The sequence below is a fragment of the Crossiella cryophila genome, from assembly GCF_014204915.1.
GTDB lineage: Bacteria > Actinomycetota > Actinomycetes > Mycobacteriales > Pseudonocardiaceae > Crossiella > Crossiella cryophila.
This window is the reverse complement of the sequence record NZ_JACHMH010000001.1, coordinates 6900926-7362298: the sequence shown is the minus strand read 5'-3', so window position 1 is coordinate 7362298 and position 461373 is coordinate 6900926. Positions and strand designations below refer to the sequence as shown.

The 461373-nt window shown below is 71.7% G+C and carries 297 protein-coding genes, 9 pseudogenes and 1 riboswitch (2 of these 307 only partly in view); of the genes and pseudogenes, 172 read left to right on the top strand and 134 right to left on the bottom strand.

Annotated features, from left to right (window positions below):
- The 5 genes and pseudogenes from HNR67_RS31710 to HNR67_RS31690 form a co-directional block, all read left to right on the top strand.
- A protein-coding gene (locus HNR67_RS31710; protein WP_281403263.1) for a type I polyketide synthase crosses the window boundary here: on the top strand, window positions 1–4334 show its 3' portion. It extends 1657 nt beyond the left edge of the window; the window shows 4334 of its 5991 coding nt (coding positions 1658–5991); the start codon falls outside the window, past its left edge; its stop codon occupies window positions 4332–4334.
- On the top strand, window positions 4331–15769 hold the full coding sequence (locus tag HNR67_RS45935; RefSeq protein WP_185005833.1) for a type I polyketide synthase: 11439 nt from the start codon (window positions 4331–4333) through the stop codon (window positions 15767–15769). Before HNR67_RS31710 ends, HNR67_RS45935 begins: the two co-directional genes overlap by 4 nt.
- 44 nt (window positions 15770–15813) lie before the next feature.
- A pseudogene (locus tag HNR67_RS45125) lies at window positions 15814–32295 on the top strand (type I polyketide synthase); the annotation flags it as partial.
- Window positions 32296–32484: 189 nt separating this feature from the next.
- The gene (locus HNR67_RS31695) at window positions 32485–37953 is read left to right on the top strand and encodes a type I polyketide synthase (RefSeq protein WP_185005831.1); all 5469 of its coding nucleotides are present in this window, start codon (window positions 32485–32487) and stop codon (window positions 37951–37953) included.
- Window positions 37954–37995: 42 nt separating this feature from the next.
- A complete protein-coding gene (locus HNR67_RS31690) occupies window positions 37996–58353 on the top strand; it encodes a type I polyketide synthase (protein ID WP_185005830.1) in 20358 nt (6785 codons plus the stop codon).
- 165 nt (window positions 58354–58518) lie between these two features.
- Here the strand turns inward: HNR67_RS31690 and HNR67_RS31685 are convergent, their stop codons facing one another.
- Entirely contained in the window at window positions 58519–59271 is a 753-nt protein-coding gene (locus HNR67_RS31685) for an SDR family NAD(P)-dependent oxidoreductase (protein ID WP_185005829.1), read from the bottom strand.
- Between the two features lie 127 nt (window positions 59272–59398).
- On the opposite strand from HNR67_RS31685, the gene HNR67_RS31680 reads away from it, so the two are divergent.
- Window positions 59399–60487: a serine hydrolase domain-containing protein gene (locus HNR67_RS31680; RefSeq protein ID WP_185005828.1), complete on the top strand. Its 1089-nt coding sequence runs from the start codon at window positions 59399–59401 to the stop codon at window positions 60485–60487.
- A gap of 6 nt (window positions 60488–60493) precedes the next feature.
- Here HNR67_RS31680 and HNR67_RS31675 read toward each other — a convergent pair whose 3' ends face one another.
- Window positions 60494–61087, bottom strand: a complete 594-nt coding sequence (locus HNR67_RS31675; protein ID WP_221490126.1) for a Uma2 family endonuclease — start codon at window positions 61085–61087, stop codon at window positions 60494–60496.
- On the opposite strand from HNR67_RS31675, the gene HNR67_RS31670 reads away from it, so the two are divergent.
- The 5 genes and pseudogenes from HNR67_RS31670 (at window position 61086) to HNR67_RS31650 (ending at window position 72573) form a co-directional block, all read left to right on the top strand.
- Window positions 61086–62138 (top strand): hypothetical protein, encoded by a 1053-nt coding sequence (locus HNR67_RS31670; protein ID WP_185005827.1) that lies wholly within the window; start codon window positions 61086–61088, stop codon window positions 62136–62138. The two genes, HNR67_RS31675 and HNR67_RS31670, sit on opposite strands and share 2 nt — an antisense overlap.
- Window positions 62139–62180: 42 nt before the next feature.
- A complete protein-coding gene (locus HNR67_RS31665) occupies window positions 62181–62954 on the top strand; it encodes a TIGR03084 family metal-binding protein (protein ID WP_185005826.1) in 774 nt (257 codons plus the stop codon).
- A 220-nt stretch (window positions 62955–63174) separates the two neighbouring features.
- On the top strand, window positions 63175–63780 hold the full coding sequence (locus HNR67_RS31660; RefSeq protein WP_185005825.1) for a hypothetical protein: 606 nt from the start codon (window positions 63175–63177) through the stop codon (window positions 63778–63780).
- 383 nt (window positions 63781–64163) lie between these two features.
- A pseudogene (locus HNR67_RS31655) lies at window positions 64164–71261 on the top strand (type I polyketide synthase); the annotation flags it as partial.
- A gap of 190 nt (window positions 71262–71451) precedes the next feature.
- On the top strand, window positions 71452–72573 hold the full coding sequence (locus HNR67_RS31650; RefSeq protein ID WP_185005823.1) for a WD40 repeat domain-containing protein: 1122 nt from the start codon (window positions 71452–71454) through the stop codon (window positions 72571–72573).
- 87 nt (window positions 72574–72660) lie between these two features.
- Here HNR67_RS31650 and HNR67_RS31645 read toward each other — a convergent pair whose 3' ends face one another.
- Window positions 72661–73845: a cytochrome P450 gene (locus HNR67_RS31645; protein ID WP_185005822.1), complete on the bottom strand. Its 1185-nt coding sequence runs from the start codon at window positions 73843–73845 to the stop codon at window positions 72661–72663.
- Window positions 73846–74165: 320 nt separating this feature from the next.
- Here HNR67_RS31645 and HNR67_RS31640 point away from each other — a divergent pair, with 320 nt between their 5' ends.
- Complete coding sequence (locus HNR67_RS31640) at window positions 74166–76991, top strand: ATP-binding protein (protein ID WP_185005821.1); 2826 nt, start codon at window positions 74166–74168, stop codon at window positions 76989–76991.
- A 117-nt stretch (window positions 76992–77108) separates the two neighbouring features.
- Here the strand turns inward: HNR67_RS31640 and HNR67_RS45110 are convergent, their stop codons facing one another.
- The 3 genes from HNR67_RS45110 to HNR67_RS31625 are packed head-to-tail and all read right to left on the bottom strand — an operon-like array spanning window position 77109 to window position 78490.
- A complete protein-coding gene (locus HNR67_RS45110; protein ID WP_246493703.1) occupies window positions 77109–77324 on the bottom strand; it encodes a methyltransferase domain-containing protein in 216 nt (71 codons plus the stop codon).
- Window positions 77296–78030 carry an N-acetyltransferase gene (locus HNR67_RS31630; protein ID WP_312988436.1) on the bottom strand — a complete coding sequence of 245 codons (735 nt, stop codon included), beginning with the start codon at window positions 78028–78030 and terminating at the stop codon, window positions 77296–77298. The genes HNR67_RS45110 and HNR67_RS31630 overlap by 29 nt, the downstream gene beginning before the upstream one ends.
- Window positions 78031–78082: 52 nt before the next feature.
- Window positions 78083–78490: a DUF5997 family protein gene (locus tag HNR67_RS31625; RefSeq protein WP_185005820.1), complete on the bottom strand. Its 408-nt coding sequence runs from the start codon at window positions 78488–78490 to the stop codon at window positions 78083–78085.
- Between the two features lie 57 nt (window positions 78491–78547).
- Between HNR67_RS31625 and HNR67_RS31620 the strand changes: the two genes are divergently transcribed.
- Complete coding sequence (locus tag HNR67_RS31620) at window positions 78548–79279, top strand: LysR family substrate-binding domain-containing protein (RefSeq protein ID WP_185005819.1); 732 nt, start codon at window positions 78548–78550, stop codon at window positions 79277–79279.
- On the opposite strand, the gene HNR67_RS31615 is transcribed toward HNR67_RS31620, so the two are convergent.
- Complete coding sequence (locus HNR67_RS31615) at window positions 79276–79590, bottom strand: hypothetical protein (protein WP_185005818.1); 315 nt, start codon at window positions 79588–79590, stop codon at window positions 79276–79278. The two genes, HNR67_RS31620 and HNR67_RS31615, sit on opposite strands and share 4 nt — an antisense overlap.
- A 163-nt stretch (window positions 79591–79753) precedes the next feature.
- Between HNR67_RS31615 and HNR67_RS31610 the strand changes: the two genes are divergently transcribed.
- On the top strand, window positions 79754–80212 hold the full coding sequence (locus tag HNR67_RS31610) for an aldo/keto reductase (RefSeq protein WP_312988433.1): 459 nt from the start codon (window positions 79754–79756) through the stop codon (window positions 80210–80212).
- Between the two features lie 28 nt (window positions 80213–80240).
- Here HNR67_RS31610 and HNR67_RS31605 read toward each other — a convergent pair whose 3' ends face one another.
- On the bottom strand, window positions 80241–81584 hold the full coding sequence (locus tag HNR67_RS31605) for a pentapeptide repeat-containing protein (protein WP_185005817.1): 1344 nt from the start codon (window positions 81582–81584) through the stop codon (window positions 80241–80243).
- 222 nt (window positions 81585–81806) lie between these two features.
- Between HNR67_RS31605 and HNR67_RS31600 the strand changes: the two genes are divergently transcribed.
- The 4 genes from HNR67_RS31600 to HNR67_RS31585 all read left to right on the top strand — a co-directional run bounded on the left by HNR67_RS31600 (window position 81807) and on the right by HNR67_RS31585 (window position 87358).
- On the top strand, window positions 81807–82940 hold the full coding sequence (locus HNR67_RS31600; RefSeq protein WP_185005816.1) for a serine hydrolase domain-containing protein: 1134 nt from the start codon (window positions 81807–81809) through the stop codon (window positions 82938–82940).
- A 29-nt stretch (window positions 82941–82969) separates the two neighbouring features.
- Window positions 82970–84100 (top strand): serine hydrolase domain-containing protein, encoded by a 1131-nt coding sequence (locus tag HNR67_RS31595; protein WP_185005815.1) that lies wholly within the window; start codon window positions 82970–82972, stop codon window positions 84098–84100.
- 137 nt (window positions 84101–84237) lie between these two features.
- A complete protein-coding gene (locus HNR67_RS31590; RefSeq protein WP_185005814.1) occupies window positions 84238–84825 on the top strand; it encodes a hypothetical protein in 588 nt (195 codons plus the stop codon).
- Between the two features lie 187 nt (window positions 84826–85012).
- The gene (locus tag HNR67_RS31585; RefSeq protein WP_312988430.1) at window positions 85013–87358 is read left to right on the top strand and encodes a penicillin acylase family protein; all 2346 of its coding nucleotides are present in this window, start codon (window positions 85013–85015) and stop codon (window positions 87356–87358) included.
- Here the strand turns inward: HNR67_RS31585 and HNR67_RS45105 are convergent.
- The 4 genes from HNR67_RS45105 to HNR67_RS31565 are packed head-to-tail and all read right to left on the bottom strand — an operon-like array spanning window position 87339 to window position 90853.
- Window positions 87339–87938 (bottom strand): TetR/AcrR family transcriptional regulator, encoded by a 600-nt coding sequence (locus tag HNR67_RS45105; RefSeq protein WP_185005813.1) that lies wholly within the window; start codon window positions 87936–87938, stop codon window positions 87339–87341. The genes HNR67_RS31585 and HNR67_RS45105 overlap by 20 nt on opposite strands.
- Window positions 87935–89440: an FAD-dependent monooxygenase gene (locus HNR67_RS31575; RefSeq protein ID WP_185005812.1), complete on the bottom strand. Its 1506-nt coding sequence runs from the start codon at window positions 89438–89440 to the stop codon at window positions 87935–87937. The genes HNR67_RS45105 and HNR67_RS31575 overlap by 4 nt, the downstream gene beginning before the upstream one ends.
- Before the next feature lie 58 nt (window positions 89441–89498).
- Complete coding sequence (locus HNR67_RS31570) at window positions 89499–90419, bottom strand: NADP-dependent oxidoreductase (RefSeq protein ID WP_185005811.1); 921 nt, start codon at window positions 90417–90419, stop codon at window positions 89499–89501.
- Window positions 90419–90853 carry a nuclear transport factor 2 family protein gene (locus tag HNR67_RS31565; RefSeq protein WP_185005810.1) on the bottom strand — a complete coding sequence of 145 codons (435 nt, stop codon included), beginning with the start codon at window positions 90851–90853 and terminating at the stop codon, window positions 90419–90421. The genes HNR67_RS31570 and HNR67_RS31565 overlap by 1 nt, the downstream gene beginning before the upstream one ends.
- A 69-nt stretch (window positions 90854–90922) precedes the next feature.
- Between HNR67_RS31565 and HNR67_RS31560 the strand changes: the two genes are divergently transcribed.
- Complete coding sequence (locus HNR67_RS31560) at window positions 90923–91738, top strand: LysR family transcriptional regulator (protein WP_185005809.1); 816 nt, start codon at window positions 90923–90925, stop codon at window positions 91736–91738.
- Window positions 91739–91752: 14 nt separating this feature from the next.
- Entirely contained in the window at window positions 91753–92181 is a 429-nt protein-coding gene (locus tag HNR67_RS31555) for an SRPBCC family protein (RefSeq protein ID WP_185005808.1), read from the top strand.
- 1 nt (window position 92182) lies between these two features.
- Here the strand turns inward: HNR67_RS31555 and HNR67_RS31550 are convergent, their stop codons facing one another.
- Window positions 92183–93091 (bottom strand): LysR family transcriptional regulator, encoded by a 909-nt coding sequence (locus tag HNR67_RS31550; protein ID WP_185005807.1) that lies wholly within the window; start codon window positions 93089–93091, stop codon window positions 92183–92185.
- 89 nt (window positions 93092–93180) lie between these two features.
- On the opposite strand from HNR67_RS31550, the gene HNR67_RS31545 reads away from it, so the two are divergent.
- From HNR67_RS31545 to otsB, 3 genes are all read left to right on the top strand, one after another.
- Complete coding sequence (locus HNR67_RS31545; RefSeq protein WP_312988425.1) at window positions 93181–94020, top strand: alpha/beta hydrolase; 840 nt, start codon at window positions 93181–93183, stop codon at window positions 94018–94020.
- Window positions 94017–95537, top strand: a complete 1521-nt coding sequence (locus HNR67_RS31540) for an MFS transporter (RefSeq protein ID WP_185005806.1) — start codon at window positions 94017–94019, stop codon at window positions 95535–95537. Before HNR67_RS31545 ends, HNR67_RS31540 begins: the two co-directional genes overlap by 4 nt.
- Before the next feature lie 221 nt (window positions 95538–95758).
- Window positions 95759–98287 carry a trehalose-phosphatase gene (otsB, locus tag HNR67_RS31535; protein ID WP_185011324.1) on the top strand — a complete coding sequence of 843 codons (2529 nt, stop codon included), beginning with the start codon at window positions 95759–95761 and terminating at the stop codon, window positions 98285–98287.
- Here the strand turns inward: otsB and HNR67_RS31530 are convergent.
- Window positions 98256–98888 carry a TetR/AcrR family transcriptional regulator gene (locus HNR67_RS31530; RefSeq protein WP_185005805.1) on the bottom strand — a complete coding sequence of 211 codons (633 nt, stop codon included), beginning with the start codon at window positions 98886–98888 and terminating at the stop codon, window positions 98256–98258. The two genes, otsB and HNR67_RS31530, sit on opposite strands and share 32 nt — an antisense overlap.
- Window positions 98889–98981: 93 nt before the next feature.
- Between HNR67_RS31530 and HNR67_RS31525 the strand changes: the two genes are divergently transcribed.
- Genes HNR67_RS31525 through HNR67_RS31515 form a run of 3 tightly spaced genes read left to right on the top strand, consistent with a single transcriptional unit; the run spans window position 98982 to window position 101657 of the window.
- Window positions 98982–99971, top strand: coding sequence for an alcohol dehydrogenase catalytic domain-containing protein (locus tag HNR67_RS31525; protein WP_185005804.1), 990 nt, complete (start codon window positions 98982–98984; stop codon window positions 99969–99971).
- On the top strand, window positions 99968–100570 hold the full coding sequence (locus HNR67_RS31520; RefSeq protein ID WP_185005803.1) for an NADPH-dependent F420 reductase: 603 nt from the start codon (window positions 99968–99970) through the stop codon (window positions 100568–100570). The genes HNR67_RS31525 and HNR67_RS31520 overlap by 4 nt, the downstream gene beginning before the upstream one ends.
- 16 nt (window positions 100571–100586) lie before the next feature.
- Window positions 100587–101657 carry an alkene reductase gene (locus HNR67_RS31515; RefSeq protein WP_185005802.1) on the top strand — a complete coding sequence of 357 codons (1071 nt, stop codon included), beginning with the start codon at window positions 100587–100589 and terminating at the stop codon, window positions 101655–101657.
- A gap of 331 nt (window positions 101658–101988) precedes the next feature.
- Here HNR67_RS31515 and HNR67_RS31510 read toward each other — a convergent pair whose 3' ends face one another.
- Complete coding sequence (locus HNR67_RS31510; protein ID WP_185005801.1) at window positions 101989–103416, bottom strand: aldehyde dehydrogenase family protein; 1428 nt, start codon at window positions 103414–103416, stop codon at window positions 101989–101991.
- Window positions 103417–103522: 106 nt separating this feature from the next.
- Between HNR67_RS31510 and HNR67_RS31505 the strand changes: the two genes are divergently transcribed.
- The 4 genes and pseudogenes from HNR67_RS31505 to HNR67_RS46780 all read left to right on the top strand — a co-directional run.
- Window positions 103523–104110: a TetR/AcrR family transcriptional regulator gene (locus tag HNR67_RS31505; protein ID WP_185005800.1), complete on the top strand. Its 588-nt coding sequence runs from the start codon at window positions 103523–103525 to the stop codon at window positions 104108–104110.
- A 135-nt stretch (window positions 104111–104245) separates the two neighbouring features.
- Entirely contained in the window at window positions 104246–104641 is a 396-nt protein-coding gene (locus HNR67_RS31500) for a hypothetical protein (RefSeq protein WP_185005799.1), read from the top strand.
- Window positions 104638–105369 (top strand): ParB/RepB/Spo0J family partition protein, encoded by a 732-nt coding sequence (locus HNR67_RS31495; RefSeq protein ID WP_185005798.1) that lies wholly within the window; start codon window positions 104638–104640, stop codon window positions 105367–105369. The genes HNR67_RS31500 and HNR67_RS31495 overlap by 4 nt, the downstream gene beginning before the upstream one ends.
- A gap of 91 nt (window positions 105370–105460) precedes the next feature.
- Window positions 105461–105670 (top strand): annotated as a pseudogene (locus HNR67_RS46780) (helix-turn-helix domain-containing protein); the annotation flags it as partial.
- Window positions 105671–105812: 142 nt separating this feature from the next.
- Here HNR67_RS46780 and HNR67_RS45100 read toward each other — a convergent pair.
- The 4 genes from HNR67_RS45100 to HNR67_RS31475 form a co-directional block, all read right to left on the bottom strand.
- Window positions 105813–106220 carry a VOC family protein gene (locus tag HNR67_RS45100; protein WP_185005797.1) on the bottom strand — a complete coding sequence of 136 codons (408 nt, stop codon included), beginning with the start codon at window positions 106218–106220 and terminating at the stop codon, window positions 105813–105815.
- Between the two features lie 136 nt (window positions 106221–106356).
- Window positions 106357–106545, bottom strand: coding sequence for a hypothetical protein (locus tag HNR67_RS31485; protein ID WP_185005796.1), 189 nt, complete (start codon window positions 106543–106545; stop codon window positions 106357–106359).
- A gap of 179 nt (window positions 106546–106724) precedes the next feature.
- Window positions 106725–107045: a thioredoxin gene (gene trxA / locus HNR67_RS31480; protein ID WP_185005795.1), complete on the bottom strand. Its 321-nt coding sequence runs from the start codon at window positions 107043–107045 to the stop codon at window positions 106725–106727.
- Window positions 107046–107060: 15 nt separating this feature from the next.
- Window positions 107061–108818: a cytochrome c biogenesis protein DipZ gene (locus tag HNR67_RS31475; protein ID WP_185005794.1), complete on the bottom strand. Its 1758-nt coding sequence runs from the start codon at window positions 108816–108818 to the stop codon at window positions 107061–107063.
- Window positions 108819–109025: 207 nt separating this feature from the next.
- Between HNR67_RS31475 and HNR67_RS31470 the strand changes: the two genes are divergently transcribed.
- The 3 genes from HNR67_RS31470 to HNR67_RS31460 are packed head-to-tail and all read left to right on the top strand — an operon-like array spanning window position 109026 to window position 111173.
- Window positions 109026–109682, top strand: a complete 657-nt coding sequence (locus HNR67_RS31470; RefSeq protein WP_221490123.1) for a fasciclin domain-containing protein — start codon at window positions 109026–109028, stop codon at window positions 109680–109682.
- Window positions 109683–109722: 40 nt separating this feature from the next.
- Window positions 109723–110583, top strand: a complete 861-nt coding sequence (locus HNR67_RS31465) for a DUF4394 domain-containing protein (protein WP_185005793.1) — start codon at window positions 109723–109725, stop codon at window positions 110581–110583.
- 59 nt (window positions 110584–110642) lie between these two features.
- On the top strand, window positions 110643–111173 hold the full coding sequence (locus HNR67_RS31460) for a CHRD domain-containing protein (protein ID WP_185005792.1): 531 nt from the start codon (window positions 110643–110645) through the stop codon (window positions 111171–111173).
- A 159-nt stretch (window positions 111174–111332) separates the two neighbouring features.
- Here HNR67_RS31460 and HNR67_RS31455 read toward each other — a convergent pair whose 3' ends face one another.
- Both HNR67_RS31455 and HNR67_RS31450 read right to left on the bottom strand, forming a co-directional pair.
- Window positions 111333–112043, bottom strand: coding sequence for a class I SAM-dependent methyltransferase (locus tag HNR67_RS31455; protein WP_185005791.1), 711 nt, complete (start codon window positions 112041–112043; stop codon window positions 111333–111335).
- A 46-nt stretch (window positions 112044–112089) separates the two neighbouring features.
- Complete coding sequence (locus HNR67_RS31450; protein ID WP_185005790.1) at window positions 112090–113265, bottom strand: cytochrome P450; 1176 nt, start codon at window positions 113263–113265, stop codon at window positions 112090–112092.
- A gap of 262 nt (window positions 113266–113527) precedes the next feature.
- Here HNR67_RS31450 and HNR67_RS31445 point away from each other — a divergent pair, with 262 nt between their 5' ends.
- Together HNR67_RS31445 and ilvA are read left to right on the top strand one after the other, a co-directional pair.
- Window positions 113528–114271, top strand: a complete 744-nt coding sequence (locus HNR67_RS31445) for a VOC family protein (protein ID WP_185005789.1) — start codon at window positions 113528–113530, stop codon at window positions 114269–114271.
- Window positions 114272–114357: 86 nt separating this feature from the next.
- Complete coding sequence (ilvA, locus tag HNR67_RS31440; protein WP_185005788.1) at window positions 114358–115593, top strand: threonine ammonia-lyase IlvA; 1236 nt, start codon at window positions 114358–114360, stop codon at window positions 115591–115593.
- A gap of 10 nt (window positions 115594–115603) precedes the next feature.
- Here ilvA and HNR67_RS31435 read toward each other — a convergent pair whose 3' ends face one another.
- Window positions 115604–116215 carry a TetR/AcrR family transcriptional regulator gene (locus HNR67_RS31435; protein WP_312988415.1) on the bottom strand — a complete coding sequence of 204 codons (612 nt, stop codon included), beginning with the start codon at window positions 116213–116215 and terminating at the stop codon, window positions 115604–115606.
- A gap of 122 nt (window positions 116216–116337) precedes the next feature.
- Here HNR67_RS31435 and HNR67_RS31430 point away from each other — a divergent pair, with 122 nt between their 5' ends.
- Complete coding sequence (locus HNR67_RS31430; protein ID WP_185005787.1) at window positions 116338–117126, top strand: SDR family NAD(P)-dependent oxidoreductase; 789 nt, start codon at window positions 116338–116340, stop codon at window positions 117124–117126.
- Here HNR67_RS31430 and HNR67_RS31425 read toward each other — a convergent pair.
- Complete coding sequence (locus HNR67_RS31425) at window positions 117113–118045, bottom strand: LysR family transcriptional regulator (protein WP_185005786.1); 933 nt, start codon at window positions 118043–118045, stop codon at window positions 117113–117115. The two genes, HNR67_RS31430 and HNR67_RS31425, sit on opposite strands and share 14 nt — an antisense overlap.
- A 318-nt stretch (window positions 118046–118363) precedes the next feature.
- On the opposite strand from HNR67_RS31425, the gene HNR67_RS31420 reads away from it, so the two are divergent.
- Window positions 118364–124018 carry a non-ribosomal peptide synthetase gene (locus HNR67_RS31420; protein WP_185005785.1) on the top strand — a complete coding sequence of 1885 codons (5655 nt, stop codon included), beginning with the start codon at window positions 118364–118366 and terminating at the stop codon, window positions 124016–124018.
- On the opposite strand, the gene HNR67_RS31415 is transcribed toward HNR67_RS31420, so the two are convergent.
- From HNR67_RS31415 to HNR67_RS31405, 3 genes are all read right to left on the bottom strand, one after another.
- Window positions 124019–124993, bottom strand: coding sequence for a hypothetical protein (locus tag HNR67_RS31415; RefSeq protein WP_185005784.1), 975 nt, complete (start codon window positions 124991–124993; stop codon window positions 124019–124021).
- Window positions 124994–125104: 111 nt separating this feature from the next.
- On the bottom strand, window positions 125105–126565 hold the full coding sequence (locus HNR67_RS31410; protein ID WP_185005783.1) for a trypsin-like serine protease: 1461 nt from the start codon (window positions 126563–126565) through the stop codon (window positions 125105–125107).
- 43 nt (window positions 126566–126608) lie between these two features.
- Complete coding sequence (locus HNR67_RS31405) at window positions 126609–128135, bottom strand: S8 family peptidase (protein ID WP_185005782.1); 1527 nt, start codon at window positions 128133–128135, stop codon at window positions 126609–126611.
- 143 nt (window positions 128136–128278) lie between these two features.
- Between HNR67_RS31405 and HNR67_RS31400 the strand changes: the two genes are divergently transcribed.
- On the top strand, window positions 128279–130993 hold the full coding sequence (locus HNR67_RS31400) for an ATP-binding protein (RefSeq protein ID WP_246492637.1): 2715 nt from the start codon (window positions 128279–128281) through the stop codon (window positions 130991–130993).
- Here the strand turns inward: HNR67_RS31400 and HNR67_RS31395 are convergent.
- A complete protein-coding gene (locus HNR67_RS31395; RefSeq protein WP_185005781.1) occupies window positions 130986–131555 on the bottom strand; it encodes a hypothetical protein in 570 nt (189 codons plus the stop codon). The genes HNR67_RS31400 and HNR67_RS31395 overlap by 8 nt on opposite strands.
- Window positions 131552–132265 (bottom strand): hypothetical protein, encoded by a 714-nt coding sequence (locus HNR67_RS31390; RefSeq protein ID WP_185005780.1) that lies wholly within the window; start codon window positions 132263–132265, stop codon window positions 131552–131554. Before HNR67_RS31390 ends, HNR67_RS31395 begins: the two co-directional genes overlap by 4 nt.
- A gap of 222 nt (window positions 132266–132487) precedes the next feature.
- Here HNR67_RS31390 and HNR67_RS46450 point away from each other — a divergent pair, with 222 nt between their 5' ends.
- Entirely contained in the window at window positions 132488–133666 is a 1179-nt protein-coding gene (locus HNR67_RS46450; protein ID WP_185005779.1) for a sensor histidine kinase, read from the top strand.
- Window positions 133663–134328, top strand: coding sequence for a response regulator transcription factor (locus tag HNR67_RS31380; RefSeq protein ID WP_312988410.1), 666 nt, complete (start codon window positions 133663–133665; stop codon window positions 134326–134328). The genes HNR67_RS46450 and HNR67_RS31380 overlap by 4 nt, the downstream gene beginning before the upstream one ends.
- Window positions 134329–134354: 26 nt before the next feature.
- Here the strand turns inward: HNR67_RS31380 and HNR67_RS31375 are convergent, their stop codons facing one another.
- From HNR67_RS31375 to HNR67_RS31350, 6 genes are all read right to left on the bottom strand, one after another.
- Window positions 134355–134603 (bottom strand): hypothetical protein, encoded by a 249-nt coding sequence (locus HNR67_RS31375; protein WP_185005777.1) that lies wholly within the window; start codon window positions 134601–134603, stop codon window positions 134355–134357.
- Between the two features lie 459 nt (window positions 134604–135062).
- Complete coding sequence (locus tag HNR67_RS31370; RefSeq protein ID WP_221490122.1) at window positions 135063–135488, bottom strand: RNA polymerase sigma factor; 426 nt, start codon at window positions 135486–135488, stop codon at window positions 135063–135065.
- A gap of 480 nt (window positions 135489–135968) precedes the next feature.
- Window positions 135969–136976 carry a terpene synthase family protein gene (locus HNR67_RS31365; protein ID WP_185005775.1) on the bottom strand — a complete coding sequence of 336 codons (1008 nt, stop codon included), beginning with the start codon at window positions 136974–136976 and terminating at the stop codon, window positions 135969–135971.
- Window positions 136973–138100 carry a polyprenyl synthetase family protein gene (locus HNR67_RS31360; RefSeq protein ID WP_185005774.1) on the bottom strand — a complete coding sequence of 376 codons (1128 nt, stop codon included), beginning with the start codon at window positions 138098–138100 and terminating at the stop codon, window positions 136973–136975. Before HNR67_RS31360 ends, HNR67_RS31365 begins: the two co-directional genes overlap by 4 nt.
- On the bottom strand, window positions 138097–138861 hold the full coding sequence (locus tag HNR67_RS31355; protein WP_185005773.1) for a squalene/phytoene synthase family protein: 765 nt from the start codon (window positions 138859–138861) through the stop codon (window positions 138097–138099). The genes HNR67_RS31360 and HNR67_RS31355 overlap by 4 nt, the downstream gene beginning before the upstream one ends.
- A gap of 206 nt (window positions 138862–139067) precedes the next feature.
- Entirely contained in the window at window positions 139068–140195 is a 1128-nt protein-coding gene (locus HNR67_RS31350; protein WP_185005772.1) for an epoxide hydrolase family protein, read from the bottom strand.
- 53 nt (window positions 140196–140248) lie between these two features.
- Between HNR67_RS31350 and HNR67_RS31345 the strand changes: the two genes are divergently transcribed.
- Window positions 140249–141256, top strand: coding sequence for a helix-turn-helix transcriptional regulator (locus tag HNR67_RS31345; protein WP_185005771.1), 1008 nt, complete (start codon window positions 140249–140251; stop codon window positions 141254–141256).
- 3 nt (window positions 141257–141259) lie between these two features.
- On the opposite strand, the gene HNR67_RS31340 is transcribed toward HNR67_RS31345, so the two are convergent.
- The 3 genes from HNR67_RS31340 to HNR67_RS31330 form a co-directional block, all read right to left on the bottom strand.
- Window positions 141260–142306: a glycoside hydrolase family 99 protein gene (locus tag HNR67_RS31340; RefSeq protein WP_185005770.1), complete on the bottom strand. Its 1047-nt coding sequence runs from the start codon at window positions 142304–142306 to the stop codon at window positions 141260–141262.
- Between the two features lie 5 nt (window positions 142307–142311).
- Complete coding sequence (locus HNR67_RS31335; protein ID WP_185005769.1) at window positions 142312–145923, bottom strand: glycoside hydrolase family 3 C-terminal domain-containing protein; 3612 nt, start codon at window positions 145921–145923, stop codon at window positions 142312–142314.
- A 127-nt stretch (window positions 145924–146050) separates the two neighbouring features.
- Window positions 146051–146395, bottom strand: coding sequence for a gamma-glutamylcyclotransferase family protein (locus HNR67_RS31330; RefSeq protein WP_185005768.1), 345 nt, complete (start codon window positions 146393–146395; stop codon window positions 146051–146053).
- Window positions 146396–146517: 122 nt separating this feature from the next.
- Here HNR67_RS31330 and HNR67_RS31325 point away from each other — a divergent pair, with 122 nt between their 5' ends.
- Window positions 146518–148638: a tetratricopeptide repeat protein gene (locus tag HNR67_RS31325; RefSeq protein ID WP_185005767.1), complete on the top strand. Its 2121-nt coding sequence runs from the start codon at window positions 146518–146520 to the stop codon at window positions 148636–148638.
- Between the two features lie 4 nt (window positions 148639–148642).
- Here the strand turns inward: HNR67_RS31325 and HNR67_RS31320 are convergent, their stop codons facing one another.
- A complete protein-coding gene (locus HNR67_RS31320) occupies window positions 148643–150139 on the bottom strand; it encodes a hypothetical protein (protein WP_185005766.1) in 1497 nt (498 codons plus the stop codon).
- A gap of 294 nt (window positions 150140–150433) precedes the next feature.
- Entirely contained in the window at window positions 150434–150931 is a 498-nt protein-coding gene (locus tag HNR67_RS31315) for a hypothetical protein (RefSeq protein ID WP_185005765.1), read from the bottom strand.
- 136 nt (window positions 150932–151067) lie between these two features.
- Here HNR67_RS31315 and phoU point away from each other — a divergent pair, with 136 nt between their 5' ends.
- Window positions 151068–151712 (top strand): phosphate signaling complex protein PhoU, encoded by a 645-nt coding sequence (gene phoU, locus HNR67_RS31310; protein ID WP_185005764.1) that lies wholly within the window; start codon window positions 151068–151070, stop codon window positions 151710–151712.
- Window positions 151713–151765: 53 nt separating this feature from the next.
- Here the strand turns inward: phoU and HNR67_RS46775 are convergent, their stop codons facing one another.
- Genes HNR67_RS46775 through HNR67_RS31295 form a run of 3 tightly spaced genes read right to left on the bottom strand, consistent with a single transcriptional unit; the run spans window position 151766 to window position 154551 of the window.
- A complete protein-coding gene (locus tag HNR67_RS46775) occupies window positions 151766–152713 on the bottom strand; it encodes an alkylmercury lyase family protein (RefSeq protein ID WP_185005763.1) in 948 nt (315 codons plus the stop codon).
- Entirely contained in the window at window positions 152710–153117 is a 408-nt protein-coding gene (locus tag HNR67_RS31300) for a MerR family transcriptional regulator (protein WP_185005762.1), read from the bottom strand. Before HNR67_RS31300 ends, HNR67_RS46775 begins: the two co-directional genes overlap by 4 nt.
- Window positions 153118–153168: 51 nt before the next feature.
- A complete protein-coding gene (locus tag HNR67_RS31295; protein ID WP_185005761.1) occupies window positions 153169–154551 on the bottom strand; it encodes an ankyrin repeat domain-containing protein in 1383 nt (460 codons plus the stop codon).
- Window positions 154552–154743: 192 nt separating this feature from the next.
- On the opposite strand from HNR67_RS31295, the gene HNR67_RS31290 reads away from it, so the two are divergent.
- Genes HNR67_RS31290 through HNR67_RS31275 form a run of 4 tightly spaced genes read left to right on the top strand, consistent with a single transcriptional unit; the run spans window position 154744 to window position 158716 of the window.
- Window positions 154744–155121 (top strand): ArsR/SmtB family transcription factor, encoded by a 378-nt coding sequence (locus tag HNR67_RS31290; RefSeq protein ID WP_185005760.1) that lies wholly within the window; start codon window positions 154744–154746, stop codon window positions 155119–155121.
- Window positions 155122–155124: 3 nt separating this feature from the next.
- The gene (locus tag HNR67_RS31285) at window positions 155125–157008 is read left to right on the top strand and encodes a heavy metal translocating P-type ATPase (protein ID WP_185005759.1); all 1884 of its coding nucleotides are present in this window, start codon (window positions 155125–155127) and stop codon (window positions 157006–157008) included.
- Between the two features lie 20 nt (window positions 157009–157028).
- Window positions 157029–157580, top strand: coding sequence for a Chromate resistance protein ChrB (locus HNR67_RS31280; protein ID WP_185005758.1), 552 nt, complete (start codon window positions 157029–157031; stop codon window positions 157578–157580).
- A gap of 5 nt (window positions 157581–157585) precedes the next feature.
- A complete protein-coding gene (locus HNR67_RS31275; RefSeq protein ID WP_185005757.1) occupies window positions 157586–158716 on the top strand; it encodes an MFS transporter in 1131 nt (376 codons plus the stop codon).
- Window positions 158717–158736: 20 nt separating this feature from the next.
- Here HNR67_RS31275 and HNR67_RS31270 read toward each other — a convergent pair whose 3' ends face one another.
- Window positions 158737–159141, bottom strand: coding sequence for an arsenate reductase ArsC (locus HNR67_RS31270; protein WP_185005756.1), 405 nt, complete (start codon window positions 159139–159141; stop codon window positions 158737–158739).
- Between the two features lie 155 nt (window positions 159142–159296).
- Between HNR67_RS31270 and HNR67_RS31265 the strand changes: the two genes are divergently transcribed.
- From HNR67_RS31265 to arsB, 3 genes are read left to right on the top strand one after another with little or no spacing between them, the layout of a single operon-like run.
- Window positions 159297–159626, top strand: a complete 330-nt coding sequence (locus HNR67_RS31265) for an ArsR/SmtB family transcription factor (RefSeq protein ID WP_312988404.1) — start codon at window positions 159297–159299, stop codon at window positions 159624–159626.
- Window positions 159627–159643: 17 nt separating this feature from the next.
- Complete coding sequence (locus HNR67_RS31260; RefSeq protein ID WP_185005754.1) at window positions 159644–159943, top strand: ArsR/SmtB family transcription factor; 300 nt, start codon at window positions 159644–159646, stop codon at window positions 159941–159943.
- On the top strand, window positions 159943–161058 hold the full coding sequence (gene arsB / locus HNR67_RS31255) for an ACR3 family arsenite efflux transporter (RefSeq protein ID WP_185005753.1): 1116 nt from the start codon (window positions 159943–159945) through the stop codon (window positions 161056–161058). The genes HNR67_RS31260 and arsB overlap by 1 nt, the downstream gene beginning before the upstream one ends.
- Before the next feature lie 138 nt (window positions 161059–161196).
- Here the strand turns inward: arsB and HNR67_RS31250 are convergent, their stop codons facing one another.
- Window positions 161197–162531: an NAD(P)-binding domain-containing protein gene (locus tag HNR67_RS31250; RefSeq protein WP_185005752.1), complete on the bottom strand. Its 1335-nt coding sequence runs from the start codon at window positions 162529–162531 to the stop codon at window positions 161197–161199.
- 95 nt (window positions 162532–162626) lie between these two features.
- Between HNR67_RS31250 and HNR67_RS31245 the strand changes: the two genes are divergently transcribed.
- Window positions 162627–163493: a helix-turn-helix domain-containing GNAT family N-acetyltransferase gene (locus HNR67_RS31245; protein WP_312988401.1), complete on the top strand. Its 867-nt coding sequence runs from the start codon at window positions 162627–162629 to the stop codon at window positions 163491–163493.
- 137 nt (window positions 163494–163630) lie between these two features.
- Here the strand turns inward: HNR67_RS31245 and HNR67_RS31240 are convergent, their stop codons facing one another.
- Window positions 163631–163951 (bottom strand): ArsR/SmtB family transcription factor, encoded by a 321-nt coding sequence (locus tag HNR67_RS31240; protein WP_185005750.1) that lies wholly within the window; start codon window positions 163949–163951, stop codon window positions 163631–163633.
- A gap of 55 nt (window positions 163952–164006) precedes the next feature.
- Here HNR67_RS31240 and HNR67_RS31235 point away from each other — a divergent pair, with 55 nt between their 5' ends.
- From HNR67_RS31235 to HNR67_RS31145, 13 genes and pseudogenes are all read left to right on the top strand, one after another.
- Window positions 164007–165065, top strand: coding sequence for a flavin-containing monooxygenase (locus tag HNR67_RS31235; protein WP_185005749.1), 1059 nt, complete (start codon window positions 164007–164009; stop codon window positions 165063–165065).
- Between the two features lie 71 nt (window positions 165066–165136).
- Window positions 165137–165604, top strand: coding sequence for a nuclear transport factor 2 family protein (locus HNR67_RS31230; RefSeq protein ID WP_185005748.1), 468 nt, complete (start codon window positions 165137–165139; stop codon window positions 165602–165604).
- Window positions 165604–166221 (top strand): TetR/AcrR family transcriptional regulator, encoded by a 618-nt coding sequence (locus HNR67_RS31225; protein ID WP_185005747.1) that lies wholly within the window; start codon window positions 165604–165606, stop codon window positions 166219–166221. Before HNR67_RS31230 ends, HNR67_RS31225 begins: the two co-directional genes overlap by 1 nt.
- A gap of 66 nt (window positions 166222–166287) precedes the next feature.
- On the top strand, window positions 166288–167196 hold the full coding sequence (locus HNR67_RS31220; RefSeq protein ID WP_185005746.1) for a LysR family transcriptional regulator: 909 nt from the start codon (window positions 166288–166290) through the stop codon (window positions 167194–167196).
- Between the two features lie 342 nt (window positions 167197–167538).
- A complete protein-coding gene (locus HNR67_RS31215) occupies window positions 167539–175335 on the top strand; it encodes a type I polyketide synthase (RefSeq protein ID WP_185005745.1) in 7797 nt (2598 codons plus the stop codon).
- Between the two features lie 115 nt (window positions 175336–175450).
- A pseudogene (locus HNR67_RS45090) lies at window positions 175451–183394 on the top strand (SDR family NAD(P)-dependent oxidoreductase); the annotation flags it as partial.
- A complete protein-coding gene (locus tag HNR67_RS31190; RefSeq protein ID WP_185005744.1) occupies window positions 183391–189606 on the top strand; it encodes a type I polyketide synthase in 6216 nt (2071 codons plus the stop codon). The pseudogene HNR67_RS45090 and the gene HNR67_RS31190, both read left to right, overlap by 4 nt.
- Before the next feature lie 8 nt (window positions 189607–189614).
- Window positions 189615–196647 (top strand): annotated as a pseudogene (locus HNR67_RS45085) (type I polyketide synthase); the annotation flags it as partial.
- 228 nt (window positions 196648–196875) lie between these two features.
- Entirely contained in the window at window positions 196876–198078 is a 1203-nt protein-coding gene (locus HNR67_RS31165; protein ID WP_185005743.1) for a cytochrome P450, read from the top strand.
- Window positions 198079–198085: 7 nt separating this feature from the next.
- Window positions 198086–203167: pseudogene (locus HNR67_RS31160) on the top strand (SDR family NAD(P)-dependent oxidoreductase); the annotation flags it as partial.
- Window positions 203168–203199: 32 nt separating this feature from the next.
- Window positions 203200–209478 (top strand): annotated as a pseudogene (locus HNR67_RS31155) (type I polyketide synthase); the annotation flags it as partial.
- Window positions 209479–209495: 17 nt separating this feature from the next.
- Window positions 209496–220310: pseudogene (locus HNR67_RS31150) on the top strand (SDR family NAD(P)-dependent oxidoreductase); the annotation flags it as partial.
- Between the two features lie 102 nt (window positions 220311–220412).
- Window positions 220413–224069, top strand: a complete 3657-nt coding sequence (locus tag HNR67_RS31145) for a family 78 glycoside hydrolase catalytic domain (RefSeq protein WP_185005739.1) — start codon at window positions 220413–220415, stop codon at window positions 224067–224069.
- Here HNR67_RS31145 and HNR67_RS31140 read toward each other — a convergent pair.
- Entirely contained in the window at window positions 224053–224679 is a 627-nt protein-coding gene (locus HNR67_RS31140) for a TetR/AcrR family transcriptional regulator (protein WP_185005738.1), read from the bottom strand. The genes HNR67_RS31145 and HNR67_RS31140 overlap by 17 nt on opposite strands.
- 305 nt (window positions 224680–224984) lie before the next feature.
- Between HNR67_RS31140 and HNR67_RS43790 the strand changes: the two genes are divergently transcribed.
- The 5 genes from HNR67_RS43790 (at window position 224985) to HNR67_RS31115 (ending at window position 230342) form a co-directional block, all read left to right on the top strand.
- Window positions 224985–225707: a hypothetical protein gene (locus HNR67_RS43790; RefSeq protein WP_221490121.1), complete on the top strand. Its 723-nt coding sequence runs from the start codon at window positions 224985–224987 to the stop codon at window positions 225705–225707.
- A gap of 137 nt (window positions 225708–225844) precedes the next feature.
- On the top strand, window positions 225845–226447 hold the full coding sequence (locus tag HNR67_RS31130; protein WP_185005737.1) for a hypothetical protein: 603 nt from the start codon (window positions 225845–225847) through the stop codon (window positions 226445–226447).
- Between the two features lie 375 nt (window positions 226448–226822).
- Window positions 226823–227959, top strand: coding sequence for a VOC family protein (locus HNR67_RS31125; protein WP_185005736.1), 1137 nt, complete (start codon window positions 226823–226825; stop codon window positions 227957–227959).
- Complete coding sequence (locus HNR67_RS31120; RefSeq protein WP_221490120.1) at window positions 227956–228894, top strand: fumarylacetoacetate hydrolase family protein; 939 nt, start codon at window positions 227956–227958, stop codon at window positions 228892–228894. Before HNR67_RS31125 ends, HNR67_RS31120 begins: the two co-directional genes overlap by 4 nt.
- The gene (locus HNR67_RS31115) at window positions 228891–230342 is read left to right on the top strand and encodes a bifunctional 3-(3-hydroxy-phenyl)propionate/3-hydroxycinnamic acid hydroxylase (protein ID WP_185005735.1); all 1452 of its coding nucleotides are present in this window, start codon (window positions 228891–228893) and stop codon (window positions 230340–230342) included. The genes HNR67_RS31120 and HNR67_RS31115 overlap by 4 nt, the downstream gene beginning before the upstream one ends.
- A gap of 47 nt (window positions 230343–230389) precedes the next feature.
- Here the strand turns inward: HNR67_RS31115 and HNR67_RS31110 are convergent, their stop codons facing one another.
- Window positions 230390–231238, bottom strand: a complete 849-nt coding sequence (locus HNR67_RS31110; protein WP_185005734.1) for a glycoside hydrolase family 16 protein — start codon at window positions 231236–231238, stop codon at window positions 230390–230392.
- A gap of 112 nt (window positions 231239–231350) precedes the next feature.
- Window positions 231351–231938: a dienelactone hydrolase family protein gene (locus HNR67_RS31105; RefSeq protein ID WP_185005733.1), complete on the bottom strand. Its 588-nt coding sequence runs from the start codon at window positions 231936–231938 to the stop codon at window positions 231351–231353.
- Between the two features lie 93 nt (window positions 231939–232031).
- Here HNR67_RS31105 and HNR67_RS31100 point away from each other — a divergent pair, with 93 nt between their 5' ends.
- Window positions 232032–232973 (top strand): helix-turn-helix transcriptional regulator, encoded by a 942-nt coding sequence (locus HNR67_RS31100; protein WP_185005732.1) that lies wholly within the window; start codon window positions 232032–232034, stop codon window positions 232971–232973.
- Here the strand turns inward: HNR67_RS31100 and HNR67_RS31095 are convergent.
- Together HNR67_RS31095 and HNR67_RS31090 are read right to left on the bottom strand one after the other, a co-directional pair.
- Complete coding sequence (locus HNR67_RS31095) at window positions 232936–233583, bottom strand: DUF3159 domain-containing protein (protein WP_185005731.1); 648 nt, start codon at window positions 233581–233583, stop codon at window positions 232936–232938. The genes HNR67_RS31100 and HNR67_RS31095 overlap by 38 nt on opposite strands.
- Window positions 233580–234716 carry an FAD-dependent oxidoreductase gene (locus HNR67_RS31090; protein WP_185005730.1) on the bottom strand — a complete coding sequence of 379 codons (1137 nt, stop codon included), beginning with the start codon at window positions 234714–234716 and terminating at the stop codon, window positions 233580–233582. Before HNR67_RS31090 ends, HNR67_RS31095 begins: the two co-directional genes overlap by 4 nt.
- A gap of 103 nt (window positions 234717–234819) precedes the next feature.
- On the opposite strand from HNR67_RS31090, the gene HNR67_RS31085 reads away from it, so the two are divergent.
- Entirely contained in the window at window positions 234820–235434 is a 615-nt protein-coding gene (locus HNR67_RS31085; RefSeq protein ID WP_185005729.1) for a TetR/AcrR family transcriptional regulator, read from the top strand.
- Here HNR67_RS31085 and HNR67_RS31080 read toward each other — a convergent pair.
- Window positions 235370–235606 (bottom strand): hypothetical protein, encoded by a 237-nt coding sequence (locus tag HNR67_RS31080; RefSeq protein ID WP_185005728.1) that lies wholly within the window; start codon window positions 235604–235606, stop codon window positions 235370–235372. The genes HNR67_RS31085 and HNR67_RS31080 overlap by 65 nt on opposite strands.
- A gap of 370 nt (window positions 235607–235976) precedes the next feature.
- Here HNR67_RS31080 and HNR67_RS43785 point away from each other — a divergent pair, with 370 nt between their 5' ends.
- The 3 genes from HNR67_RS43785 to HNR67_RS31065 all read left to right on the top strand — a co-directional run bounded on the left by HNR67_RS43785 (window position 235977) and on the right by HNR67_RS31065 (window position 238488).
- The gene (locus HNR67_RS43785; protein ID WP_221490119.1) at window positions 235977–236393 is read left to right on the top strand and encodes an alpha/beta fold hydrolase; all 417 of its coding nucleotides are present in this window, start codon (window positions 235977–235979) and stop codon (window positions 236391–236393) included.
- Between the two features lie 360 nt (window positions 236394–236753).
- Window positions 236754–236918: a hypothetical protein gene (locus tag HNR67_RS31070; RefSeq protein WP_185005727.1), complete on the top strand. Its 165-nt coding sequence runs from the start codon at window positions 236754–236756 to the stop codon at window positions 236916–236918.
- Between the two features lie 562 nt (window positions 236919–237480).
- The gene (locus HNR67_RS31065; protein ID WP_185005726.1) at window positions 237481–238488 is read left to right on the top strand and encodes a hypothetical protein; all 1008 of its coding nucleotides are present in this window, start codon (window positions 237481–237483) and stop codon (window positions 238486–238488) included.
- A 96-nt stretch (window positions 238489–238584) separates the two neighbouring features.
- Here HNR67_RS31065 and HNR67_RS46855 read toward each other — a convergent pair whose 3' ends face one another.
- Both HNR67_RS46855 and HNR67_RS31055 read right to left on the bottom strand, forming a co-directional pair.
- Window positions 238585–239199: a phage tail tube protein gene (locus HNR67_RS46855; protein WP_456064361.1), complete on the bottom strand. Its 615-nt coding sequence runs from the start codon at window positions 239197–239199 to the stop codon at window positions 238585–238587.
- A 74-nt stretch (window positions 239200–239273) separates the two neighbouring features.
- On the bottom strand, window positions 239274–239738 hold the full coding sequence (locus HNR67_RS31055; RefSeq protein WP_185005724.1) for a VOC family protein: 465 nt from the start codon (window positions 239736–239738) through the stop codon (window positions 239274–239276).
- Between HNR67_RS31055 and HNR67_RS31050 the strand changes: the two genes are divergently transcribed.
- A complete protein-coding gene (locus tag HNR67_RS31050; RefSeq protein ID WP_221490118.1) occupies window positions 239728–239982 on the top strand; it encodes an alpha/beta fold hydrolase in 255 nt (84 codons plus the stop codon). The two genes, HNR67_RS31055 and HNR67_RS31050, sit on opposite strands and share 11 nt — an antisense overlap.
- On the opposite strand, the gene HNR67_RS31045 is transcribed toward HNR67_RS31050, so the two are convergent.
- From HNR67_RS31045 to HNR67_RS31020, 6 genes are all read right to left on the bottom strand, one after another.
- Entirely contained in the window at window positions 239959–240669 is a 711-nt protein-coding gene (locus HNR67_RS31045) for a FadR/GntR family transcriptional regulator (protein WP_185005723.1), read from the bottom strand. The two genes, HNR67_RS31050 and HNR67_RS31045, sit on opposite strands and share 24 nt — an antisense overlap.
- 28 nt (window positions 240670–240697) lie before the next feature.
- A complete protein-coding gene (locus tag HNR67_RS31040; protein ID WP_185005722.1) occupies window positions 240698–241597 on the bottom strand; it encodes an SAM-dependent methyltransferase in 900 nt (299 codons plus the stop codon).
- 82 nt (window positions 241598–241679) lie between these two features.
- Window positions 241680–241970, bottom strand: coding sequence for a DUF4342 domain-containing protein (locus HNR67_RS31035; RefSeq protein WP_185005721.1), 291 nt, complete (start codon window positions 241968–241970; stop codon window positions 241680–241682).
- Window positions 241971–242091: 121 nt separating this feature from the next.
- A complete protein-coding gene (locus tag HNR67_RS31030; RefSeq protein ID WP_185005720.1) occupies window positions 242092–243582 on the bottom strand; it encodes a SulP family inorganic anion transporter in 1491 nt (496 codons plus the stop codon).
- Window positions 243583–243590: 8 nt separating this feature from the next.
- Window positions 243591–244178: a carbonic anhydrase gene (locus HNR67_RS31025; protein ID WP_185005719.1), complete on the bottom strand. Its 588-nt coding sequence runs from the start codon at window positions 244176–244178 to the stop codon at window positions 243591–243593.
- A gap of 55 nt (window positions 244179–244233) precedes the next feature.
- A complete protein-coding gene (locus tag HNR67_RS31020) occupies window positions 244234–244608 on the bottom strand; it encodes a hypothetical protein (protein ID WP_185005718.1) in 375 nt (124 codons plus the stop codon).
- Between the two features lie 176 nt (window positions 244609–244784).
- On the opposite strand from HNR67_RS31020, the gene HNR67_RS31015 reads away from it, so the two are divergent.
- On the top strand, window positions 244785–245300 hold the full coding sequence (locus HNR67_RS31015; RefSeq protein WP_185005717.1) for a hypothetical protein: 516 nt from the start codon (window positions 244785–244787) through the stop codon (window positions 245298–245300).
- Between the two features lie 81 nt (window positions 245301–245381).
- Here the strand turns inward: HNR67_RS31015 and HNR67_RS31010 are convergent, their stop codons facing one another.
- The gene (locus HNR67_RS31010; protein ID WP_185005716.1) at window positions 245382–246323 is read right to left on the bottom strand and encodes an EamA family transporter; all 942 of its coding nucleotides are present in this window, start codon (window positions 246321–246323) and stop codon (window positions 245382–245384) included.
- 77 nt (window positions 246324–246400) lie between these two features.
- On the opposite strand from HNR67_RS31010, the gene HNR67_RS31005 reads away from it, so the two are divergent.
- The gene (locus tag HNR67_RS31005; RefSeq protein WP_185005715.1) at window positions 246401–246952 is read left to right on the top strand and encodes a CGNR zinc finger domain-containing protein; all 552 of its coding nucleotides are present in this window, start codon (window positions 246401–246403) and stop codon (window positions 246950–246952) included.
- Here HNR67_RS31005 and HNR67_RS31000 read toward each other — a convergent pair.
- Complete coding sequence (locus HNR67_RS31000) at window positions 246937–247173, bottom strand: PLDc N-terminal domain-containing protein (RefSeq protein WP_185005714.1); 237 nt, start codon at window positions 247171–247173, stop codon at window positions 246937–246939. The genes HNR67_RS31005 and HNR67_RS31000 overlap by 16 nt on opposite strands.
- A gap of 144 nt (window positions 247174–247317) precedes the next feature.
- On the opposite strand from HNR67_RS31000, the gene HNR67_RS30995 reads away from it, so the two are divergent.
- A complete protein-coding gene (locus tag HNR67_RS30995) occupies window positions 247318–248631 on the top strand; it encodes an MFS transporter (protein ID WP_185005713.1) in 1314 nt (437 codons plus the stop codon).
- A 78-nt stretch (window positions 248632–248709) separates the two neighbouring features.
- Window positions 248710–249366, top strand: a complete 657-nt coding sequence (locus HNR67_RS30990) for a GNAT family N-acetyltransferase (RefSeq protein WP_221490117.1) — start codon at window positions 248710–248712, stop codon at window positions 249364–249366.
- Here the strand turns inward: HNR67_RS30990 and HNR67_RS30985 are convergent.
- Together HNR67_RS30985 and fes are read right to left on the bottom strand one after the other, a co-directional pair.
- Window positions 249350–251533, bottom strand: a complete 2184-nt coding sequence (locus HNR67_RS30985) for an AMP-binding protein (RefSeq protein ID WP_185005712.1) — start codon at window positions 251531–251533, stop codon at window positions 249350–249352. The genes HNR67_RS30990 and HNR67_RS30985 overlap by 17 nt on opposite strands.
- Entirely contained in the window at window positions 251526–252833 is a 1308-nt protein-coding gene (fes, locus tag HNR67_RS30980; RefSeq protein WP_185005711.1) for an enterochelin esterase, read from the bottom strand. Before fes ends, HNR67_RS30985 begins: the two co-directional genes overlap by 8 nt.
- A gap of 59 nt (window positions 252834–252892) precedes the next feature.
- Here fes and HNR67_RS30975 point away from each other — a divergent pair.
- Together HNR67_RS30975 and HNR67_RS30970 are read left to right on the top strand one after the other, a co-directional pair.
- Window positions 252893–257773 (top strand): annotated as a pseudogene (locus HNR67_RS30975) (amino acid adenylation domain-containing protein); the annotation flags it as partial.
- Between the two features lie 85 nt (window positions 257774–257858).
- Window positions 257859–258821 (top strand): hypothetical protein, encoded by a 963-nt coding sequence (locus HNR67_RS30970; protein WP_185005709.1) that lies wholly within the window; start codon window positions 257859–257861, stop codon window positions 258819–258821.
- Here the strand turns inward: HNR67_RS30970 and HNR67_RS46770 are convergent.
- Window positions 258746–259078: a helix-turn-helix domain-containing protein gene (locus tag HNR67_RS46770; RefSeq protein ID WP_407645149.1), complete on the bottom strand. Its 333-nt coding sequence runs from the start codon at window positions 259076–259078 to the stop codon at window positions 258746–258748. The two genes, HNR67_RS30970 and HNR67_RS46770, sit on opposite strands and share 76 nt — an antisense overlap.
- A gap of 119 nt (window positions 259079–259197) precedes the next feature.
- On the opposite strand from HNR67_RS46770, the gene HNR67_RS30960 reads away from it, so the two are divergent.
- On the top strand, window positions 259198–260058 hold the full coding sequence (locus HNR67_RS30960; protein ID WP_185011311.1) for a YwqG family protein: 861 nt from the start codon (window positions 259198–259200) through the stop codon (window positions 260056–260058).
- A gap of 41 nt (window positions 260059–260099) precedes the next feature.
- On the opposite strand, the gene HNR67_RS30955 is transcribed toward HNR67_RS30960, so the two are convergent.
- From HNR67_RS30955 to HNR67_RS30940, 4 genes are read right to left on the bottom strand one after another with little or no spacing between them, the layout of a single operon-like run.
- Entirely contained in the window at window positions 260100–260306 is a 207-nt protein-coding gene (locus HNR67_RS30955; protein WP_185005707.1) for a phosphopantetheine-binding protein, read from the bottom strand.
- On the bottom strand, window positions 260303–260953 hold the full coding sequence (locus HNR67_RS30950) for an isochorismatase family protein (protein WP_246492634.1): 651 nt from the start codon (window positions 260951–260953) through the stop codon (window positions 260303–260305). Before HNR67_RS30950 ends, HNR67_RS30955 begins: the two co-directional genes overlap by 4 nt.
- Window positions 260950–262533 carry a (2,3-dihydroxybenzoyl)adenylate synthase gene (locus HNR67_RS30945; protein WP_185005706.1) on the bottom strand — a complete coding sequence of 528 codons (1584 nt, stop codon included), beginning with the start codon at window positions 262531–262533 and terminating at the stop codon, window positions 260950–260952. The genes HNR67_RS30950 and HNR67_RS30945 overlap by 4 nt, the downstream gene beginning before the upstream one ends.
- Window positions 262534–262556: 23 nt before the next feature.
- On the bottom strand, window positions 262557–263333 hold the full coding sequence (locus tag HNR67_RS30940) for a 2,3-dihydro-2,3-dihydroxybenzoate dehydrogenase (RefSeq protein ID WP_185005705.1): 777 nt from the start codon (window positions 263331–263333) through the stop codon (window positions 262557–262559).
- Window positions 263334–263456: 123 nt separating this feature from the next.
- On the opposite strand from HNR67_RS30940, the gene HNR67_RS30935 reads away from it, so the two are divergent.
- Window positions 263457–264182, top strand: a complete 726-nt coding sequence (locus tag HNR67_RS30935; RefSeq protein ID WP_185005704.1) for a hypothetical protein — start codon at window positions 263457–263459, stop codon at window positions 264180–264182.
- On the opposite strand, the gene HNR67_RS30930 is transcribed toward HNR67_RS30935, so the two are convergent.
- The 3 genes from HNR67_RS30930 to HNR67_RS30920 all read right to left on the bottom strand — a co-directional run bounded on the left by HNR67_RS30930 (window position 264151) and on the right by HNR67_RS30920 (window position 266656).
- Window positions 264151–265074, bottom strand: a complete 924-nt coding sequence (locus HNR67_RS30930) for an ABC transporter permease (protein WP_185005703.1) — start codon at window positions 265072–265074, stop codon at window positions 264151–264153. The two genes, HNR67_RS30935 and HNR67_RS30930, sit on opposite strands and share 32 nt — an antisense overlap.
- The gene (locus HNR67_RS30925) at window positions 265071–266042 is read right to left on the bottom strand and encodes a substrate-binding domain-containing protein (RefSeq protein ID WP_185005702.1); all 972 of its coding nucleotides are present in this window, start codon (window positions 266040–266042) and stop codon (window positions 265071–265073) included. The genes HNR67_RS30930 and HNR67_RS30925 overlap by 4 nt, the downstream gene beginning before the upstream one ends.
- 65 nt (window positions 266043–266107) lie before the next feature.
- Window positions 266108–266656 (bottom strand): GNAT family N-acetyltransferase, encoded by a 549-nt coding sequence (locus HNR67_RS30920; RefSeq protein ID WP_185005701.1) that lies wholly within the window; start codon window positions 266654–266656, stop codon window positions 266108–266110.
- A gap of 142 nt (window positions 266657–266798) precedes the next feature.
- Between HNR67_RS30920 and HNR67_RS30915 the strand changes: the two genes are divergently transcribed.
- From HNR67_RS30915 to HNR67_RS30905, 3 genes are all read left to right on the top strand, one after another.
- A complete protein-coding gene (locus HNR67_RS30915; protein ID WP_221491117.1) occupies window positions 266799–267188 on the top strand; it encodes a PAAR domain-containing protein in 390 nt (129 codons plus the stop codon).
- Window positions 267189–267300: 112 nt separating this feature from the next.
- Complete coding sequence (locus HNR67_RS30910; protein ID WP_185005699.1) at window positions 267301–267846, top strand: hypothetical protein; 546 nt, start codon at window positions 267301–267303, stop codon at window positions 267844–267846.
- A 197-nt stretch (window positions 267847–268043) separates the two neighbouring features.
- Window positions 268044–268670 (top strand): response regulator transcription factor, encoded by a 627-nt coding sequence (locus tag HNR67_RS30905; protein ID WP_185005698.1) that lies wholly within the window; start codon window positions 268044–268046, stop codon window positions 268668–268670.
- Here the strand turns inward: HNR67_RS30905 and HNR67_RS30900 are convergent.
- On the bottom strand, window positions 268663–269202 hold the full coding sequence (locus tag HNR67_RS30900) for a Pvc16 family protein (RefSeq protein ID WP_185005697.1): 540 nt from the start codon (window positions 269200–269202) through the stop codon (window positions 268663–268665). The two genes, HNR67_RS30905 and HNR67_RS30900, sit on opposite strands and share 8 nt — an antisense overlap.
- A 160-nt stretch (window positions 269203–269362) precedes the next feature.
- Here HNR67_RS30900 and HNR67_RS30895 point away from each other — a divergent pair, with 160 nt between their 5' ends.
- From HNR67_RS30895 to HNR67_RS30840, 13 genes are read left to right on the top strand one after another with little or no spacing between them, the layout of a single operon-like run.
- A complete protein-coding gene (locus HNR67_RS30895) occupies window positions 269363–270862 on the top strand; it encodes a phage tail sheath family protein (RefSeq protein WP_185005696.1) in 1500 nt (499 codons plus the stop codon).
- Between the two features lie 11 nt (window positions 270863–270873).
- Window positions 270874–271332: a phage tail protein gene (locus HNR67_RS30890; RefSeq protein ID WP_185005695.1), complete on the top strand. Its 459-nt coding sequence runs from the start codon at window positions 270874–270876 to the stop codon at window positions 271330–271332.
- Window positions 271329–271709: a phage tail assembly protein gene (locus HNR67_RS30885; RefSeq protein ID WP_185005694.1), complete on the top strand. Its 381-nt coding sequence runs from the start codon at window positions 271329–271331 to the stop codon at window positions 271707–271709. Before HNR67_RS30890 ends, HNR67_RS30885 begins: the two co-directional genes overlap by 4 nt.
- The gene (locus tag HNR67_RS46445) at window positions 271703–271864 is read left to right on the top strand and encodes a DUF6760 family protein (RefSeq protein WP_312989656.1); all 162 of its coding nucleotides are present in this window, start codon (window positions 271703–271705) and stop codon (window positions 271862–271864) included. Before HNR67_RS30885 ends, HNR67_RS46445 begins: the two co-directional genes overlap by 7 nt.
- An 18-nt stretch (window positions 271865–271882) precedes the next feature.
- Window positions 271883–273712: an eCIS core domain-containing protein gene (locus HNR67_RS30880; protein WP_185005693.1), complete on the top strand. Its 1830-nt coding sequence runs from the start codon at window positions 271883–271885 to the stop codon at window positions 273710–273712.
- A gap of 15 nt (window positions 273713–273727) precedes the next feature.
- Window positions 273728–274183, top strand: coding sequence for a phage tail protein (locus HNR67_RS30875; protein WP_185005692.1), 456 nt, complete (start codon window positions 273728–273730; stop codon window positions 274181–274183).
- Window positions 274184–274193: 10 nt separating this feature from the next.
- Window positions 274194–274646 (top strand): phage tail protein, encoded by a 453-nt coding sequence (locus tag HNR67_RS30870; protein WP_185005691.1) that lies wholly within the window; start codon window positions 274194–274196, stop codon window positions 274644–274646.
- Between the two features lie 16 nt (window positions 274647–274662).
- Window positions 274663–275475, top strand: coding sequence for a CIS tube protein (locus HNR67_RS30865; protein ID WP_185005690.1), 813 nt, complete (start codon window positions 274663–274665; stop codon window positions 275473–275475).
- Window positions 275472–277331 (top strand): VgrG-related protein, encoded by a 1860-nt coding sequence (locus HNR67_RS30860; RefSeq protein WP_185005689.1) that lies wholly within the window; start codon window positions 275472–275474, stop codon window positions 277329–277331. Before HNR67_RS30865 ends, HNR67_RS30860 begins: the two co-directional genes overlap by 4 nt.
- Before the next feature lie 12 nt (window positions 277332–277343).
- A complete protein-coding gene (locus HNR67_RS30855) occupies window positions 277344–277763 on the top strand; it encodes a GPW/gp25 family protein (RefSeq protein ID WP_312988381.1) in 420 nt (139 codons plus the stop codon).
- Window positions 277764–277773: 10 nt separating this feature from the next.
- Window positions 277774–279711 carry a putative baseplate assembly protein gene (locus tag HNR67_RS30850; protein ID WP_185005688.1) on the top strand — a complete coding sequence of 646 codons (1938 nt, stop codon included), beginning with the start codon at window positions 277774–277776 and terminating at the stop codon, window positions 279709–279711.
- On the top strand, window positions 279708–280256 hold the full coding sequence (locus HNR67_RS30845) for a phage tail protein (protein ID WP_185005687.1): 549 nt from the start codon (window positions 279708–279710) through the stop codon (window positions 280254–280256). Before HNR67_RS30850 ends, HNR67_RS30845 begins: the two co-directional genes overlap by 4 nt.
- Window positions 280240–281691, top strand: coding sequence for an NADase-type glycan-binding domain-containing protein (locus HNR67_RS30840; RefSeq protein WP_185005686.1), 1452 nt, complete (start codon window positions 280240–280242; stop codon window positions 281689–281691). The genes HNR67_RS30845 and HNR67_RS30840 overlap by 17 nt, the downstream gene beginning before the upstream one ends.
- On the opposite strand, the gene HNR67_RS30835 is transcribed toward HNR67_RS30840, so the two are convergent.
- Window positions 281692–283761 carry a TolB-like translocation protein gene (locus tag HNR67_RS30835; protein WP_185005685.1) on the bottom strand — a complete coding sequence of 690 codons (2070 nt, stop codon included), beginning with the start codon at window positions 283759–283761 and terminating at the stop codon, window positions 281692–281694.
- Window positions 283762–283911: 150 nt separating this feature from the next.
- Here HNR67_RS30835 and HNR67_RS30830 point away from each other — a divergent pair, with 150 nt between their 5' ends.
- The 4 genes from HNR67_RS30830 to HNR67_RS30815 all read left to right on the top strand — a co-directional run bounded on the left by HNR67_RS30830 (window position 283912) and on the right by HNR67_RS30815 (window position 291811).
- The gene (locus HNR67_RS30830; RefSeq protein WP_185005684.1) at window positions 283912–285207 is read left to right on the top strand and encodes a COG1470 family protein; all 1296 of its coding nucleotides are present in this window, start codon (window positions 283912–283914) and stop codon (window positions 285205–285207) included.
- A gap of 97 nt (window positions 285208–285304) precedes the next feature.
- Complete coding sequence (locus HNR67_RS30825) at window positions 285305–286567, top strand: hypothetical protein (protein ID WP_185005683.1); 1263 nt, start codon at window positions 285305–285307, stop codon at window positions 286565–286567.
- A 301-nt stretch (window positions 286568–286868) separates the two neighbouring features.
- The gene (locus HNR67_RS46440) at window positions 286869–289682 is read left to right on the top strand and encodes a helix-turn-helix transcriptional regulator (protein ID WP_185005682.1); all 2814 of its coding nucleotides are present in this window, start codon (window positions 286869–286871) and stop codon (window positions 289680–289682) included.
- Window positions 289679–291811: an ATP-binding protein gene (locus HNR67_RS30815; protein ID WP_185005681.1), complete on the top strand. Its 2133-nt coding sequence runs from the start codon at window positions 289679–289681 to the stop codon at window positions 291809–291811. Before HNR67_RS46440 ends, HNR67_RS30815 begins: the two co-directional genes overlap by 4 nt.
- Here the strand turns inward: HNR67_RS30815 and HNR67_RS30810 are convergent.
- On the bottom strand, window positions 291797–292498 hold the full coding sequence (locus tag HNR67_RS30810; protein ID WP_185005680.1) for a TetR family transcriptional regulator: 702 nt from the start codon (window positions 292496–292498) through the stop codon (window positions 291797–291799). The genes HNR67_RS30815 and HNR67_RS30810 overlap by 15 nt on opposite strands.
- Window positions 292499–292573: 75 nt before the next feature.
- Here HNR67_RS30810 and HNR67_RS30805 point away from each other — a divergent pair, with 75 nt between their 5' ends.
- The 4 genes from HNR67_RS30805 to HNR67_RS30790 are packed head-to-tail and all read left to right on the top strand — an operon-like array spanning window position 292574 to window position 296272.
- On the top strand, window positions 292574–294052 hold the full coding sequence (locus HNR67_RS30805) for an FAD-dependent oxidoreductase (RefSeq protein ID WP_185005679.1): 1479 nt from the start codon (window positions 292574–292576) through the stop codon (window positions 294050–294052).
- Window positions 294049–294966 (top strand): ABC transporter ATP-binding protein, encoded by a 918-nt coding sequence (locus HNR67_RS30800; RefSeq protein WP_185005678.1) that lies wholly within the window; start codon window positions 294049–294051, stop codon window positions 294964–294966. The genes HNR67_RS30805 and HNR67_RS30800 overlap by 4 nt, the downstream gene beginning before the upstream one ends.
- On the top strand, window positions 294966–295739 hold the full coding sequence (locus tag HNR67_RS30795; protein WP_185005677.1) for an ABC transporter permease: 774 nt from the start codon (window positions 294966–294968) through the stop codon (window positions 295737–295739). Before HNR67_RS30800 ends, HNR67_RS30795 begins: the two co-directional genes overlap by 1 nt.
- A 56-nt stretch (window positions 295740–295795) precedes the next feature.
- Window positions 295796–296272: a hypothetical protein gene (locus HNR67_RS30790; RefSeq protein WP_185005676.1), complete on the top strand. Its 477-nt coding sequence runs from the start codon at window positions 295796–295798 to the stop codon at window positions 296270–296272.
- Between the two features lie 6 nt (window positions 296273–296278).
- Here the strand turns inward: HNR67_RS30790 and HNR67_RS30785 are convergent, their stop codons facing one another.
- The gene (locus tag HNR67_RS30785; RefSeq protein WP_185005675.1) at window positions 296279–297367 is read right to left on the bottom strand and encodes a winged helix DNA-binding domain-containing protein; all 1089 of its coding nucleotides are present in this window, start codon (window positions 297365–297367) and stop codon (window positions 296279–296281) included.
- A 57-nt stretch (window positions 297368–297424) separates the two neighbouring features.
- Here HNR67_RS30785 and HNR67_RS30780 point away from each other — a divergent pair, with 57 nt between their 5' ends.
- Window positions 297425–298864: an alpha/beta hydrolase gene (locus tag HNR67_RS30780; protein ID WP_185005674.1), complete on the top strand. Its 1440-nt coding sequence runs from the start codon at window positions 297425–297427 to the stop codon at window positions 298862–298864.
- Window positions 298865–298910: 46 nt separating this feature from the next.
- On the opposite strand, the gene HNR67_RS30775 is transcribed toward HNR67_RS30780, so the two are convergent.
- From HNR67_RS30775 to HNR67_RS30745, 7 genes are all read right to left on the bottom strand, one after another.
- On the bottom strand, window positions 298911–299294 hold the full coding sequence (locus HNR67_RS30775) for an SCO4402 family protein (RefSeq protein WP_185005673.1): 384 nt from the start codon (window positions 299292–299294) through the stop codon (window positions 298911–298913).
- Window positions 299291–302809 carry an ALF repeat-containing protein gene (locus HNR67_RS30770; protein ID WP_185005672.1) on the bottom strand — a complete coding sequence of 1173 codons (3519 nt, stop codon included), beginning with the start codon at window positions 302807–302809 and terminating at the stop codon, window positions 299291–299293. Before HNR67_RS30770 ends, HNR67_RS30775 begins: the two co-directional genes overlap by 4 nt.
- Window positions 302806–303285: a hypothetical protein gene (locus HNR67_RS30765; protein WP_185005671.1), complete on the bottom strand. Its 480-nt coding sequence runs from the start codon at window positions 303283–303285 to the stop codon at window positions 302806–302808. The genes HNR67_RS30770 and HNR67_RS30765 overlap by 4 nt, the downstream gene beginning before the upstream one ends.
- A gap of 153 nt (window positions 303286–303438) precedes the next feature.
- Window positions 303439–304434 carry a hypothetical protein gene (locus HNR67_RS30760; RefSeq protein WP_185005670.1) on the bottom strand — a complete coding sequence of 332 codons (996 nt, stop codon included), beginning with the start codon at window positions 304432–304434 and terminating at the stop codon, window positions 303439–303441.
- Between the two features lie 163 nt (window positions 304435–304597).
- A complete protein-coding gene (locus HNR67_RS30755; protein WP_185005669.1) occupies window positions 304598–305794 on the bottom strand; it encodes a cytochrome P450 family protein in 1197 nt (398 codons plus the stop codon).
- On the bottom strand, window positions 305778–308087 hold the full coding sequence (locus tag HNR67_RS30750) for a WD40 repeat domain-containing protein (RefSeq protein WP_185005668.1): 2310 nt from the start codon (window positions 308085–308087) through the stop codon (window positions 305778–305780). The genes HNR67_RS30755 and HNR67_RS30750 overlap by 17 nt, the downstream gene beginning before the upstream one ends.
- Window positions 308088–308109: 22 nt before the next feature.
- Window positions 308110–308583 (bottom strand): hypothetical protein, encoded by a 474-nt coding sequence (locus HNR67_RS30745; protein ID WP_185005667.1) that lies wholly within the window; start codon window positions 308581–308583, stop codon window positions 308110–308112.
- A 166-nt stretch (window positions 308584–308749) separates the two neighbouring features.
- On the opposite strand from HNR67_RS30745, the gene HNR67_RS30740 reads away from it, so the two are divergent.
- A complete protein-coding gene (locus HNR67_RS30740) occupies window positions 308750–309277 on the top strand; it encodes an SgcJ/EcaC family oxidoreductase (protein WP_185005666.1) in 528 nt (175 codons plus the stop codon).
- Here HNR67_RS30740 and HNR67_RS30735 read toward each other — a convergent pair.
- Window positions 309243–310592, bottom strand: a complete 1350-nt coding sequence (locus HNR67_RS30735) for a HAMP domain-containing sensor histidine kinase (RefSeq protein ID WP_185005665.1) — start codon at window positions 310590–310592, stop codon at window positions 309243–309245. The two genes, HNR67_RS30740 and HNR67_RS30735, sit on opposite strands and share 35 nt — an antisense overlap.
- Entirely contained in the window at window positions 310589–311254 is a 666-nt protein-coding gene (locus tag HNR67_RS30730) for a response regulator transcription factor (protein ID WP_185005664.1), read from the bottom strand. The genes HNR67_RS30735 and HNR67_RS30730 overlap by 4 nt, the downstream gene beginning before the upstream one ends.
- 82 nt (window positions 311255–311336) lie before the next feature.
- Here HNR67_RS30730 and HNR67_RS30725 point away from each other — a divergent pair, with 82 nt between their 5' ends.
- The gene (locus tag HNR67_RS30725) at window positions 311337–312626 is read left to right on the top strand and encodes a glycosyltransferase (RefSeq protein ID WP_185005663.1); all 1290 of its coding nucleotides are present in this window, start codon (window positions 311337–311339) and stop codon (window positions 312624–312626) included.
- Between the two features lies 1 nt (window position 312627).
- On the opposite strand, the gene HNR67_RS30720 is transcribed toward HNR67_RS30725, so the two are convergent.
- Together HNR67_RS30720 and HNR67_RS30715 are read right to left on the bottom strand one after the other, a co-directional pair.
- Window positions 312628–315612 (bottom strand): BTAD domain-containing putative transcriptional regulator, encoded by a 2985-nt coding sequence (locus tag HNR67_RS30720; RefSeq protein ID WP_185005662.1) that lies wholly within the window; start codon window positions 315610–315612, stop codon window positions 312628–312630.
- A gap of 125 nt (window positions 315613–315737) precedes the next feature.
- The gene (locus HNR67_RS30715; RefSeq protein ID WP_185005661.1) at window positions 315738–316874 is read right to left on the bottom strand and encodes an acyltransferase family protein; all 1137 of its coding nucleotides are present in this window, start codon (window positions 316872–316874) and stop codon (window positions 315738–315740) included.
- Window positions 316875–317119: 245 nt separating this feature from the next.
- Here HNR67_RS30715 and HNR67_RS30710 point away from each other — a divergent pair, with 245 nt between their 5' ends.
- Window positions 317120–318145, top strand: a complete 1026-nt coding sequence (locus HNR67_RS30710) for an iron-containing redox enzyme family protein (protein WP_185005660.1) — start codon at window positions 317120–317122, stop codon at window positions 318143–318145.
- Here HNR67_RS30710 and HNR67_RS30705 read toward each other — a convergent pair whose 3' ends face one another.
- Window positions 318146–318406 carry a CDGSH iron-sulfur domain-containing protein gene (locus tag HNR67_RS30705; RefSeq protein ID WP_185005659.1) on the bottom strand — a complete coding sequence of 87 codons (261 nt, stop codon included), beginning with the start codon at window positions 318404–318406 and terminating at the stop codon, window positions 318146–318148.
- Between the two features lie 93 nt (window positions 318407–318499).
- Window positions 318500–319060: an SRPBCC family protein gene (locus HNR67_RS30700; RefSeq protein ID WP_185005658.1), complete on the bottom strand. Its 561-nt coding sequence runs from the start codon at window positions 319058–319060 to the stop codon at window positions 318500–318502.
- 140 nt (window positions 319061–319200) lie between these two features.
- Between HNR67_RS30700 and HNR67_RS30695 the strand changes: the two genes are divergently transcribed.
- The gene (locus tag HNR67_RS30695) at window positions 319201–320163 is read left to right on the top strand and encodes a sensor histidine kinase (RefSeq protein ID WP_185005657.1); all 963 of its coding nucleotides are present in this window, start codon (window positions 319201–319203) and stop codon (window positions 320161–320163) included.
- Here the strand turns inward: HNR67_RS30695 and HNR67_RS30690 are convergent.
- From HNR67_RS30690 to HNR67_RS30680, 3 genes are all read right to left on the bottom strand, one after another.
- A complete protein-coding gene (locus HNR67_RS30690) occupies window positions 320114–321025 on the bottom strand; it encodes a sigma-70 family RNA polymerase sigma factor (protein WP_185005656.1) in 912 nt (303 codons plus the stop codon). The two genes, HNR67_RS30695 and HNR67_RS30690, sit on opposite strands and share 50 nt — an antisense overlap.
- Before the next feature lie 180 nt (window positions 321026–321205).
- Entirely contained in the window at window positions 321206–321640 is a 435-nt protein-coding gene (locus tag HNR67_RS30685; RefSeq protein WP_185005655.1) for a cupin domain-containing protein, read from the bottom strand.
- A gap of 112 nt (window positions 321641–321752) precedes the next feature.
- Window positions 321753–322220, bottom strand: coding sequence for an RrF2 family transcriptional regulator (locus HNR67_RS30680; protein ID WP_185005654.1), 468 nt, complete (start codon window positions 322218–322220; stop codon window positions 321753–321755).
- A 224-nt stretch (window positions 322221–322444) separates the two neighbouring features.
- On the opposite strand from HNR67_RS30680, the gene HNR67_RS30675 reads away from it, so the two are divergent.
- The 3 genes from HNR67_RS30675 (at window position 322445) to HNR67_RS30665 (ending at window position 326379) form a co-directional block, all read left to right on the top strand.
- Entirely contained in the window at window positions 322445–323791 is a 1347-nt protein-coding gene (locus HNR67_RS30675; protein WP_185005653.1) for an NAD(P)/FAD-dependent oxidoreductase, read from the top strand.
- A gap of 52 nt (window positions 323792–323843) precedes the next feature.
- Window positions 323844–324584, top strand: coding sequence for an SDR family oxidoreductase (locus HNR67_RS30670; RefSeq protein WP_185005652.1), 741 nt, complete (start codon window positions 323844–323846; stop codon window positions 324582–324584).
- A gap of 61 nt (window positions 324585–324645) precedes the next feature.
- On the top strand, window positions 324646–326379 hold the full coding sequence (locus tag HNR67_RS30665) for an L-aspartate oxidase (protein WP_185005651.1): 1734 nt from the start codon (window positions 324646–324648) through the stop codon (window positions 326377–326379).
- Window positions 326380–326384: 5 nt separating this feature from the next.
- Here HNR67_RS30665 and HNR67_RS30660 read toward each other — a convergent pair whose 3' ends face one another.
- Window positions 326385–326525 (bottom strand): hypothetical protein, encoded by a 141-nt coding sequence (locus tag HNR67_RS30660; protein WP_185005650.1) that lies wholly within the window; start codon window positions 326523–326525, stop codon window positions 326385–326387.
- A 17-nt stretch (window positions 326526–326542) separates the two neighbouring features.
- On the opposite strand from HNR67_RS30660, the gene HNR67_RS30655 reads away from it, so the two are divergent.
- The 11 genes from HNR67_RS30655 to HNR67_RS30605 all read left to right on the top strand — a co-directional run bounded on the left by HNR67_RS30655 (window position 326543) and on the right by HNR67_RS30605 (window position 338582).
- Entirely contained in the window at window positions 326543–326683 is a 141-nt protein-coding gene (locus tag HNR67_RS30655) for a hypothetical protein (protein ID WP_185005649.1), read from the top strand.
- A gap of 238 nt (window positions 326684–326921) precedes the next feature.
- The gene (locus tag HNR67_RS30650) at window positions 326922–329039 is read left to right on the top strand and encodes a metallophosphoesterase (RefSeq protein WP_185005648.1); all 2118 of its coding nucleotides are present in this window, start codon (window positions 326922–326924) and stop codon (window positions 329037–329039) included.
- A gap of 76 nt (window positions 329040–329115) precedes the next feature.
- A complete protein-coding gene (locus HNR67_RS30645; protein ID WP_185005647.1) occupies window positions 329116–330333 on the top strand; it encodes an MFS transporter in 1218 nt (405 codons plus the stop codon).
- Window positions 330330–331292 carry a TolB family protein gene (locus HNR67_RS30640; RefSeq protein ID WP_185005646.1) on the top strand — a complete coding sequence of 321 codons (963 nt, stop codon included), beginning with the start codon at window positions 330330–330332 and terminating at the stop codon, window positions 331290–331292. Before HNR67_RS30645 ends, HNR67_RS30640 begins: the two co-directional genes overlap by 4 nt.
- Window positions 331289–332278, top strand: a complete 990-nt coding sequence (locus tag HNR67_RS30635) for a permease (RefSeq protein ID WP_185005645.1) — start codon at window positions 331289–331291, stop codon at window positions 332276–332278. Before HNR67_RS30640 ends, HNR67_RS30635 begins: the two co-directional genes overlap by 4 nt.
- On the top strand, window positions 332269–332958 hold the full coding sequence (locus HNR67_RS30630; RefSeq protein ID WP_312988367.1) for a TIGR03943 family putative permease subunit: 690 nt from the start codon (window positions 332269–332271) through the stop codon (window positions 332956–332958). Before HNR67_RS30635 ends, HNR67_RS30630 begins: the two co-directional genes overlap by 10 nt.
- An 11-nt stretch (window positions 332959–332969) precedes the next feature.
- Window positions 332970–334025: a hypothetical protein gene (locus tag HNR67_RS30625; RefSeq protein ID WP_185005644.1), complete on the top strand. Its 1056-nt coding sequence runs from the start codon at window positions 332970–332972 to the stop codon at window positions 334023–334025.
- A gap of 129 nt (window positions 334026–334154) precedes the next feature.
- Entirely contained in the window at window positions 334155–336056 is a 1902-nt protein-coding gene (locus HNR67_RS30620; RefSeq protein WP_312988365.1) for an FAD-dependent oxidoreductase, read from the top strand.
- 66 nt (window positions 336057–336122) lie between these two features.
- Complete coding sequence (locus HNR67_RS30615) at window positions 336123–337040, top strand: zinc-binding dehydrogenase (RefSeq protein WP_185005642.1); 918 nt, start codon at window positions 336123–336125, stop codon at window positions 337038–337040.
- 141 nt (window positions 337041–337181) lie between these two features.
- Entirely contained in the window at window positions 337182–337886 is a 705-nt protein-coding gene (locus HNR67_RS30610) for an alpha/beta fold hydrolase (RefSeq protein WP_185005641.1), read from the top strand.
- Between the two features lie 234 nt (window positions 337887–338120).
- On the top strand, window positions 338121–338582 hold the full coding sequence (locus HNR67_RS30605; RefSeq protein ID WP_185005640.1) for a cupin domain-containing protein: 462 nt from the start codon (window positions 338121–338123) through the stop codon (window positions 338580–338582).
- Window positions 338583–338624: 42 nt separating this feature from the next.
- Here the strand turns inward: HNR67_RS30605 and HNR67_RS30600 are convergent, their stop codons facing one another.
- Both HNR67_RS30600 and HNR67_RS30595 read right to left on the bottom strand, forming a co-directional pair.
- On the bottom strand, window positions 338625–341324 hold the full coding sequence (locus HNR67_RS30600) for an ATP-binding protein (RefSeq protein ID WP_185005639.1): 2700 nt from the start codon (window positions 341322–341324) through the stop codon (window positions 338625–338627).
- 192 nt (window positions 341325–341516) lie between these two features.
- Window positions 341517–342707 carry an epoxide hydrolase family protein gene (locus HNR67_RS30595; protein WP_221490113.1) on the bottom strand — a complete coding sequence of 397 codons (1191 nt, stop codon included), beginning with the start codon at window positions 342705–342707 and terminating at the stop codon, window positions 341517–341519.
- A 132-nt stretch (window positions 342708–342839) separates the two neighbouring features.
- Here HNR67_RS30595 and HNR67_RS30590 point away from each other — a divergent pair, with 132 nt between their 5' ends.
- The 4 genes from HNR67_RS30590 (at window position 342840) to HNR67_RS30575 (ending at window position 346513) form a co-directional block, all read left to right on the top strand.
- Window positions 342840–343382, top strand: coding sequence for a YciI family protein (locus HNR67_RS30590; protein WP_185011304.1), 543 nt, complete (start codon window positions 342840–342842; stop codon window positions 343380–343382).
- An 83-nt stretch (window positions 343383–343465) separates the two neighbouring features.
- Complete coding sequence (locus tag HNR67_RS30585) at window positions 343466–344236, top strand: creatininase family protein (RefSeq protein ID WP_221490112.1); 771 nt, start codon at window positions 343466–343468, stop codon at window positions 344234–344236.
- Window positions 344233–345525, top strand: a complete 1293-nt coding sequence (locus HNR67_RS30580) for an MFS transporter (RefSeq protein ID WP_185005637.1) — start codon at window positions 344233–344235, stop codon at window positions 345523–345525. The genes HNR67_RS30585 and HNR67_RS30580 overlap by 4 nt, the downstream gene beginning before the upstream one ends.
- Complete coding sequence (locus HNR67_RS30575) at window positions 345491–346513, top strand: alpha/beta fold hydrolase (RefSeq protein ID WP_185005636.1); 1023 nt, start codon at window positions 345491–345493, stop codon at window positions 346511–346513. Before HNR67_RS30580 ends, HNR67_RS30575 begins: the two co-directional genes overlap by 35 nt.
- A gap of 262 nt (window positions 346514–346775) precedes the next feature.
- On the opposite strand, the gene HNR67_RS30570 is transcribed toward HNR67_RS30575, so the two are convergent.
- Window positions 346776–347891 (bottom strand): hypothetical protein, encoded by a 1116-nt coding sequence (locus HNR67_RS30570; protein WP_185005635.1) that lies wholly within the window; start codon window positions 347889–347891, stop codon window positions 346776–346778.
- 180 nt (window positions 347892–348071) lie between these two features.
- On the opposite strand from HNR67_RS30570, the gene HNR67_RS30565 reads away from it, so the two are divergent.
- Window positions 348072–348335: a DUF1876 domain-containing protein gene (locus tag HNR67_RS30565; RefSeq protein ID WP_185005634.1), complete on the top strand. Its 264-nt coding sequence runs from the start codon at window positions 348072–348074 to the stop codon at window positions 348333–348335.
- A 7-nt stretch (window positions 348336–348342) separates the two neighbouring features.
- Here the strand turns inward: HNR67_RS30565 and HNR67_RS30560 are convergent, their stop codons facing one another.
- Window positions 348343–348888: a GNAT family N-acetyltransferase gene (locus HNR67_RS30560; protein ID WP_221490111.1), complete on the bottom strand. Its 546-nt coding sequence runs from the start codon at window positions 348886–348888 to the stop codon at window positions 348343–348345.
- Between the two features lie 46 nt (window positions 348889–348934).
- On the opposite strand from HNR67_RS30560, the gene HNR67_RS30555 reads away from it, so the two are divergent.
- The gene (locus HNR67_RS30555; RefSeq protein WP_221490110.1) at window positions 348935–349564 is read left to right on the top strand and encodes a TetR/AcrR family transcriptional regulator; all 630 of its coding nucleotides are present in this window, start codon (window positions 348935–348937) and stop codon (window positions 349562–349564) included.
- On the opposite strand, the gene HNR67_RS30550 is transcribed toward HNR67_RS30555, so the two are convergent.
- Together HNR67_RS30550 and HNR67_RS30545 are read right to left on the bottom strand one after the other, a co-directional pair.
- On the bottom strand, window positions 349512–350048 hold the full coding sequence (locus HNR67_RS30550) for a hypothetical protein (RefSeq protein WP_185005631.1): 537 nt from the start codon (window positions 350046–350048) through the stop codon (window positions 349512–349514). The genes HNR67_RS30555 and HNR67_RS30550 overlap by 53 nt on opposite strands.
- Window positions 350048–350629, bottom strand: a complete 582-nt coding sequence (locus HNR67_RS30545) for an RNA polymerase sigma factor (RefSeq protein ID WP_185005630.1) — start codon at window positions 350627–350629, stop codon at window positions 350048–350050. Before HNR67_RS30545 ends, HNR67_RS30550 begins: the two co-directional genes overlap by 1 nt.
- A gap of 134 nt (window positions 350630–350763) precedes the next feature.
- On the opposite strand from HNR67_RS30545, the gene HNR67_RS30540 reads away from it, so the two are divergent.
- Window positions 350764–351192 (top strand): hypothetical protein, encoded by a 429-nt coding sequence (locus HNR67_RS30540; protein ID WP_185005629.1) that lies wholly within the window; start codon window positions 350764–350766, stop codon window positions 351190–351192.
- A gap of 7 nt (window positions 351193–351199) precedes the next feature.
- On the opposite strand, the gene HNR67_RS45910 is transcribed toward HNR67_RS30540, so the two are convergent.
- A complete protein-coding gene (locus HNR67_RS45910) occupies window positions 351200–351325 on the bottom strand; it encodes a hypothetical protein (protein ID WP_281403261.1) in 126 nt (41 codons plus the stop codon).
- Between the two features lie 99 nt (window positions 351326–351424).
- Between HNR67_RS45910 and HNR67_RS30530 the strand changes: the two genes are divergently transcribed.
- Window positions 351425–351904: a DinB family protein gene (locus tag HNR67_RS30530; protein WP_185005628.1), complete on the top strand. Its 480-nt coding sequence runs from the start codon at window positions 351425–351427 to the stop codon at window positions 351902–351904.
- Window positions 351905–351915: 11 nt separating this feature from the next.
- On the opposite strand, the gene HNR67_RS30525 is transcribed toward HNR67_RS30530, so the two are convergent.
- The 9 genes from HNR67_RS30525 to HNR67_RS30485 all read right to left on the bottom strand — a co-directional run bounded on the left by HNR67_RS30525 (window position 351916) and on the right by HNR67_RS30485 (window position 366767).
- Window positions 351916–353691: a glycosyl hydrolase family 28-related protein gene (locus HNR67_RS30525; protein ID WP_185005627.1), complete on the bottom strand. Its 1776-nt coding sequence runs from the start codon at window positions 353689–353691 to the stop codon at window positions 351916–351918.
- A 154-nt stretch (window positions 353692–353845) separates the two neighbouring features.
- Window positions 353846–355501 (bottom strand): methyltransferase, encoded by a 1656-nt coding sequence (locus tag HNR67_RS30520; protein WP_185005626.1) that lies wholly within the window; start codon window positions 355499–355501, stop codon window positions 353846–353848.
- Window positions 355502–355518: 17 nt separating this feature from the next.
- Complete coding sequence (locus HNR67_RS30515; RefSeq protein WP_185011299.1) at window positions 355519–356673, bottom strand: 4-hydroxybenzoate 3-monooxygenase; 1155 nt, start codon at window positions 356671–356673, stop codon at window positions 355519–355521.
- Between the two features lie 186 nt (window positions 356674–356859).
- Window positions 356860–357330 carry a YbaK/EbsC family protein gene (locus HNR67_RS30510; protein WP_185005625.1) on the bottom strand — a complete coding sequence of 157 codons (471 nt, stop codon included), beginning with the start codon at window positions 357328–357330 and terminating at the stop codon, window positions 356860–356862.
- A 116-nt stretch (window positions 357331–357446) separates the two neighbouring features.
- Entirely contained in the window at window positions 357447–361139 is a 3693-nt protein-coding gene (locus tag HNR67_RS30505; protein ID WP_185005624.1) for a S8 family serine peptidase, read from the bottom strand.
- 99 nt (window positions 361140–361238) lie between these two features.
- Window positions 361239–361622 (bottom strand): GntR family transcriptional regulator, encoded by a 384-nt coding sequence (locus tag HNR67_RS30500; RefSeq protein WP_312988358.1) that lies wholly within the window; start codon window positions 361620–361622, stop codon window positions 361239–361241.
- Window positions 361623–361626: 4 nt separating this feature from the next.
- Window positions 361627–362412, bottom strand: a complete 786-nt coding sequence (locus HNR67_RS30495) for a hypothetical protein (RefSeq protein ID WP_185005623.1) — start codon at window positions 362410–362412, stop codon at window positions 361627–361629.
- Window positions 362413–362434: 22 nt separating this feature from the next.
- The gene (locus HNR67_RS30490) at window positions 362435–366124 is read right to left on the bottom strand and encodes a S8 family serine peptidase (protein ID WP_185005622.1); all 3690 of its coding nucleotides are present in this window, start codon (window positions 366122–366124) and stop codon (window positions 362435–362437) included.
- Window positions 366125–366230: 106 nt separating this feature from the next.
- Window positions 366231–366767, bottom strand: a complete 537-nt coding sequence (locus HNR67_RS30485) for a hypothetical protein (protein ID WP_185005621.1) — start codon at window positions 366765–366767, stop codon at window positions 366231–366233.
- A 221-nt stretch (window positions 366768–366988) separates the two neighbouring features.
- On the opposite strand from HNR67_RS30485, the gene HNR67_RS30480 reads away from it, so the two are divergent.
- Together HNR67_RS30480 and HNR67_RS30475 are read left to right on the top strand one after the other, a co-directional pair.
- Window positions 366989–368398 carry a PepSY-associated TM helix domain-containing protein gene (locus HNR67_RS30480; protein ID WP_185005620.1) on the top strand — a complete coding sequence of 470 codons (1410 nt, stop codon included), beginning with the start codon at window positions 366989–366991 and terminating at the stop codon, window positions 368396–368398.
- A gap of 50 nt (window positions 368399–368448) precedes the next feature.
- Entirely contained in the window at window positions 368449–368820 is a 372-nt protein-coding gene (locus HNR67_RS30475) for a helix-turn-helix domain-containing protein (protein WP_185005619.1), read from the top strand.
- Here the strand turns inward: HNR67_RS30475 and murJ are convergent.
- The 3 genes from murJ to HNR67_RS30460 all read right to left on the bottom strand — a co-directional run bounded on the left by murJ (window position 368774) and on the right by HNR67_RS30460 (window position 374495).
- Complete coding sequence (gene murJ, locus HNR67_RS30470; protein WP_185005618.1) at window positions 368774–370429, bottom strand: murein biosynthesis integral membrane protein MurJ; 1656 nt, start codon at window positions 370427–370429, stop codon at window positions 368774–368776. The two genes, HNR67_RS30475 and murJ, sit on opposite strands and share 47 nt — an antisense overlap.
- Before the next feature lie 4 nt (window positions 370430–370433).
- Window positions 370434–370703 (bottom strand): hypothetical protein, encoded by a 270-nt coding sequence (locus tag HNR67_RS30465; protein WP_185005617.1) that lies wholly within the window; start codon window positions 370701–370703, stop codon window positions 370434–370436.
- A 141-nt stretch (window positions 370704–370844) separates the two neighbouring features.
- Entirely contained in the window at window positions 370845–374495 is a 3651-nt protein-coding gene (locus HNR67_RS30460) for a CHAT domain-containing protein (RefSeq protein WP_185005616.1), read from the bottom strand.
- A 147-nt stretch (window positions 374496–374642) separates the two neighbouring features.
- Between HNR67_RS30460 and HNR67_RS30455 the strand changes: the two genes are divergently transcribed.
- Both HNR67_RS30455 and HNR67_RS30450 read left to right on the top strand, forming a co-directional pair.
- Window positions 374643–375164, top strand: a complete 522-nt coding sequence (locus HNR67_RS30455; protein ID WP_185005615.1) for a hypothetical protein — start codon at window positions 374643–374645, stop codon at window positions 375162–375164.
- A 127-nt stretch (window positions 375165–375291) separates the two neighbouring features.
- A complete protein-coding gene (locus tag HNR67_RS30450; RefSeq protein ID WP_246492631.1) occupies window positions 375292–376131 on the top strand; it encodes an SGNH/GDSL hydrolase family protein in 840 nt (279 codons plus the stop codon).
- Window positions 376132–376135: 4 nt separating this feature from the next.
- Here the strand turns inward: HNR67_RS30450 and HNR67_RS30445 are convergent, their stop codons facing one another.
- The 4 genes from HNR67_RS30445 to HNR67_RS30430 all read right to left on the bottom strand — a co-directional run bounded on the left by HNR67_RS30445 (window position 376136) and on the right by HNR67_RS30430 (window position 380452).
- Window positions 376136–377377, bottom strand: a complete 1242-nt coding sequence (locus HNR67_RS30445) for a PucR family transcriptional regulator (RefSeq protein ID WP_312988355.1) — start codon at window positions 377375–377377, stop codon at window positions 376136–376138.
- 11 nt (window positions 377378–377388) lie between these two features.
- Window positions 377389–378123, bottom strand: a complete 735-nt coding sequence (locus tag HNR67_RS30440; protein WP_185005614.1) for a lysophospholipid acyltransferase family protein — start codon at window positions 378121–378123, stop codon at window positions 377389–377391.
- A 100-nt stretch (window positions 378124–378223) separates the two neighbouring features.
- Window positions 378224–379588, bottom strand: a complete 1365-nt coding sequence (locus HNR67_RS30435) for a pyridoxal phosphate-dependent decarboxylase family protein (RefSeq protein ID WP_185005613.1) — start codon at window positions 379586–379588, stop codon at window positions 378224–378226.
- 42 nt (window positions 379589–379630) lie between these two features.
- Window positions 379631–380452, bottom strand: a complete 822-nt coding sequence (locus HNR67_RS30430) for an AraC family transcriptional regulator (RefSeq protein WP_221490109.1) — start codon at window positions 380450–380452, stop codon at window positions 379631–379633.
- Window positions 380453–380646: 194 nt separating this feature from the next.
- Here HNR67_RS30430 and HNR67_RS30425 point away from each other — a divergent pair, with 194 nt between their 5' ends.
- From HNR67_RS30425 to HNR67_RS30415, 3 genes are all read left to right on the top strand, one after another.
- The gene (locus HNR67_RS30425; RefSeq protein WP_185005612.1) at window positions 380647–381951 is read left to right on the top strand and encodes a cytochrome P450; all 1305 of its coding nucleotides are present in this window, start codon (window positions 380647–380649) and stop codon (window positions 381949–381951) included.
- Between the two features lie 138 nt (window positions 381952–382089).
- Window positions 382090–382257: a hypothetical protein gene (locus HNR67_RS43780; RefSeq protein WP_221490108.1), complete on the top strand. Its 168-nt coding sequence runs from the start codon at window positions 382090–382092 to the stop codon at window positions 382255–382257.
- A gap of 591 nt (window positions 382258–382848) precedes the next feature.
- A complete protein-coding gene (locus HNR67_RS30415; protein WP_185005611.1) occupies window positions 382849–383766 on the top strand; it encodes a M23 family metallopeptidase in 918 nt (305 codons plus the stop codon).
- A 19-nt stretch (window positions 383767–383785) separates the two neighbouring features.
- Here the strand turns inward: HNR67_RS30415 and HNR67_RS30410 are convergent, their stop codons facing one another.
- Window positions 383786–384670 (bottom strand): hypothetical protein, encoded by an 885-nt coding sequence (locus tag HNR67_RS30410; protein ID WP_185005610.1) that lies wholly within the window; start codon window positions 384668–384670, stop codon window positions 383786–383788.
- 362 nt (window positions 384671–385032) lie between these two features.
- Between HNR67_RS30410 and HNR67_RS30405 the strand changes: the two genes are divergently transcribed.
- Complete coding sequence (locus tag HNR67_RS30405) at window positions 385033–392139, top strand: PA14 domain-containing protein (protein ID WP_185005609.1); 7107 nt, start codon at window positions 385033–385035, stop codon at window positions 392137–392139.
- Window positions 392140–392196: 57 nt separating this feature from the next.
- Here HNR67_RS30405 and HNR67_RS30400 read toward each other — a convergent pair whose 3' ends face one another.
- Together HNR67_RS30400 and HNR67_RS30395 are read right to left on the bottom strand one after the other, a co-directional pair.
- Window positions 392197–393102: an NADP-dependent oxidoreductase gene (locus tag HNR67_RS30400; protein ID WP_185005608.1), complete on the bottom strand. Its 906-nt coding sequence runs from the start codon at window positions 393100–393102 to the stop codon at window positions 392197–392199.
- Between the two features lie 74 nt (window positions 393103–393176).
- On the bottom strand, window positions 393177–397019 hold the full coding sequence (locus HNR67_RS30395; RefSeq protein WP_312988351.1) for an nSTAND1 domain-containing NTPase: 3843 nt from the start codon (window positions 397017–397019) through the stop codon (window positions 393177–393179).
- A gap of 101 nt (window positions 397020–397120) precedes the next feature.
- On the opposite strand from HNR67_RS30395, the gene HNR67_RS30390 reads away from it, so the two are divergent.
- Both HNR67_RS30390 and HNR67_RS30385 read left to right on the top strand, forming a co-directional pair.
- On the top strand, window positions 397121–398113 hold the full coding sequence (locus HNR67_RS30390; protein ID WP_407645148.1) for a methyltransferase: 993 nt from the start codon (window positions 397121–397123) through the stop codon (window positions 398111–398113).
- Between the two features lie 151 nt (window positions 398114–398264).
- A complete protein-coding gene (locus HNR67_RS30385) occupies window positions 398265–399026 on the top strand; it encodes an AfsR/SARP family transcriptional regulator (RefSeq protein WP_185005607.1) in 762 nt (253 codons plus the stop codon).
- 25 nt (window positions 399027–399051) lie between these two features.
- On the opposite strand, the gene HNR67_RS30380 is transcribed toward HNR67_RS30385, so the two are convergent.
- Entirely contained in the window at window positions 399052–400095 is a 1044-nt protein-coding gene (locus tag HNR67_RS30380; RefSeq protein ID WP_185005606.1) for a PucR family transcriptional regulator, read from the bottom strand.
- A gap of 197 nt (window positions 400096–400292) precedes the next feature.
- Window positions 400293–403148, bottom strand: a complete 2856-nt coding sequence (locus HNR67_RS30375; RefSeq protein WP_185005605.1) for an ATP-binding protein — start codon at window positions 403146–403148, stop codon at window positions 400293–400295.
- Window positions 403149–403407: 259 nt separating this feature from the next.
- Between HNR67_RS30375 and HNR67_RS30370 the strand changes: the two genes are divergently transcribed.
- The 5 genes from HNR67_RS30370 to HNR67_RS30350 all read left to right on the top strand — a co-directional run bounded on the left by HNR67_RS30370 (window position 403408) and on the right by HNR67_RS30350 (window position 409306).
- Entirely contained in the window at window positions 403408–404064 is a 657-nt protein-coding gene (locus HNR67_RS30370) for a lytic polysaccharide monooxygenase auxiliary activity family 9 protein (RefSeq protein ID WP_185005604.1), read from the top strand.
- 13 nt (window positions 404065–404077) lie between these two features.
- Window positions 404078–406213, top strand: a complete 2136-nt coding sequence (locus HNR67_RS30365) for an ATP-binding protein (protein WP_185005603.1) — start codon at window positions 404078–404080, stop codon at window positions 406211–406213.
- A gap of 422 nt (window positions 406214–406635) precedes the next feature.
- Window positions 406636–407037 (top strand): hypothetical protein, encoded by a 402-nt coding sequence (locus HNR67_RS30360; protein ID WP_185005602.1) that lies wholly within the window; start codon window positions 406636–406638, stop codon window positions 407035–407037.
- Window positions 407038–407218: 181 nt separating this feature from the next.
- Window positions 407219–407545: a hypothetical protein gene (locus tag HNR67_RS30355; protein ID WP_185005601.1), complete on the top strand. Its 327-nt coding sequence runs from the start codon at window positions 407219–407221 to the stop codon at window positions 407543–407545.
- 258 nt (window positions 407546–407803) lie between these two features.
- The gene (locus tag HNR67_RS30350) at window positions 407804–409306 is read left to right on the top strand and encodes an alpha/beta hydrolase (RefSeq protein ID WP_185005600.1); all 1503 of its coding nucleotides are present in this window, start codon (window positions 407804–407806) and stop codon (window positions 409304–409306) included.
- A gap of 40 nt (window positions 409307–409346) precedes the next feature.
- Here HNR67_RS30350 and HNR67_RS30345 read toward each other — a convergent pair whose 3' ends face one another.
- The gene (locus tag HNR67_RS30345; protein WP_312988346.1) at window positions 409347–410711 is read right to left on the bottom strand and encodes an HAD family hydrolase; all 1365 of its coding nucleotides are present in this window, start codon (window positions 410709–410711) and stop codon (window positions 409347–409349) included.
- Window positions 410712–410722: 11 nt separating this feature from the next.
- Window positions 410723–412108, bottom strand: a complete 1386-nt coding sequence (locus HNR67_RS30340) for a fumarylacetoacetate hydrolase family protein (protein ID WP_185005599.1) — start codon at window positions 412106–412108, stop codon at window positions 410723–410725.
- A gap of 126 nt (window positions 412109–412234) precedes the next feature.
- Here HNR67_RS30340 and HNR67_RS46435 point away from each other — a divergent pair, with 126 nt between their 5' ends.
- Together HNR67_RS46435 and HNR67_RS45070 are read left to right on the top strand one after the other, a co-directional pair.
- Window positions 412235–413812 (top strand): PucR family transcriptional regulator, encoded by a 1578-nt coding sequence (locus HNR67_RS46435; RefSeq protein WP_185005598.1) that lies wholly within the window; start codon window positions 412235–412237, stop codon window positions 413810–413812.
- A gap of 98 nt (window positions 413813–413910) precedes the next feature.
- Window positions 413911–415617, top strand: coding sequence for a cellulase family glycosylhydrolase (locus HNR67_RS45070; protein ID WP_312988344.1), 1707 nt, complete (start codon window positions 413911–413913; stop codon window positions 415615–415617).
- A gap of 39 nt (window positions 415618–415656) precedes the next feature.
- Here HNR67_RS45070 and HNR67_RS30325 read toward each other — a convergent pair whose 3' ends face one another.
- Together HNR67_RS30325 and HNR67_RS30320 are read right to left on the bottom strand one after the other, a co-directional pair.
- On the bottom strand, window positions 415657–415968 hold the full coding sequence (locus HNR67_RS30325) for a DMT family transporter (protein ID WP_185005597.1): 312 nt from the start codon (window positions 415966–415968) through the stop codon (window positions 415657–415659).
- Window positions 415969–416004: 36 nt separating this feature from the next.
- Window positions 416005–416069, bottom strand: a riboswitch (guanidine-III (ykkC-III) riboswitch).
- A 21-nt stretch (window positions 416070–416090) separates the two neighbouring features.
- The gene (locus HNR67_RS30320) at window positions 416091–418289 is read right to left on the bottom strand and encodes a cytochrome P450 (RefSeq protein ID WP_185005596.1); all 2199 of its coding nucleotides are present in this window, start codon (window positions 418287–418289) and stop codon (window positions 416091–416093) included.
- A gap of 191 nt (window positions 418290–418480) precedes the next feature.
- Between HNR67_RS30320 and HNR67_RS30315 the strand changes: the two genes are divergently transcribed.
- Window positions 418481–419476 (top strand): aldo/keto reductase, encoded by a 996-nt coding sequence (locus HNR67_RS30315; protein WP_221490107.1) that lies wholly within the window; start codon window positions 418481–418483, stop codon window positions 419474–419476.
- Window positions 419477–419492: 16 nt separating this feature from the next.
- On the opposite strand, the gene HNR67_RS30310 is transcribed toward HNR67_RS30315, so the two are convergent.
- Both HNR67_RS30310 and HNR67_RS30305 read right to left on the bottom strand, forming a co-directional pair.
- Entirely contained in the window at window positions 419493–420272 is a 780-nt protein-coding gene (locus tag HNR67_RS30310) for an SDR family oxidoreductase (protein ID WP_312988342.1), read from the bottom strand.
- Between the two features lie 54 nt (window positions 420273–420326).
- Complete coding sequence (locus HNR67_RS30305; protein ID WP_185005594.1) at window positions 420327–421070, bottom strand: AfsR/SARP family transcriptional regulator; 744 nt, start codon at window positions 421068–421070, stop codon at window positions 420327–420329.
- Window positions 421071–421224: 154 nt separating this feature from the next.
- Between HNR67_RS30305 and HNR67_RS30300 the strand changes: the two genes are divergently transcribed.
- Entirely contained in the window at window positions 421225–422895 is a 1671-nt protein-coding gene (locus HNR67_RS30300; RefSeq protein WP_185005593.1) for a BTAD domain-containing putative transcriptional regulator, read from the top strand.
- A 9-nt stretch (window positions 422896–422904) separates the two neighbouring features.
- Here the strand turns inward: HNR67_RS30300 and HNR67_RS30295 are convergent, their stop codons facing one another.
- From HNR67_RS30295 to HNR67_RS30285, 3 genes are read right to left on the bottom strand one after another with little or no spacing between them, the layout of a single operon-like run.
- Entirely contained in the window at window positions 422905–423720 is an 816-nt protein-coding gene (locus HNR67_RS30295; RefSeq protein WP_185005592.1) for an alpha/beta fold hydrolase, read from the bottom strand.
- A gap of 10 nt (window positions 423721–423730) precedes the next feature.
- Window positions 423731–424921, bottom strand: coding sequence for a cytochrome P450 (locus HNR67_RS30290; protein ID WP_185005591.1), 1191 nt, complete (start codon window positions 424919–424921; stop codon window positions 423731–423733).
- Window positions 424918–426825 (bottom strand): B12-binding domain-containing radical SAM protein, encoded by a 1908-nt coding sequence (locus tag HNR67_RS30285; RefSeq protein WP_185005590.1) that lies wholly within the window; start codon window positions 426823–426825, stop codon window positions 424918–424920. Before HNR67_RS30285 ends, HNR67_RS30290 begins: the two co-directional genes overlap by 4 nt.
- Window positions 426826–427028: 203 nt before the next feature.
- On the opposite strand from HNR67_RS30285, the gene HNR67_RS30280 reads away from it, so the two are divergent.
- The 5 genes from HNR67_RS30280 to HNR67_RS30260 are packed head-to-tail and all read left to right on the top strand — an operon-like array spanning window position 427029 to window position 433310.
- Window positions 427029–428219: a cytochrome P450 gene (locus HNR67_RS30280; protein ID WP_185005589.1), complete on the top strand. Its 1191-nt coding sequence runs from the start codon at window positions 427029–427031 to the stop codon at window positions 428217–428219.
- Between the two features lie 14 nt (window positions 428220–428233).
- Window positions 428234–429391 carry a cytochrome P450 gene (locus HNR67_RS30275; protein WP_185005588.1) on the top strand — a complete coding sequence of 386 codons (1158 nt, stop codon included), beginning with the start codon at window positions 428234–428236 and terminating at the stop codon, window positions 429389–429391.
- A 43-nt stretch (window positions 429392–429434) separates the two neighbouring features.
- On the top strand, window positions 429435–431384 hold the full coding sequence (locus HNR67_RS30270) for a KedN5 family methylcobalamin-dependent radical SAM C-methyltransferase (protein ID WP_185005587.1): 1950 nt from the start codon (window positions 429435–429437) through the stop codon (window positions 431382–431384).
- A complete protein-coding gene (locus tag HNR67_RS30265; RefSeq protein ID WP_185005586.1) occupies window positions 431377–432081 on the top strand; it encodes a class I SAM-dependent methyltransferase in 705 nt (234 codons plus the stop codon). Before HNR67_RS30270 ends, HNR67_RS30265 begins: the two co-directional genes overlap by 8 nt.
- Window positions 432078–433310, top strand: coding sequence for a cytochrome P450 (locus HNR67_RS30260; protein ID WP_185005585.1), 1233 nt, complete (start codon window positions 432078–432080; stop codon window positions 433308–433310). Before HNR67_RS30265 ends, HNR67_RS30260 begins: the two co-directional genes overlap by 4 nt.
- Here HNR67_RS30260 and HNR67_RS30255 read toward each other — a convergent pair.
- Window positions 433231–434421 carry an FAD-dependent monooxygenase gene (locus HNR67_RS30255; protein ID WP_185005584.1) on the bottom strand — a complete coding sequence of 397 codons (1191 nt, stop codon included), beginning with the start codon at window positions 434419–434421 and terminating at the stop codon, window positions 433231–433233. The two genes, HNR67_RS30260 and HNR67_RS30255, sit on opposite strands and share 80 nt — an antisense overlap.
- A gap of 26 nt (window positions 434422–434447) precedes the next feature.
- On the opposite strand from HNR67_RS30255, the gene HNR67_RS30250 reads away from it, so the two are divergent.
- Window positions 434448–435425, top strand: coding sequence for a UbiA family prenyltransferase (locus HNR67_RS30250; RefSeq protein WP_185005583.1), 978 nt, complete (start codon window positions 434448–434450; stop codon window positions 435423–435425).
- Here the strand turns inward: HNR67_RS30250 and HNR67_RS30245 are convergent.
- From HNR67_RS30245 to HNR67_RS30235, 3 genes are read right to left on the bottom strand one after another with little or no spacing between them, the layout of a single operon-like run.
- A complete protein-coding gene (locus HNR67_RS30245; protein WP_185005582.1) occupies window positions 435422–436426 on the bottom strand; it encodes a polyprenyl synthetase family protein in 1005 nt (334 codons plus the stop codon). The two genes, HNR67_RS30250 and HNR67_RS30245, sit on opposite strands and share 4 nt — an antisense overlap.
- Window positions 436427–436436: 10 nt before the next feature.
- On the bottom strand, window positions 436437–437744 hold the full coding sequence (locus tag HNR67_RS30240; protein ID WP_185005581.1) for a cytochrome P450: 1308 nt from the start codon (window positions 437742–437744) through the stop codon (window positions 436437–436439).
- The gene (locus HNR67_RS30235; protein WP_185005580.1) at window positions 437741–439435 is read right to left on the bottom strand and encodes a prenyltransferase/squalene oxidase repeat-containing protein; all 1695 of its coding nucleotides are present in this window, start codon (window positions 439433–439435) and stop codon (window positions 437741–437743) included. The genes HNR67_RS30240 and HNR67_RS30235 overlap by 4 nt, the downstream gene beginning before the upstream one ends.
- Before the next feature lie 396 nt (window positions 439436–439831).
- Here HNR67_RS30235 and HNR67_RS30230 point away from each other — a divergent pair, with 396 nt between their 5' ends.
- Window positions 439832–441769, top strand: coding sequence for an AfsR/SARP family transcriptional regulator (locus HNR67_RS30230; RefSeq protein ID WP_185005579.1), 1938 nt, complete (start codon window positions 439832–439834; stop codon window positions 441767–441769).
- Between the two features lie 40 nt (window positions 441770–441809).
- Complete coding sequence (locus HNR67_RS30225) at window positions 441810–442466, top strand: GNAT family N-acetyltransferase (protein WP_185005578.1); 657 nt, start codon at window positions 441810–441812, stop codon at window positions 442464–442466.
- Between the two features lie 1288 nt (window positions 442467–443754).
- Here HNR67_RS30225 and HNR67_RS30220 read toward each other — a convergent pair.
- A complete protein-coding gene (locus HNR67_RS30220; RefSeq protein WP_185005577.1) occupies window positions 443755–445245 on the bottom strand; it encodes an FAD-dependent oxidoreductase in 1491 nt (496 codons plus the stop codon).
- Window positions 445246–445331: 86 nt separating this feature from the next.
- Between HNR67_RS30220 and HNR67_RS30215 the strand changes: the two genes are divergently transcribed.
- The 11 genes from HNR67_RS30215 to HNR67_RS30165 all read left to right on the top strand — a co-directional run.
- Window positions 445332–445961, top strand: a complete 630-nt coding sequence (locus HNR67_RS30215) for a TetR/AcrR family transcriptional regulator (protein ID WP_185005576.1) — start codon at window positions 445332–445334, stop codon at window positions 445959–445961.
- Window positions 445962–446159: 198 nt separating this feature from the next.
- Complete coding sequence (locus tag HNR67_RS30210) at window positions 446160–446513, top strand: WXG100 family type VII secretion target (RefSeq protein WP_281403260.1); 354 nt, start codon at window positions 446160–446162, stop codon at window positions 446511–446513.
- Between the two features lie 34 nt (window positions 446514–446547).
- Window positions 446548–446838: a WXG100 family type VII secretion target gene (locus HNR67_RS30205; RefSeq protein WP_185005574.1), complete on the top strand. Its 291-nt coding sequence runs from the start codon at window positions 446548–446550 to the stop codon at window positions 446836–446838.
- A gap of 120 nt (window positions 446839–446958) precedes the next feature.
- Complete coding sequence (locus tag HNR67_RS30200) at window positions 446959–447648, top strand: helix-turn-helix transcriptional regulator (protein WP_185005573.1); 690 nt, start codon at window positions 446959–446961, stop codon at window positions 447646–447648.
- Between the two features lie 165 nt (window positions 447649–447813).
- Window positions 447814–448200, top strand: coding sequence for a hypothetical protein (locus tag HNR67_RS30195; RefSeq protein WP_185005572.1), 387 nt, complete (start codon window positions 447814–447816; stop codon window positions 448198–448200).
- A 63-nt stretch (window positions 448201–448263) separates the two neighbouring features.
- Window positions 448264–450990 carry a hypothetical protein gene (locus tag HNR67_RS45905; protein ID WP_185005571.1) on the top strand — a complete coding sequence of 909 codons (2727 nt, stop codon included), beginning with the start codon at window positions 448264–448266 and terminating at the stop codon, window positions 450988–450990.
- Window positions 450987–454985, top strand: coding sequence for a type VII secretion protein EccCa (gene eccCa, locus HNR67_RS30185; RefSeq protein WP_185005570.1), 3999 nt, complete (start codon window positions 450987–450989; stop codon window positions 454983–454985). The genes HNR67_RS45905 and eccCa overlap by 4 nt, the downstream gene beginning before the upstream one ends.
- Window positions 454982–456382, top strand: a complete 1401-nt coding sequence (gene eccD / locus HNR67_RS30180) for a type VII secretion integral membrane protein EccD (protein WP_185005569.1) — start codon at window positions 454982–454984, stop codon at window positions 456380–456382. Before eccCa ends, eccD begins: the two co-directional genes overlap by 4 nt.
- Window positions 456383–456385: 3 nt before the next feature.
- The gene (locus tag HNR67_RS30175; RefSeq protein WP_185005568.1) at window positions 456386–456673 is read left to right on the top strand and encodes a type VII secretion protein EccB; all 288 of its coding nucleotides are present in this window, start codon (window positions 456386–456388) and stop codon (window positions 456671–456673) included.
- Window positions 456661–459015 (top strand): hypothetical protein, encoded by a 2355-nt coding sequence (locus tag HNR67_RS30170; RefSeq protein ID WP_221490105.1) that lies wholly within the window; start codon window positions 456661–456663, stop codon window positions 459013–459015. Before HNR67_RS30175 ends, HNR67_RS30170 begins: the two co-directional genes overlap by 13 nt.
- Window positions 459016–459026: 11 nt before the next feature.
- Window positions 459027–461373 carry the 5' portion of a right-handed parallel beta-helix repeat-containing protein gene (locus HNR67_RS30165; protein WP_185005567.1) on the top strand. Its footprint extends 776 nt past the window's final position, so 2347 of the gene's 3123 nt are visible here — the first part of the coding sequence; it begins with the start codon at window positions 459027–459029; the stop codon falls past the right edge of the window.

The following is a 461373-nucleotide window of genomic DNA, read 5'->3' as shown; positions in this document are numbered from 1 at the left end:
CCGGCTCGCACCGCGCCTTCGCCGCACTCGACCGGCCCGGCGACCTGGCCGACCTGCTCGCCCGCGCCACTGTCGGCGAATCCACCGGCTCACCGCTGGTCTTCGGCTTCTCCGGACACGGCAGCCAGTGGACCGGCATGGGCCGGGATCTACTGAACCAGCCCGAGTTCCGCGCCGCACTGTCCGAAGTAGACGCTCACCTGACGCCGGTGCTCGGCCGCTCCGTGCTGGCCGACCTGACCTCCGCCCGGCCCCTGGAAAGGGTCGAGGTGGTGCAGCCCGCACTGTTCGCGGTGCAGGTCGCGCTCTTCCGTACCCTGGCCGCCTGGGGTGTCCGGCCCGCGGCGGTCTTCGGCCAGAGCGTCGGCGAGGTGGCCGCCGCGGTCGCCGCCGGTGCGCTCACCACCGCCCAGGGCGCCCAGGTGATCGGACTCTGGTCCCGCCTGGTCGGCGAACGCGCCTCGGGCACCGGCACCGTGCTGGTCTGCGACCTGGACGTGGCCGAGGCCGAACACCGCTTCGGCGACCGGCTCACCCTGGCCGGAGAGCTGTCGCCGGGCCAGGTCGCCCTGTCCGGCAACACCGCCGCCATCGCCGCCGCCGAACAGGAACTCGGCGAGGCCGGGATCTTCACCGCCAGGGTGGCCATCGACTACCCCTCACACAGCCGCGAACTCAGCCCCCTCGCCGCCGAACTGATCACCCTGCTCGGCGACCTCACCCCGGCCGAGACCACGATCCCCTTCATCTCCACCGTCACCGGCGCCGAACTCGCCGGGACCGCCCTGGATGCGGCCTACTGGGCCCGCAACATGTGCGAGCCCATGCGCCTGGTCAAGGCCGTACGCGCGCTGCCGGAAGGCAGCCGGGTGGTGGAGATCGGCCCGCACCCGGTGCTGCGCTTCGCGGTCGCCAAAACCCTTGGCACCGAGGTCTTCTGGACCTGCCGCCGGGACCGCCCCGCACCGGAAACCCTGGAAGACCTCATCGGTCTACTGTGGACAGACGGCGTGGACGTCGACTGGACCGCCGTCGGCGGCGGCGCCGACTCCGGTGAACCGGTGGCCTGGCCGCTGTCCGCCCAGTCCGCCCCCGCCCTGCGCGCTCAGGCCGAAGCCCTGCGCACGCACGTCACCGCCACCCCCGGCCTGCGGATCGCCGACCTCGGCCACTCCCTGGCCACCACCCGCACCGCCTTCGAGCACCGTGCGGTGCTCGTCGGCGACCGCCAGGAACTCCTCGACGGACTCGCCGCGCTGGCCGCAGGCGAGGAAGCACCCGGGCTGGTCCTGGGCCGGGCCAAGGACCAGCCCGGCCCCGTGCTGGTCTTCCCCGGCCAGGGCTCGCAGTGGGCTGGCATGGCCCTGGACCTCCTGGACAGCGCCCCGGCCTTCGCCGCCGCCCTCGCCGACTGCCAGCAAGCCCTCAAGCCCTACACCGACTGGACTTTGACCGAGGCCCTCGCCGACGAGGACGCACTGCGCCGGGTCGACGTGGTCCAGCCCGCACTGTGGGCCGTGATGGTCTCGCTGGCCGCACTCTGGGCCGCGCACGGCGTGCGCCCGGCCGCGGTGGTCGGCCACTCCCAGGGCGAGATCGCCGCCGCCTGCGCGGTCGGTGCACTCAGCCTGGAAGACGGCGCGCGGATCGTCGCCCTGCGCTCCCAGGCCATCGCACGCACCCTGGCCGGTCGCGGCGGCATGGTCTCCACCATGCTCTCCCGGTCCGAAGCCGTTGCCCGCCTTGAGGAATGGGACGGCCGGATCTCCCTGGCCGCCGCCAACGGACCCGGCTCCACCGTGGTCTCCGGCGACCCGGAGGCCCTGGCCGAATTCATCACCCAGCTCGAAGCCGACGGCGTGCGCGCCCGGCGGCTGCCGGTGGACTACGCCTCGCACTCCGCACACGTCGAGTCCATTGTGGACGAACTTCTCGAAGACCTGGCCCCGATCCGGCCGCGCAAGGCCCAGGCCGCCTTCTACTCCACCGTCACCGGCGAGGCCCTGGACACCCGCGGCCTCAACGCCCAGTACTGGTACGACAACCTCCGCTCCACCGTGGAGTTCGAGGCCACCATCGCCGCACTGATCGAGGCAGGGCACCGGATCTTCATCGAGGTCAGCCCGCACCCGGTGCTCACCATGGGCATCCAGGACGCCAGCCCCGACGCGGTCGCCTTCGGCAGCCTGCGCCGCGACGACGGTGGCCGCCGCCGGTTCCTCACCGCGCTCGCCCACGCCCAGGCGCACGGCCTGCCGGTGGACTGGCAGCTGCCGACCGCCCGTTTGGTAGACCTGCCCGCCTACCGCTTCCAGCACCAGCGCTACTGGCTGGAGAGCACCCCCGCGGTCACCCCGGCCGCCGCCCAGCCCGCCGAATCCTTCTGGAACCTGGTGCAACAGGCCGATCTCGACGGCCTGCAGAGCCTCCTCGCTGTCTCACCCGCGGCCACCCTGCCCGAACTCGTCGCCGCCCTCGCGGGCTGGCACCGCAGGGAGAACGCGGCCAGCCTGATCGGCAACTGGCGCTACGCCACCGCCTGGCGCTCGGTCGCCGAACCCACCGCCCGCCCCGCCACCGGTACCTGGCTGGTGCTCACCCCCAAGGGCGAGGGCCCCTGGGTGGAAGCCGTCGACGTCCTTGCCCAGCAAGGAATGCGGCTGATCACCCTGGAATGCGAGCACCACCCCAGCCGGGAAACCCTCTCCGCGGTCTGCGAATCCGCCCTCGGCGCGGACCTCAGCGGCGTGCTCAGCCTGCTCGCGCTCATCCCCGGCGACCGGATCGACCACCCCGGCGTGCCCGCCGGATACGCGGCCACTTTGCTGGCCGTGCAGGCCCTCGGTGACGCCGGGATCAGCGCGCCGCTGTGGTGCGTGACCAGCGGCGCGATGATCACCGACCCCGGCGACCACGAGGTCCGCCCCGAGCAGCGGATGATCTGGGGCCTTGGCCGGGTCGCCGGACACGAGCACCACGACCGCTGGGGCGGCCTCATCGACGTGCCCGCGCTGCCCCGCGAGGGCAGCTGGCGGCAGCTCGCCGCCGCGCTCACCCGCGGCGACGGCGAGGACCAGCTCGCGTTGCGCCCCTTCGGAACTTTGGCCTGCCGCCTGGTCCGGCCTGCCGTCCAGCGCACCGACAACGCCGACTGGCGGCCGCGCGGCACCGTGCTGGTCACCGGCGGCACCGGCGCGCTCGGCGGCCACGTGGCCCGCTGGCTGGCCGAGCGCGGCGCCGAGCGGATCGTGCTGGTCAGCCGCCGCGGCCCGGCCGCACCCGGCGCGGCCGAACTGCGTGCCGAACTCACCGCCCGCGGTGTGCACACCCGGATCGAGGCCTGCGACGTGGCCGACCGGGTCCAGCTGCGCACCCTGCTGGACCGGATCGGCGACCTCGACGCGGTGGTGCACACCGCCGCCGTGCTGGCCGACGCGCCCCTGCACGCCCTGCACCTGGAACAGGTCGCGGTGGCCCAGCGGGCCAAGATCGCCGGCGCCTGGAACCTGCACGAGCAGACCGCAGGGATGAACCTGTCCGCGTTCGTGCTCTTCTCCACCATCGGCGCCACCGTGGGCATTCCCGGCCAGGGCAACTACGCCCCGGCCAACGCCGGCCTGGACGCGCTCGCCGAACTGCGCCGCGCCCAGGGCCTGCCCGCCACCTCGGTCGCCTTCGGCGCCTGGGACGGCGAGGGCATGGCCACCTCCGCGGTGCGCCCCACCCTGGAACGGCACGGCATCAACTGCATGGACCCGGACCTGGCCCTGCGCGCCCTGCAGGAGGCCATCGACGGCGGCCGCGCCACCCAGCTGGTCGCCGACATCAACTGGGACCGCTTCACCCCGACCCTCACCGCGTTGCGCCCCAGCGCGTTGCTGGCCGACCTGCCCGACGCCCGCCGCACCGCCCCCGCCGAAGCGGTGGCCGAGCAGGGCCTGACCGAACGGTTGGCCGCGCTGCCCGCCCGCCGCCGCCCCGAACTGGTGCTGGACGTGGTGCTGCGGCACACCGCCACCGTGCTCGGCTACCGGCGCGGCGACCGGCCGGAGGAGACCAGCACCTTCCGTGACCTGGGCATCGACTCGGTGACCGGGGCCGACCTGAGCAAGCGGATCAGCGCGGAAGCGGGTCTGCGACTGCCGGTGACCCTGGTCTTCGAGGAGCCCACCCCGGCCGCGGTGGCACAACACCTGTTAGCCCAGCTCGACCTCGATTCGTCCGAGGACGTCCCGGCAGTGGCGGAAGAAGCCGCCGCGCCGATGGAGGACGTCTCCGACGACGAACTGTTCGACCTCATCGACAGCATCACCATGAGCCGGAGGAACACGTGACGGCGACCGAGCAGAAGCTGCGTGAGTACCTCAAGCGGGCCACCAGCGAACTGAACGCGCTCCGCGAGGAGCGTGCCCGGTCGAGCGAACCGATCGCGGTGCTCGCGATGAGCTGCCGGTTCCCCGGTGGCATCAGCTCGCCCGAGGACCTCTGGCGCCTGCTGGCCGCGGGCGAGGAGGCCATCGGGCCGCTGCCCGGCGACCGCGGCTGGGACCTGGAGACGCTGTACGACCCGGACCCGGACAACCCCGGCACGCTGTACGCGCGAGCGGGCGGATTCCTGGACGGGGCAGGCGAATTCGACGCCGCCTTCTTCGGCATCTCCCCGCGCGAGGCCCTGGCCATGGACCCGCAGCAGCGCCTGCTGCTGGAGAACGCCTGGGAGGCACTGGAACGGGCCCGGATCGTGCCGGAGTCCTTGCGCGGCAGCGATGTCGGCGTCTACATCGGCACCAACGGCCAGGACTACGCCGGACTCACCCAGGGCAGCGGCGACTCCGAGGGCCACGCCCTCACCGGCGGCGCGGCCAGCGTGCTCGCGGGCCGGATCTCTTACGTGCTCGGGCTGGAAGGCCCCGCGGTCACCGTCGACACGGCGTGTTCTTCTTCGCTGGTCGCCCTGCACAGCGCGGTGCGCGCGTTGCGTGCGGGGGAGTGCTCTCTCGCGCTGGCCGGTGGCGCGACCGTGATGGCCGGACCGCAGCTGCTGGTCGAGTTCAGCCGCCAGGGCGGGCTCTCCCCGGACGGGCGCTGCCGCGCGTTCAGCGAGGACGCCGACGGCACCGGCTTCTCCGAGGGCAGCGGACTCGTCCTGCTGCAGCCGCTCTCGGCCGCATTGGCTTCCGGCCGCCCGATTCTGGCGGTCATCCGCGGCTCGGCGATCAACTCCGACGGCGCATCCAACGGTCTGTCCGCACCGAGCGCGAGTGCCCAGCAGCGGGTCATCCGCGCCGCACTGGCCGACGCCGAACTGGACGCCGCCGAGGTCGACCTCCTCGAAGCGCACGGCACCGGCACCCGGCTCGGCGACCCCATCGAAGCCCGCGCTTTGCTTGCCACCTATGGCAAAGCCCGCGCCGGTGGCACCCCCGCCCTGCTCGGCGGCGTCAAGTCCAACCTCGGCCACACCCAGGCCGCGGCCGGGGTCGCCGGGTTCATCAAGATCGTGGAGGCGCTGCGCCGCGGCGAGGCCCCGCGCTCGCTGCACGCCCAGGAACCCAGCAGCCGGGTCGACTGGTCGGTCGGCGGGATCAACCTGGTCACCGAACACCAGGTGCTGCCAGCCGCCGATCGTCCTTACCGCGCAGGCATTTCCGCCTTCGGCATCAGCGGCACCAACGCGCACATGATCGTCGAACAGGCCCCCACCGCCGAGCCCGCTCCGGCCGCCGAGCCCGTCGACGAAGCCCCGATCGTCCCGTGGGTCCTTTCTGGACACACGGAAGCCGCGTTGCGCGCCCAGGCCGAGAGCCTGGCCGAAGCCGTTGCGGGACAACGCCCAGCCGACGTCGCCTGGTCCTTGGTCTCCACCCGCGCCCGCCTGGCCCGCCGCGCCGCGGTGATCGGCTCCGAGGCGGACGAGCTGATCGCCGGACTGCGCGCGATCGCCGCAGGTGAGTCGATTCCCGGCGTGGTCACCGGATCCGCGCTCTCCGGCAAGACCGCCTTCGTCTTCCCCGGCCAGGGCGCCCAGCGCGCGGCCATGGGCGCCGAGCTGTACCGCCGCTTCCCGGCCTTCGCCGCCGCCTACGACGCGGTCTGCGCACACCTCGACCCGCTGCTGCCCCGCCCGCTGCGCGAGATCACCTTCGCCGCCAAGGACACCCCGGAAGCCGAGCTGCTCAACCAGATCGGCTTCACCCAGCCCGCGCTGTTCGCCTTCCAGGTCGCCCTCTACCGACTGGTCGAATCCTGGGGTGTCACCCCGAACTACGTGCTCGGCTACTCCACCGGCGAACTCGCCGCCGCGCACGTCGCCGGGGTCTGGTCACTGCCGGATGCCTGCTCCCTGGTCGCCGCCCGCGGTCTGCTCATGCAGTCGCTGCCGCCCGGCGGCGCGATGCTCGCCGTGCGCGCCTCCGAGCAGGACCTGTTGCCACTGCTGGAAAACCGCGAGCACGAACTGGTCGCCGGACTGGTCAACGGACCCAACTCGGTCATCCTCTCCGGCACCGTCGCCGCCATCGAGGAAGTCACCGACACGCTGCTGGCCCAGGGCCGCGAGGTCAAGCGCCTGGTCATGGAGCACGCCTACCACTCGCCGCTGATGGAACCCATGCTGGCCGAGTTCGCCGAGGTCGCCGGACGGGCCACCGCACGCGAACCCGAGATCGGCCTGGTCTCCAACGTCACCGGCGGCCTGATCAGCGCCGAGGTCTGCGACCCCGGTTACTGGGTCTCGCACGTCCGCTCCACCGTCCGCTTCGCCGCCGGTGTCGACACGCTGCTCGAGGCCGGGGTCACCAAGTTCCTGGAACTCGGCCCGGACGGCTCCGGCGCGGCCATGGTCGGCGACTGCGTGGCCGACGCCCGCCAGCGGGTCGCCGTGGTCGCCGCCCAGCGCCGCGACCGGCCCGAGGCCGAGGCCGTGCTCACCGGACTCGCCGAGGCACACGCGCACGGCATCGAGGTCGACTGGCCGGCCGTGTTCGCCGGTACCGACCTGCGCCCGGTGGACCTGCCCACCTACCCGTTCCAGCACAGCCGCTACTGGGTCACCCCGCGCGGCGCCGACGGCGCACTGGAACTCGCCCCGCTCACCCACCCCTGGCTGATCGTCGAACCCGCGCTGGCCGGTGGCCTCGGCCAGGTCCTGGCCGGTCGGCTCTCCGTGCCCGAGCACCCCTGGCTGGGTGATCACGTGGTGCACGGCCACATCGTGCTGGCCGGGACCGGGTTGATGGAGCTGGCCATCGCCGCCGCGCACCGGCTCGGCCTGGCCCAGGTGAACAGCCTGGTCATGATCGCGCCGATGATGCTGCCCGAGACCTCCTCGGTGCGCGTCCAGGTCGCCATCGGCCCCGCCGTGGACGGCCGCCACCCGATCGCCATCCACAGCCGCCCTTCCGGCGCGGACCACGAGTGGACCCTGCACGCCGCGGGCGAACTCGACTCCGCCCCCGACCCCACCGACGCCCCCGAATTCGCCGAACTGCGCGAATGGCCGGTGCCCGGCGCGGAAGCCGTCGAGCTGGACGGCCTCTACGACCGCTTCGCCGACCAGGGTGTGGACTACGGCCCCGGCTTCCTGACCACCACCGGACTCTGGGTGCGCGACGGCATCGGTTACGGCACCGTGCGGCTGCCCGACGACCTGGACGGCGAGCCCTACGCGCTGCACCCCGCGCTGCTGGACGGCGCGCTGAACGTGATGCGGGCCTGCGCCGACGGCGGCCAGACCGCCGACCACGTGCAGATGCCCTTCGAGTGGTCCGGCGTCGAACTCTTCGCCACCGGCGCGAGCGAACTGCGCGTGCGGGTACAGGCCGAGGCCACCTCCGACGGCCGCCGCCTCTCCGTCTGGCTGGCCGACACCACCGGCGCGCCGGTCGCCCGGGTGCAGCGCCTGGACCTGCGCACCGCCCGGCCCGAGCAGATCCAGGCCGGGGCCGGACGCACCCAGGACCTCTACCGGATCGAGGAGCAGCGGGTGGCCCTCCCGGCCGAGCCCGCCGCCCGGCCGAGCACGTTCACCGGCACGCTCCCGCTCGGCGAACTGCCCGGCGACATCGAGCGAGTGATCATCGACGCCACCGGCCGGGAGGACTTCCCGGTCGCCGAGGCCGCGGCCGAAGCCCTGGCCGCGATCCAGCGCATCCTCACCGAAGCGCCAGCGGCCGAGCTGGTCTGGGTCAGCGGCGGCGGACTGGCCGGGGCGGCCGTGCGCGGCCTGCTGCGCTCCGCCCGCGCCGAACACCCGGACCGGGTGCTGCGCTGGATCGACGTCGGCACCCGCACCCTGCCCGAAACCGCACTGGACCTGCCCGAACCCGAAGTCCTGGTCCGCGAGGACGGCCTGTACACCCCGCGCCTGGCCCGGCTGTTCGACGAGATCAACGAGACCGTCCGGCTCGACCCCGACGGCACCGTGCTGATCACCGGCGGCACCGGCCAGCTCGGCGCGGCCGTGGCACAACACCTGGTCCGCACGCACGGCGTCCGCCACCTGGTGCTCACCTCCCGCCGCGGCCCCGACGCCCCCGGCGCGACCGAACTGGCTGAAACCCTGGCCGCCGCCGGCGCCCAGGCCCGGATCGTGGCCTGCGACGTCGCCGACCGGGACGCCGTGGCTGCGCTGCTGGCCACCATCGACACCCCGCTCACCGCCGTGGTGCACCTGGCCGGGGTCCTGGACGACGGCCTGCTGCTGCACCAGAACGGCGCCCGCCTGGCCGAGGTCTTCGCGGCCAAGGTCTCCGGCGCACTGCACCTGTGCGAGCTGACCAGGGACGCGCCACTGGCCGCGTTCGTGCTGTTCTCCTCGGCCGCCGGCGTGCTCGGCACGGCCGGGCAGAGCACCTACGCCGCCGCCAACTCCGTGCTCGACGAGATCGCCGCCCGCCGCCAGCGCGCCGGACTGCCCGCCACCAGCCTCGCCTGGGGCCTGTGGGAACCCGACGCGGACGGCATGACCGGCCACCTCGGCACCGCCGAACTCGCCCGCATGCGCAGGCAGGGCATTGTCGCCTTCCCGCTGCGGCACGGGCTCGGCCTGCTGGACACCGCGCTCGGCCGGACCGAGTCCGCGCTCGCCCCGGTCCGCCTCGATCTGCGCGGACCGCGGCAGGAGGCCGAGCAGGGCGGCCACCTGTCCGCGGTCCTGCGCACCCTGGTCCGGCTGGCCCCGCGCCAGGCCGCCGCCCGCACCGCCGACGAACCCGGCACGCTCAAGGACCGCCTGGCCGCACTGCCCAGGGACAAGCAACTCGCCGAACTGACCGCGATCGTGGTCCGCGAGGCCGCCGGTGTCCTCGGCATCACCGACCCGTCCGGCGTGCCCGTCGACGAGGCCCTGGTCTCCCGCGGCCTGGACTCGCTGATGGCGGTGGAACTGCGCCGCAGGCTCACCGCCGCCACCGGCGCCGCACTGACCTCCACCCTCGCCTTCGACTACCCGACCCCCGAGGCCATCGCCGGCCGGATCGCCGCCATCCTCGAACTCACCCCGCGCGCGGCCACCACCACCAGCGCCCGCCCGCAGACCGCCGCCGACGACGACCCGGTGGTCATCGTCGGCATGGCCTGCCGCTACCCCGGCGGCATCGAAGGCCCAGCCGACCTGTGGCGCCTGGTCGCCGCGGGCACCGACACCACCGCCGACTTCCCCCTGGACCGTGGCTGGGACACCGCCCGCCTGTTCGACCCCACCCCGGACCGCCTGGGCACCTCGCACACCCGCCTGGGCAGCTTCCTCTACGGCGCGGGCGATTTCGACGCGGCCTTCTTCGGCATGTCCCCGCGCGAAGCCATGGCCACCGACGCCCAGCACCGGCTGCTCCTGGAGAACGCCTGGGAGGCCCTGGAACACGCGGGCATCGACCCCGGCACGCTGAAGGGGAGTGAGACCGGCGTGTTCGCCGGTGTCATGTACAGCGACTACGCGACCCTGTTGGGCGGCGGCGAGTTCGAGGGCTTCCAGTCCACCGGCAGCGCACCCAGCGTCGCCTCCGGCCGGGTCTCCTACGCCCTCGGCCTGGAAGGCCCGGCGGTCACCGTCGACACGGCGTGCTCGTCCTCGCTGGTCGCCCTGCACCTGGGCACCCGGGCACTGCGGTCGGGGGAGTGCTCCCTGGCCCTGGTCGGCGGCGTGACCGTGCTGTCCACGCCGAGCCTGTTCGTCGAGTTCTCCCGCCAGGGCGGACTCGCGATCGACGGGCGCTGCAAGGCTTTCTCCGACTCAGCTGACGGCACCGGCTGGGGTGAGGGCGTGGGTGTCCTTGTCCTGGAACGACTTTCCGACGCTGTGCGACTTGGCCACCGGGTGCGCGCGATCGTGCGTGGCACCGCGGTCAACCAGGACGGCGCGTCCAACGGCCTGACCGCACCGAACGGCCCGTCCCAGCAGCGGGTGATCCTGTCCGCCCTGCACGACGCCGGGGTGAGCGCCGCCGAGGTCGACGTGGTCGAGGGCCACGGCACCGGCACCACCCTGGGCGACCCGATCGAGGCCCAGGCCCTGGTCGACGTCTACGGCCAGTCCCGGCCCACCCCGCTGCTGCTCGGCTCGATCAAGTCCAACTTCGGCCACACCCAGGCCGCGGCCGGTGTGGCGGGCGTGATCAAGATGGTGCAGGCGATGGAACACGGCGCCGCACCCAAGACGCTGCACGTGTCGGACCGGACCAGCCACGTGGACTGGGCGGCTGGCTCGGTCGAGCTGCTGACCGAGACGGTGCCCTGGCCCGAGGCCGACCGGCCCCGCCGGGCTGGTGTTTCCTCCTTCGGCGCCAGCGGGACCAACGCGCACGTGATCCTGGAACAAGCCCCCGACCAACCGGTCGGTAGGGCTGCGGAAATCGGTGTGGTGCCGCTGGTGCTCTCGGCCAAGTCGACCGAGGCACTGCGCGCGCAGGCCGCCCGGCTGGCCGACGCGCTCGCCGATGGCCCCACCAATGTCGGCTTCTCCCTCGCCACCGGCCGGGCCGCCCTCCCGGTCCGCACCGTGGTCGTGGGCGGGAACTCCGCCGAACTCGCTGACTCGCTCCGTGCCTTCGCCGAATCCGGCACCGCACCCACCCCGGGTGCCGGTGCCCGCTCGATCTTCGTCTTCCCCGGCCAGGGCTCGCAGTGGGTGGGCATGGGCCGGGAGCTGCTCGACGAATCCCCGGTCTTCGCCGCCCGGTTCGCCGAATGCGCCGAAGCCCTTGCCCCGCACGTGGACTGGAACCTGACCGACGCCCTCGCCGACGAGGAACTGCTCGCCCGCGTCGACGTCGTGCAGCCGGTCACCTGGGCGGTGAACGTCTCCCTCGCCGCGGTCTGGCAGTCCCTCGGCGTGCAGCCGGACGCGGTGGTCGGCCACTCGCAGGGCGAGGTCGCCGCGGCCGTGGTCGCCGGTGGATTGTCCTTGCCGGACGGCGCGTTGGTCGTCGCCCGCCGCTCGCAGTTGATCGCCCGGCTGCTGGCCGGGCGGGGTGGCATGGCCTCGGTGGCGTTGCCCGTCGCCGAGGTCGAAGCGCGACTCCGCGAAGGCGTCGGGATCGCGGCCGTGAACGGGCCCGCCGCCGTGGTGGTCTCCGGGGAGGTCGCCGCGCTGGAGGAGTTCGTCCGCGGTTGCGAGGCCGAGGAGCTGCGGGTCAAGCGGATCGCGGTGGACTACGCCTCGCACTCGCACTTCGTCGCCGACCTGGAAACCGAACTCGGCCAGGTCCTCGCCGAGGTCCGGCCGCGCACCGGCGAGATCCCGTTCTACTCCACCGTCACCGGCGACTGGCTGGACACCGCCAATCTCGACGGCGGCTACTGGTTCCGCAACCTGCGTCAGCGGGTGGACTTCCACGGCTCGGTGCAGCGGCTGATCGAGGCCGGGCACCGCCGGGTGGTCGAGGTCAGCCCGCACCCGGTGCTGGTGGCCGAGATCGAGGCCACCCTGGACGCCGCGGGCGTCGAGGGCGTGGTGACCGGCTCGCTGCGGCGTGGCGAGGGCGGCGCCCGGCGACTGCTGGACTCCGTTGGCCAGTGGTGGAGTCGCGGTGGCGCGGTGGACTGGGCGGCCTGGTTCGCCGGGACCGGCGCGCGCTCCGTCGACCTGCCCACCTACCCGTTCCAGCACCAGCGCTTCTGGCCGGCGCCGAAGATCTCCGGCGACGCCTCCGCGTTCGGCCTGACCGCCACCAACCACCCGGTGCTCGGCGCCGCGGTGCCGCTGGGCGACGGCTCGGGTGTGCTGCTCACCGGCCGCCTGTCCCGGGACAACCAGCAGTGGCTGTCCGACCACCAGGTCAACGGCACCGCCATCCTGCCGGCCACCGCGTTCGTCGAACTCGCGGTGCGCGCGGGCGATGAGGTCGACTGCGGCCGGGTCGAGGAACTGATCCTCGGCGCGCCCCTGGTCCTCCCGACCGGTCGGGAGGTCGAGATCCAGGTCAAGGTGGAGGCCCCCGACGAGGACGGCCGCCGCACCCTGGCCGTGCACGCCCGCACCGCCGAGGCCGCCTGGACCCGGCACGCCACCGGCGTGCTCGCCCCCGGAACCCCCGACCAGGCCCCGGACTTCGACGCGGTCTGGCCGCCACGTGGCGCGGTCGAGATCGACCTGACCGCCTTCTACGACCAGGCCGCCGACTCCGGCTACCAGTACGGCCCCGCCTTCCGCGGCCTCACCCGCGCCTGGCACGCCGACGGCGAGGTCCTCGCCGAGGTCACCCTGCCGGAACGCCTGTCCGTCACCGGCTTCGGCCTGCACCCGGCGCTGCTGGACGCGGCCCTGCAGACCGTGCTGCTCTCCGACCAGGAGGTCGCCGCCGGTGCCCTCCCGTTCGCCTGGGAGCACGCCGACCTGCACGCCACCGGCGCGACCGCGCTGCGTGCCCGGCTCCGCCACCTCGGCGCGGACGGCAACGACAGCCTGGTCGCGCTCACCGTGGCCGACGAGACCGGCGCACCCGTGTTCAGCACCCAGTCCCTGCGCCTGCGCGCCGCCTCCGGCGAAGCACTCGCCAGCAACGAGCCGGTCTCGCTGTACACAGTGGACTGGACCCCGCTGACCACCGCGGGCAGCGACCCGGCCGACCTGGTCACCGTGACGGATCTGGCCGAACTCGCCGAGATCCCGCCCACCGTCCTCTTCGAACTGTCCACTGTGTCCGGGGACCCGGTCGGTGCGGCGCACGACACCGCCGAGCTGACCCTGACCCTGGTGCAGCAGTGGCTGGCCGAGCAGTACGACGGCTCCCGGCTCGTGCTGATCACCCAGGGCGCGCGCTCCGGCCGGGACCTGGCCGCCGCCACCGCCTGGGGCCTGGTGCGCACCGCGCTCTCCGAACACCCTGGCCGCTTCGGTCTCCTGGACGTCGAGTCCACTGAGGACACCATCCTGGCCCTGCCGCACCTGGCCGAGGGCGCCGAACCGCAGCTCGCCGTCATCGACGGCCAGGTCTGCGTGCCGCGCCTGGCCCCGGACACCAGCACCCTGCTCGCCCCGGTGCACCGCCGGGACTGGCGGATGGACGCCCGCAACCCCGGCTCGGTGGACGGCCTCGGCCTGGTGCCGACCACCGCCGCCGACCTCCCGCTCACCGAGGGCAAGGTGCGGGTCGCCATCCGCGCCGCGGGCATCAACTTCCGCGATGTGCTCGGCACCCTCGGCTACGGCAAGGTCCTCGACCAGATCGAGGGCATGGCCGGGCAGATGGGCGCCGAAGCGGTTGGCGTGGTGGTGGAAACCGGTCCTGGCGTTGACGATCTGGCCCCCGGTGACCGGGTGCTCGGCGTGGTCGACGGCGGGTTCGGGCCGATGGTGGTCGTCGATCACCGGCACGTGGCCCGGATCCCGGCCGCCTGGACCGATGTCGAGGCGGCCAGCGTGCCCGCCGCCTTCCTCACCGCCTACTACGGCCTGGTCGACATCGCCGCGCTCAAGCCCGGCGAGAAGGTGCTCATCCACGCCGGCACCGGCGGCGTCGGCATGGCCGCCATCCAGCTGGCCCAGCACCTGGGCGCCGAGGTCTACGCCACCGCCAGCGAACCCAAGTGGGACACCCTGCGCGGCCTCGGCATCCCCGAGGACCACATCGCCTCCACCCGCAGCCTGGACTTCGCCACCCAGTTCCCCACCGTGGACGTGGTGCTCAACTCCCTGGCGAATGAGTTCGTGGACGCCTCGCTCGGCCTGCTCGCCCCCGGCGGCCGGTTCGCCGAGATGGGCGTCAACGACGTGCGCACCGCGGCCGAACTCGAGCCCTGGCCCGGCGTGGTCTACGAGGCATTCCACGTCGACGAGGCCGGACCGGAACGCACCCGCGGCATGCTCGACGAGCTGCTCGAACTCTTCGCGAAGGGCGCCATCACCCCGCTGCCCACCAGGTCCTGGGATCTGCGCCGCGCGGTGGACGCCTTCCGGTTCATGAGCCAGGCCAAGCACACTGGCAAACTCGTGCTCACCATCCCGCGCACCTGGGACCCCACCCGCGCGGTGCTGATCACCGGCGGCACCGGCGGCCTCGGCCGCGAACTCGCCCGGCACCTGGCGAGCCAGGGCTTCGACTGGCTGGTCCTGGCCAGCCGCAGCGGTGCCAACGCCGAGGGCGCCACCGAACTCGCCGAGGAACTCGCCGCCACCGGCACCCGCGCCGAGATCGTCGCCTGCGACACCAGCGATCCCGTTGCGGTGCAAGCACTCATCGCCGACCTGACCGCGCGCGGCGGGCTCACCGCCGTGGTGCACGCGGCCGGGGTGCTCGACGACGCCACCGTGGACAGCCTCACCCCCGAGCAACTGCATCGGGTGCTGCGGCCCAAGGTCGACGCCGCCTGGCACCTGCACCAGGCCACCCGCGAACTCGACCTGGCCGGGTTCGTGGTCTTCTCCTCCGCCACCGGCGTGCTCGGCACCGCAGGACAGGCGAACTACGCCGCGGCCAACGCCTGGCTGGACGCGCTCTGCCAGCAACGCCGTGCCGACGGCCTGGCCGCGGTCTCGCTGGCCTGGGGCGCCTGGGCGCAGGCCACCGGGATGACCGGCCACCTCAGCGCGGCCGACCACGACCGGTTGCGGCGCAAGGGGATCGTGCCCTTCACCGTGGCCCAGGGCCTGGCCATGTTCGACGCGGCCGCCGCCACCGACCGGGCCCTCACCCTGCCGTTGGTGCTGGACCGCAACGCCTTGGCCGCCGACCCGGACCTGTCCGCGGTACTGCGCGAACTGACCAAAAAGGACCGTCGCAGCGCAGCCAAGACCAGTGCGGGCGCGGGTGGCCTGGAAGCCAGGCTGGCCACGCTGAGCCCTGAGGCCCGGCGGGAACTGCTCGGCGCCATCGCCCGCGAACACGTGGCCTCGGTACTCGGCTTCAGCGGCGCGGACGCGGTCGCCCCCGACCGCACGTTCAAGGACCTCGGCTTCGACTCGCTCACCGCGGTCGAGCTGCGCAACAAGCTCGGCTCGGCGGTGGGCAGGCGACTGCCCGCCACCCTGGTCTTCGACTACCCGACGATCAACGCACTGGTCGGGCATCTGCTCACCGAGTTCAACCTGACCGACGCGGCCAAGGTCGAATCACCGCTGGAACTGCTGGGACAGCTGGAAACCGCGCTCAGCGACCCGGCCGCGGCCCGCGCCGACCGGGCCGTGCTGCTGCGCCGACTGGACGAACTCGCCGCCGCACTGCGGCACGACGAACCGCGCGAGGACGGACCGTCCGAAGACGACATCAACTCGGTGTCGGTGGAGGAACTGTTCGACCTCATCGACGACAACTTCGCTGCACCGCAGGAATGACACGCTCTGTAGCCGACGGGCAGGTACACCGGATGCCAGAACAGCAGGACAAGGTTGTCGACTACCTCCGCAAGGTCACGGTCGACCTGCGCCGCGCGCGCCAGCGCATCGAGGAACTCGAGGCGCAGGGCCGGGAGCCGATCGCGGTCGTGGGTATCGGCTGCCGGTTCCCTGGCGGCGTGCGCGGACCAGAGGACCTGTGGGAACTGGTCCGGGACGAACGCGACGTCATGTCCGGCGTGCCTGCCGACCGGAACTGGCCGACCGGCGGGGTGGACTTCCCGCGGGTCGGCGGCTTCCTGGACGACGCGGCCATGTTCGACTCCGAGTTCTTCGGCATGTCCCCCCGGGAGTCGCTGACCGCCGACGCCCAGCACCGGCTGCTGCTGGAAACCTCCTGGGAGGCACTGGAACACGCCCGGATCGACCCGGAAACCCTGAAGGGGAGCCGGACCGGCGTCTACACCGGCCTGGTCTACGGCGACTACGGCGACCTGCTCGACCCCGAGGACTCCCGCGGCTACCTGAGCCTGAACAGCGCGCCCAGCGTCGCCTCCGGCCGGGTTTCCTACGCCCTTGGGCTGGAAGGCCCCGCGGTCACCGTCGACACCGGCTGCTCTTCCTCGCTGGTCACCATCCACCTGGCCATGCGCGCCCTGCGCAACGGCGAGTGCAACCTGGCTCTGGCCGGTGGCGCCTCGGTGATGACCCAGCCCACCGCGTTCATCGAGTTCACCCGCCAGGGCGGTCTCGCCCCCGACGGCCGCTGCAAGGCATTCTCCGACTCCGCCAACGGCACCGCCTGGGCCGAGGGCGTCGGCGTGATCGTGCTGGAACGCCTCTCCGACGCCCGCCGCAACGGCCACCGGGTCCTCGCGGTGATCACCGGCAGCGCGATCAACCAGGACGGCGCCTCCAACGGCCTCACCGCCCCCAACGGCCCGTCCCAGCAACGCGTCATCCAGGACGCGCTGCGCGAGGCCCGACTGTCCACTTCGGACGTCGACGTGGTCGAGGCACACGGCACCGGCACCACCCTGGGCGACCCGATCGAGGCCCAGGCCCTGCTCAACACCTACGGCCAGGGCCGGGAAATCCCGCTGCTACTGGGCTCGATCAAGTCCAACCTTGGCCACACCCAGGCCGCGGCCGGTGTGGCCGGTGTGATCAAGATGGTGCAGGCCGTGCGCTACGGCGTGGCACCCAAGACGTTGCACGTCACCGAACCCTCGGCGCACGTGGACTGGTCGGCGGGCGCGGTCGAGCTGCTGACCGAGACCACCCCGTGGCCCGCCGTCGACCGCCCGCGCCGCGCGGCCGTGTCCTCCTTCGGCGTCAGCGGCACCAACGCGCACATCGTGATCGAACAGGCTCCCGAGGAGTCCGAAACCCCTGCGCCCGCAACGGCTCCGGCCGTGGTGCCGGTGGCGCTGTCGGCCAAGGTCGAGCCCGCCCTGCGCGGCCAGGCCGCCCGGCTGGCCAGTCTGCTGGCCGGTCCGGACGCGCCCAGCGCGCTGGACGCCGGGTTCTCCACGATCTCCTCGCGGGCCGCGCTGGCCGTGCGTTCGGTGGTGGTCGGTGCGGGCGCCGGTGAGCTTTCCGTTCTGCTGCAAGGCTTTGCCGACACCGGGTTCGCCGAGTCTGGGGGAGTGGTCTCCGGCACGGTGTTCACCGGTGGCAACTCGGTCTTCGTCTTCCCTGGCCAGGGCTCGCAGTGGGTGGGCATGGCCCTCCAGCTGCGGGACGAGTACCCGGTCTTCGCCGCGCGACTGGCCGAATGCACGGAAGCCCTTGCCCCGCACGTGGATTGGAACCTGGTCGACGCCCTCGGCGACGAGCAGCTGCTCGCCCGCGTCGACGTCGTGCAGCCGGTCACCTGGGCCGTGAACGTCTCCCTCGCCGCGGTGTGGCAGTCGCTCGGTGTGCAGCCGGACGCGGTTGTCGGGCACTCGCAGGGCGAGGTCGCCGCGGCCGTGGTCGCGGGCGGATTGTCCCTGCAGGACGGCGCGTTGGTCGTCGCCCGCCGGTCGCAGTTGATCGCGCGGGTACTGGCCGGACGCGGTGGCATGGCCTCGGTGGCGTTGCCCGTCGCCGAGGTCGAAGCCCGACTGGTCGACGGGGTCGGCGTGGCCGCGGTCAACGGCCCGGCCGCCGTGGTGGTCTCCGGCGAGATCGGCGCGATCCAGGAGTTCGTGCGCGGCTGCGAGGCCGATGGCGTGCGGGTCAAGCAGATCGCGGTGGACTACGCCTCGCACTCGCACTTCGTCGCCGAGCTGGAAACCGAACTCGGCCAGCTGCTCGCCGAGGTCCGCCCGCAGGCCGGCGCGGTGCCGTTCTACTCCACCGTCACCGACGGCTGGCTGGACACCACCGAGCTGACCGGCGGCTACTGGTTCCGCAACCTGCGCCAGCGGGTCGGCTTCCACGCCGCCATCGAGGGCCTGATCCGCGCCGGGCACACCCGCGTGGTCGAGGTCAGCCCGCACCCCGTGCTGGCCGCCGAGATCCAGGCCACCCTGGACCTGATCGGCGCCGAGGGCGTGGTCACCGGCACCCTGCGCCGCGGCGAGGGCGGGGCCAGGCGACTCCTCGAATCCGTTGGCCAGTGGTGGGTTCGCGGCGGCAAGGTCGACTGGACGGCCTGGTTCGCCGGATCCGGCACCCAGATCGACCTGCCCACCTACGCCTTCCAGCGTCAGCGTTACTGGCCAGCCCCGCGCATCGGTGGCGACGCCGCCGCGTTCGGCCTGACCGCCACCCGGCACCCGGTCCTCGGCGCGGCCGTCCCACTCGGCGACGGCTCCGGCACCGTGCTCACCGGCCGCCTGTCCCGGGAAACCCACCCGTGGCTGGCCGGACAGTCCACCGTGCCGGGCAGCGCGCTGCTCGAACTCGTGGTGCGCGCGGCCGATGAGGTCGGCTACGCCCGCGTCTCCAGCCTGACCGAACTGACCCCGCTTGTCCTGCCCGACGGCGGCTCCCAGATCCAGATCGTCATCGGCGCGGCAGGCGACGACCGGCGCACCGTCTCGGTGCACGCCCGCCCGGCCGACTCGGATGAGGAGTGGACCCGGCACGCCTCGGGTCAGCTCGCCAAGAACCCCCGCGAACTCGACCTGACCCGCGAAGGCGGCCAGGTCACCGAGGTCTCGCTGCCCGACGGCACCACCGACCCCGGCTTCGGCCTGCACCCTGCCCTGCTGCACGCCGCGATCGAGGACGACCTGCGGCCGGTCGAGTGGCAGGACGTCACCCTGCACGCCACCGGGGCCGGCACGCTGAAGGTGCGGCTGACCGGGCTGGGCGGGGACGCGTGGGAACTGGTCGCGACCGATCCCTCCGGCGAACCAGTGCTCACCGCCCGCTCGGTCACCCTGCGCGCGGTCGAGATCGCGGCGGAGTCCGGGACCGACCTGTTCACCCTCGACTGGGCAACGCTGACCGACGCACCGGCGGAACTGCCCACCGTGGCTCGCCTGGGTGACCGGCCCGGCAGCGTCCCGACCGACCGTTCGGTAGGGACTCAGCCGGACGTGGTCCTCGCCGAGATCGCCCCCCTGGGCGACGACCTCGACGCCGTCCACCACGCCACCGCCCAGGCCCTCGAACTCGTCCGCGACTGGCTGGCCCAGGGCAACCCCGCCCGCCTGGCCATCGTCACCCCCGACTCCGGCCCGGCCGCCGCGGCCGTGGGCGGCTTCCTCCGCTCGGTCTCCGCCGAACACCCCGGCCGCTTCACCCACCTCGCCGTCCCCGCGGGCACCGATCCCACCCTCGCCCTGCCCTTCCTCACCGACGACGAACCCCGCCTGCGCATCCACGACGACCAGGTCCAGGCCGCCCGCCTGCGCCGCCACACCCCCGAGCCCACCGACCGCACCTGGGATCGCGCCGCCGCTGTCCTGATCACCGGCGGCACCGGCGGACTCGGCAGCGAACTCGCCCGCCACCTGGCCACCCAGGGCTTCCGCCGCCTCGTGCTCGCCGGCCGACGCGGCCCGGAAGCCCCCGGCGCCATCGAACTCTCCGCACAGCTGCGCGAACTCGGCGCCGACGTCACCATCGCCGCCTGCGATCTGTCCACTGTGGACTCGGTCCGGCAGCTGATCGACAGCATCGACGGACCGCTCACCGCGGTCGTGCACGCCGCCGGTGTGCTGGACGACGCCGTGGTCGAATCCCTGACCGCAGAACGACTCTCCGCCGTACTCCGGCCCAAGCTCGACGCAGCCTGGCACCTGCACGAGGTCACCCGGGACCGGGACCTGGCCGGGTTCGTGGTCTTCTCCTCCGCCGCCGGGATCTTCGGCAACGCGGGCCAGGCCGCCTACACCGCCGCCGACGCCGCCCTGGACGAACTCGTCCGCGACCGCCGATCCAACGGCCTGCCCGGACTCGCGATTTCCTGGGCCGCCTGGGAAATCGGGCTGTCCGCCACGCTGACCGCGGCCGACCGGCAGCGGATGATCGCCGCCGGGTTCCGGCAGCTCACCGTCGCCGAGGGCCTGGCCGCCTTCGACCGGCTGACCACCTCCGGCACCGCGTCTGCCCTGGTCGCGCCCATCGACTTCGCCGCTGTCCGCCGCCACGACGTGCTGCCGCCCGTGCTGCGCGAGTTCGGCGGCAAGCGCGGGGTGCGCCGGGGCAAGGCCGCGCTGGCCGGGGTGTCCGGCCTGCTCAGCGGCACCCGCGCCGAACAGCTCAGCGCCGTGCGCGAACTGGTCCGCGCCCGGGTCGCTGCGGTGCTGCGGCACACCGGCGAGGTCCCGCTGGACCGGGCCTTCCGCGAGCTGGGCTTCGACTCGATGACCGCGGTCGAACTCAGCCGCGCCCTGTCCGAGGCCACCAAACTCGCCCTGCCGACCACGCTGGTGTTCGAGTACCCCAACGTGATCGCGCTGGCCGACCACCTCCTCGCCGAACTGACCGGGTCCGACGACCTCGCGGTCACCGACCGGCCGAACCGGCGGATCGACGACACCGACCCGATCGTCATCGTCGGCATGGGCTGCCGCTACCCGGGCGGCGTGGTCGACCCGGACGGCCTGTGGCAGCTGGTCACCGACGGCGTGGACGCCATCACCGAGTTCCCCACCGACCGCGGCTGGGACGTCGAGGGCATCTACGACCCGGACCCGGACCGCCGCGGCACCACCTACGTGCGCTCCGGCGGCTTCCTGCACGACGCCGCCCAGTTCGACGCCGCCTTCTTCGGCATGTCCCCGCGCGAGGCCATGGCCACCGACGCCCAGCAGCGCCTGCTGCTGGAAACCACCTGGGAAGCCCTGGAACGCGCCGGCATCGAGCCGAGGTCCTTGCGCGGCAGTGACTCCGGCGTGTTCACCGGTGTGATCTACACCGACTACGGGCCGCTGCTGGCCGCCGATTTCGAGGGCGAGCAGAGCATCGGCAGCACGCACAGCGTCGCCTCCGGCCGGGTCGCCTACACCCTGGGCCTGGAGGGCCCGGTGGTCTCCGTCGACACCGCCTGCTCCTCCTCGCTGGTCTCCCTGCACCTGGCCGCCCAGTCCCTGCGCTCCGGCGAATGCTCACTGGCGATCGCCGGTGGCGCGACCGTGATGTCCACCCCGACCGCGTTTGTGGAGTTCTCCCGGCAGCGGGTGATGTCCGCGGACGGGCGCTGCAAGGCATTCTCCAACTCCGCCGACGGCACCGGCTGGTCCGAGGGCGTCGGTGTGGTTGTGCTGGAACGGCTTTCCGACGCCCGCCGCCAGGGCCACCGGGTGCTGGCCGTGCTCAAGGGTTCGGCGATCAACTCCGACGGCGCCTCCAACGGCCTCACCGCCCCCAGCGGCACCGCCCAGCGCAAGGTGATCCGCGCCGCGCTGAACTCCGCCGGACTGTCCACTTCGGACGTCGACGTGGTGGAGGCGCACGGCACCGGCACCTCGCTCGGCGACCCGATCGAGGCCCGCGCCCTGCTCGCCACCTACGGCCAGGACCGGGACCAGCCGCTGCTGCTCGGCTCACTCAAGTCCAACATCGGCCACAGCCAGGCCGCCGCCGGAGTCGGTGGCGTGATCAAGATGGTGCAGGCCATGCAGCACGGGATCGTGCCGCGCACCCTGCACCTCACCGAGCCCTCCGACCAGGTCGACTGGTCCAGCGGCGAGGTCCGGCTGCTCACCGAAGAAGTCCAGTGGCCCGAGGTCGGGCGGCCGCGCCGGTCCGCGGTGTCCTCCTTCGGTATCAGCGGCACCAACGCGCACGTCATCCTGGAACAGGCCCCGCCGGAGCCCGAACGCCCCACGGTCGAGGCCGACCTGGTCCCGCTGCCAGTAGCCGCCCGCACCGCGGCCGCGCTGGACGAGCAGATCGCCCGGCTGCGCCCGCTGCTGGCCACCGGGTCCACTGTGGACATCGCCTACTCACTCGCCGCCACCCGCACCGCCTTCGAACACCGCGCGGTCCTGCTGGGGGACAACGAGATCGCCCGCGGCACCGCGGTCGAGGGCGGCACCGCGTTCGTCTTCTCCGGTCAGGGCGCGCAACGCCTGGGCATGGGACGCGAGCTGTACCAGCGTTTCCCGGTCTTCGCCGAGGCGCTGGACGCGGTCACCACCGAACTGGCCGAACCCGTCCGGGACATCATGTGGGGCGCGGACGCCGACCAGCTCAACCAGACCGGCTGGGCGCAACCGGCGATCTTCGCCATCGAGGTCGCGCTGTTCCGGCTGCTCGAATCCTGGGGCGTGCGTCCCGACTACCTGGTCGGCCACTCCATTGGCGAGATCGCGGCCGCACACGTGTCCGGCATCCTCTCGCTCACCGACGCCTGCGCGCTGGTCTCCGCCCGCGCCCGGCTGATGCAGGCGCTGCCGACCGGCGGCGCGATGCTGGCGGTCGAGGCCGATGAGGCCGAGGTCGCCGAAGTCCTGGCGGACCGGCCCGCGGTGTCCATCGCCGCGATCAACGCCGCCCGCAACATCGTGCTGGCAGGCGAGGCTGACGCGGTCGCCGAGGTCAAGGAGGTCCTCGGTGGACGCGGGCGGCGCACCAAGCTGCTCTCGGTCAGCCACGCCTTCCACTCCCCGCTGATGGAGCCCATGCTCGCCGAGTTCGGCGCGGCACTGGCCGCCGTCAGCTTCCGCGAACCGCGCATCCCGGTGATCTCCACGGTCACCGGCGAACTCGCCCTGGGCGAGGACCTGCGCAGCACCGAGTACTGGGTGCGCCAGGTACGCGAGCCCGTGCGGTTCGCCGCGGCGATCTCGGCCCTGGCGGCCGCGCGAGTCCGGACCGTGCTGGAGGTCGGCCCGGATGGACTGTTGTGCGCGGCCGCCGCCGAGTCGCTGCCCGAGCAGGCCGTGGTCACCTCGCTGCTGCGCGCCGACCGACCGGTAGAGGCCGAATCGGTGCTCGCGGGCGTGGCCGGTCTGCACGTGGCCGGGACCCCGGTCGACTGGACCCGGCTGCTGCCAGCCGCCGGGGTGGTCGAACTGCCCACCTACCCGTTCCAGCACCGCCGCTACTGGCCCGAGGTGGCCGTCACCAGCGGCGGCACCCTGTTCGGCGTGGACTGGCTGCCGCAGACCGTGCGGACCGTGTCGAACCCGCCCGCCGTGACACTGATCGAGGCCGGACAGGCCGCCGACCACCCGGACGCCGTGCTCGACGCGGCCACCGAGGCACTCACCCTGGTGCAGCGCTGGCTGCGCGAGGAAACCGACCGCCTGGTCGTGGTCACCCCGGCCGAGGGCCTGGCCGCCTCGGCCGTGGCCGGTGTGGTCCGCTCCGCCGCCGCCGAACACCCCGGCCGCTTCCTGCACCTGGCCGCCAACACCCCCGCCGAGATCGAACTCGCCACCCCGCACCTCACCGGCGAGGAACCCAGCCTGGTGGTCCGCGCCGGTCAGGTGTTCGCACCCCGGTTCGGGCCGCTCCAGCCGCGGGTGGCCGAGGCGAGCTGGGACCGCGAGCGCACCGTGCTGATCGCCGGTGGCACCGGTGGCATCGGCCGCGCCCTCGCCAACCACCTGGTAGGCCAGGGCTTCAAACGCCTGGTCCTGGCCAGCCGCAGCGGTGCCGCGGCCGAGGGCATCACCGAGTGGGCCGCCGGAGTCGACGCCGATGTCCGGATCGTGGCCTGCGACCTGACCGACCGGAACGCGGTCATCGACCTGGTCAACGGCATCGAGGACCTCGGCGCGGTGGTGCACTCCGCCGGAGTCGTGGACGACGCGCTGATCCCGGCCCTCACCCCGGACCGCCTCGCGACCGTGTTGCGCGCCAAGGTCGACGGGGCCTACCACCTGCACGAAGCCACCCGCGACCGCGACCTGCGGGCGTTCGTGGTCTTCTCCTCGCTCGCCGGGATCGTCGGCGCACGCGGTCAGGCCAGTTACGCCGCCGCGAACGCCGCCCTGGACGAACTCGCCCGCGCCCGCCGGACCGCCGGTCTGCCCGGACTCTCCATCGCGTGGGGTCCGTGGACGGTCGGCATGGCCACCGGGCTCTCCACCGACGACTGGCAGTCGCTGTCCCACGTCGGCCTCACCGGGCTGTCCGAGGCGCAGGGCCTGGCCCTGTTCGACCGCGCCATCGCCGGTGCGTCCGACGTGGTCGCCGGCGCCCGCCTGGACGTCACGGTGCTCAGCCAGAACGGCGCGATCCCGCACGCCCTGCGCGCCCTGGCCACCCCGGCCGCCCCGCAGACGACCGCGGCCGCGCCGACGGTCAGTTCCAGCACCCCGGCCGAACTCCGCGCGCTCATCGGCGACCGGATCGCCACCGTGCTGCGCTACACCGACGGCATCGCCGAGGACACCCCGTTCGGTGACCTGGGCTTCACCTCGCTGTCCGCGGTGGAACTCAGCCGTGCCCTGTCCGCGGCCACCGGCCTCGCTCTCCCGGCCACGCTGGCCTTCGACTACTCCACCGTCACCGCGCTCGCCGACTACCTGCACCGGGAACTCACCGGCGGCCAGGCCGTGCGCACCGCGGCCCCGGTCGCGGCGGTCGACCAGTCCGATCCGATCGTGATCGTCGGCATGGGCTGCCGCTTCCCCGGCGGCATCGACAGCCCGCAAGCGTTGTGGAGCCTGGTGGAGGCCGGTGGCGACGCGCTCACCGAGTTCCCCGCCGACCGCGGCTGGCCCCTGGACTCGCTGTACCACGAGGACCCGGACCACCCCGGCACCGTGTACGTGAAGTCCGGCTACTTCCTGCGCGAGACTGGCACCTTCGACGCGGACTTCTTCGGGATGTCCCCGCACGAGGCCGCCGCCACCGACCCGCAGCAGCGCCTGCTGCTGGAAACCTCGTGGGAGGCCCTGGAACACGCGGGCATCCCGCCACACCGGTTGCGCGGCAGCAAGACCGGCGTGTTCACCGGCGTCAGCGCCACCGACTACGGCACCCTGCTCGGCGCGGAGTACGAAGGACACCGCTCCACCGGCAGCATCGCCAGTGTCGCCTCCGGCCGGGTCGCCTACCTGTTCGGCCTGGAAGGCCCGGTCCTCAGCCTGGACACGGCCTGCTCCTCCTCGCTGGTCGCACTGCACCTGGCCGCCCAGGCCCTGCGCTCCGGCGAATGCTCACTCGCGCTGGCCGGTGGCGTCACGGTGATGTCCACCCCGGCCGCGCACGTGGAGTTCTCCCGGCAGCGCGCACTCGCCCTTGACGGCCGGTGCAAGGCGTTCTCCGACGACGCCGACGGCACCAGCTGGTCCGAAGGCGTCGGCGTGCTGGTCCTGGAACGCCTCTCCGACGCGCAGCGGCACGGGCACCGCATTCTCGCTGTGGTCAAGGGATCCGCGGTCAACTCCGACGGCGCCTCCACCGGCCTCACCGCCCCCAACGGACCGGCCCAGCAGCGGGTGATCCAGGAAGCCCTCGCCGCCGCCGGACTGTCCACTTCGGACGTCGATGTGGTCGAGGCGCACGGCACCGGCACCCGGCTCGGCGACCCGATCGAAGCCCAGGCCCTCCTGGCCACCTACGGCCAGGACCGGGAAACCCCGCTGTGGCTGGGTTCGCTCAAGTCCAACATCGGGCACACCCAGGCCGCCGCGGGTGTCGGCGGGATCATCAAGATGGTGCAGTCCATGCAGCACGGCATCGTGCCGCGCACCCTGCACGTGACCGAGCCGTCCTCCCGGGTGGACTGGTCCACCGGCGAGATCCGCCTGGTCACCGAAGCGGTCGAGTGGAACTCGCCGGACCGCCCGCGCCGCGCCGCGGTCTCCGCGTTCGGCGTCAGCGGCACCAACGCGCACGTGATCCTGGAACAACCCCCGATCGCTGTCCCCGCAACGGAAACTCCGGCCGCGGACCTGGTGCCGCTGCTGGTCTCGGCCAAGAACCCGGACGCCCTGGACGCCCAGATCGAGCGGGTGCAGGCGGTCCTGGCACACGAGCCGGTCACCGACGTGGCCTACTCACTGGCCTTCCGCCGCAGTGGGTTCAGCCACCGCTCGGTGTTGCTCGACGGCGCGGCCGTGGCCCGCGGCGTGGTCACCCCGGGCAAGACGGCGTTCGTCTTCTCCGGCCAGGGCGCGCAACGCCTGGGCATGGGACGCGACCTGTACCAGCGCTTCCCGGTCTTCGCCGCCGCCTTCGACGCCGTGCTCGCCGAATTCGACGCGGACCTATGCGAGATCATCTGGGGCGAGGACGCCACCGCGCTCAACCAGACCGGCTCGGCCCAGCCCGCCCTCTTCGCCATCGAGGTCGCACTGTTCCGGCTGGTCGAGACCTGGGGCGTGCACCCCGACTACCTGGTCGGCCACTCCATCGGCGAACTCGCCGCCGCGCACGTGGCCGGGGTGCTGTCGCTGTCCGACGCCTGTGCGCTGGTCTCGGCCCGCGCCCGGCTCATGCAGGCCCTGCCCACCGGCGGCGCCATGGTCGCGGTGGCTGCGGGGGAGGACCTGGTCACCGACCTGATCAACGGCCGCGAGGGTGTCTCCATCGCCGCGGTCAACGCGCCGGAAAGCCTGGTGCTCTCCGGTGGCGCCGAGGCGGTGCACGAGGTCGCCGAAGCTATTGCCGCCCAGGGCATCCGCACCAAGAAGCTCTCGGTCAGCCACGCCTTCCACTCGTCCCTGATGGACCCGATGCTGGCCGAGTTCGCTGCCACCATCGACGGGATTTCCGTTGGCACGGCGAACATCCCGGTGGTCTCCACGGTCGGCGAGGTCACGGACTTCGGCAGCCCGGAGTACTGGGGCCGCCAGGTCCGCGAGCCGGTCCGGTTCGCCGATGCCATGGCCACCTTGGCCGAGCAGGGTGTGCGTGCGGTGCTGGAACTCGGCCCCGGCTCCACCCTGGGTGTCGCGGTGGCCGAGGCCCTGCCCGCGGATGCCGCGGTCACCTCGCTGCTGCACGCCGATCAGGCCGACGAGCGCCGCTCGGTGCTGCGTGGTCTGGCCGAACTGCACGTGGCCGGGGTCGAGATCGACTGGCCGCGACTCATCCCAGGTGGGTCCTTTGTGGACATCCCCACCTACGCCTTCGACCGCAAGCTGTTCTGGCCCGGTTCGGTCCCGCAGGCCACCCAGACCGTGGCCATCGCGATCCCGGCCGAGCCGGTGCAGCTGGATCGCTCGGCCGAGGACCAGGCCCGCGCGCTGCGTGAACTGGTCAGCGAACGGGTCGCCTCCGTACTCGGCCACCCGGGCCGGATCCCGGCCGACCGGCCGTTCCAGGAACTCGGCTTCGACTCCCTGCTGGCCCTGCGCCTGAGCCGTGGCCTGTCTGCGGCCACTGGGCTGAACCTGCCCGCCACGCTGGCCTTCGACTACCCGACCGTGGCCGTGCTCAGCGAGTTCCTGCTGCGCGAGATCTCCGGCGCACCCGAGGCCAACGGCCACCAGCAGGGCCCGATCGCCGCGGACGAACCCATCGCGATCGTCGGTATCGGCTGTCACTTCGCCGGTGGCGTGGACGGCCCGGACACGTTGTGGGACCTGGTCTCCGACGGGATCGACGCCACCACCGACTTCCCGGTCAACCGCGGCTGGGACCTCGGCAACCTCTACGACCCGGACCCCGACCGCAAGGGCCGCAGCTACACCCGCCGCGCCGGATTCCTGCACGAGGCCGGTGAATTCGACCCTGGCTTCTTCGGCATGTCGCCGCGGGAGGCCGTGGCCACCGACCCGCAGCAGCGGCTGCTGCTGGAAACCTCCTGGGAGGCCCTGGAACAGGCCGGAATCGACCCGAAGGCGTTGCGCGGCACAGCGACCGGTGTGTTCACCGGGTTGAGCTGCAACGACTACCCGAACCTGCTCGGTCAGGAATACGAGGGCCACCAGGCCACCGGCGGTCTGGCCAGCGTCGCCTCCGGCCGGGTCGCCTACGCCCTCGGCCTGGAAGGCCCGACCGTCACCGTCGACACCGCCTGCTCCTCCTCGCTGGTCGCACTGCACCTGGCCGCGCAGGCCCTGCGCGCCGGGGAATGCGGGCTGGCCCTGGCCGGTGGCGTCACTATCATGTCCACCCCGGCCGGGTTCATCGAGTTCTCCCGCCAGCGCGCGCTGTCCCCGGACGGCCGCAGCCGATCCTTCTCCGACGACGCCGACGGCGTGGCCTGGGGCGAGGGCGTCGGCGTGCTGGTGCTCGAACGGCTCTCCGACGCCAAGCGGCACGGACACAGGATCCTGGCCGTGGTCAAGGGTTCCGCCATCAACTCCGACGGCGCCTCCAACGGCCTGTCCGCCCCCAGCGGCCCAGCCCAGCAGCGGGTGATCCGCTCCGCACTGGCCAGCGCCGGACTGTCCACTTCGGACATCGACGTGGTCGAGGCGCACGGCACCGGCACCACCCTGGGCGACCCGATCGAGGCGCAGGCCCTGCTCGCCACCTACGGCCAGAACCGCGAAGAGCCGCTGTGGCTGGGTTCGCTCAAGTCCAACATCGGGCACACCCAGGCCGCCGCCGGTGTCGGCGGGATCATCAAGATGGTGCAGGCACTGCGGTACGGGATCATGCCCAAGTCGCTGCACATCACCGAACCCTCCACCAAGGTCGACTGGTCCACCGGCTCGGTCGAACTGCTCGCCGAGGCCCGGCCCTGGCCCGAGGTCGAACGGCCGCGCCGCGCGGCGGTGTCCTCCTTCGGGGTCAGCGGCACCAACGCGCACGTGATCATCGAGCAGGCCCCGGAGATCGAGGAACCGGTCTCCGCCAACGGATCCGGCCTGGTCGCCTCCGGTGGCGTGGTCCCGTGGGTGCTCTCCGGCTCGGCCGCCGCCGCACTGCGCGGACAGGCCGCGAAGCTCGCCGACTACACCGGCGCTGACCCGGTGGACCTCGGCTGGTCCCTCGCGACCACCAGGGCCACCCTGGAGCACCGCGCCGTGGTCGTCGCCCCCAGCACCGCCGAAACCATTGCCGCACTGGCCGATCTGGCCAACGACGAGCCCTCCGGCTACGTGGTCACCGGCCAGGCCTCGGTGGACGGCCGGGTCGTCTTCGTCTTCCCCGGCCAGGGCGCGCAGTGGGTCGGCATGGGCGCCGAGCTGCTGAAGTCCTCGCCGGTCTTCGCCGCCCGCCTGGCCGAAGTCGCCGCGGCGCTGGATCCGCTGACCGGCTGGTCGCTGCTGGACGTCGTGTCCGGTGGTGGCGAGCTGGACCGGGTGGACGTGGTGCAGCCGGTGTCCTTCGCCATGATGGTTTCCCTTGCCGCCGTGTGGGAATCCGCGGGTGTCCGGCCGCACGCGGTGATCGGGCACTCCCAGGGTGAGATCGCCGCAGCCTGCGTCACCGGCGCGCTCTCCCTGACCGACGCCGCCAAGGTGGTCGTCCTCCGCAGCAAGGCCATCGCCAACGGCCTGGCCGGCCGCGGCGGCATGATGTCCGTGGCCGCGCCCGCCGACCAGATCGACCTGACCCCGTGGGCGGACAAGGTCTCCGTCGCCGCCATCAACGGCCCCAGCGCCACCGTGGTCGCCGGTGACGTCCAGGCCATGGAACAGCTCGCCGAATGGTGCGCCGAACGCGGCTACCGGACCCGGGTGATCCCGGTGGACTACGCCTCGCACAGCCACCACGTCGACCTCCTCGAAGCCGAACTCGCCGAGGTGCTCGCGGGCATCACCATCCAGGAGGGCTCGGTGCCCTGGTGGTCCACAGTGGACAACCAGTGGCTCGACCCGGCGGAGGTGCCTGCCGACTACTGGTTCCGGAACCTGCGCCAGACCGTGCGGTTCGGCCAGGCCGTCGGCGCACTCGCCGACGCCGGTTACGCCGCGTTCGTCGAGGTCAGCAGCCACCCGGTGCTCACCGCCGCGATCCAGGAAACCCTGGACGGCCGCAACCTGCCCGACACCGTGGTCACCGGCACCCTGCGGCGCGAGGACGGCGGCGCCACCCGGCTGCTGCTCAGCCTGGCCCAGCTGCACGTGCGCGGGGTCCAGGTGGACTGGCCGCGACTGTTCCTCGGCGCGGGCGGCAAGCGGATCCCGTTGCCCACCTACGCCTTCCAGCGCGAGCTGTACTGGGCAGAGCCGTCCGAGGTCGTGGCCGGAGTCGCCGACAGCGAGTTCTGGACCTCGGTCGAACAGGGCGATGTCACCGCCCTCGCCGGATCCCTCGGCGTGGACGAAGCCGCCCTCGCCCCGATCCTGCCCGGCCTGACCACCTGGCGACGCCGTCACCAGGAGGCCGTCGCCCTCGACCAGTGGTCCTACCGGATCGACTGGTCTCCGCTCACCACCGCCGGAACCGTTGCCCTGGACGGAACCTGGCTGCTGGTCACCCGCGACAGCGGCGACCTGGCCGCCACCCTCGCCGACGGCCTCACCGCCCGCGGCGCGAAGGTCGTCCAGACCACGCCGGACCAGCTCCCGCCCGGCGACTACACCGGCATCCTGTCCCTGCCCGCCAACGACGACCGGCCCGCGGACACCCTCGCGCTGGTGCAGTCGGTGGAACGGAACGGGCTGCTCGCCCCGGTCTGGGTGCTCACCCGCGGCGCGGTCGCGGTGACCGACCCGGCCGAGCTGACCAGCGCCTGGCAGCCGCAGCTGTGGGGCATGGGCATCGTGCTCGGCCTGGACCGCCCCGCGCTCTGGGGCGGCGTCATCGACCTGCCCGAACAGCTCGACTCTGCAGCCCTGGACCGGCTGGGCGCGGTGCTCGCCGGGTCCGAGGGCGAGGACCAGGTGGCCATCCGCTCCGCCGCCGCCTTCGGCAGGCGCTTGCGCCGTGATGCGGTCGCGCATGCCACGGCCTGGCAGCCACGCGGCACCGTGCTGGTCACCGGCGGCACCGGCGCCCTCGGCGCGCACATCGCCCGCTGGGCCGCCACCAACGGCGCCGAACGACTGGTGCTGTTGAGCCGCAAGGGTCCCGAGGCAGAAGGCGTGGCCGAACTGACCGCCGAGCTGAACGAACTCGGCGCGCAGGTCACCGTGGCCGCCTGCGACGTCACCAACCGGGACCAGCTCGCCGAGGTGATCAACGCGATCCCGGCCGGGCAACCGCTCACCGGTGTGGTGCACGCCGCTGGCATCGCTCGCCCGGAAACCCCGCTCTCGGAGATGTCCGCCGAGGAGTTCGCCCAGATCAGCCACGCCAAGATCACCGGCGCGGCGCACCTGGACGAGCTGCTGCGTGAACACGACCTCGACGCGTTCGTCATGTTCTCCTCGGGGGCGGCGACCTGGGGCGGCAGCGGCCAGCTGGCCTACGCCGCGGGCAACGCCTACCTCGACGGCCTGGCGGTCGCCCGCCGGGCGAGGGGGCAGTCCGCGACCGCGATCGCCTGGGGCGCCTGGGGTGGCGAGGCGGGCATGGTGGACCGCGAGGCCGCCGAACAGCTGCGCCGGATGGGCCTGCTCACCCTCGACCCGGCCCAGGCCACCCAGGCCATGGCCCTGGCGGTGGGGGAGGGTTCGCCGCACCGGGTGATCGCCGACATCGACTGGGAGCGTTTCGCCCCCGGCTACACCCTCACCCGCAGCCGCCCGCTGCTCAACGGCCTGCCCGAGGTGGTCGCCCTGCTCGCGCCGGAGGAACCGGCCGAGGGCGCGGGCACCAGCGAGTTCGCCGCCAAGCTCAGCGGACTCACCGCCGAGGACCAGGACAGGATGCTCGTCGACCTGGTCCAGGCCGAGGCCGCCGCGGTGCTCGGCTACGCGGACAAGTCGGCGGTCGGGGACCGGGCGTTCAGCGATATCGGCTTCGACTCGCTGACCGCGGTGGAACTGCGCAACCGCCTCAACAAGCGGACCGGGCTGCGGCTGCCGGCCACCTCGGTGTTCGACCACCCCAGGGCCAGCGCGCTGGCCAAGCGGATCCGCACCGACCTCGGCCACACCGACAGCAACTCCCTCGAATACGTGCAGGCCCAGCTGGAACGCCTGGAAGCCAGCCTGCTCGCCCTGCCCGCCGAAGCGGTCGAACAGGCCAAGCTCACCACCAGACTGCACCGCCTCACCGCCCGGCTCACCGAGAACTCGGCGGCCGGCACGGGCGGCGGCACCGTCGCGGAGGACCTGGAAGCCGCCTCCGCCGAGGACGTCTTCGCCTTCATCGACTCGGAGCTGGGCAATGACTAGCCCGCCCCGAACCTCACCGGCGTGTTGGCCGTTGTCGTACACAGTCTTGGCCGAACTGGTACGCCCAATCGGCCAACACACCGCCCATAGCGGCCAACACACCGTCCAGTTCGGCCAACACACCGTACGAGAACGGCCAACACGGTGGCGGGTCTTGCCCGCCCGCCCCCACCACCCTGGAGATCACCGATGACCAGCGACGACAAGGTCCTCTCCTACCTCAAGAAGGTCACCGCCGAGCTGCACACCACCCGGCAGCGGCTGCGGGAGGCCGAGGCGGCGGTCGACGAGCCGATCGCCATCGTCGGCATGGGTTGCCGGTTCCCGGGCGGGGTGGCCTCACCGGATGACCTGTGGGACCTGGTGCAGCGCGGCGGGGACGCGATCACGCCGTTCCCCAAGGACCGCGGCTGGGACCTGGAGAACCTGTTCGACCCGGACCCGGACGCGGTGGGCAAGACCTACGTCACCGAGGGCGGATTCCTCGACGGGGCAGGGGACTTCGACGCCGCGCACTTCGGCATGTCCCCGCGCGAGGCGATGGCCACCGACCCGCAGCAGCGCCAGCTCCTGGAAACCGCGTGGGAGACCTTCGAGGACGCAGGCATCAACCCGGCCTCCTTGCGGGACAGCGACATCGGCGTGTTCACCGGCGTGGCCACCAACGGCTACTCGATGAACGCCGACAGCTCACTCGACGAGTACCAGGGCTACCTGGCCACCGGCAGCGCGAACAGCGTTGCCTCCGGCCGGATCTCCTACTCCCTCGGCCTGCTCGGCCCCGCCGTCACCGTGGACACCGGCTGCTCCTCCTCCCTGGTCGCCATGCACTGGGCCGTGCAGGCCCTGCGCGCGGGGGACTGCTCGATGGCGCTGGCCGGTGGCGCGATGGTGATGGCCACCCCCGGCGCGTTCGTGGTGTTCTCGCTGCAGCGCGGCATGGCCAAGGACGGGCGCTGCAAGTCCTTCGCCGACGCCGCCGACGGCACCAGCTGGTCTGAGGGCGTCGGCCTGATCCTGCTCGAACGCCTCTCCGTGGCCCAGCGCAACGGGCACAAGGTGCTCGCGGTGATCCGCGGCACCGCGGTCAACCAGGACGGCGCCTCCAACGGCCTCACCGCCCCCAGCGGACCGGCCCAGCAGCGGGTGATCCGGCAGGCCCTGGCCTCCGCCGGACTGACCCCGACCGATGTGGACGCGGTGGAGGCGCACGGCACCGGCACGGTGCTCGGCGACCCGATCGAGGCGCAGGCCGTGATCGCCACCTACGGGCAGAACCGGCCCGAGGACCGGCCGCTCTGGCTGGGTTCGCTCAAGTCCAACATCGGCCACACCCAGGCCGCCGCCGGTGTCGGTGGCGTGATCAAGATGGTGCAGGCACTGCGCCACGGTGTGCTGCCCAAGACCCTGCACGCCGACGAGCCGACGTCCAAAGTGGACTGGTCCGCCGGTGATGTCCGGCTGCTGGCCGAAGCCCAGCCCTGGCCCGAATCCGACCGGCCGCGCCGCGCCGGCGTGTCCTCCTTCGGCGTGAGCGGCACCAACGCCCACCTCATCCTGGAACAGGCCCCGGCACCCGAAGCCGTGGAGGAAACCCCCGAGCCCGCCGGACTGGTCTCCGCCGGTGGTGTGGTGCCGTGGGTGCTCTCCGCCGCGGTCCCGGCCGCGCTGCGCGCCCAGGCCACCCGGCTCGCCGAACAGCCCGACGGCAGCCTGGTCGACATCGGGTTCACCCTGGCCAGCTCCCGCGCCGTGCTGGACCACCGCGCGGTCATCGTCGCCGCCGACCGCGCCGAAGCCGTTGCGGGACTTGCGGCCCTGGTGGCCGACGAGACCTCCAACGCCGTGGTGAGTGGCCGGACCGTGGTCGAGGGCAAGACCGTCTTCGTCTTCCCCGGCCAGGGCGCGCAGTGGGTTGGCATGGGCGCCGACCTGCTCAAGTCCTCGCCGGTCTTCGCCGCCCGGATGGCCGAGTGCGCGGCCGTGCTGGACCCGCTGACCGGTTTCTCTTTGCTGGAAGTCATTTCGACCGGCGGTGACCTGGACCGGGTCGACGTCGTGCAGCCCGCCTCCTTCGCCGTGATGGTCTCCCTGGCCGCCGTCTGGGAGGCCGCGGGCGTCAAGCCGGACGCGGTGATCGGGCACTCCCAGGGCGAGATCGCCGCCGCCTGCGTCACCGGCGTGCTCTCCCTGGCCGACGCGGCCAAGGTCGTGGTGCTGCGCAGCCAGGCCATCGCCGAGGACCTGGCCGGACGCGGCGGCATGATGTCCGTCGCCGCGGCCGCCGACAAGATCGACCTCAGCCAGTGGGCCGGGCAGCTCTCGGTCGCCGCGATCAACGGCCCGACCGCCACCGTGTTCGCCGGTGACGTCGCCGCACTGGCCGAGCTGGAAGCCCGCTGCATCGCGGAGGGCTACCGGACCCGGGTCATCCCGGTGGACTACGCCTCGCACAGCCACCAGGTGGACGCCATCGCCGACCGCCTCCGCGAGGTCCTCGCCGACCTCACCGTGCAACCCGGCACCGTGCCCTGGTGGTCCACTGTGGACAGTCAGTGGATCGAGCCGGGCACCGCCGACGCCGAGTACTGGCTGCGCAACCTGCGCCAGACCGTGCAGTTCGCGCAGGCCGTGCGTTCGCTGGCCGAGGCAGGGTTCGGCGCGTTCGTGGAGGCCAGCAGCCACCCGGTGCTCACCGCGCCGATCCAGGAGGCCCTTGACGAGCTGGAACTGGACAACACCGTGGTCACCGGCACCCTGCGCCGTGAGGACGGCGGTGCCACCCGGCTGCTGCTCAGCCTGGCCCACCTGCACGTGCACGGCGTCACCGTGGACTGGACCGCGCTGTTCACCGGCGCGGGCGCGCAGCGGATCTCGTTGCCCACCTACGCCTTCCAGCACCAGCACTACTGGCTGGAGCGCAGCGGCATGTCCGGCGACCTGACCAGCACCGGACTCGGCAACGCCGACCACCCGCTGCTCGGCGCGGTCGCCCAGCTGCCCGACACCGGCGGCACCCTGCTCACCGGCCGCGTGGCCCGCTCCAGCCACGGCTGGCTGGCCGACCACATCGTCGGCGACTCGGTGCTCATCCCGGGCGCGGCCCTGGTCGAACTCGCCATCCGCGCCGGTGACGAGGTCAACTGCCCGACCCTGCGCGAACTGGCCATCGTCCGCCCGGTGGTGCTGCCCGACGACAGCCCGGTGTTCCTCCAGGTCCTGGTCGGCGCGGCCGACGGCAACGGGGACCGGGACATCCGGATCTACTCCCGGTTCGCCGGTAGTCCACAGTGGACGGAGAACGCCACCGGCACCCTGGGCGCCGACCTGCCTGCCGCCCCTGCCCCGATCGCCACCTGGCCGCCCGCGGGCGCCGAAGCGCTGTCGGTCGCGGACCAGCCCGGCATGGAGGCCGCCTGGACCAAGGACGGCGAGGTCTACGCCGAGGTCCGGCTGGCCGAGAACTACAGCAAGTCCGCCAGCCGCTTCGGCCTGCACCCCGCGCTGCTGGACGCCGCACTGCGGGCCAGCGCGTTCGCCGCCCCGCAGGACGCGGGCGAGGGCATGCTGCTGCCGTTCTCCTGGAACGAGGTCCAGCTGCACGCCGCGGGCGCGAGCGCGGCCCGGGTGCACCTGCGGGTCACCGGCGCGGACACCCTGGCCATCACCCTCACCGACTCCGCGGGCGCACCCGTGGCCAGCATCGGCTCGCTGATGATGCGCACCGTGGACCCGGCCCAGCTCCAGGCTGCCAGCGGCCCGGCCGTGGGCGGGGACGCGTTGTTCGAGGTGCGCTGGCGGCAGTTGACCGCGGAGAGCACCAGCACCGCCGTGGTCCTGGGCGAGAGCCCCCTGGCCGAGGCGCTGCTGCGTGGTGGCGCGGTCGGCGAACCCTCCGGCAGCATCGCCACCCTCCTGGAAGCCCGCGGCGGGCACGTGCCCGAGTTCGTGCTGCTGCCGGTGGCCGCCAGTGTCGGCGATCTCGCGGACGCGGCCCGGCAGTCGGTCACCCAGACCCTCACCGCCATCCAGGACTGGCTCACCGACGACCGGTTCGCCGAGGCCCGCCTGGTCGTGGTGACCTCGCTGGCCATCGGCACCGGCCCCGAGGACAAGCTCAACGGCATCGCCGACGCGGGCGTGTGGGGCCTGGTCCGCACCGCCCAGTCGGAGTACCCGGGCCGGTTCGTGCTCGCCGACGTCGACGGTTCTGACGAGTCCGCGACCGCGTTGCTGGCCGCCCTGGGCAGTGGGGAACCGCAGCTCGCCGTGCGTGCGGGTGCGGTCACCGTGCCGCGCCTGGCCCGCGCCGAGGCCGCCGAGCCGAGCTGGCAGTGGCCCACCGAGGGCACCGTGCTGATCACCGGCGGCACCGGCAAGCTCGGCAGCGAACTCGCCCGGCACCTGGTCACCCAGCACGGCATCCGGCACCTGATCCTGGCCAGCCGCACCGGCCCCGACGCCCCCGGCGCGGACACGCTCACCCAGGAGCTGACCGAACTGGGCGCGGAGGTCCGGGTGGCCGCCTGCGACATCGCCGACCGCACCGCGGTCAAGGAACTGCTCAACTCCGTGCCGTCCGAGGCCCCGCTGACCGGCGTGGTGCACACCGCGGGCGTGGTGGGCGACAACCTGCTGCCCAACCTCACCGCGGATCAACTCGCCCAGGTGCTGCGCCCCAAGGTGGACGCCGCCCTGGTCCTGGACGAGCTGACCCGCGACCACGAGCTGACCGCCTTCGTCACCTACTCCTCCATCGCCGGACTCACCGGCGGCCCCGGCCAGGGCCCCTACAGCGCCGCCAACGCCTTCCTGGACGCCCTGGCCTACCGCAGGCGCGCCCAGGGCCTGCCTGCCACCTCGATCGCCTGGGGCCTCTGGGGCGGCGAGGGCGGCATGGGCGGGGCACTGGCCGAAGCCGAGTGGGCCCGGCTGCGCCGCTCCGGCATGATCCCGATCGAACCCGCGCAGGGACCCGCGATGCTGGACGCGGTCACCGCCGTGTCCACCGCCCTGGTCGTGGCCGCGCCACTGGACCTGCGCGCGGTGGACCGGGACGCCGTGCCCGCACTCCTGCGTGGCCTGGTCCGCGGCACGGCCGCCGGTGAGGCCGTCAGCCCCGCCGCGGCCAGCAGCCGTGGCGCCGAGCTGAGCGCGAAGCTGGGCGGGCTCAGCGAGAAGGAGCAGGAGACCCTGCTCGCGGATCTGGTCGCCACCGAGTGCGCGCACCTGCTCGGCTACGACAACCACGCCGACCTGGACCGGCTGCGCGGCTTCGTCGACCTCGGCATGACCTCGCTCAACGGGGTCGAGCTGCGCAACGTGCTCGGCGCCCGCACCGGCCTGCGCCTGCCCGCCGCGCTGATCTTCGACTACGCCAACATCCTCGAACTCGCCCGCTACCTGCGACTTCAGCTCGTGGACAGCGCGGGCGAGGGGGCCGCGTTCACCGAACTGGCCCGCCTGGAGGCCGCCGTGGCCGGCTCCGAACTGGACGAGGAGTCGCGGACAAAACTGGTAAATGGCTTGGCTCAACTCCTGTGGACTCTTCAGGACGGCCGCGCCCAGCCGGGAGCGGATCAGCACGAGGTCGGCCTCGCCACGGCGAGTGACGACGAGATGTTCGCTCTGATCGACGAGGAGCTGGGGCTGAGCTGACCCCGCCGCCTCGTCGCGACGCGGAAGGGCAACGAGGCGCACATGACCGGTACCGAGGACAAGCTCCGGGACTATCTCAAGCTGGTCACCGCTGACCTTCGTCGCACCCGGCAGCGGTTGCGCGACGTCGAGGCCCAGGACAGCGAGCCGATCGCGATCGTGGGCATGTCCTGCCGGTTCGCCGGCGGGATCGAGACGCCGGAGCAGCTCTGGCAGGTGCTCGTCGACGAGCGGGACACCGTGGGCGAGTTCCCCACCGACCGCGGCTGGGAACTGGACGGGTTCTTCCACGACGACCCCGACCACGCCGGTACCAGTTATGTGCGCGAGGCCGCCTTCCTGGAGGGCGCCAGCGGGTTCGACGCCGACTTCTTCGGCATCAGCCCGCGCGAGGCCCTCGCGATGGACCCGCAGCAGCGACTCGTGCTGGAACTGTGCTGGGAGGCGGTGGAACGGGCCCGGCTGGACCCGCACGGCCTGCGTGGCACCGACACCGCGGTGTTCGTCGGCGGCATCAGCATGGGCTACGGCATCCGCGGCACCCCGCCGGAGGAGGTCGAGGGCCAGCTCGCCACCGGCACCGCGGCCAGCGTCATCTCCGGCCGGGTCTCCTACCTGCTGGGGCTGCGCGGACCCGCGCTGACCGTGGACACCGCGTGTTCGTCCTCGCTGGTCGCGCTGCACCTGGCCGCGCAGGCGCTGCGCAGTGGTGAGGCCAAGCTGGCCCTGGTGGGTGGCGCGACCGTGCTGCCCAACTCCGGGCTGTTCGTGGAGTTCTCCCGGCAGCGCGGCCTGGCCGTGGACGGGCGCTGCAAGTCCTTCGCCGACGCCGCCGACGGCGTGGGCTGGGGCGAGGGCGGCGGTGTGCTGCTGCTGGAACGCCTCTCCGACGCCCAGCGCAACGGCCGCAAGATCCTCGCCGTGGTCCGCGGTTCCGCGGTCAACTCCGACGGCGCCAGCAGCTCGCTCACCGCACCCAACGGCCCGTCCCAGCAACGCGTCATCCAGGCCGCACTGGAAAGCGCCCAGCTCACCCCGGAGATGGTGGACGCCGTCGACGGGCACGGCACCGGCACCACCCTGGGCGACCCGATCGAGGCCGACGCGCTGCTCGCGGTCTACGGCCAGGGCCGCCCGGCCGACCGCCCGCTGCTGCTGGGCTCGGTCAAGTCCAACATCGGCCACACCCAGGCCGGCGCGGGTGTCGCGGGCATCATCAAGATGGCCCTGGCCATCGAGCACGGCGTGGTCCCGGCGACCCTGCACGTGGACGCGCCGACCACCCAGGTCGACTGGGGCGACGGACAGGTCCAGCTCGTCACCGAATCCCGCAGCTGGCCCGAGACCGACCGGCCGCGGCGTGCGGGTGTGTCCTCCTTCGGTATCTCCGGCACCAACGCGCACGTGATCATCGAGCAGGCCCCGCCGCCCGTCGAGCCCGAGGAAACCCCCGAAACCCCCGAGCCGGTCGTCTCCGGCCTGCCCGTGCCGTGGGTGGTCTCGGCCCGCTCGCTGGAGGGCCTGGACGCCCGCATCGACCAGCTCCGCGACCTGGCAGGCGACCCGGCCGACATCGGTTTCTCCTTGCTGGCCACCAGGGCCCGGTTCGACCACCGGGCAGTGATCCTCAACGGCCGTGAGCTGGCCAGGGGATCGGTCACCGGCGGCGGCACCGCGTACGTCTTCTCCGGCCAGGGCTCGCAGCGCCTGGGCATGGGACGCGAGCTGTACCAACGCCTCCCGGCCTTCGCCGCGGCCTTCGACGCGATCATCGCCGAACTCGGCGAGGGTGTCCGCGAGGTCATGTGGGGCGAGGACGCCGCCGCCCTGGACGAGACCGGCAACGCCCAGCCCGCCCTGTTCGCCCTTGAGGTCGCGCTGTTCCGCCTGCTCGAATCCTGGGGCGTGCGCCCGGATCGCGTGGTGGGCCACTCGATCGGTGAGCTGGCCGCGGCACACGTGGCCGGGATCCTGTCGCTGTCGGATGCCTGCAAGGTGGTCTCGGCCCGGGCGCGCCTGATGCAGGCACTGCCCACCGGTGGCGCGATGGCCTCACTGCCGGTGCCCGAGGCCGAAGTCCTGCCACTGCTGGACGACGACGTGTCCATCGCCGCGGTCAACGGCCCCAACGCCACCGTGGTCTCCGGCACCGAGGAAGCGGTCGAACGCCTGGCCGCGCGGTTCGAGCGGAGCAGGCGGCTGCGCACCAGTCACGCCTTCCACTCGCCGCTGATGGAACCCATGCTGGCCGACTTCGCCGAGGCCATCGTCGGAATCACCATTGGCAAGGCGGAAATCCCGGTCATCTCCACCGTCGGCCCGGTGCCCGACTTCGGCAGTCCCGGCTACTGGGTCCGCCAGGTCCGCGAACCGGTCCGCTTCGCCGACGCCATCGAAACCCTTGCCGCGGTAGGAACTGCTCGCCTGACCGAACTCGGGCCGGACGGTCGCCTGTGCGCCGCGGTCACCGAGATCGCCCCCAACCTGGCCGCCGCTCCGGTCCTGCGCCGCGACCGCCCCGAGGTGGACAGCGCCCTCGCCGGACTCGCCGCGCTCTACGTCACCGGCGCCCCGGTGGACTGGACGCCCTGGTGCGCCAACGGTTCCCCGGTCGACCTGCCCACCTACCCGTTCCAGCGCAAGCCGTACTGGGTGATCTGCCGCGAGGACGGCGGCGACGCCTCCGGCCTCGGCCAGGAGGTGGTCGGGCACCCACTGCTCGCCGCGCTGGTCAGCATGGCCGACGACAGCGGCGTGATCTTCACCGGCCGGGTCTCGGTCAACAGTCAGCCGTGGCTGGCCGATCACGTGGTCTCGGCGCGAACCCTGTTCCCCGGCACCGCTTTCCTCGAACTGGCCGGACGCGCGGGCGACGGCGTTGGCTGCGACCGGGTCGAAGAGCTGACCATGGTCACCCCGCTGATGCTGCCCGATCGCGGTGCGGTGCAGCTCCAGGTCTCGGTCGGCCCGGACAACTCCGGTCAGCGCGAGATCGCCATCCACTCCCGGCCGGAGAACTCCGTCGACGAGCCGTGGACCCTGCACGCCAGCGGTCTGCTCGCCAGCACCGGCCACACCGCCGAACCCGTCGACCCGACCTGGCCGCCCGAGGGCGCGGAACCCGTTGACATGGCGGTGTTCTACCCCTGGTTCACCGAACGCGGCTTCGACTACGGCCCCGAGTTCCGCGGCGTGCGCGCGGTGTGGCGGCGGCCCGGCGAGGTCTTCGCCGAGGTCGCCCTGCCGCAGGCCCGCGAGGCCGAGGCATTCGGCCTGCACCCCGCCCTGCTCGACGCCGCCGTCCAGGCTTCTTCGGTGCTTGGCCACGGGGTCGAGGCCCCCGGCCAGATGCCGTTCTCCTGGCAGGGCGTCACCCTGCACGCCGCCGGCGCCGCTGTGCTGCGGGTGCGGATCAGCCACTCCGGCGGCGCGACCATGCGCATCCAGGCCACCGACACCGCGGGCGACCCGGTGATCTCGGTGGACGCGCTGCTCATGCGCACCCTGCCCACCGCAGACACCGCGGGCCCCACCCTGGACCGCAACTCGCTGTTCGAGCTGGACTGGTCCCCGGTCACCGCGACCGCCTCAGGCGAACCCGTCACCATCGTGGGTGAGGACGTCCTCGAACTCCGCAACCGCCTTGCTGGTGCGGCCGAACTGCGCGTCGCGGGTTCGGTGGCCGAGGCCGGGGACAGCGCGGTGGTCAGCCTGGTCGGCACCGACGAACCCGCCTCCGCCCTCGAACTCACCAGCCAGGCCCTGGACCTCATCCAGCAGTGCCTGACCGCGAGCGCGGAAACCCGGCTCACCTTCGTCACCCACGGCGCGGTCACCGGCCAGGACCTGGCCGCCGCCGCGGTATGGGGCCTGGTGCGCGCCGCCCAGTCCGAACAGCCTGGCCGGTTCACCCTGATCGACCTGGACGAGGACTCCACCGGCGAGACCCTCGCCCAGGCCCTCGGCTCGGACGAACCCCAGCTCACCGTGCGGGACAACCAGCTCTCCGGGGCCCGGCTCAACCGGGTCGCCATCCCCGAACAGCCCGCGTTGTGGTCCGAGACCGGCACCGTGCTGATCACCGGTGGTCTCGGCGGCCTGGGCCGCCTGCTCGCCACCCACCTGGTCACCCAGCGCGGGGTGCGCGACCTGGTCCTGGTCAGCCGCCGCGGCCCGGCCGCCCCCGAAGCGGCCGAGGCCATCGCGGAACTCACCGAACTCGGCGCCGCGGTCCGGGTGCTCGCCTGCGACGTCTCCGACCGCACCGCTGTGGCGGATCTCGTCGCGCAGCTGCCGGAACTGACCGCGGTGGTGCACGCCGCCGGTGTGGTCGACGACGGCCTGATCGAGTCGCAGACCCCCGAGCGCCTGGCGAATGCCTTGCGCGCCAAGGCCGATGCCGCCTGGCACCTGCACGAGCTGACCCGCGACCGCGACCTCACCGCGTTTGTGCTGTTCTCCTCCGCCGCGGGCACCGTCGGTTCCGCGGGCCAGGGTAACTACTCCGCCGCCAACGCCTACCTCGACGCGCTGGCCCGGCACCGGCACGGCCTCGGCCTGCCCGCGGTGTCCCTGGCCTGGGGTGTCTGGGCCTCGGAAACCGGCATCACCGCCGGACGTTCCGACGTCGACCAGAAGCGCGCCGCCCGCGGTGGCATGCCCGCGCTCACCGACGAGCAGGGTCTCGCCCTGTTCGACGCCTCCCTGGCCGATCACCGCCCGGTACTCATGCCCGCCCGCCTCGACCTGGCCACCCTGCGCTCCCTCGGCAGGCCGCCACACCTGTTGCGCGCCTTGATCCGCACCTCCTCCCGGCGTGCTGCCGGTGCGGCTGCGGGGGCAGCGGGCGAGCTGGCCGGACGGCTGGCCGCACTGCCCGAGGCCGAGCGTTCCTCGACCTTGCTCAAGCTCACCCTGACCGCGGTCGCCGGTGTGCTCGGGCACGGTGAGGAGGTCGTGCTGGACCCCTCCCGGAACTTCAACGACCTCGGCTTCGACTCGCTCACCGCCGTCGAACTGCGTAACCGCCTCGGCGGCGACACTGGCATCCGCCTGCCGGCCACCCTGGTCTTCGACCACCCCAACGCGCTCAAGCTCACCGAGTTCCTGCTCGGCGAACTGCTCGGCGGCGCGGTCACCCCCACCCCGCAGCGACCGTCCACTGTGGTCCGTGCCGACGAGCCGATCGCCATCGTCGGCATGAGCTGCCGCTACCCGGGTGGTGTCGGCTCGCCGGATGACCTGTGGCGCGTGGTGCACGAGGGCGTGGACGCGATCAGCGAGTTCCCGGTCAACCGCGGCTGGGACATGGCCGCGTTGTTCGGCCGCGACTCCGACCTGCCCGGCACCTCCTACGTCCGGCACGGCGGCTTCCTGCACGACGCGGGCAAGTTCGACGCCGCGTTGTTCCGGATGAGCCCGCGGGACGCGCTCTCCACCGACGCCCAGCAACGCCTGCTCCTGGAGGCCACATGGGAGGCCCTGGAGCGGGCCGGGATGGACCCGACCTCCTTGCGCGGCAGTGCGACCGCGGTCTTCGCCGGTGTCATGTACACCGACTACGCGACCCTGCTCGGCGCCGATGAGTTCGAGGGCTTCCGCGGCAACGGCGGCTCGGCGGCCATCGCCTCCGGCCGGGTCGCCTACACCTTCGGCCTGGAAGGGCCGACCCTCACCGTCGACACCGCCTGCTCCTCCTCCCTTGTCGCAGTGCACCTGGCCGGACAGGCCCTGCGCAACGGCGAATGCGAACTGGCCCTCGCCGGTGGCGTGGCGATCATGGCGACCCCCGGCGCGTTCGTGGAGTTCTCCCGGCAGGGCGGGCTGTCCCCGGACGGCCGCTGCCGCTCCTACTCCGACACCGCCGACGGCGTGGCCTGGTCCGAAGGCGTCGGCATGCTCGTGCTGGAACGCCTCTCCGACGCCCGCCGCAACGGGCACCAGGTGCTCGGCCTGATCAAGGGCTCCGCGGTCAACTCCGACGGCGCCTCCAACGGCATGAGCGCCCCCAACGGCCCCGCCCAGCAACGCGTCATCCGGGCCGCGCTGGCCAGCGCCGGACTGTCCACTTCGGACGTCGACGTGGTCGAGGGTCACGGCACCGGCACCCCACTCGGCGACCCGATCGAGGCCGAAGCGGTGGTCGCCACCTACGGCCAGGACCGGGAAGAGCCACTGTTCCTCGGCTCGATCAAGTCCAACCTGGGCCACACCCAGGCCGCCGCGGGCGTCGCCGGGATCATCAAGATGGTCATGGCCATGCGGCACGGCCTGCTGCCCAGGACCCTGCACCTGGAAACCCCCTCCTCACACGTGGACTGGCAGGCGGGCGAGGTCGAGCTGCTGGCCGCGGAAACCCCGTGGCCGCAACTGGATCGCCCGCGCCGGGCCGCGGTCTCCTCCTTCGGCATCAGCGGCACCAACGCGCACGTCGTGCTCGAAGAACCGCCGCCCGCCCCAGAACCCGCGCCCACCCGGCACGAGGGCGTGCTGCCCTGGGTGCTCTCCGGCCAGACCGAGAACAGCGTGCGTGGCCTGGCCGAACGCCTGGCCGCGGCCGTCACCGACTTCCACCCGGCCGACGTCGGCCTGTCCCTGGCCGCCGGACGCGCCACCCTGCCGCACCGCGCGGTCGTCATCGGCTCGGACACCGAGGAACTCCTCGCCGGACTCCGCGCCCTCGCCGCCGGTGGGACCGGACCGGTCGTGGGCGAGGCCCCGGATGCCGGGCGTGCCATCGCCTTCGCCTTCCCCGGGCAGGGTGCGTACTGGACCGGCATGGGCGCGCAGCTGCTGGAGCAGTCGCCGGTCTTCGCCGAGGCCATGGCCCGCTGCGCGGCCGCGCTGGCCCCGCACCTGGACTTCTCCGTGCTCGATGTGTTGCGCGGCAAGGAAGGCGCACCCGGCCTGGACCGGATCGACGTGGCCCAGCCGACCATGTGGGCGGTCAGCGTCTCCCTCGCGGAACTCTGGCGCGCCCACGGCGTCCGCCCCTCCGCCGTGCTCGGCCACTCCCAGGGCGAGGTCGCCGCCGCCTGCATCGCTGGCGCACTGTCCCTTGAGGACGGTGCACTGGTCATCTCGGTGCGCAGCAAGGCCATCGCCGAGGAACTCTGCGGCCAGGGCTCGATGATCGCGGTCGCCCTGCCGCTGGCCCAGGTGCAGCCGCGCTTGGCCGACTTCGCCGACCGCCTGGGCATCGCCGCGGTCAACGGCCCCAACGCCACCGTGGTCTCCGGCGAGTACGCCGCCCTGGACGAACTCCGCGCCATCCTGGAGGCCGACGGCATCCGGGTCGGCTCGGTCGCCGGTGACTTCCCGGCCCACTCGGCCATGTTCGACCGCGTGCACGACCGCGTCCTGACCGCCCTCGCCGACCTCCAGCCGCGGACGTCCCTGGACGTGCCGATGCTGTCCACGGTCACGGGGGAGTGGATCGACCCGGCCGGGCTGACCGCCGAGTACTGGTTCCGCAACATGCGCGAGACCGTGCAGTTCGAGCCCGCCGTGCGCACCCTGCTCCGCCAGGGGCGCGGCCTGTTCATCGAGGTCAGCCCGCACCCGGTGCTGGTCCCCGGCATCTCCGGCACCATCGACGACACCGGCAGCAGCGCAGTGGTCGTGCCCACCCTGCGCCGGGACGACGGCGGCCTGGACCGCGTCTACCGCTCCCTCGCCCTGGCCAACGTGGCCGGCGCCCCGGTGGACTGGACCGGCTGCTACCCCGGCGCGCACCGGGTCGACCTGCCCACCTACGCCTTCGACCAGACCGAGTACTGGCCAGCCCCCTTCCGCGCCACCGGCGACGCCGCCTCGGTCGGCCTCAGCTCCACCGACCACCCGCTGCTCGGCGGCGCGGTCACCATCGCCGACACCGGCGCGCTGATGCTCACCGGCCGCCTGTCCCTGGACACCCACCCCTGGCTCGCCGACCACACGGTAGGCGACCAGGTCCTCTTCGCCGGGGCCGGATTCGTCGAACTCGCACTGCGCGCGGGCGACGAACTCGGCTGCGCCCAGCTGGCCGACCTCACCCTGGCCGCCCCGCTCATCCTGCCCGGCGCGGGCGCGGTGACCGTCCAGGTGCTCGTCGAGCCCGAGGAGTCCGGCCGCCGCCGCGTCACCATCCACTCCCGCGGTGACGACCAGGACGGCGACTGGATCCTGCACGCCAACGGCCTGTTCAGCGCCGAGGAAACCCCGGCCCAGCTCGGTTTCGACGCCACCGTCTGGCCGCCTGCCGACGCCGAACCCGTCGACCTGACCGGCTGCTACGACGAGTTCGCCACCCACGGTTTCCACTACGGCCCGGCCTTCCAGCGCCTGCACGCCCTGTGGCGGCACAACGGCGACCTGTACGCCGAGGTCACCCTGGACACCGAGGCCGACGGCTTCACCCTGCACCCGGCCCTGCTCGACGCCTCGCTGCACACCACGCTGGTCGGCGCGGCGGGCGGCAACCCGGACACCCTGCCATTCCAGTGGGACGGCGTGACCCTGCACGCCACCGGCGCGACCGCGCTGCGGGTGCGGGTCAGCCAGCCCGAGGCCGGTGCCCTGCGCATCGAGGCCGCCGACCCGGCCGGTGACCCGGTGCTGACCGTGTCCGCCCTGCGAATGCGCGAACGCGCCGCCGCCGCGACCCGGTCCCGCACGGACTCGCTGTACCGGCTCGGCTGGACCCCGGCAACGTCCACAGTGGACAACGACCCGGACACCACCCTGGTCCGGATCACCACCGGCGAGGACCCGCGCCAGGACGCGCACACCGAGACCGCCCGCGTGCTCGCCCTGCTGCAACAGCGGATCGCCGACGGCGGCCCGCGCCTGGTCTTCCTCACCCGCGGCGCGACCACCGGCGAAAACCCGGCCGCTGCGGCGATCTGGGGCCTGGTCCGCTCCGCGCAAGCCGAAAGCCCCGACGCCTTCGGCCTGCTCGACCTGGACACCACCATCCCGGCAGGCGACCTCACCCCGGCCGACCTGCCCGCCGGCGCGCTCGACCCGGCCGAACCCCAGCTGGCCCTGCGCGACGGCGTCCCGCACGCCGCCCGCCTGACCCGGATCACCCCCGCCGAGCAGCCGTTCACCTGGCCCACCGAGGGTTCGGTGCTGATCACCGGCGGCACCAGCGGACTCGGCGCGGTCATCGCGAAGCACCTGGCCGGGCAGGGCGTGGCCCGCCTGGTCCTGGCCAGCCGCCGGGGCGCGGCCGCCGAGGGTGTGACCGAACTGGTCGAGGAACTCGGCATCCCGGTCGAGGTCGTCGCCTGCGACCTGGCCGACCGGCAGGCCGTGCTCAACCTGGTCAACGGCATCCCCGACCTCACCGGTGTCGTGCACTCCGCGGGCGTGCTCGACGACGCCCTGATCCCCGCGCTCACCCCCGAGCGCCTGGCCACCGTGTTGCGCCCCAAGGTCGACGCGGCCTGGCACCTGCACGAGGCCACCAAGGACCGCGACCTGGCCGCGTTCGTGCTGTTCTCCTCGGCCGGTGGCCTGCTCGGCGCGCCGGGCCAGGCCAACTACGCCGCGGCCAACGCCTTCCTGGACGCCCTGGCCGCCCACCGGCACACCCTCGGCCTGCCCGCCCGCTCCATGGCCTGGGGCGGCTGGGCAACCGCGGGTATGGCAAGCCGTCTGGCCGAGGCCGACCGGGCCCGGCTGGCCCGCACCGGCACCCCACTCATGTCCACTGTGGACGGTCTCGCGCTGTTCGACCTCGCGCTGGCCGTGGACGAACCCTCGGTCGCGCCGATCCTGTTCGACCTGGCCGCGATCCGGTCCAGGGGCGAGATCCCCGCGGTCTTCCGCGGCCTGATCCGCCCCGGCAAGCGGGCCGCGCGTGGTCAGCAGCGGGTCAACGGCGGCCTGGCCGCCAAGCTCGCCGGACTGGGCAAGGACGAACGCCGGGTCCTGCTGGAAGACCTGGTGCGCGGGCGGATCGCCGGGGTGCTCGGCCACGACAGCGGCGCCTCGATCAAGCCCCAGCGTGCCCTGCAGGACCTCGGCCTGGACTCCCTGGCCGCGGTCGAACTGCGCAACCAGCTCGGCGCCGACACCGGCCTCAAACTGCCCGCCACCCTCGCCTTCGACCACCCCTCCGCCGCCGCCATCGCCGACTACCTGCTGGGCGAACTCGGCGTTGGTACGGACCGCCCGGTGCAGACCACCCAGGTCCGCGCCGTCGCCGGGGATCCGATCGCGGTGGTCGGCATGAGCTGCCGCTACCCGGGCGGGGTCAACTCGCCGGAAGACCTGTGGCACCTGGTCACCCACGGCGTGGACGCGGTCTCGGAGTTCCCGCCGGACCGCGGCTGGGACGTCGGCCGCCTCTACCACCCCGACCGCGAACACCCCGGCACCAGCTACACCCGCAACGGCGGCTTCCTGTTGCAGGCAGCCGAGTTCGACGCCGACTTCTTCGGCATCAGCCCGCGCGAGGCGGTCACCACCGACGTCCAGCAGCGCCTGCTCCTGGAGGTCACCTGGGAGGCCCTGGAACGCGCGGGCGTCGACCCGAGTTCGTTGCGCGGCAGCCGGACCGGCGTGTTCACCGGCGTGATGTACAACGACTACGCCATGCTCCTCGAAGGCCCCGAGTTCGACGGCTTCCGCGGCAACGGCAGCGCGGCCAGCATCGCCTCCGGCCGGGTCGCCTACGCCCTCGGCCTGGAGGGCCCCGCGGTCACCATCGACACCGCCTGCTCCTCCTCCCTGGTCGCGGTGCACCTGGCCGCCCAGGCCCTGCGTGCCGGTGAGGCCACCATCGCGGTGGCCGGTGGTGTCACCGTGATGTCCACCCCGGGCGCGTTCCTGGAGTTCTCCCGCCAGGGCGGACTCTCCGAGGACGGCCGCTGCAAGGCCTACGGCGACGGCGCGGACGGCGTCGGCTGGTCCGAAGGCGTCGGCATGCTCGTGCTCGAACGCCTCTCCGACGCCCAGCGCAACGGCCACCAGATCCTGGCTGTGCTCAAGGGATCCGCGGTCAACTCCGACGGTGCCAGCAACGGCCTCACCGCCCCCAACGGCCCGTCCCAGCAACGCGTCATCCACCAGGCGCTCTCCGCCGCCGGACTGTCCACTTCGGACGTCGACGCGGTGGAAGGCCACGGCACCGGCACCCCGCTCGGCGACCCGATCGAAGCCCAGGCCCTGCTCGCCACCTACGGCCAGGACCGGCCGGAGGGACGGCCGCTGCTGCTCGGCTCGATCAAGTCCAACCTGGGCCACACCCAGGCCGCGGCCGGCGTCGCGGGCATGATCAAGATGATCCAGGCCATGGCACACGGCGTGCTGCCGCGCACCCTGCACGCCGACACCGCCTCCACCAAGGTCGACTGGACCGCGGGCGAGGTCGAACTGCTCACCGAGCAAACCACCTGGCCAGAGGTCAACCGCCCGCGCCGGGTCGGCGTCTCCTCCTTCGGCATCAGCGGCACCAACGCGCACGTCATCCTGGAACAGCCCCCGGTCAAACCCAAGCGCGCCAAGGAAACCCCGGCGCACAAGGTCCCGTGGCTGGTCTCCGCCCAGTCCCCGCCCGCCCTGGACGCCGTGATCGAGCAAACCCGCGTCCTGGACGGCGACCCGGTCGACATCGGCTACTCCCTGGCCACCACCAGGGCCCTGTTCGACCACCGCGCCGTGCTCCTGGACGGCGTGGAACTGGCCCGCGGCGTGGCCACCGAGGACGGCCGCACCGCCTACGTGTTCTCCGGCCAGGGCTCGCAACGCCTGGGCATGGGTCGCGGCCTGTACGAGCGCCACCCGGCCTTCGCGACCGCCTTCGACGCGGTGATCGCCGAGTTCGGCGAGGAGCTGCGCGCGGTCATGTGGGGCGAGGACGCCGAGCAGCTCAACGACACCCGCTGGGCCCAGCCCGCCCTGTTCGCCCTGGAAGTCGCCGCCTACCGACTGGTCGAATCCTGGGGCCAGCGCCCCGACTACCTGGTCGGGCACTCGATCGGCGAGATCGCCGCCGCGCACGTCAGCGGCATCCTCTCCCTCTCCGACGCCTGCACCCTGGTGAGTGCCCGCGCCCGGCTGATGGCCGACCTGCCCGCGGGCGGCGTCATGATCGCCGTGCAGGCCCCCGAGGCCGAGGTCCGGCCGCTGCTCACCGACCAGGTGGCCATCGCCGCGATCAACCGCCCGGACAGCGTGGTGCTCTCCGGCGCGGCCGAGGCGGTCACCGCCCTCGCCGACCAACTCGCCGAAGCGGGCCACCGGACCCGGAAGCTGGCCGTCAGCCACGCCTTCCACTCCCCGCTGATGGACCCGATGCTCACCCAGTTCACCGCAGCCATCGACGGAATGTCCTTCGGTGAAGCCACCATCCCGGTCGTCTCCACCCTGACCGGCAAGCTCGCCGAAGCCGACGAGCTGCGCACCACCGGCTACTGGGCCGAGCAGGTCCGCGGCTGCGTGCGCTTCGCCGACGCGGTCGCCACCCTCGGCGAACTCGGCGTGCGCGCGGTGCTCGAACTCGGCCCCGACGGCCAGCTCTCCGCCGCCGCGAGTGATGTGCTGCCAACGGGTTCGGTCGCCGCCCCGGTGCTGCGGCCGGACACCGATGAAGCGGAAGCCGTGCTGCGCGGCCTGGCCGCCCTGCACGTCGGCGGCGCCCGGATCGACTGGACCACGTTGCTGGCCGGTGGATCCACGGTCGACCTGCCCACCTACCCGTTCCAGCACCGCCGCTACTGGCCCGCGCCCGGCCCCGGCCGCGGTGAGGCCACCGCACTCGGCCTGGAGGTCACCCGGCACCCGCTGCTCGCGGCGAGCACCGGCCTGGCCGCCACCGGCGAGGTCCTGCTCAGCGGCAGGCTGTCCCCGGTCGCGCACCCGTGGCTGCCCGATCACGAGGTCAACGGCCGGATCCTGTTCCCCGGCGCGGGTTTTGTCGAACTCGCCTTCCGGGCAGGCGACCTGGTCGGCTGCGACCTGGTCGAGGAACTCACCATGGCCGCCGCCCTGCCGGTGCCCGCCGACGGCGCGGTCAACCTGCAGGTGGTCGTCGGCGCATCGGATGATCGCGGCAACCGCCCGATCACCATCCACTCCCGCCCGGCCGACACCGAGGACGAACCGTGGACCCGGCACGCCAGCGGCCAGCTGGCCCCCGCACCCACCACCGAGTCCACTGACTTCGACACCGCGGTCTGGCCGCCCGAAGGCAGCCAGCCGGTCGATCTGGCCGACTGCTACGAGGAATTCGCCCGCCGCGGCTTCGGCTACGGCCCGGCCTTCCAGGGCCTGACCGCACTCTGGCAGCGCGGCACCGAGTTGTTCGCCGAGGTCACCCTGGCCGAGGACAGCCAGGCGGGCTACGGCCTGCACCCGGCCCTGCTCGACGCCACCCTGCACGCCCTGATCGCCGCAGGCGAAGGCGGCCGCCCGCGGCTGCCGTTCTCCTGGGAACGCGTCCGCCTGCACGCCTCCGGCGCCCAGCAGCTGCGTGCCCGCCTGGCCCCCAGCGCGGGCAACCCCGACGCCGTCACCATCCACGCGGTAGACACCGACGGCCTGCCCGTGGTAACCGTCGAGGCCCTGCTCACCAGGGAGGCCGACCCGGCTGAGGGTGTCCAGCTCGGCGACGCGCTGTTCACCCTGGACTGGACCCCGCTCCAGGCGAACACCGCGCCACAGCCGGAAACCAGCATCGCCGTGGCCGAGTTCACCGGCACCCCCGGCGACCTGCCTGGCTCCGCGCTGACCCTCACCACCGCGGCCCTCGCCCTGCTCCAGCAGCACTCGGCAGCCGCCGAACCGCTGATCATCCTCACCCGCGGCGCGACCACGGGCGCCGACCCGGCCGCCGCCGCGGTCTGGGGCCTGGTCCGCAGCGCCCAGTCCGAACACCCCGGCCTGTTCCGCCTGATCGACCTCGACCAGGCCGACACCCCGCCCGCCGCCGCCCTCACCTCCGACGAACCCCAGCTCGTGGTGCGCGGCACCGACATCCTGGCCGGACGCCTGGCCAGAGCGCCCAAGCCCGAGCCCCGACCGATCGGTTGGGACGGCACCGTGCTGGTCACCGGCGGCGTCGACGGCCTCGGCCGCCTGGTCGCCCGCCGCCTGGCCGACACCCACGGCATCCGCAGCCTGGTCCTGGCCAGCCGCCGCGGCCCGGACACCCCGGGTGCGGCCGAACTGCTCGCCGAACTCACCGAACTCGGCGCCACCGCCCGGATCGTGGCCTGCGACGTCGCCGACCGGGACGCGATCACCAGCCTGGTCAACGACATCGGCGACCTCACCGCGGTGGTGCACTGCGCCGGAGTACTCGACGACGGCGTGATCGACTCGCTCACCCCGGACCGCCTGGCCAAGGCCCTCGGCGCCAAGGCGGACGCCGCCTGGCACCTGCACGAGGCCACCAAGGACCGTGACCTCACCGCGTTCGTGCTCTTCTCCTCCCTCGCCGGCACCATGGGCGCGGCCGGACAGGGCAACTACGCGGCCGCCAACGCCTTCGTCGACGCCCTGGCCCGCCACCGCCAGGCTGACGGCCTGCCAGCCATCGCGCTCGGCTGGGGCGGCTGGGCACCCGAAACCGGCATGACCGCAAGGCTGTCCACCGCCGAACGCGACCGCCTGGAACAGACCGGACTGCCGCTGCTGCCAGTCGAGCAGGCCCTCGGCCTCTTCGACGCCGCGCTCACCAGGGACGAGCCGGTGCTGCTGCCGGTCCGCCTCAACCTGGCCGCCCTGCGCGCCCAGGCCGAGCTGCCCCCGGTGCTGCACCACCTCGTCACCCCGCGTCGCAGCAACCGGCGCACGGCAAAGGCTTCGGCCACCGCGACCGGCCTGATCGAACGCCTCGGCAAGCTCAGCCCGGCCGACCGGCACGAGGTCCTGGAGGAGATGGTCCGCACCAGGGTCGCCGCGGTGCTCGCACACGACGGCGCGCACCTGATCGACCCGGACCGCTCCTTCGCCGAACTCGGCTTCGACTCGCTCACCGCGGTCGAACTGCGCAACCAGCTCACCGCCGAACTCGGCCTGCGCCTGCCGGCCACCCTGGTCTTCGACTACCCGTCGGCCACCGTGCTCACCCGGCACCTCCTCGACGAACTGCTCGGCGCGGCCGACGCCCCCGCCACCAAGGTCCGCACCAGCGCGGCCAACGACGAACCCATCGCGATCGTCGGCATCGGCTGCCGCTTCCCGGGCGGCGTCAACTCGCCGGAAGACCTGTGGAAGCTGCTCAGCGCCGGCCGGGACGCCACCTCGGACTTCCCCAGGGACCGCGGCTGGGACCTGGACTCGCTCATCGGCCGGGAAGCCGGGGCCGCCGGTGCCTCGATCACCGGGCGCGGCGGGTTCATGGCCGACGTGGCCGGGTTCGACGCCGAGTTCTTCGGCATGAGCCCACGCGAGGCCCTGGCCACCGACGCCCAGCACCGCCTGCTCCTGGAAGCCAGCTGGGAAGCCCTGGAACGAGCCGGGATCGACCCGGCCAACCTGCGCGGCAGCGACACCGGGGTCTTCGCCGGGATCATGTACGCCGACTACGGCAGCATGCTCACCGCCGATGAGTTCGAGGGCTTCCGCGGTAGCGGCAACGCACCCAGCGTCGCCTCCGGCCGGATCTCCTACATCCTCGGCCTGGAAGGCCCCGCGGTCACCGTCGACACGGCCTGCTCCTCCTCCCTGGTCGCCCTGCACTGGGCCGCCCAGGCGCTGCGGGCGGGGGAGTGCTCGCTGGTGCTCGCCGGTGGCGCGACCGTGCTGGCCACCCCCGGCGCGTTCGTGGAGTTCACCCGGCAGAACGGGCTCGCCCCCGACGGCCGGTGCAAGTCCTACTCCGACACCGCCGACGGCGTGGCCTGGGCCGAAGGCGTCGGCATGCTCGTGCTCGAACGCCTCTCCGACGCCCAGCGCAACGGCCACCAGATCCTCGCGGTCGTCAAGGGCTCGGCGATCAACTCCGACGGCGCCTCCAACGGCCTCACCGCCCCCAACGGCCCGTCCCAGCAACGCGTCATCCGCCAGGCACTGGCCAGCGCCGGACTGTCCACTTCGGACGTCGACGCGGTCGAGGGCCACGGCACCGGCACCACCCTCGGCGACCCGATCGAGGCCCAGGCGCTGCTCGCCACCTACGGCCAGGACCGGGACACCCCGCTGCTGCTCGGCTCGGTCAAGTCCAACCTGGGCCACACCCAGGCCGCCGCGGGCGTCGCCGGTGTGATCAAGATGGTGCTGGCCATCCAGCACGGCGAACTGCCGCCCACAGTCAACCTGGACAGCCCCTCCACCGAGGTTGACTGGACCGAGGGCCGGATCGAACTGCTCGCCGAGACCACCCCCTGGCCGCAGGTCGACCGGCCCCGGCGCGGTGCGGTGTCCTCCTTCGGCATCAGCGGCACCAACGCGCACGTGGTCCTCGAACAAGCCCCCGACCGACCGGTCGGTAGGCGTGCCCAAACGGGTGTGGTCCCGTGGCTGCTCTCCGCTCGCGGGGAGCACGCCCTGCGCGCCCAGGCCGGTCGCCTGCTCGCCCAGCTCCGCACCGGCGAGGTCAACCCGGCCGACCTCGGCTACTCCCTGGCCACCGGCCGCTCGGCGTTCCGGCACCGGGCTGCCGTGCTGGCCGACCCGACCGACCTGTCCACCGCCCGCGCCGCGCTGACCGCGCTCGCCGAGGGCAAGACCGCCCCCGGCCTGGTACTCGGCTCACCCGCCGGTGGCCGCACCGCGTTCGTCTTCTCCGGCCAGGGCTCGCAACGCCTGGGCATGGGCCGGGACCTGCACGCCCGCTACCCGGCCTTCGCCACCGCCTTCGACGCGGTGCTCAGCGAGTTCGGCGACGACCTGCGCGCGGTGATGTGGGGCGAGGACGCCACCCCGCTCAACGACACCCGCTGGACCCAACCGGCCCTGTTCGCCTTCGAGGTCGCGCTGTTCCGCCTGTTCGAGTCCTGGGGCGCCCGCCCCGACTACCTGGCCGGGCACTCCATCGGCGAACTGGCCGCCGCGCACGTCAGCGGCGCGCTCTCGCTCTCCGACGCCTGCACCTTGGTCAGCGCCCGCGCCCGCTTGATGGCCAACCTGCCGGTCGGTGGCGTGATGATCGCGGTCCGGGCCACCGAGGCGGAGGTGCTGCCGCTGCTCACCGACCAGGTGTCGGTCGCCGCGGTCAACGCCCCCGGCTCACTGGTGCTGGCCGGGGCCGAGGCCGAGGTGCTCGCCATCGCGGAAACCCTTGCCGCGCAAGGCCGGGACACCAAACGCCTGACCGTCAGCCACGCCTTCCACTCCCCGCTGATGGAGCCGATGCTGGCCGAGTTCGCCGCGGCCATCGACGGCATCACCGTCAGCGAACCGACCATCCCGCTGGTTTCCGCGCTGACCGGTACCCGGGTGGGCGCGGACGAGCTGGGCGATCCGGACTTCTGGGTGCGGCACGTGCGCCAGACCGTCCGCTTCGCCGACACCGTGGCCGCCCTGCGCGAGGCAGGCAGCCAGGTCTTCCTCGAACTCGGCCCGCGCGCCGGACTCAAGTCGGCCCTGCTGGAGAACCTGGAACAGGACGGTGAACAGGCCGGTCTGGTGGTCGCCACCGGCGGCGCCGACCTGGACGAGGTCACCGCCAGCCTGACCGCGCTGTCCGCCCTGCACTGCTGGGGCCGGACCGTGCGCTGGCCGGAACTGTTCACCGGCGCCAACCTGGTGGACCTGCCGACCTACGCCTTCCAGCACGAGCGCTACTGGCCGCAGGCGAGCCAGGCGCCTACCAACCGGTCGGGAGAGGCGGGCGCGTTCGGCCTGGCCGAATCGGCCCACCCACTGCTCGGCGCGGTGGCCGAGTTCGCCGACGGCCGCGGCGCGCTGTTCGCCAGCAGGCTCTCCCTGCGCACCCAGCCCTGGCTGGCCGATCACGCGGTGCTCGGCCGGGTCCTGTTCCCCGGCACCGGCCTGGCCGAACTGGCCATCTGGGCGGGCAACCGGATCGGCTGCGGCAGGCTGGTCGACCTGACCCTGTCCGCCCCGCTGCTGCTGCCGGCCGAGGGCGCGGTGCAGGTGCAGGTCCGGGTCGGCGAGGCCACCGAGGCGGGCGAACGCGAGGTCACCATCCACTCCCGCCCCGAGGGCGAGGACGAACAGTGGACCCTCAACGCCAGCGGCGCCCTCGATGACCAGCTCGCCCGCCCGACCGAACTCACCGAGGCCTGGCCCCCGGCCGGTGCCGAGGCGGTCGACCTGACCGGCTGCTACGACGCGCTCACCGACGCCGGTTTCGGCTACGGCCCGGCCTTCCGTGGCCTGCGCGCGCTGTGGCGGCACGAGGAGGAGCTGTACGCCGAGGTCGCCCTGCACGCCGATTTCGCCGAGCAGGCAACGGCTTTCGGCCTGCACCCGGCCCTGCTGGACTCGGCCCTGCACGCGGCCATGGTCGCCGCCGCCGGTACCGGTGAGGCCGCCGTCCCGCACACCTGGGAGGGCGTCACCGTGCACCGCACGGGAGCCAACGCCCTGCGGGTCAAGCTGACCCGCACCGAACAAGGGCTGACCCTGCTGGCGTCCGATGTGGACGGTCAGCCAGTGGCCACAGTGGACACTCTCCGGGTCCGCCCGGTCTCCACCGAACAGCTCGCCGCCGCCGACCGCGCCCAGGACGCCCTGTTCCACCTGGCCTGGACCCCGGCCCACACCACCGCACTGCTGCCGGACTGGACCGAGATCACCTCGCTCGACGAACTCGACGTCCCGCCGCCGCTGGTCCTGTTGCGCTGCAACGCCACCAGCGGTGACCTGGCCGCCGCCGCGCACGACCGGCTCGGCGCGACCCTGGCCGTGGTGCAGCAGTGGCTGGCCGAGGAGCGCTTCGCCGCCTCCCGCCTGGTCCTGGTCACCCGCAAGGCCATCGGCGCCGAACCGGAAGACGTCGGCGGCGCGGCGATCTGGGGCCTGATCCGCTCGGCCCAGCACGAGCAGCCCGGCCGCTTCGGCCTGCTCGACCTGGACCAGGACGACATCCCCGAATCCGCCCTCGCCCTCCTGGAAGAGGAACCGCAGGTGCTCGTCCGCGGCAGCCGCACCCTGGCCGCCCGCCTGCACCGGCTCCCGGTCCAGCAGGACACCGGCACCAAGTGGGACCCGGACCGCACGGTCGTCATCACCGGCGGCACCGGCGGCCTGGGCAAGGTCGTGGCCCGCCACCTGGTCACCCGGCACGGCATCCGCCACCTGCTCCTGCTCAGCCGCAGCGGTGACGCGGCAGCTGGCGCGACCGAGCTGGCCGCCGAACTCGCCACCCACGGCGCCACCGCACAACTCCGGGCCTGCGACGTCGGCGACCGCGAAGCCATCGCGGCCGCCCTGGCCGAGGTGCCGGCCGAACACGCCATCCAGGCCGTGGTGCACGCCGCCGGTGTGCTCGACGACGGCGTGATCACCGGCCTGACCCCGGACGCGCTCACCCCGGTGCTGCGCCCCAAGGTCGACGCCGCCTGGCACCTGCACGAGCTGACCCAGCACCTGGACCTGACCGCGTTCGTGCTGTTCTCCTCGGTCGCCGGCGTCTTCGGCAACGGCGGCCAGGCCAGCTACGCCGCCGCCAACAGCTTCATCGACGCCCTGGCCCAGCACCGCCGCGCCCAGGGCCTGCCGGCCACCTCCATCGCCTGGGGCCCCTGGTCCCTGGACGACGGCATGGTCAGCACCGCCGAAGCAGCCCGCATGCGCCGCCTCGGCGTCCTGCCGCTGTCCGCCGAGGAAGGCATGGCCCTCTTCGACGGCCTCCCGGCAGGCCCCGAAGCCGTCCCCGTCCCGCTCCGCCTGGACCTGGCCTCCATCCGCTCCTCCGGCCAGGTCCCGCCCCTGCTCCGCGCCCTGGTCCGCAGCTCGGACCAGCGCGGCGCGGTCGGCGACCCGGCAGCCGACTTCCTGGCCAAGCTCGCCGAAGCCCCGGTGACCCAGCGCCACGAGGTCGTCGTGGACCTGGTCCGTGACCAGGCCGCCGCCGTCCTCGGCCACGCCGACCCCTCCGCCGTCGGCCGCGACCGCCGCTTCCAGGAACTCGGCTTCGACTCCCTCACCACCGTCGAACTCCGCAACCGCCTGGGCGCGGCACTGGGCCGCCGCCTCCCGGTCTCGCTGCTCTTCGACCACCCCACCCCGGAGGTCCTCGCCGACTACCTGCTCCCACTGCTGGCCCCCGCCGAGTCCGACCCCGCCACCGATGTCCTGCGCCAGCTCGACAAACTCGGCGCCGAACTCGCCGCCCTGGCCACCGACGACACCCTCCGCCAGCAGATCACCGGCAAACTCGACCTGCTGCTCTCCGGCTGGAGCGCCAAGAACGGCGCCGACAACGGCGAGGTCGACTTCGAGGCAGCCACCGACGAGGAGCTGTTCGACCTGCTGGACAACGAGTGGGAGAAGCCGTGATCCAGGGAAACACTGCGCGTTTCCGCGTTGCGGAGGTAGCAGAGTGAAGATCGGCCGGTACGGGGAGGAACCACGGCGCAACGCCGGGTCCGTGCGGGTCACCCAGTAAGACCCCGTGGGCTGGGACCGGGTGCAATGTCGCCCCGGCCCCAGCCCACGACCATGTCAGCCGTGCGGCCCGCCACTCACATAAAGCACCTGCCCCGTAACAAAATCCGCGTCCTCGGCCGCGAAGAACAACACCGCTCGCGCGATGTCGTGCGGCGTCCCGATCCGCCCCCGCGGAATCGACTTCGCCTGCACCTCCAGGTGCTCCTCCAGGGTCCGCCCAGCCCGAGCCGCACTCACCGTGGTCATCGCGGTCTGCACCACCCCCGGTCCCACCGCGTTCACCGTGATCCCGAACGGCGCGAGATCCAGCGCCGCCGCCCGGGTCAGCCCCTCCAGCCCGGCCTTGGCCGCCACGTAGTTGACCCGCTCGTCGTCCCCGAGCGCGGAAATGCTGGAAATATTGACAATCCGCCCCCACTCCGCCGCCCGCATGCCCGGCGCAGTGGCCTTGAGCAACAGGAAACTGCCCCGCAAATGCGTGTCCAGCACCGAATCCCAGTCGGCGAGCGGCATGTCCAAGACCGGGTTGTCCCTGGCGAACCCAGCGTTGTTTACCAGGATGCCCACCGGCCCCCACGCCGCCGTCACCTCGCCAACCGCCCGGTCGACACCGCCGGGATCACTGATGTCAGCCGACACCGCCAACGCCGACCCACCGGCCGCCCGGATCTCCTCGACCACCCCGGCGGCGCCCTCGGCCACCCGATCCAGCACCGCGACCCGATGCCCCAGACCCGCCAACGCCCGCGCGATACCCGCGCCAATACCGGAACCACCGCCGGTGACCACCGCAACTCGTGACTGCATGCCCGCATCCTGCGGACGGCTAGCCGGCCACCACCAAACATTTAGCTGGAACTGTCTCTGTCCACGAGCTATCCGCCCCGGTTTCGGGCAGCATGGGTCGGGAACACGACACCGGTGGGGGAGTCCGATGATGTTTGTTCGTGTGGTTGCGGCCGTGTGCGCCCTGCTGCTCCTGATCACGCCGAGCCAGGCCGCCGCGGCCCCCGATCCACTGCGGGAGGCGGTTCAGCGCGACACCACCGCCCTGGTCGCCACCGGCGTCATCGGCGCCCAGTACCGCGTCACCCGCGGCGGCGAGTCCTTCCCGGTCGGCGCGGGCACCACCCGGCGCGGCGGCAACCAGCCGGTCCCACTGGACGGCCGATTCCGCATCGGCAGCATCACCAAGACCTTCGTCGCCACCACCACCCTGCAACTGGCCGGCGAGGGCCGCCTGGACCTGGACGACCCGGTGTCCCGCCACCTGCCCGGCCTGCTGCCCTATCCCGAGGTCATCACGGTCCGGAACCTGTTGCAGCACACCAGCGGCCTCTGGGACCACATCACCCTGATCGGCGAGTCCCCCCAGCTCTTCATGGACCGCCGCTTCGACCACCGCGCACCCCTGGACGCCGTGCGGGCGGCCACCCAACGCCCACTGGAACACCCACCAGGCGCCAAATTCGCCTACAGCAACACCGGCTACGAGGTCCTGGCCCTGCTCATCGAAAAGACCACCGGCCGCCCCTGGACCGAGGAGATCCGCCGCCGAATCCTGCAACCCCTGCGCCTGTCCAACACCCGCATGCCCAGCGACCACCCGTTCCTGGACGGCCCCCACGCCCACGGCTACCTCAGGGTCGACGGCCGGATCCACGACGTCACCACACACAACCCCACCGTCTGGGGCGCCGGCGGCGGCATGACCTCCACCACCGCCGACCTGGACCGCTTCTTCACCGCCCTGCTCGGCGGCCGCCTGCTGGCCCCCGCCCAACAAACCGAACTGACCCGCACCACCCCGGTCAGCGAAGGCTGGGGCCTGGGGCTGCGCAGCCTGGACTTCCCCTGCGGCATCAAGGTCTGGGGGCACACCGGTGGGCTGTTCGGGTATCTGAGCCTCGCCTTCAGCACGGCTGACGGGAGCAGGCGGGTGATCGGGTCAGTCACCACGGTGGATACGGAGGCTGACGGGGAGGCGTATCTCAAGGTGGTGCTGACCGCGATGTGCGGCTGAGGCCGGTCAGCGCATGCGGACCAGGTTGGTCAGGTCCAGGGTGATCGGGAACGGCACCGGGCGGCTGAGCTGGTCCCGGAAGATGCCGACCGGCAGATAGCTGCTGGTCACCTTGTCCAGCTCGTAGACGTGCACGACCGGCTTGAGTTCGTGCTCCTCGATGAGCCAGTAGTGCGGGATGCCCGCCGCGGCGTACTTGCCGGGTTTCACCGTGTTGTCCCGGTGCGCGGATTCCGGCGACACGACCTCCACCACGAGCAGCACGTCCTCAGGCGCGAACCAGGTGACGTTCCGCTCGGCGCGGCGAGTGTGTTCGCGAGCGCCGAGACCGTGCGCGAATGCCAGCGTTGCTGCGGCGAGAGCCGGAAGACAAGCGCCCCATCGAGCAGCTCGGTGTGCCTCGGCGCTTCCGGCAACTGATCGAGGTCGTCCGCGAACCAGCCCTCGGCACGCGGAGGGCGCATCCAGTCCGGCAGTGCGGTCACGGGCCGAATCTAGCGGTCGCCGTCTCCGCCGCCTGGGCGCGCCGGGCACGCCCAAATCAGTTGGCCGTCCATCCCAGAGCTGGAATCCTTGGCCGGTCCAGGGGGGAGGACGCATGGCTGTGTTCGCGTGCGCGTTATGCGACGCCGTACTGACCAACCCGGTATCGCGCATCGCGCTCCCGGTGCACACCCAACTCCGCTACCAACACACCCTGCTGCCCCCACTCATGGACCCGGGCACCTACGCCGTCGACCCAGAACCCTCCGGCCCACCCTGGCGGCGCTGGCACGAGATCGGGGACGACGCGGCGGCAGCACGCGGCGTGTTCGCCCCGACCCACGCCCTCTCCTGCGGCGAACCGGGCGCGATCATCCTCGCGCCGGGTGACACCCGCGGCATGGTCCTGATCCCCGACCGGCTGGGCGGCGACTGCATGGGGCTGGCCGGGAACGACGGCCCCAACCTGGCCTGCGAGCGCTGCGGACAACCGGTGGCCACCCGCATCGACGACTGCGAGTACTGGCAGGAGGCCCGGCTCACCCCGAGCGCGGTGCGTCAACTGCCCATCGCCGGGCCCGCGGACCGACCGACCGGTTGGACGGAACTGGTGGCGGCGAGTGAGCCCTTCCCGCCAATCGATCTCTCCGGCCAGTGCGACCTGCGCTGGGAGGCGGCGACCGGGATGACGCTGGCCTTGCTCCTGGCCGCATCAGGCGGCGCACCCGTCACCGTCCCCGACGGCCTGCTCGCCGATCTCTTCCGCCGCCCGCTCGACGCCCTGCTCCCACCAGGCCCACCGGCCAAGCGGGCAACCCTCGCCGGCCCCGGCCTGCCCACCTCCAACGCGGACATCGCCCTGGTGCCACGCCACCCCCAGACCGGCGAGCCATGGCAGCCGCAGAACACCGCGATCCCCGTGCCGCTGGCAATCGAGGTGTGGCTGCACATCGCCTTCCACCCCGAACGGCGGCCGATACCGGTCAGCGGCGGCCTGCCCGACGGCGTCCTGCGGGACGACCCGCTGCCGCCGCACCCATCCGGTCCGACCCACCCTGACCTGGACGTATTCCGGCACACCCTGGCCCGACTGCCCGCCGTCCGCGAGCCGTGGCTGCGCCGGATCTACGAGCCGATGCGGGAGCAGCCGTACTCACTTCCGTTCTAGCCTGGCCGCAATCCCGTCGCCGCAGGTGAAAGTTGATACCGGATGCTGGACTACGGCCTGGACCTGTCCACTGTGGACCGCGCCATCGCGCTGCCCGACCTGGTGGCCGAAGGCGACGACCTGGACGCCCTGATCTCCGCGACCCCCGACTGGTCCCAGCCCACCCCGGCCGCGGGCTGGACCATCGCCCACCAGATCGCGCACCTGGCCATCGCCGACGAGAACGTGCTCACCGCCATCCGCACCCCGGAGGCCTTCGACCTCGTCCTCAAGCAGGCCGAAGCCGCGGGCAGTGACCACGCCGACCTCGACGCCGCCGCGGGCGCCGCCACCCCGCGAGCAGAACTGCTGGAACGCTGGCGCACCGGCCGAACCGAGCTGGCCACCGCCCTCCGCGACCTCCCCCTGGACCACGCGTTCCCCTGGTTCGGCTCGCAGCTCACCGCCACCCTCATGGTCCCGCTCCGCCTGATGGAGACCTGGGCGCACGGCCAGGACATCTTGGACACGCTGGGTGTCACCCGCCTACCGACCGGTCGGTTGCGGCACATCGCCGCGCTGGGTGTAGTCGGCCGAGAACTGTCGTTCTACGCCGCCCAGCTACCCACCCCACCTGCGCCGTTCCGCGTCGAACTGACCGGTCCCGATGGCGAAACCTGGACCTGGGGCCCCGCCGACGCCGACCAGGTGGTCGGGGGCAGTGCGCTGGACTTCTGCCTGCGGGTCACCCACCGCAGGTCACTGGACCAGACCAGACTCACCGCGGTCGGTCCGGACGCGCGGAAGTGGCTGGAGATCGCACGCGTGTTCCTGTGAGGGAGTCGCGCCTTGTTCTCGAGCGGGGAGTGAGAAATTCACGATCTTCACGTGAGGGTTTCCACTGTTCATGCTTGAGTCTTGGCGATTAAGGTTTACCCGTCATGCTTGAGCGTGATTCAGGGTTGGCGATTATGTGATGGGCGCTATTAGCGTCGGGGGTTTGAAACACATGAGGGTCAGATTGTGGCGAACAAGTGTCGGGTTATTGTGTGGGATCTTGGCGCTGACTGGAGTTAATGGGGTCGCATCCGCCGGTTCGGCTGACGGCATCCCCGCAGACGCGGCTGCGGCCTTGGCAAGACTGAAGAACACGGGTGACTTGTCGGTCAAGGATCGTCGGGTGTTGCTGAAATATCCTGCGATCGCCGCACAGGTCGCTGACCCTGACAGAAAGGTCACGGTCGAGACGAAAACAAGGCGAGCCACCGACGCTGATCCTCTGGCGGCTCAGGGGTATGTGGCTCGCGCTGCTGGCGTCAACTGCTGGATCAATGACCACTGGGTTACCAGCTACACGTTGCTGGGAAATGTTTTTTACAAGTTTCACCAAAGGGCTGATCACTGCGAGGACGGATCGAACGTCACCTCGGTGCACAACCGATACCGTTACCTGAGCGAAGTGGACGGCCTTGCGTACGATCGAGGAGACTCCGCCAACTCGGTTGGGGGCACTCCGTCGGCCTATGTTGAATCCTTCATGCAAGGTAAAATCGAGAATTGCGTCCTTAAGTACGGGTGCTTGAAAATGGAATATCCCTGGGTGAAGCTGACCTTCAGAGGTGGCAATGGTTCTCGGGTCGAGTCGTCTGGTGGTATCAACTAGCCGGTACGCTGAGGCTGGGCCTTTCGGTAAGGAGTGCCCGTGTCCCTCTTGAGGCGTGTGCTGCGCATAGTTGGCGTTTTCGCGGTGACGGTTATCATTATCGCGATGGTTCTCTCGGCATTCGGCAACATTGGTACTGTGGAGCTGGTCGCAATAACCGTGGTTGCGTTGGGCGCGACAGTGTGGTATGCCCTGCGGGTTGACCGGCGCGCTGCCCAGGGCGGGCATCCCTGATCCAGGTGCCCGCCCTGCCCGGTCCGGGGGCGTGAGCCCGCAGCCCAGCCACGGGCTGGCGCGCTCGTATGCGGCCACACCCTAGGGATTTCCCTGCCCCGTCCCCCCAAGACTTGCCACGCAGGTCCCACGGGAAGGGTCGAAACCATATGCCGGAAGACAGCAAACTCGTCGACTACCTCAAGTGGGTAACCGCCGACCTGCACGACACCCGGCGGCGACTCGAGGAGCTGGAGAGCGGCAGGCAGGAACCCGTCGCCATCGTCGGCATGGCCTGCCGGTTCCCCGGCGGGGTCACCTCGCCCGAGGACCTGTGGCGGGTGCTGGCCGACGGGGCGGACGTGATGGCCCCGTTCCCCACCGACCGGGGCTGGGACCTGCGCATCCTCAGCGGTGACGGCGAGGGGCACAGCGCCACCGACCGTGGTGGGTTCCTCACCGGGGTGGCCGACTTCGACGCCGGGTTCTTCGGGATCTCACCCCGCGAGGCCCTCGCGATGGACCCGCAGCAACGCCTGCTGCTGGAGACCGCCTGGGAGACCTTCGAACGGGCCGGTATCGACCCGCACGCGGTGCGCGGCAGCAAGACCGGCGTGTTCGTGGGCACCAACGGGCAGGACTACTCCGAACTCGTGCTGCGGGCGGGCGAGGACGTCGCCGGGCACGCCGGCACCGGGCTGGCCGCGAGCGTGGTTTCCGGCCGGATCGCCTACGTACTGGGCCTGGAGGGTCCGGCGGTCACCATCGACACCGCCTGCTCCTCCTCCCTGGTCGCCCTGCACTCCGCGGCCCAGGCCGTGCGGTCGGGGGAGTGCTCGCTCGCGCTGGCCGGTGGTGTGACCGTGATGTCCACCGCGATGGGCTTCGCCGGGTTCACCCGGCAGGGCGGGCTCGCGCCGGACGGGCTGTGCAAGGCATTCGCCGAGGGCGCCGACGGCACCGGCTGGTCCGAGGGCGTCGGCCTGCTGCTGGTGGAGACCCTGGCCGACGCGCGCCGCAACGGGCACCAGGTCCTCGCGCTGCTGCGCGGGTCCGCGGTGAACTCCGACGGCGCCTCCAACGGGCTGACCGCCCCGAACGGCCCGTCCCAGCAACGCGTCATCCGGGCCGCACTCGCCGCCGCCGGACTCACTCCGTCCGATGTGGACGCGGTCGAGGCGCACGGCACCGGCACCCGGCTCGGCGACCCGATCGAGGCCGAGGCCCTGCTCGCCGCCTACGGGCAGGAGCGGGAGATCCCGCTCTGGCTGGGCTCGGTCAAGTCCAACCTCGGCCACACCCAGGCCGCCGCGGGCGTGGCCGGTGTGATCAAGATGGTGATGGCCATGCGGCACGGTGTGCTGCCGCAGACCCTGCACGTGGACACCCCCTCCAGCCACATCGACTGGACCGCGGGCGAGGTCCGCCTGCTCACCGAGAAAACCGACTGGCCGGACACCGGACGGCCGCGCCGCTCCGGCATCTCCTCCTTCGGCATCAGCGGCACCAACGCGCACATCGTGCTCGAACAAGGCCCCGCCGAAGAGCCCGCCGAAACCGACCAAGCCCCGGTCAAGCCCGTCGCCCTGCCCTGGCTGCTCTCCGGCCGCACCCCGCAAGCCCTGCGCGCCCAGGCCGAACGCCTCCTCGACCACCCCGGCGACCCGGTCGACCTCGGCTACTCCCTGGCCGCCACCCGCAGCCGCTTCGAGCACCGCGCCGTGGTCATCGGCGACGGCGAGGAGCTGACCGCCGGACTGCGCGCCCTGCTCGAGGAACTGCCGAATCCCGCGCTGGTCAACGGATCCACCGGCAAGACCGGCAGGATCGCCTTCGTCTTCCCCGGCCAGGGCGCGCAGTGGGTCGGCATGGGCAAGGCACTGCTGGACGAGTCGCCGGTGTTCGCCGCCAAGATCGAGGAATGCGCGGCCGCACTCGCCCCGCACACCGACTGGTCGCTCACGGATGTCTTGCGCGGCAACGTGGACACCGCCACGCTTGAGCGCGTTGACGTGGTCCAGCCCGCCTCCTTCGCCATCATGGTCGCCCTCGCCGCGATCTGGCAGCAGCACGGCGTGCAGCCGGACGCGGTGCTCGGGCACTCCCAGGGCGAACTCGCCGCCGCGGTCATCGCGGGCGCGCTCGACCTGCCCGCAGCCGCCCGCGTGGTCGCGCTGCGCAGCGCCGCCATCGCCCGGCGCCTGTCCGGACTCGGCGCGATGGCCGCGATCCCGTTGCCAGCCAACGAGGTTCGCGAACGCGTGGCCGCACTCGACGGGGTCGCGGTGGCCGCGGTCAACGGCCCCCGCTCGGTGATCATCTCCGGCGCGGTCGCCGGCGTGGAATCACTGGTGGAATCGCTGATCGCGGACGGCGTCAAGGCCAAGCTGATCAGCGTGGACTACGCCTCGCACTCCCCGCAGGTGGAAACCATCCGCGAGGAACTGCTGGCCCAGCTCGGCGACCTCCAGCCGAGCACGCCGACGATCCCGCTGTTCTCCCCGGCCACCGGCGCCTGGGTCACCGGACCCGACTTCACCGCCGAGCACTGGTTCCACAACCTGCGCGGCGAGGTCCGCTTCGACCCGGCCGTGCGCCAGCTCATCGGCGAGGGTTTCCGCACCTTCATCGAGATCAGCGCGCACCCGGTGCTCACCCCGGCGATCACCGAGATCGGCGAGGACACCGGCGAGACCCTGCTCGGCGTCGGCACCCTGCGCCGCGAGGACGGCGGCACCCGCCGGGTGCTCACCTCCCTGGCCGAGGCGCACGTGCGCGGCGTCCAGATCGACTGGACCCCCGCGTTCACCGCCGCCCAGCCCCGCAAGGTTTCCCTGCCCACCTACCCGTTCCAGCGCAACCGCCACTGGCCACGCGCCGCCGCCAACAGCGCGGTGGACGTCACCGCCGCCGGACTCGGCCGCGCCGACCACCCCTGGCTGGACGCCGTGGTCGAACCCGCCGGTGGCGAACAGGTCGTCTGTGTCGGCCGACTCTCCCTGGCCGGGCACCCCTGGCTGGCCGACCACGTGGTCGGCGGGCTGATCCTGTTGCCCGGCACCGGTTTCCTCGAACTCGCCGTGCGCGCCGGTGACCTGGTCGACTGCCCGACGGTGGAGGAACTCACCCTCGCCGTGCCGTTGTTGTTGCGCGCCACCGACACCCTGACCATCCAGCTCACCATCGCCGCCCCCGACGTCGACGGCCGCCGCGAACTCGGCATCTACGCCCGACCGGCGGGCGACGCCGACACCCCGTGGACCCGGCACGCCTCGGCCATCCTCAGCCCCGAACCGGTCGCCGAGCCCGAGCGGCTCGCCGAGTGGCCGCCCGCCGGTGCGGAACCCGTTGCGCTGGAAGGCTTCTACGACACCCTGGAGTTCGGCCCCAAGTTCCGCGGCCTGCAGTCGGTGTGGCTGGGCAAGGACGCGGTCTACGCCGAGGTCGAACTGCCCGGCGCGGAGGAGGACAGCGGCGGCTTCGGCCTGCACCCCGCGCTGCTGGACGCCGCCCTGCACGCCGTCCCCTTCGCCACCAACCCCGACCCGGGCAGCCGCCTGCTTCCCTTCACCTGGAACCAGGTCAGCCTGCACGCCGCCGGTGCGGCCCGGCTGCGGGTGCGGCTCACCGAGGCCGGTCCGGACACCGTCTCGCTGACCGCCACCGACACCACCGGCGCACCCGTGTTCTCCGCGGCCTCGCTGGTACTGCGCTCGGCCGCGGCCGTCAGCACCGCCGCCCCGGCCGCCCGCGACGAGCAGGAATCCCTGTTCCGCCTGGACTGGACCCCGCTGACCAGCGACCTGCGGGCGACCGAGGCGAGCTGGGCCATCCTCGGCGGCGACATCTTCGGCCTGGCCTCGGCCATCGAACTCATCGGCGGCCGGGCCACCACCTACGTGGACACCCTGGCCGACCTCGCGGGCAGCGTCCCGGAAATCCTGGTCGTGCCACTGCAAAGCAACCCCGGCGCCGAGGTCGTCAGCACCGCGCACCAGCTCACCGCGCAGGCCCTGGAGATCATCCAGCACCTCATCGCCGACGCCGCGCTGGCCCGCACCCGGGTGCTGTTCGTGACCTGCAACGCCGTCTCCGGCGGCGCCGACGACCCGGTCCGCGACCTGGCCGCCGCCCCGATCCACGGCCTGGTCCGCTCCACCCAGTCCGAACACCCCGGCAAGTTCCTGCTCATCGACCTGGACACCGAGGACAGCTCGGCCGCCGTCCTGCCCGGCCTGCCCAGCCTCCTGGAAGACGGCGAGACCCAGGCCCTGGTCCGCGACGGCGCCATCCGGGTCGGCCGCCTGGCCACCCTGGCCTCCGGCTCCGGCCTGGTCCCACCGGCCGAGGGCCCGTGGCGCCTGGACACCACCGGCCACGGCAGCCTCGACGCCCTGGTCCTCGCCCCCAACCCGGACGCCGTTCGCGCGCTCACCGGCCGCGAGGTCCGCCTCAAGATCACCGCCGCGGGCGTCAACTTCCGCGACGTCCTCAACGCCCTCGGCATGTACCCCGGCCAGGCCGGAGCCTTCGGCGCCGAGGCCGCGGGCGAGGTCGTCGAAATCGGCCCCGACGCGACCGAACTCCGCGTCGGCGACCGGGTCTTCGGCATGATCACCGGCGGCTTCGGCACCCACGCGGTCGCCGCCGACGAACGCTTCCTGACCGCCATCCCGTCCGGCTGGACCGAGGAAACCGCCGCCTCCATCCCGATCGCCTTCCTCACCGCCTACCACTGCCTGGTCGACCTGGCCGAACTGCGCGCGGGTCAGTCGATCCTGGTGCACGCCGGCGCCGGTGGCGTGGGCATGGCCGCCATCCAGCTGGCCAAGCACCTGGGCGCGGAGGTCTTCGCCACCGCCAGCGCGGGCAAGCAGGACACCCTGCGCGAACTGGGCGTGGCCGAGGACCACATCGCCAACTCCAGGGACACCGACTTCGCCGCCCGCTTCGGCGCGGTCACCGGCGGGCGTGGCGTGGACGTGGTGCTCAACGCGCTCTCCGGCGAGTTCGTGGACGCCTCGCTGCGGGTGCTCGCCGAGGGCGGCCGGTTCGTGGAGATGGGCAAGACCGACATCCGCAGCACCGAGGACCTCGACGGCGTCTGGTACCGGGCGATGGACCTGGGCACCGTGCACCCCGAGGAGATCCAGCGCCTGCTGCGCAGCCTGATCGAGCTGTTCGAGCAGGGCGAGCTGCGGCCGCTGCCGATCACCCGCTGGAACGTGCGCCGCGCCAAGGAAGCCTTCCGGCACCTGAGCCTGGCCCGGCACATCGGCAAGGTCGTACTCACCATCCGCGGCGGCCTCGCCCCCACCGGCACCACCCTGCTCACCGGCGGCACCGGCACCCTGGGCGGCGCCCTGGCCAAACACCTGGTCACCGAACACGGCGTCCGCCGCCTGCTCCTGGTCAGCCGCCGCGGCCCGGACGCTCCTGGCGCCGACACCCTCCGCCAGGACCTCATCGAGGCAGGCGCCGACGTCGACATCGTGGCCGCCGACATCACCGACCGGGACGCCCTGGCCACGGTCCTGAACGGCATCCCGGCCGAACACCCACTCTCCGCCGTGGTGCACACCGCGGGCGTGCTCGACGACGGCGTGGTCACCAAACTCGACCCCGAGCGCCTGCGCAAGGTGTTGCGCCCCAAGGTCGACGCCGCCTGGCACCTGCACGAACTCACCCGCGACCACGAGCTGAGCGCCTTCGTCCTCTTCTCCTCGGTCGCGGGCGTCACCGGCAGCCCCGGCCAAGCCAACTACGCCGCCGCGAACGTCTTCCTGGACACCCTGGCCGCGCACCGCCGCGACCAGGGCCTGCCGGCCACCTCACTGGCCTGGGGCCTGTGGGCCGAACGCAGCGAGCTGACCAGCGGCCTGGACGAGGGCCAGGTACGGCGGATCGACTCCTCCGGCCTGCCCGAGATCTCCACCGAGCAGGGCATGCGCATGTTCGACTCGGCAACCGAATCCGACGAACCCCTGATCATCCCGATCAAGGTCGGCAAACGAGCCGCAGGCCAGTCCACCGCAGTCCCAGCCCTGCTGCGCGGCATCATCCAAGGCGGCCGCCGCTCCGCCGCCGCGGGCACCCCAGCCCCCTCCGGCCTCCGCGACCGCCTCCGTGCCCTGGGCGCCACCGGCCAGGAAGAACTGTTGCGCGACCTGGTGATCACCCACGCCGCAGCCCTGCTCGGCCACCACGACCGCGCAGGCCTAGACCCCGAACGCGGCTTCCTGGAATCCGGCTTCGACTCCCTCATCGCGGTCGAACTCCGCAACAAACTCGCCGACGTAACAGGCCTCCGCTTGCCCTCCACCGTCGTCTTCGACACCAAAACCCCGGTCGCCCTGGCCCAACGCCTCCGCACCGAACTCGCCGAATCAGTCAGCTCCACCAGCGGCTCCAGCAACAACAACGCCAACGGCGGCGGCGCGGCCGACACCCTCGACCAACTCTTCGCCGATGCAGTCCACACCGGCAAGGTCCGCCAGGGCCTGGCCATGCTCAAGGCGGTAGCCAACCTCCGCCCCACCTTCGACAGCCCAGCCGACCTGGTCGCCCTCTCCAAGGCCACCATCCTCGCCGACGGCCCCACCGCCCCCACCATCATCTGCGTCAGCTCCCCAGTGATCACCGGCGGCGTGCACCAGTACGCCCGCATCGCCGCCCACTTCCGCGGCCGCAGGCGAGTAAGCGCCCTCCCCCTGATGGGCTTCGCCGACGAGGAACACCTCCCCGCCACCGGCGACGCCGCAGTAAGAGCAGTAGTCGAGAGCGCCCTGGAAGCCAGCGAGGGCCAGCCTTTCGTCCTGCTCGGCCACTCCTCCGGCGGCTCCATCGCCCTGGCCGCGGCCGGGGTGCTGGAACAGGTCTGGGGCATCCGCCCCGAAGGCGTGGTCATGCTGGACACCCTCAGCGTCCGCCACGACGGCGAAGGCAGCGACTTCGGCCAGATGACCAACTACTACCTTGACAAGATCGGCTCCTCGCCGATCACTTTGTCCACCGCCCGGTTGTCCGCGATGGCCCACTGGTTCAGCAAGCTGGCCACCATCGACGTCCTGGAGTCGACCGTGCCGCGCCTGCTGGTGCGGTGTGGGCGGGATCTGGACGGGAACACCGTCGGCGAGCTGCCGGAGTCGGCGGTGCCAGCGGGCGAGGTCCGCACCATTGACGCGGACCACTTCTCGCTGGCCAAGGAGGACTCGGGGCGGACCGCGGAGACGGTCGAGCAGTGGGTGGGCTCGCTGGTCAAGGCCTGAGACACGGCTGCATTACTTCTTCCGGGTGGACCGGATTGGTCTGTCCTGGGAACGTGGTAGCAGGGACGCGGTGTCGCTGCCGTGTCCCTGCTGTCACGGACAGGGGGCAATGCGGGTGGCCGAAGTCCCAGCAGGAGCCGGCGAGGCAGATGATCCGCCTGTTCCCGCTGGCCCACAGGTGAAAAACACGGTGACGGTGTCGGCGAAGACCGACATGGTGGTGCTGGCGAAAACCATTTCCGGCGGCGTCCATCACCACGGGTGGCGCAGTCCGCGCGTGCTGCTGATCGGTGCCGCCGCCGGCGCAATGCTGCTAGTCGTCGCGCTGGTCCTGGTGCGCTGGCTGACCGACAGTGGCGCGCTGCCCGCGACCGGCAACCCGCTGGCACCGCCGGCCACGGCACGCGAGACCGGCATCCTGTCGGGCCACACCGGGATGATCACGGGAATGAAGTTCAGCGGGAACGGCCAGGTCCTCGCCACGGCGAGTATGGACAAGACCGTTCGATTGTGGGACGCACCGAACCACAGAGAGCTGGGCACACTCGCCACCGGCCTCGTCAACCCCAACGGGGTGGCGGTGAGCCAGGACGGGCGCACCGTGGCCGTCGCGCCGTCAGGCCGTGGGGTGCAGTTGTGGGACGTGGCCAGCCGCAAGCAGCTCGGCGAGTCGCTCAGCGAGACCGAAGGCATGCGCGGGATGCCGATCATGGCCATGGCCGTGGAGTTCAGCCCGGACAGTCGTCTGCTGGCCGTCGGGGAGCTTAGTGGTCAGGTGCGGTTGTGGGATGTGGCCAGCCACCGGCGGGTGGGCAAGCCGCTCGTCGGTCACACCTCCGGCGTGTTCGCCATGGCGTTCAGTGCCGATGGCCGTGTGCTGGCTACCTCAGGCGGGAACGCCACGGTGCGGTTGTGGGATGTCACCAGCTATCAGCAGCTCGGCCAGCTGCCCCTCGGGTCGTTCGGTTTTGTGCAGAGCCTGGCGCTCAGCCCGGATGGACGGACCCTGGCCTGCGCGGTCTCGGGCCTCAACACGCAGTTGTGGGATGTGGCCAGCCGCCAACGACTCGGCGAGCCCATCAACAACAGCGCCACAAGCCTCGGGTTCAGCTCGGATGGCAAGCGTCTGGTCACCGCGAGCGCGGGGCAGGGGGTGCAGCTGTGGGATGTGGCCAGCCGGGAGCCGCGCGGTGATCCCATCGGGTCCAACCCTGCTGCCACTCACGTGTCGTACAGTCCGGTTGGGCAGACACTTGCCACCGGAATGCTGGACAACTCCGTGCGCTTGTGGGACATGACCGGTCTGGGCTGAGCAACAAGGGCAGCTCGGACCACTCAGTGACCACGGTGATCGCGAGGGCCCCGGTCGCCGCCGGACCCCTCGCGACCGCCGCGACACCTACCAGGTGACCGGCATCGAGTGCACGCCGAAGAGCACGCCGTCGTACTTGAACGGCAGTTCCTCCACCGGCACCGCCAGCCGCAACCCCGGAATCCGCTCGAACAACGTCCGGTAAGCGATCTCCATCTCCACCCGCACCAGGTTCTGCCCCAGGCACTGGTGCACCCCGTACCCGAAGGCCACGTGCTGCCGCGCGCCACGCTCCGGGTCGAACTGACTGGGGCAGCCGAACATCGACTCGTCGTGGTTGGCCGCGGCCACCAGCGGCATGATCCCCTCACCCGCGCGGACCAGCTGGCCGTTGATCTCCAGATCGGCCACCGCCACCCGCAGCGCCACCAGGTCCGCCACCGAGTGCAGGCGCAGGGTTTCGTCCACCACCCGGTCGTCGCCGATCCACTGCGGGTTCTGCAGCAGGGTCAGCACGCCAAGAGCGATGTTGTTGGCGGTGGTCTCGTGGCCCGCGATGAGCAGCAGCATGCCGGTGCCGGGCAGTTCCTCCGGGGTCAGCACCCCGGCGGCCAGGATCCGGCTGATCAGGTCGTCGCCTGGCCACTTCTGCTTGATCGCGATCAGGCGGGTGACATAACGCAGCAGCGCCTTGCCGGCGGCCTCCCGTTCCTCGTGTGAGGAGCCCAGGCTGACCAGGACCTGGGTGCGGGACTCGAAGAAGTCGTGGTCGGCGTACGGGACGCCGAGCAGGGCGGAGATGACCAGGGAGGGGATCGGCAGGGCGAAGTCCTCCACCAGGTCGGCCTTGTCGCCGCGGGCCAGCATGGCGTCGATGCGCTCGTCCACGATCTTCTGGATCGCCGGGCGCCACTCGCGCATCCGGCGCACGGTGAACTCCGGCATCAGCGCCTTGCGGAACCGGTTGTGCTCGGGCGGGTCGTAGCCCACGAACCAGCCGGGCACCTCATCGGAACGCGGCACCCCGCCGGTGCGGCCGAAGCTGGGGAAACCCTCCTTGGTCGGGTCCGAGCTGACCCTGGCGTCGGTGAGCACCGCGCGCACGTCCTCGTGCCGGGTCACCAGCCAGACCTCCTGACCGGTCGGCAGGCTGGTGCGGGCCAGGCCGGGCAGGTCGCGGAAGCGGGCGTAGTCCGCCGGTGGGAACGACTCGCCGGGGACCCGTCTGGGGAAGTCCACGACCGGGCACCGGGCCGGTTCGTCTGCCGGCATAGCTCCTCCTTGGCTGCCAGGCGGGACGCCCACGCCCCGCGGGTCCACCTTGCGGCCTTCCTGGCAGGAAAACGCCCAGAAGCTCGGACAGGTCGTGTTTGGTGGGTATTGGCCGATGAGCGCCGGAGTCCAGATTGTTCCTGGTCGTGTCGACGTGGTGGCCTCGTACCGGTGTTGTACGTGGCCAGCGCGGCGGGGCGGCCAGGGACGATCTGGGCCCGGCGATCGCGGCCAAGGTCCACCAAACCCGACCTGGATCGGACCTCTCGCGGACTGGAACAGAGACGGACGGCTTGGTTGCAGGGAGCTAGGATTCCGCCATGAACGGGGGCAGGGACACAGCGCTGGTCGGGCGGGACCGGGAACTGGACCTGCTGGTCGAGATCGCCGAGAAGGCGCGGGCCGGCACCGGCCAGGCGGTCCTGCTCCGCGGTCCGGCGGGCATCGGCAAGACCACCCTGCTGCAGGCCGCCCTCACCCGGATCCGGCCACTGGCCGCCCGCACCCTGTCCGCGCGCTGCCGGGACGCGGGCAGCGGGGCCTATGCCGCGGTCCGCGCGCTGTTCGAGCCGCTGCACCTGACCCAGAAGGGCGAGGCCGGGCGGCTGCTGGACGGCAGTGCCCGGCACGCGCTGCCAGCGGTCGACCCGGAAATACAGCATCCGACCCAGCACAACACCGCCTACTCGGTGCTGCACGGCCTGCACTGGCTCACCGTCGGACTCACCGCCGACGGCCTGCTGGTACTGGCCGTGGACGACCTCCAGTGGTGCGACGACCCCTCGCTGCGCTGGCTGGCCTTCCTGCTCCGCCGGGCCGAGGACCTGCCGCTGTTGCTGCTGCTCACCCAGCGCACCGACCAGGACTCCCCGGTCACCGAGGTCTTCGCCGAGATCGCCGAACTCTCCCTGTGCCACACGGTCAACCTGCCAGCGCTCAGCGCCCGCCCGGTGGCCGAACTGCTGACCAAGGTGCTCGGCGCCGAACCGGAACTGGCCTTCGCCGCCCGCTGCGCCCAGCTCACCGGCGGCAACCCGCTGCTGCTCGGCCGGATGCTGACCAGGCTGGGCGAGCACGACGGCGACCGCACCGACCCCGCACTGCTGGAGGACCTGGGCCGGGCCGTGGTCGCCCGTTCGGTGCTGGACCGGCTGCCCGAGCACTTCCTGGCCGTGGCCAGGGCCATCGCCATCCTGCCCGGCGAGGCCCTCGAACTCATCGCCGCACTCGCCGGGGCGCACCACCGCACCACCACCGCGGCCATCAGCGAACTGCGCCGCCGCGACCTGGTCACCGCCGAGGACTTCGGGCCCGGCCCGGAATTCGTGCACGACACCATCCGGCAGACCGTGCTCGGCGGCACCCCTTCGGCCGAACTCGACCAGCTCCGCGAACGCGCCGCCACCCTGCTCAACGACGCAGGCAGGCCCGCCGAGGAGGTGGCGGTGCTGCTGGTGCTGCTGCCCGGCGCCCCCGAACCGTGGATGGCCGACGTGCTGCGCGAGGCCGCCACCGGCGCCGAACACCGCGGCGCACCACGGATGGCGGCCAGTTACCTGGAGCGCGTGCTCGCCGTGGACGACGCCGACGTGCCGGTGCTCAGCCAGCTCGCCAGGGTGCTCGCGATGATCGAACCCACCACCGCGCTGCGCCACCTGGAACGCGCCCTCGAACTGATCGCCGACCCACGCCGCCAGGTCCCGCTGGTGCTCCAGTACACGCTGACCTCGCTGCGCGCGCAGAACTCCATCCGCGCCTTCGCCCTGGCCTGCACCACCCTGGACGCGCTGACCAAGACCATCGGCCCCGAACCCGACAGCACCGACCGGGCCCTGCGCGCGGTGCTGGAGTCCTCGATGCTGGCCTCCGGCATCGACGAGAAGACCAACCTGGGCGAGCTGGGGGAGCGCTTCGCGCACCGCGCCAACCCGCCGGGGGACACCGCCGAGGAACGCCAGCTGCTGGCCGGCCTCGCCCTGCTGGGCATGCTGCAGGCCCGCCCCGCCGCCGAACTGGCCGAGCAGACCCGGCGGGCGCTGAAGATAAACGAGGTCGAGGTGGGTGGCTGGACCATCCTGGGCTCGATCTACACCCTCTACCTGGCCGATGACACCGTGGCCATGCCCGAGGCGCTGGACATGCTGGTCGAGCACATGCAGTCCACCGGGGCCGCCTGGACCTACTGCCTGGTCAGCAGCCTGCGTGCGATCGTGCGGCACTGGAACGGCGACCTGGTCGAGGCCCTGGCCGACGCCCAGTCCTGCTACGACCTGGTCGTCCAGGAGAACTGGGCGGGCGCCATGGTCATGCCCCAGGTCGCCCTCGCGGTGGTGCTCACCGACCTGGGCGAGGCCGACCGCGCCGACGAGATCCTCGGCGAGACCTTCCGCGACCGCTTCGACGCCTTCACCCTGGAGTACCACTACTACCTGATGGCCCGCGCCCGCACCTACGAGGCCCTCGGCGAGATCGACCGCGCCCTGGAAACCCTCCAGCAGTGCGCACTGAGCCTGGCCGAAGGCAACATCGACAACCCGGTGCTGGCCCCCTGGTGGTACGAGGCCGCCCTCATCCTCGCCGACCAGGACCGCCTCGAAGAAGGCACCGCCATCGCCAACCACGGCGCCGAGCTGTGCCGCCGCTGGGGCACCCCGCGCGCCCTCGGCATGGCCCTCACCGCCCAGGGCGCCGTCACCCCAGGCCCCCAGGGCATCCGCCTGCTCACCGAAGCCGTCCGCACCCTGGCCACCTCACCCGGCAAGTTCGAGCACGCCCGAGCCGAGTACCTCCTCGGCCGCGCCCTGCTCCGCGCGGGCGACGCCGAAGCCGCCCGCAAACGCCTGCGCAGCTCCCTGGATCGCTCGGTCCTACTCCGCCACCGGCGTCAGGTCACCCTGTCCTCGGCCGCGTTGCTGGAGGCGGGCGGCCGGTTGCGCCGCGGCACCGACTCCCCGGCCGACAGCCTCACCGGCAGCGAACGCCGCGTCGCCGCCAGAGCCGCCAACGGCGCGACCAACCGGGAGATCGCGGAATCCCTGTTCCTCACCGTCCGCACGGTCGAACTGCACCTGACCAGCGCGTACCGCAAACTCGGCGTCCGCGGCCGGGCGGAGCTGGCGGCGGCACTGGCCCGCAGCGGGCAGTGAGTACGGCGTCATCGGACAGCTGCCACGCGCCCGATGACGCACACGGCCGGTGGATCCAGGTCGAGCACTTCGGTGCGGAGCTGCTCGAACCCGGCTTCGGCGAGCCGGCCCGCCAACTCAATGGCGCCCGCCGGGCCGCAACAGCCGAGCTAGTTCGCGTAGCCGGGCGGTCGGGTCCGGCCACATGCCGACTGTGTTCACTGCCAGCGCGGCGTCAAACGGCCCGTCGCTGATCGACAGCTGCTCGACCGGCAGGCGATCCCATGGACTGCCCCCGATGCTGGGTGATCCTCGAAGACGGTGGTCAGCCCAACCGGTGCCGCACCCACACATTCGGCTCCACATACACCGCGAAGTCCTGCGCCAAATCGCAGTGCACCAACGACAACGCCCCCGGCACCGCCACCCCGCCATCCCGATCGAACGGCAACCCGGTCCACGCCCGCCACTGCGCCAGCGACCCACTCACCGTCGCCGACGCGGGCGCGACCTGCTCCACGATTCCACCCGCCCGCACGTGCACCCGCAACCACGGGTCAACCGGCAACCCGTCCTCCCGGACCTGCCGCACGTATTCCGCCATCGGCACCGCAGGCTGCCGCTCCTTCCAGATCGGCCGCAACGGCACCAGCAGCTCATCCCGCCCCTGCGCCCGAGCCGCGTCCCCCAACGCGGCCAGCATCCGCCCGGACAGCCCCTGCCCCAGCGCATCGGCCGTCACGGTGATCTCCAGCGCCCCGGCCACGGTCGGCGTCTGCCCCTCGCGGTGGTCGTCGAAGGCCCAGGGCAGGATCCGGTCCCAGCCCTGATCCGGCATGGGCACGCGACCTTCACCGTGGCCGTCGTAGGGCACCGCGAGCCCATAGGCGACCACCCGATCACCCTCGGTGGCCACCACGCAGTACTCGGGGAACACCTCGGGGACCTGGAACCAGAGCGCGTCGGAGACCAGGTCGTGCAGCAGGAACTCCGGCCAGCCGGTGTCCATGGCGAGCAGGGGTTCGAGCAACTCGGGCCGGTCGGCCAGCGTGGTGATCACAGCAGGTCAGTGTGCCGGGTGCGGCACGGCGGTGCACCCGGGTTAGCCCTGACTAGCGGCGCTTGGCCGGCGCGCTGGGCTGCTCGCCCGAGTCCTTCAGCTCCTTCAGCCGCGCCTCTTCCCGGCGCACCTCGGCCTGGGTGGCCCGCTCCTGGCGCAGCCACTCCGGGTTCTCCGCCTTCAGCGCCTCCACCTGCGCGGTGGTCAGCGCCTCGGTGATGCCACCGCGGGCCAGCCCGCCAATGGAGATGCCCAGCTTGAGCGCCAGCACCGGGCGCGGGTGCGGGCCGTTGCGGCGCAGGTCGCGCAGCCACTCCGGCGGGTCGGCCTGCAGCGCGTTCAGCTCGTCGCGCGAGACGACACCCTCCTGGAACTCCGCGGGGGTGGCCTCGAGGTACACACCCAGCTTCTTCGCCGCGGTCGCGGGCTTCATCGTCTGGGGGGTTTTCTGCGACGTCATGTCCACAGGGTATCGAGCTGGTGCGTTGGCGCTGACCACGGGCGGTAATCTGACCTGGTGACTGGCTCGGACACCCCTGCGTCGTTCCGCCTCGGCTACGTGCCGGGGGTGACCCCGGCCAAGTGGATCCGGACCTGGCAGGAGCGCCTGCCCGAGGTCCCGCTGCACCTGCAGTCGCTCTCGCCCACCGAGGCCGCCGAGGCGGTGCGCGCCCGCGAGGTCGACGCCGCGTTGCTGCGCTTGCCCATCGACCGCACCGACCTGCACGCGATCCCGCTCTACACCGAGAACACCGTGGTCGTGCTGCCCAAGGACCACCCGCTCACCGAGGGCGCCGAGATCACCGCCGCCGAACTGGCCGACCTGCTGGTGCTGCACGCCCTGGATGACTCCCTGGACTGGACCGCGCCGCCCGGCCAGCCCGCGAAGGAGCGTCCGGAGACCACCGCGGACGCGATCCAGCTGGTGGCCGCGGGAGTGGGACTGCTGATCGTGCCGCAGTCGCTGGCCCGGCTGCACCACCGCAAGGACCTCGCCTTCCGGACGCTGGCCGACGCGCCGGTCTCCCAGGTCGCGCTGTCCTGGCGGGAGGACGCCGGGACCGAGCTGACCGAGCAGTTCATCGGCATCGTCCGCGGCCGCACGGTCAACAGCACCCGCGGCGCCGGCACACCAGCCCCGGCGCCCGCTCCGGCACCGGCCAAGGCGAAGAAACCGGCCCCCGCGCGCAACCAGAAGCGCGCCGCCGCGCCCACCGGCCGGGGCCGCAAACCACGTCGCGGCCGCTAGGCGCGGGCCGGCAGGCCGGACAGCATGGTGTGCGGGATCTCGCCGTACATCGCGGCGAAGTCCACCCTGGACCGCACCAGCCGCGGGTCGGCCACGGCCGGGGTCGGGTTGCTGAACGGCCACCGGCCGACCAGCGCCACGATCGCGTACTCGGTCAGCGTGAGCGTGTCCGCCGCGCCCAGGCCCGCATCACCGCGCCCGGCGCACAGGGCGGGGCGGGCCACTCGGTGGGCAGCGTAGTCAGGACAGCCGCGGCCGAGTTCGCGCTGCTCAGGCCGCCTGGCCCGCTGGAAATCCGGGACCACCGCCATCACAACTCCGCACCTCGCGGGCACGCGGTCCCAAGGATGACCACCATTCGAGAAGCCCGCCTCACCGTGGGAATCACTGACATCTTCATCCGCCCGATCGGCCTGGACTGCATGGGGATGTACCGGCCACCAGGTTCGGCACCAGCTTCGCTCGGAGGGCGGGGTGATCCTGGGCGGCCGCCCCGAGTACGTGGCCACGGCCTGCGCGGACAGCCTGCACCGCCTCGACCCGGCCGTGCCGATCGAGGACACCGTGGGCGCGATGGCCGACCTGGTCACCGCGGGCAAGGTGCGCGCGCTCGGCCTCAGCGCGGTCGGCCCTGACCTGCTGCGCCGGGCCGCCGCGGTGGCCCCGATCTCGGCCCTGAAGACCTTCGCCGGCGAACGCGGCCACGCCCCCGGCCAGATCGCGCTGGCCTGGCTGCTCGCCCAGCCCTACGCCATCGCCCCCATCCCCGGCACCAAACGCGCGGCCTACGCCCGCCAGAACGCCGCCGCCACCGCCGTCCCGCTCAGCGCGGACGACCTGGCCGTCCTGAATGGACTGTTCGACCCGGCCAGGGTGCGCGGCGGGCAGTACGGCGACCTCGACCTGCGCTCGCAGCACCGCATCGACAACTAGGCCGACGCGGTGCCGGTGGACCAGCGGGTCATCGACCTGCCGGGCACTGCGGTGGGTGGTTCCGGCAGCCCGCGATGGACTTCGCCGAACTCAGCTGCTCGTCGGAGATCCTGCTGCCGGCCAGGTTGACGTCGGTGAGGTCGGCGCCATCGAGTTCGGCCGCGGAGATCGTCTGGCCGGGCACCATGAATCGGGTGTCGGTGAGGTTGGCTCCGGTGAGATCGGCGTCCATGAGCAGGCTCGCCAGCAGATCGGCGCCGGTGAGGTCGGCGCCGGCCAGGTTGGCCCTGAACAGGGTGGTTTCCCTGATATCGGCCCCGGACAGCTTGGCCTTGCTGAAGTTGCCGTCCAGGAAACTGCTCCCGGTGAAGGTCGCGCGGGTGAGATCAGCGCCGGAGAGGTCGGTCTGCGTACCGTCCACCTGCGCGAAGTTGGCCTCGGTGAGGTTCGCGCCTGCCAGGGACAGCTCCCTGATGCCGAGTCCGGTCATGTCCATGCCGGTCAGGTTGGCCCCGGACAGGGTGGCGCCACTGATGTTGGCGTTCTTGACATTCGCGCCCCGAAGGTCGGCCTTCGTGAGATCAACGTCATTGAGCTGGGCGCCGGTGAGATCGGCGCCGCGGAAGTCGGCGCCGGTCAGGTTGACCTTCCTGGCCCAGCCCACGAAATCGGCGCCGGTGAGATCGACGTCCCGCAGGTCGGCCCCGGTGAGATCCAGGAGCTTGCCACCGAGGAAGCGGACGTTCCTGAGCTTGATCTCCGCGTCCGGGTTCGCCTGCCGCCAGTCATTCCATTCGGCCGCGCTTCTGGTGAGCATCCCGGCCTGCTCGTCATCGCACACCGTCGAGTCCGCGGGGCACGGGGTGGGCGGCGGGGGCGGCTCCGGAAGTGCCACGGTCGTGCTCTTGACATCGCTGCAGTACCGGCCGCCGAGCACGATCTTGACGCACACCTGTAGTTCCAGGGTCACCGATCTGTCCTCGGGGTCCCAATGGTCGTAGCCGAAGAAGCGCACTTTTTCGCTGCCGTGCCGACAGGCGATGTCAGCGCGTTGAACAGGTTTACCGTGCCACCGGGTACCGTCCTTGTTTCTGCCGTTCTGGTAAACCTCGATATCCCCGCCGGTGCAACCTCCCCCGGCTACGCCCGCGGCAACCCATTGTCCGCCGTCAGCACTGACTGTTCCGTTGTATTGGACCCGCCGGCAACCGCCTTGAAGTTCGCAGTTGTAGTTGACCTCCATATCGAACGGCCGGATGGATGGAATGTCCTTCCTGGCCTTGGTGTCGCCGGCGGCGGCAGGGGAAATCCCGGCAAAGGTGGCCAGGAGTGCGGGCAGCAGCAGGCAAAGAGTTTTTGCGGATGCCTTCATAATTCAAGGCTAGGTGTCCAAGGACCTGGCAGCCGCGCGGAAGTGGAACTCTCATGCTTCTGTGTCGCTCATTGCGCCGGGAGAGTGGCCGGGGCGCACCGGGGGTAGGGCCAGCCCCACCCCCAGGACGGTAGTAGGTGGGCATGTGTGACCGGCCGGGAAACGGGAAGCTGATCACCAGCAGCGGAGAGCCCGCCGCCCCGGCAGAACAGGACACCCACCATGAAGCGCAGCAGTCTGGCCCGCTCGACCGCCGCGGTGGCCGCGGCCGCCGTCACCGTGGCGCTGGCCTGCACCGGCGCCGGCGCGGTGGCCGCGGAGAGCCAGCACGGCAGCAAGGTGCAGCAGCGCCTGGACAGCCTGGTGCGCGAGGACAGGTTCCCGGCCGCACTGGCCACTGTGGACGATCGCAACCTGGTCTCGGGTCAGGCCAAGCGGAACGATCGGGTGCGGATCGGCAGCAACACCAAGCTGTTCGTGGCCGTCGCGGTGCTGCAGCTGGTCGGCGAGGGCAGGATCGAGCTGGACAAGCCGATCGAGAAGTACCTGCCGAATCTGGTGCGCGGCAAGGGTATCGACGGCAACAAGATCACCGTGCGCGAGCTGCTCCAGCACACCAGCGGCCTGCCCAACTACACCAACCACATCGGCATGGAGAAGTTCCAGGAGGCGCGGGACCGCTACCTCAGCCCGCGGGACGCCCTGGACGCCGCGCTGGCCCAGCCGGCCATGTTCGAGCCGGGAAAGAAGTGGTACTACAACAACACCGGCTACACCCTGGCTGGGCTGCTCATCGAGAAGGTCACCGGCCGACCGGTGGCCGAGGTGGTCACCGAGCGGGTGATCAAGCCCGCCGGGCTACGCGACACCTACTGGCCCAACGTGGGTGAGCGGGACATCCGCGGCAGGCACGCCAAGGGCTACGCCGAGGCCGACGGCACCAAGCCCGGCGGCCCGATCGTGGACGCCACCCGGCAGGACACCGGCTGGGGCTGGGCCGCCGGTGAGCTGGTCGGCACCCCCAGCGACCTGAGCCGGTTCTTCGCCGAGTTGTTCGGCGGCAAGCTGTTGCGCCCGGCCGAACTGGCCGAGCTGAAGCGCACCGTGGTGGCCACCGGCGTGCCTGGCAAGGCCGAGTACGGCCTCGGCGTGTTCCGCACCGAACTGAGCTGCGGCAAGGTCCTGTGGTGGCACGGCGGATCGATTCCCGGCTACGAGACCCGCGGCGGCGTGACCGAGGACGGTCGCCGGATCGGGCTCGCGGTGACCGCGCAGACCGGCACCTTCACCGACCACGCGGTCGGTGCCCAGCACCTCCAGCAGTTCGTGGACGCCGCGATCTGCGACCAGCGCTGACCCTTCTACCCGACCAAAAGGACAACACCATGAAGCGCAAGACCCTGCACCGCACCGCCGCGGTCACCATCTCCCTCGGCCTTGCCCTGGCCTGCACCGGCGCCACCGCACTGGCCACCGAGGCCCAGCGCGGCAACTCCACCCAGCAGCGCCTGGACAACCTGGTGCGCGAGGCGAGGTTCCCGGCCGCACTGGCCAATGTGGACGGACGCAACCTGGTCGCGGGCAAGGCGGACAAGGACGACCGGGTGCGGATCGGCAGCAACACCAAGGCATTCGTCGCCGTCGCGGTGCTGCAGCTGGTCGGTGAGGGCAAGATCGAACTGGACGCGCCGATCGAGAAGTACCTGCCGGGTCTGGTGCGTGGCCAGGGGATCGACGGCAACAAGATCACCGTGCGGCAGATCCTGCAGCACACCAGTGGCCTGCCCAACTACACCCGGTTCCTCGGCATCGAGGGCTTCGAGGCCATCCGGGACCGCTACGTCAGCCCGCGGGAGACCCTGGACGCCGCGCTGGCCCACCCGGCCGACTTCGCCCCCGGCACGGACTTCTCCTACAGCAACACCGGTTACACCGTGGCCGGGCTGCTCATCCAGAAGGTCACCGGCCGGCCGGTCGGCGAGGTGGTCACCGAGCGGGTGATCAAGCCAGCCGGACTGCGCGACGCCTACTGGCCGAACGTCGGCGAACGGGACATCCGCGGCAAACACGCCAAGGGGTACAACAAGGCCAACAGCGCCGACCCCAACTCCCCGGTCGTCGACGCCACCCGCCAGGACACCGGCTGGGGCTGGGCCGCGGGGGAGCTGGTCGCCTCCCCGGCCGACCTGAACCGCTTCTACACCGCGCTGCTCGACGGCAAGCTGCTGCGCCCGGCCGAACTGGCCGAGATGAAGCGCACCGTCCCGGCCAAGAACCTGCTGCCGGGAGCCAGCTACGGCCTCGGCCTGATGCGGGTGGAACTGAGCTGCGGCAAGGTGTTGTGGGGTCACGGCGGTGACATCCCCGGCTACGAGACCAGGGGCGGGGTCACCGAGGACGGCCGCAAGGTCGCGGTCGCGGTGACCGCGCTGCCGGGCACCTTCGGCGACAACCCGGCCGCCGCCCACCAGCAGGTGCTCGACCTGGTGGACGCGGCCGCCTGCGGCAAGCGCTGAACCTGAACGACAGGCATCGGCCGTCGGCACTCCGGGTGGTTTTCAGGGAAAACCCGGAGGCCGACGGCCGACGCGCGTGCCAGCCTGGCGGCCAGAGATGTCCACTGTAGACAGACGAAAGCCGAGGCGCGAAGTCGATGCCGGAACACGAGGACCAACAGCGAGCGCGGGAACTGAAGGCATTCACCCAGGTCTACCTGGCCGCCGAAGCCGAGGGCAGGCCGGTGGCCGAGGTCACCCACGAGGGCTGGCGACCCGGCGCGCGATGCGGGTCCAGGGGCACCGACGGGGTGCTGCTGGCCGGCCACGAGTCCGGCTGGACCGGGATGGCCGTGTTCCGCCGGGACCGGGAAACCCCACAGCACAACCTGTTCAGCACCGGCTGGAACCCAGACTTCACCCACCGCCCTTACACCGTCGAGTGGACCCACCCCGGCTTCGCGGGCATCCTCGCCCCGGACGCGGCCAGGCTGGAACTCATCACCCCCGACGGCACGGTGCTCCCGGCCCAGATCGCGGCAGGCAGTTACGCGGTCTCGGTCGCCCTGGACCTGCCCAGCGAACGCGGCCTGGCCGAACTGCGGGCCGCCGGCCCGGTGACCATCGACCAGGAACTGGACGCGGTCTGGGCCAGCAGCCGCGAGGCCACCGACCAGCTACGCGACTACACCGCCCGCGTCTACGACACCACCGGCCGCCTGCTCTACGACGGCCCCGCCCTCTAAGCCCCCACACCGTGTTGGCCGTTCTCGTACGGTGTGTTGGCCGAACTGGACGGTGTGTTGGCCGATCGGCGTACCAGTTCGGCCAAGACTGTGTACGACAACGGCCAACACACCGGCAGATCCTTACTCGCCTTCCTGGTCGACCTGCGGCAGGGTGGTCGGACAGGCGTCGGCGAGGGGACTGGTCGTGAGACGATTCTTGCTGGTAGGGCTCGTGCTGGTGACCGCGGGTGCCGGACTGACCCCGGCCGTGGCCGCGCCCCCGACCGCCGTGCACCACATCCCGGGCGTCCGCGGCCCGGTGCGGGTGGTCACCGACACCTGGGGCGTGCCGCACGTCTACGCCACCAGCCAGGATGACGCTTTCCTGGCCCAGGGCTTCATCGCCGCGCGGGACCGGCTGTTCCAGATCGACCTGTGGCGGCGGCGCGGACTCGGGCAGCTCGCCGAGGTGCTCGGCCCGAACTACGTGGAGCAGGACCGGGCTGCCCGGATGTTCCTCTACCGCGGTGACATGGACCGCGAGTGGGCCGCCTACGGCGAGCGCGCCCGCGGCATCGCCACCCGGTTCACCCAGGGCATCAACGCCTACGTTGCGCACCTGGAACGCAACCCCGCCGCACTGCCCGAGGAGTTCCGTCGCCTCGGCTACCGGCCGGCGCGCTGGGCGCCGGAGGACGTGGTGCGCATCCGCAGCCACGGCCTGACCGGCAACCTCACCGACGAGGTCACCAGGTCCAGGGTGGCCTGCGCGGCCGGGCTGGAAACGGACAAACTGCGTCAGCCACTGCAACCGGACCGGCCGATCCAGCCGCCCGGCGGGCTGGACCCGTGCGTGCTCCCGGCCAACGTGCTGCGCACCTTCGAGCTGGCCACCCAGCAGGTCGCCTTCACCGGCGGCCAGGTGGTGGCCACCGCGAAGGAGGAGTTCAGCGAGGGCAGCAACAACTGGGCCGTGGCACCCAGCCGCACCGGCACCGGCCGCGCCCAGCTGGCCAACGACCCGCACCGCGCCTACTCCGCGCCGTCCCTGCGCTACCTGAGCCACCTGTCCGCACCCGGCCTGGACGTGATCGGCGCGAACGAGCCCGCGCTGCCCGGCATCTCCATCGGCCACAACGGCCGGATCGCCTTCGGGCTCACCATTTTCCGGATGGACCAGGAAGACCTCTACGTCTACCAGCTCGACCCGGCCGACCCCACGCGCTACCGGTACCAGGACGGCTGGGAGCCGATCCGGGTACTGCGCGAGCGGATCCCGGTGGCGGGCAAGGAACCCGTGGAGGTCGAGCTGCCGTTCACCCGGCACGGCCCGGTGCTGACCACCGCGGCCGGGCGGGCCTTCGCGGTGCGCAGCGGCTGGCTGGAACCGGGCATGGCGCCCTACTTCGGCAGCGTGCGCTACATGTACGAGCGGGACTTCGCCGGGTTCAAGGCGGCCATGCGGAACTGGGGCGCGCCAACGGAGAACCAGGTCTACGCCGACACCAGCGGCAACATCGGCTGGGTGCCCGGCGGCCTGGCGCCCAAACGCTCCGGCTACGACGGCCTGCTGCCCGCCCCCGGTGACGGCCGGTTCGAGTGGACCGGTTTCCACACCGGTGACGACCTGCCGCACGCCTACAACCCGCCGCAGGGCTTCGTGGCCACCGCCAACCAGTTCAACCTGCCGCCCGGCTTCCCGCACCCGATCGGCTTCGAGTGGTCCGCGCCCTACCGGCACCAGCGGATCACCGAGGTGCTGGCCGCGGACCGGCGGTTCAGCGTGGCCGACGCGATGCGCCTGCAGAACGACCAGCTCTCCATCCCGGCCCGCCAGCTCACCGCGGTACTGGCCACCGTGCCCGGCGCGGACCCGTTGGCCGCCAAGGCATTGACGCTGTTGCGTGGCTGGAACGCGGTGGAGAGCAAGGAATCGGCGCAGGCCGCGCTGTTCGAGCTGTGGCTGGCCCGGCACCTCAACCCCGGCCTGGTCCGCGCCCTGTCCCCGGCCGCCGCACCACTGATCGCGGTCCCGGACAGCCGCACCGTGCTGGACGCCCTGTCCCACCCGGAGAAGTGGTTCGGCGCGGACCCGGTGGCCAAGCGGAACCAGCTCGTCAACGAGACCCTGGCCGCGGCCTGGCGGGAGGCGGAAACCTTGCTGGGCAACGATCCCGGAGCCTGGCAGTGGGGCAAGTTGCAGCACACCCTGTTCCAGCACCCGCTCAGCCCCACGCTGTCCCCGGAGGAGCGGGCCCGTTTCGACGTCGGCCCGTTCCCTCGCGGCGGCTCCAAGGACACGGTGAACGCCTCCGGCTACCGGCGCACCGACTTCCGGCAGACCGGCGGGGCCTCCTTCCGGATGGTGCTCGACGTCGGCAACTGGGACGCCGCCCGCGCGATCAACACCCCCGGCCAGTCCGGCAGGCAGGCCGATCCGCACTACCGCGACCTGGCCGGGAAATGGCGCGAGGGCCGGTACTTCCCGCTGCTCTACAGCCGCGCCGCGGTGGAACGCAACGCGGACCGGATCACCCTGCTGCTGCCGTGACCGGTGGCACGCCGAGGGCGCCGAAAGCCTCGTCCAGCAACAGTTCCAGGCCGACGGCGCCCTCCTGCTCCACCCAGGCGGTGATCGCACTGGACAGCGCGGCCACCGCGGCCCCGGCCAGCACCTTGGTGGCCAGGTCCGGTTCGGCCTGACCGGCGCGACTGGCCAGCCAGGCGGCGAAGTTCTCCTTGCCCGTCTGCAGGTTGAGGTGGTTGCGGTCGCGCAGGGCCGGGGTGCGCAGCACCAGCGTGGCCCGGACCAGGATGGTGGCCTGATCCGCGGGCGGGATCCGCACCACCGCGCCGCGCACGGCCCGGTGCACCGCGGTCAGAGGTGGCTCGTCCACCGGCCGGGCGGCCAGCTGCTCACCCATCAGCGCGTCGTAGTCGTCTATCTCGACCACGTTCTCCTTGCGCGGGAAGTGCCGGAAGAAGGTCATGTGCGAGACCCCGGCGGCCGCCGCGATCTCCTCCACCGTGGTCGCCTCGAACCCGTTGGCCAGGATCAGCCGCAGGGCGTGGTCCTTGATCGCGCGGCGGGTGCTCGCCTTCTTCCTGGCCCGCCAGTCCGTCTCGCTCACCGGGTGAGTATCGGCGTCGCGGGGGAGACCGGCCCGAGGGCCCCGGTGAGCCAGCGCTGGAGGTCGGTGCTGTGGTGGCCGCGCCAGGCCAGGTGACCGTCCGGGCGGATCAGCGCGAGTTCGTTGTGCGGCCAGCGCAGGTCGACCACGCTTTCCCCCAGCCACGGCCGGACCAGGTGGCTCTGGTCGGCGAAGGGGGAGAGAAGTGCCCAGTGCCCGCCGAGTTCGGCGTGCAGCCGGGTGGGCACGCCACTGGCGCGGTGACACGGGAAATCCGGCACCCGGTCCCCGGCCCTGACCCGGCCCAGCCCGGTCACCGGCGCGGTGCCGACCCCGCCCAGCCAGGACCCCGGCCCCATCGCCACCTGGGCCAGCCGCACCCCCTGCTCTGCGGCCTCGGCCACCTGCTCACCCTGGCCCGCCGCCGCCCCCAGCGGTCCGCGCCGGTAACTCACCCGTAGCTGCGAGGCCCGCGCCGCGATCCGCCGCCGCATCCAGCGCGAGCGCAGCACCAGCCCGCGGGCCAGCCGGGCCGCCCAGCCCTGGCTGAACAGCACGTTGGTCGCCTCGCTGGTCACCCGCAGCACCTGGGCCGCCACCGGCCGCCGCTCCGCCTCGTAACTGTCCAGCAGCTCCGCCCCGGCCCGGCCGAGGATCACCGCACCCAGCTTCCAGCCCAGGTTCTCCGCGTCCCCGATCCCGGTGGCCAGCCCCTGCGCACCCAGCGGCGCGTGCACGTGCGCGGCATCCCCGGCCAGCAGCACCCGCCCCCGCCGGTAGGCCGTGGCCAGCCGCCGCTGCACCGGGAACGCCGACGCCCAGGTGACCTCGCCGACCTCGGCCCCGGTCTCCTCCCGCAGCCAGCCGGGCAGATCAGCCCCGTCCGGCCCCATCAACCGCCACCGATCCGGGCCCGGCAGCGGGAAGGCCGCCAGGAACCCGTCCGCACGGAACCACACCGCCACCGTGTCCCGAGGCCGCTTCAGCTCCGCCCGCACATCGGCGACCTGGAGCCGCTCGTGCAACGGCTGTCCTGGAAAGTCGATGCCCACCGCGGCCCGGACCGCGCTGTGCGCGCCGTCGCAGCCGATCACCCAGCCCGCCCTGATCAGCTCCGCGCCTGCCCGCACCTCGACCACCTCGCCCTCGGTCCGGATCCCGCTGACCGCCAGCCCCCACTCGACCGCCACCCCCAGCCGGTCCAGGCGCTCCCGCAACGCGGTCTCGATCTGCGCCTGGGACGCCAGCACCCCGTCCGGCCCGAACCGCAGTTCCCGCCCGGCCACGCTCACCCCGGCCACCGGCACCGCGGGCGCGGGCAGCGCACCCAGCCGGTCCAGGGCCTCCACCGCACGTGGCGGCAGGCCCAGCGCGCCGGTGGTGGTGGCCGGACCGGGTGCCGCATCCAGCACCCGGACCCCCACCCCGGCCGCGCGCAACGCGCAGGCCAGCGTCAATCCCGTCGGTCCAGCCCCCACCACCAGCGCTGACGTGTACGGCACCGCGACCTCCCCATGTTAGCCACTAACATGTTAGCAGCTAACATGAGAGGTGCGGTACTCAGATCTCCACCACGACCTTGCCCTGGCTGGTGCCCGCGGCCAGCACCCGCTGCGCCTGCGCCGCCTGGTCCAGGGGGAAGGTCGCGCCGACCCGCACGCGCAGCACGCCCTGCTCGGCCAGCGTGGCCACCGCCCGGAAGTCCGCTGGGTCCAGCCGGACGAACACATTCGCCACGCCCGGCAGCCCGAACTCCGCCGCCGAGGCCAGCCGCGCCCCTGGCCTCCCGACCGCCGCGGTCGCGGGCAGCGTGCCGCGCCCGGCCGCGTCCAGCACCGCGTCCACGCCGAGGGCGGCCAGTTCCAGCACCCGATCGGCCAGGCCCGGCCCGTAGCCGACCGGCTCGACGCCCAGTTCGTGCAGGTAGTCGTGGTTGCGCGGCGAGGCGGTGCCGATCACCCGCGCCCCGCGGAACTTCGCCAGCTGCGCGGCCAGCGAGCCGACCGCGCCCGAGGCCGCGTGCACCAGCAGGGTCTCGCCTGGCCGCACGTCCAGCACCCGGACGATGGCCTGATACGCGGTCAGCCCGGCCAGCGGCAGCCCGGCCGCCTCCGCCCAGGACCACCCGGCCGGTTTGGGCAGCAGGGTGCGGACGTCGGTGGCCACCAGTTCGGCCAGGCCGCCGTGCGCGCGCATCAGCTCGCCGCGGATGTAGCCGATCACCTCGTCACCCGGCTTGAACTCGGGTGCGCCGAGCCCGGCCCGTTCGACCACCCCGGCGATGTCCCAGCCGGGCACCACCGGGAAGTGGGTTTCCAGGGTGTGCTCGAACAGGCCGGACTGGTTGGACAGGTCCGCCGGGTTGAGCGCGGCGGCGCGCACCCGCACCAGCACCGAGTCCAGGTGCGTCTTGGGTTCGGGCAGGTCAGCGGGTTCGAGGACCTCGGGGCCGCCGAAGCGGCGGTAGACCATCGCGCGCATCACGCGTCCGGTCCGACCATCGGGCGGTCCAGCAGCACGCAGTGGTGGGTGATCTTCCACTCGCCGTCGATCTTGCGCAGATCGGTGTCGTAGTAGGCGGATTCGACCGGGCGGATCTCCTCCCGCACCGAGAAGTGGATCACCTGCGCGCTCAGGTGCGCGATGTCGCCGTTGACCTCGATGATGTGGTCGGCGGTCATGTGGTGGCTGGATCCGCCGGGCGGGTGCGGGGCCATCAGGTTCTCCACCGCCCAGGCCACCCCGGCGCTGCCGATCAGCGGCTCGCCGACCTTCTCGTAGCCCTTGCCACTGCGGACCATGACCTCCACGACGGCGTCCTCGGTGAACAGCGCGCCCTGGGCCGGACCGTTGCGGTCGTCGGTGGCGCGGACATAGCGGGCCAGTACCTCGGCCACCTTGCGTTCTTCGCTCATGACCCCATCCGACCAGGTCAAAGCAGGTAGAGCGATGATCACCTGAGTACCGACCGGTACCCTGCGGGTATGGATCGACTGGAGACGCGGGAGCTGGAGTATTTCCTCGCGGTCGCCGAGGAACTGCATTTCGGCCGGGCCGCCGACCGGCTCGGGATGGCCCAGCCGCCGCTGTCCAGGGCGATCAGCCGCCTGGAACGCCGCCTGGGCGTGCGGTTGTTCGAGCGCACCAGCCGCCGGGTCGAACTGACCGCGGCCGGGCAGGTGCTGCGCACCGAGGGCCGCCGCGCGCTGGCCGCCCTGGACACCGCGGCCAGTCGCACCCAGCGGGCCGGGGCGCCGCCGCGGCTGGTGCTCGCGGTCCGGCCGGGTGCGGGCGCCGGGCTGCTGGCCGACCTGGTCAGCGCGTACGGGCCGGCCGGGGTGGAGATCGTGTTCGTGCTCGACCGCGCCGCCGCCCTGCGAGCGGGGGAGGCCGATCTGGCGGTGCTGTGCGCGAGCACGGACGACCTGTCCGGCCTGCGCACCCTGGAACTGCTGGAGGAGACCCCGGTCGCGCTGCTGCCGCCCGGCCACGCGCTCGCCGGCCGGGTCGCGGTCACCCAGGCCGACCTGCGGGCCCTGGACGGCTACACCCCGGAGTGCCCGCCGCTGGCCCTGGACGAGATCGTGGACCGGGTGGCCTTCGGCAGGCTGATCGTGGTGGCGGGCGCGAGCACCGCCGACCGGGTCGGCCAGGCCGTGGTGACGGTCCCGGTGGCCGATCTGCCCGCGACCCGGCTGGTGCTGGCCTGGCCGGAGAGCGCCCCGCAACCGGCGGTCGCGGCCTTCCTGCGCACCGCGCGCACCGTGCTGGCCCAACGCAAACCGGCCAGCGCCTCCTGAGTACGGTGGCCCCCATGACGGCCACGCGGCACCTGACCGGACGCTTCCCGCTCGCCATGGCCCCCGCGGCGGCCTTCCCGCTGTTCACCGCCCGCGGCGAGGAGCGCTGGGTGCCCGGCTGGCAGCCGAGGTTCCCGGTGTCCACAGTGGACGATTCGGAGCCCGGCACCGTCTTCGAGACCACAGTGGATGGTGAGTGCACCACCTGGATCGTGCTGGACCGCGAACCGGACCGGCGGATCTCCTACGCCAGGGTGACCCCGGGTTCGCGGGCGGGCACGGTCACCGTGGAGATCGAACCCAGTGGCACCGGCTGCACGGTCACCGTCACCTATCAGCTCACCCCGCTCAGCCCGGCTGGTGAGCGCGCGCTGGCCGATTTCGCCGCCGAGTACCCGGAGTTCCTGCGTTCCTGGGAAACGATGATCAAGGCCCTGGGCTGACTCAGCGCAGCCCGCGCACGTTCGGGCACAGCTCCCGGGTGACGTCCAGGTAGGCGCCCAGCACCGGCCCGGGATCGCCCGCGCGGTAGGACATCACCAGCGGCGGCAGGTCGGTGTGCGGTGCCACGTCGAGGAATCGCACGTCCGGCCGGGCCGCCCGCCGCATGCAGGACGGCCCCAGTCCCACGCCGATGCCGCAGGCGGCCAGCCCGACGATGGTGTGCACATCCCGGGCCTCGACGGTGCCGCCCAACGGCAGGACGCGTTCACCCAGTAGCTCGCAGATGGTGGCCAGGGTGGCCGGTTCCTCCTCCGGCGGGGCCACGATCAGGGTCTGCGCCCGCAACTGGTCGACATGAATTTGTCCTTGTCCCGCATGGGGATTCCCCATCCCGACCACCGCGATCAGGCGATCCTGTCCAACGCTGACCGACACCAGGTTCTCCGCGCCCGCCCCACGCGGCGCGCCCCGGGTGATCGCGATGTCCAGATCCCCGGCCAGCAGTGCCGCCGCCCCCCTGGCCGAGGACATCTCGTGCAGCGCCATCCGCACATCCGGATGCTCCCGCCCGAACCGGCTCAGCACCGAGGGCAGCAGTTCCAGCACCGCCGACCCGATGAACCCCAGCCGCAACCGCCCGGTCTCACCCCGGGCCGCCCGCCCCGCGTCCACCACGGCGGCCGACATCTCGGTCAGCGCCCGCCGGGCCCGCGACAGGAAGGCGTCCCCGGCGGCGGTCGGGAACACCCCGTGCGGCGTCCGGTTGAACAACCGCGCGCCCAGCTCCCGCTCCAGGTCGCCGATCTGCTTGGACAGCGGCGGCTGCGCGATGCCCAGCGCGGCCGCCGCCCGCCCGAAGTGCTGATGCTCGGCCAACGCCACCGCGTACCGAAGATGCCGTGCTTCCACACCCCCAGGCTATACCTGTCAGATATCGCAAGCCCACTTGTCAGATATCCCGATGGATAACGCCCGCCCGCGGGCGCACTCTCGACCACGTGAACACGATCTTCCTCCTGGTCCACGGCGCCTGGCACTCCTCCGCGCACTTCGCCGAGACCCAGCGCGAACTCGCCGCCCGCGGCGCCACCAGCCTCGCCCTCGACCTCCCCGGCCACGGCTTCGCCGCCCCTCACCCCACCGGCTACCTGACCCCCGGCCAGCCCGGCCTGGACACCGAGAAGTCCGCACTGGCCACCGTCACCATGCGGGACAACGCGGACGCCATCGTCCAAGCCCTGCAAGGACTTCGCCGGTACAACCAGGTCGTCCTGGTCTCGCACAGCGCGGGCGGCGGCCCCGCCTCCCTGGCCGCCGAACTGGCCCCGCACCTGATCGACCGCCAGGTCTACCTCTCCGCCTTCGTCCCGGCGGCCCGCCCCACCTTCCACGACTACCTGAGTACGCCGGAACAAGCCAGCAACAAGGGCGGCGGCCTGACCATCGGCGACCCAGCCGAACTCGGCGCCTTCCGCATCAACCCGCTCAGCCCCGACCCGGACTACATCGAACGCCTCCGCATCGCCTACTACCAGGACGTGCCAGCCGAGTACTTCGCCCGCTGGCACCTGTCCCTGAGTCCCGACCTGCCCCTGGCCGTGGCCGTCGAACCGATCACCCTGTCCCGCGAGGCATGGGGCCGCATCCCGCGCCACTTCATCCGCCTGTCCGAGGACCAGGCCCTCACCCCGGCCGTGCAGGACCTCATGATCACCGAAGCCGACCAGGCCATGCCGGCCAACCCCTTCACCGTGCACACCCTCCCCGGCAGCCACTCCCCATTCGCCGCCCGCCCCGCCGCCCTGGCCCAGACCCTGCTCACCACCACAGTCCAATGACCATCCTGCCCATCCTCCTGAGCACGACCTTCCTGCAACTCCTGGACGTCACCCTGGTCCAGGTGGCGCTGCCGTCGATCACCGCTGACCTGCACGCCGGCCAGGGCACCACCCAACTCGTCCTGACCGGCTACACCCTGACCTACGCCAGCCTGCTGCTCATCGCGGCGCGGCTGGGGGACCGGTACGGGTACCGGCGGCTGTTCCGGATCGGACTGGCGGTGTTCACCATCGGCACGGTGAGCAGCGCGCTCGCGCCGACGGCGGGTTTCCTGGTGCTGGCGCGGCTGGTCGAGGGGGTGGGCAGTGGATTGGTGGCGCCGCAGGTGTTCTCGCTGATCCAGACGGCGCTGCCGGTTGAGCGGCGGGCGCGGGCGCTGAGTTCACTGGGGGCGACGATGGCGGTGGCCGCGCTGAGCGGGCCGTTGCTGGGCGGGGTGCTGTTGACGGTGGATCCGACGGGGCTGGGCTGGCGGCTGTTGTTCCTGGCGAACGTGCCGGTGGCGCTGCTTGCCTTGGCGTTCAGCGGAAAACTGCCCGCGACGGCGCTGCCCGCCACCCCCGCCACGCACCCTGCCCGGCCCGATCAGCCCGCGCTCCGCACGCAGCTGGCTCAGTCGGGTCTGCCTTCGCCCGCCGTCCGCCCGGCCCAGCCTGGCCAGCCTTCGCCCAGCACACACCCGACCCAGCCCGGTGCCCCCTCGGCCGTGGCTTGCCTGGCCCCGCCCGACAACCCCCGCCCGCCCGCTCCCCGGATCGACCTGCTCGGCGCAACCCTCGCCGCCTCCGGCCTGGCCCTCCTCATCCTCCCCCTCTCCCTGGGCCGCGACACCGGCTGGCCCCCCTGGACCTGGCTCACCCTCGCCACCGCCCTCACCCTCCTCACCCTCTTCGCCCGCACCCAACGCCGCCCCAACCCCCTCCTGCACCCCACCGTCCTCCGCGACCGCCCCGCCCGAACCGGCCTCCTCCTCGTCCTGGTCTTCAACGCAGGCGTCCCCTCCCTCACCTACCTCCTGCTCCGCTACCTGCAAACCGGCCCCGGCCACACCCCCCTCACCGCCGCCCTGCTCACCGCCACCTACCCCCTCGCCGCCGCCCTCGGCAGCCGCCTCGCCCCGACCCTCACCCGCCGTCACGGCGGCCTGCCACTCGCCATCGCCGCCGCCGGGATCGCCGTCACCACCGCCGCCCTGGCCGCGATCGTCGGCACCCCGGCCGAGCCGTGGACCCTGTCCCTGCTGCTGATCCCGGCGGGACTGGGCTTCGGCGTGTTCACCGCGGCCGTCTTCGCCGTCGTCCTCGCCCGCACCCATCCCGACGCCATTGGCTCCGCCTCCGGATTGCTGCCCACGGCCCAGCAACTGGGCGGCACCCTGGGCATCACGTTGGCGGGACTGGTGTTCGCGGTCGGTGCTGATCCGGCGAGTGGGTTCGGGTACGCACTCGGCTACGAGACCGTGGTGTTCCTGATCGCCGCCGGAATCGCACTCGGGCTCAGTCGCGGGAGGGGGTGATCCACCCCCAGGAGAACGAAAGCGGAACTCGCAACCGAAGTAGTGCGTGCCAGGGCATCAAGGCATTCGAAAAGCTCGGGGAATTCACCTGAATGGAGGGTTAAGGTCGCCGCCTGCGGCAACGGGGTCGTGGCAATGCCGAAGGAGTTCCCGTGGGTCAGGTTGGCGACGCCGAGGTGGTGCGCACGTCCGCACCGGAACCACCCACCCGGCTCACCGTGGTGCCCGAACGCGCCAGCGCCGCCGCGCTGCCGCCGGAACTCCGCCGCGCCCTGATCCAGCTCGCGCGCACCCCGCGCCTGCTCGTCGCCTGTGACTACGACGGCACCCTGGCCTCGATCGTGGCCGATCCCGAGCAGGCCCGGCCGCTGCCGGAGTCGATGAACGCGCTGCGCTCGCTGGCCACCCTGCCCGCCACCACGATCGCGGTCATCTCCGGACGCGCGCTGCGCGACCTTGCCACCCTGTCCAGACTGCCTGCCGAGGTCCACCTGGTGGGCTCGCACGGTTCGGAGTTCGACGTCGGCTTCGTGCACGAACTCGACGCCGCCGCCAAGGACCGGCTCACCAGGGTCCGCCGGGCCATCGAGGAGATCGTCACCGACGCGCCCGGCGTGCACCTGGAGTTCAAGCCCGCCTCGGTCGCGGTGCACTCCCGCCGCGCCGAACCCGAGGTCGCCGACCGCGCGTTCGCCGCGATCCGCCAGGGCCCGTGCACCTGGACGGGCATCCAGGTCACCGAGGGCAAGGCGGTGATCGAGCTGGCGGTGATCCAGACCGACAAGGGCCACGCCCTGGACGTGCTGCGGCACCAGGTCGCCGCCTCGGCCGCGCTGTTCATCGGCGACGACGTCACCGACGAGAAGGCCTTCCAGCGCCTGGCCGGACCGGACCTGGGCATCAAGGTCGGCGACGGCCGCACCGCCGCCGAGTACCGCCTGCCGGACACCCCCGAGGTCGCGCTCACCCTGGCCTTCCTGTTGGAGGAGCGGCGGAACTGGCTCTACGGCGAGCAGGCGGTGCCGATCGAGCGGCTGACCATGCTGGCTAACGAACGGTCGGTAGGTTTGCTGACCCCGGACGCCCGCCTCACCTGGCTCTGCCACCCCGAACCCGACTCCGCCGCGGTCGTCGCCGACCTGCTCGGCGGCCCTTCCGCGGGCCACTTCTCGATCAAGCCGGAGCGCAACGGCCTGCCCCTGGGCCAGCGTTATGTCCCGGGCACGATGACCGTGGAAACCCGCTGGTCCAAGCTGCTGGTCACCGACTACCTCGACCACTACGCCCCGCCGCAGCGCACAGACCTGGTCCGGGTGATCTCCGGCAACACCACCGCCCTGGTCACCTTCGCGCCCCGCCCGGAGTTCGGCCAGGTCCCGGTCACCCTGATCGCCGGACCCGACGGCCTGCGCGTCCTGGGCACCACCGACCCCATCGTGCTGCGTTCGCCTGGCGTGCAGTGGGAGATCACCGCCGACGGCACCGCCGAAGCCATCGTGACCGTGACCCCGGACGCCCCGGTGGTGCTCGAACTGCGTTGCGGCACCGACGATCTCTCCGCCGCCGCCCCGGAAGCCGACCGCCGCGCCCGCGCGGACGCCTACTGGACCGAGTGGCTGGCCGGACTCACCCTGCCCGGCACCCAGCGTGACCTGGTCGCCCGCTCCGCCCTCACCCTGCGCGGCCTGCAACACGGTGAGACCGGCGCATTCCTCGCCGCCGCAACGTCCTCGCTGCCCGAGGAGATCGGCGGTGTCCGCAACTGGGACTACCGCTACTGCTGGGTCCGCGACGCCGCCCTGTCCGCACAAGCCTTGGTATCACTGGGATCCCTCACCGAAGCCGAGTCCTACCTCAACTGGGTGCACCGGGTCCTGGCCACCCTGGCCGGTCCGGAACGCCTGCACCCGCTCTACACCCTGCACGGCAACACCCTCGGCCCCGAAGCCGTCCTGGACACCCTGCCCGGCTACGCGGGTTCACGCCCCGTACGCGTCGGAAACCTGGCCAACCAACAGGTCCAGCTCGACGTCTTCGGCCCGGTGGTCGACCTGGTCAAGAAACTCAGCGACGCCCGCGGCAAGCTCACCGACGACGACTGGCGCATGGTCGAGGCCATGGCCGAGGCCGTCACCCGCCGCTGGCACGAACCCGACCACGGCATCTGGGAGGAACGCGCCGCACCCCGGCACCGCGTCTACTCCAAGGTCATGTGCTGGGTCACCCTGGACCGCGCCATCACCCTCGGCCAGACCTACGACCGCACCGTCGACGCCTCCTGGATCCCGTTGCGGGAGGTCATTTCCACCGATGTGCTCAAGCACGGCTGGAACGAGGAGGTCCAGTCCTTCACCACCGCCTACGACGGCACCGACCTGGATGCCGCGACCCTCCACATCGGACTCTCCGGCCTGATCGACCCCGCCGACGAACGCTTCCAGGCCACCGTCACCGCCACCGAGGCCGAACTCCGTTCCGGCGTCACCGTCTACCGCTACCACCGCGACGACGGCCTGCCCGGCACCGAGGGCGGCTGGCACCTGTGCGCGGCCTGGATGATCGAGGCGTATCTGCTCACCGGCCGCCGCACCGAGGCCGAGGAACTGTTCCAGCAGATGGTCGACTGCGCCGGACCCACCGGCCTGCTGCCCGAGGAGTACGACCCGGTGGCCGAACGCTCACTGGGCAACCACCCGCAGGCCTACTCCCACCTCGGACTCATCCGGTGCGCTCAGCTGCTGGATCGCTGAACAGGTTGCGGCGACTGGATTCCAGGATCTCATCGGACAGCGTGGGGTTGGCCTGGTGCACCGCCCTGGCCAGCACCATCGCGCCGACCATCTCACTGAGCAGGCGCACCGCCTGATCCCGGACCTCGGTCTCGGGTAGTTCCTCGCCGCGGGCGGCCGCCTCCAGCCGGATCTCCGCGGCGAACCCGCACAGGTAGCCCTGCACGCCCGCGGCGTAGGCGGACTGGATCTCCTCGCCCTGCCGCCAGGCGTCGCCGACCAGTGCCGCGGACGGGCAGCCTGCCTCGGGGGAGTCCCGGTGCCCGGTGGAGAGGTACTCCTGGACGATCTTGGTCATCGGGGTGCCGGACTCGTCCGTGCCCTGCTCGATGAGCTGGTTCATGGCCGCGTGCGAGGCGGCGAACGCGGAGTTGCAGACCTCCACGGCCAGGGCGTCCTTGGACGGGAAGTGGTTGTAGAAGCCGCCGTGGGTCAGCCCGGCGGCCTTCATCAGGTCGGCGATGCCGACGCTGTCGATGCCCTGTGACCGGAACATCCGGCCGGCCGCGGCCACGATGTTGTCGCGGTTGCGCGCCTTGTCTTCCTTGGTGATCCGCGGCATAGCCCTGCCCTCGCCTTGACAGCGTTTGATGATGCCCGTCATCATAGTTTTACTGATGACCGACCTTAAAGATACCTGCTGACGGGAGCGGACATGCGGACCGTGGTGTTCGACCAGCACGGGGACCCCGCCCGGGTGCTCCGCCTCGACCACACCGACCCACCGGGCCCACCCGGCCCTGGCCAGGTGCTGATCCGGGTGCTGACCAGCCCGGTGCACCCCGGTGACCTGCTCGGCGTCCAGGGCCCTGGCGAGCCGTTGCCCGCGCCGCGCACCCCGGGCGCGGAGGGGATGGGCACCGTCGCCGCGCTGGGCTCCGGCGTCACCGGGCTGAGCGTGGGGGAGCGGGTGGCGTTCTTCCCGGCCCCGGGCGCGTGGCGGGAGTACCTGCTCGCACCGGCCGAGGTCGTGGTGCCGGTGCCTGCGGGCGTCAAGGACAGCACCGCCGCGTTGATGCTGGTCAACCCGCTCACGCTGCGGATGCTGCTGCGGGCCGCCGGGGAGATCACCGGACCGGTGCTGCAGACCGCGGCCGGGTCTTCGATGGGCGGCCTGGTCGCCGCCGCGGCCCAGCGGCACGGCTTCCCGCTGATCAACCTGGTGCGCCGGGAGGCCGGTGCCGCCGAGTTGCGCGACCGCTTCCCCGAGTTCCCGGCCATCTCCACCTCGGACCCGGACTGGCCGGACCAGGTGCGGGCCGCGGCGGGCGGGCGTGGCGTGCCGGTGGTCCTGGACGCGGTTGGCGGCGCGCTGACCCCGGACCTGGTCGCCCTGCTGGCCGACGGCGGCCGGTTGATCAGCTACGGCGCCCTGGACGGCGACCGCGCGGGGCCGTCACCGCGGGCGATCGTCCGCCGGGAACTGACCCACCGCGGGGTGTCGGTGTTGCGCTGGCAGGCCCAGGACCAGGCGATCCGGGCCGAGGACCGCGCCTTCGCCACCGAACTCGCCCGCACCCGGCCCGAGCTGTTCGCAGTCGCCGCCGAGTACGACCTGGCCGCGTTCACCGCGGCCGTGGAGCACGTCCGCCGTCCCGGCAAGACGGGAACGGTGCTGTTCACCTTGGGAGAGGACCAGTCATGAAGATCGGCATCCTCGGCGCGGGCCACATCGCCCAGGCCGTCGCCCGGCACGCGATCCGGTACGGCCACCAGGTCGTGCTGAGCAACAGCCGCGGCCCGGACTCGCTGACCGACCTGGTCGCCGAGCTGGGCCCGCTGGCCAGTGCGGGCACCGTGGCCGAGGCCGCGAGCGCGGAACTCGTGCTGCTCGCGGTGGGCTGGCCGCAGGTGCCGGCCGCGGTGGCCGGGCTGCCGGACTGGGGCGGGCGGATCGTGATCGACGCGACCAACCAGTTCGCCACCCCGCCGCCGGACTGGACCATCGACGACCTGGGCGAGATCACCGGCAGCGAGCACATCGCCTCGTTGTTGCCCGGAGCCCGGATCGTCAAGGCGTTCAACACCTTGCACGCGAGTCGCATCGCACCCGACCCACGCCATCCGGCCGGTCGGCAACTCCTGTTCCTGGCCGGGGACGACGCCGAGGCCAAGGCCACCGTGCACGCGCTGACCGAGGAATTCGGCTTCGCCCCGGTGGACCTGGGCGATCTGCGCACCGGCGGCCGGCTGATGCAGCTCGGCGGCCCGCTCTCCGGCCTGCACGCCCTCAAGCAGGACTGACCAAAGGAATCCGACAGTGACTGACCAGCCTCTGTTCCAGCCCGTCCGCCTCGGCGGCCTGGACCTGCCCAACCGCGTGCTGATGGCCCCGATGACCAGGGCCCGCACCCACAACCCCGAACTGGCCCCCGGTGAGCTACAGGCCACCTACTACGCCCAGCGCGCCACCGCCGGACTGATCATCAGCGAGGGCACCTGGGTCAACCGGGACGCCATCGGTTACCTCAACGTGCCCGGCATCTACACCGACACCCAGACCCAGGGCTGGGCCCAGGTCACCGCGGCCGTGCACGAGGCGGGCGGGCGGATCACGTCCCAGCTCGGCCACGTCGGCGCGCTCTCCCACCCCGACCACCACAACGGCCGCCTGCCAGCCGGACCCTCCGCGGTCAACCCGCGCGCGCAATCCTTTACCTCACAAGGCATGCAGGACACCGTCACCCCGCGTGCACTGACCACCGCCGAGATCAAACAGACCATCGCCGACTACCGCACCGCCGCGGCCAACGCCAAACGCGCGGGCTTCGACGGCGTGGAGATCCACGCCCAGACCGGCCACCTGCTGGCCCAGTTCCTCAACCCGCACTTCAACCAGCGCACCGACAGCTACGGCGGCAGCAAGGAGAACCGGGCCCGCATCCTGCTCGACATCCTGCACGCGATCACCGAGAACTGGGACACCGCAAGGATTTCGGTCAAGCTGTCCCCACACTTCGCCGACGGCAACACCTTCATCGCCGACGAGGAAACCCTGGCCGGGTACGACCACCTCATCGGCAACCTCACCGGACTGGCCTACCTGCACCTGGTCGGCCCGGCCGAGGCAGCCGAGCGCCGGGGCTTCTACACCCACTATCGCGAGCTGTACCAAGGAAACCTGGTCGCCAACCTCGGCTTCACCAAGGACAGCGCGAACGAACTGATCGGCGACGGCCTGGCCGACGCGGTGGCCTTCGGCGCCCCGTTCATCGCCAACCCGGACCTGGTGGCCCGCTTCGCGCACGACCACCCACTGGCCGAGGCGGACCGGGAGACCTACTACGCGGGCCACAGCAACGGGTACACCGACTACCCGCCGGTGTCCTGAGCCGCGCGGGACGGGTCCCGGCTGGCGTGGTTACGTTCGGGTGCTCCAACGGACAGATCCGTATCTCACGGAGATCGGCAGGGCCGGGAGCACGGCAGCACGGGGGCGGGCAGCCCGCAGACGCGTGACTGCACAGTCCACATAGGACCGGCCCGGACTGCTTCCAGACCTTCAACTCCAGGGCTGAACGGCAGGGACGAGGCGTTCCGCCGCGGCCAACTCGACAAGGGCATCCCCGGCAACACCTCGGTGTCCGATGTGGACTGTCGTCCCCGGATCGCGGGCGGCGCCATCGATCTCGGCCCCTTCGAGATCCGCTGGCCGTTCCGGTTCAGCGTCGCCGGGACAGCAGTGGTTCGGAGCGCACGATGAACCGCTTCACCAGCTTCAGCGTCCGGTCGGTGTAGGGCGGGTAGAGCAGGCGCATGGTGTCCGGGAAAGAGGGCTTGCTCAGCACGGGCTTGCGGTGGGTGAAGGTGTCGAAGGAGAACTTGCCGTGGTAGGCGCCCATCCCGCTGGCGCCGACCCCGCCGAAGGGCAGGCCGCTGACGCTGGTGTGCGCCATCGGGATGCCGAAGTTCAGCGCGCCGGAGGAGGTCTCCTGGAGCAGCCGGTCGCGGGCGGCCGCGGAGCCGGTGAAGGCGTAGAGCGCCAGCGGTTTGTCCCGCGCGGTGATGAACGAGATCGCCTCGCCCACCCCGGCGACGGTCAGCACCGGCAGGATGGGGCCGAAGATCTCCTCGGCCATCACCGCGGACTCGCCGGTGACCCCGGTGAGCACGGTCGGCTCGATGTACAGGTCGGCCTCGTCGGACCCGCCCCCGGTCACGAGGTCGCCCTCGGCGAGCAGCGCGCGCAGCCTGCGGAAGTGCCGCTGGTTCACGATGCGGCCATAACTGTTGCCGCGCTGGGGATCCGCGCCGAACATCTCGGTGATCGCGGCGGTCAGCTCAGCCAGCAGTGGCTGCCTGGCCGCCTCGGTCACCAGCACGTAGTCCGGGGCGACGCAGGTCTGTCCGGCGTTGAGGAACTTGGCCCAGGCGATGCGGCGGGCGGCCACCGCCAGGTCGGTGGTCTCATCGACGAACACCGGTGACTTGCCGCCCAGTTCCAGGGTGATCGGGGTGAGGTGTTCGGCCGCGGCGGTGGCCACGATCCGGCCCACCGTCCCGTTGCCGGTGTAGAGGATGTGGTCGAAGGGCTGGGTGAGCAGGTAAGTGGTCTCCTCGACACCGCCCTCGACCACGGTGACGGCCTGCGCGTCGAGGTAGGCGGGCAGCAGCCGGGCGAGCAGGGCACTGGTGGCAGGCGCGAGTTCGCTGGGCTTGAGCACCACGGTGTTGCCTGCGGCCAGCGCGCCGATCATCGGGCTGATGCTGAGCTGGAGCGGGTAGTTCCACGGCGCGATGATCAGCACCACGCCGAGCGGCTCCGGCACGATCCGCGCGGTGGCGGGGAACAGCGACATCGGCGTGCGCACCCGGCTCGGGCGCATCCAGCCCCGCAACCGGCGCAGGGTGTGGTCGATCTCGGCGATGCTGGAACCGATCTCGGCCAGCTGCGCCTCCACCGGGCTCTTGCGCAGGTCGCTGTGCAGGGCCTGCTCGAACTCGGTGCTGTGGGTCAGCAACATGGTGCGCATCGCGGTCAGCTGGGCGGCGCGCCAGGACCGCGGCCTGGTGGTCCCGGCCGCGAAGGTGGCCCGGACCCTGCCTAACGCGGTGCTGATCGCGGTCTGGTCGGTGACTGAGGTGCTCATCGGATCGCTTCCGTCTGGGGTCCACCCAATTTAGTGAACCGATGCGGTGACGCTATCCGGCCGCGGGCGATTTATGCAACCGCAGTGGTGACGTATAGTGCGGGGCATGTCCGATCGAGCACCGGCGCCCCGTGGCCGCCCCCGCGACGAGCGGGTCGACCAGCGCATCCTGGACGCCGTCGTCGCCGAGCTGGCCGAGCGCGGCGTGGCGGGCTTCGCCAGCAACCGGGTCGCCGCCCGCTCCGGCGTGGCCAAGCGCAGCATCTACAGCCGGTGGCCGAACAACGAGGAACTGATCCTGGCCGGGCTGAGCACCCTCACCGCGCACGTCACCCACCCCCGCACCGGATCGGTGCGCGGCGATCTCACCGCGCTGGCCGAGGTGCTGGCCGAGCTGTTCACCGGGCCGCGCTGCCGGGTCATCCTGCGTTGCGAGACCGAACTGGCCGAATACCCCGAGTTGCACGAGCGCATTCAGCAGACCTGTGTCCAACCTATGGAGGATGTGGTGCGGGAGATCCTCCGGAATGGGGTCGGCCGCGGTGAGCTTCGGGCTGATGTCGATATCCAGTTGATGGTCGAACTGCTCACCGCAGCGGTGCTCTACGGCGCCAATCACGCGCCGAACGAGGAAGTGTTGCGGGCCAAGCTGATCGCGGTGCTGGACAGCCTGCTGCGCGGCCTGCTCGCCTGAATCAGCCTGGTAGTAAATGTACCGTGACAAGGCTGTTGACGCCGGTGCTCTTAGGTCGGGATCCTTTCCGGGAAGTTCGGTGCGCCGCTTTCGCCGAATTGAATTCCCGCTCCGAGCGCACTGAAGGCGGATCCCATGGCGGAGATCAGCACCAGGGTCCTCGACCTGCTTGAGCGACTGGTCAGGGACGGCTGGGACTTCCACTACTTCGGTGGGAAACACCGGCCGCGACTGCTCGGCGCGGTCCGCCGCTGGCCCGAGCACGCCGACGTGGTGACCATCTGGGCCGACGGACCGGGCGGGGCCAGCGCCCACCGCGCCCGCCGGGAAACCGGCTGGGACCCCTTCGAACCCGGCATCGTGCTGTGGCAGTACCGATCCGACCCCGGCGCCACCCTGTCCGCGACCCTCGCGCTGCCACCACCGTCGGACGCACGGGCACCCGCCTGCCCGTTCCCGGCCTCGCCCGCCTACCGCGCCCCTGCCCAGCTGCGCTGCCGCCCGGTGACCATCCGGCTCGGCCGCCGATGACCAGCCTGCCCGGCCGGGATCCGGGCCACACCAGGGAGAACCGCCTGGCCTCCTGGCCGGAACTGGGCCTGCTGGACCTCTCGGTGTGGCTGCTGCCGGTGTCGGCGCTGGCCACCGAACCCCTGCTGCCCCAGCGCACCGGGACGAGCGGGCAGCCACCACCGCTGACCGGCGATGAGGCACGACTGCCGCCCATCCTGGTGCACAGCAGCACCGCGCGGGTCATCGACGGCCTGCGCCGGTTGCGGGCCGCGGCCGAGCTGGGCCGCACCGAGATCGAGGCCTGCCTGTTCCACGGCAGCGACCGGGAGGCCGTGGTGCTGGCCGCGCGCGTCACCGTCCTGAGTGGACTCCCACTGTCCACATCGGACCGATCCGGCACCGTGGACTGGACGTTGCGCAGCTACCCGGACTGGTCGGACCGGCTGATCGCCGAGGTCGCCGGTAGGTCACCGACCACGGTGGCCACCGCGCGCCGCAGGCTGGGCCCCGCCGGCGGTCCCGGTCAGCGGATCGGCCGGGACGGCCGCGCCAGGCCGGTCAACAGCGCCGAGGCCCGGCAGCGTGCCGGCGAGCTGTTCCTCGCCCGGCCGGGCGCCGTGCTGCGCGAGATCGCGGCGGAGGCCGGGGTGGCGTTGTCCACCGCCCAGGACGTGCGCAAGCGGGTGCGGGCCGGGCTGGACCCGGTGCCCGAGGGCATCCGCGCCCGGCCCGCGAGGGAGACCTGACCCGGCGCGGCTGGCGATCAGGTCAGCACAGTGCAAACCTGTGCCGCTGTGCTGCTAACCCGATGAAGATCAGAATGCGCAGAATTGGGTCATGACGCTGGTACCCGAGGCCAACCGCGAGGAGTTGGGCGACTTCCTCCGCTCCGCCCGGCTACGCGCCCAGCCGGAGTGCGCGGGCGGTTGCCCGGGGAGCTGGAGTCATGCGCCGGGGTTGCGGAGCGAGGAGGTCGCGTGGGCTGCCGGAGTCAGCGCGGCGTGGTACTCCTGGCTGGAGGAGGGCAGGGCGGTCATCGTCTCGCCGATAGTCCTGGACGTGGTGGCGAGCGTCCTTGGGCTGAGCGAGGCCGACCGCGGCCACCTGATCCGGTTGGCGCGAGGGACCAAGGCGCCCTCGTCGGTCACCCGCGTCCTCCGCTTCCCCGGCATCCGCCCGGCGGGCGAACTCAGCCACCCGGACGGTAGGTGCCCACGCTCCACTCCTTGCCCTCGGGATCGAACACCCGCGCCCGGCGACCGCCCCGTTCGATGTCGTGCGGGACCAGCACGGCCCTGCCCCCTGAGCTGATCGCCCTGGTGAACCACTCGTCGACGGCGGCGGGGGTGGGCAGGCAGAGGTAGAGCCCGTCCCCGGCGCCGACCGGTTCCCGCGCCGGGGCGCCGGGGTCGGCGCTGAAGAGGATGAGCACGACCTCGCCGTAGCGGACCTCCGCGTGCAGCACCGCGCCGTCGGTGCCGTCCCGTCTGCCCAGCGTGGTGAACCCCACCTGCTCCAGCCAGCTCAGCGCCGCTGAGGCGTCGCGATAACCGAGGTAGGGATACGCCCGCGCGGTGGAGTCCACGGGTGTCAGCATTCTGGACGGCACCCCCTCCGGCAACAGCGCCACCGCGAGATCCACTCGTGCGGCCCAAGCGGCACGGATCCGCCGGAGCGGCCCGGGATCGCTTGCTGCACAACGATCCCGGGCCGCTCCTGTGGTGGGCCCCCGGTCAGGGCGCCACGCCGGTGGGTTTGCCCGGCTCGGGCGGGGCTGGTGGCCACTTGGTGGCGTCGCCGAGGTCGAGCAGGGGTTCCTTGACGCCGTCGTTGGATTCGTCGGTCGGGCCGCGGATCCGGCACGCGCACGACAGCGCCCGCTGCTCGGTCCGGCGGTTCGACTCCCCGCCCTGCTTCTTCACCGCCGGCGCCAACGCGGCCGAGGAGCTGGCCCAGCTCGCCAGGGGCAGCCAGCACCGTTCGGTGTACTCCAGGGCCTCGCTGGAAAGCCCCGGTTACCTCGCCGAGAACGTCGAGGTCTGCATCCGCGCGGGGGAGCAGGCGCGGCTGGTTGTGACCGCCGCGCCGCCCCGCCGAGGGTTCAGAGCCAGGCGCTCAGGAACTTCTGCACCGCGGGCTTCGGTTTGGCGCCGGACAGCGTGCCCACCGGTTCGCCGCCCACGAAGACCATCAGGGTCGGGATGGACATGACCTGGTACCGCCCGGCGATCTCCGGGTGCTCGTCGATGTCCAGCTTCACCACCGCCAGGCGCTCGGCGTGTTCGGCCGCGATCTGGGTCAGCACCGGGGCCAGTGCCTTGCACGGCCCGCACCAGGGGGCCCAGAAGTCGACCAGTACCGGGCGCTGGCTGCCGAGCACGTCCTGGTCGAAGGTTTCCGTTGTCACGTCTGCGATGTCCATGGTTTTCCGTCCCGCTCAGCCGAAGGTGAAGGAGTAGGCCTGCACACCGGCGCCGACGGTCACCGTGACCCGGCCCTCGGTGATGTCCTTTGTGGACAGCAGCTGGTAGGAGTTCGGGGTGCCCTCGACCCGGATGGTCTTGGTGACGCCGTTGCTCTCGTAGCTGACCGTGCCGCTTCCGGAGAGCACCATCCGGACCTCCTTGGCCCGGTAGTCCAGCCGGATCCGGCCCTGCTCCTTGACCGGGGTGATGTGCTGACTGGTGAGGGTCCAGTCACCTTCCAGCGCGAAGCTGTCCTTGGGCTGCTCGCCGGGGAAGGCGAAGGATTTCTCGCCGCTGGTATAGGTTTCCGTGCCGGCGAAGTTCACTCGCTTGGTCGAGCCGAGGTAGGTCTCCGGGGTGATCTTGCCGGTGTCCGGGGTGACGTCGGAGAGTTCGGTGGCCCCCGGCAGGTTCACGCCGGGACTCGCGTCGGTGAGCAGCTGGCGGATCATCCGCTCGGTGCTCTGGTAGTCGCCCTCGCCGAACTTGATGTGCCGCACCGTGCCCTGGGCGTCGATGAGGTAGTGCGCGGGCCAGAACCGGTTGCGGTAGTTGGTCCAGGTGCCCAGCGAGTTGTCCAGGGCCACCGGGTACTCGATGCCGAAGCCCTTGGCCGCCGAGGCCACGTTGCCGGGTTCCTTCTCGAAGGCGTACTCGGGGGAGTGGATGCCGATGACCTGCAGGCCGGACTGGCGATAGGCCTTGTCCCATGCGGTCACGTGCGGCAGCGAGCGCTGGCAGTTGATGCAGGAGTAGGCCCAGAAGTCCAGCAGCACAACCTTGCCGCGCAACTGCTTCAGGTCCACCCCCGCGCCGCCGGGGGTGTTGAGCCACTGCTGGATGCCGGTGATATCCGGTGCGGTGCCACAGCTTTCCAGCTCCTTGGCGCCCTCGGTGCACTTGTCCAGGTCCTTGTTCTGCTCGTTGACCAGACCGCCGAGGTTGAGCGCCTTCTTCACCTGATCGGAGTTGTTCACCTTGTCCTGCAAGGCGCTGGTGTAGTCCGGGATGACCCGTTGCAGCAGCTGCGGCAGGTTGAAGACCAGGCCGAGGGACAGCGCGAGCATCACGATGCCCGCGGTGATCCGGATACCGCGCTGGCGCCTGCGGAAGGCCTTGACCCGCTCGGCGACCCGGCGCCCGGCCAGTGCGAAGATCAGCAGGGGAGTGGCCGCGCCGACCGCGAAGGTCACCGTCAGCACCACGGTCTCCAGGCCGATCTTGCCGGTGGAGCCTGCCACCGAGATGGCGGCGAGCACCGGTCCGGCGCACGGCACGTAGATCGCGCCCAGGGCCAGGCCGAGCGGGAAGCCACCGCGGGCGGCGTCCGGGCGGCGCTGCGGGATCCAGCTGAACGGCTTTTCCAGCAGGTGCTCGAAGGCGGGCACGATCAGGCCGATGCCGATCAGCGCCAGCACCACGATGCCGCCCCAGCGCAACACGTCCTGGGGCAGGCCGAGGATGGAGAGCAGCAGTGAGCCGAACAGGGTGACCAGGGAGAAGCTGACCACCAGCCCGGCGATGACCAGGTAGGGCCTTGCCTTGGAGACCGGTGGTGCCGGAGGCGCCGCGGTGGCCACACCGCCGCCCGCGGCGTCCCCGGAGTTCGGTGTGGTGCGGGCGCTCTGCGCGCCGCCGGAGAGGAAGATGACCGGCAGCACCGGCAGGATGCACGGCGAGATGCCGGTGACCAGCCCGCCGATGAGCCCGATCAACGCGAGTGTGAGCACGGGGTCCTCATCAGGTTGTCCGAGTGGGGCATGCGAGGTGTTCGCGCCCCGAGGCGGTTCGGTTCGGCCGCGACGTCGAATGTAACGAAAAGGTCTCGACTGGCCTGAGGGTCGATCCGGCGGTGAACCAGCGCCGAACAACCTCATGTCCGGCGTTGAACAGTCCACTTCGGACAGACGCCTCAGCACACGAGATGGAGCACAGTCATGATGCGCAGCATTCGTCGCGGCACGATGACCTTCGGCGTCGCCGCCCTCGCCCTGGTCGCCTCGGCCTGTGGCTCCGGTGACATGGCCGGCGGCAACTCCGGCACCACCTCGGCCGCCCCCGCCTCCAGCGCCGCCCCCACCTCGGCCGCGATGGCCGATCCGGCCCGTGACCTGGTCGGCTCCGGCTGTTCGGGCTATGCCCAGCAGGTTCCGCAGGGCCCGGGTTCGGTTGCCGGTATGGCTGCTGACCCGGTGGCCGTGGCCGCGAGCAACAACCCGCTGCTCAAGACACTGGTCGCGGCGGTCTCCGGCAAGCTGAACCCGAAGGTCAACCTGGTTTCCACGCTCAACGGCAGTGAGTTCACCGTGTTCGCGCCGGTCGACTCCGCCTTCGCCAAGATCGACGCGGCCACCATCGAGAAGCTCAAGACCGATGACGCGCTGCTGACCAAGATCCTGACCTACCACGTGGTGCCGGGTCAGATCGCGCCGGACAAGATCGCGGGCGACCAGAAGACCGTGCAGACCGGCATGGTCAAGGTCACCGGCTCCGGCAACGCGCTGAAGGTCAATGACGCCAACGTGATCTGCGGTGGCGTGCACACCGCCAACGCCACCGTTTACCTGATCGACTCGGTGCTGATGCCCAAGTAAGGCAACGGATCCGCGCCAACCCTCAACCACTGGAGTGGGAATGCGAAAGACCACCGGCCTGTTGGTGACCGGCGCGACCGTGCTGGCCACGGTCCTGGCCGGCACCACCGGCACGGCGGCGGCCGCCCCGGCCGCCGCCCGGTCCGGGGATCTGTTACTGCTCACCAACGACGGCGTGCTCACCCGGCACGACCCCGACCTGCCGCTGCTGGCCAAGCAGCGCAAGCGGATCACCGGCCTGGCCCGCGGCGAACGCCTGGTGGGACTGGACACCCGTCCCGCCACTGGCGCGCTCTACACCCTGTCCGAGGCGGGCAGGCTCTACCGGATCAACCCGGCCACCGGCGCCGCGACCGCCACCGGCGCCCCGATCTCCTTGCGCGGCAAGGCGGTCGGCTTCGACTTCAACCCAGCCGTGGACCGTATCCGGGTGGTCACCGACGCGGGGGAGAACCTGCGCCTGCACCCGGACACCGGCGCCATCGCGGGCACCGACACCCCGTTGAGCTACCCGGCAGGCGGCCCCGCCCCCAAGGTGGCCGCCGCCGGTTACACCAACAGCGTGGCCGGTGCCACCAGCACCGCGTTGTACGGCCTGGACTCCGCGCGGGACACCCTGGTCAAGCAGGGCAGCCTGCCGGGGGAGACCCCGGTGGTCTCGCCCAACACCGGTCAGCTCACCGCGATCGGCAGGCTGGGCCTGAACATCAGCGCGGTCAACGGTTTCGACATCTCGGGTAAGGCGAGCGCCGGGCCGTTCCGGCCCCAGGACTACCGTGCCGCCGCCGTGGTGCGCGTGCACGGCCTGACCCTGCTCGTCCGGATCAACCTGGCCACCGGCCGGGCCGGCGTCATCTCCCCCCTGTTGAGCAGTGTGACCGGTCTGACCTTCGCGCCCTGATCATCGGACGCGTAGGCCAGATCGACGCAATGGCAACACAATCACGGAGGTCGTTCCGCATGCGTATGTCCATCCGCACCCTCGCAATCCCGGCAGCAACCGCCTGCCTGGCGCTGCTCGCCGCCGCCCCCGGCGCGGCCGCCGCCACCGCCCAGGACCGTGACCGCGGACCGGATGTCGGCATCGGAATCGGCATTGGCATCGGTATCGATCTGGACCTGGGCAACCTGCTCGGCGGCGGCAGCTACCGGTCGGCCTGGCTGACCGGCGCGGCCGAGGTCCCCGGCCCCGGCGACCCCGACGGCCGCGGCACCGCCCAGGTGCGCATCGGCCACCGCGAGGTCTGCGTTTCCCTGTCGGTGAGCCGGATCGGCGCGCCGACCGCCGCACACATCCACCGCGGCAAGTCCGGCACCGCCGGTCCGGTCGCCCTGCACCTGAAGACCCCGGTCGAGGGTCGCAGTCGCACCTGCACCGACGTGGACCCGGCACTGGCGCGTGAGCTGAAGCGCACGCCAGGCCAGTTCTACGTCAACGTGCACAACACGGAATACCCGGCAGGCGCGGTCCGCGGCCAGCTCCGCGGGTAGTCCGAAAGACGGCGTGTTGGCCGTTGTCGTACACAGTCTTGGCCGAACTGGTACACCCGGAACGCCAACACCGTCCGGAACGGCCAAAGCACCGTACGAGAACGGCCAACACACCGTCCAGTTCGGCCAACACACCGTACGAGAACGGCCAACACGGCGTTAGCGCTGGACGGTGGCCAGCAGGCCGATGGACGGGATCATGCCTGCGTCCAGCCGTCGTTGTTCGGACTGGTGGATCGCGTTGAGCGCGCTCGTGGCGTGGGTGGCGGGGTCGGTCCAGATCCCGGAACGGCCGTATACCAGGCGCCACAGCATCGGGGTGTCTACTGTGGACAGATTGGTGCCGACTCGGCTGAGGGCGTCCAGCATGTCGGAGCCCCGGTGCAGGAAGTCGTGGCCGGCGACCCAGGCCTTGAGCGGGTCCCCTTCGGGCACCTCGGCTTTGAGTACGCCGGTGGCGACGAGCAGGGCTCGGTTGTCGTAGTAGAAGTGCGCGGCGGGCTGGTCCACCCGTTCCCAGGCGAATTCCTCCAGCACGATCAGCCCGCCCGGCGCGAGCAGGGTGGCCGCGTGCGCCAGGGTGCCGTCCAGGTCCTCCGCGTGGTGCAGCGACCGGGTGAACAGCACCACGTCGTACTCGCCGGAGACCTCGTTGACATCGGCCTCGATCACCTCCACCCCGCGCTCGCGAGCGGCGGCGACCACGTCGGGACTGCGATCCACGCCGGTGACCCGGTAGCCGAGTCCGATCAGCGCGGCGGCCAGCGCGCCACTGCCGCACCCCGCCTCCAGGATGCGGGCCGGAGGCGGGGGCAGCAGTGGCTTGAGGTGGGCGAGGGTGTGGGGCACGGCAATGGTCGACACGTCCATTCCGGCCAGCCTAGAGCGAGTCCGCGACAGGTGCGACCGAGTTCGGTCACCAGCGCACGAGCACCTCGGCCACCCCGCCGGTGAGGTCGTTGGTCACCAGCGGGAGGTCCTCCACCCCGGCGACCAGGGACAGGTTCGGGAAGCGGCGGAACAGGGCCGGGAACAGGATCCGGAGCTGGGCGCGGGCCAGGTTGGCGCCGATGCAGACGTGCCTGCCGTGGCCGAAAGCCAGGTGGGGATTGGGTTTCCGGCCGGGCTGGAACTCCTCGGCGTCGGGGAACACCGCGGTGTCCCGGTTGGCGGCGTCGTTGGACACCAGCACCATGTCCCCGCGCCCGATGGTCACCCCGCCGATCGCCACGTCCTCGTGCGCGTAGCGGAGCAGGCCAAGGCCGTGCGGTGCGGACAGGCGCAGTACTTCCTCCACTGTGGACTGAACCTGGCCGTCGGGGTCCGCGGTGAACGCCGCCCGCCGGGCCGGATCGGACAGCAGCCACAGCACGCCGAAGTCGATCCGGGTCGCTGTCGTCTCGTGCCCGGCGAAGAGCAGCGCGATGGCCAGCTGGGCCACCACCTCATCGGTGATGGTGGGGTCGGCGACCAGGTCGGAGAGCACGTCCGGACCCGGCTGCGCGCGTTTGGCCGCGGCCAGGCCGAGGGTGTAGGCGGCGAACTCGGCCAGCGCGGCCTGACTGGCCGCCGGATCGTCGAAGAGCCCGAGGTCCCTGGACAGGCGGCTGAAATGCGCGCTGTCGGCCTCAGGCACGCCGAGCAGTTCGCTGATGGCCAGTGCGGGCAACGGGAACGAGACCAGCCGGTGCAGGTCGGCAGGCTGGTCCGCGGCCGCGAGATCGTCCAGGCAGCGATCGGTCAGCTCCTGGATCCGGTCCGTCAGCCGACGCATCCGCGGCACCGAGAACGCCGGGCCAAGCGCCCTGCGCATGCGGGCGTGCTCGGCCTGCTCCGTCTCGTGATCACCGGCGGCGCCACCGCCCATCGCCGACTCCGCCAACCTGCCCGCGCGTTCCGGCTCGGGATGGGACCGGCCGAACCGGGGATCGGCGAAGACCTGCTTCACCTCCTCGTAGCCGAGCACCAGCCAGGCCGGGTCGCCGGCCGGGGTAATCACCGGCACCACCGGCGTCTCCCGGCGCAGCACCTGGTACAGCGGCGCGAGTGCCAGTGGATTGGGACGGTTGAGCGGAAGTTGGAGTGCGGACATGCGCGTTCCTCCCCAGTGGTCGCGTTCCCTCACCCGAGCGAGTGATCCAGGGTCAGCGAACCCGGGCGAAACCACAAGGTCGCGCAGTTGATCACCGCCATCCGGCGGGTGCCGGACCGGCTGCTCGACCGCCCGGGACGGCCGCGTACCGTCCACCGCGGGCCCCACCCGCAACCAGTTCTCACGCCCCGTCACGAACTGACCTCGGTGCGTGCTGAGAAGATGTGCCGAGAACGAGCACGCACGAGCACCAGGAGCACACATGGGCGCAGTGGCACCGGGCACCCCGGGCTGGATAGACGTGCGGTCCCCGGACCTCGCGCAGACCCGGTCCTTCTACATGGGCCTGTTCGACTGGTCGGCGCGCGTGGCCCCAGCGGAGGCCGGCGGCTACACCGTGTTCACCAAGGGCGGCAAGGCCGTCGCGGGCGCCGGACCGCTGCTGGCGCCCGGCCAGCGCACTGCCTGGCGCACCTTCGTGCTCGTCGACGACGCCGAGGCCACCACCGCCAGGGTCGAACCAGCGGGCGGCCAGGTCCTCTTCCCGGCCAAGAAGGTCGCCGACACCGGCCGGATCGGCGTGTTCACCGACCGGGCCGGGGCCGAGGTCGGCGTGTGGGAGCCGGGGGAGATGCCCGGCTGCGAGCTGTTCAACGAGTCCGGCACGCTCTGCTGGAACGAGCTGAGCACCGGCGACTCCGACGGCTCCAAGGCCTTCTACGGCGAGGTGTTCGGCTGGGAGGCCAGGGACCGGCGGCTGGGTGACGTCGAGTACTCCCAGTGGCGGATCGAGGGCCGCACGGTCGCGGGCATGCGCCCCGGCCACCCCGAGATCACCACGCCGTACTGGATGGCCTACTTCGCCGTCCGGGACTGCGACGAGTCCGCCGAACGGGCCGGTCAGCTCGGCGGCCGGGTCACCGGACGGCCCACCGACACCGTGCTCGGACGCTCCGCGGTGCTCACCGACCCGCACGGCGCGGTCTTCACCATCATCACCATGTGAGCGGGCGCACCCTCGGGTGCACAATGGACGGTGCCCCGCGCCACACCAGGCAAAACCCCAGCCAGACCTGCACGAGAATGGGATCCATGTCCTTCGCTGAAGAGGTTTCCTCGGCCGCCGCACGGCTGGACGGGGTCGCCCGCACCACACCGCTGGAGGTCAACCAGCGGCTGTCCGAGCGCACCGGCGCGCGGGTGTGGTTCAAGCGCGAGGACCTCCAGGTCGGGCGCTCCTACAAGCTGCGCGGGGCGTTCAACCTGCTCTCCCAGACCGAGTTCACCGGGGCCGGGGCGGTCTGCGCCTCGGCAGGCAACCACGGCCAGGGCGTGGCCTACGCCTGCCGCCGCCTCGGCATCGAGGGCCGGGTGCACGTGCCGCGGACCACGCCCCGGCAGAAGCGCGACCGCATCGAGGCACTCGGCCAGGGCAAGGTCCGCCTGGTGGTGGACGGGGACACCTACGACGACGCGGCCGCACTCGCCCAGGAACACGCCGCGGCCACCGGCGCCGTGCTGGTGCCCGCCTTCGACGATCCGCGCACCATCGCCGGCCAGGGCACCGTCGGGCTGGAGATCCTGCGTCAGCTCGGCGGCGCGCCGGACGTGGTGATCGTGCCGGTCGGCGGTGGCGGCCTGCTCGCCGGGGTCGGCACCTGGCTGCGGGACCATTTCCCGGCCACCAGGGTGATCGGGGTCGAACCGGCGGGCGCGGCCAGCATGATCGCGGCGCTGGCCGGTGGCGGACCGGTGACCCTGCCCGAGGTGGACTCCTTCGTCGACGGCGCGGCCGTGCGCCGGGCAGGCGAGCTGACCTTCCCGATGGTCCGGGACAGCGGCGCCGAGCTGCTCACCGTGGCCGAGGGCGCGGTGTGCACCGAGATGCTCGACCTCTACCAGGTGGACGGCATCATCGCCGAACCCGCCGGTGCGCTGGCCTCGGCCGCGCTGGTCAGCGAGATCACCGTGGAACCCGACGAGACCGTGGTGTGCCTGCTCTCCGGCGGCAACAACGACGTGAGCCGCTACGCCGAGGTGGTCGAGCGCTCACTGGTGCACCGCGGCCTCAAGCACTACTTCCTGGTCGAGTTCCCCCAGGAACCCGGTGCGCTGCGCCGGTTCCTGGACGACGTGCTCGGCCCGGACGACGACGTGGTGCTCTTCGAGTACCAGAAGCGGGACAACCGGGAGACCGGGGCCGCGCTGGTCGGCATCGAGATCAGCCGGGCCGAGGACTACGACCGGCTGTGGGCGCGGATGAAGGAGTCCCCGCTGCACATCCAGCACGTGGCGCCGGGCACCACCGCCTACCGGTTCCTGGTCTGAGCGCGGCGGTTCAGAGCCCGCCGCTCGCGCCGATCCCGCGGAGCAGGGTGTTGACCACCAGCGTGGCCAGCGTGTCGGTGTCGGTCGGTTCGGGCTGCTGGGCCGCCTCGTGGATGAGCGCGTAGTAGACCCGGCGGGCCCAGTCCAGATCGACGTCGGGCCGGAACAACCCGGCGTCCCTGGCCCGCAGGAAGAGCCGGTCGCACTGTTCACGCACGCCCGTGTGCACGCCCGCGACCTGGGAATCGGCCGCTGAGGTCCGGCTCATCGCGAACCCCCAGCCGATCTTGACCTCCAGCACGTTCGCGGTCACCTGGTAGAGCGCGACCAGTGGCGGCGCGGTCTCCGGGCGGCCACGGCGCACCGCCTCGCCGAAGCGCTGGGCGGCCCAGGCGGTCAGCTCGTCGATCAGCACGTCGCGAGTGGCGAACCGGCGGTGCACGGTGGTCCTGGCCACGCCGGCGGCGGTGGCGATCTGCTCCATGGAGGCCGAGGGGTCGGCGCTGAGCACGCGCTCGGCCGCCTCCAGGATCGCCTGCACGGTGCGTTCGGCATCCGCCCGTCGCGCCCGCCCGGCCGGACGTGCCGACTCCTGCCCAGTCAAGCCAGCCTGCTCTGTCACCGAGCCTCCTTGTCGGGGAAACAGTACAGGGCGACTCCTTGACGCGCTCTAGTTGCAACATTAGTGTCGCAACTAGAGCGCTAGCAGGGTCTATACGGATGCGACTAGAAGGAGCTGGCTAGATGGACATGCAACTGAGCGGCAAGACCGCCCTGGTCACCGGCGCCAGCCGGGGCATCGGGCTGGCCATCGTCACCACGCTGATCGGCGAGGGCATGCGGGTGGTGGCGGGCTCGCGCACCGTCTCCCCGGAACTGGCCGCCTCCGGGGCGGTCGCGATCCCGGTCGACCTGTCCGCCGCCGACGGACCGGCCCGGCTGGTCGAGGGCGCGCTGGCCGAGCTGGGCGAGATCGACCTGGTGGTCAACAACGTCGGCGGCGGGGACAGCGACGGCGGTCAGACCGGCGGCTTCGCCACCTTCGACGACGAGCTGTGGCAGCGTTTGTTCGAGCTGAACTTCTTCAGCGCGGTCCGCACCACCCGCGCCGCCCTGCCCAGCCTGCTGCGGCGCAAGGGCGTGATCGTCAACATCTCCTCCAACGGCGCCCGGATGCCGCACGCCGGGCCGATGCCCTACACCACCGCCAAGGCCGCCCTGACCGCGTTCGGCAAGGCACTGGCCGAGGAGGTCACCCCGTTGGGCGTGCGGGTGAACACCATTTCCCCCGGCCCGGTGCGCACCTCGATGTGGGAGGCCCCGGACGGCTACGGCGCGGACCTGGCCCGCTCGCTTGGCGTGCCGCACGCGCAGTTCCTGGCCCAGCTGCCCGCCGGACTGGGGCTCACCACGGGCCGATTCGTGGAGCCCGAGGAGGTCGCCGCCCTGGTCGGCTACCTGGCCTCACCGCTGGCGGGCAGCATCACCGGCACCGACCACCTCATCGACGGCGGCGCGATCAAGACGGCCTGACGCCGCCCAGCCCGGCGGCCACCCTGGCCAGGTGCGCGCGCAGCCACTGATTGGCCGGGTCCAGCACCTGCCTGGGGTGCCAGAACCCGGCGATGGTCAGCTTCGGTCCCGGCTCGGCCATCGGCACCTCGCGCAGTCCGAGGCCCGGCCCGAGCGCCTCGAACAGCAGTCGCTGGGTCAGCGTGATCAGGTGCGTGCCCGCCACCATCTGCAGGCCAAGGGTGAAGGACTCCACGGTGACCGCGGCGGGCTGGCGCAGCCCCTGCTCGGCCAGCTTGCCCCTGGGCACGGCCCACCGATCGCCGACGCCGTTGACCTCCACCGCGGGCAGCCTGGCCAGATCCGCCCTGGTCAGCGGTCCGGTCAGCGGGTTGTCCCGGTCCACCACGGCGATGAACTCGTCCTCGAACAGCGGGGTGTGCGGGAACTGGAGCAGCTCCTGCTCGGGCAGTTGCAGTGGCCACAGCAGCAGATCGCACCGGCCGCTGCGCACCACCTCCACCAGGTCGGCGCGCAGCGGCTCGACGGTCAGCCGCACCCCCGGCGCCTCGGTGAGCAATCCGCGCAGGGCGGGGCGCAGCAGCGTGGTGGCGGCGTAGTCGCTGGCCAGCACGCTGAAGGTGCGCGACTCGGTGGCCGGGTCGAAGCGGCTGCCCGCGGTGAGCACCGCCCGCGCGGCCACCAGCGCGGCCTGCACCGGCCCGGCCAGCGACTCCGCGAGCGGGGTCAGCGCCATGCCCCTGCCCTCGCGGATGAGCAGCGGATCGTCGAAATGCCTGCGCAGTTTCGCCAGCATCGCGCTCATCGACGGCTGGGCCACGCTGATGCGTTCCGCGGCCCTGGTCACATTGCGCTCGATGAGCAGTGCGTTCAGCGGGAGCAGCAGGTTCAGATCAGCCCTGCCCCAGTCATCAGACACCCGCCAACCCTAGCCGCGCACCCACCACCGTGTTGGCCGTTGTCGTACGGTGTGTTGGCCGTTATGGACGGTGTCTTGGCCGGAATGGGTGTCCCAGTTCGGCCAACACCGTGTACGACAACGGCCAACACGCCGACGAGTTCGCGGGAACTTCGCAGGTCAGGGCAACTATTTGGATCTGCGATGGGGCGCATAGGGAATTCGTGGGTTCTGGGATTTCGGTGCGGTGAATAGCCTCGGTAACCGCAGGGAGAAAAGGTCCGGACTTCCTCTCCACGCTCTGCCGCCGCAATTACGCCATGTCGAGGGAGTTTCGCCGTGCCCGCGTTCCGTGCCACCCCGCTCGCGCTGAGCAGTGCCCAGACCGGTGTCTGGTACGCCCACCAGCTCGACCCCACCGGCCTCGCGCACAACGTCGCCGAGTACCTGGAGATCACCGGCCCGCTGGACCTGGACCTGTTCGAGCGCACCCTGCACCTGCTGGTGGCCGAGGCGGACTGCCTGCGCGCCACCTTCACCGCCGACGAGCACGGCGTGCACCAGACGGTGGCGCCCGAGGTGGACCTCACCCTGGACGTGGTGGACCTGCGGGAACGCCCGTGCATGGCCGAGGAACGGTTGCGGGTGGTGCTGGAACGGCCGTTCGACCTGGCCAGGGGACCGCTGTTCACCTTCACCGTGCTGCGCCTTGCCGAGGACCGGCACCTGTGGGTGCACTGCTACCACCACCTGGTCGCCGACGGCTACACCGTGGCCCTGCTCGCCCGCCGCGCCGGGGAGATCTACACCCGCCTGGCCGAGGGCCTGGACGCCGGCGAGAGCCCGTTCCAGCCGCTGTCGGTGCTCCTGGCCGCCGATGCCGCCTACCAGGGCTCCGCGCAGTGGGCCAAGGACCGCGAGTTCTGGACCGGCTACGGGGTCAGCCTGCCGGAACCGGTCAGCCTGTCCACCCGCCCGGCCGCCCCGGCCCGGCTGGCCCTGCGCAGCACCAGCCAGGTGCCGCCGGAGATCACCGCGGACCTGGCCCGCACCGCCAAACTCGCCGGCACCTCGCCCACCACGGTGATCATCGCCGCGGTGGCCGCCTTCCTGCACCGGATGACCGGCCGCGGCGAGCAGGTGCTCGGCCTGCCCACTGCCGCCCGCGGTTCCAGCGCCGCCCGGTCCGCGCCGGGCATGTCGGCCAACGTGGTGCCGCTGCACCTGTCCCTGAACCGGTCGATGACCGTGCCGCAGGTGCTCGCGCACGTCTCCGCGCGGGTCAAGCAGGTGCTGGCGCACCAGCACTACGGGCACGCCGGACTGCGCCGCGACCAGGGCGCGCTCACCCAGGAGGACCGGCTGTTCTGCACCCGGATCAACATCATGCGCTTCAGCTACGGCGTCCGCTTCGGCGAAGCCCCGGCCAAGGCGCACTACCTCTCCGGCACCGCGACCGACGACCTGTCGGTGATCGTCTACGACCGCAACGACGGCCACGGCCTGGAAGTCACCCTGGACGCCAACCCGGCCCTGCACACCGGCCCCGAGGTCGCCGTGCTGGAACAGCGCCTGCAGCGCTACCTGCGTGAGTTCAGCGCACTGGGCGAACGCGCGATCGGCGCGGCCGACGTGCTCAGCGCCGCCGAACGCGACCGCCTGCTCGGCGACTGGGCGGGCGGGCACACCACCAGCCCGCCCGCCACCCTGGCCGACCTGGTCGCCGCCCGCGCCGCCGAGCACCCCGACCGGATCGCGGTCAGCTGCGAGGGCGAGTCGCTGACCTACCGGGAACTCGCCGAGGCCGCCAACCGCCTGGCCCGCCTGCTGATCGCCGACGGCGTCGGCCCCGGCGACCTGGTCGGCCTGGCCTTCCCACGCTCCCTGGACCTGATCACCGCGATGCTCGCCGTGCTCAACTCCGGTGCCGCCTACCTGCCCATCGACACCGGCTACCCGGCCGAACGGGTGCGCTACCTGCTCGACGACGCCAAACCCGCACTGGTGCTGGCCCCCGACGAGTCACTGCCCGGCGCACTCCCGCTGCACGCCGAGGACGTCCGGCTGGCCCTGTCCGCCCTGCCCGGCACCCCGATCACCGACGCCGAGCGGACCCGGCCACTGACCCCAGCCGACCCGGCCTACGTCATCTACACCTCGGGCTCCACCGGCAACCCCAAGGGCGTGCCGATCCCGCACCACAACGTCGTGCGCCTGTTCACCGCGACCCAGCGGCTCTACGGCTTCCACGCCGGGGACGTGTGGACGATGTTCCACTCCTACGCCTTCGACTTCTCCGTCTGGGAGATCTGGGGCCCGCTGCTGCACGGCGCCCGCCTGGTCGTGGTCCCGCACGCGGTGACCCGCTCCGCACCGGAGTTCCTGCGCCTGCTGGTCGAGGAGCGGGTCACCATCCTCAGCCAGACCCCGTCCGCCTTCTACCAGCTCATCGCCGCCGACCGGGCCGAACCCGAACTGGGCGCGCGACTGGCCTTGCGCGCGGTCACCTTCGGCGGCGAGGCACTGGAGCTGACCCGGCTCGCCGACTGGTACGACCGGCATCCCGAGGACGCGCCGGTGCTGGTCAACATGTACGGCATCACCGAGACCACGGTGCACGTCACCCAGCTCGCGCTCAGCCGCGCCGACTGCGTGCCGGGGGCGGGCAGCCTGATCGGCCGGGCCATCGACGACCTGCGGGTCTACCTCCTGGATGCGAACGGCGAACTGGTGCCGCCCGGCATGCCGGGGGAGATCCACGTGGCCGGGCCCGGCGTGGCCCCCGGCTACCTCAACCGGCCCGAGCTGACCGCCGCCCGGTTCGTGCCGGACCCGTTCGGCGCGCCGGGGGAGCGGCTGTACCGCAGTGGCGACCTGGCCCGCTGGACCGAGGACGGCAGTCTGCAGTACCTGGGCCGCGCCGACGACCAGGTCAAGATCCGCGGCTTCCGGATCGAACTCGGCGAGATCGAGGCCGCCCTCGGCCGCCACCCCGAGGTCGCCCAGGCCGTGGTGGTGGTCCGCGAGGACAACCCCGGCGACAAACGCCTGGTCGGCTACGCGGTGCCCAAGGGGTCCGCGGCACTCGACCCGCTCACGCTGCGCGCCCACCTCGCGGACCTGCTGCCCGAGCACATGGTGCCGGCCGCGGTGGTGGTGCTGCCGCAGATCCCGTTGACCCGCAACGGCAAAGCCGACCGCCGTGCCCTGCCCGCCCCCGACTACGGCGTCGCCGCTGACCTCTCCCGCACCCCGCGCACCGACCGGGAACGCCGGCTGTGCGCGCTGTTCGCCGAGGTGCTCGGCCTGGCCGAGGTCGGCGTGGCGGACAGCTTCTTCAGCCTGGGCGGGGACAGCATCCTGGCCATCCAGCTCGTGGCCAGGGCCCGCGCCGCCGGACTGCTGATCAGCCCGCGCGAGGTCTTCACCCACCGCACCGCCGCGGCACTGGCCGAGGTCGCCGAGGAAGTCCACAGTGGACAGACGGATGCCGCCGACGTCGGCCCGGTGCCGCTCACGCCGATGTTGCGCTGGCTGGCCGCCCAGGAAAGTCCGATCGACGGCTACCACCAGTGGGTGTTGCTGCACACACCCGCCAACCTGACCGCCGACCGCCTGACCGACCTGCTCCAGTCCGTTGTGGACAGTCACGACCTACTGCGCGCCCGCCTGGACGAGCACTGGCGACTACACGTGTCCGAGTCCGCCCCGGTGTTCCTGCGCCAGGTCGAGGACGACCCGGACAACCACTACGCGGACCTGGTGTCCTGGCTGGATCCGGCCCAGGGCAAGGTCTTCGGCGCGATCTGGCAGCCCGGCGCACCCGGCCGCCTGCTGCTGGTGGCCAACCACCTGGTGGTGGACGGCGTGTCCTGGCGGATCCTGGCCGACGACCTCGCCACCGCCTGGGCCGGTCAGCCGCTGTCCCGCCCGCACACCTCCTTCCACCGCTGGGCCACCGCACTCACCGCAGCCGACCGCTCGGTCGAGAAGGAGCACTGGCAGCAGGTCCTGGCGACCGCGGACCCCAGACTCGGCGCCCCCACCGGTGCGACCGGCCGCGGCGACCTCATCGTCACGCTGCCTGCCGAGGCCACCGAAGCCCTGCTCACCACCGTGCCCAGGGCCTTCCACACCGGCGTGCACGAGGTCCTGCTCACCGCCGCCGCCCGCGCCCTCAACAGCTGGCGGGACACCCCACTGGCGCCGGTGCTGCTGGAGGTGGAGAACCACGGCCGCGAACAGGAGGCGGTGCCCGGCGCGGAACTCTCCCGCACCATCGGCTGGTTCACCGACCTGCACCCGGTCGCCCTCATCCCCGCCGCCGACCCGGCCGCCTCGATCAAGCAGGTCAAGGAACAACTCGCCGCCACCCCCGGCGACGGACTCGGCTACGGCCTGCTGCGCCACGTCGGCGGCGCCTTCGCCGACGCCCCGGCCCCGCAGGTGCTGTTCAACTACCTAGGCCGCTTCGGCGTCGGCGACGGCGAGTTCCCGGTACGAGCCTTCGGCGGCGCCCAGGACCCCCGGATGACCCCCACCCACGTCCTGGAACTCAACGCCCTCACCGAGGAAACCCCCGACGGCCCAGTGCTCACCACCACCCTCTCCTACGACCGCACCCGCCTCACCCACAACGAGGCCGCCGCACTGGCCAGAACCTGGCTGACCGAGCTGACCACCCTGGCCCAGCTCCGCCACGGCGGCCGCACCCCCTCCGACTTCCCCCTCACCCACCTGACCCAGACCCGCGTCGACCAGCTCACCCAGTCCCACCAACACCTCACCGACGTCCTGCCGGTCACCCCACTGCAACGGGAAATGCTCACCCACACCGCCCGCACCGACCACGGCCCGGACGTCTACACCGTCCAGGTGCTCCTCGACCTGGACGGCGACCTGGACCAGCACCGCCTGCGCGCCGCCTGCCAGTCCCTGGTCGACCGCCACCCCGCGCTCCGCGCCTGCTTCCCCGACCAGGACACCCAACTCGTGGTGGCGCAAGCGGAACTACCCTGGCAGACCAGCGAAGTGTCCACAGTGGACGAAGTAGTGACCGCCGACCGCGCCCACCGCTTCAACCCGGCCAATCCGCCCCTGCTGCGCGCCCACCTGATGCGCCTGGCCCAGCGCCGGCACGTGCTGCTGCTGAGCCTGCACCACGCCGTGGTCGACGGCTGGTCCCTCTCCGTCCTGTTCAGCGAGTTGTTTCGCCACTACGCGGGCCAGCCGCTGGCGCCTGCCCCAGCCTTCGCCGACCACCTGACCTGGCTCTCCCACCAGGACCGGGACACCGCCACCCAAACCTGGTCCGAACTCCTCGACGGCGCCAAACCAACCCTCTTCGCCCCACCCCAGGCCGAAAACCCCGCCCTCCTGCCCCAACAACACCCCCTCCGCCTGACCGCGGAGCAGACCACCGCCCTGCTCCGCACCGCCCGCACCCACGGCCTGACCCTGGGCGCCCTGGTCCGCACCGCCTGGGCCCTCACCCTGCACGACCTCACCGGCGCCGAAGACCTGCTGCTGGGTGCCACGGTCTCCGGCCGAACCCCTGAAATCCCCGCCATGGAGTCGAGAATCGGCCTGCACACCAACATCATCCCGGTCCGCGCCCGCCCGGAAATCGGCGAACCCCCACTCACCCTGGCCACCCGCCTGCAGACCGACCACGTGACCGCTCTGCCGCACCACCACCTCGGCTGGCCCGCCACCGCCCAGGACCTGGGGCACCAGCACCTCTTCGCCGCCCACCTGGTCTTCCACAACTACCCCCTGGACCCCACCGCCTTCAGTCACCTGGGCGAGGTCAGGGTCCGCGACATCCAGGTCAACGACGGCACCCACTACCCGCTGTCCCTGGTGGCCCGGCAGGAAGGCGCGGAACTGGCACTGCGGGTGGACCACCGCCCGGACGCGATCAGTCCGGCGGAGGCGGCGGAGATCGCCAACCACCTCCGCCGCCACCTGGACAGCCTGGCCGAACCGGGCTGATCAGGGCACGAAGACCGCGCCCACGCTCTGGTTGTTGCCCTCGACCACGAAGGAGTTGCTGCCCGAGTTCGCGGTGACCCTGGTGTAGAAGACGAAGTCGCGCGAGCAGTTCGCCACGATGGGCACGTTGATCAGGTACTTGTTGATCTTGAAGTGGTGGATGGTGGTGGTGACGTTGACGCCGGCGAGGTCGCCGTTGGTGGTGGTCTTGCAGACCGAACCGTCCGCGGCGAGCTGTTCCATCACCAGTTGCGTGCCCACCAGTGAACTCCGGCCGTCCATCCGGGCCTTGAGCGAGCGCTTGCAGAGTTTCCGTTCGCCTTCCTCGTCCTCGCCGTAGCAGACCGTCACGTTCAGGTCGCTGATCGCCTGGACGGCGGTGGCGCCGGCGGGGGCGGTGAACGACACCGAGTTCACCCGCGCCTTGGTGTTCACCAGGACCTTGGCGTTGAAGGTCTGCCGCACCGCGGCGGTGGGGCCGTGCATGTCCTGGATGTAGGAGGAGGGCATCACCTCCAGGCGGCCGGGCTGGTTCGCGGTGTGGTTGACGAACTGCCCGTAGACCTCGCAGTGCAGCAGGCTGTCGGCAGGCGCGGTCACGAAGCCGCGGGTGAGCAGGCTGGTCGCGCCGCCGGTCAGCACGTTCTGCCCGCTGATCAGCCGGGCGACCTCGGCAGGCTGGCCCGGTCGCCTGCACAGGACCAGGTGCGAGACCTCGCTGATCTCCCGCACGTTGTCCACGGTCAGCTTGCTGTTGAGGTAGCGGGTCTGCCCGGCCGGGATGGTGACCTGGGCGCCGAGTGGTCGATTGACCTTGTCCTTGGGGTCGGTGCCCGACGGCTGGGTCGAGTAGCCGCCGGAGTTGGTGATCAGCACCGGGTCCGCCGCGCTCGCGGTGCCCGGCAGGACCACCGCGGACAAGGCAATGGCAAGGAGCCCGACACCGGCCACTGTGGACAGACGCTTGGTGCGCACTGATTTCCCCCTCGACTCGACCAACGACCTGCGAGGCAGCATAGTCGCGCACCGTGATCCCGCCTGTCGAGCCCGTGACGACGGTGGCCGTCACGGGCCCGACCGGGATGGTTACCCGACGGTGAGGGTGTACTCGGTGCTGCCGGTCTTGCCGGTGCTGTCGGTGGCGGTGACGGTGATCTTGTAGGTGCCGCGCTGGAACGGGGCGGCGATGCTCATCCGCGAGCTGCCGCCGGGGTTGACGGTCGAGGGCAGGAACATCGGTGCGGACGGCAGGCCGGTGGCGCTGAGGCTGATCGGGCCGGTGCCGCCGCTGACGGTGATGGTGCTGTTGATGAACCCGCCCGGCGAGACGGTGCCGGCCGCCGGGGTGGCGGCGGGCTTCGGGCCCTCGGTGGAGCCGCCCTCGCCGACGGTCAGGGTGTACCCGGCGGTCTTCGAGCCGGAGGTGCCCTTGGCGGTGACGGTGATCTGGTAGGTGCCCTTCGGGGTGCTGGTCGCGGTCTCGAAGGTCAGCTTGGCCACCTCGCCGGTGGTGACCGAGGTCGGCTGGAAGGTGGCGGTGGCGCCACTGGGCAGGCCGGCGGCGCTGAGTTCCAGCTTCTCCGGACCCGGCTCGCCGGCCTTGCTGGTGACGCTGGTCGAGATGTGCTTGCCGGGCTCGACCTTGCCGGCGGCGGGGGACAGGCCCACGGTGAACTTGCCCTCGCCGGGCTGGCCGCCGCCGATCTCCTTGCGGGCCCAGTCACCCATCTCGTTGGTCAGCCGGGCCATGATGCTGTACCGGTCGCAGCCACTGGCGCCCCAGGAGACGACCCCGACCACCACTCCGTCCACTGTGTACGGACCACCGCTGTCGCCGGAGCAGGTGGCGGTGCGGCCGTCGTCGAAGCCGATGCACACCATCACATCCGGGTTGACCTTGATGTTGAAGACCTGGCAGTTCTTGGCGTCGTTGACCGGCAGCGTGGTCTTGTAGAGCACACCCGAACCACCGCTGGCCGCGGTCTTGCCGTAGCCGACGACGGTGCCGGACTTGCCGGGCGCGGTCAGCGCGCTGTCGCCGGAACCGGCCACCTTGGCCCACTGGCTCTCCGGCACGGGCAGGTCGTCCTCGGTGGTGATCACCGCGACGTCGTAGCCGGTCTGCCAGGAGTTCGGGCCGGTGTAGCGCGGGTGCACCTTGTGCGAGGCGACCTTGGTGCGGAAGGTCTCGCCGCCGGGCGAGGTGAGGTCGTCGTCGCCGTAGACGTAGCTCTTGGCGCCGCCGACGTCGATCATGCAGTGCGCGGCGGTGAGGATCTTGCGCTTGCCCACCACCGCGGCGGTGCAGGACTGGCCCTGCGGACCGCCGCCGCCGGCCCGCAGGCCCGCGATGACGAACGGGTTCTCCTTGACCGTGGTGCGCTGCCCGTTGACCACCTGGGCGCCCACGTCCCCGGTCTTGAGCTGGTCGGTCGGGGTGACGGCGTCGCTGATCCGGTCGGTCGGCGCGGCCGCGGCGGAGGCCATCGGCAGCGTCAGCGCGGCCAGGGCCAGGCAGATCGTGATGACCAGACGTGGTGTTCGCATCGTGCTCCTCGCAGTGCAGGGGAAGGAAAAGCAGGGTGGTGGCTCAGAAGGTGATCGACCAGCCGGTCAGGGTGCCGGTGTCGAAGCGGTACACATCGCGCACCGCCAGCCGCCAGGTGCCGTTGGCGTCCTCGCGGGCGGCGTCCACGGTGAAACTCCGGTGCACGCCACCGGTTTCGCCGACGCCGCCCGCCTGGTGCAGCGGATAGGCCGCGCCACTCGGGCCGATCAGGTCGATGGCCAGGTCGCCGGTGTAGCCGTGCTCGATGTCCACCCGGACCGGCAGGGTCGCGGAAGCCTTGCCAGGGCAGGAATCCTGCACGACGGTGTTGCCGACCGCGGACCCGGCGTCCGGAATGGACACATCCTCGTCGTTGGTCTTGACACCGCAGCGCGGCGGCGGACCCCCGCCGATGAATCCGGTGTACAGCAACTTGTTCGGCGAACCCGCGCCCGGATTGGTCACCAGGTCCGGGGTGGCGTTGTCCACCAGTGCGTCCCGCACCTGCTGCGGGGACGCGCCCGGGTTCGCGCCCAGGTACAGCGCGGCACCGCCCGCACCGTGCGGGGAGGCCATCGAGGTGCCACTGCCGGTGCGGAAGCTGCCGGTGTGGTCGGTGGAGTAGATGTTGCCGCCGGGGGCGAACAGGTCAACGCAGCGGCCGTAGTTCCCGCTGCGACCGCCACCCTGGTTGATCCAGCCCACGGTGAGCGCCTCCGGGGTGCGCCCGGGGCTGGCCGTGCACGCGTCCTGGCCGTTGTTGCCCGCCGCGACCGCGACCACGAATCCCTTGGCCACCAACGCCTTGACCTGTTCGTCGCCGACGCCCACGGTGTCCATGACCAGGCTGAGGTTGACCACGCCGGGCTTGACGCCGTTCTTGCCCACCCACTCCAGCGCGCTGACCGTGGCCGAGTCCGGCCCGGAACCACCGCAGTTGAGTGAGCGGACCGCGACCACCTTGGCCTTCTTGGCCACCCCGACGGTCTTGCCCGCGATGGTGCCTGCCACGTGGGAGCCGTGCCAGAAGCAGTCGCTGGCGTCGTTGTCGTTGTCGATGAAGTCGTAGCCGTGGCTGGCCCGGCCCTCGAACTCGGGGTGCTTGATGCCGATGCCGGAGTCGATCACGTAGGCGGTGACGGCGTCCGCGGTGTTGGGGTAGGCGTACTTCTTGTCCAGGCTGGTGGTCCGCTGGTCGATCTGGTCCAGGCCCCAGGACGGCGGGTTCGGCTGCTCCCCGGCCACCGCCCTGGTGGTGCCGTCCTCGTGCACCGCCTTGACCGAGGGGTCGGCGGCCAGTCGCCTGGCCTGCTGCTCGGACAGCTCGCGGACGGCGAACCCGTTCAGCGTCACCGAATAGGTCTCGGCCAGCACACCCCCGTAGCGCTGGGTGAGCGTGGCCGCGGCGGCGCGGGCACCGTCCTTGAGCACCACGAGGTAACTCCCGGCGTGGTGCTCCCTGGCCTGCACGACCGTGCCTTCCGGCTGGGCGGTGGCCACCCCCGTGACGGTGGCCATCGCGACCGCGGCCACCGCCAGCAGGCTCGCGGTACTTCGTAGTCTGCGCATCGGTTTCCTCCTTCTCGCATAGCGCTCGGCCATCACCATTGGGCGTCGGGGGAGGGGGAACAACCGTGGTAAGTCCCCGTAGGGGTACTGGACTTGGCCGCGGCCCTTCTGCCGGTCACCGCCGCGCACCTACGCTCCGAGCCATGACCGGAGCGCCGCTGATCGGCCGGGACACGGAGCTGGCCGCCCTGCGCGCCGCGCTCGCCCGGCCGCCCGCGGTGGTCTTCGTGGAGGGCGAGGCGGGCATCGGCAAGACCAGGCTGGTGGCCGAACTCGCCACCTGCGCACCCACCCAGGTGCTGATCGCGGCCTGCCAGCCACTGCCCGACCCGTTCCCCTACGGCGTGCTGCTGGACTGCCTCAGCCACTGCGGTGACTGGCTGCGCGAACCGGGCCCGGTGACCGGCGCGCTGCGCGACCACCTGCCCGAGCTGGCCGACCGGCTGCCCCCGGCCCCGCCGCCGCTGGGCGATCCGGAAGCCGAACGGCACCGGGTGTTCCGCGCGTTCCGGCAGCTGCTCGGCGCGCTGGGCCCCACGGTGCTCGTGCTGGAGGACCTGCACTGGGCGGACGAGCGCACCCGCCAGGTGCTGCGCTTCCTGCTCGCCGACCCGCCGCCCGGCCTGTCCCTGGTGCTCACCTACCGGCGCGAGGACCTCGAAGGCCAGTCCCCACTCGGCCACGCCCTGCGCCTGCCACCCGGCGTGACCGGGGCACACCTGGTCCTGCGCCCGTTCGACGTGGACCAGGTGCGCGCGCTGATCAACACGATGCCCGGCCCGCGGTTCACCGCCGAGGCCGTGCTGCGCGAAACAGCGGGAATCCCGTTCGTGGTGGAACAACTGCTGCGCGCGGACGGGCCCGGGGTGCCCGTCCTGGTCGCCGAGGCCGTCCAGGAGCGGCTGCGTAACCTGCCAGCCGCGGCGCGCGCACTCGCCGAGGCCGCCGCGGTGCTGGACGTCCCGGAACCGGTCGACACCCTGGCCGCGGTCGCGGGCGAGTCGGACCCGGACCACCTGGTCACCCTGGTGCGCGCGGCCGTGCTGGTCGAGAACCCGCCCAACCGCTACGGATTCCGCTACCCACTGGCCGCCCGCGCCGTCCGCGAGTCCCTGCCCGGCCCGCGCCGCACCGAACTCCACCAGCGCGCCCTGCGCGTGCTCGCCCGCCTCGACCACAAACCGCTGGCCCGCCTGGCAGCCCACGCCAGGTCGGCCGGCCTGACCGCGGAATGGCTGCGGCACAGCGAATCAGCCGCCGACGCCGCCATCCTGAACCGCGACCTGCCCACCGCGGTCGACCTGCTCTCCGCCGTGCTCACCGATGAGGACGTGCGGCCTGCCGAGGTGAACCGCCTGGCCACCAAGCTGTGCACCACCGCGCTGACCGGCCTGCACGATCCCGCGGTGCTCACCCTCATCGAGGACCTGCTCGCCGATCCCCGGCTCAGTACCGAGGTCCGCGGCGAGGTGCGGCTGTGGTTCGGCCTGCTGCTGCTCCGCGACACCGGCGAACCGGACCGCGCCGAGGCGGAGATCGCGCACGCCATCGACCAGCTCGGCGACCAGCCGGACCGGATCGCCCGCGGCATGGCGGTGCTGGCCGTGCCCTACCTGAGCACGGCGCCCATCGCCGAACACCAGGCACTACTGGACCGGGTCGACGGCGTGCTCGACCACCTGCCCACCCGCACCCTGCGCACCGCAGTCCTGGCCACCACCCTCGGCGGCAGACTCATCACCGGCGACCCCACCGCCTGGACCCACGCCGACCGACTGCCCTCCCCGGCCGAGGTCACCGACCCGGAGGAAATCCGCCAGCTGGCCCGCGCGCACTGCAACCTGGCCGACGCCTGCTCCTGGATAGGCCACCACAACCGAGCCCGCGCCTACCTGCGCACCGGCCTGACCCTGGCCGCCAGGGTCGGCGCCCCGTACGTGACCGGCACCGCCGAGGCCACCGCCGTCCGCCTGGACTGGCTGACCGGCCACTGGCACGGACTCGACGAACGCATCACCGAGCTGGTCCAGACCTACGCGCACCTGCCGCCGGTCACCACCGAACTCCACCTGGCCCAGGCCTGGCTGGGCACCGCCCGCGGCGACTGGACCCGCGCCGAACACAGTTTCCACGCGGCGTTAGGTCCCCACCCGATCGCCGCCACCATGCCGGTACGTATCGCCGCCGCGGGCGGCCTGGCCGCCATGCTGCTCAGCCGGGGCGACCGCACTGCCGCCGCCGGGCACGCCGCACACGGCCTGTCCTTGTTGCGCGCCAAGGGCGCCTGGGCCTGGGCAGGCGAGGTGCTGCCGCAAGCCGTCGCCTGCCACCTGTCCACCGGCCAGGTCGACGCGGTGCAGGACCTCCTCGCCGAACTGACCAACGGCCTGTCCGGCACCGACGCCCCCTACGCCCAGGCAACCCTGACCGCCTGCCAGGCCACCCTTGCCGCCGCCACCGGCAATCACCAGCAGTCCCAACACCTTTACCGCTCCGCCATCGAACAACACCAGAGCCTGGGCCTGACCTACCGCGCCACCCAGCTCGCCGAACAGGCCGGGGCCACCGAACTCGGTACGCTCGCCCAGACCTACGACGCCCTGGGCGCCACCGTCGACGCCGCCCGCTGCCGCCACCACCTGCGCGGCACCGGCATCGCCACCCCGTCACCGCGCGGCAGACGCGGCTACGGCAGCCAGCTCTCGCCACGGGAGCAGGACATCGCCCGGCTGGTCGCGGGTGGGCACACCAACCGGGAGATCGCGGAGACGCTGTTCCTGTCGCGGCGGACGGTGGAGGAGTACGTGGCCAAGGTGTGCCGCAAGCTCAACGTCTCCTCCCGCCACGACATCAGGTGAGGTCAGCCCGGCAATTTCGGTTCTCCGACTGGAGCCGGAACGAGGACATCAGGTCGTTCATGAGATCGCCGACGTAGGCCACGTCGTCGTGCTGGGTCTCGCAGTAGCCGGATGTGTTGATGTTCTCGTACACCCCGGAATGGCGGCAGGACTTGTAGGTGCGGTAGGAGGAAACGCGGTCGTTCCAGCCCGCCGGCAGGTGATCCCACCGGTAACCATCCCGGTCGCAGTCACTGCCGGCGTCGATCTTGATCTCGACGCTGGCGCCCGCGTAGTCCCGGTCAGCCCACATCTTGGCCACAACCTCGCACGACGGACAGCGCGCTACCGGATTGGCGACCGCACCGCGCTGGTCAACACACGTGTAGGAGCCAACTTCCAGATCCTGTGCCTGCCCTGCTGACTTCAGGCCTGCCGGCCGCATCACGGCAACGCAGTCGCCGGGACGCATCGCGGGGGTGGATCCGGGATCCACGAGTGCCAGCGTGGTGACGAGCACGGCCCCGGTCGCCAGGAGCGGACAGGCAGGCAGGGCCAGGGCGCGCCTGATGAGCTTTCTCACGCTGAACCACTCCGGCGGCGGGACTGGCGCAGGGTGAACAGGATGCCCCCGCCGCCCGCGAGCAGCCCACCCGCGAGTCCCAGCATCATGATCGGGTTCGCACCGGTGTTGGCCAGCCCGTTCTTCTTCACCTCCTGGTCAGTGGGCTTGGTCCCTGGCTCCGGCTTGGGGGCGGGGGCCGCCGGCTTCGACGTCTCCTTGGCCGTTGTGGTCGAGCTGGCCGGGGCCGTGGTCGCCGGGATCGTGGTGGTCGTGGTCGCCGGAGTCGTCGTCATCGGAGTGGTGGTCGGCGGGGGCGGCGGCTGCTCGCAGGGGCCGACGCGCTTCTCCCAGACCATCGGCGTGTCCCTCCCCTTGGACTGGACACTGAGGGAGAAGGAATAGATTTCGTTCAGCGCACCCGGCTTCACCTCGAATTTCCGGGAAATCCAGTAGTTGAAGTTCTCGCGGAGCACCACCTGCCCCGAGCCGGTCGCCTTGGCCTTCTTGTAGGCGACTTCCAGCCGGTTGCCCTCGTTGAAGCCGGTGAGGTCGAGCTGGACCTCGATACCTCCGGGGACACACCGAAGGCCCCAGCTGCTGGCGGTCGCAGCGCTCGCGGGGGAATCGAGCAGCAGGACGCTACTGGCGGCGGCGAGAGTGGTGATGGCAGCACCAAGGAGCTGACGCATTGTTGACGGCATTATGTTTTTCCGATCAAGTTCGATCATCAGATTGCATTTGCCGGGTCAGCGTATTCGCCATCCGTGTTCACAATGTCAACTACGAGGCAACCGGAGATGTCGGATAATCACCAAAAGTAGACAGGGTTGTCGACCCTCGTTGTCACGCTGAGTGTCCGCCTGGCATGGTTTGACGAGGCATGATTACTCAGCGTACGATCCGATGGCCGCACTTCGTGTGAATTGGACAGTTCCTGATCGAGGATTCCCGTGACGCCCCCTGCTGCCCCGGACGCTTTCGAGCGCTGGTACTCCGCGCTCATGAAACCGGTCGGCCGGACCCGGTGGACGCTCGCCGATCTCCTGATCACCGGACTGGTGGGCTTCGGATCGCTGGACAACGCCCTCACGCCGACAACCGGACTGCTCAGTGGTGCGGTACCCGCGGCGGCGGTCGCGTTCCTGGTGACGCTGGGTTTCCTGTGGCGGCGGCAGGCTCCGCTGGCCGTGGCGGTGCTGGCCATGGCAGGACTGATCATCGACGGCGCCCGCACGCCGGTCTTCTTCGCCCTCTTCGGCCTCGCCGCCTACCAGCGGCGACACCGGTCGGCGATCATCACGATCACCAGCGCGGTGGTCATCCCGCTCAAGGCCCTGCTCCCCGGCAGCACCGGGCACTCGGTGACCACTGACCTGCTCACCTCGGCCTTCTACGTGCTCATGCCGGTCGTCTTCGGTCTGGGCGCGCGAGCCTACGAACGCGGCATCGTGACCCTGCGCGCCGAGCGCGAGCGCCAGATCGCCCAGACCAAGGCGGCGGAACGGATCCGGCTCGCCCGCGAGATGCACGACATCCTCGGGCACCGCATCGCCACCATCGCCATGCACGCGGGCGCACTGGAGTTCGTGCCGGGGGTGAAGCCGGAGAGCAGGCAGGTGGCCAGGGTCATCGGCGACACCGCCAGGGCCGGTCTGCGGGACCTGCGCCAGGTGCTGGGCGCGCTGCGCACCGGCGACGACTCGGTGATCGCGGGCCGCCGCCTCGCCGACCTGGAACAGCTGGTGGCCAACGCCCGATCGGCGGGCCTGGACATCACCTTCACCACGAACGCGGCGGACCCCGTCCCGCCAGAGATCGCGCTGACGGCGTACCGCACCGTCCAGGAAGCGCTCACCAACGTCATCAAGCACGCCCCGGCGGCCAGGACCGAGGTGCGGGTCGCCATCGCCGCCGGAACGCTGGAAACCCTGGTGCGCAACGCTCCCTCGCCCGTGCCCGGCCGACGGATCAAGGTGGCGGGCGCCGGTTTCGGGATGATCGGCCTGCGTGAACGCGTCTGCCTGCTCGGCGGCAGCTTCCACGCCGAACCGACCGAGGACGGCGGCTGGCAGGTCCTGGCCTCGGTCCCACTCAACGATCCAGCCGGACAGCAGAGGAGTTGGCAGTGATCCGGGTACTCGTGACCGACGACGAACCGCTGGTGCGATTCGGCCTGTGCGCGCTGCTGGGCGCCACCGAGGACATCACCGTCGTCGGCGAGGCGGCCGACGGCGTGGCCGCACTGGCCCAGGCCCGCGCGCTGACCCCCGACCTGGTGCTGATGGACATCCAGATGCCCGGCATGGACGGCATCACCGCGACCAGGCAACTGCGCGCCCTGCCCAACCCCCCGATCGTCCTGGTGCTGACCACCTTCGACACCGAGGAGGGCGTCACCGAGGCCCTGCGGGCGGGCGCCGTCGGCTACCTCCTCAAGGACGCCCCACCCGAACAGCTGGTCGCGGCGATCCGCCTGGTCGCGGCGGGCAGCACCGTCCTGGCCCCGGCCTCAACGGCCCACCTGGTCAACATCTGCCGCGACCGGGCCGACCAGCCCTCCCGGATCCCACCGGATCAGCGCCGCCGCCTGGACAAACTCACCGCACAGCAACACGAACTCCTGCGCCTGGTCGGCACCGGCATGTCCAACTCGCAGATCGCCCACCGGATGTACCTGGCCGAGGGCACGGTCAAGGCCTACGTCTCCCGCCTGATCACCACCCTCAAAGTAGAAAACCGAACCCAGGCCGCGATCCTGGCGCACCACGCGGGATTCCTGGACGGCGAGTAGCTGTTCGGCCTCGCGGCGGGGGCGGGTTACGGCCGGCTTTGGGAGTCCCGCACGTACGCGGTGTCGTCCCACAGCTCGTAGCCCACAGTGGACGGTGTCGGCACCGCCACCCCGGTGCTCTCGGTGTTGACGGCCAGCGCCACGTCATCCACGGCGAGCACCAGACCGGTTTCGGGACTGCACAACAGATACCGGCGTTCGCTCGGGAACCGCGCGTCGGGTTTGTCCGCCCAGCGCGCGGACACCGCGACCACACGGCGGCCTGCGCGATCCACGGTGTCGCCCTCCGGGTCAGACCCGGCTGGTCGGCGAGGTCCGCCAGCCCCGCGTCGAGCACGGTCATGTCGGTCGCCACCGCTGTTCTGAAGCTCCACAGACGGTTGCGGAAATAGCGGACTTCCCCCGTGCCCCGTGGTCGAGGCTGGGCGCGGACAACGACCGGAGCAGGGTGGTGGCGTCGCCGGGCTGGGCCGCTGGCTGGAACTTAAGCGATGGCGGGGTCGCCGCCACGGGCTGCGGCAGCTGGTTGGCCACCACCGTCGAGGCGGCGACCGCGATCACGGTCAAACCCGCGGCCAGCAAAGCCAGTCGGCAACTGGCGCTGCCCCGCGACGATGTCGGCTGGTCGACCTCGAAACCGGGATCGCTGTGCTCCCAAGGAGGTGGCCCACCGGGCTGCGGCTCGCCGAGTTTGTGTGTGGCCAGGCGCCGCATGGCCCGGGTGGTGTGGTCGTTCATCGGGCACGGGTCCCTTCAGTGAGAACGGTGGCTTCCTGGAGCGGGTTGGGTCCGTCGGCCCGGTCGAGTGCGTCAGCGAAACGGCGACGCGCTCGGTGCAGGCGCACGGTGAACGCGGTGACCGAGCAACCCACGACGTGGGCGGCCTGCCGGGTGGTCAGCCCGTCCCAGACGATGTGCATGAGCGTGTCCCGTTCGCGTTCGCCGTAGGGCAGGTCGGCGCGTCGGCGCCAGGCGATGAGAAAGGTTTCCGCGGCGGCATCGTGCGCGGTATCGGGTGGGACGCGGTGCAGTGCGTAGGCCAGGACCCGGGGGCACAGCGTCTGGTAGAGCTGTGTGAACCGCTCCTGGTCATTTCTCATCTGGCAGCGGGCGAGGATGTCGCGGAACTCGGTATCGGTGCGGCCGCAGCTTATGGGCAAACGACCTCTTGTGCGGCAGTCGGTTCCCCTGTTGGGGGGACAGTGTGCAGAATGGTCAAGCCTGCTAGCGTGCGCCGGGTAGAATTGCAATAAGCCAGGGTTGTGCGTACGGTCTACTTTGGTTGCCGCTTTGTTGGCATTCTCCGGCTATTCCGGACGCGGTGGGCGGAATAGTGTGTTTTTCGCGAATCATTTCCGTGTCGAGAATGGAGAATTGCTGCGGTGACTGTTGCCACGCCTCCGTCGGCCGCACCAGATGGCGATAGCTGGGGTTCGGTATGCGGGCCTCCCCGCCGCCACGAGCGTGCGTTGGTCGGGCTGGCCTTCCTGCTTGTCCTCACCTGCGGTTTCCTGGGGGTAGCCGTAGCCAGGGTGGGCACCAGGTCCGTGGATCAGCCCACCTGTGCCCCTGCGGCGAAGCCGGGTGTCGCCGGTGTTCCGGGAAGTTCACCCTGATCGTGCGCGAACGCGATCACCTAGTCATTGCCGATAAACGACTTCGTCGTGCTGGGTGTCGGTCCACCGGTTCGAGTCAGTTGACGCATAGCGCTGGGTGAGGTTGTCGCCCCAGTGCACGAACCCGGCCACCATGTGCCGGCTGGCGAGGCCGAGGAAACGGATGTGTTCGTTCTCGCTGTGCCCGGCGCGGTCGGTCGCGATGGTCAGTTCCGCGACCAGGTCGTACCAGTGTTCCGCCGCCTGCTCCAGGCCGTCCTGCAGGGAGCAGTTGTGGGCTCTGGCTAGGACGGCGGGTAATGCCATGGCCTGTTCGGGCTGGGGTTCGGCGTTGAAGGCGCTGATGTCGTTGTAGTAGCCGATGATTTTGGAGGACAGTTTGCGCATGGTCCGGACCGCCGGCTGGGCCAGGACCTCGGCGGGGATGTGCCGTCCGGCCACGAAGCCGATCATCTGGTCGTTGAACCAGGGGTAGAAGCCGGTTGTTCGTTCCCGCAGCGGGCCGTAGGCGGCGGCGCCGGGCAGGGTGCGGGTGGTGGTGTAGGCCATCTCGACCAGGACGCCGAAGGAGAATCCCCACATGCCGCTGGCCCAGCGTTCCAGCTGTTCCCAGCCGGCCAGGGTCACCATGCGCCGGCACAGGTCGGCCAGTGCGTGGTACAGCGGGATGTCCTCGGTGATCTCCGCGAAGGGGTCCTCGGTGATCTCGACCATCCGCAGTGCGTGGTCGGTCGCGATGTGCAGCTGCCCGTCCCGGATCGGGCGCTCGATGAAGTGGTCGTCGAGCACCTCGGTGAAGTGCGTGGACTGGGCGGTGTGCGCGAGTCGCTCGGCGTCGTCGCCGAGCGGGTAGATGCTCGCGACCAGGCCGCTGAAGTCGTAGACCGCCTCCTCCTGACCGGGTTCGGCGGTCAGTCCGTACCTGGCCTTCCACTCCACCAGCAGGCGGTGGGCCGCCGCCCGGCCCGGGTGGATGAGCACCGGGTAGGGCGCGATCAACTTCGGGATGGTGAAGCTGTGCCGGGGAGTCACGGCGCCACCTCCGGTGATCGCGTCGGCGTGGGGAAGGCGATGGTGAGGGTCTGGTTGCTGCCGCGGATGCCGATCATGCAGGCCAGCGTGATCAGGTCGGCACGGGTGGACTCCTCGAGCGAGGTGCCCGCCAGGACGGTCATCGCCGCCTGGAAGTGGTCGCGGACCTCGGCCTCGGCGGCGGCCCGCCCGCCGGCGGCGGCGATCAGGTCCGCGGCGGCCCTGACCTGATCGGCGGTGCGCGGCCGGGCGGCGAGCAGCGCGCCCAGCGGCTCCGCGTGCGCGGCGGCCGCCAGGGCCACGATGACGGGGAAGGTCTTCTTGCCCTGGGCGAGGTCGTTGCAGCCCTGGGGGAGGTCGCCCTCGGTCTGCTCGCACCACAGGTCGAGGATGTCGTCGAGGGGTTGCCAGGCCATGCCGAGGTGCCGGCCGGCCTGTCGCAGCCGGTTGACCGTGTCGGCGTCGCAGCCGTTGGCCACCGCGCCGAGGGAGAGCACGCAGCTCAGGATGGCGCTGGTCTTGTTCCCGGCGATGACCCGGTACTCCTCCAGCGACACCGCCTTCGGGCCGCGCCAGGGCCGGGCCGAGGTGGCGAAGTCCTGGGCCTGGCCGATGGTGCACCGGTCCAGGGCCGCCTGCAGGTGCCACATCGCGGCCGTCCCGTGCGGCTGCTGCGCGGCGAGCAGGTCCATCGCGAGTGCCCTGGTGGCGTCGGCGGCCAGGATGGTGGGGCCGACGCCGAAGACCTGCCAGGCCGAGGCCCGGCCCCGGCGGACCGGGTCGTCGTCGATGATGTCGTCCTGGAGCTGGGTGTAGTCCTTGGCCAGCTCCATCGCCACCGCGCAGGCGGTGCTGAGGGCGGAGTCGGTACCGACCGCCCGCGCCGCGAGCGCGGTGAGGCACATGGTGCCCGCGATACCGCCGTCATCCCCCGCCTCGGGGTGGCCGTCGGCGTCGTTGAGGCCCAGGTGGTAGCCGATGATCCGGCCGAGCATGGGTTCGCGACCGTCCAGTTCCCGCACGGCCTCGCTCAGCGCCGGGGCCAGCTCCTGCCTGGTGCGGTCGAGGATCGGCCGCGCGGCCCGGCGGACCTCGTGCACGGAGGACAGCAACAACTGGGTCATCGTCCACCTCCCAGCGCGACCGCCCCAACCACCGACCAAGCCTGGGCCAGGGGCTTCTCGCACCAGATGCGGGCGGGGGAGTTCGCCGGCAGTGCGGCGTAGAACCGGTCGGCCAGCCGCAGTTCCCGCTCGGCGTAGTCGTGCAGGTGCGCCAGGGTCCAGCCCTCGGGCCGGAAGCTGACGCTGCGCTCGCGGTCGGCCTCCTGGTCGGCGAGGATGTTGGCGGCCTGGACGCCGCGGCCGTAGCCGAGCAGCCAGGCCCGGTTGGCCTGGGTGCCGTCGTACCAGGCCCACACGTCACCCAGCATCAGCGCGAGCGATCCGGCCACCGCGTAGGTGTACTGGTCGAGGTCCCGTTCGGTGCTGATCCGGAAGTCCTGTCCGCACCAGTCGGCCATCCGCTCGGCCATGGTGGCGAATGCCTCCAGGATCCGGGCGGCGATCGGGTCGGCCAGCAGGGACGCCCAGTCCGCCAGTCGCAGGGACACCTCGGGCAGTGCCTCGGCGTCGGCGGCGAAGGTGTGCTGGAGGGCGGAGTGGGTCAGGCGGCCCTGGATCGCCTTGCTGATGCCCTCCAGCAGGGCCACTTTCCGTTGTGGGGCAAGGGAGGGGTGGTCTTCCACCTCGTCGATGCCGCGCATCAGCAGGTAGGTGCCTGCCATGGTCTCGTGCAGTCCGGGTGGCATCGCCATGACCGGTTCGACGTAGGTGATGCTGTGGCGCCGCAACACGTTCAGCGCCTCGGTGAGGATCGGCGGCATTGTCGGCCCTTCTCGGCCGGGGTCGGCCCGGCTGGACATCACCGGTCCGTGCTCACGCCAGCCTCAGATGGGAAGTCACATTGGCCAGCAACCATTAGCGGGTGAACTCCGCCGCCGTCATACCGCCAGCGGAAGGATGCACCCGGGTGACATTCGCGGTGGTCGGCCACCTGCCGTAATCGGGCAGGTGGCCGATGAATCCGCGATCAGGCGCGGAAGAACACCCGCAGATCGCCCGCGAGCACCTCGGGCCGTTCCATTGCCGCGAAGTGCCCGCCGTCCGGGAACTCCGACCAGTGCACGATGTTCGAGTTGTCCCGTTCGGCGAAGGTCCGGATCGTGGTGAAGTCGTCCTTGAAGACCGCGACCCCGGTCCGGGAGGTGTTCACCACCGGTTCCGCCGCGGCCTTGGCCTCCTCGAAGTGGTAGCGGCCCGCGGTCGCCTGGGTGTTGGTGAACCAGTACAGCGACACCTGGGTCAGGATCTGCTCGGTGGTGACCAGGCTGGTGCCGTTGCCGAAGCTGTTGAACAGTTCGCTGTAGGCGAGCTGGCCGACCGGGGAGTCGGCGATGGCGGCGCCGATGGTCTGCGGGCGGGTCCCGTTCATCTGGTTGTAGCCGCCGACGGACTGGAACCACTGGAGGTGCTCCAGCGCCGCGTAGTCCTTGGGCTCCAGCTTCTCGAACTCCGCCGGGTCGCCGGAGGGGAAGGAGAACAACTGCAGCACGTGCAGGCCGAGGAAACCCTCCGGCTGCAACAGGCCCAGCTCGCGGGAGATCATCGCGCCGCCGTCGCTGCCGTGCGCGCCGTAGGAGTCATAGCCCAGGCGGCGCATCAGCTGGTCGAAGGTCTCCGCCACCTTGCGCATGGTCCAGCCGCGGCCGTTCAGCGGGGTGCTGAAGCCGAAACCGGGGATCGAGGGCACCACCACGGAGAAGGCGTCCGCGGCATTGCCGCCGTGCGCGACCGGGTCGGTGAGCGGGCCGATCATGTCCAGGAAGTCGATGAAGGAGCCGGGGTAGGTGTGCAGCAGCAACAGCGGGGTGGCGTTCGGCTCCGCGGACGGGACGTGCACGAAGTGGATGTTCTGGCCGTCGATCTCGGTGAGGTACTGGGGTAATTCGTTGAGCCGGGCCTCCTGGGTGCGCCAGTCGAACTTGGTCCGCCAGTGCTCCACGGTCTCGCTGAGGTAGCTGTTCGGGGTGCCGTACTCCCAGTCGTCGGTGGGCGCGGGACGGGGCAGCCGGGTGCGGGCGAGGCGGTCGTTGAGGTCGTCCAGGTCGGCCTGGGCGACGTCGATGCGGAAGGGGCGGATCTCGGTGGAGTTCGTCATGACGCAGACTCTAGGTACCTATTAGGCACGTTCGGTTCCTATATAGTTTTTTCATGCTCGACACCTCTTCCCGGCTGCTCGCCCTGCTGGCCCTGATGCAGTCCCGGCCGGACTGGCCGGGCTCGGAGCTGGCCGAGCGGTTGCAGGTCAGCGGGCGCACCATCCGCAACGACATCGAGCGGCTGCGCGGGCTGGGCTACCCGGTCGAGGCCACCCGAGGGCCCACCGGGTACTACCGGCTGGGCGCCGGGGCCAAGCTGCCGCCGTTGCTGCTCGACGACGAGGAGGCGGTGGCGGTCGCGGTCGGGCTGCGGGCCGGACGCGGCGTCGCCGGCATCGAGGACAGCGCCGCGCGGGCACTGGGCAAACTCGAACAGGTATTGCCGCACCGGTTGCGGCGGCAGGTCAGCGCGTTGCGCGCGGCGGTCTCGGAGGGGCCGGACAACACCGGCACCAACGTGGTGCAGCCGGTGGTGGACGCGGCCGTGCTGGCCACCATCGCGGCCGCGGTCCGGGACACCGAGTTGCTCCGCTTCGACTACACGGCCCCGGCCAGGGACACCGACGCGCCGCTGCGCAACGACGCCTCGGCGCCCTTCGGGGACTGGCCGGTGCTGGTGGAGCCCTACCGACTGGTCAGTTGGGAGCGGTACTGGTACCTGGTGGCGCGCGGTCCGGAGACCGGGGCCTGGCACACCTACCGGGTGGACTGGATCGGGTTGCGGATGCCGACCGGCCGCCGGTTCGCGCCGGTGCCGTTGCCCGGCGGCGACTACCTGAGCTTCGTGCTGCGGGATGTGGCCGTCGCGGGCTGGCGGGTGCACGCCCGGATCACCGTGCGCGCACCCGCGCAGGACCTGCTGGCCCGGATCAACCCGGCCGTCGGCGTGGTCGAGGCGGTGGACGATTCCACCTCGGTGCTGGTGACCGGTGCGGACAGCCTGGAGATGATCGCGGTCTACATCGGCATGCTCGGCCTGGACTTCCAGGTCACCGAGCCGCCCGGACTCGTCGAGCACGTCCGGGCGCTCGGCAGGCGCTATGCCCGCGCCGTCGAGTAGACCTCACCCACCGCCGTTCCGGTCGCGCGCGGCCAGGCGGGCGGCCCAGTACCGGGTGCGTTCCAGATACGCCGTGCTGGCCGCCGGGCCGCGGCTGCCGTAGGCCCCGTCGTAGGTCAGGTAGCCGTGGCCCGGTGGCGGGGTGCCGTCCGCGGGTTCGATCTGGGAGCCCTCGTGCCATTCGTTGAACGAGGTGACCGACACCCAGTGCGGCCGCCCGCCGATGGCCGGGTCGAGCGCGTTGTTCCACTGCCGGTCGTAGGTGGCGCCCTCCCGGCGGTCCACGATCGGCGTGCCACTGCCGGGATTCGCCCGCTTGTCGAGGTAACCCGGGGCCACCGACGGGGCCCACACCAGGCCGTTGGCCCGGCAGTACGCGCCCGCGCCCGCCCAGCCCGGCGCGGTCAGCCCGGCGATCCCGTCGTAGGTGTACATGCCGCCGAAGTGCGCGACCCTGGACACGTCGGTGGTCTGGGCCAGCACGATCGCCCTGTCGGAGACCAGGTCCAGCGCCGACCAGTCCGCGATGCGCAGGCTCTCGAAGACGTAGAAGGCCGCCCGGTTCCCGTGTTCGGCCGCCCGGTAGAAGGCCGGACTGGCCCCGTGCCTGGCGATCAGGTACTCGATGTCGGCCACCGTGGAGGCCGCGGTGCGACCGCCGTAGGGCTCCAGGTGCCAGGCCACCTTGAGGCCGTTGCGAGCGGCGGCGGCGAGCACCCCCTCGGCCAGTCTGTCCTCATAGGACTCCCGGCCCCACCAGCTGTAGACCAGCACGCCCGCGCCGGAACCGCGGATCCAGGCCATGTGCGATTCGACCGTGCCGGTGAAGTCGCCGGAGTCGTAGGCGCCGAGTGCCGGGTAGAAGTCGGCGCCGACGTCCGTTGGCGGGGTGTGCCCGCCCTGCTGCCAGTGCCGGTATTCGCCGTACACCGCGGGATTGCCGTACCAGGGGTAGTAGAACAGGTGCACGTTCGACCCTGGTGCCGGTGCGGCGGTGACGGGCGGGGTCAGGGTGAGCAGCAGGACGAGGGTCAGGAACAGTGCGCGCATGGTGATCACCCGATCCCGATCGCGAAGACGTGCATGGCGGGCACGCCGCTGACCGCGGTCGCGCTGACCTTCGGCAGGATGACCGCCTGCACGGTTCGGCCCGGTTGCAGGGGCAGCACCGAGTAGAACAGGCTGACCCGGTTGGGCTGGCTGCCGCCCGAGCTGTTGAGGTAGGGGAAGGTGGCCACGATCTCGCTGCCGGGTCTGCCCTCGGCCGACCACCAGTCGTTGAAGGCCAGCGCGAACGATTGGACAGTGCCGTCGGTGTAGACGATGGTGCCCGCACCGGAGGTCGCGCCGTAGGTGCTGGACCCGATCACGCCGATCCGGTTGCCAGTCCCGGAGATCAGCACGGACTGGCCGCTCGCGACCGCGTTGTCCGGCTGGCCGGGGGTGGCGCTGGGCCAGCGGAAGCCGATCCCGCCGCGGTCCACCTGGCCACCCGGCCGGATCCCGGCCGCGGCCAGGGTTTGCGCGGAGTAGCTCAGCCCGCCGCCGTCCAGGTTTCCGGTGGCCGGATTGGCGTCCTCGCTGACGCCAGGGTTGTTCAGCGCGGCGGCGAGTGAGGCGTGCGGGATCGAGGTCTGCCCGGTCGCGGACCAGGTCCGGCCGCCCGCACTCGCCTGGGCGGCGAAGTCGTGACTGGCCGGGATCGCGCCCGCCGGTGGGGTCAGTTCCCATTCGGTGCGCACGGTCTGGCCGCCGGGCACGGTGGGGAAGGTCGACGGTGTGGTCGCCCTGGCCGTCCAGCCGTTGGGTGTGCTCACCGTGAGCGCGAGGCCCGAGATGGCGCGGTCGCCGCCGTTGACGAAACTGGTGGCCGCCTTGGCTTTCCCGCCGGGCAGGGTGATCGGCGGGACGGTGAGGCGCAGTGAGTTGCGGACCAGGATCGGGGCGGTGCCGGTCACCCCGTTGACGGTGACCGAGATCGTCGCGGCCCCGTCGCTGACCGCGCGCACCAGCCCGGCCGGGCTGACCGTGGCCACCGCCTCGTTGCTGGAGGCATAGCGCACCTGGGCGGTCTTGATGTCCACAAAGGACTGATCGTTGTGCACGGCCTCGACCACGTTGTCCGCGGTCACCGCCAGGTTGCGATTCTCCCTGGCCGGGTTGGTGTTGTCCTTGATCCACCGGTTCTTGCCGGTGAGGTCGAGGGTCTCACCCGCGTTGTACAGCACGGCTTCCGGCTGCACGGTGACGTGACGGACCTTGGGTGTGATGGCACCGCGCACGGTGGTCCGTACGGTGGCGGCGGCATCGCCCGCGTGCCTGCCGAGCTGGAAGACGTAGGCGCCTTCGCGCACCACCGACCGCATCCGCTGGGCATCCCAGTACGCCAGGTCCGCGATCGCCACCGGCAGCGAGATCCGTTGTGCGGCACCGGGTTGCAGCACGGCGGTCTTCTGGAAGCCGACCAGTTTCTTCACCGGGCTGCTCAGGTAGAGCTGGGCCACGGTGGCCCCCGGCACCCGGCCGGTGTTGGTCACGGTGAAGGACACGCTCACCGTGCCGTCCGCGGTCACCGCGTCCCGGTCGATGGTGGCCGCCGAGTAGCTGAAATCGCTGTAGCTCAAGCCAAAACCGAACGGGTAGCTCGGCGTCCCGGTGAAGTGCTGGTAGGTGCGGCCCAGCCCACCGGTCTCGGCCGGGGTGAGGCCGTAGTTGGACATCGCGGGCAGCTGACCCTCGTCCCGGTACCAGGTGAAGCTCAGGCGTCCGCTGGGATTGTGCTTGCCCAGCAACACATCGGCCAGCGCCGCGCCCTGGCTCTCCCCGTTGAAGGAGCTGTAGACCACCGCCGGGGTCCGGTCGCGCAGGTCCTCGATCCGCACCGGGCCACCGGACTGGAGCACCAGCGCGAGCCGCGGGTTGCCCAGCGCCGCGGCCTGGGTGATCAGCGAGTGGTAGTTGCCGGGCAACGCGAGGCTGTCCCGGTCCTTGCCCTCGCCCGCGGTCTGGTGGTCGGTGCCGACGAAGAGCACGACCAGGTCGGCCGCCCGGATCTGGTCCTGGGTCTGCTGGCTGAGCACGGCGGGTCCGGTCGCGGTGGTGGAGGTGCCCGCCGCGTCGAAGACCACCGACGCGCCGGGGTTGGCGGCCTTGATCTGCTCGGTGAGCCCGGCCACCGCGCTGACCCGCAGGCTGGGCGTGCCGGAGTAGCCGCCCAGGGTGACCTTGTCCGCCAGGTCGCCCAGCACCACGACCCGGTTCAGCGCCGAGGGATCGGCAGGCAGCAGCGGCCGGTTCAGCCCCGGCACGGGGTCGTTCTTCAGCAGTACCAACGAGTTCGCCGCCAGTTTCCGGGCGAGGTCGTGGTGCGCCGGGCTTTCGATCACCTGCTTGCCGATCCGGGTGTAGGGCTGCCGCTCTGGCGGGTCGAACTCGCCGGTGCGCATCCGCACCGTGAACGCCTTCACCAGCGCGTTGTCGATCACCCCCTCGCTGAGCAGGCCGGCGCTGATGGCCTCCTGGATCACCGGCAGCGTGTTCTCCTCGCCGGGGCAGTTCAGGTTCGTGCCCGCGCGCAGGGCGTGCGCCTGCCCGCCTGCCTGGCCGGACACGGTGACGCCGGTGGCGGTGTTGGTCCACCGGGCCTGCTGGTCGGCGCGGTTGGTGGTCCAGCCCGGCGGCGCCCAGTTGTGGCCCCAGACCGGGGCGCGGTAGGCGGTGCTGACCGCGCCGCAGTCGGAGGTGACGTAGCCGCCGAAGCCGTATGTGCGCTGCGCGAGCTGGTTGACCGTGTAGGTGTTGGCCACGGCCGGGGTGCCGTTGACCGCGTTGTAGGAGGTCATCAGGCCGGACACGCCCGCGTTCTCGATCAGGCGGCGGAACACCTCGGTGTAGTACTGGCGCAGGTTGGCGTCGGTGGTGTCGGAGGAGACTCCGGTGCGGTCCTTCTCCACGTTGTTGAGCGCGTAGTGCTTGGCCGTGGCCGCGACCTTGAGGTAAGGGCTTTCCGGCACCCCGTTCAGGTTGCTGCCCTGGTAGCCGTTGGTGAACGCCTCGGACATCCGCGCGGCCAGGTGCGGATCCTCGCCGAATGCCTCGTCACTGCGGCCCCAGCGCGGGTCGCGATGCATGTTGACCGTGGGGGCCCAGTAGGTCAGCGAGCCGTAGTTGGCCGCCGAGCGGCCCAGGTTGTTCTGGCCGACACCCCACAGCGACTTGTCCAGGAAACCCCGTGCCTCAGCGGAGATCGCGGTGGTCGCGGCATGCATGAGCGCGGGGTCCCAGGACGTGCTCGCCGCGAGGTTGGTGGGGAAACTGGTGGCGTGCACGGCCTCCGGCGCCACCGGCGGGTTGGTGGCCGCGCCGAGCCGGTTGATCCCGTGCTGGCCCTCGTTCCAGTAGGTGTACTGCTGCACCCCGAGACGGGTGATCTCGGGACCGTGGTTGGTACTGAGCTGGCTGACCTTCTCCGCCAGGGTGAGCCGGGAGACCAGGTCGGCGGCGCGCTCGGCGAAGCCGTACCGGATGTCCCGGAAGATCGGCGGCTCGACGGCGGGCGCCGCGTGCGCAGGGGGCGCGCCGCCCGCCGTCGAGACCAGGAAGGGCAGTCCGCACAGCACGGTCGCGGCCAGGGCCAGGCGACGGTGCCGTGGGCAGGGTGTGGCCATGAAGACCTCCGCGAACAGATCAACATTGATGCTGGCGGCGTGGTCCTCACGGTCCCGTCAAAGATTGACGAAAGTCAAGCGACTCTTTGCGTAGTTCTCGTTCGACATTTGCAAGATCCGGTCCGGGTCACGTGCCCGCCAGGACGTAGACCCACGCCTGATCGCCGGAACGCAGTGGCACCAGCACCCGGGTGTAGTCCTCGACCTCGTAGGCGTCGGCGGCGGCCAGGTCCTGCTCGGTGATCTTGAACGCGGTGCCCGGCACGCCCGCGTCGGCCGCCGTCGAGGGCCGCAGCACCGGATGCCGGTCGCTGCCACTGGTGGCGATCACCGCGGGATCGGTGATGACGACCTCGCCGAGCAGGTAACCCGCGATCTCGTCGGCCCGCCCGTCGAGCGCCCGCCCGAACACCGCCTGCTGCACCTCGGGCTGGCGCAGGGTGCCGTAGGAGAACAACAACGTTTCCGTCATGGCCACAGCATCTCCCAGCGCTTCCCGCCCGCGTCGGGGAGCCCGGCCCGGTCGCGTCCAGTACCGTGATCGTCGCCCAACGTGGTGGGCACGACCGGGGGTGGACCGTGCGGGGTGATCGGGTGCGCAACGAGGTGAGCGGCACGGCGCACAGCGTCGTGCAGGCCGGGGTGATCAACTCGGTCATCCTCTCCGGCGCGCCCGCGGACCCGGAACTGCCGCAGCTGGTCTCCGCGCAGGCGCCCAGGCCACCGGAGACCTACACCAACCGGGACGAGGAACTCGCGCGAGTGCGTGAGCTGGCCGGAACGCCGCTGGGCGGTCGCACCGGGCCGATGGTCGCCGCCGTGCACGGCATGGTGGGCATGGGCAAGACCGCGTTCCTGCGGCAGGCCGCCTGGCAGTTGGGGGAGAGGTATCCCGACGGCGTGCTGCACGTGCAGTACGGCACGGAGGGCAACTCGCCTGGCGAGGCCGCGGCCAGGTTCCTCGCCGCGCTCGGGGTGCCCGAGTCCCGGATCCCGGCCTCGTTCGAGGCCAGGGGCGCGCTTTTCCGTTCCCTGAGCGAGGGTTTGCGGTTGCTCGCGGTGTTCGACGACGTCCGGGACGCGGCCCAGGTGACCGCGTTGCTGCCGAACTCGGCCGGCAGCCTGGTGCTGGTCTCGGCCGGGCGGCAGGAGATCCTGGCCGAGCTGTACCAGGATCGGGAGGTGCTCGACGTCGCGCTGGAACCACTGCGGGTCGAGCACGGGATCAGCCTGGTCGCCAAGGTGTGCGGGGCCGAGCGGGTGGCAGCGGAGCGGGCCGCGGTGGTCGAGCTGGTGACGTTGTGCGGCGGGTTGCCGCTGGCGCTGGGGGTGGCCGCGGCCTGGCTGAAGGCGCGGCCGCACCTGGAAGTGGGCGAGCTGGTCGAGGACCTGCGGGAGACCGACCTCGATCCCGGGGATCCGTCTACCGAACGGTCGGCTCGGGCGAAGGTCTTCGCCATGTTCGACCGGGTCTACGACGACCTGTCGGAGTCGGCGCGACGGCTGTACCGGCTGCTGAGTGTGCTGGTGGGCGCGCACTTCGGCGTCGAGGTGCTCGCGGCCATGCTCGATCAGCCGGTGCGCGCGGTGCGCCGCGACCTGGACGAGCTGTGCCAGACCGGCATGGTGCAGGCCGAACCCGGTGGCGTGCACCGGCTGCACCGCCTGGTGCGGGTGCACGCGCTGCGGGTGGCCGAGGTCGAGGATGGCAAGGCCGAACGGATCGCCGCCCTGCGTCAGGCGGTCCGGTGGTGGCTGATCGGCGCGGCGGCCGCGGATGTGGCCGTGCACGGCAGGCAACCGCTGCGGGTGACCGATCCGGCCTCGGTGCTGGACGACACGCCGGTGGCGATTCCGGCCGCCACGGCCCTGGCCTGGTTGCGGCGGGAGCAGACCAACCTGGTCGACATCATGGCCGCCGCCGCGGAACAGGGCTGGCACACCGAGGTCTGCCAGCTGTTCGAGGCGACGTACACCCTCTTCGACGCCACCAAACCACTCGCCACCTGGGTACGTGCGGGCAAGCTGGCGGTGGACTCGGCCGTGTTGCTGGGCAACGCCGGGTTCGAGGCCCGCTGCCGGTGCCTGCTGGCCAAGGCGTACCAGGAACTCGGCCGCTTCGCCGAGGCCCACGAGCACCTGGACCGGGCCAGGGAACTGGCCGGGGACTGGGATCGGCTGCTGGGCTCGGTCGAGGACTTCACCGGGAACGTGTTGCTGCGCGAGGGCCGCGCCGAGCAGGCCCTTGGCCGCTTCCGCACCGCGCTGGAGATCAATGAGCGGCTCGGACTGACCCGGGGCACCGCGTTGCAGAGCATGATGGTGGGCCGGGCATTGGGTGCTTTGGGACGGTACGAGGAAGCGTTGCTGGCCTTCGGGCGTTCCCGGGAGTTGTTGGCTGGCACCGATGCCACCTCTGTCCTGCTGAAGGTCCAACTCAGCGCGGCGGTGGTGCTGGCGGCCTCCGGCGCGGACCGGGCCGCCGAACACGCCTACGCGGAAGTGCTTGCCACCGCTGAGGAACGCGGTGCCACCGCACCTGCGGCGGATGCCTTGCTCGGGCTCGCCGAGCTGGCGGAGCGGCGGGCCGACCGCGCGGTCGGCGTTGAGTTCCGGGAGCGGGCCGCGGGGATGTTCGAGCGGATGGGCAGCCCGCGCGCGGCCACCATCGCCAGGGTGGCCCGGCAACTCGCCGGATTGCCCGCCACGGCCTGACCGGCTACCAGCGCAGCACACCCGAGTTCGCGCCCGCCTCGATGGCCAGCTCCACGCTCGGCTGTCCGTGCAGGATCCAGTGGTACAGCGCGGATCCGGCCACCGATCGCGGCACGGTGGCCTGGACGGTGACGCGGTCGCCGTTGCGGCGGAAGGCCACGATCGCACCGGGCTCGACCTCGGTCACCGCGAGCTGGGCGCCGGGCCAGCGCCGGAGGGTCGCCGCGCCCCACTCGTCCGCGTCCGCCGGGTGCTCGTGCCGGGTCGCGCTCCACACGACCGCGGCCCGTTCCAGGAGTTCCGGGTCGGTGGCGTGCTCGCTGACCGCCAGGTGACCGGGCGGCTCCGGTTCGCCTAGTACGACTGGGAATCGGCGCATGGTCAGGGTGGTCGTGCCGTCGATCTGGACGCGGAGTGCGTCTGGCTCGGTCAGGGTGATCTCGGGGGTGGGCAGGGGATCGGGGCGGGCCTGCCAGGCTGGCTCCGGCAGGTCCAGCACCGTGTACATCCGGGTGCGCAGGATGGCCGCGGACTGCCCGGTCCTGGCGAAGATCGCCGCCGCGTCGACGGCGGAATCCGGGTTGGGTATCAGGGCCTGCTCGATCTGCGCGGCGAGGGGTTTGTCCAGTCGTAGCAAGGGAACTCGGCTACGCAGGTGATCCAGTGGCGAGCCGGGCACGACCTCGGGACCGCCGTCGGTGGCCAGTAGCAGTGGTCGGCCCGCACCGAGGCTGTAGCTGGTCAGCGAGCCATGGTCGGAGATCACCAGCGAAGCCGCCACGATTGCGGCCTGCCAGCCCTGCTCGGGTGGGACGACCAGCAGGCCCGCGTCGGTGGCGCGGCGGAGCAGGGCGTTGATCCGGAGGGCGCCGTGCTGGGTCCACACGTTGGGATGCAGCACCAGCGCGCAGCGGAAGCGATCCGCGGGCAGGGCCGCGAGGAGCCGCGCGGGCAGGTCGGTGCAGGCGCCGAAAAGCGAGTTCTTGCCCCAGGTTGAGCAGAGCAGGACGAGTTCCCGCCGGTCGGCGCCCAACGCGGTCCGGTACGCGGGTCGGAGGTGCTCGCTGCGGTGGATGCGGTCCAGGCATGGATCCCCGGCCACGAGTGTCCTTGGCAGCAGCCGGGGTTCGACCGAGGCGATCACCGCGAGCTGGTGATCGTGTGCGACCACCAGGGTGTTGGGGATGATCCGGTTGCGGCGAACCAGGGCGGAGCGGCGGAGTCCGGAGATCGAGGTGGGGTCGCCGGGGGAGCGGCGGTGGTAGCCGATGCCGTGCGGCAGCAGGATCAGCGGGGCGCGGACGCGATGCAGGTCGCCGTTGTCGCTGGCGGCCAGGGCGAGGTCGTAGCGCCGGGTGATGGCGGTTTCCCAGTCCAGGGTGCGGGCGCCGGCCTGGGCGAGGTGGTCGCGGATGCGGTGGGAGAAGGCGGAACCGTGGTCGATGGCGAAGGTCACGGAGATCCGGCGGTCGGTCAGCAGCAGGGGGAGGACGTCCCACATGCGGTTGAGGACGGCGGGATTGCGGGCGAGGACAAGGACTTCACGCTCGGGGTGCAGGGTGTCCCAACGGCTCCCGGCTCCCGGCTCCCGGCTCCCGGCTCCCGGCTCCCGGCTCCCGGCTCCCGGCTCCCGGCTCCCGGCTCCCGGCTCCCGGCTCCCGGCTCCCGGCTCCCGGCTCCCGGCTCCCGGCTCCCGGCTCCCGGCTCGACCATCTTACCGTCGGCGGAACGGTTGGCGGCAGCGATGATTGACCCTTCACCGCATCGTGTCCCTCCGCCGTCCATCAGCGACAGTCTAGGAGTTCCGGCTGAGCCGTTCCTCGGCCTCCGCGGGCGTGTCGTAGTAACCGGGCCGGGCCAGCAGCACCGTGGTGAAGTAGTGGCCCTGCTCCTCCGCCGGGTCGTCGTCGGCCTCGAACGGACGCCAGAAGCTCAACAGCAGGTCCGGGGCGAGGAATGCGGCGTCATCGTCCTCATCGGCTTCGATCGTGGTGTGCGCACGCAGACGGCCGACCACCTCGCGGGCCGGCAGGGCGAAGACGTCCACGTCGTGGAAGAGCACCCGGTCGCCCGGGTCCGTCGGCCGGGCCAGTTCGACGGCCTGGAGCTGGTCGTGCAGGCAGTGGATGCTGATCATCAGGCCGCTCGGCCGGAAGATGTGCTGCCCCGGCCGGTCCGATGGCGAGAGCGCGGTGGGATCCCGGAGCGAGTCCAGCGCGGTGTTCGCCTCCCGCCGGGGCATGCCGATCCGCAGCGGGCCGACGCCGGTGGGTGGGTCGAGGTGGAAATCCATGCGGACATGATCCCAAAGGACACCGACAACCGGTGCGGCGGAAGGAACGCGTAAGTTCGGCCCGCCACATCTTGCCTGGCGTCGGCGGACCGGATTGCATCGAGGTCACGGCCGATGACCTCGAAAGGCGTGACCCATGCGGGATTCGTTCCACCACCGGCTGGACGTGCTGGTGCTCCAGCTCGCCCGGATGTGCGATCTGACCGCCGTCGCCATGAGTCGCGCCACCGACTCACTGGCCACCGGGGACGCGCGGCTGGCCGAAGGGGTGGTCGCCGACGACGTGATCGTCAACCAGACCAGGACCCGGATCGAGCAGGACGCGCAGACGCTGCTGGCCCTGCAATCGCCGGTGGCCAGGGATCTGCGGGTGATCGTGACCGTGTTGCGCTCGGCCGAACACGTGGAGCGGATGGGGGATCTGGCCCACCACGTCGCGCTGGCCGTGCTGCGCAGGCACCCGGACCCGGTGCTGCCCGCGCCGTTGCGCTCCCGGTTCCAGCTCATGGGTTCGATCGCGGTCCGGATGGCCGGAACCACCGGAAAGGTGGTGCGGGAACGGGATCCGGTCCTGGTCCGCACCCTGGATGCCGCGGACGCGGAGATGAACGAGCTGCACCGCTCGCTGTTCCAGGTGATCGGGCACCGCTGGGCCTTCGGGATTCCCGCCGCCGTGGACGCCAGTCTGCTCAGCCGGTACTACGAGCGGTTCGCCGACCACGCGGTGGCGGTGGCCGCGCGCACCGCGTTCATCGAGACCGGCACGCCCGCCCTGATCTGAGAACGGCGCCGGTCTGCGGCCCAGCCGGTGCGCAACGCGTGGTGACCGCTCGATCAGTGCTGTTGGAGCAGGGCGCCGAAGAGGTGGCGGCCCAGGCGTTCGGCGGTGGCGGTGTCGAGGAGTTCGCCGGGAACGCCGGGATGCCGGCTCATCCAGCGGTGCGCGCTGGCGGGGCCGGTGAAGGCGTTGAGGTGGTGGCAGCAGAAGTCCACTGACGGTCCGGCGCCGGCGGCCGCGCCGGCGAACACGACCGCGGTCTCCGGTTCCCAGCTGTACTGTCCATTGTGGATGGTGATGGTCACCGGCTCGTCGGTGACCGGGTCGCGGGAGGTGATGGTCGCGTCCATGCCGAGCATCGCGGGTACGCCGAGGGCGTCGATGGCGCACATGGCGGACACCGTCCGGCCGGTGGCGAGCCGGACCTGGTGGCGGGTCGGGGTCGCGGAGAACGGGTAGGCGACCCGGATCGCCCCGGCCGGGTCGAGCCGGACCGCGTCCAGGTCGTGCAGGCGCCGCAGGATCGGGTCCGCGGTGGTGTTGTTGGCCGCCGCGATCCGTTGCAGCCGTTCGGGAGACGGGGGTTGGCCGGTGCCGGCGAAGGCGTGCAGGATCGCCTGGTGCACCGCGCGGTCGACCGGGTCGGTCGGGCTGGTGCGGGCGCGCCACCTCTGCAGGTCCGTCGCCGGGGAGGTGGTGTCGCCGGTCGGGGCGAGGGCGGCGCGGAGTTGGGACGAGGTTGGCGCACCGCTGGGATTGCCGTGCTCGTCGCGGTAGAGGCGGCAGGACACGCTGGGTGGCTGGCCGGGGTTGGCGAAGGGGTCGACGCCGTCGACCAGCAGGGTTGGCGAGCCCCGCATGCCGGTGCGGGTGGCCTGGTCGACGGTGCTGACGACCTCGGCGGTGACGGTGACGTCCGTGCGCCCGAGGAGTGCCGCCGCCAGGTTCTCCTTGAGCGGGGCGAGGTTCGGGCAGTCCGGGACGGTCAGGATCCGCAACTTCATCGGGCTTCTCCGGTCTGTTCACCCAGGGTGTGCAGCAGCCCGCAGGCGCGGTCGCGGCGGGGTAGATCGCACCGGGTGACCAGGTCGCTCAGCGAGTCCCGCATCCTGGTCAGGTCGGCCACCCTGGCCTCGATGTCGGTCAGCCGGGCGGTGGCCAGCGTCCGTGCGCTGTCGCAGGACGCGGGCCCGCCGTCGGCCAGGTGCAACAGCTCCTCGGTCTCGTCCAGGGTGAACCCCAGTGCCTGGGCGCGTTTGATGAACCGCAGCCGGGACAGGGCTTCCGGTGGGTACTCCCGATAGCCCGAGGTCGAGCGCCGCGGCGGGGCCAACAGGCCGCGGCGCTCGTAGTACCGCAGTGTCTGCGGGTTCACCCCGGCCTGTTCCGCCAGCTCTCCGGTACGCACCACCTCAGCATGAACCCTGTACCCGGGTACAGGGCAAGTGCACGGTCCGGGTTACCCGCCGAGCAGTTCGAGCACCTCGGTGCGGCCGAAGTGCTCCGCCCACGACCTGGCGTCGCCGTCGAAGTTGCGGTCGCGGATGCCGGGATCCGCGCCCAGCTCCAGCAACAACCGGACCACCTCGGTGTCGCCGACCTGGATCGCGGTGTGCAGCGCCGTCTGCCACGGGTGTTCCAGCGGCATATCGCCACGCCCGCGTGCGTTGACGTCAAACCCCTTGTCCACCAACAACCGCACCGCCTCGGGACGATGTTGCGCCGCGGCCCAGACCAGGAGACCCGGCCGGGCGGTGCGGGCGGCCTCGACGACGTGGGCCGGGGTGTGTTCGACCGCGGTCCGGTCCCCGGCGAGGGCCGCGGCGACGAAGGCGTCCACGGGACTCAGCTCCGGTTCGGGTGCGTTCAGGCCGCGCAACAACGTCGCCAGCTCGCGGTGGCCGTTGCGCAGTGCGTGTGCCAGCGGGGTGGCGCCGTCGGCGAGTGGGCTGACCACGTCGACGCCGTGCCTGGCCAGCAGGGCCACCCGCTGCCGCTGGTCGTGGGTGACCGCCCACTTCAGCAGTCCGCGCACCATGTCCGCTGGTGAGTCGAGCAGGTCGGGCACCAGTCGGTGCCACGGACCGCCGTCGCCCTGGCCGAGGCCGAACTCCAGCAGTAGTTCGGCGAAGTCGTCCCGCTCGTCGAACATGCGGTTGTACAGGCTCTGCCCGTCGTTGGGGTCGGCGCCCGCGTCCAGGAGCAGGCGGGCCAGGGCGATGCCGTGCGGGTGCGGTGGCTGGTCGTCCTCGCCGCCGCCCAGCGCGCCGGTCAGTACGGTGAAAGGCGTTGGCAGGCCGAGGAAGAACCGGCCGTCGTTGGGGTCGGCCCCGGCGTCCAGCAACAGCCGCGCCGCGGCCAGGGTGTTGTGCTGGCTCACCTCGAGGCGGGCGTAGGCGAGGTACATCAGTGGCGGCCAGTCGAAGGGCGCGGCGGGCTTGGTCGCCGAGGCCCCGGCGGTCAGAAGTCGTTGCAGCGCGGGGACATCGGCGCACGCGGCGGCCACCGCCACGCTCGTTTCGGGCAGTTCGGGGTGGCGCCGCAGAAACCGGGCCGCCTCGATCGGTCGTTCGGGGGCGTCCTCGGCGAAGTTCAGGCAGGCCAGGCGAAGGAAGCGGGCCGCGGGTGATTCCGTGCCGGTGGGCTCGGTGTAGACCCAGGTGCGGGAGTTGATGGCCTCGACGTGCCGTTGCAGGCGTGGCCAGCTGGCGAATCCGTACCGGCGGGCCAGCGTGCGCTGCGCGTCGGCGAGGGTGCCGTCCGGGGTGGCCCGGCGCAGCTGTTTGGCCTGCTTGCGGAGCTGGCCGAGATCGGGTCGTTCGGGCAGCGGGACGGTCGTCATCACGACCTCCTTCCATGTCCCCGTGGTCCGCGTGACGGGGTGAAAGGAGGTGGGTTGACCAGGGTTTACCCGCCTACGTTGGGCAGGCTCAGCCTTTTCCGCGGACCCGGAGGCGACCCAACTCGCCTGCGGGCAGCCTACCTCGCCGTCCCGACCCTCGCCCGTCATATCAACGTCTGTTAGTTTGTCGATGTGAGTGTAGACCGTGCCGACGAGTGCGACCTGCTGTGCCTTGACCTGCCGCACGCGGAGCAGATCCGGGCCGGCCTGCCCGACCTGCCCGCGGTCGAACCGGCCGCCGCGGCCGCGCGGGCACTGGGTGATCCGACCCGGCTGACCATGGCCGCCGCGCTGTACTCCGGCGGCGAGCTGTGCGTGTGCGACCTGTCCTGGGTGGTCGGCCAGGCGCAGAACCTGACCTCGCACCACCTGCGGCAGCTCAAGCACGCCGGGATGGTCGGCTCGCGCCGGGACGGGCGGCTGGTCATGTACTCCCTCACCGAGCGTGGCCGGATGCTGGTCGGCGCGGTGCTCGGCACCCAGGCCACACCCGCGATCGTGCGCGGCTGAACGATGTCCGACGCGTGTTGTGGTCCCTCGGAGGCCGCCCCTGCTGCCGACCCGGGCCGGTTATGGCAGGTCAGGGAACTCCAGCTGGCCGCGCTCGCCGCGGTGCTGCTCGCCGCAGGCCGGCTGATCGGCGACGACCCGGTCGGCACCGGGCTGACGCTGACCGCCGCCGTGACCGGCGCGGCCACCTTCGTCCCCGGCGCACTCCGCGACCTGGTGCGTGGCCGGATCGGCGTCGGCACCCTGATGACCATCGCCGCGATCGGCGCGGTCGCGCTCGGCCAGTTCACCGAGGCCGCGTTGCTCGGCGTGCTGTTCTCCATCGCCGAGGGCCTGGAGCACTACGCCGTCGTGCGCACCCGCCGCGGCCTGCGGGCCCTGCTCGACCTGGTGCCGCCGACCGTCTCGGTGCTGCGCGCGGACGCCGAGGTCCAGGTGGCGCCGGCGGAACTCGTGCTCGGCGACCGGATGCTGCTGCGGCCCGGCGGGCGAGCGGCCACCGACGGCGTGATCCGCGCCGGACGCACCAGCCTGGACCTGTCCGCGATCACCGGTGAGTCGGTGCCGGTGGAGGCCGGGCCCGGCGATGTCGTGCCCGCCGGGGCGATCAACGGCGGCGGCGCGATCGAGGTTGAGGTCACCGCGCTGGCCGCGGACTCCTCGCTGGCCCGGATCGTGCACATCGTCGAGCAGGCCCAGGACCGCAAGGGCAGCGGGCAACGCCTGGCCGACCGGATCGCCCGCCCGCTGGTGCCCGCGATCATGATCCTGGCGGTGCTGATCGCCGGACTCGGCGCGCTGCTGGGTGATCCGCTGCTGTGGCTGGAACGGGCGCTGGTGGTCCTGGTCGCCGCCTCACCGTGTGCGCTGGCCATCTCGATCCCGCTCACCGTGGTCGCCGCGGTCGGCGCGGCCAGCAGACAGGGCGCGCTGGTCAAGGGCGGGGCCGCGCTGGAGGAACTGGGCCGGATCAGCGTGGTCGCGCTGGACAAGACCGGCACCCTCACCCGCAACAGCCCGTGCGTGGTGGCCGTGCACCCCGCCGGATCCGCCACTCGCGAACAGATCCTCGCCGCCGGGGCAGCCCTGGAGGCCCGCAGCGAACACCCACTGGCCCGCGCGATCCTGGCCGCCGTGGACACGGTGCCCGCCGCCACCGACGTGACCGCGGTCCCCGGCCACGGCCTGCACGGCGTACTCGGCGGCGCCACCCTGCGCCTGGGCAAACCGGGCTGGATCGCCCCCGGCCCACTGCACACCGAGGTCGAAGGCCTCCAGGAAGCCGGAGCCACCGTCGTGCTCATCGAACGCGACGGCATCCTGCTCGGCGCGATCGCCGTGCGCGACGAACTCCGCGCCGAAGCATCCGAGGTCATCGCCGGGCTGCACAGGCTCGGCATCGAGGTCGCCATGCTCACCGGCGACAACGCCCGCACCGCGACCGCACTGGCCACCGAGGCCGGGATCAGCACCGTGCACGCCGACCTGCTGCCCGAGGACAAAGCCGCCCTGGTGAACCGGCTCCGTGGCAATCGCCGGATCGCCATGGTCGGCGACGGCGTCAACGACGCCCCCGCACTGGCCACCGCCGAGGTCGGCATCGCCATGGGCGCCATGGGCACCGACGTGGCCATCGAGACCGCCGACGTCGCGCTGATGGGCGAGGACCTCCGCCACCTCCCGCAACTGCTCGCCCACGCTCGGCATGCCCGCCGCGTCATGCTGCAGAACGTGGGTCTGTCGCTGGCCATCATCGGGGTGCTGATCCCGTTGGCCGCCTTCGGTGTGCTGGGTCTGGCCACCGTGGTGTTCGTGCACGAGCTGGCCGAGGTCCTGGTCATCCTCAACGCCATCCGCGCCGCCCGGGGGACACCGCTCGCGATGTAACAGCTGCTACATTCCTCCCTGTGACAGAGCGGTGTGCTGCCTCCCGGTGGTTGGTGCTGGTGGTGCGGGTTCCGGCTGAGCCGTCCCGGCATCGGGTGGCGGTGTGGCGGGAGTTGCGGCGGATCGGGGCGTTGTCGCTGGGACAGGGTTCCTGGGTGGTGCCGGACGCGCCGGTGTTCGCCGACGGGGTGACCCGGGTGATCGAACTGGCCCAGCGCGGTGCGGGCGAGGTGCTGGTGCTCGACGCGGTGGGGCGGGCCGAGCCGGACACGGCCCGCCTGACGGCGCTGTTCACCGCGGAGCGGACCGAGGAATGGGCGGAGTTCCTCGCCGACTGCGGCAAGTTCGAGGCCGAGATCGCCAAGGAGATCCGCATCGGCAAGTTCACGATGGCCGAACTGGAGGAGGAAGAGCAGAGCCTGGAGCGCCTGCGCCGCTGGCACCGCGACATCAAGGCCCGTGACCTGTTCGGCGCTCCGGCCGCAGAGGAGGCCGAGGCACGCCTCAAACACTGCGCCGACCGACTGGCCGACTACACCGAGCAGGTTTTCCAAGCCCTGCACCAGATGTAGTCCCCATGTTCCCCCTCTACGCGGCGGGTTTCGTCACCGCCTTCGGCGCGCACAGCATCGCCGCGGGCCTTGGCGGCTACACCGATCACGCCTCGCTGCTCACCCTTGGCCTGCTGCTGGCCGTCTACGACGGCGCCGAGGTGGTGCTCAAACCCGTGTTCGGCTCGCTGGCCGACCGGGTCGGGCCGCGGCCGGTCCTGCTCGGCGGCCTGCTGGCCTTCGCGGTGGCCTCGGTGGCCTTCGTGCTCGCGGGCAACCCGGCACTGGTCGGGGTGGCGCGCCTCGGCCAGGGCGCCGCCGCGGCGGCCTTCTCCCCGGCGGCCGGTGCGCTGGTGGCCCGGCTGACGCCGCAATCCGCGCAGGGCAGGGCCTTCGGCGGCTACGGAGCCTGGAAGGGCCTTGGCTACACCCTCGGCCCCGTGCTGGGCGGCATCCTGATCACCCTGGGCGGCTACCCACTGCTGTTCGGCGCGCTGGGCCTGCTCGCGGTGGCGGTCGCGGTCTGGGTGGTGCTGGCCGTGCCCGCCGTGCCACCCCTGCCCCGCACCCGGCAAACCGTGCTCGACCTGGCCCGCCGCCTGGGCACCGGCGGTTTCCTGCGCCCCACCCTGGCCCTGGCCGGGGCCACCGCGGCGCTCTCGGTGGGCGTGGGCTTCCTGCCGGTGGCCGGGGCGGAACACGGATTGGGGCCACTGGCCACCGGCGCCCTGGTCTCCCTGCTGGCCGCCACCGCCGCCCTGGTCCAGCCCCGCGTCGGCCGCGCCCGCGACGCGGGTCACATCGGCGACGGCCCCGGCATGGCCCTCGGTCTGACCCTGGCCGCGGCGGGCATGGCGCTGGCCGGAGTGCTGCCCGGTGTGGCCGCGCTGGTGGTGGCCGCGATCCTCATCGGCGCCGGAACCGGCCTGGTGACCCCGATCGGCTTCGCTCACCTGGCCGCGGGCACCCCGGTCGAACGACTCGGCCAGACCATGGGCGCGGCCGAGGTGGGCAGGGAACTCGGCGACGCCGGCGGCCCACTGCTGGTCGGCGCGGTCGCGGTGGCCGCTGGTGCGCTCGGCTACGGCCTGATCGGACTCGCCGTGCTGCTCGCCGCCCTCGCGATGGCGGCCGCGCGGGCGGGTGGACCTCGGTAAGACGCCGGCGTCACCGAATCTCAGGAATCCAGCAGCTCGCCCAGCAGTGCGCGGACCCGGTGATCGATCTCGTCCCGGATCGGCCGCACCGCCGCGAGCCCTTGTCCGGCAGGGTCTTCCAGCGCCCAGTCCAGGTACCGCTTGCCGGGGAACACCGGACAGGTGTCGCCGCAGCCCATGGTGATGACCACGTCCGCGGCTTCGACGTCCTCAGTGGACAGTTTGGTCGGGATCTCCGCGGTGATGTCCAGTCCCCACTCGGCCAGGGCGTCGGACGCGGCGGGGTTGACCTTCTCCGCGGGCGCGGAGCCTGCCGAGCGGACCGCGACCCGGCCCAGGGCGTAGTGCTGCAGCAGGGCGGCGGCCATTTGTGAGCGGCCGGCGTTGTGCACGCAGACGAACAGCACCTCGGGAATGGGGCTCATCGGGTTCTCCTCATCGGCTCCACACGGCCCTCGGACCGCGGAAGCACACCAGGTTGGATCGACATTTGTCAATCCAGCCTGGATGAGGGCCGGTCCGTGCTGGCATCATGGGCGCCGACCGAAGGATCACGGAGCGGCGGAACGGGGTGGTGTCGGTGCAGCCCACTGGCACGGCGCGACTGGACCCCTCGGTCGCCGCCGAGGCCGCCGCGCTGTTCAAGGCCCTCGGCGACCCTGTCCGGCTGCAACTGCTCGCCCTGGTCCGCCAGTCCACCGACGGAGAGGTCTGTTTCTGTCACCTGGCCGAGGGCTTCGACATGCCGCAGTCCTCGCTGAGTCATCACCTCAAGATCCTGGTCGCCGCGGGCATCCTGCACCGGGAACGCCGCGGCACCTGGAGCTGGTACCGGATCGAACCGGCGGCGCTGGACCGGATGAACGAGGTGCTGCGCGCCGGCGCCGGACTTCACATCAGCGGAGAATGATGTAACACTCTCGACTGATGCGACTCGACACGGACATCCTGCGGCTGATCGCCGACCCACTGCGCGCCCGCATCCTCGAACTGCTGGCGACGGAGTCACTGTGCACCTGCCACCTGGTCGAGGAGACCGGCGCGAAGCAGGCCAACATCTCCAACCACCTGCGGGCCCTGCGTGCTGCCGGGCTGGTCGACGCCGAGCCCTGCGGCAAGTTCACCTACTACTCGCTGCGCCCCGATGCCCTGCGCGCCGCAGCGGCTTCGCTGACCGAACTGGCCGACCGGGCCGAGCGTCACCCCCAGGCCAGGAGGCCCTGCTGATGACCGCCGAGGCTGTACGCCGACTGTCCTTTCTGGACCGTTTCCTGCCGGTGTGGATCGCCGCGGCCATGCTCGCCGGTCTGCTGCTGGGCCGGTTCATCCCTGGCCTGCAAGGGATTCTGGAGGCGGTGAAGGTCGGCGAGGTCTCGTTGCCGATCGCGGTGGGCCTGCTGCTGATGATGTACCCGGTGCTGGCCAAGGTCCGTTACGACCGCCTGGACACCGTCACCCGCGACACCCGCACCATGGTGTTGTCGTTGGTGCTCAACTGGATTCTCGGCCCAGCGCTGATGTTCGCCCTGGCCTGGCTGATGTTGCCGGACCTGCCCGAGTACCGCACCGGCCTGATCATCGTCGGCCTGGCCCGCTGCATCGCGATGGTCATCATCTGGAACGACCTCGCCTGCGGCGACCGCGAGGCCGCCGCCGTGCTGGTGGCGCTGAACTCGGTGTTCCAGCTGGTGATGTTCGGCGTGCTCGGCTGGTTCTACCTCGACCTGCTGCCCGGCTGGCTGGGCCTGACCACCACCGGCCTCGAGGTCTCGCCCTGGACCATCGCCCAGTACGTGCTGATCTTCCTGGGCATCCCCCTCGCGGCGGGCTACCTCACCCGCAGGCTGGGGGAGCAGCGCAAGGGCCGCGAGTGGTACGAGTCGAGGTTCCTGCCGAAGATCGGCCCGATCGCCTTGTACGGCTTGCTGTTCACCATCGTCATCCTGTTCGCGCTCCAGGGCGAGACGATCACCTCCCGGCCGTGGGATGTCGCCCGGATCGCGTTGCCGCTGCTGGTGTATTTCGCGCTGATGTGGATCGGGTCCTTCGCCATGGGCAAGGTCGCCGGCTTGAGTTACGAGCGCACCACCACCCTGGCCTTCACCGCCGCCGGCAACAACTTCGAGCTGGCCATCGCGGTCGCGATCGGCGTTTTCGGCGTCACCTCCGGTCAGGCGCTGGCCGGGGTGGTTGGGCCGCTGATCGAGGTGCCGGTGCTGGTGGGCCTGGTGTACGTCAGCCTGTGGCTGCGCGGGCGGTGGGCTGCCCCATCCGACCACCAGGCCACCCCCGCCGCCGCCGGCAACACCCCGACCGCAGGCGCCGGTGACCGTGGCCGCTGACCAGCCGGTGTCCGCCACGATGGCGGGCAACAGCACCGGCAACGCGTAGAACAACACCCCCCGGCTGGTCAGTTCGGTCAGGCAGAGCGCTCCGACGACCCCCCGAAGTGTCGCCGGAGCGCCAGCCCGCCGGTCACCTCAGCCGGTCCGGGCGCCGATCGCGGGCAGCGCCAGCAGCTCCGGCTCCGCCGGGCCGCCGCAACAACCACCCTCGGCCGCGTCCTCGGCTGAGTCGTAGAGCCCGGAGCCGCCGCACACCCCGGTCTCCGGCAGCGACAACTCGACCCGACGGGCGCCTTCGTGGTCGCCCGCGAGTTCGGCCGCGATGCTGCGCACCTGCTCGTAACCGGTCATGGCCAGGAAGGTCGGGGCGCGGCCGTAGCTCTTCATCCCGGCCAGGAACAGCTTCGGCTCCGGGTGGGACAGCTCGGCGACGCCGTGCGGGTAGACCGTGCCGCATGAGTGCACGTTCGGGTCGATCAGCGGGGCCAGGGCCACCGGGGCCTGCAACACCGGGTCCAGATCGAGCCGTACCTCCGACAGCCAGGACAGGTCCGGCCGGAACCCGGTCAGCACCAGCACGGACTCCGCGGGAGCCAGTCGGCGGCCGTCGTCGGCGACCAGCACCACGGCCTCACCGTGGCCTTCGACGGTCTCGGTGCGGAAGCCGGGCACCGCGGTGATGTGTCCGGCCGCCACCGCGTCCTTGACCCGCTGACCGAGGCGGCCGCGGGCGGGTAGCTGGTCGGCATCGCCGCCGCCGAAGGTGCTGTCGGTGACGCCGCGCCGCAGCACCCAGCTCACCCTGGTATCCGGCTCGCGCTCGGCGAGTACGGCCAGGTCGATCAGTGCGGTGAAGGCCGAATGCCCGTTGCCGACGACCACGGTGTGCCGTCCCGCGTGCTGCTCCCGCAGCCGCTCCGGTGCGGTGCCGCGGTAGGTCACCCGGTCCGCGGCCGCGCGTTCACCGGCGGCGGGCAGGCCGTCGGCGCCAGCCGGGTTCGGGGTGGTCCAGGTGCCGCTGGCGTCGATCACCGCACTGGCGAGCAGACGACTTTCCGTGCCGTCGGCGGCCCGGGTGTGCACCACGAACGGTTCGGTGTCCCGGCCCGCGTCCACGATCCGGTCCCGGCCGCGCCGGGTCACCCCGATCACCGTCGCGCCGAATCGGACCCGCTCGCCCAGCACCGCGGCCAGCGGTTCGAGGTAGCCCTTGGCCCAGTCATCGCCGGTCGGGTAGTCCGCGTGCGCCGGGTGCTGCCAGCCCGTCGGCGCGAGCAACCGCGCCGCGGCCGGGGCGACCAGCTCCGCCCAGCGGGAGAACAGCCGGACGTGCCCCCACTGCCGCACCGCCGCGCCCGCGACGGCCCCGGACTCCAGGACCAACGGCGTCAGACCACGTTCGAGAAGTTCGGTGGCTGCGGCCAGGCCCACCGGCCCGGCTCCCACCACGACTACCGGGAAATCACTCATGCCCACCCCTTGGATCGATGACTGTCGATACAGCTTGTCAATCTACAAACGTCGATGATTGGACGCAAGCATCGATTCTCGTCAATACTGTCCGGGTGACCGCGACCGAGCAGACCGCAGCAGACCGGCTGGCCGTTGACGAGGCCACCCGGTACGCCACCTGGTTCGCCTGCCTGGCCGACCCGACCAGGGTGCGGCTGCTGCACGCGGTGGCGGTGGCCGGTGAGGTGGCGGTCGGCGTGCTGGCCGAGCAGATCGGCATTGGCCAGCCCACCTGCTCGCACCACGTCCGCAAGCTCGCCGACGTCGGTTTCGTGCGGCTGCGCAAGGCCGGGACCACCACCCTGGTCTCGGTCAACGAGGCCTGCTGCACCGGCCTGCCGCACGCCGCCGACGTGGTCATGGGCGCCCTGGCCGCCCGCCCCTGCTGCCCGGAGAACCTCCCGGCCGACGTCACCGTGCGCGCGCTGGCCGAGGCCGACTGGCCCGCGGTCCGCCGCATCTACGGCGAGGGCATCGCTACCGGTGAGGCCACCTTCGACACCGAGGTCCCGCGCCGGGAGGTCCTGGACCGCAGGTGGCTGCCCGGCCACCGCTGGGTCGCCGAGGTCGACGGCCAGGTCGCGGGCTGGGCCGCGCTCAGCCCGGTCTCACCGCGGGAGAGCTACGCCGGGGTCGCCGAGTCCGCGCTCTACGTCGGCGCCGATCTCCGTGGTCGCGGCGTCGGCAAATCACTGCTGCATCGTCAGGTCACCACCGCCGACACCGCGGGCCTGTGGACCCTGCAGACCACCGTCCTCACCGAGAACAAGCCCGGCCTGGCCCTGTACCGCTCGGCCGGATTCCGCACCGTCGGCATCCGCGAACGCATCGCCCAGCTCGACGGCCGCTGGCGGGACACCGCCCTGATCGAACGCCGCAGCGGCTCCATCCAGACCGGCTGCGACCCAGCCACCTGCTAGCCCGACCGTGTTGGCCGTTGCGGTCGGCGTGTTGGCCGTTCTCGTACGGTGTGTTGGCCGTTATGGACGGTGTGTTGGCCGATCGGCGTACCAGTTCGGCCAAGACTGTGTACGACAACGGCCAACACGCGGGCGGGTTAGGGGCAGCAGACCGCCAGGTAGGCCTGTAGTTCGGTCAGGGCTGCGCCGATGCCTGCCGGATCCGCGCGGTAGTAGACCGTTTTGCCGTCTCGGCGCGAGGTGAGCATGCCTGCCTCGCGCAGCATGGTGAGCTGCTGCGAGGCGGTGGACTGGCCGGCGTTCAGCCGTTGCGCGACCTCGCCGACGGACAGCTCGATGCCGCCGTGGAACAGCATCATCGTCTGCTGTCGATGCTCGCTGGCCAGCGCTTTGAGGAAGCGGCGGGTCGCGTCACTGAGGTCAGCGGCCCCACCACAGGCGGGTTCGGTCTCGCTCATGCCGCCATCATCCCACACGTTGCGTCATTTCATGAAATGAGGATATGTTGCGGCGGTGACCCTCCACGACGCCATCGTCATCGGCGGCGGCCAGTCCGGCCTCGCCGCCGCCCACGCCCTGCGCGCCCGCGGCGCCCGCCCCCTGCTGCTGGAAGCGGCCGACCGACCGGTCGGTTCCTGGCCCGGCTACTACGACAGCCTCACCCTGTTCTCCCCGGCCCGCTACAGCGCCCTGCCCGGCCTGCCCTTCGGCGGCGACCCCGAGCGCTACCCGCACCGTGACGAGGTCGTCGACTACCTCGCCCGCTACGCCACCCGCCTGGACATCGATCTCCGCATCGGCACCCGCGTCACCGGGGTGACCACCGACGGCCCGCACCTGCTGGTCCGCACCGCGGCCGGCGCCGAACTACACACCCGGACCCTGGTCGCCGCCACCGGCGCCTTCGGTCGCCCGCATCGCCCTGACCTGCCCGGCCTGGACACCTTCACCGGCACCCTGTGTCACGTCGCCGACTACCGCGAACCCCTTGCCTACCAAGGAAAGCGGGTCATCGTCGTGGGCGCGGGCAACTCCGCCGTGCAGATCGCCGCCGAACTCGCCGAGCACGCCACGGTCACCCTCGCCAGCCGCATCCCGGTCAAGTTCACCAACCAGCGTCCCCTCGGCAAGGACCTGCACTTCTGGTTCCACCACACCCGGATCGACCGCCTACCGATCGGTCGGTTCTTCCCCCCGAACTTCACCCAGCCCGTCCTGGACCACGGCCCCTACCGTGCCGCCCTTGCCGCGGGCCGCCCCGACCGTCGGGACCTGTTCACCGACGTCAACGGCTCCACCGTCACCTGGGCCGACGGCCGCGAGGAGCACGTCGACGTGATCATCCTGGCCACCGGCTACCGCCCCGACCTGCCCTATCTCGGCCCGCTCGGCGCTCTGGACGGCGATCAGCGCCCGTTGCACCGCGCCGGACTGTCCACTGTGCACCCACGCCTCGGTTTTGCCGGCCTGGAACTCCAGCGGAGTCCGGCCTCGGCCAGCCTGCGCGGCGTTGGCACGGACGCCCGATACGTCGTCACCCGGCTGCTGCGTCAAGCCGCCCGCGGTGCCTGAGCTTGCTTGTTGCGACACTCCGTCGTAATCTTTGCGACAGGTTGTCGCATAAAGTAGGGAAAGGGCTCCCGATGGATGTGCTCGCTGATCGCGCCGATCTCGTCGAACTGCTGGGCCGGTACGCCGACATCGCGGACCTGAAGGACTTCACCGAGCGGCCCGGCCTGGTGTTCACCGACCCGTTGACCATCGATTTCGAGGCGGTGGCCGGGATTCCGCCGACGACCTTGCCGCTGGCGGACTACCTCGAGATCCTCCGGGCCTCGTTCACGCCCTTCGCGGCCACCCACCACACCATCACCGGTCCCGTCCTCGACATCGACGGCGACACCGCGAAGATCCACGCGCACGTCCGCGCCGAGCACTGGCTGCCGGCCGAACTCGCCGGGGACGGGCCGGACTGCTGGCTGGTGGTCGGCTGCTACGACAACGAGGCGGTGCGGACCGCGGCCGGCTGGCGGCTCACCAGGGTGAAGCTCACGCCATCGCACCAGGTGAACGCGCACCTGGCGGCGATGGCGCTCGGGCAGGCGGGCTGATGCCGCGGATCCGGGGTGGCAGCATCGAGGAGCACCACGAGATGGTGTGGGCCGGGCTGGCCGCGGCGATGCGGGAGTTGCTGCTCGAACGGGACTACGACTCGATCACCATGGGGCACATCGCGGCCCGCACGGGGCTCGCGCGCAACACGCTCTACAACTACGCCCGCGACAAGGCCGCCCTGGTCCAGGAGCTGACCCGGCGGGCGGCGCGGCCCGCGGTCGAGCGAGTGGCCGCGATTGCCGGGCAGAGTGCGGAGCCGGCCGCGGCGCGGCTGAGGGAGATCGTCGAGGTGGTGCTGGCGGCGTCCACGGACCTGGCCCTGCACCTGATGTTCCGGCCCGGTTCCGGCCAACCGGTCGCCGACCTGCCGGTCGGGCCGGACAATCCGTTTCACCTGATCGTGGTCGAGGTGGAGCAGGTGGTCAGGGACGGCGTCGAGCGGGGCGAGTTCCGCGAGGTCGGTGACGTGCGACTGGTGGTGGAGCTGCTCTCCGGGGCCATGCGCGCGGGTGCCGAGCGGATCGGGCGGGAGCCCGCCGCCTTCGCGGACACGGTCCGGGCGGCGCGGGAGATCATTCTCGCCGCGCTGGTCCGGCAGCCGGATCAGCTCTGATAACAGTGGATTTCCCGCCTGTCGGGTTCCCGTAGCCTCGGTCGCGGATCCGGACCGGGAGCGTGGATGACGACCAGCCTGAGCAACGTCGACCTCAACCTGCTGATCCCGCTCAACGCGCTGCTCGTCGAGCAGAACGTGACCAGGGCGGCGGAGCGGGTGCAGGTCGGGCAGCCCGCGATGAGTGCCTCGCTGGCCAGGCTGCGGCGGATCTTCGACGATCCGCTGCTGGTCAAGGACGGGCGGGCGATGGTGCTCACGCCGCTGGCCGAGTCACTGGTGCAGCCGGTGGCCGAGCTGCTGGCCGGTATCGGCGTGGTGCTGGGGTCGGCGGGCAAGTTCGACCCGGAGAACAGCACCAGGGTGTTCGCGATCTCGGCCAGCGACTACATCAGCACGGTGCTGCTGCGGCCGCTGATCGGTGAGCTGATCAAGGAGGCGCCGCGGGTACGGATCGCGATCGGCGGGCTGCACGCCGGTTTCGTCGACCAGCTCCGCAGGGGGCGGTGCGACATGCTGATCTGGCCGCCGAGCATCGCCGGTGACGAGGACGGTTTCCCCCGGGTCGATCTGTTCACCGACACCTTCGTCGCGGTGGTGGACAAGGACAATCACGAGGTCGGTGACGAGTTGAGTGCGGAGCAACTCGGCGAGCTGCCGTACGTGATGATCTGCGGGCCGCGCACGGCGCTGGCCGACACCAAGCTCAACGAGAGCGGCGTGCACCGCAATGTGGTGGCCACCGTGGAGACCTTCGTCAGCGCCATGCACCTGCTGCCCGGGACCCGGATGGTGACCATCGTGCAGCGGCGGCTGGCCGATTTCCTCGGGCCGGGCCTCGGGCTGCGCACGGTGACGTTGCGCGCGCCGATGCCGGAGCTGAGCGAGGCGATGTACTGGCACCCGCGCAGCACCGCGGATCCGGCGCACCGCTGGCTGCGGGAACGGGTGCGGGAAGCCGCCAATCGATTGTGAGTCCGGTTCCGGACATCCCGGTGTAACGTATTTCGCAGTAGTAGCTGAATTTATTTCTGAGAAAGCTCTCAGCTCACCTGGTCGAGTGGCGGATTCCGGTCACGGCTCTGGGGCTCCCGATTGCGTTGAAGTGCACTTTTGTCGCTCCAGGGTGTCCGTTTTGTCCGGTATGGTGGTGGGTGATGGCTCGAATTGACGAGAATGATTTGTTGCGTTCGGACGCCGGTGGATAGCGTTTGGTCATACCGAGGCGACGTCGCCTTGATGTGAGGAATTCGATGTACGGGGACCTGGTTCCCGGCTGTCCGCATTCGTCCGGAACTCGTTTGTGAGGAGTGGGTCTTGGCTGCTTTCGCCAGGTCGGTGGCGGTCACCGGGATCGCCTGCCGACTGCCCGGCAGCCCGGACCCGGAGCGCTTCTGGCGCCTGCTCACCGAGGGTGGCAGCGCGGTCCGGGACGATGCGGACGGGCGCTGGCCCGCCACCGCCGCACTGACCCACGGCGCGTTCGTGTCCACAGTGGACCAGTTCGACGCCGGGTTCTTCGGTATCACCCCGGACGAGGCCGCGGCCATGGACCCGCAGCAACGCCTGGCACTCGAACTCGCCTGGGAGGCAACGGAATCCGCCGGTGCTTCGGTGGCCGAACCTCGTGGTGGCGACACCGGGGTGTTCCTCGGCGTCATCGCCGACGACTACGCCGCGCTCGCCAGGGCCGCCGTCCCGGCGAACGCGCACACCCTGACCGGCGGGCACCGGGCCATGATCGCCAACCGGGTCTCGCACTTCCTCGGCCTCGGCGGGCCCAGCCTGACCGTCGACAGTGGACAGTCCTCCTCGCTGGTCGCGGTGCACCTGGCCCTGGACAGCCTGCGCCGAGGGGAGATCTCCCGGGCCCTGGTCGGCGGGATCGGCCTGAACCTGGACCCGGCCACCACGCGCGCGGTCGACGCGCTCGGCGTGCTGTCCCCGGACGGGCACTGCCACGCCTTCGAGGAACGCGCCAACGGCTACGTCCGCGGCGAGGGCGGGGTGGTGTTGCTGCTGCGGCCGCTCGCGGACGCGCTGGCCGACGGCGACCTGGTGCACGCGGTGCTGCTGGGTTCGGCGGTCAACAACGACGGCGCGGGCACCGCCGGGCTGACCACCCCGGACCGGGACACCCAGACCGCCCTGCTGCGCGCGGCCTGCGCCGATGCCGGGATCGACCCGGAATCCGTGCAATACGTGGAAGCCCACGGCACCGGCACCCGGGTCGGCGACCCGATCGAGGCCGCCGCGCTGGGTGCCGCGTACGGGTCGGCCAGGGCGCCGGGAAACCCACTGCGGATCGGCTCGGTCAAGACCAACATCGGTCACCTGGAGGGCGCGGCCGGCATTGCCGGGCTGCTCAAGACCGTGCTGGCCATCCGCCACCGAAGCCTGCCGACCAACAGCGGTTTCCGCACCGCGAACCCGGACATCCCGTTGGCGGAGTTGAACATCGAGGTCCAGGCCCGGCACACGGACTGGCCGCGACCGGACGGGCCGCTGATCGCCGGGGTGAGTTCCTTCGGCATGGGCGGCACCAACTGCCACGTCCTGGTCGCCGAAGCCCCGGCCGAGGCCGGTCGGCCGGAGGTGCCCGAGGCCGGACTGACTCCGTGGCTGCTCTCCGCCCGTGACCCGCGGGCATTGCGGGCGCAGGCCGGAAAGCTGGCCGATCACCTGGACCGGCACCGGCCGTCCACAGTGGACGTAGGCTACTCGCTGGCGCGCACCCGCATCGCGTTCGACCACCGCGCCGTGGTGTTCGACCGGGCCGGGCTGGCCGCACTGGCCGAGGGCGCGCCGGGACCGGTGCTCGGGGTGGCTCGCCAGACCGGGCGGACCGTGTTCGTGTTCCCCGGCCAGGGATCGCAGTGGGCCGGCATGGGCCGGGAGCTGCTGGCGCGGTCCGAGGTGTTCGCGGCCGCGATGCGGGAGTGCGCGCAGGCGTTGTCCCGGTGGGTGTCCTGGGACCTGTTCGAGGTGCTGGACGGGCCGCTGCAGGGCGATGACGTGGTGCAGCCCGCCACCTTCGCGATCATGGTGTCGCTGGCCAGGCTCTGGCAGGCGCACGGGGTGCACCCGGACGCCGTGCTCGGCCACTCCCAGGGCGAGGTCGCCGCCGCCTGCGTGGCCGGGGCGCTGAGCCTGGCGGAGGCGGCGCGGGTGGTGGTCGCCCGCAGCCGCGCGGTGCGTGCGCTGCCGGACACCGGGCGGATGGGCGTGATCGAGCTGCCACTGGCCGAGGTCGAACCGCTGCTGCCGCCGGGCGTGGGCATCGGCGCGATCAACGGGCCGCGCTCGGTGGCGGTCTCCGGCGACGCGCCCGCGGTCCGCGAACTCCTGGACATCCTTGCCGGACAGGGGATCCGGGTCCGGGTGGTGCCGATCGACTACGCCTCGCACTCCCCGCAGGTGACCGCCGTCCGCACGGACCTCCTGGATGCGCTGGCGGATCTGCGGCCAGGCCCGGCGACCGTGCCGATGTACTCCACGGTCACCCGGGACTGGGTGCGTGGTGAGGACCTGGATGCCGGGTACTGGTATCAGAACCTGCGTGGCACCGTCCACTTCGAACCCGCGGTGCGCGAGCTTTCCCTTGCCGGACATGACGTCTTCATCGAGTGCAGCCCGCACCCCGGCCTGGTCGTGCCGGTGCGGGACACCCTGGACAACGCGGTCGTGGTCGGTTCGCTGCGCCGGGAGGACGGTGGCCTCGACCGGTTCGCGCACTCCTTGGCCGAGGCGCACGTGGCCGGGGTGCCGGTGGACTTCGCGCCGCTGCTCACCGGCGGCCGACGGATTCCGTTGCCCACCTACGCTTTCCAGCGCACCCGGCACTGGTTTGGTGAACGCGCGGAACCACAGCGGCCGACCAGCCTCACCGAGTCCGAGGCCCTGCGGCTGGTCCGCGAGCATGGCGCCTACCTGCTCGGTACCGAGCCCGGCGCGCTGGATCCCAGCAGTCCGTTCCGGGAACTCGGGTTCACCTCGCTGACCTCGATCGAACTGCGCAACCGGCTGGCCACCGCGACCGGCGCCGCCCTGTCCGCCGCGGTGCTGTTCAACCACCCGACTCCCGCCGCACTGGCCGGGCACCTGGTCGAACTGCTCGGCGATGCGTTGCCGGACAACGGGATCGAGCTGACCGGAGAGTCCGCCGACGAGCCGATCGCGATCGTGGCCATGAGCTGCCGTCTGCCCGGCGGCGTGCGCGGCCCGGACGAGCTGTGGCAGCTGCTGGCCGAGGAACGCGACGCGGTCGGTGAGTTCCCGGCCGACCGCGGCTGGAACCTGGCGGAGCTGGAAACCAGCACCCACCGCGGCGGATTCCTGACCGGCGTGGACGAGTTCGACCCCGCCTTCTTCGCCATCTCCCCGCGCGAGGCCGCCGCGATGGACCCGCAGCAACGGCTGCTGCTGGAGTCGGTGTGGGAGGCCCTGGAGCGGGCCGGGATCGTGCCGGAATCCTTGCACGGCAGTCGGACCGGGGTGTTCGTCGGGGCCATGGCCACCGACTACGGCCCGCGCCTGGACGAGGCCGCCCCCGGCGGCGCGGGCTTCCGGCTCACCGGCACCAGTGGCAGCGTGATGTCCGGCCGCATCTCCTACACCCTCGGCCTGCAAGGCCCGTCGTTCACCGTGGACACCGCCTGCTCCTCCTCCCTGGTGGCACTGCACCTGGCCGTGCGGTCACTGCGCCAGGGCGAGTGCACGCTGGCACTGGCCGGTGGTGTGACGGTGATGTCCGGCCCCGGCATGTTCGTGGAGTTCAGCAGGCAGGGCGGCCTGTCCCCGGACGGGCGCTGCAAGGCGTTCGCCGCGGGCGCGAACGGCACCGGCTGGGCCGAGGGCCTGGGAATGCTTGTCCTGGAACGACTTTCCGACGCACGCCGCAACGGGCACCAGGTGCTCGCACTGGTGCGCGGCAGCGCGGTCAACTCCGACGGCGCCTCCAACGGCCTGACCGCACCCAGCGGCCCGGCGCAGGAACGGGTCATCCGGCAGGCACTGGCCGACGCCGGCCTGCGACCGTCCGATGTGGACCTGGTGGAGGCACACGGCACCGGCACCGCACTGGGCGATCCCATTGAGGCCGAGGCACTGCTGGCGACCTACGGCCAGGACCGCGAAGTGCCGCTGCTGCTGGGCTCGCTGAAGTCCAACCTCGGACACGCCCAGGCCGCCGCCGGGGTCGCCGGGGTGATCAAGTCCGTGCTGGCCATGCGACACGGGCTCGCGCCGCGCACCCTGCACGTGACCGAACCAAGCCCGCACGTGGACTGGTCCGCCGGCCGGGTAGGCCTGCTCACCGAGGCCACCCCGTGGCCGGAACTGGACCGGGCACGGCGGGCCGCGGTGTCCTCCTTCGGTATCTCCGGCACCAACGCGCACGTGGTCCTGGAGGGCGTCGCACCGGTGACAGGGGAGTCCTCGCCGGAAGTGCTGCCGTTGCTGCTGTCCGGACACACCCCGGGCGCCGTGCTCGACCAGGCCCGCCGATTGGCACCTGTGCTGGCTGCGAGTGCGCCCGCCGATGTCGCGCACGCCCTGGCCACGGCCCGGCAGCACCTGTCACACCGGATCGCGGTGACCGGCGGCGACCGGGTCGAACTGCTCGCGGGACTGGCGGAGTTGACCACCGGCGACGTGCGCACCACGACCGGCGGTGAGCTGGCCTACCTGTTCACCGGGCAGGGCAGTCAGCGCGCGGGTATGGGGGCCGGACTGGCCGAGCGGTTCCCGGTGTTCGCGCGGGAACTGGACCGGGTGTGCGCCGCGTTCGCCCCGCACCTCGATCTTGACCTCGCCGCCCTGATGGCCGGGGAGGACGAGCGGCTGCACCAGACCGCCTACACCCAGCCCGCGATCTTCGCCTTCGAGGTCGCGCTCTTCCGGCTGCTGGACTCCTGGGGCCTGCGCCCCGCGCTGCTCGCCGGGCACTCGATCGGCGAGGTCGCCGCGGCGCACGTGGCCGGGGTGCTGGACCTGGCCGACGCGGCCCGGCTGGTGGCCGCCAGGGGCGCGCTGATGCAGGCCCTGCCACCCGGCGGCGCGATGGCGGCGATCGCCGCGACCGAGGCGGAGATCCAGGCCGAGGGCGCGGAGATCGCCGCGGTCAACGGGCCGGACTCGGTGGTGGTGGCGGGACCGGAGCGGGCCGTCGAGGACATCCGCGCCCGCTGGGAGGAACGCGGTCGGCGCACCCGGCGACTGCGGGTGAGCCATGCCTTCCACTCCAGCCTGATGGACCCGATGCTGGCCGATTTCCGTGCTGTCGTAAGCGAACTCACCTTCCACCCGCCGACATTGCCGCTGGTCTCCACGGTGACCGGCGAGGCCGGGGAACTGGGCGACCCCGAGTACTGGGTGCGGCACGCCCGCGAGACCGTCCGCTTCGCCGACGCCGTGACCGCACTGCGCACGCTGGGTGCCACCGACTTCCTGGAGATCGGCCCGGACGCCGCACTCACCGCCTTCGACCCGGAGTCCTGCGTTGCCGCGCAACGGCGGGACCGGCCCGAGCCCGCCACCCTGCTGGCCGCACTCGCCGAACTGCACACCCGCGGACACAGTCCACAGTGGACCACTGTGTTCAAGGGCATCCCGGCTCAGCCGGTCGAACTGCCCAGCTATCCGTTCCAGCGCGGCAAGTACTGGCTCGACCCGCCGGCCGCGGCCTCCCCGGCCACGGTCGGCCTGCGCCCCGCCACCCACCCACTGCTCGGCGCGCTGATCACCCACCCGGACCGCGAGGCGGTGGAGTTCACCGGCACCCTGTCCACCCGGACCCAGCCCTGGCTGGCCGATCACGTGGTGCACGGCGCGGTGGTCGTCCCGGCCACCCTGTTCGTGGAACTGGCCCTGCACGCGGGATCCGTGCTCGACCTGCCGGGCGTGGCGGAACTGCTGGTGCTCGCGCCGCTGGTGCTGCGCGAGCCGGTGGACCTGCGCGTTGGCGTGGCCGAGGCAGACGCGGACGGGCGGCGCGCGCTGACCGTGCACTCCCGTCCGGCCGGTGCGGAGCGCACCTGGACCCGGCACGTCACCGCCACCCTCGGCCCAGTATCGCCCACCGCCGCAACGGTCATCCCCGCCGGGCCGGAACTGTCCACAGTGGACCTGTACGAGCAGTTGGCGGAGTGTGGACTGGAGTACGGGCCGCGATTCCGGAACGTCACCCGGGCCTGGCGCAACGGTGGTGAGGTGGTCGCCGAGGTCGAACTCCCCGGCGAGCTGGACGCCACCGGCTACCTGCTGCACCCGGCGCTGCTGGACGCCTGCCTGCACGGCGGCGGAGCGCTCGGGTTGTTCGAGGGCACCAGGCTTCCCTTTGCCTGGCAGCAGATCACCGTGCATTCCGGGTCGGCCACCGCGGTGCGCGCACAGCTGCGCCGCACCGGTCCGGACGCGATATCCCTGCGGCTCACCGATCGTGCCGGGGCGGCGGTCGCCGATATCGAGGCGATGAGCGTGCGCACCGCCGACCTCGGCGAGCGACCGGACCCCTTCCTGGCCGTGGACTGGATCCCGGTCGAGCCGGGACCGGGCGGTGCGGACCCGGTGGTCGTGGAGATCACGCCGGCCGGCGATCTGCCCGGCGCGGCGCACACCGCCGCGACCCTGGCCCTGGAACTGATCCGGGACTGGCTCACTGCCGCCCGGCCCAACCCCGGCCGCCTGGTGCTGGTGACCCGCGGCGCGGTCAGCACCACCGCCGGGGAGCAGGGCGCTGGGCTGGCCGCGTCAACGGTGTGGGGCCTGACGCGGTCCGCCCAGCGCGAGCACCCCGGCCAGTTCGTCTTGCTGGACACCGACACCGACTTGGACCGCATCGCGGAACTGGTGGCCGCGCTGCCCGCGCACGAGCCGCAACTCGCGGTACGCCAAGGCAAACTGCTCGCCCCCAGACTGGTCCGCGCTCAGGCCACCGCCCGGCCCGGCACCTGGGATCCCGAGGGCACCGTGCTGGTCACCGGGGCCTCCGGCGCGCTCGGAACCCTGGTGGCACAACGGTTGCGGGAAGAGCACGGAGTCCGGCACCTGCTGCTGGCCAGCCGCACCCCGGTGCACCTGCCCGGCGCGACCTGGCGGCGTTGCGATGTCGGCGACCGGGCCGAGGTGGCCGCGCTGCTCGCCGGGATCCCGGCCGAGCACCCGCTCACCGCCGTGGTGCACACCGCGGGCGTGCTCGACGACACCGTGCTCGACAACCTCACCGCGGACCGGCTCACCGCCGTGCTGCGCCCCAAGGTCGACGGCGCCTGGCACCTGCACGAGCTGACCGAACATCTCGACCTGGCCGCCTTCGTGCTGTTCTCCTCCGCCTCGGGGGTGCTCGGCAACGCCGGGCAGGCCAACTACGCCGCCGCCAACACCTTCCTGGACGCCCTCGCCGCCCACCGGCGGGCCCGCGGCCTGGCCGCGACCTCGCTGGCCTGGGCGCCATGGGCGGAGGCCGGCATGGCCGCCGAACTGTCCCCGGCCGCACTGGACCGGATGGCCGCGATCGGCATGCCCGCACTGTCCACTGAGGACGGTCTGGCCCTGTTCGACGCCGCACTGCGCCTGGACACCGCCCTCCTGGTCGCCGTCCAGCTGGACGCGGCCCGCCTGCGTGCACTGGCCCCGGTCGTCCCGGCACCGGCGGCCGCGGCCGGGTCCGACCCCCTGGACCTGCTCCGCCGGGAACTCGCGGGCAGCCTCGGACACGGCCCCGGCCAGCAACTCGACCTCGACCGGGGATTCCGGGACCTGGGCGTGGACTCACTGATCGCGGTGGAACTGCGCAACCGCCTCAACCGCGCCACCGGCCTGAACCTGCCGCCCACCGTCGTCTTCGACCACCCGACGCCCAACCGGCTGGCCGGGCTGATCGCCGAGCAGTTGCGCCCCAGCGCACCCGAGCCCGTGGACGAGGCCGTGCTGCGGGCCGGACTGGCCGCCCTCCCGGTGGAACGCCTGCGTTCGGCCGGGGTGCTGGACACCCTGCTCGCCCTGGTGGCCGGACTGCCCGCGCCGCAGGCCCCCGCCGAGCCGGGCGAGGACGACCTGGACGGCCTCGACCTGGACGACCTGGTCCGGTTCGCCCGCCGCAGCCTGGACGCCTGAGCAGACCATGGAGACCAGACCCATGACCGACCCCTCCACCGCCGCGGTCGCCGAAGCACTGCGGGACAGCCTGCGCGAGGTCAGCAAGCTGCGCAGGCGCAACCAGGAACTCACCGCCGCCGCCACCGAACCGCTGGCCATCGTCGGGATGAGCTGCCGCTACCCCGGCGGCGTCAACTCGCCGGAAGACCTGTGGCAGCTGCTGATCCGTGGCGGGGACGCCATTGGCGACTTCCCGGCCGACCGGGGCTGGCGGCTGGGCGAGCTGTTCCACCCCGACCCCGCGCACCCCGGCACCTCCTACAGCGACCAGGGCGGTTTCCTCGGCCAGGCCGCGGCCTTCGACCCGGAGTTCTTCGGCATCTCCCCGCGCGAGGCCCTGGCCATGGACCCACAGCAGCGGCTGCTGCTGGAGACCTCCTGGGAGGCCCTCGAACGCGCCGGGCTGCGGCCGGAATCGTTGCGGGGGAGCAGGACCGGCGTGTTCGCCGGGGTGATGTACCACGACTACGGGCCGCCGCTGGAGTACTCCGCCGGCGCCACCGACGGGCACCGGCTCACCGGCACCACCGCCAGCGTGCTCTCCGGCCGGATCGCCTACACCTTCGGCTTCGAGGGCCCCGCGGTCACCGTGGACACCGCCTGCTCCTCCTCCCTGGTGGCCATCCACCTGGCCGCCCAGGCCCTGCGCAACGGCGACTGCGAACTGGCACTGGCCGGTGGGGTCACGGTGATGTCCACCCCTGGCACCTTCGTGGAGTTCTCCCGTCAGCGCGGTCTGTCCACCGACGGCCGCTGCCGCTCCTTCGCCGCCGACGCCGACGGCACCGGCTGGTCGGAGGGTGTTGGCGTGCTGGTGCTGGAAACCCTGTCCAGGGCCCAGGAAAAAGGGCACCGGGTGCTGGCCGTGCTGCGCGGCAGCGCGGTCAACTCCGACGGCGCCAGCAGCGGCCTGACCGCGCCCAACGGTCCATCCCAGCAACGCGTGATCCGGCAGGCACTGGCCACCGCCGGTCTGTCTACTGTGGACATCGCAGCGGTGGAGGCGCACGGCACCGGCACCCGCCTGGGCGATCCCATTGAGGCGCAGGCATTGCTGGCCACCTACGGGCAGGGCCGCGCCGAACCACTGCTGCTGGGCTCGCTGAAGTCGAACCTGGGCCACACCCAGGCCGCGGCCGGGGTGGGCGGCGTGATCAAGATGGTGCTCGCGCTGCGGCACGGGCTGCTGCCGGAAACCCTGCACGTGCGGGAGCCCTCGCCGCTGGTGGACTGGTCCTCGGGGTCGGTGGCCCTGCTCACCGAGGCCCGGCCTTGGCCCGAGGGACTGCGGCGGGCGGCGGTGTCCTCCTTCGGCATCAGCGGCACCAACGCCCACGTGATCATCGAACAGGCGCCGGAACCGGCGGCACCCGTGGCTGCGGCCGGGCCGGTCGCGCTGACCTCGGTGCCGATCGTGGTCTCCGGGCGCGGACCAGCGGCGTTGCGGGCCCAGGCCGGGCGACTGGCCGGGGGACTGGCGGCCGAGGACGAGCTGACCGCACTGGGCGCGTCGCTGGCCATCGAGCGGACCGCGTTCGAGCACCGGGCGACCATCCTGGCCAAGTCGGTCGGCCAGCTCCGCGATGAGCTGCGTGAGCTGGCCGAGGGCGACGGCGAGGTCCGGGTGGCCGGACCGCGCAAGGTGGTCTTCGTTTTTCCCGGGCAGGGACCGCAGTGGCCGGGGATGGCCGTGGAACTGCTGGAGACCTCACCGGTGTTCGCCGGTGCCATGGCCGAGTGCGCCGAGGCGTTGCGGCCGCATATCGACTTCGATCTCCTGGACGTGTTGCGGTCCGGCGACTTCGAACCGACCGAGATCCTGCAGCCCACCCTGTTCGCGGTCATGGTGTCGCTGGCCGCGCTGTGGAAGTCGGTCGGGGTGGTGCCGGACGCGGTGGTCGGGACCTCACAGGGTGAGATGGCCGCGGCGGTCGTGGCCGGGGCGCTGTCACTGGCTGATGCGGCGCGCGCGGTTGCGTTGCGCAGCAAGGCGATTGCCGAGGGACTGACCGGGTTCGGCGGCATGCTCTCGGTCGCATTGCCGTTGGCCGAGGTGGAAATGCGGCTGGCGGAGTTCCCCGAACTGAGCGTGGCCGCGCTCAACGGGCCCAGCTCCACCGTGGTGGCCGGTGCCGAGGCAGCACTGGTCAACTTCGCCGAAGAGCTTGCGCGGCAAGGTGTCTGGGCGCGGCGGGTGCCGATCGAGTACCCCTCGCACACCGCACACGTCGAGCTGATCCGCGAGCGGGTGCTCGGGTTGCTGGAACCCGTGCGCCCCAACGCCGAGGCGATCCCGTTCCACTCCACCGTGACCGGCGACTGGCTTGCCGCCACCGAGCTGACCGGCGAGTACTGGTACCGCAACCTGCGGCGGCCGATCCGGTTCGAGCCGTCGGTGCGGGCACTGCTGGCCGAGGGCTTCGACACCTTCGTCGAATGCAGCCCGCACCCCGTGCTGCTGACCGGTGTCCAGGAGACCATCGAGGCGACCGGGGTCACCGCGCTGGCCCAGGGCACGGTGCGCCGCGGCGACACCGAGACCGACCACTTCCTGACCGCGCTCGGCGCACTGCACGAGCACGGCGTCCCGGTCGACTGGACCGCCGTCTTCGCCGGGGCCGGTCGGTGCGAGCTGCCCACCTATGCCTTCCAGCACAGTCACTTCTGGCTGCCCAGCACCGCGGGCGGCCCCACACTGACCGGGCTCGGCACTGCCGGGCACCCGCTGCTCAGTGCGATGATCTCCCTGGCGGGCAACGAGGACACCGTGTTCACCGGCAGCCTCACCGAGGCCGCCTCGCCGGAGTCGGTGCTCGACCTAGTGCTGCACGTGGCGGCCTTGACCGGGTTCGACCGGGTCGATGAGCTGCGGCAGGACGCGCACCTGGATACCGGGCGGATCCAGGTGCGCGCCGCGGCCGACGGCGCGATCACGGTGTTCTCCCGGGCCGCCGACGACCTGCCGTGGACCCGGGTGGCCATCGCCTCGGCCTCCGCCACCGACCGGGAACCGGTGGTGGTGCATGGTGACTGGCCCACCGAGGAGCTGGAACTGCCCGCGGACGCCCCCGCCGCGCTGACCCGGGTGTGGCGAGACGGCTCGGACGTGTACGCCGAGGCGGTGTTGCCCGAGGACACCCCGGAACGGGTGCTGCACCCCGAGTTGCTGGCCGCCGTGTTCGCCGCGCTCGATGTCGCTGGGCAGCCGGTGTCCTGGCGTGCGGTTCGGGTGCACCTGCCCGGGGCCACCACGGTCCGGGCCCGTCTAGCGCCGGTAGACAAGGCGGAGTACTCGGTGCTGCTCACCGACCTCGACGGCGCGGTGGTCGCCACCGTCGGTGGGGTGCGGTTCGACCGGACCCGCGAGCAGGCGTTGCCGCTGTACGAGGTGGTGCTGACCCCGGTGCGGCTGCCCGAGTCCGGCGAACCGGGCGAGGTTGTCTACGCGGACTTGCCACCCGGCGAGACACCGCTGGCCGCCACCACCCGCGCCCTGGAACTGCTCCAGACCTGGATCCGCGAACCGCACGCCGAAGGCGCCCGCCTGGTGGTCCGCACCGGCGAGGACCTCGCCTCGGCCGCGGTGGGCGGTCTGGTGCGCTCCGCGCAGACCGAGTACCCCGACCAGTTCGTGCTGCTGGAATCCGACGGCAGCGTCGACCTCGACCGTGCCCTCGCCACCGGCGAACCACGACTGGTCCTGCGGGACGGTCAGGCCTTCGCGCCCCGGCTCAGCACGCTTACCGACCGGTCGGTAGACACGCCTGCGCTGGACGGAACCGTGCTGATCACCGGCGGCACCGGCGTGCTCGGCGCGCTGGTGGCCCGCCACCTGGTCACCGCGCACGGCGTGCGGCACCTCCTGTTGGCGAGTCGCCGCGGCCCGGCAGCCGAGGGCGCCGCGGCACTGCGCGCGGAACTGGAATCCCTCGGCGCACGGGTGACCATCGCCGCCTGCGACGCCGCCGACCGGGACGCCCTGGCCGCACTGCTCGATTCGGTCCCCGCCGAGGCCCCGCTGGTCGGCGTGGTGCACACCGCGGGCGTGGTGGCGGACGCCGTGCTGGCCTCGCTCACCCCGGACCAGCTCGCCAGGGTGCAGGAACCCAAGATCACCGCCGCGCTGAACCTGCACGAGCTGACCGATCATCTCGACCTCGCGCTGTTCGCGTTGTTCTCCTCCTACTCCGGGCTGCTCGGCAACGCCGGCCAGGCCGCCTACGCCTCGGCCAACGCCTTCCTGGACGCCCTCGCCCAGACCCGCCGCGAACAGGGCAAGGCGGCGATCTCGCTGGCCTGGGGCCTGTGGGCGCCCAGCAGCGGGGTCACCGGCCAGCTCGCCGAAGCCGACCTGGCCCGGCTGGCCCGCGCCGGGATCGAACCGCTCAGCCCCGAGGACGGGCTCGCGCTCTTCGACGCCGCACTGTCTACCGACCGTTCGGTAGTCGCGCCGGTGCGGCTCAACCTGGCCGCCCTGCGCGCCCAGGGCGACCAACTGCCCGCCCTGCTGCGCGGCTTGGTCCGGGTGCCCGTACGCCGGACCGGGCGGCGGTCCGCGCTGGCCGAACGCCTGCGCGCGGCCACCGAGTCCGAGCGCGCCCGCCTGGTGCTGGACCTGGTGCGCGCCGAGGTGGCCACCGTGCTCGGCCACGCCGACCCCGGCCACCTCGACCTGGACCGGGCCTTCCGCGACCTCGGCTTCGACTCGCTCACCGCGGTCGACCTGCGCAACCGCCTCGCCGCCCGCACCGGCCTGACCCTGTCCACCACCCTGGTCTTCGACCACCCCAGCCCGGCCGCACTGGCCGCCCACCTGATCACCGAGTTCGCCGGGGCCACCGAGACCCGGCCGGAGACCGCCGCCGCCACCCCGCTGGACGACCCGATCGCCATCGTGGCCATGTCCTGCCGCTTCCCCGGCGGCGTGGACTCGCCCGAGGACCTGTGGCGGCTGCTGGAGGAGGGCGGCGAGGTGCTCTCCGCGTTCCCGGACAACCGGGGCTGGGACCTGGACCGCCTGCACGACGACGACCCCGACCGCACTGGCACCAGCTACGCCCGCACCGGCGGCTTCCTGCACCAGGCCGACCGCTTCGACGCGGCCTTCTTCGGCATCCCGCCGGTGGAGGCACTGGCCATGGACCCGCAGCAGCGGATCCTCCTGGAGGTGGTGTGGGAGGCGTTCGAGCGTGCCGGGCTCGACCCGACCGCCCAGCGTGGCAGCCGCACCGGAGTCTTCATCGGCACCAACGGCCAGGACTACGGCCGCGGCCGGACCACCGCCGCGGAGGACGTCGAGGGCTACCTGCTCACCGGCACCGCCGCCAGCGTGCTGTCGGGCCGGGTGTCCTACACGCTGGGGCTGTCCGGACCCGCGGTCACCGTGGACACCGCGTGCTCCTCGGCACTGGTCGCGGTGGACCAGGCGGTGAAGGCCTTGCGCAGCGGCGAATGCGGCCTCGCGCTCGCCGGTGGCATCAGCATCATGTCGACTCCCACCGCGTTCGTGCAGTTCTCCCGGCAGCGCGGGCTGGCCCCGGACGGGCGCTGCAAGGCATTCGCCGCGGGCGCCGACGGCACCGGCTGGTCAGAGGGCGCCGGAATCCTGCTGCTGGAACGGCTTTCCGACGCGCGCCGCAACGGGCACCAGGTGCTCGCGCTGGTGCGTGGCAGCGCGGTCAACTCCGACGGCGCCTCCAACGGCCTCACCGCCCCCAACGGCCCGGCCCAGCAACGGGTCATCCGGCAGGCACTGGCCGCGGCCGGACTACGACCGTCCGAAGTGGACATGGTCGAGGCACACGGTACCGGCACCGCACTGGGTGATCCGATCGAGGCGCAAGCCCTGCTGGCCACCTACGGGCAGGACCGGGACACCCCGCTGCTGCTGGGCGCGGTGAAGTCCAACCTCGGCCACACCCAGGCCGCCGCCGGTGTCGCGGGCGTGATCAAGTCCGTGCTGGCGCTGCGGCACGGCGTGCTGCCCAGGAGCCTGCACCTGGACGAGCCGAGCCCGCACGTGGACTGGACCGCCGGCGACATCGCCCTGGCCACCGAGGCCACCCCGTGGCCGGAGACCGGACGCCCGCGCCGGGCCGGGGTGTCCGCCTTCGGCATCAGCGGCACCAACGCGCACACCATCCTCGAACAGGCCCCCGAAGTCCCCGCGTCACAACCGGAACCGCCCTCGGTGCGCACGCCGGTGCTGCCGTGGGTGCTCTCCGCACGCGGCACGCCCGCCCTGCGGGCCCAGGCCGCCCGGCTGCACACCTGGCTCGCCGACCGGCCGGAACACTCCACTGTGGACGTTGCCTGGTCGCTGTCCCGGCATCGCGCGCTGCTGGAACACCGGGCCGTGCTGGTCGGGGCGAGCCGGGATGAGTTGCTGGGCAAGCTTGAGTTGCTGGCTTCTGGCGAACTCGCGACCGAGACGGGTGCGGCCCGGCCGCGGCGACTGGCCATGGTGTTCTCCGGACAGGGCAGCCAGCGGTCCGGTATGGGTGCCGAACTGTGCGCGGCGTTTCCGGCCTACGCCAACGCTTTCGCCGAGGTGTGCGCGGAGTTCGACCGGCACCTGGACCGCCCGCTGCGCGAACTCGTGTTCGACGCCGACCCGGCCGTGCTGGAGCGCACCGAGTACACCCAGCCCGCGTTGTTCGCCATGCAGACCGCGCTGTACCGCCTGGTGAATCAGTGGGGCGTGACCCCGGACCTGCTGCTGGGCCACTCGATCGGCGAGCTGACCGCGGCGCACTTGGCCGGGGTGCTCAGCCTGCCGGACGCGTGCGCGCTGGTCGCGGCCAGGGGCAGGCTGATGCAGGCCCAGCGCGCGGACGGTGCGATGGCCGCGATCGAGGCCACCGAAGCCGAACTCGCGCCGGATCTCGGTGCAGGAGCGGACCTGGCCGCGGTGAACGGGCCGCGCAGCGTGGTGATCTCCGGAGATGCCAACGAGATCGAGCGGATCCAGGCGAAGTGGCGCACGGCCGGGCGGCGCACCAGTGCGTTGCGGGTCAGTCACGCCTTCCACTCCGCGCACCTGGACGGCATGCTCGCCGACTTCCGGGCCGTGGCCCAGGGCATCAGCTACGCGGAGCCGCGGATCCCGTTGGTGTCCAACCTGACCGGCGCCATCGCCGAGCCCGGCCAACTCACCGATCCCGAGTACTGGGTGCGGCACGTGCGGGCCACGGTCCGCTTCGCCGACGGCGTGCGCGCGGCCGAGGCGGACGGGGTGACCGCGGTGCTGGAACTGGGCCCGGACGCGATCGCCGCCGGGATGACGCAGGAATCCCTCGCCGATCCGGCGGCCACCGTCGTGCTGCCCGCGCTGCGCCGCGACCAGCCCGAGGTCACCGCACTCACCACCGCGCTGGCCGAACTCTCCGCCGCCGGGGTGGCACTGGACTGGTCCGCGGTGCTGACCGGTAGGGGTGGACGGTCGGTGGAGCTGCCGACCTACGCGTTCCAGGGCAAGCGATTCTGGCTGTCCACAGTGGACGACATTGTCGAGGCTGAGCCAGTGGCCACGGAACCCGATCTGCTGGCTGAGTTGGCGGTGTTGAGCGAGATCGAGCGGGCCGGGTTGCTGCGGTCGGTGGTGCGCCGGGAGACCGCGCGCGTGCTCGGCTACGCCAGCGCGGCCGAGGTGCCACCGGAGGCGGTGTTCGCCGAACTCGGCATGGACTCCCTGGCCGTGGTGCGACTGCGCACCGCACTGGCCCAGCGCACCGGCCTGGACCTGCCGCTGACCATCACCTTCGACCACCCCACCGCCGCCGACCTGGCCGAGTTCCTGGCCAGCAAGACCGGCGCCGGCAACCCGGTGGACGTGCTGCTGCGCGAGCTGGACCAGGTCGCCGCCGCCCTGCCGAGGATCGCCGACGGCGCGGGCCGGGCCAGGCTGGCCGAGCGGGTGCGCGAGCTGAGCGCCCTGCTGGGCGAACAGGCCGGGCCCGAACCGGTCTCCGATGACGAGCTGTTCCAACTGATCGAGGAAGAGTTGGGTGCGGAATGAGCGAGCAGAAGCTCCGGGACTACCTCAGCCGGGTCACCGCCGATCTCAAGCGCACCCGTCAATCCCTGCGCGAGCACCAGGCGCGGGCCAGTGAGCCGATCGCGATCATCGGCATGGCCTGCCGTTACCCCGGCGGGGTCACCGGCCCGGAGCAGCTGTGGCGGCTCGCGGAGTCCAATGTGGACGCCATCAGCGAGTTCCCGGCGGACCGGGGCTGGGACCTGGCCGCGGTGCGCGACCAGCTCGCCACCAGCGCGAGTGGTTTCCTCACCGGGATCGACCGGTTCGACCCGGAGTTCTTCGGCATCTCCCCGCGCGAGGCGGTGGCCATGGACCCCCAGCAGCGACTGTTGCTGGAAACCGCCTGGGAGTCCCTGGAACACGCCCGGATCGCACCAGACTCCTTGCGCGGCAGCGACACCGGCGTGTTCGTCGGCACCTGCGCCCAGGACTACCCGGAACTGCTGCGCGACACCGCGGACGACGTGGCCGGTTACGTCGGCACCGGCAGCGGGGCCAGCGTGATGTCCGGCCGCATCTCCTACACCCTCGGCCTGCAAGGCCCGTCGTTCACCGTGGACACCGCCTGTTCGGCCTCACTGGTCGCCCTGCACAACGCGGTACGCGCGCTGCGGGCAGGCGAGTGCTCGCTCGCGCTGACCGGCGGGGTGGTCGTGATGACCACCCTCGCACCGTTCCTGGAGTTCACCAGGCAGGGCGGCCTGGCCCCCGACGGCCGGTGCAAGTCCTTCGCCGAACACGCCGACGGCACCGCCTGGGGTGAGGGCGCGGGAATGCTGGTGCTGGCAAGGCTTTCCGACGCCGAGCGGGCCGGGCACCGGGTGCTCGCGGTGATCCGCGGTTCGGCGATCAACAACGATGGCGCCTCCAACGGCCTCACCGCACCCAACGGCGCCGCCCAGCAACAGGTCATCCGGCACGCACTGGCCAACGCCGGACTCGCACCGTCCGAAGTGGACACCGTGGAGGCACACGGCACCGGCACCGTGCTCGGCGACCCGATCGAGGCCGGTGCGCTGCTGGCGACCTACGGCCAGGATCGGGACCAGCCACTGCTGCTGGGCTCGCTGAAGTCCAACATCGGCCACGCCCAGGCCGCGGCCGGGGTTGGCGGCGTGATCAAGATGGTCGGCGCGCTGCGAGCTGGGATGCTACCGGGGTTGCTGCACCTTAAGGAACCGTCCTCGCGGATCAACTGGTCTGCCGGTGCGGTGGTCCCGTTGGCGCACAACACCCTGTGGCCGGAGACCGGTCGTCCGCGCCGGGCGGCGGTGTCCTCGTTCGGGGTGTCGGGCACCAACGCACACGTGATCCTGGAGCAGGCCCCGGAAAACCTGTCCTCCCAACGGGAAGAGGCACCGGCGAGCGTGCCGTGGCTGCTGTCCGGGCGGACTCCAGCGGCACTGCAAGCCCAGGCCGGTTCGCTGGCCGAACACCTGGCCGAGCGGCCTGAACTCGACGCAGCCGACCTGGCCTATTCACTGGCCACCACCCGCACCCGGTTCGAGCACGGCGCGATCGTGGTCGGCGACCGGGCGGCGGCGCTGGCGGCGTTCACCGCACTGGGCCGGGGCGAGGAGTCCGCCGCGATCACCCTGGTGCGCGGAGCTGGCAGGTCCGCCCGGCCGGTGTTCGTGTTCCCAGGGCAGGGTTCGCAGTGGGTTGGCATGGCGGTGGAACTGCTGGCCGAGCCGGTGTTCGCGGATTCGATGGCCGAGTGCGCCAAGGCATTCGGTGAGTTCGTGGACTGGTCGCTGCTGGATGTGCTCGCCGACGCCGAGCTGCTCCAGCGGGTTGACGTGGTGCAGCCGGTGTTGTTCGCGGTCCACGTTTCGCTGGCTCAGTTGTGGCGTTCGTACGGTGTGGAACCGGCAGGAGTGGTCGGCCATTCGCAGGGCGAGATCGCGGCGGCGTATGTGGCCGGGGCACTGTCACTTGTGGACGCTGCGCGCGTGGTGTGCCTGCGATCGAAGCTGATCGCGGGGGAGTTGGCCGGGCTGGGTGGCATGGTCGCACTGCCGGTTCCGGTTGCGGAGGCTGAGCTGTTGGCTGCCGAGCATGGGTTGTCGGTGGCTGCGGTGAATGGGCCGGAGTCGGTGGTGGTCTCGGGTCCGGTGGGCGGCGTGGAATCGTTGCTGGCCGCGGATGGCAGGGCTCGGCGGATCGAGGTGGACTACGCCTCGCATTCCGTTGCGGTGGAAGCCATCCGTGAATCCCTGCTGGCCGCACTGGCCGGGATCCGGCCGCAGTCCGGCACGGTGCCGTTCTACTCGGCGTTGACCGGTGGCCGCTTCGACACCGCAGGCATGGATGGCGAGTACTGGTACCGCAACCTCCGCGAGCGGGTGGACTTCCACGGCGCGGTCACCGCGTTGGCGGACAACGGATTTGACCTGTTCATCGAGTCCAGTGCGCATCCGGTGCTGGTCACCGCGCTCGCCGAGAGCACAGGACTCACCGCCCTGGGCACGCTGCGCCGTGACCACGGCGGCCCGGACCAGATCCACCGGGCGCTCGCCGCCGCCGGTCACCACGGGGCAGCAGTGGACTGGCGGGCAGTCCTCCCAGGCGGACGCCCGGTGGATCTACCCACCTATGCCTTCCAGCGGGACCGGTGCTGGCCGCGGGCGGGTGCGAGCCGGGCCGATGTGACCGCGGCCGGACTCGCCGATCCCGGGCACCCGCTGCTGGGTGCCGGCGTCGAACTGGCCGGTGGGGACGGGCACCTGTTCACCGCGAGCCTGTCCCTGGCCACCCACCCCTGGCTGGCCGACCACGCGGTTGACGGCACCGTCCTGCTGCCCGGCACCGCGTTGCTGGAACTCGCCGTGCGCGCCGGGGACGAGGTCGGCTGCCACCGGGTGGACGAGCTGGTGCTGGCCACACCCCTTGTGCTGCCAACGGATGGCGCGGTCCGGGTGCAGGTGCGCCTGGCCGGACCCGACACCGACGGACGTCGTGCGCTGCGGGTGCTGGCCGACTCCGGCGCTGGCTGGGCCGAGCACGCCACCGGCACGCTGTCCACCGGAACCGACGAGGAACCCTTGGCCGCACTGGGTTCCTGGCCACCGGCGGCCGAACAGCTGGACGTCTCGGGCCTGTACCCGGGACTGGCTGCCGAGGGTTACGGGTACGGCCCGGCCTTCCAGGGCCTGACCGCAGCCTGGCTGGCCGGGGACACCGCCTACGCCGAGGTCGCGCTGCCCGAACCGGTGCGCGCCGACGCAACCGCCCACGGCCTGCACCCGGCCCTGCTGGACGCCGTGCTCCACGCCACCAGCCTGCTCGGCAGTGCGGGGGTGCTGCCCTTCGCCTGGACCGGTGTCCGCCTGCACGCCCACGGTGCCACCGCGCTGCGGGCCAGGCTACGCCGGATCGGCGCGGACACGGTGGAACTGCTGGCCACCGACCCGGCTGGCGAACTCGTGCTCACCGCGCGTTCCCTGGTGTTGCGCCGCCACACCACCGCCCGCCCCGCCAGCGCACCGCTGCACCGCATCGCTTGGCAGCCGATCGCCACCGAACCGGCCACCCGCGCCGTCACCGAACTCGACCCGGCGACCTGGACCCTGCCCACGCACACCCCGCAGGCCGCCCTGGTTCGACTGTCCACTGAGGACGAAGGTCCGGAGGCGGCCCAGGCACTGACCGAACGGGTGCTGGCGCTGCTTCAGGCATGGCTGACCGCGGAGCACCTGACCGAGACGCCGTTGCTGTTCCACACCAACGGATACGGCCCGGCCGTGGCCGCCGCGCGTGGGCTGGTCCGGTCCGCGCAGACGGAGAACAGCGGCCGGTTCGTCCTCCTGAACAGCGACACCCCCGAGGTCTCACCCGACCTGCTCGCACGCGCCCTGGCCATTGGCGAACCGCAGCTCGCCGTGCGCGAGGGCACGCTGCTCGCCGCCCGCCTGGCCGCACCCGGCACCCTCACCCCGCCGGCCGGGACCGCCTGGCGGTTGGAGACCACCCGCAAGGGCAGCCTGGACGACCTGGACCTGGTGCCCTGGCCGCGTGCCGAGGAACCCCTTGCCGCACATGAGGTCCGGGTGGAGGTGCGGGCCGCGGGCATCAACTTCCGCGATGTCTTCGACGCGCTGGGCATGAACAAGCGGGCGGACACCCCGCTGGGCGCCGAACTGGCCGGTGTGGTCCTGGAGACCGGCGCCGAGGTCGTGGATCTCAAGCCCGGCGACCGGGTGTTCGGCATCGGGGTCGGCACGTTCGGGCCGCTGGTGGTGACCGATCACCGGATGCTCGCGCCGATGCCGCCGGAGTGGAGCTTCACGCAGGGCGCCTCGGTGCCGATCGTGTTCCTCACCGCCTACTACGGGCTGCTCGACCTCTGCCAGGTGCGGGCAGGTCAGTCGCTGCTGGTGCACTCGGGCGCCGGAGGCGTTGGCATGGCCGCCATCCAGCTTGCTCGGCACTGGGGCCTGGAGGTCTTCGCCACCGCGAGTGAGGGCAAACAGCACGTGCTGCGCGAGGCCGGGATCCCCGAGGATCACATCGCCTCCTCCCGCACCCTGGACTTCGAGCCGAAGTTCCTGGCCACCACCGGGGGCCGGGGCGTTGACGTGGTGCTCAACTCGCTGGCCGGGGAGTTCGTGGACGCCTCGCTGCGGCTGCTGCCCAGGGGCGGCCGGTTCGCCGAGATGGGCAAGACCGACATCCGCCAGCAGGTTCCGGACGGCATCGGCTACCGCGCCTTCGACCTCGCCGAACTCACCCCCGACCAGATGCGCGAACGGCTCGGCCACCTCGGCGAGCTGTTCCGGGCAGGCATCCTGCACCCGCTGCCGGTGGCCACCTGGGACGTGCGCCGCGGCCGGGAGGCGTTCCGGCACATCAGCCGGGCCCGGCACATCGGCAAGGTGGTGCTCACCATGCCCCGCCGCTGGCACCCGGACGGCACCGTGCTGATCACCGGTGGCACCGGCGGCCTGGCCGCCACCCTGGCCCGGCACCTGGTGTCCGCCAAGGGAGTCCGGCACCTGCTGCTGGCCAGCCGCAGCGGCCCGGCCGCACCCGGCGCCGCCGAGCTGGTGGCCGAACTGACCGCCCAGGGCGCGCGGGTACGGGTCGCCGCCGGGGACATCGGTGATCAGGACTTCGTCACCGACCTGGTGGTCGGTATCCCCGCCGAACACCCGCTGACCGCGGTGGTGCACGCCGCAGGCGTCCTCGACGACGGGGTGATCGGCTCGCTCACCCCGCGACGCCTGGCCACCAGCCTGCACGCCAAGGCCGGTGGGGCCTGGCACCTGCACCAGGCGACCCGGCACCTGGACCTGGCCGACTTCGTGCTCTACTCCTCCGCCGCCGCGGTCCTGGGCAGCGGCGGCCAGGGCAACTACGCCGCCGCCAACGCCTTCCTGGACGCCCTCGCCGAACACCGGCACGAACAGGGCCTGCCCGCCACCGCCATGGCCTGGAGCCTGTGGGCCGAGGCCAGCGGCATGACCAGCGCGCTCACCGCCGTTGACCTGCGCCGGATCGCCCGCTCCGGCCTGCCCGCACTGTCCGCCACCGAGGGCCTGGCCCTGTTCGACGCGGCCCTGGCCTGCGCCGAACCCGCCGTGGCCACCCTGCGCCTGGACCTCCCGGTACTGCGCGCCGGGGGTACGACGCCGCACCTGCTGTGGGCGCTGGCCGGGGTCACCGGGCGCAGGCAGGCGGGTGCTGAGGCAGCCGGGCTTACCGACCGGTTGGTAGGGATGCGTGCGGCGGACCGGATCGCCGAGCTGACCAGCCTGGTCGCCGCCCAGGCCGCCGCGGTGCTCGGGCACGCCGACGGCCGGGTGCTGGAGGCCGACCGGCCGTTCAAGACCCTGGGATTCGACTCGCTCACCGCGGTGGAGCTGCGCAACCGGGTCGGCGCCCTGCTCGGCCTGCGGCTGGCCCCGACCATCGTCTTCGACCACCCCACCGCCGAGGCCCTGGCCAACCACCTGACCGAACGGTTGGTAGGTACGGCCGCGCCGGTGGAAGACCCGTTGCTCGCCGAGCTGACCCGGCTGGAGCAGGCCGTCGGCGGCTTCACCGGCGCGGCGGCAGTGCGCGAGCAGGTGGTGCGCAGGCTCTCCGCCCTGCTCGCCGAGGTCACGCGACCCGAGGACGTCACCGATCTCGGCGCGGCCAGCGACGAGGAAATGTTCGAGCTGCTCGGCAAGGAGTTCGGGATCTCATGACCAGCACCGAGGACAAGCTGCGGCACTTCCTCAAGGAGGTCACCGCCGACCTCCGGCGCACCCGCCAGAGCCTGCGTGAGCACCAGGAACGGGCGAGTGAGCCGATCGCGATCGTCGGCATGGCCTGCCGCTACCCCGGCGGGGTGGCCACCCCGGACCAGCTCTGGGACCTGGTCGCACAGGGCCGGGACGCGATCACCGAGTTCCCCGCCGACCGCGGCTGGGGCGAGGTCGGCGCCAGCACCCGCTTCGGCGGCTTCCTGCCCGACGCCGCCGAGTTCGACCCGGCCTTCTTCGCCATGTCACCGCGCGAGGCCCTGGCCACCGATCCGCAGCAGCGCCTGCTGCTGGAACTGGCCTGGGAATCCCTGGAACGCGCCGGGATCGTGCCGGCCGCGCTGCGCGGCAGCCGCACCGGCGTGTACGTCGGCGCACTGCACCAGGACTACCGCTCGGTGCTGGACCAGGTCGAGGAGCTGCCGCCGGGCTTCGCCAGCACCGGCAACACCTGCAGCGTGCTGTCCGGCCGGATCGCCTACACCCTCGGCCTGGAAGGCCCGGCGCTGTCCATCGACACCGCCTGCTCCTCCTCCCTGGTCGCACTGCACCAGGCCGTGCAGGCCCTGCGCACCGGCGACTGCGAACTGGCCCTGGCCGGTGGCGTCACCGTGATGCCGACCCCGGAGGCATTCCTGGAGTTCACCCGCCAGGAGGGCCTCGCCGTGGACGGCCGGTGCAAGTCCTTCTCCGACAACGCCGACGGCACCAGCTTCGCCGAGGGCGCCGGACTGCTGGTGCTGGAACGCCTTTCCGAGGCCCAGCGGCACGGCAGGGACATCCTCGCGGTGATCCGCGGCGGCGCGGTCAACCAGGACGGCGCGTCCAACGGACTCAGCGCCCCCAACGGCTCCGCGCAACGCCGGGTACTCGCCGCCGCACTGGCCAACGCGGGCCTGCGCGCGGCCGAGGTCGACCTGATCGAGGCACACGGCACCGGCACCACCCTGGGCGATCCGATCGAGGCAAGCGCGCTGGTGGACACCTACGGGCAGGACCGGGACACCCCGGTGCTGCTGGGTTCGCTGAAGTCCAACCTCGGACACACCCAGGCGGCAGCGGGAGTAGGCGGGGTGATCAAGCTGGTCGGCGCGCTGCGACACGGCATCGTGCCGCCGACCCTGCACGTCACCGCGCCCACCTCGAAGGTGGACTGGGCGGCTGGCCGGGTCGAACTCGCCACCACCGCCCGGCCCTGGCCCGAGCTGGACCGGCCGCGCCGCGCGGCGGTGTCCTCCTTCGGCATCTCCGGCACCAACGCCCACCTCATCCTGGAACAGGCCCCGGAACCGGACCTAGTCGAGTCCACTGTGGACGGATCGGCGCCCTGGCTGCTCTCCGCGAAGGACCCCGCCGCCCTGCGTGCCCAGGCCGGTGCGCTGGCCGCGTACCTGTCCGAGCGCCAACCGACCGGTCGGGAGGTGGCGTTCTCGCTGGCCACCACACGCACCCACTTCGAGCACCGCGCGCTGGTCACCTCGACGGCCGGACTGCACGCGCTGGCGGACGGGGAGCCGTCGGCGGACCTGGAACTGGGCCGGGTGCTGGGCCGGACCGCGCCGGTGTTCGTGTTCCCGGGGCAGGGTTCGCAGTGGGTTGGCATGGCGATGGAGTTGTTGGCGCACCCCGTTTTCGCCGAGTCGATGGAGGAGTGCGCGACGGCGTTCGCGGAGTTCGTGGACTGGTCACTGCCGGAGGTGCTCGCCGACGCGGAGGCGCTGAAGCGGGTCGACGTGGTGCAGCCCGCGTTGTTCGCGGTGATGGTGTCGCTGGCGAAATTGTGGCGGTCCTACGGGGTGGAACCGGCGGGAGTGGTCGGCCACTCGCAGGGGGAGATCGCGGCCGCGCACGTCGCCGGTGCACTGTCCCTTGTGGACGCCGCCAGGGTGGTGTGCGTGCGGTCGAAGCTGATCGCGCGGGAACTGGCCGGGCGCGGCGGCATGGCCTCGGTGGCGTTGCCGCTGGCCCAGGTGGAGGAGCTGATCGCGCCGTTCGGGGCTGAGCTGTCGATCGCGGCGGTCAACGGGCCCGCCTCGGCGGTGGTGTCCGGCACCGCCGAGGCCATCGCCGCGCTGGACGCGAGTGCGGAGCGGGTCCGGCGGATCGAGGTCGACTACGCCTCGCACTCCGCACTGGTCGGCGGGATCCGGGACGCGGTGCTCGCCGGACTGGCGCCGGTGCGGCCGGGTGCGGCGGAGGTGCCGTTCTACTCCTCCCTGCACGGCGAACGGTTCGACCCCACCGGCCTGGACGCCGACTACTGGTACGCCAACCTGCGTGAGCCGGTGGACTTCGCCGGTGCGGTCAGCGCGCTGCTGGGCGCGCGGCACCAGGTTTTCCTGGAGATGAGCGCGCACCCGGTACTCAGCACGGGGGTGGAGCAGACCGCGGCCGCGCTGGGTCTCCCGGTCGCCGCGCTGGGCACGTTGCGGCGTGGGGAGGGCGGGCCGGAGCGGTTCGCCCGCGCGCTCTGCGCCGCGCACCTGCACGGGGTCGCGGTTGACTGGGCCGCGGTGTTCCCCGGTGCGCGCCGGGTGGACCTGCCGACCTATGCCTTCCAGCGCACCAGGTTCTGGCCAACCGACCCGGCCGTCACCCCGGTCGAACTGCCCGCCGCCGAGTCACGCGACCTGGTGGAACTGGTCCGCGCACACGTGGCCGCGGTGCTCGGACACCGCAGTGCCGCCGAGGTGCCGCTGGACCGGGCCTTCACCGACCTCGGCCTGGACTCGCTGACCGCCACCCAGCTCCGCCGCTCGCTCAGCGCGGCCACCGGCGTGGACCTGCCGATCAGCCTCGCCTTCGACCACCCCACCCCCGCCGCCGTGGCCGCCTACCTGGCAGGCGCCCAGGACCAGACCCCGGTGCGGCGCACGGTGGCCGACGACGGCGATCCGGTGGTGATCATCGGCATGGCCTGCCGCTACCCGGGCGGCGTCACCGACCCCGACGAGCTGTGGCGCCTGGTCGCCGAGGAGCGCGACGCGGTGGGCGAGTTCCCGCTCGACCGCGGCTGGGACCTGGACGAGTTGGCCAGGATCAGCGCCACCACCAGGGGCGGCTTCCTCGACGGCGCGGCGAGGTTCGACCCGGAGTTCTTCGGCATCAGCCCACGCGAGGCCCTGGCCATGGACCCGCAACAGCGCCAACTCCTGGAAACCGCCTGGGAAGCCCTGGAACGCAGCGGCCTGGACCCCACCGCCCTGCGCGGCACAGCAGCAGGCGTGTTCGTCGGCGCCTCCCAGCAGGACTACCTCACCACCGCCGAGGGCGAGACCGCCGAACTGGGCGGCCTGGTGATGACCGGCCGCCTGTCCAGCGTGCTCTCCGGCCGCATCGCCTACACCCTGGACCTTAAGGGCCCCGCGGTCACCGTGGACACGGCATGTTCTTCCTCCCTGGTCGCCCTGCACCTGGCCGCCCAGTCGGTGCGCAACGGCGAGAGCGAGCTGGCCCTGGCCGGCGGCGTCGCGGTGATGGCCACCCCCTTCGCCTACGAGGAATTCACCCACCAGGGCGGCCTCGCCGCCGACGGCCGCTGCAAGGCCTTCGCCCAGGAGGCCGACGGCACCGGCTGGGCCGAAGGCGTCGGCCTGGTGGTCCTCACCCGCCAGTCCACCGCCCGCCGCGCCGGCCACCGGATTCTCGCCGTGCTGCGCGGCAGTGCGATCAACCAGGACGGTGCCTCCAACGGCCTGGCCGCCCCCAACGGCACCGCCCAGCAACGAGTCATCCGCCAGGCCCTCGCCAACGCCCGCCTCACCCCCGAGGAGGTCGACCTGGTCGAGGCGCACGGCACCGGCACCACGCTGGGCGACCCAATCGAGGCCAACGCGCTCATCGCCACCTACGGCCAGGATCGCGAGCAGCCGCTGTGGCTGGGGTCGCTGAAGTCGAACCTGGGGCATGCGGCCGCAGCTGCGGGGATTGGCGGGGTGATCAAGACGGTGGAGGCGTTGCAGCACGGGGTGTTGCCGCGGACGCTGCACGTTGGCGAGCCGATGTCCACAGTGGACTGGAAGAGTGTGCGGGTACTCGCGGAGGCTCGGGCGTGGCCGGAACTGGATCGGCCGCGGCGGGCGGCGGTGTCGTCGTTCGGGGTTTCGGGGACCAACGCGCATGTGATTCTGGAACAGGGCCCGGCGGAACCCGCCGCGACCCACGACGAAGCCGGCACAGCGTCCGCACCCTGGCCCCTGTCCGGCCGAACCCCGGCTGCCGTGCGTGCCCAGGCCGCCCGACTCTCAGCCCACCTCGCCGCACACCCCGACCTCCGCCCGGTCGACATCGGCCACTCCCTGGCCACCACCCGCACAACCTTCGACCACCGCGCCGTCGTCTTCAACCAGGACGAGCTGACCCGGCTCGCTCAGGGCGGCCCCGTCGTCCAGGCCACCGGATCCCGCCCCGTCTTCGTCTTCCCCGGGCAGGGCTCGCAGTGGGTGGGGATGGCGGTGGAGTTGCTGGCGCACAACGTTTTCGCCGAGTCCATGCGGGAGTGCGCGGATGCCTTCGCCGGGCTGGTCGAGTGGTCGCTGCTCGACGTCCTGACCGACGCTGATGCCCTGCGCCGGGTCGATGTGGTGCAGCCGGTGTTGTTCGCGGTGAACGTTTCCCTGGCCCGGTTGTGGCGTTCGTACGGGGTGGAACCGGAGGGCGTGGTCGGCCACTCGCAGGGCGAGATCGCCGCCGCGTACGTGGCCGGGGCACTGTCGCTTGTGGACGCTGCTCGGGTGGTCTGCCTGCGGTCGAAGCTGATCGCGAGGGAACTGGCCGGGCTGGGTGGCATGGTGGCACTGCCGATTCCGGTCGCGGAGGCCGAGAAGTTGTCCGCGACACACGGACTGTCGGTGGCCGCGGTGAATGGGCCGGAGTCGGTGGTGGTGTCCGGCCCAACCGCCGGGGTGGAGTCGTTGCTGGCCGCGGATGGTCGGGCCCGGCGGATCGAGGTGGACTACGCCTCGCACTCGGCCGGCGTCGAGGTCATCCGCGCGAAACTGCTCGAATCCCTGGCCGGGATCACTCCGAGGGCGGCCGCGGTGCCGTACTACTCCGCGCTGACCGGCGGTCGGTTCGACACCGCGGGCCTGGATGCCGAGTACTGGTACCAGAACCTCCGCGAGCGCGTGGACTTCCACGGCGCGGTCACCACCATGCTCGCCGACGGGTTCGACGTGTTCATCGAATCCAGCGCGCACCCCGTGCTCACCAGCGCCATCCCCACCCCGGCCGTGCTCGGCACCCTGCGCCGCGACGAAGGTGGCCTGGACCAGCTGCACCGCGCCCTCGCCGAGGCGTTCACCCATGGCGTCACCGTGGACTGGCGGCCCGCGCACCCGGACGGCCGGGTCGTCCCGTTGCCCACCTACGCCTTCCAGCACAGCCACCTGTGGGTCACGCCCCGCCGTGACCCGGCCGAGCGTTGGCGGCACCGGATCGACTGGGTCCCGCTGCCCGAACCGGACCACACCACGGAACTCGGCCGCTGGCTCGTTGTGGGCGATGACCACCTGGCCACCGCCCTGGGTGCCACCGCGGTGACGGATGGCAGTCGAGCCGAGGTAGCCGCGGCCCTGCGCGTGCACGCCGCCGACGGCATCCTGCTCGCCTCCGCCACTCCGGCGGCGGCCGCGCGTTTTGTGCAGGCCGTGGACGACGCGGGACTGGGCCTGCCGATGTGGATCGCCACCAGGAACGCCGTGGCCGTCGGATCCGCCGATGCCGCACCGAATCCGGACGCCGCCGGGGTCTGGGGGCTGGCCCGGGTCGCGTCCTGGGAGTACCCCGGCATCTGGGGTGGCCTGGTCGACTTGCCCGCAGAACTCGACGAAGCCACCGTCGACCGGCTGCGCGCACTGCTCGCCGGGAAGCCGGAGGAAACGCAGATCGCGTTGCGTGCCAACGGTCTGCTTGGCCGCAGACTCACCCGCCTCACCCCGGAAACCCCCACCCGGACGTGGACCCCTGAGGGCACCGTTCTCATCACCGGTGGCACCGGTGGGATTGGCGCCGAGGTGGCCCGCTGGTGTGCCAGCCAGGGTGCCCGGAAGCTCGTCCTGGTCAGCCGACGGGGTCCCGAAGCCCCTGGGGCGCAACAACTCCGGGTGGACTGCGAGCAACTCGGCGCGGAGGTCGTACTGGTGGCCGCCGACGTCGCCGACCAGGACCGGATGGCCGAGCTGCTCGCCGAACACCCACCCGCCAACGTGTTCCACCTCGCCGCCAGCCTGGCCGACGGTGTCCTGGACACCCTCACCGAGCAGGACCTGGCCGAGGTCCTGCGGGCGAAAGCCGTTGGCGCCCAGGTACTTGACGAGTTGACCCGCGGTCGGAACCTGGACGCGTTCGTGTTGTTCTCCTCGATCTCCGGGGTGTTCGGCGTGCCGGGGCTCGGCGCCTACGCCACCGCCAACGCCATGCTCGACGCCGTCGCCCAGCGGAGGCACGCCGCCGGGGAGCACGCCCTGTCCGTGGCCTGGGGCGCCTGGGCCGGGGACGGTCTGGCCACGCACGTCGTCGGCGACGAACGCCTGCGCCGGATGGGCCTGACCGCGATGCCGGTGCCCGCCGCCCTGGCAGCCCTGTCCCACGCGCTCAACCGGCGGGCGGTGACCCTCGCGGTGTTCAACGCCGACTGGTCGCGAGTGCCCGCCCAGACCCGCGACGGGCTCGGCGCGCTGTTGCACGATCTGCCCGAGGCCCGCCCGGTACCGGTGATCCAGCCGGTGGCCGCCGACCCGCTCGCCGGACTGACCGGGGAGCAACGAGCCGCCCGGCTGCGGGAGATCGTGCGGGCGGAGGTGGCCGCGGTGCTCGGCCACCCGGACGGCAGTGCGGTCGACCCGCGGCGGATCTTCGGCGAACTCGGCTTCGACTCGCTGGCCTCGGTGCGGCTGCGCAACCGGCTCACCGAGATCACCGGCCTGGCCCTGCCGGTCACCGTGGTCTTCGACCATCCCACCGCCACCGCGCTGGCCGCGCACCTGGCCGAGCGGCTCGGGGCGGCCGGACCGGAGGTGCCGGAGCTGCTGGCGAGTCTGGCGGCCCTGCTGGACAACGACGAGGGCGGCGTCCTGCGTGGCGGCGTCGAGGCACTGCTGCGCGGCAGACCGGCGCCGGCGGACGTGCCCCGCTTCGACAGCGCCTCCGACGAGGAGCTGTTCGGCTTCATCGACCAGGCCAACGCCCAGTCCTGACCTACTGGAGAACCCCATGACCGCCAGCGAATGCCCCGTGCACAACTACCCCTTCGGGGAACAGCGCGGCCTGGACGAGCACCCCGGCCTGCAGGCCGCCCGCGCCGCCGAGGGCCTCACCCGGATCCAGATGCCCTACGGCGACCCGGCCTGGCTGGTCACCCGGTACCACGACATCAAGGTGGTGCTCGCCGACCCCAGGTTCAGCCGGACCGCGGTGCTGGGCAAGGACGTCGCACGCAGCACCCCGGCCATCGAGACCGACATGTCCATCCTGTCCATGGACCCGCCCGAGCACACCCGGCTACGCAGGCTGGTCGCCAGGGCCTTCACCGTCCGGCAGGTCGACGCGCTGCGCCCGGTGGTCGAGGAGACCATCAACACGCTGCTGGATGCCATGGCGGCCAACGGGAACACCGCCGACCTGGCCTCGGCGCTGAGCTGGCCGCTGCCGGTGCGGGTGATCTCCAGCCTGCTCGGTGTGCCGGTGGCGGACCACTCCAGGTTCGCCCAGTGGACCGACGACATCATGTCGGTCAACGCCGAGGACCTGGACCTGATCATCGCCGCCAGGGACGGCCTCATCGGCTACCTCGCCGAGCTGATCGCCCAGCGTCGCGCGCAGCCAGGTGAGGACCTACTCAGCAAACTCGTCGAGGCCCGCGACCTGGACGACCGGCTGGACGAGACCGAACTCGTCGTCTTCGGCATGACCCTGCTGCTGGCCGGGCACGAGACCACCGCCAACCAGATCGGCAACTTCCTCTTCCAGCTGCTCAGCCGGCCGGAGCTGTGGAAACGGCTGGTCGCCGAGCCGGAACTGGTGCCAGGCGCGGTGGAGGAACTGCTCCGGCACACCCCGCTGGCCTCGGCCGGGAACTTCCCGCGGATGGCGATCGAGGACGTGGAACTCGGCGGCACCCTGGTGCGGGCCGGGGAGGTCGTGGTGGTGCACATGGCCGCCGGCAACCGGGACGAGACCGTCTTCCCCGACGCCGCGACCATCGACCTCACCCGGGACGCGGCCAACCACATCGCGTTCGGCCACGGCGCGCACCACTGCCTCGGCGCCCGGCTGGCCAGGGTGGAGCTGCAACTGGTGCTCAGCGCGCTGATCAGCCGCTTCCCCGGCCTGCACCTGACGGTGCCTGCCGAGGAAGTGCCGTGGCGGACGGCCCGCCTGGTCAACGGGGTCAGCTCCCTACCGGTCGGTTGGTGAGGCGGCGATGACCGAGACGGACAAGCTGCGCGCCTACCTGCGCCAGGCCAGCGCGGAACTGCACACGCTGCGTAACAGGGTGAGCGAGCTGGAGGACCCCAGCGCCGAACCACTCGCGATCGTCGGCATGGCCTGCCGCTACCCGGGCGGGGTGGACAGCCCGGACGCGCTGTGGCGACTGGTGATCGACGAGGTGGACGCGATCACCGACTTCCCGGCCGACCGGGGCTGGCGGCTCGAACCGGGGGACAGCGTCACCGCCCGCGGTGGCTTCCTCGCCGACGCGGGTGGGTTCGACCCCGGCTTCTTCGGGGTGTCCCCGCGTGAGGCCCGCGGCATGGACCCGCAGCAGCGACTGGCACTTGAGGTGTCCTGGGAGTCGCTGGAACACGCCGGGATCGTGCCGGAGACCTTGCAGGACAAGGCGGTCGGCGTGTTCGTCGGCGCTTCTTACCAGGGCTACGACACGCTGACCGATGTCGCGGACAACCTGATCGGCAACGTGGCCAGCGTCATCTCCGGCCGGATCGCCTACACCCTGGGCCTGACCGGCCCCGCGCTGACCGTGGACACGGCCTGCTCCTCCTCCCTGGTCGCTCTGCACCTGGCCGCGGACTCGTTGCGGCGCGGTGAATGCGAGCTGGCACTGGCCGGTGGCGTCACGGTGCAGGCACTGCCCAAGCTGTTCGTGGAGTTCTCCCGCCAGCAGGGGCTTTCCGCCGACGGGCGCTGCCGCTCCTACGCCGGGGACGCCGACGGCACCGGCTTCGCCGAGGGCGCCGGACTGCTGGTGCTGCAACGACTTTCCGACGCACAGGCCGCCGGCCGCCGGGTGCTCGCGGTGCTCCGCGGTTCGGCGGTCAACCAGGACGGCGCCTCCAACGGCCTGACCGCGCCCAGCGGCAAGGCCCAGGAGCGGGTCATCCGGGCAGCCCTGGCCAACGCCGGACTCACCATCGCCGACGTCGACCTGGTGGAGGGCCATGGCACCGGCACCGTGCTCGGCGACCCCATCGAGGCTGGCGCACTGGCCGCCACCTACGGCAAACGGGCGGGTGAGCCGCTGTACCTCGGGTCGGTGAAGTCCAACCTCGGGCACACCCAGGCCGCCGCCGGCGTCGCCGGTGTCATCAAGATGGTGCAGGCACTGCACGCGGGCCTGCTACCCAAGTCCCTGCACGCCGAGACGCCAACATCCACAGTGGACTGGAAGAACATCGCGGTGCTCGCCGAAGCCCGCCAATGGCCTGAGCTGGATCGGCCGCGCCGGGCCGCGGTGTCCTCCTTCGGGGTCTCCGGCACCAACGCGCACGTGATCCTGGAAGCCGTTGAACCCGAACCGGTCCGGCCGGAACCCGCCGCCACGCTGGCGCCGTTCCTGGTCTCCGGCCGTGACGACCTCACCGGCCCGGCCCGGCGACTGCGGGACCGGCTGGCCGAGCCGGTCGCCCTGCCCGACCTGGCCCATTCCCTGATCACCACCCGCACCCACTTCACCCGGCGGGCCGTGCTGATCGCGGCTGACGCGGCCGAACTGACCGACCGGTTGGTCGACCTCGCCGACGGGCGGCCGCACGCCGACCTCGTCACCGGCGAGGTCCGCACCGATGGCAAGCCGGTGTTCGTCTTCCCCGGCCAGGGCTCGCAGTGGGTTGGCATGGCGGTGGAACTGCTGGGCGAACCGGTGTTCGCGGAGTCGATGGCGGAGTGTGCCAAGGCGTTCGGTGAGTTCGTGGACTGGTCGTTGCTGGAGGTGCTCGCCGACGCCGAGCTGCTCCAGCGGGTCGACGTGGTCCAGCCTGCGTTGTTCGCGGTGCACGTGTCCCTGGCCAAGCTGTGGCGTTCGCGCGGGGTCGAACCGGCCGCGGTGGTCGGCCACTCCCAGGGCGAGGTCGCCGCCGCGCACGTGGCCGGGGCACTGTCCCTTGTGGACGCGGCGCGGGTGATCTGCCTGCGTTCCAAGCTGATCGCGCGGGAACTGGCCGGGCGCGGTGGCATCGCCTCGGTGGCGCTGCCGCTGGCGGCGGTGCGGGAGCTGATCGCACCCTTCGGCGCGGACCTGGAGATCGCGGCGCTGAACGGTCCGGAGTACGTGGTGGTATCCGGCGCTGCCGAGGCGGTGACCGCGCTGGTGGACCGGCACGAGCGGGTGCGCCGGATCGAGGTGGACTACGCCTCGCACACCGCGGCCGTGGACTCGCTGCGGGCCGACCTGCTCGCCGCACTGGCCCCGATCCGGCCGGTCACGAGCGAGATCCCGGTGTACTGCGGGGCCACCGGCGGGCCGGTGGACGGCACTGACCTGACCGCCGGGCACTGGTTCACCAGCCTGCGGGTGTGCGTGGACTTCCAGGGTGCGGTGACCGAGCTGATCGCGGCCGGACACCGGGTTTTCCTGGAGATGAGCGCACATCCGGTGCTGACCACCGCGGTCGAGCAGATCGCCGGGGACACCGAGGTCGCCGCACTCGGCACCTTGCGCCGCAACGAGGGCGGCGTCCGTCAGTGGCTGCGGGCCCTCGGCGGCGCGCATGCCGCCGGTGTCGAGGTGGACTGGACGCCGGAGCTGCCCGAGGGCACCCGCGTCATCGACCTGCCCACCTACGCCTTCCAGCGGGAACGGTTCTGGCTGGAACCCAGTGCTGCCAAGGGTGCTGCCGGGTTCGCCGCGCTCGACCACGGACTGCTGAGCGCGGCCGTCCGGGTGGCCGACAGCGGTGACGTGCTGCTGACCGGCTCGCTGTCCCTGACCACCCACCCGTGGCTGGCCGAGCACGCGGTACTGGGCTCGGTGTTGTTGCCCGGCGCGGCTTTTGTCGAACTGGCCATCCGTGCCGGGGATGAGATCGGCAGCCCGGTGCTGGCCGAACTCACCCAGCACGCCCCGCTGGTCCTGCCCGAGCAGGGCCAGGTGGCCATCCAGGTGCGGATCACCACCGACGGCCAGGCGCAAATCCACAGTGCCACCGGCGACACCTGGACCCACCACGCCAGCGCCCAGCTCACCGACAGCCCCATCGCCCCGGCCGCACTGACCTGGCCGCCACCCGGCGAACCCGTTGACCTCACCCAGTTCTACCCGGATCTCGCCGGTGACGGACTGGTCTACGGCCCGGTCTTCCAGGGTGTGCGCGCGGTGTGGCGGGCCGAGGATGACTGGTACGCCGAGGTCGAGTTGCCCGAGCACGCCACCGGCGAGTTCGTGCTGCACCCCGCTCTGCTGGACGCGGCCCTCCAGGTCGCCGCCCACGTCGGACGCCAACCCGGCAGGACCCTGCTGCCCTTCGCCTGGACCGGTGTCAGCGTGCACGGCGCCGGTGCGCGTTCGCTGCGGGTGCGGATCACCGGCGACCTCTCGCTGCTGGCCACCGATCCGGCGGGCAACCCGGTGCTCACCGTCGAGGGCCTGCACTCCCGCCCGGTCCGCCCGGATGCCCTCGGCCCGGCGACCGACGGTCTGCTCTCCCGCCTGGACTGGACCGAGTTCGCCGGTCAGTCCACTGTGGACACGATCAGCTACGACTGTCCGACCGAGGGCGATCCGGTGCAGATCACCGCCCAGGTGCTGGCCGTCGTGCAGGAACACCTCGCCGCCGACCGTCCACAGTGCCTGGTCGTGCGCACCAGGGGAGCGGTGTCCACCGGATCGCACGACCCGGTCACCGCACTCAACCAGGCCCCGGTCTGGGGACTGCTGCGTGCGGCCCAGGCCGAGCATCCCGACCGCCTCGCCCTGCTCGACGACGACGGCCACCCGGCCGCCGCCGTGCCTACCGGAGCCCCACAGCTGGCCCTGCGCAACGGAAAGGCCCTCGCCCCGAACCTGGTCCCGGCCGACCAGGACGGCGAGTTCCCCAAGCTGCCCGCGGACGGCACGGTGCTGATCACCGGCGGCACCAGCGGCCTGGGCGCCCTGCTGGCCCGTCACCTCGCCCGGACCCACGGCGTGCGGAACCTGGTCCTGCTCAGCCGCTCCGGCCCCACCGCTGCGGGGGTGGCCGAACTCGTGGCCGAGCTGGCCGAACTAGGCGCGAGCGCCCAGGTGCACGCCTGCGACGTCAGCGACCGCGAGCAGCTCAGCAGGGTGCTCGACGGCATCACCGGCCTGGCCGGGATCGTGCACGCCGCCGCCGTGCTCGACGACGGGGTGGTCACCGCGCTCACCGCCGACCGCCTGCGCACCGTGCTGGCCGCCAAGGCCGAGGGCGCCCGGCACCTGCACGAGCTGACCCGAGACAGTGATCTCCGCCTGTTCGTGCTGTTCTCCAGTGCCGCGGGCATCCTCGGCTCACCGGGTCAGGCGAGCTACGCCGCCGCCAACGCCTACCTGGATGCCCTGGCCACCCACCGGCACGCCCTCGGCCTGCCGGCACATTCCCTGGCCTGGGGCCTCTGGCAGCAGGCCACCACCCTCACCGCCCCGGTCACCGGCCGCCCGCAGCGGGTCGGCGCACTGTCCACAGTGGAGGGACTGGCCCTGTTCGACCGCGCGGTCTCCGGCACCGAACCGGTCGCCATTCCACTACGCCGCGCCGCACCCGAACCAACCCGTCGCCGCGCGGCCGTGACCGCCGAACCCGGCCTGACCGATCGGTTGGCGGCGCTGACCCCGGCCGAACGCGGGCGTGAGCTGCTGAACCTGGTGCGGGAGCACGCGGCCGCGCTGCTCGGCTTCGCCGGTGGCGAGCAGATCGACCCGCGCAGGCCGTTCCTGAAGTCCGGATTCGACTCCCTCGCCGCGGTGGAACTGCGCAACCGGCTCAACCAAGCCACCGGCCTGCGCCTGCCGCCGACCATCATCTTCGACCACCCCACCCCGGAAGCCCTGGCCGAGCGACTCAGCGGCGAACTCGGCGGCACGCACGGCACCGAAACCGCACTGCTGAACGCCCTCGACCTGATCGAGGCCACCCTGACCGCGCCAGGCACCGACGGAACCCTGCTGGCCAGGCTGACCGGCCGGATCGCCCAGCTGCACCAGCACACCAGCACCGCCAGCCCCGACCGGCAGTCCGCCACCGAACTGCGGGAGGCCAGCGCCGACGAGCTGCTCGCGTTCATCCACACCGAACTCGGCATGCACAAGTAACGCGCCCGCCCCCTCTTTCACAGACAGGTCCTGATATGCCGAACGAGGAAGAACTCATCGCCCACCTGCGCTGGGTCACCGCGGAGCTGGCCGAGTCCCGCAAACGCCTGGCCGCGGCCAGGGAACCCATCGCGATCGTCGGCATGTCCTGTCGTTTCCCCGGCGGGATCAGCTCACCCGAACAGCTGTGGGAGCTGGTCGCCGGGGAACGCGACGCGATCACCTCGCTGCCCACCGATCGAGGCTGGCAGCTGGACGGCCTGCTGGACGAGGATCCGGCCAGCCGGGGCAAGTCCTATGTCAGCCAGGGCGGTTTCCTCACCGACGGGGACGCCTTCGACGCCGCGCACTTCGGCATCTCCCCGCGTGAGGCGCTGGCCACCGACCCGCAGCACCGGCTGCTGCTGGAACTGGCCTGGGAGGCACTGGAACGGGCCGGTATCGCGCCGGACTCGTTGCGCGGCAGTCAGAGCGGCGTGTTCACCGGCGTGATGTACCACAACTACGTCGACCGACTGGTCGGTACGCCCGCTGATCTGGAGGGCTACCTGGGCACCGGCAACTCCGGCGGCGTCGCCTCGGGCCGGATCGCCTACACCCTCGGCCTGGAGGGACCCGCGCTGACCCTGGACACCACCTGTTCCTCCTCCCTGGTGGCCATGCACCTGGCCTGCGAATCGCTGCGGCAGGGCGAGATCGACCTGGCCCTGGCCGGTGGCGCCACCCAGTTGTTCACCCCGGCGGCGTTCGTGGAGTTCTCCCGGCAGCGCGGCCTGGCCGCGGACGGGCGGTGCAAGTCCTTCGGGCAGGGCGCGGACGGCACCGGCTGGTCCGAGGGCGCCGGACTGCTGGTGCTGCAACGACTTTCCGACGCCCAGGCCGCCGGTAGCCGGATCCTCGCGGTCATCCGCGGTTCGGCGATCAACTCCGACGGCGCCTCCAACGGCCTGACCGCACCCAACGGCAAGGCCCAGGAGCGCGTCATCCGGGCCGCGCTGGCCAAGGCCGGGCTCTCCGTCGGCGATGTGGACCTGGTCGAGGGCCACGGCACCGGCACCGTGCTCGGCGACCCCATCGAGGCCGGGGCCTTGGTGGCCACCTACGGCCAGCGGCCCGGCGGCACCCCGCTGTACCTGGGGTCGGTGAAGTCCAACCTTGGGCACACGCAGGCCGCCGCGGGTGTCGCCGGTGTCATCAAGACCGTGCAGGCCATGCGCGCGGGGCTGCTGCCCAGGACCCTGCACGTGGACACGCCATCGTCCACAGTGGACTGGCAGGGCGTCAGCGTGCTCACCCAGGCCCGCCCGTGGCCCGAACTGGACCGCCCGCGCCGGGCCGCGGTGTCCTCCTTCGGCGCCTCCGGCACCAACGCACACCTTGTGCTGGAACAGTTCGAGCAGTCGGACCCGGTGCCAGGACCCGAAGCCGCGGTGCTGCCGCTGACCCTGTCCGCCAGCAGCCCCGAAGCCCTGCGCGCACAGGCCCGGCAGCTCGCCGGAGTCGTCACCGAGGGCGGGCTCACTGACCTCGCCCGAGCCCTGCACACCACCCGCGCCACCCTGCGCGAACGCGCGGTGGTCATCGCCACCGACGCGACCCAGGCGCGGGAAGCGTTGCGCGCACTGGCCGAGGACCAGCCCAGCAGTGCGCTGATCACCGGCACCACCCGCAGCGGCCCGCACGAAGCCGTGTTCGTCTACCCCGGTCAGGGCGCGCAGTGGGCGGGTATGGCCGTGGACCTGTTGGCAGAGCCCATTTTCGCCGAGTCGCTGCACGCGTGCGCGGACGCCTTCGCCGGGCTGGTCGACTGGTCGCTGCTCGAGGTGCTCGCCGACGCCGAGGCACTGCGCCGGGTGGACGTCGTGCAACCGGCGCTGTTCGCGGTGATGGTGTCGCTGACCCGGCTGTGGCAGGCCTACGGCGTCGAACCCGCGGTCGTGGTCGGGCACTCCCAGGGTGAGATCGTGGCCGCGCACATCGCCGGTGCGCTCACCCTGACCGAGGCCGCCAGGGTGGTGTGCCTGCGCTCCCGGCTCATCGCGGACAAGCTCGCCGGACTCGGCGGCATGGTCTCGGTGTCCCTGCCCGCCGCCGAGGTGGACACGCTGCTGACCGGCCTCGGCTCCGGACTGTCGGTCGCGGCGGTCAACGGCCCGGAATCCGTGGTCGTCTCCGGCGCGGTCCCCGGCCTGGACGAACTGCTCGCGCACTGCGACCGCGCAGGCGTGCAGGCCCGCCGGATCGAGGTCGACTACGCCTCGCACTCCGCCCAGGTCGACCTGCTCGCCACGGATCTGCGGGCCGCGCTGGCCGACCTGAAACCCGGCGCGACGACGATCCCGTTCTACTCCACCGTTTCCGGCGGCTACCTGCCCGGCACCGCACTGGACGGCGAGTACTGGCTGCGCAACCTGCGTGAGCCGGTCCGCCTCGACCACGCCGTGCGCGGACTCGCCGAACAGGGCTTCGACACCTTCGTCGAGGTCAGCAGCCACCCCGTGATCACCCCAGGGGTGGCCGACCTGCTGGCCGAGCTGGGTGTCCCGGCCACCACCACCGGCACCCTGCGCCGCCAGGCCGGTGGGCCAGAACAGTTCCTGCGCGCACTGGGCACCGCGTTCACCGGCGGCGCGAGCGTCGACTTCAGTCCACTGTGGACTGACCGCTCGCCGGTGTTCGTCGACCTGCCCACCTACCCGTTCCAGCGTGAGCGCTACTGGCTCACCAACGCGGACGCCGACCCCGGCTGCGGGCTCCTGGATGGGGTGCTGGAACAGGCCGAGACCGGTGACCTGCTGCTCACCGGCTCACTCTCGCTGACCACCCACCCGTGGCTGGCCGATCACGCCGTGCTCGGCGCGATCATGTTCCCCGGCGCGGGATTCGTCGAGATGGCGCTGCGGGCCGCGGCGGAGACCGGCTGCGGCCGCGTTGCCGAGCTGACCCTGCACACCCCGCTGGTGTTCGAGGGCGCGGAACGTGTTGACGTGCAGGTCAACGTCAGCACCACCCGCCAGGTCTCGGTGCGCTCCCGGCCCGAGGGCAGCAGGGGCGGCTGGGTGCTGCACGCCACCGCCGTGCTGGCCGCGGAGCCCGCCCCGGCCCAGCCCGGCTGGGACACCTGGCCACCGCCCGGTGCGGTCGAGGCGGACACCGCCGACTTCTACGAGCTGCTGGCCTCAGACGGCCTGGTCTACGGCCCGCTGTTCCAGGGCGTGCGCCGGATCTGGGTGGACGGCGCGGACCGCTACGCCGAGATCAGCCTGGCCGATGCCGCGCCCAGCGAGCCGTTCGTGCTGCACCCGGCACTGCTGGACGGCGCGTTGCAGGTGATGGCGCACGGCAGCCTCGCCGAAGGACAGACCTTCCTGCCGTTCACCTGGCAGGACCTCACCGTCTCGGCCACCGGCGCGCGCTCGCTGCGGGTGCGGCTGCGGCGGCTGGGGGAGAGCAGCGTGAGCCTGCTGGCCACCGACCCGGTCGGTGAGCCGGTGCTGGACATCGGCGAGTTCGCCACCCGGATGGTCGCCGACGGCGTCCCGGTGGCCACCCACCGCGCGGCCACCGGCAAGCTGCTCCGCCACGACTGGACCGAGCTGTCTGACACGGTGCGGCCCGAGCCCAGGGTGGCGGTGCTGCCCGGCAGCCTGGAATCCGAACTGAGCCCCTTCGACGTGCTCGACGCCGACCGGTACGCCGGTCTGGGCTCGCTGGCCGCCGAACTCGGCGCGCCGACCGCGCCGGAGTACGTGCTGCTGAACCTGGTGCCCCGCATCGGGAACCCGGCCAGGGACGCCCTGGCACTGACCCAGCGGGTGCGCAAGGCGGTGCAGGACTGGCTGGCCGAGGAGCGTTTCGCCAAGGCCACTCTGGTCTTCGTCACCACCGGCGCCTGCCCGGCCGGTCAGCGCGGCGGCCCCGACCCGGCCGCCGCGGCCGCGCTCGGCTTCGTACGCAGTGCGCAGAGCGAGCACCCCGGACGGTTCCTGATCATCGACCTGGACCCGGACGCCGACCCACGCACGTTGCCGCCCACCGCCTTCCGCCCGGAGGAGCCGGTGGTGGCGGTGCGTGGCACCCGGCTGCTCGCGCCCCGGCTGGCCGAGCACGACCCGGCGCCCGCGCTCACCCCGCCCGACCTGCCGGCCTGGAGCATCGACCTGGCCACCGCGAGCACCCTGGACGAACTGACCCCGGTGCCCGCACCCGAGGTGCTTGCCCCACTCGCCGCCGGACAGGTGCGGTTGTCCGTGCGCGCCACCGGGGTGAACTTCCGCGAGGTGCTGGTCGCCCTGGACGTGGTACCGCCTACCGACCGGCCGGTAGGCGGCGAAGCGGCGGGCGTGGTCACCGAGATCGGCCCCGGGGTCACCCGGTTCGCCGTCGGGGACCGGGTGATGGGCCTGGTGACCGGCGCCTATGCCGGACCGGTCGCGCTCGCCGACCACCGCGCACTGGCCCCGCTGCCCGCCGGCTGGACCTTCGCCCAGGGCGCGGCCGCGCCGGTGGCCTACCTCACCGCCTACTACGGCCTGGTCGACCTGGCCGGTCTGCGCGCGGGGGAGAAGGTGCTGGTGCACGCCGCCGCCGGCGGGGTCGGCATGGCCGCGGTGCGCATCGCCCGCCACCTCGGCGCCGAGGTGTTCGGCACCGCCAGCCCGGCCAAGCACGGCGCGCTCACCGCCGCCGGGGTGGCCGTGGACCGGATCGCCTCCTCCCGCAACACCGCCTTCGAACGCGTCTTCCGCTTCCAGGCCGCCAAGGGCGTCGACGTGGTGCTCAACTCCCTGGCAGGGGAGTACGTGGACGCCTCGCTGCGGCTGACCGCCGACGGCGGCCGGTTCCTGGAGATGGGCAAGACCGACATCCGCGACCCCGGGACCGTGGCCGCCGCGCATCCGCACGTGCGCTACCGGGCCTTCGACCTGCTCGACGCCGGGGCGGACCGGATCGAGGAGATGTTCGCCCTGCTCGGCAAGCTGTTCGCCACCGGGGAACTGGCACCGCTGCCGGTGCGCGCCTGGGACGCCCGCCGCGCCACCGAGGCACTGCGACATGTCAGCCAGGCCAAGCACATCGGCAAGGTGGTGCTCACCACGGCCCGCGTCTGGGATCCCGAGGGCACCGTGCTGCTCACCGGCGGCTCCGGCACCCTGGGCCGGATCCTGGCCTGCCACCTGGTGACCGCGCGCGGCGTCCGGCACCTGCTGCTGCTCAGCCGCCGCGGCGCGGCACCGGAACTGGTCGAGGAACTGCGTGCACTCGGCGCGGAAACAGTGACCGTGGCGGCCTGCGATGTCGCCGACCGGGCCGCGGTGGCCGCTGTGCTGGCGGGCCTCCGGCGTCCGCTGACCGCGGTCGTGCACGCCGCGGGCGCGCTCGCCGACCGACTGGTCGGTTCCCTCACCGAGGCCGACCTCGACACCGTGTTCCGGCCCAAGGTCGAGGGCGCCGCGGTGCTCGATGAGCTGACCCGGGATGCCGACCTGGCCGCGTTCGTGCTGTTCTCCTCGGCTGCCGGGGTCACCGGCAACGCCGGGCAGGCCAACTACGCCGCGGCCAACTCCTTCCTGGACGCCCTCGCCCAGCGCCGGACCGCCGACGGCCTGCCCGCGCAGTCCCTGGCCTGGGGACTGTGGGCGGAGACCAGCGAACTGACCGCGACCCTGTCGGAGACCGACCGGGCCCGCATCGCCCGCTCCGGCGTGCGCGCACTCGCCACCGGCACCGCACTGGGCCTGTTCGACGCCGCCGGTGCGCGGGACGAGGCACTGCTGCTGCCCATCGACCTGGACCTGACCGGTGAGCAGGAGCTGCCGCCGTTGTGGCGCAACGTGATCCGCCGCCGGGTGCGCCGGGTGGTGGCGCAGGCCCCGGTGACCGAGACCGCCAGCGCGGCCCGGCTCGCCGAGGTGCCGGAACCGGACCGGCTGCGGGTGCTCACCGACCTGGTCCGCGCGCACACCGCCGCGGTGCTCGGACACGGCGGCGCGGACGCGGTGAACCCGGTGCGTGCCTTCACCGAGATCGGCTTCGACTCGCTCAGCTCGGTGGAACTGCGCAACCGCCTCAACGCCGCCACCGGCCTGCGCCTGCCGGCCACCGCCGTGTTCAGCCACCCCAGCCCGGAGGCGCTGGCCCGCAAGCTCGCCGCCGACCTGTTCCCCACCGCCGAGCCCGAACCAGTGCCCGCACCGGAACCGGCCGAGTCCGGGCGTGGCCTGGCCGATGACGCCATCGACGACCTCGACGTGGAAGGGCTGGTGTCCTTCGCGCTGGGCGCAGCCGGTTCCGCCAGCACCGAAGGATGACCGACATGACCGTCTCCCCAGACCGCCTCGTCGACGCACTGCGGTCCTCGGTCAAGGAAACCGAGCGGCTGCGCGAACGCAACCGGGCCCTCACCGATGCCGCCACCGAACCCATCGCCGTGGTGGCCATGAGCTGCCGCCTGCCCGGCGGCGTGGACACCCCGGAACAGTTGTGGCAGCAGGTGGACAGCGGCGCCGACGCGCGCACCCCGTTCCCCGGCGACCGCGGCTGGGACCTGGAAGCGTTGCGGCCCTTCGCCACCGACGCCTACTTCGTGCCGGACGTCGGTGGTTTCGACGCCGACCTGTTCGGTATCTCCCCGCGTGAGGCCACCGCGATGGACCCGCAGCAGCGGCTGCTCCTGGAAGCCGCCTGGGAGGTCCTCGAACGGGCCGGGCACGCCCCGGATTCGGTGCGGGAACAGCGGATCGGCGTGTTCGTCGGCTCCGGACCCGGCGACTACCTGATCCGGCTGCTGGACAACCCGGCCGCCGCCGAGGGCTACATCGCCACCGGCACCGCGCCCAGCGTCGCCTCCGGCCGCCTGGCCTACACCTTCGGGCTGCGCGGACCCGCGGTCACCGTGGACACCGCCTGCTCCTCCTCCCTGGTCGCCCTGCACCTGGCCGCCCAGGCACTGCGCAAGGACGAGTGCACGGCCGCGCTGGTCGCCGGGGTGTCGGTGCTGTCCGCGCCGCACGGGTTCGTCGAGTTCGCCAAGCAGGGCGGGCTGGCCGGGGACGGCCGGTGCAAGCCTTTCGCCGACGCCGCCGACGGCACCAACTTCGGCGAGGGCGTGGCCGCCGTGCTGGTGATGCGCCTGTCCGAGGCCCGCCGCCAGGGACGCCGGGTGCTCGCGGTGCTGCGCGGCTCGGCGATCAACTCCGACGGCGCCTCCAACGGCCTGTCCGCACCCAACGGCGCGGCCCAGGAGGACGTGATCCGCCGTGCCCTCGCCGATGCCGGACTGTCCACATCGGACATCGACGCGGTGGAGGCGCACGGCACCGGCACCACCCTCGGCGATCCGATCGAGGCGGACGCGCTGCTGGCCACCTACGGCCGGGACCGGGCCGAACCGCTGTGGCTGGGCTCGGTGAAGTCCAACCTCGGCCACACCCAGGCCGCCGCCGGACTGGTCGGCGTGCTCAAGATGGTGCTGGCCCTGCAGGCCCGCCGGCTGCCCGCCACCCTGCACGTGGACCGCCCGTCCCGGCACGTGGACTGGGACACCGGCGCGGTCCGGCTGCTCACTGAGTCCCGGCCGTGGCCCGAACACGACCGGCCGCGCCGCGCCGGGGTGTCCTCCTTCGGCATCTCCGGCACCAACGCGCACGTGATCCTGGAATCCGTCACACCCGAACCGACCGAGCAGTCGGGGGAGTGCGGGACGGTGCCGCTGCTGCTCTCCGGCCGCACCGAGGCCGCGGTGCGCGCCCAGGCCAACCGGCTGCACACGCACCTCCTTGACCACGACGAGCACCTGGCCGACGTGGCGCTGACCCTGGCCACCACCCGGGCCCGCTTCCCGCACCGCGCGGTGCTGCCCGCCGCCACCCGAGCCGAGGCCCTGGACGGACTGCGTGCGCTGGCAGTGGGGGACACCCCGGTGCCGCCGGTCGGTGCGGCGGACCGGGTGGTGTTCGTCTTCCCCGGCCAGGGCTCGCAGTGGCTCGGCATGGGGTTGCGGCTGTGGGCGGAGTCGCCGGAGTTCGCCGCGGCCATGGCCGACTGCGAGCAGGCGCTGTCCGCGCACGTGGACTGGTCGCTGCGCCGGGTGCTGGCCGAGCAGTCCGCGCTGGACCGGGTCGAGGTGGTGCAGCCCGCGCTGTGGGCGATCATGGTGTCGCTGGCCCGGCTCTGGCAGGCGCACGGCCTCTGGCCCGCCGCCGTCATCGGGCACTCCCAGGGTGAGATCGCCGCCGCCTGCGCGGTCGGCGCGCTCTCCCTGGCCGAGGGCGCATTGGTGGTGGTCGCGCGCAGCAGACTGATCGCCGGGGTGCTCGCCGGTCGCGGCGGCGGCATGGTCTCGGTGCCCGTGCCAGCCGAACGACTCGACCTGCCAGGGGTCACCGTGGCCGCGGTCAACGGACCCCGCTCCACCGTCGTATGTGGACAGACCGAGGCCCTGGACGCGGTGCTGGCCGCCTTCCCCGACGCCAAGCGGATCGACGTCGACTACGCCTCACACGGCCCCGACGTCGCCGTGCTGCGCGAAGAACTCCTGGCCGCACTGGCCACGATCCGCCCGCGTGGCAGCGACATCCCGCTCTACTCCACGGTCGAGGCGGCCCGCATCGACACCGCGACCATGGACGCCGACTACTGGTACCGCAACCTCCGCCAGACCGTGCGCTTCGAGGCGGCCACCCGCGCGGTGGCCGCCGACGGCCCGGTCACCTTCCTGGAGATCAGCCCGCACCCGGTGCTCACCGCGGTGATCGAGGCGGGCGGGGTGCTGGACACCCTGCGCCGCGAGCACGGCGGCACGCACCGCTGGCTCACCGCACTCGCCGCCGCGCAGACCGCCGGACTGCCGGTGGACTGGACCCCGGCGCTGGCCCCGGCCCAGGTGATCGACCTGCCCACCTACCCGTTCCAGCGCGCCCACCATTGGGTTCGCCCTACCGACCGGTCGGTAGAGACGCGGAACGCGCCCCTTGACAGGCTGCGCTACCAGGTGGGCTGGACCCCGCTACGCCTCAACCCGGATCCGGTGCTCACCGGCGACTGGCTGGTCGTCACCGAAGCCCCCGACGACTACTCCGACAGCGTGCTGACCGCCCTGCGCCGTCACGGCGCCCGCCCACTGCTGCGCACCAGCGCCGAGGTCGACCCGGCCGCCCTGGCCGGGTACTCGGGTGTGCTCGCGCTGCTCGGTCACGACGAGACCCCCGAACCCGGCTTCCCCGGCGTGCCCAGCGGATTCACCCGCACCCTGCGCCTGCTGCACCAGCTCACCGGCACCCGGACCCCGCTGTGGTGCCTCACCCGCGCCGCCACCACCTCCGAAACCCAGGCGCTCACCTGGGGCTTCGGCCGGGTTGCCGCCTTCGAGACCCCGGAGTGCTGGGGCGGCCTGATCGACCTGGCCGGCCCGCTCGGCGAGGCCGAGGGCACCCGGCTGGCCGCGGTGCTGGCCGGTGCGAATCACGAGGACCAGGTGCGCATCGACCGCGCGGGCGCGCACGGCAGGCGGTTGCGCCGCGCCCCGGCCCGCCCCGAACGGCACACCGGCTGGCAGGTGCGCGGCACCTCATTGATCACCGGCGGCACCGGTGGACTGGGCAGCCAGGTCGCCCGCTGGCTGGCCGCCGAGGGCGCCGAACACCTGGTGCTGCTCAACCGCCGCGGCCCGGCCGCGGCCACCGAACTCACCGCGGAGATCACCGCCCTCGGCGCCACCGTCACCGTGCTGGCCTGCGATGTGTCCGACCGCGCCGCACTGGCCGAGGTCATCGCGGCCCACCCCGGCCTGCGCACGGTGGTGCACACCGCCGCCGTCCTGGACGACACCGCACTGACCACCCTCACCCCCGACCACCTGCGACGCGTGCTCGCGGTGAAATCCGTTGGCGCGCAACACCTGCATGAGCTGACCGCGCACCTGGACCTGGACGCGTTCATCCTGTTCTCCTCCCTCGCAGGCACCATCGGCGCACCCGGCCAGGGCAGCTACGCCCCGGCGAACGCCTACCTGGACGCCCTCGCGCACCGCCGCCACGCCCTCGGCCTGCCCGCCACCGCCATCGCCTGGGGAGTCTGGGGCGGCGGCGGGATGGGCACCGGTCAGCGCGGGGAGACCGCGCGCAGGCACGGCGTGCCCGAGATGGACCCGGCCGAGGCGCTCGCCGCCATGCGCACCGCCGTCGAACAGGGCGACACCACGCTGGTGCTGGCCGAGATCGAGTGGGACCGCTACTACACCGCGCTCACCGCCGTGCGCCCCAACCCGGCCCTCACCGAGATCCCCGAGGTCGCCGCCATCCCCGCGACCCAGCCCGCGCCCGCCCTGGCCGCCGACCCGCTCACCGTGGTGCGCGCCCAGGTCGCGGCCGTGCTCGGGCACGACTCCGGCACCCGGATCGAGGTGTCCCGGCCGTTCCGCGAACTGGGCTTCGACTCGGTGACCGCGGTGGAGTTCCGCAACCGCCTCAACGCCGCCACCGGCCTGTCCCTGCCCGCAACGGTCATCTTCGACCACCCCACCCCGGCCGCCCTGGCCGCCCACCTCACCGAGACCACCGGCGGCCCTGCCGTCCCAACCGTCCGGTCGGTAGGCGAGCACGACCCGGTGGTCATCGTCGGCCTGGCCTGCCGCCTGCCCGGCGGCGTGCGCACCCCCGAGGAACTCTGGCAACTGCTCCTGGACGGCCGCGACACCACGACCCCACCCCCGGCCGATCGTGGCTGGGACCTGGACGCGCTGCCCGCGGACTGCGTGACCACTGCCTCCTACTTGCACGAGGCCGCCGGATTCGACGCCGAGTTCTTCGGCATCAGCCCGCGCGAGGCCCTGGCCATGGACCCGCAGCAACGCCTGACGCTGGAACTCGCCTGGGAGGCACTGGAGAACGCGGGCATCGCCCCGGACTCGCTGTCCCGCAGCCGCACCGGCGTGTTCCTGGGCAGCACCGGCCAGGACTACCACGCGCTGTTCGCCCACGCGGGCGCCGAGGAGGTCGCCGGGCACGTGGGCATGGGCAGCGCCGGATCGGTGCTCTCCGGCCGCCTCGCCTACACCCTCGGTCTGGAAGGCCCCGCGGTCACCGTGGACACCGCCTGCTCCTCCGGCCTGGTCGCCCTGCACCTGGCCGCCCAGTCCCTGCGCGGCGGCGAGTGCACGACGGCGCTGGCCGGGGCGGCGACCGTGATGGCCACCCCGGCCGGGCTGGCCGAGTTCTCCCGGCAGGGCGGCCTGGCCCCCGACGGACTGTGCAAGTCCTTCTCCGCCAACGCCGACGGCACCGGCTTCGCCGAGGGCGCCGGCATGCTGGTGCTGCAACGGCTGTCCACCGCGCGCGCCCAGGGCCGCCCGGTGTGGGCGGTGCTGCGCGGCAGCGCGGTCAACCAGGACGGTCTGTCCAACGGCCTGTCCGCACCCAACGGCCGCGCCCAGCAGGAGGTCATCCGCCAGGCCCTCAGCGCGGCCGGACTGTCCACATCGGACATCGACGTGGTGGAGGCGCACGGCACCGGCACCCCGCTCGGCGACCCGATCGAGGCGCACGCCCTGCTCGCCACCTACGGCCAGGACCGGGACCGGCCGGTGCTGATCGGCTCACTCAAGTCCAACCTCGGCCACACCCAGGCCGCCGCGGGCATCGCGGGCGTGCTCAAGACCGTGCTGGCCATGCGCTTCGGCACCGTGCCCGCCACCAGGCACGTCAGCGAGCCCTCCCCGCACGTGGACTGGTCCGCGGGCAGCCTGGCCCTGACCACCGAGCACACCGACTGGCCGGACACCGGCGCGCCCCGCCGGGCCGGGGTGTCCGCCTTCGGTATCTCCGGCACCAACGCGCACGTCCTGCTGGAAGCCGACCAGCCACCGCCGCCCGCCGCCCGCGAGGCCGTCGAGTCCCGGCCGATCCCGCTGGTCCTCTCCGGTCGCGGCCCGGCCGCCCTGGCCGCGCAGGCACAACGCCTGCTGCCGTTGCTGGATCAGGACATCGAACCGATCGACCTCGGCCACGCCCTGGTCACCACCCGCACCCACCAGTCCCACCGCGCGGTGGTCGTGGGTCAGGACCGCGAGCAGTTGCGCGCCGGACTCACCGCGCTCACCCGTGGCCTTACCGACCGGTCGGTCGGCACGGAAGCGAAGCCGGTCTTCGTCTTCCCCGGTCAGGGTTCCAGCTGGGCGGGCATGGGACTGGAGCTGATCGAGGAATCCCCGGTGTTCGCCGCGGCGATGGCCGACTGCGCCCGCGCCATGGCCACCGTCGCCGACTGGGACCTGCTCGCCGTGCTCGGCGACGAGGCAGCCCTGCGCCGCGCCGACCTGGTGCAGCCCGCACTGTTCGCGGTGATGGTCTCGCTGGCCAGGTTGTGGCGCGCGCACGGGGTGGAACCGGCCGCGGTGGTCGGGCACTCCCTCGGCGAGTACGCCGCGGCCTGCGTCGCCGGCGCACTCACCTTGGAACAGGCCGCCGTCGCCGTGGTCCGCCGCAGCCGGGTCATCGCCGAACGGCTCTCCGGCGACCACGGCGTGCTGTCCGTGCCCGCGCCCGCGGACCAGATCTCCTTCGACGGTGTGGAGATCGCCGCCTACAACGGACCGTCCTCGACTGTCGTCGCCGGTGCCAACCAGGCACTCGAAGCCGTACAGGCGGCCTTCCCCACGGCCAAGCGGGTGCCGATGGACTACGCGTCGCACACCTCCGCGGTCACCCCGGCCCGCGCTGACCTGCTCGCCGAACTCGACGACCTCCGCCCCGCGCCCACCGCGATTCCCTTCTACTCCACCGTCACCGGCGCCCGGCTGGACACCGCCGGACTCGACGCCGAGTACTGGTACCGCAACCTGCGCCAGCCGGTCCGCTTCGCCGAGGCCAGCAGGGAACTGCTCGCCGAAGGCCACACCGTCTTCCTGGAGATCAGCCCGCGCCCACTGCTCGCGGCCGCCCTGCAACAGACCGCCGAGGCCCTCGACACCACCGCGCACACCCTGGCCAGCCTGCGCCGCGCGGACGGCGGCCTGGACCGGTTCCTGCGCTGCCTCGGCGAGGCGCACAACCGCGGCATCGAGGTCGACTGGCGGCCCGCGCTGCCCGGCGGCAGGGTGGTCGGGTTGCCCACCTATCCCTTCCAGCACAAGCGGTTCTGGCCGACCGCGCTGCCGTCCCGGCGGCCCGGCCAGACCCACCCGCTGCTCGGCCCGGCCGAGGAGATCGCGGGCACCGGCGAGGTGGTGTTCACCAGCACGCTCTCCGCCCGCACCCAGCCCTGGCTGGCCGAGCACCGCATCGGGCAGACCTGCCTGCTGCCCGGCACCGCGTTCCTCGAATTGGCCGTACGTGCCGCCGACGAGACCGGCTGCCAAGGCGTGGCCGAACTCGTCCTGGAAGCACCACTCCCGTTGCCCGACAACGAGATCCGGCTCCAGGTCCGCGTGCACGCCGCCGATGAGTCCGGCGACCGCCCGTTCGCCGTGCACAGCCACGGCGCCGACGGCTGGACCCGGCACGCCACCGGCCTGCTCACCGCCACCGCCAGCCCCGTTTCCCCGTCGTCCACCACACCACCGGCGGACGCCGAACCCGTTGACCTGGCAGGCTTCTACCCGGAACTCGACGCCGCTGGCTACCGCTACGGCCCCGGCTTCCAGGGCCTGCGCGCGGCCTGGCGACACGGCGCCGACCTGCACGCCGAGGTCAGCCTGCCTGACACCCTCCCTGCCACCGGTTTCGAGCTGCACCCGGCCCTGCTGGACGCCGCCTGCCAGGCCATCACCCTCGCCGGTGGCACCGAATCGGGCCTGCCGTTCCTGTGGACCGGCGTCCGCCTGCACGCCCGTGGCGCCCGCGAACTACACGTCCGCCTGACCCCGACCGGCCCCGACCGCACCGCCCTGACCGCCACCGACGCCACCGGCGCACTGGTGCTCACCGCCGACGGCCTGCGCACCCGCCCGTTCACCAGCACCGCGGCCGCCCTGCCCACCGACTCCCTGTTCACCCAACGCTGGGCCACCGTCCCCGAACCCGTCGAACCCGGCGACCCGGTCACTTCAGTCGAAGTGTCCACAGTGGACGAAGCCCTGTCCGTCGTCCAGGACGCCCTGAGTTCCGTTGGCACCGAACGACTCATGGTGATCACCCACGACGCGGTGGCCGTCCGCCCAGGGGAGGACGTGTCCATTGAGCAGTCCGGAGTGTGGGGCCTGCTGCGCAGTGCCCAATCCGAACACCCCGGCCAGTTCATCCTCCTGGACACCAACCGCCCGCTCGCCGCGACCGAACTGTCCACCCTGGCCGCCACCGGCGAACCCCAACTCGCCTTGCGCGGCAACGACTACCTCGCCCCCCGCCTGACCCGCCGCCCACCCGCGCTGACCCCACCCATCGAACCCTGGCTGCTCACCGGCTCCACCACCGGCAGCCTCGACGAGCTGACCCTGACCTCGATCCCGACCGAACCACTGGCCGAGGGACAGGTGCGGATCGGCGTGCGCGCCGCCGGGGTCAACTTCAAGGACGTGCTGATCGCCCTCGGCATGGTCCCCGGCGACCTGACCCGGCTCGGCGTGGAAGCCGCGGGCGTAGTCCTGGAAACCGGTTCGGGCGTGCGCGATCTACAGCCAGGCGACCGGGTGTTCGGCATGGTCACCGGCGCGTTCGGCCCCGAGACCGTCACCGATCACCGGCTGCTGGCCCGGATGCCCGCCGACTGGGACTTCGTCCGCGCCGCGAGCGTGCCCGCGGTCTTCCTCACCGCCTACTACGCCCTGCACGACCTCCTCGAACTCAAGCCGGGCCAACGGATCCTGGTGCACTCCGGCGCGGGCGGCGTCGGCATGGCCGCCATCCAGCTGGCCCGCCGCCTCGGCGCGGAGGTCTACGCCACCGCCAGCCCCGGCAAGCAGGACGCCGTGGCCGCGCTCGGCGTCGACCGCGATCACCTCGCCTCCTCCCGCACCCTGGACTTCGCGGACGCCTTCGCCGGCAGCGAGCTGGACGCCGTGCTCAACTCCCTGGCCGGGGAGTTCGTCGACGCCTCACTGCGCCTGCTCCGACCGGGCGGTCGGTTCGCCGAGATGGGCAAGACCGACCTGCGCGCCAACCCACCGGCCGAGGTGGGCTACCTGCCGTTCGACCTCTCCGACGCGGGCCCCGAGCGCATTGGCGAGATGCTCCGCGAACTGCTGGACCTCTTCGCCACCGGTGAGCTGACCCCACTGCCGATCACCACCTGGGACCTGCGCCGCGCCCCGGACGCCTTCCGGTATCTGAGCCAGGCCAAGCACATCGGCAAGGTCGTGCTCACCGTCCCGCGCGCACTCGACCCGGACGGCACCGTCCTGATCACCGGCGGCACCGGGGGACTGGGCGCCGCGCTGGCCCGCCACCTGGTGCACCAGCACGGGGTGCGCAGCCTGCTGCTGGCCGGTCGCCGCGGCCCGGACGCACCCGGCGCGGCCGAGCTACAGGCCGAACTGTCCGCGGCGGGCGCACGGGTCGCGATCACCGCCACCGACACCACCGACCCGGACCAGGTTCGCGCCCTGCTCGCCGCCGTCCCGGCCGAGCACCCGCTGACCGCGGTCGTGCACGCCGCCGGGGTCCTCGACGACGGTGTGCTGGCCGACCTCACCCCCGCCCGCCTGGCCAAGGTCATCGCCCCCAAGGCCGAAGCCGCCCGGCTGCTGCACGAGCTGACCGCCGACCTCGACCTGGCCGCGTTCGTGCTGTTCTCCTCGGCAGCGGGCGTGTTCGGCGCGGCGGGCCAGGGCAACTACGCCGCCGCAAACGCCATGCTGGACGCACTCGCCCAGCACCGGCACGCGCACGGTCTGCCCGCGGTGGCCATCGCCTGGGGCCTGTGGGACCTGCCCAGCGCGATGACCGCCGGGATCGACCGCACCCGGCTGACCCGCTCCGGCCTGCTCCCGCTCACCGAGTCCCAGGGCCTGGCCCTGTTCGACGCCCTGGTCACCGCCCCCGACCCGCAGGTGATGGCGGCTCGCCTGCACCTCCCGGCCTTCCAGCCCACCCCGCCCCGGCTGCTCTCCGCACTGGTCCGCGGCACCCGCCGGACCGCGAGCACCGCCACCCCGCCCAGCACCGAGGAGGGCCTGCTGACCCTGGTCCGCAGCACTGCCGCCGAAGTCCTCGGCCACACCGGCCCCGAGGAGGTCGCCCCGGACGCCCTGTTCACCCAGCTCGGCCTGGATTCCCTTACCGCGGTGGAACTCCGCAACCGCCTCGGCGCGGCCACCGCACAACGCCTGTCAACCACCATCGCCTTCGACCACCCCACCCCAAGGGCCCTCGCCCGCCACTTGCTGGGCACCCCCACGGCCGCCGAGCCCGCCCCGGCCCCGGTTACCGACCTGGTCGCCCAGCTCTGCCTGAACGCCATCAACGACGGCGACGGCGCGCGGGGCTTCGACCTGCTGCGCACGGTGGCCCGCAACCGCCCGCGCTTCCACACCGATCCCGGCACCCCCGCGATCACCCCGCTGAGCACCGGCCCGGCCCCCACCCGCCTGATCTGCCTGACCCCGCTGGTGCCCCTGGCCGGCGCGCACTCCTACGCCCGCTTCGCCGCCGGTTTCGACGGCGCCCACCCCATCGACGTCCTGACCACCCCCGGCTTCCTGGACGACGAACCCCTGGCCGCCTCCGCGGAAGTCCTCACCCAGGTCCAGGCCGACCGCATCGAGAAGCACACCGATGGCCCGTTCAGCCTCATCGGCTACTCCTCCGGCGGCCTGCTCGCGCTGCGCCTGGCCGAGCTGCTGCTGGCCCGCGGCGCGGCCCTGGAATCGGTGGTGCTGCTGGACACCTACCTGCCCCCGGCCGATCGCATGCCCGAGTTCGTCACCGCGCTGATGGCGGGCATGACCCAGCGCACCGACCTGATCCGCGACCTCACCGGCACCGGCCTGTCCGCGATGGCCTGGAACTGCGACCTGTTCGCCGAATTCACCCCCGCCGCACTGCCCGTGCCGGTGCTGTCGGTGCGCGCCGAGGTGCCACTGATCGCGGGCGCGATCGCGGACGTGGCCCCCGGCTCGTTGTCGCGGACCACGGCGGGCGACCACTACACCCTGATGGAGGAACACGCCCCGGCCACCGCGAATCTGGTGCGGGAGTGGCTGATGAGGTGATCGCGGCCGGGTCCGGTCAGACCCACACAACGGTGCTCCCGCTGGCTATCGTGGCAACCCCACGGTGTTGAAACGTTTCAATAGCCAGTCAGGGAGCGCCCCATGCCGTTCTCGACGTTCACCCGAGCCGTCACCGCCGCATTCGCGGCACTGCTGGTCCTCCCTGTCTCCGCGGCACCACCCGTGGACGCCGCCCCACTCGCCGAACTGTCCGGCGCGCACTGGGTCTGGCATGCCGAGGGCAGGCCACAGCTCGACGCACCCGCGGCGACCCGCTACTTCCGCAAGACGTTCACCGTCGCCGAGGGCGCGGTCCGTGACGCCCGGTTCGTGGTCACCGCCGACGACATGGTCGACGTGTGGCTCAACGGCAAACCCCTTGCCTCCTCGCCCCGCGACCCCGGCTCGTGGCGCACCGCGCTCGTGGTCGACCTGCGCCCGGCCTTGCGCGCGGGCGGCAACACCCTCGCCGTGTCCGCCCGCAACACGATGGGGCCCGCCGGACTGCTCGGCCGCCTGCACATCGCCACCGCGTCGGGGACGACCGAGCTGGTCACCGACGGCAGCTGGAAGTCCACCCAGGCCGTCCCGGAAGGCTGGGAGCAGCCCGGTTTTGCCGACGGTGACTGGGGGAGCGTCGCGGACCTGGGCGGCTACGGCATCGCGCCCTGGGGTCGGGGCATCACCGCGCCCGGTCCCGCGGGTGGCTCCCCGCTGAGCGTGGCCGAGGCGACCGTCGAACACCGGCGCGACCCGCTGGGCATCGACCCGGCGCGACCGCGCTTCGGCTGGAAACTGGCCTCGGCCCAGGCGCGGCAACGCCAATCCGCCTACCAGGTGGTAGTTTCCGCCGCCGGTCGCGAAGTCTGGGACAGCGGCCGGGTCGCCGCCACCCAGCAGGTCGACGTGCCCTACGACGGCCCGCCACTCGGTTCGCTGACCGCCTACACCTGGCGGGTGCGGGTCTGGGACGGCCAGGGCAGGGCCAGCCGCTGGAGTGCGACCCAGCGCTTCGAGACCAGCCTGCGTACTCCCTCGACCGAGTGGTCGGGCGAGTTCATCGGCAGTGCCGGGACCGCCCCGAGCCTCGCGGGCGCGAGCTGGATCTGGTACCCGGAGGGCGATCCGCTCGCCGGTGTCCCGGCCGCGACCCGGCACTTCCGCTGCACCTTCGACCTCGCCGCCGCACCCGCGAAGGCGACCCTGGTGGTCACCGGCGACGACACCGCGTCCGTGTGGGTCAACGGCGTCGAGGTGAGTTCGGCCGACCGCGCGCCCGACTCGTGGAAACGGGCGGCCGTGCTGGATCTGACGGGCAAACTCAAAGCTGGTACCAACACCATCGCCATCCGCGCCGAGAACACCAGCCAGAGCCCGGCCGGGGTGATCGCCAGTCTTACTGTCCCCAGTGGACAGTCAGTGGTGACCGACAGCGGCTGGAAGTCCGATCAGACCGGACCGGCGGGTTGGGAGCTGCCAGGGTTCGACGACAGCGGGTGGCCTGCCGCGCGGGCGCTGGCGACCTACGGCGGCGGCCCGTGGGAGTCCAAGGTGGCGGTCAGTCGCCCGGCCCCGTTGCTGCGCAAGAGTTTCACCGTGAGCAAGCCGGTCGTGCGGGCGAACCTGCTCAGCACCGCGCTGGGCCTGCACGAGACCAGGCTCAACGGGTCCAAAGTAGACACCGAAGTGCTGGCCCCAGGCTGGACCGACTACGGAAAACGCCTGCAGTACAAGGTGTCCGACGTGACCCGGCAGATCCGCCAGGGCGAGAACACCCTGGCCGCGCTGCTCGGCAATGGCTGGTACTCCGGCAGCATCGGCATCGCGGGCGCCCAGCGCTACGGCACCCAGCCCTGGTACTCCGCCCAGCTCCACCTCACCCACCCCGACGGCACCAGCACCCTCGTGCGTACCGACGGCAGCTGGAAGACCATCGACGGACCGATCCGCGCCGACGACCTCTACCACGGCGAGACCTACGACGCCCGCGCCGAGGCCGGCGGCTGGGACAGCCCCGGATTCGACGACCGCGGCTGGCCGGGCGCGGGGGTGCGTACGGGTGCCAAGCCGAACCTGGTTCCCCAGGCGGACAACGGGGTGCGGGTGCAGCAGGAGTTCCGGCCGGTCGCCATCACCCAGCCCAAGCCGGGCGTGTGGGTACTGGACCTCGGCCAGAACTTCAGCGGCTGGAACCGCCTGGAGGTGACCGGACCGGCCGGGACCACGGTGACCATGCGGCACGCCGAGGTGCTCAACCCCGACGGCACCATCTACACCGACAACCTGCGTGCGGCCGCCGTCACGGACCGCTTCATCTTGGCGGGCAACGGAAAGCCGGAGGTCTACGAGCCCCGGTTCACCGTGCACGGCTACCGGTACGTGGAGCTGACCGGCCTGCCGGCCGCGCCGACCACCGGCACCCTCACCGGGCGCGCGATGTGGACCAGCGGTGCCCGCAGCGGCACCTTCAGCACCTCGAGCCCGATGCTGAACCAGTTGCAGCACAACATCCTCTGGGGTGAACGGGCCAACATGCTGTCCATCCCGAGCGACTGCCCGCAACGGGACGAACGGCTGGGCTGGACCGGCGATATCGCGATCTTCGCGGGCACCTCGGCGTTCAACCTCGACGTGCGCAACCTGCTCGGCAAGTTCGCCGACGACATGGTCGACGCGCAACACCCCGACGGCGCGTTCACCGACGTGGCACCCGGCGTGCTGACCGGGGCGGGCTCGGCGGGCTGGGGTGACGCGGGCGTGATCGTGCCGCACACCCTGTGGCAGCGCTACGGCGACACCGGCGTGATCGACAAGCACTTCCCCGCGATGGTCCGCTGGGTCGACTACCTGCGGTCCACCGCCGGTCCCGACCTGATCCGGGATCGCCCGACCTTCGGCGACTGGCTCAACGTCAACGACGACACCGCGCGGGACGTGGTCTCCACCGCGTTCTTCAGCTGGTCGGCGCGCCTGCTGTCCAGGATGGCCGCGGCCACCGGCCGCACCGCGGAAGCCACCCGCTACGGCACACTGGCCGACCAGGTCGCCACCGCGTTCACCCGGAAGTTCATCGCCGCCGACGGAACGGTCGGTACAGGCAGCCAGACCGCGCACGTCCTCGCGCTGGCCTTCGGCCTGGTCCCCGCCGATCGGGTGCGGTCGGTGGCAGACCGGCTCGCGGCCAAGGTCACCGCTGCCGGCGGGCACCTCAGCGTCGGCTTCCTCGGGGTGGAGAACCTGCTGCCGGTGCTGGCCGGGCACGGGCACGCCGACCTGGCCTACCGGGTGCTGCTGCAACCGGACTTCCCCGGCTGGGGCTACATGATCGGCAAGGACGCCACCACGATCTGGGAGCGCTGGGACGGCATCCGGCCGGGCGGTGGTTTCCACGACCCGGGGATGAACTCCTTCAACCACTACGGCCTCGGCTCGGTCGGCGACTTCCTCTACCGAACGGTCGGTGGGCTCGCCCCAGCGGACCCGGCCTACTCCGCGCTGCTGGTCGCTCCCCGCCCAGGCGGCGGCCTCACCTCGGCGAAGTCGGCGCTGGAAACCCCGTACGGCGCGGCCGCCAGCGACTGGTCGATCTCCGGCGGCACGCTCACCCTGCGCGTGACCATCCCGGCCGGGGTGTCGGCCACGGTACGCGTCCCGACCGATCGGTCGGCGGCCATCAGCGCACCGGCCGAGGCAGTGCCGTCAGCGCCCGGCACGTACTTCCTGCCCGCCGGGTCCTACGTGTTCACCGCTCCGGCGTGAGCACCGGCAGTGGCGTGCCGACCAGCGCGTGGGCCTCGGCCTGCGGCATGCCGAGCATGCACAGGAACTGTTCGGCGAGCTGGTCGTAGACGGCGTCCTCGTCGAAGTCCGGGTCGGTCAGCGACAGGTGCAGCGCCGCCAGCAGTGACCCGGCCACCGTGGCCATGGCCAGTTTCGGGTTGGCCACCCGGAACCGGCCCGACTCGATCCCGGCGGTGATGTCCCGCAACGCCCTGGGCGCCAGGCCGCGCTCGGAGTCCAGGTAGGCCACGCCGTGCCGCACCATGACCTGGGCGATCTGCGGACGTTGGCGGGCGAGCCGCCCGGCCAGACGGACGGACTGCGCGAAGGCCGCGGCGGGGTCGGGCAGGCTGCTGCCCAGTTCGTCGAGCTGCCCGCCGATCTCCTCCAGGACGTCCTCGACCGCGGCGCCGAACAGCTCGGTCTTGCTGGGGAAGTGGTTGTAGAAGGAGCCGAAGCCGACATCGGCGGCGTCGGTGATCTCCTGGATGCTCGCCTGGTGCGCGGTGCCCGCGGCGAGCATGGCCCTGGCCGCGTCCAGCAGCTTGCGCCGGGTCTCGGTCTTGCGGCGGTCGAGGCGGGTCGTCATGACGGCGATCCTACGGGGATGTCACTTCTGATGAAATCATCACCTGCGGCTTGACGGGGTCGCCGTAGTACTCAGGAAATTTCGGGCGGATATGGCTCGACAGGCTTCTGAACTGGGGATCTTCGGGTACTGGCTGGAGGCGTGGGTGGCGGCGCAGGTGTTCGCGAACGGTCGAGGCATCCCCGGCCGCGATCAAGGCGGAGGTCGCGAAGCTGGAGTTCCCGCGCGGCCTGGGTGCCGACGCCCTGGACCTGTCAGTGCTCCCGGCTGGGCGGCACCGGTTCCTGGCCACCGTCGGCCGCCGCTTGACCGCGCAGGTCCTGGACGCCGTCTCGTTCGCCGGTGGGACCGCGGCGGCCGGTCTGCTGGAGGCGGTGGAGATCCTGCGCGAACTCAACGCCACCGGCGCGCGGCGCGTTCCCGACGGGGCGCTGGAGGGGTTCGTGCCCGCACGGTGGCGCGGCGACCTCGACACCGCGCGCAAGTCCGGGAGCACCAGCGCCTACCGGGACTACTGGGAGCTGTGCACCCTGCTCGGACTGCGCGATGGGCTGCGCACTGGCGAAGTGCACGTGCCCGGCTCGCGGCGCTACTCCGGCCCCGCGACCTACCTGCTGACCCCGGACAAGTGGTTGGGACAGCGCGCGGAGTTCTGCCGGCTCGTGGGCAAACCCGCCCACCCCGACCGTGCCCTGGCCGTCACCGAGGTTGACCCGTCCGATCTGGGAGAGCACCTGCAGCGTCTGGTTGTAGTTGGTGATCAACACCGACACCGCCAGATCGACCTGCTCGCCGACAAGCCCGAGTCGAGCACACCATCGCCCATCTTCAGAACTGGCGCAGCCTCACCCGTCACCTCAGCCGCAGGGACACACTCAACGACAACATCCGTGCCATCGCAAGCCTGCTCTCCGACCACGAACACGACCAGCCCCACAGGTCAGCCATACACGCCCTGCCGTCCGGAAAAGCCATGTGACACAACGCGTTCCGATGAGTCGCGACCCCTAACGACCGAAGTCAGTTGATCACCTGTGTGGCAACCACCCCTGGAATCCGCCGGCAACGAAAGGTCGACCGGGAAGCAACATCCGGAACCGAATCGGCAACGAAGGGCCGACCGGGAAGCAACATTCGGACCGGCCTGCGCTGACAGCATGCCCTTATGAAGTTGATCAAGAGCATGGGCGCCAAGAAGGCCCTGGGTGTGTCGCTGGCCGTCGTGGCCGCGCTTGGCATGACGGGCACCGCCTCCGCGGCCAGCGGCCTGCACCCAAGGGACCTGTGGGACATCCTCGCCACCGACCCCAGCCCGAAGCCCTATGTGGCCCCGCATGTGCTGGCCGACAAGGCCGACCACCCGGCAGACCAGTACTGCGCGATGCTGGCTGTCAAGGACGCCCCCGACGACGACAAGGACCCGCTGACCGTGTGCGGCTCCGACTTGAACGAGGCCTCCGCCAAGCTCAAGGAGATCGAGCCCCTGGCCAAGACCCACCTGGTCTCCCTCTACGAGGACGAGAAGTACGGGCGTGCCAACGACCAGGTGTACGGCGATAAGGGCAACTGCGACAAGGATGGCTACCGGATCAAGATGACTCCGTGGTGGCAGCTCAACCTGTCCTCAGTGCATGGTTGGAACGGCTGCGACAAGGGCCGGTTCACCCAGCGGACCGCCACAGATCACTCCCGCACCATGGACTTGCCTGCGCCCGGTATCGGCGAGTTCAACGACAACACCAAGTATCTCCGCGCCCACCACGGCTGACTGGAGCCAGTGCCATCGATAGTGGCATCAGATGGGAGTCGGCAGTAGGTGAAATCCTGCGGGGCCATCCCCTGCAATCTGCGGGTATGGCCCCGCAGGGGTTTCATACATCAGGCAGAGCCTGACTTTGGCTGCGCTCGTCGCCTCGATGAAGTCGTCGACGTGGTGCGGCTCGACGCCGGCCGGGCGGCTGCGGGCGCTGGAGGTGGGGCTGGAGTTCCTCACCGGCGAGCTGCGCGGCGGCCACGGTGACGCGGATGCTGGGCGAGCACGACCAACGGCGGGCCGAGGCCGCGCTCACCGCTTGACCCGGACTGTCCTTGTGATTGATAGTTTCATCAGAAGTGATGGAATCAGCAATCAGGAGGTTGGCCGATGACGCTTGAGCAGCCCCCGGCCACGGCCCACCGGGACCTGCACAGTCCCGACGGCGCCCGCCGCGGCGAGCATCCCGGACGGGCCGGGAACCCGGTGGTGAAGGTGCTCGACCTGGCCTGGCTGGTGTTCGAGAAGCCGGACCTGGACCGGGCGGAGACCTTCGCCCGTGACTTCGGCTTCACCGTCGCCGCCCGCACCGCCGACGAACTGCGGCTGCGCGGCACCCTGGCGGGCACCGACGCGGTGGTGATCCGCCGCGGCCCGCGCTCACGTTTCGTCGGCCCGGTCTTCCAGGCGGCCGAACGCGCCGACCTGGACCGGCTCGCCCGGCACGCGGGCACCCGGGTGCGGCCGCTCGGGCCGGGACGGGCGGGCCGGGTGGTCGACCTGGTCGATCCCACCGGCATCCCGGTCGGGGTGGTGCACGGCGCGGACGTCGGCGCACTGCTGCCCGGCCAATCACCGTTGCCGCACAACACCGGCGGCTCGCCACTGCGGATCAACGCCGCCCAGCGCCCGGTGCGCGAACCGGCCAGGGTGCAGCGGCTCGGGCACGTGGTGCTGCAGACACCCCGTTTCCTGGCCGCGCTGGACTGGTACCTGGACACCCTCGGGATGATCGCCAGCGACTTCCTGTTCCTGCCCGGCCAGCGTGATCTCGGCCCGACCATGGTCTTCCTGCGCTGCGACCGCGGCGCCACCGCCGCCGACCACCACACCCTGGCCATGCACCTCGGCCCCGAGCGCGGGTACGTGCATTCCGCCTACCAGGTAACAGATCTGGACGCGCTGGCTGCGGGCGGGGAGTACCTGGCCGAACGCGGTTACCGCCGGACCTGGGGGATCGGCCGCCACATCCAGGGCAGTCAGCTCTTCGACTACTGGCGCGACCCGGACCGGCTGATGGTCGAGCATTTCGCCGACGGCGACCTGTTCGACGCCTCCCTGGAACCCGGCTGGGCGCCGATGTCGGCCTCCGGTCTGGCCCAGTGGGGACCGCCGGTCACCCGCGATTTCCTCGGCGCCACACCGTCTCCGGCCATGCTGCGCGAGGTCTACGCCGCACTGCGTGCCGAGGACACCGAACTGACCGTGACCCGGCTGCTGGCCCTGAAGAAAGCGATGTCCCGATGACCACGACCGTCCTGCGCACCGCCGAGGGCTGGTGGGTCGAACTGCCCGGCGCCGGCCGCGCCGCGAAGGTGGCCACCGCCGCCCGGACCACCGCCGAACTGCTCGCCGACCGCGCGGCCTTGCGTGCCGCCGTAGACGAGTCCACTGTGGACGTCGCTGAACTTGACCTGCTCTCGCCGATCACCGCGCCCTGCCGGGTGGTCGCCCAGATGGTCAACTACCGTTCGCACGCCAGGGATTCCGGCTTCGACCCCGACACTGTGCCGCCCACCTTCTTCCGTAAGGCATCCGGCTCGATCAGCGGTCCACATGCGACAGTCGTGCGTCCGGCACACGTTGCCCTGCTGGACTACGAGGTCGAACTCGGCCTGGTGCTCGGCGCGCCACTGCCGGTCGGCACCGCGGTGACCGAGGCGAGCCTGCCGCGGTACCTGGCCGGACTGGTGGTGGCCAACGACATCAGCGCCCGCGACGTCCAGCTCACCAAGGGCCAGTTCTACGAGAGCAAGTCCTACCCGACCTTCACCCCGCTCGGCCCACGCCTGGTGTTGCTGGCGGACAACGACTTCGCTCACTTGGAACGGCTGCGGTTGCGGCTGTGGGTCAACGGCGCGGCCCGCCAGGACCACACCCTGGCCGACCTGATCGTGCCCCCGGCCCGCGCGCTGACCCTGCTCGCCCGCTTCCAGGAACTCGCGCCCGGCGACCTGCTGCTGACCGGCACCCCCGGCGGCACCGCGTTGAAGGCACCGCCGAAGCCGGTGGAACGCCTCGCCGCACTGCTGCCGCCCGCGCTGAAATGGCGGCTCTTCCTCAAGGGACAGGCCAAGAACACCGACTACCTCCAGCACGGCGACCTGATCACCGCCTCGATCGGCACCGACGACGGCGCCCTGGACCTGGGCACCCAGTGCACCCCGGTGGAGCACCGGTGACCGAAGTGGTCGTGGTCGGGGCAGGCCCGGTCGGACTGACCGCCGCCCTGCTGCTGGCCCGCCGGGGCGTCGACTGCCTTGTCCTGGAACGGCATCCGGCGCCATACCCCCTCCCGCGCGCGGTGCACCTGGACGGCGAGGTCGTGCGCATCCTCCAGGAAGCCGGTGTGGCCGAGGGCTTCCGCCGGATCAGCCGCCCGATGCCGGGACTGCGGCTGCTCGACGGCGGCCTGCGCACCTTCGCCCAGTTCCGCCGGGACAACCCGGTCGGCCGCCACGGCCACCCGCAGGCGTCCATGTTCGACCAGCCCGACCTGGAGGCCCTGCTCGCCGAGGCGGCCGAACGTTCCCCGCACATCACGTTGTGCCGCAACGCCGAGGTGACCGGAATCGCCCACCTGTCCGAGGGCGCGCTGGTGAGCTACGAGCGCGACGGCCAAGATCACCAGGTCCGGGTGGCGGCCGTGCTCGGCTGTGACGGCGCGAACAGCACCGTGCGCGCCGCCCTCGACTTCCGCCTGCGCGACCTGGGTTTCACCGAGCCCTGGCTGGTCGTGGACGTCCGCGCACCGAAGCCGCTGCCGATGTGGGGCGGCGTGCACCAGGTCTGCGACCCGCGCCGCGCGGCCACCTTCATGCACCTGGTGGGGGACCGCTATCGCTGGGAGCTGCGCGTCCTGGACACCGACGACCTCGCCGACCTCACCACCCCGGCCGGTCTGGCCCGGCTGCTCGCGCCCTGGTTCGACGAGCACGCGTTCGCCGAGGTGCAGGTGCTGCGCAGCACGCACTACACCTTCCGGGCCAAGGTGGTCGAACACTGGCGCGAGCGCCGGGTCTTCCTGCTCGGTGACGCCGCCCACCAGACCCCGCCGTTCATCGGCCAGGGCCTGGGCTCCGGCCTGCGGGACGCGCACAACCTGGTGTGGAAACTGGTCCGGGTGCTGCGCGGTCAAGCCGGGGACGAGCTGCTCGACACCTACCAGTCTGAACGGGATCCGCACATGGTCAGCCTCATCCGCGCGGCCATCGCCGTGGGCTGGGCGCTGACCGGTGGCAGCGGCCGCACCGCGGCCCTGCGCCGCCTGCTCGTCCGCGGCCTGGCCCGGCTCCCCGGCGTGGGACGGCTCGCCCTCGCCCACGAGTCACCGCGACTACGCCTGCACCCACGTGGTTCGTCGCCGGTCGGCCGCCTCTGCCCGCAGCCGCCACTCGGCGACGGCCACTGGTTCGACGACACCCTCGGCGACGGCTACGCCCTGCTCACCCTGGACCCGGTGCCCGAGCCCGCGGCCGACCTCACGGTCGTGCCGGTCGAACCGGACAGCGAACTGGGGGAGTGGTTGGGCGGCAACGAGATCCGGGCCGCGCTGGTGCGCCCGGACCGGGTGGTCTGCGCGACCGCCAGGGACCGTGGCGCCATCACCGCGTTACTCGCCCGGCATTGAGCGGCAGGCCGGACACCCTTGCCGCACAAGGGTGTCCGGCCGGAGTGCTACCGCCACTCGAACACGCGCACCCAGTCCACCACCAGGTGCTGCGGGAACACCGTGCTGCCATCCGGGCTGCCCGGCCAGTTACCGCCCACCGCCAGGTTGAGGATCATGAAGAACCGGTGGTCGAACACCCAGCGGTTGCCCCGCAGATCCGCCGCGGTGCGCTGCTGGTAGAGCTGCCCGTCCACGAACCACTTGATGTCGGTCGGCGACCACTCCACCGCGAAGTTGTGGAACCCGTCGGTGTAGCGCCGCCCGTCCGGGGAGTTCTTCGACGCGCCAATGCCCTGCGCGCCGGAGTAGCCGGGCCCGTGGATGGTGCCGTGCACGGTGTAGGGCTCGCGGCCGACGTTCTCCATGATGTCGATCTCGCCGCAGTTGGGCCAGCGCGCGGTGTCGATGTCGTTGCCCAGCATCCAGAACGCCGGCCAGATGCCCTGCCCGACCGGCAACTTCATCCGCGCCTCGAACCGCCCGTAGGCCCGCTCGAACTTCCCGCGGGTGGTCATCCGCGCCGAGGTGTACTGACAGGCCCCGCCGTGCCAGCAGTTGCCCCACTGCTCCCGCCAGGCGATGAGCACCAGGTTGCCCGCCTGGTCCACCACCGCGTTGTTGGTGCGGTCGGTGTAGTACTGGAGTTCCTTGTTGCCCCAGCCGTCCGAGCCGTTGCCGATCTCCATGTTCCACTTGTTGCGATCCGGCCCGGTGCCCTGCGGCTGGTTGAACTCATCCGCCCACACCTGCACCCACCCGGTGGGCGCGGCAGCGGCGGACAGCGGAGCGGAAACACAGACCATGGCCAGCGTCGCGGCGAGCAGGCTGCGCAGGCGGGATGCCCTCGATGGCATAGCAACCTCCAGTGGGAGCGCTCTCTTCGCTGGCGGCGGAGTAACAGTGCAAACCTTGGGGACAGGTGTGTCAATCCGTCGGTCGGACGTTGACGCAGGCCCGTCGAGGTGCTTACCGACCGTCCAGTCGGGCGAGGAATGCCGCTGAGCGTTCGAGTACGAGCGCCGTGGCCTCGGCGTCGTGGGCAGGCAGCGAGCTGTCGGTGAAGAGGTGACCACTCCCGGGGTAGACGAAGAGTTCGGCCAGATCCGGCCCGGCGAGCTGGACGAGTTCGCGGGCCGCGGGCAGGTCCTCGCCGAAGAACTCGTCGTCCTCGGCACCGTGGATCTGCACCGGCAGATCCTTCGGCCACGCTCCGAAAGCCCATTCGCCGGTGACCGGGATGCAGGACTCGTAGAGCAGGGCGCCCAGCGCGCCCGGCCGGGTCTGGGCCAGGCGCTGGGCTACCGCCTCGCCCGCGGAGAAGCCCGCGTAGACCAGTTCCGCGGGCAGCTCGCCTACCGATCGGTCGGCACGCCGGTCGAACTCGTCGCCGAGTTCGCGGGTCAGCGCGAGCCCGGCTTCGAGGCTCTCGGGGAGGATCCCGTCGAACAGGTCCGGGGTATGCACGAGGTGCCCTGCGCCGCGCAGGGCCTCGGCGAACTCACGGACCCCTTCGGTGAGTCCCCTGACGTGGTGGAACAGGACTACCTCGGCCATCTGCTTCACTCCTGACTGCTCGGATCGCGGTGGGCGACTGGCGGCACCGTAGCGGTGGTTCAGGACGAATCCGTTCCGCATTAGATTGGGGTCATGGCCGCTGTCAGTCCCGCCTCGCGTGCGCTCCGGGTGCTGGCGCTGATCCAGGAGCACCCGGGGATCACCGCCGACCGGCTCGCCGACCAGCTCGGGGTGACCGCGCGCGCCGCACGGCGCTACGTCGCGATGCTGCGGGAGGCCGAGGTCCCGGTGGAGTCGGTGCGCGGGCCCTACGGCGGCTACCGGCTTGGGCGCGGCATCCGGCTGCCGCCGCTGGTCTTCACCGCCACCGAGGCGCTCGGTCTGGTCATGGCCGTGCTCGACGGCAGCCACCCGGTGGATACCGGTCCGGTCGGGGACGCGCTGGGCAAGCTGATCCGGGCGCTGCCGGAGCACGTCGGCGCGCCTGCGGCGACCATCCGGCGGCACGCCTCCGCCGCGCCGACCCGCCTGCCCCGCCCCGATCCACAGTGGACGATCGCACTGGTCACCGCCGTGGCGCGGCGGCGCCGGGTGCGCCTGGGTTACCGCAGCCGGGCCGGTGCGGAGTGGCTGGAGGAGGTGGACCCGTGGGCCGTGGTCGTGCGGCACGGCCTCTGGTACCTGCTCTGCCACTCCCACCGCGTCAACGCCGTGCGCACCTACCGGATCGACCGGGTCGCCTCGGTGGCGGAGTGCGCGGAGACCTTCGAGCCGCCGCCCGAACTCGATCCCGTGCCGTTGCTGGAGGCGCATCTGGGCACCGGCCGGGAGTTCGAGACCAGGGTGGTTTTCGCCGCGCCGTACGAGGAGGTGGCGCGATTCGTCACGCCGCCGATGGGGCGCCTGGAGCCACTCGACGGCGAGCGCTGCCTGCTGGTGGGCAGTACCAGCAACCCGGCGATGGTCGCCGGTGAGTGGCTCTCGGCGATGCCGTTCGACTTCCGCGTCGAGGGCGGTCCCGAACTCCGGGCGGCGGTCAGCAGCCTTGCCGCGCGACTGGCCGCGGCGGTGTGACCTCGGCCGGGCCGCGCAGGATCCGCCAGCACAGGTAGACGCAGGCGCCCGCGGCAGGCGCACCGCCGAGCAGCGTGGCGGCGATGCCGAGCCCGGTCACCTGATCGGCCAGGTACAGCGGAATCAGCACGGCCGTGGCCAGGCCGAACTTGGTCGCGAAGATCGCGGTGCACAGCTGATAACGCCCACGTTGGGCCGGATCCCGCCGCCAGTCGAATCGTTCGCCGCGGGCCGCGCCGACCGCCAGTCCGATCACCGGCCAGCGCACCAGCATGGAGGCCAGGAACACCGCGGTCCCGGCCGACTGGATGAGCACGGCCGGGAGGTAGAAGTCGACCGCCTGGCCGGTGCTCCCGGCCAGCGCCGCCGAGATCCCGACCATGACCAGTCCGAGTGCGGCCTGCCAGTACTTGCCGTCGGTGAACACCCGCACCGCCGCGAACACCAGCACGCCGCCGACCGCCACCAGCGCGGAGGTCAGCACCTGGCCGGAGAGCAGGTAGGCGAGCAGGAACAACGCCCGCGAGGCGACGCCCTCGGCGACCGTGCGCCAGCCGCCGATCGCGGTGAACAACGAGACCGACTTCTGGGTCAGCAGGGACAGGCTCATGCGCTCGCCTTCGCCGGGGTGAAGCTGGTGCGGCGCATGGTGTTCTCGTAGCCGGCGAGCGCGTCGAGCAGGGTGCTGCGGCCGTGGTGGGCCTCGGCAAGGGCGTCGCGGAGGTGGTGGGCGTCCCGCATGGCCAGGTTGGCGCCGAAGCCAGGGGCCAGGTGGATGGCGTCGCCGAGCACGGTCACCGCACTGGCGGGCCAGGCTCGCGGTGGCGGGATCGTGCCGATGCGCAGGGCGACAGTGGCTTCCGGCCAGGCCTGGGCCAGTACCGCGCACAGCGCCGGGGGCAGGTCCGTGATCAACTCGGTGGCCCGGTGCCAGACCTCAGCCGGTTTTTTGGCCGCACCAAGGCGATCCTGGGTGGTGGGCAGGGCCCACATCACATAGTCCTCGACCCCGGCGACCGCGTTGGGGGACAGGCCGGGCAGCCAGCCTTTCCTTGCGGTGGCGGGGGATTCGGTGAACCGCAGCACGCCCAGTACCAGCATCGTGTCACCCGCGCGCAGGCTGGCGGGGCTGTCGCCGATCAGGTCGGGCAGGCCGGTGCCGGCCACCGCTCGCAGCGGGGTCGCGCCCATGAGCATGCGCCGTCCGGTGTCGACCACCCGAACGTCCGGTAGGTACTGGCGGCGGATGGCCGAGCCGATCCCGTCCGCGCCGACCAGCACGTCCGCGGTGTCCGTGCGGCCGTCGGCGCACCACACCCGGACCGTGCCGTCCGGTCGCTGCTCGAACCGGGTGACCTCCGAGTCGAAGCGCACCACGTCTTCCAGCCCGGTCAGCAACACCGCGCGCAGCAACGGCCGATGGGCCTGCCGACCCGGCCGCGCCCGACCGGCCAGGCCGTCGGCGGGCTGCCTGCTCGCGACGACCAGCGAACCGTCCACTTCGGACAGTGTGAGGGTCTGCTCGCGTGGTCCGCCCATGGTCGCCTCGGCCATCGCGACCTGCGCCGCCGGCAGGCAGGCCCGCAGTGCCGAGGCGCCGCGCTCGTCGATGTGCAGGCTGATCCCCTGCGGACGGCCCAGCTCCCCGTCCCGCTCGTACACCACCACCTCGATCCCCGCCTGACGTAACCCCTGCGCCAGCGTCAACCCGCCGACGCCCGCGCCGACCACGATCACCCTCATGCCCCAGCCACCTTTCTTCACCGCCTGATGAAGAACACCCTACGGACGATTCGGGTGAAACGCCACCAAGCGATGAAGAAACAGGTGTTAGGCTTGCGCGGTCATGACAGAAGAAGGCACCCACCGTCGTCCCGGCCGCTGGCGGTCCGGCGCGGAGAGCAAGCAGCGGATCCTGGACACCGCCCGCGACCTGTTCGGCAGGCACGGTTACGGCGGCACGACCGTGCGCGCGGTGGCCACCGCGGCCGGAGTCGATCCGGCGATGGTGTTCTACTTCTTCGGCACCAAGCAGGGCCTGTTCGCCGCCGCGATCGAGATGTCCGCCAGTACCCCGCCCGCCATCGAGTCGATCTTCACCGACGGCCTGGACGGCATCGGCGAGCGCGTGATCCGCACCCTGCTGGACAACCTGGACAACTCCGAGCGCACCCCACTGGTGATGCTGACCCGCTCCGCGCCCACCGACAACCAGTCCGAGACCCTGCTCCGCGAGTTCATCGACCGGGAGATCACCGACCGGCTCGCCGCCCTGCTCGACACCCCGGACGCCGCCCTGCGCGCGGGCATGGTCAACGTGCAGATCCTGGGGCTCGCGGTGGCGCGCTACATCGTGCGGATCGAGCCGATCGCCTCGGCCTCCGTGGAGGAGCTGGTCACCCGGTTCGGGCCGCTCGTGCAGCAGTGTCTGACCGGGCAGGTCGGCGACCACGCTCGCTGATCCAGCCGGCCAGCGCCACCAGCGTCGTCTCCACGCTGCTGATCATGTAGTCGCGGAGCGCGGTCAGCTCGGCCAGGGTGTCGCCGAGCACGGGATCGGCGCGCAGCAGTCGCCATTCCTGCTCGACCTCCGTGCCCTCGCCGATCCGGCGCAGCCTCCAGGTCCAGCGCAAAATTGACAATGATGGGAGGTGTGACGCGTGGACACGCACCTGATCGCTACCGTGGACGATGGACTGCCGCTGCACGGCACGCTGACCCTGCCCACGGGGCCAGGCCCACACCCGGCCGTCCTGCTACTGCCCGGATCCGGCAGGCCGGACCGCGACGCCAACACCAAGCGGACCCACACGGCACCCGGACCGCCGCTGGCCACCGGTGACTGGCGCTCGACCGGCTTCCTGGGCAACCAGCGTGATGCCGCCGCCGCGCCGCGCGTCCTGGCCGGACGAGCCGGCATCCGGGCCGACGTGCTCGGCGTGGTCGGCCACAGCGGGCGCCGTGCACTCGATGTCCCTTGCCGCGCAAGAGGAAGTGGCGGCCGTGGTGCTGCTCGCCGGATTCGCCCGTCCCGGGGCGGAGGCCGTGCGGTGGCAGGTCGAGCGGATCACCCATGATCTCCCGGCCCTGCTGAGGCCCCTGGCGCGGGTTCTGTTCACCCGGCACATGAGCCGGAGCAGCAGGACGAACGCGGACGTGGTGCGGGTGACCGGCATACCGGTGAACGCCCGATGGATGCGCGAGTTGCGCGCGCACGACCCGCGCCCGGCCCTGGCCGCCATCGGCCTCCCGGTCCTGGCGATCACCGAGGACAAGGACATCCAGGTCGGCCCCGCCGACCTGGATGAGATCCGCGGGCTCGTTCCGGGTGGGGCCGAGATCCACCGGATCCCCGACCTCGCCCACCTGCTGATACAGGTGTCCGATTGGCTCGCGCGCAAACTCGACCGTTCCGGCTGATAGACCTCGAAAAGTTATTCGCCGAATCCCGTGGAAGGGCTTGTTCGGCATGCCTGGAAAGAGTGGAAAATATGAATGCCCAGGCCCCAGTCCGGTATCGCGCTGACCTTGCCGTCTTCTTGTCGTCACCTTCGCCGTGACCTTGTCATGCTGGTCCACCGCGATCGCACTCGGCGGCACACCGACGAGTTTCCCCACCGCCATTCCCTATCTGCTCGGCGGCTTCGGCCTGGCGATCGGCGCGATCGTGGTGCGAATCCGCCGCGGCAGCCGCCTGCCCGCTCCCGCGCACACGGTGCGGTTCCGGCTGGGCGCCAGGTTGTGCTGGCCCCGCCGCTGCTGGTGCCGGCTTCGGGATCCGTGCTGGGAGCCGCCCTGCTCGGACCGCTCCTGGGCGGCCCCGAGATCAGCCTCGCCGGCGGGCAGTCCCTGATCGCGACCATGGGTGCACCGGTGCCGTTCCTGATCGGCATGCTGGTCGCGGGTCCGCTGTCGGAGGAGCCGGGGTGGCGGGGCACGGCGTAGCCGCGGCTGCGCGCGTCGCTGAACCGCGTCCAGACCGGAATGGCGCCGGGCGCCGCGTGGGCGGTGTGCCACCTGCCGCTCTTGTTCCTCCCGGAAACCGTCCAATCCGCCTTCGGCCAGGTGAGCTGGAGCGGGTTGCTCTTCACGATCAGCGTGTTCCCCATGGCGCTGCCGAGCGTCAATTCTCCGGTCACCCAGGCGTTCATCGTCGACGATCAGCCACTGCGACGCCTCGGGCTCCGCCCACTTCTGGACAGCGGTCCGGATCGGCGACCGTCAGGGGTTTCCCCGGCCCAACTCCCTCAGCACGGCGGCCGAGAACTCCTCGGCGTCATCGGCGGTCGTGGCCGGGGCACTGGTCGCTTCCGCAAATATGGTCAATGTGCACCTTTGGCAGTGCGCACACTGGCAAAAGGGTGAATATCGGTGGATCGTGTAACGAAGTGGGATAACTCGTGTGGGTGACCCTCGACCGAGGGAAAAATGGGAGAAATTCCTCGAAAGGGTGGGCGTTCACACTTCCATGATTATGCTCACTTCCTTCTGTCGAAGGAGGCCCAAGATGGGTTCCAGAATTCCCCGACTCGCTCTGGTGGCGTGCGCGCCCCTGATGTTCACTATCGCGGCCGCGCCGGCCGCGCCGGTCGCGTCGGCCGCGCCGCCGCCGATGTGCACTGTCAACGGCGTCCTCACCACCGGAACACTCCTGCTGGGGCGCGTCACGATCAACGGCACGGCGGGAAACGACGTCATCAAATGTCACGCGACTTTGGCGCAGAACAGTGAGTACCCGCTGACAGTCAACGCCTTGGGCGGGGATGATGACGTGTTCTTCGGCGGCGTTTTGCTGGGCGACGACGGCACCAAGGACATCGTGAATCTCGGCGCGGGAAACGACAAGTTCTTCGCCAAGCTGAACACCAACGTCAGTGACACCCGAGCAGCCAACGAAGGCACCATCAACGGCGGCCTCGGCAATGACACCATCATCGTTGGCGACGTCCCCGAGAACGCCAACTACGGCGCCGACGGCAACGGTGCGTCGGGCGAAGTCAACGGCGGTGACGGCAACGACACCATCATCGTCAACGGCGGCACCCTCCCGGAGGGGAACAACTTCGGCAACGCGGGCACCGTCAACGGTGGTACCGGTGCCGACACCATCAGCGTGCGCGGCGGGTTCAGGGGCATCGGCTACATCGGCACCCCCGCCAACGTCGGCACCGTCAACGGTGGTGCCGGTATCGACACCATCACCATCACCGGCGGTTACTCCGACTCGCGGTTCTCCCAGGAACCCGGCGGCGCCGCCAACGGAGAGAACGACTTCGACCCCGACGTCGACCCGACCTTCGGGGTCGTCAACGGCGGACTCGGGGTCGACAAGATCACCCTCAACGGCGGGGTCCGCTACAACTTCGAGACGGAAACCCCGGCCCAGGGCAGTAACCCCGGGCCGAGCAACGTCGAGGAGGCCATCGTCGACGGTGGCGGCGCGCTCGGGCTCGACGGCGCGACCTGCACCTTCAATCCCGCCAGCCAAGGCACTGTCACCCGCTGCACTCCCTGACCACAGGACGGCCTGAACTGGCGACACACCACGCCGTCAGCCACGGCTCCCGCGCACGACGCAGCCCCCAGACCCCGGGCTGCCCGCGGCGGTTCCTCAGCTGTCACCAGCAGGCTCCTCCGCTCCGAGCACATCCAGTGCCGCCGTGGCGATCGCCGCGGCACCGAGCAGCACAGCTGGATCGTTGGTCAGCCAGACCGCGACGTAGCTCCGGCCCTTCGCCGGTGCGAGTGCGGAGAACGTCATCCCCCACCGAGCTTCCCTGGTTCGCGAGAACTGAGAATCCTGGGTTTCGGACACCTCGGCGCGCGGCAGGTAGCGGCGGTGGCTGTAGCTCTCGGTATCGGACACGGTGTCTGTCCGGTCGACGCACAGCGCACGGATATCGCCTCGCGGGGTCGAGCTGATCTCGGCCCGGCGGTTCTTCGGCGTTCCGGCGCCGACAGCGGCGAACCGCATTCCGCCGAGGTAGGCGGCGAGGACTTCGCCCTTTTCTCCTGGAACACCGCCGCCACGGTCAGTTCCAGGGACTTGTAGATGAACCGGGCCGGGGTGAGCTGCCGCCAGTGCGCCGTGCCTTCCTGCCCGACCTTGCGGGTGCGGGTCGTTCCGTCCGGTGTGGTGTGGTGGCGTCGTCAGGTGGCTCCGGGGTGTCCGGTGCGGAGAGGGAAACCTCCCGCTTCCGGCGACGCGCACGAACGCGCTGTTCATCGCCAGGTAAGGGAGATCCTCCGGGTGGTGCGGGGAGTCCGCGCTTCAAGGAGGCACGGGCCTGCCGATCGGGGTCAGGGTGAACGGTGCGGCTTGCCGTTGCCTGCGCGGCGGCGGTGTACGGGTCGATACCGGCGATCGGCGCGGAGACGGGTTCGCCGGAGAGCAGGGTTCCGGCCGTCACTGGCGCGCACAGCAGCCCGAGCGCGATCCCGGCGAGGCGTTTCGCGGTGCCGGCAGGTCAGCCGGATCACCACCCGCTGAACAGCGGGCCAGTCCCAGCCGTGCCCGTCGCCGACGCCCGCGTTGTCGCCCTTGGCCATGCGCTGGTAGCTCGCCCCGAAGGCACACACCCGGTCCTCGACGGTTTCCAGGGTGCCGTCGGTGACCTTGTAGCCGATCTTGACCAGTCCGACGCCGCCCTCCTCAAGCACCACCGAGTGGTGGTCGTCCTCGTCCCAGGACTTGAGGTAGACGCGGCCGTCCTGCTCGTGCACGGCGTCCATGCCCAGGGTTTCCTGGTAGTGGGTGCGGGCCACGGTGCCCGAGGAGGCGATCGCGGCCCTGCCGCACGAGGTGCTGATCGTGCACGGCCGGGACGACCGGGTCATCCCGCTGTCGAACTCGCTGCGGCTGCTGGAACTGATCGACCGCGCGCAGCTGCACGTCTTCGCCCGCTGCGGGCACTGGGTGCAGATCGAGCAGGGGCCGAGGTTCATCGAGCTGGTCGAGCGGTTCCTCACCGAGGACGCGCCGGACTCAGCGCGAATCACGACCGGGTGAGCGGTCGGGCTGCCCGAGCCGCACCAGGTCGACCCGGTGGTCGGCGAGCGCGGCGGCCAGTGCCTCCCGGTCGCCTGCCGCGATGGCCTTGGCCAGGCGGGCGTGCACCTCGATGTTGCGCGCCAGCGCCGCCTGCGCGTCCGGCACCGCGAACTCCGCGCGCACCAGCGCCCCGCGCAGCAGCGTGACCACCGACTCGTACATGCCAGCCAGCACCGGGATGCGGGCGGCGCGGGCGATCACCCCGTGGAAGCGCATGGTGGCCTCCAGGTAGAGCCGGGGATCCGCCCGCCGCTCGCGCAGTTCCTCCAGCGCCCAGTCCAGATCACGGGCGTCCGCAGGCGTGGCGCGCTCGGCCGCCACCCCGGACAGGCTGTCCTCCAGCGCCGAGCGCGCCTCGAACAGTTCCACGGCATCGACCTGCAACCCGCGGAACCACAGGTCGAGCACGCCCAGCCGCACCTGCGGCGGTGGCTGGGCGATGAACACCCCGCCCTGCGCGCCCGGCTTGACCTGCACCACGCCGCGCTCCCGCAGGATGCGCAGGGCCTCGTTCATCGCGCTGGCGCTGACCCCGAACCGCTCGATCAGCTCGGTGCGCAAGGCGAACCGGGCGCCGGAGTCCAGTCGCTGCGCCAGGATCTCCCGCTCGATGTCGTCGGCGATGCGGTCCGGGACCGAGGTCATGGTCAAATCCTCGCACAGCCGCGCTGGGTCAGGCCGGTTTGTCCAGGACCAGGGCGGTGTAGCGGCACGGCGCGACCAGTCCGGTCATATGCGCGTCCATGATCCGGATCAGCTGGCGCCAGTCGGCCTCGGTCAGCCCGGCCAGCGCCGGCCGGTACCGGCGGGCCGCCCACCGCCCGGCCCCGGTGGACAGGATCCGGCGCAGCACCGGGGCCACCCGGCCGTAATGGGCCAGGGCGTGCGGGGTCCAGTCGTGCACCGCGTGCACGGTGAAACCGGTGGCCGCGGCGGTGCTGAGGTAGCGGTCCAGTGGCTCGAACTCGGCGAAGTGCCAGGTGTCGCGGACCAGGCGGTCCGGGTCGAGGGTGGCGATGGTCCCTGGATCGTTGGTGCGCCAGGTGAAATCGACCAGGACCAGCCTGCCGCCGGGACGCAGCAGGCGGTGCGCCTGGGTCAGGAACGCCTGCCTGCCCGCCGGGCCGAAGTGGAAGGCGGCCTCCAGGCAGTGGATGCGGTCCAGCGACCCGTCGGACAGCTCGACCGCACCGGCCCGCGGCGGGGGAGCGGTGACGTCGGCGACGGCGAAGCCGGCGCCCGGCTGGTGCCCGAACCGGGCGCTGGCCTCGGCGATCTGCTCGGGCTGGATGTCCACGCCCAGCGCCTGGCAGCCCTGCCGGGCCAGCCAGGCCGTGGTGAGCCCGCGCCCGCAACAGGCGTCCAGCACGACCTCGCCCGGCCGCGCCTCCAGCAGGGCGAGTGAGTTGCGCACCAGCCTGCGCTGGAACCGGCCGAGGCCGCCGATCGCCAGTGGCAGGGTGGGCCAGGTCAGCCAGCCGACGTTGACCAGATCACCCCAGCCGAGGGCGCCCAGCACCCGGAAGAGCACGCTGCTGTCGTTGTAGGCGTCGGCGATGCCGTCGGTGCTCATGTACAGCAGTCTGCGGCATGGGTTCCCGGCGTGCGGCCGGCCCCACTGCTCGTGCGCAGTGGGGCCAGGGCCTGCTTGCCGACTACACCCGTTCGGCGTCGACCGTGGTCGCGGGCGCGGCGCCGGGCTGCTGGCGGTTCTCCAGCTTGATCCCGCACTTGCCCGCCAGCGCGACCCCGGCGCCGATCGTCATCGCCACCGGCGCGGCCAGCGCCGCGACCAGCCCGAGCGCCACCGGCACCTCCAGCAGCACGTCGTTCTTGCTGTCACGCACGACCACGCGACGGTTGATGCCCTCGTTGACCAGCCCGCGAACGGCGTCGACGACGGAGTCGACGGCGGAAGGGGCGGACTCGGGCTTGGACTCGCTCATGATTCTCCTCGTGCTGCGGAACTCCCTTGACACCACCACTGTGCCCGCGGCCCGGCGGCCCGCCATCAGGGTTTGTCCCTGACCTCACCTGATTTACCCCGTCGGGCCAGGGCGCCGGGGATCACTCCTTGACCACCTCCACGTCCAGCCCGGTGGCCTGGTGCCGGGCCGCCCAGTGCTCGATGGCCTGCTCGCACGCCTGGTCCAGGTGCCGCAGGCCGCGCAGGTCCAGCCGGACGTGCTTGGTCAGCGGCAGGCCCTCCAGCACCGCGAGCAGGCGGGGCAGGCGCAGGAAGGTGGCGTTGCCGCGCAGCACCACCACCTCGTCCTCAGGGCCGTGCGGGGTGACCTGCACGGACAGGTGCGAGACGTCCCACGCGGTCTTGAGCACCGCGGCCAGCAGACCGGCCAGGGTGCCGGTGAGCAGGTCGGTTGCCAGGATCAGACCGGCGGTGAGCAGCAGGATCGCGCCCTCGGCCCGGTCGGCCCGCAGCATGGCCGCGACCCCGCGCACGCCCAGCAGCTTCCAGCCCGCGTGCACCAGCAGCGCGGCCAGCACCGCGGTCGGCAGGTAGGCCAGCAGGCCGGGCAGCAGTGCCACGAACAGCAGCAGCCACACCCCGTGCAGCACCCGGGCCGCCCTGGTCCGCGCACCGGCCTGCACATTGGCCGCGCTGCGCACGATCACCGCGGTCATCGGCAGCGCGCCCAGCAGTCCGCACAGCGTGTTGCCAACGCCCTGGGCGATGAGTTCCGGGTTGTACCTGGTGCGCGGCCCGCTGTGCATGCGGTCCACCGCGGCCGCGCTGAACAGGCTCTCCGCCGAGGACACCAGCGCGAACACCAGTGCCGAGCCGAGAATGCCCGCGTCCAGCAGGGAGAAGTCCGGCAGCTGGATCTCCCGCAGCAGGTCGCCCACCTGGATCCGCTGCACGTCCAGTCCGGCCAGCAGGGCCACCACGGCCGAGGTGACCACGCCGACCAGCACACCCGGCACCACCCGCAGCCGCTTCGGCGCACGCCGCCACTGGGTCAGCACGACCAGGGTGAGCGCGCCTACCGCCAGCGCGCTCAGCCCTGGGGTGGTGGTCAGGGCGGAGCCGAGCAGGCCGGGCAGTCCGGCGATCTTGTCCCAGGTGCCGACCGGCTGGCGGCCGCCGAGCAGCGGGTAGAGCTGGCCGAGGATGAGCACCAGTCCGATGCCGGCCAGCATGCCCTGCACCACGGCGGGGGAGATGGCCCGGAACAGGGTGCCGCAGCGCAGTGCGCCGAGCAGGATCTGCAGCAGCCCGGCGCCGAGCACGATCAGCCCGAGCGCGGCCAGGCCGTGCTTGGCCACCGCGTCGGCCACCAGCACGGTCAGCCCCGCGGCCGGCCCGCTGACCTGCATGGTGCTGCCGGGCAGCAGGCCGACCACGATGCCGCCGACAATGCCGGTGACGATGCCGAGTTCGGCTGGCACCCCGGAGGCCACCGCGACGCCGACACACAGCGGCAGCGCCACCAGGAACACCACCAGCGAGGCGCCGAGGTCCGGGCCTAAGGTCCGCCGCCACCCGGGCCTGGCCGGCGGGGCGGCGGTCCGGTCGAGGCGGTCGATGGTCCTGGTCACGGTCGCGCTCACAGCGGTCCGAAGGCGGTGGCCGCGGCCGGGGTGAGCACGTCGCCGGTCTCGATGTCGTAGAACCAGCCGTGCACCCGCAGCTCGCCGGCCCGCACCCGGTCCTGGATGAACGGGTAGGTCTCCAGCGCGCGCAGCTGGTTCAGCAGGTGCTGCTGGCCCTCGGCGCGCAGGGCCGGGTCGATCGAGGTGATCGCCTCGGGCAGCCGGTGGTGGCGGGAGAGCCAGCCGCGCATGGTCGGCAGGTGGTCCAGGGCCGCGCCGTGCAGCGCGCTGACCGCGCCGCAATGGGAATGGCCGCACACGATGATCTCGGGCACCCGCAGCCCGACCACCGCGAACTCGATGGTGGCCATCTCACTGGAGCACTCGTCCGGACGATATTCGGGAATGACGTTGCCCGCGGTGCGCAACTCGAACAGACTGCCCGGTTCGGCCCCGGTGATGGCGGCAGGCACGATGCGCGAGTCCGCGCAGGTGATGAACAGGGCGGTGGGCTGCTGACCGGCGGCAAGAGTGCGTCCGGTGTCCTTCGAACGGCGGATGGGGTGTTCGCGGGCGCGTTCGATCAACCGACGGATATCCATGTGATCCCTCGCTGTGCATTGTGTGTATTCGACTGTTCGGCGATGTGCGTGCCGATCAGTTCCGAAACACCTGCAAAGCGGGCTGAGTGCGTAAGTCACGCAGGTGCTCGACCGGGTCCTGCGCCGGACGGGCAGCCTGGACCGGTCGCGTGAGCAGCGCGGACCGTTGTGCGACCAGGACTTCGTTCGCCGGACGGGGCCGCCGCAGCTCAAGCCGGAGCAGGGTCTCCCGCGTGTTCTTCCGCGGCGAATCCTCTTTGTGATTCTCCTTTTTCGGCAGTTCCTTGGCCGGTTTCTGCGGCTCCTTGGCCGGGTCCGGACTGTGCGAGCCGGACGCCGAACGCACCATGGCCTCGGCGACGTGCAGTTCGCAGATCGGCGTGAGCACGCCGATCAGGCTCAACACGATCGCGAGTACCACCCGGCGCACCGCACATCCCTCCTATTGGCTCAAGCCAAGCATACTGTTCAAGATCGATGTGGGAAAGTCGGCCTCCCACATTGTGAATTTCTCGATAACGAGGATGTGAACGAAAATTCATATTCGCTGGTGCCCCGCACACCCGCACCGGTGCGTTGGTCCGCGGTCTCCGGCAGGATGGTGACATGGAATCGCAGGAACCAGAGGCGCGGGTGCGCGCCGCGCTGGCGGAGCTGGTGCCCACCTTCGGTCCGCCGGTTGTGCTGACCCCGCTGACCGTGGTGCCCAGCACCGAGTTGGTCAACCGGGGCCATGGCCTGCGGCGCAAGGTGGGCATGGCGTTCACGGTCGCGCTCGGTCTCCTGGAGGGTTTGTTCGGCGGCGCCGACGGGGCGGATGCGAAGGGGCGGCACATGCCGCCCACCGGGTTCACCCACACCGACGCGGGCCGGTTCGTCGGCTTCGACGAGGAGATCGAACAGCTGGAGCGGTGGGTGGTCAGCGACGGCGCCACGGTCGCGCTGCTGGAGGAGGACGAGGACGATTTCGCGCTGCGCTGGCACAGCGTGGCCGATGCCCGGCCGCAGGCCGAGGACGTCGGCGGCGATGTCCCGTACCTGCGACTCGTCTTCGCCGACACCTCCCAGGTGGGGTTGCGGCTGTCGGCGGAGGAGCGCGCCACGGTGCTGGCCGCGCTCTGAATCACCGCCTGGATGGGTGCCCGGGGCTACTGCCCGCAGGACAACCGGAGCCGCTCGTTCTGGTTCGAGCGCCCGCGCGGACTAGGCGAGGCAGACCACCGGTTCGGGGGCCGGTGCGGCCGGCCGTTCCGCCCGCACCGCGGCGATCCCGCCCAGGATCAGCGCCCCGCCCGCCAGTTGCAGCAGGGTGAGTTCCTCGCCGAGCAGCAGCCAGGCGAAGATCGAGGCGGAGACGACCTCCAGCAGGCCGACGAAGGAGGCCAGGCGGGCGCCGAGCAGGTTGGAGGCGGCGATGCCGGTGGCGTAGGCGATGGCGGTGCCGATGATCGCGACCACCAGCAGCGGCGCCCACCACGGCGCGGCCTGGCCCAGCACGGTGACCTCGCCGAAGTGCGCGGTGAACGGCAGCAGGTCCAGGGCACCCGCGAGCAGCAGCAGTACCGCGGCCAGCAGCAGGCCGGTGCCTGCCAGGGCGGTGGGGGCCAGGCCGTCGGCCGGTCGGGCGGCGATGACGAAGTAGGCGGCGCAGCCGATGGCCGCGGCGAAGGCGAAGAGCAGGCCGAGCGGGTCCACCGCCTGGACCGCGCCGGGGCCGATGACCAGGACCAGGCCGCCGACCGCGAGGGCGGAACCGGCCAGGACGGTCGCGCCCGGCCTGCGGCGGGTGGCCGCCCAGGTGGCGCCGACCAGCAGCAACGGCGCCAGGTACTCGATCAGCAGGGCGGTGGCGACCGGGATGCGGGTCAGCGCGGCGAAGTAGGCGAGCTGGGTGAAGGCGACCGCGACCAGGCCCATGCCGAGCACCCGCCAGCGGCCCCGCCACAGCACGTCCCAGCGGCCGCGCAGGGCGTGCAGGGTGAACGGCAGCAGCGCGAGCCCGGCGACCAGGACCCTGGCGGCGACCGCGGCCGCGGGCGACCAGCCCGCGGCCAGCAGCGGTTTCACGAACGCCCCGGAAGTGCCGAAGGAGACGACGGAGACGGCCGCCGCGGTCAGTCCCGCGGACGTCGGAGCGAGCTGCATGGCGCCTCCCGGCGGTGTGTCATGGGCTAAAGTTGCTACGGCCCTGACGCTAAGTCCGCCGACTGTGAGGAGTCAAATTGCATTTTGCCCCTGACACACAGGAGGCGCTGGAGTTCGTGGTCGTGCTCGGCAACACCGATCCAGGGGCCTCGCGCAGTGGCACGGATGAGCTGGCCACGGTCGAGCAGCTGGCCGAGCTGCTGGCCCGGCACACCTACTCCGGCCGCATCGACCACGACCAGGCCGAACTCCGCGAGGTCCGGGTCACCAGGGAGCTGCTGCGCCAGGTCTGGACCCTGGAGCGGGACGACGCGGTGGAGGTGGTCAACCGGATGCTCCGGGAGGCGCGGGCACTGCCCTACCTGATCCGGCACGACGAGCACGACTGGCACATCCACGCGACCGCCCCGGAGGCCCCGCTGGCCGAGCGGATCCGGGTGGAGGCGGCGCTGGGGTTCATCGACGTGATCCGGATGGACGAGATGGGGCGGCTGCGGGTGTGCGCCGCGCCGGACTGCACCGGGCTGCTGCTGGACCTCTCGCGCAACGGGCTCAAGCGGTTCTGCACGGTGCGCTGCGGCAACCGGATGAACATGATCGCGTTCCGGGAACGTCAGTCCGGGCGGTGAGCACCGGCGCGTACCCGGCCGAAGCGGAAGTAGGCCAGCGGACCGGCGAAGTTCACCCCGATGGCCAAGGCCCACAGGCGTTTCGGGCCGCGCACCTGCTCGGCGGGGCGGCGGGACAGGTCGCGCCAGGCAAGGCTCGCGAGGGTCAGCTGGACCAGGCCGAGCGCCACGATCCCACCGCGTTGCGTGCTGGTCAGGTCCGCCCATCGACGTTTCGCCACGACTGCTCCCCGGGTTCTGGTGTGGGTCAGTCTGACGGCTTCGGGCGGGGTCTGCTTGACAGTCCGGGGAAGGTAAGGCAAACCTAACACCCTGGTGTCGCGTCTGCTGGGGGCGGGCGCCCGGTGGAGGGGCTGGGGTTTCGGGTGGACGTGCAGGGGACGAGCGGGCCAGGTGCGGGTGAGCCGGGCGCGGGTGCGGGTGGGGCAGGCGTGGCGGGCGCGGGTGGGTCGGCTGCGGCCGGGGCCGGGCATGGCGTGCGGTTGCCGGTGTTGTTGTTCGGGGTGCTGGCGGTGTTCACCGCGCAGCAGGCGCTGTCCCCGGTGCTCGCGCCGCTGGCCCGCGAGGTGGGGCTGGCCGAGATCGCCATCGGTCTGGTGGTCACCGGCGCCGCGGTGGTCTTCACCGCGACCGCGCTGTGGTGGGGGCGGGCGGTGGACCGGTTCGGGCACCGGCCGGTGATGCTGGCCGGTTCGGCACTGGCGGTGCTCGGCCTGGTCGGTTTCGCCGGTGTCACCCAGGCCGCCCTCGCCGGTGTGCTCAGTCCGGGCGGCACATTGGCGCTGATGCTGCTCACCCGCAGCGTGATCTTCGGCGCCGGGGTCGGCGCGGTGCCGGTGGCGGCGGTCGCGATCATCGCGGCGGCCACCACGGACGAGCGGACCCGGACCAAGGGGATCGGGCAGATCGGCGCGATGCAGGGGCTGGCCATCGCGTTGGGGCCCGCACTCGGTGGGGCACTGGGGTTCGCCGGGTTGCTGGGGCCGGTGTGGGCCGCGCCCGCGGTGGCCGCGGTGGCGTTGATCGTGGTCGTGGTGGCCATTCCGGGTGGGCCGCCTGCCGCGCGGGCTCGGCCCGAGGCGGGCAGGCGGACGGCGTTGCGGCCCTGGGATCGACGGCTGTGGCCGGTGCTGCTGAGCGGATTCGGGCTCTACCTCGCGCTCAGCATGGTGCTGGTGCTGCTGGGATTCCTGGTGCAGGACCGGCTCCGGCTCACCGCCGAGCAGACCGTGACCGCCACCGGGATCATCTCCTTCGGCGCCGGGGTGGTGCTGATCCTGGTGCAGGGGGTGCTGGTGCCGAAGCTGGGCTGGCCGGCCGCCCGGCTGCTGCGGGTGGGCGCGCCGATCGCACTGCTCGCGTTGCTGGGCCTGCTGGGTGCGGGGCAGCTGTGGCTGATCGCGGGGGCGATGGCGTTGCTGGCGCTGGGGATCGGGCTGGCCGTGCCGGGGTACGCGACCGCGCCGACCTTGCTGGTCGGTCCGGACGAGCAGGGCTCGGTGGCCGGGCTGGTGCAGACCGTGACCGGCTCCACCTTCGTGATCGGGCCGCTGGCCGGGACCGCGCTCTACGGCGTGGATCCGGTGTTCCCGGTGCTGGCCTCGGTGATCGCCTGCGGGCTGGCCACCGCCTTCGTCTGGCTGCACCCGGCACTGCGACCGGTCCCACAGGTCACCTAACGGTTTCTTGTCATCCGATCGGGTGGCTCTTTGCCGTCCTTCAAGTTAGGTTAGGCTAACCAAACTGAGGGGACGCGAGTGAGCACGGTGGATGACACACGGACACATTGCCCACGGGAGATCCACACCGGCCTGTCCGAGCGGGTGCTGGCAGCGGGGCCGCCGCCGCTGCCTGCCCTGACCGCACCCTGGTCGATGACCCCGGCCCTGCCGCAGGGCGAGGATCTCGACCTGGTGCACGGCTGGATGAACCTGCCGCACGTGGCCGGGTTCTGGGACCAGGCATGGCCGCGCGAGCGCTGGGCGGCGACCCTGCGCACGCAGCTGGCCGGGACCTACTGCCGCCCGTTCATCGTGCGGCTCAACGACCGGCCGATCGGCTACGTCGAGCTGTACCGGGCGGCCCGCGACGTGGTGGCCGCGCACTACCCGGCGCTGCCGCACGACCTCGGGCTGCACGGCGCGATCGGCGATCCGGAGGTGGCCGGGCAGGGCCTGGCCTACAAGTTCTGGCTGGAGCTGATCCCGGCGGTGTTCGCCGCCGAACCGGCCTGCCGCCGGGTGGTCACCGACCCCGCCGCCGATCACCGGGTGGCCCGCAGGCTGGACGCCGCGGTGGCCGTGGTGACCGGCGGCGGCCTGCTCGGCGAGGTCGAACTGCCGCACAAGCGCGCCGCGCTCTACGCCTACCCGCGCACCCCGGCCGATCTGCCCGCGCTCACGCCGGGCCACTGAGCACCGCGGTGGTGGCCACGACCGTGGTCTCGGTCGGTCCGTAGCTGTTGACCAGCGCGACCCCCGGCACGCTCGTCCGCCACCGCCGCACCCACTCCGGCGCGGCCGCCTCCCCGCCGATGATCACCAGGCGTACCGAGGGCGGCAGGCTCAGCTCGCCGGCGCAGACCGCGTAGGCCAGCTCGTGCCAGTACCCGGTGGGCAGGTCCAGCACGGTGATCCCGGCCGCCGCGCACTCGGCGAGCAGCGCGGCCACCGACTCCACGCCCTCGGTGCGCACCACCAGGCGGGCGCCCGCGCCCAGGGCCAGGTAGACCTCCTCCACGCTGGCGTCGAAGTGCAGTGGCGCGAACTGGAGCACCCGGTCCCTGGCGGTGATCCGGTACCGGCTGGCCGCCGCGCCGAGGAAGGCGGACAGCGCGCCGTGCTCGATCGCCACGCCCTTGGGGGTGCCGGTGGTGCCGGAGGTGTAGATCACGTAGGCCAGGTCGTGCGGGGCCGGGCACCACGGCGCGCGGGCCGGGGCGGGCGCGAGGGCGGCCACGTCCGGGGCGGTGAGCACCAGCGCGGGCTTGGCGTCGGCGAGCACGGCCTGCCTGCGTGCCGGGGGAGCGGCCGGGTCCAGCGGCAGGTAGGCCGCTCCGGCCTGGAGCACGCCGAGGAAGGTGATCACCGCCGAACCTCCGCGCGGCAGGTCCACCGCGACCAGGTCGCCGCGCCGGATTCCCCGGTGCCGCAACGCTTCGGCCACCCCGCAGATCCCGGCCCACAGCTGGCCGTAGGTCCACTCGCGGTCGCCCTCGATCACGGCGATGGTGCCCAGGTCGTGCGTGAAGACCTCGGCGAGCGGGTACAGCGGGGGCGCCGCGGGGGAGTCCAGCCGCCAGGCCCCGGGGCCGGCCGCCGGGCGCAGCGGGGTCTTCGGTTCGGCCGCGCTGTGCGAGAGCAGGGTGAGCAGTTCTTCTTGCAGGGCGGTGAGTTCGGCCGCGGTGTAGCGCTCGGGGTGGGCGTCCAGTTCCAGCCACAGACCGTCCCGCTGCTGCCGGAAGGCCACGCACAGGTCCTCCACCGGACCGGCGGAGACGTTGCGCGCCAACGCCTCGGCCGCGCCGAAGCGCAGCGTGGTGGCGAACGGCAGCACGTTGACCACCGGCCCGAACAGCCCGGCGCCGCCGGTGTCCCGGCGCAGGTCCTCATGCCGGTAGCGGTGATGCGGCCGGGTGCGGCGGAGCTGGTCGGCCACGGACTCGGCCAGCGCGGCCAGGCTCACCCCCGGCGGGGTGGGCAGCCGCAGCGGCACGATGTTCATCAGGGTGCCCGCGATCCGCATGTCCGCGGCGGCCGAGCGGGCCAGCACCGGCAGGCCGATCCGCACCTCGTCCACGCCGAGCCTGCGCGCGGTGAGCCCGGCCACGGCGGCGATCGCCAGTTCCGGCCAGGTCCGGGACAGCCGGGTGGCGGTGGCCTTGAGCGCGTCGGCCAGGTCGGCGGGCACCGGGATGGCCAGCCGCAGCGCCAGTCCCGCGCCAACATTGAAGTCCATTGTGGACAGTGAGACGGGTGCGGGCGCGTCGGTCAGTTCGGCGAGCCAGAACTCGCGGTCGGCGACGCGTTGCGGGGAGTTCGCGTAGGCGGCGTCCACGCTCAGCGCGGCGGTCACCGAGGTCAGTGCCGGGGCGGGTTCGCGGCCCTCGGCCTGGGCGGTGTGCAGTTCGGCGACCCGGCGCAGCAGCAGCGCGCAGGAGAAGCCGTCCACCGCGATGTGGTGCGCCCGCTGCCACCACCAGTGCTCGGCCGGACCGACCCGGAGCACGAACTGGGCGGTCAGCGGACCGGCGTCCAGCCGGACCGGGGTGGCCAGGTCCTCGGCCAGGAGTTTCGCCGCGGTGGCCCGGGGATCGGCCTCGGTGGACAGGTCGAGCACCCGCACCACCGGGAGCGGACCGGTCTCCTGCCAGGGTTCCTCGCCAACGCCGAAGACCGCGCGCAGGCCCTCGGTCTCGGTCAGGCAGGTGTAGATCGACTCGACCAGCAGGGCGGTGTCCAGCTCGCCGCGGATCTCCACCACGTCGGCGGTGTTGTAGGCCGGGCTGTCCGGGGCGAGCTGCTGGCCGAACCAGATCCCGCGCTGGGCGGCGGTGAGCGGGCGGCGGGGGGAGTCAGGCACGGGTGGCCTCCTTCTCGGCGGTGGCCCAGCGGGCGGTGAGCGCGCGCAGCCCGTCGGCCAGTCCGCCCCGCCAGCAGGCCGAGTCGTGACCGCCGTGGAACTCGCGGTAGGACAGGTCATAACCCTTGGCGCGCAACACATCGCGCAGCCGCCGGGTGGGTTCGAGCAGTTCCCATTCCAGCAGCCCGACCTCCAGATCGAAGGCCACCGGCAGCTTGTCCTCGGCGGCCACCGCCTGGGTCAGCCACTGGGCCCCGGCCTCGTAGGCGGTGCCGCTGGGCCACCAGAACGAACCGGACTGGGCGAGCACGTTGCCGAACCGGTGCGGCGCGCGCAGTCCGGCGAAGGCCGCGGTCAACCCACCCAGGCTCTGCCCGGCCACCACGGTGCGGCGTGGGTCGCTGGTCAGCGGCAGTTGGCGTCCAGCCCAGGGCAGCAGTTCCTCGGTGAGCATGCGCAGGAACAGCTCGTCACAGGCCAGCTCCACCACCCGGGAAGGCAGGTCGAGTGAGGACACCAGCAACGCGGCCATCGGCGGGATCTCGCCCTCGGCGATGAGGTTGTCCAGCGTGTGCGTGGCCCCGAGGTCCCCGGCCCACACCTCACCGTCGAAGAGCACCAGCAACGGCAGGTCCGCATGCTCCGCGCCCGTCGGCCGGTACAGCCAGACCTCGCGTGAGTTACCCAGCACCGCACTGTCAAATCGGTGCTCCGTCAATCTACCAACCGGTCGGTCGGGACGCGGAAAAGACCACTGCTGCGAAGGTGCGTCCGCCAGCTCACCCAGGGACAATGCCGGCCCCCCGAACTTGTTGGGAAGCGTGCTCGGGTTGAGCGGATCACTGACCGCGAGCGCCTGGAGTTCCCGCCACCGCGCCCGCTCCGGCCCACGCCAGACCTCCGGCGCGCCGGGCGGTTCCGCCAGCGGCGCGAGCTGGTAGGTACCACGCCAGTCCGCCCGAAGCCGGTAACTCCGGTGCCACACATCCGTCCCCGGCAACAGCCGCAGCAAACTCGGCCCCAGGTCGTTGTAATCGGTGAGCTTGTTGGCATGCAACAACACCGCGCCCTGCCCGGCATCCCGCCACAGGAAGGTCACGATCCGGTACTCGTCATCCGCATCCGGTTCGACCAGCGGCGTGCCCTCACCCTCGACCTGCCGCCAGAACGCGGCAAGGGTCGCCGAGTCCGCCCCGGCCAACGCCCGCACCCGCGGACTCTCGGCCAGCGGCGGCGGGGTCGGCCGCCGGTTGTGCGGCGGCACCGCGGGCAGTCGTCGCGGGTTGGGGAACTCGGCCATACCAGCACCTTCCAGATATTGGTTAGGCTAACCTAACAGCCATGGTCGACGCCGCGGCGCCAATTGGCACCCCACTTCCCGGACTCCGGGCCTACGTACTCGACGCGGCGCTACGCCCAGCGACCGCGGGCGCACTCGGCGAGCTGTACGTGGCCGGCCCAACAGTGGGCCGCGGCTACCTGGGCCAGCCAGGCCTGACCGCGACCCGCTTCCTGGCCGACCCCTTTGGCGCGCCGGGGGACCGGATGTATCGCACTGGCGATCAGGTGCGGTTGCGGGGCGGGCAGTTGGAGTTCGCGGGGCGGGCGGATCGGCAGGTGAAGATTCGTGGCTTCCGGGTGGAGCCCGCGGAGGTGGAGGCTGCGGTGCTGGCCTGCCCGGGGGTTGCGCTGGCCGCGGTGGTGGCTCGGCCGGATGGTCGCGGCGGGCAACGGCTGATCGCGTATGTCGTGCCCCGGGATGACCTGCCCGGGGGTGAGCGGTCGAAGGGTGCGCGGCCTGGGGGAGAACAGCCTGCGGGCAAGCAGCGCGGCGGTGACTTGCTCCGTGGCCCGCTGACCGGTGGTGACTTGCCGGGTGGCGATCTGTCCGGCGGCGATCTGTCCGGCGGTGACTTGCCCGACGGTGACCTCTCCCGCGGTGACCTGTCCGACAGTGATGTGTCCGGCAGTGACTTGCCCCTCGGCCCGCTGCCCGGTGGCGACCTGCCCGGCGGTGACTTGCCCTGCGGCAAGCAGCTCGGCGGTGACTCGTCCGGTGGCGACCTGCCCAGCGCCGAGTTGTCCCGCAGCGCACTGCCGGTCGGCGATCTCCCCGACGTGCGGGCCTGGCTCGCCGAACGCCTGCCCAGTCACCTCGTCCCCGAGGCCGTCCTCACCCTGCCCGCCCTGCCACTGACCCCCAGCGGCAAACTCGACCACGCCGCCCTCCCCGAACCCGCCACCGCCATCACCCCCACCCGTCCACCGCGCGGCGCCGCCGAAGACCTGATCACCACCCTGTTCGCCGAGGTCCTCGGCGTTACCGAGGTCGGTCCGGACGAGGATTTCTTCGCCCTGGGTGGGCATTCGCTGCTCGCCACCCGGCTGCTCAGCCGTATCCGGGCCACCTTGTCCGTCGAGGTGCCGCTGCGCATCCTCTTCGACACCCCCACCCCCGCCGCACTGGCCGGTTGGCTGGCCGAGCACGGCGGCCGGTCCCGTCCTCGGCCGGAGCCCGCGCCGGAGCGGCAGCTGCTCTCGCATGCCCAGCGTCGCCTGTGGTTCCTGCAGCGTCTGGACCCCGGCGCGGCCACCTACAACATGCCGCTCACCCTGCGCCTGACCGGCCCCCTGGACGTGTCCGCGCTCGCCGTCGCACTGTCCGATGTGGCCGGACGGCACGAACCCCTGCGCACCCTGCTGCCTGCCGCACACGGCGAACCAGCCCCAAACGTGTTGTCACACTTGGACTTCGACCTCGAACCGCAGTCAGTGTCCGATGTGGACACGGCGCTGGCCAACGCGGCCCGGCGTCCGTTCGATCTGGCCGCCGAAGCGCCATTGCGGCCCAGTCTGTTCCGGGTGGACGAGCGCGAGCACGTGCTGCTGCTCCTGCTGCACCACATCGCCGCCGACGAATGGTCCCTGCGCCCACTGCTCGACGACCTGGCCGCCGCCTACCAGGCCCGCCGGTCCGGACACGGTCCACAGTGGACCGCACTGCGCATCCGCTACCCGGACTACGCCGCCTGGCAGGAGAAGCTGCTCGACGGTGAAGCTGTTAGCCAGCTTGACTTCTGGCGAAAGCAACTCGCCGGCCTGCCAGCCGAACTCGCCCTGCCCACCGACCGCCCGCGTGGCCAGGGCGATCTCGGTGGTGTGGTGACCTTCGAGGTGCCACCGGCCACCCACCGCGCCCTGCGGGCACTCTCCCGCGAGGCGGGCGTGACCACGTTCATGGTCCTGCAAGCCGCGCTGGCCACGCTGTGTACCCGGCTTGGCGCGGGCACCGACATCCCGCTGGGCACGCCGGTCGCGGGGCGGGGTGACAGTGCTTTTGACGACCTGGTCGGGTTTTTCGTCAACACGCTGGTGTTGCGGGTGAACACCGGTGGCGCGCCGAGTTTCCGGGAATTGCTGGCCCGGGTCCGGGAGAGCACGCTGGCCGCTTTTGATCACCAGGATGTGCCGTTCGAGCGGGTGGTGGAGGCGGTCAATCCGCCGCGTACGCCTGGGCGCACTCCGTTGTTCCAGGTGATGCTCAGTCATCGCACCGACACCGGCGCGGACACCGTCCTGGATCGTGGGCTCAGTGCCCGGCTGGCTCCGATCAGTGCGGGTGCGGCCAAGTTCGACCTCACCTTCGCCTTCAGCGAGACTCCCGGCCAGGACGGCCTTTCCGGACTGGTGGAACACCGGCTCGACCTCTTCGACGCCGACACCGCCCGCGGTTTCGGTGAACGCCTGGCCCACCTGCTGGCCCTGCTCACCGCCGAACCCGACCGGCCGGTCGGCGACCTGCCGCTGCTCACCGAAGCCGAGCACCAGCGGATTGTGCACGACTGGAACCACCCCGCGCGCACGCCCGAACCCGGCACCGTGCCCGAGCTGTTCGCCGCCCAGGTTCGCCTTGCCCCGCAGGCGATCGCGGTCGCGGTGGACGGCGCCGAACACAGCTACGCCGAACTCGACGACCGCGCCAGCCGGATCGCGCACCTGTTGCGGGAACACGGGATCGGACCGGAAACCGTGGTGGCCATCGCGCCGCCGCGGACCCTGGACATCGTGGCCACCCAGCTCGCCGTGCTCAAGGCCGGCGGTGCGTTCCTGCCGCTGGACCCGGACTACCCGGCCGACCGGCTCGCCCACCTGATCACCGATGCCCGCCCTCGGGTCCTGCTCACCACCACCGAGCTGGCCGCCCACCTGCCCGCCGACCTGCCCACGATCCTGCTCGATGATCCCGAGGTGGTGCGCCGACTGGCCACCCTGCCTGGCACCGGGCCGGAGGTCTCGCTGAGTCCCGACCACGCCGCCTATGTCATCTACACCAGCGGATCCACCGGGCTGCCCAAGGGCGTGGTGGTGCCGCATCGCGGGGTGGCGAAGCTGGTGGCCACCCAGGAACTGGCGTTCGGCTCGGCTGCCGGGCAGCGGGTGCTCTACTTCGCCTCGCCGAGTTTCGACGCCGCGTTCTGGCAGCTGGTCGGCACTCTGCTCAGTGGTGGCACCCTGGTGGTGATCCCCGCGGAGCTGCGCGCCCCCGGCGCCGGACTCGCGGATTACCTGCGAGAGCAACGAATTTCCGTCGCCGGGCTGCCACCGTCCATTTTGGCCATGTTCCCGCCGGAGATCACCCTGCCGCCGGAACTCACCCTGGTGGTCGGCGGCGAACGCGTGCCGCCGGAGGTGGTTCGGCGGTGGGGCGCGCGGCATCGCGTGGTCAACGCCTACGGCCCCACCGAGACCACCGTCAACGCCACCCTGTGGGACTGCGATCCCAGCCAGCCGGGCCCGGTGCCGATCGGCCGCCCGGACCCGGGCGTGCGCGCCTACGTGCTCGACGACCGGCTGTGTCCGGTGCCGCCGGGGGTGGTGGCCGAGCTGTACCTCGGCGGTGAGGGTGTGGCCAGGGGCTATCTGGACCGGCCCGCGCTGACCGCGCACCGCTTCCTGGCCGACCCGCACGGGGTGCCCGGCGCACGGATGTACCGCACCGGGGATCTGGTGCGCTGGCGGGCGGACGGGGTGCTGGAGTACCTGGGCCGGGCCGACGACCAGGTCAAGATCCGGGGGTTCCGGATCGAGCTGGGTGAGGTCGAGGCGGCGCTGGTCGGCTGCCCCGGCGTGCGCACCGCCGCGGTGGCCGTGCGTGAGGGTGTGGCCGGACCGCACCTGGTCGGCTACGTGCTCGCCGACCCCGGCGTCACCGGACCGGAGGTGCGTGCGCACGCCGCCCGGTCACTGCCCGCGCACATGCTGCCGGTCGCGGTGCTGCCGGTGCCCGCACTTCCGTTGACCCCCAACGGAAAACTCGACCTGGCCGCACTGCCGGACCCGGTGCTCGACCGCGGCCCGGCCCGCGCGCCCAGCACCCCGGTCGAACATGAGCTGTGCGCTGCCGCGGCCGAACTGCTCGGTCTGCCCGAGTTCGGCGTGGACGAGGACTTCTTCGCCGCCGGCGGCCATTCCCTGCTGGCCGCCCGATTCGCCGCCCAGGCCGCCGAGGTGCTCGGCCGTCCGGTCACCGTCGCCGACGTGCTGGCCGCCCCGACGGTGGCCGGTCTGCTCGCCCAGGAGACCGCGGTGGACCCGTTCGCCCCGGTGCTGCCGCTGCGCACCGGTGGGCGCGGCGAACCGCTGTTCTGTGTGCACCCGGCCAGTGGCCTCGGCTGGTGCTACGCCGGTCTGGCCGCGCACCTGGACCGCGAGGTCCATGCCCTGCAATGCCCCGACCTCACCGGCCACACCCTCGCCTCACTGGCCGACCTCCACCTGACCGCACTGCGCAAGGTGCGCCCGCACGGTCCCTACCACCTGGTCGGTTGGTCGCTCGGCGGCCTGATCGCGCACGAGATGGCCGTCCGGCTGCACGCCCAGGGCGAGCAGGTCGCCCAGCTTGTGTTGCTCGACGCCTACCCCGGCACCCGCTGGCGCGGCCAACCGCCGGTCGCCGACCTGACCCGGCACCTGGAACAGCCACTGCCACCCGGCCTGGACCCGGCGGTGGTGACCGCCAACGTGCGGGCGGCCGCCGAGGTGATCGCGGGCGCGGAATTCGGTGTGCACCACGGGGATCTGGTGTTCGGCACCGCGACCAGGGACCGGGCGGAACTGCTGTCCACGCACGCGGACTGGGCGGCGCATGTCACCGGCGAGATCGTCAACCACGACCTGGACTTCGGTCACCACGACCTGGCCAGTCCGGCGGCGCAGGAACGGATCGCCCGGCTGCTGTAGCGGTGTTCACCAGCGTGAACATATTCGGTATCAGGTTGACTACCGTCGGCGAGCGAACATTCAGGTTCGCTTGAACGGGAGTCACATGAGTCGCCGTCTTGTCCGTCGCTGCCTGCTGCCCGCAATTCTCGCGCTGATCGCCGCGGTGCTGGTGTTCGCGCCGGGATCCGCCGAAAAGGCCTGGGCCGCACCCGGCTATCACCGCGCCCCGCAACCACCGGGAGTCGACCTCGTCAACATGCTGCCCAGGATCGTCCAGCACGCCTATTACAACCACCGTGGCGAAACAGTCTGCCGAGGTGGTCAGCCACTCCCGGTCGACCAGTTCATGTCCATTGTGCAGGAGTCGATCACGCAGGCCACGGACAGTTTCGTCCGGGCCAATGACGGATCCTGGGTTTACTGGTACCGCACCCCGTGCGACAGTACCGACGGGATGTTCGTGGTGCTGAACTGGAGTCGGCCGAACCAGAGCACCGCGTTCTTCCCGACCCGAGGTGAGCAGTACTTCACCGAACAACTGCGCCGCGACGGACTGGCCGATTCGGCGCCGCGTTCATCCTGGCAGCTCCAGTCGACGCAGGGCTGCTGGACCTACAGCTCGTCCAGCCGTAACGCCGTCGACGACTCACCGCCGTTCTGCAACGCGACCACCGGTGACGTCTTCTACGGCAGCACCGGCACCACGGATGAGGACGCCAGGGTGCCGTGGGACACTTCCAAGTCCACCAGCAACAACCGGGTCCACCGCACCCCGAAGGAACTCTGCACCTGGACGGCCGAGGTGGACCGGGTGCTGGCGCTGTGCCACGCCAATCCGTACTTCAACTACTTCAAGGTCAAGCTGGGTGCGGGTGGTCGAGTGGCGACCTATCTGAATTTCACCAGTGACCCCATTCCGGCCGATGGTCAGAAGCACGTGGTGTACACCCGCGGTGGCGACATGAGCGGATACGACCTCACCGACGTCTTCTACGCCTCCGGGTCCGGCACCTGGTGGGCCAATGTCGTGCTCGGCGGGTACCTGCATTCACCGGTCAATTCCTGATCTCGGACCCATGGGCCCCTGGCAACCGCGGGGGCCCATGCCGAGTCGATCAGATCGGCGGGCGACACCCGGAGTGCGGTGGCGATGGCCTGGATGTGCGAAAGACGGTCCAGTATCCGCTCGCCGTTCTCCACCATGGACAGGAATGCCGGGGAGAGACCGGCGAGTTGGGCTGTGGTGCGCACGCTCATTCCGCGCAGTCGCCGGTACTTCCTGACTCGCTGGCCGATCTCACTTTTCGACGCCAATCCAGACACCCCTTCTGGGCAGGTCGAGATCGCCGCCGGAGCCTAATCCGGGGAGAATGACTCGTCAATCAACGAATTACCGCCGAGTGGAACTGTCGGTGGGCGTGGGTACGTTGTGCGCCGTGACGATGTGGACGGACCGCCTCAGCGCGGTTGCCAGGGACCGCCTGCCCGCCGAGGCCGCGGAAACCTGGATCAAGCTGTTCCAGCCGGGCATCCGGCTCGCCTTCGCCGGGCCGGGGCCGCGGGTGGGCCGGTTGGGTGGGAATCCGGCGCTGCCGCCGGAGATGGACTGGCCGAGCTGGCCGGACAATGGGCCACTCAACTTCATCGCCGAGGTGGACTGTGCCGCACTGCCGCGGGAGTTCCTGAGCATCCCGCTGCCTGCCGAGGGCACGCTGCTGTTCTTCTATTTCGACGGCGAACACCAGCCGGGCTATCCCGACTCGGCCCTGGTGGAGAACATCGAGGGCAGCCGGGTGATCTTCGTGTCGGAGGGCACGGCGGTCACCGAACGAACGGCACCGCCCGGTATCGACCCCTACCCGAGTGTTGACCTCTTCACCGAGGTCGTGGCCACCGCCCCGGAGCGCGAGCATCACCTGCTGGACCAGACCCGGACGGCGAGCGGGGCCACCCTGGCCGAGGCCGTGCAGACCGTGCTTGGTCCGGGGCGCTCGGGCACCGATGTGTTCGGTGAGCTGCGCTGGGAGGTCGAGGAAGGCCCGTTCCACCAGGTCGGCGGTTTCGCCGCGCCGGTGCAGGGTTCGGTGGAGAACGAACTGGCTGACCAGGTGTTCGCGGGTTCCTGGTCGGACCCGGGTTTCGCCGAGGAGGCGGCGCGGTGGGTGTTACTCGCCCAGATCGACAGTTGCGAGGAGGCCGATATGTGCTGGGGCGATGTCGGCAGACTGTATTGGGTGATCCGGTCCGAGGACCTGGCCGCGGGCCGGTTCGAGGCCGCGCGGTGCACCATGCAGTGCGGTTGATCCGCCCGGAGGTCGGCGGGTCCCGCCGACCTCCGGGCCGCTCAGTTGCCGACCAGCCGCGCCCAGGCCGCGACGGTCGGGTTCTCCAGCAGGGTCACGAAGGAGACGTCCGCGCCCTCGGACTCCCAGCGTTCGGCCAGCACCATCAGCCGGATCGAGTCCAGCCCGGCCGCCAGGAGGTCCTCCTCGTCGGTGACCGGGCGGCCCAGCAGTTCGCCCACCTGCTCGCGCAGGGCCGCGGTGGTCACGAGGCCACCCCCAGCACGGCGTCGACCAGGTTCGCGGTGGTCAGCACGTGCCCGCAGCGCTGGGCCACGTGGTGCAGGGCGGACAGGTGGTCCGCGCGGGAGAAGTCGGCGACCGCGTCGGCCACCACGAACGGTTTGACCTCGCGCATGAACGCGTCCAGCGCGGTGGTCAGCACCCCGATGTGCCCGTACACGCCGGTGATGATCAGCTGGTCCCGCTCGCCGAGGAACTCGGCCAGGTCGGTGCGCACGAACGCGCTGTACCGCCACTTGGTCAGCACGATGTCCGTCGGCGCCGGCGCGAGTTCGTCCACAATGGACTCGGCGCGCTGTTCCGGCGGCAGGCCGTTGCCCCAGAAGTCCAGCAGCAGACCGCGTTCGTCCTGGCTCTGGCCGCCGGGCTGGGCGGTGAAGACCACCGGGATGCCCGCTGCTGTGCAGTGCTTGCGCAGCGCGTCGATGTTGGCCAGCACCTCCGGCAGCGGGGAGTCCGCGCGCGGGAAGGCGTCCAGGAAGTGGTTCTGCATATCGTGCACGAGCAGTACGGCACGGGCCGGGTCGACCCGCCAGTCCACCCGGTTCGCGGGCAGCTCCTCGGGCTCGGGTAAGGCGTAGGGCTTGATCGCGGGCAGGCCCATGGTGTTCATCCCCTCTCCAGGCGTGCGCGCAACGCGGCACGCAGGTCATTGGTGCTGGTCTTGCCCACCGCGGTGGTGGGGAACTCGTCGAGGAACTCCACCCGGTCCGGCACCTTGTAGGCGGCCAGGCCGCGGTCCCGGACGAACTCGCGCAACGTGTTCGCCGCGGGGACGGGCACCCCTTGGCGCAGCACGACGAACGCGCAGGAGCGCTCGCCCAGGTAGCGGTCGGGCATGGCCACCACCGCGGCGTCGTGCACCGCGGGGTGGGCGAGCAGTTCGTTCTCGACCTCCTCGGCGGCGATCTTCTCCCCGCCGCGGTTGATCTGGTCCTTGGCCCGGCCGGTCACCACCAGGTAGCCGTCGGAGTCCCGGCGCACGATGTCGCCGGTGCGGTAGAAGCCGTCCGGGGTGAACGCGCGGGCGTTGTGCTCCTCGGCCCGCCAGTAACCCCTGATGGTGTAAGGACCTCGGGTCAGCAGGTGCCCGGTTTCCCCGTCGGGCACCGGGTTTCCGTCCTCGTCGAGGACCAGGACCTCGTCGTGCGCGGAGATCGGGCGGCCCTGGGTGCTGACCACGACCTCCTCCGGATCGTCCAGGCGGGTGTAGTTGACCAGTCCCTCGGCCATGCCGAAGACCTGTTGCAGGGTGCAGCCCAGGGTCGGCCGGACCCGGCGGGCCACCTCCTCGGCGAGTTTGGCGCCACCCACCTGGAGGACCTGGAGGCTGGACAGGTCACGGGTGCTGCGGCGGGCGGATTCCAGCCACACCAACGCGATCGGCGGCACCACCCCGGTGATGGTGACCCGGTGCCGCTCGATCAGCGCGAACGCGGTGGCCGGATCGGGGCGTGGGCACAGCACCACGGTGCCGCCCGCGTAGAGCACGCCGAGCACGCCGGGGGAGGACAGCGGGTAGTTGTGCGCCACCGGCAGCGCGCACAGGTACACCGTCTCGGTGCTCAGCCCGCAGATGTCCGCACTGGCCCAGACGCTGTAGAGGTAGTCGTCGTGGGTGCGTGGGATCAGCTTGGGCCTGCCGGTGCTGCCGCCGGAGAGTTGCAGGAACGCCAGCTCGCCGGGATCCCGCTCCGGCAACGGGATCGGGTCGGTGTAGAGGTCGGCCAGCGCGGTGTGCTCGCCCGGATCACCGGCGATGATCACCCTGGCGTTGCCCGCGACCGCGGCCAGGCTGCGGTGGTCGAAGCCGTCCAACACGTCGGTGGTCACCAGCGCGACGGCCTCGCTGTGCGCGCAGAAGTAGCCGATCTCGTTGGCCCGGTGGGAAGGCAGTGCGAACACCGGCAGCGCGCCGAGCCGGAACAAGGCGAAGATCACGTCGAAGAAGGCCGCGGTGCTGGGCAGTTGCAGCACCACCCGGTCCCCGGCGCGCACGCCGATGCCGTGCAGGCCGGCGGCGAGGCGGTCGGCCCGCCGGTCCAGCTCGGCGTAACTGAGGTGGGTCTCGCCGTCGATCACGGCGGTGCGCTCGCCCCAGCGCCCGGCCCACTCGCGCAGCAGTCCGCCGAAGGTCTCGCCGCGCCAGTAACCCAGCTCGCGGTAGCGGCTGGCGAACTCGTCTGGCCACATGGTTGTCGTGTCTCCGGTCGCGGTCAGGCCCCGAGCGTGGCGCCACCGTCGACGCACAACTCCTGCATCGTGATGTGCCGCGCGGCGGGGGAGAGGAGGAAGAGCACCGCGTCGGCGACGTCGGTGGGGTCGGCCACCCTGGCCAGTGGGATGCCCACCCGGAAGGACTCCGGCGCGCCCGCGATCACCCCGGCCTGGCCGCCCGCGCCCCACAGCGCGCGGCCCATGTCGGTGTCGGTGGAGCCGGGCGCGACTACGTTGCAGCGGATGCCCTGCCCGGCCAGTTCCAGCCCGAGCACCTTGGTGAACATCGCGCTGGCCGCCTTGGACGCGCAGTAGGCGGCCAGTCCGGCCCTGGGCACGGTGGCGGCGTTGGAGGTCACCGTGACCACCGCGCCCGCGCCGCGCTGCGCCATCCGCCTGGTCACCGCGCGGGAGAGGTGGAACACCCCGTCCACGTTGACCGCGAAGGTGCGTGCCCACACCGCCGGGTCGAGTTCGGCCACCGGGGCGGCCTGCAACACCCCGGCCACGTTGACCAGCGCGGTCACCGGTCCGAGGTCCTGTTCCACCTGGGCCACCACGGCTTCCACCGCCGCGGCGTCGGCCACGTCCACGGCGTGGCCGGTGGCGTGCTCACCGAGTGCGGCGGCCCGCTCGCGCACCGCGTCCCCGTCGAGATCCAGCAGTGCGACCCTGGCGCCGCGGCCGGCCAGGGCATCGGCGACGGCGGCGCCGATGCCCCGGGCGGCGCCGCTGACCACGGCCACACCGGTCGTGTTCCACGCGTTCACAGTCATCCCCCAGGATGGTTAGGCTAACCTAATGGAGGTTAGGTCGGCCTAACTTAGCTGGTCAAGTCGGGGGTGCCGCCGCAGGGGCAGATTGAGATGCGAGCGATACTCACCAGCATGGACATTGTCGTGGACCGTCGCTCAATCAACATGGGCGATGACGCGGAGTACCACCGCCGCACCGTCCAAGTCGCCGCGGATCCGAGGGTCGCCGACGCCCTCGCCGCCATCGACCTGCCGCACTACCTGCCCACCCTGCACCGCCCGTGGCTGGTGACCTGCCAGGACCGGCCGGTCGCCGTGCTGGTCAGGGGCACGCTGCACTACGGCGGCCCGGTCCGGCCGACCGATCGGTTGGCAACGCTCGTCCCGACCGGGGCGACCCCGGAGTTCTACTGCCGGGAGGTGGTCGGCGACGATCCGCAGCTGGCCTGGGACACGGCCATGGCGCCCAGGTCGGTGCGCGAGGCCGCGGGACTGGGGCAGATCATGGCGCACGGCGACGAGCGCGGCTGGCGGCGGGTGCAGGAGGTGGTCCGCCGGGTCACCAAGCTGGCCGCGTCCCTGCCGGAACAGGACCGGGACACCGTGATCACCGCGGCCTGGGTGATCGACATCGGCAGCCTGCGCACGATGGTCCCCACCGGGTTCCGGCCGCTGGACGCCGCCCGGCACCTGCGCGGCTACGGCGGCGGGCACTTCAGCGACGAGGTGATCAGCCTGGTCGCGCACCGCGGTGGCGCGCGGTTCGAGGCCGCCGAACGCGGACTGAGCAAGGAACTCGCCGAGTTCCCGTTCCAGGACACCCCGTTGCTGGCCCTGCTCACCAAGGCCGACCGGAGCGCGACCGTCTGACCCCGTGCTGTCCCGCGGTGGCGGCCAGCAGCAACGCACCCCAGAGCAGCGGCGCCCAGTCGCTGCCCCAACCCGCCTGGACCACGCCGGCGGACAGCACCGCGCACAGCGCCGACCCGAGGCAGGCGCCGGTCACCGAACCACGCCCGCCGGACAGTGCCGCCCCACCGATCACCACCGCGGTCAGGCAGACGAACAGGAAACCCTGACCACGGGCCACATCCGCGCCCGCGAACCGGATCGCCTGCGCCACCCCGATCAGTGCCGCCGCGGTCGAGGTGGCCACGAACAGGGTGATCCGCACCCGCGTCACCGGCACGCCCAGCGCCCGCGCGGCCGTCCGGTCGCCGCCGGTGGCCAGCACCCAGTTGCCGAACGGGGTGTGCCCGAGCAGCCGGCCCGCGACCAGGGCGAGCAGCACCCAGGCCAGCACCACCGCCTCGACCGTGCCGGGCCCGGCCGGGCGCAGGCTCACCCCGCCGCTGCCGGTGATCGCCCTGGACAGCCCCAGCGTGCCGCCCGCGACCAGCAGCAGCGACACCAGGGTCACCAGGAACGAGGGCAGGCCGGTGACCACGGTCAGCACCCCGTTGAGCAGGCCGGTGAGCGCGCCGACGGCCAGCGCGAGCAGTGCCGCGGCCCAGAGCGGGGTGGTGAAGTGGCCGTGCGCGATCGCCGTGGTCATCCCGGCGGCGGCCAGCACCGAGCCCGCGGACAGGTCGAACTCGCCCGCGATCACCAGCAGCGTCAACGGAATCGCGACCACCCCGATCTCCGCGGCCAGGGTGAGCCACTGCGGGCGCAGCAGGAAATCCGGTCCGCACACCAGGGTGAAGAACACGCCCAGTGCGAGCAGGCCGAGGCCGATGCGGAGTTCCGGACGGCGGGTCATTTCGCGCCGCGGATCCCGCGATCCCGGTTGTGCGCCAATACTTCGGCGGCGTTGGCCTGATCCACCACCAGGGGTCCGGTGCGCACCGGCGCGTTCGGGCGCAGGCCGTGGGCGAGCCGCTGCACCGCGATGAGCACACCGTAATAGCCTTGCAGGTAAGGCTGTTGGTCCACCGCGAACAGGATCCGGCCGTCCCGCACCGATTCCAGCACCCCGGTGGACAGATCCGTGGTCGCCACCCGCACCCGGCGCTCCGGCCCGATCGCCCGCAACGCCTGCTCGGCGAAGGACGAACCGAGGGTGAACACCCCGTCCAGGGCCGGATCCGCGGTCAGCGCACCGCTGATCGCCTGCTGGGTGGCGGTCGGGTTGGTCGCCTCCGCACTGGCCAGCGGCAACTCGGTGACCGCCCCGCCCGCCGCCCGCAACGCCGTGCCCAGCCCGGCACAACGCTGGGTGGTGGCCGGGCTGCCCGGGACGTGGTTCACGCACAGCACGCGGCGCGCACCCGCCTCGGCGAGTCGTTGTCCGGCAAGGGTTCCGGTGCGCTGCTCGTCCTGTCCGACGTAGCCGGTGGCACCGACCGCCTGCCAGGAGGACTCACCGCTGTTGATCAGCACCACGGTCCGCCCGGCCGCCACCGCCGCCCGGATCCCCGGGTCCTGCTGCTCCGGGAAGTAGTCGCCGAGCGCGATCCCGTCGGCCCCGTTGGCCACCGCGTTTCCCAGTAACCGCACCAGTTCGGCGCCGAACTCGGCGGTGGCGGCCGGGGCCAGGTAGTCCATCTGCACCCGCAGATCGGCGGCGGCCTGCTCGGCGCCGGACTTCAGCGCGGCGAAGAACGGATCGGCCAGCGGCCCGGCGATCACCGCGATCCGCCGCCCACCCGGATCCGGCGGCCCCGGTTCGCGGACGGTGCAGGCGGTGGTGGTCAGGGCGAGCGACAGCAGGACGACGGACAGGCGCATGGCGGCGGATCCCCTCGGCCGGACGAGGCCCCAGGATCGGTCACCCCGGGCGCGCCGGGCAGCGGTCAGGAAGGTGATCCGTTCGCACAGACGGGTGGTGCTGCCCACTCGCCCGCGAGCGCCGCGTACACCTCGACGTCCCGCACCCGCCCGCCCAGCACCGCCGCCCGCCGCAACGTGCCCTCATGACCCAGCCCCAGCCGCTCGGCCACCCGGCGACTGGCCAGGTTGTCCGCGGCCACCCGGATCTCCACCCGGTTGATCCCGCCGCCCGTGAACACACTGCGCAGCAACGCCCGCAGGCACCGGGTCAGCACCCCCGCCCCGCAGAAGTCCGCCGCCAGCCAGTAACCCAGTGCGGCCACCCGGTCGGCGTGACTCACCATGACCGTGACCGACCCCGCGACCCGCCCGTCCACCTCGATCACCAGCGCGGTGTGCGCGGCCGGCCGGCGCCGCAGGTCTTCCGCGGACCACACCTGGTCCACCCACGGCAACCAGCCGGCCAGCCGGGAGCGTTCGGCGGCCACGATCCCGTACAGCGCAGGCAGATCCGCCTCCTCCAGGGACCGCAACACGATCCGCTCGTCCACCTCCAGCCACACCACCACCACCTCCCATCCCCAGCCTGCCCGCCCCGACTGCCGCTCGCTCGGGGCCGCCGGGCACCGGCTGGGGCAAGCCGGAGTGCCCGGCCCGGTGCGCGGACGGGCACCGGACGGGAGCACCGGCGCGCCTACCGTGAGCGGCGTGACCATGCCAGTGGCGAAGCTCGGCGACCGGGTGGTCGGCGTAGACGTGCACGTGGTCCTGGTGCCCTCGGCCGGCGGTCCGGTGCCGACCCCGATGTCCTTGCCGTTCAACGGAACCATCACCGGCGGTTGCTGCGCCACGGTGCTCGTTGGCGGCCGGCCGATCGCCACCGTGGGCAGCGAGGCGACCAACAACCCGCCGCACACCCCGCCCAACGGCAGCTTCGCCAACCAGCCGACCAACCGCGGGGTGGTCCTGCTGGGCAGTGCGACCGTGCTCGCCGGGGGGAAGCCGGTGGCCCGCTCCGGGGACCGGGTGCAGACCTGCAACGACCCGGCGCCGGCGCCGACCGGGCAGATCGTGGCCACCGGCACGGTACTGACCGGAGGTTGAATCCGGATTACTCGTCGAAATACTTCCGACTTTTCGCGGGTGGACGCTCCGGGATCGCTGTTGGAGGCTTCCAGGTCCCTGCACTTACTTCCCTGCGAGTGAGGACTTGACAATGATCAGAAGTCTCTTCATGCGATATGGGTTGATAGCCGCCGCGGTCTCGGCGATGGCGTTACTGGGGCCGGTCACCCAGGCGGGCGTCATGGTCAGCGCCGAGTCGGCCCCGGTGGCGGCCGCGCTGGGGCACCCGACCTCGGTCATCAGCATCGAGCCTGGACAGCGTGACACCGCGGCGGAGCCACTTGGTGTCCAGGCATGGCCGGTGCCCAGCAGGCGCAGCTACCACATCACCGCCTCGTGTCAGCCGTACGCGGCGGCGATCAGGCGGGGCGCGGCCGCGTGGGCCGGGCTGACCGAGGGTGCCGGCACGCCGGTGCAGTGCACCAACAGCTACATCACCGGCTGCGGCGGCGGCTCCAACGTGGTCGGCTGCAACTGGGGCAGTGGGCAGCGGATCGCGCTGTTCATGCGCGGGGTCCGGGACGGCGCGCTGCTGGCCGCGCACGAATTCGGGCACAACTGGTTCGGGCACTCCGGTTTCCGGTGCGCGGGCTGGGGCAGTGCGCAGGAGGTGATGGCGCCGTCCATGTGCGGATAGCGCGGCACAAATAGGTCCGCGTCGGGGTGGCGGAATTCGGCCACCCCGACGCGGTCTTTTCCGGGGGAAACGCGGGGCACCCGCCGAGTTGCCCGTGCGGGCAAGACTAGGGATTCGCCTGGGGTCTGACCCCAGGGACCTGCGCGTGCCGGGCCGGGAGCATTCCTGGGGAGGAACTCCCGAGGAGGTGGGTGACCATGACCGGCCGGATCCCCGTGTGCGTGCACGCGTCCGACCCGATCCTGCGCACCGGACTGGCCGCGGCGTTGCGCGGTCAGCCGGGGCTGCTGGTGGTCGAGCAGGCCGCGATCGATCCCGAGGTGGTGGGGGTGGTCGCCGCCGAGGTGATGGACGAGGAGGTCACGGCCGGGCTGCGCAGGCTGCACGGCAGGGGGTGCCGGCGGGTGGTGCTGGTGTTGTCCAAAGTGGACAGTGTGGACCTGCCTGCCGCGGTGGACCTCGGGGTGTGCGCGGTGCTGCGGCGGGCCGAGGCGGGGGCGGAACGGCTGGCGGACGTGGTCGGGCGGGCGGCGCGGGGTGAGGCCGCGTTGCCGCCGGAGATGCTGGCCCGGTTGCTCAAGCAGGTGGCCCGGATGCAGCGGAACCTGCTGTCCCCGCACGGCGCGGGGTTCACCGGGTTGTCCCGGCGGGAGGCCGAGGTGCTGCGGCTGGTGTCGCAGGGCCTGGAGACCAAGGACATCGCGGCTCGACTGTCCTATTCGGAGCGCACGGTGAAGAACGTGCTGCACGACGTCACCTCGCGGTTCCACCTGAAGAACCGGTCGCACGCGGTGGCCTACGCCATGCGCGAGGGCCTCATCTGAACCTGACCTGCCGCCACCGGGTCGGGCCCGGATGCACGGCCCTGGTGGCGGGTCCGCCGGTGCCCAGGTCCAGGGATTCGACTGGCGATTCCAGTGCGGTCAGCACATCCGGCACCAGCGGGCCGGTGACCGCAAGGCCGATACCGGGCAGCGGGCCGTCCACCGGCACACCCACGTCCAGGGTGGCGGGTTGGGCGGGCAGGGCGGGGATGGCGAGGGTCGGGTGCGCGGTGAGGGTGCGCAGCGCGATCTCCAACAGCCGGTGCTCCTGTTCGGGCTCCCGGGCTTGGGCGCACAGCAGGTAGGTTAGGCGGAATCGGCGCACCGGAGGCCGCCTGCCCACCACCCGGCCGGTCTCGTCACGGATGTCGGTCCAGTCCGAGCCGCCGGCCTCGGCCCGGATGTCGCGCAGCAGCAGTGCGAGCACCGGGTCTTCGGGCGGGTCCGTGGGCAGGGCGAACTCCACCAGGGCCGTGCCGCCCAGGGCCTCGGTCAGTACGGCCCGCACGGCCTGGTCGACATCGGTGATCACACCGCGAGTCTGGGCGCGTGCGCCGCCGCCGGGTGGGCGGTGCGCGGTGCCCGAACAGGCAGGGCGGGTTGCCCGGGTGGCGGGCTGAACAGCACCTGAGCGGGTGGGTCCCGCGCTGTGATGCTCGGACGGACCGCCCGGTCCACAACCAGGAGGACCAATGCCGAACTACCTGTCACCAGGGGTGTACGTCGAGGAGGTGTCCTCGGGGTCGAAGCCGATCGAGGGCGTCGGCACCGCGGTGGCCGCCTTCCTCGGGTTCGCCGAGCAGGGACCGATCGACCAGCCCGTGCTGGTGACCAACTGGACCCAGTTCAGCCAGACCTTCGGCGGCTTCGTCGAGGGCTCCTACCTCGCGCACTCGGTGTACGGCTACTTCCTCAACGGCGGCGGCCGGGCCTATGTGGTGCGCATCGGCGGTGCCGAACGCGGTGCCGCGGTGGCCGAACTGCCCGCCGGGCCGGGCGCGCCACCGTTGCGGTTGCAGGCGTTGCCGGGGGTGGACGCGGAGATCTCGGTGTCGGTGCAGGAGTCCGGCAAGGGCGGCGAGGACAGCTTCAAGCTGGTGGTGAAGAAGGCGGGCAAGGTCGAGGAGACCCACGACAACCTCAGCGTGCGCCCCGGACCCGGTTATGTGGTCACCGCGCTGCGGCGGTCCAAACTCGTTGCGGTGCAAGAACTCCAGGACGAACAGCTCGTCGTGCCGGTCAAGGGCGCGGAGGTGGCCCTGGCAGTGCGGGCCGCGGCGCCCGCGGTGTCGGCGCGGGACTACGTCGGCGACGCGGCCGACCGCACCGGGTTCGCCGGGCTGGAGGCGGTGGACGACGTGACCATGCTGTGCGTGCCCGACCTGATGGCCGCGCACCAGCGTGGGCTGCTCGACGAGGAGGGCGTGAAAGCCGTGCAGCTGGCCATGATCGCGCACTGCGAGCTGATGGCCGACCGGGTGGCCGTGCTGGACAGCCCGGCCGGGCTCAACGCCCAGCAGGTCAAGCAGTGGCGCACCGAGTTCGCCGGCTACGACTCGAAGTACGCGGCGCTGTACTGGCCGTGGATCAAGGTGATAGACCCGTTGTCCGGGCGTACCAAGGAGATCCCGCCGGGCGGGCACCTGGCCGGGGTGTGGGCACGCAACGACGCCACTCGTGGCGTGCACAAGGCCCCGGCCAACGAACAACTGCGCGGCGTGGTCGCGCTGGAACTGGCCATCACCAAGGGCGAACACGATCTGCTCAACCCGATCGGGCTCAACTGTCTACGGTCCTTCCCCGGCCAGGGCATCCGGGTGTGGGGCGCGCGCACGCTGTCCAGCGATCCGGAATGGCGTTACCTCAACGTGCGCAGGCTGTTCAACTACGTGGAGAAGTCCATCCTGCAGGGCACCAACTGGGTGGTGTTCGAGCCCAACGACCCGAAGCTGTGGGACTCGGTGAAACGCACCATCACCATGTTCCTGCGCGGGGTCTGGCGGGACGGTGCGCTGTTCGGCCGCACGCCGGGGGAATCCTTCTACGTCAAGTGCGATGAGGAGAACAACCCGCAGGAGAGCCGGGACAACGGCGTGCTCACCGTGGAGATCGGCATCGCCCCGGTCAAACCAGCCGAGTTCGTGGTGTTCCGCATCTCGCAGTACGCCGAGGGCGCCGGGCTTGAGGAGTAGGGAGAACGACGATGATGGGACTCGGCCCGAACCAGAACCAGGACGCGCTGACCGCGGCGCGCTTCTCCATCACGGTGGACGGCTATGAACTGGCCTGCTTCACCGAGCTGACCGGCATCACCACCTCGGTGGAACCGGTGGACTACATGTACTCCTCCGACCGCGAGGTCGGCTTCAAGAAGCTGCCCGGCACCAAGAAGCCGCCGACGGTGATCCTCAAGCGCGGCAAGACCGGCGGCATGCAGCTGTGGGCCTGGCACGAGGCCGTGCTCACCGGCAACATCGTGGCCGCCCGCAAAAGCTGCTCGCTGGTGATGTACAACTTCGACGGCCAGCCGGTCGCCCGCTACTACCTGGAGAACGCCTGGCCGGCCAAGCTGGAGATCGGCGCGCTGCGGGCCGGTTCCAACGACGTGCTCACCGAGTCGGTCACCATTGTCTGCGAACACATCCAGCGGGTGGCGCCATGAGTGCGGCGCTGCGCACCGAGTACCCGTTCACCCTGCCGCGCGGCTATGTGGACGATTCGGGCGCCACCCACCGCGAGGGCGTGATGCGACTGGCCACCGCGCGGGACGAGCTGGCCCCGCAGACCGATCCGCGGGTGCGGCAGAACCCGGCCTACCTGACCGTGCTGTTGCTGGAGCGCACGGTGACCCGGCTCGGCGCACTGTCCGCAGTGGACACCTTCGTGGTGGAGGGTCTGTTCGCCTCGGACCTGGCCTTCCTGCAGGACCTGTACCGCCGGATCAACCAGGACGGGCACACCGAGGTCGCGGTGAGCTGCCCCGGCTGCGGCGGCGACTTCTCGGTGGACGTCGCCGGTGATGCCCAGGGGGGATCCTGACGTACGCGGCCGACCGGCTGTGGGCCGAGGTCGCGTACGTCGCCTACTACCTGCACTGGCCGTTCGAGTCCATTGTGGACATGGAGCATCCGGACCGGGCCAGGGTGATCACCGAGATCGGGCACATCCACGGTCGGCTCGCCGCCGCCGAATGAGCAGGAAGGGAGCCGGGCATGCGCTGGTCGTGGCCGTGGAAACACCGGGTGGCCGCTGTGGTGCCGCGGCCGCGGCAGCAGTGGCGGCGGGTGCCGGTGCTGCGGCCGACCATCCGGTTGGCCCCGCCGCTGACCGGCGCGGTGGAACTGGGTGCGCTCCGGCCACTGATCCACCCGCCGTTGCCGCGCCGACGATCCGCCGAGGTGACCAGGGGAACGGCGGAGGGGATCGCCGTGGTCCGGCGCGAGCCTGCGGCGCCGGAAGCGCTGGTGCCACTGGAACTCCCGCCGCCGGTGCGGCGTATGGTGCCGACCGTGGCGGGTGCCGAGCCGGTGCCGCTGGTGCGGGCCGATCCGCGCTACCTGGCGGAGCCGAGGGAACCCGAGCAGCCACATCGGCCCCCGGCCTGGCTCCGCGCGACCCTGCCCATGCTGCCCGCCGCGCCCGCCTCGACCGACCGGTCGGTAGCCGCGCCCGCCCTAACCGACCGGTCGGTGACCGCGCCCGTCCCAATCGACCGGTCGGCAACCGCGCCCGGACCAGCCGCGCGACCACTGCCGCCACACCGGCCCAACCTGGGCCAGTCCCGCAGGCTCGGCCTCGGGGCGCCGATCTCCCGGCCACCCGTGTCCTCGGAGCGGGTGCCACCGGGCCTGGCCGCCCGGTTCGCCGCGCACGGCGCCGACGTGTCCACCGTGACCATCCACAGAGGACCCGAAGTCACCGCCGAGGCGGCCGCCCGGGGCACCAGGGCATTCACTCGGGACGGTGCCGTTTTCCTGCCCGCCGAAGCCGGACCGCTGACCGAACCGTCGGCGCGCGGGCTGCTCGGGCACGAACTCACCCACGTGGTGCAGCAACGCAATCTCGGTTCGGCACTGCCCGCCGAGGACTCCGCGCCGGGGATGGCGCTGGAACTCGACGCGGTGCGGGGCGGTGAGTGGGCGGTCGGGACGGCAGTGGAGCCACCGCCGCTGCGGCATGCCCCGCCGGTTCGAGGCTCGGGTGGGGCGGTGCAGCACGAGCTGCCCTACGACAAGATCGAGGAGATCGCGCGGAAACTGGCCGAGAACGAGTCCCGGGCCAAGGACAGCAGTGCCGAACCGAGTCCGGAGGACCTCAAACGCTGGTTCGCCATCGTGCGCGAGTCCGGTGGGGTGACCGGCCGGGTGGGCATGTCGGATGCGGAAATCCGGGATATGGCCAAGAAGATGGTCGAGCACGAGATCCGGGCCGAGGGTGGCGGGCGGGAGGCCGGGTCGGCGGAGGTCGAGGCCATGGGGGAGGTGCTGAAGCCGTTCCTGTCCACCGAGGCCGAGGAAAGTTCGTTGCTGGTCAAGGAATACACCTCCTGGGGTGACATGCGGCGGGGTGTGGTCGGAGACCTGCTCGGCACGGTGTCGGGGAACCGGCTCACCGAGGACGAACGTGGGACCGCCGATGAGTACCTGCGGCGGGGTGTGCACAAGGTCGGGCTCGGCCGGTTCTGGCCTGCGCCGGAGCAACCACCCGAGCCGCCGCCCGAGCCGGTGGACACCGAGACCGCCGAAGTGCCGGAAGCACAGCCGCCGCTGGTCGAGGAGTACTCCTCCTGGCGGGAGATGGCCCACCGCACCAAGACCTCGCTCACCCAGTCGTTGCTCAGCCCCTACGGCATCGACCAGACCCCGGAGGCCGCCACCGAGGCGGCCGAGGTGGAGGCCAAACGCAACGACGGCAAGAACGAGAGCGCGGATCTCAACTTCGACCAGCTCTTTTCCAAGCTCTACCAACGGGTGCGCAGCGCACTGCGCGAGGAACTGCTCATCGGCCGGGAACGCGCCGGGCGGCTGTCGGACTTCCGCTAGAACAGGAGGCAAGCCATGGCAATCGGCGCCGAAGCCCGGATCGCGATGGCCAACCGGTTCGAGGTGATCATGGACCACGGGGCGCACAACCTCGGCAGCTGGTCCAAGGTGCAGGGCCTGGACGTGAGCTGGGACGTGGTGGAGTACCGGGCGGGCGACGCCGGCAACGACCGCTGGTACTTCCCCGGCAACACCAAGTACCAGACCATCAAACTCGAACGCGCGGCCTGCCAGGACTCGCAGAAGGTGCGTGACTGGCTCTCGGCCACCTCCTTCAAACACGGCAACCACGGTGGCTCGGTGGTGCTCTTCGACGCCAACGGGGCCAGGGTGATGGAGTGGGAACTGCGGGATGTGATGCCCGCCAAGTGGTCCATCGCCGGGTTCGAGGCCATGCAGAGCAAGGTCGCGCTGGAGACCCTGGAGCTGGTGCACCGCGGCTTCCTCGACGACCAGATCCAGCTCGGCTGAGGCGGCCACGATGTCCTTGGCCAGCAACGCCCGGCTCGGCCTGGCAATGCGGTTCCAGGTCGCCGTCGACGGGATCGACCTCGGTGGCTGGCGCAGTTGCAAGGGACTGGCGGTCACCTTCGAGAACGAGACCTTCATCGACGGCGGCAACTACGACGCCAAGTCCTTCCTGCCCAAGTGCGTGGACTACCCGCCGGTGACCCTGCAACGCGCGATGACCGCCGCGGACTCGGCCAGGGTGCAGCAGTGGCTGGCCGGGCTGGTGGAGAACTGGGTCAACGGCTACGGCGTCTACCGCGGCGGCACCGCGCAGATCACCCTGCTGGACAGCATGGGCACGCGGGTGAGCAGCTGGTCGCTGCGCAACGTGCTGCCCAGGAGCTGGCGCGGCCCCGAACTGGACGCCAAGGGCGCCGAGATCGCCATCGAGCAGCTCGAACTGGTGCACGAGGGATTCCTGTGACCGGGAGGAAACGCTGATGTCCGACTCCTACCACCGGATCGCCGAACGCCGGGTGCGCGCGCAGCTGGTGTGCCGGATGCCGCCCTCGCCAGGACTGGTGCTCTTCGACTTCAACCCCGAGCAGATCCGGATGCGCCGCTCGGTGGAATGGCGCTTCCACGGCAACTCCGCCGCCCTCGGCGCCACCCCGCCGATCGGCTCCTCGCCGTTGTACTTCAAGCGATCCGAGCCGCCGGTGATCTCGGTGGACAACGTGATCTTCGACGGTCCGGACACCAAGGCCAAGTGCGATCAGCTGCTGAACTGGATGACCCCCGGCGGCGGCGCGCTGGACATGCTGGCCGCCGGTGCGGTGCCGCTGGCGGTGAAATCGCTGTCCGGCGGGCTGGGCAAGAAGATCGGCGGGCTGGTGAGCAGGCCGTTTAAGGACTACACCAGCAGGCTGCCCCGGCTGACCTTCAACTGGGGCCCGCCGATCGCCGGGTTCTGGTACGAGGTGCACCTCAAACACGCGGGCATCAGCTACACCCGGTTCAGCCCGGTCGGCATCCCGGTGCGGGCCAAGGTGAATCTCGAACTGCAGGAGGTGCCCAGCCTGGCCTCCACCATGCCCACCAACCCGACCTCCGGCGGCCCGCCCGGCCGCGGCGGGCATTCGGTGTCGGAGCGGGAAACCCTGCCCGGCATCGCACTGGAGCACTACGGCAGGCCAGGGGAGTGGCGGCGGCTGGCCGAGGTCAACGAAGTGGACGATCCGCTGCGGATGCGCCCTGGCGAGACGCTCTACCTGCCCAATGCCGAGGAACTGCACGAGGAGGCGGCGGGATGACCAGATCCCTTGGCGTGCTGGGGAACACGCCGGACGGGGTGACCGTGCGGGCCAGGGTGGAGATCGGGCCGTCCGCGCCCGCACCGCTGAGCGCGGAGGTGGCGGCCCGGATCCGGCGGGTGGTGGTGGACACCGATGTGAACCTGCCGGGCATGTTCGAGATCGTCTTCGACGACCCGGAGGGCTGGCTGGTCGACCGCAACCGGTTCGGTATCGGCAGTGCCGTGAGCATCCACGACGGCAAGGACGGCAAACTGCTGATCCGCGGCGAGATCACCTCGATCGAGGCCAGGTGCGCCGACCAGGCCATCCTGACCGTGCTGCGGGGTTACGAGAAGGCGCACCGGTTGCAGCGGGCCACCCGCACCCGGACCTTCCTGCACAAGCTGGACTCGCAGATCGCCGCGGCCATCGCCCGCGAGCACGACCTGGACATCGGTTTCATCCAGCCCACCACGCACCTGCACGAGCACCTGGCCCAGGTGGCCCAGACCGACTGGGACTTCCTGCGCTGCCGGGCAAGGGAGATCGGCTACGAGACCGGCGTGGCCGGCGGCAAGTTCTTCTTCCGCAAGCCCGCGCCACCGGGGAAACCCCTGCTGGGCCTGGCCAGGGCGGTCTCCGGACAGGTCACCGAGCTGACCTTCAAGAACGACCTGCTGACCTTCCTGCCCCGGATGACCGGCGCCACGCTCACCCCGGATGTGGAGGTCCGGGTGTGGGATCCGTGGGCGAACCAGGTGCGGATCGGCTCGGCTCGCGCGCGGGCCGGGACCGCGACCATCGCCGATGACTCACCGGAGGGCCTGGCCCGGATCTTCGCCGACGCCGGGAAGTGGACCAAGGCCAGTCCCGGCAAGGGCGGCAAGCCGCCGAGTCCGACCGCGCACGTGGTGGTGGACCGGCCGCTGGCCGCGGGGGTGACCGCGGGTGCGGTGGCCGAATCGGTGGCCGAGGCCATTGCCGGGCAGCTCACCGCGGGCTACGCCGAGGCCGAGGGCTGGGCGCTGGGCAATCCGGCGGTGATCGCGGGCGGGCTGGTGCGGATCAAGGGGGTGCCGCGGCAGTTCGAGGGCTGGTGGGCGATCAGCAGCGCCCAGCACGTCTTCGACGAGACCGAGGGCGGCTACCAGGTGCGATTCGTGGTCTCCGGTGGACAGGACCGCTCCCTGCACGGCCTCACCTCGGCCGCGCGCACCGAACCGCAGCGGTTCACCGGCGTGGTGTGCGGGGTGGTCAGCAACGTCAGCGATCCGTTGCGGCGCAACCGGGTCAAGGTGAGCCTGCCCTGGCTCTCGCCCGGCTACGAGTCGGATTGGGCGCGGGTGGCACTGCCCGGCGCGGGTGCGCGCAGCGGCACCATGTTCCTGCCGGAGGTCAAGGACGAGGTGCTGGTGTGCTTCGAGTTCGGCGACCTGCGACGGCCCTACGTGCTGGGCGGGCTGGTCAACCAGGACACCCGCTACAGCCTCGGCGGGGCGCCGGTCCGGGTGTCCGGGCAAACCGGGGCGGTGGTGCGGCGGGGGATCGCCACCCCGACCGGCAACCAGCTCGCCTTCGAGGACGACGCGCAGGCGCGGACCTCCAAGGTAGTGCTCGGCGGGCAGCAGGAGGACGTGGTGCTCTCGCTGGACTGCGCGAAGGGCACGGTGGCGCTGCGTTCGCAACCGGCCTCCGGCGCCGGGTCGATCATCATCGAATGCGGGGCCACCGGCAACGTGCAGATCAAGGCCGGTCCTAATGGGACGGTCACTGTGGACGGTGGCGCGAGCCTGACTCTCAAGGCAGCACAGATGGTCCGCATTGCCAGCAATGGCGTGGTGGAGATCAAGGGCAGCGCGATCAAGCTCAACTGAGGTGGTGGCGGGATGGGCGAGGAGATGATGGACCGGTTCATCGGCGCGGGCTGGGCTTTCCCGCTGCGGGTGGGCCCGACCGGCGGGATCGCGCTGGTGCGCCGGGAACAGGAGCTGGAACAGGCCATGCGGCTGATCCTGGCCACCTACCCCGGCGAACGGCCGATGCGGCCCGCCTTCGGCAGCAGGCTGCGGGACTTCGTGTTCCAGACCGCGGACGCGCAGACCGCCGCCGAACTCGCGCACGAGGTGCGGCAATCGCTGCAGCGCTGGGAACCCAGGGTGGAGGTGGCCGCGGTCGAGGTGACGCCTGATCCGGACGATCCGACCGTGCTGTACCTGGACATCCAGTACCTGCCCAAGGGCGCCAACGATCCACGAAACCTGGTTTTCCCGTTCTACACCATCCCGGACGACGGCACCGACTACTGAGGGGCCCGCGATGACCCTGCCCGCGCCGAACCTGGACGACCGCCGCTTCCAGGACCTGGTGGACGACGCCAAACGGCTGGTCATGCGGCGCTGTCCGGAGTGGACGGACCACAACGTCTCCGATCCCGGCGTCACGCTGATCGAGACCTTCGCCTACCTCACCGATGTGTTGCTGTACCGGGTGAACCGGGTGCCCGACCGGCTGTACGTGAAGTTCCTGGAGCTGATCGGGGTGCGGTTGTTCCCGCCGGTGGCCGCGCGGGCGCCGGCGACCTGCTGGCTCTCCGCCCCGGCCACCGCCCCGGTCCGGGTGCCGGAGGGCACCGAGGTGAGCACCCTGGGCGGCAACCCGGAGGACACCGTGGTCTTCAGCACCACCCGCGACCTCGACCTGCTGCCGTGTGCCCTGCAATCCCTGCACACCAAGGAGATCGACGGCGAGGACAGCGTTGATCACACGGCCCGGCTGCGACTGGAACAGCCCTGCCCGGCCTTCGCCAGTCCACCCGCGCCGGGTGATTTGCTGCTGGTGGCGCTGACCGAACCGGTGCCCTGCTGCGCGGTGCGACTGGACGTGAGCTGCGAGATCGAGGGTGTCGGCGTGGACCCGGACCGGCCACCGCTGGTGTGGGAGGCGTGGGACGGCGCGGACTGGGTGAACTGCCCGGTGTCCACCGACGAGACCGGCGGACTGAACCGCTCCGGCGCGATCGTGCTGCACCTGCCGGAAACCCACCAGGCCAGTGTGCTGGACGGGGAACGCGCCGGGTGGGTGCGGGCCAGGGTGGTCGAGGCCGAACCCGGGCAGCCCGCCTACCGGGCCTCGCCGGTGCTGCGCGGGCTGACCGCGGGCACGGTGGGCGGCACGGTCGGCGCGGTGCACGCCCAGCCGGTCCGCGACGAGGTACTGGGTGAGGCCGAAGGTGTTGCCGGACAGCGGTTCCAGCTAGCCCGGCCGCCGGTGCTGGCCGAGGCGGGCGAACTGGTATTGGAGGTCGGCTCGGCCGAGGGCTGGACGCGCTGGCAGCGGGTGGCGCACTTCGCCGAGAGCGGTCCCGAGGATCGGCACTTCGTGCTGGACGCCGCCGGTGGCGTGGTCGAGTTCGGGCCGCTGCTGCGCCAGCGCGACGGCGGGGTGCGTCAGTTCGGCGCGGTGCCCGCGGCCGGGGCCGCGGTGCGGATGACCCGTTACGCCACCGGCGGCGGCAGGCGTGGCAACGTGGTCAGGGGTGCGTTGCAGGCGCTCACCGCCACCATCCCGTTCGTCGCCGCGGTGGAGAACCTGGTTGCCGCGCAAGGCGGGGTGGACGGCGAGACGGTCGAGCAGGCCAAGGCCCGCGGCCCGCAGACCCTGCGCAGCCGCGACCGCGCGGTCACCGCCGAGGACTACGAGGTGCTCGCCGCCGAGGCGGCGCCCGAGCTGAGCCGGGTGCGTTGCGTGCCCGGCGCGGACGGCGAGCTGCGCCTGCTGGTGGTGCCCTCGGCGGCGAATCCGTTGGGCCGGTTGCGGTTCGAGGATCTGGTGCCGCGCGCGGACACAGTGGAGCGGGTGGTGCGCAGGCTGGCCGAGGTGCGGGTGGCCGGGGTGCGGGTGGTGGTGGAACCACCGCGGTACAAGGGAATCACCGTGGTGGCCCGGCTGGTTCCGTTGCCGGGGGCGGTGGCCGATCAGGTGCGCGAGGAAGCGCTGACCGCGTTGCACAGCTTCCTCAACCCGCTCTCCGGCGGCCCGGACGGCACCGGCTGGCCGTTCGGTCGGCCGGTGCAGCAGGGCGAGGTGTTCGTTGCCCTGCAACAGTTACGGTCGGTCGACCTGGTCGCCGAGGTGCGGTTGTTCGGGGCCAACCCGGTCACCGGCGAACGCGGCGGCGAGGCGCGAAGCGTGCAGGTCGAACCGGGCAGCCTGGTCTTCTCCTACCAGCACCAGATCCGGGTGGACCGGCGATGAGCCGGGGTGTGCTGCCCGGCCTGGCCTCCCCGCACCCGCTGGGCGAGTTGCTGCCCGCGGTGTTCCAGGAGGACGAGTTCACCATGCGTTTCACCGCGGGCCTTGACGAGGTGCTGGCCCCCATTCTGTCCACAGTGGACAACCTGGCGTCCTATCTGGACCCACTGCTCGCGCCGGCGGATTTCCTGGACTGGCTGGCGAGCTGGGCCGGGGTGAGCCTGGAAGCGAGGTTGCCGGAGCAGCGGCGCAGGCACGCGCTGCGCACCGCGATCGAGCTGTACCGCTGGCGCGGCACGGTGTACGGCATCCGCGAACACCTGGTGGCCCTGACCGGGCACCCGGTCCGGGTCACCGACAACGGCGGCGTGTCCGGCAGCACCACCCCCGGCACGCCGGCCCCCGGCGAGCCCACCCCGTGGCTGCTGATCGAGCTGCCCACCTCCGCCGCCGACCTCCGTGACCTGGTGGACACGGTGGTGGCGGCGGTCAAACCCGCGCACCTGCCACACCGAGTCGAGGTGGTCGAGGATGATTGTCTGCCGTAAATGCGGTTTCGCCAACACCGACGGCGACACCTTCTGCGGTTCCTGCGCCGGATTCCTGGAGTGGACGGGCGAGGTGGTCAAGCCAACGCCGCGGCCGGCTCCGGTGGCGGCGGAACCGGCGGAGGAGGAGGCCAGGCCGGGGTTCTGGGCGCGGGTGCAGGCGAAGGCGCAGGAGTGGATGTATCTGGATGTGGGGACGCGGGAGGAGCCGCGCAAGGCCGAGGCGAAGGTCGAGGAGGCGCCGCCGGGGCCGTCGCTGGACGATTTGATGAACGCGCCGTTGGACGACGACCCGCCGAAGCGGCCCGGCCTGCCGAGCTTCGATGACGAGCCGCCAAGGAAGCCCGCTCTGCCGGGCTTTGGCGAGGTTGATCCGGCGGACAAGTCGACGGCCCGCCCCCAGCTGCCCGGTTTTGCCGACGAGTCACCGAAGAAGCCCGCCCTGCCGAACCTCGCCGACGAGCCGCCCAAACGGCCTGCCCTGCCCAGCTTCGACGATGACCTGCCACCCGCCCGCCCCACACCGCCGACCTTCCCCGACAACACCGCCGCCCTGGTCGCCCCCGTGGCCCCCGGCGCGCACCCCGAAGAACCCGAACCCCAGCAACCCCAAGCCCCCCGCCCCACCACCCCGGTCGCCGCCCGCCCCACCCCCCGCCAGGCCACCCCCGGCGACCTGATCTGCGGCGCCTGCGGCCACCCGAACCCACCCACTCGCAAGTTCTGCGCCCGCTGCGCCACCAGCCTGGCCGAGGCTGAGATCGTCCGCGCTCCCTGGTGGCGGCGGCTGTTCCGGCGCAGGCGCAAGGTCCTCGAAGCGGGTGCCCGGCCTGGCAGGCGGGGAGTGCGGCGGACGCGGCGGTTCGGCAAGGACTCCGTGCTGCCCAAGTTGCGGCTGGCCAGTGGGATCCTGCTGGCGGTGCTGACCCTCGCCTACGCGGTGTTCCCGCCGGTGAGTCAGTGGGTTAACCAGCAGGTGTCCGGCGCGCGAGAACGGGTGCTCAACTGGATTCGGCCGCAGTTCTCACCGGTGCGGCCGTCCTCGGTCACCGCTACTGCCCAGCTCCCCGACCACCCGGCATTGGGCGCGGTGGACGCGTTCAGCAACACCTACTGGGCCGCGCCGGAGGCCGCCGTGCCGCCCGCCCTGGTGCTCACCTTCAGCAGCAGCACCGATCTGGACCGCCTCCTGGTCACCCCCGGCGCCAAGGAGGACTTCCAGGGCACGCATCGGCCCAAGCGGTTGCACCTGGTCTACTCCACCAACCGGACCGAGGACGTCGAGGTGCCGGACCGGCCGGAGCCGCAGGAGATCGGGCTGAGCAACGGGCAGGGTGTCAACTCGGTGCAGGTGCACGTGACCGATCTGCACCGCTCGATCAACGGCAAACATCTCGCGCTGACCGAGCTGGAACTGTTCGTGCGCAAGAAGTAGTCAGCGGCGGGTGACCAGATCCGGCGGGGTCAGCGAACCCGGCTGCACCAGCAGGGGACGCTCGGCCCTGACCGGTGGCGAGCCCGCGGTGGAGATCGCGGACAGGGTGCGCAGGCCCGGTCTGCCGCTGGGGAAGATCAGCAGGGGAGCGCGGAAGGTGCCGTCGGGGCCGGGTACCGCGGTGGTTCGTTCCGGGCCGCCGGCCAGGGTGATGGTCACGGGCGCGCCGGGTGGGAAACCGTGTCCGGTCAACGTGATCACCGAGCCGGGGCGGCCGACGGCGGGGCTCGCGGTGACCACTCCGGCGGTGCCCGCGCCGGTCAGCAGCACGAGTTCGCGGCCACCGCGGCCGGTGTGTTCGATCTCCAGGACCGCGGGGCGGGGGCCCATGCCGAGTGGGGTGTGCCGGATCCGGAGTGGGCAGGTGCCGCCTGCGGGTAGCTGGTCGCAGGTGGTGGTCAGGGCGTAGTCGCCGGGGGAGAAGTGGGGGCCGCCGTCGACCAGGGCGACGCGGTGGGTGCGGACCGGGACCGTGCCGGTGTTGTGCAGGTCCACGGTGCGTTCCTGGCCCGGGGTGGTGACCAGGGCCGGGCCGAAGTCCACTTCGGACGGTCGGGCCAGCAGGCCACCCGGACCGCCGGGGCCGTCGGATAGCGGCACCACGACCAGGCCGCCGGCGGTCTGCACCTCCAGCCTACCGGTGCGGTCCGTGGAGGGGCGGGTGTGGAAACGGACCGAGACCAGGCATTCCTCGCCCGCGTGCAGGATTCGGGCCGAGCAGGTCTCGGCTGGGAAGACCTCGAAGTCGCCTGTCACGCGGACGCCGGTGATCGGCAGTGGGCCGAAACCGTTGTGCCGCAACACGGCCACCGTGGGATCGGCTCCATGTGCGGTGACCTGGGCTGGGTCCGGTGTCAGGGTGGGGGTGAAGCGGCGGAGGAACGTGCCGCCGGGCTCGGTGCCCTCGACCAGGTCGGTGGCGGTGGAGATGAAGGCGACCGCTGAGCCGTCGGGTGCGAGCCGGGGAGCGCGGCTTGGGCCGTTGGCCGGGCAGGGTGGGTCGGGGCAGGTCTGGCGGATCGAGGGTGAGGTCAGTGCCGGGGGCAGGGGTGGCAGTCCGGCCTTTGTACGGCGTTCGTCTTGGATCAGGTCGCGAGTGACCACGTTGGCCGCGGTCACGAAGGCGAGGTAGCGGCCGTCCGTGGAGAGGGTGGGCTCGGTGCCCTCGCCGGTGACGTCCCGGGAGGTCCCCGTGCCGCGGTCGTGCACCAGAACCCGTCGGCCCGCGGTGAAGGCCACCTTCGCGCCGTCCCCGGACAGCACCGGGTCGCCGAGTTGTCCGCCCGAGTGCAGGCGGGTTGGCTGGCCGCCGGTCAGGGACAGGGCGACCAGTGTCTCCGGCTGCTCGCGCAACCCGGTGATCACCGCGCCGTGCCTGCCGTCGGCCGAGATGGCGGGTCGGCCCACGCCGGTGGCCGTGCTGCCCGGTGGCGCGGTGTCCACCAGCTCGAATCGGGTTGGCGGCTGGAGTCGGCCCGCCTGGTCCTTGTCCAGGCGGGTGCGGGCGAGCTGGGTGCCGTTGGCGGCTTGGAGGGAGAAGGTGAGTACGGGGGCGTGCACCCACAGCAGCACGCTCCCGTCGGCGCTCAGCGCGGGGGAGTGCGAGGCGGTCGGACGCGACGGGGACTTCGGCCGTCCGGCGTACACGCAGGACGGGCCGCCCTCCCGGTCGCACACCACCACGTCGGGCAGGGGGTCGGTGTCGGTGGTGCCCAGGTTCGAGGCGGTGGTCTCGAAGGCGACGTAACGACCGTCCGCGGACAGCGAGGGCAGGCGGCTGTCCCCGTTGGCGGGACCGTTGTGGCCCTTGCTGATCAGGGTCTGGGTGCCGGAGTGGTTGTCCTGGATGTACACATTGGACTGTCCATTCTGTTCTGTTCTGACGAGTGCGGCGTACCGGCCGTCGGCGGACAGTGCTACGTCCACAGTGGACGAACTCAGTCGGGTGGTCACGCCGGGTGGCGAGAGCAGCAGGGCCGCGACCAGCGCGGTGGTGACCGGACGGCGCACCGTGGACCTCCTCGCGTCACCGGCCGACGCTAGTCAGCCCTGCTGCCCGCGGCGGGGTGCACCGGCTGCCCGTCGGGGCAGGCCCGGTTGCCCGAGCGGGTACCTCACCCGGCGCTGCCGGTGGGTGCGAATGCGTTGCAGGGTAAGCACATGGGCGTTTCCGTGTCGCTGAGCACCGCTGACCTGACCGCCGTGCCGGGCGAGCGTGCCGGGTGCGAGGTGCTGGTCACCAACACCGGCACCGTGGTCGACCACCTCACCCTGGAGGTGGTGGGCGAGCTGTCCGGGTGGGCCACCGTCGAACCCGCCACGCTGAACCTGTTCCCCGGCGAGGAGGGGACCGTCGAGCTGGTGCTGAATCCGCCGCGCTCGGCCGCGGTACGGGCCGGGCCGGTCGACTTCGGGCTGCGGGTGCATTCCCAGGAGGACGAGCAGGGCTCGACGGTGGCCGAGGGCGTGGTCACGGTGGCCGCCTTCACCGAACTCGCCGCCGAGCTGGTGCCGCGCACTGCCAGGGGCAGTCGTTCGGCCCGGTACGAGCTGGCCGTGGACAACCTGGGCAACCACCAGTTGCCGGTGCAGGTCTTCGCCGAGGACCCGGACGATCAGCTCCGCCTGCGGGTGGAACCCGAGTCCTGGCAGGCGGAACCGGGCAGCGCGACCTTCCTGCGGGTGCGCGCCCGGCCGAGGCGCCGGTTCCTGCGTGGGCCGAACCGGACCATCCCGTTCCAGGTGCAGGTCTTCGGCGGCGGCGAGACCGTCGAACTGGACGGCACGATGTTGCAGGAACAGCTGTTGCCGCGCTGGCTGCTACCGGCGGCCGCGGTGCTGCTGGCCGCCGCGGTGACCATCCTGGTGCTGTACTTCACCGTGCTGCGCCCGCACGTCACCACCGCGGCCAGGGACGCCGCCGCGGCCGCGGCCAAGAGCGAGGTGGACGCGCACCGCGCCGAACTGTCCCCGACCCTGGCCGCCGCGCAACGCAAGGCCGACCAGGCTGGCGAACTCGCCAAGGTCGCGGCCAAGGCGGCCGGGGTGGACCAGAAGGTGATCGACCAGATCCACCCGCCACCGCTCACCCTCGGGCCCGCGCACCCCGGTGGCCAGACCGGTGGACCGGCCACCGACTTCCGCATCCAGACCGCCGTGCCACCGGGTAAATCCGGCACCGCGGAGAAGAAGATCGAGGACGGGAAAGTCCTCGCGCTGACCGACATCATCCTGCAGAACCCCGGCGCGGACACCGGAACCCTGGAACTGCGCCGCGACGACGACGTGCTGCTGCGGGTCAACCTGGAGAACTTCCGCGACCTGGACTACCACTTCGTCCGCCCGATCGAGTTCGGGCCCAAGAGCCGGGTGGTGCTCGCGGTGGACTGCCGCAACACCGGCGGCCCCTGCTCGGCGGCGGCCTACGTCACCGGCAACACCAGGAGCACGGGCTGACCCGCTGCCCCACCGGACCCCGGCGCTGCCCGTACTGGCCACCGCGCTGCGGCCACGATCGGATCGGCAAGCCGGCACACGAGAACGGAGCACGGCCATGGAAGTGGATGCGACCAGTCAGGAAGACCAGCTACCGCAATGGGTCCGGGTCGCGCGGTACCTCGGCAAGCACGACGCCAACGCCGAGGGCTCGGCGTTCGTGATCGCGCACGGCTCGGACCCGACCGGCGCCACCACCTTCTGCCCGGTCGGCAGAGAGGTCGGTTTCTACACCCTGGAAGGGCACAACGCGCTCACCGCGCTGACGCTGAGCGCGCTGTCCGCGCACCTCGCGCCGATCAGCGAACCCGAGGAGATGCCGAACTACCGGCTGAGCAAGCAGGTCGACGACGAATCGCTGGCCCGCAGGCTGCAGGCGGTGACCGACTCGACCGCGGCCAAGGTCTACTTCGTCACCGACGAGACCTACCTGTGCACCACCCCGGCGGAATGCCTGGCGCAACGCCTCAGCGCCGGAGTCCACCACCAGGACTGCCGGGGCCTGTTCAACCAGGTGCCCGACCTCCGGCTGCTGCTGCTCAACTGCCGGGGAGTGAGCAGCAGCAGACGGTCGCCGGGCACCCGGAACCCCCAGCACGACGGCTCCGCCCTGGACGCGGACGGCTACCGCTACATCGAGGACCTCAAGCGGTTCCGCCGGACGCTGACCGATCCGGACGTCTACGTGGAGAATCCTGAGCTGTACAGCCGATTCCAGTCGCTGTCCCCGCCCACCCAGGCGATCCTGCTGACCAACAACGTGATCCACACCTTCATCACCGCGCAGGCGGGGTTGCGGGCGGCGAGCGCCCGGCGGGCGGATCCGGCGCTGCTGAGGTCCCAGCCGGTGGAACTGACCAGGGCCTGGGTGGACCGGTTCCGGGGCTGGGCGGCCGACCGGGTGCCGCACGAGCGACTGCCGGAGCTGCACGGGTTGTGCGCGCTCGCGTTGAGCGTGCTGAGTTTCCCGGCGATCTCGGACTGGCGGACCGCCGCCACCGACGGCTCAGCGCACGATGTGCTCATCCTGCTGTCCCGGCACAAGACGGCGCTGGGCGAGTTGCCCCGCGATCTGACCACCACCCTGCGCACCATGGCCATCGCGCTCGACCTGGCCACGCTGAAGACCGACCAGCTCCGGCGCAGCGAGACCGCGCCCACCCTGACCGAGGACATGCGGCAGGTGCTCAGGCTGCTCAACTGGAGCCGGGTGGGCGAGATCCAGCTGGACACCCTGCTCGGCCGGTACGTCGAGTGGGCCACCTACGTGGTCGAGATGGTCAAGCGGCTGCTGGAGACCTTCAAGGCCGGGGTGCACTGAGCTTTTCGGGGCGGTCAATAGGACGTCCCGGTGGCCTTGCCGGGAGCAGCTCGCGGGTGGTCGCGCTGGGTGCCTTCCCGGCAGGTTCTCCTGCTCTGTTCGAGTGGTCGTTCCTGGGCTGTTCGACAACCCTTTCGTGCCGTGCTTTGTGCTTGTCCGCAGGTCTGGCCGACCGCTACTTTTGAATTCGGAGGTTGCCTTCACAGGTGCGTTGAAGTGCGAAAACGGTTGGTTCTCCGGACAATGTCCGGCGCTGGCGCGCGATCTCCGTTGACCCGAATCGGCACGGGGGGTGGGCGCGGTGCAGGACTGGGTGGAGGCCGCCGCCGGCCCGGTGTTCTGCGGCCGGGACGGCGAACTGGCCCGGCTGTTCGAGGTCTTCGACCGGGTGCCTGCCGGGCGGCCGCAGACGGTCTGGGTGGTCGGCCCGGCCGGGATCGGCAAGACCACCCTGGTCCGGCGCGCACTGGCCGGTCCGGAGGCGCCGGAGTTCACCGTGCTGGACGCCACCGCCGATCCGGCCGAGTCGGTGCTGGCCTTCGGACTCGTCGAACAGTTGCTGCGCCGGGTGGATCCGGCCCTGCGGCGGTCCGCGCCGGTGCTGGCCGGGGCCGTCCCGGCCGGGGCGAGTCCGTTCGCGGTCGGCGCGGAACTGCTCGCGGTGCTCTCGGTGTTGCAGGCGGACCGGCCGGTCGCGCTGGTCGTCGACGATGTGCACTGGGCCGATCCGGCCTCGGCCCGCGCCTTCGGGTTCCTGCTCCGCCGGATGGGCGCGGACCAGGTGCTCACCGTGCTGATCCGGCGCGGGCGGGCCGAGTACGACCCGGAGAACGCGCTGCACCAACTGGAACGCGGCATCCCGGCCGCGGTCACCCTCGAACTGGGCGGACTCACCGGCGCCGAGGTCGGCGCGCTCTCGCTGGCCCTGCGCGGGCAGGCGCTGCCCGGTGGCGCGGCCGAGCGGCTGTGCGCGCACGCGGGCGGGAATCCCTTGCACATCAGGACTTTGCTGCACGAACTGCCGCCGGATGTGCTCGACGACGAGCAGTTGCCGTTGCCGGTGCCCAGTTCGCTGGTCACCGCGGTGCGCGCGATGCTGGACCGGCTGCCCGAACCAACCCGCGCGCTGCTGGCGGCACTGGCCGTGCTGGACGAGGACAGCCCCCTCGCACGGGCGGCCGGGGTGGCCGGGATCGAGGACGCGGCCACGGCCATCGGACCAGGACTGGTCTCCGGACTGCTCAGCCAGACCGCCCGGCAGCCCTCCCGGCTGTTCCGGATCACCCATGGCCTGCAACGGGAAGCCATCTACGACCTGATCCCGGTACAGCGGCGGGTGGCCCTGCACCGGCGGGCGGCCGAGGTGACCGATCCGGTCAGCGGCTGGGCGCACCGGGTCGCCGCCACCACCGCCGCCGATCCCACCCTGGCCGAGGAACTGGACGCCGCCGCCGCGGTGGCCGCCACCCTCGGGCAGCACCTGCTGGCCGCCCGCTATCTGCGCTGGGCGGCGGAACTCTCCGGCGGGCGGGCCGACTACGAGCGGCGGCTGCTCACCTGCTGCGTGCAGACCCTGTTCGGCCCGGAACGCCGCTCCGCGCTCGCCCTGCGCGCCGAGGCCGACCGGTGCGCGCCGAGTGCGTTGCGGTCACTGGCTTTGGGGCTGGTGGCGGTGTTCGCGCAAGGCGATCTGGCCGGTGCCCTCCGGCACCTCACCGAGGCGATGGACCGGTGCACCGACGACGGCTGGGTCCGGTCGGTGACCGCGGCGGGTCTGGCCGGCGCGCACACCTGGAACGGGGCCAACCAGGCGGCCATCGACGCGGCCCGGCTGGCCCTGCGGCTGGGCGGATTGCCGGTGCGGCTGGCCGATTTCGTCCGGGTGCTGCTCGTGGTGTCCCGGTCCCGGCTGGACGGCCTGCGCGGCGGACTGGCCGAATTCGCCGACCTGCCAACCGATCCGGCCCGGGTGCCGCCGGAACGCCTGGACTCACTGGCCTGCCGCGGCGCGCTGCGCACCATGCTCGGCCGCTTCGCCGAGGCCGAACCGGACCTGCGCGAGGCCGCCCGCCTGCACCGCGCCGGGGTGTACACCCTCTCCAGCGCCACCCCGCACTCCTACCTGGCCGCGATCAACTACGTCCGCGGCGACTGGGACGACGCCTCGATCCTGGTGCACCAGGCGTTGTCACTGGCCGATCCGGACGAACAGCAACACCACCACGTGCTCCGGCAGATGATCGCCGCACTGGTCCCGGCCGGACGCGGCGAGTGGGCCACCGCCGCCGCGCACGTGCGCGCGGCCTGGGCGCACGCGCACCGGCTGGGCACCAGACAGGACCGCTGTTACGCGGCCATCGCCGAGGCCACCCTGCACCAGGCCCAGGACCGCCCGGCGGACATGCTCACCGCCCTGCGCGCCCTCCGCCGGGACCAGCCTGCGCCCGGCGAGGGCGCCTACAGCTGGTGGGAACTGTGGTGGCGGCCGCTGCTGGTGGAGGCGCTGACCGGGACCGGAGCCCACGCCGAGGCCACCGAGGCGCTGAACACGTTGCGCGCCTTGGCCGCCGGGGTCGACTACCTCGCACCCACCCTGCTGCGCCTGGACCTGGCCCTCGATGGCGGGCAGTCAGGTGCGGCGGAGCAGATCGACGCACTGGACGCCCGCGCGCCCCGGCGGTCCTTCGGTCAGGCGTTGCTGGAGGCCGGGCACGGGCGGTGGCTGGCCGGGAACGGACAGGTCGCCAGGGCGGTGCCCTACCTGACCAGCGCCCGCGAGCGGTTCGCCGAACTGCGCGCCACCCCGTTCGAGCAACGCACCGCCGCCCTGCTGGAACAGCACGCGCCCAGTGCCGCGCCGCGGACCGGGACCGCGGTGCCCGGACTGTCCAGGCGGGAGGGGCAGGTGGCGCATCTGGTGCGGCTCAACCACACCAACCGGGAGATCGCCGCCCAGCTCTACGTCACCGCGAAGACCGTGGAGTACCACCTGGCCAACATCTTCCTCAAACTCGGCGTGGCCAACCGGCGCGAACTGCGCGACCGGCTCACCCCGCGAACTGCTCCAGACATCCCTGCTCAAGTGGGTCCGCCACTGCCAGAGTTGGGCAGATGAGTGAGCCGTCAGGCACGCACAACGACACCAGCGGCGAGGTGCACGGTCCGCTGGTGCAGGCCGGGTCGATCGGACACCTGTCGCTGAACGCGGCGGAGGGGCCGTTGCCGGTGCCGCGCCAACTGCCCTGGGTGGCGCCGGATTTCACCGGCCGGACCGAGCAACTCGCCGCACTCGACGCGCTACTGCCAAGCGCGAGTGACCCGTCGGTGATCGCCGCGGTGGACGGGCCTGCGGGCGTTGGCAAGACCGCGCTGGCCCTGCGCTGGGCGCACCGCGTCCAGGACCGCTTTCCCGACGGCACGCTCTACGCCGACCTGCGTGGCTACGGGCCGGGCAAACCGGCCTCGCCCACCCAGGTGCTCGGCGAGTTCCTCGGCGGACTGGGGCTGTTGCCGAGCCGGATCCCGCCGGGGCTGACGGCGCGGGCCGGGCAGTACCGGACGCTGCTGGCCGATCGCCGGGTGCTGATCGTGCTGGACAACGCCGACACCGCCGACCAGGTGCGGCCGTTGCTGCCCGGCGGGTCGGGCTGCGTGGTGCTGGTGACCAGCCGGGCCGGGCTGGGCGGGCTGGTGGCCGGTGAGGGCGCCGTCCGGATCAGGCTGGGCCTGCTCACCGAACCGGAGGCGGTGGCGCTGGTGTGGGCGATGCTGGGGCACAGAGCCGAGGCCGAACCGCGGGCGGTGCTCGCCCTGATCGCCCAGTGCGCCCGGCTGCCGCTGGCGCTGCGGGTGGCCGCCGGACTCGCCACCACCCGGCCCTACCGCACCCTCGCCGAACTGGTCGCCGAACTGGGCAGTGATCCGGACCGGCTGGACGCGCTGAGCGTCCCTGCCGACGCCCGCACCGCGGTGCGCACCGTCTTCGGCTGGTCCTACCACCGGCTCACCGACGACCAGGCCAGGGTGTTCCGCCGGCTTGGCCTGCACCCGGGGCCGGAGATCAGCCTGCACGCCGCCGCCGTGCTCGCGGGCCTGGATCTGCCCACGGCCCAGCGGCTGCTCGACGTGCTCGCCGAGGGCCACCTGGTCGAACCCATGCGGCGGGACCGCTACCGGCTGCACGACCTGCTGCGGGCCTACGCCGCCGAACGCGCCGACCTGGACGATTCCCCGGCCGACCGCGACCAGGCCCGCCGGGATCTGCTGGGCTGGTACGCCCACCACGGCGAACTGGCCTTCCGTGCGGTCAGTCCCGACATGGCCGACTGGCACGCGGTGGCGGGAGCCGAGACCGGAGTCGGCCCGGAGATCACCTTCGCCGGGGCCGAGCAGGCCTGGGCCTGGGCCGAGGACGAACTGGTCAACACGGTCCCGGGCGTGCGAGCCGCCGCCGAGCACGGCCTGTCCGGGATCGTGGTCCGCCTGGCGACCACCTCGGTGCCCGCGCTGCTGCTGCGTGGACGCTGGGAGGACGGCATCGAGGTGTGCCGCCTCGGCCTGGCCGCTGCCAGCGAACTCGGCGACCGGACCGCCGAATGGCACCTGCTGCAACACCTCGGGCAGACGCACCGGGGCCTGGTCCAGTGGGTGGAGGCCGCCGAGGTGTTCCAAGCCGCGCTGACCCTGGCCGAGGAACTGGGCGATCCGGTGCTGCTGGCGATGGCGTTGTGCCACCTCGGTTCGGTATGCGTCGAGCAGGGGCGGTACCTCCAGGCCCGGGAGCACCTGCGGGCCGCGCTGCCGCTGAGTTCGGGCGCCCTGCGCGGACACCTGGAGAGCTTCATCGAGTACCACCTCAGCGCGGTGCACCACGGGCTGGGGGAGTACGACCAGGCGCGGGCGCACGCCGAACGCAGCCTGTCCCTACTGCCGGCGGATGGCAACCGCGAGGCCGAGGCATACCTGATGCACGCGCTGGCCAGGGCCAGGCAGGGCGCCGGTGAACACCGCGAGGCGGCGAAGCTGTGCAAGCGCGCCCTGGTCGTCGAGCCCTGCCTCGGCGACCCGCGCTACCACGCCGCCATCCTGGACACCCTTGGCGAGTCGTTGCGGCACCTCGGCGAGGCCGTCGTGGCGCTGGAGTGCTGGCGGAGCGCGCTGGCCATCTTCGAGGAGTTCGGCGACCAGCGCGCGCACGCCCTCAAGCAACGCCTGCGGGAGCTGGAAGCCCTAGCCGGGCAGTGAGCTGACGCCCGACTCGACCACCCGCGCCGCGCGCCCCACCTCCTCGGTCACCAGCGCCCGGATCTCCGCGGGCGGCTGCTCGCCGTCGAGACACCGCCGCAGCGCGCGGTGGTGCACCTCCCACAGCCCCAGCAGCGCGGTGGCCGCGATCAGCGGTTCCGGGTCGGTGGCGGCCAGTCCGGAGCGCTCGGCCAGGATCTCCGCGGCCACCGTGACCACCTTGTCCAGCTCGTCCCGCTGGTGCGCGCGCAGCGCTGGAGTGGCCCCGGCCAGTGCGAAGAAACGGCGCACCTGGACCCGGGTCTCCGCCGGATCGGCCTGGGCTGCCAGCCAGGAGAGCAGGTCGTCGAGTTCGCTGGCCAGGATCCGGCGCACCGCCTCGACCGGCGTGGTCGCGCGGTCGGCCAGGGCGGTGCGCAGGGAGGCGGTTGTGGTCTCCCAGCGGTCCAGGACCAGGGATTCCTTGGTGGGGAAGTAGTTGAAGACGGTCTTCTCCGAGACCCCGCATGCCTCGGCGATCTCGGTGACCCGGACGGCCTCGAAACCGCGCTCCATGAACATCATCGTCGCGGTGTCGGACAGCTGCTGGCGCATCTGCCGCTTCTTGCGCTCACGCAGTCCCTCGGCGGCGGGGGCCTGATCCGCCGGGCCGCGCAGCGCCGTCCAGTTCACCGTTCGCGCCTCCATGACCCCAGCATAGTCCAGCCCCAGCATTTTTTCTGCTACGGTAATTTTATAGCTACTGAAACTAGGAGGCTGGCCATGGCCAAGACACGGATCGCGATCATCGGCGCGGGGCCCGGTGGACTGCTGTGCGCCCGGGTGCTGCAACGGCGCGGCATCGAGGTCGCGGTGTACGACACCGACGCCGACCCGTACGCCAGGGACGCCGGCGGCACCCTGGACCTCAAGGCCGACTCCGGGCAGATCGCCCTGGAGGACGCCGGTCTGCTGGCCGAGTTCCGGGCGCTGGCCCGGCCCGAGGGACAGGCCAAGACCCGGCTGGACCAGCACGGCACCGTGCTGGCCGGCTTCGTGCCCGAGGAGCAGGACGAGGCCGCCACCGAGATCGACCGCGGCCAGCTCCGGGGCATGCTCGCCGCCAGTCTCGCGCCGGGAACCGTGCGCTGGGGCCACAAACTGCACACCGCCACCTCCCTCGGCGCGGGCAGGCGCCGCCTGGAGTTCGGCAACGGCGCCGTCGTGGAAACCGACCTGCTGGTCGGCGCGGACGGGGCCTGGTCCCGGGTCCGCCCGCTGCTGAGCCCGGCCACCCCGGTCTACCGCGGGGTGTCCTTTGTGGAGGTTCGTTTCGACGAGGTGGACCGGCGGCATCCGCGGATCGCCAAGCTGGTCGGCGACGGGCACATGTTCGCCAACGACAACGCCGGACGGGCGATCATCGGACAGCGCAACAGCAACGGGCACGTCCGTGGGTACGTCGCCCTGCGCACCGACCTGGACTGGGCCGCCAAGGCCGGCATCGACCTGGCCGATCGTGCTGCGGTGCAAGGGTTCCTGTGTGACGAGTTCGCGGACTGGTCCGCGGATCTGTTGCCGTTCATCACCGACAACGAGGGCGAGTTCGTCAACCGCCCCATCCACGCCCTGCCCGCCCCGCTCACCTGGACCCACCGGCCAGGGGTGACCCTGCTGGGCGACGCCGCGCACCTGATGACCCCGTGGGGTGGCTTCGGGGTGAACCTGGCCATGCTCGACGGCGCCGAACTCGCCCGCGCACTGGCCGAGGAGTCCACTGTGGACAGCGCGATCCAGCGCTACGAGAAGGTGATGCTGGCCCGCGGCGGCGAACACGCCCTCGGCGCCAACGACGCGATGGACCGGTTCTTCGCCACCAAGGAGTTCGACCCGGCCGACATCCCGGACACCCTGGCCGAGCACCAGCACGCGCTGGCCGCCGCGGCCGAGTACCGCCGCCGCCACCCGGTGGCGGTCACCTGGGTACTGCGCTTCCGCACCCCAAGCGGGGAACGGAAGTTCGCGCTGGTGCTCGACACCAGCACCACCGAACCCACCGGCACCCTGGACGGCGTGCCGATCGAGAACGGCACCCTGCGCGACGGCGCGCTGCGCTTCACCGCCCGGCTCACCGCGCCGTTCCCGATGCGGTTCACCTGCATCGCCTCCCTGGACGGGGACACCATGACCGGCAGTGCCAAGGCGCCGATGATGTCGATCGTGTTCACCGGCGACCGCGTCACCCAGGGGAGCACCCGATGATCGAGGTGACCGACCTGGTCAAGCGCTACGGCCAGACCACCGCGGTGGACCGGCTCAGCTTCACCGTCCGGCCCGGCGTGGTCACCGGTTTCCTCGGCCCCAACGGCGCCGGGAAGTCCACCACCATGCGGATGATCGTCGGCCTGGACACCCCGACCGCGGGCGCGGCCACCGTCAACGGGCGTGCCTACCGGACCCAGTCCGCGCCGCTGCGGGAGGTCGGCGTGCTGCTGGATGCCCGCGCCACCCACCCCGGCCGCTCGGCCAGGGACCACCTCCTGGCGCTCGGCGCCACCCACGGCATCCGGGCGGCCAGGGTGGACGCGGTGCTGGAGCTGGTGGGGCTGGCCGAGGTCGCCCGGCGGCGCACCGGCGAGTTCTCCCTCGGCATGGGCCAGCGCCTGGGCATCGCCGCCGCACTGCTCGGCGAACCGCACACGCTGCTGCTGGACGAGCCGGTCAACGGTCTGGACCCGGACGGCATCCGGTGGATCCGGCACCTGCTGCGCGATCTGGCCGCCGAGGGTCGCACGGTGTTCGTCTCCTCGCACCTGATGAGCGAGATGGCGCTCACCGCCGACCACCTGATCATCATGGGCCGGGGCAGGCTGGTGGCCGACCTGCCGGTGGCCGAACTGGTCGCCTCGGCGGCCCGCGGTGTCCTGGCAGGCACGCCGCGGCCGGGGGAGCTGGCCGCGCTGCTGCACGGCCCCGGCGTCGTGATCACCCCGCAGGGCAACGGAGTGCTGCAGGTGACCGGGCTGGGCGCGGCCGAGATCGGCAGGCGCGCGGCGCAGTTCGGCATCCCGCTGTTCGAGCTGAGCGCGCAGCAGGCATCGCTGGAGGAGGCGTACCTGGAGCTGACCGCGGATGCCGTGCAGTACCAGGGCACCTCGACCGCGAAGGCGGCCTGATGAGCACGACCGGACTCACCGCGGCCGGGGTGCTGCGCGGGGAGTGGATCAAGCTGATCAGCGTGCGCTCCAGCGCGGTCTGCCTGCTCAACGCGGTGGTCGCGATGTTCTCCGCGGTGCTGCTGCTCTCCATCCGCAGCACCATGCAGATGGCCAAGGTGGAACGCGATCCGGTGGCCAGCGTGCTCAGCGGCGCCGAGTTCGCCGGGCTCGGCATCGGCGTGCTGGGGGTGCTGCTGGTCAGCACCGAGTACGCCACCGGGCTGGTCCGGGTGGTCTTCACCGCGGTGCCCGCCCGGCTGCCGGTGCTCTTCGCCAAGATCACCGCGGTGCTGCTGGCGGTGTTCCCGGTGATGCTGCTGGCCAGTGCCGCCGCCTTCCTGGCCGGGATGGCGGTGCTGACCGCCAACGGCGGCGCCACCACGGCACTGACCGATCCGGGCGCACTGCGCGGGGTGATCGGCACCGCGGCCGCACTGGCCGGGATCGGGGTGCTCGGCGTGGCCCTCGGCACCATCCTGCGCGGCACCGCCGCCGGGGTGACCGCGGTGATCGCGGTGGTGTTCCTGCTGCCCAACGTCGGTGACCTGCTGCCGCTGTCCTGGCAGGAAACCGTGCTGAAGTTCCTGCCTGCCAAGGCGATCGAGGCGTTCACGCACAGCGTGCAGGACCCGGCGCTGCTGACCCCGGTCACCGGCGCGCTGGTGTTCACCGGGTGGGTGGCGGCCGCGGTGACGGTGGCGGCCCTGCGGTTGCGGCACCGCGACGCCTAGGGCTCAGCGCCGCCCCCGCTCGCGGCCGTCCTCGGCAGCCAGCCGAGAATGGCGACATGTACACCCTGCGCGCGGCCATCGCCGTGGAACCCGTGCTCCTGGCACTCGTTGGCCCGGTCGCGGAGGCGCACGCCGTGCCCCTTGGCCAGGACCTGTTCCTGCTGCCCGTGTCCTATGAGTTCATCAAGGCGGCGACCATCCCCGGAGCCGCTGAACTCGCCGTGTTCTGGCGGGCTCCGCTCGGCTTCGGCGCGGCGCTGGCCGCGTGTTCGGCACTGGGGCCGGTGGCCTTCGTCGAGGCCGAGATCTTCGGCGGGGCGGGCACGCAGACCGCGCAGGTGTGGGACGGCGGGCAGGTGGTCCTCGGTCCGGTGCACCTGGCCGAGAAGGAGGAGTCGGGACCGCTGGGCAGCCCGATCTCCCAGGCGTTGCGGCACCTCGGGGTGGTCAAGGGCGAACACCACGACGAGTTCGCCGCGGTCGGGCTGGGCCGCCACCGCTCCACCGAGCAGTGGCTGCCCAGCACCGGCTGAGCTGGTTCAGCCGAACTTCACCCGGCTGCTTTCCTTGTCGGAGAGGAACAACGCGACCTGCTCGGCCTCCGTGGCGACCGCGGTCCGGTCCGCCTTGGCCAGCTTGCCCAGCGGGGTGACGAGCACGGTGCCCTCGACGGATTTCCAGGTCGCGGCGACCCGGCCGTCGACAAGGACCACGCGTTCACCGGCCACGGACAGGTTGCGGTGTTCGTCGTCGATGATCCGGGTGCGGTCCTGGTAGCCGAGGATCGCGTTGTCGAAGGCGGGCAGGAAGCGCACCGGGGCCGGGGTGTCGGCGTCGGGGCGCGGGGCCTCGGGCAGGTCCAGGAGTTCCCGGCCCCGTTCGTCCCGGAAGCTGATCAGCTCCGGGCGGAGGGCGGCCACCGCGGCCGGCAGTCCGGCCAGCCCGCTCCAGGCCCGCAGGTCGGCGGGGGCGGCGGGGCCGAAGGCGGCCAGGTAGCGGCGGAGCAGGTCCTGACCGACCGGGTCGGTGGGATCCTCGTCCAGCGGGTCGATCTCCCGGCCCACCCAGTCGGCGAGCAACACGTTGCGCGCGCCGCCCTTGGCCCGCCACAACCCGCGCGGCGGGATCTGCACCATCGGCAGCAGGGCGGTGACCAGCATTTCGCCGAGGGCCCGGTGACCAGCAGACGGCCAGCGGTCCAGCAGCGCCCTGGCCAGATCGGGCCTGGCGCGGGGTTCGCCGTCGGCCAGCACCGCCCGGCCCGCGGCGGCGAGTTCGTCCAGGTCCACCTCGGCCAGGTCGGCGCGGTAGACCCCGAGCATGCGCTGGCGCAGCATGGCGTTGTGCCGGGACCGCCAGGCCAGGGGGTCCGCGGTGGTCATCAGGTGCACGGTGCCGCGCATCAGGTGGGTGCGCAGCACCTGCCGACCGGTCAGTAGGTCGTCGAGCATCGCGGGAGCGAAGGCGTGCAGCCGCGACCACAGCCCGATGAAGGGCTCCTGGGGTTCCTGGGCCTGCAATCCGCCGAGGTGCGTGACGGCGTCCAGCACCGGCAGGTCGGCGCGGTCGAGCAGCAGCTGCCGGGCCAGGGCGGCCCGGTTGAGCGCCCGGTTGGTCAGCACGGTCATCGGGCACCGCCGTGGCGTGCACCGTGTCCGGACCCACCGAGTCCACAATGGAGAACCATGAGATCACCTCGCAGCCGCAGGCGATTCCGGTCCACCGCCCTGGTGTTCACCCTAGCCGCCGCACTGACACCGGCGGTCCCGGCGGGCGCCACGAATGTTCTTGGCTGGCAGCCCTGCGAACGGGATCGCACCGCCGACTGCGCGACCCTGACCCTGCCGGTGACCCGCGGCGGGGAGACCTTCCCGCTGGCCGTGGCCCGCCGCCGCGCCACCGACCCGGCCCGCCGGATCGGCGTGCTGCTGGTCAACCCCGGTGGCCCAGGTGCTTCCGGGGTCAGTCTCGCCCTCGGATCCAACCGGTTGTTCGGTCCGGATGTGCTGGCCCGCTTCGACATCATCGGCTTCGACCCACGCGGCGTCGCGGGCAGCAAGCCGATCCAATGCTCGGACGAGATCCTCGCCCAGGAACCCCGGAACGCACCCCGCGACCAGGCCGAGTTCGAGCAGCTGGCCGCGTACAACCAGCGCCTGCGGGCCGACTGCCGCCGGCACTCCGGGCCGATCGCCGACCATGCCGACACGCTCAGCGTGGTGCGGGACATGGACGCCCTGCGCGCGGCACTGGGGGAGCGCAGGCTCAACTACTTCGGCGCCTCCTACGGCACCCTGATCGGCGCCCAGTACGCGCAACACCACCCCGACCGGGTCCGCGCCATGGTCCTGGACGGCAACATGGACCACAGCCTTACGCTGCCCCGTTTCCTGACCACCGCCGCGGCCAACGGCGAGGACTCGCTGACCGAGTTCGCCCGGTGGTGCGAACGGGATACCCGCTGCGCCCTGCACGGCCGCCCGGTGCTGCCGCGCTGGTCCGAGCTGATCACCACCGCCGACGCGGGCAGGCTGGTGGAGTCCGACGGCGTCACCGGCGTCACCCCGGACTACCTGATCAACCAGGCCTACGCGGCCTTCATCCGGGTGGAGTGGACCCGCTTCGCCGGCTGGCTGGCCACCCTGCGCCCCGGCACCCCCGCCGATCCCGTGGCAGCGGCGGAGTCCAGGCAGTCCCTGCGCGCACACCCGCGACCCTCGGTGTTCTGCCAGGACTGGCTGCCCAGGGTCGCGAACTTCGCTGAGTGGCAGCGTCTGGTCACCGCGCAGCGCCAGGCCGCCCCACACCTGCGCTACTCCCCGGAGGCCCAGGAGGCCGCGCTGAGCTGTATTGGCTGGCCCGCCAAGGCCAACAACCCACCGGCCCCGCTCCAGCTCGCCCCCGGCGACCCGATCCTGCTGGTGAACCCCGAACACGATCCCGCCACCGGCTACTCCTGGGCGGTCGGACTGCACCGGCAGGCCCCGCACCGGACCGTGCTCTTCACCTACGAAGGCCAGGGCCACACCGCCTATCCACGCACCGACTGCGTCCGGGCCGGGGTCGAGCGGTACCTGCTCGACCAGGTCACACCGACCGCGAGCTGCCCGGCCGCGCCGAGCTGAGCGGCGAACGGGCGGTGGCGCGCCGGAGCACGCCACCGCCCGATGCTCAGCCCGAAAGGTCGACCGGCAGCACGGCCTCGTTGGCCGTCATGACCGCCCAGGCCGCCTCGGCCTTGGCGAGCACACCGGGCCAGCGCGGATCGGCCAGGTAGACCTCGTCGCGCACGTCACCGAGGTCGGTGATCAGCGCGTCGAAGACCAGCCCGGCCTGCCGCAGCGGCTCGACCTCGTTGGCGTGCAGGATCTCCCCGACCGAGGACGCCGGGTCGGACAGCACCTCGGTGTCGTCGAAGAGCACGTGCACGCACTCGTCGAGCGTTTCCACGTTGCTCAGGTCGAGCCACACCCGTTCCTGGTACTCGCGATCGGCCAGTGCCCGCACCGCGGCCAGCACCTGGAACCGCAGCCCAGGGAACCTGACCTGCCTCACTTCTTGTTCCATTCCTTCCACTGCAACCACTCCTCAAGCGGGATGTGGGTGCCCAGACCATCGCTGCTGACCTTCGTCCCCGGTGGCAGCTTCTCCCCCTTCCGGTTGACGAGTTGACCATTGTCGGTGATGCGCACGTGGTCGACCCGCTGGGACGGGTAGTCGCTGCTCGGGTTGCCCTTGTCGATGCGGATGAAGTTGCCCTTGGGGTTCTTCTCATCCACCCACCGGAGTCCGACACCCTTCTTGTTGGGGCCGGGCAGCCCGAAGTGGTCCGGCACCTTGGTCAGCGCCCGCGCGTCCAGCCAGCCGTCCAGCGGGGGCGTGTCGCGGGCGTTCTCCCTGACCCGCTCGTTCAGCTCGCGGAAGACCTTCTTGTTGACCAGGTCGCTCAACGCCTCCGCGGCGTCCAGGCCCTTGTCGAAAGCCTCCTTGATCTCCTGCTCGTACTTGGTGGCCAGCGTGTTGAGCAGCCACTCCAGGTCCGCGCGGGTCCGGCACAGCGGGCTCTTCAGGCAGGCCTTGGCGACGGTGACCACCATCGCCTTGTCCCTGGCCCTGCCGTCGATCTGGGCGCACTCGATGGTGTGCTCGGTGCAGTGCGCGGCCAGGAACTCGGTGATCGCGTCGGACTTCTCCTGATGCGGACTCGGCGGCGGACCGATGTCCGTCCCGTCCTCATCGGCGTTGATCCCGCTGCCGCTGGCCGCCTTCTCCTTGGCCAGCGCGGCGTCCAGCGCGTCGCTGGCCGCCTTGGCCGCGGCCGAGGCGTGCTCGTTGGCCTCCTCGGCCGAAGCCCGTGCCCTGGCCGCCGAATCCGCGGCCGAAGCGGCCGATGCCTTGGCCGCCGCGGCCGAGGTGGAGGCGGCAGCGGCCGAACTGTCCGCCGCCCAGGAGGCCCGCTGCGCCGAAGCCGCCGCCTCCCTGGCCTGCCTGGCCGACTGCGCGGCCTGCGCCGCCGATGCCTCCGCGTCCCGCGCGGACTTCGCCGCGTCGTCGGCGTGCCCCTGCGCCTGCGCCGCGGACGCCGCGGCCTGGCGCTTGTACTCATCGGCCGCCTCCGCGGCCTTGTTGGCCACCGCGGCCACCCGCTGCGCCTCGGCCGCGTCGGCCTGGGCGGTGGCGGCGAACCGGGCCGCGTCGGCGACGTAACCCTTGACCCGCGCCTCGTGCGCGGTGGTGTCCTGGTCCCGGCGCTGTGCCCGCAGGTGCTCGACCTGGAGGAAGTCCACCAGCATGCTCGGCGGGCCCTCCAGTGCGATCGCACCGGCCGCCTTGACCTCCGCCTTGCCCGCGGTCATCAGCTGGGCGACCCGGATCCGGTTGTCCTGCTCGGCGGCGACGTGCTGACCGCGCGACAGGAACTCGGTGCGGTCGGCGTCGGTGCCGTTGAGCGCCCGGTTGCCCGCGTCCTTCATCGCCGAGCCGCCGTTGTGCATGAGCACGCCGATCGCGACCCGGTCGTCGTCCTCCTTGCCCGGGTAGGCCCTGGTGCGCTCGAAGTCCAGCACCGCGACGTGATCGCCACCCAGCGCGGTGGCCGCGGCCGTGCGCTGCGCGGTCCTCGGCGCGTTCATCGCGAGGTACTCGACCCTGGACCGGTCATCCAGCTCACCGGCCAGCTGGCGCTGCCTGGTGACGAACTCGCGCACCTCGTACTCGGTGCCACCCAGCGCGCTGTAGGCGAACGCCCTGGTCCAGGCGCCACCGGAGCGGGTCAGGTGTGCGGCGGCCTGTCGGCCCTTGGCCGCGACCACGGCCAGCTCGACACCGGGCGCCGAAGCCTCGGCCAGCAGGCGCTTGGTCTCGGCCTCGGTCCGCTTACCCTCGACGCTGGCCCAGTCCTCGGACTCCTTGCGGTTGAGCCAGGCCTCCTTGGCCAGCCGGGCGTCGGCCTTCTTGGCCTCGGTCTCCGCGGTGAGCCGGTTCTGCTCGGCATCCCGCGCGGTCTTCTCCACGTCCGCGGCGGACTGGGCCGCCTTGGCCGCGGTCTCGGCCGCCTTGACCGCGTTGCCCGCGTGCTCGCTGGACTTCCTGGCCGCGTTGGCCGCCTCCCCGGCGTGCTCGGCCGCATCGGCCGCCGCCGCGGCCGCCGCCCTGGCGTGCCTCGCGGCGTCCTCGGCGTGCGCCTTGGCCGCGAACGCCGCCTTCGCCGCATCCGAGGCCAGCGTCGAGGCGTCGTTGGCGGCCCGCTTGGCCGCACCCGCCGCCGCCCGCGCGGTGGCCGCGGCCCGCCTGGCCCGCTCCGCCTCCGCACCGGCCACATTGGACTGTCCGGCCGCCTGCTCGGCGGCCGCCGCGGCCAGTTCGGCGTTGGCCGAAGCCCCGCCAGCCGCCGCCGCTGCCTGACCTGAGGCGGTCGCCGCCCGGCCTGCCGCGTCCGCCGCGACCACCGCGGCGTCCACTTCGAGGGCGACCTTGGCCGCGTCCTCGGCCGCCTTGCGGGCCAGGCCCGCCGAGGCGCTGTCGGTGGCCGCGTTGGCCGCAGCCTGGTAGGCGCGCGAGGCGGCCTGGCTGGCCAGTACCGCCGCACTCGCCGCGCGGGCGGCCGCATTGGCCGCCACCCTGGCCGCCTGGTTGGCGGTGGCGGCGGCGCCGATCGCGGTCCGTGCGGCCACCGCGGCCCGCCCGGCCGCGTCCGCCGCCCGGCCCGCCGCGTTGGACGCCGCGGTCGCGGAGTCCTTGGCGGCAGCGGTTTCCTTCGCCGCCAGTTCGGCCGCGGCCTTGGCCAGTTCGGCGGCCTGCACCGCCTGATCGGATGCCTCGGTGGCCAGTTCGGTCTCGGCGGTCGCGAGCGCGCCCGCCTCCTTGGCCGCGGCCACCAGCTGGGTGAGGGTCAGCGCCTCCTGATCGCGTTCCCGCGCGATGTGCTGGCCGACGGCCAGGTAGTCCCGGATCTCCGGCAGCCCGCCGCCCATGGCGACCTGCGCGGTCCGTTTCACCTCCGGCCCGCCCGCGGCCATGATCTGGGCGAGCTTGACCCGGTCGTCCTCCTCCTGGGCCCGCTGCACCCCGGTGGCCAGGAAGGTCTGCCTGGCGGCGTCGTCACCGGCCAGCGCCCGCTGCCCGGCCTCGTTGACCGCCCGCCCGCCGACGGCCATCAGCTGGCCGATCCGGACCCGCTGGTCCTCCCGCGAGGGCGCCACCCAGCCACCGGCCAGGAACTCCCTGACCTTGGTGATGCCCTCGCCCATGGCCCGGCTGCCCGCCTCGCGGACACCGCGTCCGCTCGCGGCCAGCAGCTTGGCCAGCCGGACCCGGTCGTCCTCCTCGGTCGCGGCCGGTTGCCCGGTGCTGAGGAAGGCCCGGACATCGGCCTCGGAACCGAGCAACGCGGCCTCGGCCGCCCTGGCCGTGCCCGGCCCGCCGGTACGCAGGAACTGCAACGCCTTGGCCCGGTCGGTGGGCGGCAACGGCGCCGCGGCGGCGGCCTCGGGCGCCAGTGGCGCGCCCGCCACCCCGGTGAGCACCGCGACCGCCAGCGCGGCCGCGGTCAGCCTGGACGCGATCCTCATGCCGTCACCCGGAACTCGAGCAGGGTCGCGTCCGGCCCGCCGGTGCCCTCGCCGATCGGGGTCCAGTCCTGGGCGTTGAGCCGCACGGTCTTGGTCTCGGTCGCGGTGCGCAGCACGACATCGGTGGTGAACAGGCCCTTGGCGAAGTAGGCCTTGGGCAGCTCCATGGTGATGAACCCGGAGTTCCCGGTCAGCTTGAAGCAGTACTGACCGGCCTGGTTGGGCGATCCGTCGGTGCGCCGCTGCACGGCCAGCACACCCTCGACACCGGTACGCGGGCAGTCGGTCAGGGTGATCTTCCCGTCGCCCTTCTTCAGCCGGATGCCCTTCTCCTGGTAGATCTTGTCCGCCCCGGGGTAGTCGTACTCCTCCTCCAGGGGCGGCGGTTCATCAGCGGCGGCGGCGACCGGCAGGCCGGAGGTCAGCACGGCGAACACGCCGACCAGGGACGCGGACAGGACAGAACGAAGGCGCACGAGAAGAAACCCCACGGCTCAGTGACAGCAACTCGCCTCGGCACGACTGTGCGAGACCCCCGACAGGCCGGAATTACAGCATGTAACAGTTAGCGCGTCCAGGGGTCCGCAACACACGTCACGCCGAGTTTGTTTACGCGCCCTCCGCGATGTTCAGCGGCAGGCCCAGCGGACCGGCTGCGGCCCGGAGGTCCCGGCGACCACGCCACCGGCGCCGACCGCGCCCAGCCGGCTCTCGTAGCTGCCGGGCAGCAGCGGGAGCTTGGCCAGGAACCGGGTGCCCTGCCATACGGCGGCGGTGTAGTTGCCGTCGTCGAGCACCCCGGCGGCCAGCCCGTCCGTGTTGACCGCTTCGACCGCACCGTCCACCGAGAACCTCTCCAGCGCCCCGGTCGCCTCCCGCCAGAGCCAGGAGGCGCGCGGCGAGTAGGGGCTGCGGAAGATCACTCCGTCCCTGGTCAGCGCGCGCGGGTCGACCGAGGATCCCTGGTCGGGCAGCTTGGTGAGCACGCCGTCGCGCCACAGCCACGCCGTGTCGTGGGAGTCGAGCAGCACGGTGCCGTCCTCGCCGATGGCCACCGGTTCCGGGTACCGCACCTCGGCCGGGGCGATGACCCGGGGAGCACCGCCGTCGGCAGGCCACACCACGGCGGCCTGCTGTAGCGGCGAGCCCGGCAGCTGCGCTTTGCCGAGCACATCGCCCCGGTCGTTGATGTCCAGCACGCTCAGCACCTCGTACCCGGCCGGGTCCGGCAGTTCCCGATAGCCGGCGCCGGGCGTGTGCGTCATCGAGCCGGTGGGGGCGCCGGGGCGGTACACGCGGCCGATCACCACACCGGAGGCGTTCCCGGCGATGGTGACGAAGGCGTCGACGCCTTCGGGCCGCGGCACGATCTCCATACCGTCGGCGGTCCAGCGGACCAGGGTGTGGTTCTTGCGCTCCGGACTGAAGAAGCCGGAGACGTTGCCCTGGGCGTCCACCCCGGTGAGCCGGAGGTTGCTCCAGTCCATGCCGTCTTGCACGGGCAGCTTCTCGACCTGCCAGGTGCACTCCGCACCGGCGGCGGCGGTGGGGGCGAGCAGGCTGGTCACGACGGTGGCCGCGGCGAAGGCGATGAGCGCGCGCCGGGACAGGGAGGTGCTGCGCATGCGGATGATCTCCTCGATGCTGACGACAGGCGAGCGGAGATGCCGGCGCCGCAGGGCGCGAAAGGTCGTCCCCCGTGGAGTCCCCCAGATCTCCCGCCCGTCACTATGCAACGTTGTACTCGCCCGCGCCAGAGCCAGCCCTTTACCCGGCCTAACCGCCGACTTACGCCGCCGTCAGCCGCACCGGCAACGCGGTCAGCCCGTGCATCAACGTGCTCTGCCGCCGTCCCGGGGTGGGCGCGTCCGCATCCAAAGCGATCCCCGGGAACCGGGCCAGCAACCGCCCGAGCGCGACTTCACCCTCCAGCCGGGCCAGCGGGGCGCCTACGCAGTAGTGGATGCCGTGCCCGAAGGCCAGGTGCGCGTTGACCGCGCGGGTGAAGTCCAGCTCGTCCGGGCCGGTGAACTGGACCTCGTCGTGGTTGGCCGCGAGCAGCCCGATCAGCACGAACTCCCCGGCCGGGATCTCCACTTCGCCGATCCGCACCGGTTCGGTGGTGAACCGGGTGGTGGCGATGTTGACCGGGCTGGCGATCCGCAGGAACTCCTCCACCGCCGCGGGCAGCAGCTCCGGCCTGGCCTGGAGTTCGGCGAGTCTGGCCGGGTTGGTCAGCAGGGCGTGCGCGCCGTTGCCGATCAGGTTCACCGTGGTCTCGTAGCCGGCCAGGATCAGCAGGAAGGTCATGGTCAGCAACTCGGCCTCGGTCAGCCGGTCGCCGTCGGCGGAGGCGGCGGCCAGTTCGGAGAGCAGGTCCGGCTCCGGGTTCGCCCGCTTTGCGGCCAGCAGCCGGGGCAGGTACTCGGCCAGCTCCCGCTCGGCCGAACCCCGCCGGAACGAGGCCCTGGAGTCGATGAACGGCTCGCTCCACTCGGTGAACCGCTCATGATCACTTTCCGGCACGCCCAGCAGCAGCCCGATGATCCGGATCGGCAGCGGCAGCGCGAAGGACTGGATCAGATCGACCGGACCGGTGGGGTCCAGGGTGTCCAGGAGTTCGTCGGTGACCTGCTCGATCCGCGGCCGCAGGTGCTGCACCGCCCTGGCCGCGAACGCCTTGTTCACCAGCCTGCGCAGCCGGGTGTGGTCGGGCGGATCGGTGTGCAGCATGTTCGCGTTCCACCCCGACCGCGCGCCACCGGCGAACCCCGGCGGGAACAACCGCTCGGCCCGCAGGTGGTCCTTGGCCAGCCGCGGATCGGCGAGCAACTCCCTGGCCTCGGCGTACCGGGTCACCAGCCAGGCAGGCACCCCGCCCCAGATCTCCACCCGGTGCACCGGCCCGCGCTGCCGCAACCGCCGGTACACCGCGTACGGGTCCTGCAGGAAATCACTGTCCAGCGGCTCAACCTGCGGTGTCATCGGCGCTCCCTCGCTCCCACACGATGATCTCACCGTGCGCGCTGCCACTGGCCAGCAGAACCGTGCCGTCGGCCAGGGTGAGGGTGGTCAGGGCGTGCACGCCGGCGGTGTGGCCGGTCAACTCGCGCCGGAGTTCTCCAGTGGCCGCATCCCACAGCCGCACCACGCGATCCTGTCCGGCGGTGGCGAGCAGGGTGCCGCCGTCGGGAGCCGGTACCGCGACGAACGCCCAGATCGAGTGTTCGGGGACGCTGAACTCGTTGTGCGGCAACCCGGTCAGCGGATCCCACAGCCGTACCTGGCTGCCCGCGGCGGCCGCGAGCAGGGTGCCGCCGTCCGGTCCCGGCACCAGTGCCAGGGCGTGCACGTCGCGGTGGTCGAGCCTGCGCACCAGCTCGCCGGAAACCGGGTGCCACAGCCGGATGCCGTCGTCCTCGGCGCTGGCGATCAGCGGCACGCCGTCCGGCACCGGCACGATCGCCAGCGCGCCGATGTTCTCGGTGTTGTGCCCGTTGAGTTCGTAGCTGTACTCGCCGTCGAAGGCCGGGTTGCCGACCTCCAGCAGGTCCACGTACTTCTCGTACTTGTCCATCGAGTCGTCGTCGTAGTCGTAGCCGTCCCGGATCTGGCACGCGCCGCGGGCGAGCAGCCGGGTGCCATCCGGCAGCACCAGCACCGCCTGCTCATGCCCGCCGTCCTCCTTCCGGGACACGTGCGCCACCGTCTCCGCCGTGCCCGAGTCGAGGTCCCAGCGTCGCACCGTCCGGCTGTCCGAGCTGAGCAGGGCGGTGCCGCCGTCCGGCATCGGCATCGTGATCAGCGCCGCGACCGGGAGTTCGTGGCCGGGCAGCTCCCGGTGCGGCTCGCCGGTGACCGGATCCCACAGCCGCACAACGTGATCGGCACCGCCGCTGGCCAGCAGGGTGGAGCCGTCGGGCATCGGCAGCGCGGCCAGTGCGCGCACCTCGCCGGTGTGCCCGATGCCGGTGCCGCGCGGGCCACCGGCGGCCAGGTCCCAGAGCCGGACCGCACTGCGCAGCACGAAGCTGTCCTCGCCCGCGGTGGCGAGCAGGGTGCCGCCGTCGGCCGTCGGCACCGCGGCCAGGGTGTGCACCCGGCCCGGATGGCCTTCCAGGGCGCTGTGCTCGGTCCCGGTCGCGGGATCCCACAGCCGCACCGCCCGGTCCTCGCCCGCACTGGCCAGCAGCATGCCGCCACCGGGCGCCCGGACAGCGGTGAGGCTGCGGACCGGGCCGAGGTGCCCGTGCCGTTCCCGGCGCAGCTCACCGGTGACCGGATCCCACAACCGCACCACGCACGGCTCGCTGAAGCTCAGCATGGGGTTGCCGTGGTAGTCATGGCCCGCGCCCGCGAGCAGCACCGTGCCGTCGGGCATCGGCAGCGCCGTCAGCGCGTACACCCGGTTGAACTGGGGCAGCGGGAACCGGAGGTCGCAGCGGGTGGCGGTGACCGGGTCCCACAGCAGCACACCGTCGTCGCCGCCACTGGCGAGCAGGGTGCGGCCATCGGGCATCGGCAGCACCGCCAGTGCCCAGACCGTGTTGGTGTGGCCGAGGAGTTCGGCGCGCAGTTCGCCGGTGGCCGGATCCCACAGCCGCACCGCCTGGCCGGGACCGCCGCCCGCGAGCAGTACCGTGCCGTCCGGCATCGGCAGCACCGCCAGGTCGTACACCTTGTCCACGCCGGGCGGGTAGGCGAACCGGCTGTGCGGCTCACCGGTGGCCGGGTGCCACAGCCGCAGGCAGTCCTCGCCCGCGCTGGCGAGCACGAGGGTCCCGTCCGGCAGCACCAGCGAGGTCAGCGCTTGCACGGTCCCGGTGTGGCCGCGGAGTTCGGCTCGCGGCTCACCGGTGCTGACATCCCGCAGCCGGACGACGTATCCCGCACCGGTGCTGGCGAGCAGCATGGAGCCGTCCGGCATCGGCACCGCCGCCAGGGGATGCGGATAGGCACTGCTGTGCTCCACCACCAGGTGTGGGGTGCCGCGCCACAGCGCGTTGCGCGCGTGCCAACCGTTCGGTCGGCGCAGCCGGTCCGCGAGCGGGTGATGGCCGACCTTGAGCGCTGCCACGTGCAGGGCGTCCAGGCGGTCGGCATCGGAGTGCCAGGCGTTGGCGGCCAGTTCCACCGCCGCGAGTGTCGTCAGCGTCGCCGGGTCCGTGGTGTGCTGACGGCGGCGCAGCAACGCGGGCACCGAGGCGGCCGCGAGGAATCCGGGCTCCGTCAGCAGCCGGTCGAGACGCCCGCTCCAGTCGGCCTCTTCGTCAGTCACACGTCACCGTATCCGGTGCGGGTCAGAACAGCTCGGCCCGTTCGTCCACGATGTGCGTTGGCGTGCCAAGGAAGACCTCGGCCCCCTCGACGCCGTAGCCGATGTTGAGCGTGTCCAGCCGGTAGTTCCACTCGCCGCTGCAACAGCCGACGAACCGGTAGTTGACCTGCCAGCGCAGCCACTCACCCGGTCCGATCCGCCGCGCGGGCGGGCGTCGCCAGCGGCGCGGCATCCCGTACGGCGTCACCTCGACCCGCACCCGCAGCAGCCCGTCGGCCGCCGTCAGCTTCACCGGCGAGTCCGGGCGCTCTTCGTCCCGGATGTCGAACCGCGGCTGGAAGTCGCCCTGCTCGTCCATCCGGACCTCGTGCACGAACGGCGGTCGTCGTGACGGCAGCGGGAACGCGGTCGGCGCCGCGTTGCGGCGGGCGGCCTCGGGCCCGCCCCTGGACAGCTTCGTCCACGAGGTCTGGACGCACTGGACGATCGCCTGCATGGCCACATCCTCGGCCACCGGTCCGGGTCACGCGACCGGATTTCTCCCGGCCCACTTCCACGAATTGGTGATGTCCTTACTCGGCGTTGTCCATCGCCTGTCCTGACGCTAGCCGCCTCACTCGAAAGTGGAGATCAGCACCACTGAGCGGGACAGAGGAGAAACAATGCGTCGTATCAGCAAGGGTGTTCGGGTCGCGGCGGTCAGCACCGCGTTACTGGCCACCGTCACGGCCACCGCGTTCACCGGCACCGCACTCGCCCAGCCCCAGCCCGCGGGCAGCGCGCCCGGCTGGGAGGTCGGCCTGCACCTCGGCGGCAAACCGACCGAGCGGGAGGTAGCGGCGCTGTTCGGCAAGTGGAACGCCGCGCTGGCCACCGGCAAGCCGGACGTGGTGGCCGACCTGTACGCGCCCAACGCGGTGCTGCTGCCCACAGTCTCCAACGAGGTGCGCACCAACCGGGCGGGCATCGTGCGCTACTTCGAGACCTTCCTGACCAAGCGGCCCAGCGGCCGGATCCTCAGCTCCACCATCACCGTGCTGGACCGGAACACCGCCACCAGCAACGGCACCTACCGCTTCAGCTTCAGCGACGGGTCCACTGTGGACGCTCGCTTCAGCTACGTCTACGAGAAGGTCCGCGGCCAGTGGCTGATCGTCACCCACCACTCCTCGGCGATGCCGGAGAAGTAACCCCGCGCCCCGCCGCCCGCAGGGTGATCCACACCGCCAGTCCGCCGCCGGGAGCCGGTTCCAGCCGCACGCTCCCGGCGGCGTCGGCGATCAGCTGCTTCACGATGGCCAGGCCCAGCCCCGAGCCACCCCGGCCGGTCAGCCCCTGACCACGCCAGAACCGGTCGAAGGCCCTGGCCCGTTCCGCCTCGGACAGGCCGGGTCCCTCATCCAGCACGACCAGGGTCACCCGGTCGCCCTCGGCGGTGGCGCGCACGGTGACCGCGCCGCCGTCGGGGGAGACCTCGATGGCGTTGGAGAGCACGTTGTCCAGCACCTGTTCCAGGTGGCCGGGCGCGGCCAGCGCGTGCGGGTCCTCCTCGGGCAGTTCGGCCAGCAGCCGCAGTCCGCGTTCGGCGGCCACCGGCGTCCACACCTCGAACCGGTCCCTGACCAGCTCGGCCACGCCGACCGGTTCCGGCGCGGCGACCTGGCCCTCGGCCTTGGCCAGTGCGAGCAGACCGTTGACCAGCCTGCTCATCCGCACCACCTCGGCGGTGGCGGTGTCCACGTCCTCGCGGGTGTGCTCGTCGGTGACCTCCTCGCCGATGTTGTCCAGGGACAGCCGCAGCGCGGTCAGCGGGGTGCGCAGCTGGTGCGAGGCGTCGGCGACGAAGGCGCGTTGCGCGTCGACCAGGGTGCCCAGTCGTTGCGCGCCGGAGTTGAGGGTGCGGGCCAGGGTGCGGGTCTCGGGTGGGCCGGTCTCGGCCGAGCGGGCGCGCAGGTCGCCGTCGCTGAACCGGGCGGCCATCCTGGTCAGCTCCCGCAGTGGCCGGGTCAGCCTGCGTGCCACCAGCACACCGGCCGCGGCCGCCACCACCAGCACGCCGATGGCCAGTGCGGCGCGGAAACCCCAGATCTGCCACAGCCGCCGTTCGAGGGGGGCCTCCGGGTAGTGCACCCGCACCGAACCGGCGACGGTCCCGTCCGGTCGGCGGGCCGGGACGGTGAGCACCAGGGCGTCCGCGCCGAGCACGGGGGAGTGGGTCCACCGCGCGGAGTTGGTGCCTGCCTTGGCTTCCGGGGAGTCGGCTGGCAGCAGTTCGATCCGGCCCAGGGTCTGCTGCTGGTACGCGCCTACCAACCGGTCGAGAGCCTGCCGGGAGGGCTCGTCCGGGGCGGCCAGCAGCAGCGCGACCGTGTCGGCCTCCCGGCGCACGGACAGTTCCAGGTCGCCTTCCAGCTGGGCGGTGAGGGTGAAGGCCACCGGCACGGTGAACGCGGCGATGGCCAGCGCGATGAGCAGCACGTAGCTGGCGACCAGCTGGCGGATCATGCGGAGACGACCAGCCGGAAGCCGACCCCGCGCACGGTCTCGATGGCGAAGGCGCCGGGGAACTTCCGCCGCAGCGAGCCGATGTGCACGTCCAGGGTCTTGGTTGGACCGAACCAGTTGGCGTCCCAGACCGCTTCCATGATCTGTTCCCTGGTGAACACCGCGCCCGGCTCCTCGGTGAGGAAGGCCAGCAGGTCGTACTCCTTGGGCGTCAGCAACACCTCCGCACCGTCCAAATAGGAGCGTCGGCCGCGCCGATCGAGGGTGAGCTGCCCGTACCGGTCCGGCTGGGCCTGCGCGGCGGCCTCCGGCGGGCGGACCCGGCGCAGCACGGCCCGCATCCGGGCGATCACCTCGCGCACGCCGAACGGCTTGGTGACGTAGTCGTCCGCGCCGATCTCCAGCCCGACCACCCGGTCGACCTCGTCGCTGCGCGCGCTGATCACGATGATCGGCACGTCCCCACGCGCCCGCAGTTCCCGGCACACGTCCAGCCCGTCGGTGTCCGGCAGTCCGAGGTCCAGCAGCACCAGCTCCGCCTCGGCCGCGGCCAGCGCCTCGGCGCCGGTGCGCACCCAGTCGACCTCGAAGCCGTAGCGGCGCAGGCCCCGGCGCAGCGATTCGGCGATCGGCTCGTCGTCCTCAACCAACAGCACTCGCACGCGCGCATCCTCGCACGCCGGCGCCACCCCGGCTGACGTGCGCGGAAAGGATCCGGAAAGCCGCGGCTGATCTGGTGCGGCCATGTCGAGCAGCACCCGAAGTCGTCAGATCATCTTCGCCACCATGCCGGTGCCGGGCCACGTCGGCCCGCTGCTGCCCATCGCGCGCGCCCTCGTCGAGCGCGGGCACCGGGTCACCTGGTGCACCGGACGGGTCTTCGCCGAGCGGATCACCGCCACCGGCGCCGGGTTCGCGCCGATGAACGCCGAACACGACCACCTCGGCCGCTCCATCGACGAGCTGTTCCCGGAGCGGGCCAGGCTGCGCGGCCTGGCCCAGCTGCGCTTCGACATGAGGCGGATCTTCCTCGACCCGATCCCGGCTCAGGTCGCCGACCTGCGCGCACTCTCTACCGACCGGTCGGTAGACGCACTGATCTACGACAGCTCCTACGGTGGCGCGGCCGTGCTGGACCTGCTAGGCGGCCCGCCCGCGATCAGCGTGGGCACCAGCCCGCTGATGCTGCCCGACCCGGACGTGCCGCCCTTCGGCCCCGGCCTGGCCCCCGGCACCAGCCCACTGCACCGGTTCCGGGACCAGGCGCTGCGGTTCGTGCTGGACCGGATCGTGTTCCGGCCGGTGCTGGCCCACCGCGACCAGCTGCACCGCGCCCTCGGCCTGCCCGCACCCGCGGCCAGGGCGATCGGCTCGGTGTCCCGGCACCTGCACCTGCAGAACGGGGTGGCCGAGTTCGAGCACCCGCGCAGCACCCTGCCGCCGCAGGTGAAGTTCGTCGGCGCGCTGCTGGACCCGCCGCCGCCCGCCCGGCTCCCCGCCTGGTGGCCGGAACTGGCCGCGGCCCGGCGGCCGATCGTGCACGTCACCCAGGGCACCGTGGCCGACACCGACCTGGACCACCTGGTGCTGCCCACTCTGCGCGCCCTGGCCGAGGAGGACGTCCTGGTGGTCGCGGGCACCGGCGCGCACCAGGTGCCCGACCCGCCGCGCAACGCGTTGCTGGCCCCGTTCCTGCCACACGACCGGCTGCTGCCCGAGCTGTCCGCGATGATCACCAACGGTGGCTTCGGCGGCGTGCAGAAGGCGCTCTCGTACGGGGTGCCGCTGGTGGTGGCCGGGGGCAGCGAGGACAAGCCCGAGGTGGCCGCCAGGGTGGCCCGCACCGGCGCCGGGATCAACCTGCGCACCGGAAAGCCCTCGGAGCGGGCCATCCGGGCGGCGGTGCGCACGCTGCTGGCCAACCCCGGCTACGCGGCCAGCGCCACCGGGCTGGCCGCCGGCTACCGCGCCAAGGACGCAGGCGTCACCGCCGCGACCCTGATCGAGAACCTGCTGGTGGGCGCACGGGTCTGAGTCAGACCAGGGCGGCCAGCGCGGTGGTGCGCGGGTGCGCGGGCAGCACCGCGCGCACCGGGTCCAGGCAGACGGCCTCGGCCTCCCGCCGCAGCAACGCCAGCAGCGCCGCCCTTGGCAGCACATCGGTGACCGCCCGCACCGCCTCCCGCGACCGCGCCACCCACCGGTCCGCGCCGGGTTCGAGCAGCGCCAGGTGCGCCGCCGCCACCGCGGCCCGGATCGGGTGCGCCCGGCTCTGCCCGCACACCGCGCGGAAGGCGGCGCGGGCGGCGGTGGTCTCGCCGAGGCGGCGGTAGGCGAGGCCGAGCAGGTTGGTGGCCGCGGCCCGCAGGTCGTCGGCGGCCAGTTCCTCGGCGATGCGCTGCACCGCGATCAGCCCACCGGCCGCCTCGTCCGGGCTGAGCTGGAGGTCGAGGTAGGCCAGGCGCAGCTGGGCGTAGCCGCCCTTGACCGGGGCGTGCCCGGCCGCCGCGGTGTCCCTGGCCGCCGACCAGCGCGCCCGCGCCCTGGCCAGGTGCCCGGCGTGCTCCTCGGCATCGCCGAGGCGGAGCTGGGAGTAGACGATGCCGAAGTGGTCGCCTGCCCGCTCGGAGAAGGCCAGCCCGCGTTCGGCGGCGGTGATCGCGGCGGCCAGATTGCCGTCCCTGCGGTGTTTTTCCGACCAGACGCCGTCCAGCACCGAGCGCAGCCAGGGCCTGGTCTCCGCGGCCAGCGCGGTCTCCGCCTCGGCCAGGCAGACCGCCGCCTCCGCCGGCGCGCGCAGCTGCACGGCGAGCGCGGCCACCGCCACCGCGGTGCCGCGCTTGAGCATCGGGTGGTCGGTGGTCAGCCACATCCGGCGCAACCGTTCGGCGGCGGCCCACGGGTCGGCCAGCCCGCCGGAGAGCTTGCCGAACCAGCCGAGCCAGCCCAACGCGAGCGCGAGCGGATACTCGGCGTCGGGTTCGGGGTGGGCGTCGTGGCAGTCCACCGCCCGCCCGAGCCATTCGCAGCCCTCGGCCTCCCGGCCGCTGATGTACCAGAAGTAGCCCAGCAGCGCGTGCAGCCTGAGCGCGCGGGTGCTCGCCTTGCGGCTGAGCAGCCAGGTGCTCGCGCCGCGCAGGTCCGGCAGCTCGTCGAGCACCCTGGTCATCAGCTCGTGCTGGCGTGGCCCGGCCAGCTGCTCGCCGACCTCGGTGGCCAGCGCCAGCATCGCCCGCGCGTGCCGGTCCCGCAGCTCGATCTCCCGCTCACCGTCCACAGTGGAGCGCGCGTAGTCCCTTATCGTCTCCAGCATCCGGAAGCGGGTGCCGCCGGGCGCCGGCACCGGGGTCAGCAACGACTTGTCCACCAGCCTGGCCAGCACGCCGAGCACCGCACCGGGCGGCAGATCCGGCTCCGCGCACACCAGTTCCGCCGCGGCCAGGCTGGCCCCGCCGTGGAAGACCGACAGCGCGCCGAAGACCCGCCGCTCCACCTCCGGCAGCAGCTCGAAACTCCAGTCCAGCACCGCCCGCAGGGTGTGGTGCCGGGCAGGCGCGTGCCGGGAAGTGTTGTCCAGCAACCGGAACCGGTCATCCAGCCGGGCCTCGATCTCGGCAACCGGCAGCAGCCGGGTGCGCGCCGCGGCCAGTTCCACCGCCAGCGGCAACCCGTCCAGCCGCGCGCACACCCGCCGGATCGCCGCACCGGTGGCCGCGTCGGCGGGCAGGGCAGGGGCCAGTGCCTCGGCCCGGTCCCGGAACAACGTGACCGCCGCCGCCACCGGCAATGGCCGCAGCGGGGCGAGCCGTTCCCCGGCCACGCCCAGCGCCTCCCGGCTGGTGGCCAGCACCCGCACCCGGGGACAGTGCCCGAGCAGGGTGCGCGCCACCGCGGCCGCGTCGGCCACCACGTGCTCGCAGTTGTCCAGCAGCAGCAACAGATCCCGGTCCCGCAGGTAGGCCAGCAACCGGTCAAGCACCGGCCCGGCCCGCCCGGCGCCGGTATCGCCCTCCTCGGGCAGCAGGGTGGCGTTGATCGCCTCGGCGACCTGTCCGTCCCTGGGCAACGCGGCCAGCTCCACCAGCCACACCCCGTCCGGATACGGCCCGCGCGAGCGATGCGCGACCTCCTGCGCGGTGCGGGTCTTGCCCACCCCGCCGGGCCCGCACAACGTGACCAGGCGGTGCCGGTCGAGCAGTCCGGTCAGCCCCGCCAGCTCGTGCTCCCGCCCGATCAGCCCACCCAGCGGCAGCGGCAGATTCCCCTGCTGCTGCGGCGATTCCCCGTGTTCGGCACGGAGGAGGTCCAGGTGCAGGTGCCGCAGTTCCGCCCCCGGCTCGACCCCGAGTTCCTCGGCCAGCCGCTCCCGCAGCGAGGCGTAGACGTGCAGTGCCTCGGGTCGCCGTCCAGCCCGGTGCAACGCGGTCATCAACAGTCCGGCCAGCCGCTCCCGCAGCGGGTGTTCGGTGGTCAGCGCGGCCAGTTCCGGGATCAACGCGGTGTGCTCGCCCAGCGCCAGTTCCGCCTCGGCCACCGCCTCCACCGCGGCCAGCCGCTGCTCGGTCAGCCGCGCCCGCTCGCCACCGGCCAGCTCCAGCCCCGCCAGCGCGGGCCCCCGCCAGCGGTTGAGCGCGCCCCGCAGGATGGTCGCGGCCGCGTAGTGCCGCCCCAGCGCCAGTTCCGCCCTCCCCCGCGCGAGTTCGGCGGCGAACTCGGCCACGTCCAGCTCACCCGGCCGCACCACCAGCCGGTACCCGCCGGGCTCGGACAGCAACCGCGGCTCCACCTCCACAGTGGACAGTGCAGCCCGCAGCTTGGCCACCTGCACCAGCAACGCGTTCACCGGATCCTTGGCGGTCCCGTCCACCCACACCGTCTCCAGCAACCGGGCCCGCGTCACCACCCCGGGCGCGGCCAGCGCCAGCAACGCCAGCACCGCCCTGGCCCGTGCCCCCGGCAGGGCGATGGGCCGGTCCGCCGAGTCGAGCACGGCAACCGGACCCAGGAGCTGAAAGCGCATTCCCGGGAGTATTCACAGCCCTGGATGAGAGCGCTACCACGGCCCTGACCTGCAAAGAAAAGTCTGATCTAGCTCCAGGATCGGTGATCGTCCGCTGGCCGAGCGTGACGAAACAGGCCGTCCGCTCACCGCTTCCGCGCCACCGCCACCCCCGGCCGGCTGAACCGCCGCATGATCGGCCGCTCCCACCCCACGAACAACAACGCCGCCACCCCCATCGCCAGCACGAAGCACCCCAGCAACACCAGCACCCCGAGCCCGACCGAGCCCGGCCCGGCGAACCGCTGCACGCTGTAGGTCACCGTGCCCAGGATCATCGCGTGTGTCAGGTAGAACGCGTAGGTGGTGTCGCCGAGGAACACCAGCGTCCGACCCCGCAACGGCGAGAACGACCCCTCCACATCCGCCCTGGCCAGCGCGGTGGTCAGCAAGGCGAGCGGAATGGTCCACATCGCCACCTGGGTGAACACCGGCGGCAGCCACAGGCTCGGCACGTAACAGGCCAGCAGCACCGCGGTCGAGGCGCCCATCCCGATCCGCGGGGCCAGGCCCAGCAGCAACATCCGCGCGCACAGCATGCCGAGCAGGAACTCCAGTGCGCGGGTGGGCGGGAAGTGGGTGGAGAACCACAGCTCGTACAAGCCGATCTCGGTGCTCGCGATCGGCTTGGGCCCCACCGGGATGACGAAGTGCGACAGCAGTGGGATGGCGATGGTCACCGCGATCACCCCACCCGTCCAGCGCCCCAGGTTGTCCGGCCGGATGCGGCGGATCCAGTGGTGCAGCAACGGGAACATGGCGTAGAAGAACATCTCGCAGGACAGCGTCCAGCTCACCGCGTTCATGCTGGTCATCAGCTGGTAGTTCGGCCACCAGCCGTGCAGCAGCAACAAATTCGGCAGCCACAGCCACAGCGCGGGCAGTCCGGCCAGCAACGCGGTCACCCCGAACAGCAGCACGTGGTTGGGGTAGATCTTGAAGAACCGTCTGCGCCAGAACCGCTTCAGCGGGTCTCCCGGCGGTGCGGCGTAGGTGAGCACGAACCCGCTGAGGATGAAGAAGAAGGACACCCCCACCGAACCCAGGTTGATCGCCACCGCCCGGTACCCGGCCAGCACCGCCTCGTCGGCCAGCACGTTCACGAAGATCCCGTGCGTGGCGAAGACCATGACCGCCGCCACGAACCGCATCCCGGTCAGTGAGGGCAACCTGGTCTGCCGCGCCGCCGCTGCCTGGGCCGGGCTCACGGGCACAGCGCCCACGGGACACCTCCGGTGCGTACGAGCGAGTGGGCGTCACGGTAGTGCGCGGGGCTGGCGGCGGACTTGGCGCGCGGCTGCACCCGAGGGGGCCGGGGTACAGAACAGGTGCAGGAGCGGGCTCGGGCGGCGGGCGGGACCGGTGTGGCGCGCGACGCGCACTGTGACCTACCCCGGCCGAGGTGTGCCGCCTGCCGTGGCCGGGTAGCTCCTATGAGGTCTTGGTCAGTCCAGAAAGGACACCAGCCGTGCGCACACCCAAGCCCCGTGGTCCGATCAGCGCGGCCCTGCTCACCCAGCTCACCCAGCCACCGCGACCGCTGCCGGCCGCGCTGGCCGAACTCGCGAACCAGGCCCGGCCCGGCACCCCTGAGTCGGTGCTGCACGACGACGACCTGCAGCTGAGCCTGTGGATCTGCTACGAGCTGAGCTACCGCGGCTTCGCCGAGGTCGACCACGCCTGGGAGTCCGAACCGTCCCTGCTGGCCCTGCGCCGCACCCTGGAGGACCGGTTCGTGCCCGCCCTGCGCGGACTCGTCGCACCCATCTCCGCGGTGCCGCCCGAGGTGCTGCCCGGCGCGCTCAAGGAGCTGATCGAGGCTGATGACGGGCCCGCGCTCGCGCCCTACCTGCAACGCCAGGCATCGCCCGAGCAGTTCGGCGAGTTCGTCGCGCACCGCTCGATCTACCACCTCAAGGAGGCCGACCCGCACAGCTGGGCCATCCCGCGCATCGGCGGCCGGGCCAAGGCGGCGCTGGTGGAGATCCAGTCCGATGAGTACGGCGGCGGCCGGTTCGAGCTGATGCACTCCGAGCTGTTCCGGACCATGATGCGCGGTCTGGGCCTGGACGACGCCTACGGCGCCTTCCTCGACCGGGTGCCGGGGGTGACGCTGGCGGTGAGCAACACGATGTCCCTGTTCGGGTTGCGGCGGCAGTGGACTCCGGCCCTGCTGGGCCACCTGGCGGTGCTGGAGATGACCTCCTCGCTGCCCAACCGCCGCTATGGCAACGGCCTGCGCCGCCTCGGCCACGACGCCGGGACCACCCGCTTCTACGACGAGCACGTCGAGGCCGACGCCGTGCACGAGCAGATCGCCGCCTACGAACTGTGCGGTGGTTACGCCCAGGACCACCCGGATGCCGTCGAGGGCATCCTCTTCGGCGCGGCCTGCGCGCTCGCGGTGGACAACCTGATGGCCGCCCACCTGCTCACCCGATGGGAGCGCGGTGAGTCCTCGCTGCGGGCCACCCCGGCCCCGGCGGTCGCCTGATTACCCGGCGCTGTCCGGCTCCGGCCGCAGCGGGTCGCGGAGCGGGCCGCTGGGCGCGCGGAACCCGGCCACCTTGTGACTGCCGTCGCAGAAGGGCTTGATCGCCGAGCGGCCGCACCGGCACAACGCGATGGTGGCCCGGCCGGGGTCGATCAGCTCACCGTCCTGGGTGCGCAGCTCCACCGCTCCGCGTACCAGCAGCGGACCGTCCGCACACGGCGTGATGGTGACCTCGGGCCGCTGCGCGCCAGACTGTTCCATGGCCACCGGTTACCCCACCAGGGTGAGCCCACACCTGGCCCGGCCAAGCCGGAGGCCCCGGCACGCTCAGGTGCCGGGGCCTCCGGTGCTGTCCTACCGGCGGTACTGCGGCGGATCGCCCGGCTTGGGCGTCCCGGTCGGACCCGGGACCTCCGGCCGCGGCGCGGTCCCGCCGTGCTGCCCGGTCTCACCGACCTGAGGGGGACGCGGCACGTCTCCCTCCCAGGCCCCGGTCTCCGCGCCCCGGTTCTCGATGAACTCCTTGAAGCGAGCCAGATCGCCGGTCACCCGGTGCTGCACCACGCCGAGCGCCGCGCCTGCCTTCTCGGTCAGCGTCTCGGGGTGGTACTCCATCTGCAGGTGCACCCGGGTGCTGTGCGCGTCCAGCCGGTGGAAGGTGACCACCCCGCCATGCGGCGGACCGTCCACTGTGGACCAAGCGATTCGCTCGTCCTGGTGCTGTTCGGTCACTTCGGCGTCGAATTCCCGCTCCACTCCGCCGATCTTCGTCTGCCAGTGCGTGCGGGTGGGGGTCAGCTGGGTGATGCGCTCAACGCCTTCCATGAAGCGCGGGAAGGTCTCGAACTGGGTCCACTGGTTGTAGGCGGTGCTCACCGGCACCGCCACGTCCACGGACTTCTCGATGGTCGTCACGGCATCTCCTTGAGTTGGCGTGGTCGACCCCGGTGTACCCGGCCCGCGCCGGTCTACACGTGACCCGGACCGGCGATCTCAGTGGACACGGTGGTTCCCGCTCAGGTAGGAAGGGCTCAGCCCAGGGCGGAGGAGGCCGGATGACCAGCCCCTTCACCCACCCCGCGGTGTTCTACCGGGACGACCACGAGTACCGCGCCGCCCTGGTCCCGTTCCTCGCCGAAGGGCTGCACCTGGGCCTCCCGGTGGCCGCGGCCGTCCCCGGCGACCGCCTCACCGTGCTGCGCGCGGCCCTGGGCCCACTCGCCCGCGAGGTCTTCCTGCTGGACATGACCGAGGCCGGCCGCAACCCCGGGCGGATCATCCCCCAGGTGCTGAGCCAGTTCGCCGACCGGCACGCGGGCAAGCCGGCGCGGATCGTCGGCGAGCCGATCTGGGCCGGACGCAGCGAGGCCGAGTACCCGGCCTGCGTCCAGCACGAGGCACTGATCAACCTGGCCTTCGCCGAACGCGACCTGACCATCCTGTGCCCCTACAACTCCTCCCGGCTGCCCACCCGGGTGCTCGCGGACGCCCGTGCCACCCACCCGGTGCTGTGGCAGTCCGGACGGCCCGTGCCCAGTCCGGACTACGCCCCCGATGACATGCTCGCCCGCTACAACGAACCACTGCCCGAACCCGCGGGCGCCGCCGTGCTCACCATCACCGCGGTCACCCAGTTGCACGCGGCCCGCCGCTTCGTCGTCGAGCAGGCCGAGCGCCTCGGCCTGGCCGCCAACCGGGTGCCGGAGCTGGAACTCATCGCCACCGAACTCATCACCAACGCCCTCCGGCACGCCGACGGCACCGCGCGACTGGCCCTGTGGTCGGCCGATGGTCACCTGCTCTGCCAGTCCAGCGATGGCGGCCACCTCGCTGACCCGCTGGCCGGGCGCCTGCCACCCGACCCGGCCGGTCACTCCGGGCGCGGCCTGTGGCTGATCAACGACCTGGCCGACCTGGTCCGCCTGCACACCGGTCCGGCTGGCAGCACCCTGCGCGTGCTGCTCCGCCTCAGCCGTGACCGTCCACAACGGACGGACGAACAGCCCCGTACCCGGTGAGCTTGCCGGGATTGAGCATCCAGTGGATCTCGTGGATGCCCTCGGCCGAGGCCGTCACGGTGATCATCGCGAACACCTCGCCGTCCCGCCGCAACACCGCCCCGGTGTGCCCGTTGGCCGGGACCCACTCGACCTCCACCCCGACCCAGAACCGGGTGTGGAAGGCACGCACGAACTTGGCCACCGTCCTCGCGGTGCGCACCGGGACGCGGGCCGCGCGGGCCACCCCGCCGCCGTCGGAGTAGCTGACCACGTCGGCGGCGAAGAGTTCTTCCAGGGCAAGCAGATCGCCCTCGCGGGCGGCGGCCACGAACGCGGTGAGCAGACGGCGTTGTTCCGGCACGGTGGCGGGCGTGCGCCGTTCCTCCGCGAGCTGGCGGCGGGCCCGGCTCACGAGTTGGCGGGCCGAGGTCTCGGTGGCCTGGATGATCTCGGCGATCAGCGGGTAGGGATAGCCGAATGCCTCGCGCAGCACGTAGGCGGCCCGCTGGGTGGGGGTGAGTTTCTCCAGCAGCAGCAGGACGGCGAGTTCCAGCGCGGAATCCTGTTCGGCGCCCAGTTGCGGGTCGGCGGTGGTGTCGACCGGCTCGGGCAGCCACTGGCCGGGGTAGTACTCGTGCCGGGTCTTGGCGCTGCGACCGGCGTTGATGGCCAGCCGGGTGGTCGCGGTGGCCAGGTAGGCGCCGGGGTTGAGCACCGCCGCGCGATCGCAGGTCTGCCAGCGCAGCCAGACCTCCTGCACCAGGTCCTCGGCGTCCTGGGCACTGCCCAGCATCCGGTAGGCGATGCCGAACAACCGCGGGCGCACCTCGTTGAACACCGCGGACGCCTGGTCGAGGTCCGCGTTCGCGGTCTCCGACATGGGTGCGACGTCCTCCCGCTCACGTGCCGGCGGCACCTGCGTGGTCCAGAACACCACTCACCTCGATCCTACTCGCGGGGCGTTGTCGATCAGTGCCTCGAAGGGGTGATGCCGGGGGTACGGAACCGGAAGGCGCGCACCCACGGGTGGTTCCGCGCCCCCGGCATCAGCTGGGGGAGATCAGGGCCGGGGCGCCCGGAGATGCTCGCGCTGGGCCAGTTCCTCTGGGCTGACCAGGGTGAGGATGGGCTGGCCCGGCGCACTGAACAGGGTCACCGCGAACACGGTCTCGGTGTCGGCCAGGTTGTTCGCGCCGCGGTAGTGGATCACGTCGCCGCCGGGCTCCCAGAACGCCTCGCCCGCCCGGATGATCCGCTCCGGCTCGCCCTCCAGCTCGAAGATGATCTCGCCCTGGACCACGTAGCCGTAGGCGGGGCCGGAGTGGCGGTGCGGGGGAGCGCCTGGGCTGCCAGGGGGCAGGGTGATCCGCAGCGCCATCGCCTGGGCGCCAGCCGGGATCGGCGGTGGGCCGGGCACGGTGTCGAGGACCTCGATCACCGGCTGGGCTGCTGGCGAGCCGAGGCCGGGCATCGAGTGCGAGTGGTCGGTGCTCATCGTTGTTCCACCTTGGGTTTTTGGGGCAGGACAAAGTAGGACAGCGCTTTCCGGCAATCGCTCAGCGCGGGCCGGAACGGCAGTCGGTACGGGAACGTCCTTTGTGGACGGATCAGTCCAATGCGGACCGGACGATGCGGCGGACCGCGGGCTCCTCGTCCAGTTCGGCCTGGATGTCGGCCAGCTTCTGGCCGGCCAGCGCCTCGTGCCAGGCGCGCTCAGCCCGGCGCATGGCCGATTTCACCTGACACGGCCCGGTCGGCCGAGGGCTCAGCTCGCCGATCGTGCCCCGGCAGCGGATCTCCTCGCAGCGGAACATCGGCTCGTCGCCCTCGATGGCCAGCACCACGTCGAGCAGGGTGATCTCCTCGACCGGCCTGGCCAGGCTGAACCCGCCGTGCGGCCCTACGGATGAGACCAGCAGCCCGGCCTTGACCAGCAGCTGGAGCTGCTTGTTCAGGTAGGCGGGCGGCAGATCGTGGGCGCGGGCCAGCTGCGGGGTGCCCAGCGCCCCGGATTCGGCCATGTTCAAGTTGAGCAGCGTGTGCACTGCCCACTCGACGCCCTTGCCCAGTCTCATCTCGCCCACAGTGTAGGTCCGCGATCACCACGGCGTGGCCTCCGCCCACGGTCCGGCCAGCCTGTCTCCAGGTGTCGGGATCTGCCGCATGTTCGCTCCCCTCGCTTGCCGGATCTAACCTGGACATTAAATATCCAGGTTAGGCAAAGTCAAGTGCCCGGAGCTGTCACAAACCGGCGGGCCAGGTCGTCCTAGCTGGTGGAGCAAGCAGAACGGAGCGTGCCGTGCAGCGAATCCTGATCATCGGCGGTGGCTACGCCGGGTTCTACGCCGCCCGCGGACTGGCCAGGCGGCTGCGGCCGGGCGAGGCCGAGGTCACCGTGATCGACCCCCGGCCGTACCTGACCTACCAGCCGTTCCTGCCCGAGGTGGCCGCGGGCTCGGTGGAGGCCCGGCACGCCGCGGTGTCCCTGCGCAGGCACCTGCCGCACACCCGGCTGCTGCCCGGCTGGGTGACCGAGATCGACCACGCCCGGCGGCAGGTGCGGGTACGTCCCCTGGACGGCCCGGAGTTCCGCCTCGGTTACGACGTGGTCGTGGTCACCGCGGGCGCGGTCACCCGCACCCACCCGGTGCCCGGCATCGCCGAGCAGGCCATCGGCCTCAAGCACGTGGAGGAGGCGGTGGCCATCCGGGACCGGATCCTGACCGCCTTCGACCGGGCCGCCGCGCTGCCACCCGGCCCGACCCGGCGCAGGCTGCTCACCGTCACCTTCGTCGGCGGCGGGTTCTCCGGCGTGGAGGGCTTCGGCGAGGTGCTCTCGCTGGCCACCGCGCTGCTGCGGTCCTACCCCACGCTGACCCTGGCCGACCTCAGCTTCCACCTGGTCGAGGCCACCGGCCGGATCCTGCCCGAGGTCACCGAGCGGCCCGGCCGCTGGGTGGTGCGGGAGCTGGAGAAGCGCGGCGCGCGGGTGCACCTGGACACCACCGTGGTCTCGGCGCTGGACGGGCACGTGGTGCTCTCCACCGGTGAGGAGTTCGACTCGGAGCTGATCGTGTGGACCGCCGGGAACGGCCCGAACCCGGTGGTGCACCGGCACACCGACCTGCCGGTCAACGGCCGCGGCCTGGTCGTGGTGCGCCCGGACCTGCGGGTGGGCACCGAGGAACAGCCGGTGCCGGACGCCTGGGCCGCCGGGGACGACGCGGCAGTGCCCGACCTGGCCTCGGCACTGCCCGGCGCACTCACCACACCCAACGCCCAGCACGCCTTCCGGCAGGGAAAGCTCCTGGCGCGCAACATCATCGCCACCCTGCGCGGCAGGCAGCCCCGGCGTTACCTGCACCACAGCCTCGGCTCGATCGCCACCCTCGGCCTGGGCCGAGGGATCTTCCAGTACCGGCGGCTCGTGCTCACCGGCCCGCCCGCCTGGCTGCTGCACCGCGGCTACCACGTGCTCGCGGTGCCGAGCTGGGAACGCAAGGTCCGGGTGGCCGCGATCTGGCTGGCCGCGCTGTTCTTCGGGCGCGACATCGTCTCGCTGACCGCGGTCACCCAGCCCAGGGCCGCCTTCGTCACCGGCGATGAACCGCCCGCTGTCACAAAGCTGCCGCTCGAACCGTCCTAGTTGGACGAAGGGCGTTCCGGAACCACCGGGACGCGATCGAAAAGGAGAAGTCATGAAGGTCGTCGTGATCGGCGGAACCGGTCTGATCGGCTCGAACGTCGTCGCCCGGCTCGGCGAACACGGCCACGACCCGGTCGCCGCCTCGCCGAACACCGGCGTGAACACCATCACCGGCGAGGGCCTCAAGGAGGTCCTGACCGGTGCGGACGTGGTGATCGACGTGTCCAACTCGCCCTCCTTCGCCGACGATGACGTGCTCGCCTTCTTCCGCACCGCCACCACCAACCTGATCGACGCGGCCAAGGACGCCGGGGTCGGGCACTACGTGGCGCTGTCGGTGGTCGGCGCCGAGCGCACCCCCGACTCCGGCTACATGCGGGCGAAGGTGGCCCAGGAGAAGCTGATCCGCGACTCCGGACTGCCCTACTCGCTGGTGCACGCCACCCAGTTCTTCGAGTTCGGCCTCGGCATCGCGGACTCCGCCACCGTCGACGGCGTGGTCATCCTGCCCGACGGCGGGGTGCAGCCGGTGGCCGCGGCCGAGGTCTCCGCCGCGGTGGCCCGCACCTCGGTCGGCGCGCCGCTCAACGGCGTGGTGGAGATCGGCGGTCCCGAGGTCTTCGGCATGGACGGCTGGATCCGCACCGTGCTGGCCGCCAGGGACGACGACCGCAAGGTGATCACCGACCCGAACGCCCGCTACTACGGCACCCAGCTGGCGGAGAAGACCCTGCTGCCCGCCGAGGGTTCGCTGCTCGGGCAGATCACGCTGTCGGACTGGCTGGCCAAGTGACCCGTCCCCGCGCGGGCGGCCGCCGCCCGCGCGGGTCCGCCGCCCCTGAACGGAGAACCTCATGAGCCAACCCGCCGAGATCCAGCTGGCCACCTCGGTGCTCGTCATCGGCACCGGCGGAGCCGGGCTGCGGGCCGCGATCGAACTGGCCGAGCGCGGCATCGACGTGCTCGTGCTCGGCAAACGCGCCAAGTCCGACGCGCACACCACCCTGGCCGCGGGCGGGATCAACGCCGCACTGTCCACAATGGATCCCGAGGACAGCTGGCAGCAGCACGCCGCGGACACCATCAAGGAGAGCTACCTGCTCGCGCACCCGGAGACGGTGCGCATCGTCACCGAGAACGCCGCCCGCGGCATCGAGGACCTGGAACGCTGGGGCATGCCCTTCGCCCGCGAGGCCGACGGCCGGATCTCGCAACGGTTCTTCGGCGCGCACAGCCACCGGCGCACCGCCTTCGCCGGGGACTACACCGGTCTGGAGATCCAGCGCACCCTGGTCAACCGGGCCGCCCAGCTGGACATCCCGGTGCTGGACCGGTGTTACGTGACCCGGATCCTGGTGCGGGACAACGTGGTCTTCGGCGCCTACGGCTTCGACCAGGAAACCGGGTCCCGCTACCTCATCCACGCCGACGCGGTGATCCTGGCCGCCGGCGGGCACACCCGGATCTGGCGCCGCACCTCCTCCCGGCGCGATGAGAACACCGGCGACTCCTTCCGGCTGGCCGTGCTGGCCGGTGGCCGCATCCGCGACCCCGAACTGGTCCAGTTCCACCCCTCCGGCCTGATCGAACCGGAATCCGCGGCGGGCACCCTGGTCTCCGAGGCCGCCCGCGGCGAGGGCGGCATCCTGCGCAACGCCCTCGGCGAGCGGTTCATGGAGCGCTACGACCCCATCCGCCGTGAACTGTCCACAAGGGACAGGGTCGCGCTGGCCGCCTACACCGAGATCAAGGAGGGTCGCGGCACCCCGCACGGCGGCGTGTGGCTGGACGTCTCGCACCTGCCGCGCGAGACGATCATGCGCAGGCTGCCGAGGGTGTACCAGACCCTGCTGGAACTCCAGATGCTCGACATCACCAGGACTCCCATCGAGATCGCGCCCACCGCACACTACTCGATGGGCGGGGTGTGGGTCCGCCCGGAGGACCACGGCACCGGCGTCGAGGGCCTCTACGCCATCGGCGAGGCGGCCAGCGGCCTGCACGGCGCCAACCGGCTGGGCGGCAACTCGCTGATCGAACTGCTGGTCTACGGCCGGATCGTGGGCGAGCACGCGGCCAAGTACTCGGCCAACCTGGGTGCGCAGCAACGCTCCGCGCTCGCCCTGACCGAGGCCCGCGCCGAGGTGGACGAACTGCTGGCCGCCGACGGCCCGGAGAACATCCGTGCCCTGCAACGCGGTCTGCGCGACATCATGACCGAACACGCCGGCGTGGTCCGCGACGAACTGGGCCTGGTCGAGGGCCTGATCCGGCTCGGCGAGATCGAGGCCAGCACCCAGGACCTCGGCGTGCACCCCGACCTGGCCGGCTACCAGGACCTCGCGCACGCCTTCGACCTCAAGGCCTCCCTGCTGGCCGCCCGCGCCACCCTGGAGGCCGCGCTGGAACGCCGGGAGACCCGCGGCTGCCACAACCGCGCGGACTTCCCGAACCTGGACCCGACCCAGCGGGTGAACCTGGTGTGGTCAGGGCCAGGCCGGATCACCCGCGAGCCGATCCCGCCGGTGCCGGCGGAGATCGCCGCGCTCATGCGGGAGGTCAGCAGCGAGGGCAAACTGGTCGAGTGAGCTGATCAGTGCGCCAGCTGGACCCGGCCGAGCTGCTCCCGGGCGTCCGGGATCCGATGCGCGGCAACGGCTTCGGTCAGTGGCAGTCGCGTGTGGACACTCGTGCGCAACCGCCCGGCGGCGAAGTGCGCGGTCAGCTCGGCCACCTCCCGCCGAACCCGCGGTGGCGATCACCCGCCCAGCGCCCAGCAACGCCGGATCCACCCCTGGCTCGAGCGCCTCGACCGTGCCGACCACGTCACCGGTCAACCGGCTGGCCGCCGCGCTGCACGCGCTGGCCGCCGGTTTGCTCGACGGCCGCTGACCCGGTCTCGCTTTTGCGTGATCGCGTCGACCTTTTTTCGTTGTAGGTTCAACGAGTCCATTTCGGTTTGCGGATATGAACATTTCACCTATCTGAACTTTGGCTTCGCCGCGCGTTTTTCCAGGTGGATTGCTTGACAGCGTGTGGGGCCGACCGCAGAATCAGTCGCCAGGTTAACGTCACCTGAACTCCCTGTGAACGGATGAAAAATCCGCCGCCTTGATCAGGAGAGGTAACAATGCGACGCAAACCACCTAGTCGGCGCTGGCGGTCGCCAGTCGCCGTGGCGGGTGTGCTGATGCTCTCCGGCGGCGCGCTGGTCGCCGCCGCCGCCTCCGATCCCGTCGAGCAGGTGACCCAGCTCGTGGAGCCGGGCACGGTGACCGAGCGGATGTCGGTGGCAGCCGGTGGCCGGGGGAGCACCCTGGCCGACTCCGCCGGACAGCAGGTCTGCCGGGCCGGAGCGACCTGGCTTCGACTGCGGTTCACCAGTCTGGACCTGCGCGGATCCGATTCGATTCAGCTCACCGGCGCGGCCGGTGGCAGCGTGACCCTGGAAGCGCGGCACTGGCCGGGCCGGGCCTTCCACACCAGGGCGCTGCCGGGGGACTGCGTCACGATCACGCCCAGCCTGCGCGATCCGGCCAGCCGGTTCGCGGTGGATTCCTACCAGGTCGGCAGCAGGCCGCTGGCCGAGGCGGCGGTCACCGTGGCCGCGGTCGGCGACATGTGCGGTTCGGAGTGCGACCGCACCGCCACCCTCACCCAGGGATTCAATCCGACCGCGGTGATTACCGCCGGGGACAACGCCTACAGCTCCGGCTCATTGTCTGAATACCGGTCGAACTATGACCCATACTGGGGAAAGTTCAAGGACCGCACGTTTCCGTCAGCTGGTAACCACGAGTACCGGACCGCAGGCGCGGCCGGCTACTTCGACTACTACGGCGCCAGGGCAGGCGAACGCGGAAAGGGCTACTACAGCGTCGATATCGGCGATTGGCACTTCATCGCGCTGAACTCCAACATCGACCGCGGCGCGGGCTCGGCGCAGGAGAAGTGGCTGCGCGCCGACCTGGCCGCCAACACCAAACCGTGCACCGCCGCCTACTGGCACCACCCGCTGTTCAGCCGCGGCGACCACGGCGACAACGTCTCGGTGAAGCCGCTCTACCAGGCCCTCTACGACGCCAAGGCCGACCTGGTGATCACCGGGCACGACCACAACTACGAGCGGTTCGCCCCGGCCCGGCCCGACGGCACCAAGGACGAGGCCAACGGCATCCGCCAGCTCGTGGTGGGCACCGGCGGCACCGGTCTGCGAGCCATGATCAGCTCCACCAAGGGTCCGACCGAGGCAGGCAACGCCAAGACCTTCGGCGTGGCCAAGCTGACCCTCACCGCCACCGGCTACACCAGCGAGTTCCTGCCGGTGGCCGGGCAGAGCTTCACCGACAAGGTCTCCGGCAGCTGCCACAAGGCCAGCAGCAACCCGGACTTCGGCGCCGCCGTGACCCCGGCAGCCGTCTCGGTCACCCCCGGCGGCAGCACCGAGGCCACCGTCACCGTGTCCAGCACCGGCGGCTTCACCGGGGCCACCCAGCTGTCCGCGACCGGCCTGCCGGCCGGGGTGACCGCGAGACTCGACCCCGCCACGGTGACCCCGCCCGCCAACGGCAAGGCCACCGCCAAACTCACCCTCACCGCGGCCGCCTCGGCGGCCAACGGCACCAGCACCGTCACCGTGCACGCCGCCTCGGGCACCCGCACCCGTTCGGCGACGCTGGCGGTGACCGTCGGCTCGGGCGGTGGTGGCACGGTCTTCGCCGACGACTTCGAGTCCGAGAAGGGCTGGACCACCAACTCCGGCGGTGGCGACTCGGCCAGTAGCGGCAAGTGGGAGCGCGGCGACCCCGCGGAGACCACCTCCACCAAGTCCAACCAGGTCAAGCAGTCCGGCACCCCGCCGAGCGGGGCCAACTGCCTGGTCACCGCGGCCGCCGCGGGCAGCACCTACGGCGCCAACGACGTCGACGGCGGCACCACCACGACCACCTCCCCGGCGATCACCCTGCCCGCCGGGAAATCCACCCTGTCCTTCGCCTACAACTTCGCCCACGACGACTCCGGCCCCGATGACCACCTGCGGGTCCAGGTGGTCGACGGCGCCACCGCGACCACGGTGTTCGAGAAGGCGGGCGCCACGGCCAACCTGGCCGCGAGCTGGCAGCAGGCCACCGCGGACCTCAGCGCCTACGCGGGCCGCACCGTGCGAGTGCGGGTGGTGGCCGCCGATGTCGGGGCCACCAGCCTCATCGAGGCCCAGCTGGACGACCTGAAGATCGTCAACGGCTGATCCGGCACAGCCCGGCCGGTGGGGGGTTGCCGCCCGCCCACCGGCCGGGGCCGGCCGTGGAACGGAGTTCACGCACATGTACCTGTCCATCATTCGCGGTGCCGCGACCGGCCCGGCCAGGGCCCCCGGCGCGGTGCCGTCCACCGTGGTCGGTCTCGGGCTGGTCAGCCTGATCACCGACATCTCCGCCGAGATGATCACCGCGGTGCTCCCGCTCTACCTGATGTACGGCGTCGGCGTCGGATTCCTGCACCTGGGCGCGATCGAGGGGCTCTACGCCGGGGCCACCGCGGTGCTGCGGCTGGCCGGTGGCTACCTCGCCGACCGGCTGGGCAAGCCGAAAGCCGTGGCCGTCGCGGGCTACGGACTGTCCGCGCTGGCCAAACTCGGCCTGCCGGCCGCCGGTGGCTGGCTGCCCGGGATCAGCCTGGCCATCGCCGCCGACCGGGCGGGCAAGGGCATCCGCACCGGCCCGAGGGACGCGATGATCACCCTGGCCACCCCGGCGGACACCCTGGGCCGTGCCTTCGGCGTGCACCGGGCCATGGACACCACCGGCGCGCTGCTCGGACCGCTGGTCGCCACCGGGCTGATCGCGCTGGCCGCCGGGTACCACGCGGTGTTCGCGGTCAGCTTCGCCCTCGGCCTGACCGGCGTGCTGGTCCTGGTCTTCTTCGTGCCCACGCCGACCGCGCCACCACCACCGAGGGCCAGGGTCGCGCCCCGGGTCGCACTGGCCACCCTGACCGCGCCAGGGGTGCGCCGGGCCTGCCTGGTCGCCGCCCTGCTCGGGCTGGTGACCATCGGCGACATGGTGCTCTACGTGGCCGTCCAGCAACGCGCCGGACTGCCCGCCGGGGTGCTGCCGCTGCTGCCGCTGGGCACCGCGCTCACCTTCCTGCTCGCCGCCGCCCCGGTGGGCAGGCTCGCCGACCGGCTCGGCCGGTGGCGGGTGTTCCTGGCCGGGCACGGGCTGCTGCTGCTCGCCTACCTGCTGGTCGGTTTCGCCGCGACCGGCTGGGTGGGCGCCGCGCTCGCACTGGGCCTGCACGGGTTGTTCTACGCGGCCACCGACGGGGTGCTGATGGCCTACGTCAGCCCGATGTTCCCCACCGCGCTGCGCTCCACCGGCCTGGCCGCGGTGCAGACCGCGCAGGCGCTGGCCCGCGCGGCAGGCGCGGTCGCGGTGGGCGCGGCCCTGCAGTTCACCACCGTGCCCACCGCGTTCGCCGGACTGGCCGTGCTGCTCGGCGCCGCGATCGCGATCGGCGCCCGGCTGGGCAGGCCGGCATGACCGCGCGGGGCAAGGCATTCGGCGCGGTGCTGATCACGCTCACCCTGGCCGGTGGCCTGGGTTACGCGGGCTGGCAGGTCGCCTCGGCGCCCGGCTCGGAGGGGCCGCCGCTGGACCTGGGCCGGGCGGGCAGCGTGCTCTACGTCGACGACCGGGACGGCCGGGTGCGCCAGGTCGCCGCGGCCGCGCCGGGGGAGGTGCTCGGCATCGGCCCGGCCTGCCAGCGGGCCTACGCCGCCGGTGGCACCCTGGCCTGCCTGCGCCCGGCGGCCATCCCCGGCGGCCACGAGATCGCGGTCTACGACGCGGAACTGACCGAGCGGAAGGTGCTGCGGGTGTGGGGCACACCCAGCCGCACCAGGGTCTCCGCCTCCGGCAAGCTGGTCGCCTGGACGGTCTTCCGCTCCGGCGACGCCTACCTGTTCGGCGGCGGCTTCTCCACCACCGCGGGCGTGCACAACCTCGGCACCGGCGAGCACTACGACTCACTGGAGGAGTTCGAGTCCACTGTGGACGGAAAGGTGCTGGACGCGGCGGACCGCAACTTCTGGGGCATCACCTTCGCCGCGGACGATCGCACCTTCTACGCCACCATGGCCTCCGGCGGCCGCACCTGGCTGATGCGCGGCGATCTGCGCACCAAGCGGCTGGAATCGGTGCGGGACAACGCCGAATGCCCCTCGCTCAGCCCGGACGGCACCCGGCTCGCCTACAAGAAGCGGGTGGGCGAGCAGTGGCGGCTGCACGTGCTCGGCCTGGCCACCGGCGTGGAGACCGCACTGGCCGAGACCGCGAACGTGGACGACCAACCGGCCTGGCTGGACGCGGGCACCATCGGCTACGCCCGCTCCACCGACGGCAGGCCGACCCTGCACGCGGTGCCAGCCGACGGCAGCGGGGCACCCCGCGCGCTGCGGTCCGGCTCCTCACCCGCCGCACTGGCGAAGGCGGCCTCGTGAAGCCCGCCGCGACCCTGCCCGCCCGGCCGCGCCGGCTGGGTTCGGTGGAGGTCCTGGCCGCGATCCTGTTGCTGGCCCTGCTTTCCCGCGGCGAACTGGCCGGGCTGCTGGACCAGCCGGAGGTGCGGACCTGGCTGACCATGTTCGTCTCGATCGTGCTGCAGGCGGTGCCCTTCCTGGTCCTGGGCGTGCTGCTGTCCGCGGCGATCACGGTGTTCGTGCCGGCCGGGTTCTTCGCCAGAGCCCTGCCCGGCCACCCGGCGCTGGCGGTGCCCGCGGCCGCGGCGGCCGGAGTGGTGCTGCCGGGCTGTGAGTGCGGTTCGGTGCCGGTGGCGGGCGCGCTGGTGCGGCGCGGGGTGACCCCGGCGGCGGCACTGGCCTTCCTGCTCTCCGCACCCGCGATCAACCCGGTGGTGCTCATCGCGACCGCGGTCGCCTTCCCCGCCGAGCCGCTGATGGTGCTGGCCCGCGGCGTGGCCAGCCTGGTGGTGGCGGTGCTGATGGGCTGGCTGTGGTTGCGGCTGGGCCGGACCGAGTGGATCAAACTGCCGCGGCGGCCGGAGCTGACCGGACTGGCCCGGTGGCCCGCGTTCTGGGCCTCCGCCCGGCACGATCTGCTGCCGGCGGGCGGATTCCTGGTGCTGGGCGGGGCGCTGGCGGCCACGCTCAACGTGCTGGTGCCCGCGCGGTGGACGCAGGCGGTGGCGGATCAGCCGGTGCTCTCGGTGCTCGCCCTCGGCGTGCTGGCGGTGCTGCTGTCGATGTGTTCGGAGGCCGACGCGTTCGTGGCCGCCTCGCTCACCCAGTTCTCGCTCACCGCGAGGCTGGCCTTCCTGGTGGTCGGGCCGATGGTCGACCTGAAGCTGTTCGCCATGCAGACCGGCACCTTCGGCCGCTCCTTCGCCATCCGGTTCGCCCCGGCGACCTTCGTGGTGGCCGTGCTGGTCGCGGCCGGCACCGGTGCGCTGGTGTGGGGGTGGCCGTGAACCGGACCGCGCAGTCGCTGATCCTGGTGCTGCTCGGCGTGGCCGTGCTGCGGATCGGCGTCACCGACCAGTACCTGCGCTACGTGAAGGAGGGGCTGCGGCCGTTCCTGCTCGCCGCTGGGCTGCTCCTGCTGGTCACCGCGGTGGCCACCTGGCGGCACCGGGAGCACGAGCACGAGCACGGGCATGGGCACCGGGTGGCCTGGCTGCTCGCCCTGCCCGCGCTGGTGCTGCTGGTGCTCGCGCCGCCACCGCTGGGCTCGGGCGCGGTGAACCAGGCGGGCACCGCCATCGACGGCCGGTCCGCGGCGGACTTCCCGGCGTTGCCCGATGGCGATCCGGTGCCGGTGACCATGCTCGACTACGCCGCCCGCGCCGTGTTCGACCAGGGCGGCTCGCTGCACGGCAGGCGGGTGCGGCTGACCGGGTTCCTGGCCACCGGCCCGGCAGGCGAACCGTTGCTGGTGCGGATGATGCTGACCTGCTGCGCCTCCGACGCCCGCCCGGTCAAGATCGGTCTGCGCGGCCGGGTGCCCGCGCTGCCGCCGGACACCTGGCTGGAGGTCACCGGGACCCGGCTGCCGGAGACGGCCACCGACGAGGTCAACGGGCAGACCATCCCGTTCCTGCACATCGAGTCGGCGCGCCAGGTGCCCGCCCCGCCCAACGCCTACGAATGAGGGGACAGCCGATGCGCGGACCGCGGGACTGCACCACCACCGGCCTGGCCCTGGCACTGGTGGCGGTCTGCGCGCTGGTGCTGCTGCCCGAATCACGGCGCCCGGCCGAGGCCGCCGTGCCCGCGCTGACCGCGGCCTGGCCCGAGGCCAGGATCAGCACCAGCGGCGGCAACCTGGCCGACGGCGCGATCTACACCCCGCTGCTCTACCTGGACCCGGCCACCTCGGTGGGACTGGCCCGCTCACCCGACGCGGACGGGCTGAAGCTGGTGCTGCGCCCGGAATCCGGCCCACCGCACACCATCCGCGAGCTGCCCGCGGCCGGGTCCCCGGAGATCGTCGGCCTGACCGGGACCGCCGGGGAACTGGTGTGGGCGGAGACCTCCGCGACCGACCCGGGTGTCGGCTCGCTCTGGCGCTCGGGCCCACGCGGTGAGCAGCCCCGGCAGCTGACCGATCGGCTGGGCGCGTTGCTGGACTCGGACTCCCAGCACGACCTGGTCGTCCACAATGGACAGGTGAGCTGGGCGACGATCTCCCCGCACAGCACGGAGATCCGCTCGGTGCCGCTGACCGGCGGGCCGGTCGGCACGATCACCCTGCCCGGCCGGTACGCGCTGCACAGCTGGCCGTGGGTGGTGAACGCGGCCATCGAACAACCCGGCCCGACCGACCTGATCGACCTGGACACCCGGCACACGGTCCGGGTCCCGGCCGAGGGCGCCGAACTGCTCGCCTGCACCCCGGCCTGGTGCCGGATCCAGGTGCTCCGCCAGGGCGGCACCGCGCGGCTGGAGATGAAACGACCGGACGGCCGGGACCGGCACCGGATCGGGCAGTACCGCCCGGCGATCACCGATGTCACCCTGCTGGACCGGTTCGTGCCGCTGCGCGCGGACACCGGCGCCGGCGACGAACTCGCCCTGCACGACCTGCACAGCCGCCGGCTCGCGGTGCTCGCCGCCGACCCTGGCACCGTGCAGGCCCGCGGCCACCTGCTGTGGTGGTCCACCGGTGACAACGCCGAGCTGACCTGGCACGCCCTCGACCTGCGCAGTGTGAAATGAGATCCGATCGCATTGATCCGGGAATATCGGGAGACACGTCAGTGGACCGATAATCTGTCGATGCCTGAAAACACGGGGAATGGCCCACCTCAGTCAGATGTTGCGGAATCTTTACCGAGTGTGCTGGTGGTGGGCGCCGGGATCGCCGGGCTGACTGCCGCGAAATCGTTACACGAATTAGGTTACCCAGTTACCATCCTGGAGGCGCGCGACCGCGTCGGCGGCCGGATCTGGACCGACCAGGACGGCGTTGACCTGGGCGCACACTGGATTCACGGCACCGAGGGAAACCCGATCACCGAGCTGGTGGAAAAGCTGGGCATCCCGTACAGCTATATCGGCGGCGACAGCTCCTACACCGGTGGTTTCGACAATCTCGACCTGTACGGCGCCGACCACAACAGGGCCAATCACAGCCGGAAAAGCCACACCTTGAAACTGGCTGACGGCGTGCTGCACGAACTGGAACAACGCGCGGAAATCGCGCGCAAGAAAGACCACCCTGACCTCCCGCTCGGCGAAGCCCTCGCGCGGATCCTCGCCGAACGGCAACTCGCGCCCGAGGACGAACAGGCGGTCCGCTACCACCTCAACGTGATCCTGCGCGAGGACGTGGCCGAGGACGCCGGGAAACTCTCCTTCAAGTTCTGGGAGGACGGCTACCTGGTCTACGGCTACGGCGACAGCATCCTGCACCAGGGCTACCAGTCGGTGGTCAACGCGCTCGCCGAGGGACTCGACGTCCGGCTGGGCCACGTCGTGCGCCGGATCAGCGCGGCCGAGGGCGAGCCGGTGCGGGTGAGCACCGACCAAGGCGAGTTCAGCGCGGACAAGGTGCTCATCACCCTGCCGCTGGGGGTGCTCAAGGCCGCCACGGTGACCTTCGACCCGCCGCTGCCCGAGCCCAAGCAGTCGGCCATCGCCCGGCTCGGCTTCGGCACCCTGAACAAGATCGCCCTGCATTTCGACGAGGCGTTCTGGCCGCAGGAGCAGTACGTCTTCGGTTACCTGTGCCGCGATACCGATCGCTATCCCACCGTGGTCATCAGCATGTGGAAATCCCACGGCAAACCCATTCTGGTGCTACTGCTCGGCGCGTCCCTCGGCCGGGAAATGGAAACCTGGTCCGAGGAGCAGGTCGCCGACTACGGCACCACCATCGTCCGGGACATCTTCGGCGCCAACGCCCCCGCGCCCGGACACGTCTCCCGCACCGGCTGGTCCAGCGATCCCTTCGCCAGGGGCGCCTACACCTGCGTTGGCGTCGGCGCCTCGCCCAAGGACATGGGCACCCTCGCCGAACCGGTCGGCGACCAATTGTTCTTCGCCGGTGAGGGCACCAATTCCTATCACTGGGGCTGCGTGCACAGCGCGTATGAATCCGGCCGCCGGGAAGCCGCCCGGATCAGCGGGGATTCCAGCCTGTACACCCCGCCGAGCACCGGCACCTCCCGTCGGCAGGCCCGCGATATCGACCGGATGAAACGGTTCGCGCGGATGCGGATGACCCACATCACCGACCGCGAACTCCAGGACCGGGTGACCTGCCTGCGCAACAGCGTCGACCCCTACGGCGTGCACCTGTTCGAGGCCCTGGTCGACGCCGAGGTGGAAACCCTGGCCTCGATGTTCGACGAGATCCCCTTCGTCGCGGGCGATGTCATCTGCCGGGAGGACGAGGAGGCACACGGCGTCTACCTGGTCGCCGGCGGCGAGGTCGAGGTCGATTTCGGCGGCATCTACGAAAGCGCGGTGATGGGTCGAGGAGCCCTGCTCGGCCACTACGACCTGTTCTTCAACGCCCGTACCACCTCGGTCACCGCGGTCAGCGAGCAGGTGGTGATGTTCTACCTCGACCACTACCGCTACCAGATCTTCCTCTACGCCTTCCCCGACGTGCTGATGCTGATGATGTCCGATCTGGTGACCCGCTGGGAGCAACTGGAAAGCGCCCTCGGCTCCTCCACCCTGTCCGGGGTGAAACGCGAGTCCGGCGCCCGCCCGATCGCCCCGGTGCCCGACGGCGCCTAGCCGCGCGGCGGCCCGGCCTGTGCGCACCCCGCCGGGCCGGGCCGTTGTCCGGCTAAGGTCCGCGGCATGCTCGCGTTGGCCGTTGTGCCGGTCGCCCCGTACGTCGCACTGACCACCGTCGCGGACCCCACGCCCTTGCCGGACCAGGCGCTCGTCCGGGTCAGGGCGTTCTCGCTCAACCGCGGCGAGGTCCTCGGCCTGCCCAACCGCCCGGTAGGTTCGGTCACCGGCTGGGATGCGGCAGGCGTGGTGGAACAGCCCGCCGCGGACGGCAGCGGCCCCGCGGCCGGAACCCGGGTGGTCGGCCTGGTCCGGGTCGGCGCCTGGGCGGAACTCGCGGCGATCCCCACCAACAGACTCACCGCGATCCCCGACACCGTCTCCTACGCCCAGGCATCCACCCTGCCCACCGCGGGCGTGACCGCGTTGCGCGCGCTGGAGATCGGCGGCCTGCTGCTGGCCAAGCGGGTCCTGATCACCGGCGCCACCGGGGGAGTCGGCCGCCTGGCAGTACAACTGGCCGGCCTCAGCGGCGCGCACGTCACCGCCCTGGTCCGCGACCCCGCCGCCGAGCCGTTGCTCAGGCGCCTGGGCGCGAGCGCGGTGGTGACCGAGCTGACCGGGGACTTCGACCTGATCATCGAAGGCGTCGGTGGCCCCACCCTGGGCACGGCCATCGAACACCTGGCCAAACGCGGCATCCTGGTCAACATCGCGACCCTGGACCCAGCCGAGTCGGTCAGCTTCCGGATGTCCCGCTTCACCCGCTCGGCAGGCGCCCGGATCCACACCTTCACCAGCTTCGACGAGACCGCCGCCCACGACAGCGGCACCAGCGACCTCATCCGCCTCAGCACCCTGGTCGCGGCGGGCAAGCTCGACTGCCAGATCGAACTCGAACACTCCTGGCGGCACATCGCCGAGGCAATCAACGCCCTGCTCACCCGCCAGGTCGGCGGCAAGATCGTCCTCCACACCGACTAGCCCCACGGCCGGCCAACCCGGCGCGCCACCCTAAAGAAAGAACAGTCGTTCTGCAAGGTAGCGCTCGTCACCTTGTCGGGCCTCAGTCCGCTCCCTAGTCTCTGAGGAGACAGAACGTTCGTTCTCTACAAGGGAGTGGTCATGAGCGACAACAAGCCCACGGTGGTCCTGGTCCACGGCGCCTTCGCCGACTCGTCCAGCTGGACCGGAGTGATCCCCAAGCTGCGGGAACAGGGCTTCCCGGTGCTGGCGGTGGCCAACCCGCTGCGCGGCGTGGAATCCGACGCGGCCTACGTCGCCGAAGTGGTCAACAACGTCCCCGGCCCAGTGGTCCTGGTCGGCCACTCCTACGGCGGCGTGCTGATCACCCGCGCCGCCACCGAAACCCCGAACGTGCAAGCCCTGGTCTACATCGCCGCCTTCCAGCCGGACGAGGGCGAGAGCGTCTTCGACCTCTCCGGCCGCTTCGCAGGCGGCAAACTCGGCCCGGACACCACCAACGCACTCGTCCACCAGGGCGCCGCCAAGCTGTCGATCAAGCCCGGCGACTTCGCCGAGGTCTTCGCAGGCGACGTCGACGCGGCCACCGCGGCGATCCTGGCGGTTACCCAGCGGCCAGTCGCCGAACAGGCCTTGGCGGCGCCTTTTGGTGGGGCTCCCGGGTGGCGCAAGTTGCCGTCGTGGGCGCTGGTCGCCAAGGGGGACAACGCGATTCCGGCCGCGGCGCAGGAGTTCATGGCGGAGCGGGCGGGGTCGACGGTGCGCCGGGTCGACGCCTCGCACGCGGTGGCGGTTTCGCAGCCGGGTGTGGTCGCGGATCTCATCGTGGCGGCCGCCTCCGCCTGAGCGCAGGCACTGCCGGGATCAGCCGCCGAGTGCCGGCCACCACCACCCGTGACGGTGGTGGGTGTGCCGGCACTGGCTGCTGTGTGCGGCCCGCCGGACACCAGCCCTCCGCACCGACACCTCCTTGAGTGCCAACCCAATCCACCCCATCCCCGACTGAACCTCCTGACAACAAATCATCCACAACCGCCGACAACACTGGCCCCGACACCCGCCCCCACCCAAGGACATCCCATGCCGCTCCGCCGTCACATCCTGCGCGGCTCCATCGCCGCCTTCACCGTGATCCTGGCCGCCGCCTGTGCCCTGGGCACCGCCACCAGTGACCCGATTCCCTCCAGCAGCAGCACTTCCGCCCCGATCGGCGCAGGCCCCACCGACGGCGTAACCCGGGCCGAACTCCAGCGCTTCCCTTCCCCCGCAAAGGGTTGGGAGATCGTGCAGACGCTGGTGGAGATCCCCGAGGGCAAGGAGTCCGGTCGGCATTCCCACCCCGGGCCGGAGATCGGCTACATCATCCAGGGTGACGTCTCGATCGAGTTCGATGATCGGCCCGCGTTGCGGTTGCGCTCCGGGGAGCCGTTCAACATTCCGCCGAATGTGGTGCACAACGCCCGCAACGTCGGCAAGGTGCGCACCAAGATGCTCTCCAGCTACCTGATCGAAGAGGGCAAACCGTTGGTGCACATGCACTGACGGCTCGCGGCCGGACCCGTCCCGCGACGTGGTCCGGCCGGTTCAGGCCGGGGTGGGCTGGAGGGCCGCGCCCAGTTCGGTGCGTGAGGTGATGCCGAGTTTGGGGAAGATCCGGTGCAGGTGGGTGCTCACCGTTCGGTGGGACAGGTACAGGCGTTCGCCGATTTCCCGGTTGGTCAGGCCCTCGGCGGCCAGGCGGGCGATGTTGAGTTCGTGTGCGGTGAGGTCGTGGTAGGCGTCCTCGCGGTGTTCGGGGCTGGCCTCGCCGGTGGCGCGCAGGTCTCGGCGGGCGCGTTCGCTCCAGCCGGGCATGCCGAGGGCGTCGAAGGTTTCGCGGGCCGCGCGCAGGTAGGGGCGGGAGTCGGCTGGGCGGCGCTGGCGGCGTAGCCATTCGCCGAAGGCGAGTTGGAGCCTGCCGCGTTCCAATGGCCAGCGGGTCAGGTCTGCTTCCAGTGCGGTGCGGAACAGGCTTTCGGCGCGGTCGTCGGTGGCGAGTACGGCTCTGGCGTAGCGCAGGCCGATGGTGAGGGCGGGGGAGGAGGTGGACAGGGCGGCCGCCTCCAGGTCGGCGACGATCTTGCGTACCTCGTCGGCCTGGTCGCAGCGCAGGCCCGCTTCGGCCAGCTCGGGCAACAGGTAGCAGCGCAGGGCCAGTTGGTAGGCGGGGTCGGCGGGATCGTGCACGCGGCGCAGGGCGAGGAAGGCGTCGGCGTACCGGCCCGCGCCCAGGGCGGCGATGCCCCTGGCCAGCTGGACCTTGGCCAGCACCGGGCGGGCCGCGGCCGCCAGGCCGACCTGTTCTGCTTCCGCGGCAAGGGTTTCCGCCTGTTCGTACTCGCCGCGCAGTGCGCTGATCTCCGCCTGTACCGCGCGGGCCAGGCCGTACATGTAGGGCTGCCGGGTTTCCCTGGCGAGCTGGGCGGCCTCCTCGGCGGCGGGGGCGGCGGTGAGCAGGTCGCCCAGCCGCACGCAGCTCCACGCCTGCACCGCGAGCGCCCTGGCGACCAGGGCGAGTTTGCCCTCGGACCGCAGACCCGGTTGCGCCGCGGCGGAGAACCGGGCGGACTCGGTCAGCGCGCCCACCTGCAGGGCCGCGCTGCTCAGGTATCGGTAGGCGATGGGGTCGCCGCTGCCCTCGGCCGCCAATTCGCGCAGCCGCGCGACCACCACATCGCCGCGGTCGATCGGGGCCACGTAGGCGGTGATCGCCACCAGCAGCGGATCGTGCGCCGGGAGCGGCAGCCGGTCGGCCACCGCGATGATCCGCGCGCGCACCGCGCTGCCCGGCTCGACCCAGAAGCAGCGCATCGCGGTGCCCCAGAAGATCCGCATCGCCAGGTCCAGGTCGCCGTCGGCGAGCACCTGTTCGACCAGGGTGAGCAGTTCGCCGGGACCGGCGGCGCCCTCGCTGACCCCGTCGTCGAAGGCACTGGGCAGCCAGGCGGCCAGTGATCGTTGCCGGGCGGTCAGCGGCAGTGCGCGCAGCTCGGCCAGCACGCGGTCCACGGTGTCCCGGTGGCCGGAGTCGACCGCGAGTTCGCCCGCCCGCAACAGTCGCCGCACCCGGTCCGCCGGGTCCGCGCTCAGGTGCGCGGCGCGTTCCAGCGCACTGATCGCGGCCGCCACGCCGCCGCGGCGCTGGGCCCGGTCCGCGGTGGCCTCCAGGTCGGCGGCCACCTGCTCGTCCGGGCCCAGGGTGGCCGCGGCCCGGTGCCAGGCCCGCCGGTCCGGCTGGCCGGAGAGCACCTCGGCCAGGGCCAGGTGCGCGGCCTGCCGCGAGCCTAGTTCGGCGGACTGGGCGATGGCCGAGCGGACCAGTGGATGGCGGAACTCGATCACCTCGGAGTCGAGCGTGATCAGTCCGGCCGTGACCGCGGGGCGCAGGGCAGCCACACCCGCCTCTGGCTGGAGACCGGCGGCGGCCAGGATCTCGGCCAGTGCGCCGTGTTCGTGCAGGGCCGCGATCAGCAGGCAGTGCCGGGTGGCGGCGGGCAGGGCGTCCGCACGGGCGGCGAAGGCCTGTTCCAGTCGCGGGGTCAGCGCCAGTGGGCTGGATTCCGTTGCGGTGGAAGGGAGTTCGGTGAGGGCGAGCGGGTTTCCCTCGGCCTGGTCGAGCACTCGGGCGCGGGCCGGTGCGGGCAGGCCGGGGGCCACGCGGTCGAGCAGTGCGGCGGCGGCCTCGGCCGACAGCCGGTCCAGGACGCGTTCGGGCAGGCCCGCGCTGGTGAGCGCGGACGGCTCGCCCGCGCGGTGGGTGGCGATCAGCACCGCGGGTTCGGAGCACAGCCGCCGGGCCACGAAGCTCAGCACCTCCTGACTGGCCTGGTCCAGCCACTGCACGTCGTCCAGCAGCACCGCCAGGGGTGCGGTGGTGGCGGTCTCGGCCAGCAGGTTCACCACCGCCAGCCCGACCAGGCACACCTCCGGCGCCGCACCGTCGGCCAGGCCCAGCGCGGTACCGAGGGCGGCCCGCTGACCCGCGGGCAGCCCGTTCAGTCCGGTGCGGACGGGGTAGAGCACCTGGTGCAGCCCGGCGAAGGGCACCTGCTGTTCGGACTGCACCCCGTTCGCGGCCAGCACCCGAACCCCCGCGCTCGCGCAGTGCGTCCTGACCTCGGCCAGCAGAGCCGTTTTCCCGGCACCGGGCGCGCCGGAGAGCAGCAGGGCCCCACCGCGGTGCTGGATGTCCTCGATCAACCCGGCCAGGTGTTCGAGTTCTGCTTGCCGTCCGATCAGGGACAACGCGGCTCCTCCTCGCGGCAGGTGACCCTGCCGGCGGGCAGGCTGCCCCCAGTATCGACCCAAACACCGGATCAGCGGGGGTGCCGTGACCTGCCACGATCCGGTCGACGCCGGGTGAGGTGCGATTTTCCCGGCGCCGACCGACCGTTCGGTAAGGAGACCGCAAGAATTACTTGACAGCCTCAGCCCTGGTCAGCGCAGCGAGCGCAGGCCGGTGCGCAGCTCCTCGACGAGCAGTTCCGGCTGCTCCCAGGCGGCGAAGTGCCCGCCCTTGGGCAGCCGGTTGTAGTGGATGAGGCCGGGGTAGGCGTCCTTGGCCCAGGTGTGCGGGGCCTGGTACAGCTCGTCCGGGAACACGCTCACCGCCACCGGCAGGGTGACGCCCTTGACGCCGAAGAAGGCGAACTTGTTCTCCCAGTACAGCCGGAAGGAGGACACCCCGGTGTTGGTCAGCCAGAACAGCGTGATGTTGTCCAGCACGTCGTCGCGGGTCAGGCCCTCCGGCTGCCCGGCGAAGGACCGGGTGATCAGCGCCATGCTCGGCGTGTCGTGGTCGATCATGATGGTGGCCAGCCCGACCGGTGAGTCGGCCACGGCGGCCAGCGTCTGCGGCCGGGTGCCCATCAGCTGCGCGTAGCCGATGTGCTTGTGATAGACGTAATCCAGCTGCTCGCAGGTGGCCTTCTCCTCCTCGGACAGGCCCGCCGGAAGCGGGCTGCCGATCTGGATCGCCCGGTCGATCTCCGCCGGGACCACCCCGGCCATGTTGGTGTGCAACCCGATCAGCCCCGGCGCCTGCTGCACCGCCATCAGGTCGGTGACGATGGCGCCCCAGTCCCCGCCCTGCGCGACGTAGCGGGTGTAGCCAAGGCGGGTCATCAACTCGGCCCAGGCACTGGCGATCCGGTCCGGGCCCCAGCCGGTGCCGGCCGGCCTGCCGGAGAAGCCGTAGCCGGGCATGGACGGGATGATCAGGTGGAAGGCGTCCTCGGCCCTGCCGCCGTGCGCGGTGGGGTTGGTCAGCGGTTCGACCAGCTTCAACTGCTCGATCACCGAACCCGGCCAGCCGTGCGTGATGATCATCGGCAGCGCGTTCTCGTGCTTGGAGCGCACGTGCGTGAAGTGGATGTCCAGGCCGTCGATCTCGGTGATGAACTGCGGGTAGGCGTTCAGTCGCGCCTCACAGGCCCGCCAGTCGTACTCCTGCACCCAGTACCGGGCGAGTTCCTGGATGGTGGCCAGCTGCACGCCCTGGGACTGGTCAGGGACCGTCTCCCGGTCCGGCCAGCGGGTGGCGGTGATCCGCGCCCGCAGGTCCTGCAGGTCGGCCTCGGGGATGTCGACGGTGAACGGCCGGATCGCTGGGGTGTGCGCGTCGGACATGTCGATCTCCTCACGGTGAGTTCCTGATTGCTCACTCATGGTGCTGACCGGGATGGCGCAGCCGGAATCCGTCAGGTGACTTAGTCGCCGGAGTAACCGGTGCGGCGGCGCGTGATCGACAAGACTGGGTGGATGGAGTTCCTCTGCTACCACCGTGACCGGCCCGGCTCGATGCCGCTGCGGATGGCGCTGCTGGAAGCGCACTGGTCCTATATGGACGGTTTCGCCGAGCGGATGATCGCCCGCGGCCCGACCCTGGACGGCGAGATCGCCACCGGCAGCCTGCACATCCTGGACCTGCCTGATCAGGCCGCCGCCCGCGCCTTCGCCTTCGACGAGCCCGGCTACCAGGCCGGGGCCTACCGGGATGTGCTGCTGCGCCGCTGGCAGAACGCGCTGGGCCGCACGATGTGGGAGTTCCCCGGCGGCCGCACCGGCGGCGACCGCTACCTGGTGCTCGGCCTCGGCGAGGGCGAACCCGCCGACCTCGCGGTGCCGGATCTGGACGGGCTGATCGCCTTTGGCCCACTGCTCGCCGACGACGGCGTCACCTGGCTGGGCACGGCGGCGCTGCTGGTGGCCGCCGACCCGGCCGCGGCGCGGGCCGTGCTGACCCCTGACCGCTACGCCGCGATCGAGGTGCACCGCTGGCAGTTCGGCGGCCGACCTTCCTGACCAGCGGGGATCCCGGGTGACGTAGTCGGATGGCGTCATCCGACGGGCGCGCGAACCACCCCGGCCGACCTAGGTTCGGCGCCGTGCCCGAGGTGATCGAAACCCGCTGGAACCGCCTGACCGCGGCCGAACTGAACGCGCTCGCCGCCGCCGGAGCGGTGGTGTTGCTGCCCATCGGCTCCACCGAGCAGCACGGCCCGCACCTGCCCACCGGCGTGGACGACTTCCTGGCCACCGAGGTGTGTGCCCGCGCGGTCAGGGAACTGGCCGGGCGCGCGCCGGTGGTGCTCGCCCCGTCGATCCCGTTCGGCCTGGCCGAGCACCACATGGCCTTCGGCGGCACCCTCACCCTGTCCCTGCCGACCCTGCACGCCCTGCTCCGGGACCTGTGCAAATCGTTGCTGCGGGCCGGGTTCCGCCGGATCCTGGTCGTCAACGGTCACGGCGGCAACATGACCGCCCTGCACGCGCTGGTCACCGAACTGACCGCGGAACTGCCGGCCCGGATCGGCCTGACCAACTACTTCACCCTGGCCCGTGAGGAAATCCAGGACACCCTGGAGGCCCAGCCCGGCCTGATGCACGCCTGCGAGGGCGAAACCTCGATGATCATGGCGGCCTGGCCGGAACTGGTGCGCGCCCAACACCTGCCCGCCGCGGTCGGCCCGCCGATCACGCTGCCGGCCGAGTCCACCGCCCCCGCCTATTTCGCGGTGTCCTTCAAGGACTTCACCGCCTCCGGCGTGGCCGGTGACGCACGCGGAGCCACCCCGGTCAAGGGCGAACGCCTGCTCGCGGCCAGTGCCACCGCGTTGTGCGAGTTGCTGCTCGGCGACGAGTGGGCGCGGCCGTGACCCGGATCCGCTACCGGGTGTGGGCGGCCAACTTCACCGCGGCGATCATCAACTTCGGCGACCGGGTCGCGCTCTCGGTGGCCGCGCCGTTCATCCTGGCCGAGTACCACTTCTCGCCGGTGGTCTGGGGGATCATCCTCAGCTCGTTCTTCTGGACCTACACGCCCTTCGCGCTGATCGGCGGGTTCCTGGTGGACCGCTTCGGCGTGCGCCGGGCCTACCTGGCCTGCATGCTCGGCTGGTCGCTGACCATCCCGCTCACCGCCGCGGCCTGGGACGTCACCACGTTCATCTTCGCCCGCCTGCTCTTCGGCATCGGCGAGGCCCCGCAGGGCCCGATCAGCGCCAAGCTCACCGCGAACTGGTTCCCGGCCCGGCAGGCATCCACCATGCTCAACACCGCCCAGGCCGGCACCACCATCGGTCCGATCCTGGCCACCCCGCTGATCGTGTGGATCAGCAGCACCCTGGGCTGGCGGCCCGCGTTCGTGCTGCTGGGTCTGATCGGCGTGCTGTGGTGCGGGATCTGGTGGCTGGTCGGCCGGGACAGGCCCGAGGACCACCCCGGCGTGGACGCCGCCGAACTCGCCTACATCCGGGCCGACCACGCACCGCCCACTGTGGACAGTGCCGCCACCGGGTTCCGGTCGCTGGCCAGGGATCGGCGGGTGGTGGCGCTGGCGATCGCCTTCTTCGCCTACTCCTGGGTGCTGTTCATGTTCCTCACCTGGTACCCCACCTACCTGGTGGAGGCGCGCGGGGTGGCCAAGGCCGACCTCGGCGCGATCGCCACCTACCCGTGGATCACCGCCACCGTCGGCCTGGTCGCCGGTGGGGTGGTGGCCGACCGGCTGATCAGGCGGTTCGGCAGCTTCGTCACCCCGCGCAAGTGGATGATCGTGGGCTGCCTGACCGCGGTGGCGGTGTGTTTCGCCCCGTCCCCGTTCGTCGACTCGCCGGATCTCGCGCTGCTGCTGGTGTGCGTGGCCACCTTCTTCCTGCTGGCCAGCTACCAGTACCTGGCGGTGATCGTGGCCATCGTGCCGCCGCACTACACCGGGCGGATGGCCGGGCTGGTCCAGATGTGCTCGGCCGCGGCCGGGATCCTGGCGCCCATCGCCACCGGCTGGATCGTCGAGATCACCGGCAGCTTCACCGCCGCGTTCGTGCTCGGCGGCGCGATCGCCCTGCTCGGCGCCGCGCTCACCCTTGTCCTGGTCCGGGACACCACCGTTGCTACGAAAGGTGATCACCATGTCCGCCGAGCCCACCGGGATCTCCCGGCGTAACGCGATCCGCGCCGCGGGCGCCGGTGCGCTGCTGTTCGGATTGTCCACCGCCCCAACGGCTTCGGCCACCCCATCCGGTCGCGCGCCGTCCGGCCATGGTTCCGTGTCCCAGGCCCCGAACCTGCCCCGCGGTTTCACCAAGACCTTCACCAGTCACTACATCGACACCGGCGACCTGCGTCAGCACGCGGTCATCGGCGGCGAGGGCCCGCCACTGCTCCTGCTGCACGGCTGGCCGCAGACCTGGTACACCTGGCGCCTGCTGATGCCCGCGCTGGCCAAGGACTTCCGGGTGATCGCGGTCGACCAGCGCGGCTGCGGCCTGACCGGCAAACCCCGCACCGGCTACGACACCGGCACCCTGGCCGCCGACCTGGTCGCGCTGATGAGCAAGCTCGGCCACCCGCGTTTCGCGTTGGTGGGCCACGACACCGGCATGCCGATCAGCTACGCCCTGGCCGCCGACCACCCCGACCGGGTCGAGCGCCTGGCCGTGGCCGAGGCCATCATCCCCGGCCTGACCCAGTCCCCGCCGCTGCTGGGCACCTCCAAGGCCAACGAACGCCTGTGGCACTTCGGTTTCAACCGCCTGGGCGGCGAGGTCAACGAACGTCTGGTCCAGGGCCGCGAACAGATCTACTTCGGCGCCAAGTTCGCCGCCTCGGCCTACCGCCCACTGCCCGAGTACGCGGTCCGGCACTACATCAACACCCTGGCCAGGGACGGCGAGGCGTTGCGTGGCAGCTTCGAGTGGTACCGGGCGCTGGAGGCCACCATCGCGCAGAACGAACGGCGCAAGGCAACGCGGCTGACCCTGCCGGTGCTGGCCATCGGCGGCGGGGAGAGCGCGGGGGAGGGGATCGCGAACACCATGCGACTGGCGGCGGACGATGTGCGCAGTGTGGTGATTCCGCGGTGCGGGCATTGGATCACCGAGGAGGCGCCCGCGGAGGTGCTGGCGGCGCTGAGCACGTTCCTGGCGCCGTAATCGGCGCGGCTCGCCCTCGGCCGGTGAGGAGCTGGCCGGGGGACTGGCGGCTGTACGGCTCGGAGGAACTGCGGCTGAACGGCTCGGCCGCCCAGGTGGACGCCTCCTTCCGCGCGCTGCGGCCACCGGCGTGGCGACGCTGACCGGCCCGGCCGGGCGGTACCGGATGTCGGTGCCGGGCCGCTGGCTGTACCAGCTCCGGCCGGTGGGCCGGTAACCCGTTGGACGGTCCGGGATCGCGGTCCCGGACCGTCCACAGTGCTCAGTCGCGCAGCGCGGCGACCGCGGCGGCGGTGTACCGGTCGCCGAAGCGGGTCAGCGGCGCGTACGCCGCCGCCCGGCGGTGCCGGATCTGCCGCAGCTCGGCCACCGCGTTGGCCGGTCCGTCCTGGTGCTGGGCGATCGAGTGCCGCAGGAAGACCATCGAGTAGGCCAGGGTGGCGTGCCGTTCGGCGTCGATCAGGTCGGCCTCCAGGAGATCGTCCCTGGCGATGGCCAGCCCGGGGGTGCGGGCGTGCAGTTCGTTGTAGGGCTCGGGTAGTTCGGTGAGCAGTTCCCGGATGGCCGTGCGGAAGAACTTGTACCCGCGGTGCATGCGACCGCTCAACGGCTTCGGCTCCGCGGGCGGCGCCATGGTCGGCCGCAGCACCCGCTGGTAGTGCTCGGCAGGCATCGCGCAGGCGTGCGCCATCGCCGCCGGGAACCCGCGCACCTGGATCACCGCTCGCCGCATCGCCGCCACCGCCGCGGCCGGATCGTCCCGCCGCAACTGCCTGGCCGCCTCGAACACCGCGGCCGCCGCGCCCACGTTGAACAGCACGTGCACCTGGTGCCCGATGATCCACCGCGCGCGCCACTCCCCGTGCGGATCCGCCGATCGCACCGGTTCCGGCGCCGGGAGGTGCTCCTGCGCGGTCGCCGCCGCGGGTGCGGGTGTGGCGAGCAGGTCGAGCAGGGCCTGGCGCATCCCGGCCAGTTCCAGGGCCAGGTCCGCGCCGGAGACCGGGGCCGTCGCGAGGTCGGCCAGGCCGCGCAACACCACCAGGACCCCGTGCAGGGCGGCCTGTTCGGCGGGGAGCACGGTCTCCCGCACCCGGAAGTAGGACTCGCTGGGTGAGTGGGTCGGCAGGGTCTCGCCGGGTAGGTGCACCACTCGCCCGGACACCGCGGCGACCAGGTCCGCGGTGGCCGCCATGGCCCGGCGGATCCCGTTGCCGCGTAAGGGTTCCGGCGCGTGCGTGGCCACCTCGGCGAGCGCGCTGGCGGCGAGCTGGGCGTGATCGTGCACCCCGGTGGCGAACCGGGGCGGCGCGGCGGGCGTGGTGGGGTCCCGGAAGACGGCGACGGGCGGGTGGCCCTCCGCTGGCGAGCTGTCCATCCATCCAGTCTTGGGCCTGCGCACGGCCCGGCACTGCCGCCGATCAGGGAGAACCGGCCGCCCAGGCGTCGGAACCACCCGGTCGTGGCGTGGCATCCCGGTTGCCGGGCCCGGCAGGCGGCGAGACGATGCTCAGTCCGTGACCGAACACGCGCGTGCAGCGCGAACGAGGTGAGCACGATGGAAAACCGTTGGATGATCGAACTGCGGTTCGACGAGGACGGCACCCGGACCATGGCCACCGCCACCCTCACCGGCTCCGGCGCCCCGGACGTGCGCGGCCACGGCTACGCCCGCCGCAACCCCGCCGACACCCCGGACGCCTGCGTCGGCGAGGAGATCGCCGCGGCCAGGGCACTGTCCAACCTGTCGCACGAACTGGTGGACGCGGCGGCCCGGCGGATCGAGGAACGCACCCACAGCCCGGCCCGCCTGAGCGTGTAGCCGCAGCTCAGGACGGCTTCCACTCACTCGCCAGCAGCGAGAACACCTCCACGTCCTGCCGCACCCCTCGGTGCGGGAAGGACTGACGCAGCACGCCCTCCCTGGTGAACCCCAGGCGCTCCGCGGTGGCGATGCTGCGCGCGTTGTCCGGCACGGTCCGCCACTCCACCCTGGACATCCCGCGCACCCCGAACGCCCAGTCCAGCATCACGCCGACCGCCGTGGTCACCAGCCCGCGCCCGACCGCCTCCGGCGCCAGCCAGACCCCGATCTCGCACACCCCGGTCCGGCTGTCCCACACCCGGAACAGGGTGCCGCCGACGAGTTTCCCGCCCAGCCAGATGCCCAGGATCCGGCCGTTGCCCCTGGCCTGTTCGTCGGCGTAGCGCTGCAGGAACATGGCGGCGGTCTCGGTGTCCACCACGGTCAGCGCCCAGGGCAGCCAGGGCGCGAGGTGCGCGCGGGCGGCGTCGACGTGGTTGGCGAATTCGTTGGCCCGCCAGGGTTCCAGCGCGGCCAGTTCGGCGTTCTCGGTCAGGGTGCGGGTCAGCAATGGGTCCCCGTTTCGGTGCAGAACGTTTGTTGTGTACCGTAGCAGCATGCCGGCCAGAGGAGACCACGAGGCGAGACGCGCGGAGGTCTCCGAGGCGGTGTGGCGGGTGCTGGCCGCACAGGGTTTCGGCGGGCTGACCATGCGGGCGGTGGCGGCTGAGCTTGGCGCGTCCACCGGGTTGCTGACGCACTACTTCCGCAGCAAGCGGGAGCTGGTCCGGTACGCCTACGAGATCGCGGAACTGCGCACCTCCGGCCGGGTCCGGCAGCCGCGGGCGGCGCCGGGACTGGCCGCGTTGCGCGCGGCGCTGGCCGATGTGCTGCCGCTGGCCCCGGAGATGGTGGTGATGAGCCGGGTCTGGATCAGTTTCTGGGACGCCGCGCTGGGGGACGCCGAGCTGGGGGCGAGTCAGCGGGCCCGGTACGAGCGGTGGCGGGGCCGGTTGCGCGGGCATGTCGAGGACGCGCGGGAGCTGGGCGAGATCCCCGGGTCCGCGGACACCGGGGATCTCGCCGCCACCGCTGGTGGGTTCGCGCATGGACTGGTGGTGCAGGCGTTGTTCGACCCGGACCGATTCCCGCCGGAGCGGCAACTGGCCCTGCTGGACGGGTTTCTGGAGTCGATCAGGCCGGGGAGAGCAGGCAGCCCGGGATCGGCCCGCGCACCTGGAAGGTGAGGGTCCAGGTGGGCTCGGTGCCGCCGCCGTGCAGCGGCTTGCTCACGCCGATCAGCAGGGTGGCGCCCGGTTTGACCTCATTGGTGTGGAAGGAGACCTCCTTCACCTTGGGCCCGATTCCGAAGCGGAGGATGTCCGGGACCTGCTGGGCGGGGTCGATGCGGTCCTTGCAGTCCTTGGTCACCGGCAGGGCACGCATCGGCACGCCCATCCGGCCCAGCTCCTTGTTCAGCGCGTCGATCGCGCCGAACTCCTTGATGGTGATGGTGACCTTGCCGTCGTTGTCCTTGGTCACCGCGAAGGCGGGCGGGCCCTCGCCCAGCACCGACACCCCGGCGAACACCAGCCCGGCGACCGCGGCCGCCGCCCCCGCGATCCACAGTGGACGGACACCCCGGCGTCGACGGGGTGCGGGCCCCTCGGCCAGCTCGGCCCCGTGTTCGGCCATCAGGTTGCCCAGCAGCCGTTCCTCGAACGTGCCCATCAGCTTTCACCCCTTGACGTCTCGGCGAGTCCGCGCAGCCTGGCGCGGGCCCGGAACAACCTGATCCGCAGTGCGCCGGAGGACACTCCCAGGGCCACCGCCGCCTCCTTGGGGCTCAGGCTCGCGATGTCCACCAGCTCGATCACCTCTCGGTCCACAGTGGACAGAGAAGCCAGGCCGTCGAGCAGGACCCGGCCCGCGCGTTCGGCGTCGATGCGCAGCACCAGTTCGGCTGCCTCGTCCACGTCGATCGGGCGGTGACCGGCCAGCCGGGCGGTGACCTCGGCGCCCCGGCTGTGTCGTTGGCAGTGCTGGGCGAAAACGTGCCGTCCGATGCCCAGCAACCAGCCGCGGGCGGTGCCCCTGGCCGGGTCGAAGGTGCGGAAGGAGGTGATCGCCTGCACGAAGGTCTCCGACGTGAGGTCGGCGACGGTCTGCGGATCGGTGGTGCGCCGCGCGAAGAACGCGGTCACCACGGCGAAGTTCGCCCGGTAGATCGTCTCGAACGCACTCGCCTGCCCGCTCGCGACGGCCGGTCGCGTCCCGGGCGGCGGTTGTGCTTCGACCATGGTTTCGCTCACGTTCACTAGTTGCGGCCCAGCCGGAATCCCGTTACGCGGCCGCCGCCGGGCCGAGATTACGGCTTTCCTGACCACGGCTTCCCGGTTTCGCGAGCTTCGTGGCAGGATGACGGCCATGACGATCCGAAAGGGCCATGCCGCGTAGGCGCCCCGGTCAGCTCCGCGCCCACCCGCGACCGTGGTGGCAGCTCGGAAGAAAGTTCCCCCAGGTCTCCGGGGTTTCCGCGGGCACTGTGCGGGCGATCGCCGAACTCGAACGCGACCGGCTCAAGCCGGGTGCGATCGCCGAGGCACTCGACGGCTGGTCCCGATTCGTGCACGGCACCCGGCACACGCTGGCCACCTACGCGCCGGAGGACTGTCCCTGCCCTGGCTGCCAGTGGGACGATCCGGTCGAGCGGCGCAAGGCGTTGCTGCTGGCCCTGCACGTGTTGCCGACCAGGGCGGCCCGTGAGCTGCGCGCGCTGATCCGGCCGCTGGACGAGCGGTACCTGAGCCGCTCGGTCCCGGCCCCGGAGACCAGCCACATCCGGTATCTGCTCACCGTTGACCCGGCCGGATAGTGCCTGCTCAGACGCCCAGACCACCGGCCACGGTCAGTTCATGGCCGGTGAACTCGCCGGTCGGCAACGGCATGGCCCGGCCGATCGCCGCCTTGGTCCCGGGCAGCTCCAGCGAGGCGGCGTGGTGCTCCATGGGAGGTAGCCCTGGCTCGTGCGGCCAGCCTCGCACGTGGGTCCGACAGTCCGCTGGCGACCGGTACCGTGACCCGGTGCCCGAGCCGAGGAGGTCCTGATGGGTTCGTTCGACGTGCCCCTGGCCGATGAACGCACCCAGCTGGCGGCGTTCGTCGAGGAGTACCGCGGTGCCGTCGAGGCGACCCTGGACGGACTCACCGAGGAACAGGCCCGCCGTCGGCTCGTTTCCTCGTCGACCACGGTGCTCGGGCTGCTCAAGCACGTCACCTGGATGCAGCGGGTGTGGTTCGAGGAGTGCGTCGGCGGCCGGTCCCGCCGGGAACTGGGCCTGGTGCCGAACCCGGAGGAGTCCTTCCGGCTCGCCGACGCCGACACCATCGCCTCGGTCACCGCTGCCCACCGGGAAGCGTGCGCCACGGCCCGGACGGTGACCGCGGACCTGCCGCTGGATACCGTCATGACCGGTCACCGGACCGGGCCGCGCACGCTTCGCTGGGTCTACCTGCAGGTGTTGCGGGAGCTGGCGCACCACTGTGGACACGCCGACATCCTGCGCGAACAGCTGCTCGCCGACTGAGTCCCGCGCCGCTACACCGCGAGCGGGGCCATGGCCTTCCACTCGCCGGGCTCGCCCGCGGCGACGCAGATCCAGCCGGGGGTGCCGCCCGCGGTGGGCCTGGCGTGCCAGCAGGTGTCGCCGGGCTGGAAGGACCCGGCCATGCCCGCGGTCTTCGGGTCCCGCAGGCCGTACAGCTCGCGCCGCCCACGGCCGTGGACCGGGGTGCTGGGGAAGAGGTGCGCGCTGTCGCTGAAGTCGGCGGTGCGCGAGTAGGCGAAGTCCAGGTGCAGCAGTTCGCCCTTGAACTCCCAGGGTTTGCTGGTCCGGTTGACCAGGCCACGCAGGAACACGCCGGTGCCCGCGCTGCTGTGCAGGCACTTGCGCAGGGTCGACGGTTCCGGTGACGCGGCGTGCAGCAGGTCGGAATCGCTGTGCAGCACCGGTTGCGGGGTGATTTCGGGGTCGGTCTTCACCGCGTTGACGTAGAACGCCAGCCGGTCCGCGGCCGTGGCATTGGTGGTGTTCATGGCGCAGTCGGTGAACACGTTGTCCGAGGAGTAGGTGTCGCCGATCAGGTCGACGTACAGGCCGTTCCAGTTGGTGTTCTGCACCGTGTTGTCTCGCACCGTGCCGCTGAAACCGTTGAGCAGCAGGCCGTAGGCGCCGGTGCCGGAGACGGTGTTGCCGATGATCGAGCCGTTCCAGGTGCGGTTGACCGCGATGCCGTACTCACGCACGGCGCGCACCGAGTTGCCCACGATGACCGGCTGCCGGAACCCGGCCTTCGGCACCTCGCTGGCGATGTTGAGCACGACCCCCGCCGCGGCGTCGTACAGCACGTTGTCGCTGACCACCAGGGAGGACACGTCCTCCTGGACCGAGGAAGCGATCTGCACGTTGACGCAGTTGAGCGCCACCTTCCGGATGACGTTGCCGCTGATCTGCGCGCCGCCGGGGGCCGAGAGGTACATGCCGTGCTGGCCTGGGATGTCGTGGATGACGTTGTCGCTGATCACCAGGCCGTTGCCGTGACCGGAGCCGATGCCGAAGCAGTGGCCGGAGATGGTGTTGCCGCGGATGACGATGTTGTCGTTGGGGCTGCTCTCCCACTGGCCGATGGCGAAGTCGTTGTTGTTGTCCTTGGCCCCGATCGGGCCGGGATCGCTGCCGTTGGCGATGCCGATGCCGGTGATGGTGTTGTCCGCGAACAGGGCCCCGCGCAGCGAGCCGGTCCAGCGGATGCCGCCGCCGGCGTGCCTGGCGATCCGGCAGCCGGACACGGTGACGTTCGTGCATTTGTCGAAGCGGACCGCGGCCACCCCGTTGTACTTCCGGTTCCCGTCCAGGACGACGTGTTCGGTGCCGCGCCCGGTGAAACTCAGTTCACGCACCGCAACGCCCGTGGCGTTGGCGAAACGCAGGATGGCCTTGCCCGCGACGCCGGTGTCGGTCTGGGTGAGCCGGGAGGCCCAGCCCGCGCCGCGCAGGACGATGTTGTCGGCCTGGATGAGGATCTCGCCCTTGACCTGGAAGTCACCCGGCGGGAAGTACACGGTGCCGCCGCCTGCCGCGGCCTTGACCGCCGCGGCGATGCCGGGGGTGTCGTCGAAGCTGCCGTCACCGCGGGCGCCGAAGTCCTTGACGTTGAAGACCAGTGTGGACTCCGGCGCGGCCGGTGCGGCGTGCGCGGTGGCCGCCGGGGCCACGATCGAGGCCGCGGCCCCGATGCCGCCGATCCGCAGGAATCGCTTGCGGTCGAACCGCTTCGCCGGGTCGTGCGCCTGGTCCATCGTGTTGTCCCCCATCGGTCCCGCCCTGCGGCGACTGCCTGTCCGGAGATCAACGTAATCGGAGGTTCTCCCGGCGGCGGAACCCGGTGCGGGGTTCTGCGCGAAAGGGCTGTCCGGCCGGGACAGCACGACACGAATGGAGTAGCGGTCGTGCTGTCCCGGCCGAAGCTCAGCCCGCCTTGCGGGCGCGCAGCAGGAAGCCGTCCAGCGGCAGCGGGGTGGTCCCGGTCAGCTCGAAACCGGCCGTGGCCAGCAGCGCGCGGTAGTGCGCCTCGGTGCGTTCGCAGCCGCCCACGTTGCACAGCATGTGGATGTCCCACGGCACCGCGAGCGAGTCCGCCTGCCCGGTCTCCGGCAGCAGCCGTTCGATGATCATCAGCTCCGCGTGCTCGGGCATGGCCGCCGCGCAGATGGCCAGGATGTCCTGGCAGCGGGCGTCGTCCCAGTCGTGCAGCACCCGGGAGAGCAGGTAGACGTCGCCGCCGCCGGGCACCGTCCTGGTGAAGTCGCCGGGCACCATGGTGACTCGTTCGGCCACCGGCTGCAGGGTCGGACCGGCGGTGACCAGGGCGCTGGGCAGGTCGAACAGGATGCCGCGGGCGGTGGGGTTGGCGGTCAGCACGCGGGCGAGCAGTTCGCCGTTGCCGCCGGCGATGTCGACCACGGTGCCCGCGGCGCCGAAGTCGACCAGGCGGGTGAGTTCGCTGAACATCGCGTTGCTGGCCGCCATCGACTGGTGGAACAGCTCGGCCAGCTCGGGATCGCCTGCCAGGTGGGTGAAGTGGTGTGCGCCGAAGACCTTGGCGAAGGACTCCTCGCCGGTGCGCACGGCCTCGGTGAGCGCGCCGAACGATCGGTAGAAAGGCCCGCCGTACATCCGGGCCAGCGAGTGCATCGAGCCGTCGACGTCGGTGCGCAGCAGTTCGCCCAGTTCGGTCAGCGCGTAGCCCGCCGGCACGGCGCGCACCACGTCGAGGGTGGCCAGGTAACGCAGCAGCCTGCCGAGGCTGTCCTGGTGGGTGCCGGTGGCCGCGGCCAGTGCGGGCAGCTCGGCGGTGTCGGCGAGGTGGTCGGGCAGCCGGAGTTCGACCGCGGTGGCGACCGCCTGGGTGGCCCAGGCGCCGGTGAGCAGGCGCAGCAGGCCGAGGCCGGGGGCGGAATCGCGCAGGTGCGCGGCCAGCAGCGGCGGGAACTCGCCGGTGGAGATCATTTCCAGCCGGTGGAAGGCCGGGTTGGCGTGCTGGGCGTCCCGGAAGTAGAGCACCGTGCAGTTCTCGTGCCGGTTGTAGCCGCCGCCGTCGGGGCGCAGGTGCGCGGCGGTGGTGCGCTGCACCCCGGCGAGCATGACCGGATCGGCCTCCGGCACGGCCAGCGCGACGTGGTTCTCCCGGCCGTGGCGGCGTTCGTCCGCGGCCAGATGCGCCAGCTCCGGCGGGGTGGCCATGGCGAAGATCTCCAGCTCACGCGGTTGCCCGGCGGCGTCGGTGACCGGCGCGCGCAGGATGCCGACCTGGAGTTCGGCGGCGGGCACCCCGTAGCGGCGGCTGAGCCGGTCGCGGACCACCACGCTCGGGGTCATCGCACCGACGTCGAGGCCGTGCGCGGCCAGCTGTTCGCGCAGCCCGTCCAGGCTGTTGGGGAAGATCAGCACGGCGGCGTGCGCGAACCGGGTCCGCCCTGCCAGCGCGGCGCGTTCGGCGGGCGGCAGCGAGGGCATCGCCGCGGCCAGCACCGACTCGGTGTCGTTGGCACGCACCAGTTCCAGCGTCGCCCGCAGGCGGGCCAGATCCGGCCCGGCCAGGGTGGGGGTGAGGGTCGAGGTCATCGTGTGCTCCAACGGTGTCAGATGCCGACGTAGTTCTCGGCGAAGAAGTCCTGGTGGGCGCGGGAATCGCGCAGGCTGTCGAGCCGGGCGCGGCAAAGCGCGCGCTGGAAGTCCGCCGCCGGGTCCGCGCCGAGCGGGCCGTGCAGCAGGTTGATCATCCAGTGCGAGAACTCCTGGGCCCGCCAGATCCGGGGCAGGCAGGTGCGGGAGTAGGCGGCCAGGCCGCGTTCGTCGTCGTGCAGCAACGCCTCGGCCAGTGCCCCGGCCAGCACCTCGGCGGCCATGATCGCCAGGTTGGCGCCCTTGGCCGCGGACGGGCTGATCAGGCTGGCCGCGTCCCCGGCCAGGAACAGCCGGGCGTGCTGGAGCGGGTCGAGCACGTCCGAACGCAGCCGCACCGGCGCCCGCTCGGTGATCGGCCCCTGGCGCAGTGGGCCGAACTCGCTGGTGCGCATCCGGATGCCGAGTTCGGTCCAGATCCGCTCGTCCGGCCAGTCCTCCGGGGTGTCCGTCGGCGGGATCTGCAGGTAGTACCGGGTGACCTCGGGACTGCGGGCCATGTGACCGGCGAAACCGTTGTCGTGCAAGGCATAGGTGACCGCCGACATGCTCTGCGGCGCCTGGGCCAGCACGGCCAGCCAGGTGATGCCGTGATCGCGGGTGTGCCGGGAGACCGAGGCCGCCGCCACGGCCCGCCTGGTCACCCCGTTGCCACCGTCACAGCCGGCGAGGAACCGGCCGGAGACCTCACCGTCGCCAGTGACGTCACGGTAACGGACAGTAGCGGTCTGTGGGTCGACATCGGTGACCGTCACACCGAACCTGACTTCACCGCCGCGGTCCTGGTATTCGCTGATCAGATCGGTTACCAGGTGCTGTTGCGGGTAAACTGTATGCACTTCGCCGCGACCTAGTTGGCCGTAACGGAGAGTAAATTCACCGTTCGCATCCCGGAACGCGCATACGTCGTGGGATCGGCCATTTCGGAGCATTCCGGCGGCTAACCCGTGCTCGGTGAGCACCCGGGCGCTGTGCGCGCTGAGGAATCCGGCCCTGGCCCGGGTCCACACCTGGTCCCGGCTGGCCCTTTCCAGAATGAGCGTGTCAATTCCCTTGGCCCGTAACAGGTTGCCCAGCACGAGTCCGGATGGACCCGCGCCGACAATGACCACGGCCCGCTGCTTGGCCACGTTTCGCCGCTCCCTTATTCGCCGATGTGCGCGAGCAAGTTAGCAAGGGCGGAATTGAGAGTGATCATCGGGCATTAGCCGTTAAACGTGTCGCGCCAGATGATCATCCTAATGGGTTCAGATGATCACCGAAATAGGTGAAAGCCCGAATGCCGCTCCTGGTGGAAGTCACTGCTTCCTGATATCGGCCGGGGTGCCGCCGGTCAGTTCGACCAGCTCGGCGAAAGTCGTGGCGAACAGGGTGTGCCGGGCGCCGCCGCCCGCCCACAGCTCCGGGTGATCGGCCAGGGTGAGGTCGATCAGGGTGGGCAGCGGGGCCGGATGCCCGATCGGGGCGACGCCGCCGACCGGCTGGCCGGTGGCCGCCAGCACCACCTCGGGATCGGCCCGCCTGAGCTTGGCCACCCCGAACCCGGCCGCTGCTTTGCGCAGGTCGACCCGGTGCGCGCCACTGCTGACGATGAGCACCGGCCCGTGGTCGCCGAGGAACACCAGGCTGTTGGCCACCGCGCCGACCGGGCAGCCGACCAGCTCCGCGGCGGCCGCGGCGGTGGGCACGTCCTCGGTCAGGGTGCGGATCCTGGCGGCGCGCGGCAGTCCGCTCAACACGCTCTCGACCCGGCGCACGGCCTCGTGCATGGCAACCCCTTTCCGTGCTGCGCAGGCTAGCGGCGCCGGGGTTGCCGGGGGAACTCGATTTCCGCCGGTCCACAGTGGCGCAGGGGCCGGACTGCCCGGCCCCTGCACCACTCGGATCAGCCGATCTCGTATGCCTTGAGCACGGTCTGCTCCACCGACGCCTCGCCGTCGGATGCCTTGGCACGCAGGGACACGAACCCGCTGGCCGGGTTGCGCACGGTTACCGACCAACCGGTCGGGAGCGGTGTGACGTTGGCCTGTTGCCAGGTCGCGCCGTCGTCTACCGAGTAGTCGACGGTGAGGCTGGTGGCCTTGGCCGGGCCGTCCTGGCGGGGCACGGTGACCGGGATGGTGAAGTCCTGGCCGCCCGGCGCGAGGTTGTGGATGTTGACCGGTGGCGCGTAGCGGACGTTGAACAGTGGCAGCGCGCCGTCGCGGGGACTGGCGAAGGTCCAGGCGGACTGGATCCTCGTGGACGTGCGCCACCAGGACGCGGTCCTGGTCAGCTCGGCTTCCAGGCGGTACTCGCGGGCCTGGCCGCGCAGGAACACGCCCCGGCCAGGTTCGGCGTGCCGACCCAGTTCCCGGCCATCGCCGTACAGGGTGGTCGAACCCGTGTCATAACCCCACGCGGGCTGCACCACCCTGGGATGCCCGGCGGCGTCGGTGAACCAGGGCACGGTCACGTCGATCAGGTCGCCCTTGGCCCAGACCCACGGGTGGTTCTCGCCGAGGTCGTTGCTGGTGGTGCCGGTGAACCCTGGACTGCCGACCGCCTTGTTCCACTCCTGCCGGTAGGTCTTGCCGCCCTCCAGCCTCGCCCTGGCGGTCAGGCTGCCGGAGGCCGCCCAGTAACCGCTGACGTTGATCTCCCAGTCGCCGGGGGTGAAGTGCTCGACCCGTTCGCCGGAGCTGATCGCCTGGTTGTGCACGTTGACGCCGATCTGGCCGCCGAAGGCGTTGACGTAGGAGCCGACGATGGCCGGATCGTCCGCGCGGAAACCGTGGTAGGCCATGGTGACCGCGGCCAGCTCGGCGGTTTTGACCGGGTAGTCGAGCTTGGCCGGGACCTTGCCGGGGGAGGGGAACGCCAGGTCGTAGCGGTGCTTGCTGGCCGTGCGGGTGGTCAGCGAGAGCGGGCCGCCGGTCCTGGCGTACTCGGCGATCCTGGCCACCGATGCCCCGTAGACCTTGAACGAGGGCAGTACCACCTCCTCCTCGCGGTCGGACCTCGCCCCGGCGCGGAAGGGCGCCTCATCGACGGGGTAGAGCACGGTGGCCAGACCACCGGCGGCCTTGACGTTGCGGATTCGTTGGTACACCTCGTCATAGCTGATCGAGCCGAGCCCGAGGACCACGATCTTGCCCTTGGCGTCGACCTTGGCCAGCTCCTCCACCGTGCCGCCGGCACCGAACACGCTGGGCAGCTTCAGGTTCAGCGCCTCCCGGGTCGCCCCGCGCAGCCAGCCCGCGTACAGCTCGCTGCGCCGCGGGCCCTCGGTGAACAGCTCGACCTCCGGCTCCTCCAGCCGCTGGGTGTTGGAGTAGGCGAAATCGGGGGAGCTGACCCCGGGCGCGGACCAGCTGTACAGCTCGCTGAACCGGGTGCTCAGCCCGTAGCCCCCGCCCCGCATCTGCCCGGACTGCTTGTCCCGGCTGAACATCTGCGAGACCCAGTAGCCGCCCCTGGCCGCAGGCTGGTCGGTGCTGATCCGGACCTGCTTGGCCTGCCGCGCGTCGAAGTGCAGCGTGGTGGCCTTGCCGATGCGCAGCTCCGGGTTGGCGAAGGTGGTGATGCTCGGCTCCGCACCGGGTCGCGGGGTGTGCACCGAACCTTCCAACCGGTAGGTACCCGGTGGGACCCGGGTGCTGCCGCTGAACGGGATCGGGTAGTGCCTGCCGTCGGCCAGGTTGTTCAGCCAGAGGCGGCCCTGGTCCGCCAGCGTGGCGAGTTTGCCGTCCCGGCGCAGGATCCTGGCGTCGACGTCGTAGTGCTCGCCCTCCTCGTTCGCGCCGATCAGGGTGCGCAGGGTGGTGCCGCCACCGGTGGCGGTGAGGGTGCCGGTGTAGTTCCCGGCTTTGGCCGCACGCGGGGTGAACCCGACCGTCACGGCGGCCTGACCGCCCGCAGGCACGGTCACCGAGTCCGCGGAGAGCTTGACCGGACTGGCGGATCCGGGGACGCCGGTGAGGTCGAGTTTCAGGGCGAGGGTGACCGGCGTGCTGCCGGAGTTGGTGTAGGTCACGGTGCGGTTCTGCGTCGCGGTGCCCGGCCACTTGAGGAACACGTTGTGCCCGCTCGGCGACGCGTGCAGCTTCGCCGTGGCCGCCTTGCCCACGTCCAGCCGCCCGGCGCCCACCTCGAACACCCCGTGCTCCGCCACCGGGTTCGCGGTGGACACCAGCGCGGCCTTGAGTTGCTCGGCGGTCCAGTCCGGGTGCTGCTGGGCCAGGATGGCCGCGCCACCGGCCACGTGCGGGGCGGCCATGGAGGTGCCGGAAGCCTTGGTGTAGCGGTCATTCACCGGGGTGCCCATGGCGGTGCCTGCCGCGCGGGCGGCCACGATGTCACTGCCCGGCGCGGAAACCTCCGGCTTGACCGCGCCGTCCCCGTCCCGCGGACCCATGCTGGAGAAGGGCGAGCGGGCTCCGGATTTGGTCAGGCTGCCCACGCTCAGCGCGAGGTCGGCGGTGGACGGACTGGCCACCCAGCCCGGATGGCCGTCATTGCCCGCGGCCGCCACGAACAACGTGTTGTGCTTGCGGGACAACGTGTTGACCGCCTGCGACATCGGATCGGTGCCGTCGCTCGGGCCACCGCCCAGGCTCAGGTTGATCACCTTGGCCTTGACCTCGGCCGCCGCCCAGGTCATCCCCGCGATGATGTCGGCGAAACTGCCGCTGCCGTTGTCCCCGAGCACCTTGCCCACGGCCAGATCGGCCTCCGGTGCGACGCCCTTGTACTTGCCGCCCTCGGCCGCGCCGGTGCCGACCGCGGTGGCCGCCACGTGCGTGCCGTGCCCGTCACCGTCCTTGACGTTGCCCTTACCGCTGAAGTCCTTGCTGTGCTTGACCTTCCCGGCCAGATCCGGGTGACTGTCGTCGATCCCGGTGTCCAGTACCGCGACGGTGACCCCCTTGCCGGTGTGCCCGCCCTGCCAGGCCACCGGCGCGCCGACCTGGCCGACACTGGTGTCCAGCGAGGCGGAAACCTTGCCGTTGAGCCAGATCTTGCGCAACCCACCGGCGAACGCGGCCGGACCCGGGTTCGTGAGTTCGTGCCAGAACTCGCTCGCGCGCTCCTTCTGCTCCTCCACCGCGGCCAGGTTCACCTCCGGCAGGTCCTTCCGCACGGTCGCCCCGGCCAGCGCCACCGCACCGCGTGCCCCTGCCTCCGGGTACTCCACCAGCAGCGGCAGGTGCTTGCTGCGCGCGTCGTCGAAACCCTGCCGGATCAGCCCGGTGATGTTGAACAGCTCGCGATCCAGCCGCCCCTCGGCCAGCGCCCGTTCCGCGCTCAACGGCACCAGGTACCAGTCGGTGCGACCGCCGCGGGTGACCTGGAACTGCCGGAACCCGACCGCCGCGCGCTCCTGCCCGGCCTCGATGGCGAGGTTCCAGGCCTCACCGGCCCCCTGCCGTGCCCGCACCCGGTCCCCGGTGATCAGGGTGACCTGGTGCGCGCTGCCCGCGATGGACGCGCCGGGTGCGGCAGCCGGTGCGGCGGCGGCCAGTGGTGCCACCGTCAGGGTGGCGCCCGCGGTGGCCAGTGCCAGCAGTACGGCGAGTATCCGTCGTCTTCGGCTCATCGATGGACCCCCTCAGTGCACAACCGGGGCCGACGGACGCGGCCCCTGCCTGAGTTCTGTCCGGCCCCGGGTGCGGGTTCCCCTCGCCACCCGTCCGGCCTAGTCCGGCAACGGTCTCCGCAGCACCTGGCGGACCGCGTCCAGGAGCAGCTCGTCATCGGCCCCGAGCCGCCGGGCCTGGGCGACATAGGCGTCGGCGTACCCGGCGAGCGTGGCGAGATCCGCCGTGGCCCGCACCGGCGCCGCGGCCACCCGGGTACCGCCACCGCGACGGGACACCACGTACCCGGCCTGTTCCAGCTCGCGATAGGCCCTGGCGATCGTGCCCGCGGCCAGGCCGAGGTCGGCGGCCAGTTGCCGGACCGGGGGCAGCCGCTCGTCCGCGGCGAGCACGCCGTCGCTGATCAGCCCGGCCAGCTGGGACCGGATCTGCTCGTACGGCGGGATCGCGCTGGAGGTGCTGACCAGGATGCGGGGCGGCACCGGATCACCGCCCAGGCACAAGGTCGGCGGCGAACCGGAGACCCGCCACCACGGCCACCCCGGCGATCGCCAGCGCCACCCAGCCCAGCACCGGCAGCAGGCTGTTGGCCGAACACAGCCGCAGCAAGGCCATCCCGGTGAACAGCGCGGTCCCGGCCAGCGGAGCCGCCACCAGCACCCCGCAGGCCCCGGTGATCGCCAGCATGCTCCGCGCGCGCAACACCTCGTCGGCGGCCCGGGTGCGATCCTCGATCCCCGGCCGCGACCGGTCGCGCAGCACCCGGCCCACGAACACCGCCAGCCCGCCGCCGATGAGCACCACGGCGGCCACCGGCAGCGCGTAGTAGGTGCCCGGCCAGGGGCTCGCGGACTGCGTCGAGCCGTTGGCGCAGGCCACACTCAGCGCCCGCCCGGCGCGGCCGAGATCGTCGGCGGACCCGGCCAGGCTGGTCCCGGCGAGCAGCGCGAACAACGTGGCGGCCAGCCCGAGCACCCAGCGCACCCGGCCCCGCGGCAGGTAGTTCCGGGCCGCGCGCACCTCCAGCAGCGCACTGCGCGCCACCCCGCCGACCGGCACCGCGATCAGCTCGCCGATGAGCACCCCGGTCAGCACGCACACCGCGAACGCGGCGGGTGCCAACGCCAGTCCCAGCCCCAGTCCGTCGGTGACGGTGGCCAGCCATCCGGCGGCCAGCGCACCGGCGGTGACACCGAGGATTCGGCACACCGTGGCGCGGTGCGCGGCCCCGGCGAGGACGAGGTCACCCTGTGCCTCGCCGGGGCCGCGCACTCCCTGTCAACCCACTAGCGGATCAGCCGATCTCGTACGCCCTGAGCACGGTCTGCTCCACCGCGTTCGCCCCCTCCGACGCCTTGGCCCGCAAGGACACGAACCCCCTCGCCGGGTTTCGCACCGTTACCGACCAACCGGTCGGGGCCGGTGCGACCTTGGCCGACTGCCAGGTCGCGCCGTCGTCTACCGAGTAGTCGACGGTGAGGCTGGTGGCCTTGGCCGGGCCGTCCTGGCGGGGCACGGTCACCGGGATGGTGAACTCGCGGTCACCCGGCGCCAGGTTGCGCAGGTCCACCGGTGGGGCGTAGCGCACGGCGAGCAACGGCAGCGCGCCGGTGATGAACTGCGGCCGGGCGAAGGACCAGGCCACGCTGATCTTCGTCGAGGTCCGCCACCAGGAGGCGTCCCGGCTGATCTCGGCTTCCAGGCGGTAGGCGCTGGCGTTGCCGCGCAGGAACACGCCGCGGCCGGGTTCGCTGTGCCTGCCCCGTTCCACGCCGTCGCCGTACAACACGGTCGTGCCCTTGTCGACGTAGCCGTACTGATCACTGCCCCTGGGGTGACCGGCGGCGTCGGTGAACCAGGGCACGGTGACGTCCATGACCTCGCCGGTGGCCCAGGCCCACGGGTGGTGCTGGCCGAGGTCGTTGCTGATGGTGCCGGCGAACCCGGGACCGTTGACCGCCCTGTTCCACTCCATGCGGTAGGACTTGCCCGCCGCCAGCTTCGCCTGACCTGTCAGGCTGCCCGCGAGGTAGCTCGGGCCGCGGACCTCCAGGCCCCACTCGCCGGGGGTGAAATGCTCGACCCGTTCGGCCGAGGCGACTCCCCGGTCGGACCCGCCGACGCCGATCCAGCCGCCGAGTGCGGCCATCGAGGCGCTGATCCTGGGCGGGGAGTCCGCCGGATACCCGTGGTAGGCGGTGCTGACCGCGGCCAGGTCGGCGGTATTGACCTGATGGTCGAGTGTGGCCGGGAACTTGCCGGGGGAGGGGAAGGCCAGTTCGTAGCGGTGCCTGCTGCCCTGCCGGGTGTGCAGGGACACCGGCCCGCCGGTCTTGGCGTACTCGACGAACCTGGGTCCGTACTGGTATTCGAGGTACAGCGAGGGCAGCACCGCCGGATCCGTGGCGGCGTGCGACGTGCGGGAGCGCGACGTCGTGGTGTGGATCCCGACGGCCAGGCCACCGGCCGCCTTGATCGCGCTGATCCGTTGGTACAACTCGTCCGTGCCGGTCTGGGCGGTCGGGCTGATCACCACGAATCTGCCCTTGACCTCGACCTTGGCCAGCGCCGCCGCCGAGCCGTCACCGGCGTAGACCGAGGGCAGTCTGGCGTTGACCGGTTCCTGCGCGGAATCGGAGAACCACCTGGCGCCCATCTCCTCCCGCCGCGCGCCCTCGGTGAACAGTTCGATGTCCGGCTCCAGCAGTCGCGCGCTGTTCGCGTAGCCATAGGCGGCCGAGCTGACGCCGGGGGTGGAGTAGCTGAAGAGCTGGCCGAACCTGGCATCCACGCTGTGGGTCGAGGTGTGGGCCTTCCCGTCCTTGGGCAGCACCCGCTCCTGGGCGACCAGGGCGCCCGCGCGGGCCGTGGGCTGGTCGGTGCCGATCCGGACCTGCTTGGCCTGGCGCAGGTCGAAACTCAGCGTGGTGGCCTTGCTGATCCGGATCTCCGGGTTGCTGAAGCTGACCACCGCCGGTTCCGCGCCTGGCCTGCGCAGGTCCAGCGAACCGAGCACGGTGTAGGCGCCCGGTGGGAGCCGGAGCGTCTCGTCCAGCCGCAGCCAGTGCGGCTTGCCGTCCTGCTGGCGGATGATCTCGATGCTGACCCCGTCGGCCACCGTGGCCGGAACGCCATCGGGTCGCAGCACCTTGGCGGTGACGTCGTGGTGCTCACCTTCCTCGTGCACCCCCACCGCGGTGCGCAGGGTGGCGCCGCCACCGGTGGCGGTGAGGGTGCCGCCGTAACTACCGGCCTTGGCCGTGCGCGGGGTCACCGTGATCGTCACGCTCGCCTGGCCGCCCGCGGGCACGGTGACCGAGCCGGCGGACAGCTTGGCCAGCCCGGCCGGGGCAGGTGCGCCCGCGGTGTCGGCCAGGTCCAATTTCAGGCCGAGGGGCAGCGGCGCGCTGCCCGGGTTGGTGTAGGTCACGGTGCGGGTGACCGGTGCGGTGGCAGGCCATTTCAGGAACGCGTTGTGCGCGCTCGGCGTCGCCGTCACCTTGGCGCCGACGGCCTTGCCGAGATCCATCCGGCCGGTGCCCGCGGCGAACACGCTGAGGTCGCCCACCGGGTCGGCCGTGCCCACCAGCGCGGACTTGAGCTGCTCCGCGGTCCAGTCCGGGTGCTGCTGGGCCAGGATGGCCGCGCCACCGGCCACGTGCGGGGTGGCCATCGAGGTGCCGGAAACGCTGGTGTAGCGCTCGTTCACCGGCTCACCCAGGGCGGTGCCGGTCCCGCGCGCGGCCACGATGTCACTGCCCGGCGCGGAGATCTCCGGCTTCACCGCGCCGTCGCCGAGGCGCGGTCCCTGGCTGGAGAAGTCGGACCGGCCGCCGGACTTGGTGATGCTGCCCACGGTCAGCGCGAGATCGGCCGCGCCAGGCGAAATCACCGAGCCGGGGCCGGAGAGGTTGCCCGCGGCGATCACGAACAGCGTGTTGTGCTTGCGGGTCAACGTGTTCACCGCCTGCGACAGCGGATCGAGGCCGTCGGTCGGGACGCCGCCCAGGCTCATGCTGACGATCCTGGCCTTGACCTCGGCGGCGGCCCACTCCATGCCGCGCAGGACGGAATCGGCCGTCACGGTGCCCGAGTCGTCGAGCACCTTGCCCACCGCGAGATCGGCCTCCGGCGCGACGCCCTTGTACTTGCCGCCACCGGCCGCACCCGAGCCCGCCACGGTGGCGGCCACGTGCGTGCCGTGCCCATGGCCGTCGGTGACGTTGCCCTTGCCGGTGAAGTCCTTGCGGTGCTTGACCTTCCCGGCCACATCCGGATGCGTGTCATCGATCCCGGTGTCCAGCACCGCCACCGTGACACCCTTGCCGGTGAACCCGGCCTGCCACGCCACCGGCGCGCCGACCTGCCCGACGCTGGTGTCCAGCGCGACCGAAACCTTGCCGTTGAGCCAGATCCGGCGCACCCCACCGGCCAGCCGGGCCGGACCGCCCTCGGTCAGCCCACGCCAGAACTCGGCCGCCTCCGCCTTGGGCTCGGCCACCACCGCCACGTTCAGGCTGGACAGCTCACGCTGCACCCGTGCCCCACGGAGTTCAGCGGCCCGGCGGGTGCCGCCCTCCGGATACTCCACCAGCAGCGGGACCGTGTCCTGGCGGGCGTCGTCGTAGCCCTGCCGGATCAAGCCGGTGATGTTGAACAGCTCGCGGTCCAGCACACCCTCGGCGAGCAGTGGATCGGCCTGGCGCGGCACCAGGTACCAGTCGGTGCGGCCGGCGCGGGTCACCGGGAACTGCCGGTAGCTCAGCGTGGCACCGCCCTGGGCCGGTTCGACGGACAGGTTCCAGTCGCCGTCGGCGCGTTGCCGGGCCTGCACCCGGTCGCCGGTGATCAGCGTGACCTGGTGCGCCGGGCCAGTTGTGCCGGTGGTGTGTGGTGCGGCCGTGGCTGGCGTGGCCGCGGTCAGCGCGGTGCTCGTGACGGCCAGGGCCAGCAGCCCGGCCAGCCCCCGTGTTCTTCGGTTCATCCGTGTACCCCCTCGGCGGGAAACAGGAGCCGACGAACCGGCCCCTGTCTCCTCACCGGTGGGGGCACCGATCAGGTTCCATCGTTACCCCGAACGGCCCAGTGGATCAGGCCGTCGGTCGGCTGCTGACCCGGAATCCACCGGAGAGCACCCGCTGTTCCGGTGCGGGCGCCAGGCATTTCGGCAGCTTGTCGGCCTCGACCGGGCCGGTGGTCCAGCCGCGGGCGGGTTCGCCGTCGCCGCCGCTGTGCAGGCTGAAGCCGATCCGCTTGCCACGCCAGTCCGCGATCTGCGGGTGGGTGTCCTTGACGATCACCGACACGGTCGCCGACCGGCCGCCAGCGGAGGCGCAGTCCACCTCGCCGAGCGCCCACAGGGTGAGGTTCTCCTTGGCGAAGTAGTGCGAGAGCCGCACCGTGCCCCAGGCCCGTTCCGGCTGGGGCTGGCCCTGCACCCGCACCGCGTGCGCGTCCAACCTGATCCGCACGTCGTCGGCCTTGGTGAAGTACTCCAGCCGCGCGTTCCCGGTCACGCTGACCTCCCGCTTCGGCAGCTCCGGCGACGCGGCCTGCGCCGAGCCGGCGGTGAGCGCGAGCGCCGTCACCGCGATCGACACCCCCAGCACCCGTGTTGACCTGTGCACAACAACCTCCCCAGACGAGTGGGCTGGTTCGCCCACACCAAAACGATCTCCAGTCCGGCCCCTGGTGGCCTCCCACCCGAGGGGGAGCGGCCGGACCGGGTGGGGGAGTGGGTCTCCACCTCGGGTGGGAGGGCGCCCCCCTGGCCTGGAAAAACGGTGGAACTGTTCGGGCCACCGACCCGACTACCTGGGGAAGTCCCTTCCACCGCTAAGGAAGCCGGATGACTGCGAACCAGCTCACCGCGACGACCCCCGCGCCGCCCGCGAGTCAGTCGCGCACGCTGCGACCCCTGTTGCTACGCCTGCACTTCTACGCCGGTGTCCTCATTGGACCGTTCCTGCTGATCGCCGCGTTCACCGGCCTGCTCTACGTGTTCACCCCGCAACTGGAACGCGTTGTGCACAGCCAGGAACTCTTCGTCACCCCAGCCGGAGCCCCGCAACCCCTGTCCCAGCAAATCACCGCAGCCAAGGCAGCCCTGCCCGGCGCGACCCTGGTCCGGGTGCGCCCCGGCGCGACCGAGACGGACAGCACCCAGATCATCTTCAGCCGGGCCGACCTGGCGCCCAGCCATTGGCTCACCGCCTACGTCGACCCCTACACCGCCCAGGTCCGCGGCACCCTGGAAACCTACGGCTCCAGCCAGGCCACGCCGATCCGCACCTGGCTGGACGAGCTGCACCGCAGCCTGCACCTGGGCGATATCGGCCGCCTGTACAGCGAACTGGCCGCGAGCTGGCTCTGGCTGGTGGTACTGGGCGGCCTGATCCTGTGGTGGCAACGCCAGCGCGCCCGCCGACGGCGCCTGCTGCTGGTGGACCGGAAACTCCGCGGCCGCCGTGGGTTGCTGTCCTGGCACGCCGTGCTGGGCACCTGGATCGCGTTGCCGCTGCTGTTCCTCTCCGTCACCGGCCTGACCTGGTCGGAGTACGGCGGGGAGAGCATCGCGGCCCTGCGCAAGGCACTGTCCTGGCAAACCCCCACCCTGTCCACCAGCCTGTCCGAACACTCCGCGCACGGCAGCCATCAGCAACCCACCGGCACCCCCGGCCCGGACATCGGACCGGACCGCGTCCTGGCCACCGCCCGCCAGTCCGGCCTGGACGGCCCGGTCGAGATCACCCTGCCCGCAGGCGCCGGGAAGGCCTACCTGGTCAAGCAGATCAAGGGCAGCTGGCCGCAGAAACAGGACGCCATGGCCGTCGACCCGGCCACCGCCCAACCCCTGGAAACCCTGCGCTTCCAGGACTTCCCGCTGGGCGCCAAACTCGCCCGCTGGGGCATCGACGGCCACATGGGCGTCCTGTTCGGCCTGCCCAACCAGCTCCTGCTCGCCGCGGTCTGCCTGACCCTGATCACGATGATCCTGTTGGGCTACCGGATGTGGTGGCACCGTCGGCCGACCAGGGATCGGTTCGCGCTGGGCAGGCCGTTCCCTCGGGGTGGCTGGCGGGCCGTGCATCCGGTGGCGCTGGCGGGATTGGCGGTGGCGGCGGTGCTGGTGATGTGGCAGCTGCCGGTGTTCGGGGTGTCCCTGCTGGGCTTCCTGGCGGTGGACCTGGTGCTGGCCTGGCGGGCTCGCCGACGTCGCGCGCTGGTCGTGGGGGGTGAGGAACTCATGCGGAAGTGATGTCGGATGGTACTGGGCATGGGTCCTGCGCGGGTGACAGCGTCGGACCCATGCCCAGGCCAGAACGCCCGATCCACCCTGCCGACGGTCCGGTGCAACGGTTCGCGCTGGAATTACGCGAACTCCGGCGGCGGGCGGGCAACCCGCCGTACCGGTTGCTGGCCGAGCGCGCCCGGTTCTCCCGGACGGTGCTCGCCGACGCGGCCCGCGGCCACCGGCAGCCCACCCTCCCGGTCACCCTGGCCTACGCCAAGGCCTGCGGCGCGAACCCGGCGGTCTGGGCGCGGCGGTGGCGGGCGCTGACCGCGGAACTGGCCCAGGAACTGGCGGCCTCGGCGAGCACCCTGGCGGAGCTGCGGCGTGGGGTGGACGCGTTCATCGTGGACTTCTTCGCCCGGCGGCGGAGTTCCGCCGGGGAGTGAACCTGGCCAGCGCGGATCGGACTTCGTCCACCCGCAGCAGGACCAGCGTGCCCACCGCGCCCAGCAACCCAAGGCCGCCACCGCCGACCAGCCAGATCCACGCGCCCAGCGCGTGCTCCGGACCACCCGGCACGAACCCGGCGACCACCAGTCGCGCCAGCCAGCCGATACCGACGGCACACCCGGTCGCGGCCGCGACGCGACCGTAGGTCCGGACAGTCCGTTCGCCGCGCGAGGGCACCAACCGCCGTCGCAGCCACAGCTCGCCCGCGACAGCGCCCACGACGAAGCTCACCGCGTTGGCGAAAGCCAGGCCGTAGACGACTTCCCTTGCCGGGAGCAGGTCGGCGGCGAGCAGGCACAGCGGGATCCTGACCGCCACCATGAGGAGGTTGATCACCGTTGGGGTGCGGGCGTCGTTCATGGCGTAGCAGGCGCGCAACTGGAGCATGGTCAGCCCGAAGGGCAGCAGCCCGAACGCCGAAGCGGTGATCGCGAGCCCGAGCCGGTCCGCGTCCGCGCTGCCCTCGCCAATGCTGAACAGGGCCACCCCGACCGCAGGGCCGAGCACCGTGAGCAGTCCGCTGACCGGACCCAGCATGACCGCGGACAACCGGCTGCCGAGGGACAGGTCGGCGGCGAGCGCCTGCCGGTCGTTGATCGCCGCCGCGTGACTCATCCTGGGCAGCAACGCGGTCAGCAGGGACACACCGAGCACGCCATAGGGCATCTGCACCAGCAGCCAGGCGTAGGTGTAGACCGAGATCCCACCGGCAGCCGTCGAGGTGGCCACCCGGCTGATCACCAGATAACCGAGCTGGCTCAGCAGCACGTAGCCGAGCACCCACAGCGCCAGCCCACCGAACTCGGCCAGCCTGCGATCCCAGCCCCAGCGCCAGCGCAGCCGGAAACCACTGCGCCGCAACGACGGGATCAGCATCCCTGCCTGCACGAGGATGCCGAGGGTGGTGCCGAGCCCGAGTACGAGCAGCTTGGGGTTGGTCAGCTCCACCGGATTGGTGGCGATCTGGCCGGGCAGCAGGAAGTAGAGGCCGATGGTCGCGATCAGCACCAGGTTGTTCAGCACCGGGGCCCACGCGGGTGGTCCGAACACACCACGGGCGTTGAGCACGGCGCCGAACATCGCGAACAGGCCGTAGAACACGATCTCCGGCAACAACAGGTAGGCGAACGCGGTGACCAGCGCCGGATTGGCGGTGCCGCCGGTGTTGTCCACGAACGGCGCGGTCACCACCGGGGCCAGGCAGACGGCCAGCACCGTGACGACGGTCAGCACGGTGCCGCCGACCGTCAGCAGGCGCTGGGCGTACGCCTCGCCACCGTCGGCGTCCTGGGCCCTGGCACGGACCAGCGTCGGCACCACGACGCTGGTGAGTACCCCGCCGAGCAACAGCTCGTAGACGATGTTGGGCACGGTGTTGGCCACCGTGTAGGAGTCGTTGATCGCGTTCGCGCTCAGACCGACCACCCAGGCCAGCGACAGTTTGGCGAAGAAGCCGGTGATCCGGCTGATCAGGGTGGCCACCGCCATGGAGCCGGTCGCCTTGGCCAGGGAATGGGCAGTCCGGGCTGGGCTCATCGCCGTCATCAGGTCAGGGTCGGCAGGGTCCCTGAAGCTCCTGGGCGCGCCAGCCTCCGCTGATCGCGTTGCCGAGCCGAATCTCCTTGCCCACTCCGACACACCTGGTGCCCCAGGGAACCGGGCCCAGGTTCTTCTCGTGCATGATCCGGATCAGGGACGGGGAGTTCCCGCAGTTCCGGTAGTAGAAATCGCCGTACCAGGTCGAGTAGTTGCCGCAGTCCGCGGCAAGTGCTTGTGGTGCGACCGCGACCGTGCCTACTGACAGCGCTACCGCGGTCATGGAGACACCGGCAATGCGGCGAAAGGTGGAGTTCCCCGACATTTTCTCCCCTTGGTGGAGGAACGAGCTGACCCCGCGAATGCTCGTACCACCCCGAGTTGTCCACCACCTCCCGCGGTCAACCCCGGACAACCGACCCCGTCAACCGGACTCCTCGGGCCTGATCCCGTTGCCCAGCAACAGATACCGCTCAGCGAACTCCGCGATCTCGCGCAGTGTGGACTCCCGCTCCGCCGCCTCCGGCTGCAACCCGGCGAGAACCTCACCGAACCGCACCCCCGGCACCACCTCCACCCTGGCCGCCAGCTCACCGAAGTCCCGTGGCAGCACCGCCCCCGCCGGGCGGGGGACCAGCCTGCACAGGTTCTCCAGCGCGTCGCCGGCCGAGTCGTGGCCGGTGGTGTGCCAGAGCAGGGTGGCGGCGAGCAGGTGGGCGATGGCGGTGGCGGGTTTGCGGTTGGCGGCGGTCAGGTGGCCTGCCAGGTTGTGGTGGCAGACCGCGATGCTGTGCACCTCGGCGCGCTGGTAGACATAACGCAGTGCGAGTTGTTCCAGATCGATGGCGCGTTCGGGGCGGCGGCGGCTGCGTTCGAGCTGGGCGCGGGCGCTGAAGACCCGGCCGAGCTGGGTCAGGTCGCCGAAGTCCTGGAAGACCTGCTGGCAGTGCCGCAGCAGGCGTTCGGCCTCCTTGCGGCGGCCCAGCCTGGCGAGCAGGGTGGCCTCGTTGAAGCGGGTGCTGACCTGTTCGTGCCTGCCCGCACCGCGTTGCTGTTCGCTGTGCTGGATGCGCTGGTTGAACTCCAGCGCGGCCGCCCAGTCCTCCTGGCCGCGGGCCGCCCGGCAGGCGGCGTCCAGGACCACTTCGAGCACATGCCAGGTCGCGACACCGTCCGGGTCGGGCGCCAGGGTGTCCAGGTGGGCCAGCAGCGTGATGGCGCGGTCCAGGGCTTCCTCGGATCGGCCCAGCAGAGCCAGGTTCTGCAGCAGGGTGGCCTCGTGGCCTGCCTCGGCCCAGGATCCGGCGGCGGACCCGGACAGGCGGGACTGGGCCAGTTCGACCGCGTCGGTGAGGCGGCCGTGGTCGCGGGCCAGGTCGGCGAGCTGACCGGCGATGGCCGCGGCCATCCGGGACTGGCCCTGGGCGTCGGCCTTGGCGAGTACCGCGCGCAGCCGGGTTTCCGCCTCGGCCGGGTCCACCGCGGTCAGCGCGATCGCGTGCACCACCTCGCACAGCAGCCGGTCCGCCGGGTCGAGTTCCTGGGCCAGGCACAGCTCCAGGTGGCCGAGCACCCTGGCCGCGGTGCCTGGCGCGCGGTCCCGGCCCAGCGCCTGGTGCAGCGCCCTGGCCACCTCGCCCCAGCGGGCCAGCCGGAGCAGGTAGGGCACCGCGGCCAGGGCGGCGTGCACGACCTCGGTGGTCGAGGTGCCCTGGTTCTCCCGCTTCAGCCGGTCCTGGCAGATCGCCCACCACAGTGCGCCGAACAGATCGTCCAATGTGGACCGTTGCTCGGCAGGGACCTCGGACCGGATGGCCTCGGCGACCCCGGGGTGCAGGGTGTAGCGGGTGATCCGGCGGTCCGGGTCCGCCTGCACCAGGGCCGCATTCCGTAGCACGGCAAGGGGTTCTTCCAGCGGCATGGCCTCGCCGGGTTCCCAGAGCCGGGGCCAGAGTGCGGCCACGATGCCGGACTGGCGGTCGTCCTCCTCAAGGCAGGCCAGCAACTCCGCCAGTCGCCGGGCCGGTTCGGGCAGGTCGGCCAGGGTGCCGGTGGTCCAGGAGGTGAGGGCACGCAGGAACTGGCCGGGGTCGAGCTCGCTGGCGCCGGTGGCGAAGAAGGAGTCCAGGGGTTCACCGCGGACGGTGGCGGCGGCGTGCGCGATGTCCAGGCGGTCGCGCAGCCGGTCCGGATCGGCCGCGGCGGCATCGGCCAGTTCCAGCAGGCCGGGGTGGCCCTGCACCACGTTGATCACCTCGCGGACCAGCATCGGCTGCCCGGAATCCCCGTCCAGCAAGGCTTTCAGGTTGGGCAGCTCCCTGGCCAGCAGGGCCGATTCGGCCAGCGACAGCGCGTGCACCGGCAGCACCGCCACCCGCTCGGTGTCCAGCCCGGCCGGGGTGACCCGGCTGGTCAGCACCACCCGGGAAGCGCCACTGTGCCCGGTGAGCACGTCCATCAGGTCTGTCCACTGTGGATCGCGCCAGGAACCGCTGCGGGACAACAGGGTCTCCAGGTTGTCCAGGACCAGCAGCACGACCTCCTCCCGCAGCAACGCGGCCAGCCGGGGCAGGAACCGCTGGAAGGCCGCGGCACTGCCCAGTGCCTCGGTCATCCGGAACCGGGGGAGCTGCGCCTCCAGCGCGTCCGCGAGCAGCCCGAGCGCCTCGCCTGGGCCGGTCTCCCGTTCCGGCGCCCGCCACCAGGCCAGGCCGCCGAACCCGTTCTCGTGCTGGTAGGCCAGTTCCACCGCGGCCGTGCTCTTGCCCGCCCCGGCCATGCCCAGCAACAGCACGCCGGTCCGCTCGCTCCGCGGTGCCAGCGCGCTGCTGGCGTCGATCAGCAGCTGGGTGCGCCCGACGAATCGCCTTGGCTCGTCAGGGAATCCGGGCATCCGCTGCCGGTACGGATCCAGCTCCACGTCCCGCTCCGGCGGGGTCAGCCGCAACCCGATCGCGCCGGAGCCGAACAACGCCGGGGTGCCCACCGACAACGCGGGCCGGTCCGCGCAGATCCGGCCGGCCGCCACCGGCACCGCCAGCCCGACCGCCCGGTCGGCGGGCATGCCGCTGAGCAGCCGCCGGTACAGCTCACCGGTCAGGGTGATCGCGAACTCGTCCGCGACCGGGTACCGCATGCCCACCGCGGCCACCCCGAACGCCTCCACCAGCCCCACCGCCGGTCCGACCGTGGCCACGCCGTCGCCGGAGCGCCGGGAGAACCGCTCGGCCTGTTCGGCCAGACCCAGGCGCTGCAACGTTTCCGCCGCGGTCGCCGCGCCGGAGTGACAGGTGCCCAGCACGGCCAGCTTGAGCCGCCGGCGGGCCGGTCGCAGCAGCTCCACCAGGTCCGCGGTGTGCACCGGATCGGCGCTGCCGTCGGGGTGTTCGAGCAGGATCAGGCCGTGTTCGCCGTGCCCGGCCACGTGCAGCACGTCCCAGCCGGGTGACTCCTCGGCGAAGGCCCGCAACCGTTCCCTGGTGACGCCGTACTGCACCACCCGGATGTGCACCGCCGTGCCGGTCTGCCTGGCCAGCAACCGCACCAGCCGGGCCAGCTCGTGGCGTTCCCGGCGCAGGGCGAGCACGGAGGTGCGCGAGGGCATGGAGAACAACGCCAGGATCCGCAACTCCGCGCCGACGGGTTCCTTGCGCACCTCGCGTTCCCCCGGCCACCGGTAGACCAGCCGCACGCCACGCCGGGCCAGCGACTCGCCGTCGACGTGGGCCAGTTCCAGGGGCCGGTCCAGCAGGAAGGCGGCCGGTGGCGGCAGGTCCACCAGCACGGTGTCCAGGTCGCTGTCCAGGATGGCGTGCCCGATCTCCTGGCCGAGCACCGCGGTGCCGAGCCAGTCGCCCAGCCAGTCGACGATCTCGGTCTCGGCCGCCACCTGGTCATCGGGTGCGGCGTTGCGGCGCAGGTAGTCGTCGAGGTCGGTGAACGCCTCGTGTTCCGCACTGGCCGGGTCGAGGTCGACCTCGTGGTCGGCGACCAGGTGGCCGTCGGCGTCGGTGAGCAGCCAGCGCCAGCGGAGATGGCTGGAGAGGTCGTCGGCGCGCAGGACCCAGGTAGTCACTCCGGAGGTGTCTGTCCGGGCGGTCGGAGCGTTTCGGGTGCGCAGGTCTCGGTTTGACCCACGCCGTACTTGCACTTAGTTCAAGTCTGCGGTTAGAGTCCGCTCGCACTTAGTTCAAGTCCCCGTCGAGACCCAGGAGCACCCACCGTGACCAGCGTCATCGCCATCCTGCAGCTGCTCATCGCACTGGCCTTCGTGAGCATCCCGCTGGTCCGGCACCGCTACGGCCCCGCCGCCCAGCGGGCCGCCGAGGCCGAACTCGACCGCCAGGGCGTCCCGGTCACCGTGCTCGCGGCCAACAAGATCCGGTTCGACGCCGGTGGCCACGAGACCGCCGTCCCGGTCACCGTGGCCGCGATCATGACCGGCCTCGCCGCGCTCAACCTGGCCGGTGGTTCCTTGGCCGCGCCGCTGACCTGGGTGTTCCAGTCGATCGTGCTGCTCGGCAATTGCCTCATCCTGCACAGTCAGCTCACCGCCGCCCGCTCGGTCACCGCCGCCTTCGCGCGCAAGGGCGACCCGGTGCTGGCCCGGATCGAGGTGTCCGCGCTGCTCACCGCCGCCGAGCGGGCCTTCCCGCACTGGGTGATGCCGGTGCTGCAAAACCTCCGGCACGCGGTGGTCTTCGGCGGCTCGGCACTGGCCCTCGGCCTGCTCGCCTTCGGCTGAGCCTTTGTGCTCGATCACAACAGCGGCCCGGCAACTCTGGAAAAGTCCTCAGCACCAGAGCCCGGTGTGACCCGCATCATGTGACTTGTTTGTTTCTCCCCGTTACCCCGGAATCACGGAGGTCCTGATGCGGATGCGTGCGCGAGCGGCGGCGGCCCTGGCGATGACAGCGGCCGCGCTGCTGGTCGGACCCGGTGCGCAGGCGGATTCGCCGGAGTACGTCGCCCTCGGTGACTCGGCCGCGGCCGGACCGCTGATCCCGCACCAGAACATGAACCTGGCCTGCCTGCGCTCGGACCGGAACTACCCGGCGGTGGCGGCCAAGGCGCTGGGCGCGAGCCTGCGGGACGTGACCTGTTCCGGGGCCACCACGGCCGATTTCGCCGGCCGTCGGCTCGGCTTCATCGCCCCGCAGTTCGACGCGCTCAAGCCGAGCACCGACCTGGTCTCGGTCACCATCGGCGCCAACGACTCCGGCCTGTTCCAGCAGGCCCTGACCTGCATCAACCTGCTCCCGGAGCCGATCGGACTGTCCTGCGCGGACCGGCTGACCGCAGGCGGGCGGGACCAGCTGGCCGCCGCGGTGGACGCCTGGGCGCCCAAGTTCGGCGCGGCCCTGGACGAGATCCGCAAGCGCTCACCCCAGGCGAAGATCGTGGTCACCGGCTACGGCACCTACATCCGGCCGGAGGGCTGCCACCCGGTGCAGCCGGTGTGGGCGCGGGACGGCCGCTACCTGCAGGGCGTGATGGACCGGATCAGCGCGGCCGCCCGCACCCAGGCCCAGCAGCGCGGCGCGCGGTTCGTGGACTTCGCCGCGGTCACCGTCGGCCACGACATCTGCGCCGCCCCCGCGCAGCGCTACCTGGAGGGCCTGATCCCGACCAGCCCGGCGGCCCCGCTGCACCCCAACGCGCAGGGCATGGCCGCCTTCGGCAAGGCGATCGTGGCGGCCGCCCGCGGCTGAGCGGTCAGCGGCGGGTGGCCGAGCGGGCCGCCAGCGCGGCCTTGAGCAGGCCGATGTCCTTGGTACTGGTGGCATCCAGGCCGGTCAGCTCGGCGATCCGGCGCAGCCGGTAGTCCACCGTGTTCGGGTGCACGTGCAGTTCGGCCGCGGCCGCCCGCCGACCGCCCGCACGCAGGTACACCGCCAGGGTCTGGACCAGCTCCTCGTTGCCGGACAACGGTTCCAGCACCCCGGCGAGCTGGTCCAGGGCGGCACTGGGCCGGGACAACTGGTACTCCAGCAGGACATCCCGCAACCGGTGCACCCCTGGCGGTCGGCCGAACCGCTGCGCCACGGCCAGGACCTCCCCGGCCACCGCGGCGGCCTCGGCCACCCCGGCCGGTTCGGCGGCCACCGCGCCGACGGTGATCTCCGCGCCCGCGGCCCGGCTCAGCCCGGCCACCACCCGGTCCAGCCAGGCCCAGTCCCGCTCGGTCAACTCGGCCACCGGGGCCGGTCCGGGCAGCAACGCGGTGCCGCCCTCGGCGGTCAGCGTGGACAGCACCGGCCCGCGGATCTGCCGGTCCAGTTCGGCCCGCACCCGGCGCAGCTTGCGCCGTCCGGCGATCACCGGGTCCACCCCGTCCCCCGTCTCGTCCGGGTGCGCGGCCACCGAGAGCGCCAGCACCAGGTAACACGGTGGCAGCCGCAACCCGGCCTGACCGGCGGCGATCTCGGCCGGGGTGCCGCGCAGCAGCGAGGACAACAGGGTGTGCCGGGCGGAGTGATCGTCGTCGAACATGGTCTGCCGGGCGTCCAGATAGCCCGCGCCGACCGCCGGGGCGACCACCTCCAGGTAGCGCAGCGCGAGATCGTTGACGGTCAGCACGTCCTGGATCTCCTCGGGCCGGGCATCCGGTCGCAGCGAGTCCCACATGACCTGGACCCCGATGTGGTACGCGGTGAGCACCACGTCGATCGGCAGTCCCTCCTCGGCCCGGCGGGCCGCCGACTCGCGCAGGAAACCCAGTTCGGCGCGGGTGGGCAGGGCCCGGGTGCGCAGCAGGTCGACGAAGGAGCGCAGGGCCGTCTCGATGACCTGGCTGATGTCCCCGGCGAGTGCCTCGGCAGGCAGCTGGCGGTAGGCGGGCACCCGCCGGGTGATCTCGATCAGCACCTGCCCGACCAGTGCGGGCAGCTGCCGGGTGAAGCGTTCGTGCAGTGGCTGGCCGCCGACCACCAGGTCGGGCGGATTGTCATCGGGCACAGCCGGGGCCGTTAACCGGGTGACCTGGTGTCCAGGGCGGCGGCTTCGGCCGGGGTGGGGGCGGTGCCGCCCAGGTGGGCGGGCTGCCACCAGGTCTGTTCCGCGCTCGGGCGGTCCGGGTAGTCGCGCTGGGCCTTGTCCACCAGTTCGGCCATCCGGGCCCGCAGCTGCGCGGTGACCTCGGTGGCGTCCTGTTCCGGGGTGGGGTGCAGTGGCTCGCCGATCAGGATGGTGATCGGCAGGTGCCGGGTGCCCAGCGCACGCGGGCGCCCCTTGGTCCACATCCGCTGGGTGCCCCACAACGCCATCGGGATCAGCGGTGCGCCCGCGGCCGCGGCCAGCCGGACCGCGCCGGACTTGATGTCCTTGACCGTGAACGAGCGGCTGATGGTGGCCTCCGGGAACACCCCGATCACCTCGCCGGCGCGCAGTGCGGCCAGCGCCTGCTCGTAGGCGGCCTCGCCCGCTTTGCGGTCCACCGGGATGTGGTGCATGCCGCGCATCAGCGGGCCGGAGATCCGGTTGTCGAAGACCTCCTTCTTGGCCATGAACCTGGTCAGCCGCTTGGCGGGCAGCGCGCCGAGTCCGGCGAAGATGAAGTCCAGGTAACTCACGTGGTTGCTGGCCAGCACCGCGGCGCCCTGGCGGGGGATGTGCTCGGCCCCGTCGATCCGGATCCGCATGTCCAGCACCCGGAACATGGTCTTCGCCAGTGCGATGACCGGGGGGTAGACGATCTCAGCCATGGGTGGTTGCCGACCGATCTGCCGCAGGGAAAACAGACCTATCCGACGCTAGGCCGTTCCGGATCACCCGGCAAGGCGGCGATGCGGGAAGCAGTCGATCTCACTCGCGTCCCAGCATCCGGATGATCTCGATCGCCTCGGCCACCCTGGCCGCGTCCGTGCGGTGGCTGAGCACGCACAGCCGCAGCAGGTACCGCTCGTGCAACCGGGTGCTGGACAGGAAGATGCGTTCGGTGGCGTTGATCCGTTCGAGCAGGCGCTGGTTGGCCGCGTCGTCGCCGTGCTTGCGGCGGAACACGTTCACCGTCAGGTCCGGCCGCACTGGAACGTCCACTTCGGACAGTGCGGACAACTCGCGGTGCACCTCGGCGGCCAGGTCGAGTTTCTCGTCGAGGGCCTGGCGGAAGGCGGCCACGCCGTGCAGGTGCAGCGGCAGCCACATCCGCAGGCCGCGGAACTCGCGGGTCAGTTCGGGGCCCAGATCGCAGAAGTCGGGCGGCCACGGGTCCCGGCGCAGGTCCTGGAGGTAGCTGGCGTCCACGGTGTGCGCGGCGCGCAGGGTGGCCCGGTCGCGCACCAGCAGCACCCCGGTGCCGTAGGGCAGGAACATGGTCTTGTGCGGGTCGAAGGTGATCGAGTCGGCCTGTTCGATGCCGCGCAGCTTGACCCGGCCGCGTTCGGTGAGCTGGAAACCACCGCCGTAGGCGCCGTCGACGTGGAACCACAGGCCGTGCCGCGCGGCGATCGTGGCCAGCTCGGCCAGCGGGTCGATGGTGCCGGTGCTGGTACTGCCCGCGGTGCCGACCAGCAGGAACGGCACCTTGCCTACCGATCGGTCGGCGGCGATGAGGGACTCGGCGGCGGCCGGGTCCATCCGGTGCTCGGCGGTCACCGGCACCACCCGCACCTGGTCGGGGCGCAGCCCGGCGATCAGCGCGGCCTTGGCCACGCTGAGATGGGTGTGCTCGGTGACGTAGAGCGTGCCGCGGTCATGCCGCTGGCCGAGCCGGTCGTGCCTGGCCGCGACCAGCGCGGACAGCGTGGCCAGCGAGCCGCCGGTGGTGATCAGCCCGCTCGCGGTGGCTGGTAAGGCGAACTCGCGGCAGAGCCAGTCCAGCACGCTGTCCTCCAGCGCGACCAGGTCCGGCGCGGTCGAGGCGACCCCGGTGAACCGATTGACCACAGTGGACAGGAACTCCCCGATCGAGGCCGAGATCAGCCCACCGGCCGGGAAATAGGCCAGATAGCCGGGTCCGGCGGTGTCCACCGCGTTGGCCGCGGCCTCCCGGAAGACCGCCAGCAGCTCGGCGAACTCACCCGGTTCCTCCGCTGGCGGGTCGAACGGTTTCGCGCCGGTGAGCCGGGAGGCGGGTGCGGCAGGCAGGCCGGCCAGGAAGTCGGCGGTCAGCTCGGTGGTGGCCGTCATCATCGCGGCCAGCTCCGCGCGGCTCGGGTCCAGTGACATGATCGCCACGATAGGAACGGCTGGTCAGCGCGGTCTTGTACGTTATTGCGCGCGCCAGCGCAGGTACCCGCCGGGCGCCACGCCGACAATGCGCCGGAAGTGCCGGGACAGGTGCGCCTGATCGACGAAACCGACCTCGGCGGCGGCCTCGGCCGGGCGGATCCCGCGCTCCAGCAACTCCCGGCTCCGGCGCACCCGCTCCTGGTTGAGCCAGGCGTGCGGCGGCAGCCCGAACCGCTCCCGGAACCCGCGTAACAGCGTGAACCGCCCCAGCCCGACCTCGGCGGCCAGCTCGTCCAGACTCGGCGGCCCGGCCATCCTGGCCAGCAGCACCTGCCGCGCCAGTTCCAGCCTGCCCGCCCCCGCCCGCACCGGCCGCGACTGTGTGGCCTGGGTGCCGTGCCGCTGCCAGAGTCGCGAGATCGCCTGGTACAGCAGGGTTTCCGAACTCAGGTGGGCCTGCTGCTCGGCGGCCCGGTGGGCAGCCAGGATCGCCGCCGCCAGGTCCGGGTCATAGCTCGGCTCGCCGAGGAAGGCCGGTGTCCCGGCGGGCCCGCCGAGTTCCCGCACCACCGTGGAGACCAGGTCCAGGCCGGGGTAGAGCACCCGGTAGGCCCAGCCGTCCGCGCCGGTGGCCTGCCCGGTGTGCACCTCGCCGGGGTTGACGCAGGTGATCCCGCCAGGACCGATCACCCTGGTGTCCGAACCGACGTGCAGCACCTCGGATCCCTGCTGCACCACGCCGATCGCGTAGGTCTCGTGGCTGTGCCGGGTGAAGGCGTGCCTGCGGAACCGGGCCGCCATCAGGTCCAACCCGGGCACGCTCGGATGCCGCCAGTACCGCGCGGGCTCGGCCGTCGCCACCCCCACACCGTACGTGTTGTCCGGACCAGTCCACTCGATCGGATCATCAAGTCCGGGAAAGGCGGATCGCGCCCAAGGCCGCGGTTATGGTCGAAATGGGCGGCGCACAGGGAAACCGTGCTGGACGGAGTGTCCACACAGGAGTATCGCACCTCGCCGCCGGAGCCGGTCGGCTCACGATGAAAGGGAATCCCGTGACTCACCTGGGCACCGCCGCGGCGCTGCGCCTTGGCCTGCGCATCCGCACCGAGTTCGTGCTGGGCCGGGTGCTCGGCGCCTGCGGCGACCAGCTCGCCCAGCTGGCCTGGCGGCGCTCGCTGGAAGATCCTTACCCGCTCTACGAACGCATTCGCCGCCGGGGCCCGCTGCACCGGCAGCCGGGCGGGGCGTGGGCGACCACCTCCTACGAGCTGGCCAGGCAGGTGCTGCGGGACCGCCGGTTCGGGGTGCCGATCGCCCCCGGCCGGCTGCCACTGACCTCGGTGAACCGGTACTTCCCCCGCTCCATCGTCCAGCTGGACCCACCAGAGCACACCCAGCTCCGGCGGGTGGTCGCCCCCGCCTTCGCCCCGGCCCGGATGACCGAGTACCGCGCGGGCCTGCGACGCACGGTGCACGACCTGCTGGACCAGTTGGCCGGCCAGGACCAGTTCGACCTGATCACCGACCTGGCCACCCCGCTCGCGGTCGCCCTGACCGGCGACCTGCTGGGCATCCAGCCGACCGACCGGTCGGGACTGGCCGAGTACAGCCTGGCGGTCGGCTCGAACCTGGGCGGAGTGCGTTCGGCCCACGACGCTGAGGAACTGCTGACCAGGGGCCGCGACCTGACCGCCCAGTTCGACCGGCTGCTGACCGCGAACCCACCGACCGCCGAGGTACCCGCCAGGCTCGCGACGGCCATGGCCGAGGGCCGGATGACCACCGCCGAGGCCCAGGCCCTGCTGCTGCTGTTGGTGGCAGCGGGCATCGACACCTCGGTCGGCATGATCGGCAACGCCGTACACGCCCTGCTCCGAAACCCGGACCAGTGGGCCCTGCTGTGCGCCCAGCCGGAACTGGCGCCCCGCGCGGTCGAGGAAGCCCTGCGCTACGACCCGGCCGCCCAGCTCACCGCCCGCCTTGCCCACGAGGACGTCGAACTCGCCGGCCAGGTGATCAAGGCAGGCCAGGTCGTCTTCGTCCTGATCGCCGCCGCCAACCGCGACCCACTCGCCTACTCCGCCCCGAACCGCTTCGACCTCACCCGCCAACACGAACCCGACAACCTCGCCTTCGCCAACGGCATCCACTTCTGCCTGGGCGCCAGCCTGGCCCGGCTGGAGGGGGAGGTGCTGTTCCGGGCACTGGCCGAGCGGATGCCGTCCCTGCGACTGGCCGGTCGGCCGCGGCGGCTGATGTCCACTGGGACCAGGGCGTTCGAGGTGTTGCCGGTGACGAACCCGGCCAGCCGCGGCGTGGTCGGTCAGGCGGCGGTCGCGGCGGCGGGGCGCGGCTGACGTACCTGGAGCAGCGCATCCGCCTGCGGCCGTGCGGGTGAGGTTCACCTGAGGCGTCCGAGGGGGTGTCGTTTCGGCGAACACCTGTCCGCCCTCGACGCGCTGCTGAGCGGCAGCGCGGACGAGGGTCTCGGCGCGGTGATCATCTCCACCGTGGACGGCACGGCGGGCGTCGGCAAGACCGCGTTGGCCGTGCACTGGGCGCACCGCGTGCAGGACCGGTTCCCCGGCGGCGTTCCCACCCGAGCGCGCCGAGCCACACCGGCGACAGCACCAGCCGCGCCCGCGGTGGCAGCAGGCTGGTGAGCGCGTCCAGGAGGCCGAAGTTCGCGTAGCCGGTGCCGGTGCCGCAGCCGTGGTACCCGTCGTGCACCGCGACCGCGATGGTGGGTCGCCTGCGCATGCGCCCATTCCACTACGGGCCGGCCACCGCTCGGCGGGCGGGTGGTCCGCGCCGGGGGGATTCGCTGGGCCGGATCGGGGTTCCGGGGCGCCGACCCGGCCCAGCGAGTGCCGTTCCGGCCCACTCGGCGCCGTGTACCGGGGCGAAAGGGGAGTCCGAGGGGCGGTCCGTCCGTGGCTGCGGACGGCGGCGTGCACCTGTCTACCGCCTGCGGGTTGTTTACGGTCGGGGCGCCGGCACCGCACAAACAACCCGCGGCCGCTGTTCAACCGATCGGTCGGTAGGGCTGCCCGGCTGGAACATCAGGGTATTGCCAGGTCCGCTGCTGCTCCGCGTGCTTCCGGGCCGTTCTGATCAGGGGGATTTCCTGATTGCTTTCAGACTGTTGCCGTCCAGGTCCAGGGCACTGGGGGCGGGCGTTGACGGTGGTTGTCGGGCGCGCTGAGCCTGGTGCCGAACCCACCCTGCGTTTGTGGTTCGGAGAGGACGAAGCAATGGGAAGACGACGTGTGACGGTGGTCGCGCTGATCACCCTGCTCGCGGCGGCGCTGCCGCTGCCGGCCACCGCCGCCCCGGCCCCGCTGGAGCCGGCCGTGGTCCAGGCGATGCTGATCGAACGGACGGCCACCGCCGCCGGGCTGACCGCCCAGGGCCGTGCGGCTGAGGTGGATGTGCGGCGGCGGGACGTGACCGGTGACTGGGTGTTCGGGTCCGCTGTGCTCACCGCGCCCGCGGTCGAGGGGGCGGCGCCGGATGCCTGGTTGTTCCTGGCCCGGCGGAGCGGGCGGGGGTGGCTAGTCGCACTGGACACCGATCGGGGGTTCGCGGGGCTGGCCGCTGACTCACCGGAGTCGGTGCTGTCGGCGGGGGAGAAGGCGACCTTCGCGGCCAACGCGCGTAACGCGGCCGCGCCGACGGGGCTGGCGTTGCCCTACCCGGCCGGGGTGGCCTGGACGATGATCGGCGGGCCACACGGTTGGAGCGGGCAGCCGCGGCCGTGGAGTTCGGTGGACCTCAACGGCGGTGACCGGCGGGTGCTGGCCGGGCAGAGCGGGCGGGCGTACTGGATGTGCCGCAACGGCGGGCACATCCGGATCATCCACGACAACGGCTGGACCACCGAGTACTACCACCTGCTCAACGAGATCAAACCGGACGGCGCGCCGATCAAGCTCGGCGACTACCTCGGGCTGACCAGCACCCGGATCCCGTGCGGCGGGTCGGCGGGCAGCAACCACGTGCACTACGCGGTGAAGAAGGGCACCGCGTGGACCGCGCTGAACGGGCTGACCATCGGCGGCTGGAACTTCCGCGAGGGCACCAGGGCCTACAGCGGGTACGCCACCCACCAGTCGGTGCGGCGCAACGTCGGCCAGACGCTGACCAACCACGGTCCGGACGACCCGGGCTGAGTGATCCCGGGCGGCCACGTCACTCCCATTCCCAGCGGATGCCGTGGCCGCCCGGCCGGGCGTCGGCCTGGACCAGATGTGTCGCACCCCAACGGGTCAGCGGCAGTTCGGCGAGGTCGGCCCAGGGGGTGCCGATGTCGGGCCGCCAGATCCGGTGGCAGCGGGCGGGCAGCGTGGCCGGGTCGAACTGGATCTGCAACAGGTAGCTGCGGATCGGGAAGCGCACCCCTCGGTGGTACTCGGTGGCCAGCGGACCGCCCGCGCTGTAGGCCAGTTCGTATTCCAGGACATAGGTCTCCCCGGCCGCCAGCCGCCGCTCGAAGATCAGCTCGACCGCGGTGAGCCCGGTGGCCCGGTCCTCCCGCACCCGCCCGATCCGGCACTGCCGGGCCACCCGGATATCGGGCAGCAGCGGCGAATCACTGTGGTACACCGCGACATGCCGGTCCACCCCGTCCCGGCGCGCCGCGAGCACCACCTGACCCTGGATGACGCGTTCCTCCCGGTCCGGGCCGAGCACGATCCGGTCGTGCTGGCTCAACCAGGCCAGATCCCCGTCCGGGCGGTGCTGGATCCAGTCCAGCAGGGTGGCCACGTCGGCGTGCACCGGGCAGACCCGGTCCAGCGGCAGTGACCCCGGCACGTGGTCCAGCCACCTACCGCGCGGTCGGGGCGGGCCGAGCAGGGTGATCAGCGAGTTGCGGGACAGCCCGAGGATGTCCTCCAGGGCCAGCACCGCACGCAGTGAGACCGGGCGTTCGGGACGGCAGGCGCCGCTCTGCCAGTAGCTCAGGGTGGCCACGCTGACCGGGAGGTCGCGGTGCCGCAGGTGGTGCCGCAGGCGGGCCAGGCTCAGGCCGCGGGCGGTGATGGCGGTGCGCAGGGCGTCGCTGAAGGCGGACATGCCGGTGTCCTCGGGGTCAGGTGGCCGCCAGCCCAGTGTGCGACAGATCGCGGGCCCGCCGAACGGCCGTTCGGGGGAGGCGATGGCGGGTTTGCGTCGATTCCGCGAGCACCGGACTCCCTCCCATGGGGGAAACGTCCTCCCTCATCGGACGGACGCGGGTGGGCCGGGCCGTGGATATGGTCCCCGTGATCTGCCGGGAAGTGGGGGAGACCTGGTGGATCCTGCGACGAATTCGCCTTTCCCAGCACGGTTTTCGCTGTGCTGGGGCCGTTCGCTGACGAGTCTCCCCGGTGCCGACTGGACGCGAGGTCAGAGTGAGTTCGAATCGAAGGTCATCGTTGTTCCGAAGAGCTGTGGTCGTGCTGACCACGGCCGCGCTGAGTCTTTCGGTGGTATCGGTGCCGTCGGCCAGTGGGCGGCCGCCCGCGCCGGTGAAACCGCGCAGCTACGCGGAGATCCCGAAGTTACCCAGTCAGGCGGGTGACGCGGTCACCCCGGTGAACCCGGCCGGTGACTTCTCCCGGCGTGCGGACGCGGCTGCCCCGACCGGTCGGTCGGCTCCGCTGCCATCACCGGCGAAACCGCAGCGCACCGGCTATGTCGAAGGCAAGTCCGAGGTGGTGGAACGCCGCCCGTCCGCGACGATCTACCGGAATCCGGACGGGACCAGGACCGCGAAGATCTTCCAGGGCGTGGTGAACGCGCCGGAGAAGAACTCCGGGAAGCTGGTGCCGGTCGACTCCACGCTGGAGATCAAGAACGGCGTGGTCGCGCCGAAGGTCGCCGCGGTGCCGCTGGAACTGCCGGACCGCACCGACCCCGGCGCGGCGATCACCGTGGGCGCGCCCGCGGCTCAGGCGCGGCTGGAGCTGGAGGGCCTGCGGGACCAGGCCGCCGAGGTCAACGGCGCGGTCGCCACCTACCGGGAGGTGCAGCCCGGGGTCGATCTGCAGCTGGAGACCACCGCCTCGGGGGTGAAGCAGACCTTCGTGCTGCACCGGGCAGTCAAGAGTCCACAGTGGACCTTCCGGCTGCACCTGTCCGCCGGGCAGACGCCCGAGGCCCGGCCGGACGGCAGTGTGCTGGTCAAGAACGCCGCCGGGGTGGTGACCTTCACCGTGCCTGCTGCGGTGATGTGGGATGCCGTGCGGGACAAGGCATCCGGCGAATGGCGCAAGGGCCCGGTGCGGCAGCGCCTCGAAGGCGACGCCAAGAAGGGCTGGCGGATCGTGCTGGCCGCCGACGCCGGGTGGGTTAACGCGCCGGAGCGGAAGTTCCCGGTGCACGTGGACCCCGGCACCTTCGACCAGACCTCGCTGGACTCCTATGTGAGCAGCGAGTTCCCGCGCAACAACTACACCGTCGACCACGAGCCGGGCAACGGCTACATCAACAAGGTCGGCTACTGGCCGGGGGCGGGCTGGAACGAGACCTACCTCTGGTTCGACCTCGGCCCGATGCACGGCAAGCAGATCCTGGGCGCCGACCTCGGCGTGTTCTGGGTGCACTCCAACCTGTCGACGCCGACGAACTTCCGGGTCCGCCCGATCGACTCCGGCTGGCAGCACAACACCGTCACCTGGAACACCAAACCCGCACTGGGCAGGCCCGAACTGTGGGGTCAGGGTGTCGGCGGCAGCGCGACGGCGGTCGGCGTGACCGACTGGGTGCGTGAGTTCACCGCGGGCCGGTGGGGCTACCACGGCTTCGCCCTGGACGCCCCGGACGGCCAGAGCGCCTGGAAGAAACTGGCCGCCTCCGAGGCCAACCAGCAGGGCGGCGCGCCGGTGCTCTCCATCGACTACAACGACGCCCCGCACCAGCCCACGCTGAGCTGGCCCTCGCCCAACGACGGCGCCACCTACCACCAGACCGGATTCACCTTCGGCGTCGGCGTCGGCGATCCCAACGGGGACGCCCAACGGGTGGAGTTCTACCTCTCCGAGAGCCAGGACGTCATCGGCAAGCCCATCGACGCCGAGGGGGTGGACGTGCCGGCCGGGGTCAACCACGCGCACTCCGCGCGGGTGCGGCAACTCGACTGGAACAGGCAGTACTTCTGGCAGACCCGGACCACCGACGGGCACGCGGACTGGGTGTACTCGCCGGTGTGGAGCTTCCGCACGACAAACCAGAAACCCGCCGTGCCCGGCCTGACCGAACCGGTCGACCGCGCGGTCGTGTCCACCAAACAGCCTGTGCTGAACGCGAACCCGGTCACCGACCCCGACGGTGACCAGGTGCAGTACGAGTTCTCCATCGCCACCGGCGAGGACGGCCGGTCCGGGCTGGTCGCGCTGTCCGGCTGGCTGGGCACTCCACAGTGGACGGTCCCGGCCGGGGTGCTCAAGGACGGGGTCAGCTACACCTGGACCGTGCGCGCCAGGGATGTGGCGTCCAAGGAGGAGACCTTCTACGCCGCCTCGCGCAAGCTGCGGGTGGACATGCGCCTCGGCGCGCAGGCGCCGGTGCCCACGGACAGTTCGGGGCCGGTGACGGTGAACCTGTCCAACGGCAACGTGATCACCAAGCTGACCACGCCGAAGATGAAGACCGTCGGCGGCGACGTCGGCGTGGAGTTCACCTACAACTCCCAGGGCACCGGCGAATCCGGGCTCGTCGGCTCCTACTTCACCGGCGATTCCACCGACGGCATCAAGGACACCGACGTCCCGGTGCTGGTCCGCACCGACCCGCAGGTCTCCTTCGACTGGGGCCTCGGCTCGCCGTATCCGGCGGTGATCGGCGACGACGGCTACCGGATTCGCTGGCAGGGCTACCTCAAGGTGCCCGACACCGGGAAGTTCTTCCTGGGCGGCGTGCACGATGACGGCATGCGGGTGTGGGTCAACAACCAGCCGCTCTACGACGACTGGAAGAACTGGTACCCGCCGGGCAGCGCGCCAAGGCTCGGCGCGGCCGGGATCCAGTTGGAGGCAGGCAAGTCCTACCCGATCCGGGTGGAGTACCGGGAGTGGAACGGCGGCGCGCACGTGCAGCTGTGGACCCAGCGGGAAGGCGGTCACCTCATCCCGGTGCCCTCCTCCTGGCTGTCCCCGGTCGCGCCCGCGCTGCCGCCGGGCTGGTCGATGAGCGCGGACTTCGACGGCGGCGGCAACGGCTACACCAAGGCCGTGCTGACCGAGTCCGGAGTGTCCCTTGTGGACAGCACAGGCGCGTCCCACGCCTATGCGAGGCTTTCCGACGGTGGCTACGCGCCGCCCGCCGGTGAGTACGGCACGCTCGCCAGGGACAGCGCGGGCAAACTCACCCTGCTCGACGGCGACGGCACCACCTATGTCTTCAGCGCCTCGGGCAACCTGGAATCGGTCACCTCGGCCACCGACGCCCGCAAACCGGCCGCGGCCACCATGCAGTGGACCCCGGTCGACGCGGCCAACCCCATCGCCCGGCTCACCAAGATCACCGATCCGGTGTCGAACCGTTCGCTCGGCCTGCACTACGCCGGGGACAGCGAATGCGCGGACACCCAAGGCTGGGACCCGGTGCCGCCGGGCTTCGTCTGCGGGGTCACCTTCCCCGATGGCAGCAAGAGCAGGCTGTTCTTCCACAACGGCAAGGTCTCCGGCTTCGTCAACCCCGGCGAGGAGTGGATGCACCTGAGCTTCCACGCCGACCACCTGCTCTCCACCGTGCGCACCCCGCAGGCCCTGGACTGGATCCGGGCCGACCTGGACAAGCGCAACACCAACGCGGTGGACTACCTGGTCGACTACCACCACGACCAGCGGATGGTGAAGGAGATCCGGTCGCCGGAACCCAGTGGCTTCAACCAGAATCCCAGCCGGCGCATCGCGCGCGGCTACGGCTACTACGGCGCGGACAAGGCCACCGTGGTCTGGCTCAGCGGTCTGCCCGCGGGCAGGTGGAGCCGCCGGGTGACCTATGACAAGGGCGGCCGGATGCTCACCGACACCGACGCCACCGACCGCACCACGCACTACCAGTGGGGCGAGGACGACAAGGAGCTGGCCAAGACCGATCCGGGCGGTCGCCGGAGCACCACCATCTATGACGACAAGGGCAACCCGACGCTGAAGTTCGGGCCTGCTCCCGCGCACTGTTACGACGAGAGCCGCTATCCCACCCACCCCGCACCGGCCGGCTGCGACCAGATGCCGTTGCAGGAAACGCGTTACGACGGCGGGCACACCGGCCTGTCCAGTGCCTGGTGGGCCAACAGCACGATGACCGGCCGGACCGCCGCCTACTCCACCGCGGCCCCCAACACCGACTGGACCACCACCCCGCCGGCGCCCGGAATCGACCCGAACGGCGCCTTCTCCGGCCGGATGACCGGACTGGTGAAGGTCGCCGACAACGGCCGATACACCTTCCAGACAACGGAAAACGACGCCACCGACGGCGCCAGGGTCTACATCGACGACAACCTGGTGCTCGACCGCACCTACGCGCCCACCGTGCTGGAGAAGAAACCCGTCGGCTACTGGCGGCTCGGCGACGGCGACGACACCGTCCGCGACGCCTCCGGCAACGGGCGGGACGGGCGCTACGAGGACAACCCTGGCCGCAACGCCGAGGGCGCGCTGCCGGATGACGGCAACCGCGGCGTCAACTTCACCAACGGCCGGGCGCTCATCGCCGACCACGACGCACTCGACATCACCGGACCGCTGACCATCTCCATGTGGGTCAAGCCGTATCGCAACGACGCGGGCGGCGGCTGGCACGAGTTGATCAGCAAGTTCCGCGAGAACGACAGCATGCCCTACGAACTGGCCATCACCCCGGACGGCAGACTGCACTTCCGGCAGATCGGCCTCACCGGTGGCTGGCAGGACCGGTTGTCGGACAAGCAGATCGCGAACGAGTCCTGGAACCACGTCGTGGTCACCAGGGATGACCGCAACAAGGTCACCTTCTACATCAACGGCCAGAAGTCCGGCGAGGCAACCTTCGAGCACCCGGCGGCGGCCAACTCGGTGCCGCTGGCGATCGGACGCCGTCCCGTCGGCGGCTCGACCCGGTCCATTGTGGACGAAGTCGCGATCTTCAACACCGCACTGGGCGAGCGCGACATCGCCCGGCAGGTCGGCGCGGCCGGGCCGGTGAACGCCGAGAGGCGGGCCATCGACCTGTCCCCTGGCCAGCACCGGTTCCGGGTCGACTACCTGCAGCACGGCCTCACCGGCAACCAGACCAGGGCCACCCGTGGCATCAACCTGCGCTGGCAACGGCAGGGCGGCGCGCTGGTCGAGGTGCCGGCCGGTGAACTCCGGCCCGACTACGGCCTGGCCACCACGGTGCTGGACTACGAGTCCGACGGCGTGCCCGGCCGGGAAACGCAGACCCACCACGGCGGCGCGGCAGGCGAGATCGACCCGGCCTACGGGCTGACCCTCGCGTCCACAGCCGACCCCAAGGGCCTCAACCTCGGCACCCGCACCGGGTACGAGAAACCCGGCGAAGGGTTCCTGCGCAAGACAGCCAAAACCATGCCCACCGGGGCGAAAACCACCTACAGCTACTACGGGAACACCGAAACCCGGGACAACCCCTGCACCCCGCAGTCCGACCCCGTCAGCCAATCCGGACTGGCCAGGACAACCACCTCGGCCACCCCAGGCACCGGCGAGGCCCGCACGGTCGAGGAGGTCCACGACGTCATGGGCCGGGTGATCGCGAAGGCGATTTCCGGTGCGTGGCAGTGCTTTTCCTACGACGGTCGCGGCCGGGTCACCGAGCACAAGTTCCCCGGCACCCCGGCCCGGACCGTGCGCCACGACCACGCCGTCGGCGGTGACGCGCTGACCACCTCGATCAGCGACGAGTCCGGCGTCGTCAGCACCACCGTCGACCTGCTGGGCCGGACCGTGGCCTACGTCGACGTGCACGGGATCCGCACCGAGACCGGCTACGACCACCCAGGGCGGGCGGTGTGGGAGAAGGTGATCCTGCCGCACGCCGCGGATCCACCGCAGTTCACCACGTTCAGCCATGACCACGCGGGCCGGATGACCGAGTCCAAACTCGGCGACACCGTGCTGGTCAAAACCGGCTTCGACGCGGCGGGCGAACTGGCCACCGCCACCTACGCCAACGGCACCCAACTCAAGGCCGCGACCAGGGACCGCGGCGGCCGACTGGTCGGACTCACCTGGAAACTCAGCGACGGCAAGGAAATCGCCTCGACCGTCAAGCGCACCAGCGCGGGCACCGTCATCGACGAGTCACTGGGTGGGGTCGACCCCCGCCCGGACGGCCCGAACTACAGCTACGATCCCACCGGACGGTTGCAAGAAGCCTGGGTGGCAGGGCACAAGTACCGCTACGACTACACCAGCGACAGCCACGCCGAGTGCCCCAGCGGCACGCAGGCCAACGCGGGCCGCAACACCAACCGGATGTGGCTGCACGACCAGACCGCGGCGGGCACCGCGACCACCGCCTACTGCTACGACGCGGCCGACCGCATCACCAGGACCATCGGCGCCAACGCGCTGACCGGATTCAGCTACGACAGCCGCGGCAACACCACCGGCTTCACCAGCGGCCCGGCCACCACCGTGCTCGGCTGGGACGGCGCGGACCGCAACATCTCCGCCCGCACCACGGGTCCGGATCCGGCGGAGGTCAGCTACATCCGGGACGCCACCGACCGCATCGTGCAACGCACCGCGGTCAACAGCAGTGAGAACGGCGTTGTCCGGCAAGGCCATACGGCCGACGGGGACACTTCGGAAATCACCCTCGGCCCGGACAAGCGACTGATTTCCCGGTCCATCGCATTGCCAGGGGGTGTGCTGCACACGCTCAAGGGCGGTGCGGCGTCAACCTGGGATCACCCGAGTGTGCGCGGCGACATCTCGCTGACCACCGGGGTGGATGGCAAGCAGGTCGGCGAGTTGCGGACCTACACGCCGTTCGGTGAGCCGGTGAAGGCCGATGGTGTTGTCGCGCCGGACAATGTGCCGGACAACCAGCCGGGGCAGATGGATTATGGCTGGCTTGGGCAGCATCAGCGGCCGTATGAACATGCCGGGGCACTCGCGGTTGTGCAGATGGGCGCCCGGCCTTATCTGCCGGTGCTGGGGCGGTTCCTGTCGGTGGATCCGGTTGAGGGGGGTTCGGCCAACGATTACGACTACACGGCCGCGGACCCGATCAACAAGCTCGACCTGGACGGGAAGTTCTGGTGGGTTGTCGCCCGGCTGGCTTTCCAGGTAGTGGTGGTGGCGGGGCGCCTGCTGGCCCGGAAGATCGCCGCCAGCGCTTCCCGGGCGGTGGCCCGATACGCGGTGGCCAACTATCTGGCCAAGCACTACATCCGGGGGATGGCGGTCAACATCTACCGGAATCTGATCAACAGCTTCTATCGGTCTGACCGGCACGAGAATTCCCGGGCACTGGCGGAAGGCCTGTGGGACTACTCCAAATCGGTGGCCAAATGGTTGGGCTGTGCCAAGTTCGGGTGGTGCTTCTGAGTAAAGCCCAGTAGCGAATGCCGGCCCCGGACACTCGTTGTGTCCGGGGCCGACAGGTCAGAAGGTCAGCGTGATTTTCCCGTTCCCGCCACCCACCGCGAACCGCTCGTGCGCCGCCCGCACCTCCCGCACCGGGAAACTCTCCGCCACCCGCAACACCAGCGCCCCCGAGTCGACCAGCCCGCTGAGTTCACGCAACCCAGCCCCGTCCTCGACCACCTGGTTGATCGTCGTCCGCACCCCCCGCGCCGACAGATCGGGCACCGGCCCAGCCTGACTGGCGATCGAGGCGTACCGCCCCCCGTCGACCACCGCATCGGTGACGAACGCGCCAAAGGTGTCGAACACCGCGTCGTAACCGCCGTCGGCCAGGTCAGCCGGATCGGTGGTGGCGAACTCCGCGCCGAACTCCTTGACCACCGGCAGCTGGGCCTCGCGGGAGACCAGCGCGTGCACCTGGGCGCCGCGGGTGCGCGCGAGCTGCACGGCCAGGCCGCCGACCGCGCCCGCCGCGCCCGCGATGAGCAGGCGGTCACCCGCGGCGACGGCCAGCCAGTCCAGTGTCTGGACGGCGGTGAGACCGGGCAGGGGCAGGGTGGCGGCTTCGGTGAGGCTGACGGTGGTGGGGGCGGGGGCGAGCACGTCGGCGGCCAGGACGACCAGGTCGGCCCAGGTGCCGCGGGTGGTGGCGAGTTGGTGGGACATGGCGATGACGCGGTCGCCGGGGCGGAACTCGCTGGTGCCGCCGTCGACGATCACCCCGGCCAGGTCCCAGCCCAGGGTGAGTGGCAGGGGTGGGGTGGCGTCGCCGATGGCGCCGGTGCGGGTCTTGTCGTCGACCGGGTTGATGCTGGTGGCGATGGTGCGGATGAGCACCTCGCCGGGGCCCGGGGTCGGCTCGGCGACTTCCTCGACCCGCAGGACCTCGGGTCCGCCGAACTGGTGGATCCGGACAGCACGCATGAACAGCCCCCTCAGAACGTGATGATCACTGTCCAATTGCAACAGTTGCGGCGGGCCGCTGATTCCCGGGTTGGTCAACCGCAGGGGCGCGGGTTGGCCACGCCGGGCAGGTGTTGTTCGCGTTTGTGGTCGGTCAGCACACCGCGGGTGGTGGCGCAGATCCGCTGGATGGCGTGTTCGAGGTCCAGGTCCAGCAGGTGCACGGCGCCGGAGCCGTCGGCGGTGGCCAGGTGGCGGCCGTCTGGGGTGAAGGCCAGCGCGTAGCCGTCGCCGTTGCCGGTGCTGATCGGCTCGCCCAGCGGACCCGGCGCCGGGCCGGTGTGCCAGAGGCGGAGGGTGGCGTCGGTGCTGGTGCTGGCCACGGTGGCGCCATCGGGGCTGATGGCGACCGCGGAGACGGATCGGCTGTGCCCGGTCAGGGGCTCGCCGATCTGCTCCGGGGCGGCGGGGTTGGTGACGCGCCACCGGCGGACGCTCTGGTCGGCGCTCGCGGTGGCCAGGGACCGGCCGTCGGCGCTGAAGGCGACCGTGACCACGGCGCCCTGGTGGCCGGTGACCTTGCCGAGCGGCCGGGGTTCGCGCGGGTTGTCGACCTGCCACAGCCGCACGGTGTGGTCGCCGCCCGCGGTGGCCAGGATCTTGCCGTCGGGGCTGAACTCGGCGTGCCCGACGTAGCCCTCGTGTCCGGTCAGCCTGGCCACCGACACGGGGTGGGCCGGATCGCTGATGTCCCACAGCTGCGCGGTTTCCTCGCTGTCGCCGGTGGCCAGGGTGCGGCCGTCGGGACTGAAGGCCAGCGCGGCGGTGTGCCGGGTGCCCAGGGTGAGCACCGGTGAGATCGGCCTTGGCCGGGCGGGGTCGGCGAGGTCCCAGAGCTGGAGGATCTTGGCATGGCTGAGCACCGCCAGGGTGCGGCCGTCGGGGCTGAACCGGTTGTAGGTGCGGCAGGCACTACAGGACTTGAGCACGCCGGGGATGGCCGGGATCTCGCCCCACTGCCGGGGATTGGCCGGGTCGGCGGTGTTCCACAGGCGGACCGAGTTGTCCTTGGCCCCGGTCGCGGCGAGCCTGCCGTCCCTGGTGAAGGCGACCATGTTGACCGTGGAGCGATGCCCGATCAGCTGCGCGGCGGGCAGTGACCACAGCCGGACGAGGTGGTCGGAGCTGCCGGTGGCCAGGGTGGCGCCGTCGGGGCTGAAACCGACCGCGTACACATCGCCGCCGCCGGCCAGTGGCGTGCCGAGCGGGGCGGCGGTGGCCGGGTTGGCCACGTTCCACAGCCTGGCCGTGCCATCGGCCGCGCCGGAGGCCAGGATCGCCGGGTTCAGCGGGCTGAACGCGACCGACCAGACCCCGCCGGTGTGCCCGGTCAGCGGCGGTCCGAGCGGACTGCCGTCGGCGGCGCTCCACAACCGGACCGTGTTGTCCTGACTGCCGGTGGCCACCGTGCGGCCGTCGGGGCTGAAGGTCACCGAGTGCACCAGGAAACCGTGCCCGGTCAACGCTTTGCCGCGGCGCTGCGGACGGGCCGGATCGCTGATGTCCCACAGCAACGCGGTGGTGTCGTCGCCACCGGAGGCCAGCGAACGCCCGTCCGGGCTGAACGCCAGCGACCGCACCGGACCGGTGTGCCCGGCCAGCGGCCGGTCCAGCGGCACCGGGCGGGCCGGGTCGGCGACCTGCCACAGCCGGACGGTGCGATTGTCGTTGCCCGCGGCCAGGATCCGGCCGTCCGGGCTGAACGCGACCAGGTAGATCGAGCCCTCGCCGGTGCTCAGCGGCTCACCCAGCCGGAGCGGGCGGTCCGGGTTGGTGAGGTCCCACAGCAGCACCGTGCCGTCCTTGCCGGAGCTGGCCAGGGTGCGGCCGTCCGGGCTGAACACCGCGGCGCTGAGCCAGCCCCGGTGCCCGGTCAGCGGCTGCCCGAGCTGGCGCGGGCTGGTCCGGTCGCGCACGTCCCACAGCCGGACCGTGCCGTCCTCACCCGCACTGGCCAGCAGGTCGCCGCGCGGGCTGAAGGTGGTCAGGTAGACGTTGCCGCGGTGCCCCGGCAGTGCGGTGGCCAGCGCGGTCCGCTGGGTGCCGAGCAGCCGGGTGCGCACCCGGTCCTCGGCCGGGCGCAGCCGGTGCGCGGTCAGCAGCAGCTGCGCGGACAGCGAGGGATCGCTGTCCCGCAGCCGGTCCGCCTCGGCCACGGTCTGCCGGAACACCGCCTCGTCCCGCTGGGCCAGCGCGGTCGAGCGCTGCTGCCCGGCCACCACCGCCGCGGTCGCCGCGACCAGCGCGAACCCCACCACCGCGGCCACCAGCCGACGCAGCCTGCGGTTCTGCCTGGCCGCCCTGGCCGTCTCGTCCTCGTGCACGGCCACGCTGGCCCGCAGGAACCCGGTCTCCCGCTCGGTGAGCATCGGCCGGTGCGTCCCGGCGAAATCCCTGGCCAGGGACAGCCGGGTGCCACGGTAGAGCGCGCCGGGATCGCGGTCGAGGGACTCCCACTGGGCCGCGGCCTCGGTGAGCTGGCGGTGCAGCCGCAGGCCCTCGCGGTCGGTGGCCAGCCATTCGCGCAGCCGCGGCCAGCAGCGGATCAGCGCCTCGTGGGTGATCTGCACGCTGTCGGCGTCCAGCACGATCAACCGCGCCTCGGCCAGCCGGTCCAGCACCTCGGCCGCGGCCGGATCGGTCAGGTCCAGCTCGGCCCGGCGCACCCGCCGCCCGGTGTCCTCACCGCCCTCGCCGAGGGCGATCAGCCGCAGGAACAACTGCCGCGCCCACAGCTGCCGCTCGCCGCCGAGTCCGGTGTAGACGGTCTCCGCGGTGTGCGCGATGGCGTCCGTGATCCCGCCGCTGGCCTGGTAGCCGGACAGGGTGAGCGCATTGCCCCGCCGTCGCCGCCAGGTCTCCAGCAAGGCGTGCGAGACCAGCGGCAGCACCCCCGGCCGCCCGGTCGCCTCGGCGATCACCTGCGACACCAGCGCGGCCTCCGGCACCGCACCGGCCTCGAGCGCGGGCCGGGTGATCACCTCGCGCAGTTCCGCGGTGCTCATCGGCCCGACCACGAGTTGCGCCGCACGCAGCACCGGCACCAGGTCCGGGTACCGGGTGCAGTGCTCGTAGAAGTCGGCCCGCACCCCCAGCACGATCCGCACCCGGCTGTCCGGCGCCCCGGCCGCGGTGCTCAGCAGGGCCAGGAACCGCCCGCGCTCGGCCTCGTCGGCGCACAGCGTGAACAACTCCTCGAACTGGTCGGCCACCAGCACCAGATCGGTCTCCGGCGGCCGGTGCGCCAGCGCCCGCGACACGGTCAGGTGCAGGGCGCCCGGCTCGGCGAACTCCCGGACGAGGTCGCCTGCCGACCGGCCGGTCAGCGCGGCCAGCCGCACCGCGCACTCCTCCACCGGCCGCGGCCCAGGGGTCAGCAGCACGGTGGGCAGCCCGCGGGCGCGCACCCGGTGCAGCAGCCCGGCCCGCAGCAGCGAGGACTTGCCCGAGCCGGACGGCCCGACCACCGCGACGAACCGGTGCCGCCGCACCAGGTCGTCCAGTTCCGCGACCAGCTGCTCCCGGCCGAAGAACCGGGCGGCGTCGCCGACCTGGAACGCGCCGAGTCCCACATAGGGCTCCGGGCCGGGGGTCGCGGGCGGGGGAGTGTCGGCGAGTTCGGCGGCCACCTCGTGCCAGCGCCGTTCCCAGCCACCCACGTCACCACCGCAGGCCCGGACGTAGGCCAGGGTGACCTGCAGGCTCGGCAGGGTGCGGCCACCGGCGGCCGAGGACAGCACGGAGGCCGACACGTGCGCGAGTTTCGCCAGCTCACGGTAGGTGATGCCGCCGGCAAGCCTGCGCAGTGCGCGCAGGTCGGCGGCGAAGCGCGTCAGGGCGCCGTCACCGGATTCCAGCGGCTGCTCCGCGCGTGGCACGGCGCTCCCTCCCGGCTTGTGGCGACTGTGCGGGTCCGTTCTACACGCCGGGTGTGGTGCGGACCGATTTGGCGTTGACAGGTGTGCCACCGTGGATCTCCGTGAGTGACCACGACGTCGTCAAGATCCGGCAACTGGCCGGGCTGGCCACCCCGATGGCGCTGCGGGTCGCGGTGACCCTTGGCCTGCCGGACCGCCTGCGCGGCACCGCCGCCACCGCCGGGCAGCTGGCCGCCGAGCAGCGGCTGTCCCCGATCGCGCTGGAACTCCTGCTGGCCCATCTGGCCACGCTGGAGATCCTCGAACACACCGGCGGCGGCTACCGGACCACCGAGTTCGGCGCGACCCTGTGCACCGACGCGGACAACGGCCTGACCAACTTCCTGCACTTCGACCTGGCCGGTGGCCGCGCCGACCTGGCCTTCACCGAACTACTGCACAGCGTCACCACCGGCGAGGCCGGGTACGCCCGCAAACACGGTCGCGACTTCTGGGCTGACCTGGCCGGACAGCCGCACCTGCGCGAGTCCTTCGACCGGCAGATGACGCACCGCTTCCGCGCGCAGGTGCCGGGAATCGTGGCCGGTTTCGACTGGGGCCGCTTCACGGAGCTGGTCGACGTCGGCGGCGGGGTCGGCACCCTGCTCGCCGCGATCCTGACCGCCCACCCCGGCCTGCGCGGCCACCTGGTCGACCTCGAACCCACCGCGACCGCGGCCGGCCACACCTTCCGCGAGCAGGGACTCGACGACCGGGCCCTGGCCAGTGCGGGCAGCTTCTTCGACCCGCTCCCACCCGGCGCGCAGGCGTATCTGCTGTGCGACATCCTGCACGACTGGGACGACGAGCACGCGCACCGCGTCCTGGCCCGCTGCGTCCAGGCCCTGCCCGCCGACGGGCGGATCCTGGTCATCGAAGCGGTCGCCGGACGCAAGGCCGACACCGAGTTCGACCTGGCCATGCTGGTGATCTTCGGCGGCCGGGAGCGCACCGTCGAGGAGTTCCGCGCCCTGGGCTCGGCACACGGGCTGACCCTGGACGCGGTGACCGACCTGACCGACCAGCGCTGCCTGCTGGAGTTCCGCGTTAGCTGACTCCCGCCGTCCGGACTTGTTGTCCAGCCAACACAAAACCACCCGGATCCGCGCCCGGCACGCGCGTCCGGTGACAAGACCGCGCCACCCCGGCCAGGCCAGACTGAACACGCGACACCAGTCCCCGACCTGCGAAGGAGATGGCGGAGCTGTGCGGTTTCGGGTGCTCGGCGCACTGGAGTTACCCCTGGGCGTGCGGCCGGTGCGCGCCGGTTACCAGCGGGGTGTGCTGGCCCTGTTGCTGCTGCGGCACAACTCGGTGGTCGCCACCGGCGAGCTGCTCGGCGCGCTCTGGCCGGGCAACCGGCCGCGCACGGCCCGCAAGATGCTGCAGAACGCGGTGTGCGGACTCCGGAGCGCACTGGCGGCGGAGGCGGCCGGACCGGGTTCCCCCCTGCTGCTGACCCATCCGCCCGGCTACCTGCTGCGGGTGGCCGAGGACGATCTCGACCTGGTCCGGTTCCGCCGCCTGACCCGCCGGGGCCGGGCGGAACTGGCCGCCGGGGAACCGTTGGCGGCAGCGGGATCGCTGTGGGCGGCGGCCGCGTTGTGGCGCGGACCCGCCCTGTCCGACCTGCCGATGACCAGGAACTGGCCGGAGGTGGCCGGGTTGCGCCAGGAGTTCCTGTCCACAATGGAGGATTGGGCGGTGGCCGAGCTGTGTGCGGGCGGGCAGCGCCGGGTCGCCGATGAGCTGGAACCACTGGTGCGGGCCGAGCCGACCCGGGAACGGTTGTGCGTGCTGCTGATGCGCGGGCTGTACGCCGCCGGACGGCAGGCGGACGCGCTCGCGGCCGGGCGGCGCAGCCGGATCATGCTGGCCGAACGACTGGGCCTGCGGCCGGGACCGGAGTTGCGGGACACCGAACTGGCCATCCTCCGGCACGAACTGCCACCCCTGCCCGGCCGGTGAACCGGACCGGGGCGGCCGGGCGGGCTCAGTCCCGGTGCGCGGGCAGCAGTTTCCGCGCGGACAAGGCCATCATCAGCTCCAGCCGCGCCCTCGGCTCCACCAGCGCCGGGCCGAACAGCACCCGCAGCTGCCGGATCCGGTTGCGCACGGTCTGCGCGTGCACGTACAACCTGGCCGCCACCGACTCGGTGTCCTGCCCGCTCCGCAACCAGTGCGACAGCGTCTCGGCCAGCAACTCCTGCTTGTCCGCCCGCAACGCCAGCAGCGGGGCCAGCCGGGTGCGCACCAGCAACCGGGCCAGGTCCTTGTCCCGCAACAACATCAGCGTGCTCAGATGATCGGTGCAGTGCACCAGTCCGGCGTCAACGGTGGTGACCGCGAGCAGATCGCGGGCCCAGCCCAGCGACTGCCCGGCCTGGTGCAGTGACACGGTCGGGCCCACCGCCGCGGTCCACCCGCGCAACGTCCTGGCCAGTAGCGCGGCCCGCCCCGGCCCGTCCGGATCGGGCACCAGCAGCACCGGCCGCCTGCGGTCCACGTCGATGAGCACGTCCGGCGGCAGCATCAGCAACCGGTGCTGACCCACCCCCGGATCGGCCAGCGCCACCGCGGCGATGGTCGAGGGCAGCGGCCAGTCGTTGCGCTCGGCCAGCTCCCTGACCAGCGCCGACCCGGCGAAGTCCTCGGTGAGCACCGCCTCCAGGAGCTGCTGCCGCCGGCAGCGCTGCCGGTCGCTGATCCTGGCCGCGGTCTCCTTGTACGCGGTGACCACCTCGGTGGCGACCTCGTCCATGTAGTCCAGCACCTGCACGCCGAGCCGGGCGAGCGCGGCCGAGTCCAGGTGCCGCCCCGCGTTCACCGCGGCCACGTGCTGCCAGACCACCTTGGTGGCCACCGCCAGACAGCAGCGCACCACCTCTACCGCCACCCGGTGGTGGCAGAGCCTGCGGCCCAGCGACCAGCAGACCTCCAGCCGTTCCGGTCCCGGTGGCCGGCCGTCCCGGATGCCGCTGATGAACAACTCGATCAGCAGCCGCGCGCCTTCACGCAGGAAAGTCGAGTCGGGCATGGTGCACATCGGTGGCCTGGCCACCATTTCACGCCAGATCGACTCACTCGTCTGCGCGACGAGGGGATCCAGCAGTTCCGCCAGTGACGCGGGAAGCACAGGGTGGCCTCGGTGATTGTCGACGGCTGAGCGGACGAACCCGGGATGTGGGAGAGGTTCGGCCAGTGGGCGAGGCGAAACACTGGCCAGATTGCGGGTTACTCGCCAGTAACTTGGCGCGGGAGACGGTTGCCGGCGCCGTCGGGTTCGCGAGCCAGCAGCGTGGCCAGTTCCACCCGGGAGCTGAGGCCGAGCTTGGCCAGGATGTTGGAGACGTGGAACTGCACGGTCCGCCGGGAGACGAACAACCGCTCGGCCACCGCCGGATTGGACAGCCCGGCCGCGACCAGTCCGGCCACCCGGCGCTCGGTCCCGGTCAGGCTGACCAGGCCGGTCTTGGGCCTGCCGCGGGTGCCCCTGGCGCCCCGGTACACGCCGTGCGCGCGCAGCCGGGACTCGGCCCGGTGCACATCCCAGTCCGCGCCCAGCCGCAGGTACACCGCGAGCGCGGCGTCGAAGGGCGCCCTGGCCGCGACCGGATCGCCGGTGGCGGCCAGCACCGCGGCCAGGTCCTCGTCGCAGCGGGCCCGGAACAGCACCCAGGAAGTCCCCTCGTACAGCTGGGCCGCCGCACGCAACGGGGCAGGATCCTGGTGCAGCAAGCCCTGACAGTGCCGGTCCACCGCGTGCAGACCCGCGCCCGAACCGGGTCCGAGCAGCACCCGGATGTCGTTGGTCAGCCGCTCGGCGAGGACCTGGTTGCCGGCGTCCAGGGCCAGGCTCACCAGCCCGGGGAACAGCCAGGCCAGTGAGGCGCGGATCTTCGGCGTCAGCCCGCGGTCGGCGGTGGTCAGGAACCGGCGCAGCGCCTCCTGCGGCCCGCGTTCGCACAGCTCGAGCAGGCTGTGCGCCCACAGCGGCAGGAACTCGTAGAAGGGCGCGCCGGTGGTGGGGCGCACGGTGCGGGCCACCGCGTCCAGGTAACCGCGGGCGGCGGCCAGGTTGCCCCGGTGCGCCTCGATGATCGCGGCCAGGCTGTGCAGCGGCAACGCCTCCCACCGCTCATCCGGCTCCGGCCCGGACCGCACCTCGGCCAGCGCGTCGTCCCAGTCGCCCCCGGCCAGCAACACCACCGCGCGATCGAGCCTGCACTGCGCGACCAGGGTGCCCCAGCGCTGCTCGGCGATCCGCCGGGCCAGCCCGGTCTCGGCCTCGGCCGCCTCGGCCCGGCCGAGTTCGAGCAGCGCGTAGGCGCGGATCAGGTGCAGTGCGATCAGCCGGTCGCCGGTGATCTCCGCGGCCGGGGCCAGCCGCAGCGCGCGGGCGGTGAAGTCCATCGCGTCCTGGCTGTGCCCGCGTAGTCGGTGCACCATGGCCAGGGTCTCGTAGGCGTCGACCAGGGACCGGGTGTCACCGAGTTCGCGGGCCTGCCGCTCGGCCTGCCACGCGTAGCCCTCGGCCCGGCCGAACTCGCCAAGGGTGAACAGCACCACCGAGGCGAAGGCGCGGAACCGGGTCGCCTCCAGCGCGGACACCGCGGGGGAGTCGAGCGCGTGCCGGATCTCGGTCAGCGCCAGGTCGGGGCGCCCGTCCGCGTAGGGCGCGTGCGCGAGCAGCCAGCGCAGCGTGCACTCCTCCGCGGGTTCGGGCCGGGAGGCCAGTGCCCGCCGGGCCTGGTCCTCGGCCGCGCTGACCTGCCCGCAGCGCATCAGCGCGCAGGCCAGGTGCACCCGCAGCCGGGGGAGCAGCGGGTCGGCCGGATCGCCGAGCGCGGTGGCCGTGCCCAGCAGCGCCACCGCGGTCTCCGGCATGCGCAGGGTGAGCTGCTCGGCGTACTCGCCCAGCCAGGCCAGCACCCGCGCGTCACCGGAGGGTTCGCCGGCGGCGAGTTGTTCGGCCACCCGCTCCACCGTGACCCCGGCGCCCGCCAGCGCCAGCCCCGCCTCCAGGTGCCGGACGGCGCGCAGGGGTGCGGGCATCGCGTCGTGCAGGGCCTGCCGGACCAGGTCGTGCTGGAAGACCAGGCGGTCCTGCTCGACGATGAGCACCCCGGCGGCCACCGCGTCGGCCAGTGCCGAGGTGGTGTGCGGCACCGACTGCCCGGTGACGACGGCGATCTCGCTGACGGTGTGCCCGGACCCGAGCAGCGCGCAGGCCCCGAGCGCCTCGGTGGTGCGCGGGGTGAGGAAGTCCAGCCGGTCCAGGATGGCCGCGCTCAGCGATCCGGGCGCCCGGCGCACGGTGGCCTCGGCGGTGCCGCCGGTGATCGCGATGCCCCCGTGCCGCAGCAGTCCGTCCAGCAGCTCCCGCACGTACAGCGGATTGCCGCCAGCGGTGCCCAGCAGCTCCAGCAACACCGGTCCCACTCGCGCGCCGAGCGCCTGCTCGGCCAGCTCACGCACGTCCGGCGCGGGCAGTGGACCCACCGGCACCAGCACCCCGCCCCGGCTGACCAGGCTGCGCCGCAACCGTTCCAGCGCCGAGGTGCGCGGGACGGAGCGAGTCGCCGCGATCAACAACACCGGCAGGTCCCGAAGGGCCTTGCCCACCTGGTGCAGCACCTGGACGCTGGAGGAGTCGGCCCAGTGCAGATCGTCCACCACCAGGGCGAGTGGTCCGTCCACGCACAGCTCGTCCAGCAGCGACAGGATCGACTCCACCACCACCACCAGTTCCCGGTCGGCCACCGGCACCGCCAGCCGCCCACCGTGCCGGATCTGGTGCGCGATCGTGGCCCGGCGCCAGTCGGTGGAAGAGGTCCGCAGGTCCAGCGCACCGGAGACCGCGGCGAAGGGCAGGTGCTGCTCGATCTCCTCCGCACAGCCGGCGAAGAGCTGGATTCCCCGGTGCAGCGCGGATTCCTGCACCACACCGAGCAAAGCGGTCTTGCCACAGCCCGGATCGCCGTCGAGCAGCACCGCGTGCCCCGCCCCGGCGACCACCTCGTCGAGCAACGGATCGATCCGGGCCAGTTCCGCGGCCCGGCCGAGCAACATCCGGCTCGACAGGCTCATCCTCGCCACCTCCGGCCCACATGAATACCCGCGGGCCGGCCGGAACCGCTACCTCCGTTCAGTCTCGGAGAAGTTCAGCCCAATTTTTCAAGTAGCGATCCGGCCGTTCAGCCTCGGCACCGCACGGCCGCCACCCCGAAACCCGCCACCCCGCACCCCGCCGTCCGTCGGTTCCCACTCCCGCCGAAGCTGGCTACAGTGAGTTCTGGGAGCGCTCCCAGAAATCCCCTGCACCTCGATCCTCAAAGAGGAGGACGGCATGGCGCGCAACAGATCCGCCCCCCGCGCACTCTTGATCCTGACCGCGATCACCACCCTGCTCGCGGGCCTGCTGACCGGCATCGCGACCGCCCACGGCTCAGTCACCGACCCACCCACCCGCAACTACGGCTGCTGGAAACGCTGGGGCGGCGACCACCTCAACCCCGCCATGGCCACCCGCGACCCCATGTGCTGGCAAGCCTGGCAGGCCAACCCCACCACCATGTGGAACTGGAACGGCCTCTACCGCGAACACCTCAACGGCAACCACCGAGCCAACATCCCCAACGGCCAACTCTGCAGCGGCGGCCGAGCGGAGAACGGCCGCTACAACTCCCTGGACGCCGTAGGAAACTGGCAGCCGGCCACCAAACCCCGCCGCTTCACCCTCACCCTGACCGACGAAGCCAAACACGGCGCCGACCACATCCAGGTCTACGCCACCAAACCCGGCTACAACCCGGTAACCCAACCCCTGTCCTGGGACCACCTGGAACTGCTCACCCACACCGGCCGCTACGCCCCCAGCAGCGCCTACCGAGTGGAAGTCAACGCGGGCAACCGAACCGGCCGCCACCTGCTGTGCACCATCTGGCAGGCCAGCCACATGGACCAGTCCTATTGTTTGTGCAGCGACGTGGTCTTCACCGCCTGACACACTGGCTTCCATGGCCGACCCCCCGGGCGCGCACAACCAGTTTCGTGGTGGCGATCCGGGCGCGGTGGTGCAGGCGGGCTCCATCCACCACCTGACCTTCACCGGCACCGGAACGCCACCGGTCGTTCCCCGGCAACTGCCATTGGCGGTGCCGGGGTTCACCGGCCGGGCGGAACAGCTGGCGGCACTGGATGCCCTGCTGGCGGAGGGCGGGGCGGTGGTGATCTCGGCGGTGGACGGGACCGCGGGGGTCGGCAAGACGACGCTGGCGGTGCACTGGGCGCACCGGGTGCAGCAGCACTTCCCGGACGGGACGCTGTTCGTCAACCTGCGCGGGTACGGTCCTGCCACGCCGGCGAATCCGGAGGAGGTGCTGGCGGGATTTCTCCAGGCACTTGGTGTTGCGGCGGAACGGATTCCGTTGGGGGTGGAGGCGCAGGCCGGGTTGTATCGGTCGGTGCTGGCGGGGCGGCGGGTGCTGATCGTGCTGGACAACGCGAACGCGGTCGAGCAGGTTCGTTCGTTACTGCCGGGCAGTCCCGGCTGCATGGTGCTGATAACGAGTCGGTCCAGCCTGACCGGATTGGTGGTCGGTGAGGCGGCCAACCGTTTCACTCTGGATCTGCTCAATCCCGCTGAGGCATACCAACTCCTGCGAACAACACTCGGCGAAGCCCGGATCGCCGCCGAACCCCTGGCGGTCGCCGCGCTGATCCGCTACTGCGCCCGGCTGCCATTGGCGTTGCGTATCGCCGCCGCCCATCCATACGCGACGGTTGGCGAACTCGTCACGGAGATGGCCGAAGATCGGGCCCGACTGGACATCCTCAGCGACACCGGGGACCAGACCCTGGCGGTGCGGGCGGTCTTCGACTGGTCCTATCGCAAGCTCGCCGACGAGCAAGCGCGGATGTTTCGACGACTGGGGCTGCATCCGGGCCCCGAGATCAGCCTGCCGGTGGCTGCCGCACTTGGCGAAACCGGCCTCAACCCAGCCCGGCGACTGCTCAGCGCACTCGCCGACGCACACCTCCTGCAACGGGTAGCCCGGGATCGCTACCGTCTGCACGACTTGCTCCGTGCCTACGCTGCCGAACTCGTCGAGACTGAGGATTGTGCCCGCCTACAACGAATTCTGTTCGAGTGGTACGCCCACCACGCCAAGGTCGCCTACCAGGTCGCCGCGCCCGCCCTCGCATCTTGGTTCCCAATCCTGGAGACACCCACCGCGGCTCATCCGGTGATCACTTTCAGTGAGGCGGCTGTCGCCTGGGGATGGGCGGCCGAGGAGCGTGACAATCTTGTCGCCGTTGCCCGGAGCAGCGCCGACTGTGCCGAGGAAGATCTCGCGCTCGTGCTTCTCACCGCAGTGGTGGGATTCCTGTTCGCACGGGAGTCTGCCGTCGACGAGTTGGAACTCAACCGGCTTCGTCTGCAGCTGGCGCGACGTGTCGGTAATCGGGTCGCCGAGGTCGCCGCACTGAACTGCATGGGTGTGACGTTGCAGGAGCTTTCCCTTCTGGAAGAGGCGTTCCAGGCGTATCAGGGGGCGGCGGGATTGGCACGAGAGCTGGGCGATCGGCGGCGCGAAGCGGGCGCACTGCTGAACCTCGGGTACTGGTGCAACCACCAGGAACGGTACGTCGAAGCTCTCGACTACCTCCAAGAGGCGCTTCCCCTGAGTGGTGGTGCCCAGCGCGGGCGACAGGAAGGAGCCATCGAGAGTCACCTCAGCGTGGCGCACGCCGGGCTCGGCAACTACGAACAGGCCCTCCGTCACGCCAAGCGCGCCGTTGTCCTCCAGCGTCAAGCACCTGATCGATTGGCCGAATCGTGGTCACTCGAACTGATGGCCCGTGCTCACCAGGGATTGAGGGCACATCGGCAGGCCGTTGCCTTGTACGAGCAATCCTTGTCCACTAACGAGTATCGCCCGTATGGGAGGGCCAGATGCCTTCAGATGTTGGGGATCTCTTTGTGTCACATGGGTGAGACCGCTCGGGCGATCGAGTGCTGGCAGGAAGCGCTGGCCATCTTCGAGGACTTCGGCGACCACCGGGCAACGAGCGTGCAAGCCCTGCTCACACAGGCCAAGCCAACCCATCCACCGCCAACCACTCCTCCCCAGCCACCACCCCCGGCGTAACCCCGCTGAACCCCACCACCTCCCGATGCACCGCCCAATCAAACCGAACCAACCGAGCCGCCCGCTTGGGCCCCAACCCCACCTGCCCCCGAAACCGCTGCCACAACCCCATCCAGCTCCGCAAGCGCAACCCACCACGCAAATACCCGGCAACCAGATTCCCCCGCCGCTGATCACCACTCGCGACGCCTACCACCACCGGCCCGTCACCGAACCCCAGTACCAACGTGACCGCCGGATGCGGCACCACTCGCACATCAGCCGCACAACCCATCACCTGGTAGGGCGGGCGGCGATTGTGCGGTTCTTCGCCAACGACCACTGCTTCGTCGTCGAGCAGCGGGACGGCCTGATTCACCGGGCCCGGGAGTATGCGGACACCGCTCGCGGGCATCGCCAGGTGTTCGGCCTAGGGTATGGCGGTGAGCGTTGAGTTTGAGGCCTGGGTTACCGAGTTGGTCGGGGATGCGATTGAGGCGGGGCTGGTGCACCGGATCGAGGTGCGGTTCTCGCAGGTCCGGGGGGACCAGGTGATCAAGGTCGAACTTACCGGGCCCACGCCGCACCGGCTGGTGTTGCGGGTGCAGCAGGGTGGGGCGCTGCTGGATGTGGATGGGTCCGCGGCGATGGAGTTCGCCGAGGATGACGAGCAGGATCTGCGGGATCTGGAACACGTGCTGCGGGCCTATTGCCGTGGCGAGCTGGAGGTCCTGGTGGACCTGGGCGATGGTGGTTACCGGGCGTTGCGGGCCAGTGGGGGACAGCTCGGGTTCCCTGGCTCGGCGGTGCGGCTCGGGCGGGCGGAGTGGCGTCGGGTCGGCTGACCGCGGGCTGGCAGGATGCTGCCGTCGAGTGGCCGGAGTGATCACGCCGGGGGAGGGTTGCCGGGTGATGTGGTGGTGTCGAAGGGGATCGGCCGGGTTGGTGCTCGGGCTGGGATTGCTTGGGGCGTGCGGGAATCCGGCGCCGCCGGGCACCTCGGCGCCGACCTCGGCTGAGGTGAGCGTGACGACCGTGCCGACCTCGGCGAGTCCGGTGGCGAAGCCGCATGTGCTGGAGCTGGAGGTGACCGGCTCTGCCGTCATCGCCACGCTGACCTTCACCCTGGACGGGCAGGTCAGCGAGGAGCAGCAGGTCAAGCTGCCCTGGCGCAAGACGGTCGAGGTGCCGGCAGGCGGCGGCAAGCACGAGTGGCAGCTGAGCCTGCGGCACAGCGGTGGGACCATGGCCGCCACCGGCACGGTGAACGGGAAGCTGGTGACCCAGACCGCCGGGCGTGGGTCGCCGGGCAGCACCAATACCGCCAACCTGTCCGGCACCTTCCGGGACTAGGGCGTGTCCTCGAATGATCCAGCCGTTGCTGCCCGCTTCAGGGGTGCAGGGCCGTCCCCGGGTGGGTGACCGACGGGTGATCAACGGGATGCTGTTCTAAGCCAAGACCGCTCTGTCCTACCGGGCCATGATCGAGCTGGCCACACTCCTCAGCCGGCTTCGCGGACACGCCCTAGGGGGCCGATCCGGGGATAACCCGATACCGCGAGTGATCTTCTCCGGGCAGGCTGGATCCGCGTAGGACCGGAGAGGAGTCACATGAGTCGACGAGTTCTGCCGCTCATCGGCGTGATAGCGATCGCGAGCACGCTCGCGGCGGCGCCCGCGTTCGCCGAGCCTGCCGCGCCACCAGCGCCACCGATCAACTGGCAGCCTTGTGCGGAGAAACCGGAGGCGGAGTGCGGCACGGTGGAAGTGCCGGTGGATTGGTCGAAGCCGAACGGTGCGACCATCCAGATGGCAGTCGTCCGACGCAAGGCCGGCAGTCCAGAACAGCGAATCGGCTCACTGCTCTACCTGCAAGGTGGGCCGGGTGTGTCCGGCGTCTCGACCGTGCTCAACGCGGTCCCGTTCTCGCCCGAGATTGCCGCCAAGTTCGACATCGTCAGCTTTGACGCACGCGGTGTCGCCCGCAGCGCGGGTGTGCGATGCGATATGGAGCTACTTCGTGACATGCCTGAGTTCGTTCCGGACGGTACGCCCGAACAATTCGAACGGGTCCGCGGCTACGTCAAGCGACTCGGGGACAGCTGTCGGCAGCACAGTGGCGCGCTGCTGGACAACCTCGATACCGCGAGTGTGGCCAACGACATCGATGTGCTCCGCGCGGGTCTCGGAGAAGAGCAGGTCAGTCTTTTTGGCTTCTCCTACGGAACATTGACCGGCCAGATGTACGCTGAGCGATTCCCGAACCGGGTTCGCGCTCTGCTGCTGGACAGCGTGGTGGACCACAGCCTGGACACCGAGGAATTCGTTACCACCGGGGCAGCCTCGGCGGAGGACAGCTTCAACGCGTTCGTGAAGTGGTGCGCGGACACCCAGTCGTGCGCGCTGCATGGCGAGGACCTGCCTGCACTGTTCGATACCTTGTACGAGCGCGCGAAGCGCGGTGAGCTGCACAGGCCCGGATCGAACGAGAAGATGACCCAGACCGCGCTGAGCGAGATAGTGACCCGTGGGGGCTACGGTCCGGTCTGGCCATCGATGGCCACGTATTTGACGAGGTTGCGGGACGGGGGCACTGCGGACGTGGCAGCGCGCAGCCAGGAAACCCTTCCCGACAAACAGAAAACCAGTCCCGACGAGACGGCATTGTTCTGCGCGGACTGGAACACGCGCATCGACTCCGCGCGACACTTCCAAGAGTTGTGGGACAGGCAGGAGAAGGCCGCGCCGCACCTGCGTTACAGCATGCTTTGGAAATTCGCCTCGCTGTGTGCCTTCTGGCCGGCGGAGACGAAAAACCCACAGCATAAGCCGAGGCTGCACGGACCGGCGCCGGTGCTGATCATGAACGCGCTGCACGATCCGGTGAGTGGCTACAACTGGGCGACCAATGTGGACCGTCAGGTGAGAAGCGCCGAGCTGTTGACCTACGACGGTGGGGGTCACGGGGTGTACGCCCGCAATCAGTGCACCTTGCGGGCCGCCGACCGGTATCTGGTCGAGCTGACCATGCCGAAGCCGGACACGCACTGCCCAGCGGTGCCGCCGGAACAGCAGGGCAGTACGCCGATGTCGCAGATGGCCAGCGGGCGCTGACCCAGTACCGCACGCCGTGGCGCAAGCGGCAGTACCGGCCCTAGCCGTGCGCCCGGTCCTGCTGGTCCGGGACCACGGTGCCGTCGGCACGCAGCAGTGGGCCGCGAGTGCCGTCAGGGTGCACCGCGCCCGCCGTCGAGCACGGGTACGGGCCGGTCTTGGCCGGCATCGGGTCGATGAACATCGGGTTGGGCAGCCAGCGGCCGTCGGCGTTGTCGTAGGCGCGGCACATCAGTTCGGGCTTGTTGCGGTTGAGCGTGAGGTGCGCGCCGGTGGCGTCGGCGACGAAGCTGACGTCGGTGTCGGCGTCACCGGCGCCCAGCGCGATCCGGTGCGCCGGGTCCTGCTGGTTCCAGGCCGCCTTGCCCTTGATACCGAAGATCTCCTGGTTGACCAGGCAGCGCTTGCCGTCGATGTAGGGCAGCGCTTCGGGGTCGTCGCCGCAGCCGAGGGACTCGGTGGTGAGGCGGCCGTGCCGGGTCTGGTTGCGGATGCCGATGGTGTGACTACGGCCGACGCCCACGCCGCCGGACCAGGCCTCGGCGATCGGTTCGGCGCTGGCGGAGACGATGTAGACCTCGAACCCGGCCCGTCGCAGGGTGCGGATGAGGTCCTTCTGCTGGTCGTAGTAGCGGATGTAGCCGGCGATGGTGTGCGTGCCGACGGTCTGCCTCGCGCCGATGGGGGCACGCAGCTGCTCGGTGCGGGCCTTGCGGGCGAAGGACATCAGCGTCGCGGGGGTGTGCCCGGCGAACAGGTTCGGCACCCAGACGTAGGAGGGCTCGGTGCGGCGGTGGTTCCAGTCGCCGACGAAGGCCGCCGCGCCGCCCATGGTCCGCGAGCGCTCGCGGATCTCCATGATCTCGTCGGTGCAGGCGGTGTTGGTGGAGGTGGGCAGCGGCCTGCCGACCGGGGTGCCGGTGCCGCAGGCGGCGGTGAGGGCCTGATCGGCGGCGGGGGAGAGCCACTTGCTGGTGCTGGTCCAGGTCTTGGGGCGCAGGATCTTGTCGTGCTTGAGCGCCCAGGCCAGGGTGGCGTCGGTGATGTCGTTCTTGATCACCGTGTTGTCCCAGTCGAACACCGCCACCGGGCGCGGACCGGGCTTGCCCGCGCAGGTGCCGCGTTCGTCGATCATCCGCTGCAGCTTGGCCCGGTTGTCGCCGTGCCAGGGCAGGCTCGGGTCGAGGCGCGGGCAGTGCGCGGACTCGCCGGCCGGCGCGGCCTGGGCCGGGGTGACACCGGCGAGCAGGCCGAGCGCGGCGCACAACAGCACAGCGGTGGCCTTGCGCGGGGACATCGTGCGCACAGTGATCATCTCCAGGTTGTGGTGACCGGCGCCGCGATCATTCCGCGCACTTCCCGGATCCCGCAACCCGCTGTGCCCGTTGGTGTCCGCGATGTCCACTTCGGACTGGTCTAGCCCGCCTGCTCGGCCCCGCCGGCCCGGAACCGGTTGGTCCACACCGTGTTCATCGGGTACAAGCCCGAGAGCCCGGCCCCCGCCCGCACCTGCTCCCGGACGAACCCCTCCCGCGCCTCCTGCTCCACCGCCGACCGCGCCACCTCCTCGGCCAGCCCCGCGGGCACCACCAGCACCCCCTCCGCGTCGCCGACCAGCACGTCCCCCGGCTGCACCAGCACGCCGCCGCAGGCCACCGCGACCTGGGACTCCCACGGCACGTGCCGCGCCTCCAGCCCGGCCGGGTGCCCGCCGCGGTGGTACACCGGCAGGGGCAGCCCGGCGAAGGAGTCCGCGGCCAGCAGCGGGCCGTCGGTGACGATGCCCGCCGCGCCCCGGCCGGCCGCGCGCAGGGCCAGGATGTCGCCGATGGTGCCCGCGCCGGGGTCCTGGCGGGCGTCGATCACCAGGACCTCGCCGGGGGCGATCTCCTCCACCGTGCGGGCGCGCACGTCCAGGCCTGCGGGGTCCAGCCGCCAGACGTCCTCGCGCAGCGGCAGGCAGCGCAGGGTGCGGGCCAGGCCGACCAGGCGCAGGTCGGGGCGGGTGGGGCGGACGCCGGTGATCAGGTGGCCGGCCACGCCGTGCTGGCGGAGCTGGGCGGCCACGGTGGCGGTGCTGACCTCGCGCAGCCGGGTGATGGTCTCGGCGGCCAGGGTGCCGGGGCCGTGCGCGGCCTGGCGTTCGGTCTCGCCGAAGGCCGGTTGGGCGCCGGGCACGCCCAGGGGTTCGGGGTCCTGGCGGATGCGGGCGCGCAGTGGCGGGCAGCCGGTGAGGGTGACCTCGACCCGGTCGCCGGGCTCGACCAGCGGGGCGCGCGGCGGGCCGCCGGTGAGGATGAGGTCGCCGGGTTCCAGGGTGAGGGTGCGGGAGAGGTCGGCGACCAGGTAGCCGAAGTCGAAGGCCAGCTCCTCGGCGGTGACCCGGTGCGCGAGTTCGCCGTTGACGTGGCAGCTCAGTTCCAGCCCGGACAGGTCGGCGGGGATGGCGGGCAACGCCGGGCCGAGTGGGGTGGAGCCGTCGATGCCGTTGCTGCGCAAGGCCGAACCGTCGTCGGCGGCGTGCAGGTCGAACACGGTGAACTCCAGCGCCGCGGCCAGCCCGGCCAGGTGCCCGAACGCCTCCGCGCGCGGCACCCGGCGGGCCCGTTCGCCGATCACCAGCGCGAACCGCGCGGTCACGCCCAGCGCCAGGCAGCCCTGCGGGCGCAGCACCACCTGGTCGGAGCCGGTCAGCGCGGTGGCCGGTTTCAGGTAGTAGGAGGGGTGGCCCGGCCGGTGCGCCCGGACCGCGATGACCTTGCCAGGGCGCTGGGCTAGCGGGCCATCGTCGTCTCCGGACACGGGTGGTCCCTTCCGCAGTCGGGGGTGCTGGCAGCTTGCTACCCCGGCGTCAATCTGGACAATGGCGGTCCCGCCACACTTCACCGGGCACCCGATGTCGGATCCGACATCAGCCGAGGAGGAGCCGTGACCACCGCCCGCATCACCCTGGCCGAGCTGGTCGACCTGCTCGGCCCCGCACTGGCCGGAGTCGTCTGCGCGCCACACGGCCTGGACCACCCGGTGGGCACGCCGGAACTGCTGGACACCACCGATCCGGCCCCGGTCGAACCCGGTGCGCTGCTGCTGGGCATCGGACTGGTCCCCGGCCAGCTCCGGCTCACCACCGCCATCCAGCGGGCCGCCGCCGGACCGGCCGCGGCGCTGGTGATCAAGAGCAGGGGCCACTCGGTGGACACGGTGCGCGCGGCAGGCGAACTGGCCGGGCTGGCGGTGCTGGACGCGGCAGCCGAACTGCCCTGGCCGCGGCTGCAACTGTTGTGCGCCACCGTGTTGCGCTCGGACCCCAGCGCCTCCGGCCCGGTCCCGCCGCTGATCGCGCCACTGGTCACGGTGCCGACCGGCGACCTGTTCGCGCTGGCCAACGCCACCGCGGCACTGGTCGGCGGGGCGGTGGCGATCATGGACACCGACCACGTGGTGCTGGCCTACTCCAGCCTGGCAGGCCAGCGCATCGACGAGACCCGCCGCCGCGGCATCCTGCTCCGCCGGGTACCCGAGGACGCGCTGCCCTACCACCTGCTCGCCGAGGTCTGGAACAGCCAGGAACCGGTCCGGGTGGCCCGGCCCGGCGACATGGTCCGACTCGGCCTGGTCATCCGCGCCGGGCCGGAGGTGCTGGGCTCGCTGTGGATGCTGGTGGAGGACGAGGTCGATCCGGCCGCCTGCGCGCCTGCCCTGCACCAGGCCGCCCACCTCGCCGCGCTGCACCTGTTGCAGCTGCGCAGGCACGCCGACGCCGACCAGGACCGCCGCAACGCCGCCCTGCGCACCGCACTGGACTCCGCCGAACACGCCACCGGCCTGGACCTGCCCGCCCACCTGCTCGCCCTCGCGCCACCGGCGGAGGCCGAACCCACCCAGCGCAGGCTCACCGGCAGCCACCTGCTCGACCTGGCCGTGCTGGCCGGGCGCGCCTTCGGTATCGAGGTGGCCGCCACCCTGGCCCAGGACCGGCTCTACCTGCTGCTGCCCGGCGGCGAACCCGAGCGCGCGCAGGCGGTGATCTTCGCCGGACAGCTCCTGGAGCGGGCCAGGGCGAGTCTGCGCGGGCCGTGCCGGGCGGTGCTGGGCGCGTTGATCACCACCCCGGCGGAGTTGTGCGCGCAACGCGCCGACGCCGACGCGGCCCTGACCCACCTGCACCGCACCGGCACCACCGGCCTGGCCGAGCTGGACGGGCTGCGCACCGAGATCGTGCTGCGCCGGGTCACCGACCTGGTGGCCTCCCGCCCCGAACTGCGCACCGGCCTGGCCGAGCGGATCCGCGCGCACGACGAGCGCGGCGGCACCGAGTACGGGCACACCCTGCTCACCTACCTGCGGGCTTCCGGCGACATCAGCGCCACCGCGGAAACCCTGCACGTGCACCAGAACACCGTGCGCCAGCGGCTGCGCCGGGCGGGCGAGCTGTTCGGGATCGATCTTGGCCACCCCGGGGTGCGGCTCGCGCTGTGGCTGGAGCTGACCGCGGCCCTGGGCTGATTGCCGGGAAATCGTTGACATCCTGGCCAAACAAAGGAAGCCTTCCTAACTAACCGCCGCTGCTCGTCCCATCCCTGTCAGTTCACTGGGAGGCACAAGTGGCACTCCGCCCCCGATTACTCGCCCTGTTGGCGGCCTTGGCATTGGCAGCGCCAACCCCAGCCCTGGCCAACGCGGTCGCGGTCGCGACCGAGTACCAGGCCGAGACCGCGACCATCTCCAACGGCGTGGTCGAGTCCAATCACGCCGGGTTCACCGGCACCGGCTTTGTCAACTACGACAACGAGACCGGCAGCTACGTGGAGTTCACGGTCAACGCCGCCACGGCGGGACCGGCCACGCTGATCTTCCGTTACGCCAACGGAACCACGGCCAATCGGCCGCTGAACGTCACGGTGAACGGCCGGGCCGCGGTCAGCGGACTGGCCTTCCCCGGCACGGGCGCCTGGACCACCTGGCGCACCGCCACCGCCTCGGTCACCCTGACCGCCGGGGCCAACAAGATCCGCGGCACCGCGACCACGGCCAACGGCGGCCCGAACCTGGACCGCCTGGACGCGGAGACCGCCAGTGGTGAGCCGGACACCGAACCGCCCACCATCCCGGGGAATCTGCGCTCCACCGCGGTCTCGGCCACCAGCGTCACGCTGGCCTGGAACCCTTCCACCGACAACGTGGGCGTGGCCGGGTACGAGGTCCAGCGGGACGGTGTGACCGCGGGCAACCCGACCGACACCGGCACCACCGTCAGCGGCCTGAGCCCGAACACGAACTACACGTTCTCGGTGCGGGCCAAGGACGCCGCTGGCAACCTGTCCGGCTGGAGCGCGAGCATCCAGGTCAAGACCTCGACGGGCGGCGGCGGTGGCCGCCCGGCCGACATCAACGGGCAGTTGCACGTCTGTGGCGTCAAGCTGTGCAACCAGTACGGCAAGCCGATCCAGTTGCGCGGCATGAGCACGCACGGCATCCAGTGGTACAGCCAGTGCGTGAAGACGGCCTCGCTGGACGCGCTGGCCACCGACTGGGGCGGCGATGTCCTGCGCATCGCCATGTACATCCAGGAGGGCGGCTACGAGACCGACCCGCGCAAGTTCACCGACATGGTGCACGGCTACATCGAGGAGGCCACCAAGCGCGGCATGTACGCCCTGGTCGACTGGCACCAGCTGACCCCTGGCGACCCGAACTACAACCTGGCGCGGGCCAAGACCTTCTTCACCGAGATCGCCCAGCGGCACAAGGACAAGACCAACATCATCTACGACATCGCCAACGAGCCCAACGGCACCGCGTGGGCGAAGATCAAGACCTACGCGGAGCAGATGATCCCGGTGATCCGCGCGCAGGACCCGGACGGCGTGGTCTTCGTGGGCACGCACGGCTGGGGCTCCTTCGGCATCTCCGACGGCCGCGACGAGTCCGACATCATCAACAACCCGATCAACGCCACCAACTTCATGTACACCTTCCACTTCTACGCGGCCTCGCACCACGACGAGTACTTCAACTCGTTGCAGCGGGCCGCCTCCAGGATCCCGATCTTCATCACCGAGTTCGGCACCCAGACCTCCAGCGGTGACGGCGGAAACGACTTCGCCTACTCGCAGAAGTACCTGGACTTCCTGGCGGCCAACAAGATCGGCTGGACGAACTGGAACTTCTCCGACGACAACCGCTCCGGCGCGGTGTTCAAGCCCGGCACCTGCGCAGGCAGCAACTTCACCGGCACCGGCGTGCTGAAGCCGGCCGGGATCTGGATCCGCGATCGCATGCGGACTCCGGACGAGTTCCCGACCGGCTGATCGAGGACGCGGGCGGCCGTTGCGCGACGGCCGCCCGCGTCACAGCACCTTCAGCCCCACCACACCGGCCACGACCAGCCCGAGGCAGAGCACCCTGGCCACGGTCACCGGATCCTGGTTGGCCACCATGCCGTAGACGGTCGCGCCCACCGCGCCAATGCCCACCCAGGCCAGATAACCGGTGCCGACCGGGATCTGGCGCAACGCGTAGGCCAGTCCGCCCATGCTCAGCACCAGCCCCACCACGAACACGATCGTCGGCACCGGGCGGCGCAGACCGTCGGACACGCTGAGCGCGACCGCCCACACCGCCTCGAAAACACCGGAAATGACCAGCACAACCCACGCCATCAGACACCTCGCAGCAGCAAGAAACCGACATTGCCCACTGCGCCGTCTTGTCGAAGCCGGGTACGACGCGCTCGTCCGGGGCCGCCGTCGCCGACGACCACCTCCAAGCTAGCACGCCGCACTCAGGGCGCGACCACGAGCAGCTCCGCGGGTGCCCGCACCAGCCTGCCGATCTCCCGGGGGGTGAAGCCGGGTGCCCAGCGCAGGGTGGGCAGGGCGCGCAGCAGGGTGCCGACGCCGATCTCGGCCTCCACCAAGGACAATCGGGCGCCCAGACAGAAGTGCCTGCCCGCGCCCAGGCTCAGCTGACTGGCCCTGGCGGTGAACTCCCTGGCCACCGTGGCCTCGGCGAACCTGGTGAGGTCGTAGGCGTCCGGGTCGGGGAAGCGCACCGGATCGCGGTTGGCCGAGCCCACCACGCAGCCGACGGTGGCCCCCGCCGGGATCCGCCCGATCGGCAGCTCGACCGCCTCGCTGGTCTGCCTGCTGACCACGTGGAAGGGCGGGTTGCGCCGCAGGCTCTCCGCCCAGGCCCGCGGGGTGACCTCGGCCGGATCAGCCCGGACTTCGTTTAGCGCCAACGGGTTCTCCAGCAGGTTGACCAGGTAGGAGGCCATCGCCTTGTCGGTGCTCTCACTGCCCGCGCCGACCAGGTTGGCGCAGAAGCCCCTGATCAACTCGTCGGCCAGCGGCTGTCCGTCCACAGTGGCCTGACACAGGTTGGAAAGCAGGTCGGGGCCAGGATTCCGGCGGCGCTGGGCGATCTGGTCGTCGAGGTAGGCGGAGAACTCCGCGCGCACGGTGCGGCCCCGCGCGAACAGGGACGGGTCCTGCCGATCGTTGGCCAGGAAGGAGATCTGGGTCGGGAACCAGCGCAGGAAATGGGCTTCGTCGGCGGGCGGCAGGCCGAGCACGGAGATCACCGTGCGGTGCGGCAGCAGCCGGGTGAAGTGCTCGACCAGGTCGACCGGCCCGTGCCGCAACCGCTCCAGCACCCCGGCCACCAGGTCGTCGGTGATCCGCTGGACCTCCACCCGCAGCCCGGCCAGTGCCTTGCCGAGGAAGGCGGGGGTGATCACCGCGCGGTGCTTGCTGTGTTCCGGGCCGTCCATCTGCATGATGGTGGGGCCGACCACCGGCGCGAGCTGCCAGACGTAGTTGGCCGAGTTGAACCGGGGATCGGTGAGGACGAGGCGGACGTCCTCGTAGCGACTCAGCAACCAGGTGTCGATCGGCTCGTCGTAGAAGAGTGGGAAACGGTTGCGCAGCAAGGCATAGAAGGCGTACGGGTCGTGCTCGCAGTCCGGCCACAGCAGACTCGGCACCGTGCGCGCACTGTCCACCAGGTCCAGCGCCGGACCGGGAATGGCCTGCTGCCTGCGGTAGCGACTGCTGTCCCGATGCCAGTCCAGCGAGGCGCGGATCGTCTCGCCCAGCCGTCGCGGGAACGAGCTTTCCGCTTGCGCCGCAAGGCGTTCGAACTCCTTGGTGCGCCGCATGATCGCCTGCTCGGCGGCGTCCACGGCCTGTTGCCAGGACAGGTCCAGCTCGTTCCTGAGCACCAGCACCAGGTTCGCCGACTCGCCGAAGCCGAGATCCTTCTCCAGCGAGTACACGTCGTTGGTCCAGGCGATCGCGTCCGCGGCGCACTCCCGCAGGCGCTGGGTGGACTCGTTCGGTTCGGACTCCGGACCGTCCAGCACCTCGATGAGGTCGAAGAAGACGTCCGCGCCGAAGAGCGCCCGACGCAGCGGGGCGTAGGCGGATTCCGGCAGCACGGCGTCCGGCAGGCCACGCAGTCGGACCGATTCCCTTTGCGCGGCAAGATGTTCGGCCAGGTGCCGGGTGAACCGCCGTTGCCAGTCAAGCCCGCCCAGAGCGGCGGTGCGTGGCCACAGGTCGTTGGCCAGCACCGCGCTCATCGGCTCGGCGGCGGCGGGATCAGGCGGCCGGATCGGCGGTGGGAGCGCTGTCGGCCGGGTCGCCTCGGCCACCGCGACGGCGAAGGCGGCCAGCCCGTCCTGCTCCGCCCACGGACCGTTGTCCACCCGGTCGTCCAGCAGCAGCATCCACAGGAACCAGTCCAGCAGCACCGAGGCCCGCCCCGGGTCGGCGCCGCCCAGCATCGCGCCACCCAGGTCCAGCAGATTCGACCCGAGCAGCCGCCCACGCCCGCGCAGGCTGATCACCCCGTGCCGCTCGCCCCACCGGCAGGTCCGCGCCCGCAAACCGGCCCAGTCGGCCCGGCGCGGCGGAGGTGGGAACGGGGCGACCAGGTCCGGCAGCCGGTAGCGAATCGCGTCACGCAGCGTATCCGTCATGCGCTGGCCCGGCGGGTGATCCTGGCTGAGCACATGTGACTTCCCGGGTCCGGTGCGGTGGCTGATTCACGATGGTAAGCAGCGCAAATCCGGCCGGACAACCTGGTTAACCCCACGGAGGTGGCGAAGTTCCGGATTGTCCTAAGGGTTGCTACGTTGCGTGAGATGCTTGCGGAGTCGAGCACCTGGTGATGGAGAGGAACACGGTGGAGAAGCGAGTTCTGGGGCGGACCGGCAGGCAGGTCGGCGTGGTCGGGCTGGGCGCCTGGCAGCTCGGCGCGGACTGGGGCGAGGTCGAGGAGGACCAGGCCCTGGCCGTGCTGGAGGCGGCCGCCGCGGCGGGCATGACGCTGATCGACACCGCCGACGTCTACGGCGACGGCCGCAGCGAACGCCTGGTCGGCCAGTTCCTGGCCTCCCACGGCGACGGCATCACCGTGGCCACCAAGATGGGCCGCCGGGTCGAACAGGACCCGGCCAACTACACCCTGGACAACTTCCGCGCCTGGACCGACCGCTCCCGCACCAACCTGGGCGTGGACACCCTGGACCTGGTCCAGCTGCACTGCCCGCCCACCGCGGTCTTCTCCTCGGACGAGGTCTTCGACAACCTGGACACCCTGGTCGCGGAGAAGCGGATCGCCGCCTACGGCGTCAGCGTGGAGACCAGGGCCGAAGCCCTGACCGCGATCGCCCGCCCCGGCGTGGCCAGCGTGCAGATCATCCTCAACATGCTCCGCCTGGCCCCCCTCGCCGAGGTCCTGCCTGCCGCCGCGGCAGCGGGCGTCGGCATCCTGGCCCGCGTCCCGTTGGCCAGCGGCCTGCTTTCCGGCCGGTACAACGAGAACACCGTCTTCGCCGCGAACGACCACCGCACCTACAACCGGCACGGCGAGGCCTTCGACGTCGGCGAGACCTTCTCCGGCGTCGACTACACCACCGGCCTGGAAGCCGTGCGGCGCCTGGCCCCGCTGGTCCCGGACGCGGCGACGATGGCGCAGTTCGCGCTGCGCTGGATCATCGACCAGCCCGGGGTGAGTGTGGTGATCCCGGGCGCTCGCAACGCCGAACAGGCCCGCGGCAACGCCGCCGCGGCCGATCTCGCGCCACTGGACGAGCAGACCCTGGCCACGGTGCGCGAGGTCTACGACGAGCTGATCGCCCCGCAGGTCGCCAACCGCTGGTAGTGCTGAGCAGGTCCGGTCAGCCCCGGCCGATCAACGGCATGGTCGTGGCCATCACGGTCATGAACTGCACGTTGGCGGCCAGGGGCAGACCGGCCATGTAGCGCACCGCCTCGGCCACATGCGTCACGTCCATGGTCGGCTCCGGCGCCACCGACCCGTCGGCCTGGAGCACCCCGGCCTTCATCCGCTCGGTCAGCTCGGTGGCCGCGTTGCCGATGTCGATCTGCCCGCAGGCGATGCCGAAAGCCCTGCCCTCCAACGAGATCGACTTGGTCAACCCGGTGATCGCGTGCTTGCTGGCGTTGTAGGCGATCGCGTTCGGCCGCGGCACCTGGGCGGAGATCGAGCCGTTGTTGATGATCCGCCCACCCTGCGGATCCTGGTCCCGCATGAGCCGGAACGCGGCCTGGGCACACAGGAACGCGCCGGTGAGGTTGGTGTCCAGCACCCGTTGCCACTGATCGAGGGTGAACTCGGCCAGGGGAGTGGCCGGTGCGTTGACGCCGGCGTTGTTGAACAGCACGTCGAGGCGGCCCCAGCGCTCGCGCACGGCGGTGAACAACGCCTCCACCGACTCGGGTCTGGTGACGTCGGTGGGCACCACCAGGACCGAGTCGGGTGCGGTGTCGCCCGCGGTCTCGGTCAGTGCCTCGGGGCGGCGACCCGCGAGTGCCACCCGGTGCCCGGCGGCGAGCAGTTCGCGGGCGACCGCGCGGCCGACGCCCGAGCCCGCGCCGGTCACCACGGAGATCGGCGCTGGTGCACCGGCGATGTACCGGTCGTCTCTACTGTCCACCGCGACAGTCAAGCAGAGCGGGTGGTGCACCGATGACCATGATGTCGAGCCTGCTCAGGAGGTCGGCGCCAGCACCCGCAGCCGGGCGGCCTGGAGTTCCCGCCCCGGCGCGATCCCCAGCTCCTCCCACAGCAGCCCCTGGATGTGCCGGTACGCCGCCAGCGCGTCCGCCCGCCGCCCCGCCACCTCCAGCGTGCTCACCAGCCGCGCCCACACCCGCTCGTCATACGGTTGCGCCGCCACCGCCTGGCGCAGCACCGTGACCGCCTCCGCGTGCCGGTCCTGCGCCAGCAACGCGGTCACCAGCCCGGAGCGGCCGCGGTCCCGTAGCTCGGTCAGCCGGGTTTGTTCGGCCAGCGCGCACAGCCCCAGCGCGCTGAACGGCGTGCCGCGCCACAGCTCCAGGGCGGCCTCGAACCGGCTGGCCGCGGTGCCGGGGTCCACCGCGGCCAGGGCGCGGTCGCCGTCGGCGAGCAGGGTTTCGAACTCGGCGATGTCGATGACGGTGTCGCCAGGGTTGAGGCGATAGGCGCCGCGTCTACTGTCGATGGACAGGGTGTTCTGGGGGGTCAGTAGCTTGCGCCACTGGCAGATGAAGGCGCGCAGGTTGACCAGCGCGGACGGGGGTGGGTGCTCGCCCCACAGCGTCCCTACCAATCGGTCGGTATCGCACCACTGGCCGCGCCAGAGTGCCAGTGCGGTCAGCAGGGCCTGGGGTCTGGCCGGTGGCAGCGGTAGCGGCCGGTCCGCGTGCCACAACTCCAGGTGGCCGAACAACCGGAGCACGGTCTCGCTCATGGGTTGCCTCTCCTCCTCGGGGAAGGACCCACCCTGGGCATCCGGGGTTCAGCAGGCGTTCAGGGACGGTTCGGCAGGAAGCTGACGGTGTTCCCGCCCCGCACATTCGCTGTGCGATGCTCGGCCGCGCTGGGCGGAGTCCGAGGGGGCAAGGGTGCTGTTCCGGGTATTCGGCGTACTCGAGGTGCACGGGCCTGCCGGGGTGCTGGCCTTCGCCGCGGACAAGCCCCGCCGGATGTTGTCCGCCCTGCTGCTGCACGCCAACCGCTGGGTGCCCGACGACGAGTTGATCGAGGCGATCTGGCCCGCGGGCCCGCCCCCGTCGGCGGCGGGCAACCTGAAGAGCTACGTGAGCCAGGTGCGCAAACTGCTCGCCCCGGTCGACACGCACGCCAACCGCCTGGAACGACAGCCCGGCGCCTACCGGCTCACCGTGGCCCGCGCCGAACTCGACACGATGACCTTCGCGGACCTCATCGGCCAGGCAGGCGCCGCGCTCGCGGCGGACCCGGCGTGTGCGGTGGCGCTGGTGACCGAGGCGCTGGCGCTGTGGCGCGGTGAGCCGTTCGAGTCACTGGAGATCGAGGCGGCCAAGGTCGAACTGGCCCGGCTGACCGAGTTGCGCTGGTCGGCCCGCACCACCCTGGCCGACGCACTGGTCGCGGCGGGCAGGCACAGCGAGGCCATCGGCCAGCTGCGCGCGATGACCACCGAGGACCCGCTCAAGGAACCGACCTGGCTACGTCTGCTGGACGCGCTGGACGCGGGCGGCCGCCGGGCCGAGGCGCTGCTGGCCTACCAGGACGCGCGCCGGGTCATCGTGGACGAACTCGGCATCGAGCCGGGCACCGCGTTACGCGCGGCCCACCAACGCCTGCTGGCGGCCGACGAACCCAGCACACCGAGCAAGCGCCAACCAGCGCCCGCACCACCCAGGCCCGCGCCCGCGCCGACCGGACGGTCGGTAGAGGCACCTGCGCCGACCGGACGGTTGGTAGACGCACCCGCGCCGACCGCTCGGTCGGTAGACGCGCCCGCGCCGACCGCTCGGTCGGTACCCGCGCCACCGCCGAGCAGGCGGCGGCCGCGCCGGTCCCGGGTGATCGTGGCCGCCTCGCTCGCGCTGACCGCGGTGCTGGCCGCCGGACTGGTGATCGCCATCCAGTGGTGGCCGAAGACCTCCGGCGGAGCCGCGATCACCGCCGCCGACCGGTACGGCTGGGGCATCCCGGCGCACGCCGCCGAGTTCAGCACCGGTCTGGACGGCTGGACCCCGGCCGGTCCCAGACCGGGTCACGAGGGCCGAGGGCAGCAAATCCCGGAGCGGGTGAGCGTCCGGGACGACCTGGTGACCATCACCGGCGACGCCAGCGGCAACACCGGCTACCTGACCCGCAACGAAGGCACCTTCCGCGGCCGCTGGGAAGCCCGCGTCCGGCTCCCTCCCGGCTGCGCCTGCTACCGCCCGCTGCTCACCCTGTGGCCGGTCGCCAACGACTCCCCGGCCGGCGGCGAGATCGTCTACCTGGAGGTCTTCGACCCGGAACGGCAACGCGCGCAGTTCTTCCTGTCCAGCGGCAAATACCCGGACCGGTACAACGCCCAGCGCGCGGTCGACCTGACCCAGTGGAACCACTTCGCGGTCGAATGGACCGAGCACGGCCTCACCGGCTACGTCAACGGCGAGAAGTGGTTCCACACCGCGGAGCAGGACCGGCTGCCACCCCGCCGGATGCGCCCGACCATCAAGTTGGACCTGGCACAGGAGAACGACCTGCGACCGGCCAGCATGGAGATCGACTGGATCCGCCAGTACCCGGTGTGACCCCCGGCCTCAGACCACGGCCGCCAGGTGCGCGCTGATCTCGGCCAGGTAGTCGGCGGGCCGGGTGATCAGCAGCGAGTGCCCACCGTCGGGGAAGAGCCGCAGCGTGTGCCCGGGGTGCAGGTCGAGCAGCCGCTGCCGATGGGTCGCGGTGATCAACGGGTCGTCCTCGGCGGCCAGGAACAACGCCGGACCGTCCCAGCCTGGTCGCAGTGCGCCGGAGTCGCGGGCGAGATCAAGCAGCATGGCCAGGGAGTTGGCCAGCCCATCCCGCCCGGACCGCCGGTAGCCCGCCTCGACCTGGCCGATCCAGAACTCACCCTCGGCCGAGCCCTGCCAGACGGCACGCAACGCGGTCCGCGCGGCGTCGATGGTCTGCTCCCACGGCGTGTTCCGGATCCCGTCGACCTTGCCCGCCAGCCGGTCCACGTCCTCCGCGCCGTAGAGCCCGGTCCCGCTGAACACCACCGAGGCCACCCGCTCCGGCGCCCGCTGGATCAGCACCTCGGCCAGCATGCCGCCCGCGGACTGCCCGACCAGGTGCACCCGGCCGATGCCCTCGGCGTCCAGGACGGTCAGGACCCCGTCGGCGAGCTGGGCCAGGGTGGCCGCGGTCGGCGGGTAGTCGACGGTGACCGTGCGGTAGGCGGGGTGCAGCGCGAGCGCGAGATCCAGCCAGCCGATGCCGATGCCCGCGCCACCGGGCAACAGCAGCACCGCCTCGCCCGCGCCCGCGGTGTAGTACCGCCACTCGCCCAGGTCCTTGGTCCGGTGCACCCGGTGGAACTCCGCCGCGCGCTGCTCGATCGTCTGGCCCCCATGCATGCCTACCTGACTACCAGGTGACCGGCAGGCTCACCAACCCGCCCGGCAGCAGGTTGTCCAGGAGTTCGAGTTCCTCCACCGGCACCGCCAACCGCATGGTCGGGAAGCGTTGGAACAACCGGCTGAACACCGCCTCCAGCTCCACCCTGGCCAGGGTCGCGCCAATGCACAGGTGCCTGCCGCTGCCGAAGGACAGGTGCGAGTTGGTCTCCCGGCCGATGTCGAAGGTGTCCGGGTCGTCCCAGAAGCGCGGGTCCCGGTTGGCGGCGATGCCGCTGATCAGCACCGCCTCGCCGAAGTTGATGGTGACGTCGCCGATCTTGATCTCGTCGCGGGCGTAGCGGACGAAGTTGCCGCCGCCGGCGTCGGTGAACCGCAGCATCTCCTCCACCGCGGGCTCCACCAGTGCCGGGTCGTCGAGCATCCGCTGGCGCTGTTCGGGATAGGTCAACAGGTGCAGGGTGCCGAACTCGACCAGCACCACGGTGGTCATGTGGCCGGCGAAGAGCAGGCCGGTGGCCAGGCCGACCGCGTAGTCCATGTTCAGCTTGCCCTCGTCGTAGGCGCGGGCGATGTCGGAGATCACGTCCTCGCCGGGGTCCTTGCGGCGCTTCTCGATCAGCGATCCGGTGTAGGCACGCAGTTCGGTGAGTTGTTCCAGCGAGTGCTCGCCGTTGAACATGTCCGCGGCGCCCTCGGACCAGATCCGGAACTGCTCGCGGTCCTCATACGGCACGCCCAGCAGTTCGCAGATCACCAGCACCGGCAACGGGAAGGCGAGTTCCTGGTGCAGGTCCACCGGCGGGGTCTTCTTGGCCATCTCGTCCAGCAGGTCGTCGACCAGGCCGCCGATCCGGGGCCGCAGCATCCGCATCCGCTTGGCGGAGAAGGAACCGCCGAGCAGGGAGCGCATCAGGGTGTGGTCGTAGTCCTCGGTCTCGTAGGTGCCGACCGGGCCGCCCATCATCGCCGACTCGCTGACCTTGGCCGCGTTCTCCGGGTCCGGGTGCGAGCGGATCAGGCGCGGGTCGGTGAACAGGTACTTGGCCTCGTCGTAGCGGGTGACCAGCCAGGCCTCATCGCCCATCATGGTGCGCACCTTGGTGATCGGGCGCTCGGCCTGGAGGATCCGCAGCATCGGCGGGATGTCCAGGATGGTCGGACGGTCGAAGGGCAGGGCGGGCATGTCCTGGGTGGTCATCGGGTCTCTCCCGTCAGTGCGGCATCGCAGACCTGGTACTCGGGCAGCATGTCCAGCATCTGCTCCAGCAGGTTGGCGCAGTACAGGCCGTTGGCGAGCGCGTCGTCCTCATCCGCGCAGACCTGCTTGTTCTTGCCGGTGAAGTCCAGCCGGACCCGGCGGACGGCGGGATCGTCCAGCAGCTTGCGCTCGATGAGTTCGGCGACCAGGTGCGGCGGCAGGTCCACGGTGAGGTGGTGCTCGCCCAGCTCGAAGATGTCCACCTCCTTCAACGGAACCCCGGGTTCCTGCACCGGTTCGATGTAGGGGTAGGGCCGGGCCACCATGTCCAGCTCGAACAGCGCGCGCACGGTCGGATCCGACCACCATGGCTGGCTGGAGGCGAACTCGTGCATCAGCCGGTCGTTGTCCTGGCGCATGCTGTGCTGGATCCGGTGTGCCACCAGGCCGCCGTTGCTGTACTCGTAGTGGTCCAGGGTCTCCACCGAGTGCTTGATGTAGCGGCACAGCTCGAAGTCCTGCCGCTGCTTGAAGAACGCGATCGCCGCCTTGAACACCTCGTCGAAGGGCGCGATCCCGTTGCGGTCCAGGTAGCTGGAGACGAAGTACAGCCCGCGCGAGTCGTACAGGGACAGCAGCGCGTACCAGAACCACACACCCTCGTCGTACTGCTCCCGGTCGACCCACTTGGTGCGCACCACCAGCTCGGCCTCGCCCACCGGGTTGGGCACCCGCTCGGTCACCACGCCGAAGATCTCCCGCTGCTCGTAGATCGGCGTGTTGTGCAGCAACAGCTGCGGGTACACGTTGATCATGTCCGCGCCGGTGCGGCACAGCTGCACGATTCCGTCCACATAGGACGCCAGGGTCTCCCCGGGCAGTGGCCAGATCAGCTCGATGAAGGAGGGGATGTTGCGGGCCCGCAGGTCGGCCTGGAGTTCGGAGTAGGTCTCCCGCTTGATGTTCTTGCGTTCGATCAGGGTGAGCGCCTCGTCGCTGACGCTCTGCAGCGAGATGGGCTGGCGGGTGATCAGCCCGCCGCGCAACAGGATGTCCACGATCTTGGACACCCGCTCCGGGCTGTTCTTGGCCGACTGGATGGTCACCCAGTACGGGAAGCCGTACTTCTCCTTGCACTCCACGATGTACTCGGTCAGCTCGATATCGCGTGCGGACAGGCCCCAGTTGGCGTCGGCGATCATCACCGCGTAGATGTTGTTGCGGGCGATCCACTCGATGTCGGCCTTGACCCGGTCGATCTCGAAGCGGTGCACCTTGTCGTTGGTGGCCGCGCCCCAGTAACAGAAACCGCAGCGGAACGGGCAGCCGCGGTTGGTCTCCAGCACCGCCACGTGGTAGGTCGAATCGGTGAACAGGTTGGCCACGAACGGACTCGGCACCTCGGTGAGTTCCTTGATCCGGGCCGCGGGCAGGGTGGTGGTCACCCGGCCGTCCCGGCGGAAGCTCAACCCGGGCACCCGCCCCAGATCCGGTGACTCGGCGGCCAGTTCGCGCAGGTACTCCAGGAAGGTGATCTCGCCCTCGCCGTTGCACACCGCCACGTTGTGCGCCCCGGCCGGGATGTAGTCCTCGCCGTGGTTCATCACCTGCGGCCCGCCCAGCAGGTACTGCGCGTCAGGCCGCAACCGGACCAGGTCCTCCAGCACCTCGCGGACCAGCGTGCCGTTCCAGATGTAGCAGCTGAACGCGTAGATATCGCTGTCCAGCTCGGCCAGTTCGGCGACCAGGTTGACCCGGCCGTCGGAGGTGTGCCGGGACAGGATCTCGAACTCGTACCGCTGCGCGACCGCCTCGTCCTGGCGGGCGTAGCTCTGCAGGTAGCCGGATACCAGCGGTAGGAAGCTGTGCCAGGAGTGGATCTCCACCAGTGCCACGGTCGTCATCTCGGTGCGCCTCCGTCCACTGGGCACACAGCCCAAGGCGATGTCGGTCCCGGACCCTACGGCGGTCCGCTTGGCGCCGGACTGCACCAGAACTGGACGGCGGCGCCGGTTCGCTCCAGTGCGGGTGCAGCCGCATGACCAGCGCCGTTCTCTAGCGTCAGTACTCGATTCCGGATCCCCGGCGGCGGTGTGAGGAGACGTGCATGAGCGCACCCGAGCGTGCCCCGGCGGTGTCGCTGCCGCTGGCCCAGCCCTCGATCACCGAACCGCCCGCGGCCTATGCCCGGCTGCGCGCGGAGAACCCGGTGGCCAGGGTGATCACCGAGAACGGCACGCACGCCTGGATGGTGACCCGGTACGAGGACGTCCGGTTCGTGCTCGCCGATCCCCGCTTCAGCATCCGCTTCGCCGGCGCGGCCGGGGACAACGCCGAGGACGGGCCGGAGGAGTCGCTGTTCCAGGACCCGCCGGGGCACAGCCGGTTGCGCCGCCTGGTCGGCCGGGCCTTCACCGCCCGCCGGATGGCCGAGCTGCGGCCCGCCGTGGTGCGCACCGCCGACCGGCTGGCCGGGGCGATGGCCACGGACTACCCGCCTGCCGAACTGGTCACCGACTTCGCCTTCCCGTTGTCCATCACCGTGATCAGCGAACTGCTCGGCGTGCCCGCGCCGGACCGGGCCGAGTTCCGCGCCTGGTCCGAAGCCGTGGTCAGCATGACCGCGCACACCCCCGAGCAGATCGGCGCGGCCTGGCAGAACCTCAACGGGTACGTGGCCGAACTCATCGAGGCCAAGCGCCAGAAGCCCGGCAGCGACCTGATGAGTGCGCTGATCGCGGTGCGGGACAACGAGGACGACCGGCTCAGCACCGGCGAACTGCGCACCATGGCGGTCACCCTGCTGGTGGCCGGGCACGTCAGCACGGTCAACGCGATCACCCTCGGCATGCTCACCCTGCTGAGCAACCGCGCCCAGTACGACCGCCTGGTCGCCGATCCCGGGCTGATCGAGGGCGCGGTGGAGGAGATCCTGCGCTGCCAGTTCGGCAAACGCGGCCTGATGCGCATCGCCAAGGAAGACGTGCCACTGGGTCCGGCGCTGATCCGCAAGGGCGACACCGTCTTCGCCGAGCTGGGCGCGGCCAACTGCGATGCGGAGCTGTTCACCGAACCGGCCCGCTTCGACATCACCCGGCCGGACAATCCGCACCTGGCCTTCGGCCACGGCATCCACCACTGCCTGGGCGCCGCGCTGGGCCGGATGGAACTCCAGGTGACCCTGGAGGTGCTCAGCTCGGCCTTCCCGTTGCTGCGGACCGTGCTGCCGGTGGAGCGCATCCCGATGCGCACCGGCCTGCTCGACCAGAGCCCCGCCGCCCTGCTCGTGACCTGGTAACGAAGGAGACGCCGATGGGGGCACCGCCCTTCCCGTTCGCCCGCCCGTCCGTCACCGAACCGCCGGTGGAGTACGCGCGGCTGCGGGCCCAGGAGCCGGTCAGCCGGGTCACCACCAACTCCGGCGAACCGGCCTGGCTGGTCACCCGGTACGAGGACATCCGTTTCGTGCTCTCGGATCTGCGCTTCGGGGTGCGCGCGCCCGGCGCGGCCGCGGCCACCGAGGACTCGCTGTTCCAGGACCCGCCGGGGCACACCCGGTTGCGCAGGCTGGTGTCCAAGGCGTTCACCGTGCGCGGGGTGGAAGCCTTACGCCCCAAGGTGCAGGACCTGGCCAAGCGACTGGCCGGGGACCTGGCCGCGGCCGGACCGCCCGCGGACCTGGTGGAGATATTCGCCTTCCCCATGTCCATCGGGGTGATCACCGAACTGCTCGGCGTGCCAGTGGTCGACCAGGCCGACTTCCGGCGCTGGTCGGAGGCGATCCTGTCGCTGGACGCGTTCAGCCAGGAGGAGGTGATGGCCGCCGGCAAGAGCCTGGACGAGTACTGCGCCGGGCTGATCGCGGACAAGCAACGCAACCCCGGCCCAGACCTGTTGAGCGACCTGATCTCGGTGCGGGAGGAGGACAACGACCGGCTCAACGAGCGGGAACTGCTCACCATGGCCGAGAGCATCCTGATCGCCGGTTACGTCACCGCAGGCAACACCATCGGCCTTGGCGCGCTCACCCTGCTCACCCACCCACAGGACTACCTCGAACTGGTCGAGGACCCGTCCCTGGTGCCCGGCGCGATCGAGGAGATCCTGCGCTACGCCTCGGAAATCGGCGGCCTGGTGCGGATCGCCCAGGAGGACGTCCGGATCGGCGAGGTGCTGATCAAGGCAGGGGACACCGTGATCGCGCCACCGGCCTGCGCCAACCGGGACGAGCAACGCTTCCCGGACTCCGGCCGCTTCGACCGCACCCGCCCGGCCAACCTGCACCTGGCCTTCGGGCACGGCGTGCACCACTGCCTGGGCGCCGCGGTCGGCCGACTCGAACTCCAGGAAGCCTTCACCGCGCTGACCCAGACCTTCCCCACCCTGCGGCTGGCGGTGCCAGTGGACGAACTGCCGCAACGGGCCGGCCTGCTCGACCAGGGCCCCAGCGCCCTGCCGGTCGCCTGGTGAGCACGCACTGTCTACTTCGGACACTGAGGTGAGGACGGAGCCCATGACGCGGACACGGGTGTGGCTGATCCAGCAGGGAATCTGGGAGATGGCCCTGGAATCCATGCCGCTGGCCGCCGGGTACCTCAAGGCGACCGCGTTGCAGGACGAACGGCTGGCCGCGGCCATGGACATCCGGATCATCAACTTCGACGGCGGCAAAACCCTGTTCGGCATGGCCAGCGAACTCTTCGCCGAACAGGCGCCGGACATCATCGCCTTCTCCGTGCTGGGCTGGAACTACCGGTCCTTCGCCGCGCTGGCCGAGACCTTCAAGCAGGTCAACCCGGATGGCTGGGTGGTCTTCGGCGGCAACCACGTGGCCAATCAGGCCAAGCGGGTCTTCGGCATGTTCCCGGACGTGGACATCGTGGTCAACGGCGAGGGCGAGCTGACCTTCCGCGACATCCTGCACGCGCACCTGGACGGCAAGGCGCGCAACGAACTCGGCGGCATCCTGGGCATCTCCTTCCAGTCCGGCTACGGCGGGTTCGTCACCACCGAGGAACGCCCGCGCATCGACGACCTGGACATCATCGCCTCCCCGGTGCTCACCGGCACCCTGGAACTCACCGACGATGACGGGAACTTCCGCTACGACGTGGCCCTGATGGAGACCAACCGCGGCTGCCCGTACCGCTGCTCCTTCTGCTACTGGGGCGGGGCGGTCGGGCAGCGGGTGCGGGCCTTCTCCCGGGAGCGGCTGCGCCAGGAGGTGGAGCTGTTCGCCAAGCACAAGGTGCACACCATCGTCATGTGCGACGCCAACTTCGGCATGCTGCCCATCGACCTGGAGTTCGTCGAGGACGTCATCGAGATCCGGCAACGGCTCGGTTTCCCCAAGAGCATCGAGACTTCCTGGGCCAAGAACAAGTCCAAGCTCTTCTACCAGATCGTCAGCGCCATGAAGGAGGCCGGGCTGCACAGCTCGTTCACCCTGGCGTTGCAAACCCTCAATCCCGATGCGCTGGAAGGCATGCAGCGGCGCAACATGAAGGTCAACGACTGGGAGAGCCTGGCCGAATGGCTGGGCAAGGAAGGCATGGCCTGCTACGCCGAACTGATCTGGGGCGCGCCGGGGGAGACCGTGCAGTCCTTCATGGAAGGCTATGACCGGCTGGCCAACCACGTCTCCAGGGTCGCGGTCTACCCGATGCTGATCCTGCCCAACACCGCCTACGCCGAGGACCGGGCCAAGCACGGGCTGATCACGGTGCGCGGCAACAACGACGACTTCATGTACCTCATCGCGCACAACACGATGACCCCGCAGGACAACCGGTACATGCACCGGTTCATCTTCTTCTCCCGCCTGGTCGCGGAGAACCCGGTGTTCCGCTTCCTGTGGGGCCCGCTGCGCGAACTCGGCGGCATCACCCAGTCCCAGGCCATCCGCTCGCTGATCGACTGGTTCGAGCGCAGCACCGCCCCGGCCGCCGAACCCTTCCAGCACGGGCTGAACAGCTCCTTCACCGACTCCGACGTGCTCGGCCCGGTGGTGGAGTACGTCTACGGCACGGTGGAGGCCAAGGACGAGCTGCGCCGGTGGTGGCGGGAATCGTTGCTGCCACAGGTGCCCAGCGAGCACGCGTCCTTATTGGACACCGCGTTCGAGTACGACCTGCTCACCCTGCCCGCCTACAGCAGCCCCGGCCGGGAGCCCTCGCCGTTGTACGCCAACGAGACCCTGCCACTGGTGGAGGTCGAGGGCGACCTGTTCCACGTTCGCCACCACATCACGCTGGCCTGCGACGTGCCCGCGATGTGCCTGGCGCTGCGCCGCGGCGAGTCCTACGCACACACCGTCGGCGAGCAGGAGACCTCGCTGTACTACAAGGCGGGCGCCCGCAACTTCGTGACCTCCACCAACCACGAGGAGATCGTCTACTACATGGGCAGGCTGGCGCGGGAGATGTTCAGTGACAACCGGAGAGGCGTGGTATCCCATGACTGACCGTTACACGTATATGGCCCAGTACCACGAACTCTTCGCCCTGCCGTACAAGGAACCCACCCAGCGCGCGGTGGCCAAGGCGGTGGCCGACTGCGCCAACGGCGTCCTCGAAATGGGCGCTGGCACCGGACTGGTCACCGAGACCATCGCCGATGCCAGTCCCGGCGAGGTGTTCGCGGTGGAACCGGCCGCGCCGATGCGCGCGGTGCTGATGTCCCGCCTGGCCCGCAGACCCGACCTGCAACGCCGGGTCACCGTCATGCCGATGAGCGCGCTGGCGGTGCGGTTGCCGGTGCGGGTGGACGCGGTGGTGCTGATCAGCATGCTGCTCTGCTTCTCCCCGGAAGAACGCCAGAAACTCTGGCAGGTCTGCGCTGATTCGCTCAACCCCGGCGGATTGTTGTTGCAGGACCGGCCCGAACCCTCCTCCGCCGAGGCCATCCCGCCCGCCGCGGGCAGCCTCCAGGTCGGCCGGGCCCGCTACGACATCGAGTACGAGGGCCGCCCGGTGCGCGAAGGCGTGCTGCGACTGAGCTGGTCCTACCGGATCACCGTCGGCGAGGAGCCGGGGATCGAGGAACGCGAGGAGATCGACGCCTATCCGATCACCGAGGCGGAGCTGGACGCCGAACTGGCCGCGGCCGGATTCGACCGGGCCGACGCGCCGGACGAGCTGCTGGGCTGGCGCCTGCGATGACCGCCGATCCCGCCACCCAGGCGCGGGCCTTCCCCTTCGCCGTGGAAGGCCTGCGCCTGGACCCGCTCTATGACCGGCTGCGCCGGGAGGAACCGGTGCTGCGGGTGCGCCTGCCCTTCGGCGAACAGGCCTGGCTGGTCACCCGATACCAGGACGCCAAGTTCGTGCTGGTCGACCAGCGGTTCTCCCGGGAGGCCATGCACGGCAGGGACGTGCCGCGCTCCATGCCCTACAACTCCACCACCGGCATCGTGACCATGGACCCGCCGCAGCACAGCCGGGTGCGCACCCTGGTCGCCCGCGCCTTCACCCAGCGCCGCGCGGAAGCCTTGCGCCCCAGGACGATCGAGGTCGCCGACAGTCTCCTCGATGACATGCTCGCGGCCGGTCCGGTGCAGGACCTGGTGGCCCGCTACGCCTTGCCGCTGACCAACACGGTGATCTCGGAGGTGCTAGGCATCCCGCGCGAGGACCAGGACCAGTTCCGCGAGTGGTCGGACCTGGCCCTGTCCGCCGCGGTCAGCCCCGAGCGATCCGAGGAGGTCGCCGGGCAGATGTGGGACTACCTGGAGGGATTGCTGCGCCGCCGCCGCACCGACCGCACCGACGACGTGCTCGGCGCGATGGTCACCAAGGGCGAGGCCGACCTGTCCGAACCGGAACTGATCATGCTGGCGATGACCGTGCTGGTCGCCGGGTACGAGACCACCGCCTCGCACATCCCCAACTTCGCCTACGTACTGCTCACCAACCAGCACCTCCTCGACGCCTTGCGCACCGACCCGGACCTGATGCCGGCCGCGGTGGAGGAACTGCTGCGCTGGGTGCCCTTGGAGGCGGGCGCGGGCCTGCCCCGGTACGCCACCGAGGACGTCGAGGTCGGCGGGGTGCTCATCCGCGCCGGCGAGCCGGTGCTGGTGGATCCCGCTGCCGCCAACCACGATCCGGCCGCCTTCGGCTGTCCGGAGCGGGTCGACTTCCACCGCCCGGAGAACCCGCACCTGGCCTTCAGCCACGGCCCGCACCACTGCCTGGGCGCCTCGGCGGCCCGGATGGTGCTGCAGGTCGCGCTGGACCGGCTGCTGGCCCGCCTGCCCGAGCTGCGGCTGGCGGTGCCCGAGGACGAACTGGTCTGGAAGACCCAGCAGCTCATCCGCGGGCTGACCGCGCTGCCGGTGGCCTGGCGGGCGGCCACCAGTCCACCGAACCGTCCAGCGCCCGCGCGGTGACCCTGCTCGGCAGCAGCCCGCCGAGCCGGATACCGAGGTTGCGCGCAGCCACCGCCGGCGGCCAGGTCCACTGCCCGGCCAGCCCCACCCGGCGGGACCGGCGGGCCAACGCCACGGCCCGCGGCAGGCGCAACGCGGTGTATGCGGCCAGGGCCGCTGCCTGCTCCGACACCCTGGCCGCGGGCAGCAGCAGACCGAGGGTCACCGCGTCCTCCATGGCCAGGCAGGCCGGTCCGATGTTGGGGGTCATGGCATGCGCGGCGTCACCGACCAGCACCATCCGTCCACTGTGGAATGTCGGCAGTGGACGGAGGAGTTCGGCAACATCGTGGTGCAGCACCGCACCCGGTCGCACCGCGGCCAGCAGTTCCGGGATCGGCGCGTGCCAGTTCCCGAAGCGGGCCAGCACCTCGGCGCGTTCGTCGCGGGCCCGTTGCCGGGGTGGGGCGACCGAGTTGGCGGAGAGGTGCAGCAGGCCGTCGGGCAGGTGCATCACGCCGAAGCGGGTGCCGCGGCCCCAGGTCTCGGTGGCCGCGACCGGATAGTCCGGCATCGGCACCACCATCCGCCAGCTGGTGTACCCGGCGTAGACCGGCCCGGGGTGCTCGGGGAACAGCGCTGTCCGCAGCCTGGACCCGATGCCGTCGGCGGCCACCACCAGGTTCGCGGTCAGCTCGCCGATCGTGGTGCGCACCAAAGAAAGTCGGTCGGCATCACCCGGGGTGGCCGAGGTGACGGTGACCCCGGTGCGCAGGGTTCCGGCGGGCAGCGCGTCGGCCAGCAGGGTGATCAGGTCGCGGCGGTGCAGGCCGAGCACCGGGTCACCGAAGCGGGCCCGGATGAAGGCCAGGTCCGAGCGGGCGAGCCAGCGGCCGTCCGGACGGCGGATGCCGCCGGTCTCCTGCACCGCGCCCCGGTCCCGCACCGCGTCACCCAGACCGAGCACATCCAAGGCACGCAAGGCGTTCGGGGTCAGGCCGAGCCCGGCGCCCAGCGGTTCCAGCACCGGGTCGCGGTCGAAGACCCGCACCCGCCAGCCCGCCTGACTCAGCGCCACCGCGGTGGTGAGTCCGGCCACCCCGGCCCCGGCGATCACCGCCAGCGGGGTCATGACCGTTGTCCTGGAAGGGAGTCCGTGTGAACGCCCGACGGGTCCTGCTGGCCCACCTGGAGATCTGCCGCCCCGACTCGATGTTCTACGCCGGGCTGGTCGGCCTGGCCGGGGCCGTGCTGGCCGCCCGCCTCGGCCAGACCGACCCGGACACCTGGCGGTTGTTCGCCGCCTGGGCCGCACCCACCTGCGGCTGGATCGCGTCGCTGTACGGCGGCGACTACTTCGACCGCGAACTCGACGCCACCGCCAAACCACACCGCCCCATCCCGTCCGGTCGGATGAGCCCGCGCACCGCGTTCACCGGCATGGTCCTGACCATCGTGCTCGGCCTGGTGTTCGCCATCGTGCTCAACCCGCTCAACCTGGTGCTCGGCGCGATCGCGGTGGTCTCCGGGATCTCCTACAGCCGCACCTTCAAAGCCCGCGGCATCGCCGGGAACCTGATGCGCGGGGTGCCGACCGCACTGGCCTTCCTGGTGGGCACCACGGCGAGCACCGCGATACCACCGTGGGAGCTGCTGCCGCTGGCACTGGCGTTCTGGCTGCACGATTCGGCCTCCAACCTGGTCGGCGCGCTCTGCGACACCGACAGCGACCGCGAAGGCGGCTACCGGACCTACCCGGTGCGCCACGGCGACGCCGCCTCGCTGCGGATGCTGACTGTCCTCAATGGACTCTGGATCGCCCTGGCCGTCGGCTGGCCGCTGCTGCTGGCCGATCGGCTGGACCTGGGCTGGCTGTGGCCGTTCCTGGCCCTCGCCCTGCCCCTGTGCGCACTCTGCCAACTCCGCCTCACCCGGGCCCCGCGCCCGATTCCGCGGCTCGCCGCGTTGCGGGCGCACGAGATCCTGGTGGGGGAGCGCCTGGTGCTGGCCACCGGCTTCATCGCGGTGTCCGGCAGGCCAGGGCTCGCGGTGGCGGTGCTGGCCCCCGCGGTGGTGCTGACCGGGGTGGCACGGGCGTTCATGCGCCGGCGCGACCACCCCAGCCTGCGCCGCTAGCGGTCCCGGTCGATGGCCAGCTGGCCGAACAGGGCCAGCCGGTCCCGGCTGGGCGAGGGCGGCAGGCGGAGCAGGGCGGTGCCGGAGGCTTCGGCGTAGTGCCAGGCCATCTTGCTCGCCGCGGCCAGCGCGCCGGTCCGGTCCAGCAGGTCCAGGATCAGCTCGTGCCGGTGCCCCAGCTCCTCCTCGCCGGTCAGCGCCTGCCGCAACAGCCGCCGCTCGGGGTGGCCGCCGTTGCGGTAGGCCAGGATCACCGGCAGGGTCAGCCGGCCGTTGCGGCTGTCGCTGGTGTTGTCCTTGCCCATCTCCTCGGTGGTGTTGGTGTAGCCCAGGATGTCGTCCTGGATCTGGAAGGCGGTGCCCAGCGCCAGGGCGTACCGGGACAGCGCCTCCACCTCCTCCGGCGTGCCACCGGCCAGGATCGCGCCGCTCTCGCAGGCGCCCTGGAAGAACGCGGCCGTCTTGAGCCGGATCATGGTCAGGTAGGAGTCCAGGTCGAAGCGCAGGCCCCGGCACAGTTCCTCCTCCATGCTCTGCCCCCGGCACAGGTCCAGTCCACAGCGGGCCACCGCCTCCAGCGCGGCGGCCACCCGGCTGTCCGGCACCCCGGTCCACCGGCATTCGGCCAGCCCGGCGAACAGGTCGAAGATCAGCGCGTCCCCGGCCACGATCGCGTTGCCCGCGCCGAACCGGCTGTGCACCGAACGACGTCCGCGGCGCAGTTCGTCGCCGTCGATGATGTCGTCGTGGATCAGGCTGGCCACGTGCCCGCACTCCGCGCCCACCGCCGCCGGCAGCACCATCTCCGCCGATCCGCCCACCGCGCAGGCGGATTCCAGCAGCAGGATGGGCCGGAACAACTTGCCGGAGGGCACCAAAGCGTAGTGGCACATGGTGCTCAGCAGGCTGGACGTGCGGGACCAGCGGGTGCGCAACTTCTCTTCGGCGGCCTCGGCCAGCCCGGCCAGCACCAGCTCGGGTCGGGGATCAGCTGACTGCATGTTGTGCTCCTCACCTGGTCCGGAAAGCCGTGCGGCGGTGCAGGACCACCTCCGCCCCTCTGGCGGGCGCCAGCACCGGGCCACGTGCCCGCTGCCGTTCCGCCCCCGGGGCCGCCGCCCGGGGCCGGGTCCGCGCCAGCACGGTGGCGATCACCGTGCGCATGGTGGTCATGGCGAAGGCCGCGCCGAGGCACCGGTGCGGCCCGCCGCCGAAGGGCAGGAACAACTCCGGTCCCGGCGGCTGATCGAGGAAGCGCTCCGGCCGGAACACCGCCGGTTCCGGGTAGCGCTCCGGACTGGAGTGCAGCAGGCCGAGGGAGAGCGCGAGCATGATCCCGGCGGGGAGCCGGTAGCCGCCGATGGTGGCCGGGGCGGCCAGGATCCGGGCGATGTCGCCGACCACCGGCCGCACCCGCAGCGTCTCGTTGATCACTGCGTCCAGGTAGCCGTACTCGCCGCCGTCCAGCTCGCTTTCCAGGCGGGCCAACGACTCCGGGTGCCGGACCAGGCGCTCGAAGGCCCAGGACAGCGTGGTGGCGGTGGTCTCGTGGCCGACCGCGAGCACGGTGATCAGATTGTCCCGCAACTCCTCGTCGGTGGCGGGCTGCCCGTCGGCGTGCCGCATCCGCAGCAGCAGCGAGAGCACGTCGGTGCTGTCGGTGTCCTCGCGCCGCCGTCGGGCGATCTCGGCGAAGAGGATCTCGTCCACCGCGTTGCGCACCCTGGCGAACTTGCCACCCGGACTCCAGCGGCCCCAGTCCTTGCGCAGCAACGGGAACAGCACCACCGCCGGGTTCATGTGCAGCAGCTGCGGCACCAGCGCACGCAACCCGGCCAGCCGGCGCAGGTCGGTGATGCCGAAGACCACCCGCATCATGATCTCCAGGGTCAGGTGCTGCATCCGCGGCATCAACCGCACCGGCACCCCGGCCGGCCAGTCCCGCACCGCCTCGGCGGTGATCTCGGCGATGGTGTCCTGGTAGGCGACCACACTGGGCCCGCGGAAGGGTGGCAGCAGCACCTGGCGGCAGCGCACGTGCTCCGGCCCGTCCAGCAATAGCACCGAGCGCGGCCCGACCACGAAGTCCATCACCCGGTTGGCGTCCCCGGCCAGCAGCGTCGAGGACTCCGCGGTCACCGCGCGCCGGATCACCGCCGGATCGGCCGCGCACACCACCGTGCCGACCGGGAAGACCTTGATGGTGAACAGATCCCCGTATTTTCGGCGGCAGGACTCGGCGAAGGCCAGTGGCCGCACCGCGGAGAGCACGGTCTGCGCGAGCACCGGTGTGCGCGGACCCGGCGGGAGCCCGGTCATGTCCGCTCGGCCTGCCGCAGCCAGCGCGCCAGCGCCCGCAGCGTGTAGGCGTGCGTGATCAGGTCGTCGCTGTAGCAGAGGTCCTCGAAGTACAGCCCGGTCGGTGACGGCGCCCAGCTGCCCTGCTCGTCCTGGCGATCCAGCAGCCAGTCCACCGCGCGCAGCACCCTCGGGTCCCACGGCGATTCCCCGGCCCGCAGCAACGAGTACACCGCCCACGCGGTCTCCTCGGCGGTCTCACCCGGCGCGCTGGTCTGCACGCTCAACGGCCAGCCACCCGAGGGCGCCTGGTTGTCCCAGAGCCACTGTGTTGCCCGCCGGGCCACCGGATCCTGCGGGATGCCCAGTTCGGCGTAGGTCTCCAGCACCTTGGCGGTGCCGTGCGTGCCGTCCCGGAACCACAGCGAGGGCAACGATCCGTCCGGCAGCTGGTCCTTCTCATACCAGCGCAGACCGCGGTCGATCGGCGCCCAGCGCGAGCGCGGCTCGTTGTGCTGGTGCATGGCCATCAGCACGTGCGCGGTGACCCCGGTGCACGGTTTGTCGTTGAGGATGAAGGAGTTGCGCACCCACTCCGACCAGGAGCCGTTGCGGTTCTGCCGCACCCGCAGCCAGCGCAGTCCGGCCGCCACCCCGGGGTGCGTGCGGTCCAGGCCGAGCAGGCCGAGGGTGGACAGCACCACCGCGGTGTCCTCGGATTCCGGCCAGCCCGATGGCACGTTCCAGGACCAGCCACCCGCCGGGATCTTCAACGGGCGGAAGGGTTCGGTCCACTGAGTGGAGAGCAGCCAGTCCCTGGTGGGCCGCAGCCGAGGGTCGGCGGCGACGTCGGTGTGCTCGGCAAGGGCGAGCACGGAGTAGCAGGTCACCGCGATCTCCAGGTCGCGGTCGATCGCCCAGGAGCCGTCCTCGCGCTGGGTGTCCAGGAGGTAGTCCAGCGAACCCTGTTGCAGGTCAGGGCCCAGGTCGGCGGCCTGCAGCCCGAGGAAGATCAGCGCGGAGAGCATCGGGCACTCCTCCACGCCGCCGTTGGGCGCCATCACCGCGCGCAGCCAGGCCAGCGCCCGCGGCTGGGCCAGGCGTTGCAGCAGCCGGCGCGGCGGGCTGGCGGGCAACACCCTGGCCTGCATCAGGCCGAGGGCGAGCACCGCGGGCATGCCGATGGAGACCTTGTTGCGCAGCCTGGGCGGCAGCAACATCACCTCCACCGGCAGCGTCGGCTGCTCGGTGATGTCCCGCAGCCCCACCAGGGACAGCGCGAACGGCGCGGCGGCAGGCCAGGTTTTCGGGCCGGGGCCGCGCATGCCGGGGATGACCGCGTCGGTGCCGTTGGCCTCGATGAAGGCGAACCCCTTGGCGATCCGCTCGCGGCAGCCCTCGGGGTCCAGTTCGTGGCAGGCGGCGATGGCGAAAGCGGTCATGCCGGGGCTGCTCGGCGGGTGCGCGTCGGCCATGCTCCAGCCGCCGTCGGCGCGCTGGTGCGCACGCAGCCAGTCCATACCGCGCTCCAGGCGCTCGCGGTACCGCTCCCGATCGGCCTTGGCCAGTGCCAGCAAACCCAGTGCGGTGGAGACCGTTGAGGAGGAAAGCCGGTCCGTCCAGGCGCCGTCCGGGCGCTGCCGCGTATACAAATTCTCGACGGCCTTGTGCACGCCCACGCTCGCGCGCCCGGTCAGCTCCGTGGAATTCACAACTGGCTCGTTCACAAAAACCATGCGCGGCCACCCCAATTTGCCGATGTTTCAGGTAAGGAGCCCGGTCATTACCGTACCGAGATCGCCTGGCCGCCCGGCTGGACCGGAACTGGAGCCGGTCACCCGTCTGCCTGCCGCACTGCAACAGGCTCTGAGCTGGGGTTTTGCCGGAGGTTCTGCATTTGGCTGCACCCGGCTGCAGCAGTGGAAACGCGGTGGAGGGCAGTGCGGCGTGAACCTTAAGATCACGATAACCGGATTATTTCGATGCTATCAACTAACTGAGATCGGGGGAGAAGCGTAGTCAATGCGTCCGCGCTCTGGCAGTATTGGCCACTTGTTGAGGTCGTGCGGTGGTCGGAGGGCATAACGCCAGGGCTGGGGGCTGCGGGCGTGACATTGGAACATGGTTCGTTAACCAGGAGATCAGGCGAAGTACTGCGGGAAGGTCGGGCCGAAGTCGGCGCCCGGCGGGAACTGGTCCGGCCACGCGGCGGCACCCCGCCACGCGGCCGCAAGCCACTGCGGCTGAACATCCTCGGCCCGCTCACCGTCTACCAGGCACACCGGCCAGTGGACATCGGTCCGCTCAAACAACGATGTCTGTTGGGCCTGCTGGCCCTGCAACCTGATCGGGTGGTCACCCGGGACGAGATCATCGACGTCCTCTGGGGCGTCAACCCGCCACGCACCTGCGCCGGACTGGTGCACTCCTACGTCTCCCGGCTGCGCCGCGGCCTGCAACCCGGCCGCGAGGGCCGGGCCAGGGGATCGGTGATCACCGCGGTCCGCGACGGCTACCGGATGCCGGTGGAAGCCGGTCAACTCGACCTGCTGGAGTTCGACGAACTCGTGCATCACGCCGAACGTGCCGCCGAGGACGCGGGCGCGGCGCTGGAACTGTTCGACTCGGCCCTGCACCGCTGGCGCGGCCCGGTGCTGGTCGACCTCGGACCCCGGCTGCGGCAGCACCCGGCCGCGATCGCGTTGTCCCAGCGCCGCCTGGCCGCGCTGCTCACCTATACCGATCTGTCCATCGCCCTGGGCAGGCACGAACCCGCGGTGGAACGACTGCGCCCACTGGTGCACGACGAGCCGCTGCACGAGGGTTTGCACGCCAGGCTGATGCTCGCCCTGGCCGGCTGCGGCAGACAGGCCGAGGCACTGCGGTTGTTCACCGAGATCCGGGCCCGCCTGGCCGAGGAACTGGGCGTGGGCCCCGGCGCGGAGATCCAGGAGGCGCACCTGCGGGTGCTGCGCGGCGAGCTGCCGCTGCCACCCGTCACCGTTTCCCGTGCCACACCAAGGGATCCCGGCGCCCCGGTGCCCACTCAGCTCCCCAGCGACACCCCCGGCCTGGCCGGGCGGGACCGTTATCTGGCCCAGCTGGACGCCTTCCTCGCCGGCGCGGAGAACATCGGCGCGGGCACGGTCAACGCCGCCGCCATCGTCGGCGCGGCAGGCGTCGGCAAGACCACCCTGGCCGTGCACTGGGCGCACCGGGCCAGCGGCCGCTTCCCGGACGGCCAGCTCTTCGTCAACCTGCACGGCAACGCCCCCGTCTCGGCCAGCCGGGTGCTGGCCCGATTCCTGCGCGCCCTCGGCGTCCCCGCTGACGAAGTCCCAGCCGAGGCCGACGAGGCAGCCGCCCTCTACCGCACCCTGCTCGCCAGCCGAAAAGTACTGGTACTACTCGACAACGCCGCCCACCCCGCCCAAATCCGCCCCCTGCTGCCCGGCAGCCCGAGCTGCTTCGTGGTGATCACCAGCCGACACCGCCTAGGCAGCCTGGCCGCCAGCGACGGCGCCCACCTACTCAACCTGGACGTCCTCAGCCCAGTCGACTCCCTACGTGCCCTGGCCCGCATGCTCGGCCCCGACCGAGTCCGAGCCGAACCCAAAGCCGCGGCCGAACTAACCCGCCTCTGCGCCCACCTCCCCCTCGCGCTCAGCGCCGCCGCCGCCAACCTGGTCAACCACCCCCACCACCGCATAGCCGACTACGTCCTGGCCCTACACAACGGAAACCGCCTGGCAGCACTGGAGGTCGACAGCGACCAACACCTGTCCCTGCGCGCCGCCTTCGACCACTCCTACGGCACCCTGGACCTGGCCACCCAACGCCTGTTCCGCCGATTGAGCCTGGTGCACGGCGGCTTCTCCGGCGAAACCGTGGCCGCGCTCATCGACGGCACCTCCCACGACGCCGACCACATGCTCGACCGCCTGGCCGCCCAACACCTCATCCGAGCCGCCCCCGCAGGCAGCTACACCCTCGACGACCTACTCCGCCTCTACGCCACCGAACGCGCCCAAGCCGAGGACCCGTAATTCCCCCACCCCCGGCCCCCGCCTGAGAGATGATCCCCGCATGACCGAACTGATCCGCCGCTGGCAACAAGGCTGGAGCGAATGCCGAGGCTGGACCCCACCCCTGGAGTCCCACGGCGCCCTGGACTTCCTCCTCGCCCAACCAGACCGCCACCGCGAGCTGATCACCCTGCACATCGAAGCACCCCCAGACTCCGTCCGCCCCCTGGCGGAAGTAGTCGCCACCCAAGAAGAACCAACCCTGCTCACGGTTCCCACCCACCACCCGGACGAGGTCGAGCAGGTCCTACGCGCGGCTGGGCTCACCATTCGGGGCTACCGCGAGTGGATCATGACGCGGGACGCGGCAACGCATCCGCGGCGATCCGCTCCCACCGGGTACACCTGCCGGACCACGGTGACGGGAAGGGTGATCTCGACCGAGGTGCGCCACGAGTCGGGGGAGGTCGCCGCCAGTGGGTTGGCCGGGGTGATCGGCACGGATGTGATCCCGGACAAGATCGAGACTGCTGATGCGCACCGTCGCCGGGGTCTGGGCAGCGTGGTGATGGGGGAGCTGATGGCGGAGGCGGTGGACCGGGGCGCGACCACGGGCATTCTGTTCGCCAGTCCGGATGGTGAACGGCTGTACACCAAGCTGGGCTGGACCGCGCAGGCCACCGTGGTCATGGCCACCAGCCCCCGCCCCGCGACCTGATTTTGTAGCGCGCCCCGACCAACCGGTTGGTCGGGGTACGAAACCAGCCGACGTTGGGTGTCCCGACCGATCGGTAGGCCGGGACACCCAACCACAGGCCCGGACGCCCAACCCCTCAGTGCTGCGGGCCTCTGCCGACCGTTCGGTCGGGACGTCGAGTCAGCCCATGTCGCGTTTCCCGTCCAACCGTTCGGTCGGTGAGCCGAACCGTCGGCATCGCGCACGGTTGTCTAGCGCTTGGTTGGTGAGCCGAACCACCAGCATTGCGCACCGTTGCCTACCGCTTGGTTGGTGCGCCGAACCATCGGCATCGCGCACCGTCGCCTACCGCCTGGTCGGTGCGCTGAACCGCCCAGCGCCGCGCACCCCTGCCGACCGTTCGGTTGGGACGCTGGATCGGTCAGCGCCCAGCGCCTCGACCAACCGTTCGGTCAGGCCGACGAGTTAGGCGGGTCGTGCCGTTCAGCCTGCCAGGCGGTGGGGGCAGTCGGTGCGGTCAGCCTGCATCCGCGCCCCGACCTACCGTTCGGTCGGGGCGCGGAATCTATCCGCCCCGACGCCTCAACCAACCATTCGGTCAGGGCGCCAAATCAGGCGGGGCCGGGCCGCTCGCCTGCCAAGCGGTAGGGGCGGTCAGCCCGCATCACCCGCCTGTCTACCGATTGGTCGGGGCGCGGGATCGGCCGGCGCGTCTGTATCTGAACCAACCGCTCGGTCGGGCCGCGGGCCAGGCAGGGGTGCGCCGCTCTGCTTACCCAGTGCCAGGGGCGACCGACCCGCGTCACGCCCTACCGTTCGGTGGGCAATTGCAACAGCCCACTCGTGCGTCCCGGCCAACCGTTCGGTTGGGCCGCAAGTGTCGCCCCGCGCCCTTGCCGACCAACCATTCGGTCGGGGTGTGGGCCGAGCTGGCTCTTGCCGACCAACCGTTTGGTCGGGCTGTGAGTTGAGCTGCGGTCTTGCCGACCAACCGTTTGGTCGAGCTGTGGGTCGAGCTGTGCTCTTGTCGGCCAACCGTTTGGTCGGGTTGTGGGTTGAGCTGCGCCCTCGCCGACCAACCGTTCGGTCGGGCTGTGAATCGAGCCGCGGTCTCGTCGGCCAACCGTTCGGTCGGGCTGCAACCGGCCTGCGGACTCCTCGACCAACCGTTCGGTCGGGGCGTCGAGCCGAACCAGTCCGCGCGCCCCTGTCCACCAGTCGGTCGGCGGCTGAATCAGCCCCCTCGCGCGTCCCGACCTACCGTCCGGTCGGGCGCGGTGTCAGCCCCTGCCCCGCCCGCGCCCCCGACCTACCGTCCGGTCGGCGCGCCGAACCAGCGAGTCAGCGCGGCACCCAGTCCTCCGTCCCCATCCCCGCTCCCCGCCCAACACACATGCCCATCCGGCCGAACCAACACCGACCCCCGCCACCCATCAGCCTTCACCTCCACCTGATCCACCCGATCCGCCCACCCCCCAACCACACCCGCGCTCCCCCCATCGTCAAAACGCAGCAACAACCCACGACCCGCGTGAGTCAACCCGGCAACCCGCTCCACCCCACCACCACTCACCACATCCAGGTCAGGCATCCGCCGGCCCACCAACTCCTCCGCGCCATCAGCCAGGTCATAGCGAATGTCCAGCCCGGACACCATGCCCGACAGATGCCGGTTGACCTCCGGCAGTCGCAACAACCCGGTCATCAGGTCGCGCAGTGCGGCCACCTCCGCGGCGCCGCCCGGGTTGAGCAGTACGCCCTGGGCCTGGGTGTTGGCCAGTACGCCGGCGGCGACTGGGTGGCGTTCGGACTGGTAGGTGTCCAGCAATCCCTCGGGTGCCTGGCCACTCAACTGGGCGGCGAGTTTCCAGCCCAGGTTCATCGCGTCCTGTACGCCCAGGTTGACGCCCTGGCCGCCTACCGGGAGGTGGATGTGGGCGGCGTCGCCGGCGAAGAACACCCGGTTGGCTCGGTAGTTGGTCAGTTGGCGGGAGGCGTTGGAGAAGCGGGAGGCGGCGCGGATCTCGGTCAGGTCGATCTCCGGGCCGTACACCGCCTGCAGCGCGGCGCGGGTCTCCGCCTCGGTGACCGGCTGGTCCCTGGGCGGGCTCGGTTCGGTGAGGCTGCCGAACATGAATCGGTAGACGCCGTCGCCCAGTGGGTGCAGGACCGTCCAGTAGTCGTTGGTGCCGCGGACCATTTCGCTGAAGTGCCTGCCGCCCTCGGACGTCCCTACCGGTCGGTTGGTGAGGACGATGTCGGCGACCACCGAGCGGATCGTGGCGGCTTGACCGGGGAAGGCCATCGCGAGGTGTTTGCGCACCGTGCTGTGCGCTCCGTCGCAGGCCACCAGGTAGTCCGCGTGCAGGGTGTCGCCGGTGGTGGTGTTGACCTGGACGCCGTGCTCGGTCTGGCTGACGGCGAGCACCTCTGTGCCGCGGCGTACCTCGCCGCCGTTCGCGATCACCCGCTGTTCCAGGAACTCCTCCAGTCGTCCCTGCGAGACGGGCACCGGGGTGGGGTAGCGGGTTTGCCACGGGGTGCAGTCCAGGGGGACCGGCAGGGCGGCGAAGTGGCCGCCGATCAGGCCGGTCAGGGGCACGCCGTCCAGCAGTGGCGTGAGCAGGCCGCGCAGGTCCAGCACCTCGGCGGTGCGTGGTTGCAGGCTGCCCGCCCTGGACTGCGGGTTTGGCTCGGTCAGTCGTTCCAGCACCAGTGTCGACACCCCGGCCAGCCGCAGTTCGTGCGCCAGCATCAGGCCGGTCGGCCCGGCGCCCACGACGATCACCTGAGTTCGCATGACACTCCCTTCAAAAGGTCCACTCGGTATCAAGGTATACCAGGTCTACTTATGCCCCGGGTGTACGAGTTGGCTAGGATGTGCCGATGGGCGAACCGGCAGGGCTGCGCGAACGCAAGAAACAGCGGACCCGCGAGGCCATCGCGGAGGCGGCCATCGAGCTGTTCCTGGACCGTGGCTTCGACCAGGTCTCCGTCGCCGAGGTGGCCGCGGTCGCCGAGGTCTCCAAGCGCACCCTGTTCAAGTACTTCCCCAGCAAGGAAGACCTGGTCGTGCAGCGTTTCGCCGACCACCAGGACGAGTCGGCGCGGTACGTGCGGGCCCGGGTGGTGGGGGAGTCGCCGCTGGCCGCGCTGGAGCGGGGCTGGCTGGAGGCGTTGCGCCGCCAGGACCCGAACACCGGGCTGTGCGACCTGCCCGAGGTGGTCCGGTTCTACCGGTTGATCACCGGCACCGAGAGCCTGGCCGCCCGGCTGCGCCGCTATGCCACGGACGCCGAGGCCCTACTGGCCGACGCGCTGGTCGCGGCCGGTTATCCGCCCCGGCGGGCGCGGCTGGTGGCGGTGCAGGCCGGGGCCCTGGAGACGTTGCTGATGTGGGAGAACTCGGTTCAGATCGCGGCCGGTCGGTCGGCGGCGGAGGTGTACCCGGAGGCGGTGGCCGCGCTCACCGAGGCGTTCGCGCTGCTGCGGGACGGGGCTGAGCTGCCCGCGTAGCAACCCTTGAGTGGTGGCGGGCGCCGGGGTTGCGTGCCTGGCCGTTGTTGTTAGCGCCGTCACTCTCCGTGGTGCTCCAGGTGAACGGAAGCGGTACCCCGGGTGCACCAGTGGGCGTTCCGGCTTGCCCGTTGATTTCCGGCCTTGTGTCCTTGTGCTCGTGGCAACCCCATTCGCCGAGTGAAAGAGGTCGGTGCCATGTCAGCACCCACGTCCGAAATCAATGTCGTCCTCGAGAACATGACCAACGCGGTCACCCGCCTTGACCAGGCGAACTCGAACGTGCACAAACTGCTCGAACCGGTGCACACCGGGGTCAACTCCCTGCGTGGCCAATGGACCGGTGACGCCTCCACCACCTACATCGCCGCGATGCAGAAGTTCGACGACGAGGTGGACGTCATTCTCAAGTCGCTGCTGGACCTGGCGCGCGCGGTGGATGTCGCCGCCGTCGAATACGCCAAGGCGCACAACCTGTCCACCGACGAGGCTGAGCAGGCGAATCGCGCGCTCAACGACAACTTCGCCTCCATCGAACTGCCCGGATTCTGAGTCAGCGCGCCCGAGAAATCAGGAAGGAACCACCATGTCCGGATACGGAGTCACCCCGGCCAACCTCCAGCAGCTCGTCGACATCGCCAAGGAGGCCGCCAACAACGTGACCAGGGAGCTGCACACCCTGGAGGCCGACCTGCAGGCCACCCTCAAGACCTGGACCGGCCAGGCCCAGTCGCAGTACGACATCCAGCAGAAGAAGTGGAACACCGCGGCCCAGGCCATGCCGAGGACGCTGGATGTGGCCAGCGGCGCCGCGCAGAGCATCCACGACGTCTACGTGCGGACCGAGCAGTCCAACGTCAACGCACTGGGCGGCTGACCTGCTGTTTCATCCGTTGCGGCGGCTGTCACGACTTGTTGATGAGCTGTTGACAGGCGCCCGGTTTCCTGATGTCACGGCGCCACCGGGAAGCGCCGACGAGGGAGAAGGGCGCCACCGATGAGCGTGGTCACGGTCAGCAGGGCGGATGAGGTCAGGGCAGGACAGCACCCCGGGTCGGACCGGATCGCGGTGGCCGTGCACGCGGCCGACCGGCGACTGGCCGACCAGCTCGAACCAGCGCTCGCGCTGCCGCGCGAACTGCGCCTTCTCGCTGCCGGTGAGAGCGCTCTCGCAGACGTGCTGCTGGTCTTCAGTGAAATGGTCACCGACAGCCTGGTCGACGAACTGGCCGCGATGTCGGCGGCCGCGCGGCGCCCCGGCCAGTGCATCGTGCTGGTCGCGGGCCCGCTGCGGGAACGCCACCTGGCGCAGCTCTTCGGCGCCGGGGTGGTCAGCATCCTGCCGTACCGGGATGTCACCGCCCACCAGGTCATCCGGACCGTGATCGCCAGCCACGGCGGTCAGGCGGTCCTGCCTGCCAGCCTGACCCGCTGGCTGGTCGAGGAGACCCGGTTCATGCGCACCAACCTGCTGGCCACCCAGGGGCTGGCGGCGGGCGGGCTGACCGTCCGCGAGGTCGAGGTGATCCGGCTGATCGCCCAGGGCGAGGAAACCGCCGGGATCGCCAGCAGCCTCAGCTATTCGGAACGAACCATCAAGAAAATCGTCAAGGACCTCATGTCCCGCCTGGAACTGCGCAACCGGGCGCACGCCGTCTCCTATGCGCTGCGCGTGGGCGCGATCTGAGGTTCCGCGCAATCCGGAAAGGAACTCGTCGCCATGCCGGGTATCCCACCAGCCTCCACCACTCCGCCGCCGAGTGCGGACGACCACCCGCCGCTGTTCGACCTCGGGCCGAAAGGTCCGCCGGTTCCGGGGGGCACCGGAAACGGGGGCGGGCCGCAGATCAAGGTGAGCCCGGACGCGTTGCGGAAATTCGCGGAGAACATCGAGCAGCTCATCCCGCTCATCGATGTCTCGGTCGCCCAGCTCAATGGCGTGAACGTCCGGGCCGGGTCCTTTCCGAACGCGGTGAACCTGGCCAACAGCATCAACGCGCCGGGCCGCCTCACCGACACCGTGACCCAGGTTTTCATCACCGGCAAGAAGACCATCACCGACACCGCGGCGGCGATGCGCAAGATCGCGGCCGACTACGACAAGGCCGAGGAACTGAACTCCATCACGGTCAGTGACTACGGCCGGTATGTGGCCGGCGCGATGGGTGACGTCAACACCCTGATCGGCATCGGCGATGCCAGCAACCCGGCCGCCAAGGGCGGCGGGTCTACCGACTAGTTGGTCGGGGCCGCCGCAGGGCGGCCCCTTCACCCCGGCAGCGGCGAGGAACGGGCAGCGAAGATGACTCAGCCAAACAACAACGCCACCCCCGGCGTCGTGCACGACACCGGCGGCACCTTCGGTGATCCCTCCACCGCCGGTCAGCACGACGACAACTTCGCGGGCTGGGGCTGGAAGGAGATCGAGGCTTCCATCGTCGGCGGCAGCGAGGTCAGCGCCGCCGACGGTGCCAGCCGGGCCAAGGGCATCGCCGACCCGGAGTCCTTCTTCTACGCCGCCAACGCCTTCTACGGCGCGCAGAAGCGCCTGGAGGTCATCGCCAAGAGCATCCAGGAGCAGGCCGACGCGGTCGCGGGCAAGGACGGCCCGTGGCAGGGCGAGGCGGCCAAGAAGTTCAGCATCCTGATGTTCACCCTGGCGCAGACCTTCCAGTCCAGGGCCGACCAGCTCTCCGGCAGCGGGACCAGCGGGTACAACGTGCCGGTCCAGCTCTACAACGACGGCAGGTACCTGGACTGGGCGCAGGGCGCGATCCGCTACATCGACAGCTGGTACGCCGAACTGGCCAGGAAGCTGGGTGCGCCGATCGGCACCGGCGGGCTGGTCTACATCAGCACCAAGCCGGAGCTGGTGACCGCGATGACCGAGCAGATGCGCCAGGTCGCGCAGGCCCTCAACGGCATCTACAAGCTGCCCATCGCCCAGGTGACCAAGCCGGACACCTCGCTGATCAACCAGAACACCCCGCCCGGACTGGGCAACGTCCCACCGCCCACCGGTGGCGGTTCCGGCGGTGGCGGTGGGGGCGGCAACGGCAACAACATCAACATCCCGCCGCCGCCCGGTAGCGGCAACGGCAGTGGTGGCAGTGGAAGTGGCGGCACCGGTGGTGGCGGCAATGGTGGCGGTGGCAACGGCGGCCTGAACATCCCGCCGCCGAACATCCCCCCGCCCTCTGGCTCCGGCTCGGGTGGTTCCGGCAGCGGCTCCGGTGGCGGTGGCGGCCTGGGCAACACGAACCTGCAGATCCCCCCGCCCAACATTCCCCCGCCCCCCGGTTCGACCGGTGGCGGCAGTGGCGGTGGTGGCGGTCTGGGCAACATCCCGAACCTGCAGATCCCGCCGCCCCCCGGCTCCGGCGGCTCCGGCCCTGGCGGCACCGATGGTGGCAGTGGCATCGGCGGGCTGGGCAACCAGAACATCAACGTGCCCCCGCCCCCGGGCTCGATCGGTGGTGGCAGTGGCGGCAACGGCCCTGGCAAGCCCGGCACCGGCGGCAACAACGGCGTTGGCAACCTGCCCAAGCCGCAGATCCCGCCGCCGCCCGGCACCGAAGGTGGCACCGGCAACAACGGCACCCACGGTGGCGGCACCGGCAACCCGAACATCAACGTGCCCCCGCCGCCCAGCACTAGCGACCTGCTCGGCGGCAACCACGGCGGCACGGGCAACGGCTCCGGCGGAAACAACGGCCTGGGCAACAACGGTCTGGGCAACAACCACCTGCAGATCCCGCCGCCCCCCGGGGCCGGCGACCTGCTCGGTGGCGGCCACGGCGGCGGCGCGCACGGCGGCGCCGGTGGCGGCGGAGGTCTTGGCGACACCCGAGGCGGTGGCCTGGGCGGCGGCGCGCACGGTCCGGCGATCGGCGGCCTCGGCGGCGGCACCGGGGGTTCCGGTGGCGGCAGTCTTGGTGGCCTGAACGGTGGCGGTGGCGGTGGTGCGGGCGGTGGCGCCAATGGTGGCATTGGCGGCGGAACCGGCGGCGGAGCCAACGGATCCAACGGCGGCAACGGCAACCAGGGCGGCGCCCCGGTCATGCCCCCGCCCGCCGGTGGCGGCGGTGGCGGCCAGGCCAACCAGGGTGAGCGCCCGGACGCGGCCGGTCTGCTGGAAGGCGACCAGAACGCGCACCTGTGGGAAGGCGAGGAACTGCCCGTCGGCTTCGGCGATCCCGGTATCACCGGCGAGACCCTGGCCGACAAGCCGAGGGACTGGGTGTCCGAGGAGTCCACTGTGGACGAATCCGTGACGGCCCCGAGCGCGCCGGTCGTGCTCGGCCCGGTGCTGCCGCCGGTGACGGCGGAGTCCAAGCCGGAACGCCCAGAGGCGGCCAACCTGCTTGTCCAGAGCGGCGAGCAGGTGTGGGGCCCGGCGGAATCGGCACCCGCCGAACAGATCCCGGTCAATCTCACGCCCACCCCAATCGAGCCCACGGCGCAACCCGCCCCGACCGCGCAACTCGCGCCCACCGTGCGACCCGCCCCGACCGAGCCACCCGCGCCCACCGCGCCACCCGCGCCCACCGCGCAACCCGTGGAACCCGCGGAACCCGCGGTCCTGCACTTCCCGGTCGCGACCCCATCCGCCATCCCGGTGGTCGCCCCGGCCCCGGACACCCCCCGGGTCGCCGTCGTGCGACCGGTCACCGACCGCGAGGACGTCAACGCCTGGAACACCGGCGTCGCCGCCCTGCTCCCCGCCTTCCTGCCCGCCCCCGTCGAGCCGGAAACCGAACCGGAAACCGAACTCCAGTACGTCCTCGACGAGAACGCCGACGGCGAGATCGAACTCGCCGCCTACCAGCGCCGCCGCGACGGCGACCTGGTCGACGAGAAACCACTGCTGTGCAGCAGCGACCTCCCCGAACCGGAGCCGGAGCCCGAACCCGAGCCGGAAGAGGACGAAGACGAAGACGAGCCGGAGCGGACCGCCGCCGACCTGCTCAACCTGGACGAATCCGCCTGGGGCGGCCGCGACGACCACGGGAACGGGGTGCTGGGATGAGCACGGTCACCGCGAAGCGCGGGCCGCGCCAGGCCGGACCGGCGCAACCAGCCGGGCAGATCGAACTCCAGGAACCGCCGGTCCTCGGGGAGCCCGCGAGCCGGGACTTCACCTCGGCGGTGAGCATGCTGCCGATGGGCATCGGCTCGATCATCATGGTGCTCAGCTTCTCCGGCATCGGCGGCACCTCGCCGATGACCTACCTCATCGGTGGCGGCATGGGCGTGTCGATGATGGCGATGAGCCTGGCCCAGTTGGGCCGCCCCGGCGCGGACCGCAAGCGCAAGATGCGCGGTGAGCGGCGGGACTACCTGCGCTACATCGCCCAGCTGCGCGCCAAAGCCCGCTCCACCGCGGAAGAACAGCGCCGTGCGGTGCTGTGGGACAACCCGGCGCCCTCCGCGCTGTGGTCCCTCGCCGTCGGCAACCGGGTGTGGGAACGCCGGGCCAGCCACGAGGACTTCGGGCGGGTGCGGGTCGGACTCGGCGCCCAGCGTGCCGCGCTGGAACTGGTGCCGCCCACCACCAAACCGATCGAGGACCTGGAGCCGCTGACCGCGGTGTCGTTGCGCCGCTTCAGCGAGGCATACCGCACCGTCACCGGAATCCCGATCGCGGTCGGCCTGCGCAGCTTCACCAGCGTGGAGTTCGACGGCGACCGCACCGCCGCCACCGGCCTGGTCCGCGCCATGCTCGCCCAGCTGGCCACCTTCCACTCCCCGGACGAACTGCGCATCGCGGTGCTCACCACCGAGGAGCAACGGCCGGCCTGGGACTGGGCGAAATGGTTGCCGCACAACGCACATCCCACCGTGCGCACCGCGGCCGGACCGGCCCGGCTGGTGGCAACCGAGCACAACGAGCTGTTCGACCTGCTCGGCCCGGAGGTCAACGACCGCGGCGACCACGACAAGTCCGTGCCGCCCAGCGCCACCGAACCCCTGGTGGTGATCGTGGCGCACCTGGTGAAACTGCCCGACTCCTCCCGGCTGCTCGGCGCGGGCCTGCGCAACGTGGTGCTGCTGGATGTCACCGGCATGCTGCCCGGCGGCCCGCAGGTGCTGCGGCTGACCGTGTCCGACGGCAAGCTCAGCTACCCGGCCGGTGCGGGCGGCGACGCCGAGGCCGCACCCGACTCGCTGAGCATCGAGCAGGCCGAGACCCTGGCCCGGCTGCTGGCGCCCAAGCGCACCTCCGGCACGGTGGACCTGGTCGAGCAGCCCCTGGACTCCGACTTCGGGCTCACCACGCTGCTCAACATCCGCGATGTGCACACCTTCGACGTGGCCGCGCAGTGGCGGCCCCGGCTGCCGCAGCGGGCCCGGCTGTCCGTGCCGATCGGGGTCACCGAGGACGGCGAGGTGGTCGAACTCGACCTCAAGGAATCCGCCCAGGGCGGCATGGGTCCGCACGGAATGCTCATCGGCGCAACGGGTTCCGGCAAGAGTGAACTGCTGCGCACCCTGGTGCTCGGGCTGGCCGCCACGCACTCCTCGGAGATCCTCAACCTCGTGCTGGTCGACTTCAAGGGCGGCGCGACCTTCCTCGGCATGGAGCACCTGCCGCACACCTCCGCGGTGATCACCAACCTGGCCGACGAACTGCCCCTGGTCGACCGCATGCAGGACTCGCTCAACGGCGAGCTGACCCGGCGGCAGGAACAGTTGCGGGAGAACGGTTATCCCTCGCTGTTCGAGTACGAGAAGGCCCGCGCGGCCGGTGCCCAGCTGGCCCCGATGCCCACGCTGTTCCTGGTGGTGGACGAGTTCTCCGAACTGCTGGCCAGCAAGCCGGAGTTCATGGACCTGTTCGTCTCCGTCGGACGGCTCGGACGCAGCCTCGGCGTGCACCTTCTGCTTGCCTCGCAACGACTTGACGAGGGCCGGATCAACCGGGTCGAGGGTCACCTGTCCTACCGGATCGCGCTGCGCACCTTCTCCTCCATGGAGTCCCGCAGTGTGATCGGCGCGGCCAGCGCCTACGAACTGCCCGCCGATCCCGGCAACGGCTACCTCAAGATCGACACGACGAACCTGGTGCGGTTCAAGGCCGCCTACGTCTCCGGACCGGTCCCCGCCGCCGCCAACGGCGCGGCCACCGAGGCGGTGCTGAGCCAGGAAGTGGTGCCCTTCAACACCTTCGCGCTCCCCGCCGCCGAGACCGCGGTCACCGAGGCCGAACCCGAGCGGGTGCTCGGCGCGGCCGCCGGTGAGCAGACCCTGGCCGAGGCGTTCCTGAACCGCTTGCACGGCGCGGGTCCCGCGGCCCGCCAGGTCTGGCTGCCGCCGCTGAGCGCCTCGCCCAGCCTGGACTCGCTGCTGCCCGGCGTGCTGCCGGACCCGGTGCGCGGCATGACCGTGGCCGACCCGGCCGAACGCGGCCGCCTGCGGGTGCCCGTCGGCATGGTCGACCGGCCGTATGAGCAGGTGCGCGAACTGCTCTTCGCCGACCTGTCCGCGGCCAACGGGCACGTCGCGGTGGTCGGCGCGCCGCAGTCGGGCAAGTCCACCCTGCTGCGCACGCTCGTGCTGGCCCTCTCGCTCACCCACACCCCCGAGGAGATCCAGTTCTACGGACTGGACTTCGGCGGCGGCGGCATCATGTCGATCAGCGGCCTGCCGCACGTCGGCTCGGTGGCCACCCGGCTGGAACGCGACCGGGTGGTGCGCACGGTGGCCGAACTGCTGCACGTGATGGAGCGCCGCGAGGCGGTCTTCACCGAACGCGGCATCGAATCCATGGCCGCCTACCGGCAACTGCGCGCTCTCGGCGAGATCGACGACCCCTACGGCGACGTGTTCCTGCTCGTCGACGGCTGGTACAGCGTGCGCCAGGACTACCCGGACCTGGAGGACCGGATCAGTGAACTCGCCGCCCGCGGGCTGACCTTCGGCGTGCACCTGATCGTGGCCGCCACCCGCTGGTCGGAGATCCGGCCCCGGCAGCGCGACCTGATCGGCACCCGCTTCGAGCTGCGACTGGGCGATGCCATGGAGTCCGAACTGGGTTCCCGCAAGGCGGCCACCGTGCCCGAACAACCCGGCCGCGGCCTGACCACCGACGGCTTCCACTTCCTGGCCGGTCTGCCCCGGATGGACGGCGGCTCCGGCACCGAGGACCTCACCGACGCCACCCGCACCCTCGCCGAGGAGGTCCAGACCTTCTGGTCCGGCAGGCGGGCGCCGGAGGTCCGGCTGCTGCCGCACCTGCTGCCTGCCGAGGCGCTCAACGCCCCCGCTGGCGATGTGCGCGTTGACCTCGGCCTGGACGAGCAGCGGCTTTCCCCGGTGTGGCACGACTTCGGCGCCACCCCGCACCTGCTGGTGTTCGGGGACGACGAGACCGGCAAGAGCAACGCGCTGCGCCTGGTGGTCCAGTCGGTGCTGCGCCGGTACGGTCCGGCCGAGGCCAAGTTCGTGCTCGCCGACCCCAGCCGCGGCTTCGACGACCTGGTGCCCGAGGAGTACCGGGCCGGGCACGCCATCACCGGCGACGCCGTGCACGAACTGGCCCAGCGGGCCGCGGCCTCGGTGACCAAACGGTTGCCCGGCACCGAGATCACCGGCGAGCGACTGCGCCGCCGGGACTGGTGGGACGGCCCCCGGCTGTTCTTCATCGTCGACGACTACGACCTGCTGACCGCGGGCGGACGGCCCGGCGGACCGCTGGAACCGTTGCTGCCGCTGCTCGCCCAGAGTGTCCACATCGGACTGCACCTGATCATCGCGCGCAGCACCTCCGGCGCGATGCGGGCCATGATGGACTCCGCCGTGCGCCGCCTCTGGGAACTGGGCACGCCCGCCCTGCTGTTCTCCTACCCCAAGGAGGAGGGCAAGTTCCTCGGCGAGGCCCGGCCGCGCACGCTGCCGCCCGGCCGCGCCCAGCTGGTCACCCGCCGCGGTGTCCGCCTGGTGCAGACCGGATTCGCCGGCCACACCGCAGACCTGGTGGGCGCCTCCGCCCGCACCGCCACTTCGTTCGGGGAGAACTCATGAGCGCGCCAACGGCCCAGCTCTGCCACATCACCGTGTACGGCCCCGGCGGGCGCGCCGACCTGGCGGTGCCCTCGGCCACCTCGGTGTCCAGCCTGCTGCCGGTGCTGCTCAAGCACACCTCCGGCCCCGGCGGCCCGGTCGCCGGCGAGGGCGCCTGGTCCCTGCAGCGACTCGGTGAGCCGCCGCTGGACCCCGACGGCACCCCGGAGACCCTGGACTGGCTCGACGGCGAGGTCTTCCACCTGCGCCGCTCCGCCGAAGCGTTGCCGGAACTGGACTTCGACGACGTGGCCGACGGCATGGCCACCGTGGTCAACCGCCGCGCCGACCGCTGGCAACCGGAGTTCAACCGCTGGCTGTTCGCCGGACTGTCCGGACTCGCCTTGCTGCTGCTCGCGATCGTGGTGCTGCAACCGGTCACCTGGCTGGTGAGCGTGCTCTTCAGCAGTGTGCTGGCCGGGCTGCTGATCGGCGGCGCGCTGGTCGCCGGGTACCGCACCGACAACACCCCGCTGACCCTGCTCACCACCGTCGGCGGCAGCGTGTTCGCCGCCCTGGCCGGGGCGATCGGGGTTGGCGGCGGGCAGGCAACCCTTGCGCTGCAAGCGGTTCCGGTGCTCTTCGGCGGACTGGCCCTGGTGCTGGCGGCGGGGATTCTCGGCCTCGGGCACGCGTTGTTCGCCCGCGCCATCCCGGTCTGGCCGGTCACCGCGCTCGGCCTGGCCGGGGTAGTCGGAGTAGGCAGTGAGAGCGCCTACCTGTTCCTGGCCTGGACGCCGGCGAAGGTGGCCGCGGTGCTGTGCGCGATCCTGTTGCTCAGCCTGGTCTTCGCCCCGCACGTGGCCATCCGCAGCGCGCACATCCGCGGCCCGCAGCTACCCCGCACCGCGGCCGAGCTGCCCCGCGAGATCGACCCCGCGCCCGCCGCGGAACTGGCCCGCCGCACCGGGTACGCCGACGACTTCCTCACCGCGATCACCGTTGCCGCCGCCCTGGCCTACGCCGCCGCGGTGCCGGTGCTGGCCACCGCGGGCGACGGGTTCTCCTTCGCGCTGGCCGCCCTGTTCGCGGTGATCGCGCTGATCCGCGGCGCCCGCCTCACCGGGGTCTGGCAGCGGATCCCGTTGCTGCTGGCCGGTTTCCACGGCTCCGCGCTGGTGGCCACCAGCATGGTCGGCGGCTACGGCGCGCTCGGCCGCACGCTGACCCTGCTCGGCCTGTCCGGGGTGTTCCTGGCCCTGGTGCTGGCCATGCTGCGCCCGGTGCACCAGCGGCTGCTGCCGATCTGGGGCCACCTGGCCAACTGGGCCGAGATCCTCACCGCGGTCGCGGTGCTGCCGGTGCTGGTCGAGCTGTTCGGGTTCTACGCCTGGGCCGCCTCGCTGATGGGGAGCTGAACCATGCAGACGCAGAAGGACCACGTCGAGGCATACCAGTTCATGATGGGCCGGATGAGCGCCTCCCTGGTGCTCGGCGACCCCAGCCTGCTGGAGGTCCCCGCCCGCCGCGCCTGGACCGGTTTCCTGGTCGGCATCGGGATCACCTTCCTGATCGGGCTCGGCTTCTTCCTCTACGGGCTGATCGTGCACCTGACCGCACCCAAGCCCGCCACCAGGCCACAGGCCGCGGAGTACTCACTCCAGGTCGACCACCACGCATCCGAAGGGGGCCAGTCATGGCTGTCCTGACCACACGAGGACCAGCCGGTGACCACGGGCTGGCCAGGCACACCATCGGCAACGCCACCATCCTCTGCCAGCCCGGCAAACTCAGCGACGAGGCCCGCGCGCTCGCGCTCACCGTGGCCGCGGACAGTGAGAACCTGCTCGTGGTGGTGGACCTGCCCGAGGACTCGCCGATCGGCCTGTGGGACCAGGTCGCCAAGGTGCTGCCGCGCCGCCGAGGCATCCGGCTGGTCATCGGCGGCCGCAACCGGGAAACCGCCGCGCTGGCCGGGCAATGGCTGTCCGAACGCCTGGGCCGCAGCGTGCTCGCCCCCGACGGCGCACTCACCCGCGCCGCGGGTGGCGGCCTGTTCGTCCACAGTGGACCGGGCACCGGCTGGGTGCGCTTCCGCAAGGGCCGGGTGCCGGTATGGGAGGCCAAGCGCTTCCCCAAGCCCACCTGGGAGAACGGCAGTCCCCTCGACGCCGAGCCGACCAGTTCGCGCGGCGTGGCCGAACCCATCCCCGGCGGCATCTGGATCCGCCCGGCCGGTGACGACCCGCGCCAGGCCGAACAGCGGGTGAAGCTGGCCGAGACGCTGCCGGTGCGCCCGGACCTGATGACCGTGGTGGTCGGCAGCCCCGGCGGCGCGCCGCTGTCCCTGGACGATGTGTCCCGGCTGTGGATCCAGCTCGCCGAGCCGGTCCGCCGCCAGACCCGGTTCGTGCACTACGGCCCGCTCTCCTTCGCCAACAACGACACCCTGGGCCAGGCACTGGCCGACCTGTTCGGCACCGGCATCGTCACCTACACCGGCCTGCCCACCGGCACCGGCGAACTGCGCACGGTGCTGCCGGACGGGTCCGCAGGCTGGCAGCCCTACGCCACCCAGCTGCTGCACACCGCAAGGGACAGCCGCGGCGTCGCACTGCCGCCGATCGTGCTGGCGCACCGCTCCCCGGTGGGCAACCTGCCCGAGATCGGGCCCGCGGTGTACTGGACCGCGCCGGACGCGGTGATCGAGGTCGTGCCCGCCGGGCTGGTGCTGCGTTCCCCGGTGCCCTCGCCGGATGTGCCCGCCCTGCGCGACATCCGCCTGGACGCCCGGCAGAACAACCTGATCTTCGACCCGGCCGGTGAGTCGGAACCGGGGCGGATGCGCTTCCTGGCCAACGACATGTTCGGACGACTGGACACGGCCAGCCGCGAATCCGCCAGGGTGCTGGCGGCTGCGGAGTTGCTGGCCGAGCACGGGGTGCGGGCCAGCGGCGCGGCGAACGCCGTGGTGACGCTGCGGGATCCGGCGCCGGTCGCGCCGGTCGAGCAGGCCCCGGTGCAGGCGGAGCCCTACCGACCGGTCGGTAGGACCGCCACCGAGGCCCCGTCGATCCTGGCGGCCCTCGCCCCGGTCGTCGCGGTCGAGCCCGCTGCTCCGCAGGCCCAGGCGGTCGAAGCCCCGGCCCGCGCGGCTGTCGAGCCGGTGGCGGCCCCGGCGACCGAGGCCCCGGCCCCGGTGCCCCCCGCGCCGGCCGTCACCGCCGCCCCGGTGATCCCGGCCGGTCCGGCCCGCGCGCTGCCCACCCCCGCCCCGGCCGCCGCCGCGCTCATCCCCGACCGCGGCCTCACCGACGAGCGCGAGTGGCTGCGCACCAACCTGGGCGCCGAGTACGGCACCCTGTCCAACGCCCTGGCTCGCGTGCTGTCCGAACACCCTGGTTTCCAGGGCGCGCTGACCCGTTCCGCCGCCGAGATCCTCACCGACGCGGTCGCCGTGCGGCTCTACCTCTCCCCGCGCGGCATCGCGGTGGACGCCGGGCTGCGCGCGGCCACCGTCGGCGCACACGTCCCGTTCGCACGCTGCGTGGTCTCCGGCCTGAACCGGCTGCCCTCGCACCGCGGCGCGGCGGTCTTCACCGCCACCGTGGACGCCGAGCGCCTGGAGTTCTACCGGGACAACGCCGCCGTCACCGAGTGGGGCTTCCTCAACGCGCTGACCGGGCCGCACGCCGGATCTGCCGGGGACACCGACCTGGTGGTCTGGTCCATGACCGCCCGCCGGACCCGCCTGCTGGAGCCCGAGGACAGCCGGGTCGCCGACCGGGTGCTGTTCGTGCCGGGCACCAGCTTCAAGGTCCTGGAGGTCACCGGGGCCGCCGAGGGCCAGCGCGGCCGGATCCTGCTGCGCGAACTGGGTGCGGCCGAGATCGACGCCGAGGGCCGCATCGACGCCAGCCGCGCCTCGCTCGACGAGCTGGCGCTGCGCTCGCTCAAGCAGCAACTGGACCGCTGGGCCACCGACCAGCCCGCGGACCCGATCGACGCCGCCGCCGCGGCCCGCTTCGGCACCCTGCCGGGCCTGGTCTGAAGGGGACTGAGATGAGCCGAGAAGTCCTGACCGTCGGCGCGGGCGGCTACCCGAGCATCGGGGCCGCACTGGCCCAGGCCCCGCGCGGCGCCACCATCAGCGTCCAGCCGGGCCAGTACGCGGAGAACCTGGTGGTGCGCCAGATGGTCACCATCATCGCCGCCGAGGGCCCCGGCACCGTCCGGGTCCAGGCCGCCACCGGCAGCGTGCTGGTAGTCGACGCCGAGGCCGTGCAACTGCGCGGACTCACCCTCGGCTCCGGCGAGACCGAACTGGCCACAGTGGACATCGTCCGCGGCCAGGCCGGACTCGACGGCTGCGAGATCACCGGCGGCTCCTGGACCACCCTGCTGGCCCGCGAGACCGGCTCGCTGGCCATGCGGGACTGCGTGGTGCGCAACAGCATCGGCGTCGGCGTGGTCATCGCCTCCCCGCAGACCTCCACCATCGAACACACCCAGGTGGTCGAACCGGCCTCCTCCGGCATCGTGGTGGCCGAACACGGATCGCTGATCCTGCGTCGCAGCACCGTGCTCCGGCCGCGCGGCAACGGCCTGTGCGCCAACGGATCGGCCGAGCTGACCGCCGAGCAGTGCGAGATCACCGGCGCGGGCAAACCGGCCGTGGTGCTGGAAGGCCAGTCCACGGCCAGCCTCACCGGCCTGACCGTGACCGGCAGCGACAGCATCGACCTCTACCTGCTCACCACCGGCACGGTGTCCATTGTGGACTCCAGCTTCACCGGTGCCCGCGGCCAGTCAGCGCACATCTCCGGCGGCACCGCGCAACTGCTGCGGGACTGCACCTTCACCGGCGCGGGCAACGCCGCGATCCAGATCACCGGCCAGGCCGCCCCGCGACTGACCGACTGCGTGCTCACCGGGGTGCCGGTGGCGGTGCTGGTGGACGGGGAGAGCACGCCGAAGTTCGAGCGTCCGGTGCTCACCGAGGTCGGTCAGGGCTTCGTGGTCTCCGGCAACAGCAAGCTGCTGCTGGCCGGTGGCACCGTGGACACCGGTGACGCGGCCGCGCTGGAGGTCAGGGAGAGTTCCCGCGCGGTGCTGTCCGACCTGGAGATCCACTCGGCCAGCATCGCCGCACTGTCCTTTGTGGAGTCATCAGCCGGAGAGCTGCGCTCGGTGCAGTTGCGCGGCGGTGGCGTGCTGGCCGGGGACGGGGTCACGCTGACCGTGCGGGACAGCGAGATCCTCAACGCCCCCGGCGACGCCCTGACCGCCCGGCCCGGCGCGTCCCTGACCGTCAGCCACTGCCGCATCCGCTCCCCGCGTGGCCACGGTGTGGCCATGGACGTGGGCGCCCGCGGCGAGCTGACCGATTGCCAGGTCACCGAGTCCGGTGCGGAGCCGTTCCAGATCGGCTCGCCGGAGCACGTGCGCCGCGGCGAGGCCGGTCGCGCGGTGGTCCGCGAGACCGTGCCCGAGCACACCCCCGAACCGGTCGAGGCCGAGGGCGCCGAACTGTCCGAGCCCATGCGGGAACTGGCGGGCCTTGTCGGCCTGGACGGGGTGAAGCAGGAGGTCACCGGGCTGGTCAACCTGATCCGGATGTCCCAGCAGCGCAAGAAGCTCGGCCTGCCGATGCCGCCGATGAGCCGCCACCTGGTCTTCGCCGGTCCGCCAGGAACGGGTAAGACCACGGTGGCCCGGATGTACGGCACGGTGCTGGCCGAGCTGGGTGTGCTGAGCAAGGGGCACATGGTCGAGGTGGCCCGCGCCGACCTGGTCGGGCAGTACATCGGCTCCACCGCGATCAAGACCACCGAGGTGATCACCAAGGCGCTCGGCGGCGTGCTGTTCATCGACGAGGCGTACACGCTGACCGCCCAGTCCGGCGGCTCCGGCCCGGACTTCGGTCAGGAGGCGGTGGACGCGCTGATGAAGATGATGGAGGACCACCGGGACGAACTGGTCGTCATCGTGGCGGGCTACTCCGCGCACATGGACCGGTTCCTGGACTCCAACCCCGGCCTGGCCTCCCGGTTCACCCGCACCATCGAGTTCCCCAACTACTCGGTGGACGAGCTGGTCACCATCACCACCGGCCTGTGCGCCAAGCACTACTACGAGCTGACCGAGGACGGCCTGGCCGCGGTCCGCGAGTACTACGAACGCGTGCCCAAGAACGAGACCTTCGGCAACGGCCGGGTGGCCCGCAAACTGTTCGAGGCCATGGTGAACAACCAGGCATCCCGGTTCGCCACCGCCCCACCCAGCAAGGACACCGAGCTGAACCGGCTCACCGCGGCGGACCTGCGGGCCGAACTGGACCTGCTGCCCGCCGCCGCCCGCGCGGTCAACGCCTCCACTGTGGACGATCCGGCCGCAGCGGTGGCCGCCA

Bases quoted from the DNA above. Each gene is read 5' to 3' on its own strand.
- HNR67_RS30925 (WP_185005702.1), bottom strand. From the start codon at position 266,042: ATGCGCCTGTCCGTCGTCCTGCTGTCGCTCGCCCTGACCACCACCGCC.
- HNR67_RS30220 (WP_185005577.1), bottom strand. From the start codon at position 445,245: ATGCGAACTCAGGTGATCGTCGTGGGCGCCGGGCCGACCGGCCTGATG.
- HNR67_RS31350 (WP_185005772.1), bottom strand. From the start codon at position 140,195: ATGACGAACTCCACCGAGATCCGCCCCTTCCGCATCGACGTCGCCCAG.
- HNR67_RS31010 (WP_185005716.1), bottom strand. From the start codon at position 246,323: ATGCAGCTCGCTCCGACGTCCGCGGGACTGACCGCGGCGGCCGTCTCC.
- fes (WP_185005711.1), bottom strand. From the start codon at position 252,833: ATGGCCGAGTTCCCCAACCCGCGACGACTGCCCGCGGTGCCGCCGCAC.
- HNR67_RS31320 (WP_185005766.1), bottom strand. From the start codon at position 150,139: ATGTGGGACGTCCTCCCCCTGCTGCTGACCGACCGCCGGATCTCCGTG.
- HNR67_RS31640 (WP_185005821.1), top strand. From the start codon at position 74,166: ATGAACGGGGGCAGGGACACAGCGCTGGTCGGGCGGGACCGGGAACTG.
- HNR67_RS30225 (WP_185005578.1), top strand. From the start codon at position 441,810: ATGACCGAACTGATCCGCCGCTGGCAACAAGGCTGGAGCGAATGCCGA.
- HNR67_RS30680 (WP_185005654.1), bottom strand. From the start codon at position 322,220: ATGAGACTGGGCAAGGGCGTCGAGTGGGCAGTGCACACGCTGCTCAAC.
- HNR67_RS31510 (WP_185005801.1), bottom strand. From the start codon at position 103,416: ATGAGCACCTCAGTCACCGACCAGACCGCGATCAGCACCGCGTTAGGC.
- HNR67_RS30365 (WP_185005603.1), top strand. From the start codon at position 404,078: ATGGCCGACCCCCCGGGCGCGCACAACCAGTTTCGTGGTGGCGATCCG.
- arsB (WP_185005753.1), top strand. From the start codon at position 159,943: ATGACCGCCGAGGCTGTACGCCGACTGTCCTTTCTGGACCGTTTCCTG.
- HNR67_RS30275 (WP_185005588.1), top strand. From the start codon at position 428,234: ATGGGGGCACCGCCCTTCCCGTTCGCCCGCCCGTCCGTCACCGAACCG.
- HNR67_RS31565 (WP_185005810.1), bottom strand. From the start codon at position 90,853: ATGAGCGAAGAACGCAAGGTGGCCGAGGTACTGGCCCGCTATGTCCGC.
- HNR67_RS31110 (WP_185005734.1), bottom strand. From the start codon at position 231,238: ATGCCATCGAGGGCATCCCGCCTGCGCAGCCTGCTCGCCGCGACGCTG.
- HNR67_RS31685 (WP_185005829.1), bottom strand. From the start codon at position 59,271: ATGCAGTCACGAGTTGCGGTGGTCACCGGCGGTGGTTCCGGTATTGGC.
- HNR67_RS30440 (WP_185005614.1), bottom strand. From the start codon at position 378,123: ATGGCTGAGATCGTCTACCCCCCGGTCATCGCACTGGCGAAGACCATG.
- HNR67_RS31140 (WP_185005738.1), bottom strand. From the start codon at position 224,679: ATGACGACCCGCCTCGACCGCCGCAAGACCGAGACCCGGCGCAAGCTG.
- HNR67_RS30510 (WP_185005625.1), bottom strand. From the start codon at position 357,330: ATGCACGAGGCCGTGCGCCGGGTCGAGAGCGTGTTGAGCGGACTGCCG.
- HNR67_RS31695 (WP_185005831.1), top strand. From the start codon at position 32,485: ATGACCAGCGACGACAAGGTCCTCTCCTACCTCAAGAAGGTCACCGCC.
- HNR67_RS31230 (WP_185005748.1), top strand. From the start codon at position 165,137: ATGGATGTGCTCGCTGATCGCGCCGATCTCGTCGAACTGCTGGGCCGG.
- HNR67_RS31240 (WP_185005750.1), bottom strand. From the start codon at position 163,951: ATGAGCGAGACCGAACCCGCCTGTGGTGGGGCCGCTGACCTCAGTGAC.
- HNR67_RS30640 (WP_185005646.1), top strand. From the start codon at position 330,330: ATGACCGCGCGGGGCAAGGCATTCGGCGCGGTGCTGATCACGCTCACC.
- HNR67_RS31450 (WP_185005790.1), bottom strand. From the start codon at position 113,265: ATGTCCGCACTCCAACTTCCGCTCAACCGTCCCAATCCACTGGCACTC.
- HNR67_RS31405 (WP_185005782.1), bottom strand. From the start codon at position 128,135: ATGCGCAGACTACGAAGTACCGCGAGCCTGCTGGCGGTGGCCGCGGTC.
- HNR67_RS31430 (WP_185005787.1), top strand. From the start codon at position 116,338: ATGGACATGCAACTGAGCGGCAAGACCGCCCTGGTCACCGGCGCCAGC.
- HNR67_RS30475 (WP_185005619.1), top strand. From the start codon at position 368,449: ATGCCCAGGCCAGAACGCCCGATCCACCCTGCCGACGGTCCGGTGCAA.
- HNR67_RS31130 (WP_185005737.1), top strand. From the start codon at position 225,845: ATGAAGTTGATCAAGAGCATGGGCGCCAAGAAGGCCCTGGGTGTGTCG.
- HNR67_RS30305 (WP_185005594.1), bottom strand. From the start codon at position 421,070: ATGAGCGAGACCGTGCTCCGGTTGTTCGGCCACCTGGAGTTGTGGCAC.
- HNR67_RS31275 (WP_185005757.1), top strand. From the start codon at position 157,586: ATGTTCCCCCTCTACGCGGCGGGTTTCGTCACCGCCTTCGGCGCGCAC.
- HNR67_RS30465 (WP_185005617.1), bottom strand. From the start codon at position 370,703: ATGACCGCGGTAGCGCTGTCAGTAGGCACGGTCGCGGTCGCACCACAA.
- HNR67_RS30350 (WP_185005600.1), top strand. From the start codon at position 407,804: ATGAGTCGACGAGTTCTGCCGCTCATCGGCGTGATAGCGATCGCGAGC.
- HNR67_RS31105 (WP_185005733.1), bottom strand. From the start codon at position 231,938: ATGGCCGAGGTAGTCCTGTTCCACCACGTCAGGGGACTCACCGAAGGG.
- HNR67_RS45100 (WP_185005797.1), bottom strand. From the start codon at position 106,220: ATGCTGACACCCGTGGACTCCACCGCGCGGGCGTATCCCTACCTCGGT.
- HNR67_RS31570 (WP_185005811.1), bottom strand. From the start codon at position 90,419: ATGCGCGCGATGGTCTACCGCCGCTTCGGCGGCCCCGAGGTCCTCGAA.
- HNR67_RS31335 (WP_185005769.1), bottom strand. From the start codon at position 145,923: ATGGCCACACCCTGCCCACGGCACCGTCGCCTGGCCCTGGCCGCGACC.
- HNR67_RS30940 (WP_185005705.1), bottom strand. From the start codon at position 263,333: ATGACTGTGAACGCGTGGAACACGACCGGTGTGGCCGTGGTCAGCGGC.
- HNR67_RS45905 (WP_185005571.1), top strand. From the start codon at position 448,264: ATGACTCAGCCAAACAACAACGCCACCCCCGGCGTCGTGCACGACACC.
- HNR67_RS30885 (WP_185005694.1), top strand. From the start codon at position 271,329: ATGAGTGCGGCGCTGCGCACCGAGTACCCGTTCACCCTGCCGCGCGGC.
- HNR67_RS30625 (WP_185005644.1), top strand. From the start codon at position 332,970: ATGCGCGGACCGCGGGACTGCACCACCACCGGCCTGGCCCTGGCACTG.
- HNR67_RS31560 (WP_185005809.1), top strand. From the start codon at position 90,923: ATGGATCGACTGGAGACGCGGGAGCTGGAGTATTTCCTCGCGGTCGCC.
- HNR67_RS30825 (WP_185005683.1), top strand. From the start codon at position 285,305: ATGGAAGTGGATGCGACCAGTCAGGAAGACCAGCTACCGCAATGGGTC.
- HNR67_RS30690 (WP_185005656.1), bottom strand. From the start codon at position 321,025: ATGTCGGAGACCGCGAACGCGGACCTCGACCAGGCGTCCGCGGTGTTC.
- HNR67_RS31330 (WP_185005768.1), bottom strand. From the start codon at position 146,395: ATGACGGAAACGTTGTTGTTCTCCTACGGCACCCTGCGCCAGCCCGAG.
- HNR67_RS30870 (WP_185005691.1), top strand. From the start codon at position 274,194: ATGTCCTTGGCCAGCAACGCCCGGCTCGGCCTGGCAATGCGGTTCCAG.
- HNR67_RS30905 (WP_185005698.1), top strand. From the start codon at position 268,044: ATGACCGGCCGGATCCCCGTGTGCGTGCACGCGTCCGACCCGATCCTG.
- HNR67_RS31045 (WP_185005723.1), bottom strand. From the start codon at position 240,669: ATGACCTCGGTCCCGGACCGCATCGCCGACGACATCGAGCGGGAGATC.
- trxA (WP_185005795.1), bottom strand. From the start codon at position 107,045: ATGGACATCGCAGACGTGACAACGGAAACCTTCGACCAGGACGTGCTC.
- HNR67_RS31260 (WP_185005754.1), top strand. From the start codon at position 159,644: ATGCGACTCGACACGGACATCCTGCGGCTGATCGCCGACCCACTGCGC.
- HNR67_RS30325 (WP_185005597.1), bottom strand. From the start codon at position 415,968: ATGGCGTGGGTTGTGCTGGTCATTTCCGGTGTTTTCGAGGCGGTGTGG.
- HNR67_RS30800 (WP_185005678.1), top strand. From the start codon at position 294,049: ATGATCGAGGTGACCGACCTGGTCAAGCGCTACGGCCAGACCACCGCG.
- HNR67_RS30410 (WP_185005610.1), bottom strand. From the start codon at position 384,670: ATGTCCGCCTTCAGCGACGCCCTGCGCACCGCCATCACCGCCCGCGGC.
- HNR67_RS31315 (WP_185005765.1), bottom strand. From the start codon at position 150,931: ATGGATTTCCACCTCGACCCACCCACCGGCGTCGGCCCGCTGCGGATC.
- HNR67_RS31225 (WP_185005747.1), top strand. From the start codon at position 165,604: ATGCCGCGGATCCGGGGTGGCAGCATCGAGGAGCACCACGAGATGGTG.
- HNR67_RS30740 (WP_185005666.1), top strand. From the start codon at position 308,750: ATGCGTCGTATCAGCAAGGGTGTTCGGGTCGCGGCGGTCAGCACCGCG.
- HNR67_RS31680 (WP_185005828.1), top strand. From the start codon at position 59,399: ATGATGTTTGTTCGTGTGGTTGCGGCCGTGTGCGCCCTGCTGCTCCTG.
- HNR67_RS31145 (WP_185005739.1), top strand. From the start codon at position 220,413: ATGCCGTTCTCGACGTTCACCCGAGCCGTCACCGCCGCATTCGCGGCA.
- HNR67_RS30970 (WP_185005709.1), top strand. From the start codon at position 257,859: ATGAGTCGCCGTCTTGTCCGTCGCTGCCTGCTGCCCGCAATTCTCGCG.
- HNR67_RS30450 (WP_246492631.1), top strand. From the start codon at position 375,292: ATGCGGATGCGTGCGCGAGCGGCGGCGGCCCTGGCGATGACAGCGGCC.
- HNR67_RS31555 (WP_185005808.1), top strand. From the start codon at position 91,753: ATGACGGCCACGCGGCACCTGACCGGACGCTTCCCGCTCGCCATGGCC.
- HNR67_RS30615 (WP_185005642.1), top strand. From the start codon at position 336,123: ATGCTCGCGTTGGCCGTTGTGCCGGTCGCCCCGTACGTCGCACTGACC.
- HNR67_RS31190 (WP_185005744.1), top strand. From the start codon at position 183,391: ATGAGCGAGCAGAAGCTCCGGGACTACCTCAGCCGGGTCACCGCCGAT.
- HNR67_RS31100 (WP_185005732.1), top strand. From the start codon at position 232,032: ATGGCCGCTGTCAGTCCCGCCTCGCGTGCGCTCCGGGTGCTGGCGCTG.
- HNR67_RS30375 (WP_185005605.1), bottom strand. From the start codon at position 403,148: ATGAGCCTGTCGAGCCGGATGTTGCTCGGCCGGGCCGCGGAACTGGCC.
- HNR67_RS30280 (WP_185005589.1), top strand. From the start codon at position 427,029: ATGAGCGCACCCGAGCGTGCCCCGGCGGTGTCGCTGCCGCTGGCCCAG.
- HNR67_RS31295 (WP_185005761.1), bottom strand. From the start codon at position 154,551: ATGACGACCGTCCCGCTGCCCGAACGACCCGATCTCGGCCAGCTCCGC.
- HNR67_RS30685 (WP_185005655.1), bottom strand. From the start codon at position 321,640: ATGAGCACCGACCACTCGCACTCGATGCCCGGCCTCGGCTCGCCAGCA.
- HNR67_RS31120 (WP_221490120.1), top strand. From the start codon at position 227,956: ATGACCACGACCGTCCTGCGCACCGCCGAGGGCTGGTGGGTCGAACTG.
- HNR67_RS31040 (WP_185005722.1), bottom strand. From the start codon at position 241,597: ATGAGCACCGACGGCATCGCCGACGCCTACAACGACAGCAGCGTGCTC.
- HNR67_RS31540 (WP_185005806.1), top strand. From the start codon at position 94,017: ATGACCATCCTGCCCATCCTCCTGAGCACGACCTTCCTGCAACTCCTG.
- HNR67_RS31665 (WP_185005826.1), top strand. From the start codon at position 62,181: ATGCTGGACTACGGCCTGGACCTGTCCACTGTGGACCGCGCCATCGCG.
- HNR67_RS30830 (WP_185005684.1), top strand. From the start codon at position 283,912: ATGGGCGTTTCCGTGTCGCTGAGCACCGCTGACCTGACCGCCGTGCCG.
- HNR67_RS30805 (WP_185005679.1), top strand. From the start codon at position 292,574: ATGGCCAAGACACGGATCGCGATCATCGGCGCGGGGCCCGGTGGACTG.
- HNR67_RS30590 (WP_185011304.1), top strand. From the start codon at position 342,840: ATGGAGTTCCTCTGCTACCACCGTGACCGGCCCGGCTCGATGCCGCTG.
- HNR67_RS30650 (WP_185005648.1), top strand. From the start codon at position 326,922: ATGCGACGCAAACCACCTAGTCGGCGCTGGCGGTCGCCAGTCGCCGTG.
- HNR67_RS30205 (WP_185005574.1), top strand. From the start codon at position 446,548: ATGTCCGGATACGGAGTCACCCCGGCCAACCTCCAGCAGCTCGTCGAC.
- HNR67_RS30415 (WP_185005611.1), top strand. From the start codon at position 382,849: ATGGGAAGACGACGTGTGACGGTGGTCGCGCTGATCACCCTGCTCGCG.
- HNR67_RS45110 (WP_246493703.1), bottom strand. From the start codon at position 77,324: ATGTGTGGGTGCGGCACCGGTTGGGCTGACCACCGTCTTCGAGGATCA.
- HNR67_RS30770 (WP_185005672.1), bottom strand. From the start codon at position 302,809: ATGAGGATCGCGTCCAGGCTGACCGCGGCCGCGCTGGCGGTCGCGGTG.
- HNR67_RS30200 (WP_185005573.1), top strand. From the start codon at position 446,959: ATGAGCGTGGTCACGGTCAGCAGGGCGGATGAGGTCAGGGCAGGACAG.
- HNR67_RS30890 (WP_185005695.1), top strand. From the start codon at position 270,874: ATGATGGGACTCGGCCCGAACCAGAACCAGGACGCGCTGACCGCGGCG.
- HNR67_RS30435 (WP_185005613.1), bottom strand. From the start codon at position 379,588: ATGTCACTGGACCCGAGCCGCGCGGAGCTGGCCGCGATGATGACGGCC.
- HNR67_RS30960 (WP_185011311.1), top strand. From the start codon at position 259,198: ATGTGGACGGACCGCCTCAGCGCGGTTGCCAGGGACCGCCTGCCCGCC.
- HNR67_RS31530 (WP_185005805.1), bottom strand. From the start codon at position 98,888: ATGCCGCGGATCACCAAGGAAGACAAGGCGCGCAACCGCGACAACATC.
- HNR67_RS31455 (WP_185005791.1), bottom strand. From the start codon at position 112,043: ATGGACGTGTCGACCATTGCCGTGCCCCACACCCTCGCCCACCTCAAG.
- eccCa (WP_185005570.1), top strand. From the start codon at position 450,987: ATGAGCACGGTCACCGCGAAGCGCGGGCCGCGCCAGGCCGGACCGGCG.
- HNR67_RS30290 (WP_185005591.1), bottom strand. From the start codon at position 424,921: ATGACCACCCAGGACATGCCCGCCCTGCCCTTCGACCGTCCGACCATC.
- HNR67_RS31495 (WP_185005798.1), top strand. From the start codon at position 104,638: ATGACCAGCCTGCCCGGCCGGGATCCGGGCCACACCAGGGAGAACCGC.
- HNR67_RS31095 (WP_185005731.1), bottom strand. From the start codon at position 233,583: ATGAGCCTGTCCCTGCTGACCCAGAAGTCGGTCTCGTTGTTCACCGCG.
- phoU (WP_185005764.1), top strand. From the start codon at position 151,068: ATGCGGGATTCGTTCCACCACCGGCTGGACGTGCTGGTGCTCCAGCTC.
- HNR67_RS31340 (WP_185005770.1), bottom strand. From the start codon at position 142,306: ATGCGCGCACTGTTCCTGACCCTCGTCCTGCTGCTCACCCTGACCCCG.
- HNR67_RS30780 (WP_185005674.1), top strand. From the start codon at position 297,425: ATGAGATCACCTCGCAGCCGCAGGCGATTCCGGTCCACCGCCCTGGTG.
- HNR67_RS30170 (WP_221490105.1), top strand. From the start codon at position 456,661: ATGGCTGTCCTGACCACACGAGGACCAGCCGGTGACCACGGGCTGGCC.
- HNR67_RS30570 (WP_185005635.1), bottom strand. From the start codon at position 347,891: ATGGACAGCTCGCCAGCGGAGGGCCACCCGCCCGTCGCCGTCTTCCGG.
- ilvA (WP_185005788.1), top strand. From the start codon at position 114,358: ATGTCCTTCGCTGAAGAGGTTTCCTCGGCCGCCGCACGGCTGGACGGG.
- HNR67_RS31670 (WP_185005827.1), top strand. From the start codon at position 61,086: ATGGCTGTGTTCGCGTGCGCGTTATGCGACGCCGTACTGACCAACCCG.
- HNR67_RS31085 (WP_185005729.1), top strand. From the start codon at position 234,820: ATGACAGAAGAAGGCACCCACCGTCGTCCCGGCCGCTGGCGGTCCGGC.
- HNR67_RS31015 (WP_185005717.1), top strand. From the start codon at position 244,785: ATGGAATCGCAGGAACCAGAGGCGCGGGTGCGCGCCGCGCTGGCGGAG.
- HNR67_RS30760 (WP_185005670.1), bottom strand. From the start codon at position 304,434: ATGCGCAGCACCTCCCTGTCCCGGCGCGCGCTCATCGCCTTCGCCGCG.
- HNR67_RS30285 (WP_185005590.1), bottom strand. From the start codon at position 426,825: ATGACGACCGTGGCACTGGTGGAGATCCACTCCTGGCACAGCTTCCTA.
- HNR67_RS30265 (WP_185005586.1), top strand. From the start codon at position 431,377: ATGACTGACCGTTACACGTATATGGCCCAGTACCACGAACTCTTCGCC.
- HNR67_RS30875 (WP_185005692.1), top strand. From the start codon at position 273,728: ATGGCAATCGGCGCCGAAGCCCGGATCGCGATGGCCAACCGGTTCGAG.
- HNR67_RS30795 (WP_185005677.1), top strand. From the start codon at position 294,966: ATGAGCACGACCGGACTCACCGCGGCCGGGGTGCTGCGCGGGGAGTGG.
- HNR67_RS30525 (WP_185005627.1), bottom strand. From the start codon at position 353,691: ATGGGGGACAACACGATGGACCAGGCGCACGACCCGGCGAAGCGGTTC.
- HNR67_RS30245 (WP_185005582.1), bottom strand. From the start codon at position 436,426: ATGCAGTCAGCTGATCCCCGACCCGAGCTGGTGCTGGCCGGGCTGGCC.
- HNR67_RS30895 (WP_185005696.1), top strand. From the start codon at position 269,363: ATGCCGAACTACCTGTCACCAGGGGTGTACGTCGAGGAGGTGTCCTCG.
- HNR67_RS30860 (WP_185005689.1), top strand. From the start codon at position 275,472: ATGACCAGATCCCTTGGCGTGCTGGGGAACACGCCGGACGGGGTGACC.
- HNR67_RS31285 (WP_185005759.1), top strand. From the start codon at position 155,125: ATGTCCGACGCGTGTTGTGGTCCCTCGGAGGCCGCCCCTGCTGCCGAC.
- HNR67_RS30550 (WP_185005631.1), bottom strand. From the start codon at position 350,048: ATGGGCACGTTCGAGGAACGGCTGCTGGGCAACCTGATGGCCGAACAC.
- HNR67_RS30320 (WP_185005596.1), bottom strand. From the start codon at position 418,289: ATGACGGATACGCTGCGTGACGCGATTCGCTACCGGCTGCCGGACCTG.
- HNR67_RS30815 (WP_185005681.1), top strand. From the start codon at position 289,679: ATGAGTGAGCCGTCAGGCACGCACAACGACACCAGCGGCGAGGTGCAC.
- HNR67_RS31505 (WP_185005800.1), top strand. From the start codon at position 103,523: ATGTCCGATCGAGCACCGGCGCCCCGTGGCCGCCCCCGCGACGAGCGG.
- HNR67_RS30785 (WP_185005675.1), bottom strand. From the start codon at position 297,367: ATGACCGTGCTGACCAACCGGGCGCTCAACCGGGCCGCCCTGGCCCGG.
- HNR67_RS31465 (WP_185005793.1), top strand. From the start codon at position 109,723: ATGCGAAAGACCACCGGCCTGTTGGTGACCGGCGCGACCGTGCTGGCC.
- HNR67_RS30745 (WP_185005667.1), bottom strand. From the start codon at position 308,583: ATGCAGGCGATCGTCCAGTGCGTCCAGACCTCGTGGACGAAGCTGTCC.
- HNR67_RS31390 (WP_185005780.1), bottom strand. From the start codon at position 132,265: ATGATCGAACTTGATCGGAAAAACATAATGCCGTCAACAATGCGTCAG.
- HNR67_RS31605 (WP_185005817.1), bottom strand. From the start codon at position 81,584: ATGAAGGCATCCGCAAAAACTCTTTGCCTGCTGCTGCCCGCACTCCTG.
- HNR67_RS31625 (WP_185005820.1), bottom strand. From the start codon at position 78,490: ATGACGTCGCAGAAAACCCCCCAGACGATGAAGCCCGCGACCGCGGCG.
- HNR67_RS30530 (WP_185005628.1), top strand. From the start codon at position 351,425: ATGGGTTCGTTCGACGTGCCCCTGGCCGATGAACGCACCCAGCTGGCG.
- HNR67_RS30520 (WP_185005626.1), bottom strand. From the start codon at position 355,501: ATGACCTCGACCCTCACCCCCACCCTGGCCGGGCCGGATCTGGCCCGC.
- HNR67_RS30865 (WP_185005690.1), top strand. From the start codon at position 274,663: ATGTCCGACTCCTACCACCGGATCGCCGAACGCCGGGTGCGCGCGCAG.
- HNR67_RS30755 (WP_185005669.1), bottom strand. From the start codon at position 305,794: ATGACACCGCAGGTTGAGCCGCTGGACAGTGATTTCCTGCAGGACCCG.
- HNR67_RS31645 (WP_185005822.1), bottom strand. From the start codon at position 73,845: ATGCCGGCAGACGAACCGGCCCGGTGCCCGGTCGTGGACTTCCCCAGA.
- eccD (WP_185005569.1), top strand. From the start codon at position 454,982: ATGAGCGCGCCAACGGCCCAGCTCTGCCACATCACCGTGTACGGCCCC.
- HNR67_RS30380 (WP_185005606.1), bottom strand. From the start codon at position 400,095: ATGCCCGACTCGACTTTCCTGCGTGAAGGCGCGCGGCTGCTGATCGAG.
- HNR67_RS30850 (WP_185005688.1), top strand. From the start codon at position 277,774: ATGACCCTGCCCGCGCCGAACCTGGACGACCGCCGCTTCCAGGACCTG.
- HNR67_RS30725 (WP_185005663.1), top strand. From the start codon at position 311,337: ATGTCGAGCAGCACCCGAAGTCGTCAGATCATCTTCGCCACCATGCCG.
- HNR67_RS30705 (WP_185005659.1), bottom strand. From the start codon at position 318,406: ATGGAACAGTCTGGCGCGCAGCGGCCCGAGGTCACCATCACGCCGTGT.
- HNR67_RS30555 (WP_221490110.1), top strand. From the start codon at position 348,935: ATGCCGGCCAGAGGAGACCACGAGGCGAGACGCGCGGAGGTCTCCGAG.
- HNR67_RS30810 (WP_185005680.1), bottom strand. From the start codon at position 292,498: ATGGAGGCGCGAACGGTGAACTGGACGGCGCTGCGCGGCCCGGCGGAT.
- HNR67_RS31355 (WP_185005773.1), bottom strand. From the start codon at position 138,861: ATGCCGCCGATCCTCACCGAGGCGCTGAACGTGTTGCGGCGCCACAGC.
- HNR67_RS31615 (WP_185005818.1), bottom strand. From the start codon at position 79,590: ATGGCGGTGGTCCCGGATTTCCAGCGGGCCAGGCGGCCTGAGCAGCGC.
- HNR67_RS31090 (WP_185005730.1), bottom strand. From the start codon at position 234,716: ATGAGGGTGATCGTGGTCGGCGCGGGCGTCGGCGGGTTGACGCTGGCG.
- HNR67_RS30295 (WP_185005592.1), bottom strand. From the start codon at position 423,720: ATGCATGGGGGCCAGACGATCGAGCAGCGCGCGGCGGAGTTCCACCGG.
- HNR67_RS31270 (WP_185005756.1), bottom strand. From the start codon at position 159,141: ATGAGCCCCATTCCCGAGGTGCTGTTCGTCTGCGTGCACAACGCCGGC.
- HNR67_RS30915 (WP_221491117.1), top strand. From the start codon at position 266,799: ATGCCAGTGGCGAAGCTCGGCGACCGGGTGGTCGGCGTAGACGTGCAC.
- HNR67_RS31125 (WP_185005736.1), top strand. From the start codon at position 226,823: ATGACGCTTGAGCAGCCCCCGGCCACGGCCCACCGGGACCTGCACAGT.
- HNR67_RS30505 (WP_185005624.1), bottom strand. From the start codon at position 361,139: ATGAGCCGAAGACGACGGATACTCGCCGTACTGCTGGCACTGGCCACC.
- HNR67_RS46775 (WP_185005763.1), bottom strand. From the start codon at position 152,713: ATGAAGTTGCGGATCCTGACCGTCCCGGACTGCCCGAACCTCGCCCCG.
- HNR67_RS30565 (WP_185005634.1), top strand. From the start codon at position 348,072: ATGGAAAACCGTTGGATGATCGAACTGCGGTTCGACGAGGACGGCACC.
- HNR67_RS30400 (WP_185005608.1), bottom strand. From the start codon at position 393,102: ATGCGTGCTGTCCGGATCCACCAGTTCGGCGGACCCGAGGTCCTGCGG.
- HNR67_RS30270 (WP_185005587.1), top strand. From the start codon at position 429,435: ATGACGCGGACACGGGTGTGGCTGATCCAGCAGGGAATCTGGGAGATG.
- HNR67_RS30480 (WP_185005620.1), top strand. From the start codon at position 366,989: ATGACTGCGAACCAGCTCACCGCGACGACCCCCGCGCCGCCCGCGAGT.
- HNR67_RS30950 (WP_246492634.1), bottom strand. From the start codon at position 260,953: ATGAACACCATGGGCCTGCCCGCGATCAAGCCCTACGCCTTACCCGAG.
- HNR67_RS30735 (WP_185005665.1), bottom strand. From the start codon at position 310,592: ATGATCCGCCAGCTGGTCGCCAGCTACGTGCTGCTCATCGCGCTGGCC.
- HNR67_RS31690 (WP_185005830.1), top strand. From the start codon at position 37,996: ATGACCGGTACCGAGGACAAGCTCCGGGACTATCTCAAGCTGGTCACC.
- HNR67_RS31500 (WP_185005799.1), top strand. From the start codon at position 104,246: ATGGCGGAGATCAGCACCAGGGTCCTCGACCTGCTTGAGCGACTGGTC.
- HNR67_RS30880 (WP_185005693.1), top strand. From the start codon at position 271,883: ATGCGCTGGTCGTGGCCGTGGAAACACCGGGTGGCCGCTGTGGTGCCG.
- murJ (WP_185005618.1), bottom strand. From the start codon at position 370,429: ATGACGGCGATGAGCCCAGCCCGGACTGCCCATTCCCTGGCCAAGGCG.
- HNR67_RS46855 (WP_456064361.1), bottom strand. From the start codon at position 239,199: ATGAACAGCGCGTTCGTGCGCGTCGCCGGAAGCGGGAGGTTTCCCTCT.
- HNR67_RS30255 (WP_185005584.1), bottom strand. From the start codon at position 434,421: ATGACCCCGCTGGCGGTGATCGCCGGGGCCGGGGTGGCCGGACTCACC.
- HNR67_RS31025 (WP_185005719.1), bottom strand. From the start codon at position 244,178: ATGGATATCCGTCGGTTGATCGAACGCGCCCGCGAACACCCCATCCGC.
- HNR67_RS30930 (WP_185005703.1), bottom strand. From the start codon at position 265,074: ATGACCCGCCGTCCGGAACTCCGCATCGGCCTCGGCCTGCTCGCACTG.
- HNR67_RS30645 (WP_185005647.1), top strand. From the start codon at position 329,116: ATGTACCTGTCCATCATTCGCGGTGCCGCGACCGGCCCGGCCAGGGCC.
- HNR67_RS30695 (WP_185005657.1), top strand. From the start codon at position 319,201: ATGACCAGCCCCTTCACCCACCCCGCGGTGTTCTACCGGGACGACCAC.
- HNR67_RS31165 (WP_185005743.1), top strand. From the start codon at position 196,876: ATGACCGCCAGCGAATGCCCCGTGCACAACTACCCCTTCGGGGAACAG.
- HNR67_RS30670 (WP_185005652.1), top strand. From the start codon at position 323,844: ATGAAGGTCGTCGTGATCGGCGGAACCGGTCTGATCGGCTCGAACGTC.
- HNR67_RS31400 (WP_246492637.1), top strand. From the start codon at position 128,279: ATGACCGGAGCGCCGCTGATCGGCCGGGACACGGAGCTGGCCGCCCTG.
- HNR67_RS31360 (WP_185005774.1), bottom strand. From the start codon at position 138,100: ATGACCCAGTTGTTGCTGTCCTCCGTGCACGAGGTCCGCCGGGCCGCG.
- HNR67_RS31675 (WP_221490126.1), bottom strand. From the start codon at position 61,087: ATGCGTCCTCCCCCCTGGACCGGCCAAGGATTCCAGCTCTGGGATGGA.
- HNR67_RS30845 (WP_185005687.1), top strand. From the start codon at position 279,708: ATGAGCCGGGGTGTGCTGCCCGGCCTGGCCTCCCCGCACCCGCTGGGC.
- HNR67_RS30215 (WP_185005576.1), top strand. From the start codon at position 445,332: ATGGGCGAACCGGCAGGGCTGCGCGAACGCAAGAAACAGCGGACCCGC.
- HNR67_RS30720 (WP_185005662.1), bottom strand. From the start codon at position 315,612: ATGCGCTTTCAGCTCCTGGGTCCGGTTGCCGTGCTCGACTCGGCGGAC.
- HNR67_RS30910 (WP_185005699.1), top strand. From the start codon at position 267,301: ATGATCAGAAGTCTCTTCATGCGATATGGGTTGATAGCCGCCGCGGTC.
- HNR67_RS31470 (WP_221490123.1), top strand. From the start codon at position 109,026: ATGATGCGCAGCATTCGTCGCGGCACGATGACCTTCGGCGTCGCCGCC.
- HNR67_RS30240 (WP_185005581.1), bottom strand. From the start codon at position 437,744: ATGACCGGGCTCCCGCCGGGTCCGCGCACACCGGTGCTCGCGCAGACC.
- HNR67_RS31600 (WP_185005816.1), top strand. From the start codon at position 81,807: ATGAAGCGCAGCAGTCTGGCCCGCTCGACCGCCGCGGTGGCCGCGGCC.
- HNR67_RS30610 (WP_185005641.1), top strand. From the start codon at position 337,182: ATGAGCGACAACAAGCCCACGGTGGTCCTGGTCCACGGCGCCTTCGCC.
- HNR67_RS30210 (WP_281403260.1), top strand. From the start codon at position 446,160: ATGTCAGCACCCACGTCCGAAATCAATGTCGTCCTCGAGAACATGACC.
- HNR67_RS30260 (WP_185005585.1), top strand. From the start codon at position 432,078: ATGACCGCCGATCCCGCCACCCAGGCGCGGGCCTTCCCCTTCGCCGTG.
- HNR67_RS30665 (WP_185005651.1), top strand. From the start codon at position 324,646: ATGAGCCAACCCGCCGAGATCCAGCTGGCCACCTCGGTGCTCGTCATC.
- HNR67_RS30490 (WP_185005622.1), bottom strand. From the start codon at position 366,124: ATGAACCGAAGAACACGGGGGCTGGCCGGGCTGCTGGCCCTGGCCGTC.
- HNR67_RS30790 (WP_185005676.1), top strand. From the start codon at position 295,796: ATGTACACCCTGCGCGCGGCCATCGCCGTGGAACCCGTGCTCCTGGCA.
- HNR67_RS30315 (WP_221490107.1), top strand. From the start codon at position 418,481: ATGGAGAGGAACACGGTGGAGAAGCGAGTTCTGGGGCGGACCGGCAGG.
- HNR67_RS31220 (WP_185005746.1), top strand. From the start codon at position 166,288: ATGACGACCAGCCTGAGCAACGTCGACCTCAACCTGCTGATCCCGCTC.
- HNR67_RS31520 (WP_185005803.1), top strand. From the start codon at position 99,968: ATGAAGATCGGCATCCTCGGCGCGGGCCACATCGCCCAGGCCGTCGCC.
- HNR67_RS31035 (WP_185005721.1), bottom strand. From the start codon at position 241,970: ATGAGCGAGTCCAAGCCCGAGTCCGCCCCTTCCGCCGTCGACTCCGTC.
- HNR67_RS31065 (WP_185005726.1), top strand. From the start codon at position 237,481: ATGGGTTCCAGAATTCCCCGACTCGCTCTGGTGGCGTGCGCGCCCCTG.
- HNR67_RS31250 (WP_185005752.1), bottom strand. From the start codon at position 162,531: ATGAGTGATTTCCCGGTAGTCGTGGTGGGAGCCGGGCCGGTGGGCCTG.
- HNR67_RS45910 (WP_281403261.1), bottom strand. From the start codon at position 351,325: ATGGAGCACCACGCCGCCTCGCTGGAGCTGCCCGGGACCAAGGCGGCG.
- HNR67_RS31345 (WP_185005771.1), top strand. From the start codon at position 140,249: ATGCTCGACACCTCTTCCCGGCTGCTCGCCCTGCTGGCCCTGATGCAG.
- HNR67_RS31590 (WP_185005814.1), top strand. From the start codon at position 84,238: ATGCCGGAACACGAGGACCAACAGCGAGCGCGGGAACTGAAGGCATTC.
- HNR67_RS30370 (WP_185005604.1), top strand. From the start codon at position 403,408: ATGGCGCGCAACAGATCCGCCCCCCGCGCACTCTTGATCCTGACCGCG.
- HNR67_RS31525 (WP_185005804.1), top strand. From the start codon at position 98,982: ATGCGGACCGTGGTGTTCGACCAGCACGGGGACCCCGCCCGGGTGCTC.
- HNR67_RS31410 (WP_185005783.1), bottom strand. From the start codon at position 126,565: ATGCGAACACCACGTCTGGTCATCACGATCTGCCTGGCCCTGGCCGCG.
- HNR67_RS30175 (WP_185005568.1), top strand. From the start codon at position 456,386: ATGCAGACGCAGAAGGACCACGTCGAGGCATACCAGTTCATGATGGGC.
- HNR67_RS31595 (WP_185005815.1), top strand. From the start codon at position 82,970: ATGAAGCGCAAGACCCTGCACCGCACCGCCGCGGTCACCATCTCCCTC.
- HNR67_RS30840 (WP_185005686.1), top strand. From the start codon at position 280,240: ATGATTGTCTGCCGTAAATGCGGTTTCGCCAACACCGACGGCGACACC.
- HNR67_RS30575 (WP_185005636.1), top strand. From the start codon at position 345,491: ATGTCCGCCGAGCCCACCGGGATCTCCCGGCGTAACGCGATCCGCGCC.
- HNR67_RS30945 (WP_185005706.1), bottom strand. From the start codon at position 262,533: ATGTGGCCAGACGAGTTCGCCAGCCGCTACCGCGAGCTGGGTTACTGG.
- HNR67_RS30605 (WP_185005640.1), top strand. From the start codon at position 338,121: ATGCCGCTCCGCCGTCACATCCTGCGCGGCTCCATCGCCGCCTTCACC.
- HNR67_RS30540 (WP_185005629.1), top strand. From the start codon at position 350,764: ATGCCGCGTAGGCGCCCCGGTCAGCTCCGCGCCCACCCGCGACCGTGG.
- HNR67_RS30855 (WP_312988381.1), top strand. From the start codon at position 277,344: ATGGGCGAGGAGATGATGGACCGGTTCATCGGCGCGGGCTGGGCTTTC.
- HNR67_RS31460 (WP_185005792.1), top strand. From the start codon at position 110,643: ATGCGTATGTCCATCCGCACCCTCGCAATCCCGGCAGCAACCGCCTGC.
- HNR67_RS30595 (WP_221490113.1), bottom strand. From the start codon at position 342,707: ATGTCCGACGCGCACACCCCAGCGATCCGGCCGTTCACCGTCGACATC.
- HNR67_RS31445 (WP_185005789.1), top strand. From the start codon at position 113,528: ATGGGCGCAGTGGCACCGGGCACCCCGGGCTGGATAGACGTGCGGTCC.